This window comes from Pedobacter hiemivivus (assembly GCF_005144565.1).
Taxonomy (GTDB): domain Bacteria; phylum Bacteroidota; class Bacteroidia; order Sphingobacteriales; family Sphingobacteriaceae; genus Pedobacter; species Pedobacter hiemivivus.
Map to the genome: position 1 here is coordinate 461372 of NZ_SWDX01000001.1, position 461373 is coordinate 922744.

General features: G+C 39.2%; 376 protein-coding genes, 8 tRNA genes, 1 pseudogene and 1 riboswitch (2 of these 386 only partly in view). Of the genes and pseudogenes, 251 read left to right on the plus strand and 134 right to left on the minus strand.

Annotated features, from left to right (window positions below; translation table 11 throughout):
• The 3 genes from tyrS to FBD94_RS01670 all read left to right on the plus strand — a co-directional run.
• Positions 1–141 carry the 3' end of a tyrosine--tRNA ligase gene (gene tyrS, locus FBD94_RS01660; RefSeq protein ID WP_131607619.1) on the plus strand. The gene continues 1149 nt to the left of window position 1, outside the view, so only the last 141 of its 1290 coding nucleotides appear in the window; the start codon falls outside the window, past its left edge; the stop codon is at positions 139–141.
• 96 nt (positions 142–237) lie between these two features.
• Complete coding sequence (gene parS, locus FBD94_RS01665) at positions 238–714, plus strand: type II RES/Xre toxin-antitoxin system antitoxin (RefSeq protein WP_225874639.1); 477 nt, start codon at positions 238–240, stop codon at positions 712–714.
• The gene (locus FBD94_RS01670) at positions 714–1175 is read left to right on the plus strand and encodes an RES family NAD+ phosphorylase (protein WP_131607621.1); all 462 of its coding nucleotides are present in this window, start codon (positions 714–716) and stop codon (positions 1173–1175) included. The genes parS and FBD94_RS01670 overlap by 1 nt, the downstream gene beginning before the upstream one ends.
• Here FBD94_RS01670 and FBD94_RS01675 read toward each other — a convergent pair.
• From FBD94_RS01675 to FBD94_RS01685, 3 genes are read right to left on the minus strand one after another with little or no spacing between them, the layout of a single operon-like run.
• Positions 1164–2147 carry a LuxE/PaaK family acyltransferase gene (locus tag FBD94_RS01675; protein WP_131607622.1) on the minus strand — a complete coding sequence of 328 codons (984 nt, stop codon included), beginning with the start codon at positions 2145–2147 and terminating at the stop codon, positions 1164–1166. The two genes, FBD94_RS01670 and FBD94_RS01675, sit on opposite strands and share 12 nt — an antisense overlap.
• A gap of 27 nt (positions 2148–2174) precedes the next feature.
• The gene (locus FBD94_RS01680; RefSeq protein WP_131607623.1) at positions 2175–2525 is read right to left on the minus strand and encodes a hypothetical protein; all 351 of its coding nucleotides are present in this window, start codon (positions 2523–2525) and stop codon (positions 2175–2177) included.
• Between the two features lie 4 nt (positions 2526–2529).
• Complete coding sequence (locus FBD94_RS01685) at positions 2530–4968, minus strand: penicillin acylase family protein (RefSeq protein ID WP_136878847.1); 2439 nt, start codon at positions 4966–4968, stop codon at positions 2530–2532.
• A gap of 155 nt (positions 4969–5123) precedes the next feature.
• On the opposite strand from FBD94_RS01685, the gene FBD94_RS01690 reads away from it, so the two are divergent.
• The 3 genes from FBD94_RS01690 to glgB all read left to right on the plus strand — a co-directional run bounded on the left by FBD94_RS01690 (position 5124) and on the right by glgB (position 12543).
• Entirely contained in the window at positions 5124–7997 is a 2874-nt protein-coding gene (locus tag FBD94_RS01690) for a TonB-dependent receptor (protein ID WP_235884342.1), read from the plus strand.
• Positions 7998–8164: 167 nt separating this feature from the next.
• Positions 8165–10633, plus strand: coding sequence for a glycoside hydrolase family 31 protein (locus FBD94_RS01695; RefSeq protein ID WP_136878848.1), 2469 nt, complete (start codon positions 8165–8167; stop codon positions 10631–10633).
• On the plus strand, positions 10633–12543 hold the full coding sequence (gene glgB / locus FBD94_RS01700) for a 1,4-alpha-glucan branching protein GlgB (RefSeq protein WP_131607626.1): 1911 nt from the start codon (positions 10633–10635) through the stop codon (positions 12541–12543). The genes FBD94_RS01695 and glgB overlap by 1 nt, the downstream gene beginning before the upstream one ends.
• Here glgB and FBD94_RS01705 read toward each other — a convergent pair.
• From FBD94_RS01705 to FBD94_RS01715, 3 genes are all read right to left on the minus strand, one after another.
• A complete protein-coding gene (locus FBD94_RS01705; RefSeq protein ID WP_136878849.1) occupies positions 12518–15241 on the minus strand; it encodes a CHAT domain-containing protein in 2724 nt (907 codons plus the stop codon). The two genes, glgB and FBD94_RS01705, sit on opposite strands and share 26 nt — an antisense overlap.
• The gene (locus FBD94_RS01710) at positions 15229–17316 is read right to left on the minus strand and encodes a PKD domain-containing protein (RefSeq protein WP_136878850.1); all 2088 of its coding nucleotides are present in this window, start codon (positions 17314–17316) and stop codon (positions 15229–15231) included. The genes FBD94_RS01705 and FBD94_RS01710 overlap by 13 nt, the downstream gene beginning before the upstream one ends.
• Positions 17317–17431: 115 nt before the next feature.
• Complete coding sequence (locus FBD94_RS01715; protein WP_131607629.1) at positions 17432–18424, minus strand: hypothetical protein; 993 nt, start codon at positions 18422–18424, stop codon at positions 17432–17434.
• Between the two features lie 177 nt (positions 18425–18601).
• On the opposite strand from FBD94_RS01715, the gene FBD94_RS01720 reads away from it, so the two are divergent.
• From FBD94_RS01720 to FBD94_RS01755, 8 genes are all read left to right on the plus strand, one after another.
• Positions 18602–19171, plus strand: coding sequence for an RNA polymerase sigma factor (locus FBD94_RS01720; protein WP_131607630.1), 570 nt, complete (start codon positions 18602–18604; stop codon positions 19169–19171).
• Positions 19171–19914, plus strand: a complete 744-nt coding sequence (locus FBD94_RS01725; protein ID WP_131607631.1) for a hypothetical protein — start codon at positions 19171–19173, stop codon at positions 19912–19914. Before FBD94_RS01720 ends, FBD94_RS01725 begins: the two co-directional genes overlap by 1 nt.
• 94 nt (positions 19915–20008) lie before the next feature.
• Positions 20009–20542 carry an RNA polymerase sigma factor gene (locus FBD94_RS01730; RefSeq protein WP_131607632.1) on the plus strand — a complete coding sequence of 178 codons (534 nt, stop codon included), beginning with the start codon at positions 20009–20011 and terminating at the stop codon, positions 20540–20542.
• A 28-nt stretch (positions 20543–20570) separates the two neighbouring features.
• Entirely contained in the window at positions 20571–21746 is a 1176-nt protein-coding gene (locus FBD94_RS01735; RefSeq protein ID WP_136878851.1) for an outer membrane beta-barrel protein, read from the plus strand.
• Positions 21721–22281: a YceI family protein gene (locus tag FBD94_RS01740; protein WP_136878852.1), complete on the plus strand. Its 561-nt coding sequence runs from the start codon at positions 21721–21723 to the stop codon at positions 22279–22281. Before FBD94_RS01735 ends, FBD94_RS01740 begins: the two co-directional genes overlap by 26 nt.
• Positions 22282–22289: 8 nt before the next feature.
• Positions 22290–23228: a DUF5777 family beta-barrel protein gene (locus tag FBD94_RS01745; protein WP_136878853.1), complete on the plus strand. Its 939-nt coding sequence runs from the start codon at positions 22290–22292 to the stop codon at positions 23226–23228.
• Between the two features lie 17 nt (positions 23229–23245).
• On the plus strand, positions 23246–23707 hold the full coding sequence (locus FBD94_RS01750; protein WP_131607636.1) for a QcrA and Rieske domain-containing protein: 462 nt from the start codon (positions 23246–23248) through the stop codon (positions 23705–23707).
• A gap of 48 nt (positions 23708–23755) precedes the next feature.
• Positions 23756–24415 (plus strand): Pr6Pr family membrane protein, encoded by a 660-nt coding sequence (locus FBD94_RS01755; protein WP_131607637.1) that lies wholly within the window; start codon positions 23756–23758, stop codon positions 24413–24415.
• 157 nt (positions 24416–24572) lie between these two features.
• Here FBD94_RS01755 and dcp read toward each other — a convergent pair whose 3' ends face one another.
• Both dcp and FBD94_RS01765 read right to left on the minus strand, forming a co-directional pair.
• The gene (gene dcp, locus FBD94_RS01760; RefSeq protein ID WP_131607638.1) at positions 24573–26717 is read right to left on the minus strand and encodes a peptidyl-dipeptidase Dcp; all 2145 of its coding nucleotides are present in this window, start codon (positions 26715–26717) and stop codon (positions 24573–24575) included.
• A gap of 82 nt (positions 26718–26799) precedes the next feature.
• On the minus strand, positions 26800–27600 hold the full coding sequence (locus FBD94_RS01765; protein WP_131607639.1) for a hypothetical protein: 801 nt from the start codon (positions 27598–27600) through the stop codon (positions 26800–26802).
• 319 nt (positions 27601–27919) lie between these two features.
• Between FBD94_RS01765 and FBD94_RS01770 the strand changes: the two genes are divergently transcribed.
• From FBD94_RS01770 to FBD94_RS01795, 6 genes are all read left to right on the plus strand, one after another.
• Complete coding sequence (locus tag FBD94_RS01770; protein WP_169472186.1) at positions 27920–28651, plus strand: DUF4595 domain-containing protein; 732 nt, start codon at positions 27920–27922, stop codon at positions 28649–28651.
• Positions 28652–28826: 175 nt separating this feature from the next.
• Positions 28827–29387 (plus strand): RNA polymerase sigma-70 factor, encoded by a 561-nt coding sequence (locus tag FBD94_RS01775; protein ID WP_136878855.1) that lies wholly within the window; start codon positions 28827–28829, stop codon positions 29385–29387.
• A 100-nt stretch (positions 29388–29487) separates the two neighbouring features.
• Complete coding sequence (locus tag FBD94_RS01780) at positions 29488–30702, plus strand: FecR family protein (protein WP_131607642.1); 1215 nt, start codon at positions 29488–29490, stop codon at positions 30700–30702.
• Positions 30703–30753: 51 nt separating this feature from the next.
• Positions 30754–31887 carry a TlpA disulfide reductase family protein gene (locus FBD94_RS01785; RefSeq protein WP_136878856.1) on the plus strand — a complete coding sequence of 378 codons (1134 nt, stop codon included), beginning with the start codon at positions 30754–30756 and terminating at the stop codon, positions 31885–31887.
• Between the two features lie 162 nt (positions 31888–32049).
• Positions 32050–35637: a SusC/RagA family TonB-linked outer membrane protein gene (locus FBD94_RS01790; RefSeq protein ID WP_136878857.1), complete on the plus strand. Its 3588-nt coding sequence runs from the start codon at positions 32050–32052 to the stop codon at positions 35635–35637.
• Positions 35638–35647: 10 nt separating this feature from the next.
• Positions 35648–37204: a RagB/SusD family nutrient uptake outer membrane protein gene (locus FBD94_RS01795; protein WP_131607645.1), complete on the plus strand. Its 1557-nt coding sequence runs from the start codon at positions 35648–35650 to the stop codon at positions 37202–37204.
• An 81-nt stretch (positions 37205–37285) separates the two neighbouring features.
• Here the strand turns inward: FBD94_RS01795 and gap are convergent, their stop codons facing one another.
• From gap to pfkA, 3 genes are read right to left on the minus strand one after another with little or no spacing between them, the layout of a single operon-like run.
• A complete protein-coding gene (gap, locus tag FBD94_RS01800) occupies positions 37286–38287 on the minus strand; it encodes a type I glyceraldehyde-3-phosphate dehydrogenase (RefSeq protein ID WP_131607646.1) in 1002 nt (333 codons plus the stop codon).
• 4 nt (positions 38288–38291) lie between these two features.
• Positions 38292–39134: a hypothetical protein gene (locus FBD94_RS01805; RefSeq protein WP_131607647.1), complete on the minus strand. Its 843-nt coding sequence runs from the start codon at positions 39132–39134 to the stop codon at positions 38292–38294.
• 1 nt (position 39135) lies between these two features.
• A complete protein-coding gene (pfkA, locus tag FBD94_RS01810) occupies positions 39136–40122 on the minus strand; it encodes a 6-phosphofructokinase (protein WP_131607648.1) in 987 nt (328 codons plus the stop codon).
• Between the two features lie 277 nt (positions 40123–40399).
• Between pfkA and FBD94_RS01815 the strand changes: the two genes are divergently transcribed.
• Entirely contained in the window at positions 40400–41089 is a 690-nt protein-coding gene (locus tag FBD94_RS01815) for an NUDIX hydrolase (protein ID WP_131607649.1), read from the plus strand.
• A 257-nt stretch (positions 41090–41346) separates the two neighbouring features.
• On the opposite strand, the gene FBD94_RS01820 is transcribed toward FBD94_RS01815, so the two are convergent.
• The gene (locus tag FBD94_RS01820) at positions 41347–42204 is read right to left on the minus strand and encodes an N-acetylglucosamine kinase (protein ID WP_131607650.1); all 858 of its coding nucleotides are present in this window, start codon (positions 42202–42204) and stop codon (positions 41347–41349) included.
• 323 nt (positions 42205–42527) lie between these two features.
• Between FBD94_RS01820 and FBD94_RS01825 the strand changes: the two genes are divergently transcribed.
• Genes FBD94_RS01825 through FBD94_RS01835 form a run of 3 tightly spaced genes read left to right on the plus strand, consistent with a single transcriptional unit; the run spans position 42528 to position 45655 of the window.
• The gene (locus FBD94_RS01825; protein ID WP_131607651.1) at positions 42528–43562 is read left to right on the plus strand and encodes a threonine aldolase family protein; all 1035 of its coding nucleotides are present in this window, start codon (positions 42528–42530) and stop codon (positions 43560–43562) included.
• Between the two features lie 13 nt (positions 43563–43575).
• A complete protein-coding gene (gene accC, locus FBD94_RS01830; RefSeq protein ID WP_131607652.1) occupies positions 43576–45060 on the plus strand; it encodes an acetyl-CoA carboxylase biotin carboxylase subunit in 1485 nt (494 codons plus the stop codon).
• Between the two features lie 10 nt (positions 45061–45070).
• On the plus strand, positions 45071–45655 hold the full coding sequence (locus tag FBD94_RS01835) for a riboflavin synthase (protein WP_136878858.1): 585 nt from the start codon (positions 45071–45073) through the stop codon (positions 45653–45655).
• Here FBD94_RS01835 and FBD94_RS01840 read toward each other — a convergent pair whose 3' ends face one another.
• Positions 45656–46600 carry a tetratricopeptide repeat protein gene (locus FBD94_RS01840; protein ID WP_131607654.1) on the minus strand — a complete coding sequence of 315 codons (945 nt, stop codon included), beginning with the start codon at positions 46598–46600 and terminating at the stop codon, positions 45656–45658. It lies immediately after the preceding gene.
• A gap of 111 nt (positions 46601–46711) precedes the next feature.
• Between FBD94_RS01840 and FBD94_RS01845 the strand changes: the two genes are divergently transcribed.
• Positions 46712–47011, plus strand: a complete 300-nt coding sequence (locus tag FBD94_RS01845; RefSeq protein WP_131607655.1) for a hypothetical protein — start codon at positions 46712–46714, stop codon at positions 47009–47011.
• A gap of 16 nt (positions 47012–47027) precedes the next feature.
• On the opposite strand, the gene FBD94_RS01850 is transcribed toward FBD94_RS01845, so the two are convergent.
• Entirely contained in the window at positions 47028–48794 is a 1767-nt protein-coding gene (locus tag FBD94_RS01850; RefSeq protein ID WP_131607656.1) for a sensor histidine kinase, read from the minus strand.
• 143 nt (positions 48795–48937) lie between these two features.
• Between FBD94_RS01850 and FBD94_RS01855 the strand changes: the two genes are divergently transcribed.
• Complete coding sequence (locus FBD94_RS01855) at positions 48938–49525, plus strand: porin family protein (protein ID WP_136878859.1); 588 nt, start codon at positions 48938–48940, stop codon at positions 49523–49525.
• A 112-nt stretch (positions 49526–49637) separates the two neighbouring features.
• Positions 49638–49910 (plus strand): hypothetical protein, encoded by a 273-nt coding sequence (locus FBD94_RS01860; RefSeq protein ID WP_131607658.1) that lies wholly within the window; start codon positions 49638–49640, stop codon positions 49908–49910.
• 9 nt (positions 49911–49919) lie between these two features.
• On the opposite strand, the gene FBD94_RS01865 is transcribed toward FBD94_RS01860, so the two are convergent.
• From FBD94_RS01865 to FBD94_RS01875, 3 genes are all read right to left on the minus strand, one after another.
• The gene (locus tag FBD94_RS01865) at positions 49920–50840 is read right to left on the minus strand and encodes a YihY/virulence factor BrkB family protein (protein ID WP_136878860.1); all 921 of its coding nucleotides are present in this window, start codon (positions 50838–50840) and stop codon (positions 49920–49922) included.
• Between the two features lie 126 nt (positions 50841–50966).
• On the minus strand, positions 50967–52097 hold the full coding sequence (gene hppD, locus FBD94_RS01870; RefSeq protein ID WP_136878861.1) for a 4-hydroxyphenylpyruvate dioxygenase: 1131 nt from the start codon (positions 52095–52097) through the stop codon (positions 50967–50969).
• Between the two features lie 61 nt (positions 52098–52158).
• Complete coding sequence (locus tag FBD94_RS01875; protein ID WP_136878862.1) at positions 52159–53325, minus strand: homogentisate 1,2-dioxygenase; 1167 nt, start codon at positions 53323–53325, stop codon at positions 52159–52161.
• A gap of 68 nt (positions 53326–53393) precedes the next feature.
• On the opposite strand from FBD94_RS01875, the gene FBD94_RS25870 reads away from it, so the two are divergent.
• The 4 genes from FBD94_RS25870 to FBD94_RS01890 all read left to right on the plus strand — a co-directional run bounded on the left by FBD94_RS25870 (position 53394) and on the right by FBD94_RS01890 (position 57025).
• Complete coding sequence (locus FBD94_RS25870; protein ID WP_165503531.1) at positions 53394–53546, plus strand: hypothetical protein; 153 nt, start codon at positions 53394–53396, stop codon at positions 53544–53546.
• Between the two features lie 183 nt (positions 53547–53729).
• Positions 53730–55061, plus strand: coding sequence for an anaerobic C4-dicarboxylate transporter family protein (locus FBD94_RS01880; protein ID WP_205945823.1), 1332 nt, complete (start codon positions 53730–53732; stop codon positions 55059–55061).
• A 77-nt stretch (positions 55062–55138) separates the two neighbouring features.
• The gene (locus tag FBD94_RS01885) at positions 55139–56134 is read left to right on the plus strand and encodes a fumarylacetoacetate hydrolase family protein (protein WP_136878863.1); all 996 of its coding nucleotides are present in this window, start codon (positions 55139–55141) and stop codon (positions 56132–56134) included.
• A gap of 3 nt (positions 56135–56137) precedes the next feature.
• On the plus strand, positions 56138–57025 hold the full coding sequence (locus tag FBD94_RS01890; protein WP_131607664.1) for a flavin reductase family protein: 888 nt from the start codon (positions 56138–56140) through the stop codon (positions 57023–57025).
• Here the strand turns inward: FBD94_RS01890 and FBD94_RS01895 are convergent.
• From FBD94_RS01895 to FBD94_RS01915, 5 genes are all read right to left on the minus strand, one after another.
• Positions 57020–57556 (minus strand): C40 family peptidase, encoded by a 537-nt coding sequence (locus FBD94_RS01895; protein ID WP_131607665.1) that lies wholly within the window; start codon positions 57554–57556, stop codon positions 57020–57022. The genes FBD94_RS01890 and FBD94_RS01895 overlap by 6 nt on opposite strands.
• Before the next feature lie 62 nt (positions 57557–57618).
• Positions 57619–58320, minus strand: coding sequence for an SDR family NAD(P)-dependent oxidoreductase (locus FBD94_RS01900; protein WP_131607666.1), 702 nt, complete (start codon positions 58318–58320; stop codon positions 57619–57621).
• A gap of 129 nt (positions 58321–58449) precedes the next feature.
• Positions 58450–60234: an aromatic amino acid hydroxylase gene (locus FBD94_RS01905; RefSeq protein ID WP_136878864.1), complete on the minus strand. Its 1785-nt coding sequence runs from the start codon at positions 60232–60234 to the stop codon at positions 58450–58452.
• Between the two features lie 90 nt (positions 60235–60324).
• Positions 60325–60816: a GtrA family protein gene (locus FBD94_RS01910; RefSeq protein WP_131607668.1), complete on the minus strand. Its 492-nt coding sequence runs from the start codon at positions 60814–60816 to the stop codon at positions 60325–60327.
• A gap of 4 nt (positions 60817–60820) precedes the next feature.
• Positions 60821–62749 carry an LTA synthase family protein gene (locus FBD94_RS01915; protein WP_136878865.1) on the minus strand — a complete coding sequence of 643 codons (1929 nt, stop codon included), beginning with the start codon at positions 62747–62749 and terminating at the stop codon, positions 60821–60823.
• A gap of 186 nt (positions 62750–62935) precedes the next feature.
• Here FBD94_RS01915 and FBD94_RS01920 point away from each other — a divergent pair, with 186 nt between their 5' ends.
• Positions 62936–63604 (plus strand): FAD-binding oxidoreductase, encoded by a 669-nt coding sequence (locus FBD94_RS01920; protein WP_136878866.1) that lies wholly within the window; start codon positions 62936–62938, stop codon positions 63602–63604.
• 158 nt (positions 63605–63762) lie between these two features.
• On the opposite strand, the gene FBD94_RS01925 is transcribed toward FBD94_RS01920, so the two are convergent.
• On the minus strand, positions 63763–64455 hold the full coding sequence (locus FBD94_RS01925) for a CAP domain-containing protein (RefSeq protein ID WP_136878867.1): 693 nt from the start codon (positions 64453–64455) through the stop codon (positions 63763–63765).
• Positions 64456–64575: 120 nt separating this feature from the next.
• Here FBD94_RS01925 and FBD94_RS01930 point away from each other — a divergent pair, with 120 nt between their 5' ends.
• The 6 genes from FBD94_RS01930 (at position 64576) to FBD94_RS01955 (ending at position 71834) form a co-directional block, all read left to right on the plus strand.
• Positions 64576–65688: a porin gene (locus FBD94_RS01930; RefSeq protein WP_169472187.1), complete on the plus strand. Its 1113-nt coding sequence runs from the start codon at positions 64576–64578 to the stop codon at positions 65686–65688.
• A gap of 11 nt (positions 65689–65699) precedes the next feature.
• Positions 65700–67130, plus strand: a complete 1431-nt coding sequence (locus FBD94_RS01935; protein WP_136878869.1) for an anion permease — start codon at positions 65700–65702, stop codon at positions 67128–67130.
• 9 nt (positions 67131–67139) lie between these two features.
• Positions 67140–67823: a succinate dehydrogenase cytochrome b subunit gene (locus FBD94_RS01940; protein WP_136878870.1), complete on the plus strand. Its 684-nt coding sequence runs from the start codon at positions 67140–67142 to the stop codon at positions 67821–67823.
• Positions 67814–69730, plus strand: a complete 1917-nt coding sequence (locus tag FBD94_RS01945; protein ID WP_136878871.1) for a fumarate reductase/succinate dehydrogenase flavoprotein subunit — start codon at positions 67814–67816, stop codon at positions 69728–69730. The genes FBD94_RS01940 and FBD94_RS01945 overlap by 10 nt, the downstream gene beginning before the upstream one ends.
• Before the next feature lie 11 nt (positions 69731–69741).
• Entirely contained in the window at positions 69742–70485 is a 744-nt protein-coding gene (locus FBD94_RS01950) for a succinate dehydrogenase/fumarate reductase iron-sulfur subunit (RefSeq protein WP_136878872.1), read from the plus strand.
• 215 nt (positions 70486–70700) lie between these two features.
• Entirely contained in the window at positions 70701–71834 is a 1134-nt protein-coding gene (locus tag FBD94_RS01955; RefSeq protein WP_235884343.1) for a galactose oxidase, read from the plus strand.
• A 110-nt stretch (positions 71835–71944) separates the two neighbouring features.
• On the opposite strand, the gene FBD94_RS01960 is transcribed toward FBD94_RS01955, so the two are convergent.
• Complete coding sequence (locus tag FBD94_RS01960; RefSeq protein ID WP_136878874.1) at positions 71945–73432, minus strand: glycine--tRNA ligase; 1488 nt, start codon at positions 73430–73432, stop codon at positions 71945–71947.
• A 92-nt stretch (positions 73433–73524) separates the two neighbouring features.
• Here FBD94_RS01960 and FBD94_RS01965 point away from each other — a divergent pair, with 92 nt between their 5' ends.
• The 4 genes from FBD94_RS01965 to FBD94_RS01980 all read left to right on the plus strand — a co-directional run bounded on the left by FBD94_RS01965 (position 73525) and on the right by FBD94_RS01980 (position 77583).
• Positions 73525–74229, plus strand: a complete 705-nt coding sequence (locus FBD94_RS01965) for an ATP-binding cassette domain-containing protein (protein ID WP_136878875.1) — start codon at positions 73525–73527, stop codon at positions 74227–74229.
• Between the two features lie 239 nt (positions 74230–74468).
• Positions 74469–75095, plus strand: coding sequence for a porin family protein (locus tag FBD94_RS01970; protein ID WP_136878876.1), 627 nt, complete (start codon positions 74469–74471; stop codon positions 75093–75095).
• Between the two features lie 145 nt (positions 75096–75240).
• On the plus strand, positions 75241–75759 hold the full coding sequence (locus FBD94_RS01975) for an outer membrane beta-barrel protein (protein ID WP_136878877.1): 519 nt from the start codon (positions 75241–75243) through the stop codon (positions 75757–75759).
• 192 nt (positions 75760–75951) lie between these two features.
• Positions 75952–77583, plus strand: a complete 1632-nt coding sequence (locus tag FBD94_RS01980) for an ABC-F family ATP-binding cassette domain-containing protein (RefSeq protein ID WP_131607682.1) — start codon at positions 75952–75954, stop codon at positions 77581–77583.
• Positions 77584–77667: 84 nt separating this feature from the next.
• Here the strand turns inward: FBD94_RS01980 and FBD94_RS01985 are convergent, their stop codons facing one another.
• Positions 77668–78825 (minus strand): ATP-binding protein, encoded by a 1158-nt coding sequence (locus tag FBD94_RS01985; protein WP_136878878.1) that lies wholly within the window; start codon positions 78823–78825, stop codon positions 77668–77670.
• 283 nt (positions 78826–79108) lie between these two features.
• Entirely contained in the window at positions 79109–79408 is a 300-nt protein-coding gene (locus tag FBD94_RS01990; RefSeq protein WP_136878879.1) for a hypothetical protein, read from the minus strand.
• A gap of 567 nt (positions 79409–79975) precedes the next feature.
• Here FBD94_RS01990 and FBD94_RS01995 point away from each other — a divergent pair.
• The 7 genes from FBD94_RS01995 (at position 79976) to FBD94_RS02025 (ending at position 86698) form a co-directional block, all read left to right on the plus strand.
• Entirely contained in the window at positions 79976–80614 is a 639-nt protein-coding gene (locus FBD94_RS01995) for a DUF6266 family protein (protein WP_131607685.1), read from the plus strand.
• Positions 80615–81083: 469 nt separating this feature from the next.
• On the plus strand, positions 81084–81602 hold the full coding sequence (locus FBD94_RS02000) for a hypothetical protein (RefSeq protein WP_136878880.1): 519 nt from the start codon (positions 81084–81086) through the stop codon (positions 81600–81602).
• A 39-nt stretch (positions 81603–81641) separates the two neighbouring features.
• Positions 81642–82370, plus strand: coding sequence for a gliding motility-associated ABC transporter permease subunit GldF (gene gldF / locus FBD94_RS02005; RefSeq protein WP_131607687.1), 729 nt, complete (start codon positions 81642–81644; stop codon positions 82368–82370).
• Entirely contained in the window at positions 82364–84037 is a 1674-nt protein-coding gene (gldG, locus tag FBD94_RS02010; protein ID WP_131607688.1) for a gliding motility-associated ABC transporter substrate-binding protein GldG, read from the plus strand. Before gldF ends, gldG begins: the two co-directional genes overlap by 7 nt.
• Before the next feature lie 35 nt (positions 84038–84072).
• Positions 84073–85197 (plus strand): DNA polymerase III subunit beta, encoded by a 1125-nt coding sequence (gene dnaN, locus FBD94_RS02015; RefSeq protein ID WP_131607689.1) that lies wholly within the window; start codon positions 84073–84075, stop codon positions 85195–85197.
• A gap of 12 nt (positions 85198–85209) precedes the next feature.
• The gene (locus FBD94_RS02020; protein ID WP_131607690.1) at positions 85210–85908 is read left to right on the plus strand and encodes a DUF4397 domain-containing protein; all 699 of its coding nucleotides are present in this window, start codon (positions 85210–85212) and stop codon (positions 85906–85908) included.
• A 94-nt stretch (positions 85909–86002) separates the two neighbouring features.
• On the plus strand, positions 86003–86698 hold the full coding sequence (locus FBD94_RS02025) for a DedA family protein (RefSeq protein WP_136878881.1): 696 nt from the start codon (positions 86003–86005) through the stop codon (positions 86696–86698).
• A gap of 15 nt (positions 86699–86713) precedes the next feature.
• On the opposite strand, the gene FBD94_RS02030 is transcribed toward FBD94_RS02025, so the two are convergent.
• Complete coding sequence (locus FBD94_RS02030) at positions 86714–87577, minus strand: zinc dependent phospholipase C family protein (RefSeq protein ID WP_136878882.1); 864 nt, start codon at positions 87575–87577, stop codon at positions 86714–86716.
• 39 nt (positions 87578–87616) lie between these two features.
• Positions 87617–89473 carry a Fe-S protein assembly chaperone HscA gene (gene hscA, locus FBD94_RS02035; RefSeq protein ID WP_136878883.1) on the minus strand — a complete coding sequence of 619 codons (1857 nt, stop codon included), beginning with the start codon at positions 89471–89473 and terminating at the stop codon, positions 87617–87619.
• A gap of 267 nt (positions 89474–89740) precedes the next feature.
• Here hscA and FBD94_RS02040 point away from each other — a divergent pair, with 267 nt between their 5' ends.
• Positions 89741–90694 (plus strand): RpnC/YadD family protein, encoded by a 954-nt coding sequence (locus tag FBD94_RS02040; protein ID WP_235884344.1) that lies wholly within the window; start codon positions 89741–89743, stop codon positions 90692–90694.
• 10 nt (positions 90695–90704) lie between these two features.
• Here FBD94_RS02040 and FBD94_RS02045 read toward each other — a convergent pair whose 3' ends face one another.
• Both FBD94_RS02045 and FBD94_RS02050 read right to left on the minus strand, forming a co-directional pair.
• Entirely contained in the window at positions 90705–91778 is a 1074-nt protein-coding gene (locus FBD94_RS02045; RefSeq protein WP_136878884.1) for a DUF3810 domain-containing protein, read from the minus strand.
• The gene (locus tag FBD94_RS02050; protein ID WP_136878885.1) at positions 91778–93112 is read right to left on the minus strand and encodes a dihydroorotase; all 1335 of its coding nucleotides are present in this window, start codon (positions 93110–93112) and stop codon (positions 91778–91780) included. The genes FBD94_RS02045 and FBD94_RS02050 overlap by 1 nt, the downstream gene beginning before the upstream one ends.
• 168 nt (positions 93113–93280) lie before the next feature.
• Between FBD94_RS02050 and FBD94_RS02055 the strand changes: the two genes are divergently transcribed.
• The 4 genes from FBD94_RS02055 to FBD94_RS02070 are packed head-to-tail and all read left to right on the plus strand — an operon-like array spanning position 93281 to position 95642.
• Positions 93281–94609 carry a DEAD/DEAH box helicase gene (locus FBD94_RS02055; protein WP_131607696.1) on the plus strand — a complete coding sequence of 443 codons (1329 nt, stop codon included), beginning with the start codon at positions 93281–93283 and terminating at the stop codon, positions 94607–94609.
• 6 nt (positions 94610–94615) lie between these two features.
• On the plus strand, positions 94616–94891 hold the full coding sequence (locus FBD94_RS02060) for a hypothetical protein (protein ID WP_136878886.1): 276 nt from the start codon (positions 94616–94618) through the stop codon (positions 94889–94891).
• Positions 94891–95226: a gliding motility protein GldC gene (gldC, locus tag FBD94_RS02065; protein WP_131607698.1), complete on the plus strand. Its 336-nt coding sequence runs from the start codon at positions 94891–94893 to the stop codon at positions 95224–95226. Before FBD94_RS02060 ends, gldC begins: the two co-directional genes overlap by 1 nt.
• Positions 95226–95642, plus strand: coding sequence for a hypothetical protein (locus FBD94_RS02070; protein WP_235884345.1), 417 nt, complete (start codon positions 95226–95228; stop codon positions 95640–95642). The genes gldC and FBD94_RS02070 overlap by 1 nt, the downstream gene beginning before the upstream one ends.
• On the opposite strand, the gene FBD94_RS02075 is transcribed toward FBD94_RS02070, so the two are convergent.
• Both FBD94_RS02075 and FBD94_RS02080 read right to left on the minus strand, forming a co-directional pair.
• The gene (locus FBD94_RS02075; RefSeq protein ID WP_131607699.1) at positions 95626–96141 is read right to left on the minus strand and encodes a DUF421 domain-containing protein; all 516 of its coding nucleotides are present in this window, start codon (positions 96139–96141) and stop codon (positions 95626–95628) included. The two genes, FBD94_RS02070 and FBD94_RS02075, sit on opposite strands and share 17 nt — an antisense overlap.
• A gap of 18 nt (positions 96142–96159) precedes the next feature.
• A complete protein-coding gene (locus FBD94_RS02080; RefSeq protein WP_136878887.1) occupies positions 96160–96651 on the minus strand; it encodes a methylated-DNA--[protein]-cysteine S-methyltransferase in 492 nt (163 codons plus the stop codon).
• A 153-nt stretch (positions 96652–96804) separates the two neighbouring features.
• Here FBD94_RS02080 and FBD94_RS02085 point away from each other — a divergent pair, with 153 nt between their 5' ends.
• From FBD94_RS02085 to FBD94_RS02095, 3 genes are read left to right on the plus strand one after another with little or no spacing between them, the layout of a single operon-like run.
• Positions 96805–98148, plus strand: coding sequence for a polysaccharide lyase 6 family protein (locus FBD94_RS02085; protein ID WP_136878888.1), 1344 nt, complete (start codon positions 96805–96807; stop codon positions 98146–98148).
• A 15-nt stretch (positions 98149–98163) separates the two neighbouring features.
• On the plus strand, positions 98164–98823 hold the full coding sequence (locus tag FBD94_RS02090) for a heme exporter protein CcmB (RefSeq protein WP_131607702.1): 660 nt from the start codon (positions 98164–98166) through the stop codon (positions 98821–98823).
• A gap of 11 nt (positions 98824–98834) precedes the next feature.
• Positions 98835–99170, plus strand: a complete 336-nt coding sequence (locus FBD94_RS02095; RefSeq protein WP_136878889.1) for a gamma-glutamylcyclotransferase family protein — start codon at positions 98835–98837, stop codon at positions 99168–99170.
• Between the two features lie 7 nt (positions 99171–99177).
• On the opposite strand, the gene FBD94_RS02100 is transcribed toward FBD94_RS02095, so the two are convergent.
• Entirely contained in the window at positions 99178–99867 is a 690-nt protein-coding gene (locus FBD94_RS02100; protein WP_136878890.1) for a LytR/AlgR family response regulator transcription factor, read from the minus strand.
• Positions 99864–100928, minus strand: coding sequence for a sensor histidine kinase (locus tag FBD94_RS02105; RefSeq protein WP_235884346.1), 1065 nt, complete (start codon positions 100926–100928; stop codon positions 99864–99866). The genes FBD94_RS02100 and FBD94_RS02105 overlap by 4 nt, the downstream gene beginning before the upstream one ends.
• Before the next feature lie 138 nt (positions 100929–101066).
• On the opposite strand from FBD94_RS02105, the gene FBD94_RS02110 reads away from it, so the two are divergent.
• The 15 genes from FBD94_RS02110 to FBD94_RS02180 all read left to right on the plus strand — a co-directional run bounded on the left by FBD94_RS02110 (position 101067) and on the right by FBD94_RS02180 (position 116201).
• Positions 101067–102410 carry a TolC family protein gene (locus tag FBD94_RS02110; protein WP_235884347.1) on the plus strand — a complete coding sequence of 448 codons (1344 nt, stop codon included), beginning with the start codon at positions 101067–101069 and terminating at the stop codon, positions 102408–102410.
• Between the two features lie 12 nt (positions 102411–102422).
• Positions 102423–105695 carry an efflux RND transporter permease subunit gene (locus FBD94_RS02115; RefSeq protein ID WP_136878891.1) on the plus strand — a complete coding sequence of 1091 codons (3273 nt, stop codon included), beginning with the start codon at positions 102423–102425 and terminating at the stop codon, positions 105693–105695.
• Positions 105696–105724: 29 nt separating this feature from the next.
• Positions 105725–106807, plus strand: a complete 1083-nt coding sequence (locus tag FBD94_RS02120; protein WP_136878892.1) for an efflux RND transporter periplasmic adaptor subunit — start codon at positions 105725–105727, stop codon at positions 106805–106807.
• An 89-nt stretch (positions 106808–106896) separates the two neighbouring features.
• Positions 106897–107556: a cytochrome c biogenesis protein gene (gene ccsA, locus FBD94_RS02125; protein WP_131607718.1), complete on the plus strand. Its 660-nt coding sequence runs from the start codon at positions 106897–106899 to the stop codon at positions 107554–107556.
• Between the two features lie 2 nt (positions 107557–107558).
• Complete coding sequence (locus tag FBD94_RS02130) at positions 107559–107777, plus strand: CcmD family protein (RefSeq protein WP_225874645.1); 219 nt, start codon at positions 107559–107561, stop codon at positions 107775–107777.
• 149 nt (positions 107778–107926) lie between these two features.
• Positions 107927–109348, plus strand: a complete 1422-nt coding sequence (locus tag FBD94_RS02135; protein WP_131607719.1) for a Glu/Leu/Phe/Val family dehydrogenase — start codon at positions 107927–107929, stop codon at positions 109346–109348.
• A gap of 176 nt (positions 109349–109524) precedes the next feature.
• On the plus strand, positions 109525–109977 hold the full coding sequence (locus tag FBD94_RS02140; RefSeq protein ID WP_136878893.1) for a cytochrome c maturation protein CcmE domain-containing protein: 453 nt from the start codon (positions 109525–109527) through the stop codon (positions 109975–109977).
• Between the two features lie 5 nt (positions 109978–109982).
• On the plus strand, positions 109983–112451 hold the full coding sequence (locus FBD94_RS02145) for a heme lyase CcmF/NrfE family subunit (protein ID WP_136878894.1): 2469 nt from the start codon (positions 109983–109985) through the stop codon (positions 112449–112451).
• 72 nt (positions 112452–112523) lie between these two features.
• Positions 112524–113282: a Rossmann-like and DUF2520 domain-containing protein gene (locus FBD94_RS02150; protein WP_136878895.1), complete on the plus strand. Its 759-nt coding sequence runs from the start codon at positions 112524–112526 to the stop codon at positions 113280–113282.
• 42 nt (positions 113283–113324) lie between these two features.
• Positions 113325–113657 (plus strand): 2Fe-2S iron-sulfur cluster-binding protein, encoded by a 333-nt coding sequence (locus FBD94_RS02155; protein ID WP_131607856.1) that lies wholly within the window; start codon positions 113325–113327, stop codon positions 113655–113657.
• Positions 113658–113679: 22 nt separating this feature from the next.
• Complete coding sequence (gene iscX / locus FBD94_RS02160) at positions 113680–113922, plus strand: Fe-S cluster assembly protein IscX (RefSeq protein ID WP_090781548.1); 243 nt, start codon at positions 113680–113682, stop codon at positions 113920–113922.
• A gap of 4 nt (positions 113923–113926) precedes the next feature.
• Positions 113927–114454: a KdsC family phosphatase gene (locus FBD94_RS02165; RefSeq protein WP_136878896.1), complete on the plus strand. Its 528-nt coding sequence runs from the start codon at positions 113927–113929 to the stop codon at positions 114452–114454.
• Between the two features lie 118 nt (positions 114455–114572).
• The gene (locus FBD94_RS02170) at positions 114573–114977 is read left to right on the plus strand and encodes a hypothetical protein (protein ID WP_131607723.1); all 405 of its coding nucleotides are present in this window, start codon (positions 114573–114575) and stop codon (positions 114975–114977) included.
• A gap of 102 nt (positions 114978–115079) precedes the next feature.
• Positions 115080–115649 (plus strand): Maf family nucleotide pyrophosphatase, encoded by a 570-nt coding sequence (locus FBD94_RS02175; protein WP_131607724.1) that lies wholly within the window; start codon positions 115080–115082, stop codon positions 115647–115649.
• Positions 115650–115772: 123 nt separating this feature from the next.
• Entirely contained in the window at positions 115773–116201 is a 429-nt protein-coding gene (locus tag FBD94_RS02180) for a hypothetical protein (RefSeq protein ID WP_205945824.1), read from the plus strand.
• A gap of 39 nt (positions 116202–116240) precedes the next feature.
• On the opposite strand, the gene FBD94_RS02185 is transcribed toward FBD94_RS02180, so the two are convergent.
• The 7 genes from FBD94_RS02185 to FBD94_RS02215 form a co-directional block, all read right to left on the minus strand.
• Entirely contained in the window at positions 116241–117161 is a 921-nt protein-coding gene (locus tag FBD94_RS02185; protein WP_136878897.1) for a Ppx/GppA phosphatase family protein, read from the minus strand.
• Positions 117162–117206: 45 nt separating this feature from the next.
• The gene (dnaJ, locus tag FBD94_RS02190; RefSeq protein WP_131607727.1) at positions 117207–118379 is read right to left on the minus strand and encodes a molecular chaperone DnaJ; all 1173 of its coding nucleotides are present in this window, start codon (positions 118377–118379) and stop codon (positions 117207–117209) included.
• Positions 118380–118385: 6 nt separating this feature from the next.
• Complete coding sequence (locus tag FBD94_RS02195) at positions 118386–119000, minus strand: nucleotide exchange factor GrpE (protein WP_131607728.1); 615 nt, start codon at positions 118998–119000, stop codon at positions 118386–118388.
• Between the two features lie 128 nt (positions 119001–119128).
• A complete protein-coding gene (locus tag FBD94_RS02200) occupies positions 119129–119812 on the minus strand; it encodes a cell division ATP-binding protein FtsE (RefSeq protein WP_136878898.1) in 684 nt (227 codons plus the stop codon).
• Positions 119813–119814: 2 nt separating this feature from the next.
• Positions 119815–120018 (minus strand): hypothetical protein, encoded by a 204-nt coding sequence (locus FBD94_RS02205; protein WP_062547218.1) that lies wholly within the window; start codon positions 120016–120018, stop codon positions 119815–119817.
• Positions 120019–120095: 77 nt separating this feature from the next.
• Positions 120096–122033 carry a T9SS type B sorting domain-containing protein gene (locus tag FBD94_RS02210; protein ID WP_136878899.1) on the minus strand — a complete coding sequence of 646 codons (1938 nt, stop codon included), beginning with the start codon at positions 122031–122033 and terminating at the stop codon, positions 120096–120098.
• Between the two features lie 31 nt (positions 122034–122064).
• The gene (locus FBD94_RS02215) at positions 122065–123087 is read right to left on the minus strand and encodes an acyl-CoA reductase (protein WP_136878900.1); all 1023 of its coding nucleotides are present in this window, start codon (positions 123085–123087) and stop codon (positions 122065–122067) included.
• Between the two features lie 77 nt (positions 123088–123164).
• On the opposite strand from FBD94_RS02215, the gene FBD94_RS02220 reads away from it, so the two are divergent.
• Complete coding sequence (locus FBD94_RS02220) at positions 123165–123515, plus strand: 4Fe-4S dicluster domain-containing protein (RefSeq protein ID WP_136878901.1); 351 nt, start codon at positions 123165–123167, stop codon at positions 123513–123515.
• Between the two features lie 164 nt (positions 123516–123679).
• Here the strand turns inward: FBD94_RS02220 and FBD94_RS02225 are convergent, their stop codons facing one another.
• Positions 123680–124135, minus strand: coding sequence for a universal stress protein (locus FBD94_RS02225; protein ID WP_136878902.1), 456 nt, complete (start codon positions 124133–124135; stop codon positions 123680–123682).
• A 132-nt stretch (positions 124136–124267) separates the two neighbouring features.
• Here FBD94_RS02225 and FBD94_RS02230 point away from each other — a divergent pair, with 132 nt between their 5' ends.
• Entirely contained in the window at positions 124268–125050 is a 783-nt protein-coding gene (locus FBD94_RS02230; protein ID WP_136878903.1) for a C40 family peptidase, read from the plus strand.
• Between the two features lie 106 nt (positions 125051–125156).
• Complete coding sequence (locus FBD94_RS02235; RefSeq protein WP_136878904.1) at positions 125157–131114, plus strand: alpha-2-macroglobulin family protein; 5958 nt, start codon at positions 125157–125159, stop codon at positions 131112–131114.
• Between the two features lie 54 nt (positions 131115–131168).
• On the opposite strand, the gene FBD94_RS02240 is transcribed toward FBD94_RS02235, so the two are convergent.
• From FBD94_RS02240 to FBD94_RS02295, 12 genes are all read right to left on the minus strand, one after another.
• On the minus strand, positions 131169–132809 hold the full coding sequence (locus FBD94_RS02240) for a SusD/RagB family nutrient-binding outer membrane lipoprotein (RefSeq protein ID WP_136878905.1): 1641 nt from the start codon (positions 132807–132809) through the stop codon (positions 131169–131171).
• A gap of 11 nt (positions 132810–132820) precedes the next feature.
• A complete protein-coding gene (locus FBD94_RS02245; RefSeq protein WP_136878906.1) occupies positions 132821–135940 on the minus strand; it encodes a SusC/RagA family TonB-linked outer membrane protein in 3120 nt (1039 codons plus the stop codon).
• 322 nt (positions 135941–136262) lie between these two features.
• Positions 136263–137162, minus strand: coding sequence for a WD40 repeat domain-containing protein (locus FBD94_RS02250; RefSeq protein ID WP_136878907.1), 900 nt, complete (start codon positions 137160–137162; stop codon positions 136263–136265).
• A gap of 5 nt (positions 137163–137167) precedes the next feature.
• Positions 137168–137758 carry a bifunctional phosphoribosyl-AMP cyclohydrolase/phosphoribosyl-ATP diphosphatase HisIE gene (gene hisIE, locus FBD94_RS02255; RefSeq protein ID WP_131607737.1) on the minus strand — a complete coding sequence of 197 codons (591 nt, stop codon included), beginning with the start codon at positions 137756–137758 and terminating at the stop codon, positions 137168–137170.
• Positions 137755–138510 carry an imidazole glycerol phosphate synthase subunit HisF gene (hisF, locus tag FBD94_RS02260; RefSeq protein WP_090781515.1) on the minus strand — a complete coding sequence of 252 codons (756 nt, stop codon included), beginning with the start codon at positions 138508–138510 and terminating at the stop codon, positions 137755–137757. Before hisF ends, hisIE begins: the two co-directional genes overlap by 4 nt.
• A 4-nt stretch (positions 138511–138514) precedes the next feature.
• Positions 138515–139264 (minus strand): 1-(5-phosphoribosyl)-5-[(5-phosphoribosylamino)methylideneamino]imidazole-4-carboxamide isomerase, encoded by a 750-nt coding sequence (gene hisA, locus FBD94_RS02265; protein ID WP_131607738.1) that lies wholly within the window; start codon positions 139262–139264, stop codon positions 138515–138517.
• Between the two features lies 1 nt (position 139265).
• Positions 139266–139859: an imidazole glycerol phosphate synthase subunit HisH gene (hisH, locus tag FBD94_RS02270; RefSeq protein WP_131607739.1), complete on the minus strand. Its 594-nt coding sequence runs from the start codon at positions 139857–139859 to the stop codon at positions 139266–139268.
• The gene (gene hisB / locus FBD94_RS02275) at positions 139859–140992 is read right to left on the minus strand and encodes a bifunctional histidinol-phosphatase/imidazoleglycerol-phosphate dehydratase HisB (protein ID WP_136878908.1); all 1134 of its coding nucleotides are present in this window, start codon (positions 140990–140992) and stop codon (positions 139859–139861) included. Before hisB ends, hisH begins: the two co-directional genes overlap by 1 nt.
• Before the next feature lie 17 nt (positions 140993–141009).
• Positions 141010–142053, minus strand: a complete 1044-nt coding sequence (gene hisC, locus FBD94_RS02280) for a histidinol-phosphate transaminase (protein WP_136878909.1) — start codon at positions 142051–142053, stop codon at positions 141010–141012.
• 1 nt (position 142054) lies between these two features.
• Positions 142055–143344 carry a histidinol dehydrogenase gene (hisD, locus tag FBD94_RS02285; protein ID WP_136878910.1) on the minus strand — a complete coding sequence of 430 codons (1290 nt, stop codon included), beginning with the start codon at positions 143342–143344 and terminating at the stop codon, positions 142055–142057.
• 59 nt (positions 143345–143403) lie between these two features.
• Positions 143404–144255 carry an ATP phosphoribosyltransferase gene (hisG, locus tag FBD94_RS02290; protein ID WP_131607743.1) on the minus strand — a complete coding sequence of 284 codons (852 nt, stop codon included), beginning with the start codon at positions 144253–144255 and terminating at the stop codon, positions 143404–143406.
• A 255-nt stretch (positions 144256–144510) separates the two neighbouring features.
• Positions 144511–144903 carry a helix-turn-helix domain-containing protein gene (locus FBD94_RS02295; protein ID WP_136878911.1) on the minus strand — a complete coding sequence of 131 codons (393 nt, stop codon included), beginning with the start codon at positions 144901–144903 and terminating at the stop codon, positions 144511–144513.
• Between the two features lie 481 nt (positions 144904–145384).
• Here FBD94_RS02295 and FBD94_RS02300 point away from each other — a divergent pair, with 481 nt between their 5' ends.
• The 6 genes from FBD94_RS02300 (at position 145385) to FBD94_RS02325 (ending at position 152565) form a co-directional block, all read left to right on the plus strand.
• Positions 145385–146323, plus strand: a complete 939-nt coding sequence (locus FBD94_RS02300; RefSeq protein WP_136878912.1) for a peptidoglycan DD-metalloendopeptidase family protein — start codon at positions 145385–145387, stop codon at positions 146321–146323.
• Between the two features lie 64 nt (positions 146324–146387).
• Positions 146388–147965, plus strand: coding sequence for a L,D-transpeptidase family protein (locus tag FBD94_RS02305; RefSeq protein ID WP_136878913.1), 1578 nt, complete (start codon positions 146388–146390; stop codon positions 147963–147965).
• Positions 147966–147986: 21 nt separating this feature from the next.
• Positions 147987–150035: a BatA domain-containing protein gene (locus FBD94_RS02310; RefSeq protein WP_136878914.1), complete on the plus strand. Its 2049-nt coding sequence runs from the start codon at positions 147987–147989 to the stop codon at positions 150033–150035.
• Positions 150032–151303 carry a dihydroorotase gene (locus FBD94_RS02315; RefSeq protein WP_136878915.1) on the plus strand — a complete coding sequence of 424 codons (1272 nt, stop codon included), beginning with the start codon at positions 150032–150034 and terminating at the stop codon, positions 151301–151303. The genes FBD94_RS02310 and FBD94_RS02315 overlap by 4 nt, the downstream gene beginning before the upstream one ends.
• On the plus strand, positions 151296–151964 hold the full coding sequence (locus tag FBD94_RS02320; RefSeq protein ID WP_136878916.1) for a hypothetical protein: 669 nt from the start codon (positions 151296–151298) through the stop codon (positions 151962–151964). Before FBD94_RS02315 ends, FBD94_RS02320 begins: the two co-directional genes overlap by 8 nt.
• Before the next feature lie 19 nt (positions 151965–151983).
• Positions 151984–152565, plus strand: a complete 582-nt coding sequence (locus FBD94_RS02325) for a DUF4199 domain-containing protein (RefSeq protein WP_136878917.1) — start codon at positions 151984–151986, stop codon at positions 152563–152565.
• Between the two features lie 71 nt (positions 152566–152636).
• Here FBD94_RS02325 and FBD94_RS02330 read toward each other — a convergent pair whose 3' ends face one another.
• Positions 152637–154325 (minus strand): sensor histidine kinase, encoded by a 1689-nt coding sequence (locus FBD94_RS02330; protein WP_136878918.1) that lies wholly within the window; start codon positions 154323–154325, stop codon positions 152637–152639.
• 257 nt (positions 154326–154582) lie between these two features.
• Here FBD94_RS02330 and FBD94_RS02335 point away from each other — a divergent pair, with 257 nt between their 5' ends.
• From FBD94_RS02335 to FBD94_RS02430, 20 genes are all read left to right on the plus strand, one after another.
• The gene (locus FBD94_RS02335; protein ID WP_136878919.1) at positions 154583–155143 is read left to right on the plus strand and encodes a sigma-70 family RNA polymerase sigma factor; all 561 of its coding nucleotides are present in this window, start codon (positions 154583–154585) and stop codon (positions 155141–155143) included.
• Between the two features lie 84 nt (positions 155144–155227).
• A complete protein-coding gene (locus FBD94_RS02340; protein WP_136878920.1) occupies positions 155228–156406 on the plus strand; it encodes a FecR family protein in 1179 nt (392 codons plus the stop codon).
• Positions 156407–156549: 143 nt separating this feature from the next.
• Positions 156550–160155 (plus strand): SusC/RagA family TonB-linked outer membrane protein, encoded by a 3606-nt coding sequence (locus tag FBD94_RS02345; RefSeq protein ID WP_136878921.1) that lies wholly within the window; start codon positions 156550–156552, stop codon positions 160153–160155.
• Positions 160156–160166: 11 nt separating this feature from the next.
• Positions 160167–161504 (plus strand): RagB/SusD family nutrient uptake outer membrane protein, encoded by a 1338-nt coding sequence (locus FBD94_RS02350; RefSeq protein WP_136878922.1) that lies wholly within the window; start codon positions 160167–160169, stop codon positions 161502–161504.
• A gap of 12 nt (positions 161505–161516) precedes the next feature.
• Positions 161517–162764 (plus strand): TlpA family protein disulfide reductase, encoded by a 1248-nt coding sequence (locus tag FBD94_RS02355; protein ID WP_205945825.1) that lies wholly within the window; start codon positions 161517–161519, stop codon positions 162762–162764.
• 153 nt (positions 162765–162917) lie between these two features.
• Positions 162918–163871 (plus strand): glycosyltransferase family 2 protein, encoded by a 954-nt coding sequence (locus tag FBD94_RS02360; RefSeq protein WP_136878923.1) that lies wholly within the window; start codon positions 162918–162920, stop codon positions 163869–163871.
• A 3-nt stretch (positions 163872–163874) separates the two neighbouring features.
• The gene (locus FBD94_RS02365) at positions 163875–164843 is read left to right on the plus strand and encodes a glycosyltransferase (RefSeq protein ID WP_131611053.1); all 969 of its coding nucleotides are present in this window, start codon (positions 163875–163877) and stop codon (positions 164841–164843) included.
• Positions 164840–165625 (plus strand): hypothetical protein, encoded by a 786-nt coding sequence (locus tag FBD94_RS02370; RefSeq protein ID WP_131611052.1) that lies wholly within the window; start codon positions 164840–164842, stop codon positions 165623–165625. Before FBD94_RS02365 ends, FBD94_RS02370 begins: the two co-directional genes overlap by 4 nt.
• Positions 165626–165634: 9 nt before the next feature.
• Positions 165635–167167: a GH3 auxin-responsive promoter family protein gene (locus tag FBD94_RS02375; RefSeq protein WP_136878924.1), complete on the plus strand. Its 1533-nt coding sequence runs from the start codon at positions 165635–165637 to the stop codon at positions 167165–167167.
• Complete coding sequence (locus tag FBD94_RS02380; protein WP_136878925.1) at positions 167168–168319, plus strand: 1-deoxy-D-xylulose-5-phosphate reductoisomerase; 1152 nt, start codon at positions 167168–167170, stop codon at positions 168317–168319.
• Positions 168320–168355: 36 nt separating this feature from the next.
• Positions 168356–169690, plus strand: coding sequence for an RIP metalloprotease RseP (rseP, locus tag FBD94_RS02385; RefSeq protein WP_131611049.1), 1335 nt, complete (start codon positions 168356–168358; stop codon positions 169688–169690).
• 5 nt (positions 169691–169695) lie between these two features.
• Positions 169696–170235, plus strand: coding sequence for a Fe-S protein assembly co-chaperone HscB (gene hscB, locus FBD94_RS02390; protein WP_136878926.1), 540 nt, complete (start codon positions 169696–169698; stop codon positions 170233–170235).
• An 80-nt stretch (positions 170236–170315) separates the two neighbouring features.
• Positions 170316–170600: a DUF3817 domain-containing protein gene (locus FBD94_RS02395; RefSeq protein ID WP_131611047.1), complete on the plus strand. Its 285-nt coding sequence runs from the start codon at positions 170316–170318 to the stop codon at positions 170598–170600.
• A 60-nt stretch (positions 170601–170660) separates the two neighbouring features.
• Positions 170661–170740 (plus strand) — tRNA-Leu (locus FBD94_RS02400).
• Between the two features lie 177 nt (positions 170741–170917).
• On the plus strand, positions 170918–171235 hold the full coding sequence (locus tag FBD94_RS02405; RefSeq protein WP_136878927.1) for a hypothetical protein: 318 nt from the start codon (positions 170918–170920) through the stop codon (positions 171233–171235).
• Between the two features lie 598 nt (positions 171236–171833).
• On the plus strand, positions 171834–172421 hold the full coding sequence (locus FBD94_RS02410; RefSeq protein ID WP_169472190.1) for an RNA polymerase sigma factor: 588 nt from the start codon (positions 171834–171836) through the stop codon (positions 172419–172421).
• Between the two features lie 72 nt (positions 172422–172493).
• A complete protein-coding gene (locus FBD94_RS02415) occupies positions 172494–173696 on the plus strand; it encodes a FecR family protein (RefSeq protein ID WP_136878929.1) in 1203 nt (400 codons plus the stop codon).
• A gap of 276 nt (positions 173697–173972) precedes the next feature.
• Positions 173973–177530: a SusC/RagA family TonB-linked outer membrane protein gene (locus FBD94_RS02420; protein WP_169472191.1), complete on the plus strand. Its 3558-nt coding sequence runs from the start codon at positions 173973–173975 to the stop codon at positions 177528–177530.
• Between the two features lie 11 nt (positions 177531–177541).
• Positions 177542–179092 (plus strand): RagB/SusD family nutrient uptake outer membrane protein, encoded by a 1551-nt coding sequence (locus FBD94_RS02425; protein ID WP_136878931.1) that lies wholly within the window; start codon positions 177542–177544, stop codon positions 179090–179092.
• Positions 179093–179226: 134 nt separating this feature from the next.
• A complete protein-coding gene (locus FBD94_RS02430; RefSeq protein WP_136878932.1) occupies positions 179227–183099 on the plus strand; it encodes an insulinase family protein in 3873 nt (1290 codons plus the stop codon).
• Positions 183100–184025: 926 nt separating this feature from the next.
• Here FBD94_RS02430 and FBD94_RS02435 read toward each other — a convergent pair.
• From FBD94_RS02435 to FBD94_RS02465, 7 genes are all read right to left on the minus strand, one after another.
• Positions 184026–186959 carry a GH92 family glycosyl hydrolase gene (locus tag FBD94_RS02435; RefSeq protein ID WP_136878933.1) on the minus strand — a complete coding sequence of 978 codons (2934 nt, stop codon included), beginning with the start codon at positions 186957–186959 and terminating at the stop codon, positions 184026–184028.
• Between the two features lie 31 nt (positions 186960–186990).
• Positions 186991–188220, minus strand: coding sequence for a zinc metalloprotease (locus FBD94_RS02440; protein WP_136878934.1), 1230 nt, complete (start codon positions 188218–188220; stop codon positions 186991–186993).
• 16 nt (positions 188221–188236) lie between these two features.
• Positions 188237–189658, minus strand: coding sequence for a RagB/SusD family nutrient uptake outer membrane protein (locus FBD94_RS02445; protein WP_136878935.1), 1422 nt, complete (start codon positions 189656–189658; stop codon positions 188237–188239).
• A 14-nt stretch (positions 189659–189672) separates the two neighbouring features.
• A complete protein-coding gene (locus tag FBD94_RS02450) occupies positions 189673–193179 on the minus strand; it encodes a SusC/RagA family TonB-linked outer membrane protein (protein WP_205945826.1) in 3507 nt (1168 codons plus the stop codon).
• Positions 193180–193425: 246 nt separating this feature from the next.
• Complete coding sequence (locus tag FBD94_RS02455) at positions 193426–194535, minus strand: FecR family protein (protein WP_136878937.1); 1110 nt, start codon at positions 194533–194535, stop codon at positions 193426–193428.
• Positions 194536–194595: 60 nt separating this feature from the next.
• Positions 194596–195189: an RNA polymerase sigma factor gene (locus FBD94_RS02460; RefSeq protein WP_136878938.1), complete on the minus strand. Its 594-nt coding sequence runs from the start codon at positions 195187–195189 to the stop codon at positions 194596–194598.
• Between the two features lie 105 nt (positions 195190–195294).
• Entirely contained in the window at positions 195295–196071 is a 777-nt protein-coding gene (locus tag FBD94_RS02465) for a hypothetical protein (protein WP_136878939.1), read from the minus strand.
• 123 nt (positions 196072–196194) lie between these two features.
• Here FBD94_RS02465 and FBD94_RS02470 point away from each other — a divergent pair, with 123 nt between their 5' ends.
• Entirely contained in the window at positions 196195–196587 is a 393-nt protein-coding gene (locus tag FBD94_RS02470) for an RNA recognition motif domain-containing protein (RefSeq protein ID WP_136878940.1), read from the plus strand.
• 35 nt (positions 196588–196622) lie between these two features.
• On the opposite strand, the gene map is transcribed toward FBD94_RS02470, so the two are convergent.
• Positions 196623–197381, minus strand: a complete 759-nt coding sequence (gene map, locus FBD94_RS02475) for a type I methionyl aminopeptidase (RefSeq protein WP_136878941.1) — start codon at positions 197379–197381, stop codon at positions 196623–196625.
• 113 nt (positions 197382–197494) lie between these two features.
• Here map and FBD94_RS02480 point away from each other — a divergent pair, with 113 nt between their 5' ends.
• The 5 genes from FBD94_RS02480 to FBD94_RS02500 all read left to right on the plus strand — a co-directional run bounded on the left by FBD94_RS02480 (position 197495) and on the right by FBD94_RS02500 (position 203488).
• The gene (locus FBD94_RS02480; protein WP_136878942.1) at positions 197495–198340 is read left to right on the plus strand and encodes a helix-turn-helix domain-containing protein; all 846 of its coding nucleotides are present in this window, start codon (positions 197495–197497) and stop codon (positions 198338–198340) included.
• A 120-nt stretch (positions 198341–198460) separates the two neighbouring features.
• A complete protein-coding gene (locus tag FBD94_RS02485; RefSeq protein ID WP_136878943.1) occupies positions 198461–201631 on the plus strand; it encodes a chemotaxis protein CheB in 3171 nt (1056 codons plus the stop codon).
• A gap of 200 nt (positions 201632–201831) precedes the next feature.
• Positions 201832–202401 carry a DUF1579 domain-containing protein gene (locus FBD94_RS02490; RefSeq protein WP_136878944.1) on the plus strand — a complete coding sequence of 190 codons (570 nt, stop codon included), beginning with the start codon at positions 201832–201834 and terminating at the stop codon, positions 202399–202401.
• A gap of 115 nt (positions 202402–202516) precedes the next feature.
• On the plus strand, positions 202517–203008 hold the full coding sequence (gene msrA / locus FBD94_RS02495; RefSeq protein ID WP_131611038.1) for a peptide-methionine (S)-S-oxide reductase MsrA: 492 nt from the start codon (positions 202517–202519) through the stop codon (positions 203006–203008).
• 63 nt (positions 203009–203071) lie between these two features.
• A complete protein-coding gene (locus tag FBD94_RS02500) occupies positions 203072–203488 on the plus strand; it encodes a (R)-mandelonitrile lyase (protein WP_136878945.1) in 417 nt (138 codons plus the stop codon).
• A 14-nt stretch (positions 203489–203502) separates the two neighbouring features.
• Here the strand turns inward: FBD94_RS02500 and FBD94_RS02505 are convergent, their stop codons facing one another.
• The 4 genes from FBD94_RS02505 to FBD94_RS02520 form a co-directional block, all read right to left on the minus strand.
• Positions 203503–205440 (minus strand): KUP/HAK/KT family potassium transporter, encoded by a 1938-nt coding sequence (locus FBD94_RS02505; protein ID WP_131611036.1) that lies wholly within the window; start codon positions 205438–205440, stop codon positions 203503–203505.
• A gap of 77 nt (positions 205441–205517) precedes the next feature.
• Positions 205518–207494 carry a heparin-sulfate lyase HepC gene (gene hepC, locus FBD94_RS02510; RefSeq protein ID WP_136878946.1) on the minus strand — a complete coding sequence of 659 codons (1977 nt, stop codon included), beginning with the start codon at positions 207492–207494 and terminating at the stop codon, positions 205518–205520.
• 5 nt (positions 207495–207499) lie between these two features.
• A complete protein-coding gene (gene hepC, locus FBD94_RS02515) occupies positions 207500–209479 on the minus strand; it encodes a heparin-sulfate lyase HepC (protein WP_136878947.1) in 1980 nt (659 codons plus the stop codon).
• A 12-nt stretch (positions 209480–209491) separates the two neighbouring features.
• Positions 209492–210700 (minus strand): glycoside hydrolase family 88 protein, encoded by a 1209-nt coding sequence (locus FBD94_RS02520; RefSeq protein WP_136878948.1) that lies wholly within the window; start codon positions 210698–210700, stop codon positions 209492–209494.
• A gap of 190 nt (positions 210701–210890) precedes the next feature.
• On the opposite strand from FBD94_RS02520, the gene FBD94_RS02525 reads away from it, so the two are divergent.
• From FBD94_RS02525 to FBD94_RS02550, 6 genes are all read left to right on the plus strand, one after another.
• Positions 210891–211226 carry a hypothetical protein gene (locus FBD94_RS02525; protein WP_136878949.1) on the plus strand — a complete coding sequence of 112 codons (336 nt, stop codon included), beginning with the start codon at positions 210891–210893 and terminating at the stop codon, positions 211224–211226.
• Between the two features lie 151 nt (positions 211227–211377).
• Positions 211378–211974, plus strand: coding sequence for an RNA polymerase sigma factor (locus tag FBD94_RS02530; protein ID WP_136878950.1), 597 nt, complete (start codon positions 211378–211380; stop codon positions 211972–211974).
• Between the two features lie 57 nt (positions 211975–212031).
• Positions 212032–212958, plus strand: coding sequence for a FecR family protein (locus FBD94_RS02535; RefSeq protein ID WP_136878951.1), 927 nt, complete (start codon positions 212032–212034; stop codon positions 212956–212958).
• A 120-nt stretch (positions 212959–213078) separates the two neighbouring features.
• A complete protein-coding gene (locus tag FBD94_RS02540; RefSeq protein ID WP_225874789.1) occupies positions 213079–216567 on the plus strand; it encodes a SusC/RagA family TonB-linked outer membrane protein in 3489 nt (1162 codons plus the stop codon).
• Positions 216568–216601: 34 nt separating this feature from the next.
• Positions 216602–218134, plus strand: a complete 1533-nt coding sequence (locus FBD94_RS02545) for a SusD/RagB family nutrient-binding outer membrane lipoprotein (protein ID WP_131611029.1) — start codon at positions 216602–216604, stop codon at positions 218132–218134.
• Positions 218135–218159: 25 nt separating this feature from the next.
• Positions 218160–220010 carry an alkaline phosphatase gene (locus tag FBD94_RS02550; RefSeq protein ID WP_225874788.1) on the plus strand — a complete coding sequence of 617 codons (1851 nt, stop codon included), beginning with the start codon at positions 218160–218162 and terminating at the stop codon, positions 220008–220010.
• A 78-nt stretch (positions 220011–220088) separates the two neighbouring features.
• Here FBD94_RS02550 and FBD94_RS02555 read toward each other — a convergent pair whose 3' ends face one another.
• The gene (locus FBD94_RS02555; RefSeq protein ID WP_131611028.1) at positions 220089–221486 is read right to left on the minus strand and encodes a DUF3943 domain-containing protein; all 1398 of its coding nucleotides are present in this window, start codon (positions 221484–221486) and stop codon (positions 220089–220091) included.
• 150 nt (positions 221487–221636) lie between these two features.
• Here FBD94_RS02555 and FBD94_RS02560 point away from each other — a divergent pair, with 150 nt between their 5' ends.
• Complete coding sequence (locus FBD94_RS02560) at positions 221637–222149, plus strand: GNAT family N-acetyltransferase (protein ID WP_205945313.1); 513 nt, start codon at positions 221637–221639, stop codon at positions 222147–222149.
• 17 nt (positions 222150–222166) lie between these two features.
• Here the strand turns inward: FBD94_RS02560 and FBD94_RS02565 are convergent, their stop codons facing one another.
• Both FBD94_RS02565 and FBD94_RS02570 read right to left on the minus strand, forming a co-directional pair.
• A complete protein-coding gene (locus FBD94_RS02565; RefSeq protein WP_131611027.1) occupies positions 222167–222436 on the minus strand; it encodes a hypothetical protein in 270 nt (89 codons plus the stop codon).
• 18 nt (positions 222437–222454) lie between these two features.
• Positions 222455–223117, minus strand: coding sequence for an HAD family hydrolase (locus FBD94_RS02570; RefSeq protein ID WP_131611026.1), 663 nt, complete (start codon positions 223115–223117; stop codon positions 222455–222457).
• A gap of 184 nt (positions 223118–223301) precedes the next feature.
• Positions 223302–223401, plus strand: a riboswitch (SAM riboswitch).
• Positions 223402–223460: 59 nt separating this feature from the next.
• Between FBD94_RS02570 and FBD94_RS02575 the strand changes: the two genes are divergently transcribed.
• The 10 genes from FBD94_RS02575 to FBD94_RS02620 all read left to right on the plus strand — a co-directional run bounded on the left by FBD94_RS02575 (position 223461) and on the right by FBD94_RS02620 (position 240274).
• A complete protein-coding gene (locus FBD94_RS02575; RefSeq protein ID WP_136878952.1) occupies positions 223461–224621 on the plus strand; it encodes a cysteine desulfurase family protein in 1161 nt (386 codons plus the stop codon).
• A 79-nt stretch (positions 224622–224700) separates the two neighbouring features.
• On the plus strand, positions 224701–225291 hold the full coding sequence (locus FBD94_RS02580; protein WP_131611024.1) for an RNA polymerase sigma factor: 591 nt from the start codon (positions 224701–224703) through the stop codon (positions 225289–225291).
• Between the two features lie 86 nt (positions 225292–225377).
• Positions 225378–226574, plus strand: coding sequence for a FecR family protein (locus FBD94_RS02585; protein WP_136878953.1), 1197 nt, complete (start codon positions 225378–225380; stop codon positions 226572–226574).
• A 122-nt stretch (positions 226575–226696) separates the two neighbouring features.
• Entirely contained in the window at positions 226697–230326 is a 3630-nt protein-coding gene (locus tag FBD94_RS02590; RefSeq protein WP_136878954.1) for a SusC/RagA family TonB-linked outer membrane protein, read from the plus strand.
• A gap of 11 nt (positions 230327–230337) precedes the next feature.
• Entirely contained in the window at positions 230338–231696 is a 1359-nt protein-coding gene (locus FBD94_RS02595) for a RagB/SusD family nutrient uptake outer membrane protein (RefSeq protein WP_136878955.1), read from the plus strand.
• A 50-nt stretch (positions 231697–231746) separates the two neighbouring features.
• Entirely contained in the window at positions 231747–232676 is a 930-nt protein-coding gene (locus FBD94_RS02600) for an ABC transporter ATP-binding protein (RefSeq protein ID WP_131611020.1), read from the plus strand.
• Positions 232677–232706: 30 nt separating this feature from the next.
• Entirely contained in the window at positions 232707–234998 is a 2292-nt protein-coding gene (locus FBD94_RS02605; RefSeq protein WP_136878956.1) for a Gldg family protein, read from the plus strand.
• A 17-nt stretch (positions 234999–235015) separates the two neighbouring features.
• A complete protein-coding gene (locus tag FBD94_RS02610) occupies positions 235016–236353 on the plus strand; it encodes a MutS-related protein (RefSeq protein WP_136878957.1) in 1338 nt (445 codons plus the stop codon).
• A 2-nt stretch (positions 236354–236355) separates the two neighbouring features.
• The gene (locus FBD94_RS02615) at positions 236356–237678 is read left to right on the plus strand and encodes a MutS-related protein (RefSeq protein WP_136878958.1); all 1323 of its coding nucleotides are present in this window, start codon (positions 236356–236358) and stop codon (positions 237676–237678) included.
• Positions 237679–237736: 58 nt separating this feature from the next.
• Positions 237737–240274 (plus strand): zinc-dependent metalloprotease, encoded by a 2538-nt coding sequence (locus tag FBD94_RS02620; protein ID WP_136878959.1) that lies wholly within the window; start codon positions 237737–237739, stop codon positions 240272–240274.
• Between the two features lie 194 nt (positions 240275–240468).
• Here FBD94_RS02620 and FBD94_RS02625 read toward each other — a convergent pair whose 3' ends face one another.
• The 5 genes from FBD94_RS02625 to FBD94_RS02645 form a co-directional block, all read right to left on the minus strand.
• A complete protein-coding gene (locus FBD94_RS02625) occupies positions 240469–241275 on the minus strand; it encodes a phytanoyl-CoA dioxygenase family protein (protein WP_136878960.1) in 807 nt (268 codons plus the stop codon).
• 290 nt (positions 241276–241565) lie between these two features.
• Positions 241566–242345 (minus strand): SDR family NAD(P)-dependent oxidoreductase, encoded by a 780-nt coding sequence (locus tag FBD94_RS02630; RefSeq protein WP_136878961.1) that lies wholly within the window; start codon positions 242343–242345, stop codon positions 241566–241568.
• Between the two features lie 70 nt (positions 242346–242415).
• The gene (locus tag FBD94_RS02635) at positions 242416–243396 is read right to left on the minus strand and encodes a transglutaminase family protein (RefSeq protein ID WP_169472192.1); all 981 of its coding nucleotides are present in this window, start codon (positions 243394–243396) and stop codon (positions 242416–242418) included.
• A gap of 4 nt (positions 243397–243400) precedes the next feature.
• Complete coding sequence (locus FBD94_RS02640; protein WP_136878963.1) at positions 243401–244333, minus strand: alpha-E domain-containing protein; 933 nt, start codon at positions 244331–244333, stop codon at positions 243401–243403.
• Positions 244334–244363: 30 nt separating this feature from the next.
• A complete protein-coding gene (locus FBD94_RS02645; RefSeq protein ID WP_136878964.1) occupies positions 244364–245815 on the minus strand; it encodes a circularly permuted type 2 ATP-grasp protein in 1452 nt (483 codons plus the stop codon).
• A gap of 198 nt (positions 245816–246013) precedes the next feature.
• Here FBD94_RS02645 and FBD94_RS02650 point away from each other — a divergent pair, with 198 nt between their 5' ends.
• From FBD94_RS02650 to FBD94_RS02700, 11 genes are all read left to right on the plus strand, one after another.
• A complete protein-coding gene (locus tag FBD94_RS02650; RefSeq protein WP_136878965.1) occupies positions 246014–246856 on the plus strand; it encodes a transglutaminase-like domain-containing protein in 843 nt (280 codons plus the stop codon).
• 96 nt (positions 246857–246952) lie between these two features.
• On the plus strand, positions 246953–247459 hold the full coding sequence (locus tag FBD94_RS02655) for a GbsR/MarR family transcriptional regulator (protein ID WP_136878966.1): 507 nt from the start codon (positions 246953–246955) through the stop codon (positions 247457–247459).
• Between the two features lie 7 nt (positions 247460–247466).
• Positions 247467–248279, plus strand: coding sequence for a DCC1-like thiol-disulfide oxidoreductase family protein (locus tag FBD94_RS02660; RefSeq protein WP_136878967.1), 813 nt, complete (start codon positions 247467–247469; stop codon positions 248277–248279).
• A gap of 10 nt (positions 248280–248289) precedes the next feature.
• Positions 248290–249213, plus strand: coding sequence for a TIGR01777 family oxidoreductase (locus tag FBD94_RS02665; protein ID WP_136878968.1), 924 nt, complete (start codon positions 248290–248292; stop codon positions 249211–249213).
• A 14-nt stretch (positions 249214–249227) separates the two neighbouring features.
• The gene (locus FBD94_RS02670; protein WP_136878969.1) at positions 249228–250139 is read left to right on the plus strand and encodes an SRPBCC family protein; all 912 of its coding nucleotides are present in this window, start codon (positions 249228–249230) and stop codon (positions 250137–250139) included.
• Positions 250129–250569 (plus strand): luciferase domain-containing protein, encoded by a 441-nt coding sequence (locus tag FBD94_RS02675; protein ID WP_235884348.1) that lies wholly within the window; start codon positions 250129–250131, stop codon positions 250567–250569. The genes FBD94_RS02670 and FBD94_RS02675 overlap by 11 nt, the downstream gene beginning before the upstream one ends.
• Positions 250570–250591: 22 nt before the next feature.
• On the plus strand, positions 250592–251023 hold the full coding sequence (locus tag FBD94_RS02680; RefSeq protein ID WP_136878970.1) for a hypothetical protein: 432 nt from the start codon (positions 250592–250594) through the stop codon (positions 251021–251023).
• Between the two features lies 1 nt (position 251024).
• A complete protein-coding gene (locus FBD94_RS02685; RefSeq protein WP_136878971.1) occupies positions 251025–251852 on the plus strand; it encodes a wax synthase family protein in 828 nt (275 codons plus the stop codon).
• A gap of 120 nt (positions 251853–251972) precedes the next feature.
• Positions 251973–252398 carry an SRPBCC family protein gene (locus FBD94_RS02690; protein ID WP_136878972.1) on the plus strand — a complete coding sequence of 142 codons (426 nt, stop codon included), beginning with the start codon at positions 251973–251975 and terminating at the stop codon, positions 252396–252398.
• Between the two features lie 212 nt (positions 252399–252610).
• A complete protein-coding gene (locus FBD94_RS02695) occupies positions 252611–254929 on the plus strand; it encodes a TonB-dependent receptor (RefSeq protein ID WP_235884349.1) in 2319 nt (772 codons plus the stop codon).
• 5 nt (positions 254930–254934) lie between these two features.
• Complete coding sequence (locus FBD94_RS02700) at positions 254935–256089, plus strand: PepSY-associated TM helix domain-containing protein (protein ID WP_136878973.1); 1155 nt, start codon at positions 254935–254937, stop codon at positions 256087–256089.
• A 17-nt stretch (positions 256090–256106) separates the two neighbouring features.
• Here FBD94_RS02700 and nudK read toward each other — a convergent pair whose 3' ends face one another.
• A complete protein-coding gene (gene nudK / locus FBD94_RS02705; RefSeq protein ID WP_136878974.1) occupies positions 256107–256685 on the minus strand; it encodes a GDP-mannose pyrophosphatase NudK in 579 nt (192 codons plus the stop codon).
• A 209-nt stretch (positions 256686–256894) separates the two neighbouring features.
• Here nudK and FBD94_RS02710 point away from each other — a divergent pair, with 209 nt between their 5' ends.
• From FBD94_RS02710 to FBD94_RS02725, 4 genes are all read left to right on the plus strand, one after another.
• Positions 256895–257521: an RNA polymerase sigma-70 factor gene (locus FBD94_RS02710; RefSeq protein ID WP_235884350.1), complete on the plus strand. Its 627-nt coding sequence runs from the start codon at positions 256895–256897 to the stop codon at positions 257519–257521.
• Between the two features lie 54 nt (positions 257522–257575).
• Positions 257576–258604: a FecR family protein gene (locus tag FBD94_RS02715; protein WP_131611000.1), complete on the plus strand. Its 1029-nt coding sequence runs from the start codon at positions 257576–257578 to the stop codon at positions 258602–258604.
• Positions 258605–258691: 87 nt separating this feature from the next.
• Positions 258692–261256 (plus strand): outer membrane beta-barrel family protein, encoded by a 2565-nt coding sequence (locus FBD94_RS02720; protein ID WP_169472194.1) that lies wholly within the window; start codon positions 258692–258694, stop codon positions 261254–261256.
• Between the two features lie 51 nt (positions 261257–261307).
• The gene (locus FBD94_RS02725) at positions 261308–262006 is read left to right on the plus strand and encodes a GDSL-type esterase/lipase family protein (RefSeq protein WP_136878976.1); all 699 of its coding nucleotides are present in this window, start codon (positions 261308–261310) and stop codon (positions 262004–262006) included.
• 4 nt (positions 262007–262010) lie between these two features.
• On the opposite strand, the gene FBD94_RS02730 is transcribed toward FBD94_RS02725, so the two are convergent.
• The 4 genes from FBD94_RS02730 to FBD94_RS02745 all read right to left on the minus strand — a co-directional run bounded on the left by FBD94_RS02730 (position 262011) and on the right by FBD94_RS02745 (position 265242).
• Positions 262011–262433: a GtrA family protein gene (locus FBD94_RS02730; protein WP_131610997.1), complete on the minus strand. Its 423-nt coding sequence runs from the start codon at positions 262431–262433 to the stop codon at positions 262011–262013.
• Positions 262433–263158, minus strand: a complete 726-nt coding sequence (locus FBD94_RS02735; protein WP_136878977.1) for a CDP-alcohol phosphatidyltransferase family protein — start codon at positions 263156–263158, stop codon at positions 262433–262435. The genes FBD94_RS02730 and FBD94_RS02735 overlap by 1 nt, the downstream gene beginning before the upstream one ends.
• 98 nt (positions 263159–263256) lie before the next feature.
• Positions 263257–264447, minus strand: coding sequence for a metallophosphoesterase (locus tag FBD94_RS02740; protein ID WP_136878978.1), 1191 nt, complete (start codon positions 264445–264447; stop codon positions 263257–263259).
• Positions 264448–264543: 96 nt separating this feature from the next.
• Positions 264544–265242 (minus strand): SMUG2 DNA glycosylase family protein, encoded by a 699-nt coding sequence (locus FBD94_RS02745; RefSeq protein WP_235884351.1) that lies wholly within the window; start codon positions 265240–265242, stop codon positions 264544–264546.
• Positions 265243–265520: 278 nt separating this feature from the next.
• On the opposite strand from FBD94_RS02745, the gene FBD94_RS02750 reads away from it, so the two are divergent.
• The 10 genes from FBD94_RS02750 to FBD94_RS02795 all read left to right on the plus strand — a co-directional run bounded on the left by FBD94_RS02750 (position 265521) and on the right by FBD94_RS02795 (position 276640).
• Positions 265521–267626: a HEPN domain-containing protein gene (locus FBD94_RS02750; RefSeq protein WP_136878980.1), complete on the plus strand. Its 2106-nt coding sequence runs from the start codon at positions 265521–265523 to the stop codon at positions 267624–267626.
• Entirely contained in the window at positions 267610–268395 is a 786-nt protein-coding gene (gene cobA / locus FBD94_RS02755) for a uroporphyrinogen-III C-methyltransferase (RefSeq protein WP_136878981.1), read from the plus strand. Before FBD94_RS02750 ends, cobA begins: the two co-directional genes overlap by 17 nt.
• Positions 268396–268400: 5 nt before the next feature.
• Complete coding sequence (locus tag FBD94_RS02760; RefSeq protein WP_136878982.1) at positions 268401–269870, plus strand: TSUP family transporter; 1470 nt, start codon at positions 268401–268403, stop codon at positions 269868–269870.
• A 2-nt stretch (positions 269871–269872) separates the two neighbouring features.
• On the plus strand, positions 269873–270577 hold the full coding sequence (locus FBD94_RS02765) for a phosphoadenylyl-sulfate reductase (protein WP_136878983.1): 705 nt from the start codon (positions 269873–269875) through the stop codon (positions 270575–270577).
• Between the two features lie 12 nt (positions 270578–270589).
• Positions 270590–271495 (plus strand): sulfate adenylyltransferase subunit CysD, encoded by a 906-nt coding sequence (gene cysD, locus FBD94_RS02770; RefSeq protein WP_136878984.1) that lies wholly within the window; start codon positions 270590–270592, stop codon positions 271493–271495.
• The gene (locus FBD94_RS02775; protein ID WP_136878985.1) at positions 271495–272745 is read left to right on the plus strand and encodes a sulfate adenylyltransferase subunit 1; all 1251 of its coding nucleotides are present in this window, start codon (positions 271495–271497) and stop codon (positions 272743–272745) included. Before cysD ends, FBD94_RS02775 begins: the two co-directional genes overlap by 1 nt.
• An 86-nt stretch (positions 272746–272831) precedes the next feature.
• Positions 272832–274238, plus strand: a complete 1407-nt coding sequence (locus FBD94_RS02780; protein ID WP_136878986.1) for a glycogen synthase — start codon at positions 272832–272834, stop codon at positions 274236–274238.
• An 11-nt stretch (positions 274239–274249) separates the two neighbouring features.
• A complete protein-coding gene (locus FBD94_RS02785; RefSeq protein ID WP_136878987.1) occupies positions 274250–275521 on the plus strand; it encodes a glucose-1-phosphate adenylyltransferase in 1272 nt (423 codons plus the stop codon).
• Positions 275522–275595: 74 nt separating this feature from the next.
• Positions 275596–276393, plus strand: a complete 798-nt coding sequence (locus FBD94_RS02790) for an ABC transporter substrate-binding protein (protein ID WP_136878988.1) — start codon at positions 275596–275598, stop codon at positions 276391–276393.
• 165 nt (positions 276394–276558) lie between these two features.
• A tRNA-Leu gene (locus FBD94_RS02795) sits at positions 276559–276640 on the plus strand.
• 115 nt (positions 276641–276755) lie between these two features.
• Here the strand turns inward: FBD94_RS02795 and FBD94_RS02800 are convergent.
• Positions 276756–277586 carry a hypothetical protein gene (locus FBD94_RS02800; RefSeq protein ID WP_136878989.1) on the minus strand — a complete coding sequence of 277 codons (831 nt, stop codon included), beginning with the start codon at positions 277584–277586 and terminating at the stop codon, positions 276756–276758.
• 101 nt (positions 277587–277687) lie between these two features.
• Here FBD94_RS02800 and FBD94_RS25875 point away from each other — a divergent pair, with 101 nt between their 5' ends.
• The 5 genes from FBD94_RS25875 to FBD94_RS02820 all read left to right on the plus strand — a co-directional run bounded on the left by FBD94_RS25875 (position 277688) and on the right by FBD94_RS02820 (position 282462).
• On the plus strand, positions 277688–277846 hold the full coding sequence (locus tag FBD94_RS25875) for a hypothetical protein (RefSeq protein WP_169472195.1): 159 nt from the start codon (positions 277688–277690) through the stop codon (positions 277844–277846).
• Positions 277847–278071: 225 nt separating this feature from the next.
• Positions 278072–279418 (plus strand): trigger factor, encoded by a 1347-nt coding sequence (gene tig / locus FBD94_RS02805; protein ID WP_136878990.1) that lies wholly within the window; start codon positions 278072–278074, stop codon positions 279416–279418.
• 180 nt (positions 279419–279598) lie between these two features.
• The gene (gene clpP, locus FBD94_RS02810; RefSeq protein ID WP_131609521.1) at positions 279599–280291 is read left to right on the plus strand and encodes an ATP-dependent Clp endopeptidase proteolytic subunit ClpP; all 693 of its coding nucleotides are present in this window, start codon (positions 279599–279601) and stop codon (positions 280289–280291) included.
• Between the two features lie 3 nt (positions 280292–280294).
• On the plus strand, positions 280295–281536 hold the full coding sequence (gene clpX / locus FBD94_RS02815; RefSeq protein ID WP_131609523.1) for an ATP-dependent Clp protease ATP-binding subunit ClpX: 1242 nt from the start codon (positions 280295–280297) through the stop codon (positions 281534–281536).
• Positions 281537–281598: 62 nt separating this feature from the next.
• Entirely contained in the window at positions 281599–282462 is an 864-nt protein-coding gene (locus FBD94_RS02820) for an AMP nucleosidase (protein ID WP_169472196.1), read from the plus strand.
• On the opposite strand, the gene FBD94_RS02825 is transcribed toward FBD94_RS02820, so the two are convergent.
• The 7 genes from FBD94_RS02825 to sppA all read right to left on the minus strand — a co-directional run bounded on the left by FBD94_RS02825 (position 282459) and on the right by sppA (position 289588).
• Positions 282459–282959 carry a SixA phosphatase family protein gene (locus FBD94_RS02825; RefSeq protein ID WP_136878991.1) on the minus strand — a complete coding sequence of 167 codons (501 nt, stop codon included), beginning with the start codon at positions 282957–282959 and terminating at the stop codon, positions 282459–282461. The two genes, FBD94_RS02820 and FBD94_RS02825, sit on opposite strands and share 4 nt — an antisense overlap.
• A gap of 13 nt (positions 282960–282972) precedes the next feature.
• On the minus strand, positions 282973–283911 hold the full coding sequence (locus tag FBD94_RS02830) for a glycosyltransferase family 9 protein (protein ID WP_235884352.1): 939 nt from the start codon (positions 283909–283911) through the stop codon (positions 282973–282975).
• Between the two features lie 58 nt (positions 283912–283969).
• The gene (gene rfaE2 / locus FBD94_RS02835; protein WP_131609527.1) at positions 283970–284467 is read right to left on the minus strand and encodes a D-glycero-beta-D-manno-heptose 1-phosphate adenylyltransferase; all 498 of its coding nucleotides are present in this window, start codon (positions 284465–284467) and stop codon (positions 283970–283972) included.
• A 1-nt stretch (position 284468) separates the two neighbouring features.
• A complete protein-coding gene (gene gmhA / locus FBD94_RS02840; RefSeq protein ID WP_136878993.1) occupies positions 284469–285026 on the minus strand; it encodes a D-sedoheptulose 7-phosphate isomerase in 558 nt (185 codons plus the stop codon).
• 5 nt (positions 285027–285031) lie between these two features.
• The gene (rfaE1, locus tag FBD94_RS02845; protein WP_136878994.1) at positions 285032–286012 is read right to left on the minus strand and encodes a D-glycero-beta-D-manno-heptose-7-phosphate kinase; all 981 of its coding nucleotides are present in this window, start codon (positions 286010–286012) and stop codon (positions 285032–285034) included.
• A 37-nt stretch (positions 286013–286049) separates the two neighbouring features.
• Positions 286050–287744, minus strand: a complete 1695-nt coding sequence (locus tag FBD94_RS02850) for a DNA polymerase/3'-5' exonuclease PolX (protein WP_136878995.1) — start codon at positions 287742–287744, stop codon at positions 286050–286052.
• A 71-nt stretch (positions 287745–287815) separates the two neighbouring features.
• On the minus strand, positions 287816–289588 hold the full coding sequence (sppA, locus tag FBD94_RS02855; RefSeq protein ID WP_136878996.1) for a signal peptide peptidase SppA: 1773 nt from the start codon (positions 289586–289588) through the stop codon (positions 287816–287818).
• Between the two features lie 72 nt (positions 289589–289660).
• Here sppA and folK point away from each other — a divergent pair, with 72 nt between their 5' ends.
• Complete coding sequence (folK, locus tag FBD94_RS02860; protein ID WP_136878997.1) at positions 289661–290155, plus strand: 2-amino-4-hydroxy-6-hydroxymethyldihydropteridine diphosphokinase; 495 nt, start codon at positions 289661–289663, stop codon at positions 290153–290155.
• A 17-nt stretch (positions 290156–290172) separates the two neighbouring features.
• Positions 290173–290553, plus strand: a complete 381-nt coding sequence (locus tag FBD94_RS02865; RefSeq protein ID WP_136878998.1) for an Hpt domain-containing protein — start codon at positions 290173–290175, stop codon at positions 290551–290553.
• 12 nt (positions 290554–290565) lie between these two features.
• Here the strand turns inward: FBD94_RS02865 and pssA are convergent, their stop codons facing one another.
• Together pssA and rho are read right to left on the minus strand one after the other, a co-directional pair.
• A complete protein-coding gene (gene pssA, locus FBD94_RS02870; RefSeq protein WP_136878999.1) occupies positions 290566–291252 on the minus strand; it encodes a CDP-diacylglycerol--serine O-phosphatidyltransferase in 687 nt (228 codons plus the stop codon).
• A 2-nt stretch (positions 291253–291254) separates the two neighbouring features.
• Positions 291255–293153: a transcription termination factor Rho gene (gene rho, locus FBD94_RS02875; RefSeq protein WP_136879000.1), complete on the minus strand. Its 1899-nt coding sequence runs from the start codon at positions 293151–293153 to the stop codon at positions 291255–291257.
• Positions 293154–293505: 352 nt separating this feature from the next.
• Here rho and pyrF point away from each other — a divergent pair, with 352 nt between their 5' ends.
• The 4 genes from pyrF to FBD94_RS02895 are packed head-to-tail and all read left to right on the plus strand — an operon-like array spanning position 293506 to position 296779.
• Positions 293506–294336, plus strand: a complete 831-nt coding sequence (gene pyrF / locus FBD94_RS02880; RefSeq protein WP_136879001.1) for an orotidine-5'-phosphate decarboxylase — start codon at positions 293506–293508, stop codon at positions 294334–294336.
• Entirely contained in the window at positions 294333–295235 is a 903-nt protein-coding gene (locus FBD94_RS02885) for a DMT family transporter (protein ID WP_136879002.1), read from the plus strand. Before pyrF ends, FBD94_RS02885 begins: the two co-directional genes overlap by 4 nt.
• Before the next feature lie 40 nt (positions 295236–295275).
• A complete protein-coding gene (locus tag FBD94_RS02890) occupies positions 295276–296556 on the plus strand; it encodes a DUF2851 family protein (RefSeq protein ID WP_136879003.1) in 1281 nt (426 codons plus the stop codon).
• 1 nt (position 296557) lies between these two features.
• On the plus strand, positions 296558–296779 hold the full coding sequence (locus tag FBD94_RS02895; RefSeq protein ID WP_136879004.1) for a PspC domain-containing protein: 222 nt from the start codon (positions 296558–296560) through the stop codon (positions 296777–296779).
• On the opposite strand, the gene FBD94_RS02900 is transcribed toward FBD94_RS02895, so the two are convergent.
• Positions 296780–297424: an ankyrin repeat domain-containing protein gene (locus FBD94_RS02900; RefSeq protein ID WP_136879005.1), complete on the minus strand. Its 645-nt coding sequence runs from the start codon at positions 297422–297424 to the stop codon at positions 296780–296782. It abuts the gene before it with no gap.
• A 158-nt stretch (positions 297425–297582) separates the two neighbouring features.
• On the opposite strand from FBD94_RS02900, the gene FBD94_RS02905 reads away from it, so the two are divergent.
• The 4 genes from FBD94_RS02905 to FBD94_RS02920 all read left to right on the plus strand — a co-directional run bounded on the left by FBD94_RS02905 (position 297583) and on the right by FBD94_RS02920 (position 301730).
• Positions 297583–300156 (plus strand): FtsK/SpoIIIE family DNA translocase, encoded by a 2574-nt coding sequence (locus tag FBD94_RS02905; protein WP_136879006.1) that lies wholly within the window; start codon positions 297583–297585, stop codon positions 300154–300156.
• 17 nt (positions 300157–300173) lie between these two features.
• On the plus strand, positions 300174–300821 hold the full coding sequence (locus FBD94_RS02910; RefSeq protein ID WP_136879007.1) for a LolA family protein: 648 nt from the start codon (positions 300174–300176) through the stop codon (positions 300819–300821).
• A gap of 39 nt (positions 300822–300860) precedes the next feature.
• Positions 300861–301625 carry an MBL fold metallo-hydrolase gene (locus FBD94_RS02915; protein ID WP_136879008.1) on the plus strand — a complete coding sequence of 255 codons (765 nt, stop codon included), beginning with the start codon at positions 300861–300863 and terminating at the stop codon, positions 301623–301625.
• 21 nt (positions 301626–301646) lie between these two features.
• A tRNA-Leu gene (locus FBD94_RS02920) sits at positions 301647–301730 on the plus strand.
• A gap of 357 nt (positions 301731–302087) precedes the next feature.
• On the opposite strand, the gene FBD94_RS02925 is transcribed toward FBD94_RS02920, so the two are convergent.
• From FBD94_RS02925 to FBD94_RS02950, 7 genes and pseudogenes are all read right to left on the minus strand, one after another.
• A complete protein-coding gene (locus tag FBD94_RS02925; protein ID WP_131609562.1) occupies positions 302088–302444 on the minus strand; it encodes a hypothetical protein in 357 nt (118 codons plus the stop codon).
• Positions 302445–302609, minus strand: a complete 165-nt coding sequence (locus FBD94_RS25880) for a hypothetical protein (protein WP_165503608.1) — start codon at positions 302607–302609, stop codon at positions 302445–302447.
• A 448-nt stretch (positions 302610–303057) separates the two neighbouring features.
• A pseudogene (locus FBD94_RS26545) lies at positions 303058–303246 on the minus strand (hypothetical protein); the annotation flags it as partial.
• A gap of 135 nt (positions 303247–303381) precedes the next feature.
• Positions 303382–304104, minus strand: a complete 723-nt coding sequence (locus FBD94_RS02935; RefSeq protein ID WP_169472197.1) for a DUF4369 domain-containing protein — start codon at positions 304102–304104, stop codon at positions 303382–303384.
• Between the two features lie 142 nt (positions 304105–304246).
• Positions 304247–306301 (minus strand): discoidin domain-containing protein, encoded by a 2055-nt coding sequence (locus FBD94_RS02940; RefSeq protein WP_136879009.1) that lies wholly within the window; start codon positions 306299–306301, stop codon positions 304247–304249.
• Positions 306302–307092: 791 nt separating this feature from the next.
• Positions 307093–307356 (minus strand): hypothetical protein, encoded by a 264-nt coding sequence (locus FBD94_RS02945; protein WP_131609568.1) that lies wholly within the window; start codon positions 307354–307356, stop codon positions 307093–307095.
• A gap of 361 nt (positions 307357–307717) precedes the next feature.
• Positions 307718–308536, minus strand: coding sequence for a helix-turn-helix domain-containing protein (locus FBD94_RS02950; RefSeq protein ID WP_131609570.1), 819 nt, complete (start codon positions 308534–308536; stop codon positions 307718–307720).
• A 112-nt stretch (positions 308537–308648) separates the two neighbouring features.
• Between FBD94_RS02950 and FBD94_RS02955 the strand changes: the two genes are divergently transcribed.
• The 7 genes from FBD94_RS02955 to FBD94_RS02990 all read left to right on the plus strand — a co-directional run bounded on the left by FBD94_RS02955 (position 308649) and on the right by FBD94_RS02990 (position 315758).
• Positions 308649–309215: a sugar O-acetyltransferase gene (locus FBD94_RS02955; RefSeq protein WP_131609572.1), complete on the plus strand. Its 567-nt coding sequence runs from the start codon at positions 308649–308651 to the stop codon at positions 309213–309215.
• A gap of 2 nt (positions 309216–309217) precedes the next feature.
• Complete coding sequence (locus tag FBD94_RS02960; RefSeq protein WP_136879010.1) at positions 309218–310369, plus strand: alpha/beta hydrolase; 1152 nt, start codon at positions 309218–309220, stop codon at positions 310367–310369.
• Complete coding sequence (locus FBD94_RS02965; RefSeq protein WP_131609576.1) at positions 310311–310796, plus strand: cupin domain-containing protein; 486 nt, start codon at positions 310311–310313, stop codon at positions 310794–310796. Before FBD94_RS02960 ends, FBD94_RS02965 begins: the two co-directional genes overlap by 59 nt.
• A 21-nt stretch (positions 310797–310817) precedes the next feature.
• Positions 310818–311303: a cyclophilin-like fold protein gene (locus FBD94_RS02970; protein WP_225874725.1), complete on the plus strand. Its 486-nt coding sequence runs from the start codon at positions 310818–310820 to the stop codon at positions 311301–311303.
• A 650-nt stretch (positions 311304–311953) separates the two neighbouring features.
• On the plus strand, positions 311954–312985 hold the full coding sequence (locus tag FBD94_RS02975) for a chemotaxis protein CheB (RefSeq protein WP_131609578.1): 1032 nt from the start codon (positions 311954–311956) through the stop codon (positions 312983–312985).
• A 667-nt stretch (positions 312986–313652) separates the two neighbouring features.
• Positions 313653–314657, plus strand: a complete 1005-nt coding sequence (locus FBD94_RS02985) for a PDDEXK nuclease domain-containing protein (RefSeq protein WP_131609582.1) — start codon at positions 313653–313655, stop codon at positions 314655–314657.
• Between the two features lie 114 nt (positions 314658–314771).
• Entirely contained in the window at positions 314772–315758 is a 987-nt protein-coding gene (locus FBD94_RS02990; RefSeq protein ID WP_131609584.1) for a hypothetical protein, read from the plus strand.
• Positions 315759–316088: 330 nt separating this feature from the next.
• Here FBD94_RS02990 and FBD94_RS02995 read toward each other — a convergent pair whose 3' ends face one another.
• On the minus strand, positions 316089–316715 hold the full coding sequence (locus FBD94_RS02995) for a hypothetical protein (protein ID WP_131609586.1): 627 nt from the start codon (positions 316713–316715) through the stop codon (positions 316089–316091).
• Positions 316716–316937: 222 nt separating this feature from the next.
• Here FBD94_RS02995 and FBD94_RS03000 point away from each other — a divergent pair, with 222 nt between their 5' ends.
• From FBD94_RS03000 to FBD94_RS03010, 3 genes are all read left to right on the plus strand, one after another.
• Positions 316938–317537: a Crp/Fnr family transcriptional regulator gene (locus FBD94_RS03000; protein ID WP_205945267.1), complete on the plus strand. Its 600-nt coding sequence runs from the start codon at positions 316938–316940 to the stop codon at positions 317535–317537.
• A gap of 92 nt (positions 317538–317629) precedes the next feature.
• Positions 317630–318142, plus strand: a complete 513-nt coding sequence (locus tag FBD94_RS03005; RefSeq protein ID WP_131609588.1) for a hypothetical protein — start codon at positions 317630–317632, stop codon at positions 318140–318142.
• A 15-nt stretch (positions 318143–318157) separates the two neighbouring features.
• Entirely contained in the window at positions 318158–318547 is a 390-nt protein-coding gene (locus FBD94_RS03010) for an MmpS family transport accessory protein (RefSeq protein WP_136879011.1), read from the plus strand.
• A gap of 312 nt (positions 318548–318859) precedes the next feature.
• On the opposite strand, the gene FBD94_RS03015 is transcribed toward FBD94_RS03010, so the two are convergent.
• The gene (locus FBD94_RS03015) at positions 318860–319363 is read right to left on the minus strand and encodes a GNAT family N-acetyltransferase (protein WP_131609592.1); all 504 of its coding nucleotides are present in this window, start codon (positions 319361–319363) and stop codon (positions 318860–318862) included.
• Positions 319364–319391: 28 nt separating this feature from the next.
• Positions 319392–320369 (minus strand): GlxA family transcriptional regulator, encoded by a 978-nt coding sequence (locus FBD94_RS03020; protein ID WP_131609594.1) that lies wholly within the window; start codon positions 320367–320369, stop codon positions 319392–319394.
• A gap of 135 nt (positions 320370–320504) precedes the next feature.
• Between FBD94_RS03020 and FBD94_RS03025 the strand changes: the two genes are divergently transcribed.
• Entirely contained in the window at positions 320505–320966 is a 462-nt protein-coding gene (locus FBD94_RS03025; protein WP_136879012.1) for a DoxX family protein, read from the plus strand.
• A complete protein-coding gene (locus tag FBD94_RS03030) occupies positions 320932–321303 on the plus strand; it encodes a VOC family protein (RefSeq protein ID WP_136879013.1) in 372 nt (123 codons plus the stop codon). Before FBD94_RS03025 ends, FBD94_RS03030 begins: the two co-directional genes overlap by 35 nt.
• Here FBD94_RS03030 and FBD94_RS03035 read toward each other — a convergent pair.
• Positions 321300–321554: a hypothetical protein gene (locus FBD94_RS03035; RefSeq protein WP_136879014.1), complete on the minus strand. Its 255-nt coding sequence runs from the start codon at positions 321552–321554 to the stop codon at positions 321300–321302. The two genes, FBD94_RS03030 and FBD94_RS03035, sit on opposite strands and share 4 nt — an antisense overlap.
• Before the next feature lie 179 nt (positions 321555–321733).
• Between FBD94_RS03035 and FBD94_RS03040 the strand changes: the two genes are divergently transcribed.
• The 6 genes from FBD94_RS03040 (at position 321734) to FBD94_RS03065 (ending at position 330996) form a co-directional block, all read left to right on the plus strand.
• Positions 321734–322336, plus strand: a complete 603-nt coding sequence (locus FBD94_RS03040) for an RNA polymerase sigma factor (protein ID WP_262710965.1) — start codon at positions 321734–321736, stop codon at positions 322334–322336.
• Positions 322337–322387: 51 nt separating this feature from the next.
• Positions 322388–323296, plus strand: coding sequence for a FecR family protein (locus tag FBD94_RS03045; RefSeq protein WP_136879015.1), 909 nt, complete (start codon positions 322388–322390; stop codon positions 323294–323296).
• 182 nt (positions 323297–323478) lie between these two features.
• On the plus strand, positions 323479–326613 hold the full coding sequence (locus tag FBD94_RS03050; RefSeq protein WP_235884354.1) for a TonB-dependent receptor domain-containing protein: 3135 nt from the start codon (positions 323479–323481) through the stop codon (positions 326611–326613).
• A gap of 11 nt (positions 326614–326624) precedes the next feature.
• Complete coding sequence (locus FBD94_RS03055) at positions 326625–328055, plus strand: RagB/SusD family nutrient uptake outer membrane protein (RefSeq protein WP_136879017.1); 1431 nt, start codon at positions 326625–326627, stop codon at positions 328053–328055.
• An 11-nt stretch (positions 328056–328066) separates the two neighbouring features.
• Positions 328067–329647 carry a calcineurin-like phosphoesterase C-terminal domain-containing protein gene (locus FBD94_RS03060; protein WP_136879018.1) on the plus strand — a complete coding sequence of 527 codons (1581 nt, stop codon included), beginning with the start codon at positions 328067–328069 and terminating at the stop codon, positions 329645–329647.
• Complete coding sequence (locus tag FBD94_RS03065; RefSeq protein WP_136879019.1) at positions 329647–330996, plus strand: alkaline phosphatase family protein; 1350 nt, start codon at positions 329647–329649, stop codon at positions 330994–330996. The genes FBD94_RS03060 and FBD94_RS03065 overlap by 1 nt, the downstream gene beginning before the upstream one ends.
• A gap of 139 nt (positions 330997–331135) precedes the next feature.
• Here FBD94_RS03065 and FBD94_RS03070 read toward each other — a convergent pair whose 3' ends face one another.
• Entirely contained in the window at positions 331136–331627 is a 492-nt protein-coding gene (locus FBD94_RS03070) for an SRPBCC domain-containing protein (protein ID WP_136879020.1), read from the minus strand.
• Between the two features lie 143 nt (positions 331628–331770).
• Here FBD94_RS03070 and FBD94_RS03075 point away from each other — a divergent pair, with 143 nt between their 5' ends.
• Positions 331771–332748 (plus strand): GlxA family transcriptional regulator, encoded by a 978-nt coding sequence (locus tag FBD94_RS03075; protein WP_136879021.1) that lies wholly within the window; start codon positions 331771–331773, stop codon positions 332746–332748.
• Here FBD94_RS03075 and FBD94_RS03080 read toward each other — a convergent pair.
• The 5 genes from FBD94_RS03080 to FBD94_RS03100 form a co-directional block, all read right to left on the minus strand.
• The gene (locus tag FBD94_RS03080; RefSeq protein ID WP_136879022.1) at positions 332741–333697 is read right to left on the minus strand and encodes a nitrilase family protein; all 957 of its coding nucleotides are present in this window, start codon (positions 333695–333697) and stop codon (positions 332741–332743) included. The genes FBD94_RS03075 and FBD94_RS03080 overlap by 8 nt on opposite strands.
• A gap of 75 nt (positions 333698–333772) precedes the next feature.
• The gene (locus FBD94_RS03085) at positions 333773–334561 is read right to left on the minus strand and encodes a helix-turn-helix transcriptional regulator (RefSeq protein ID WP_136879023.1); all 789 of its coding nucleotides are present in this window, start codon (positions 334559–334561) and stop codon (positions 333773–333775) included.
• A 101-nt stretch (positions 334562–334662) separates the two neighbouring features.
• A complete protein-coding gene (locus tag FBD94_RS03090; protein WP_131609620.1) occupies positions 334663–335259 on the minus strand; it encodes an NAD(P)H-dependent oxidoreductase in 597 nt (198 codons plus the stop codon).
• Positions 335260–335323: 64 nt separating this feature from the next.
• Positions 335324–335890, minus strand: a complete 567-nt coding sequence (locus tag FBD94_RS03095; protein ID WP_136879024.1) for a Crp/Fnr family transcriptional regulator — start codon at positions 335888–335890, stop codon at positions 335324–335326.
• The gene (locus tag FBD94_RS03100) at positions 335887–336600 is read right to left on the minus strand and encodes a DUF92 domain-containing protein (RefSeq protein ID WP_136879025.1); all 714 of its coding nucleotides are present in this window, start codon (positions 336598–336600) and stop codon (positions 335887–335889) included. Before FBD94_RS03100 ends, FBD94_RS03095 begins: the two co-directional genes overlap by 4 nt.
• A gap of 608 nt (positions 336601–337208) precedes the next feature.
• On the opposite strand from FBD94_RS03100, the gene FBD94_RS03105 reads away from it, so the two are divergent.
• The 19 genes from FBD94_RS03105 to FBD94_RS03195 all read left to right on the plus strand — a co-directional run bounded on the left by FBD94_RS03105 (position 337209) and on the right by FBD94_RS03195 (position 373693).
• A complete protein-coding gene (locus FBD94_RS03105) occupies positions 337209–341753 on the plus strand; it encodes a beta strand repeat-containing protein (RefSeq protein ID WP_136879026.1) in 4545 nt (1514 codons plus the stop codon).
• A gap of 25 nt (positions 341754–341778) precedes the next feature.
• Entirely contained in the window at positions 341779–345180 is a 3402-nt protein-coding gene (locus tag FBD94_RS03110) for a tail fiber domain-containing protein (protein WP_136879027.1), read from the plus strand.
• Positions 345181–345224: 44 nt separating this feature from the next.
• Positions 345225–346664: a TlpA family protein disulfide reductase gene (locus FBD94_RS03115; protein ID WP_136879028.1), complete on the plus strand. Its 1440-nt coding sequence runs from the start codon at positions 345225–345227 to the stop codon at positions 346662–346664.
• A 9-nt stretch (positions 346665–346673) separates the two neighbouring features.
• Positions 346674–347453 (plus strand): gliding motility-associated C-terminal domain-containing protein, encoded by a 780-nt coding sequence (locus tag FBD94_RS03120; protein ID WP_131609633.1) that lies wholly within the window; start codon positions 346674–346676, stop codon positions 347451–347453.
• A gap of 19 nt (positions 347454–347472) precedes the next feature.
• The gene (locus FBD94_RS03125; protein WP_136879029.1) at positions 347473–348375 is read left to right on the plus strand and encodes a PorP/SprF family type IX secretion system membrane protein; all 903 of its coding nucleotides are present in this window, start codon (positions 347473–347475) and stop codon (positions 348373–348375) included.
• Between the two features lie 2 nt (positions 348376–348377).
• The gene (locus tag FBD94_RS03130) at positions 348378–360161 is read left to right on the plus strand and encodes a fibrobacter succinogenes major paralogous domain-containing protein (protein ID WP_136879030.1); all 11784 of its coding nucleotides are present in this window, start codon (positions 348378–348380) and stop codon (positions 360159–360161) included.
• A 31-nt stretch (positions 360162–360192) separates the two neighbouring features.
• Entirely contained in the window at positions 360193–361029 is an 837-nt protein-coding gene (locus tag FBD94_RS03135; protein WP_136879031.1) for an alpha/beta hydrolase, read from the plus strand.
• A gap of 96 nt (positions 361030–361125) precedes the next feature.
• Positions 361126–363366, plus strand: a complete 2241-nt coding sequence (locus FBD94_RS03140) for a heavy metal translocating P-type ATPase (protein WP_136879032.1) — start codon at positions 361126–361128, stop codon at positions 363364–363366.
• Between the two features lie 114 nt (positions 363367–363480).
• On the plus strand, positions 363481–363693 hold the full coding sequence (locus FBD94_RS03145; protein WP_131609643.1) for a heavy-metal-associated domain-containing protein: 213 nt from the start codon (positions 363481–363483) through the stop codon (positions 363691–363693).
• Positions 363694–363769: 76 nt separating this feature from the next.
• On the plus strand, positions 363770–364168 hold the full coding sequence (locus FBD94_RS03150) for an HYC_CC_PP family protein (RefSeq protein WP_131609645.1): 399 nt from the start codon (positions 363770–363772) through the stop codon (positions 364166–364168).
• Positions 364169–364299: 131 nt separating this feature from the next.
• Entirely contained in the window at positions 364300–364650 is a 351-nt protein-coding gene (locus FBD94_RS03155) for a heavy-metal-associated domain-containing protein (RefSeq protein ID WP_131609647.1), read from the plus strand.
• Between the two features lie 31 nt (positions 364651–364681).
• On the plus strand, positions 364682–365980 hold the full coding sequence (locus FBD94_RS26420; protein ID WP_131609649.1) for an efflux RND transporter permease subunit: 1299 nt from the start codon (positions 364682–364684) through the stop codon (positions 365978–365980).
• Positions 365977–367914, plus strand: coding sequence for an efflux RND transporter permease subunit (locus FBD94_RS26425; protein ID WP_136879033.1), 1938 nt, complete (start codon positions 365977–365979; stop codon positions 367912–367914). The genes FBD94_RS26420 and FBD94_RS26425 overlap by 4 nt, the downstream gene beginning before the upstream one ends.
• Positions 367901–369154, plus strand: coding sequence for a TolC family protein (locus tag FBD94_RS03170; RefSeq protein ID WP_136879034.1), 1254 nt, complete (start codon positions 367901–367903; stop codon positions 369152–369154). Before FBD94_RS26425 ends, FBD94_RS03170 begins: the two co-directional genes overlap by 14 nt.
• Complete coding sequence (locus FBD94_RS03175; RefSeq protein ID WP_136879035.1) at positions 369132–370343, plus strand: efflux RND transporter periplasmic adaptor subunit; 1212 nt, start codon at positions 369132–369134, stop codon at positions 370341–370343. The genes FBD94_RS03170 and FBD94_RS03175 overlap by 23 nt, the downstream gene beginning before the upstream one ends.
• A 23-nt stretch (positions 370344–370366) precedes the next feature.
• Positions 370367–371584: an efflux RND transporter periplasmic adaptor subunit gene (locus FBD94_RS03180; protein ID WP_136879036.1), complete on the plus strand. Its 1218-nt coding sequence runs from the start codon at positions 370367–370369 to the stop codon at positions 371582–371584.
• Between the two features lie 33 nt (positions 371585–371617).
• Positions 371618–372181: a DUF3347 domain-containing protein gene (locus tag FBD94_RS03185; protein WP_136879037.1), complete on the plus strand. Its 564-nt coding sequence runs from the start codon at positions 371618–371620 to the stop codon at positions 372179–372181.
• A gap of 63 nt (positions 372182–372244) precedes the next feature.
• Entirely contained in the window at positions 372245–372676 is a 432-nt protein-coding gene (locus tag FBD94_RS03190; RefSeq protein WP_136879038.1) for a DUF2147 domain-containing protein, read from the plus strand.
• Complete coding sequence (locus FBD94_RS03195) at positions 372677–373693, plus strand: WD40/YVTN/BNR-like repeat-containing protein (protein WP_131609663.1); 1017 nt, start codon at positions 372677–372679, stop codon at positions 373691–373693.
• Positions 373694–373945: 252 nt separating this feature from the next.
• Here FBD94_RS03195 and FBD94_RS03200 read toward each other — a convergent pair whose 3' ends face one another.
• Together FBD94_RS03200 and FBD94_RS03205 are read right to left on the minus strand one after the other, a co-directional pair.
• Positions 373946–374986 (minus strand): hypothetical protein, encoded by a 1041-nt coding sequence (locus FBD94_RS03200; RefSeq protein ID WP_136879039.1) that lies wholly within the window; start codon positions 374984–374986, stop codon positions 373946–373948.
• A 179-nt stretch (positions 374987–375165) separates the two neighbouring features.
• Positions 375166–376038, minus strand: coding sequence for an alpha/beta fold hydrolase (locus FBD94_RS03205; protein ID WP_136879040.1), 873 nt, complete (start codon positions 376036–376038; stop codon positions 375166–375168).
• Positions 376039–376133: 95 nt separating this feature from the next.
• Here FBD94_RS03205 and FBD94_RS03210 point away from each other — a divergent pair, with 95 nt between their 5' ends.
• Positions 376134–376562 (plus strand): ABC transporter permease, encoded by a 429-nt coding sequence (locus FBD94_RS03210; protein WP_131609669.1) that lies wholly within the window; start codon positions 376134–376136, stop codon positions 376560–376562.
• A gap of 1 nt (position 376563) precedes the next feature.
• Here FBD94_RS03210 and FBD94_RS03215 read toward each other — a convergent pair whose 3' ends face one another.
• Positions 376564–376956 (minus strand): VOC family protein, encoded by a 393-nt coding sequence (locus FBD94_RS03215; RefSeq protein WP_131609670.1) that lies wholly within the window; start codon positions 376954–376956, stop codon positions 376564–376566.
• Positions 376957–377016: 60 nt separating this feature from the next.
• Here FBD94_RS03215 and gloA2 point away from each other — a divergent pair, with 60 nt between their 5' ends.
• The gene (gloA2, locus tag FBD94_RS03220; protein WP_131609671.1) at positions 377017–377400 is read left to right on the plus strand and encodes an SMU1112c/YaeR family gloxylase I-like metalloprotein; all 384 of its coding nucleotides are present in this window, start codon (positions 377017–377019) and stop codon (positions 377398–377400) included.
• Between the two features lie 84 nt (positions 377401–377484).
• Here the strand turns inward: gloA2 and FBD94_RS03225 are convergent.
• Positions 377485–377558 (minus strand) — tRNA-Cys (locus tag FBD94_RS03225).
• 299 nt (positions 377559–377857) lie between these two features.
• Between FBD94_RS03225 and FBD94_RS03230 the strand changes: the two genes are divergently transcribed.
• From FBD94_RS03230 to FBD94_RS03275, 10 genes are all read left to right on the plus strand, one after another.
• Entirely contained in the window at positions 377858–378376 is a 519-nt protein-coding gene (locus FBD94_RS03230; RefSeq protein WP_235884356.1) for a DinB family protein, read from the plus strand.
• Positions 378377–378508: 132 nt separating this feature from the next.
• Positions 378509–381592, plus strand: a complete 3084-nt coding sequence (locus FBD94_RS03235; protein WP_169472198.1) for an AsmA family protein — start codon at positions 378509–378511, stop codon at positions 381590–381592.
• Positions 381593–381620: 28 nt separating this feature from the next.
• Complete coding sequence (locus tag FBD94_RS03240) at positions 381621–382112, plus strand: regulatory protein RecX (RefSeq protein WP_131609797.1); 492 nt, start codon at positions 381621–381623, stop codon at positions 382110–382112.
• 128 nt (positions 382113–382240) lie between these two features.
• Positions 382241–382313, plus strand: a tRNA-Gly gene (locus FBD94_RS03245).
• Positions 382314–382382: 69 nt separating this feature from the next.
• Positions 382383–382467 (plus strand) — tRNA-Leu (locus FBD94_RS03250).
• 41 nt (positions 382468–382508) lie between these two features.
• A tRNA-Gly gene (locus tag FBD94_RS03255) sits at positions 382509–382581 on the plus strand.
• A 64-nt stretch (positions 382582–382645) separates the two neighbouring features.
• Positions 382646–382730, plus strand: a tRNA-Leu gene (locus FBD94_RS03260).
• 224 nt (positions 382731–382954) lie between these two features.
• Complete coding sequence (locus FBD94_RS03265) at positions 382955–383803, plus strand: glycoside hydrolase family 16 protein (protein ID WP_136879042.1); 849 nt, start codon at positions 382955–382957, stop codon at positions 383801–383803.
• 74 nt (positions 383804–383877) lie between these two features.
• Positions 383878–386958 (plus strand): SusC/RagA family TonB-linked outer membrane protein, encoded by a 3081-nt coding sequence (locus FBD94_RS03270; protein ID WP_136879043.1) that lies wholly within the window; start codon positions 383878–383880, stop codon positions 386956–386958.
• Between the two features lie 18 nt (positions 386959–386976).
• Positions 386977–388599, plus strand: a complete 1623-nt coding sequence (locus FBD94_RS03275; RefSeq protein ID WP_131609678.1) for a RagB/SusD family nutrient uptake outer membrane protein — start codon at positions 386977–386979, stop codon at positions 388597–388599.
• Positions 388600–388746: 147 nt separating this feature from the next.
• On the opposite strand, the gene FBD94_RS03280 is transcribed toward FBD94_RS03275, so the two are convergent.
• On the minus strand, positions 388747–389760 hold the full coding sequence (locus tag FBD94_RS03280; RefSeq protein WP_136879044.1) for a LacI family DNA-binding transcriptional regulator: 1014 nt from the start codon (positions 389758–389760) through the stop codon (positions 388747–388749).
• A gap of 213 nt (positions 389761–389973) precedes the next feature.
• Here FBD94_RS03280 and FBD94_RS03285 point away from each other — a divergent pair, with 213 nt between their 5' ends.
• From FBD94_RS03285 to arsC, 17 genes are all read left to right on the plus strand, one after another.
• Positions 389974–391836, plus strand: a complete 1863-nt coding sequence (locus tag FBD94_RS03285; RefSeq protein ID WP_136879045.1) for a glycoside hydrolase family 97 protein — start codon at positions 389974–389976, stop codon at positions 391834–391836.
• Positions 391837–391847: 11 nt separating this feature from the next.
• A complete protein-coding gene (locus FBD94_RS03290) occupies positions 391848–393845 on the plus strand; it encodes a glycoside hydrolase family 2 protein (protein WP_136879046.1) in 1998 nt (665 codons plus the stop codon).
• Positions 393846–393863: 18 nt separating this feature from the next.
• Positions 393864–395876 carry a sialate O-acetylesterase gene (locus tag FBD94_RS03295; protein ID WP_136879047.1) on the plus strand — a complete coding sequence of 671 codons (2013 nt, stop codon included), beginning with the start codon at positions 393864–393866 and terminating at the stop codon, positions 395874–395876.
• A 15-nt stretch (positions 395877–395891) separates the two neighbouring features.
• On the plus strand, positions 395892–398168 hold the full coding sequence (locus FBD94_RS03300) for an FAD-dependent oxidoreductase (RefSeq protein WP_136879048.1): 2277 nt from the start codon (positions 395892–395894) through the stop codon (positions 398166–398168).
• 23 nt (positions 398169–398191) lie between these two features.
• A complete protein-coding gene (locus FBD94_RS03305) occupies positions 398192–399865 on the plus strand; it encodes a sodium:solute symporter family protein (RefSeq protein WP_235884357.1) in 1674 nt (557 codons plus the stop codon).
• Positions 399866–400016: 151 nt separating this feature from the next.
• On the plus strand, positions 400017–403052 hold the full coding sequence (locus tag FBD94_RS03310; protein ID WP_136879049.1) for a chondroitinase-B domain-containing protein: 3036 nt from the start codon (positions 400017–400019) through the stop codon (positions 403050–403052).
• A gap of 23 nt (positions 403053–403075) precedes the next feature.
• Positions 403076–403948 (plus strand): PorP/SprF family type IX secretion system membrane protein, encoded by an 873-nt coding sequence (locus FBD94_RS03315; protein ID WP_169472199.1) that lies wholly within the window; start codon positions 403076–403078, stop codon positions 403946–403948.
• 109 nt (positions 403949–404057) lie between these two features.
• The gene (gene sufB / locus FBD94_RS03320; protein WP_136879051.1) at positions 404058–405503 is read left to right on the plus strand and encodes a Fe-S cluster assembly protein SufB; all 1446 of its coding nucleotides are present in this window, start codon (positions 404058–404060) and stop codon (positions 405501–405503) included.
• Positions 405504–405521: 18 nt separating this feature from the next.
• A complete protein-coding gene (gene sufC, locus FBD94_RS03325; RefSeq protein ID WP_131609696.1) occupies positions 405522–406280 on the plus strand; it encodes a Fe-S cluster assembly ATPase SufC in 759 nt (252 codons plus the stop codon).
• 24 nt (positions 406281–406304) lie between these two features.
• Positions 406305–407603, plus strand: a complete 1299-nt coding sequence (gene sufD, locus FBD94_RS03330) for a Fe-S cluster assembly protein SufD (RefSeq protein WP_136879052.1) — start codon at positions 406305–406307, stop codon at positions 407601–407603.
• A 1-nt stretch (position 407604) separates the two neighbouring features.
• Positions 407605–408819, plus strand: coding sequence for a cysteine desulfurase (locus FBD94_RS03335; RefSeq protein WP_136879053.1), 1215 nt, complete (start codon positions 407605–407607; stop codon positions 408817–408819).
• Complete coding sequence (locus FBD94_RS03340) at positions 408819–409277, plus strand: SufE family protein (RefSeq protein WP_136879054.1); 459 nt, start codon at positions 408819–408821, stop codon at positions 409275–409277. The genes FBD94_RS03335 and FBD94_RS03340 overlap by 1 nt, the downstream gene beginning before the upstream one ends.
• Positions 409270–409584 (plus strand): iron-sulfur cluster assembly protein, encoded by a 315-nt coding sequence (locus FBD94_RS03345; protein ID WP_136879055.1) that lies wholly within the window; start codon positions 409270–409272, stop codon positions 409582–409584. The genes FBD94_RS03340 and FBD94_RS03345 overlap by 8 nt, the downstream gene beginning before the upstream one ends.
• An 18-nt stretch (positions 409585–409602) precedes the next feature.
• Positions 409603–410064, plus strand: a complete 462-nt coding sequence (locus FBD94_RS03350; RefSeq protein ID WP_131609706.1) for an RrF2 family transcriptional regulator — start codon at positions 409603–409605, stop codon at positions 410062–410064.
• A 100-nt stretch (positions 410065–410164) separates the two neighbouring features.
• The gene (locus tag FBD94_RS03355; RefSeq protein ID WP_136879056.1) at positions 410165–412618 is read left to right on the plus strand and encodes a bifunctional UDP-N-acetylmuramoyl-tripeptide:D-alanyl-D-alanine ligase/alanine racemase; all 2454 of its coding nucleotides are present in this window, start codon (positions 410165–410167) and stop codon (positions 412616–412618) included.
• A 43-nt stretch (positions 412619–412661) separates the two neighbouring features.
• Complete coding sequence (locus FBD94_RS03360; RefSeq protein WP_131609710.1) at positions 412662–413255, plus strand: DUF502 domain-containing protein; 594 nt, start codon at positions 412662–412664, stop codon at positions 413253–413255.
• A 166-nt stretch (positions 413256–413421) separates the two neighbouring features.
• A complete protein-coding gene (arsC, locus tag FBD94_RS03365; RefSeq protein WP_131609712.1) occupies positions 413422–413766 on the plus strand; it encodes an arsenate reductase (glutaredoxin) in 345 nt (114 codons plus the stop codon).
• A gap of 175 nt (positions 413767–413941) precedes the next feature.
• Here arsC and FBD94_RS03370 read toward each other — a convergent pair whose 3' ends face one another.
• Both FBD94_RS03370 and FBD94_RS03375 read right to left on the minus strand, forming a co-directional pair.
• Positions 413942–414649 (minus strand): LOG family protein, encoded by a 708-nt coding sequence (locus tag FBD94_RS03370; protein ID WP_131609714.1) that lies wholly within the window; start codon positions 414647–414649, stop codon positions 413942–413944.
• A gap of 13 nt (positions 414650–414662) precedes the next feature.
• Entirely contained in the window at positions 414663–416171 is a 1509-nt protein-coding gene (locus FBD94_RS03375; protein WP_131609716.1) for a sodium:solute symporter, read from the minus strand.
• Between the two features lie 69 nt (positions 416172–416240).
• Here FBD94_RS03375 and recR point away from each other — a divergent pair, with 69 nt between their 5' ends.
• From recR to trpA, 6 genes are all read left to right on the plus strand, one after another.
• Positions 416241–416858 (plus strand): recombination mediator RecR, encoded by a 618-nt coding sequence (recR, locus tag FBD94_RS03380; protein ID WP_136879057.1) that lies wholly within the window; start codon positions 416241–416243, stop codon positions 416856–416858.
• Positions 416859–416863: 5 nt separating this feature from the next.
• The gene (locus tag FBD94_RS03385; RefSeq protein WP_136879058.1) at positions 416864–417679 is read left to right on the plus strand and encodes an SDR family oxidoreductase; all 816 of its coding nucleotides are present in this window, start codon (positions 416864–416866) and stop codon (positions 417677–417679) included.
• A gap of 219 nt (positions 417680–417898) precedes the next feature.
• Positions 417899–418888 (plus strand): anthranilate phosphoribosyltransferase, encoded by a 990-nt coding sequence (gene trpD, locus FBD94_RS03390; protein ID WP_136879059.1) that lies wholly within the window; start codon positions 417899–417901, stop codon positions 418886–418888.
• A 36-nt stretch (positions 418889–418924) separates the two neighbouring features.
• Entirely contained in the window at positions 418925–419563 is a 639-nt protein-coding gene (locus tag FBD94_RS03395) for a phosphoribosylanthranilate isomerase (protein WP_136879060.1), read from the plus strand.
• Complete coding sequence (gene trpB, locus FBD94_RS03400; protein ID WP_136879061.1) at positions 419560–420741, plus strand: tryptophan synthase subunit beta; 1182 nt, start codon at positions 419560–419562, stop codon at positions 420739–420741. Before FBD94_RS03395 ends, trpB begins: the two co-directional genes overlap by 4 nt.
• A gap of 5 nt (positions 420742–420746) precedes the next feature.
• Complete coding sequence (trpA, locus tag FBD94_RS03405) at positions 420747–421514, plus strand: tryptophan synthase subunit alpha (RefSeq protein WP_136879062.1); 768 nt, start codon at positions 420747–420749, stop codon at positions 421512–421514.
• Here the strand turns inward: trpA and nhaA are convergent.
• Both nhaA and FBD94_RS03415 read right to left on the minus strand, forming a co-directional pair.
• Entirely contained in the window at positions 421504–422688 is a 1185-nt protein-coding gene (gene nhaA, locus FBD94_RS03410) for a Na+/H+ antiporter NhaA (protein WP_136879063.1), read from the minus strand. The genes trpA and nhaA overlap by 11 nt on opposite strands.
• 29 nt (positions 422689–422717) lie before the next feature.
• Positions 422718–423338, minus strand: a complete 621-nt coding sequence (locus FBD94_RS03415; protein ID WP_131609732.1) for an L-threonylcarbamoyladenylate synthase — start codon at positions 423336–423338, stop codon at positions 422718–422720.
• A gap of 78 nt (positions 423339–423416) precedes the next feature.
• Here FBD94_RS03415 and FBD94_RS03420 point away from each other — a divergent pair, with 78 nt between their 5' ends.
• Positions 423417–425084 carry an FMN-binding glutamate synthase family protein gene (locus tag FBD94_RS03420; protein WP_131609734.1) on the plus strand — a complete coding sequence of 556 codons (1668 nt, stop codon included), beginning with the start codon at positions 423417–423419 and terminating at the stop codon, positions 425082–425084.
• A gap of 72 nt (positions 425085–425156) precedes the next feature.
• Here FBD94_RS03420 and asnS read toward each other — a convergent pair whose 3' ends face one another.
• From asnS to FBD94_RS03460, 8 genes are all read right to left on the minus strand, one after another.
• On the minus strand, positions 425157–426605 hold the full coding sequence (asnS, locus tag FBD94_RS03425; RefSeq protein WP_136879064.1) for an asparagine--tRNA ligase: 1449 nt from the start codon (positions 426603–426605) through the stop codon (positions 425157–425159).
• Between the two features lie 443 nt (positions 426606–427048).
• Complete coding sequence (locus FBD94_RS03430) at positions 427049–429502, minus strand: TonB-dependent receptor domain-containing protein (protein WP_136879065.1); 2454 nt, start codon at positions 429500–429502, stop codon at positions 427049–427051.
• A 231-nt stretch (positions 429503–429733) separates the two neighbouring features.
• Positions 429734–430927 (minus strand): ADP-forming succinate--CoA ligase subunit beta, encoded by a 1194-nt coding sequence (sucC, locus tag FBD94_RS03435; RefSeq protein WP_131609740.1) that lies wholly within the window; start codon positions 430925–430927, stop codon positions 429734–429736.
• 167 nt (positions 430928–431094) lie between these two features.
• A complete protein-coding gene (locus FBD94_RS03440) occupies positions 431095–433905 on the minus strand; it encodes an MSEP-CTERM sorting domain-containing protein (protein WP_136879066.1) in 2811 nt (936 codons plus the stop codon).
• Positions 433889–434422 (minus strand): exosortase K, encoded by a 534-nt coding sequence (xrtK, locus tag FBD94_RS26550; protein ID WP_136879067.1) that lies wholly within the window; start codon positions 434420–434422, stop codon positions 433889–433891. Before xrtK ends, FBD94_RS03440 begins: the two co-directional genes overlap by 17 nt.
• 5 nt (positions 434423–434427) lie before the next feature.
• Positions 434428–435996 carry a DUF4153 domain-containing protein gene (locus FBD94_RS03450; RefSeq protein WP_136879068.1) on the minus strand — a complete coding sequence of 523 codons (1569 nt, stop codon included), beginning with the start codon at positions 435994–435996 and terminating at the stop codon, positions 434428–434430.
• A 141-nt stretch (positions 435997–436137) separates the two neighbouring features.
• Complete coding sequence (locus FBD94_RS03455) at positions 436138–436434, minus strand: winged helix-turn-helix domain-containing protein (RefSeq protein WP_136879069.1); 297 nt, start codon at positions 436432–436434, stop codon at positions 436138–436140.
• Complete coding sequence (locus tag FBD94_RS03460) at positions 436434–437063, minus strand: hypothetical protein (protein ID WP_136879070.1); 630 nt, start codon at positions 437061–437063, stop codon at positions 436434–436436. The genes FBD94_RS03455 and FBD94_RS03460 overlap by 1 nt, the downstream gene beginning before the upstream one ends.
• 120 nt (positions 437064–437183) lie before the next feature.
• Here FBD94_RS03460 and FBD94_RS03465 point away from each other — a divergent pair, with 120 nt between their 5' ends.
• The 5 genes from FBD94_RS03465 to FBD94_RS03485 all read left to right on the plus strand — a co-directional run bounded on the left by FBD94_RS03465 (position 437184) and on the right by FBD94_RS03485 (position 440871).
• Positions 437184–437834 (plus strand): ABC transporter ATP-binding protein, encoded by a 651-nt coding sequence (locus tag FBD94_RS03465; RefSeq protein ID WP_131609750.1) that lies wholly within the window; start codon positions 437184–437186, stop codon positions 437832–437834.
• Entirely contained in the window at positions 437831–438154 is a 324-nt protein-coding gene (locus tag FBD94_RS03470) for a hypothetical protein (protein WP_131609752.1), read from the plus strand. The genes FBD94_RS03465 and FBD94_RS03470 overlap by 4 nt, the downstream gene beginning before the upstream one ends.
• Complete coding sequence (locus FBD94_RS03475; protein ID WP_136879071.1) at positions 438154–438762, plus strand: HAD hydrolase-like protein; 609 nt, start codon at positions 438154–438156, stop codon at positions 438760–438762. Before FBD94_RS03470 ends, FBD94_RS03475 begins: the two co-directional genes overlap by 1 nt.
• Positions 438763–438804: 42 nt before the next feature.
• Positions 438805–440484, plus strand: coding sequence for a S41 family peptidase (locus FBD94_RS03480; RefSeq protein ID WP_131609755.1), 1680 nt, complete (start codon positions 438805–438807; stop codon positions 440482–440484).
• 120 nt (positions 440485–440604) lie between these two features.
• Positions 440605–440871, plus strand: coding sequence for a hypothetical protein (locus tag FBD94_RS03485; RefSeq protein WP_169472200.1), 267 nt, complete (start codon positions 440605–440607; stop codon positions 440869–440871).
• A 3-nt stretch (positions 440872–440874) separates the two neighbouring features.
• Here the strand turns inward: FBD94_RS03485 and FBD94_RS03490 are convergent, their stop codons facing one another.
• Entirely contained in the window at positions 440875–441837 is a 963-nt protein-coding gene (locus FBD94_RS03490) for a M20/M25/M40 family metallo-hydrolase (protein ID WP_235884358.1), read from the minus strand.
• Between the two features lie 124 nt (positions 441838–441961).
• On the opposite strand from FBD94_RS03490, the gene FBD94_RS03495 reads away from it, so the two are divergent.
• Positions 441962–442945: a potassium channel beta subunit family protein gene (locus FBD94_RS03495; protein ID WP_136879072.1), complete on the plus strand. Its 984-nt coding sequence runs from the start codon at positions 441962–441964 to the stop codon at positions 442943–442945.
• Between the two features lie 10 nt (positions 442946–442955).
• On the plus strand, positions 442956–443573 hold the full coding sequence (locus FBD94_RS03500) for a porin family protein (RefSeq protein WP_136879073.1): 618 nt from the start codon (positions 442956–442958) through the stop codon (positions 443571–443573).
• Between the two features lie 30 nt (positions 443574–443603).
• Here the strand turns inward: FBD94_RS03500 and FBD94_RS03505 are convergent, their stop codons facing one another.
• The 5 genes from FBD94_RS03505 to lpdA form a co-directional block, all read right to left on the minus strand.
• On the minus strand, positions 443604–445052 hold the full coding sequence (locus FBD94_RS03505; RefSeq protein ID WP_136879074.1) for a glyceraldehyde-3-phosphate dehydrogenase: 1449 nt from the start codon (positions 445050–445052) through the stop codon (positions 443604–443606).
• A gap of 96 nt (positions 445053–445148) precedes the next feature.
• On the minus strand, positions 445149–446009 hold the full coding sequence (locus FBD94_RS03510; protein ID WP_062547391.1) for a sigma-70 family RNA polymerase sigma factor: 861 nt from the start codon (positions 446007–446009) through the stop codon (positions 445149–445151).
• A gap of 344 nt (positions 446010–446353) precedes the next feature.
• On the minus strand, positions 446354–446683 hold the full coding sequence (locus FBD94_RS03515; RefSeq protein WP_136879075.1) for a YegP family protein: 330 nt from the start codon (positions 446681–446683) through the stop codon (positions 446354–446356).
• Positions 446684–446765: 82 nt separating this feature from the next.
• The gene (locus tag FBD94_RS03520; protein WP_131609761.1) at positions 446766–447605 is read right to left on the minus strand and encodes an MBL fold metallo-hydrolase; all 840 of its coding nucleotides are present in this window, start codon (positions 447603–447605) and stop codon (positions 446766–446768) included.
• 137 nt (positions 447606–447742) lie between these two features.
• On the minus strand, positions 447743–449131 hold the full coding sequence (lpdA, locus tag FBD94_RS03525) for a dihydrolipoyl dehydrogenase (protein ID WP_131609762.1): 1389 nt from the start codon (positions 449129–449131) through the stop codon (positions 447743–447745).
• Positions 449132–449464: 333 nt separating this feature from the next.
• Here lpdA and FBD94_RS03530 point away from each other — a divergent pair, with 333 nt between their 5' ends.
• Complete coding sequence (locus FBD94_RS03530; protein WP_131609763.1) at positions 449465–452641, plus strand: TonB-dependent receptor; 3177 nt, start codon at positions 449465–449467, stop codon at positions 452639–452641.
• Between the two features lie 294 nt (positions 452642–452935).
• Here the strand turns inward: FBD94_RS03530 and FBD94_RS03535 are convergent, their stop codons facing one another.
• Positions 452936–453472 (minus strand): RNA polymerase sigma factor, encoded by a 537-nt coding sequence (locus FBD94_RS03535; protein WP_235884359.1) that lies wholly within the window; start codon positions 453470–453472, stop codon positions 452936–452938.
• A gap of 346 nt (positions 453473–453818) precedes the next feature.
• Here FBD94_RS03535 and FBD94_RS03540 point away from each other — a divergent pair, with 346 nt between their 5' ends.
• Positions 453819–454127: an RNA recognition motif domain-containing protein gene (locus FBD94_RS03540; RefSeq protein WP_136879077.1), complete on the plus strand. Its 309-nt coding sequence runs from the start codon at positions 453819–453821 to the stop codon at positions 454125–454127.
• A gap of 67 nt (positions 454128–454194) precedes the next feature.
• Here the strand turns inward: FBD94_RS03540 and FBD94_RS03545 are convergent, their stop codons facing one another.
• Positions 454195–455421 (minus strand): ROK family transcriptional regulator, encoded by a 1227-nt coding sequence (locus FBD94_RS03545; protein WP_131609766.1) that lies wholly within the window; start codon positions 455419–455421, stop codon positions 454195–454197.
• Positions 455422–455843: 422 nt separating this feature from the next.
• Between FBD94_RS03545 and FBD94_RS03550 the strand changes: the two genes are divergently transcribed.
• Positions 455844–456650, plus strand: a complete 807-nt coding sequence (locus FBD94_RS03550; RefSeq protein ID WP_136879078.1) for an alpha/beta hydrolase — start codon at positions 455844–455846, stop codon at positions 456648–456650.
• 35 nt (positions 456651–456685) lie between these two features.
• Entirely contained in the window at positions 456686–457879 is a 1194-nt protein-coding gene (locus FBD94_RS03555; RefSeq protein WP_136879079.1) for a copper amine oxidase, read from the plus strand.
• Here the strand turns inward: FBD94_RS03555 and FBD94_RS03560 are convergent, their stop codons facing one another.
• Positions 457880–459100: an ROK family transcriptional regulator gene (locus FBD94_RS03560; protein WP_169472201.1), complete on the minus strand. Its 1221-nt coding sequence runs from the start codon at positions 459098–459100 to the stop codon at positions 457880–457882.
• A gap of 143 nt (positions 459101–459243) precedes the next feature.
• Between FBD94_RS03560 and FBD94_RS03565 the strand changes: the two genes are divergently transcribed.
• A complete protein-coding gene (locus FBD94_RS03565; RefSeq protein ID WP_136879080.1) occupies positions 459244–461127 on the plus strand; it encodes a beta-N-acetylhexosaminidase in 1884 nt (627 codons plus the stop codon).
• Between the two features lie 144 nt (positions 461128–461271).
• Positions 461272–461373, plus strand: the beginning of a protein-coding gene (locus FBD94_RS03570; RefSeq protein ID WP_136879081.1) for a phosphodiester glycosidase family protein. The gene runs 915 nt beyond the window's last position; the window shows 102 of its 1017 coding nt (coding positions 1–102); its start codon is at positions 461272–461274; the stop codon falls past the right edge of the window.

A 461373-nucleotide genomic window follows, 5' to 3' on the forward strand; every position in this document is an offset into this window, starting at 1 on the left:
CAAGGTGGTGGCGTGTCTGTAAATAAAGAAAAATTGAAAGATCCGGCAGATAAACTGAGTACAAATGACCTTTTGAATGATAAATTTATCATCGTTCAAAAAGGTAAAAAGAACTACTATTTGCTGATCGCTAATTCATAATTATGTGAATTAGCTAAGATTAGGGTATTTATATTTGGCTGAGGTGTTGGTTTATCGGACAAAAATACGTATATTTGTGTGTAATGTCTGATATATATGAAAAAGAAAGCACAAACCAACACCGTATCAGAACCAGCCGTAGCTTATGGGGCGCTAAATCAAACCTCATTAATAGGGCTGTTAGGTAGTAATTATTCGGTATCAACAGATTTCGATCTGTTAAATCTTGCTCGTAAGGGAGTTTCTAAAAAGGCATTGGTAAGCCTTGTCAAACAAATTTCCCTTACCATTCAGGAGGTGGCCAATATTATGCATATCTCAGAGCGTACGCTACAGCGTTATACCCCTTCTACACTCATTAAAACCGAACACGCCGAAAAGGCCATAGAACTGGCCCGGTTGTATCAACGCGGTACAGAGGTTTTTGGTACGCTGGATAATTTTAATGACTGGATGAAAACGCCAAATTATACCTTAAACGGAGAAACACCTTTAAATCTTTTGGATACCTCTATAGGCTTTGAGTTGATCTTACAAACACTTGGTCGCATAGAATACGGCGTTTTTAGCTAATGTTGCTATACCGAATTTCGCTTTGTAAAAGAGCCAGGGATATGAGTGGTGAAGGTGCCAGATTGTTTGGTGGACGCTGGAACAGTGTAGGCGTACCTATGTTGTATTTGGCCAGTAGCAGAGCATTGGCAGCCCTTGAAGTATTGGCGCATTTAACAACTATACAAGATCCTGAGAGTTTTTGTATGACTGTTTTTGAAGTTCCTGAGGACAGCATTGAAGAATTAGAAAGGCATCTTTTACCCAAAAATTGGAACAGTTTCCCTTCTCCATCTTTGTTAAAGAAAAAGGGAGATGTCTTTGCAAAAAGCAATAGTGCTTTGTTGCTAAAAGTCCCATCGGCAATTGTTGAAGATGAATATAACTACGTTTTAAATGTAAATCACCCTCTTTTAGCTAAGGTGAAGATTGTAGATAGCAAACCGTTTTTATTTGATAAGCGATTATATTTAGCCAACTAGCAGGTTGCAGCCTCTAATATCGGCATTGTCAAAACGGCCTAAGACTTCAAATGAACCATCTGGAAATAACCTTCCCAAATCTTGTGTTGCAATAAAAGAGCAGGAGTTGATATTGGCCAGATCTATAACATTAATTCCACCTGTTCTGTTATTGGGGGCCAAACTCAAAGGGTCATTGGTATCACGAAGGTAGATTTTCATCCAAGGCGGACAGTTGAAAATGCCAATCCCAGAAGAGTAAGCTTGTGATAGCAATTCAGTCATACCATATTCACTGTGAATGGTGTTTACTCCAAATCCCCCCTGCAAAAGCTGATGGAGTTCTTCACGGACCATTTCTTTTCTTTTGCCTTTCATCCCCCCGGTTTCCATGACGATCAGATTGGGAAAATGCAGTTTATGCTGTTCGATAAAGTCCAATAAAGCATAAGTAACACCTATTAATATGGTTTTTTGATTGGCTTCCTGTAGCTTTTGAAGTCTTTTGTATAGATCATCATGATTATGAAGGAAATAACCGCTGTCGGGATGTTTACTTTGCTTTAACAAGGCGTCAACCATGTATATCAGTGATGAACCGTCTCTTTCGAGGTAAGAAGGCAGTAGGGCAAGTAAACAAGTGTTTTCTATCTTTCCATAAAACTGCTCAAAGGCCGTATTAAAACTTTGTTCGTATACTTTAACATCGGTAACCAAGTGTCGGCTTTGTACCATTCCTGTGGTGCCCGAACTGCTAAATACAATCTCAGTAGTATCAGTAGCGCTGAGCACCTCATGTGTTTTAAAAAAACTGATGGGCAGAAATGGGATCTGTGATGAGCTGGTTATATCCTCTGGATTTATCCTCAGATTTGAAATGTATGCTTTGTAAACCTGGCAATTTTTGGCCTGGTGTTTAAATATAGCAAGGCTGGTTTGTTCAAACTCACGCACATTGCTGATAGAAAAGATTTGCTTTGTCAGATCAGTCACGAGGCAAAAATACGTAACAATTTTTAATTAAGGATTCGTTTTAGTTACAAGTACGGCTTTTCTGAAATGGTATCCACAAAAGCCGCTAATGCCAGCGGTAAAAGCACCAAGCAAAGCCGTAAGGACTAAAATGAGCCACCAAGCTTGTACACCGAACATTTGGGCAACCCTCATGGCCAGTACATTGTCATTCGGCAGACTTTTAAAAAGGGCTACTGCTGTCCACAATAACAAAATAGCGAAAAAAGGTGCCCATAAGGCTATTTTGCTTGTTTTGCCAATTAAGCCACAGGTCACAAAAGAAATGATGACAATGATCCACCATGGCAATACCATCTGGAGTAAAAAGGAAAGAATAAGGATCACTATAAATACCATATTGCTATTTTTTGGATATTTTTAATTGAGAAATTATTTTGGCGGTAGTATCGGTAGCCGATTGCATGAAAAACAAGTCATATAGCTTGCCACTTGCCCATTTATCGATCATATTGTCGTAAAAAGGACTGCCAGGATTGCCCGATTGCCCACCAGGATACACCCCATGACCTTTCGGCATTTTGCCTAATTCTACTACCATCCGCCAGGAAGGACCATTGCCTTCATTTAATGCATTGATGGTCATTTTACCACCCCCTGTTAGGAGCACTTTGGACCCAAATCCAGGTATTTTTGCGAGATGCGGGATGTTGGTGTGTTTTACATTGGCCCATTCCCATGATTTTCCTATCGGACCGTACTTTCTTTCGAGACTATCACAACTATATTTAAAGGCTTCGTTTACTAAATCCGAAAGTGTTTCTTTTTTAGGGGTATTTACATTGTCTACCCATTTGGAGTTAGGCTCATTTAAGATAAGTTGCACCGTTCGGTCTCTCGATGGATAGCGCATCGGGATATTGGCGACATTAAATTCATCGTCCCATACATCAAACTGAAGCCGTTTAGTCCAGAAATCAAATATGCTTGCTGATATTGAATTTGCTTCATAATATTTATTCCATGTGGACACAAACCGGAGTGCTTCTTTTTGAGTTGCATTGAGTTTGCTTTTGTCTACCATTGACAGAATCGAAGGAAGGATATTCTGTGCATGAATGCTATAGCTATCAGTTTGCATATTAATCATACTGTCCGCTGTAGCTTTATTCATTGCCGTTAGCTTGTCATTTATACGCTTGCCGCGTTCGTATGGACTAAACTCCCAGTTAATATAATAAGGATAGGTTTTGTCAGTCGAAGACTGGTTTGCAGAGCTTACAAACCCTCTAGCTGGATTTTTAACTGTAGGATTTTGCGACGTAGGAATCCATCCCTGCCAGTCATACTTAGGATCGGTTCCATCCAGGATAAATTTGCCTTGATCTTTCCATTTAAGTGGGAATTTTCCGTTTGCAGTGATGGCAATATCATTTTCTGCTGATGCAAAAACAAAGTTCTGAGCTGGGGCAGTGTAATAGGTTAGCGCATTGCGGTAATCATTGTAGTTTTTTCCCCTGTTTAAAAGGTAAAAGGTTTTGAGTTCATTAGATCTTTCATGTGCAATCCACCGTAAGGCATTCCCTATGGGGATATTTTTTGCTTTAGAGAAATCCTTTGCTTCCTGTAAGTATACTACCGGGCCGTGGTGGGTGTAAAATACAGTGTCTATGATGTTCTTGTCATTTTTAATGACAATGGTTTCCAATCGGATGCTGGTATTTTTCCATTGATTGTTGTACCAATAACTTTTATGGGTGTTGTCTTTGAATTTTATTTGGTAAAAATCAAGCACATCAGCTGCTACATTAGTTACACCCCAAGCAATGTTTTTGTTAAAACCTATAATAATACCTGGGGCTCCTGGTAGAGATACCCCATAGGCATTTAGACCAGGTGCATGTAACTGGATCTGGTACCAAATAGAAGGAAGTGATAAATCTAGATGTGGATCGTTTGCCAGTATAGGTAGCCCTGAAGCTGTTTTTGAACCAGATAGCGCCCAGTTGTTGCTGCCAATTCCCTCTACTTTTTGTTTTGTTTTTATTGTTCCAGTAACCGCTTCATTAAAAGATGCAGGAACCTGGGGTGTTGGAACTGGATCGAAACTCCATTTTGTGCCAACAGGAATAATTGGATCTTCTTTAAAAGGATAATCTGGGAAAAGGTCTTTTACTACATCAGTGCCAAATTTGTTTCTGATATTGGTCATATAAAACTCGTCGGAGCCCATGGCTAAAACGGCCGACATCTGTTTCAGTAATAATGCACATTTTAGTGGGCTCCAGTCCTCAGGTTTAAAATCCAGAATTTTATATTCAATTGGCAATTGTGCTTTTGATAAGGAATGTATATATGCATTGATGCCCGCGGTATAGGCGAGTATCATTTCTTTGGATTTAGGATCGCTCATCATTCCTTCTAATGATCGTTCTGCACCGAAAACCATGCCCATTCTACGCTGATATTTATCCAGTTCGATAGCTTTTTTGCCAACTACTTCTGATATTCTGCCGGCTGCAAATCGGGTTTGAAAGTCCATTTGCCATAAGCGATGCATTGCCGTCACATATCCCTGAGCATAATATATATCATGATCATTTTTTGCGAAAATATGGGGAATCATGCGGTCGTCAAATGCGATATCTACATTTTGATGTGCACCCTTTAAAATAATCTTTCGATTTGCTTTTACAGTTGTTGATTCGGCATTTTGCCAGAAGCCAGTAAATGGGTTCAAGAATTTTAGAACCGGTGGCACATTGCCAAATTTTGTATTAAAAGTATATGTTAGTAATAAAGGGATGATAATGCAAATGGAAGCTCTTACTCTATTCTTCATAAACCGGATGTTTTGCTATGGCAATTTAACATAAAACTTAATTGAAATCCAACGAATAACCAGATTTTGTCCTCAAAATATTTAATTGAAAAATATTTGGTAATGTCAAAAATTTAATTAAGTTTATGTTAAGATTTAACTAACGAAAATAAAGTATGAGTAAAATGTTTACTAACGCGATTTTTACACTTTTATTCTGCATTACCGGGCTAACGGTGTCTGCACAAAGTGTTTTAATTAGTGGTTCAGTTATCGATAAACTGACCAGAGAACCAATACTAGGTGTTGGTATCACAGTAAAAGGCACTACAAGCGGAACGGCAACAGATGCGAATGGCAGGTATTCATTTAGTACAACTCGAAAAGCTCCATTTAGCCTGGTTATTTCTTTTCTCGGGTATGCTTCAGTTGAAAGGGAGATTACAGGAAATACTTCCGGGATAATGACAGAGCTGGAGCAGGTGGCTATTCTTGGACAGGAGGTTGTTATTTCGGCATCCAGAACACCGGAGCGGATTCTTGAATCTCCGGTATCAGTCGAACGCATGGGGCAAAGCGCAGTTAAAGAGCTTTCTGCCCCTTCTTTTTATGATGCGCTAACGAACATGAAAGGAGTAGAAATCAGTACGCAGAGTTTAACCTTTAAATCTATTAATACCAGGGGTTTTAACTCGAATGGTAATAACCGTTTCAATCAGTTCGTGGATGGAATGGATAACCAGGCTCCGGGATTGAATTTTTCGGTGGGTAATATCATAGGACTTTCAGATCTTGATGTAGATAATGTGGAACTATTGCCTGGGGCATCTTCAGCATTGTATGGTGCAGGTGGTATAAATGGAACTATGTTAATGACATCAAAAAGTCCATTTAACTATCAGGGCCCTAGTTTTTCTTTTAAAACAGGTGTCAATCACTTAAATGACGACAATACGGGTAACCAGCAGTTTAATCAACTGGATGTACGTATGGCTAAAGCATGGAACAATAAGTTCGCCGTAAAAGCGACTTTTTCATTCTTGCAGGCTAAAGACTGGCAGGCTGATAACGACAGTAATTTTGATCGTGCAGCACGTACATTTAAATCTGGCGACCGGGCTTCTGATCCAAACTATGACGGTATAAACGTATACGGTGACGAGGTTAATGCAAATTTACTTTTAGCTGCCAGGAGTCTGGCTGGAGGATTTGCCGCTCAATCTCCGGCAGGATATGCGCAAATCAATGGCTTAATTAATGCGAATGTACCTTTTAATAACATCAAAGCAGCCCTTGCAGGCAGTCCGGCACTTCCATTCTTGGGCGTATTGTACGGTTTAAATAAAGGTACTATAGCCAGTCAAAGTGTTTCAAGAACAGGTTATAACGAAGCTAACCTGGTGGATTATGACACTCAGTCGTTAAAGGCGTCAGGATCTCTTCATTACAAGCTTACACCAACGATAGAAGCTATTGCACATGCAGCCTGGGGTACAGGTACCTCTGTTTATACGGGTTCTGATCGTTATTCTTTACGTAATTTTAGCATTGGTCAGTTCAAATTAGAGCTAAAAGGAGAGGATTTCTTTGTAAGAGGTTACACAACCCAGGAACGTTCGGGAGATTCATATATATCTTCTATACTTGGTTCATTTATTAATGAAGCTTATCGTCCCAGTAGTGGTCCAGCTTCTGATCCGACCTCGGGTTGGTTTGCACAGTATGCATTGGCATATGGAAATGCCCTTGGTGGTGGAGCTAACAATGATGCAGCTCATGCAGCTGCAAGAGGGGTGGCTGATCAAGGACGTTTTATGCCAGGCACACCTCAATTTGAGACAGCTAAAAGTGGTATTATTAACAATACCATTTCATCAGGGTTAGGTGCGAAATTCGATGATAAAACTAATCTTTACCATTATGAGGGATTGTATAACTTTTCAAACGCATTAAACAATGTTGTTGAACTGCAGGTTGGTGGTTCTTATCGAATTTATCAATTGCGTTCAGGTGGAACTATTTTTGACGATCTTAATGATAAGATAGATATCAATGAGTATGGCGCTTTTGCACAAGTGGCAAAAAAACTATTTAATGAGAAGTTTAAATTGTCTCTATCAGGACGGTATGACAAAAGCACCAATTTTGAAGGGCGCTTTACGCCAAGAATTTCAGGTGTACTTACTGTAGCACCGAACAATAACATTCGTGTATCTTACCAAACGGGATATCGTAACCCAACAACACAAAATCAGTACATAGATTTGTCGGTAGCTGGTGGTCGTCAACGACTAATCGGTGGTCTACCTGACATGTTGAACAAGTATAACATGCTGACCACCAATAAACCTTATACCGATGTTAGTTATCGTGCATATGATGCTTCATTGGCCGTAGGAGCTCCAAATCCAGCATTGTTAAAAACTTATGAGTTTGATCCAAGAGGTATTCGTCCAGAAAGTGTCCAATCCTATGAAGTTGGTTATAAAGGCTTGTTAGGTCCTAAATTTTTAATCGATGCCTATGCTTATTACAATAAGTATAAAGATTTTATTACTTCTGTAGAAGTCTACCAGCAACAGGGTAGCACTTACCCTTTTCCTAAATTTGGGGTTCCGGTAAATGCTACCGGAAAGGTAACCTCTTACGGTGCTGCTTTAGGAATTGATTATTTGCTGGGCAAAAATTATAATTTAAGCGGAAACGTTTCTTATAATGAGATCGGTGATCTTCCTGCCGATTACCTCAATGATTTCAATACGCCTAAAGTCCGTTATAATCTAGGACTTGGAAATAAAGAGATCATTAAGACCTTTGGGTTTAATGTAAATTTCCGCTGGCAGGATGAATTTTTCTGGAATTCATCATTTGCTTCGGGTACCGTTCCTGCATTCACTACTATTGATGCACAGGTTAACTTAAAAATTCCTTCAGTAAACTCAATGGTTAAAGTAGGTGGTTCAAATATTTTAAATAAATATTATATCACCTCATATGGTAACCCTGCGGTAGGGGCGCTTTACTATATATCTTACACATTTAATCCGTAAAATATTCTTTTTCTAAGGTTTAAGGCCCTGATGCTCACGTCAGGGCCTTTTTATTGCCCTAATTTTATCTCATAATAATCCTTTGGTTTTAATAGAAATTTTAACACCTTAGTTGTACAAAGTACACGAAGTAAATTCGTTCTTTTTTTTTAATCAAGGGGGTTTTCATGGAAGAGCTAAATAAACAACAGCAAGAAGTAAACGAAAATATAAATATTGGGCAGGAAGTTGATGAAACTGTACAACACTTAAATAATCCAGTTTCAGGACCTAAGCCAATTGTAAAAAAATACCTGAGTGCGGTACAGCAAGTACTAGTAGAAGGGAATAGGTTTTATTTTTCAGATGGTGATGCCCGTGTCGAAATTAGGGTGGTTAGTGATGAGATCATTAGAGTCCGACTGGCACCTCATGGTGTTTTTCTTGACGATTTTTCTTACGCAGTGCCTGTTGTAGACCAAAAGGTGACTACTTTTAAAATGGAAGATCGGGAGGACTGCTATACTGTCGCAACCAATACCATTACCTGTAAGATCAGGAAAAGTGATTTCCATGTATCCTTTACCGAGAATGCAAGCCAAATGGTGATGAGTGAGGATGATTCGCCGATGCATTGGGAGGAGAACGTGGAATTTGGTGGCTATTACGTGTATGCGACAAAAAAATGCCTTCCTGATGAGAATTTCTTTGGGCTTGGTGATAAGTCAGGAAATATGAATTTAAGAGGGCGACATTTCCAAAACTGGAATACGGATGCCTATTCTTTTGGTTGGGATCAGGATCCATTGTATCGTACCATTCCTTTTTATACCGGTGTGCATCATCAAGCTGCATACGGGATATTTTTTGACAACACTTTCCGCTCGTATTTTGATTTTGGTAAAGAAGACCAATCAAAAACCAGTTTTTGGGCAGACGGCGGAGAACTTCAATATTATTACATTCACGGTCCACATTTAATGGACGTGGTAAAAAGATACCAAAGCCTGACTGGTACTCACCCAATGCCACCAAAATGGGCATTAGGCTATCATCAGTGTAGGTGGAGCTATTATCCAGAAAAGAAGGTAAAAGAAATAGCCGATGGTTTCAGGTCTAGAAATATTCCTTGTGACGCCATTTATCTGGATATAGATTATATGGATGGCTACCGTTGCTTTACCTGGAATAAAAGCCATTTCCCAGATCCTAAACGGATGATTAAGGAATTGGCCAATGATGGTTTTAAAACCGTGGTGATGATCGATCCGGGGATTAAAGTAGACGATAATTACTGGGTTTTTAAAGAAGGCAAAGAGAATAACTATTTCTGCCGCCGTAGCGACGATTACTTTATGGAGGGGCATGTATGGCCCGGCCGATGTCAGTTTCCTGATTTTACCAATCCTGCAGTTAGAGAATGGTGGGGTAAATTGTATAAAGGACTGGTTGATATGGGCGTTGCCGGCGTATGGAATGATATGAATGAGCCTGCCGTATTTGGTTCAGGTACTTTTCCAAACGATGTAAGGCACAATTACGAGGGGTATAGAGGTTCGCATCGCAAAGCCCATAATGTGTATGGTATGCAAATGGTGCGCTCTACTTATGATGGGCTCAAAAAATTAATGCGTAACAAACGTCCGTTTACCATAACCCGTGCGGGATACTCAGGTATGCAGCGTTATGGTTGTGTGTGGACAGGCGATAACGTAGCCACATGGGAACATTTAAAAATTGGTAACATCCAATGCCAGCGTATGTCTATTTCCGGAGTGCCTTTTTGCGGAACAGATATTGGCGGTTTTAGTGGAGAGCCTGATGGCGAATTGTTTACCCGCTGGATTCAGCTGGGTACCTTCTCTCCATTTATGCGTGCCCACTCGGCTGGAGATACTGCAGAACGCGAACCATGGAGCTTTGGAGAGCCTTATACCAGCATCAATAGGACTTATATTGAGTTAAGGTACCGGTTAATGCCTTACCTGTATTCAGTATTTTGGGAGCATCATCGTTATGGATTCCCAATCCTTAGACCACTGGTAATGTTGGAGCAGGAAAATGCAAGCACCAGCTTCCGTCAGGATGAATTTACCTTTGGTGATAAAATATTGGTATGCCCGGTATTGGAGCAAGGAGCTACTTCACGCACGGTTTATCTACCTAAAGGGAAGTGGTACAATTTCTGGACACACGAGGTGTTAACAGGCGAAAGTGAACATAATGTACAAGCTCCTTTAGAGAATATGCCATTGTTTGTAAGGGCGGGATCAGTAATTCCAGAATATCCGGTGATGCAATATGTAGGCGAAAAAAATATCGATGAGGTATTATTAAATGTATATTACACCGATTATGAAGTAAACTCTTTCTTGTTTGAAGATCATGGAGATACTTTTGCTTACGAGCAGGATATCTATTCTGAGAAAAAGTTTAGTGTGAATGGAACCCAATACCTGCTTACGATTGAGCAAAGTGTTGATGGTTTATATACACCTAATTACGAGCTGTATGATTATAAAGTTGTTGGCTTGCCATTTAATGTAAATAAGATTACGGTTGATGAGAAGGATGTTGTAGATTATCGCACCGACGAAAACAATTGCCTACGTTTCAAATCAAATAAGAATTTCACCACTATAAAAATATATAACTAATGCAGGAAATGCTTGCCCACAGCTTATTCAGTGACTTTGACATTTCATTATTTATATCCGGCAAGCACTTTCGGCTCTACGAAAAGTTTGGAGCCCACCTTATTAGCGTTGACGATGTAGCAGGGACCTATTTTTCGGTTTGGGCGCCAAATGCTCAGGCCGTTCATGTCATAGCAAATTTTAATGACTGGAATAGGTCTAGCCATCCCTTAAATAAACGTTTGGATGTTTCTGGGATCTGGGAAGGTTTTATTCCTGGTGTTGGGAAAGGTGAAATCTATAAGTTTCTGGTTAAGGGATTTGGAGGAGAAGAAGTTGAAAAGGGCGATCCTTATGCAAAAAGATGGGAACATCCACCTAAAACAGCCTCTATTGTTTGGGATAACGATTACAAATGGAAAGATAAAGCTTGGTTAAGCAAGCGACCTAAATTGAATGCCTTAAATAAACCAATGTCGGTTTATGAGGTACACCTCGGTTCCTGGCAACGGGATCCTGGTGAGCCTGATCGCGTATTGACCTATGTGGAAATCGCCAATAGTTTGGTGCCTTACTTGCTCGATATGGGTTTTACCCATGTGGAGTTGATGCCTATAATGGAATACCCTTATTTTCCATCCTGGGGTTATCAGATCACAGGCTATTTTGCTGCAAGTTCCAGACACGGAACTCCACAGGAGCTTATGTATTTGATTAATGAACTACATAAAAATGATATAGCCGTTATTTTAGACTGGGTGCCTTCACATTTTCCAGGTGATGCGCATGGACTCTATCATTTTGATGGCACGCATTTATACGAACATGCGGACATGCGAAAGGGCTTTCATCCGGATTGGAAGTCTTATATCTTTAACTACGATAGAAACGAAGTCCGTTCCTTTTTAATCAGCAATGCACTGTATTGGTTGGATAAGTTTCATATTGATGGCTTACGGGTAGATGCTGTGGCTTCTATGCTTTATTTTGACTTTTCGCGTAAGGCAGGAGATGCTGCTACTAACGAATTTGGTGGAAGCGAAAATTTAGGAGCCATCCAGTTTCTGAAAGACCTGAATATTGCCGTTTATGGTAATTATGAAGGGGTGCATACCATTGCCGAAGAAAGCAGTACCTATCCCTTGGTTACCCATCCGGTACATAGCGGCGGACTGGGCTTTGGGATGAAGTGGATGATGGGCTGGATGAATGATACACTAAAGTATTTTAAAAATGATCCTATAAACAGAAGATATCATCATTATCAGCTTACTTTTAGTAGTAGCTATGCTTTTAGTGAGAATTTTATGCTTCCCTTTTCACATGATGAAGTCGTGCACGGTAAATCATCTATGATTTACAAAATGCCGGGCGATGAATGGCAGAAGTTTGCAAATCTAAGGGTGCTGTATGCTTATATGTATACGCATCCGGGAACTAAGCTGTTGTTTATGGGCAATGAGTTTGCACAAACTCATGAATGGGATTTTAAAAGCTCGCTAGACTGGCATTTACTGGAACACGCGCCTCATTTGGGCATGCAGAAGGCCGTTAGAGCGATCAATAAACTGTATACCTCCGAACCTGCTTTATACGAACATAGCTTTTCTGCTGAAGGCTTTGAGTGGATCAATGCTGATGATGCCAGACATTCTATCTATATCTACATCAGAAAAGGGAAAAAAGCAAAAGATACATTGATTGTAATCTTAAACCTGACACCTGTTTACAGAGAGAATTATAGGGTAGGACTACCATTTAAAGCTAAATGGACTGAGATATTTAATACCGATGCGAAGGAGTTTTTTGGAAGTGGGAAGTTGAACACTAAATCAATTCAACCAGAAAAAGTAGGTTGCCATAACCGGGAATATTCCATTCTGTTAAATGTTCCTCCATTGGCGGTTACGATTTTGAAACAGGAGAAATAGCCTTCTTTTTTACTTTTATCAGGTAGTAAATGCCAAAAAAGGCAGTTAGGACCAGTGCGCTAAGTTTTCCATAGTTGGCCAGTGAATTACCGGCAGGTTTTAGTGCTACTTTTTTATCGTAGCCCATATAAACCAATGCGTCCCAGTAATAAGGTAAATATTCCTGTGCCGGTCTTTGCTTGTCTTGTAACCAGTCTAACTTTGCATGATGTAATGCGAGGCTTATGGCTTGTCCCTGCAACATATTGTGGTAGCAGCTGGTCGTAATTTCTGATGCAGCCTGGTCATTTACATTCCATAATCCTGCGATTGTTCCACCCGTTCCTATTGCTGCAAATCCTCTGCTTAAGCTGATGATACCTTCCCCAGTGTTCATCATGCCATCAGCTGTACGGCAAGCGCTTAATACCACTAAATCCGGTGCGGTTTTTCTAGCCGATAATTCGAATAAGAATACTGGTTCATCATCAAACGATAAGGTCGGTTCTTTTTGTAGTCCTGATGAATAAGAATGGGTGCTGATGTGCAATACATTGGCCTTGTCAAAGGCATTAAAAAAATCTTTTACCCGGGCATCCTCATCCATCATAAAATTGCCGTCCACAATTTTCGCTATCGATTCGGCTTCTTTTGCCACCGCAGGGATAAATTGTTTGTTTTTATTTTGATGTGTAACAAATAAGCCGGCAAAGCGCCCAGGGTTGAGCTTTTTGGTCGATTGGTTTATCCAGGTTTGAATGGAAAAGGCGTAAGAGAGGGAGAGCTCTTTGATAAGGTATGGCCAGCTGGCTATATCGGGTTGATAATTGTCATTCGTAATCATCCCGTCAAAAGAAAGATAGCCGATCACTTCATCGGGAATGATGATTAGCTTTTCATTTTTGGATAAATTAAAACCACCAAGCAAGGTTTTGTAAATTTGGTTAGAGGTAGTGAAAAATGATTTAGGCTGGTTCATCATGGCGGTAGGGCCATTGTGGTAATAGGTATTTACAAAATCAGATATGTCCTTTTTTACCTGTTGTGCATTAGAAACCCGTTTGACGTGTTTAACTTGTCTGTTGTAAATGTCAGCTACATATAGATGGGAGTTGCCAGCGAAAAACTCAATAAAGTGGGCGCTGCGGGGCAATTGTTTGAGCAAACTATTAGCGGTCTTAATGTCTTTACTTAGGGCCAATGAAGGGTAGCGTTGAGTTATGTTTTTCTCCAGCGCTTCCAGTTTAAATTTAAGCTCGCTATTCCGTTTTTCTATCTCTTTCGGGCTTTCTCCACCTTGCAGCAATTCTTTTTCATTGTAGGCTATTGCCTGTTCAAGCTTTGCTTTTTCCTGAAATAATGGGTCTTTTGTGGAAAGTGTTAATTGTTGTTGATTTCTACGGATATCATCCAGTAAAGTACGTGCTCTGGTCTGTTCAATAATGTCTACGATAATTTCTGCAAAACGATGATCTTTAGTTTTTGCAAGTAATTTAAAAGCAATGCCAATCGCATTTTCTGCCATTTGTTTAGTTTCTGACTGGAAACGTTGCTTTGTCTTTACATCCGCAAGTTCAAAGCGAATCTTATCTGCAGCGAGCAGCGAAAGTTGAATGTTTTCAAGCGCCTCTTTGTCTTTACCTAGCTGGCCATAGGCTAAAGACTTTTGGTAAAATAAGTCAACCAGACGGTTGTCGCCAAACACCCTTTCTACATTGACTTTTGAGGCCGTATCCGCTAGACCGAATGTGTTCAATACCTGGTTGAAATATGTTATAGCTTGATTTGGCTGTTTTTGAGCAAGTTTAATTTTTCCCAACTGGATAAAGATATAGGCCTTTTCGCGTAACCGATTCCCATTGTAGTACTTATCGTTAATCGCAAGGGCTTGTAGGTAGTTGTTTTGTGCAACAGCAAAGTTTAGTTTCTTACTTTGGATATTGCCTGCGGTGATGTAACTGCTTAAAAGCCAGTAAGCAGATTCGAAGTTTGGCTTAAGTTGTTTTTGACGGACAATGTTCCTTGATATGATCTTTTCAGCGAGGCTAAGCTCATCTTTATCATTATAAATGTCGGCCAAAGTATTGTCAAGTAGCACAAGTGCAGCAGATGTAGGCGTCGTTTTTTTTGTGCCTAGGTGGATGCATTCTTCCGCTTTTTTAAAATCACCTAAAGAGCGGTAAGATATGGCCATATTGTTGTAAACCGAGATCGCCAAAGGATCATTGCGCTCTTTTAGGGCATGATCAAGCGTTTTTTGCTGAATAAAAAGTGCCTTTTCGTAATCACCCAAACGGGTATAGTTGTTTGCCCATGGCTTTAAAACATATTCAGCAATCCCCTCTACATTCAGTTTATGTTCAACAACATAATTATAAGCTTGTTCGTAGCAATTGATGGAGTTTAGGATGTTGCCGGTATACATCTGGTTGTAGCCCTGATTACTCAGTAGCATGAGCCAGGCTTCTTTTTCAGATGTCGATTTAGGCTTACGCCATCTCTCCTGTTCCGTATTCATCAAAAAAGAAAGGCTTTGCCTTGGATTGACATAGCTGTAATCAATCCTCGTGTATAGCCAATCAGAAAGGTTATCCTGTTTCTTTAAGGAGTCTAATGTTTTAGTAATAGACTGCGGAACATTTACTGAGGTTTGGGCAGTAGCAGTAGCAAGTCCAAAAAATGAAAGATAAACAAGAAGGATTCTCGCTAAAACTTCCATGTTAAATATGTAATTAACCTGTTGTTAGATCCTTGTAGGGTATATAAATACCTAAAACCAATAGAAGGCCCCACATGTACTTTTCCTACCTGTACATCTGTAAATAGCGTATTCTGGAAATCGTTAAAACTCTTGCTGATTTTGTCGAATGATTTTTTAAGCGTAACAGGCTCAGCAGTGCCAGTAGCTTTTAAAAGTTCAAATAGTCCCTGTTTAGAAGGGGTAGACTGCTCATCAATATTAAAGGAGACCAAGGTGCCAATACCTGCCCCAACGTATTTGTTTAAATTATAACGCATTTGGATTGGGACGATATTGATGGTAATCACTTTTACACGCACCAGGCTATCCGCATATTTAAGTCTGGCCTCTTGCTGCCTACCATCAACCACGATAGGGACAATTCTGTCATTGCCAGGCATTCGATTAACTAGATATTCTTTTTCTGCAAAAGAACTCGCATATAGTTCAACTTGCCAGTAATATCTGTGTGGTGCGTAGGGAGCTAAGCTAACACCAAAGGTGATGTTCTTTTGACCTGAAAACGGTGTGTTGCCATTTTTGAAAGGGAAACCATAACCGGCAATAATCCCGGGCGATAATCCCATTTTATATCTTCCTGTGGCCCTATTGGTATATATGGGTTCATTTTTATCGAAAACAATCGCGGCCCCACTTTTAAAGGGTAGCTTTTTAGGCTTTGCTTTAAAGCCAATTTTATACTCGATAAAACCCATGGTAGAGTCGGCATCTTTTACACCTTTTTGCTGCATACCGGGTAAGTAAATATTTTTAAATACAAAATGCATGCTGTCGGCCACGCTAACTGTATCCAAACAGCTTTGGTTTGCATAAGCGTCTTTACTTAAAATCAGTTTCGGTTTTGAATCCAATATTTCTATAGATCCTTTATCCAGTATTTCGGCAATAGCAACGCCAACATCCACCTTTTTTGCCGGGCCTTTGCCTGTATTTTGAAACCTTACCTTATAAGTGAGTTTTTTGTTTTTTCCAGTAAAACGAAAGTTCATTCTACTGTTTTTTAACATCATTTTGTTGGGGTCATGGGAGGCTACAATCTGAAGCTCAATCGTGAAAAATTCTGTTACCGCCAATGGGTTATCTGGAATAAACATACCGGTCAGTTTTACCACTGCATTGGTATCTTTAATCATCTCCGGAGTAGTTTTTAGATTTAGGAAAATAAACTTCTCTTCACCTGATTTTAAGTTCTCAAATTTCCAGCTTTCATTTTTTCGATAAGCCAGCATCTTTTCTTTAATCAGGGCTGTGCCCTCAGCGTCAAATACTACATTGTCAGCTTCTGGAGTATTTGGGCCATTTATTGCTGCATAAAAGGGCTGATTGTTGCTGAGTTTCAATGCAGCTATTGTCCCGTATTTATCTAGCGAAGCCTTCTTCTCATTATGGTAAGTCCGGGCCTCCGCAAGTTCAAAGTTGTCTTTATTAAACTCTTTATCATTATATAAAAGGGAGAGGGTGCCATTAAGGCTTGCCACTCCATTTTCAGGCTTGTTGCGGTAACCCAATAGCAACATCATATCATCGCCGGGTTTGGGCATACAGTTGGTTTTCATTTCAACAGATCCACCTGATTTAAAAAACTGTTGTTCTGGGGTTAATTTATTTGCTGCAAGTATGGGGCGACTGCTGCCTGGTTTTAAAGGTTTCGGTCTTGTTGGCGGACGTTTACCATCATCATAACTATTGGTAGCAAATAAGCGTACGTCGTGTTTTAAGGTATCCAGGTAAATGTGTTGCGGTTCTTTTTCGAAGGAGAATTGTCCGTCACCAAACTCCCAGAAATAGCTATAGAAGGGTTCTGGTGCACCAGCAATCTGACGAAGTGGACGTAAAACGGAGCTGAACTTGACCACTCCATTTTCTACCGTATGGTTAATGATAGCTGGAACAGTATCCGTTGGCACTATTAAAGCCGGGACCGGTTTATTGACTACTGGATGTTTTGTTTGTGCAAAACCTCCGGTTACGACAAATAATTGTGCTAAAATAGTGGCAGAAAATAATAAGCGTAATTGTAGCGGTCTTTTCATATTAAAAATGAATTTAGCAATATAATTGTAAATCAATGCCTGTTTGCCATTAAAACGGGAAAAAGGCTGCATCATAAATATGATGCAACCTTCAATTGTGTGTTTAATAGGGATTTTAATAATTATCCAGACTGCTGATTACACCTTGTATGGTAGCTTCAGTAGTTTCTGTTAGGGTAAGTGTCAAGTTTTGGTTTGCGCTGATCGTGATGTCCTGAACCGCGTAGTAAAATCTACCATCTTTAACACAGAATGAAAGCATCTTACCTTCTGAACCAATTGGCATACTGTTGTCGTAGCTTTTTACTTTGTTCGGGCCATCAGCAGTGTACAACTGAGCAACAACATTAGCTCCTCTTGCGCAGAAGTATACAAAGGTTTCACCACCATAAGCATGGAAACTGGCCATTGAACCTGGGTTGTTAAGTACCTCTACTCTTACTGTTGTTTTAGGACTAGCGTTATTATAAAATATGTCGCAGTTAACCCATCCAAGACTTCCGAAATCAAACGTAAAGGCGGATTGTGAAGCACCTACTTCTTTCATGCCCACACCATTAGCGTTTCTTGGCGCTGCCCATGCCATTTGGTTAGCTGGTCCGGCCACAAGTGGTTTCTCTCCACCCTGATCTACACCTACCCAAAGTTGAGTAGCACCATCTCTTTTAGCGGGAATAGCGATTTTAATCGGTACAGCAAGGTTTTGATCTACGCTAACACCACCAGATTTTACATCGATAAAGATAAAACCATCTGATGCCAGTGGTGCTCCTGATGAGTGGTTGGTGTTTCCACCAGTAAATATAACTGCACTTCTTTTCAATACCTCATAAGCTTCAATCGTAACGTTGCCTGTTACTGGTACGCCACCTTTAGTTAGTGAGCCAATAGGGAATGTGATTTTTGTGCCATCCAATAAGGATACAGTTTGAGGAAGGGCGGAGGCATTGATCTCTTTAGTTTGTTTTTGAGCGCCAAATTTAGCGGTAAACTCTTTGGCTGTCTTTGCAGTGTTCGTGTCACCGTCGTTCGAGTTTTCTTTTTTACACGCTACGCCTAAGGCGATCAATACGATGAATAATGCTGATGTTAAGTTTAAAGTTTTCATGTTCATAGTTTTAAAAAATTGCTTACTCTATTAAGGCTTTTCAGCGTTCGCCATTGGGTGATTCGTATAGATATCAACGGCAGTCAAAAAATGTTACCCCCCTGTTTTAATTTTTTTTATTGCGCTACCAAAAGAAGTTTTAAATTAGTAGCGATATGCTTGATTATAAATCCACCAATGGCTAAAAACATACATTCAGACCAGCGTTATATTGTGGGACTGGTAAATAATGATACAGCAATCATTAATGAGATTTATAAGCGTTGTGCCGCTAAAGTCAAATCATGGATCGTATTTAATAATGGGAGTGATGATGATGCTGCGGACATATTTCAAGAGTCCTTAATGGATATATATAAGCAGGCAAAATATAAGTCACTAGAACTTACCTGCCCTTTCGAGCCTTATATATTATTGATATGTAAACGGAAATGGTTAAATGAAATCAAAAAAAGATCAATTCTACCGGTAACAAATAGCGAAGAGGATTTATTACATATCGGAGAAGATACTTTTGCTAATGCAGATTATCTGGAAAATCAGGAGGCGCAGTCGAAGTTGTTTTTCAAAGCGTTTGAAAAATTAGGCGAACGCTGTAGAGAGATCATTTCATGGAGCATGAAGGGGGAGGCACAAGAAAAAGTGGCCGAAACGCTTGGTGTTACTTATGGTTACCTGAGAAAAAAGAAATCTGAATGCATGGCATCTCTGATAAAAATGGTTCAATCTGATAAAACGGAAGAATAATGATGAACGAGGAGAAATTATTAACTGTTGCCCGTTACCTTGAAGGTGATATGGAGCTTCAGGAAAAACAGGAGTTTGAAACTTTGCTTCAGGTAGATGAAGAGTTAAAATCGCTGTTGGCCGAATATAAGAATGTTCATCAAACCTTAAAGATGAAGATTGCCCCTTCTGAGGACGATAAAGAAGTTGAAGCAACATTAGCCGCATTCGGTAAACAGTATTTTAAAGATCAGGAACATTCCTCAGCACGAGTGGTTACTTTGCGACCATACCTAAGGTGGATCAGCGTTGCTGCAATTTTAGTTATTGGGTTGTTTGTATGGGCTCCATGGTCTGTCAATCTTTATGAAAAATACAGCATCAGTAAAGAAATGTCTGTGGTAGAGCGCGGTGCGGATACTAAAAATAACCTTGAAAAGGCCGCGGATCTTTATAACGCACATGATTTTAGTGCTGCGAGCGCAGTTTTAGCACAGGAATATACACTTTCACCAGAAAACACATTGGTGGCTTATTATTACGGAATTACCCTTATTGAAACAGGGAAAGAAAATGATGCGAGGAGCATCCTTACAAAACTGTATGAAGGGGAATCTGTATTTAAATATGATGCTGCTTATTACATTGGCTTGAGTTTCTTGAAACAGAAGGATAATCAGCAAGCTTTAGAATGGCTTGCCAAAATCCCTCAAGGAACAGCTAATTATGATAAAGCTCAGGAGCTTAGCAAAAAGCTACATTAGTTTTTTTACTTTTTTTATTATTAATTTCATATTACAGGCAACCTATGCCCGCTAATCTGCGTACCTGTAAGTATAAATGAATTAAAATTTTCAAGTGAACGAATTAATCATTCAGGAATTAATAGCCGGTTGTAAGAAAAAAGACAGGAAATGTCAGAAAGGACTTTACCAGATCTTTTACAGCTATGCTATGCGGATGTGTATTCGTTATGCGAATGATAAAGAAGAGGCCATAGAATTGGTTAATGATGGATTCATGAGGGTATTTATCAATATTAACCGATATGAAGATACAAGACCGTTTAAATCATGGTTAAGTACCATTATGATCAACACTTCGATAGATCATTACAGAAAACAAATAAAACGTATTGAAATGGAAGAGCTAAATGCGAGGTATGATATAGAGGATAGGGAGAGTATTCTTTCTCATATTCATTATGAGGATTTGATTAATCTGGTTCAAAAGCTATCTGTTGCCTATAGAACGGTGTTTAACCTATTTGCAATTGATGGTTATACGCATGAAGAGATTTCGTCAATGCTTTGCATCTCAGTGGGTACATCTAAGTCTAACCTATTTAAAGCCAGAGAGCAACTGAAAAAAATGCTAAAAACTACGTCGTGATTGGATTATTGATAGATATAAAACCATTATGGAATTAAACGATAAAGAGTTTGATGCCACCTTTAGACAAAAGGTATTCGATGCTGAGCCTCAGTTTGAGGAAGCGGCTTGGGATAAGATGGAGCAAAAGTTGAAGAAACGGGATCGGGTTATATTTTATAGAAAATCTGCAGCGTTGTTGTTATTGCTTTTAATTGGTTTTGGTGTGTATACAACTATAGGTGACCAATCGGCGAAATCTACAGGAGCTATGGTGGCAAAAAAACAGCGCATTCAACCAGTAGGCTCAATTCAACAAGTGGATCGTAAGGATGATGTTATTTCGTATCCTACTAAAAAGGTTAAGCCAAGCTTTGTTGTACAAATTCCAACTGCAACTGCGACTCCGATCTCTGCTCCAATTCAGGTTCTGGTTCCTGCTACTGTTCCTGCTCTTAGTTCTACTCCTTTAACTGATACCTTAAACAGCTCGATTTTAATACCTGTATTGGCCCAATCAGAACCTATACAAGTGGATTCAAATGCTGTTGCGGCATCTGATACAGATTTGCTCCCTGCTTCGCTAGCTTCAGTTATTAAAAAGCAAAAAAAGGCAAGGACTAGGACATGGCCAATGAGTTTGACCTTGAGTGCCGGGCCAGAGTTTAATTCATCTGGTTTGGTTATAGGGGGCAGAACAGGTTTTAGCGCGGGTGTTGGCTTTAGTATAGGTGTTGCAAAGCGACTTAAGCTGCAAACCGGGTTAAATTACAGTGCTAAGTATTATGGCGCAGATAACTATGAATATAAATTTAAAAACCAGCAGATGAAATCGATCATTTCGGGGGTAGATGCTTCTTGTGCTGTCCTTGAAATCCCTTTACTGGCTTCGTTGAATGTTTTAGATGATGTGAATAGAAGCATCGACCTTAATGCCGGTATGTCAAGCTATTTTATGCTTAAAGAGAATTATACTTACAGTTACACAGCTGCATCGGGTTACCAAGATCGCTTTCAACAAATCAATGGTAAGAACCAACACTATTTTGGGGTGGTCGATCTTTCTGCAACTTACTATGTAAAACTTAAAAAGGAAAAATTCAGATTAGGGCTTGAGCCTTTTGTAAAAATACCTTTAGTAGGTGTTGGCGAGGGGCGGGTAAATCTAAAATCAAGTGGAGTTTCATTAAAAGTACGTTATGATCTGGGGAAAAAGAACTACTAATATCCTTTTAGGAGCATCATTTACATTGCTACAGCTAAGTGCAATTGCGCAAAGTTACGTAGGAAAAGGTGTAAAGCTTTCTTTGTTTTCTTCTACACCGGTCGAAGATATCAGAGCTGTTAATGTGAAGGGTACGGCTGTATTGGTTGGTAATACCAGAGAGATTGTGGTTCAGACCCCAATTAAAGGGTTTGAGTTTGATCGGAAACTGATGCAAGAGCATTTTAATGAAAATTACATGGAGAGTGACAAGTATCCCATGGCAAAATTTAAAGGAATGATAGACCAGGTCATTGATTTTACCAAAAATGGGGAGTATGATGTTACTGCCAGCGGGAAGCTTACTGTACATGGTGTAGATAAAATGAGAAGCATACAGGGGAAGGTGATTGTAAAGGATGGAGCAATACAGATTCTAACAGAATTTAAGGTGCCTTGTGCCGATCATAAGATAAAAATACCAACCCTAATTATAACTAAGGTTGCTGAGGTAATCAGTATAAAGGTTGATGGTAAACTAAATCTCGCAAAATAATGCTAAATATGAAAAAGACCGGTTTATTGGCAATTGTCCTTTCTTGCTTTTTAATGAATGCCCAAGCTCAGAAAGCAGATTCCTTATTGAAAACGCTGGATAGCAATAATGGCAGTCCTGAAGTGGAAGCTGTGTTTAAGTCCACAAGGGTGGTTTTATCTCAGTCTACCGAAACACAGAAGAAGCATGATTTGGATTTACGTATTCGTCATCACTTTGGAGATATTGGGGGCCGATTTGGAAGTTCACATACGCTGTATGGACTTGATGTGGCCTCTGATTTGTTTATAGGTTTTGATTACGGCATTACCGATGATTTTACTGTTGGAATTGGAAGAAGTAAGCAGGATGAGCTTTTTAATTTTTCTGGAAAATATAAGCTGTTAAAACAAAAAAGCGATGGTGGTATGCCTGTCAACCTAACCTTGTTTGCCCAGATGGGCTGGATAGCAAGGTCTCCTTTTTCCGAAAGTGAATTTTCTAGCTACGCCAATCGGTTCTCTTATTTTATTCAACCCATATTTTCCAGGAAATTCTCTTCAAGATTGTCGTTGGAGGTATTGCCTGCTTTGTTGATGAGGAAAAATACTACAGAAAGCAGGGATCCTGAAAATCTTTTTTCTATAGGCTTTGCAGGGCGGATGAAACTCAGTAAACGGTTATCCTTTGTTGCCGATTATACATTGGTAAATGGATTGTCTAGACCAACAGATCTGAGTCAGGCCTATTTTAACCCTTTGGGTGTTGGCCTCGAAATTGAAACAGGCGGGCATATTTTCTCATTAAACTTTATGAATTCTGAATATATTCTGGAAAACAACTTTATCCCAGGCACAAAGAAGTCCTGGCAGGATGGAGGCGTACGATTTGGCTTTACTATTTCTAGAAACTTTACCCTCTTTAAATCAAAAAATAAAGACCCCGATAAAACATCTAAAATTTACTAAAACTAAAATTTAAAATTATGGAACGTGAAGAATTTATCAAGTCCTTAGGACTTGGCCTGGCATTGCTATGCACTGGATCTTGTATGTCCGGTTGTGGAAAAGGTGGGACAGGTACGCCTGATCCAGAGACAAAACCCCCAGTTGGAGGTGGCGGTGGGAGTACAGCTAGTGTTGATCTGGCTAGCCAAATTATGGCGATTGGTGATCAGGCAACAGTAAATGGTGTACTGTTTTTTAGAGTTGCAGCAGGAAATGTTCCGGCATCCTTTGTCGCCACAGAATCAGTTTGTCCACATCAAGGAGGTAGCCTTGTATGGAAACAAGCGCTAAGTAAGATACAGTGCCAGTTGCATTTTTCAGAATATGGTACCAATGGGGCAATCCTTCAGGGGCCACAAAATTCAACGGGTAATACCAGGACACTAAAAATTTACAGTACAGCTGTAAGTGGGACAACATTGACGGCTACTATAGCTTAATATTTCCATACAAATAGCTATATTCAATTGCTAATTATAAAATGCAGTATGGATAAAAAGTACGCTAAAGCCAATAAAGTGTTTTTGATGATCGGTTTTATTGTAGGCTGGTTTGCGTTAATCGCACAATTGTATCTGACGATAGTAAATAATGATATTCCTGTAATGGAGTCTGTAACCAGGTATTTCAGTTACTTCACCATTCTCACCAATATTATGGTGGTATTGTGTTTTACGTTATTGTTGTTTAATTTCAGTAAGAACGAGGAAAGCTTTTTTTCAAAGCCAAAGGTTTTGGCAGCAGTTACGGTTTATATCAGTGTAGTTGGGATTGTTTACAATTTAATATTGCGGTTTACATGGCAGCCAAAAGGCCTGCAGCTTATTGTAGATGAATTGTTGCATGCAGGTCTGCCAGTTCTTTTTATGGTATACTGGTTGATTTTTGCGCCGAAAAGCACATTGAAATGGACTGATGCTTTTGCCTGGTTGATCTATCCTTTTGTTTATGTAATATTCATAATGGTAAGGGCTGAAGTTTCTGGATTTTACCCTTATCCATTTATTGATGTGGCTGCATTGGGATACAATAAGGTGTTGCTAAATAGCTTTTACCTCTTAATTGTATTTCTGGTATTATCGCTGGGATTGGTTTGGATTGGGAAATTAATTGCAAACCATCAGAAAAAGAATAAGCATTTAAACTAAAAGAGACCGTATCATAAAGCATTCGTCATCCTGAATTTATTTCAGGGACCTCGCACGAACTATTCGAAAAACATGCTCAAGAGGGATCCTGAAATAAATTCAGGATGACGAACGCACAAAAAAAGAGCCTGTCAGGCTCTTTTAATTGTTTCTAAGCCTACTTTTCTGGCAAGCCTCTATATTTCTGCATGGCTTTAATATTCGGATCATGACCACGGAAATCGCGGAACATTTTTCCATAATCTTCTGTATTGCCACGAGAAAGGATCATGTCGCGGAAGCGCTGACCATTGGCAAGGGTTAAGCCACCATTCTCTTCAAACCAAGAGAATGCATCGTGATCCAGCATTTCTGTCCACAGGTAAGCATAATAACCTGCCGCATAGCCATTACCCCAGATGTGTAAAAAATAGCTGGAACGATAGCGTGGTGGAACATACGATAAGCTTAATCCTGTTTTTTGAAGTGCTGCGGTTTCAAATTTATCAGCATCCTGCAAAGGTTCAGTTGCCGAAAGTTTATGCCATTGCATATCTAATGCAGCGGCAGCTAATACCTCTGTTAGGGCATAACCCTGGTTAAATTTAGCGGCTTTATTTATTTTATCAACCAATATTTGTGGCATTGGCTGTCCGGTACTGTAATGAATCGCATAGTTTTTAAAGACTTGCGGATTTACGGCCCAATGCTCATTAAACTGAGATGGGAACTCAACAAAGTCTCTGGCTACGTTGGTACCCGAAAGAGTAGGGTATTCTTGATTGGCAAAAAAACCATGCAAAGCATGTCCAAACTCATGGAACATTGTGGTTACATCATCAAAGCTGATTAACGCAGGTTGTCCGCCAGCGGGTTTAGTAAAATTGCATACGTTAAAAATAACGGGTTTAGTGCCCATTAATTTCGACTGGCCAACCATGTTGTCCATCCATGCACCACCAGATTTGTTGTCGCGTTTAAAGTAATCGCAGTAGAACAAACCAATTGTACTGCTGTCTTTATCAAGCAATTCAAACACCTTAACGTCTTTGTGATAAACCGGCAGGTCAGTACGCTCTTTAAAAGTAATGCCGTACAGTTGAGTGGCAGCGTAGAAAACTCCGTTTTTAAGTACATTATTCAATTCAAAGTAGGGCTTAACCTCAGTTTCATTTAGATCGTATTTAGCCTTCCGTACTTGTTCCGCATAATAATCCCAATCGTAAGGTTCCAGTTTAAAATCACCTTTTTGTGTATCTATTAGCGATTGAATTTCTGCAGCCTCTGCATGGGCCTTTGCTGTTGCTGAGGGGACCAGTTTAGCGAAAAATGCTTCAACGGCAGCTGGGGTTTTAGCCATTTGATCTTGTAATTTCCAGGTAGCATAATTAGGGAATCCCATTAATTTTGCTTTCTCAGCCCGTATTTTGGCAATTTCAACTATCGTTTTTCGGGTATCATTGCTATCGCTTTTCTCTGCACGATTCCATGAAGCCTCAAATAATTTCTGACGGGTAGCGCGGTTAGATAGCGATTGTAAAGGTGGTTGCTGTGTTGTATTTTGAAGGGATAGCAACCATTTTCCGTCCATCTTAGCGGTTTTTGCAGCTTGGGCTGCGGCATTAATTTCACCCGAGGATAAACCTTCCAGATCTGATACGTTATCGGTAACCAAAGCGCCGGCTTTTGCTGCCGCAAGTAATTGGTTAGAAAACTTTGCACTTAGCGAAGCTTCCTGCTCATTCAGCTTTTTAAGGTTAGTTTTTGAATCTTCAGAAAGTTTGGCTCCAGCTAATACAAATTTCTGATAAGTATATTCAACTAATTTGTTGGATTCAGGATCTAGATTAAGCGATGCTCTCGTATTGTATATAGATTCGATGCGTTTAAATAGTTTCGCATTCAGATATATGGCATCCTGATGTGCGGCTTGTTTAGGCGCTATTTCTTCTTTTATTTTTTGGAGATCATCATTGGTATTTGCACCTGTCAGTAGACCAAAGACATTATTTACACGGGTCAACATTTGCCCGCTTTTCTCCATTGCTACCAGTGTATTCTCAAATGTGGGGCTTTCAGTGTTATCTGCAATTGTGTTGATCTCATTTAAATGGATCTTCATGCCTTCCTCAATAGCAGGTTTAAAATCACTATCCTTTATGTGATTAAAGTCAGGCACCTGATAAGGTAAGGTGCTTTCTTTGAGGAAAGGGTTTGATGTAGAAAGATTTGAATTATCCGATGCTGATTTCTTGCTGCTGTTTTCACATGATGCAAAAATAGCCAGCATGGCTACTAGTGGTAACTTTAAAGATGTTTTCATTAGGATATTGGTTTTCTTATGAACTAATGTACAAAAATTTGTGCCGATTAGTTCATAAGAAAACAGCTCCTAATTCAATGTGTTATTGAAATTCTTTAATGTCAACTATTCTGTTGCTATCGCTGAATTTCAAAAAGGTAATGCCTTTTTTATTCTTTGCCCAGCTGTAATTATTCTTAACCCAATCCGTTAGTTCAAGGTCCGTCTGAGGTGCGGGTTTAGCTAGTTTCTCATTAAAAATCTCATCGCTTGAGTAATGGACCTGGTATAAGGACGAAGGGGTAAGGAACACTAAAGTCGACTTATCTGGCGAATTTAAAATAAACTCACCTTGTATTCTTTCCTCAGGATTTTGTCTTTTGATCAAATGAACATTTGCATTCACATTGGTGATGAAAAAATCATTGTTAACCAAATATCCTGCTCTTCCCAGTTTGTTTATACCCGTAGTATACTTTGGATCCTCTTTTCCTGTTGAGGGCCTGTAAAGGCTCACTACATTAAGTTTGCCATTTTTTAAGGCGATGACATAGGATGGAGCAGCCAGACCTGAATTGTCGGCCAACTGAACAAGAAGTGCAGTTTTTTGGGTGTTTATAAATTGGGTAGATGCAAATTTATCAGTTATTGAATTTGGATCAGCCTTATTGATTTGAATTTTGACAAGTGTGTCTTTAAATTTTACATTAAACTCTTCTTTGATTTCACTGGTATTCTCGTCTTTTTTCAAAAGGATGGTAAATATGCTATCCTTTCCATCATAGGATTCATTAAATTTTTCATTGGCAGTCAATACCCTTGGAGTATAGGTTGCGGTAGTTTCCTGTTGTTTGCAACTAAATAAAAGAAGGGACAAGCCGAGCGCGTAGAATATGTTTTTCATAATGTTGGTTAGATTTTTTTCGTGCAAAATTAACCTTTGAAAAGGAATATCCAATAGCTGAGGCGGTTGTATGGGGTGTTTGTTTCTTGTATAACAATTGTTTTACACTTGATGCTTAAATGAATAGGTTTTGTTGCGTTATTCAAGCGGGATAGATTGCTTGAAATTATTTTAGTTTACCATAAAGGAAAATAAAAGAAATGATTGTTAATGTTAATTGATATCTTCGCCAAATAAATTAATAACATATAAAATGATGGGATGGCGTAGTCGTTCATATTCCTTTTACAATTAAACACAAATGAAAAAATCAATTTTAATGCTCTCAGCACTATGTATGCTGATCGTAGCTTCATGTAAGAAAGACAAGACAGATGATAAGGTTGCTGATTGTCTATTAACCGAAAGCACCTACACGGGTGAAGATGGGCACACTAGAAACTCTATTTTTACTTATAATACAGAAGGGAAAGTAATCAAAGTAAAGGGTGGTGAAGGTGGCCCTAATGATGATCTAGAAGTAACTTATACCTACTCAAATTCGAAAATCATTGAGGTTCAAACACAGCATGGGCAGTCATTTACAATAACTTATACCCTTGATGGTCAAGGTAGGATTGTACATCAGACTAATGAGCAAGGATATGTTGATACATATATTTATAATGCTGAAGGGTACCTAGTTGAAATTCAAGGTTATAACGCGGATGCTACTGCTGCATACAACAGTAAATACAGTTATACAAATGGTAATCTAACATCAATAAATAGTGGTAATTCATATACAATTAATTACATTTATGGTGCAGAGCTTGCTAATGATAATTTCGTAAATGAAGAGGAATTTCCATTTGATAGTGTATTAAGGAAGTTTTTTGGTAAGACGTCCAAGAACTTAGTATCAAAGCTTGTTGAAAGCTCTAGCTCTGGGAACCCATTTGAAGAAACATATACTTATGAAAAAGATGCCAATGGAAACATTACCAAGGTTAGTGCATTATCAAATGATGGTGATAGCTACGCATTAGTTTCTAAATACACTTGTAAATAATAACGAGTATAATCTAAACCGTATGAACCGGTTTAGATTTGATGTCCTTAATGAAAAAGATTAAAGCTACAGAAATGTGGCTTTTTTTGTTAGTAGAGCAGCCCACAACAGTTTTTAGTTGTTTTAATTTTAAAATGTATATTCGCTCAGCTATAATTAAACCTTGCTGTGAAAAATGGAAACAGCTTCAATAACAAACGGATCAGCTATTAGTATGGGTAATGAGGTTACATTTGAAGAAATGTACCGAAATTACTTTGCACCTTTATGTTATTTTGCTCAAAAGTATATTGACCGGGAAGATGCAGAGGATGTTGTAAATAATTTATTTCTTAAACTTTGGCGTCAAAAAGAGCGCTTTAAGAATCTTCAGCATGCGCAATCCACTTTATATGTAGCGACTCGAAATTCTTGCCTGGATTTTTTAAAAATTGCCAAACGCGCAGAAGATCGACACATTTTCGTAACGAAGGACGTTGCACAGGATAAGAACTTCATCGAAGAAATGATCCAATCAGAAGTATGGGGTGAGATTTATCGTGAAATCCATAACCTGCCAGTTCAATGTTCAAAAGTCATTAGTTTGAGTTTTGTAGAAGGCTTAAAAAATGATCAGATAGCCAAAGAACTTGACATCTCTATTCAGACAGTTAAAAATCAAAAAAGTATAGGCCTAAAACTTCTGAAGCAAAAGCTCTCCAAAAGTGGATTTTTATTGCTTTGCATGTATATGTAAGCTTTAATGCTAGCCTAAAAAAAATAAAAAATAATTTCGGTACTTTTTCTGATCGATGTCGTACTGTCTGTAAAATAAAGAAGATCACATTATAGGATTTATGAATCAATCTGAAATTCAAAAGGCACAACGCGTCATCTATTTGGTAACGGGGTATAGAAAAGGGTCGATCTCTGAATCGGAAAGTGCGGAATTGGACGCCTGGTTGAATTTAAGCCTGGGAAATCAGGACTTGTTTAATGAGCTAAACAGTGCTGATCAAAAAGAGAAAGCCTTAGATATCATGAATGCGTATGCTGTAAATGAATCTTTTGAAAACCTAAAGACAAGAATCGCAAAAGAAGATCAGTTTGTTGAAAAGAGAAAGCGCTATTCATGGATGGCTGCAGCCGCGGCAATTTTAATCCTGGTTTCTATAGGAGGTTATTTTTATACTTCCATAAATCGCGAACATATCATGATGGATGGTTTAGCGGTAGCTAAAGACGTTGCTCCGGGAAGTAACAAGGCAACATTAACGCTTGCGGATGGCAGAACTGTCGAATTAAGCGGCGATAAGCAGAGTGTGATCATAAAAGCTGATGAGTTAACTTATAACGATGGTACCAAAATTATAAGCGAAGGAAAGAGCAGGAATCAATATGCGGTATTAACTACGCCAAAAGGTGGACAATACCAGATTATACTTTCTGATGGAACGAAGATTTGGTTAAATGCCGCATCAACATTGAAGTACCCTGCTGAGTTTGAAGGTAGTGAGCGAGTTGTACAGCTTAGCGGTGAAGCTTATTTTGAAGTGGCTAAAGTACATGCCTCTTCAGGTAGAAGAATGTCGTTTATCGTAAAAACGGAAACGCAGCAGGTAGAGGTGTTGGGAACGCATTTCAATATCAATAACTACCCTGATGAAAGCTTCGCAAAAACTACTTTACTTGAAGGTTCGGTGCGCGTTTCAGCAGCCTCGGCAATTACGGAGCATCAGCTTTTAAAACCTAACCAGCAAAGTATCATTGCAAAAGACAGTGAATTCATTAAAATCATCAAGGTGGATCCAACCGCTGTCATCGATTGGAAAAATGGTGACTTCATATTTGATACGGATGTTAAAACGATTATGCGTCAGATTTCCCGCTGGTACAACGTTGAAATCGTTTATCAAGGGAACATTACTGAGGAGGAACTGGTTGGAAGGATATCAAGGTCTAAACATTTAACAGAAGTTTTAAAAGTATTGCAGGAAACTAATAAAGTCCACTTTAAGCTTGAGGATACCGTATCTCCCGGGGTAGAAAAACGGGTGATCGTGATGCCTTAGTTGAAAATGGAATAAAAAATTATCAATTATATAAAACCTAAAACCGAAACAATGAACCATTTTTTTAAATCAAGAACTGCGGCGCTCTTAACAGTAGCAGCGCTCAGTTTATCAAATGCTTATGCGCAAAATGCTCCTGTAGCCAAGAGCGTTGAAAGGCCAGCGATTACCTTAAAAGTTGGTGATGCAGCGCCCTCAATAGTGGCCGAGAAGTGGATTAAAGGAAAGCCCATTACCAAATTTGAAAAGGGGAGGGTGTATGTAATGGAGTTTTGGGCCACCTGGTGTGGGCCATGCAGAGCGAGCATGCCGCATCTATCTGAAGTTGCACGTAAATACAAAAAGGATGCAGATGTAATCAGCTTTAATGTAAAGGAATTGATTGCTGGTAAAAATAAGAACGGTGATTATATTGCTAAAGTTGAACGCTTTGTAAGTCGCTTAGGAGATGGAATGGACTATATTGTAGCGGCCGATGTACGTGAAGATGTGATGTGGAATACCTGGTTGGTAGCTTCGGGAAAATTTGGAATTCCTGTTGCATACATTATAGATCAGGCTGGCAAAATTGCCTGGATCGGACATCCTGCTTCAGTGGAAGGTCCATTGGAGATGGTTATCGCTGGTACTTACAATGAGGAAGGAAAAGCGAAACTGGCCCAAAAAGTAAAGGAACACGATGCACAGTCTAAGGCTTTGAAAGCAGACCTTAAAGTGGCCGAAGATGCAAAGGATTATAAAAAGGCGCTGCAAATAGTGGATCAGTTAATACCAATGTCTCCTTTTGGTGTAGGCAGTTTGGCAGGGAAGAAGTATAAGTTTTTAGCGGAAATTGATGCGAAGAAAGCAAATGCTTATGGATTGGAAGCGTTGAAAACTTATGAAAACGATCCATTAACCCTTCAGTCTTTAGCTGCAGATGTTAGTGATTATAAACTGGCGCTAAAGTTAATGGAAAAGGCAGCAGCTAAATCTGACAGTGAAGATCCTTATGCTGTAACCAACCTGGGCAAAGCTTATTACAGAGCCGGAGATACTAAAAAAGCAATTGAAACCCAGCAAAGGGTAATCGACATTTTGAACGATACTTCCCTGGTAGAACAAAAACAACAAGTAAAAGATGCGGCACAGGAAACCATGAAAATTTATAAAACAGGTGGGAAATTACTGGATAACGAAGCTTAAATAATTGAAAGGAGGTCATTTTAAGGCTTGATTTAAAGCCTATTCAAATAATAGGGAACTTGATAATAAAAAGATCGAAGGCGTTGGTCCGCCTCCGATCAATAATCAGGTTTCCTTGAAACATGCTAGAAACATATTTATCAACTTAAACCAGAATTGCAAATGTATAAACTTTACTACAACAATAAGGTAGGAAACCGTACTGTGCTCAATACTTGTGTTTTAAAAAGACAAGAACAGCCAAGTTTACTACAACGAACCGAATTTAAAAAATGGCTTATGCGGATTAATTTTACCTGTATTTTGTTATTTTTTGGCTTTATGCAATCAGCCTTAGCTACAAGAGCTCAAAAGATTAGTCTTTCGCATAAAAATGTATCTATTGAAACTGTTTTTACAGATATCCGCAAACAGAGTGGCTATGATTTCATTTATCCAAAAAACTTAGTTAAAAATTCTAAACTAGTCACTATTCAGGCAAGGAATGAAGAACTCAGAGATGTGCTGATTCAGCTGTTTCAAGATCAGTCCTTCACTTATTCACTGGAGAACAGGACCATCGTGGTTAAAGAGCTGGAGAAGACCATGACAGAAAGGATTAGGGAATATTTTTTACAGCCTATCAATATTAAAGGAAAAATATTGGGACAGGATGGCGAGCCTTTAGTAGGTGCAAGTGTCCATGTTAAAGGTCACAAAATTACCTCCCTAACTGATAGGAAAGGTGAATTCAGCTTAACTGATGTGCCGGAAAATGCAACCCTGGTTATTTCTTATGTGGGGTATGTTTCTAAAGAAATAAAAGCAGGAATGCGGAGTGCAGATTTAGGAGCGATTACGCTATTGATGTCCATGTCTGAACTGTTGGAGGTAGGTGTGGTGATTAATACAGGTTACCAGGTTATATCGCCTGAGCGTGTAACGGGATCATTTGGAGTAGTAACAGGTCGGAGATTGGAAGCGAGATTGGCGATAGATTTGAAGTCAGCCTTAGAGGGACAATTGGCTGGAGTCGTGCTGGATAAGAAGGGTAATATAGAAATCAGAGGGGTATCGACCTTTGGTGCTGAGAAGAATCCACTTGTTGTTGTAGATGGATATCCTATTGAAGGTGGAATTGATAACGTAAATCCGCTCAATATCAGTAGTGTAACGGTACTTAAAGATGGTGTCGCGGCCTCTATTTATGGATCACGTGCAGCAAATGGGGTAATAGTTATTACCACGAAGGGAGGAGCAAATGGAGGACCAAGGCTGACCTATAATGGATTGGTGAATTATGTTTCAAAACCTAATTTAAACGATTTGAACCGTTCATCATCTTCAGATTATATTGATGCTGAGTTAGATTTGTTTAAGCAAGATCCAAATGCCGCTTCAACAGTTGCTAAGGGGAACATGAGCCGGGTAACTTACCTGATGATGCAGGTAAGAGAAAATAAGATTTCTGAGGCTGAGGCGATGGCAGAAATTAACCGGTTATGTAATGTTGATGGGTTGAAGCAGTTTGAAGATCAATACTTTCGTCCTGAAATTAGCAATCAGCATAACTTTAATATTTCCGGCGCAACTGAAAAAAATAGCTATAACGTAGCGCTTAACTTATTAAATACAAGGGAGAATTTTATCCAGAGTAATAGTAACCGTCTTATTCTTGATGTTAAAAATGAGTGGAGGCCTTTTAAATTCTTAACTGCTGGTGCAACTGTGAACATCGTTTACAACAATCGTTTAACACCGTATGACGATTATACCAAGATGATCAATTATAATGCAGCGTCTATTTTGCAGCCTTATACAGATCTTGTAGATGGGAATGGAAATTCTGCAGCAGTATGGGGCTTGAGTCAGTATAAAATGGACACGTACAAGAAAACTCCAGGGATGAAAGACTGGACGAATATTCCTTTAAATGATCTTTCAAAGATGACCAGAAGGAATGTCGATTTTCAAACCCGTCTTGGTGGTTTTGTAAGAGCGCGATTAGTGGAAGGGCTTACTGCTGAGTTTGGTGGTAGCTGGCAGCGTGGCAGTACACAGATGAAAGAGTTCCGTGATGTGGATTCATACGCGGTAAGAATTGCCTATAACGATGCAACTTCACTGAAAAATACAGCGAATCATTATTTGCCGGACGGTAGTCTTGTTGATGAAAGCAGGAATATCAGTGAAAACTGGACGGTAAGATCCCAGCTTAATTATAATCGCGGCTTTGATAACAACAAACATCGTGTTACTGCCCTGGTTGGAAATGAAATACGTAAGCTTACTTTCGATAATAACCGTATAGAAACACGTGTGGGTTATAATTCGACTGCCGGTTCTTTTGTTCCGATGAATTTAAAGGATTATAATTCAACAGTATATACTTCTGATATGTTGATGGGCAGGCAAATTTTGTTAGATCCGGGGAAATATGAATACCGCGATAATCGTTTTGTTTCCTGGTATGGAAATGGATCTTATGAGTACGACAACCGTTTTATTTTGAGTGGTAGTATTCGTTTAGATTTGACCAATTTCTTTGGAACAGATCCTAAGTACAGATACCGTCCATTATGGTCTGTGGGGGGTACTTATAAATTGGCTGAAGAAGAATTTATTAAAAACGATTGGATAAATAGGTTAAACCTTAGAGCCTCTTATGGTGTGAGTGGAAATATTTCTCTAAACCAGGGCCCTTTTCTTATCTTATCAACAGGATCGTTTAACAATTATACTGGTGGGGTTTCTTATGGAGTGGCTTCTCCTCCTAACAATCAATTGCGTTGGGAAAGAACCAACATTGTTAATTTTGGGATTGATTTTGCTGCCTGGAATCACAGGTTTAATGCCAGCTTAGATTATTATACTAAAAATAGTACTGATCTATTGGCTGCTGAGGCAGCAGACCCGACTTCGGGTTTTGCTACGGTTACTAAGAATGCAGGTGAAATGTCGAATAGTGGTGTGGAGTTGGCATTGAACATGGACCTGATCAGAAGTAACAACTTCCGCTGGAACATGGGAACTAACATTTCTTATAATTACAACAAGGTAAAGTCTTATAACGTTGTTCGGAATTATGCCAGCAGTTATGCAACTGCTGGAGGTATTTTAGTAAAGAATTACCCAGCCGATGGCCTTTGGGGATATCGTTTTGCAGGATTGAGCAATTTGGGTGAGACTCAGGTTTACAATGCAGCGAATGCAGTGATTAAACCAGGCGATGCAGTTACCTCCGACGTGGCTTATTTAGGAACATTACGTCCAAAGTATGACCTTTCTCTGATCAATACTTTTACTTATAAAAGTTGGGACTTAACAATGTTGTTTATTTCGAAATTAGGTCATAAGTTTCGTAAGGATAACTTCAGCGGATCTAATTATTTAAACAGACACGTGTCGGAGCGCTGGCAGAAACCAGGGGATGAGAACCATACCATTTATCCGGTATTGCAGGCATGGAACATGGACATGTTCTATTTCCCATATACGGATGTAGTGATTGGTAATGCCAGTTATGTAAAACTCAGAGACCTGACTTTGTCGTACAACTTCGACAAACTTGCGAAGAAGCTTAAAATGAGCAATGCGAAGGTATTTGTTCAGGGCCGCAATTTGTTTAGAATTACGGCTAAAGGAGTAGATATCGACCCTGAGACTGCTGAAGTAAATACTTCGGGTGGTACAGGGGCTGCAACAGAGCAAGGTTTTACCTCTTTGCCTTTACCTCGTGAACTCTTTTTTGGTGTGACTTTCTCGTTTTAAAAATTAAATTATGCAAACAAAATATTTAAATACGGTACTTTTGGCAGTCTTGGTATTGCTGGTATCATCATGCAAAAAGTATCTCGATGTTAAACCGGTAGGGAAGTTGATTCCCGCCAAAGCGGAAGAATTGGAGAATCTTTTAAATAACAGCAGTACATTGGATTATCACTTTATTGATAACAACAGAGGGAGTTATTATGCGCTTTTAGGGGATAATTTTCAACTTAGTGAAAATCAGGCAAAGTACTTGTACGTAAGCACACATCCAAATATTGATCGTTATGCTGCTTATACTTTCTATTTACCTTATGAAAATCCCAGAAATCCTCAGTATACCTGGGATTGGGGTATTTATCGTGCACTTGGATTGTTTAACAATGTAATTGAAGGGGTAAAGGAATTGCCTAATGCTTCGGGATCTGAATTGGGGAAAACGATCACCGCGCAAGCTAAGGCTGGTCGTGCCTGGTCGATAATGGTCGGTACACTTGGTTATGGCCCTATGTATGATCCTAACGGTGCAAATGATACAAAGGTGCTTCCTTATCGTATTTCGGCAAATCCTAATACACCTAATCCTGAATTGTCAACCACCGCAGGAGCGTTTGCGCTGATTGAACAGGATTTAAAGGATGCGTTGGCTGCTCCGAATAATGTGGCTAACCCCAGTCGTGCCAATGTTTCAGCTGTTCATGCGCTGTTGACTCAATTCTATATGTATAAAAGGGATTGGCCAAAGATGTTGGAGCATGCTAAGGAAGCCTGGAATCGCTCGGTAGTAATTAAAGGGGGAGTGGACAACATGATTTATAACTATAATGTATTCTCTTATAAACCCAATCCAAATGCTTCGCCTTCCCCAGGAACGGATGTGGAGGTGGCGTTGGAGTTACAAGGACCGGATTTATTGTTGAATCAGAGTGACAACAGGGAGAACTTGTTTTTTAGACTATCTCCATCAGGAACAGGTCACTATCCTTCACCGGAGTTCTTGGATTTGTTCGACAAAATAACGGATAGAAGATACAAGTTGTTCGCATTGAAGGCTTTAGGTTATGCTACAACTGTAGGGGGTGTGAAGTATGATGATGGTGTAGTAACTAAGTATTATCGCGATTCGAAAATGTTAGGCAGTGAGGGAATTACCTATCCTGAATTGTTGTTGATGAAAGCAGAAGCGAGTGCCCGTTTAAATGATTTGGGTGCTGCACTTACAGATTTGAATCTGCTGCGTAAATATCGTTATTCAGGGGCTAATACAGATTTGGTAAATGGTGCTGCATTGAGTCAGGATAACTTGCTTTTTGAGATTTTAAAAGAGCGTCGTAGAGAAATGCCGATTGGTACTTTTCAACGTGTATTTGATATTAAACGTTATGTTTTTGATGCCGGTAAGCCTTGGAGCAAGACTAGCATTACGCACAGCATTGGTACGAAAACTTATACTGGCCTAGTTAACAACGCTAATTTTTCAATGCGGATTTCTAATAATGTGATTCTTTTAAATCCACAGTGGGGCTTAACGCCTTGGTCGGGAACTTACGATCCTACTTCTAATAAGTAGGAGTTGATTTAAACAAAGAAAGGGATGTCGCATCCACGCACATCCCTTTTCTAACCAAATATAAACCTGTATGAACGGGTTTTACTTTAAGTTTGCGTAGTACTCTACGAATTTAGCTAATGCAGAAGAATAGCCCCATTCGTTATCATACCAAGAAACTACTTTTACGAAGTTGTCATTCAATGAAATACCAGCTTTTGCATCAAAAATTGAAGCGTGGTCATCTCCGATAAAGTCAGAAGAAACTACATCATCTTCTGTGTATGCTAATACGCCTTTCAACTCACCTTCAGAGGCAGCTTTCATGGCTTTTTTAATGTCTTCGTAAGTTGCAGCTTTTTCTAAACGTACAGTTAAATCAACAACAGAAACGTCAGCAACCGGTACGCGGAAAGACATACCAGTTAATTTACCTTTCAATTCTGGTAATACCATACCTACTGCTTTAGCAGCACCAGTAGAAGAAGGGATGATGTTAGAGAAACCACCACGACCACCTCTCCAGTCTTTAGCAGACGGGCTATCAACAGTTTTCTGAGTTGCAGTAACTGCGTGAATTGTACTCATCAAACCTTCAACGATACCAAAGTTATCATTTAATACCTTTGCGATTGGTGCAAGGCAGTTTGTAGTACAAGATGCGTTAGAAACGATAGTTTGATCTGCAGTTAATTTATCATGGTTAACACCCATTACATAAGTAGGGATGTCGCTATCTTTTGCCGGAGCAGAGAATACCACTTTTTTAGCACCTGCTGCAATGTGTTTTTCAGCGTCAGCTCTTGTTAAGAATAAACCAGTTGATTCGATAACAACTTCAACACCTACTTCATCCCATTTCAAATTAGCTGGATCTCTTTCAGCTGTAATACGGATTGTTTTTCCGTTTACTACAAGGTTACCATTTTCTACAGCAATGGTGCCATCAAAACGACCATGTGTAGTGTCGTATTTTAACATATAAGCCATGTAATCCGGCTCAACAAGGTCATTAATCGCAACGATATCTAATCCTCTTTTTAAAGCAGCTCTAAAAACCAGTCTGCCGATACGGCCGAAGCCGTTAATTCCAATTTTGCTCATCTTATTAATTTGAATAGTAGTTTAATAAATTATATATAGGTTCCTTAGTAATAGTTGTAATGGAGAGCCCATGTTTTTTTGCAATTGCACGTAATTGATCCTGAAAGCTTCCAGCAACAATACCTACAAAATGTATTTCTTTTCCAGGGTGAAGTTTAACTGTTGGCAATAAATACGTTTGAAAATAGAGTTCAAAAGCATTGTCTATAATCTCCAGTATATATTTATTGTCTCTGTTTTCAAGGAAAAAATCAAAGAAAGAACTTAAAAATAGCTGGGCCATAGGTTTTTTATACACCCTTTCCAGTATCTGTGGTCTGTCTAGATTGTATTTCAACTCAAACTGCTTCTGCAAATCAGCAGGAAGTTTGTTCTGAAGAAAACGCTTTAAAATTGTTTTTCCAAGATAATTGGCCGAGCCCTCATCTCCAAAAACATAACCCAGTCCAAAATTATTTTTCTCCGGTTTTTTACCGTCAAAATAGGCGCAGTTGGCTCCGCTACCTAAAATACCTACGATACCGCTGTTGTTAAAGCATGCCGATATAGCCGCGCCATAAAGATCATCCTTAACAGTTATTTTACTGTGTTTAAAAAATAGGCCTAATGTATGGGCAAGCTCTTCTTTTCTTTCGTCAGACGAAGCACCAGCAGCAAAAACATAAATCTTTTTTATGCTTTCGGCATGATTGATCAGCGTAGCTTTTTTATTTAAATACTGAAGAATAGTTTTTTGGTCATTAAAACAAGGGTTAATTCCAGGCATACTGCATTCGGCAATAGCCTTGCCATCTTTGGCAATTTTCCAGAACGCTGTTTTTGATCCGCTATATACTATTGCTATCATGTTAGATGGATAAAACTTTAGTCATTTCCAATAAATCACTTTCCAGCTTAAAAGTATGTCTGGTTAGTGCTTCTTCTATACTTGTTGTTTTAACTTCATTGCCTCTCAAACCAACCATTTGCATGGTATTTCCCCTTAGCAATTCGTTAACTGCGGCAAAACCAAGTCTGCTGCCCAGGATTCTATCAAAGCTACTTGGACTACCTCCACGCTGAAGATGGCCTAAGATCGTAACTTTGGTATCATAATGATTAAATCGTTCCTTAACCTTTTTTGCTACATCGTAGGCTCCACCATCTTTATGTCCTTCGGATACAATTACAATACTCGAAGTCTTTTTGGTAGATGCACCGGTTTCCAGTTGAGCGATCAATTCATTTAAACTAGTCTCTCTTTCTGGTAGTAGCACTGCTTCGGCACCACTAGAAATGGCACTTCTTAAGGCGATACAGCCCGAATCACGGCCCATTACTTCAATAAAGAACAAGCGGTCGTGAGAATCTGCAGTATCTCTGATTTTATCTATAGCTTCAATAACAGTATTAATGGCTGTGTCATATCCTAGGGTAAAGTCAGAGCCGTAAAGGTCATTGTCAATAGTTCCTGGAACACCGATCACCCGGATGCCGAATTTTTCTCCGAAACGCTTGGCTCCGGTAAAAGTTCCGTCACCACCAATAACCACAAGTCCATCTATATCATGAGCTTGAAGATTTTTGTAAGCCAATTCCAGTCCTTCCTCAGTTTTAAATTCTAAACAGCGTGCTGTTTTTAGAATGGTACCCCCAAGATGAATGATGTTACTCACGGATCTTGCATCCATGGGAATAATGTTGTTATTGATTAATCCCTGGTATCCTTGCATGACACCAAACATATTGATACCATTGTATATTCCGGTTCTAATCACTGCTCTGATGCAAGCGTTCATTCCGGGAGCATCTCCTCCAGATGTTAATACAGCGATATTTTTAATATTTGGTCTCATAATTTATAGATACGAATATAGCGTGTATTTTTTACACTAAGTAATTTATTTTTAATTTTCCTAAGTTAATACGAAACAAGTGTATTTATTTATCTTTTTTTGTAAAAAAAAGATAATGCGTAATGCTGATATCTTTTGATGGGATTGATTTTGTTTTTTGCAGTATCAAAAGTTATTTGCATTTTGGTGTCAAAATGATTCTACTGGAATATAACGTGTGAAAACCCGGAAAATTTCAAAAAGATCAGGGAATATATAATATCTAACAATTAATGTTTTGAAAGAAATTTTGCCAAAATTTAATTCCACTTTCTCGATTGATTGTGTGCTTTTCGGATTTGATGAAGGAGAATTGAAAATTCTTCTAATTGAAAGGAACGAAGAACCCTTTAAGGACTGGTGGGCCTTACCAGGTAACCTGGTTGAAGAGGATGAGAGTTTAGACCAATCGGCTACCAGAATTTTACATGAGCTTACAGGCTTAAGTGATATCTATATGGAGCAGTATTATACCTTTGGTGATGTAAACAGGCACCCACAAGGTAGAGTAGTCAGTATAGCCTATTACGCCCTTTTAAGATTAGGAGGGGATAAAGTTGTAAAACCAATTAGTAATTATGCTAAGCAGGCTTATTGGAGAAATGTTAAAGACCTGCCTAAGCTGGCTTTTGATCATCAGGAAATCTTTGAAAAAGGAATGGAGAAGATCAAACGGAGGATTAAGCATCAACCTATTGCATTTGAACTATTGCCAGAGAAATTTACCTTAACCCAGCTTCAAAATGTTTATGAAGTGATTTTGAATAAAAAACTGGACAAAAGAAATTTCAGGAAAAAGATGTTGAGTTTCGGCGTGCTAAGAGATCTAAATGAGAAACAGTATGGAGTTTCATTTAGAGCAGCAACCTTGTATAAGTTTGACAAAAGGAAATACGCCAAATTATTTAGTAAAGAGATTTCATTTTAGAGGCTTGTATAGGCCTTCGGTAACGCTTCGAATAGGGTTGCACCTTGGAAGGAGCTTTAGAGGCATCTCATAGGGCTTTTATAGGACTATGAGTCCTACCAGACTCCTAGGAGGGTCCTAGGACACCCCTTGTTCGGTCCTAGCCCTGAGCCAGGCTCCCCGAAGAATTACCAAAGCGCTCAGACAACTTGCCTAAAAACAAAAGGCCCGTATCATCTTCGTGATACGGGCCTTTATTATATTATTTAATATGACTACTATTTGTTTACGATGTTTACATGGTAATCAACAAGGTCATCTATAGGAGAACGGATGATTTTTCCGATGCCCATTTCATACCTATCAGCCACTACACTTAATATATCTCTGAAGCTATAGCCTACAGAACCAACGCAGTTTAATTTATAATCCTTATAGTTCGGGTAATGCGTAACCAGGTTATCAAAAAATGCGGTAAACGCATAGTCTATTGTATTGAAAGTATAGTCTTCGTAACTGTCCTTATAATCGTAAACAAACTTACTGAATCCTGCGCAAAAACGATTAGGAAGAGGTTTGTTATAGATATGATCAAAAATATCCTCATTGGTTAAGGCGTAGTTGTCATAGAAACTTTCTCTAAGACCTTTAGGCATATAACCTTTCATGTAATCGCTCAGGATCTTTTTTCCGATGAAACATCCGCTGCCTTCATCACCTAAAAAGTAACCTAATGAATCTATATTCAACGTAATGTCTTTACCATTGTAAAGGCAAGAGTTTGTACCTGTACCCAGAATTGCCGCGAAACCTGGCTCATCTCCCAGTAAAGCCCTGCACGAAGCCAATAGGTCGTGCCCGATGTTAATCTTTGCATTAGGGAAAACCTGTTGCATAGCATCTGCTACAATTTTTCTGTTTGTTTCTGTTGAACAACCCGCTCCGTAGTAGTTTACCTCGGTTAATTTTTCAGTTTCTAAATGATCTGGAAGAGACTTTCTTAAAGACTCAACAATGTAATCAGTTTTGGAAAAATATGGATTATAGCCTTCTGTATTGAAAAGAATTTTTCTTCCAGCTTCGTTAATTAAACACCAATTCGTTTTGGTTGAACCACCATCTGCAATAACTATCATCTTAGTTCGTTTTTTTCGGGGTAAAAGTAAATAATCCTACTGTTTTTGTACACGTTTTGCTCATAAATTTATTTTTTTGGTTTTGGTTGTTTAATTATTTTTCGCCCTTTAAATACTGATGAAGTGTGTTTTTTTGTTTTTTTTAGGTTAAGATATTGTTAAATAAACACTAAGCTAAATTACACTTGTTATTTTAAAATCCAAATTTAAAATTCCAGCCCAAAAAGTGGGGGTAAAACTACGAGGATATCCTGTAAGTTTTATGCTTATATTGGTGGTAATTTGAAAGCGCTTCAGTAATATTGTATAGAAAATTTATGTCCATGAAAATAGATCTGAGAAGCGATACCGTAACGGTGCCAGATAGTGGTATGCTAGAGGCAATGATGACTGCCAAAGTCGGAGATGACGTATTTGGTGAAGATGAAACCGTACATGCGCTGGAGCATAAACTTGCTGCACTCTTTAATATGGAGGCCGGCTTGTTTTGTCCATCGGGAACAATGACCAATCAGATTGCCATTAAATGTTTCACAAAGCCAATGGATGAGGTGATTTGTGACCAGGGTTCCCATGTATATCGTTATGAAAGGGGGGGCATTGCTTATCATTCTATGGCGTCGGTTAGGTTAGTGAATGGGATAAGAGGTATCCTTACGCCAGAGCTGATTGAACCTGAAATAAATGAAGAAAATATTCATTATCCAAACTCCAGTTTAGTGGTATTGGAAAATACAGTGAATAAGGGCGGTGGTGCCTGTTACAACCTAGCTCAGATAGAACCTATTCATACGCTATGTAATATCAAAGAAATAAAATTGCATTTGGATGGTGCCCGTATATTTAATGCGCTAACCGCAACAGGAGACCATGCATTGGCTTACGGACAGTATTTCGATGGGATATCAGTTTGTTTGTCTAAAGGGCTGGGTGCTCCGGTGGGTTCGGTTTTATTGGGCTCAAAGGAAACCATTAGGGAAGCCATTAAAATTAGGAAAGCCTTTGGTGGCGGTATGCGTCAGGCAGGCTTTTTAGCCGCTGCTGGTATTTATGCTTTAGATCATAACATTCCGAAACTAGCCCAGGATCATAAACATGCTAAGGCATTGGGCGATGCATTGAGTAAGGTGAGTTATGTTTGCTCAGTGCTCCCTGTCGAAACTAATATTGTTGTGTTTGAACTTGCTAATGGTATACGACCTGAAACTGTGGTACACCATTTGGCCGAAAGCGGAGTCCTTTGTAATGCTACCGGACCAAAAACGGTAAGAATGGTGACACATTTAAATATTTCTGAAGAAATGATAGATAGGGCAATCGAAAACATAATACATTTGCACTTATCAGCTCATAAATAACTTTCATCCATTAATGAAGAAAATTCTTATAGCCAACCGCGGCGAAATCGCATTGCGTATCATGCGTTCAGCCAGAGAAATGGGGATAAAAACCGTTGCCGTTTATTCAGAGGCAGATCGCCAATCATTACACGTATTGTATGCCGATGAGGCTGTCTGTATAGGGCCCGCGCCTTCTAATCAATCTTATCTTATAGGAGAGAAGATCATTGAAGCTTGTAAAACTACAGGAGCAGAGGCCATTCATCCTGGTTATGGGTTTTTATCTGAAAACGCAGGTTTTGCAAGATTGGTAAAAGCATCTGGACTGATCCTGATCGGCCCTACACCTGAGGCGATGGAAATAATGGGCAATAAGCTGTCGGCCAAAGCTGCAGCATTGAAGTACAAAATACCCATGGTTCCAGGTACAGAAGAAGCCATTACAGATATTGAAGAAGCAAAGCTAAGAGCTGTGGAAGTCGGATTTCCAATTTTAATTAAAGCAGCAGCTGGTGGGGGTGGTAAAGGAATGCGTGTAGTAGAGCAGGTATCCGATTTTGAAGAGCAAATGCAACTAGCGGTAAGTGAAGCGCAATCGGCTTTTGGTGATGGCTCCGTATTTATCGAACGCTATGTTTCTTCACCACGACATATAGAAATACAGGTGCTTGGAGATACCCACGGAAATATTGTTCACCTTTTTGAAAGGGAATGTTCCATTCAGCGCAGACACCAGAAGGTAATTGAAGAGGCTCCATCCAGCATCTTAACGGATGAAATCCGAAACAAAATGGGCAAATGCGCAGTGGATGTGGCAAGGTCTGTAAATTATGTTGGTGCTGGTACGGTAGAGTTTATTCTGGATGAAAACCTTGATTTTTTCTTTTTAGAGATGAATACCCGTTTGCAGGTAGAACATCCAGTAACGGAGATGATTACCGGTTTGGACCTGGTAAAAGAACAGATTAAAATTGCACGTGGCGAAAAGCTTTCTTATCAACAAGAAGATCTGGAAATTAACGGGCATGCGATGGAGTTAAGAGTTTACGCAGAAGATCCTGAAAATAACTTCCTGCCAGATATTGGTACTTTACAGACTTATAAAACGCCTAAAGGCAATGGTGTAAGGGTTGATGATGGTTTTGAACAAGGGATGGAAATTCCAATCTATTATGATCCGATGATTGCCAAGTTGATCACCTATGGTAAGGATAGGGAAGAAGCGATTGAACGGATGCTGAGAGCGATTGATGAATACCAGATCACTGGTATACAAACCACCCTGAGCTTCGGTAAATTTGTAATGCAACACGATGCTTTTAGATCCGGTAAATTTGATACGCATTTTGTGAGCAAATACTTTAACGCCGATAGTCTGAAAATTGAAAATGATGAGGAAGCCTTGATGGCAGCCTTGTTTGCCGCAATGTCTTTTAAAAAACAGGGGGTAGCTAAGCAGGAACAAACTTTGCAGGAAAGCACAAGCAACTGGAGGAAAAACAGGTTAAATAAATAGTGAAATTGATATGTTTACAGGGATAATAGAAACACTTGGAGAAGTTAAAAACATAACTGCAGAGGGTACAAATCTGCATTTTACGATTCAATCGACAATTAGTAACGAACTTAAAATAGACCAGAGTGTAGCACACAATGGGGTTTGTTTAACAGTTGTTGCTTTAACTGAAGATACACATACGGTGACTGCGATTCAGGAGACGTTGGAAAAGAGTAACATGCTATATCTGAAAGTCGGTAACAAAGTTAATCTGGAACGTTGTATGCAAATGAATGGCAGGTTAGATGGGCATATCGTTCAGGGTCATGTAGACCAGACTGCCGTTTGTGTTAAAAGGGCTGAGTTAGATGGTAGTTGGGAATATCGTTTTAAGTATGATGCTACCAATGGTAATGTTACGGTAGAAAAGGGCTCGGTATGCATCAATGGAATCAGTTTAACCGTTGTAGGCTCTGAAAAGGATGAGTTTTCTGTCTTTATTATTCCTTATACTTTTGAGCATACCAATTTACATGAGGTAAATGTAGGGGATACCGTGAACATTGAGTTTGATATTATTGGTAAGTATGTTGCCCGACTGGTAAACCGCTAGCTATCTTTTTAATTCCTCAATCTTATTTTTGATAAAGGCGATGTGGCGCTTTTGTTTCTGAGGGTCTTTTATATTGTTTAAGTATTGCGAATAATAGCTGATTGCATTCTTTTTATCGTTCAGCTTGTCTTCGTAAAGCAAGGCGATATTGTAGTATAAACTGCCATTGTTTTCGAACAGCAGACCTCTTTTGTAAACTTCAAGCGCTTCCTTATTTTGGTTCAAACTCTCGTACGAATCTCCTAATAGCCCATAATAAGAGGCTGTTTTTTGCGAAATCCCTTCTTTTATGGCCTTCTGTAAATAGCTGGTTGCAGTTTTGTAATCTCTAATAGCACGGTAAGATAATGCCATTTGGAAAAATAGGTTTTCAGCCGAAATGTAGGTAGATCCGAATAGCATTTTTCCTGCTTTTATAGCTTCAGGGTACTTTTTTAAAGCCATGCTTACTGGCATTTTTGCATTCAATAATAGGAGGTTAGTACTGTCTGCCGCTAAAGCCGAATCCAGGATCTCTTCGGCTTTATTAAATTGAATGTTTTTGAAATATAAATCCGCCAGCCCTGTTGCTACTTCAGCATCCTGATTATTTAATTGGTTTGCCTTTAGTAGGTAGGCTTTTCTTAAAGGACTTTGAAGATCAGTATCCAATTTTGCCAATTGTTTATAAGCATTGAAATTGTTGCTGTCTATTTTTAGCACCTTCAGGTAAAACCCTGTAGCTTCTGGTAATTTACCGGCCATTAGATTAGCATAAGCCAGTTGCTTTATTTTATTTATATCAGTACTGTCGCTGTAAATGCTTTGAAGATATTGTGCCGCTTCGGTATATTGTTGTGCCTGATAGTAATTTAGTAGTTTTTCACGGTCTAAATTCTCGGCAGTCTGTGCCTGCGTCAATTGATAAATGATACACAAAAAAAATAAAAGAAAAGGCTTCTTCATAGGTCGGAAAATTAGTAAAAACAACAGTTACTACCAAAAATTAAAACATATTGGCCAGATAATTGGTTCATTAACTAGTAAATAGAACGTTAATCTTTTAAAAATTGAGATATGGATACTTTAAAAAAGTTTGAATTAATGGAGAAGATTGTAAGAGAGTTGGGTGATTTGCAGAACTCACAGCAGGCAATTATCCAAAAAATAGGGAAAATTGAAGTTGACAATATTGAGCTTGGGGATAAAAGATTAGATAAAGATCTTTCCGATATGCATCAACGGGTAGCAGATAACCTGGATACCATTGTGGCGATTTTGACGTATTTTGAGGATAAAACCAATAATTTCGGAGATAAAAATAATGTTGATGCACTAAAAGAGCAGCAAGCCATTAATGGCGCAACCGGACAATAAATTGGTGTATTAGATTTTATAGCTCACTAATTGGCAAGAACAGCTGGAATTTGGTGCCTTTGTCAACTTCACTGGTGACTTCCATTTTTCCACTGTTCCTTTCCATAAAATCTTTGCAGATTACCAAACCCAGACCTGTACCTTTTTCATTCATGGTGCCTCTTGTGGAAACACTCGAACCATTGATCAGCATTTTTAGGGCTTCCTTTGACATGCCCATGCCATTGTCTTCAATAGATAGAATCATTTGATAGTGTTCGTTATAAACAGCCGTAATATTGATCTCGCATTCCTCATTGCAAAACTTAATGGAATTGTTTAAAATATTTCTGACTACAATTTGGATCATGAGCATATCGGCATAAACAATCATGCCCGGAAATACATCATGTATGATGTGAATACGCTTTATCGCTGCCGAGGGAAGGTGATAGTTCACTTCGTTGATGATCATGTTCCTCAATTCGAAATGCGTTTTGTTGATGCCATAGCCTTTTAGCTGGCTTCTCGACCAATGTAAAATGTTTTCTAAAAGATCAGTGGTATAAAGAATATCTCTGCTGAGTTTTGGAGCCAGGGTTTTGAACTCCTCGACAGTAATCATATCTGTATTGACCATTTTTAGGACTTCTGATAAATTTACCAAAGGCCCTCTAAGGTCATGTGCGATAATAGAAAATATCCTATCCTTTAATTGGTTTAACTTTTTAAGTTCTTCGGTTTGTTGTTTGGATTTTAAAGCATCAGCCTTTACAGCAGTTAAATCCTGAAGTTTTATAACTGTAGCTTCATTGTTTAGTTGATTGTCGTTTAGGTACATAACGTCTGCTTCCAGATCAAATGTAGATTGGTGAATTTGAACTTTCATTTCAATCTTCCCTGAATTGTGATTTTTCAGAAAATCGAGCAGTTCGTTTTGCTGTGGAAATAAGAATTCAATCTGTTCCCCAATAATTTTGTTTTTTTTATCTTCTTGAAGATATTTTTTGAAAGCAAGATTACAATCAATTACCCTGTTTTTACCATCTAAAACGAGATAACCATCTTGAATAAGGTCCAGTACCTTTTCTCTGGCAACGGGAAGAATGTCAAATAATTTAAATCGATAAATAGCCATTGAAATCAAAGCAATGGCTACAATAAATGCAAAGGGGGTAAGATCGAGATTGTCGAATGGACGTACACCAAGTAAGTAAGCAAGGTTAACCATCCAGGGGATTAATGCGGCAACAAATATGGTATAGTTTTGTCTTCTGTAGATGGCGTCGGCTTTTCGGAAGGTAGAAAGTATGAGATAGCTTCCTATCCCCATAAGTAGATAGAAATAAATAGTGAAACACCTGTACCATATACCCGGTTCTATAACAAGTGTTGGGAACGGGCCCGAATGGTCGAGGCTAAGGCTTTTGTATTGTAAATGATGGTAATCATTTGTCCACACTAATAATATGGTGATCAGGGATACACTTAGTAAAACGCTGAGGTTTAGCGGTTTCTTGTACCAGGAATCTTTGCCGGCCAGATGTAAACAAAATAAAAACCAATTTATAGGTAACGTTGTTATGCCTAGGTATTCAATGTTGATGAAAAAACGGATCTGACTCAGTGAATCACTGGCGAGTTCAAAGCCATAACCTAATGACCAAATGGCATTAGACAATAGCATGAACCCAAAAAATCGGACAGCTTCCCCTTTTTTTTGAAATAATCGGTACGAAAAAAAAAGAGTAACAATGCCACAGAAAATTAGCGTAATGGCGTACGAATTAAAGGTAAAATTCATTCGAATAGATAAAGATGATTAACCGCGCTGAAAGTGTTTGAAGCATTGTTATAGGTGTAGATATAAAACTACGTAAATTACTTTTCAATTGAAAAAAATTCTTAGTTTTACATAGATAATTTAATCATAAACTTATCCATCCTATGAAAAAAATAATTTTATCCGCATTGCTTGTCTCTTTAAATCTGGCTGCATTTAGTCAGGTTTTGCCTAGTTTTCAATTGGGCCTTAAAGGTGGAGCAAATCTTTCTAAATTAAGTACAGAAAATACTTTCAGCAGCGACAATAGAGCTGGTTATTATGTTGGTCTATGGACACGCATCGGTGCAGCAGGTATTCATCTGCAGCCGGAGTTGTATCTGAGTGGTAAAAACTCAACATTAAAGGATGCATCAGGCCAGGAAAATAAAGTGAAATTTACCAGTATGGATGTACCAATTCTTGTTGGTACTAAGTTTGGTGCTGCAGGAGTTGGCTTACGTTTAAATACAGGCCCTGTAGTATCGTTTGTATTAAGTGATGATCAATCTTTAAAGGATGCTGCAGGAAGTGCATTTAAGGGTGATTTTAAAGGTCAGAACTTTGCATGGCAATTCGGTGCCGGCCTGGATGTGGGGAATTTAGGTGTCGATTTAAGGTACGAAACCGGACTTTCTAAAATTGGAAAAAATGGCTATGACGATACAAAATTGAGTTTGTTTACTTTAGGATTGGCTTACAGGTTGTTCTAAAAACAGAAAGTTTTCCACATTTTGTGTAAAAGGGTAAGTTCTAGTAATTTACCCTTTCTTTTTGGCGTTATAATTGTTCTTGTATCTCTCCCTAACTTAATTATATACTGCTATGAAAATTAAAGAGTTGCTTTTAAATGGAAAGAGCTTTTCGGAGCTTCTGAAACAGTTTTCAATTGATGCTGCAGACGTCACAATTCAGGATGAAGAGTTAATTCTTTCTGAACAGTATTTAAGACACAAGGAAATTGTAAAAGAAAGTATTTGTATTGAAGGAAAGAATAAGGACGGAATAGTTAACTTTTTTGGAACCTTGCATTACAACTTACTTAATAAATTGGCTGTGTTTGAAATGCAGGGATTTGAGCAGGTTGCCATCAGGTAGTCATGTGCTTTAAGTATCCTTTGTCACTTCTTTTATCTCATAATTAAACGTACCCTTAATCGGTCGTATCGGCGTTTCTTTGTCGTCACTTAGTATTTTGACATAGCAGGCGCCGAAATAAAATATAAAAGAAGAATAAAATACAAACAGCATAATCAACACAATAGATCCCGAAGTGCCGTAGATATTGCCTATCCCACTTAATGGAAGTAGTATGCGCAATAGGTATTTACCTATCGTAAATAATATTCCTGTTAGTAGTCCACCCCTGATCGCAGCATCCCAGGTAGGTCTTCCATTGGTTAAGAATTTGAAAAGGACCGAAAACCAGGTGGTAACGATCGCTATAAACAAAAGCTGATTAAGTACGGATAAGAATATCTTTCCAAAAGTTGGAGCCGCTGTATTTACATAGTCGCCAATAAAGCTTTGTACACTGTCTGTAAGTAGGCCGACAAAGAACAAGATACCCGCTAGTAATATAATAATCATGGAGCGGCCACGTAATTTCATTTTAAACATAAAACTCGAATGCTCTTTGATGCCAATAGACCAGATTTGGTCCATGGAGTTTTTAATAACATTAAATAAGGTGGTGGCCACAAAAAGAAAAAAAACAAAACTAAAAAGGGTCGCATACCAATGTTGATCTATGCCCCTTATATTTCTTAGTGTTTGTCTGATTTGTAAGGTACTTCTATCATCTAAAATGTTGGCTAATCTCTCAAAGAGACGCCTTGCCAGTTCTTTTCTATCTATAAAAAAGCCGAATAACCGAATGAGGATTAATAGAATTGGAGGAAGCGCGAAATTTGTAAAGAAGGCTGTAGCACCCGCTAAGCGTAAGGGGTCATTTTTTTGGAACAGCTTAAACGCAGCACCAAATCTGGTAAAAAAAAGCCTTGATCTGTAAAGTATGTTGATTTCCATTCCCCGCGTATTGCCTTAGACTTCGAAAATAGCTATTTTTTTTAAATCGGGGATATCGGAGCCAATAAAAAAACGGACAACCTTATAAAAGGTTGCCCGTCCCGTTTTTAAATGAATAAGAGGTTTTTATAAGTTCCCTCTTAGTTCCTGTTCGCGTTCTAAAGACTCAAATAAGGCTTTAAAATTGCCGGCACCAAATGATTGGGCACCTTTACGCTGAATAATTTCAAAAAATAAGGTTGGACGATCTTCTACCGGTTTTGTGAAAATCTGCAACAAATAACCTTCCTCGTCACAATCTACCAATATTCCCAGCTCCTTAAGTTGAGCAATTTCCTCATCGATTTCGCCAACTCTTTCTGGCATCATATTGTAATAGGCTTCAGGGGGTGCACTTAAAAACTCAACCCCTCGAGCTTTTAATTCCTTTACTGTAGTCAAAATATCTTTTGTAGCTACTGCAATGTGTTGCACCCCTTCGCCTTCGTAAAATTCTAAATACTCTTCAATCTGTGATTTCTTTTTGCCTTCGGCTGGCTCATTGATCGGGAATTTGGAGAATCCATTTCCATTACTCATTACTTTACTCATCAATGCCGAGTATTCGGTATTGATTTGCTTGTCATCAAATGAAAGGATATTCACAAAACCCATTACATCCTCGTACCATTTCACAGTTTCGTTCATCCTGTTCCAGCCTACATTACCCACGCAATGATCTATGTACAATAATCCTGCATCAGAGGGATTGTAATCACTGTTCCAATTTCTATAACCCGGTAAAAAAGTACCTGTATAATTTTTGCGTTCAATAAACATATGTACAGTTTCGCCATAGGTATAAATCCCCGACATACGAACTTCACCATGCTCATCAGTAAGCGTAACAGGTTCCATATAAGGTTTTCCACCACGTTTAGTAGTTTCCTCAAATGCGCTATAAGCATCGTCTACCCAAAGTGCCAAAATCTTAACACCATCACCATGCAATTTTACATGCTCAGCAATCGGGCTTTCTGATTTTAAAGCGGTAGTTAATACCAATCTAATTTTTCCTTGCTTCAATACATAAGAAGCACGGTCGCGCACCCCTGTTTCCGGACCAGCATATGCTAGCGATTGGAAACCAAAGGCCGTTTTGTAATAATGAGCTGCTTGTTTAGCATTACCCACATAAAACTCTATATAATCCGTTCCATTTATTGGAAGAAAATCCTGCGCTTTGGCAATCTTTTCTGCAAATGTTTGTGTTGACATTTTAGTTCTTTATAATAATAAGTTAGTTAGTTCTTTTTTGCCTCAGCTCTTAATCGCGCTGCTATTCAATGTTTTCTTGCCAGCTCCGATGATAGCTTTCATCTTCAATATTTACCGCATCTTCCGTTAACATTAAAGGGCGGAAAGGATCAATCATTACAGCCAGTTCCTCTGTACTTTCTTTCCCAATTGATTTCTCAACAGTACCCGGGTGCGGACCATGAGGTATACCCCCTGGATGTAAGGTGATCTGTCCTTTTACGACACTTTTCCTGCTCATAAAATCACCATCAACATAATACAATACCTCATCACTATCTACATTGCTATGGTTGTAAGGAGCAGGGATAGACAGTGGATGATAATCATATTTACGTGGAACAAATGAACAGATCACAAAGTTGTGTCCCTCAAAAGTTTGATGAACTGGAGGTGGCTGATGTAGTCTACCAGTAATAGGCTCAAAATCATGGATAGAAAAGGCCCATGGATAGTGAAAGCCATCCCAGCCTACAAAATCAAAAGGATGTGTACCATAAGTGTAAGGATACATGATGCCTTGTTTTTTGATGAGTACTTTGAAATCACCGTATTCATCAATTGTTTCCAAATCCTGCGGACGTCTAATGTCTCTTTCGCAAAAAGGAGAATGCTCCTCTAATTGCCCAAAAGCATTTCTATAACGTTTCGGTGTACGTATTGGGCTAAAGCTTTCTACAATGAATAACCTGTTTTTCTCGTCGTCAAATTCCATCTGGTAAATGGTTCCTCTTGGGATCACCAGGTAGTCACCGTATTTAAAAGGTATTTTTCCAAATCCTGTTCTTAGCGTTCCAGTACCTTCATGGATAAAGATCACCTCATCAGCCTGACTGTTTTTATAGAAATAATCAGTCATAGATTTTCTTGGTGCAGCCAACGAAATGTGGAGGTCGCTGTTTACCAGTACTGGCTTACGACTTTTTAAATAGTCATCTTCGGGCTTAATGTTAAAGCCGATCAGACTGGTATGTTTTAAATGCTTTTCTCTCGCTATTTTAGGCTCAACAGAATAAGGTTCGCCCAATGCTTTTACGATGGTTGGTGGGTGACAGTGGTAAACAAGAGAATACAAACTTGAAAAACCCTCTGTCGAAACCAGTTCTTCAGCGTAGAGTTTTCCATCTGGTTTCCGAAAAACCGTATGGCGTTTAGGAGGAATAGATCCTAATGTATGATAAATTGGCATTGCAACATTCAGTTAATTGGTTAGAATAATATGGTAATAACGATAAAACGACGAAAACGTTTTATCAAATGGCATTAAAAGAGGAAATGCTATATGGAATATTGAGCGAAAATGATTTTAGAAAGCATGGCATACCTGAATGCGGCCAGGGCTTGCGTGGCTACTTGATTTTGGTATGTGAAACAGCTTTTTATCATTTTCTATTGCGTCTGCTAAATTAAGTATTTAATCCAGTAATAACCAAAATAATAAGACAGATATTATTTTAAGGAATGTTATTTCGCTACAAATGTTACATGGGTTGCTTCGCTAATATTAATTGCTGGTAGAAGGTTGTGTATTAAAATTAATTATATATTTAGGCTTTCATAATAAGAATAATTAAAATATAAATAATTTATACAATGATTTGGATACAGCTAGCAGTTTTAATTCTGCTGATATTGGTAGGTGCACGAATGAAAGGAGTGGGGCTAGGGGTAATGGGTGCTGTTGGTTTACTGATATTTTCATTAGGTTTTGGCTTAAAACCAACCACGCCACCAATAGATGTAATGTTGATCATCCTGTCTGTAGTTACCGCTGCGGCTGCTTTGCAAGCTGCCGGCGGAATGGATTATATGGTAAGCATAGCTGAAAAAATACTACGTAAAAATCCAAATCACATTACCTGGCTTGGTCCGTTGGTTACTTATACCTTTACCCTTGTAGCAGGCACAGCACATATTATTTACTCATTGCTGCCTATTATTGCAGAGGTAGCTACTAAAAAAAGGGTGAGGCCAGAACGCCCGCTTAGTATTTCTGTAATTGCGGCTCACATGGCCATTACAGCAAGTCCTATTTCTGCGGCTACGGTGGCCCTCACTGCTTTATTGGCTCCAAAAGGATACGAATTAACGCATATCCTTATCGTTGCTATTCCGGCAACCATTATCGGTGTACTTGCTGGGGCGCTTGTGGCGAACAGACAAGGAAAAGACCTGATGAAAGATCCTGAATTTTTGGAGCGATTAAAAGATCCTGAGTTTGTGAAGTTGTTGGACGGTGACCCGGCTGATCAAAAGACAGAGAAAGTTTTCAGTACCGAAGCTAAAAGATCAGTATATGTATTTCTTTTTGCTGTATTTAGCGTAGTCGTATTTGCTGCAATGCCTGCTCTTCGTCCTTCGTTTCTTACAGATGGCAAAATGCAAGCCATGCGTATGGTCGAAATGATCGAATTGTTGATGCTTGCAGCTGCTGCAGCCATTGTTTTTGTCTCAAAGATTCCAGCTACAAAGGTCTCTCAATCTAGTATTTTTAGATCTGGAGGTGAAGCTGTAGTCTGCATATTTGGGGTGGCCTGGATGAGCGATACTTATTTACAAGCGCATATGCCTTTCTTTGAAACACATTTAAGCGCATTTGTGACCGAACATCCATGGACTTTTGCGATCGCCTTATTTGTGATGTCTATTCTTTTGTTTAGTCAGGCCGCTACGGTACGTGCATTAATGCCACTAGGTATTGCATTGGGTATTCCAGCTCCAGCACTCATCGCGATGTTCCCTGCTGTTAACGGTGATTTTGTGATTCCAAGCTATCCAACATTGGTGGCTGCGATGGGATTTGACAGAACCGGTACCACTAGAATAGGTCGGTTTTTAGTCAATCACTCTTTTATGCCTTCCGGTTTAACCACTGTAACGGTAACGATTGCTGTCGGCTTTTTGATCGCTGCCATTGTGCTTTAACTTCGTTGATATTGTCGGGCATTTGTTTAATTTTATATAGCTTTGGGCAACTACTTAAAAATAAATAATACTGACATATGAAGCTGGTATCCTATAAAACAGAAGACAGAGAACACCTTGGTGTTTTTGTAGAGGGACACATTTATAACTTAAATTCATGCGATAAGCTAATTCCTGATGAAATGAACGCCTTTTTGCAAGGTGGTGAGGAATTGATGGATCGCGCTAAGAAAGTATACGCGCAAATCAAAGCCGGGGAAATGGAGCCTAAGGAGGAAGCTTTTTTCGAATTATTAGCACCTGTTCCGCATCCAACATCTTGCAGAGATGGTTATGCATTTCGTCAACACGTAGCGGCTGCACGTAGAAACCGTAAAGTAGATATGATTGCTGAGTTTGATCAGTATCCTATTTTCTATTTTACCAACCACAATGCTATTCAAGGACCTGGTGAAATTCAATGTATGCCTGATCATTTTCAAAAGCTTGATTTCGAGCTGGAAGTAGCCGTAGTAATCGGTAAAAAAGGCCGCAACATTACTGCTGCGGAAGCTGATGGTTACATTGCAGGTTATATGGTGATGAATGACATGAGTGCCAGAACACTTCAAATGGAAGAAATGCTTTTAAATTTAGGCCCTGCCAAAGGAAAAGATTTTTCTACTGTAATTGGACCATGGTTGGTTACTCCAGATGAGTTGGAAGCTTATAAGACTACTGCTAAACCAGGGCATACTGGAGATGTTTACGATTTAAAGATGACTTGTATCGTTAATGGAGTTCAGGTATCTGCAGGTAGTACAGCTGATATGGACTGGACATTTGCCGAAATCATTGAGCGTTGCGCTTATGGTGTTGATATTTTACCTGGCGATGTGATCGGTTCTGGTACAGTAGGTACAGGTTGTTTCCTTGAGTTAAATGGTACTGGACTATTAAACGATCCAGCTTTTAAACCACAATGGTTACAGGATGGTGATGTGGTAGAAATGGAGATCACTGGTCTTGGTCATTTAAGTAATACCATTCGTAAAGTAGATACTGACTTTTCTATTCTGGCTTTAAAAAAATAGAGAATGTTAACGATAAATACGTCAGATTTGACTCCGGCGCAATTGCAAAACTATATGCAGTATGCAATTGCGCCGAGGCCAATTTGTTTTGCCACTACGATAGATCAGGCTGGGAATATCAATCTTAGCCCTTTCAGCTTTTTTAACATGTTTAGTACCAATCCGCCGCTGTGTATTTTTTCGCCGGCAAGGAGGGTGCGCGACAATACCACCAAACATACTTTAGAGAATGTATTGGAGGTTAAGGAATGTGTGATTAACATTGTCAATTATGCGATGGTACAGCAAACAAGTTTGGCCAGTACCGAATATGGAAAAGGGGTAAACGAGTTTGAAAAGGCTGGTTTTACGATGTTGCCTTCGCAGTTGGTTAAACCACCTCGGGTAGCTGAAGCGCCTGTGCAGATGGAATGTGTAGTACGTGAGGTGATTCATTTGGGAGAGAATCCAGGTGCAGGTAACCTAATCCTGGCGGAAGTTAAGGTTATTCACATCAATGAAGATATTTTAGATGAGGATGGCAAAATTGATCAAGCTAAAATAGACCTTGTGGCTCGTTTAGGGGGCGACTGGTACTGTCGGGTTACACCGGAGAGTTTGTTTAAAGTAGCTAAGCCATTAACCACTTTAGGGATAGGTGTAGATGCTTTGCCTAAAGGGGTGCGAAATTCAAAAGTACTGACAGGGAATGACCTCGGTATGCTTGGTAATATAGAGCATTTGCCTGCTGATGAGGATATTGATGCCATTAAAGGCAATGACGAAGTAAAGGAAATATTCGATGCTACCATAGGTGATGCCAATAACCGGGAGCGCGAGCTGCATGAACTGGCTAAGCAATGGTTAAGCAAAGGGAATGTAAATGATGCTTTAAAGGTGGTGCTGTTATAAAATACTAACCACCTTCAGAAAACGCTTTTTGTAAAATCCTTCGTCTAAACTGGAGATGGTTACTCCTTTGGCATTTCCTGAAGAGGAGTGGATGAATTTAACCTCGTCGCCATTTATAGAATAAATAATACCAACATGACCGGGAGTCCGGGATCTGCTGTTTGTTCCAGTGAACAAGATCACGTCTCCGATTTTTGCGTCTTCCAACTTTTTGGCTTCCCCGCTTGTTGCAAATTCTCTTGACGAGCGGGGTACCTTAAATCCGAAATTACTAAATACATAGTTTACAAAACCAGAGCAATCAAAACCTCTGTTAGGGCTACTTGAGGCCGATCGATAACGGATACCGAGCATGGACTTTGCAAAGTCCAGTAATCGATTAGGTGATCCCGTGTTTTTGATCTGATTTACAGGGTTTGGGTCTGCAAGTTTGCTAACCAATTGCTGATATTGAACAGGAACTGTTGTCTGCGATTTGGCCGCAAATACACTAAGAAATAGAAAATAAAATAGAATAGGGAGTCTCTTCATATCAATAGGCATAAAGATATTAAAATTATACTTTAGCCCAAATGTTGTTGATAACTTGTTGGTTATGGTGTTGTTACTGCTACTGGGATGATTTTTCCGTTGAAAAACTTATGTCCAGTACGTGCAAAATCGGCAACATACTTGCCCATCTCGAAGGCCAGAACGGGAGATTGATAGCCCGGAAATGCTTGTTCTAGCATTTCTGTTTGCGCCGAACCAAGGGCCAGACAATTGACCTTAATGCCTGTTTCCAGGAGTTCAAAAGCAAGGCATTCTGTTAAGGCATGCAAAGCAGCTTTACTGGCCGAATAGGCTGAAAGTCCAGGGAATTTTACACTCCCCTGAAAGCCACCCATACTACCGATGTTTACAATGTGACTGTCATTGCCCATTAATGGTAGTAAGTGTTGGATCATGTTGAAATGTCCGAGAACATTGCTTTCAAACATATTCGCCATATCCGCAGTACTGGTTTCCGAAAACGGCTTGTTGATCAATGAACCTGCATTGTTGATTAGGATGTCTATGTTGCCCAGCTTTTGTTTAAGAAAAGGTACCAATGCGGCATAATCATCATTTACAATATCAAATTCTACCGGAAGTAGTGTACAATCTGGAGTAATACCTTTAGCGATTTCAAGTAATTTCCGCAGTTTATCTGCCGATCTGGCGATACAAACTACTTTATTCGCCTTATTAAGGGTAAATTCTAGGGCTGCTTCAAAGCCAATTCCACTGCTGGCACCTGTTAATACAATATTCATTGGTATTCTTTTAATTCTTAAATAAACGCTTCGTCATCCTGAATTTATTTCAGGATCTCGCAAGAGAAAGGCTGCCCTGCAAGTCCAAGATCCTGAAATAAATTCAGGATGACGAAGCGACGTAAGATGTTAATCTTCGTTATTGATCAATTGTGTTACTGGATTTTCGATGACATGTAAGCCATCGTTAATTAACTTAGTATGATCGGCTTCATTTGCTGATTTAAGTTCCAGGTAATTACGGACTTCTTTTTCCAGTTCAGGGTAAAGCTGCTTGTGGTATAAAATCTCCAAAATTTCCATAGCCGAAAGCCAGTCATGTCGGTATTCCGATTTCAGGCGCTCAAACAAAATAGGTAATTGTTCTTGATTCGTTCCGTTTTCCCTGATTTCACGCACGGCTCTATAGATGGCGTGTAGCTGCTGCGTTTTCTCGTCGTAAACTACTTTATGTGTTTGCTTATCGCTAATGTGGGTAATCTCTTCGTAAGCATCTTTATCTGCCGCTCCGTTAAATACAGAAACGATAGATTCACCTACAGCCATATCATACATTCCCCATTCTGGTTGGAAAAGCACATTTCCATTACTTTCCTTAACGGTACAATCTTCAAAAGAGATCAAAATGGTCTTGTTTGCATGTTGCAGGATTTCTTTAACCAATCCAGTTACGTGAATACCACTTTCAAAAGTTAGGTCTGCACGTTTATCGATAGCAATTCCTAGTTCTTTTAGTTGTTCCAGACTTAAATCTTCAAACGCAGTAGTCTGATTTTTCAATCTTCCTACCGGTGAGGAGAAACCATCTTTATGGTAAAACTTGCCATGTCCTTCAAGTTGTTTGTTCGCTATAGCAATGGCCGATGGGCCTGTTGTTTTTATAAAAGTAAGTGCGTCGTTACCATCAATACCCATGTCTGTAAATATTCCGGTTACCTGTAGGCCTGAACTGTATACCGCTGTTGCTGGATTTTTACATTCAATTGCTTTAACAATACTTTCAGTTCCACCTCTTCTAAAGGCCATGGTATCTGCAAATGTCTCTAAAACATCAATTAGATTTTGAAAGTTCTCCGTTACAAATAGTTGTGGTTGCGGCTTAGTAATGTCGTAGCTGTAATTAAGTGTATCTATGTTGTACCACAGTTTTTCTACTTTATCGCTCATGCAACTAGAGCTTTCGCCAATAGAAGAAAGTAAGCCTGCGCCGTAAATTTTAGGATCTTCCAGTGTACCTATTAAACCATATTCTACAGTCCACCAATGCAATCTACTCAGTAAAGCCATTTCGGATGGTTCGCCCATATTTTCAGAAATCTGCTGTAATTGCTTTTCTGCTCTTGCAATATCTTCTGCCGGGGCATCAACAGCCTCCTTTAAAATAGAAAGGCTGCGAATGGACTCGTACAATTCAAAATCTTTTGAAGAGAACATGGCCTTAGCTCCAATAGAACCAAAGTAGCTTAAGTAGCTATTGTAGTCCGGATCAGCAATGATGGGTGCATGACCAGCCGATTCATGGATAATATCTGGTGCTGGCGTGTATTCAATATGATTGATCTGACGGATGTCAGCAGCAATCACCAACACATGATAAGCCTGGTATTCCATAAATGCAGCAGGAGGGATAAAACCATCTACAGTAACGGCTCCCCAGCCTATTTTGCCAAGGTTATCGTTCATGGTTTGCAGATCAGGAATATGCTCAATGCTTAAGCCTGCCCGTTGAAGACCTTTGATATAAGGATAAAATGCTACGTGCTTTAAATAACTATAATTCTGACGCATTACATAACGCCAAACCGCCTGATCTATAGGCGTATATTTTTCATAGTGTTGATCAACAATAAATTGCCTTAAATGCTTCGGTAGCTTAGCTACCTGCGGATTATTAAAGTCATTAAAATCACTCATTTTAACCTTTGTTTTTTAAGAGGCAAATATACTCAATACTTAAGCTATCCACCAAAAAAAACGATGTGCTGACCTTGAAATGAGATTTCGTTAGGGGTGTTTTTTAACTCTGAAAGTGAAATGCTTTTGTAGAAAATAACTACATAGAGAGAGGGTAAGGGTGATGAAGGCTTGCGACACAGATGGATAAAAATGTAATCCCTCTACCATGTATTTCAGCATGGCCAGGTTAAGTCCGAAGTTGATCGCTAAAACGGCAGCATATCTGAACATTTGTATCCTTCCTTTTAAGTTTGATTTGGTAAAAACCAGGTACTTATTTAGGGTAAAGCCAATCGAAAAGCTAATGAAAGTGCTGATAATTAAGGCTGCAGAGTGTGCCGTGATCAGTTTTGGTAGAAAAGGGAAATCAACGTGAATATTTTCCTGGTGCAAAATCCAGTTGTAGGCAATATAATAGCTCACAATTCCGCAGGCTGCTGTAGTACCGCCTGATACAAGATATCTGAAAGTATGTAGAGGTAGCCAGTTAGAGAAAGGCGGGTAAAAAAAGTCTATTATTTTTAACAGGAATTTACGCATGTAATTATTTTACTGTTAGTTTATTTTCAATCATCCTGTTGTTGTATTGCTGAACAAAAGCTTTTAGGTATTTTTCCATCTTCTGGGCTACTAACGGTTCTTTATCCAGTATGTTGTTCTTCGTAAGCCTGTCGGTTTTTAAATTATACAACGAAAGGCTTACTTTTCCATCATTGATCAGGAGATAATCTCCCTGATAAAAACTAAAAGTACCATCGTTATTGTTTACCGCAAAGTTATCTTGATTTTTATTAAAAGCATCAAAGCCTAGTGCAAAGTAAGGTTTATCGTAATTCAGATAATTTAAAACCGTAGGCATAATGTCTATTTGTTGCATTATTTTATCCGTTTTTCCTTTTAAATTTCCGCCCGGATAATATAAGAGGATGGGAATAGAGAAATAGCCAGGTGTAGTTTGGTACTCCGGAAAGTAGGATAGGGTAGCGTGGTCGGCACACAATACAAATAAGGTGTTTTTATACCATGGCATGGTCGACGCCGTTTTAAAGAAGTTGCGTAATGCCATATCTGTATACCCGAATAATTCTTGTACCGGAAGCGGACCTTTAGGGAACTTGCCAACATATTTTTCTGGTATTTTGAAAGGATGGTGGGAGGATACAGAGAAAAAGGCCGAGAAGAATGGTTGTTTTAGTGTGTTCATGGTTTGGGCCATGTATTGCATAAACGGATCGTCCCAAATCCCCCAGGTACCATCAAAGTCCTCAGGTTTGTTGTATTCATTTAGTCCGTAGTAATGCTTAATTCCTGCTAAGTTCGTGTAAGACGAAAAGCCCATTGAGCCATTTGGCGCACCATGGAAAAATGCAGTTTCATATCCTTCATCACCTAAGATCTTGGCAATACTAGTTGTTTTATTCCCTGAGTATACCGAAAGGATAAAGGGTTCCCGGATAGAAGGTATTCCTGAAATTATGGATGGTAATGCATCAATAGATTTTCGTCCGTTGGCATAAGTATGGGTAAAAGTATAGCTCTGGGGGATCAGAGAATCTATAAAAGGGGTATAGCCTTTATATTTTCCATCCATCAAATCTTTGTTTAAACCACCAACATGCTCTTTCCCTAAACTTTCGATGATCAGAAAAACGACATTCAGCTTTTTAAAGGTAGCGGTATCTGCAGGTTGATGGATTGGGTTGTAAATGGAGTTTAAGGTTTGCTCGTCGTAGTAGTTTACCGGCTTCAGCTTTGATGATTTCAGTGTTCTAAATATACAAAAGGGCGTGTTTAGCACTAAGCTCATTTGATCGGGTGTATCTACAAATTCGCCGGCATTACTTAAGGTAATAGGCCTGGTTTCAGAACCTATTCCACCACGTATGCCTACTATACATAGTACTGCAACAACAGCCATAATCACGGTTTGCAGCAGATATTTTGGCCATTTAAAACTGTTTTCTTTTTTAACGCTAATCTTATCGTATAGTCTGATGAAAAACCAGATAAAAGCAGCATAAAGTATAATGAGGTACCAGTAATCGCTTAAAAAATCTACTAGCAGTTTAAACTTATTTTGTTCATCGCTAAACTGGCTAAAAACAGTGGCTGTGGTTCTTTTAAGTGTATATTTATAATAAGCAAAGTCCGCAAAGTTGGCCAAAATACCAATGCTGTTGCTAATAATGAAAAGCCATTTGCAAAAGCGTTGGTAGCCATTATTATACTTGAAGGGAATAGGAAGGAGGTGTAAAAAGATAAATATAGCATTGATATAGATCAGTGCTGATACATCGAACTTTAGTCCGCCCCATAAGATGTACAGATATTTGGATAGCGTAATGTGCTGAAATAGTGTGTGGTTAAAAGCGTAAAATGCGATTCGGCATAAGGTATATAGCTCCATGATGATTAGGAAGCGGTAGGCCAGGGCCAGGTACAGATTTACTGCAATAGGATTCTTTCTTTTCAAACGATCGTAGTTGAGGCCGCCAATTTAAGAATTTTGCTTTATAAATTACTCTATCGCTGTCATTACATAGCTTGCTACAGCGTCACTGCGGATAAGATTAAATTCATACTTGTCAAAATTTCTGGATTGATCATTGCTAAATCTTAGTTGACGCTTCATCACCAATGAAAAATAAATTCTATCCCGATGAAAATGCATGTCGTTAAAATACTAAATGTCGAAGATGCAACGCACAACGTAAAACGTTTTGTGATCGAAAAGCCTCCCGGATTGACTTACATTCCGGGACAGGCTACTGATGTATCGATTAATCATCCTAACCTACGAGATGAACTAAGGCCTTTTACCTTTACTTCGCTCAATGAGTGGGACTATCTGGAGTTTAACATTAAAATTTACAAAGATCATGATGGAATAACGGAAAAGCTTGCCCAATTAAAGACTGGGGATGAATTGGTTATTCATGATGTGTTTGGGACTATTCACTATAAGGGACCAGGTGTGTTTATTGCTGGTGGTGCAGGTATAACGCCTTTTATTGCCATCTTCAGACAGCTGAGACATGATGGTTTATTGGCTGGGAATACTTTGTTGTTTGCCAATTACAATGAAACAGATATCATACTAAAAACGGAACTGAAGTATATGCTTGGCGAAAATGATATCGATATTTTGAAAGCTCCTCTTGATGAATCTGTGAGGGGGAGAATCATAGATCGGGACTTGCTAAAAACATATCTTGGTAAGAAGGGAACTTATTATTACGTATGTGGCCCTGACCCGTTTACGGCGGCAATGGTTGGGTATTTGGAAGAGTTGGGTGTAGAGGAGGGGTGTATCGTCATTGAAGTTTAAAAAATACCGTTCTCTTCTAGAGCTGCATTGCTTCGCTGAAAAAGCGAAGAAAGCTAGGCTCTTTCTGAGAAGGAATTTTTTCTCTTAACTGGGCGGTTAGAAGGGAGAGACTAGCTGGGCGGTTTTGGGGAGGTTAAGCGGGGCGGTTATAAGGGGGGCTACTGGGGCGGTAATCCAACGAAATCCGTTACTGAGCAATATTTGTAACCTTTATGCGGCTCCATACTTACTCCAACATAGTTTAATTTTAAGGAGGTGTTGAGAATCAGTTTTCTATGGCCAAGATCTGGAACGCCTTTGTCTAATAAAAGCATACAAACATTACCAAGGCCAGTCGAAAAGCCGAAGGCTAAATTTTCTCCTAAAGCTCTTTTAGGGTACATGCTGCTGATCCTGTCTTTGACAGAACGGCCATCTTTTGATTTATGAGATGCATAATCATACTTGTTCATGTCTTGAGCATGTTGTTGTGCTACCCAGCTTAAAGACTCGTCAGGATAGAGTACGGGCAAATCTTTTATGCTTTTTAAGTCTTTTTTCAGGCTTTTGTAATAGCGGTCGGTTTTATCTATTCTTAGCTGACGATAATTGCTGTATTGCACCATTTGCTTGTTATGTTCCTCTAAAAATTCCTGAAAGTAGGTATTGAAGAACTTCTCGCCATCTATGCGTGCCAGGTTCATATACATTACAAGGTCTTTCTCCTGAGCGTTAAGGTATTTGGCATTTTTGGCAGTATTCGCCATTCTTAACTCTTCTTCAGACCATAACCTGTCGTTCTGAGTTTTAAGGGGTACAGGTGTGTTTAAAGCCGGAATAAGCCATATTAAAAGGATGAATAAAGGTTTCATAGTTGTGATAACGCAAAAGACAGGCTATTTTGTACGTTCTCGTGTGAATAAGCTGTATATGGTGGGGAGAAAATTGTAAACTTTTGTAAACAAAGCGGGTAAAACTTTGTTTTTATTGTGATGAACAAACTCTACGCTCAGCTCTTGTTGCTCTGCTTCCCTCTTTTTTTAAATGCTCAAGGTATTGATGTACCTGTAACGGCGAAAAGTAAGATCAACTTTTCGGGAATGTTGCAAACTCAGTTCAATTATTCCCTTGATGATGATATCGATATTACTGGTAGACACCATACCGGAACCGAACGGTTTTCCCATAATTCTTTTTCCGTCAAACGAGCCAGGATACAAATTAATGCGGCCATTACGGATCGGATAAATGCGGTTATGCTGGTTAATTTTGGTGATTTTACAGGTAATCCACAAAATAAGGTACTGGAAAATGCCTATATCAAATACAGTATTAATGATTATGTAAATTTTCAATTTGGTCAGTTCAGACCGCAATTTGGTCAGGAAGATAATTACCCAGTGGATTTTGTTCGCTCTATCGACTATTCCAACCAATATTATCTTTTTGGGGCTAACAGTTGGCAAAGCTTCCAGATCGGGGCGAGTTATTTTGGTGAAATCAAGAATAGCACTGTTCCAATAAAATATTCTATCGGTATTTTTAATGGCAATAACCGCAATCAGATAACAGATAATGATGATGGTAAGATTGTTCCCGCCAGGCTTGTTTTTGGATTAGGGAAAGGTACCCTTTTGGGTTTGAGTGGTGGAGCTGGAAGAAATATGGGGCAAAAGATATGGGCTTATGGTGCTGATGTTGATTACAAGAAGCAGTTGAATGAAAAATGGAATGTAGAGTTTGTTTCTGAGTTTAAACAGGGGGTGAACAGTGTAGCTTATTTTGAGCAAACAGATCCGGTTATTCCAATAAGCAGGTATGTCATGCGAGGAGTTTATGTACAGCCGAATGTTGGTTATAGTTTTAAGAATGTGAGGCTTAAAAATCTAGAGTTTGCTGTCCGCTACGAGTATTTGGACGCTGATTTTAAGCAGGCAGGAAATTCAAGACAAAGCTATATACCAATGGTGAGTGCATCATTTGCAGAGGCTTATGCTGTTAGGGTACAATTAGGCTTTATGATGGACAGATATGAACGCAATATTCCAAATACCACGCAATATGATGCCAATCGGATCATTTGCCAAGTTCAGGCCCGGTTTTAATCCATAACATTATGCAGGAAATTAATTACAAAATGATTCTGGTTACGCTTGCTTTTGGCTTGCTGATTTGGTTTTTACCAGTTCCAGATGGGGTGAAACCCGAAGCATGGCATTTACTAGCTATTTTTTTAGCAACCATTTTAGGGATTATCCTTAAGGCCGCCTCAATGGGTACCATGTCGATGATTGCCATTGCATTGGTGGCGCTAACCGGAGTGCTGGCGCCCGGTAATCCGGGGAAGTCAATTTCATTGGCCTTAAGCAGTTTTGGTGATAAGGTGATATGGTTGATTGGGATTTCTTTTTTCATTGCCCGGGGCTTTATAAAAACCGGTTTGGGTAGCAGAATAGCCTATCTCTTTATTAGGGTTTTTGGTCGAAGTTCTTTGGGATTGGGCTACGGGCTTGGTTTAGCCGATCTGGTATTGGCACCGGCCATTCCCAGCAATACAGCTCGGGGTGGTGGTATAATTTACCCGATCATGAAATCAATGGCCCTCAATTTTGGTTCTGTGCCCGAAAAGCCGGAAACGCATCGTAAACTGGGTGCTTACCTAAGTTTAAATTGTTATAATGTTAACCTGATTACCTCTTCCATGTTTTTGACAGGTACAGCGAGTAATCCGATGTGTCAGAAGTTTGCTGCTGATCTAGGGATAGACATCACATGGATGTCATGGATGTGGGCTGCGTTGATACCGGGAATTATTTCGTTGATTGCTGTACCCTATATTTTATATAAGATTTATCCCCCTGAACTTAAAAAGACGGATGGCGCTACAAAAATGGCCTCAGAGAAGTTGAAAGAGATGGGGGCGGTAACACTCAATGAATGGTTAATGCTGGCCGCCTTTTTTGTACTGTTGTTTCTGTGGATAACGGGTGATATCTTTAAAATTGATGCAACAACGACCGCATTTATAGGCTTGGTGTTTTTATTATTGTCGAGGGTACTTACCTGGGAGGATGTTAAAAGTGAAAAAGGAGCCTGGGACACTATTGTTTGGTTTTCGGCATTGGTAATGATGGGGAGCCAACTAAATCAACTGGGGTTAATTCCCTGGTTTAGTGAACTGGTAAAAGGTAAAATTGGAGGTTTAGACTGGACTATGGCCTTCCCGATCATCATTCTCGTTTATTTTTACAGTCATTACATGTTTGCCAGTGCTACTGCCCATGTGGCTTCTATGTATGCCGCTTTACTAGGTGTAGGGATTTCTGTGGGGATCCCGCCAATGTTACTTGCGCTTTCGCTAGGTTTTTGTGGCGGTATTTATGGAACACTTACTCATTATGGGCATGGTCCGGCACCGGTATTTTTTGGAAGTACCTATGTAGAAGTGAAAGAGTGGTGGTCGCGCGGATTTATATTAAGTATAGTTTTCCTGGTGATATGGATGGGCATAGGAGGTGTATGGTGGAAAGTAATTGGAATTTATTAATCGAGCATTATGGATCATAACAACACCACATCAACCTTGATGCGAAAAACACTGATGGCACTGACAGGATTGTTTCTTTGTTTTTTTCTTGTTATTCACTTGTTGGGTAATCTACAACTTTTACTGCCGGCAGATCAAGCCAGGGAAAGCTTTAATAGCTATTCGCAACTGCTTTCGGGGAATATTTTTATCAAGATTATTTCTTATGTGCTGTATGCATCTATCATTATACATAGTCTGGATGCGCTGATCATCACCCTTAAAAATAAGAAAACCTCGGGTAAGTATGTATATGATCAAAGAGGGGCATCTAGTAAATGGTATTCCAGAAGTATGGGAATATTAGGCACCATTATCCTTATTTTTCTGGTGTTTCACTTTAAAGACTTTTGGTATCAATATAAGTTTGGCAGTTTGCCGGTAGATGGAGCCGGACACAAAGATCTTTATACCATCGTAGTCGGTGTTTACGGAGACTTATGGTATGTGCTATTTTACGTAGTCTGTATGTTTGCACTTGGTTTCCATTTGTTGCATGGTTTTTTTAGTGCTGCTAGAAGTTTAGGTGTATACCACCCAAAATATGTGGCATGGATAAGGGTTTTTGGTGCCTGGTATAGCTATGTCATTACTATCGGTTTTGCAGTAATACCGGTTTATATTTACTTAACTCAGCATGTTTTATGGAACTGAATGCTAAAATACCACCGGGACCATTAAAGGATAAATGGACCTATTATAAGGATCATGCAAAATTGGTTAATCCAGCCAACCGCAAAAAGCTGGATGTAATTGTTGTAGGAACAGGACTGGCAGGAAGTTCAATTGCTTCATCTCTGGCAGAAATGGGTTACCATGTGACTTCATTTTGCTTTCAGGATTCTGCACGGCGTGCACATTCGGTAGCCGCTCAGGGTGGTGTAAATGCTGCTAAGAACTACAAAAACGATGGTGATAGCACCTATCGAATGTTTTATGATACGATTAAAGGTGGCGATTTCCGTTCGCGGGAAGCGAATGTGTATCGATTGGCCGAATGTTCTGCTCAGTTGATAGATCAGGCTGTTGCCCAAGGGGTGCCTTTTGGAAGAGAATATGGCGGTTATTTAAATAATCGCTCTTTTGGTGGAGTGCAAGTTAGCCGGACTTTTTATGCACGCGGACAAACGGGACAACAATTGCTATTGGGTGCCTATCAATCTTTAATGCGGCAGGTGGCGGCCAAAACCGTATCGCTTTTTACACGTCACGAAATGCTGGATGTAGTATTGGTTGATGGAAAGGCTAGGGGGGTGATTGTCCGAAATTTGGATACTGGAGAGATAGAACGTCATACTGCGCATGCGGTGATTCTGGCTTCTGGGGGCTTTGGGAAGATTTACTATTTGTCAACCCTGGCCATGGGCTGTAATGCATCGGCTATTTGGCGCGCCCATAAAAAGGGTGCATTTATGGCCTGTCCAAGTTGGACACAGGTGCATCCAACATCTTTGCCACAATCTGGTAGTTACCAGAGCAAGCTTACGCTGATGTCCGAATCACTAAGGAATGATGGACGGATTTGGGTACCTCTAAAATCAAATGAAAACAGAAAGCCGAATGATATTCCGGAAGAAGAACGTGATTACTATTTGGAAAGACGTTACCCTGCTTTTGGGAATCTTGCGCCTCGGGATATTTCTTCCCGTGCAGCTAAAGAACGTATAGATGCCGGATTTGGCGTTGGGCCACAGCAAAACGCTGTGTACCTCGACTTCTCGAAAGCGATTAAGGAGCAAGGCAAGCCAAAGATTAAAGAAAAGTATGGTAACCTGTTTGATATGTACCATAAAATTACAGCAACTGATGCTTATGCAGAACCCATGATGATCTCGCCAGCTGCACATTTTTCAATGGGCGGTCTATGGGTAGATTATGAATTGATGACCACTATTCCAGGCTTGTTTGCACTCGGTGAAGCTAATTTTGCAGATCATGGGGCAAATCGCTTAGGGGCCAACTCATTGCTGCAAGCCTGTGTGGATGGTTATTTCGTAGCCCCCTATACAGTGTCAAATTATCTTTCAGGAGAAATTAAAGAACCTCGATTGGAGATTGATCGACAGGAATTTGTTGATGCCGAGGTGGCTGTTAGGGCACATCTTTCTAAATTGGTTTCTATTAATGGGAGTAAAACGGCTGATCAGTACCATAAAACACTGGGTAAGTTGCTGTATGATTATTGTGGCCTGTCGAGAAGTAAAGCTGGATTATTAAAAGCCATTGGGGAGATCAGAGAACTGCGTAAGGATTTTTATGAAAACCTTAAGGTGAGTGGCGATGAAGATGAGATGAATGGAGAATTGGAAAAAGCTGGTCGCGTGAGTGATTATCTGGAAGTGGCCGAGTTGATGTGTCAGGATGCGCTGACCCGGGAAGAGTCCTGCGGGGCACATTTCAGGGAAGAATATCAAACTCCGGAAGGAGAGGCCCTAAGAAACGATGAACAATTTTGTTTTGTATCAGCATGGCAATATCAGGGCGAGGACAAGGAAGAAATCCTAATTCCTGAACCTTTAACGTTTGAAAATGTGGAGTTGGCAGTAAGAAGTTATAAATAAGAAGTTGGCTTATGAAGATTTATCTGAAAATTTGGAGACAAAATGATGCCGGTACTCCTGGTAAAATGGTTGATTATACGTTAGATAATGTTATCCCTCACATGTCTTTTTTAGAGATGATGGATACCTTAAATGAGCAATTGATTCTTGCTGGGGATCGGCCGGTAGAGTTTGATCATGATTGCCGGGAAGGGATTTGCGGACAGTGCGGAATGATGATTAACGGCCATGCACACGGACCTGTTGCTCATTTAACCACTTGCCAGCTGCATATGCGTGAGTTTAAAGATGGAGATACCATTTATATCGAACCTTTTAGAGGCAAAGGCTTTCCGATAAAACGTGATTTGAGAATAGATCGATCGGCGTTCGACAGGATCATTATGGCTGGAGGTTTTATAGCTGTGAATACTGGTCAGGCTCCAGAGGCGAATGGTATTCCGATTAGTCATGAAGATGCCGAGTCGGCCTTTGATTCTGCAGCATGTATAGGCTGCGGTGCTTGCGTGGCTACTTGCAAAAATTCAAGTGCCGCATTGTTTACTTCCGCCAAGGTGGCGCATCTGGCAAAATTACCACAGGGGGAAATTGAATCCAGGAAACGGGTACTTGCTATGGTTCAGCAGATGGATGAAGAGCAATTTGGGCATTGTACCAATACAGAAGCCTGCGAAGTAGAATGCCCTCAAAGTATTTCGGTGCTAAATATTGCAAGGATGAACTGGGAATATGCGCTTAGCAGTGTTACTAAATAACCGTTATTCGAATAGCCTTACAATTGATTTTCCAGGTGATTGCGCATCGCAATTGTGGTGAATTTAAATTACCTGTAAAAAATATGAACGGATCCCGATTTGAATTGTTTAAGGAAGACGTAGAAACAGTCGGCTTTCATAATTTCAAATCAGTAGGTGTCGGCGTTAATACCTAATAAAAAATTTATAAGTATTTCTTCTTATTCTTTTATATCATGTTAATCACAGCACCTGTTTTTTCTCAAGAAATTAAAGACCCCAGTGTGGAATGGATCGTAGCAGCAAGCCTGCAAAATGTTGAAGGGAACATCTCTTTGGGTTTTGCGGGTGCCATTAATGCTGTTCATAATAATGTACTAATTGTAGCTGGTGGAGCAAATTTTCCAGACAAAATGCCCTGGGATGGGGGTAGGAAATATTATTCCAGTGAAATTCATGTGTTGCAAAAATCTATAAATGGATTTCATTGGAACAAACAAGTGACAGAGGTACTTCCAGAGCCAATTGCTTATTGTGGCAATACCTCAACTCCTGCGGGGGTAGTGTATGCCGGTGGCGAAAATGATAAAGTCTTATCCAATAAGGCTTATAAATTAAACTGGGATAACCATAGAAATAAGGTAACAGTAGTTCAATTACCCAATTTGCCTATTGCTGTCACCAATATGGCTTTGACAAGCATTGGTAATGTGGTTTATGCCGTCGGGGGCGATTTGCAAAAGAAATCATCCAATGCTTTTTTTAGCTTGGATCTGAACCAACAGAACCCCGAATGGAAAGTGTTGCCTAATCTGCCCATTGCATTGGGTAATGCCGTAGTTGTGGTGCAAAAAGACAGACTGGGCACAAATATTTTTGTCATAGGAGGGAGGACAAAAACTGCTTCAGGAATAAGCGATCTACATGCTACAACTTACGTGTATAATGTTAGCAGACAGAATTGGCAAGAACTTGCGCCGATCAGCGATGGAAAAAATGTAACTAATTTTTCTGCGGGAGCAGGGGTAGGTATTGGTGATCGCTGGATATTGATTACGGGGGGAGATAATGGAAAAACCTTCCATAAAATTGAAAACTACCTGGCCCAAATAGCTCAAACGGATGATGTTGAGCTTAAGGCCAGACTCATTAAAGAAAAAAATGAAATAAGCATCCATCATAGAGGTTTTTATAGAGGGATGTTGTTGTATAATACCATGACCAACGAGTGGAGTAAGATTGCAGATTTGCCTTTTCCAGCGCAGGTTACCACAACCGCGACTATGTGGAACGGAAATATTGTACTTTCAAATGGTGGGGTGAAACCGGGAATCCGGACGCCAAATGTAATGTTGGGTGTGATTAAATAAGGTAATAAAAAGTCGCTTTATCATTATGATAAAGCGACTTTTTATTTTGTTCGGTCGTTCTCCTGAATTAGTGCTAATGACGACCCGAAGTATTATGCAGGTCCTTTTTATTAGTCTTTGCGTAACAATGTTTTCCAGCTTGTTTTACTTGCAATGATCTCATCAAGGTGTTTAATCTCAATTCGCTGCTGCTCCATTGTATCACGGTGACGAATAGTAACTGTATCGTCTTCTAATGTCTGGTGATCAATTGTTACACAGAAAGGAGTACCAATGGCATCCTGACGACGGTAACGCTTTCCTATCGCATCTTTCTCTTCGTAAATACAATTGAAATCAAGCTTTAAGTTGTTCATGATCTCTTTTGCTTTTTCAGGAAGACCATCTTTCTTAGTTAAAGGGAAGATGGCTACTTTGTATGGCGCTAAACAAGGGTGTAAACGCAATAACGTTCTGCTGTCTTGTTTATCTTCAGTGCTTAAGTCTTGCTCTTCAAAAGCATTGATCATGGTTAAAAGGAACATACGATCCAAACCAATTGAAGTCTCAATTACATAAGGAACGTAGTTTCCATAAGGCTTGCCTTCTTCGTTTAAATCATTATCAAAGTACTGCATTTTCTTGCCAGAGAACTCTTGATGCTGTGTTAAATCGAAATCTGTACGGCTATGGATACCTTCAACTTCTTTAAAGCCAAATGGGAATTCAAACTCGATATCAGTAGCTGCATTGGCATAATGCGCTAACTTAACATGGTCGTGGAAACGATATTTCTCAGCAGGAGTACCTAATGCAGCATGCCATCTTAATCTAGCTTCTTTCCAGTAAGTAAACCATTTCTCGTCTTCACCTGGGCGAACGAAGAATTGCATTTCCATTTGTTCAAATTCACGCATACGCATGATGAACTGGCGGGCAATCACCTCATTTCTAAATGCTTTACCGATTTGTGCAATTCCAAAAGGAATCTTCATGCGTCCTGATTTTTGTACATTCAGGAAATTTACAAAGATACCTTGAGCAGTTTCCGGACGAAGGTAAACCTCTTCAGAACCCTCTGCCATTGCACCAAACTGCGTACTGAACATCAAATTGAACTGACGAACATCTGTCCAGTTTTTTGTACCACTTACAGGACAGGCGATTTCATGTTGTTCAATTAATGTTTTTAATTCTTGTAGGTTTTCGCTTTTTAAAGCTTCATCCATATCAGCTTGTAACTTAGCTGCTTTATCTGTTTTTCCGTCTTTTTCATAACGGGTGATTTTATCTTCTAAGAGCTGATCGGCACGGTAACGTTTTTTTGAATCCTTATTGTCAATCATAGGATCATTAAAGCCATCCACGTGTCCACTTGCTTTCCACACTTTAGGATGCATAAATATGGCAGAGTCTATCCCTACGATATTTTCATGCATTTGCACCATTGCTTTCCACCAATAAGTTTTGATGTTATTTTTTAATTCGGCACCCAGTTGCCCATAATCATATACGGCACTTAGCCCATCATAAATTTCGCTGCTTTGAAATACAAAACCGTATTCCTTGGCGTGTGATATTACATTTTTAAATTGTTCGTCGTTAGTATTCTTTGCCATAATGATACAAATATATAAGATTTGGGCAATAACTTTTTCCTACTTTTGAAGTTGATCAGAAGTTTGAGGTAAAAATCTAAAAATAAAACAAATTGAGTATTAAGGTAACCGCGCTATCCAAGCATTTCGATAAACAGAAAGCAGTAGATGGAATTAGTTTTGAAGCTAAGCCGGGCAGAATATTAGGTTTTTTAGGGCCAAATGGCGCAGGGAAATCAACCACCATGCGTATGCTCACCGGTTATTTGAAACCTACTTCTGGAACGGCCAGTTTATGTGGTTATGATAGTCAGACTCAAAATCTCGAAATGAGAAAGATCATGGGCTACCTTCCTGAAAATACACCATTATATATGGATATGTATGTGAAGGAGTTTTTGTTGTTTGTGGCTAATACTTATCAATTGAAGGATGCGGTGTTGCGGGTAGAAGAGGTCATTAAAAAGGTAGGTTTAACTGTCGAGCAGGATAAAAAGATAGCAATGCTATCAAAAGGATACAAACAAAGGGTAGGACTGGCGCAGGCCATTATTCATAATCCTGAAGTATTGATCCTGGATGAACCAACCTCAGGACTCGATCCAAACCAGCTTTCTGAGATTCGAGACCTTATAAAAGGATTGGGGAAAGATAAAACTGTTATTCTTTCTACGCATATCATGCAGGAGGTAGAAGCCATTTGTGATGACGTAATTATTATCAATATGGGGAATATCGTGGCGAATGCTCCAATAGTCGAGCTAAAAAAGCAACATGGCGTTTCTTTGGAAGAAATATTCAAGAAGTTGACCAAGTAATGCTGTTTTAATCTTGTTTTATTGTCTTTTTTCTTGTCGTTATACGCTAATTGTTGATTTTTAATGTGTTAGTTGGTCTGATAAAACTTTGTTTTTACATATCGTATGGGTGTTTATTTAAAATAATTGAGATTGTTTTTGTTGATGGTGAAAATAGCTTTACATTTGCCGAAAAATAAACTACTCCTAATTGGTAGTTTGTGAATAATTTAACCAAATAAGTTAACGTAAAAAACAAAATGAAAAAAATTTTATTATCATTAATGATTGCTAGCGCTGGTTTAGCAGTTAAGGCTCAAGAAACAGGTGTTAAATTTGGTGTTAAGGCCGGAGCAACTTTCGCTACAATGTCTATTACTGGAGATACTGAAGGTGAAGCAAAATCAACTACTGGATTTTATGTAGGTGGTACTGCAGACTTTGGTTTAAGTAGCATGTTTAGTATACAGCCAGGCTTAACCTTATCAAATAAAGGTTTTAAAGTTAATGTAGATGGTGGCTCAATCACAACTAATCTAATGTACATTGAAATTCCGGTAAATGCAGTTGTAAATTTCCCAGTAGGTGATGGAAAAGTATTTGTTGGAGCTGGACCTTATTATGGTATGGCTATCAGTGGAAAGCATAAGTTGAAAGGCACTGACGAAGGAACATCAGTATCCATGTCAACAGATGTTGAATTTGGTGAGGATGGTGGTTTTAAACGTGGTGATTTCGGCGTGAACTTTTTAGCTGGTTATCAATTGGGTAATGGTTTCAATATCCATGCAGGTTACGGATTGGGATTAAGTAATGTTTCTCAGAATTCTGTGGGTGGCGAAGCTAAAAATAGAGTATTTTCTGTTGGTTTAGGTTATTCTTTCTAACCAATAGGTTTTTATAATAAAAAGCGTCTGCCGAACCGGTAGGCGCTTTTTTGTTTTTAGTAATTTGAATTTATTTACTTTACTGTAACTATGGCAAAGTTTTTGCATCTAAGGAGTAAATCAAATTAATTAAACAAGTAAAAAAATGAAAAAATTATTACTACTAACAGCAGTTGCAGGTTTATTCGCATTTACTAGTGTTAATGCACAAACTAAAACGCCAAGATTAAGTATCGGTGCTGAGTTCGCTTTTCCAATGGGAGATTATGGAGATGTATTTAATTTAGGTTATGGTGGTTCGTTACAATATCAACATCCTGTTGCAGCTAATCTATTGATAACAGGTAGTGCTGGTTACACCAATTTTCAAACTAAGGAAATTTTAGGTGTTAAAGAAAATGCGGGCTATATTCCAGTTAAAGCCGGGGCCAGATATTATTTTGGTGAATACTTTTTTGGTTCGGCTGAAATTGGTGCTGCTTTTGGAACAAAAGATGGAGCTGGTACTAAATTCGCTTATTCTCCAGGGGTAGGTGTTGATTTTCCAGTATCTGATTCAGGTTCAATTGAATTAGGTGCACGCTACGAAGGTTGGACTAAAGGTGATCATTTAGTTGCCCCATCTTTCATTGGGTTAAGATTAGCATATAACTTCGGTATATAGTCGAAGCGCAATTCTTTTAATAATATTTGGGCTGTTTGAGATGATCAAACAGCCTTTTTTGTATCCTATTGTAGGATGCTATTCTTCATAAATGCTAGTTTGTGTGCCTTCTTACCTAAACGCACCGTTAAATCTCTCGTCGTAATCCGATGTGTTTCTCTTATCTTTGCCAAAATTCAATATTTCTATACTGTGATTAATGTAAATAACATCTCCGTTTCATTTGGCGGAACCACGCTATTTAGCGATGTAACCTTTTCGATAAACGAGAACGATAAGATAGCCCTGATGGGGAAGAATGGTGCAGGCAAGTCGACCATCTTAAAGATCATTGCCAATGCTGCTAAACCTACTTCTGGTAATGTAACCGGTCCAAAGGACGCTGTGATAGCGTATTTGCCACAGCATTTGCTGAGCCAGGATAAGGTTACCGTTTTTGAAGAAACGATGAAAGCTTTTGAAGAGGTAAACCAGATGCAAAAAGAGCTTGATGAGTTGAATGAGCAGCTTACTATTCGTACCGATTACGAAAGTGATGACTATATGAAGCTGATCGAACGCGTGTCGGAATTGAGTGAGAAGTTTTATTCGATCGAAGAGATCAATTATGATGCAGAAGTAGAAAAGGTGTTAAAAGGCTTAGGTTTTGAGCGCAAGGATTTTACCCGCCAAACCTCTGAGTTTTCGGGTGGATGGCGTATGCGTATCGAGTTGGCCAAAATTCTGTTAAAGAAACCAGATCTTATCTTACTGGATGAACCGACTAACCACATGGATATCGAAAGTATACAATGGTTGGAAGATTTCTTGATCAACTCAGCAAAGGCGGTTATAGTGATCTCGCACGATCGTACTTTTGTAGATAACATTACCAATCGTACCATCGAGGTTACTATGGGTAGAATATATGATTATAAAGCTAAGTATAGCCATTATCTTCAGTTGCGTGCCGACCGCCGTGTCCACCAATTGAAAGCTTATGAGGAACAACAACGTTTTATTGCCGATAACCAAGAATTTATAGACCGTTTTAGAGGGGTTTACTCGAAAACCTTGTCGGTGCAGTCGCGTGTAAAGATGCTCGAAAAGCTCGAAGTTATTGAGATCGATGAAGTGGATACTTCAGCATTGCGCCTGAAATTTCCACCATCGCCGCGTTCGGGTCAATATCCGGTTATCGTAGAAGAACTCACTAAAACCTATGGCGATCATGTGGTGTTTCAGAAAGCATCGATGGTGATCAGGCAGGGAGAAAAAGTAGCGTTTGTGGGTAAAAATGGTGAAGGTAAGTCGACCATGATCAAAGCTATCATGGGCGAGATCGATTTTGAAGGTGAATTAAAAGTAGGTCACAATGCAAAGATTGGATACTTTGCCCAAAACCAAGCTGCATTGCTTGATGAAAATATAACGGTATTTGAAACCATTAACCAGATTCCATTAAGCGATGGTTCTATAAAAATTAAAGACCTTTTGGGTGCCTTTATGTTTAGTGGTGATGATACCACGAAAAAAGTTAAGGTGCTTTCTGGAGGAGAGAAGACTCGTTTAGCCATGATCAAGTTGCTATTAGAACCTGTAAATGTGTTAATACTGGATGAGCCAACCAATCATTTGGACATGAAGACTAAAGATATTATCAAGGATGCCCTTAAGGATTTTGATGGTACTTTGATCCTGGTATCCCATGATCGGGATTTCTTGGATGGGCTGGCAGAAAAAGTATTCGAGTTTGGTAATAAGCGCGTCCGCGAGCATTTTGAGGATATTAAAGGATTCTTGGCTTACAAGAAAATGGACAACTTAAAAGAAATCGAACTTTAATTCTTTACAATAGGCTCAATAAGAAGGCTACTTATTTATCTGCATTAGCGATGTGCATTTTTTGTACATTGCTAATGCAGATCCTTATATATTCTTCCAACTTGTAATGGTGTACTTTGTTCTCTGTTGATCTTCTGTACCGCCGTAGATTAGTGTTTTCTTTATCGGAGTGTTTGGGGTTAGTTCTTCAAAATAATCCATTTCTTTAAATAAAGATGATGAAATCGTCTGTGTTGCTTTGACTTCATAAATATCGAATCCGTTATGTGTTTTGATTAGTAGATCCACCTCTCGACCGTTACTGTCTTGCCAAAAGTTATACTCTTGGTGAAGATATAGATGGTTATTCTTCTTAATATATTCGGTAATAATCATGTTTTCGAAGATGTTCCCTTTTAGCCTGTTCTGTTCCATATCTTCTGCTTTTCTGATGCCGAGTAAGTGATTAAGCAGACCTGTGTCGTAAAAATAAATTTTGGGTGTTTTTACCAGGCGTTTATTAAAGTTCTGATGGTAGGGCTGCATTTGAAATATAATATAACTACTTTCTAATATTGATAACCATGCTTTTGCTGTTGGTTGAGAAATATTGCATTCATTTGCAAGTGCATTAATGTTGAGTAGTTGTCCTGCTCTGGCTGCACAAAGACCTATAAATGTTCGGAACAAACTAATGTCTCTAATGTTTAACAGCTCAGTTACATCCTTTTCTATGTAGGTTTGGATATAGTTGGCGTAAAAAACAACTGGGTCTATTTCCCTGGCGTAAATTGCCGGATAAAATCCTTTTACTGCTGTTTCTGCATAGCTCTCATTGAGAAGATTTACACCTTTAAGTTCTGTGAAGTCGAATGGTAGAAGTTTGAATAAAGCTACTCTGCCGGCAAGTGTTTGCGTGATATTATTTAACAGATGGAAATTTTGCGAACCAGATAATATGAATTGTCCCATTTTTCCACTTTCATCAACAATACCTTGGATGTAGGAAAAAAGAGATGGAACGCGCTGCACTTCATCAAAAATAACATTTTCATCGTATAGCTTTAAAAAACCTACAGGATCTTCAGTAGCGAAAGACCTTACATCGGGATTTTCTAGCGATACATATCTATAGCCCGCAAAAATTTGCTTTAACAAAGTGGTTTTTCCTGATTGCCTTGGGCCTGTCAAAGCAATAATCGGAAATTTGCTTTTTTGTTGAGTTATTTTTTCTGCTATTTGCCTGTGTATAAAACCATTCATGAATACAAATGTAATGCTATTTTGAAATTACATAGCTTTTATTTTGAAATTACATAAAGTATATTTTGAAATTACATAAAGTATATTTTGAAATTACATAAGGTCTATTTTGAAATTACATAACTTTTAACCCGTTTTTAACTAGTTGGGCCTGTAGGTTAGTTCTTCACAAGTTTAAGGTTTCTTCACACCTGGTTCACACATCCCTCACACCAAACCCACAAAAAGGTACCTTTTTGTGAAGAAAGTGTGTGGAATGTGTGGACTATGTGAGGACTACTCCTTAAGCGTGACTAGTTTCTGGTTTAGGTTGATGTAGGGGGTATTTATCCTCATAGAGGATACTGGTGGCCATAATCATAGGGTGAAGGTATTCATAGAATGCGATCAAATTAGTTCGTTCTACGTTATTTAAAAATTCTTTTTTGGTGTAAAAGCTTTGTTTGATCATTTGACGAAGGTAATCAAGGCTGTCGTCGAGTGAATAAACAGAAAAAAAAGATTTTAAGACTTCATTGGCAATTTCTTGTTGCTCGGCTTTGGTGCCGGATGGTCTTTTGTGAAGATACTGTTCGTGGTTCATATGCTCATTTTTAAAGTTAAAAAAATGAGTCTCTGGCGATTTAGGAGCTGCTAGTGTAGGTTTTCGTTTTTAAATGAAACGAAGGTGAACTATAGCAAGCTCTATGTAAAACCGCAACACATCGGGCATCTGACCGCCTTGAACCTACGGATTACAATAGAGCCCATAACGCTATAGTGCACCTCAAAAGTACAACAATATTTGTTACGGGCATTAATCTATTGTCTCGGTTCACAGTTGTCAGATTTTTGATGAGTGAGACTCTAATTAATACCTCATTTAAGAAGTAATGATATGTTGTGCTGTTTCTTTATTTCATTGGCCGTTTTTTAATTGTTCTTAATTTCTAGCGCCATATTTACAGCGCTATCACATTGTTTAAAGATAAATATAATATTTTTAATAAACATAATTTCTATTAAATTAACTAATAGTGTAGGATTAATGATTTTGACTTTGCTTAATAGTATATCCTGTTTTATTGTTTTTAGAGTCCGGAGGTAGCGAAACGTGTTTTCGTGCTTATATTGCTTTTAATTAAATAATTAGTAATCTAAATTAAATAAAATGGCAAGAATTAAAAAAGGGATCCTAGGTGGATTCTCAGGAAAAGTAGGCACTGTTGTAGGTGCGAGTTGGAAAACTGTAGACTATATGCGGGGGCTACCAAGGCCAAGTAACAAGCCTTCCACAATGAAGCAACTGGCTCAGCGAAATAAAATGGCATTATTGAGAGGGTTTTTACTTGGGCTACGTGACGTTATTGAACTTCGTTTTCAAAATATTTCGAAGTATACTCCGATGAATGATGCTTTGTCATATAATATGCTGAATACTATTGAAGGGATTCACCCCGAGCAAAGCGTGAATTTTAAACAGCTGATTTTTAGTAAAGGAGATCTATTGGGGACTTGGTCGCCAAAGGTGGTTTCAATAAAAAGTAATTCAGTTGACTTTAGTTGGAAAAATGGAAACTTCACACCGCTGTGTGCTGCTGATGATCAGGTGACTTTGGTTGTTTATAATCCGGTAAAGAAAGTGTTTTGCATATTAGAAAATGCGGGGTTAAGAGAAGATAAGGCCTCAAGGTTACTTCTTCCTGAAGATTTCGCTGGAGATACGCTACATTGTTACATTAGTTTTTATTCTGAAAATAGAAAACTAGCCTCTACTAATGAGTATTTAGGTGAGATAACAGCGGTTTAATGTCTATTCCCTTTGGTTTGAACTGTCTCAAATTTTGCGACAGTTGGATTTTGTTCAACTCCTTCGTTACATCTTTTCTATGTAGGTTTGGATATAGTTGGCATAAAACAAAACTTATGTAAACATTCTTTACATGAGACACTCATCATGTAAAGAATGTGGGATTATCTTCACATGATGAGTGATGTCCTCTTTAATGAATTGTCTCTATTACCTCCTGATCATACCGAAATAGAGACAATAACTATATTGAGACAAGATTGTGCAATCTTCAATTGCCCTTGCTGAATTAAAAGGATTAGCTTATACACTACCTAATCGGTAGATACTTTTAAACGCAGTAATATTTAAAGAGGCTCGAGTGCGAGACATTGTATATCAATACTGAACTATTTGAACTTTTGAAAAAATAAAGCTATTAGAGAACGGCTATATTTTATAATATTGCGGCTCTTAAAAAAAGAACTACGTGAAAAAAATAATATTAATTGCCGTTGCAAGTTTTTTAATGCTCAATCACATCAACGCTCAAACAAATAAATATGAATCTAAAATTGGTTTGGGCGTTGATTTTGGTTTTCCTATTGGAGATTATAAAAATACAGCCGATTATGGCGTAGGCGTTTCCTTGCTTTATCAGAAGCCAGTTTCTGAAAACCTAAGTATTATCGGAAATGTCGGTTACTTAAGGTTTCATGGTCCGAAAATTTTAGAAAATATTAATTACAAGGAAGGATTTGTGCCGATAAAAGCAGGTGCCAGATATTTTATTGCCCCATATATTTATGGTGCTGGCGAGTTAGGTGTTGCCTTTTCTACCGCTTATGGGAGAGGCGCAGGAACTGCATTTACTTATGCACCGAGTTTCGGAACAGAATTTTCGGTATCTAATAGTGGTACTGTAGATATAGGTGTAAGGTATGAAGGCTGGTCGAGAAGTGGTGCAACACTTTCATTTGTTGGATTGCGGGCTGGGTACAACTTTTAGCGGATATTTTTCTAACTTCGGCGTCATTAATCTGAATGCATGTACGCAGTTTTTAAACGGGAATTATTTAGTTTGTTAAATTCACTGATGGCTTACATCACCATCGGCGTTTTTCTATTGGCCTTGGGCCTATTGCTGTGGTTTTTTCCTGATACCTCTATATTAGACTATGGCTATGCTGAACTAACAGGCTTTTTTAGTTTAGCGCCTTTTTTATTCATGTTTTTAATTCCCGCGATTACCATGCGTTCTTTTGCCGAAGAGCGGAGGGAAGGTACTTATATTTTGTTGGCCACAAGGCCGCTTACCGATTGGCAAATTATATTGGCCAAATATCTGGCTTGTTTAGTACTGGTGCTTTTTTCGCTAATCCCAACATTGATCTATTATTATTCCATTTCGGAATTGGGTTTGCCTAAGGGCAATATAGACACCGGAGCTGTAATCGGTTCTTACATCGGTTTATTGTTATTGGGTTCAGCATTTACAGCTGTAGGTGTTTTTGCTTCCTCTGTTACTAAAAATCAGGTTATTGCGTTTGCCATTTCGGTGTTTATTTGCTTTATCGTTTATACGGGCTTTGACGCCATGAGTCAGATATTTGCTTTGCAATATTTAGAATCGTTGCTTATCGGTTTGAGTGTAAATGAACACTATCAGTCTATTAGTCGTGGGGTATTGGATACTCGGGATCTTGTTTATTTTATCAGTTTTGTAGCGCTGTTTTTGGGCCTTACCAGATTTGTGATTGGAGGTAGGAAATGGTAAAGAACAAATATTTTAAAGCTGCTATTTTTGTGTTGGCAATTGTATTGCTAAATATTGTTGCTCAATATCTGTATACGAGGATCGATTTTACAAAGGAGAAGCGTTTTACCTTGAATGATAAGTCTAAAGAGATTTTAAAGGCCGCAAAGCAACCGATCAGCGTTACCGTTTTTTTAGACGGAGATTTGCCCGCTGCATTTAAAAGACTTAGAAACGCTACAAGTGATTTGTTAACGGATTATAAGGCTTATTCGGGGACTGATATTAAAGTGATATTTGCCGATCCTATTGCTGGATTGTCTGCAGCAGAGCAAGATACAGCTATTAATAACTTATATCAGGCAGGTATTGAAGCTACTACTTTGAACATTAAAAATGACAATGGTTTTGCGCAAAAAACTATTTTCCCGATGGCTATGATTGTAGCTGATGGCAAAAGGTATCCTGTTAAGCTGTTGCAAAATCTGGATGTAACCGGTAACTACGAGGAAAATATCAACAACTCCATCCAAAATCTGGAATATGTGTTTACTTCTGGGATTCAAAAGGTGCTGACAGGAGAACATTCACGTATCGGTTTTACAGAGGGAAATGGGGAGTTGTCTGATCTGTATTTAAGCGATGCGATTAAGAGCCTTTCTGAAAGCTATGAAGTTGGGCGGGTTGATCTTAACTTGATTGATAAAAAAGGATTGGATAAACTGAAGCTATTGGTTGTGGCCAAGCCGCAAAAGGAATTTACCGAGGCTGAGAAATACAAAATCAACTATTTTGTAATGAATGGTGGTAGGGTACTTTGGAGCATTGATCAGGTAAGTGCCGATTTGGATAGCTTAAAGGGGAGGCCGGAGCAACTGGCTTTTAACCGTAAGTTAAATCTGGACGATATGTTGTTTCTGTATGGCGCCCGGGTAAATTACAACCTGGTTGCTGATGCCAATTGTGCCGAAATACCTTTAGCAATGGGCGGTCCACAAGGACAGATTCAAATGGCTCCATGGGTGTATTATCCGCTTTTGATGCCGGATACGGCCAATTCTCTGGTGAAAAATATTGACAACATTAAAAGTGAGTTTATAAGTACGGTTGATACCATCGGCGTAAAGGGTGTAAGCAAGAAGGTTATTCTGCATACCTCGGCCTTTAACAAGGTTTTTAATGCACCTAAGATGCTTTCTTTACAGATGGTAGCCGAGCAGCCTAATCCAAGGGAATATGCCAGTGTACCGCAGTCGGTAGGGGTATTGCTTGAAGGTACTTTCTCTTCAGTGTTTTTGAATAGAGCTGTTCCCCACGGGATTGAAGAGGAGTATGGAGTGCCAGCATTGAGCAAGCCGACTAAAATGATTGTGATTGGCGACGGAGATATTTTTAAAAATCAGGTGAGTAGCAAAGATGGTTCTACTTTTCCATTGGGATTTGACAGATATACGCAACGGAATTTTGGAAACAAGGCCTTGCTATTAAATATCGCCGATTACTTAGCTAATGATGATAATTTAATCGCCCTGCGCAATAAGGAGGTTAAAATAAGGTTATTAGATAAGGCAAAGTTACGTGTCGAAAAGTTGCAATGGCAGCTGATCAATGTGCTTGTGCCTTTATTTTTGTTAATATCATTTGCAATTTTTCAACATTATTGCCGCAAACACAAGTATGCGAGGTAATTTTTATATTTTTGAGAACTGACTAGATCATAACTATGAGATTTATTGTATCCACATCAACGCTTTTAAAACATTTGCAAACAGTTAATGGTGCATCGAGCAGCAGCACTGTGTTGCCTATATTGGAAAATTTCCTGTTTGAGATTAAGGACGGAAATTTGACAATATCTGCTACGGACTTGCAAACCAGCATGACGACTTCTTTACCTGTAGAATCAAAAGAGGGTGGGAAAGTTGCTGTGCCGGCAAGAATACTATTAGACACTTTAAAAACATTACCAGATCAACCTATCTCTTTCAATATTGATGATAGTACTTTCTCTATTGAGATTAGTGCAGGTGACGGTAAGTATAAATTAAGTGGTGAAAACGGCGACGATTTTCCGAAAATACCTGTTGTAGAAAACGCTTCTTCTGTAAATTTACCAGCTTCTGTTTTAACTGAAGCAATTACCAAAACTATTTTTGCGGTAAGTAATGATGAGCTTCGTCCGGCTATGACGGGTGTTTATTGTCAGCTTTCTGATCAGCACATCACTTTTGTAGCTACTGATGCGCATAAATTGGTAAGATACAGACGTATGGATAGCAAAGCGGATAAGAGTTCTTCTTTTATTTTGCCTAAAAAAGCATTGACTTTATTAAAAGCGGCTTTACCATCTACAGAAATCAATGTATCAGTTGATTATAATGCAACTAGTGCCTTTTTTAAATTCGAAAACATCAACCTGGTTTGTCGTTTAATTGACGAGCGTTATCCTGATTACGAAGCGGTTATTCCTGCTAATAATCCTAATAAACTGGTTATCGACAGAGCTTTGTTTTTAAATACATTACGTAGGGTGGTTATTTTTGCGAATAAAACTACGCATCAGGTAAGATTAAAAATCAACGGAAGTGAGCTAAACATTTCTTCTGAAGATCTTGATTTTGCAAATGAAGCACATGAGCGTTTAAGCTGCCAATATGAAGGTGAAGACCTGGAGATTGGTTTTAATGCACGGTTTTTGATTGAGATGTTAAATAACTTAAGTGGTGAAGAAGTGACATTGGAGCTTTCTACGCCAAATAGAGCCGGATTGTTGATTCCTCAAACAAACAATGAGAACGAGGATGTGTTGATGTTGGTGATGCCGGTTATGTTAAATAATTATAACTAATTTTTAAGCACAATGAAAAAACTTTTTTTATTATCATCAAAGACCAGGATGGCTTTTATGATTGCTTGTTCGAGCATTATGCTGCTCGCTTCATGTAGCAAGAAAAATGATATTGAACCATTACCTGTTGGAGAGGCGAAAGTAAGGTACATAAACGCATTTTACGGAGCCTTAGCGCAAGATTTTTATGTGAACGGAACCAAGAAAAGCACAACTCCACTTGTTTATGGCAATACATCTGAATATTTTACGATTATTTCAGGGGCAAATGCTTTTAATGTAAATGATGCAGGTACTACAACTGCGAATACAGGGGCTCAGGTAGATATTGCTATCGGTGATAAGTATTCGATTTTTTATTATTTAACTACGGACGGCAAAAAAGCTTTAGCATTTTTAGGCGATGGCAAGAGTACACTTCCTGCGGGTAAAGCAAATGTGAGGTTTGTTAATTTTAACAGTACTTTAAATGGTAACATGACAATTTCTAGCGCTGGTACTAATTTGGTTCCTTCCTTAGCATATTTTGGTGTCTCAGACTTTTTTCCAGTTGATGCAGCTGCAAAGTTTTCTTTTTCTGCGACTGGCTGGCTTACTGCTGTTGATTATGATGGTGCTGTTGTTGCTGGTAAAAGCTATACGATTTGGATTGATGGAAACACTGATCCCGCCAATAAACAGTTAATCGGCCATATCTTTGAGCAGAACTAGTTTATTCGCTATAATTCAATTATGACATTTCTATTCTTAAAAATATCATGGTTATTGCCATGATATTTTTATTTTTGGGCTTAATTTACAAGATTTGGAATTTTTCAGCTTTTTAATAGACTTCCTACTGCACATCGATAAGCACCTGGAAGAGATCATCAGAGATTACAGTACCTGGACTTACGCTATCCTCTTTCTTATTATTTTTGCTGAAACAGGTTTCGTGGTTACCCCATTTTTACCAGGCGATTCGCTGTTATTTGCGATGGGAGCCCTTATTGCAGGTGGAAACACTGGCTTAAGTATTTGGTTAATGATGTTGTTGTTGATTGTGGCGGCAATCGCAGGTAATTCTTTAAATTATAAATTGGGAAGCTTTTTCGGTATTAAGGTATTTAAGCCCGGAAACAAGATTCTCAAACTAGAATACTATAATCAGTCGCATGAGTTTTTTGAGAAACATGGCGGTAAAGCAATCATCTTTAGTAGGTTCTTACCTATTTTTAGAACAATTGCTCCCTTTGTAGCTGGTGTGGCAAAAATGCCTTTTGGCAGATTTACCATCTTTAACATTATTGGTGGGGTAGCTTGGATAGGTAGTTTGTTGCTAGCCGGATACCTCTTGGGACAAATTCCTGTCGTTAAAAGGAACTTTGATCTTGTCATCATTGTGATCGCTGTTGTTACTTTCTTCCCTGCAGTATTTGCAGCTTTAAAGTCTAAATTTCAAAAGAAGAGTGTAGTTGTAGTGGTTGATGAAGTTCTTACAGACGAGGACGAGAAAAGGTAAGCTAAGCTCGCCGTTTTAGAAATTTAATGCTGGCTGTCCGGCATCAATCCAGGCAGAGTACCAGAAAGATCCTATATATAATATGGCAGAGCGCATTTGACGCTCTACCATATTTTCCATTCCATCATGATATGCCTCTGAATAAGCTTCGGAATACTGCTTAGTAACCTGACTCTTCCGCTCCGAAAAGCTATATTTTCTATGTGCTGGGAATCGCGCGCTTAACTTTGCTTCGAAACTAAGAACGGTATCTACCATGGTATGCGTGTTTTTTACAATTTTCCACGCTTCCTTTAAAGGGCTTTCGATGTATTTCGCAGTACCTACTACATAGTTGTAGCGTTTCGCAAATAACTCTGGTAATCTGCTTTCCCAAAAAGCATGGATGCCCAGTTGATTGGTCAATTGTCCGTTGTGGTTTTGTGTAGTATGAAGTGGTACATGGGCATCGGCAATATAATGTCCTATATAGGCCGAATATATCAGTATTTTACGCGAATCTTTGTCCTTAAAAGCATTTACCAGTTGATAGTATGTTTTTTGGATTTGCCAGGGGAGAATGCCATTTTGGTTTAATTTAACGAATCCGTACTTTTTTACGGCATCTTCCCATTTGTAAGGGATGCTATCGATATGTGCTTCGTACAATTCTACATCCAGATAATGTCTTGCCGCCTCTAAAGTATCTGCATACCTTCGTTTATCCGGATCTACAGCATGATCTGTGATATATTTGATATGTTGCTTGTAAAATGGATTGATAGCTGCAGGGAGCGTAAAAACAGCCAATCGATTGATTTGCATATGGGCGTAGAAGCCCCATGAACTGCACAGGATAAGGACAAAAAAAAGGCTTACAGTAAGAAATGTTCGTTTCATTACTGTAAACCTATATCAACAAGCGTATTGCCTGGTTATTTATTCGATACTTTTTCCCTTCATAGCCGAAGAAACAGCTACATCCATTACTCTTTCGGCAAAAGGACGGGTAAATTCATTTAATTCGTCAGCCTTTTTAAGAATCTCGTCTTTCTCTGGTTTGGTTAAGGCGGCTCTTAGGGCTTCAATATATGTTTTTGTTTCGCTGATCTCAGCTTCGGTAAGGTATACGGCGTGTTTTTCAATGAAACGTTCTGCTGTATAAACCAGTTGCTCACCTTCACTACGGGCTTCAATAAGCATTCGTTGCTCAACATCGCTTTTAGCATGGGTAATGCTGTCTACCAACATTTTTTCAACTGTATCATCGGTTAAGCCATAACTTGGCTTGATGTCTATTTCTTGTTTTACACCAGAGCGCAGTTCGATGGCTTGAACGGTAAGTATGCCATCTGCATTTAGGATAAAGTTGATATCGACCTTTGGTAAGCCAGCAGGCATAGCAGGGATTCCTTTTAGATCAAACTCTGCCAGTTTTCTGTTTTCTTGTACCAAATCGCGCTCTCCCTGAAAAACAGAGATCTTCATGTTTACTTGTCCATCGATAGAAGTGGTATACTGACGACCTGCTTTGGTTGGAACTTTTGCATTTCTTGGAATGATAACATCCATTAATCCGCCCATAGTCTCGATACCTAACGAAAGTGGTGTTACATCTAACAATAAGATATCTGAACGGTTTCCGGCAAGGATATCAGCTTGTATAGCTGCACCAAGGGCTACTACTTCATCAGGATTGATTTGATCATGTGGCTGACGGCCAAAGAAATCTTCTACTTGTTTTTTAACGTATGGGGTGCGGGTAGATCCGCCAACCAAGACTACTTCGTCAATTTCTGCTATCGTTAATTTGGCATCGCTCAATGCTTGTTTGCAGGAGTTGATGGTTTCAGCAACCTTAGGTGCAATTAATTGCTCAAATGTTTGTCTATCTATAGTACACCAGATGTCGCCCATTTGTTCATTAAACAGGTTTTGGGTACTTAGTGCTTTCTTTGCAGCTTCGGCTTTTAACCTTAATGTTTGCATTAATGCAGGGTTTTCGGCTAGCTGAGTTGTATCTATTTTGTTTTTTTCTATCCAGTAATGTACAATGGCGCGGTCAAAATCATCACCACCTAAAAAGGTGTTTCCATTGGTAGATAGAACTTCGAATATGCCATTTTGGATAGATAGGATGGATACATCAAATGTTCCACCACCCAAATCGTATACTGCTATGGTTTTTTGCTGGGTAGGATCGAGACCTATGCCATAAGCTAAACTGGCAGCAGTAGGTTCGTTAACGATCCTTAAAACATCTAATCCGGCTAAGCGACCCGCATCACGGGTGGCTTGACGCTGACTGTCGTTAAAATAGGCTGGAACCGTAATTACTGCACGATTTACTGGTGTTTTTAAGGCATGTTCTGCGCGCGCTTTTAATTCTTTTAAAATCTCTGCAGACAATTCGATTGGGGTATAGAATTTATCTGCGGCTTTGATTTTTACCAGCGAATCGTTTTCATCGTCAATGATTTTGTACGAAAACGTATCCTGATGGCCGGCTACATCTTTATAAGAGCGACCCAGTAGTCGTTTTACGGAAAATATGGTGTTTTCTGGATCTGTTGTCAGAAATTCTTTGGCTTCATTACCTACAAGTGTATCGCCCGTTTTGTTAAAATGCACGATTGAAGGCACTAACAGGCCTTTTCCAGTATCATTAATTACTTGTGGGTTTTTATCGGGATTGATGAAGGCTACTAAACTATTGGTTGTACCTAAATCAATTCCAACGATGATTTCTTCTTTTTGTAGTGAACCTGTTGCCAGGTTAATGGATATCTTTGCCATAGTCTGGCAAATTTAGGAATGTTTCGGGTTTATTTTGTTTTAAGGTTGTAATGTTTTGCGGTTGTTTTTAATTTCTAGCTGTTCTGGTAAGGCCTATACCTTTAAATGACTTCGGTATTTTGTTTTGTGTCGTGGTGGTTGTAGGTAGGGGAAACGTCTTTTATTTTGCAAGTGTTGATTTTGACTGCGGATTACGCGGGATTTTATTCGAGTAAAGTTTATAAAGGGTGATCTCGGTATTTTTGCTAAGGATTTAATTAGGAATAGATGCGGGAAGAAATAAGTGTGATTGCGCAACCAATATCAAAACAAAAGCCCAAACGAAAATCCCCAAGGAGGGATGATGAACTCTGGAAGGGGATTTTAGCTGATGTTTTCGAAGATTTTCTGCGATTTTTTTTTCCTGATGCGGATGACTTGTTTGATTTTAAAAAGAGATTCGTTTTTCTCGACAAGGAGTTTAACAGACTATTTCCACCAGAAGAGAATGCCGCTGGGGTAAGATTTGTAGATAAGCTGGTAAAAGTTCATTTAAAAGCCGGAGGTTCTAAATTTATATTGATGCATGTGGAAATACAAGGCAGTAAAGGGCACGAAGAGTTAGGCTCTAGGATGTTTCGATACTTTTACAGAGCCAAGGATAAGCATAATGTCTCCATTACCGCGTTCGCTATTTTAATAGATGATGTAAAAAGTTATCATCCAAAAATATACAAAGAAGAGTATTTGGGTACGAGGTTGAGTTATGAGTTTAATACTTATAAGCTTTTAGACCAAGATGAAGAAACGTTACGCGCAAATCCTAATCCGTTTGCTGTGGTCGCGCTTACAGTTTTAATGGCTTTGAAAAACAAGAAAATTGATGACGAAGGTTTAAAATCCATCAAAATGGATTTGACAAGTGAATTAATTAAAAGAAAGCTAGATAAAGTAAAGCATGAAAGGATTATGGCTTTTCTTGCGTATTATGTGAATTTTGAAAACCCGGAAATGATGATTAAATTTGAAGAAGAAGTTCAAAAACTAACAGGAAGGACTACACCTATGGGAGTCAAAGAGATATTACTAGACAGACGTTTCAAGGAAGGCCGCCAATTGGAGCGAGCTAAAGCTGTAGAGGAAAAGAGGACAATAGCCCGCAACTTCAAGAATAAAGCAATCGATCTTAACATTATCGCTGAAGCCACTGGTCTCTCTTTAGAGGAGATAAAATCACTATAGCCTAATTGTATTAATTATTGACGTCTTTTTTGTGGATATTATACAGCCACAATACAATATCTTGGTAGCTGTCTGTTCCTTTGGGCTGGCTATTGAGCTTTAAAAACCTGTCGAAAGCCACATCCATATAAGCAAACATGTTGCTGTTGTACTTTTGCCAGAAGTCTCTGTCAGCTTTTAAATCGCTAATAGTTGCCGTGTTTATGGTTTTGTATAGACGTTCGTAATCATCTGGCGATTTCAACCTGATTTCGAAGAGTATATTTTTAAATACTTCATATACTGCTGAATATCGGAAGTAAGGATCATTGCTGTTGCTGGCTACGAGGTAACCAATTAGGTTTGCTTCATCCTCTCTTGCTATGCCTAACTGATGAGAAATTTCGTGACAGGTTACAAATGGGAGAGAAGAAAGCGGCAGGCGCATGTTAACATTGGCTTCGCCAGACAACGGACTGTAATATCCCTCAATGCCTATTTTGGTAATTACCCAGCTGTTTAATACTGGCTTTACTGCCGGAGTATGGTAAGTGAATAAGCTGTTTTTCTGCTGCATAACATCATAAGCTAGTTTGGCTTTTGCTTGCAATTGAGGCACGGTGTACGTTTGCTTTTTTACGTGTTGAAGGCTGTTTAGTCGACCAATGAAATACTCACCCAGCGAAATCAATTGTGGGGTAGTGTATTTTTCATCGCTGATCGCTAGTTGTTTCGCAATGGGGAAACGCGAATAATTAAGTCCCCAAAGTAATTTGAAAGCCAGATAAAGGATCAAAAAAAAGCTAAGGACCTGCAATGTAATATTGAGCAGGTCACTCCGCTTTATTCTTTTTTGTACTAGTTTTTTATAGAAAAGATATAAACTCCTGATGACATAAAGGATCAGCAGGAGGTAAAGGAAATCGCCCAGCGCGAAAGGAAGGAAACTACTGATGTAACGTTGTACGACCGATGTGATTGGATAAGTCCCCCGAACATACAAATGCTCTACCCATTGTTCGTTGAATCCAAAAGCATATACCATCGCCGAAAGGATGAACAGTAAGGTAAACGGCTTTAATTTTGGCGGGTAGCTAGTGTTCATTAGCGATTAAAGGACAGACGTTTTCCCGTTTCCTGGGTTGTGAATCGACCTTTTTGGTAAGCCAGGTTTCCTGATACAAAAGTGTGTGTAACTTCAGCCTGGAAAGTTTGACCTTCAAAAGGTGACCAGCCACATTTGTAAAGCACATTTGCTCTGGTTACTTTAAAAGGATCATTAAGATTTACCAGAACCAAATCAGCCCAGTAGCCTTCTCTAATAAATCCTCTTTTATCGATGTTAAAGCAGGTAGCAACGTTGTGAGCGGTTTTTTCGGCTATTTGCGTTAAGGATATTTTATTCTGATGGTACATTTCGAAAAGTGCAGGTAGAGCGTGTTGTACTAATGGTCCACCTGATGGAGCCTGTAGGTAAGGCTGTTCCTTTTCTGCAATAGTATGTGGGGCATGGTCTGTAGCGATAATGTCGATATAGCCATCTAGCACACCTTTTAGAATGCCGGCTTTATCTGTTGCAGTTTTAACAGCAGGGTTCCATTTTATCCAGTTGCCTTTTGTAGCATAGTCTTGATCGTCAAACCACAAGTGGTGTACGCAGGCTTCAGCAGTTATTCTTTTATCCGCAAGCGGTGTTTTATTGTCAAATAAGCTTACTTCTTTTGCGGTAGAAATATGTAAAATATGCAGACGTGTCTGGTATCTTTTTGCTAATTCTACTGCCATTGAAGAAGATTTATAGCATGCTTCGGCACTACGGATGAGCGGGTGCATATCAATTGTAATGTTCTCGCCGTATTTTTCTTTGTACTCGGCAAGGTTACGTTGTATGGTCTGCTCATCTTCGCAATGTGTAGCAACCAACATTGGCGCTTCTTTAAAGATATTTTCTAATACTTTCTCATTGTCAACCAGCATATTTCCGGTAGATGAGCCCATGAATACCTTAATACCGCAAACATTTTTAGGATCTGTTTTCAGTACTTCTTCCAGGTTGTTGTTGGAAGCTCCCATAAAAAAGGAGTAGTTGGCCAGTGACATTTCTGATGCGATGGCGTATTTTTCAGCTAATAATTCTTGGGTTAGCGTATTGGGTACAGTGTTGGGCATCTCCATAAAAGAGGTGATCCCACCGGCCACTGCAGCCATGCTTTCCGTAAATATATCAGCCTTGTGTGTTAAACCCGGTTCTCTGAAGTGTACTTGGTCATCAATCATTCCTGGGAAAAGGTGTAAGCCTTCAGCATTGATCTCCTGATCGGCAGGAGTATCGATGTTTGGAGCGATCTTTTCTATAAGTCCGTTTTTGATGAGTAGGTCGGCAACAATAATTTGCCCTTCATTTACAATTGAAGCTGCTTTTATCAGAATGGTGTTCATGGTTCAAACTTAAATAAAATATTCTTTATCTTTCTCTTTCGTGGTCCTGAAATAAACCGCGCAACGCTCTTGATGACAATAGGTAAAATAAGTACTACTGAAAAATTCAGGATGACGTGGTGGCTAAATACAAGGAGCTAGTAAATAAATTTTGTCTATTTTTGCAAAATGGCCAAGAAATTCGAGGAATTTAACCTCAACAGGCAAATACTAAACGCTGTAGCGGATGCAGGGTTTACTACTGCTACCCCAATACAGGAAAAAGCAATTGCACCAGTGTTATCCGGACAGGATATTTTTGGAATTGCTGAAACAGGAACCGGAAAAACTGCGGCTTATTTGTTACCTATTTTAATGCAGTTGAAGTATGCCCAAGGGGATGCGGCACGTGCATTGATTTTAGCACCAACCAGGGAACTGGCTATGCAAATCGCAGAACACGCAAAGATGTTTTCTACTTATACAGATTTACGTTCTGTTGTGGTATTTGGCGGTATCGGCCCTAAAACTCAAATTGAGCAAATCAAAGCTGGAGTGGATATTATCATCGCTACACCAGGTAGATTCCTTGATATCTATTTAGCTGGACACATCAATACACAATACTTAAAGTTTTTGGTATTGGATGAGGCGGATAAAATGATGGATATGGGCTTTATTGGCTCTATACATAGGATTTTGGAAATTGTTCCACGTCGCAGACAGAACCTATTGTTTTCAGCTACGATGAGTGATTTGGTGCAGAAAATAGCTGGTGATTTCTTGAAGAATCCAACCATTATTGAGGTTGGCGCACAGGCTACACCTGCTGCAACAGTTACGCAGGTGTTGTACGAGGTGCCTAATTTTAAAACAAAGATCAATTTATTGCAACACTTATTGAAAAATGATGAGGAGGTTAAACGACTGATCATTTTCTGTAAGACTAAAACAGTTGCGGATAATATATATAGTTTTATTACCCGTCGTTTTGGTGAAGAGGTAGTAAGGGTTATTCATGCTAACAAGGGGCAAAATACCAGAATCAATTCCATTAATGCTTTTAAAGAAGGTAATGTAAGGGTGTTGGTTGCTACAGATGTGGCTTCGAGAGGTATTGATGTAACTGAAGTTAGTCATGTGATCAACTTTGATGTGCCTATCATTATTGAAGATTATGTACATAGGATTGGCAGAACGGGAAGGGCTTACGCTAAAGGTGATGCCTTAACTTTCTGTAGCCCTGCTGAGAAATATTACATTGAGAAAATACAGAAATTGATTAGACAAGAGATTCCTGTTGTACCTTTGCCTGCCGAAGTTTTTGTGGAGGAAACTCCTTACGAAGAGAAACAGGCTATTGCGCGTGCTATTGATGATCAAAAGCGTAGAGAGGATCCTGAATTTAAAGGGGCTTTCCACGAGAAAAAACATGCTGCAGCTATAGCTAATGCAGCAAGGAATAAGACCAATAAGCAGCCGAACTGGAAGAAAAAGAAGTTTAAAAGTAAGAAGTAAAGAAGATTGAAAGTAAAACTTACCCCGCTTAATATCGTTTCGGCTTTGGCCCTGGTTATTGCTGTGATGGTAATACTAAATAAAAAAGATAGCGGCCCTCAACATGTAGATGTTACCTGGCTGCTTTCGGGGTTTTGCTTTTTGACAGCTATCATTGCTTTTGTATCTGATCAGATCTTTAGGAAGTTTATTCCAAGCCTTAAAAAACTATGGGTAATTGAAGGCGTGTTAATCGTCTTCATCGTCATTTTAATATTTATAATAAAAGTTAGTATAATATAATGAAACAAGCAGAAATCAAAATCACAGTTCAACTGGATGACAATAATGTGCCGGACAATATCCTTTGGGAATCTACAGATGCCGAAACTAAAGAACAAGTGCCTGTAAAATCTATGATGTTGGCACTTTGGGATCATAACTATAAAAACTCAATGCGTATTGATCTGTGGACTAAAGATATGCCTGTTGATGAGATGAAGCGTTTTTTCTATGAGACCCTGCAAACTATGGGTGATAGCTTCTTAAAGGCTACTGGCGAGAACCTAATCGTAGAAGATTTGCGTGATTATTGTGCGCATTTTGCCGATAAAATGGGTATCAATACACAGGGGTAATGATAAAAATTCAGGGGATTGTAGGTGCCATCATTATGGCTATTGGTGGCATGTGTCCATTGGTGCGTGTACCTATTTTAGGAAACTGGAATTATTTTCAGGTAGATCAAACCTTGGCGATTACTTTTTATGTACTGGTTGCGATTGGTTTGATTGGCGCATTTAAAGAAAAAGCGGGTTTAGTGAAATTTGCAGGCTGGGCAGTTATTGCTTTGGTGGTACTTTCTCTTGCTGGAATTCAGTTTAAAACAATGGAATCATTTGGCTTCCTTCATTTTAAAAAGCTGGTTAGCTTTGCCTCTGGTTTAGTGAAGTTTAAATGGGGATGGTTTGTGATATTGGCCGGAGCAACGGTTATGATTACGGTTAGAAGACCGAAATTGGTTAGTTTAAATACGGTTAGTTTAGATCGCTAAGCGATTTGTGTTTTCTTTTTCGTTTGTATTGAGTTTGTTTTAAGCTATCGTCTCCGCTAATGATGCTGATGTTTCCATCGGCTTCCATAATGGCAAGCTTTACATCCTTATATTTTTCAATACCATGCTCCCTGATGGCTTCCTGGAGTTCTTCATTGGTGATGCCAAGTTTGCTGAGTTTTGCAAAGTCTAGGTTGCCATTGTGAATTAGAATTTCAGGCTTTTCTGAGATCAGGTTTCTGAATTTTTCGTTCTTAAACATCAGCTTTTTTAGCAGATAATTTAGCGCAAATAATACTGCAGCAGCAACCAGTCCACCCAAAAGGCTGGTGTTGCTGCCTACCATGGCATTCTGTACCGCATTACTGATGAGTAGGATTAAAACTACATCGGTGGTGTTTAACTGCGAAAGTTCTTTTTTCCCGGTCAAGCGGATCGCTACAAGCATGAAGGCGTATACTGCCAGACTTCTTAATACAATGTCGAGATATTCGTTCATTTGTCTAAAATTTATCCATTAAAATCTTAAAGTCATTTGGCCTTGTTGGCTAATTTCCCGTTCATGATCCAGCAGCCATTGTTTGCGCCATAATTCGCCGGCATAACCAACAAGTTTACCATTGCTACCAATTACACGGTGGCAGGGGATGATGATTGCCAGATCATTTTTTCCATTTGCAGCCGCGATAGCCCGTATGGCTAGTACATTGTTTAATTGGGTAGAGAATTGCAGATAGGAAATCGTTGTTCCGTATTTAATCGTAATGAGTTCCTGCCATACTGTTTGTTGAAAATCTGTTCCACTTTGGCTAATTGGCAGGTTGAAGGATTGACGTTTTCCTTCGAAATATTCTGTTAATTGCAAGCCGGCAAGCTTTGTAACTTTGTTTTCCGTTAAACCTGAGGTCTCTGTCTTCTTAAAGGTGATCTTGTTTACAAAGTCATCATCTGCAAAAATGCTCAGCTCACCTATCGGGCTATCTACGATTGTACAATATTGATTTGCCATTATGATACAATAATATGAATATTTAGCTGACAATATGTAAATTAAGAAAAGCTAACTTGATCAACTTATTGGAACCACCAAATTATGATATTGACCATTACAAACCATTTGAAAAAGCAGCTTTTTGGCGCTTGTAGCCTTCTTCTAATTTTAATGTTAAGCAATCCTGCGGCCAGTTTTGCGAAGACAATTACCGTTGCTTCGTTAGCTGAGTTACAAAAGGCGATTGATAATGCTGTTGCCGGAGATGTAATCTTGCTGAAGAACGGTGTTTATACCACTACGGATAATATTGTAGTGAAAAGTAAAGGAACCTCGGCTAAACCAATTACGATTGCTGCTGAAACGATTGCTGGAGCAGAAATAAATGGAACGGGTGGCTTGAGTATTCAAAACCCAGCAACTTATGTAATTATACGTGGGTTTAAGTTTACAAATGCATCTGGTAAAAATGAAATAGCAGCCGGAAGCAGTTTTTGCCAATGGACAAGGAATATTTTTGAAACGGTGGGTGAGGGTAATTACTTATCCATTATTGGAAATGACCATCAGGTTGACTACAATACTTTTCAGAATAAAAATGCTTTGGGTAAGTTTATTGGCGTTAGGGGAGTAGGTAAACAGATAGCGGAGCGATTGTGGATTCACCACAATTATTTCCACAATTTTTCTAAACAAACTGGAAATGGGGCAGAGGCTGTACAGTTTGGTTTAAGTGGTTTTAGTCTTTCCTCGAGCAACAGTGTTTTTGAATATAACTTGTTTGAGAACTGCGAGGGGGAAAATGAGTTGCTTTCAGTTAAATCGTCTGCAGTAACAATTCGGTATAATACTGTCCGTGATTGCAAAGCTCAAATGACCTTAAGACATGGTAATTTTGATAAAGTGTATGGTAACTATTTCACCAAAACACCTGGATTAAGGATTTTTGGTGACGACCATATTATTTACAGTAATTATTTTGAGGATTGTAATGTGGCAATTAACATTGGTAATGGTGGTGCTGAAGTGGCTGATGGCGCTCCTCTTACTTCTCACGATCGTCCGGATAGGATTTTAATAGCCTTTAATACATTGGTAAACAATAAAAGTAACATACTTTTAACGCCCAGAACTCCAATTGGTTTGGGGGCAACATCGGTAACCATTGCTAATAATTTAATTCAGGGTGGTGAGGATGCTGTTTCTATAAATGGCCCATTTGCTAATCCTAAGTGGGAAGGTAACGTTATTTATAAGGTTAAAGGTCCGGGAAGTATACCTGAAGGTGCTTATAAAATTCTGGATCCTAAATTGGTTCGCGATGCTACCGGAACATTCCATCTTCAAGGAGTTAATCCTGCTTTAAATGCTACAGGTGATAACCCGCTAATTACTGTTGATATGGATGGGCAGGTCCGTAAACAGCCGCTACAGGTTGGCGCTGACCAAGTTTCTAAAGCTCCCGTTGTTGCAAGGATTTTGACACCGGAGTTAGTTGGATATAAAGCGAAATAGTATCTTTGCGGCTGAATGAATTTAGGAAGCCAGGTAAAACACTTAGTTAAAAAGGAATTGCTGCTGGAGTGGCGCTCGAAATATGCCTTAAACGGCGTGCTTTTGTATGTCGTTTCTACAGTTTTTGTATGTTTCTTATCCTTTGTAAGTGTTGATATCATTACCTGGAATGCCTTGTTTTGGATTATTATGCTTTTCGCATCCATAAACGCAGTTTCAAAGAGTTTTTTGCAGGAAAGTAAAGGCAGGCAATTATATATTTATACCATCGCAAGTCCGATTGCATTGATTATCAGTAAAACGCTTTATAATGTATTACTGATGGTCGTGCTTACAGTTATTGCGCTAATCTTTCACATGATGGTATTTGGTCGTACACCTCAGGATCTACCCATGTACTTTTTAGCTACGGTTTTAGGTAGTCTGAGTTTTTCAACCATCTTTACTATGATCTCTGCCATTGCATCTAAAGCTGGTAATGGTGGAATGTTGATGGCTATCCTTGGCTTTCCGATTATAATTCCTGTGCTGGTCGTGCTAATTAAGCTCACAAAAAATGCAATTGATGGGCTGGATCGAAGTGTAAGTTGGGATGAGGTGGGGATACTGCTAGTGATCAATGTATTGGTTATGGCAGTGTCTTTATTGCTGTTCCCGTATCTGTGGAGAGATTAAATCTTAGGCAAATGAACGAATATCTTTTCTCTTACGGTACATTACAAAAAGATAAAGTACAGCTGGAAACCTTCGGTAGGTTATTGATAGGTTCGCAAGATACTTTAAATGGCTATAAGCTTTCGACAATCGTAATCGTAGACGAAGATGTACTTGCTACAAGTGGCCAGGAAATTCATCTCCTGGCGATGCCATCTGATGAAGCCACTGACCATATTGATGGTGTTATTTTCGAAATTACGCATGAAGAATTGTTAGCAGCAGATGGGTATGAGACTGATGCCTATAAAAGAGTTAAATTAGAATTCGCATCGGGACGGGAAGCTTGGATTTATGTTGCATCATAATGGAATTTCATATAAACCGGCTAAGGTTCCTTTTGTAGGTAATGCCAATAGGGATTTTTTCGTTGTTCAAAAGAATGTGATCCCTTTCTATCTGCTCTATTTTTCCAACAGCCACAATATATGATTTATGTACCCGGACAAAATGATCTTGTGGCAACATGCTCTCCAGTTGATTAGTTGTGATGGACGCAAGAAGGGATTTATCCGGGGTAAATATCTTTACGTAATTCCCGTAACTTTGAGCATATAAAATATCATTTACAGGAAGTTCGATAACTACACTGTCTACCTTTACAGAGATACTCTTCCCGACAACTGTCTCTGGTTTTTCAACCGCATCCATAGCCAGAAAACGTTCTATTGATTTGACAAATCTTGGGTAATATATTGGTTTTAGCAAGTAATCTATAACTCCATACTCATAGCTCTCCAGTGCGAATTCAGAATAAGCAGTTGTAAGGATTGTCCGGGGGATATTTTTTAAAGTTTGCAATAATTCCAGCCCTGATATTTCCGGCATATCAATATCCAGAAACATGAGGTCTATTGTATTGCTACGTAGTATATTTAGTGCCTCAATAGCATTGTAACACTGATGTGTAAGTTCCAGGAGTGGGTTTTGACTAATGTAATTCACCAGCACATAATGGGCCGCAGGTTCATCATCTACAATGATGCATTTCTTTGGTATACTCATGAGCTCAGTTCAATTTTTAGGTTTACAACATATTCTTCTCCATTCGCAAAGCTTTCCAGCTGATGTTTATGGGGATAGATAATTTTTAAACTTTCAATGGTATTTTTTAATCCGATTTTGGTAGAGATGACCTTTTTCTTTTTTGTAGGTATAGAATTGCGGATATGCATATGCAACGTCCCTTGGACTACATTGATATCAATGTCAACGAAACATTTTTCAATTGAACATGCGCCGTGTTTAAACGCATTTTCAATGAAGGTGATCAGGAGCATAGGTGCTATTCTATAATTACCGTTGTCAGTATGATGAGTGTAATTAATTTCGGACCGGTAACCGACCCGCTCTTTCTCCAGTTCCACATAGCTCGAGATGAAATCAATTTCATCTTCTACAGAAATGAATTCTTTTGTGCTGTTTTCTACCTGATAGCGCATGAGCTTGGAAACCTGCATAATCAGCTCAGATGATCGTTCGGGATATTGTAAGCTGACCCCATAAAGTGTATTGAAGGTATTGAACAGGAAATGGGGGTTGAGCTGTGCTCTTAAAACATTGAGCTGTGCCTGGTTGTGTAACAGCTCTTTGCTGGTTTTCATTTTCTGCTCCCGGTAATGCTCCAGGATCTGGATGGAGCCGAGGATACAGATCAGCGTTCCCGCTAGCGTTCCCAGCTGAAAGTGATAGGTTTTTTGATAGGAAGATTTATACAGGAAACAATTCTTGTACAGCAACTCGGTAGATACCTCGAATAACAGAATGGAAAATACAAAAAGAAATGTCGTTGTCAACAGGAAATAGAGGTAAGGCTTATGTTCCTTCAGTAGGATGGGCAATATAAAAAAACGATTGAACTGTGCATGACTATACAGAATAAAAAAGTATACAGTGCCTGTGAAAAAGCTTCTCCAGCCTGTGATGAAAATCCAATCGTTAACAGTAAACAGCAGGAAGGAGAAAATCAGTATAGAAATTTCCTGTAACCATTTGCTCTCCAATATATATTTTGCCCCCATCACATTTGTTAAAGAATACAAAGTAAGGATATAATTATGTAACATAATTATATAAATGACGAATTCAATTGGTCATTTATAAGGTTCATTCATCATTTAAAGCGCTTTTATCCTCTGCTTTCCACTTAGTTTTGGTTCAAATTAAAGAATCAGATGTTTAAAAAGTGGCCTATTTTTCTCCTTTTGTTATTTTCATTTCACAGTTATTCGCAAACACTTACTTTAAAAGATGCTATTGAGCGAGGCGTTTTCAATTACGGTACCATTAAAGCTAAAAGCAAATATCTTGCAGCATCAAAAGAAACAATTAAACAGACGAAAACAGATTACCTTCCTAATGTAACGCTTTCTGCCCAGCAGGACTATGGAACTGTAAATGGACAAAATGGTCCGTTGTATGGCTTCGGTGGGTATGGAGTGGCTTCGTCAGGATTACCGCTGCCACAACAAAATTGGAATGCTGCTTTCGGCGCTTTATACCTGGTGAATGTGAACTGGGAAGTATTTTCGTTTGGCAGGATCAGAGAGCGAATTAATCTTTCAAAAGTGGAGTCGGAACGTTCAGCCAAAGATCTGGATCAGGAGACCTTTCAGCAAAAGATAAAAATTGCGGCAGCTTACCTAAACCTATTAGCTAGTCAGCGATTGATTGTCTCGCAGCAGAAAAACCTGGAGCGGGCAACTGTATTTCATAACACTGCAGCCGCAAGGGTGAAGAATGGATTGCTGGCCGGCGTAGATTCTACCCTGGCTTATGCTGAGGTTTCAAGAGCCGTTATCGCATTGAACCAGTTAAAGGACCGTGCAAAAGAAGAAAACAACAAACTCGTTGCATTGATGGGGGTAGGTATTGAAGATTTTGTGCTGGACAGTAGCTTTGTAAGGCGTGTACCAAAGGCCATCTTATCCAATGCGGTTACCCTGAACCCGGTGCTTCAATATTATAAAAGCCGTGTGGATGCAGGGAAACAATCACTTAAACTATATAAAAAAGAATATTACCCAACAGTGAACCTGATCGGGATTTACCAGACACGCGGTTCTGGTTTTAGTCCGGAATACGCAAGCAATCAACACGCTTTTTCGCAGAATTACCTGGATGGCATTAGTCCCGACAGACAAAATTATCTCTTTGGTATTGGTTTAACATGGAATTTAACCTCCATCGCCAGAACAGGAAAGAAGGTAACTGCCCAGCAGTATACCGTGTCGGGCTTGCAGGATGAATATGATGTCATTGATCAGCAACTGAAAACACAATTGGATGCAGCGGAAGCTAAAATCAAATTTGCACTGAACAATTACAACGAAGCTCCTAAACAGGTACGTGCTGCTCGTCAGGCTTATCTTCAGAAAACAACTTTATATAAAAATGGATTAACGAACCTGGTTGACGTTACCCAAGCCCTGTATGCACTGAATCGTGCGGAAATTGATAGCGATATCATTTATACCAATGTATGGCAGTCTTTGCTGATGAAAGCAGCTGCCTCCGGAGATTTCGACCTTTTTATTAATGAATTTTAATGCTGTAGCTTCATGAATTTAATCCGTTTTGCCCTTCGCAAACCCATTTCTATCCTTGTACTGGTCGCCGGGCTTTTCTTTTTCGGAATCGGCGCCATTAGGACTATAAAAGTCGATATTCTGCCTAAAATGAACCTGCCGGTGATTTACCTGGCGCATCCTTTTGGTGGATATACGCCTAACCAAATGGAATCGTACTTCGCAAAAAACTATGTAAACATTCTCCTTTTCGCCAATGGTGTAAAATCCATTGAATCAAAGAATATCCAGGGCTTGACGTTGATGAAGATCAGCTATTATGAGGATACCAATATGGCGCAGGCTGCAGCGGAACTTAGTGCCCTGGCAAACCGGATGCAGGCGGCATTTCCTCCGGGGTCGCAGCCGCCTTTTATCATTCGTTTCGATGCCTCCTCACTTCCGGTCGGACAGTTGGTGCTGAGTAGTAAAACAAAGAGTAACAATGAACTGCAGGATCTGGCAAATGTGTATGTGAGGGCTTCCTTTACTTCTGTGCCAGGTTTACTTTCTCCACCACCTTTTGGGGGAAGTCCTAGAACAATAGAAATCAATGTTGATCCTGTAACGCTACGCACGCATAATTTAACGCCCGATCAGATTGTTGAAGCGATAAGGATCAATAACCAGACGGCACCTTCCGGAAATGTTAGGATTGGCGATAAAAACTACATTACGCCAACCAACAATACCATTAAGCAGGTAAAAGATTTTGAAAAGATCCCTTTGTTTAAAGGAGGCGTGCAAAATCTTTACCTCGGGGATGTGGCGACTGTAAAAGATGGGGCTGATGTGACTGCCGGTTATGCGTTGGTAAATGGAAAACGTTCTGTTTATGTGAGTATTGCCAAGGCTGGTGATGCTTCTACCTGGGAGGTTGTACAACAACTGAAGAAAAAACTCCCCGTTATACAAAGTACCTTGCCCGATGATGTACAGCTTTCGTACGAATTTGATCAGTCGGTGTATGTGATCAATTCTGTAAAAAGCCTGGTTACTGAAGGCGCGATAGGCGCAGTCCTGACCGGATTGATGGTATTGCTGTTCCTCGGTGATAGAAGGGCTGCATTAATTGTAATCCTGACCATTCCGATCTCTGTAATTTCCTCAGTATTGCTGTTAAAGTTGTTTGGTCAGACGATTAACCTGATGACCTTAAGCGGTCTTGCGCTGGCTATTGGAATCCTCGTGGATGAAAGTACAGTAACCATAGAAAATATACACCAGCACCTGGATATGGGGAAACCCAAGGCGCTGGCCATCTGGGATGCCTGTAAAGAAATTGCGTTGCCGAAATTATTAATCCTGTTGTGTATACTCGCTGTTTTTGCTCCGGCATTTGTCATGACGGGTATTCCGGGAGCATTGTTTTTACCTTTAGCGCTGGCCATTGGTTGTGCGATGCTCGTCTCCTTCTTATTGTCTCAGACTTTTGTACCCATTATGGCCAACTGGCTGATGAAGGCACACCCGAAAGTAAAACATCCGGTTGGGATTACCGATGATGAAGCAGAGTTTAATGCTTCAGGGCTGACGCCTGAATCTGAAAAAGATATCATTGTACAAAAGGAAATACTAGTGCGTGAGGATCTGAATAATAATGGAAAGATTGGTGCTTTTGAAAGGTTCAGAATGAAGTTTGTCGCCATGATCGACAGGCTGTTTAATTTCAAAAAGCCTGTTACACTGTTTTATCTCCTTGGAATTTCGGCTATAGCGATCGTTCTGCTAAATGTTATCGGACAGGATGTTTTTCCAAAGGTAAATTCCAGTCAGTTTCAGATGAGATTAAGGGCTGTAGATGGTACAAGGTTGGAGAGAACAGAAGATCAGGCAAAGCTAGTGCTTCACGATCTGGAAAAGATGGTCGGAAAAGAACATGTAGCCATTTCTTCAGTCTATATCGGACAGCATCCGGCACAGTTTTCTGTATCTCCGATCTACCTGTTTACTGCTGGCCCACATGAAGCTGTTTTTCAGATTGCGCTGAAAGATTTCCATACCGATATGGATACTTTTAAGGATGAGCTGAGAAAGCGGATCAAGAAGCTATTGCCTGATACCAAGGTGTCATTCGAGCCAATTGAGTTGACTGATAAAGTGTTAAGCCAGGGTTCACCCACACCTATTGAAATCAGGATTGCCGGAAAGAATAAGAAACTAAACGAGGAATATGCAAATAAGATCATTGCGAAATTAAACAAGGTTGATTATTTCAGGGATGTTCAGATTGCGCAACCTATTCATTATCCCTCGCTAGATATCAATATTGATAGAGTACGTGCTGCCCAGTTGGGTGTCGATATGACTGATATCTCCCGATCGCTGATTGCTTCCACCTCATCGTCAAGGTATACGGAAAAGAATACATGGATAGATGAAAAAGCAGGCTTGTCTTATAATGTGCAGGTGCAGGTTCCACTGGAAAAAATGATGACGGAAAATGATATGGGGGCGATACCCTTATTGAAAAACAATTCCAGACCTGTATTGAGTGATGTGGCGGAAATTATTCCTTCTGTTACTTATGGGGAAAACGACAATATTGGTGCAATGCCATACCTTTCGGTAACTGCCAATATTGACCATACTGATCTGGGAACTGCCGCAAAACAGGTAGGTAAGACTATTGAAGGGCTGGGGACCTTACCAAGGGGATTGTTTATTGAGCCTATCGGATTGAGTACAGTATTAACAGAAACAATGACGAGCCTTGAATCTGGACTACTGGTTGCTGTAGTGGTGATCTTCCTGATGCTGGCTGCCAATTTCCAGTCGTTCAAAATCTCTTTTGTCATCCTTACTACGGTACCTGCGGTTGTGCTGGGCTCGTTAATTCTATTGTTGCTGACAGGTTCAACCCTCAATTTACAATCTTATATGGGGATCATCATGTCAGTTGGGGTATCGATTGCCAATGCGGTACTCTTGATTACCAATGCAGAACAGTTGAGGAAACACAATGGTGATGCCGTATTATCTGCCAGGGAAGCAGTTTCTTTGAGGCTACGTCCGATCATCATGACCAGTATTGCAATGATTGCCGGTATGTTGCCAATGGCAATTGGCCATGGTGAGGGTGGAGAGCAGGTTTCTCCGCTAGGAAGAGCCGTAATTGGAGGATTGTTATTTTCTACATTTACGGTATTGATTATACTGCCGATGATTTTCGCCTGGGTAATGGGCAAATCAACCACGGAATCGGTATCTCTTGACCCGGAGGACGAAGAAAGCAAACACTATATATCCACTTTACCACATTCATAAAAACACTTGTTCATAAACACATTCAATAAATGAAACCTATATATATAACCACAACTATTTTAAGCACAGTTCTTTTTTTATCGAGTTGTGCCGAGAAACCAAAAGAAAGTGCACCTGTTGAAGAAACTCCGAAAATGGAGACTTTTGAAGTGAAAAAAGAAAAACTATCTACGGAGCTGACCATGCCTGCTGAATTGGTAGGATTTCAACAAGTAGACTTGTATGCAAAGGTGGCCAGCTTTGTGAAAGAGTTAAAGGTCGATATCGGTGCGCAGGTTAAGAAAGGGCAGTTACTTGTTGTCCTTGATGCACCGGAAACCAGTTCACAGCTGAGTGCTGCCGAGTCCCGTCTGCATTCCCAGCAATCCGTATATACGGCAAGTAACAGCACTTATAAGAGATTGCTGGAAACCAGTAAAGTAGAGGGGACGGTTTCAACGAATGACCTGGAGCAGGCAGAGGCAAGAAAGAATGCGGATTTTGCACAGTTGCAGGCCGCGAAAGCAAGCTACAGGGAAGTTCAGACCATGCTTGGATATCTTCAGATCCGTGCGCCTTTTGATGGAGTAGTTGCGGCGAGAAATGTTAATCTCGGGGCTTATGTAGGGCCTTCAGGAAAAGGTTCGGAACTTCCGTTGTTTACCATTCAGGAACAGCGGAAATTGCGTTTATCTGTGTCTGTGCCTGAACAATATGCAGGATATTTGAATGTGGGTGATGAAATGCATTTTACGGTGAAGTCTGCATTAGGACAAATCTTTAGTGCCAAAATCGCCCGTAAATCAGGCGCATTAGATACTAAACTCCGTTCAGAAAGGGTGGAGATGGATGTGATCAATACAGGTAACGAATTATTGTCAGGCATGGTTGCTGAAGTCGTATTGCCACTTCATGCAAAAGATAGTACTTATGTGGTGCCTAAGTCGGCGGTGGTGACTTCCAGCGAAGGTGTTTTTGTGATCGCTGTAGAAAATAACAGGACAGTAAGAACAAAAGTGCAGAAAGGAAGAGAGTTTAAGGATAAAATTGAAATATTTGGTCCTTTAACAGCGAAATCTGTATTGGTAAAGTCGGCATCTGAAGAAATTAAGGACGGTACTGAGCCAAAATAATGGAGAAATTAGCTGCCGGATCTGATTTACAAGTTTATGATAAAAATACAGGGCGGCTTTATTACCTTTGTCCGAACTAAACGTATATAATGTATAAGAATTGGTGGAAAATATTAGGCGCATTGTTGGTGACTTACTCAACAATCGCGGGATTTTTATCTAGCGTACCCGAGCTGCCTATTTTGTATGAAAGTATAAGAAACCTTTATTTCCACGTACCAATGTGGTTTGGAATGATCGTATTATTTAGTGTATCTGTTTACCACAGCATTAAATATTTAAGCACTAACAACCAGGATCATGACCTTAAAGCTGTCGAAAGCATTAATGTTGGAGTAATTTACGGTATCCTTGGGATTATAACTGGTGCTATATGGGCCAAGTTTACCTGGGGGCAAGCCTGGAGCTTTGATGTGAAACAAAACTTTGCGGCAATAGCCCTGCTCTTGTACTTCGCTTATCTGGTATTGCGCAACGCAATTGATGAAGAACAAAAACGAGCTAAAATATCTGCTATTTATAACATATTTGCCTTTCCAATGATGGTGGTCTTACTTTTTGTGCTGCCACGTTTATCAGATTCTTTACACCCTGGAAATGGAGGCAATCCAGGTTTCAATTCTTACGATTTAGATAGCCGTATGCGCGCCGTATTTTATCCTGCCTGTCTGGGTTGGATATTGATCGGATATTGGATCTATACCATTTTATACAGAGTTCGCTCATTAGAAAAAAACAACACCCTATAGTCATGAAGAAAATTTCAGTTACCTTTTTAATGTTGATGTTTGCAATGCAATTATTTGCACAAAATGGAGATTCATCAATTACTGAAAGCGTATATGCTTCAGGTAAAATATATGTTGTTGTTGCTTGTGTGCTCTTAATTTTGTTCGGCTTACTTTTTTTTCTATTCACGATCGAAAAAAGATTAAAAAAATTAGAACAAAAATCTTCTTCCAAAAACTAATTTTAAATCGTTTAAACGCTGTTTTTGCCTATAATTTGACGTGGTGTGTCCCATACACTAAGTTATTATTCATTTGTATTAATCGCTTTTTTTAGTGCAATTTTGCATTACTAACTGAGAACTTATTTCAAATTCATAAAAAACAAATAATGGCTAATACAGCAAATGAGACAAATTTCTTTGCAGATGTCTGCAAGAATTTTGACAGTGCCGCGCAATTTACCGCCCATCCGGAAGGTTTATTAACTCAAATTAAAGCTTGTAACAGTGTGTACCGTTTCCAGTTCCCTATTCGCAGAGGTAATGGTTTCGAGGTTATTGATGCCTGGCGTGTAGAACACTCCCAGCATATGAACCCAACAAAGGGTGGTATCCGTTACAGCGATATGGTAAATGAGGATGAGGTAATGGCACTTGCAGCACTAATGACTTACAAGTGTGCGATTGTAAATGTACCATTTGGGGGTGCAAAGGGGGGGATCTGTATAAATCCTAAGAATTATACGATTGGTGAGTTGGAGAATATTACCCGCCGTTATACTACAGAATTAATTAAAAAGAATTTCATTGGTCCTGGTATCGATGTTCCTGCTCCTGATTATGGAACTGGTGAACGTGAGATGAGCTGGATTGCCGATACTTATATGACCATGAATCCAGGTCAGTTGGATGCTTTGGGTTGTGTTACTGGTAAGCCAATCGCATTACACGGTATACGCGGACGTAAGGAAGCTACCGGTCGTGGTGTGGCTTATGCAGTTAGAGAATGCGTAACTGTAGCAGAAGATATGGCGAAAATTGGTCTTAAGGCTGGTTTGGGCGACAAACGCGTAATTGTACAAGGTTTAGGTAATGTGGGCTACCATGCGGCTAAGTTCTTGGCAGAGTTTGGTGCAACTATCGTAGGTCTTTGCGAGTTTGAAGGTGCGATTTACAATGCAAATGGTTTAAATATCGATGAGGTATTTGCTCACCGTAAGTTAACGGGATCTATTTTAGGTTTCCCTGGAGCAACTGAGTTTAAAAACTCTATGGAAGGTTTAGAGCAACCTTGCGATATCCTGGTTCCTGCTGCACTTGAAAACCAGATCACAGTAGAGAACATCAGAAACATCAAAGCAAAAATTATTGCTGAAGGTGCTAACGGTCCATGTACACCAGAAGCTGAAGAAATCTTTACTGAAATGGGTGGTATCATCATCCCTGATATGTATTGTAACGCTGGTGGTGTTACAGTTTCTTATTTTGAGTGGTTGAAAAACCTTTCTCACGTAGCCTTTGGTCGTATGGAAAATCGTTATGCTGAAAACTCTAATGCTAACCTGATCAATACTTTGGAAAGCCTTACTGGTAAAAAAATTCCTGCAGAAAACCGTTTAATGATCGTTAAAGGTGCTTCTGAACTGGAATTGGTTAACTCTGGTTTGGAAGATACCATGATTCATTCGTACCATGAAATCAGAGAAACTTTAATGCACAAACCGGCGATTAAAACATTGAGAACTGCTGCTTTTGTAGGCTCAATCGATAAGATTGCTGTTTCTTATATGAACCTTGGTGTTTGGCCATAAGGTTGATTTATAATTGATTTGATCCGCGACAATTTAACGTGTCGCGGATTTTTTTTGCGCATTTGTCAGAGAACTATCAATAAACAGTCATCAAAGCGTTTTGAATACCCACAGCGGTCTTTGGGTACTTATATTTTTTATCTTTGTGAAGTTTCCTTTAAAAATTTGTTACATCCATGAGAAAAAGTGCAATTATTGGTTTAATAACGATAGCATTATGTGTAGGTTTTTTAGTAAGCCTTAATGCGGATACAAACACCTATTCTACCTTTAGTGAAGCTGCAAAAGATCCAAAAGAATTCCATGTAATGGGCTATTGGGAGAAAGAAAAAGGCATGCATTATGATGCACTGAAGGATGCAAATCACTTTGAATTTTTCATGAAAGACGAAAAAGGTAAAGTGAATAAAGTAGTATACGCAGGAACGAAACCTCAGGATTTTGAACGCTCAGAAAAATTAGTACTGATCGGAAAAATGAATGACGATACTTTTTACGCCTCTAAGATACTGATGAAATGTCCATCTAAATACAATAACGACCTTGTAGAGGTTAAACAAGATGGTACGGTACAAAATCAGGATGGTACTGAAATAAAGCAGGACGGTAAAGTAGAAAAATACAATTAATTTTAATGGATATACAATTTATTGGAGAGAACCTCCTTCCCGGTAAGATCGGCCAATTTTTTATTGTTTTGGCATTTGCCGCTTCTTTACTCTCAACTATAGCTTATTTCTTTGCTACACGAAATAAAGAGATCGGAGATCATTCATGGACACGTTTAGGTCGTATATCATTCTTCATCAACTGGGCCAGTATCATAGGTATCGGCGCAACCTTGTTTTTCCTTATATTAAATCACTATAACGAGTATTATTACGTTTACAATCACTCCTCTAAAGAACTTCCGGTATATTATATAGTATCTGCTTTTTGGGAAGGGCAGGAGGGTAGTTTCTGGCTATGGGCATTCTGGCAAGCTTTGCTGGGCGGTGTACTGATCTGGAAAGCTAAATCCTGGGAAAATGGGGTGATGACGGTCGTAGCCTTCTCACAAGTGTTTTTAACTTCGATGCTATTAGGCGTACAGATTTTCGGCGAGCGTATTGGTAGCTCTCCATTTATTCTGCTTAGAGATGCAATGGACCTAAAAGCAATGGTGCCGATATTCTCCGACCCTGAAAACTATAAAAACTATCTTAAATTTATTACTGATGGAAAAGGATTAAATCCGCTTCTTCAGAATTACTGGATGGTGATACATCCACCAACCTTGTTCCTTGGTTTTGCCAGTATGATTGTCCCTTTTGCTTATGCAATTACAGGATTATGGCAAAAACGATATAAAGAATGGGTTAAACCTGCTATGCCTTGGGCGCTATTTGCCGTGATGATATTGGGAACAGGGATTATCATGGGCTCTTTCTGGGCATATGAAGCCTTAAACTTTGGTGGTTTCTGGGCTTGGGATCCAGTAGAAAATGCTTCTATCATTCCATGGTTAACCTTAATAGCTGGTGTACACGTAATGATTGCATTTAAGAATACAGGTCATGCCTTCTTTACCGCAATTGTATTGATCTTCATTAGTTTTGTATTGGTGCTTTACGCATCTTTCTTAACCAGAAGTGGTGTATTGGGTGAAACATCTGTGCATTCATTTACAGACTTGGGTATGTTCTGGCACCTTATCTTATATAATGTGGTATTCTTGGCCATTCCTACTGGATTGTTGATTTGCAGATGGAAAGAATTGCCAATTACCAATAAAGACGAAGAAACTTATTCAAGAGAATTTTGGATGTTTATTGGCGCATTGGTAATTACAGTAGCTTGTATCCAGGTTATATTTTCTACTTCTGTTCCGGTATTTAACCAGGCTTTCGGAACCAAGTTTGCACCACCAATTGATGCCATAAAATATTATAACCAATGGCAGGCTCCTTTTGCTATTTTGGTTACCATTATATCGGGCTTCGCACAGTTCATGAAGTATAAAAGAACGGATCCGCGTAAGTTTTACAGCAGTCTGATTTCCGCTTTGGTATTTTCTATTGTCATCACAACGGGGTTTGTATTCATCACTGATGTTTACCATAACCTGATGTACATTTTGTTGACCTTTAGCTGCATCTTCGCTATTTTATCGAATGCAAGGATATTGGGACAAGCTTTTGGTGGAAAACGTAAATTGGTGGGTGCTGCAGTAGCTCATATCGGTTTTGCTTTATTACTTTTAGGAGCGCTAGTGGCTGCGGCTACAAACAAACCGATCTCACTTAACGTATCTAACTTTATTCCGGTAAAGGATTTTGAGAAGGTTGAAAAACCAGGTCAGAATATCGTGTTGTATAAGAATGAGCCTAAAAAGATGGGTAAGTATACGGTAACTTATACCAGTGATACTACAGTTGCTCCTAATACTTTTTACAAGCTGAATTTTAAAGTTATTGATGAGAAAACAGGCGAGGTAAAAGAGGATTTCGAGTTGAATCCGCATGTACAGGTGAACGAAAAGATGGGCTTAATTGCTTCTCCTGATACCAAGCATTACCTTACGTATGATATTTATACGCACATCACCAGTGCTCCTGAGAAAAAAGAAGATCATGATCACAATCATGAAGGACATTCTGAGGAGGAGAACTATAAAGCACCAAGAATAGTAAATGTGGCTGAAGGTGATACTTTACATACAAGCAGTGGTATCATCACGGTTAAAGCTTTAAACAACCAGCCTAAGGCAAAGAGTTTAGTGCTAGCCCCGGGCGATCTTGCTGTAGGCTTGCCGCTGGAAATTGACTTGAATGGTAAGATTTACAAGGCTGAACCTATATTCATGATCAAAGGAAATAATACTTTCGATTTTGCACGTAACATTGATGATCTGGGCTTAAGAGTTCGCTTTACCAAAGTATTGCCTGAGCAAAAGAAAGTTGAACTACAGGTGTATGAAAAACCGCAACAGGCAAAAGACTGGGTTGTATTTAAATCAATCGAGTTCCCTTACATTAATCTTTATTGGGTAGGTACTATAGTAATGGTTATTGGTTTTCTTATTTCTATATTTAGAAGACAAAAAGAAGCAAAAACCGTTTAGTAAAACTATGATATACTTAGAATTACTAGGCTAAGGCTTGCTTTATAACCGTTAACGATTAATGATGTCCCTATGAAGATTGTTTGTATTGGTTCTGGTAATGTAGCTAGTCACATGGCTAAGGCCTTTGAAGAAAATGGCGCCGATATTGTTCAGGTATGGAGCCGGGAACTGGTAAATGCGCAAGCATTAGCCAATGAAATCGGTGCCCAGGCTATTTTTGATTTGAAGCTAGTAGATAAGTATGCTGATTTATACCTTATCGCTGTAAAAGACGACGCTATTGCCAAGGTGGCTAAAGAGCTAAAAGAAATAAATGGTATAGTGGTTCATACATCGGGTGCAACTGATATGGAAGTGTTAGCTGGATTTAAGAATTATGGTGTTTTTTATCCATTGCAAACTTTCTCTAAGCAGCAACCGATAGATTTTATTCATGTTCCTTTATGTTTGGAAGCGAATACGGAAGAGAACATGAGCGCTTTACAGCTAATGGCGATGAAACTTACTCCTTTAATCTACGAAGTAGAGACTAAAAAAAGGGAAGTATTGCATGTTGCGGGTGTTTTTGCCAATAACTTTGTAAATCACCTTTACCAATTGAGCCATCAGATTCTTAAAAAGAATGACCTTGATTTTGAACTATTGAGGCCATTGATTATGGAAACTGCAGTGAAAGTTCAGGACGCACTCCCAGAGGATGTGCAGACAGGACCAGCAGTTCGCAATGATAAAAAGACAATATTAAAACACGAAGAACTCCTGAAAAGAACGCCACACTTGCAGGAGATCTATAAAAATTTAAGCAATAGCATTAAAAAATCGAAATGATAACGTAATTGCGGTTTTTGGTGCTTATTTTTGAACCAGATTATGAGTATTTTTAAGTTAAAGATAAATTTTGAAGAACAGGGGAAAGAAGCAGTTGAACTACCTATTGCCGGCGGAGAGTCTGTTCTGGATGTCTGCCATGACCATGGAATAGATTTACAGCATAACTGTGGCGGTGTATGCGGTTGCAGTACTTGCCATGTTTATGTGAATAAAGGAATGGATAATATCCAGGAAATTTCAGATAAAGAAGAAGATTTTATTGATAGAGCAGTTCGTCCTAGAATCACTTCCCGATTAGGCTGCCAGTGTGTAGTGATCGATGGTGATATCGAAGTGACCATCCCAGATCAGTCTGAGTTTTTAGGCCATTAATTATAAAATTAAATAGATAAACATGCAGGATAAGTTTGCACTCCCAATATACTGGAACGACCATGAGGATATTGCTCAGGAATTATATGAGAAATTTGGTGATGATTTTAATGAAGCCAAAATATACCGTATCCGTTTTACAGAGTTATTAGAATGGATATTGTCGTTGCCTAATTTTAAAGGTACAAAAGAAGAAAGTAATGAAGGACATCTGGAGCAAATCCAGTCGGCCTGGGTTTACGAGTGGAGAGATAACCAGAAATAAACAGATGTTTCTTGAGCAACTAAAGCACATTACAACACTCATCTTTGATATTGATGGTGTATTAACGAACGGTGATATCATCGCGTCAGATTCTGGCGAGTTTTTACGCACATTTAATATCAAAGATGGTTATGCGCTTCAGCTTGCAGTGAAAAGAGGTTATCACGTTTGCATTATATCTGGTGGCAAAGGTGAGGCCATGCGGAAACGATTTGAAGGTCTTGGCATAAACAATATCTTTTTAGGTGTTTCTGATAAGGTTGCAGTTTACAATAGTCTCTGCGCCTCCTACAACCTTAATGCTACCGAAGTACTCTATATGGGAGATGATATCCCTGATCTTAAAATTATGCAGCTGGTTGGTATCGCAACCTGTCCGGCTGATGCTGTCCCTGAGATTAAAGCAATCTCACAATATATTTCTCCTTATACAGGCGGTAAAACTGCCGTAAGGGACATCATAGAAAAAGTACTTAGGGTACAAAAAAATTGGTTCGATGAGAACCCATCTGCTGCCGATTCTGGCAAATAATCAGTATTTTGTATTGCAACAATTATGTTACGTAAGTGGGTTAAACCTATTGGGCCTTTGTTGTCTCTAACAACTGAGCTTGCAATAGCTTATAACCCATTAAACAAAATATAAACTGATGAAAAAAGTATTGATTATCTGCGGATTGTTATTCAGTGTAATGACATTTGCAAAAGCACAAGATGGCGATCGTAAGATGCCAACTCCTGAAGAAAGAGCGGAAAAAGGTGCTGCTCAATTAACGAAAAAGTTAACCCTTACCGAAGATCAAACAACAAAAGTGAAAGCTATCCTTTTAGATCAAGCAAAAGCTACGGTTAAAATGCGCGAAGAAAGTAAAGGTGATCGTGCGGGAATGATGGCTAAAATGAAAACTATCATGGAAGAAAATGATGCCAAAATCAATGCTTTATTAAACGATGATCAGAAAAAAGCTTACGTTACCTATAAAGAAGAAAGAATGAATCGGATGAAAGGTGGTGGTAAAGGTCAAGGTGGCGGCGGCGGTGCTGGTGGTCAGTAATCTTTAAAATATTATAAATAATGAAGGCGACTTAAGGTCGCTTTTATTATTTTCGCCCAGTTGTAATGGACCTTACCATTACCAGATAAAAAAATACGCATTATGTTTCAGCAAAAACTTCCTATCATTCTAGCCTCAAAATCACCCCGTCGACAAGAATTGCTTAAGGCAATGGGATTAGACTTTAAAGTGGTATTGAAAGATGTGGATGAAAGCTATCCTGAAAGTTTAAGCCCAGCTGAAATCGCTGTTTACATTGCGGAAAAGAAAGCCGCTGCTTTTACAGATATCAGTGCGGATAGCATTGTGATTACTGCGGATACGATTGTGGCTTACGGTGGCGAGATTTTAGGTAAACCGGCCGATAAAGCTGAAGCAATTGCTGTACTGAACAAACTTTCCGGCTCCGTACATCAGGTATATACGGGGGTGAGTTTAAGCTATGCAGGTAAAATGCATTCCTTTTATGATTTAACAGAGGTAGTCTTCAATACGCTATCTGCCGACCAGATTGAACATTACGTAAGTAACCACAATCCTTATGATAAGGCGGGCTCTTACGGTATTCAGGAATGGATTGGATTGGTTGCTGTTGAAAAGATCATTGGTTCTTATACCAATGTAATGGGACTGCCTACAGAAAAACTATACAAAGCCTTATCTGCGCTTTAACTGATTGATTAATTTTTGATAGGATTCTTTTAATAAAAACAGAACAAAACAAAAGCTGCTCTGTTTTGAAACCTGAAATAGTTATACAGTATACTATGGATTTCAAAAACTAATTAAAATCAGATGAAAAAATTGTTAATTGTTTGCGGATTGTTGTTTAGTATAATAACAATCGCACAGGCGCAAAGCACAGGCCAGAAAAAAATGGTAACCCCCGAAGAAAAGGCTAAAATGAGTACCGAAAGGTTAGCCAAAAAACTTGATTTGAATCCAGATCAGAAAAAGAAAATAGAGGATATCTATTTAGAAGAGTCGATGGCGATGGCTACAGCAGATAAAGAAGGAACGGGGGATAAAGAAGCGAAAAAAGCGGAAATGATGAGAATTCATAATGAAGCAGACACTAAGATTGCTGCGGAGTTAACCGAACCTCAAAAACAGAAATACGAAGCTTGGAAAATGGAGAATAAAAAACACATGAAAATGAAAAAAGGCATGAAAGAAAAAAGGCCAGTTACTCCGCCACCAGTTACTACACCTCCTGTTATGTAAAACAATAAAAGCGACCATCGAGTCGCTTTTATTGTTTGTTTATCCTTCTAGCTTAGCTGAAGCTAGTCCGTATAAAACGCCCATCTTTAAATCGTAAGTAGAAAGGCTTATACTTTTAATCCCGCAATTGGCGATAACATAATTACTGATTAAAGCTGCGATAACGATCATGTCAACTCGTAATGCAATTAGGTTAGGCATAATTTCGCGTTCTGCGTGCGTAGAAGCAATTAATGAAGCTGCAAGCTTCTGGTAATCATTCAGGTCGATAGGAGCTGATTTAACACTGTTTAAATCAATACTGGGGTCAATCATACCAGTAAAGCTTTCGAAGGCGCCCGCAGAGCCTACAAGGTGTTGTGGTTTATACAAGGCGCAGGCTGCTTCTAATTCCTGTAATGTATCTTTTAAATGATCCAGAATAGCCAATTGGTCTGTCTGACTAATTGGATCAGAGTGGAAATAAGCCTGGGTTAAACGGGCGGCGCCAATATTATAGCTTGCTTTCCAAAGTATCCCATCAGCATCCGCTATAATAAACTCCGTACTTCCACCACCGATATCCATAATCAATGAGGTTGCCTGGATGGCTCCAGTAGCTTTAACACCCTTAAAGATATAGGCTGCCTCCTGATCTCCACTGATCACTTCGATGTCAATTCCGGCATCCGTTTTAGCTGCGTTAACAAAGTCGCCCCCATTGTCCGCACTACGTACAGCCGAAGTTGCAGTAGCTTTAACCACATCAACCTGGTGTTTTATGATTTCCTGTTTAAAAAGCTTAAGTGTCGCAATACCTCTTTCGAAAGCTTCGGGGATAATGATGTTTTCATTAATACGTCCTTGACCCAACCTAACCGGTTCGTTTGTTTTAAGAAGCACTTTTACTTCAGTAGCCGATATTTCGGCTATGATAAGGTGAAAGGTATTGGTGCCAAGATCAATAACAGCTGCAATCATATAAAATTTTAGGTTGTAAAAAAGGCCGCTTTAAGCGGCCTTTCATTATTCAAAATATTCTTTCATTTTCTCAAAGAAGCTCTTGTCGTTCTTACCTGGTTGAGGTTTGAAGTTTGGAGAGTCTCTTAGCTTTTCTAAAATGTTCCTTTCTTCGGCACTTAAAATTTTAGGTGTCCAAATATTTACGTGAATGATTTCATCACCCCGGTGATAGGAGTTGATTTCAGGAATACCTTTTCCTTTTAAGCGCAATAACTTTCCACTTTGGGTACCTGGCTCAATTTTGATTTTGGCTTTACCATCAATAGTCGGTACTTCGGCACTGTAGCCTAAAGCTGCATCAACAATAGAAACATGTAAATCGTAAACCACATTGTTTCCTTCGCGTTTTAGACTTTCGTGAGGGATTTCTTCAATCAGGATGATCAAATCTCCAGGAATACCGCCATTAGGGGCTGCATTTCCTTTTCCACTCATGCTCAATTGCATACCATCACTTACTCCAGCAGGGATGTTAATGTTGATGGTTTCTTCACCTCTTACAATACCTTCACCATGACAAGAACCGCATTTTGCAGTAATTTGAGATCCACTACCATTACAAGTAGGGCAGGTAGAAGTAGTTTGCATTTGTCCCAAAATGGTATTGGTTACTCTGCGTACAGCACCGCTACCACCACAGGTATTACAAGTACTTACCGACGAACGGTCTTTAGCACCACTACCATCACAGGTTTTGCAGACAATCTGTTTGTTTACTTTTATCTTTTTCTCGGTGCCATTGGCAATCTCTTCGAGCGTAAGTTTTACTTTGATACGTAGGTTGGTACCTTTTGATACACGTCGGCCGCTGCGTGACTGTTGGCCACCACCAAAGAAGCTTTCAAAAGGACTACCACCGCCAGCACCTGAACCGAATATATCGCCAAACTGGCTGAAGATATCTTCCATGTTCATTCCGCCGCCGCCATATCCGCCGCCACCTGAAGCACCACCAACACCGGCATGACCATAATGGTCATAACGCTGTTTTTTCTCAGGGTTACTTAAAATCTCATAAGCCTCAGCCGCCTCTTTAAATTTATCTTCGGCAGATTTATCATCCGGGTTTTTGTCCGGGTGAAACTTAATGGCTAGTTTACGGTAAGCCTTTTTTATTTCTTCAGCTGATGTGTTTCTGGATACGCCAAGCACATCATAATAATCTCTCTTGCTCATAAAATATTAACTACCTACTACAACTTTTGCAAAGCGAATAACTTTGTCATTTAAGGTATATCCTTTTTCCAGTTCATCCATTACTTTTCCCTTCATCTCTTCATTTGGTGCAGGGATTTTAGTGATGGCTTCATGGTGATCCGTATTAAATGGAGTATTCATACTCTCCATTTCTTTAAGACCTTTTTGGGCCAATGTATTTTTTAACTTGGTATGCACAAGATCTACACCTTCACGGATGGCATTGATGTCAGTAGCATTTTCCATTGCTTTGTTCGCCCTGTCAAAATCATCCAGCAAAGGCAATAAGGAAATAATCACATCTTTACCTGCTGTTTGTAACAGCTCTACACGTTCTTTTTGTGTACGGCGTTTATAGTTGTCAAATTCTGCAAATAAACGTAGATATTTGTCGTTTAAAGCAGCATTCTCTTGTTGCAGTTTTTCTTCAGCAGTCAGTTCAGGAACGATTTCTTCAGCTACTTCTTGTTCTTCAGTAGTCACAGTATTCGCATCTTTAATATCATTTATCAATTGATCTTCAGCATGAGTTTCTGCTGCAGGGTCTTGATTTTGCATAGTTGTATCTTTATTATCGTGTTTTTTCTTCTTGCTAAACATAGTATAGTAGAATTTTTGGAGATAAACTCAAAAGGTTTGCCAATGGGAAATATCCGTCATGCTGTCAGTTTTAATTGTAAAACTTAGAACAGAATGTCCGAATAATAAAATTTTGTCAGAAAATTGTATTAAACAATCTGGGCGTCTTCATGAATAACACCACTCTCACATTTTATAATCCTTGAAGGGAATGTTCTGATGATGTGGTAATCATGTGTAGCCATTAAAACAGCAGTTCCACTCTGACTGATCTGCTTCAAAAGCATTACAATTTCTTCAGAGGTGTCTGGATCTAAATTTCCTGTTGGTTCATCTGCCAAAATAATTTCCGGATTGTTTAACAATGCACGTGCAATAACTACGCGTTGTTGTTCCCCACCCGAAAGTTCATGCGGCATTTTTTTAATTTTAGAACGCAAGCCAACTTTTTCCAGTACATCTTTAATGCGCTCACTAATCAGATTTTGATCTGTCCAACCAGTAGCTTTAAGTACAAACTCAAGGTTCTTCTCAACAGTTCTGTCGGTCAATAATTGGAAATCCTGAAATACAATACCTAATTTTCTACGTAAAAAGGGTACTTCCTTATTACCCAGTTTTTTTAAATCGAAACCGGCTATTTGTCCATCTCCATTACCAATGTGAAGGTCGCCATAAATGATCTTTAGCAAACTACTCTTTCCAGAACCTGTCTGACCAATTAAAAAAACGAATTCACCCTTGTCGATATTTAAGTTTACGTTCGACAAAACCAGATGCTTTTGCTGAAAAACATCTACATTTTTTAAATTTATAACTGTGTTCTCTGTCATGTTTAGATATCTAATTTAGCAATTTGTCCGAAAGGCAAATCATTTACAAAATTCATAATGTATGGTAGTTTATCACCTAAACCAAGTTTTTCTAGTGATTTATCCGGCCTGTCGACTCTAAAATAAGCTAATAAGGTGAATTTATCGTCCCTTAATTGCACATAATCCGGAATCTTGGCAATGCCTTTTACTTTAATAACATACATCGCTCAAAAATAGTATTTCAAAATGAAACCATCATGATTTTTCAGACTACAATTGAAATGAATACAAAATCATGAATTTATCTAATGACCATCAATGATCCGCTGAGTGGTTTTAGTCCTGGTTCTAAATAGATCATATAATAATATACACCCGCTGGAACGTCTTCATTTCTGTGTTTCCCATCCCATGGTTTTGCATAGCCATCACTTTGAAACATCATTTGTCCATAACGGTTCATGATTTTTACGCTCGGATTGGCGTAGGTGTCAATGGCGATAATATTCCAGACGTCATTGATTCCATCCCCATTTGGACTAAAGGAATTTGGGACAATCAGTTTTTCATATACTTCAATAAGAACGTCGCTGGTGCTACTTGTACAGCCAGTACTCGAAAGCACATTTAAGGTGTAAGTGGTGCTAACAGGTGGTTTTGCTGTTGGGTTTAATTTAAATGGATCATCCAGGTAATCTGCTGGAGTCCAAAATACCTGACCTACGTTGTCTCCTGATACTGATCCATTAATAACTGTTTTGTTTCCTTTAAGGATTTTTAGATCAGGGCCAGCTACAGCGACCAGGTCTTTATAAACCTCGACTGTAACTTGAGCGGATGATCCACAAGAACTACCATTAGAAACATACACCGTATAAGTAGTGGTTCTTGTTGGATTTGCTGCTGGATTCGGAATGTTGGTTGCAGATAACCCCGTGGCTGGTACCCAGCTGTAGGTATTGCCGCCCCTGGCATTCAAGTTTGTGGATGAACCCTTACAAATCGGGGAAACCGGATCTATTATAGCTACAGGTCTTGGTATTAAAGTTACAGTAGTCGAAGTGCTGGCTTCGCATCCAGCACCATTGGTCACCGTAACCGTATAGGTGCCTGCCATATTAGCTGTAGCATTGTTAATTACGGGAGATTGTTGATTAGAGCTACTGCCATCAGGGAAGGTCCATTTGTATGAGCTGGCATCGCTTACGGATAAACGAATAGGGGAGCCTAAGCAAACTGTTATCGGATCGTTAGCTACAGGTATGGCGGGTAGGGGGCTTACATTTAGCTCAAATGTGGGAGAGTTTGCTCGACAGTTAGGTGAGTTGATGTTGCCATTTTCGGCTACTAAAAGTCTGTATTTGTAACTGCCAACTTGTGCATTTGCAAAGTGCTTAGTGTACTTGTTTGTTGTTTCTGTGGACATATCCTGCCATATGCCGTTCACATCCATTTCCTGCCAGAGGTATTGAGGATTTATATAAACTCCCGGGGTTGGCTCTGCTGACAAGTCAACGTCTTTGGTTTCACCAATGCAAAGGCTTTTAGTTGGTGTAACGACTCCATCAATGGAAGGGATAATTACTGGTCCGCAGACACTAAAGGTGATGTCGTCTAGAGCGAAATCATTTCCACCGCCGCCTAAGCCATTGTTCATTATTTTTACCACTACTTCGGTAACACTTGCATCTGTCTTAAACGTTGTAGAATATCGTTTCCAGTCGGTACTGCTGCCTTCCGGAATTGGATCTGTGTCAAATTGCTTAATGAGTACTCCGGATGTGGTCTCAATAATGAACTTAAGGTTTGGCCGGATTCCCTGTCTAGCCATAACGTTAATTATCCATGCTCCAAAATCATAGGTTGTACCTGGACAAAGATCTGGTATAGTCGCCTGGTAAAATATTCCAGCTTGATGCTCATCGGCATTGATGAGCATCATATACCCATCTGGGTCGTTAGGGGTATGATTGTTAACTTCTAGCCAGTTTCTTTGTGAAACGTGGCTCATGCCGGCTGTAGTTTTCACTATAGTATACTGTCCGTCATTGGGCACATCCACGTCGTCGTACTCGTAATTTGTTTTATCCGGAATGGCAGGTCCGCGATCACTTGGGCCTCTACCAAAGTCATACTTCCTTACCGGATCCCCTATAGAACCGGCACAAGTTTGCGATTTGGCATTACCTATTGCTAGAATAAGTAGCAATAACAAGAAAACGTTAGTTTTAGAGATCACCTTTTTGATTTAAAACTAAAGATAATGCTATTTAATTAATTGTGTTTAAAAATTCTATCGTATTTACATTATCAGCATAATCCCAAAGTTTAGGCGTCTGACTTTGTCCAAAGCCCAAAACTGCTGTATCCAACTTTAATGCGGCATTACTTACTACACATTGAATATCCTCAGCTTTACTGCTTAACAGTTCTTCCAGCTGTTCAACATTGGTATAAGTTTCATAATATAAAACAGCCAAGGGTGATGAAAGACTTTCGCCTTCAGTTAACAATAAAAAGCCGTTATCATAATGATGTTTTAGGTTCACCAGGTAAATAGACTTGTTATAATCATAGTTGTTGTTGTATTTAAAATGATTGATAATGTCTTTAAATCCTTCGATAGGCTCAAAAAAGTTTTTGATGTCATAGCCTTCAGGAATATACAGTTTAGACACGTTGCGGCATCCTAAGCCAAAATAATCGAATATATCATGTCCCAGAAGCGCTAATTCCGCTGCGCTTTCATTCCCGGTGATTACGGCAACACTATTTCTATTTTTTCTGATGATGTTTGGTCCTTTGCCAAAATAAAACTCAAAATATCTTGATGTATTGTTACTACCAGTCGCAATTACAGCATCAAAATCCTTCAAGCGATCTACATAAACAATCCGATCTGCAAGTAAAGGTTCGATTTTAACCAGTTGAGCAAGTAAGGCCGGTAGCAATTTATCATCAGCTGATGAGAGTTTTATTAAGGCTGTATTTCCTGTAGCAAGCACCGAAATCACGTCCTGAAAGCCCACCATCGGTATATTACCAGCTAGAATTAAACCAACTTTTTTTGGCGTATCACTTACCCGAATGTCCTTAAACCAGGTCTCCAAATCCTGCTGATTTAGCATCTGATGTAATGAATTTAAAGCCCTTTGTACCTCTGCCTCAGTAAACCACGCATTGTGATTAGATGCCGAAAAGATCAGGTTTTTGAAATCTTCGCTGGGTTCAGCAATGAAGTTACTTAGTTTTTTAAATGCAATAATTAATTTTTCGCTATTAAGGATTGGCATAATTCCAATGATTTTAAAGTTTATGTGTTATATTTGCTGTTGCAAAGGTAAACTTAGCAATAGATATAGACGAAGACATGGCTATTAAAATAACAGACGAATGCATTAACTGCGGAGCATGTGAGCCTGAATGCCCAAATAATGCAATTTACGATGCAGGCACAGCCTGGAGATTTTCAGATGGTACCAATTTAAATGGTATTATTGATTTTGGAGGCAAAGAAATGGACGCAGAGAGTGCTCAAGAAGCAATGTCTGACGAAGTTTATTACATCGTTTCCGATAAATGTACAGAATGCAAAGGCTTTCATGATGAGCCTCAGTGCGCAGCGGTATGCCCTGTAGACTGTTGTGTTGATGATGAAGATGTACGTGAAACTGAAGAAGAACTTTTGGCCAAAAAAGCCTGGTTACATCAGGAAAACTAAGCCTACAAGCTAATAAAAAGGGCCAACTCCTACAAAGAGTTGGCCTTTTGCATGTGTTGTCCTATCGTTCTTAGGGCTTTGCTGCGACAATGGCCCCAGCAAGGCACCACCAACACCCCAGCAATGCCCGGGAAAGGCCTCCGGAATTATAGACTGGTTGTCTCTTAGTCCTTTTCTTCGTATTTATTCGGAATGATCAAAACTGGGCAGGCTGATTTTCTGGCTACGTGCTCTGCAACGCTCCCCATTAAAAAATGATATATGCCTGTACGGCCGTAAGTTCCAATCACAATTAGATCAGAACCCCAGTCGTCAGACTGCTTAATAATCCCATGTGCAGCATTATCAATTACACTAAAATACGTGGTTGATACGCCATGACTAAATTTGTTTTCTATTTCTTTTAATAATAGATGGCTATTCTCTTCGCTGTTGTCGTAGGTTTCTAAAAATACAGGAGCCAACGTTAAATCTGGATTAATGTTGGCCGGTATAGGTTCTATGATGTTGACCAGTGCAACCTCTGCACCAAAGTTTTTTGCCAACTCATAACCCGTCTTGGCTGCTTTTTCTGAGCAGGTACTATTATCTACGGCAATTAAAATCTTTTTGAGGTTCATGGTGTTTATCTTAAAAGGTTAATATTAGCTCATCATTTGAATCAATCATTTTAATAAAAAAATAAATGATGTATGTGAAAATAACAAATTAACCCCATAAAAGTTTAAATTTATGCCATTGATTTTATCATTATGGAACAAGAGTTTGGGATTTGCAGAGTAGCTGTAGCACCTTTAAGAGCCGGGACTTCGGATAAAGCCGAGATTGCATCTCAGCTATTGTTTGGCGACCATGTCGAAATACTTGAAAAAACCGATAAGTGGTGGCTGGTACGCAATGGCTACGATGGCTATGAAGGTTGGATGGATTATAAACAACTCGGTAGCCTTAACCATGAACAGTTTATTAAAAATCAAAACTGTGATCACCTGGCACCTGCACAGCTTGCTAATGCCGTTGTTGCAGCCGACGGTAGTAAGTATTTCCTTGCGGCAGGTAGTAATTTACCAGCTTATGCGGGTGGATGTTGCTATCTTGGAGATGAGAAATTCGAAATTTCCTTTTCACCTAAGCTGATCAAACCCAATACTTCTGTTGATGAACTTGTAGATACGGCCCTGTTCTTTCAGAATGCACCTTATTTATGGGGCGGTCGAACCGTATTTGGGGTAGATTGCTCTGGTTTTGTTCAAAATGTGTTTAAACTAAATGGTATTAAGTTATTCCGCGATGCATGGCAACAAGCAGAACAAGGCACCGTGGTAGATTTTTTGCCGGAAGTAAAGACCGGAGATTTGGCGTTTTTTGACAATGCCGAGGGACGCATTACACATGTCGGGATGATGCTAAATTCAGGCGAAATCATCCATGCTTCTGGAAAAGTCAGGATAGATCCAATGGACAATCAGGGGATTTACAATGCCGAATTGGGCAGATATACCCATAATCTAAGAATCGTAAAGCGCTTTATTTAAGCTGTTTTTAACTTAGTTTAACTTTCGTGACATAGTGTTGCTAATTTAATTGTACTAGTTTTATGGAATTAACGATTTGTTGCATCCATATTACAAATACTATATTATGAAGCATCTTTTACGCTCTACCTTCCTGATCATCTGTGCTACAACATCTCTTTTCGCTCAGAAGAAATTAACCAATAGCCGTACCGCTGGGGCTTACACCTACATCTACAAATTAACAGATAAGGAAGCCTTTTCCCTTGCCTCTGTAACCAATCAGGCGCTTAATGATGGCTTTTTACATACCCTCGTCGATTCATTTTATAATGTTAAAAACAGTAATTATCTGAAAAAGCTTCCTTATGGCAATTATGTACAGGTTAACCCCGTAAAAAATGAATTGCTTTATAAGCTGATGCCAGAGAATAATGTGAATCTCCAGTTTATAAACAATAGAAAGGACTTCCAGTTTGTCATTACCGATTTGAAGGGGAATGTGATTAAGGATGCTCAGGTAAAAGTAGGTAAACGTAAAACGATAAAATATAATGATAAAGCGGGATTATATATCAGTAAGGCAGAGAAGCTACCTGTAATTACAGTCCGCCATGATGGGATAAGTAATTATTTTACATACAAGGAAGAAGGGAATTATAAGCCGCGTATTTCGCCACAAAAACAAGCCAAGGATAAGCGATTGTATAATGCGGTTAATGGAATACATGGAACAGTTGAGCTAAAGAAACCGAAATATACCGGTTATATGGTGTTTAATAAGCCCATGTATAAACCTCTGGATACCGTCAAATTTAAGGCGTATCTGGTAACTGCCAAGGGGATAGCATTAAAAGATAAACCTTTAAGAGTCGAGCTTTATAAGGAATGGGAGGGGCCTGGAACAGTGCTTACTACACTAAACCCTTATCGGGAAGGTGGCTATGAGTATAGTTTTGTATTGGCTGATAGTCTGCAGTTAAAGCTGGACAGGAATTATAAGATTGTGTTAAAGGAGGAGACCAAAGAAGGCTGGATAGAAGTTTTTCAAAGTAATTTCCGTTATGAAGATTATGAGTTGAAATCTGTTAACTTTTCTGTGAGATCGGATAAGAATGAATACGGTCCCGGCAACCCTGTTACCGTATTTTTGAAAGCTGTTGATGAAAATGACCTGGCTGTGCCTGACGGTAGAGTGGAGGTTGCTGTGTTGACCAGCTATGCAACTAATTATTATGATGACCGAGTTTTTCTAAAAGATTCCTTATGGAAAACGAATATAGTACTTGATCCGGTTGGAGAAACTAAAATGGTATTGCCAGATAGTATTTTTCCGCGAGCAGATTTTAATTTTTCCATGTCATTCAGCTTCTTAAATAGCAATAATGAGCACAGAACTGCTCGTAAGGATCTAAAATATACCATAAATAGCTCGGATGTAAAATTTGATTTGAGAAATGACAGTTTGCATCTTGACTACCTTGTGCAGGGGAAATCAACTCCGCAAAAGGCAACCGTTTACCTTTGGTATCCTTACACTGATGTGCGAGATTCTATTCAAGTGAATCTTCCTGGAGCGATTAAAATGGACTATCGGGTGACTGAGTATCGATTGAAAACCGCTAATGGATTTAATGATAATATCAATTTGCAGAGTTTAAACGCTGGAATCGGTACAAATGCTAGTCAAGGTAAAGATTCGGTTCGTGTTTTTGTGAATAATCCTCATAAAATACCGTTTTGGTACACTATTTTTTCTGAGGATAAAATTCTTTTAAAGGGATTTACGACTCATTTGGATACCATTATAAGGCATTCCGGTGCAAAAGCCGCTCATATAAAATTAAACTATTTATGGGGTGGCAGGGAGTTGAGTACAGAAACGAGTACTTTCTATAATCCAAATGGATTAAATGTAAAGCTTTTATCGCCTGATTTGGTTTATCCGGGACAAACGGTAAATATGCAAGTTAAGGTTACCGATTTTAACGATAGGCCAGTTGCAGCTACAGATGTTACAGCTTATGCTTATACTTCTAAATTTAAGAATGGGTATCGGGTCGCTTTGCCGAGTTTTGGGAAAGTGTTCCATGCGCGCAAATTAAACTCCCAATTTATAGGGACTGAATTGAGTTTAACAGGCCAAATGCGACTTACCTGGGATAAATGGCGTAAAGAGTTGAACTTGGATACCATTGAATATTATAAATTTAGTCAGACTAAGGATCTATATGCTATAGCAGAAGAAGGTGTTGATTCGCTGATGGCTGTAGTAGCCCCTTTTGTCGTTAAAAATGGAGCTATTGAACCTGTACATATTGTTTTTATTGATGATGTTCCTGTTTATTTTAGTCAGGCTAATCAGCTTAAGCGTTATGCGTTTTCTGTTAAACCAGGTAAGCATAACATTCGTATGCGTACAGCAAGCCATGTGGTTTCACTGAATGATTATGAATTTGTAAAGGGTAAAAAAACAATTTTGAGTGTGGCTGCAGATGAACACAATATTAAGGCTGGAGTTACGGCGGTGACAAAGGAACTTACTGATGGTGAAGCAACTCAAATAAGTCAGTACATGATCCGGATAGTGGATAATTTTGAAGGCGAGAAAAGTACAATTGCAACGGACAGTATTCCATATTTATTGAATTTTTCCAACTCTAATCCGACTCCAACCGATGTATATAGTTCGTTGTTGAGAGGAAGAAATGCTGAAAAAGCTTGCCTGCTGGTAGGTCCTTTCACTCAAAATTACTTACATTTTAGATCGGGAGGACTTTACGAAACGTTTGCTAAAGAACCCGGTTACACTTATACTTTTCTACCAGGGTTACTTAAGCAGAAATCATATGAAACTCCTAATGGCTTAAATAGACTTTTATCCTCGGTTAATGGTGCTGAAGATTATAAACAATATCCTGTTAAAAAGGGCGAAGTGGATAGCATCTGGAGTGATTATCTTGATTTAAGAAGTAGCACAATGACATTGTTTGGAAACAGGTATTACTACGGAAAAAATTATGGTCGGTTGTTGATGAAGGTTGATTCGAGTGTGATGAAGGGGATGCCTTATTTAAAGAGTATCATCATTTGTAAATATGATGAGCCAGATTTTTTAATGGTTTACCCCGGCAATGCAAGAGATCTTATTTCACTCGAAAGTGGAGTGTATCGTGTTACTTATTTGTTTAAAGACAATCGTTATTTCGTTGCCAAGGACGTAAGGGTTGAAGCAAGAGGTATAAACTACTATTTGTGGAAAGGTGTGAAAATGATGCCTGAGGATAAATTGAGCTCGCAAATAGATCTGCAAATTAAATCTGTTGGCATTGGTAAAAAAGGATGGAATACATCAGAAGTGCAACAAAATATCCTTAGACTAATCAATGATAAGTATTTAGATCCAGCCATATTTACTGGGAAAATGCTGGGAAGGGTAATTGATGCTGCAACTAAAGCAGCAATTCCAGGAGTCAGTATTAGGGTAAAAGGTTCAAATTATGCGACAACCGCTACCAGAGCGGATGGGAGCTTTGAGATTAAAGTGCCTGAACGTGGAAAAATCATTGTAGTTGCCCTTGGGTATGAGTCTCAAGAAGTTCCTGTAAAAAGTGGAAATGTTGGCGATATTATACTTGACGAAAATCGAAGCACTTTAAATGAAGTAGTTGTAGTTGGCTATGGTGTACAGAAAAAACAAAATATGACGGGGGCAATTAGTTCTGTTGTTGGAGATGCTAGCGTCTATAATTTTGGTAGTAATGATCGTGTAGTTCTAAGGGATATTAGGACAAAACCTGGTGAAAAGTTTTCGAAGGAGGAATTGATGATCGCAATCAGAGGGATAGGTCAACTGGGCAATTTTGACGAGCAAAAGCCATTAATTATTGTAGATGGTATACCCTATAGCGGCGAGCTAAGTACTGTGAATGCAAGTGAAATTATATCTATAGATATTTTAAAAGATGCTGATGCAACCGCAATTTATGGTGCCAGAGCAGCCGGAGGAGTAATTATTGTCAAAACAAAGGGTGGGAATACGGCTGTCAATGCAGCGGGCGAATTGGTGCAACAGGAACAAACCATGCGTACTAATTTTTCTGATTATGCCATCTGGCAGCCAAAATTGGTTACGGATGAGGAAGGGAAAGCGAGCTTTACCGTTAAATTTCCGGATGACATTACCAATTGGACAACCAGGTTAATCGCCATGAATGGTCGTAAACAAAGTGGTATTGCCGAGACAAATATCAAGTCATTTAAAACATTAAGTGCCAATTTTGTATCTCCTTCATTTGCTTTGGCAGGTGATAGCATTAAGGTAATCGGGAAATTGATGAATTACAGCAATGCGGATGAAACCGTAACTAGAAAGTTCAGTTATAATGGTGCTGAGGTGTTAAACAGCGTAGTAACATTTAAAAATGCAAAGATTGATACCCTGAGTATCGTTGCTAAGGGCGGGGGCTTTAAAGTTCATGCAGATCATGTGAATGTGAATGTGGTTGATAGTTTGAAGTTTGAGTATACCATGAAGCAGGACAATGGCTATTTTGATGGTGAGCTCCGTAAAATTCCATTGCTACAAGCCGGTGTGAAGGAAACTAAAGGCTATTTTAATGCATTTACACGAGATACTACGGTTAACTATAACTTCGATGCGACCTTAGGTAAGGTTACACTTAGGGCCGAAGCTTCTTTATTTCCTACGCTACTAGATGAAATAGATAAACTACGCAGTTATGAATATTTGTGTAATGAGCAGTTGGCATCTAAACTAAAGGCCTTACTGTTAGAAAAAACGGTTAGGAAGTACCTTAGTGAACCATTTAAGGAAGAAAAAAATATCAAAGAAATTCTTAAAAAACTGCAAAACAACAAGCGCCCGGAAGGCACCTGGGGCTGGTGGCAAAACAGTAATGAGGAATTGTGGATTAGCTTACATGTTGTTGAAGCCTTATTAGAAGCTCAAAAACAAGGTTATCCTGTGGTATTGGATAAGGATAAATTATACCACTACCTGACCAGTAAAATGGCTAATGAGAAGTATTTTGATCAGATTTACGGGATACGCTTATTGAGCTTGCTGAATGAAAAGTATTATAGCAATGACTGGATCATGGCAATGGAAAAACAGAGGGCTGAACTGGAAGAAAAGAATGTTCGGGAAAGAAAAGCAAATTCAGATGTTCCAAAATTAGCTGAACAACCATTATACGAAAAACTTCAATTGATGCAATTGAAACAAAAGGCTGGAATGCCTATCGATATGAAATGGCTGTTGGGCTTGAAAAAGGAAACGATGTTTGGGAATTGCTATTGGGGTGAAGAGGGGCGTTATTTCTGGGACAATAGCATTCAGAATACTTTGTTAGCCTACCAGATTTTAAAAACGAATGGTAGTTACAGGGATGAGCTAGATCGGATTACCCGGTATTTTCTGGAGCAGAGAAAAACAGGGCAGTGGCGTAATACTTTTGAGTCATCTTTAATATTAGAAACCATATTGCCAGAGTTGATGAACGCTTCTGGTAAAAAGTTTCAGCCAGCCAGTATTGTTTTGAACCAAACAGAGCAGGTTAATGTTTTTCCATTCCATAAGGTGATTGATCCAGCGGAATTAAAATTGAGCAAAAAAGGAGATGCTCCGGTTTATTTCACGGCTTATCAACAATTCAATAATCCTAAACCAGAAAAAGTAAGTAAAGACTTTGCCGTAAAAACATATTTTGAGCAAAACGGAGAGTCTGTTCAAAAGCTAAAAGCAGGTACTTTAACCACTTTAAAGGTTAATGTGGATGTGCGTGCTGATGCAGATTATGTCATGATTGAAATTCCTATCCCCGCTGGCTGTTCTTACGAGAATAAAGTGCAAAGCTTTTGGGGAGTAGAAACACACAGAGAATACTTTAAACACAAGACCTCAATTTTCTGTACCAAATTGAAAAAAGGTACTTATACTTTTACCGTACAGTTGATGCCAAGGTATTCAGGTAATTATATCCTAAATCCAGCTAAAGCCGAAATGATGTACTTTCCTGTGTTTTATGGAAGGGAGGGGATGAAAAGGGTAGCTATAAAGTAAAATTAAGGGTATGCCGAATTTTGGATTTAATCAGCATACCCTTTAATAGTTCAATTATGGCTTATCCCACCATATTGCTTTGTTAATGTAAGTTGGCAATTCAGCGCCCGGATCCGCTTTTTTTACTTCAACTATATTGTAGTTAATCTCATAACTTGGAATGGCGAACCTTCTTGGCCAGTCAGTAACATTCGGATATGATTCTGTGTACACATGTGATGGACGTTTGAATCCTTTGTAAATCCCAGTTGTTTCATTATAATTTCCGGAAGCATCTGTGCAATAATTCATTCTTCTTACATCACTGTATAATTCTGGAGAATACGACAAAGCAATGTATTTTTGGATCATGATATGGCTTAAAGTCAAGGTGGCTGGGTTTTGTACCACGGAAGAACTGCCCAGATAAGCAATGATTTTAGCTGGATCTACACCCATAATCCTCATGTGTGATTCAATCCCGGCTTTGTAGGCTGTTAATGCCGGTCCAGTCTGGTTTTGTCTGAATTTGACTTCTGCTTCAATGAAACGCGCCTCTGCATTGGTAAATAGCATGCCTTTACCACCTCTTTGGGTATACCAGGTCCCGGTAGACAAGATGCGTTGTCCCGTGGTTGGCATATATGGATTTTTACGCATAGAGATGTATACTGAATCTGCATTGGAAAGAGAACCATTCGCGAGCAATGAATAAGCCAGAGGTCTGTTTTTTGGTAGCTCGGAAGCCATATCCATACCAATAGATCTAACGAGAACTCCTGCTGAATTTTGTAAGCTTGGAATAAGGAGATCAGTCCTTGGATCAAGCATATTAGTTGCACCAGTAGGTGCGCCAGTGTAGTTGTTCGTAATAAAGTCTACGTATAGCTTTGTTACCCGTGCTGTTGTTCCTGTATTGCTATATTGTAATGCTTCCTTATTGATAGCGGGAACAGTCGGGCCTTCATCTATATATTGTAAAATGGAGCTTTGGAGATCGGTCTGTATCCCTTTGCTCAATGCATCTAAAACAGCTTGAGGATTATAGGTTGCTTTTTTTGATAAGTGGTTTAAAAATCTGGCTTTTAAGCTATAGGCCAATCTAATCCAGTTGTCAGTTTTTCCACTGTTTAGGATATCTCCATTTGCATAAGAAAGTACGGGAGCACCGGCAGACTGTGCTTTTGAAAGGTCAGCAATACCTTCATCTAAAAGGACAAGTATTTTATCCTGTACGTAGGATCCGTCATCAAACTTAGGGGTAATGATTAATGGTTTGTCAAATTCATCATAAGGAAGTATGCCATACAAATCTGCCATTGTACCAAAGCCCCAGGCTTTCATTATTTTTGCAATGCCTATGTAGTGGTTTGCACCAACTTTCTCTGCAGCTGCAATAATCGGATCGATATTAGATGCTGTATTTACGTACCAGGATTGCCATGGAAAGCCACCATTTGCAGCATTTACATACCAACGGGTTAAATTCCAATTGTTGGTCACCGCATAGGTAACACCGAGTTGCTGCGATAAAAAAGCAGCCCTTGTTCCGGCACTTTCATAACCATCCGCAAATTGCGCAATGATGGGCGCAAGTCGTTGTGGCGCTGTAGGTACAGTTGCATCGGCAACATCAGGGTTCTTATTCACGTCAAGCCACTTCTTGCAGGAAGATAAGGCGATCAGCAGTGGGAGTATATATAAAATCTTTTTCATCTGTATTATATTTAAAACTTAACATTTAAACCAAGTGCAAATCCTGAAGTTGCCGGAACACCAGCATAATCAATACCTACCGATCCCGAACCTATTACGCCAGCACCAGCAGCACTGGTTTCGGGGTCCATACCCGAATAATTTGTGATGAGTAGCAGGTTGGTTCCTGTTGCGGTAATTGTTGCACCTTTAATAAATTTTACACGATTTAAAAAGTTGTCCGGCAGTGAATAAGAAAGTGAAATTGATCTTAAGCGTAACCAGTTTACATTTTCAATAAAGTCGGGCGCATTATTCAATGCCACATCTCTGAAGTACTTTTCATCGGCAACGACATCTCTTGTTACCTTTTCATAGACTTTGCTTATCGGGTTAAGCGACATGCCCGTAAATGAAATGGTTTGTCCACGATTCTCTGTTCTTTTACTCAAACCATAATCGGTTAACAGATATTCGGTTCCATTATAGATGTCGCCACCCTTACGGAAATCGACTAAGAAGTTAAGGCTCCAATTTTTATAATTAAAGTTGTTGTTCCAACCTCCAATAAAGTCAGGTTCACGATTGCCTACGTATGTGGTTGTACTTGTTGATGTTAATGGTCTTCCGGTTACCCAGTCGAGCAGTAAATTACCTTGTGGATCTGTTTGCCATTTCGAACCGCTCAGCGCCATAAAGGTACCTTCGCTATATACTCCTCCAAAGGTTCCTTTGTTAAATGAAGCTGCTTTTGCGTTGCCAACTTGTACGTCAGTTACATATAGGATCGGTAGTGATCCTGGAAGAGAAGTGACAATACCTTTGTTATGAGAAAAGTTTAATGTGGTTTCCCATTTGAAATCGCTGGTTTTAATTGGGCTGGCATTGATAGAAAGTTCGACCCCTTTATTGGTGATATCACCCGTATTTACATAACTTAAAATATAACCTGTCGCATTACTTACGCGCGGTTGCAAAATTTGATTCGTACTTTTTGTATTGTAGTAAGTGACATCGATTCCAATCCTGTCTTTTAAAAAACGCAGTTCGGTACCAAATTCGGTAGATTTGGTGAACTCCGGAGTTAATAATGGATTGCCTCTCGTCCATGAATTTCTATATCCACCACCAATGGTTTGTTCCGGACCAAAAAGATAGGTTGCAGTTTGATACGCTGGAGCATCTTTACCAACTTTTGCGAAAGATGCACGTATTTTTCCAAATGAAAGTACATCGTTTTTAGGTATCAGCTCTGAGAATACAAAGCTACCACTATAGGAAGGGTAGAAGAAGGAATTGTTACCATCAGTTAAAGTAGAAGTCCAGTCGTTACGTCCGGTTACACTTAAATATATGAAGTTTTTGTAAGCCACCCTGAAATCTCCATAAAGACCTACTAATCTTTTTCGGGTAGTTTGTTTAACCATATATTTATTGGCCTCACTTGCATTGTTAACACTAACCATGTCTGCGAAATCGAAATTTTCGGCTCTTGCTGATGTAGATTTTGTGCGGGTATCTTCGTTGGTGAAACCTGTAAGTAAACTCAGCTCCCAGTCTTTCGCTACTGTTTTATGGAAGTTGAGCATTAAGTTGGAGTTTACATAATTGTAATCTAAATCGCGTTCCGAATACATTCCCTTTGCCCAGGCTTCTTTTACGCTAGATCCCGGTGAGATCAGATTGCTAAAAGATGTTTTGTAATTATCTATGCCTAATCTGTAGGTCACATCAAACCATTCTGCAATTTTAGCCGTGGTATAAACATTTCCAATGAAACGGTTGGTCTTGTCCCTTTGTGGGTTTTTATTGATAACCCAGTACGGGTTTTCAAAATCACCGACATCCCATAAATTCATATTAGGAAAAAGTCTGACCTTTGCACCCGTTGGTGATATCCAGTTTTTCATGTCATTATTACGCGGCCATGCCGCGACACCTTCCATAAATCCATTACCGCCACCACTCCAAAGTCCACCACCGGTCAGCGTTTTTTGAGTGGAGCTTTTTGCATAAGAAGAGTTAATGCCAAAAGTGAATATCCCTTTACGCTGCTCTGCGTTAAAGCGGACCGTAGTCCTTTTGAAATCTGTAGTTGGAACCACTCCTCCTTGATTGAGGTTAGAGGCCGACATGAAGTAGTTTCCGGTAGCATTACCTCCAGATATATTTAAGCTATTGTCATATGCCTGTGCTGTTTTAAAGAAATCCCCTAAGTTGTCGTATATAGTTTCTCCCTCTGTAAACTTATTTCCCCATGACCGAACGGTTTGGTCACTATAGGCACCTGTATAATAAGTTCCTTGTTTGTAGATGCTTTGTTGTTCAGGTAATCTGTTCACCCAATTGGTTACAAACCTGGAGTTAAAGGAAATGGAAGTTACCCCATCTTTTCCTTTTTTTGTCGTAATGATGATGGCGCCGGCTGCCGCACGTAGTCCGTATAGGGCTGCAGCTGCGGGACCTTTCAATACCGACATGGATTCAATATCCTCCGGATTTAGGTCCATTGCACGGTTACTATTGGTTGTAGCAATATTGGTAGTTCCATCGAATGCGCTATTGTCACCTTGTCCGGTTGAGTTGTCCATTGGCATTCCGTCAATGACAAATAGCGGCTGGTTGTCGCGCTCTAAAGATGTTCCACCCCTAATGATGATGGATGCTGATGAACCTGGTGCACCGCCCGAGTTGGTTACATTTACACCAGCAATTTTACCGTTTAACGAATTGATGATGTTTGGGTCTTTGTTTTTCAACAGTTCATCCGACTTAATTTCCTGAACTGAATAGCCTAAGGCTCTTTTTTCACGCTTGATACCCATAGCTGTTACCACCACTTCGCCCAATTGGGCGGTATTTTCCTGGAGCAGAACCGTAAGATTGCTCTGTGTGCTTGGTGCAATATCTTGTGTGATAAATCCAACATAAGTAAAACGTAGTCTATCACCGGTTGCAGAAACAATAGAGAATTTTCCGTTTGCATCGGTTTGGGTGTGTACACTTTTGCCAATAATACTTACAGAAACCCCTACTAGCGGAGTTTTATCGCTAGCAAGTAATACGGTACCCGAAATGTTTTTTTGCTGGGCCTTGACTAATGTTGTTAGAGAAAGCCAACAAAGGACTAGCAGTAGTAGTGTTTTCTTCATTTGGTTTGGTTTTAGGTTATAAAATCAGGTTAGTTAAGCGCTTATATATTAAAGTATAAGGGTAGAACATTCTTTTGCGTTTTTTTAACGCATTGCATAATGAAAAAAGAAAAGAAGGAACGATGCGGAACCCCCGCATGAGATGATTTTTAAAAAATATTATAGATGGTTTTTTCTACAGTAGAAATGATAAATTATAAGAGCGCGTAATTTTTATTTAAGAATGAAATTAGCGTAACGAAACCATTAATGCAAATTATTGCAGGTTTTATTCTGTAATGACGCATAAAGCTGCAATTAAGGAAGGTTTTTTAATCGTTGGTTATGGGGTGAAATCCCAAACCATCACCTGGCGATCATCTCCTGTTGAGATTAAGTACTGACCATCAGTACTCCAGATCATTTTATTAATAGAGTGAAAGTGGCCTGGAGTGTTTTTCTCTAAGCTGAGTATTTTATAGAGTTTAAAAGTCTCGCTGTCCCATAGTTTAATGCTCTTGTCCTGACTACAGGTAGCAAAATAGGGTAGAGTAGGGTGGAAAACGATGGAGTAAACGCTAAACATATGTGCCGGAACACTATTGTTGAGTGTATAGTCAGGCAGGCTCCATATCTTCAGCTGAGCATCTCTGCTGCCCGAAATCAAGTAAGTGCCATTTGGTGCGTACTGTAAAGCGGTTACTGCAAATTTGTGCCCTTCAAGCTCTTTAATAAGCGTGTAATCATCAGAGTTATATATTCTGATGATGCCATCCTTACAACCCAAGGCTACTTCTTTTGCATCATTGCTCAAGGCAATTGTCCGCACGGTATTTTGTAGTACCGGAAAATTGTACAGCAACGTAAAGTCTTTTAAAGACCATACCGCCACGGTGCCATCTTCTCCGGTACTTATAATTTCGTTTTTATGGGCAATGGTTTTTACATCAAACACACCTTTTTGGTGATGGCTTAATGTGGCTATTACTTTTTGCTCCAACAGGTCGAATACCAGGATTAGCCCACTTCTTTGTGCAACAAACAGTAAGTCTTGATAGGTATGTAAAGCGTATACTGAGCTTTGTACCGGCAAGATTACTTTTACAAAGGACATGGTATTCAACGACCATTCCACTACTCCCTTATCATTACCCGCACTAAAGAAAGTATCTTTCTGATTAGAGTTGGCCAAAGCATAAATTGGGTTCTGGTGTCCGCTAAGGGTGTGGAGGTGTGTAATCATTGGTACTATTTCTTGTGTCTGCCTTCTAGATTTAAACCAATATCTGCAAGGGTTTTTCCTTTTTCCCTTAACAATACCAATAGGTGGAAAATCAGGTCAGAGCTTTCATTTACAAAATCAACATCAGTTTCATTTAGTGCAGCAATAACAGTTTCTACACCTTCTTCGCCAACTTTTTGTGCTATTTTGTTTAGCCCTTTTTTGCGTAGTGTATTGACATAAGATTCATCAGAAGGGTTTTCGTACCTGTCTTTAATGATCTGCTCGAGCTCAAAAATGAAGTTCTGGTTATAGTTAGTTTTAAAGCAGCTGCGGGAGCCAGTATGACAAGTAGGTCCAACAGGTGTAGCTTTAATCAATATCGTATCATTATCGCAATCAATATGTGTTTCCTTTACAAAAAGGAAGTTACCACTTTCTTCACCTTTAGTCCACAGTCGGTTTTTAGTGCGAGAAAAGAAGGTCACCTTACCCTCGGCCTGGGTTTTATCCCAAGCTTCCTGGTTCATATAACCTAGCATTAAAACCTCCAGTGTTTGCTCGTCCTGTATAATTACAGGTACCAAACCCTGTGTTTTTTCGAAATCTATTTTCATAACCTTACCGGTATGTTGTGTTTTTTTAATTCTTCTTTTAAAAATGGGATAGGAATTTCACCGAAGTGAAAAACTGAGGCCGCCAGTGCAGCATCTACGCCGGTTTGTAAAAATACCTCTGTAAAATGCTCAACTTTTCCGGCACCGCCAGAGGCGATAACAGGAATGTTGATAGCGCGGGCTACTTTATCCAGCAGGAGACAATCAAAGCCATTCTTTGTCCCATCGTGATCCATTGAAGTTAATAATATCTCTCCAGCGCCCAGACTTTCAGCTTTAAGGATCCAGTCTTCCGTTTCCAGTTCGGTAATTAAGCGGCCACCATTTAGATGAACCATGTTACGACCATCAACCAACTTAGTGTCGACTGCAAGCACCACAAACTGCACTCCAAAGGCTTTTGCTAAGTCCTCAATTAATTGAGGATTTCTAACTGCAGCCGAGTTGATGCTGATTTTATCAGCACCAGAGTTTAAAAGCGCTTCGGCATCGGCAACCGAGGTAATCCCCCCTCCAATGGTAAAAGGGATGTTCAATTGTCTGGCCACAGACTTCACCATTTCAATGGTTGTACCTCTACGTTCGTGGGTCGCTGTAATGTCCAAAAAGACCAGCTCGTCAGCACCTTGTTGTGCATACTGCCAAGCCAGTTCTACCGGGTCGCCAGCGTCTTTTAGGTCGACAAAGTTCACTCCTTTAACCGTTCGCCCGTCTTTTACATCCAGGCACGGAATAATACGTTTACTCAGCATCGGGTTATAAAGAAGTCATTTGCTTTAAATTCCATTGTTTAATTTCATCAATGGAAATTCTATTTTCATAGATGGCTTTACCAACTACTACAGAGCGAATGTCAAGGGTTGCCAATTCTTCAATGTCAGCCATAGAGCTTACACCACCAGATGCGATTAGTTTAATGAATGGAGAATGATCCAACAGTTTTCTGTATAAATCCATTGCTGCGCCACCTAATTTGCCATCTTTATTGATGTCGGTACACAAAAAGCGGAAAAAGCCTAATTGCAGACATTTATCAACGTAGTCCATTAGTTTTATAGGTGAGCTTTCCATCCATCCCGAGTATTTGATCACCTCATCAAGTACGTCAATCGCAATAACAATACGGTTTGCATAATCGTATTTCTTGCCAACTTCAGTACTTAGTTCTTGTAAAAAGTCAGGATTGGTAATGGCCTGAGTACCTACAATTACACGGTGAATGCCAGCGTCCAATAAATCGGTTACTTGCTTAATGGTACGGATACCGCCACCATATTGCACGCGCATATCAGTTTTTTGAATCACCTCAAATAAGGCAGCCTGGTTACTAAAGTCACCTTTAGCGCCATTTAAGTCAATGATATGTATAAATTCTGTACCATTAGACCGGTAGGTCTCTATCATTTCAGCGATGGAAACATCATAAACTGTTTTCTGATTATAGTCGCCTTCTGTTAGTCGGACAACCTTTCCATCTAAAATATCAATTGCAGGAATAATGTACATTTTATTGTTTTAAGTTTGAAAAATTCATTAATAAACGCTCTCCGGCGATACCAGATTTCTCTGGGTGGAACTGAACACCGTAGAAATTATTTTTTTGTATTGCTGCCGAAAATGGCATCCCATAGTCAGCAGTCGCGATGTCAAAAGTAGCGTTATATTCAATAAAGTACGAATGCACGAAATAAAATTGTGTGTCACTTTCAACACCTTCAAATAACAAATTGTTTTGATGGCTGATATTATTCCAGCCCATATGTGGGATTTTAATCCCTTGATGCTTATCGAATAACCTTGTTTGTATAGGTACGATGCCCATTAAGTCGGCATTTCCCTCTTCCGAATGTTCGGTTAAGAGTTGCATGCCAACACAGATACCTAGTACTGGTTTTTTTAGTGCTTTAATGGGGGCAACTAATCCGGTTTGTTCCAGCTTTTTCATGGCGGCGCCGGCATGTCCTACACCGGGAATGATGATGTGTGTGTACAAATCTAAGTCAGCTTCTGTGTTTACCATTCCAAAGGGAATACTCAATCTTTCCAACGCTGATGTCAGCGAAAAGATATTTCCAGCCCCATAATTTACAATTCCAATCATTATAATATCCCTTTAGTGCTTGGTAAGACTAACTTATCCGGGTCGCGTTTAATCGCCACCTTTATTGCTTTTGCAAAAGCTTTAAATATAGCTTCAATTTTATGATGTTCGTTATCACCTTCGGCTTTAATGTTCAGGTTACATTTGGCTGCATCGCTAAACGATTTAAAAAAGTGATAGAACATTTCTGTCGGCATATCACCTACTTTTTCGCGTTTAAATTCAGCATCCCAAACGATCCAGGCACGACCGCCAAAATCGATCGCTGCCTGTGCCAGACAATCGTCCATCGGTAGGCAGAAACCATAACGCTCCAAACCTAGTTTGTTGCCGATCGCCTTGGCAAAAGCCTCGCCTAAAGCGATTCCGGTATCTTCAATAGTATGATGTTCATCAATATGCAAATCACCCACTGTTTTGATTTTTAAATCAATACTGCCGTGACGGGCAATCTGATCCAGCATATGGTCAAAGAAATTTAATCCCGTATGGATATCAGCTTTGCCTGTTCCATCCAGATCAATATTGATGCTGATCTTGGTTTCATTAGTATTGCGCTCGTGTGCTACCACGCGACTTCCGGCTCGTAAAAAAGTATAAATGTCTACCCAGTCCTGTGTTTGCAATGTAATCACATCACCTAGGGTATCCGCTTTGTCTAAAACTTCATTGGCACCCAATAAATCATTGTTGCGGATCCATATGGCTTTAGCGCCTAAGTTCTTAGCCAGAATCACGTCATTGATGCGGTCGCCAATTACAAAAGAGTTTTTAAGGTCGTAACCTTCGGCTAAAAAATGTTGTAGTAAACCTGTGTTTGGTTTACGGGTAGGGGCATTTTCATGGGCAAAAGTCTTGTCAATAATTACCTCACTAAATTCAACACCTTCACTGGCAAGAGTTTTTAAAATGAAGTTATGGACAGGCCAGAAGTTTTCTTCAGGATGTGAATTTGTTCCTAAGCCATCCTGATTGGTCACCATCACCAAATCATAATCCAATTCCTTTGCAATTTTCGCAAGGTATTGAATGGCTTTAGGGTAAAACTCCAGTTTGGCAAAGGAATCTATCTGCTCATCCTCAGGTTCAGTAATCAGGGTTCCGTCTCTATCTATAAATAATACTTTCTTCATGATTTAGGTTGGTTGATTTAGTTGATGTTTTTAAGCGCTTCTAAGAGCGTTTTATTTTCTTCCTGTGTTCCGATCGTGATGCGTAGACATCCTTCGCACAGCGTCACTTTAGAGCGGTCTCTGATGATGATGCCTTCAGTTACTAGGGCATTGTAGGTATTTAACGCGTTCTCCACTTCGATTAGTATAAAATTAGCATCCGAAGGATACACCTTTTTAACCATAGCAAGTGTGGCTAGATCTTTACTCAGGCTTTCTCTTTCGGCAACAGTAATTTTGATCCATTCGTTTACCTGCTCAATGTTCTCCAAAGCTTTTAATGCTAGGTCTTGTGTAGCCTGGTTGATGTTGTAAGGTGGTTTTACTTTGTTCAATACATCAATTACCGGGCGGGCCGCAAAGGCCATTCCTAAGCGAAGTGCAGCTAGTCCCCATGCTTTCGAAAAAGTTTGTAACACAACCAGATTAGGATATTCTGTTAGTTCCTTAATAAAAGTCCGTTGTTTGGCGTAATTGATGTAGGCCTCGTCAATCACCACGAGACCTTTAAAATTGGCCAATACGGTTTCAATATCAGTGCGTACAATTGAATTTCCAGTAGGGTTATTTGGCGAGCAGATGAAGATCAGTTTAGTGTTTTCATCAACGGCTTCAGCAATGCCATCCAGATCTAATTGAAAATTTGGAAGCAGGTTTACCTTACGTATTTCTACGTTGTTGATACTTGCCGAAACTTCGTACATGCCATAGGTAGGCGGCAGGATAACCACATTGTCTTGTTTGGGTTCACAAAAGGCTCTGAACAAAAGATCGATCGCTTCATCGCTTCCATTTCCCAGGAAAGTGTTTTCAATCGGTACGCCCTTTATTTTACTGATGGCATCTTTCAAATCCAGCTGTAGTGGATCTGGGTAACGGTTGTAATTTTCCGAAAGCGGTGAACCGTAACTGTTCTCGTTAGCATCCAGAAATATGCTGGCTTGCCCTTTATATTCGTCCCTCGCGGTAGAGTAGGGGCGAAGGTTTTTTATATTTTCTCTTTGTAATTTATTGATATCCATTTTAAAGCGATTTTAAACGAATGCTTACGGCATTCTTGTGTGCAATTAGTCCTTCTGCTTCAGCAAGAACTTCCACAGTGTTTCCTATGTTCCTTAATCCCCTTGGCGTAATGTGCTGGAAGGTGATTTTCTTCACAAAGGAATCTAATGATACGCCTGAATAAGCTTTTGCGAAGCCACTCGTAGGCAAGGTATGATTCGTTCCAGAGGCATAATCACCAGCGCTTTCAGGGGTTAAGTTTCCGAGGAAAACGGAGCCTGCATTGCTGATGAGTGGAATAAGTTGTTCAAACTTATCTGTAGAAAGGATTAAGTGTTCAGGGGCGTAGATATTGCTAAATGCCAGACCTTCTTCAAGGTTGTCAACCAGCACTGCATACGAATTTTCGATGGCCTGAGCAGCTATATCTTGCCTTGGTAGTTCCTTTAATTGCAATTCAATCTGTGCTAATGTATTAGTTATGATTTTACTTGACGTAGCTACTAGAATGGTCTGACTATCAACCCCATGCTCAGCTTGGGCAAGTAGGTCGGAAGCGATGTATGACGAATTGGCAGTCTCATCCGCGAGTACTAAAACCTCCGAGGGGCCCGCTGGCATATCGATAGCTGTGCCAGCCGCAGATTGTACCAATTGCTTAGCTTGAGTTACATAGCGGTTGCCCGGTCCAAAGATCTTGTAAACCTTCGGTACGCTTTCCGTTCCGTAGGCCATAGCTGCAACTGCTTGCGCTCCGCCTACAAGGTATATCTTTTCGATGCCCAGCAATACGGCTACATAAGCCAGATAACAATTGGTCTTACCATCTTTTTGAGGCGGAGAACAAACTACTATTTCTTTACAGCCAGCAAGGATTGCAGGTATCCCAAGCATTAAAAAAGTGCTTGGTAAAACTGCTGTCCCTCCAGGGATATAAAGTCCCACACGTTCTATTGCTCTGGTTTCGCGCCAGCAGGTAACACCCGGCATGGTCTCTATTTTATCCTCCCTATACGACTGCGAAGCGTGAAAGGCTTTGATGTTTCTGTAAGCCGTGTCTATTGCTGCTTTAGCCTCAGTTGGTATGGTAGCGGCAATGCTGTTGATCTCTTCTTTTTCTATAAAAAGCTGCTGAAGCTGCACCTTGTCGAAAGCCAGTGCATAATCAAACAAGGCTTGATCTCCTTCTGTTTTAACCCGGTCAACAATGCTTTCAACCCTTTCAAGAATGGTAACATCATCTTCCAGCTGTCGCAAACAGATGGATTCAACTTCTTGTTTAGTTAAATCTTTATAACTATAGATTTTCAATGTTTTATGTTTTTGGTTTAACTATTAGTTAATGCTTGTTTTAGCCCTTAGGCTATCATTTAAGCAATGATTTTCTCAATAGGCATCACTACAATTCCTTGGGCACCGGCAGCTTTCAGGCTATTGATCTTTTCCCAGAAATCGTGTTCGGCAATTACCGAATGCACAGCAACCCATTCATCATCAAACAAGGGAACAACGGTCGGACTTTTTACACCTGGTAATAAATCCACGACTTTTTTAAGGTTAGTTTTTGCTACGTTAAGCACCACATATTTGGTCTCTTTTGCACGCAGTACCGACCGGATTCTTTGTAGCAATTCTTGAACTTCAGGTAGTAAATCTGATCCTGCTTTTCCAATCAGAATCGCTTCAGATTTCATCACTTCCGAGAAAGGTTTTAGTCCGTTGCTTTTTAAAGTTCCGCCTGTAGAAACGATGTCGCAAATGGCATCACTCAATCCAAGTCCTGGACCAATTTCAACTGATCCGGAAATCGTCCGAACTTCTGCATTTACATGATTTTCTTTTAGGTATTTTTCAAGGATAACCGGGTAAGATGTTGCGATGGCTTTACCACTTAATTGCGCAATCTCGGTAATCTGACTTTCGTTAGGAATGGCAATTTTTAAAGTACATTTACCAAAACCTAGTTTTTGTAGGTAGGTAACTTCGGCACCAGCTTCAACAATTACGTTTTCGCCAACAATGCCCAAGTCTGCAATTCCATCTTGTACATATTCAGGAATGTCATCATCTCTTAGGAAAAGGATTTCTAAAGGGAAGTTGGTAACAGTTGATATTAGTGAACTTTTGTAGTTCTCGAAAGATAAACCACAATTTTTAAGGATCTCTACTGATTTTTCGTTTAATCTACCCGATTTCTGGATAGCTATTTTAAGTGTTTTCACTGTATGCTTTTAGAATTATTGATTGAACAAGAAAATATTTTCGGAAACAAGTTTTGAAGTACAAAACATTACATATACATCGCCAATTGGCGATGGTGCAAATGTAAATGATGGTTCAAAAGGTGTTTCATATAATATCTTAAGTTCCTTATCAACAATGACTAGCATTATGAGGAGCTGCAAATATATGGATTGAAATGGCAATACCAAATTAATTATACAATTTTAGTAGGTAAAAAGTGAAATAGGGGCGGGCTATAATAAAAACTGTATCGCGGTTAGCTCTTTGCCTAATCTCTGCACGCCCTTTAATATCCGTTTGGTTTGATTTTCTGATGGCTTTTTAATTCCATTAATATATTGAGACAATAGGCGTTGGCTCATTCCGATGCGTTCACTTAATGCTTTAGCGTTAATTACCTTATAAAATTCAAAGAAACTTGCCAGATCAGGCTTTAGTATAATATCATCCATTTCAAAGGAGAAGTCCTCCTCAGTAAATGTTAAATTAAGTGCATCGAGAATATTAGCCTTTAATTCTTCTATATCTTCTGCTTGTGTTCCGATGAAGGAGTTGTTTAAGTTGATACTAGCACTAAATCCAGTTTCCTCTTTAATAACTGTCATTGTTACTTTTGGCTTCTTCATCTTTTATCTGTTTTAATATCTGATTGTTTAAGTATGCCGCTAAGCAATCCTTTTTTTATTTCGGTGTTTCTCTTGCTTTCTTTCATTGGTGTTTTGCTTGCTTGCAGCGAACTTCCCCAGATTAAATTATAAAAACACTATTTCTAAAGGTCTCTATCGATTTTTAGTTTTACGGAGTTTATTCCTGAATGGCCTAAGAATTCATGCTGAGTTTACTTAATAGCAACTTATTTCCCGCTTAATTAACGGACATTAACCGGACACTACTCGACTCCAGCCAAGTAGTGTCCGAGTAATGTCCGAGTAATGTCCGGGTAACGTCCGGGTATATAGCGCTCGCAGATCGGTTGCTTAGAGTTAACTGTAAGGAAAATTTTAGGACGCTAATCTGTCCGCTTTCTGAATAGTTATCTTTATTCAATATATTTTTTACGTAACTTGTTGGAATTTTTGTACTTTGCATTGAATTTATCCCTTTCAAATGATCAGTAAAATAAAATTAGCAGCTCTAGTTTTTTCTTTCTCTCTAGGTGTATTAAAAGTAAGTGCACAGGATAGTCCCATTAAGATTTCATCTAAAGTAAATACGGATAGAAGTGTCGATATATCCTTTGAAAAACAAGATCCTGGTACCTATACCGTTCTTGTTAATTTTGGGGATCTAACCAATGCTGATGGCTCAAACGAGCAGGATGTTACCATCAAGGGGTATTCCGGAAATTTACTTACCCTGAAACCTCGAAACGCAGAGCAAGGTATTGGATATTCTTATACTTCGACTTACATCAGAGGCAAGTTCGAGCCAAAATATGATGCGAATTTTATTTACGTCTTGCCTTATAAATCGGGGACTAAGATTAGGATTGCTGAGGCGGAGTTTGTAGGTGCTAAATATTTTGGAAATACGACGCCTGCAGATTGGAAGGTTTATAATTTTTACAGTAAGGTTCAGGATACCGTGACAGCGGTAAGAAAAGGGGTTGTCGTAGATATCAAGGATCTGCATGAAAGTGAAAATTCTGGTAATTTGGTTTACAGTAGTAAAAGTAACAGTATGATTATAGAGCATGCTGATGGTACACTTGCTACCTACAAAGGATTTAAAAAAGGTAGTTTTGTGGTCGAAGTTGGTCAGACTGTTTTTCCAGGCACCGTGCTTGGGCTGAATGCTAAAACTAATCCAAAGAGTGATTTCCATATTTCACTTATGCTGAGCTATCTGAAATCAAAAGAAATTGATCGGACAAGAACCCTTCAAAACTCCAAAAGTCTATATGGCTTCATCACGCCACGCTTTTCTACCCAGGAAGATCCAAATGTTATTCTGGAAGCTAGAAAGACATATATTGCTGCTCTGCCAGTTGAAGTACTAAAAAAGGAACTGACTAAAAAGGAACTGAAAAAGCAGGGTATTAAGTAGCTTAATTTGATTAATGGCATTGTAATTGCAAATAAACATTATTTTTGCAGTCAATATCACCATTTTGAAGAAAACCCTATTTTTACTAATCCCAATTTGTTTATTACTAAATGCCTGTAACTGGTTTAAGGATACACCGGAAGTCGGTTTGGTTCTGGCTAAGCATTTTGACAATAAGCTCTATAAAAAATTTGATACTGCTGAATATAACGTCGTTTTTAAAAGACATTTTGATTCTTTGCAGGGCAATTTTTCTAATCCGAATACGCTTAAAACGTATTACATCCGTAATAATAGTGAGCCACGCTTGGTTACTAAGTATTTTGTGAGTGGCGCATTAGACTCCCTTCAAAATTATATCAGCAGAAGCGAAGAACACGGTTTTAATCCAGAAGTATTTGGATATAAGAAATTAAAAGCACTACTAGAAATGTTGGCCGATAATAAGTTTAACTCCATTGCAGAGGTTTACCCTGTCGTTGCAGATTTAGAATTGAACGCGGCAGAGAGTCTGATTAAGTACAATAATTTTGTTTACTATGGCAGTGTAAACCCACGTAAATTACTTTCGCGCTATTATGTGCCAGTAAAAAGACCTGATAGTGCAAGTATGACGGCTGTGCTGGGTACTGATGACCTGCAAAAATTACTTATTTCCATTCAGCCGAGTTCGGAGAAGTATCGCGAATTGCAGCAAGCAATGTTAAAGCTGGAGAAAAAAGGGAATAAAGATAATCAGACTTTAAAAACCATACAAGTGAATATGGAAAGATTGAGGTGGAAATTGCCCGATCTTGGGGAAGAGTATGTTGAAGTGAATATTCCTGATTTTTCTTTGACCTGGTTTAGCAAGGAAGATACGTTAAGCCACATGAAAGTATGTGTGGGCGAAGCACGTGAAAAGGACTACGCTGAAAAAATAAAGTTATATACTAAATCTGGCAATCTGGATGATAAGCCAAAAAATCATGAAACGCCAATATTGTACAGTAAGCTAAACTCTATTCAGGTAAACCCAATATGGAATATTCCGGTAAGTATTGCCCGGAATGAAATTTACTGGCAAGCGGTTAAAGACCCGTATTATCTTTCTAATAACAACATTAAGGTTTATTACAAAGGAAAGCAGGTTAATGATCCGGATACTATACAATGGAGCAGGTACCCAAGAGAAAAGTTGCCATATCAGTTTAAACAAGGATCAGGTGAGGGGAATGCCTTAGGTAAATTCAAATTTATATTCGACAATGGGTCGAGCATTTACCTACATGACACCAATAATAAAAGTGGATTTTCTCGGGGCAATAGAGCTATTAGTCATGGTTGTGTGCGGGTAGAAAAACCTTTAGAGTTTGCCGAAATGATGGTTAAAGATAAATATCAGTACGATCAGCTGCGGATGGAAGTAAACTTGCCGCCAATTGATACCACAAAAATGGAGGTGTTCCATAAAAAAATGGCAAAGAAAGCTGATACATTAAATATATTCAAGTTAAAACCTAAATGGTTTGGAACCAAAAAGCCGATACCATTGATCATCAATTACATTACTGCATGGCCACAGAAAGGAGTCATACAATTTAGGGAAGATGTTTACAGATTAGACGAAACTTTATATGCAGCTATGAAGAAATTCATGTAAAAGTATTAACTTTGTTTTTTAATGAATTTCCTATACCCAGGTTTTCTTTTAGCACTACTGGCAATAGCCATCCCTATTGTAATTCATTTATTCAATTTCCGGAAATTTAAAAAGATCTATTTCAGTAACGTACAGTTTCTTACGGCTGTTCAGGAGCAAAATTCATCTAAAGAAAAGCTGAAGAATTTACTGGTTCTATTATGTAGAGTATTGGCCATTATTTTCCTGGTATTGGCTTTCGCCAGACCTTTTATTCCTTCATCAAATCAAAATAATAAAAATGCGGCGGGTAATCTGATCAGCATTTATATTGATAATTCTTACAGTATGGAAAGCCTGAATAAGGAAGGAAATCTACTGGAAGAAGCCAAGCGGAAAGCGAAAGAAATTGCAAGGGCGTACGCGATGACAGATCAATTTAAATTGGTAACCAATGATTTTGAGGGGAAGCACCAGCGGGCAGTCAATAAAGAGGAATTTATGAGTTTGCTGGATGGCATAAAAATTTCGGCAACCAGCAGATCTTTACCACAGGTGATCAATCGTTTGGAGACTGATCAAGCTGCAAATAAAAACGAGCAGGCTTATTTGCTTTCCGATTTTCAGAAAAACTTTGTGGGTACACAGGCCCTTAAAACGAATAAGGATATCAGCTATTCATTTATAAAGTTAAATGCAAATAGTCTGCCCAACATATCAGCAGATAGCATTTGGAGCATCTCGCCAGTTCATTTGCCCAACCAAACAGAACAATTTGTGGTGCAACTTCAAAATTATGGTGATGAGGATGCCGTAGATGTACCTTTAAAGTTAAGTATCAATAAGCAGCAAAAGGCGATTGGTAATGTGAATATCCCAGCCGGGAAATCTTTAAAAGACACACTATCTTTTAGCGGCCTTAAGGGCGGATGGCAAAAAGGCACATTAAGTATCAAGGATTTTCCGTTGACCTTTGATGATGAATTGAATTTTACTTTCAAGGTAGCGGAGGATTTGAAGGTGTTGAGCATTAGTGGTAACCCCGCAGATAAATATATCCGTTCGCTTTTTTCGGCCGATGCTTATTTTAAGCTTACAGAAATGCCAGAGTCTAATATCAGATATTCGGCTTTCCCTGAGTATAGCCTGATTGTATTGGATGGATTGAAAGAGCCTTCATCAGGATTGGCCCAGCAGCTAAAGCTGTATGTAGAAAATGGTGGTTCAGTTATTGTATTTCCTGATTTGGACGCCAATGCTGCAATATATACTCCATTTTTAACTGGCTTGTCACTACCCGCTGTACAGCAGTTAAATGTTGGTCCGGCAATAGCCAGTACCATCGATCTTAAGAATTCTGTATTTAAAGATGTATTTGAGCAGGTTCCAGAAAATATTGATTTACCGGTTTTGAACAGGTATTTTAGTTACGCAGAGCAAAATACCAGCAACAAGGAGAACATCCTTAAACTGCCTCTTAATAAATTTCTTTTTGCAAGGTATAATCTGGGGGCTGGCAAAGTGTACTTGTCGGCAAGTTCTCTAGATGCGAAGGATGGTAACATGGCCAGACACCCCGTTTTTGTTCCACTAATGTTTAAAATAGCCTTTGCCAGTAGTAGGGAGCAGCCATTTTACTACGTAACTGGAAAAAGCAATGTGCTGGAAAGCGCAAAGATCAATTTAACTGGCAACCAATCTTTAAAACTGGTTTCGTCTGGCTTTGAGGTGATCCCTGAGGTTAGACAAACACCGGGGAAAACGCTTTTATATGTGGCCGACCAGGTGAAGAAATCGGGCTTTTATGAGTTGAAGAAGGCAGATTCTGTATTATCTGTTGTGGCATTTAATGATGATAGGACAGAGTCCGATATGCATTATGCTGACGAAAATGAAATTAAAGCCTTGTTTAACAAGCAAAATATAATGTTTTATAATTCTAAGAAAGACGCATTATCTATGAATATAGAGATGAAAAATAACAGCAGCGAGTTATGGAAACTTTGCCTAATTTTGGCTGTTGTTTTCTTAGCCATTGAAATCCTATTGATCAGATTTTTTAATCCTACAAAAAATATACAAACAACATGAATCTTCTCATCACAGGCGTAACCATTGCCGATCCCAACAGTCAATTTAACCAGCAGAAATGTGATGTACGTGTAGAGCATGGCAAAATTACTGCTATAGAAAGCAAATTGGGTACCTTGAAAGCGACGAAAGGTGAAACCATTTTTGATGGTTCGGGCTCGGTACTTTCACCGGGTTTCTTTGATTTGAACTGTGCTATCGGTGACCCCGGAATTGAAACCAAAGAAGACATCTATACCGCAACAGCAGCTGCGGCTGCTGGAGGTTTTACTGGATTGGCTGTTTTGCCACATACCAAACCGGTGGTTCAATCTAAGGGTGAAATTGCTTATATCATTAATAAGGCGAAAGGTAATTTAGTAGATGTATTGCCTGTGGGGGCGGTGAGTCAGGATTTGGAAGGCAAAGAACTTGCCGAGATGTACGACATGAAATTGGCCGGTGCAGTTGCATTTTCTGATGGTACAAAAGCAATCAGCGATGATGGCTTTATGAGTCGTGCGCTACAATATGCAAAAGGGCTAAATGGTTTGCTGATGGTATATCCTGAAAACAAATCCATAGCTGGTAAATCACAAATCAACGAAAGTAAGAACAGTGTGCTGTTGGGTATGAAAGGTCTGCCTGCTTTGGCAGAAGAAATGCACATCAGCAGAGATATATTTTTAGCAACTTATCACGATGCGACAGTACACATCAGCAATATTTCTACTGCGGGTTCTGTTGCACTAATTAAAAAGGCTAAAAAAGACGGCGTTAAAATCACTTGCGATGTGGCAGCACATCAGCTGGTGTTTACAGAAGAGCTGTTAAACGATTTTGATAGCAATTATAAGGTGAAACCTCCTTTGCGTGGTAAAACTGATATTAAAGCTTTAATAAGTGGTTTAAAAGACGGAACAATTGATGCGGTAAGTTCACAACATCGTCCACATGAAATTGAGTTTAAAGATGTAGAGTTTGAAATCGCCGCCTATGGCATTATTGCTTTGCAGACTGTATTGCCGTTATTGCTTAAAGCAGGACTGGATGCAGGGCAGATTGCAGAGAAACTTTCAGTAAACCCGCGCATATTGCTAGGTTTAACTGTTCCGGTGATTGAAAAAGATGCAGAAGCTAATTTTACCCTTTATAATGCCACTGAGGAGTGGTTGTATAAGTCAGAGAACAACTTTTCTAAGTCGGCAAATTCGCCACTACTAAATAAAAAATTAACCGGTAAAGTAAAGCTGGTATACAATAACAAACAATTACAATCTTATGGATAATTATGTAAAAGCAGCGCTGATCGCATCACTGGAAAAGTTTTCGGCAGCCTCAGGAAAAGATTCGGTTAAACTTAAAGAGGATTTAATTGAAGTGTTTAGCAAGGATCTTGGGTTTTTGGAGAAGGTAGGGGAGTTTGATGCAGCTTTTGATGAGCATCCTGCTTTTGATGAATTGAGAGAAGTTTTCTTTGATTTGTTGATGATTAATTTCTTTGCCAATGATGTGAAGAAACTGGAAGAAGATTATTTGGATTCGGAAGAATGGGCAGATATTGAAGAAGATACAATTGATAGGGGTACAGAATTGTTAAACCTATTGTTGTACATTAATGAGTGTCACGACGAAAAGATCAAGCCTGAACTGGATGATTTCCTTAAAGAGTTTTTACTGGTAGAAGAGGACGAGTTTCAGGACGAGTTTCATATTTATGAAGACCTGATTACCAATCAACAATTGGTAGAGAGCAGTGTAGAAGATATTTGCAGTCATGCCGGTATGATTGAGTTGGGCGAGGAAATGGAAGAACTTTTTGTTCCATTTATGGTTTTCTTCCATCAGCCAAAAGCCAACGAAGAGGTAATTAAAGAATTGGAGACGTATAGTGCCAATAAGGAATTTGATATCGCAGTTTATTCACTGATTGCTGCATTTAACGACTAATTATTTTAGAAATGAAATTATGGTAGAGAATACGAAGACTTTAGAAAATTTAAAGCCTGAGGCAGTAAAGAATGGAATAGGACTAGGCTTGATCGCTTTAGTATTAGGTATACTTTCCGCTTATCTTTTGGTGGGAGCTAAATCTATGATGGCAATTTTCCTTATTCCAATAGGAGTAGGCTTAATAATTCCTCTTATTGTAGCGGTGCTTTTTTGCTTAGACCTTAGAAAAAAAATCGGGGGATTTTGGACTTTAAGGCAGGCGACATCAGGTATTTTCATTATGTTTTTAGTTACATATGCCATATCCAATGTAGGGAATGTGATTTTCAATAAATTTATTGAAAAGGATATGACTGAAAGGATTCAGAATACTGTAGTTGGAGCAACATCTTCATTGATGAAGAACCAAGGTGTTGATGAAGAACAGGTTGATAAAAAAGTAGCAGAAATGAATGCCGATTTCGAACGAAAAAATCAAGGAACCATTATGCAAACCATACAAGGACATGTTATCGGAATGATTATAGTATTTGTAATTGCATTGCTTTTTGGTGCAGTTCTTAAGAAAGAACTACCCTTGTATATTAATGATAACTAAGTAGGAAAGCTTTAGTAATAAGAGTCTATTAGCCCTCTTTCTTTAAACAGAAAGAGGGCTTTTTATTGCTTTTAAGCTTTTGGATAAGGAATAAAGAAGCTGAAAGTGGTGCCTACACCAAGTTCACTTTTAACACTGATTTTTCCTTTCTGCATTTCTACCAGCTGTTTACATATGTATAAGCCTAAGCCGGTACCTACTTGTCCTTTTGCAGAGTTGGTTTGATAATACTGAGAGAAAAGATTGGCTTGCTGGTCGGGGCTAATACCCATTCCTGTATCTATGATATCTACTTGTAGTCGAGTATCCTCGGTTAACAATTCCGCATTGATGGTCACCTTTCCTTCGTTTGTATACTTTATCGCATTGCTTAAAAGGTTAACCATGATTTGTTTTAACCTAAAAGCATCGCCCAGCACCTGGGCTTCCATATCACCTTTAAAATTATAACTGAGTTCCAGTTTCTTTTTGGTAGCGCTATAGCTCATGCTTTCGACTACCTGATTAATAGTTGAATAAGGGTTGAAAGGATCGCTTTCTATTTTTAACTCACTGGTTTCCATTTTAGCGGCATCCAGGGTGTCGTTTAAAGTACGCAGCAACATTTCTGAAGAGCCCTTTATAGATTCAAGCATATCTGTCTGACGTTGTGTAAGTGTAGTTTTTGCGAAGATATAAAGGAAGCCCTTTATGGTTGTTAATGGATTTCTGATCTCATGCGTCATGTGTGTGAGCAGGTCCATTTTTTGTCGAGCAATATTTACAGATCTTTCGTTTTCCTTTAGCAGCTGTCGTTCCGATTTATTCAGTTGAAAGATAAAAATGATCAGTAACGCAGCAAACAGCAGTACGAGGGATAAGGCAGCGAGGTAAAATTTATTGAGTAATGATGTCGTTTCCTGATAGTTTTTAAAAGCCATATCTTTCAACTCATCCGCCATTTTGTAGTTAATGTCTTTTAAATCATTTACAATACGTTCCAGTTCATTGGTGATATTCGTATTGAGGGAGATGAGTTCCCTTTGCATACTTAGCATTTTAACATTATGTTGCTGCAGCTCCTGAAGCTTTTTTGCATTGTTAGTCCTGTCGCGGGCAATAATTTTTTGTGTGGCTAGCTCCGCGGTGTTTGTGTTGTGATTAATTTCTACCACACCACCAGCGGCACCTTGTTTATTAGAAATCGCATCTTTTAACCTTCCAAAAAGTCCTTTTTTCTCTACAGATCCAGCTTTTCTTATTGTATCTGTTTTGCTGTTGAATTTCTTTTTGTGCGTTTTTAAGTTCGTGCTGATTTCAGTTAAGTTAGTCTGACCATTAAACTGAGCATAAACTGTTAGCAGGGAGTCGAAATTGTGTTTAAGTCCAAAAAGTCTGTTCGAAAGTTCCAGTTTTTTATTGTACCATACCTTTACCTGGTTGCCTTGTGCAGCCGTTAGTTGAGTCGTATCTGTTTGGGTATTTAATAAGGTGTCTATTTTGTTGAAAGCCAGCGTTAGCTTAACTTTATAGTCATTGCTTTTGGGCCCGTTAATGTCCAATAGCGATTCTTGAAAGTCATCTTCTGCCTGATGGAGTAATAAAAGAGCCTGCTCTGGTTTAAGTCGATGCTCAATATTACTGGCCAATTTAGAGATATCCTCTAGTTTTTTAGTAATAGCATTACGCACAAAAAGGGCTGCTATAGCAAGAATAATGACAAATACAAGAAATGTTAACAACGTTTTTCGGGCGAGCGTCCTGGTGTAAGTTACTTTCATTCAGGTGCAAAAATAAGGATAAAAATAAGTATTCTCTTCGGAGCCTGGCATCTTTTGCTGAAAAAGCAAAAGCGCCTGAGGTCTCCTCTGAGAAACTGATTTTTATTTTAGCAGGGAGTATAAGCAGGAGTATATTTTAGCAGCGAGTATAAGTAGGGAGCACAGGTAGGGAGCAGAGAACGGAGCGGAGTGCTGAGTTAAAAAAATAAATCTTGATGATTACTAGGCTAATTGACTAATTTTAGGCCGGAAGATTTATGATTGCCTATACAGAGCTAAAAGATAGTGAATTGGCTGCCATGTTAAGAGATGGAGATGATGGCGTGTATAAGGAGATTTATAACAGGTATTGGGACAAACTATATTACATTGCACATAGGATACTAAAATCTCAAGAGGCTACGGAAGAGGTAGTTCAGGATGTTTTTGTGCTGCTTTGGAAAAAGCGTTTGACACTTGTTATTCAGTCTTTGCCGGTTTATCTGGCTGCAATGGTTAGGTATGAGGTTTATCGTTATGTGGCCAGAGATAAGAAAGATAGGCTGAATGAAGAGGCTTATCAGACAACGTTGACGGATTATGCGTCTTTTGATACTGATTTGGAAAATAAGCTGTTACTTGAGATTGTCGAAACGCTTTCTAATCAGCTTCCCGAGAAATGCCGCCTGGTATTTCAATATGTAAAACTGCAGGATAGAGCACTGTCGGATGTTGCCGAAGAGTTAAATATTTCACAGAAAACAGCTGAAGCGCATTTAACGAAGGCACTAAAAGTCATCAGGAGCAATGTAGGCAATTCTATGCATTTGCTTTTTTAAAGCATTTTAAAAATATTTTCATTTTGGACTAAGGGTAAATTGTCTGGTGTATACTCTATACATTCAAACGCCCAATTTTAGGTTATGAACAATGAGGAAGTAAAAGGTTTAGCAAAAAAGTTTTTAGTAGGAAAAGCAACTGCTGAAGACAAGAGCAAGTTGCATAGTTGGTCTGCATTAAATGCTGATGATGAACCTGAAGTTGTATTTACGTCAAAGCCCGAAAATGCTGAGGATGTGAAGTCGAGGTTGTTTGACCGGATACAGTCTAAAATTAATACTGGAGATCAACCAATATATGAGCGTTTTATAGGCACTAGGTTATGGTATCGCACGGTAGCTGCTGCTGCAATTCTTTTGATTATTGGGACTCCAGCGTATTTATATAATGCAGGTAGTCTTTTTAAGGATGATCTTGCTGATGCTAAGCACATCGCTATAGGTAAAAATACTGCAATCTTAACTTTGGCCAATGGTAAACAGATTAATTTGTCGGATGCTGTAAATGGTAAGTTGGCAGATGAATCGGGGATTAGTATTAACAAAACTTCGGACGGGCAATTGGTTTACGAAGTGAAAGGTGCAGCAGGGCGGGGGGATGAAAATCGTTTAAATAAGATCAGCACACCAAAAGGTGGACAATATCAAGTGGTATTGCCAGACGGAAGTAAGGTATGGTTAAATGCTGCTTCAAGTATCAAATTTCCGTCTGATTTTGTTGGCCTTAATCAACGTAAGGTTCAGTTAATTGGCGAAGCATATTTTGAAGTAGCAAAAGATAAGTCACATCCATTTATAGTCCAAACAGATAAACAAGAAGTTGAAGTACTGGGTACACACTTTAATGTTAATGCTTATAGTGACGAAGAGTTAACTAAAACGACCCTATTGGAAGGTAGTGTACGTGTTAGTCTTGACGGTAATAGCAATGCGGTTCATGTAACTGATGCTTTTGTCATCTTAAAACCTGGTCAGCAAGCTGTTTTAGCCGCTGGACCTATAAAGATTAATCAGGCAGATACAGAAGAGGCTGTGGCTTGGAAGAATGGGTATTTTAAATTTAATAGTGAATCCCTTTCCTCTATTATGCGCAAGTTGTCGCGATGGTATGATGTGGAAGTGGTGTATAAAGGAGAAATCAGTAAAGACCGTTTTGGGGGCACCATTAGTCGGTATAAAAACGTAGCTGATGTACTCGAAATGCTGGAATCAACAAAATTGGTGAAATTTAAAGTTGAAGGGAGGCGGATTATAGTGATATAAAATTTACCTGAATCGGCGAGCGCCAAAAAAGAAGAACAAAAAAACCAGAGGCGGTGAGAGGCCCCTGGCTTTGTGTTCGGGAAACAGTTATCAGAATTGCGACTAAACAATAATTATCAACACAACCCAAACTAAACAAATTTATGAATTTTTATGATCTAACCCGGCATAGGTTTAAAACCTATCGTGCTGGTCAATTAATACGTATTATGAGGTTAACCATCATCATAATTACTGCCTTATTTATACAAGTGAGCGCTAAAAGTGTTGCGCAGAAAGTTACGATATCGGCAAAGAACGCTCCATTGTTACAGTTGTTTAATGAATTGCGATTGCAGACTGGCTATGATTTTCTTTATTCAGATGAAATGCTGAAAATGGCAAAGCCAGTAACGATAAACGCAAAACAGCAACAATTGGAAACGGTTTTGAAACAGATATTTAATAGCCAGCGACTGGTTTATGTCTTAAAAAACAAGGCGGTAATTGTTGCAATGAAGGAAGAATCCTTATTGGATATTGTGAATTCTTATTTTGCAAGAATTGACGTTCGCGGAAAAGTAAGTGATGAAAAGGGTAAGCCCTTACCAGGTGCGACAGTAAAAGTTAAAAATTCGGATAGGATAGTGATTACTGATGCTAACGGTAGTTTTGTATTCACCGGAATTGATGAAAAAGTAGTGCTGGTAATTTCTTATTTAGGGTATAAAACGAAAGAAGTACCTGTAAAAGGGATAATGAGTATTAATCTTGAGTCTGCTGATTCAGATTTAGAAGAAGTAGGGGTGATCAGTACCGGGTATCAAAAAATCAAAAAAGATCAGCTAACAGGCGCGGCATCAACCATAAATGAAAAACAATACCAGCAACGGGAGGCTATAACGGGAAATTTTCTGGAAAGTTTGGAAGGAAAAGTTCCAGGATTGGTATATAATGGTCAAACCGGAGAACTCACCATTAGGGGAGTATCCACTTTTGATGCAGTAAAACAGCCTTTAATTGTATTGGATGGTTTTCCAACAGAAATTGATTTAAGAACTATTAATCCAAATGACATTGTATCTGTAAGTGTATTGCGTGATGCAGCATCAGCTGCTATTTATGGGGTAAGGGCATCCAATGGGGTCATTATTGTAGAAACCCGTAGAGGGAAAGTTGGGAAGCCAGTTTTTAATCTGCGTAGTTCTCTTGCTATACAAAGTAAACCTGATTTTAGCTACTTAAATTATGCTCCTGCAAGTGAGTTTGTACAATTGCAAAAGGAAAATTTTTATACAGCTAAGCCTTCATATACCTTATTTCAATTGGGGTATTCTAAAATGAACCCTGCTCAGGAGATTTTGTTTGCTGGTCCGCGTACCGGGGTTACTAATCCGGTACTGAGTCAGGCCCAGGTGGACGAAAAATTGCTTGCATTAGGTGCTCACGACAATTTAAATGACTATGAGCGGTTGTTTTATCAGCAAAGACAAGCCAGGAATGTAAACTTCGATGTAAGTGGGGGAGGTGGTGTAAGTACATATATGCTGGGTATTAATTACGTTGCTGAAACTCCTGTGAACCGCAGGTCTGAGAACAAACAGTTCATCCTCAACGTGGCCAATACCTACAAATTTTCTCAACGTTTTAATCTAGACTTTAAAGGTACTTATACCAATGGGGTATTTAAAAGTGGGAATACCCCTGAGTACTCAGATTTTTATCCTTATGAACACCTGGTGGATGGAAATGGAAATGCATTACCCGTATCCATGGAACCATATCGAACATCTACGGGGAAAGTAGTTACTCCAGTGAGAAATGCGGAATTAATGGCTGCAGGTCTTCCAGACCAGTTTTATTATCCTTATAGGGAGCTTAATAGCAATACCAATGCCTTAAAACAATCCTCTGTTCGTTTTCAGGGAAGGCTGAATGCTAAAATCACCAATTGGTTAAATGCAGATGTTGGTGGTAACTATGAGCACCAAAACGGTCTGTCGGATCAGCTCCAACTGGAGGATAGTTATGCCGCTGTTAAGATGGTAAGTACTATGGCACTTAAGGATCTGCTGACTGGTAAGGCAATTTTTTCTAATATGCCACAGGGAAATATTTTAAAGCGACAAAATCAAAAATTAACGAACTATACACTTAGGGCGCAGCTTAATTTGAGCCATAAATTTGGTGAAGACCATGATTTGTCCGGTATATTCGGAGCAGAACAAAAGAGAACGTTAAATCAGGGGTATACCACTACTTTCTTTGGTTATGATGGTCAGTCTATGATTAGTAAACCTATTAATATGGGTGAATTAAATAATGCATTTTTACCCGCATTTGATAATATCGGCTATGCTAGTTTTAAGAATACAGATTATTTTGGCGAAACAGAATCAGAGCGCAGGTTCTTGTCTTTTTATGGACAGGGGACTTATATTTATAAGGCTAAATATGTGGCCACTGGTAGCTTCAGGATTGACAAGTCTAACCTGTTTGGTGTAGATCCAAAGTATAGAAATAAGCCATTATGGTCTGCGGGAGTAAACTGGAGAGTAGGGGAAGAAGATTTTGTTAAAAAGCTGGACTGGATTAACCAATTGCAATTTAGGGCAGCGACAGGTTTTAACGGAAATGTACCTACCAGCAATAACGGTTCTTTCCTGATCCTAAAAACAGGGCTGAATACACTGTTAAATGTACCTCTGATATCTAATACTGTACTAAGTCCTGAGAATCAGTCGCTAAGGTGGGAAACTACAAAAAATTACAATCTCGGCTTAGATTATACTTTATTCAATCATCGGATTTCTGGTTCGGTTGACTGGTATCTCAAAAAGGCTACAGATGTATTTGGTGAGTTTGATGCCGATCCTACTTCTGGTTTTAACCATTACATGGCCAATACCGCTTCTATAGAGAATAGAGGTTTTGAGTTCATGGTAAATACCCAAAATGTCAAATCAGGTCGATTTGGATGGAATACTCAATTAACTGCTTCTTTTAATCAGAATAAAGTACTGGATGTAAAAGCAACAGAGTTTTCGAATTCAGAGTATATCGTTAGTCGTGATAATTCGGTAAAAGGTATGCCACTCGGTGCTTTGTATAGTTACAACTATGGTGGATTAAATGCCGCGGGTCAGCCCTACGTACTGGACAAAAGTGGTAATCAAAAAATACTGGCCTTTTATGGTAACAGTAAGGTTGATGTAACCCAGGAAGATTTGATCTACAATGGAACCACTACACCTAAATATGTATTGGGATTAAATAACCAGTTTAGTATAGGTTCCTTTGATATTTCTGCTTTATTCATGTATTATGGCGGGCATGTGATGCGCGTAGAACAACCTAACCCAAATAATATTGGTGGTTACACTAACAACCCACTCACCGGGTCATCAAATTTTTGGAAGAAGACAGGTGATGAAGCCAATACAAGGGTCCCTGGATATGTTAGGGCCAGTAGTGTCGCACCGGGTTACTATCAGACGTATGCTTTATATGGTTATCAGTATGCCTCGGAGTTTGTACGTAAAGCTGATTACATCCGACTAAGAGATGTGGTAGTTACCTACCATGCTAATGCGCCATTTATCCAAAAGCTGGGGTTGAAAAATACACAGCTGCGTTTACAGGTACAGAATGCTTTCCGCTATACTTTTAGTGGGAATGACATTGATCCTGATGCGATAAACCGTCTTACTGGCGTACGAACATTGGAAAACCAACCTTTATATAGCCTTACATTTTTAACCAACTTTTAACATCAGCCAATATGAAACTTAAATATATAGTTCTGATATTGTTTTTTACAAGCGCACTTTGTGGCTGTAATAAATTTCTTGACATTAAGCCCAAAGGGCTGATTTTACCAGAAAAGGTAAGTGACTATGAAGGGTTATTGAACTCACGTACTTTAACCCAGACTTTTCAAGTTAGTTTACTGCATTTTACAGATGATAATCTGAATTCATTTGATGCCCTAAACCAGTCTGCCGTTGCAAATGCTTATTATTGGCGTCCAATCATTACTATTAATCAAAAGGCCGATCCGGAGGTCTGGGGGCCACTTTACAACGTGATTTATAGTACCAATGTCATCATAAATGATGTGATGAAGGCTACTGATGGTACAATGGAAAAGAAGGAACAGGTAATGGGAGAAGCGTTGGTTATAAGAGCTAATTGTTACCTGGATTTACTTACCGTATTTGCAAAGGCTTATAATCCTGTAACAGCAGCAACTGATCCTGGTCTTCCCCTGGTTACCAGTATCAATGTAACTGATAAAGCGCCTATGCGGTCTTCAGTAAAGGCAACGCTGGATCTTATGATCAGTGATGTTTTGAAAGCCGCCGCATCGGTACCTACAAGTAATTTAAACCGTTACAGGGTAACCAAATATGTGGCTTACGGATTGCTAAGCAGAATTTATTTATATATGGCTGATTATGTCAATGCAAAGAAATATGCGGAGATGGCTTTGGTGGCACCACACAGTACTTTGAATTACAATTCGTTTGCAAGTGATATGGATTTTCCAGATTATGAACTGAGTCCGGAAGTGTTATGGCAACGTACTTCAATAGATTATAGCGCACCGTCTTCTATGCTCTATTCTGTGGATCTGAAAACTTATTTTAACAATGATGATATCCGTTATACTTTTTTAACAACGACCAGCAATGCTGGACTTGGAAGAGGGTCTTTGCCTGGTAACTATAATTTTGGAATATCCTTTCCGGAAATGGAGTTGACAAAGGCTGAGGTACTGGCAAGACAGGGCGATTTTACTAATTCGATGATCATTGTGAACGTTTTAAGAAAAAACCGGATTAAAACTGGAGCTTATGTAGATCAGACTGCAAGTACAGGAGAAGAAGCTTTAATAAAAGTGCTGGCTGAACGTAGACGGGAGTTGGCTTACTCTGGCCTCAGATGGTTTGATATGAAACGTTTAGATCAGGAGGGGCGTATGCCTGTTGTTAACCGACTTAATTTGGATACGCAGGCCATTGATGCTACGCTTGCACCACACAGTGCGCAATATACTTTTGAGATTCCTGTTAGGGTTCAAATGTTCAACCCTGGTATGGAACTTAATCATAAATAAAACGATATAATAATGAAATTAAAATTAATAAGTAGCATTTTTATACTGCTGGGGTACAATAGCTTTGCCCAAAACGCCAAAACCGATCTTTCAGATTCCCTGGTAAAAGATAAGCAGGTAATCTTGGCAAAATATGTTCCTATGGCAAATGGTGAATATTTGTACAAAGGTTACCAGATTCCTATAGATTCATTTATCAATAGGGTTAATGATTTTAGAGCTGATTTTAATGCCCAAATAGCTAAAGATAAGCTTTCTGATTTAAGCATACTTAAAGAAAAGGATGTCATGTTTTACAGTTATAATGTGTTGGCTCATTACCAGATTTATTACGGTATGGATTCTGTAGGCATGGAAAATTTTGGTAAGGTGGTACAGGAGAAAAGAGGAGAACCAAACTTTTATAAATTAATAGATTCTGCACAAAAGAAGGCTTTCCCAAAAAGACTTAGCAATGATGAAAGGAAACGTCTTGATGATATTATAAGGAAAAGCACAGATTTAAATGATGCTGCGTTGTTTAAGACTTCAGCAGCATACAGGACATGGTTAAATGATTATCTTAAAGGTGTGCAACGTAAAAAATATCTGGCCGATACCGCTCTTGGTTACGGAGGGGACAATGTAGCGATGCTTAAAGTTATAGCTGCAGAGATCAGTGATCCTTTTATTAAAGAATACCTGCTTTATACATTTACAGGCACGGTTATTAAATCGGTGAAAAATGCTGGTGCCAAAGAATCCGCTTATAAAGATTTTATGGCCGGCACTACCAATGAGACATATAAAAAAGGTATAATGGAAATCTATATCAATTATAAAAACATGTCGTCCAATGCCGTTTCACCTGATTTTAATTATACGGATATAAATGGTAAGCTGGTTTCTTTAAAATCCTTACGGGGTAAATATGTTTACATTGATGTATGGGCTACCTGGTGCGGACCTTGCAAAGCGGAGATCCCGTTCTTGACTAAAATCGAAAATGACTACCATGATAAAAATATCCATTTTGTAAGTCTTTCTGTTGATCGTATGGCCGATAAAGCTAAATGGATCAGTTATGTGAATGATAATAAATTGCAAGGCATTCAGTTGATGGCCGATAAGGATTTTAGTTCTGATTTTGTGAAGAAGTATAACATCAATTCTATTCCGAGGTTTATTCTAATTGATCCGACAGGTAAAATCGTTTCTGGTGATGCGAAGAGACCTTCAGATCCAGCGCTGAGGAAACAGTTTGACTCGTTATTAAAGTAGTCATAAACATATTTTAGTTTTTATTATAAAACCGATGCCGGCTTTCGATTGAAGGCCGGCATCTTTATATCAGATAAAATTTTCTCCGGATTTAATGGAAGGACATTTTATTTCTCTAAGTTTGCATTTGGTTTTTAGCGTTTATAAGCACACATGGATATTTCTGTAGTCATCCCTTTATATAATGAAGACGAGTCTCTTCCCGAATTAACAGCTTGGATAGCCAAGGTAATGCGGGAAAATAACTTTTCTTACGAGATTCTTTTTGTTGATGATGGAAGTACAGATTCCTCATGGGCAGTTATTGAAGAATTGAAAACGGAGTACGATGGGGTGAAAGCCATCAAATTCAGGAGGAATTATGGTAAATCAGCAGCGCTAAATGTAGCCTTTGCTGCGGCCGAAGGAAATGTGATCATTACCATGGATGCCGATTTGCAGGATAGTCCAGACGAAATACCAGAACTTTATCGTAGAATAAACGAAGAGAAGCTGGATATCATTTCGGGTTGGAAGAAGAAGCGCTACGATCCGATTACTAAAACGATTCCTACTAAATTATTTAATGCGGCAACACGTCGCATGTCGGGCATAAAATTAAACGATTTCAATTGCGGTTTAAAAGCTTATCGTAAGAATGTGGTGAAAACCATTGAAGTTTACGGAGAGATGCACCGTTATATTCCTGTAATTGCTAAATGGGCAGGATTTAAAAAGATAGGAGAGCAGGTTGTAGAACACAGGGCACGTAAGTATGGCGTAACCAAATTCGGACTTAGCCGATTTATCAACGGATTTTTGGATCTGTTGTCTATCTTCTTTGTAGGGAAGTTTGGTAAAAGACCAATGCACTTTTTCGGTTCATTGGGCGTATTGAGCTTTCTTTTGGGAACATTTATGGCGATCTGGCTGATTGGCGTTAAACTATATCACATTTGGATGAGTACCCCTTACAAAAGGGATGTCACAGATCAGCCTTTATTTTATATAGCGCTTGTGGCGATTATCGTAGGTTCACAGTTGTTTTTAACAGGCTTTGTGGCCGAGCTGGTGACTAGAAATGCGACCGAACGTAACCATTACCTGATTGAAAAAGAGATCATATAATCCATGTTTTTTTCAATAATTATTCCGCTTTATAACCGTCCGCAGGAAATTGACGAATTGCTGAATACCTTAACCAAACAGACTTATTTACAGTTTGAGGTTTTGGTGATAGAGGATGGATCCGTAAATGATGCAAAGGCCATTGTAGAGAAATACGCCAATAAACTGGATGTAAAGTATTTTTTTAAACCCAACGAGGGGCAAGGTTTTGCAAGGAACTATGGTTTCGAACGTGCCAAAGGCGATTATTTTGTGGTCTTTGATTCCGACTGTCTGATTCCTGAAGATTACCTGGAGACAGTTAAAGATTATCTTTTTGAGCATAAGCTGGATGCTTATGGAGGTCCGGATGCCGCACATAAAAGTTTTACACCCATACAAAAGGCCATCAGTTATGCCATGACTTCTCCATTTACTACTGGCGGAATTAGAGGTAATAAAAAACACATGGGGCAGTTTCATCCCCGAAGTTTTAATATGGGCGTATCGCGCGAGGTTTGGGAAAAAGTCGGCGGCTTTATTTTAACCAGATTGGGGGAAGATATTGAATATAGCATTCGGATCCATTCCAATGGATTTAAAATTGGATTGATCCCGGGAGCGGTAGTCTACCATAAAAGACGTACAAGTTTTGCACAGTTTTATAAACAATTGCACTTTTTCGGACGGGCAAGGATAAATATTTATAAACATTTTCCGGCAGAGTTGAAGTTGGTGCACTTTTTTCCGGCGGTATTTACCTGCGGCGTAATATTTACAGTGCTGATGAATATATTTTATTGGCCTTTAGCGTATTTGTGTAACTTTATATTGTTGTTATACCTGATGTTGATATTTTTTCACTCATGGCAGGTTAATAAATCGTTAAAGGTTGCATTTTTGAGTATTATTGCTGCGTTTATTCAACTGACAGCCTATGGCTTAGGGTTTATGCAGGATTTTTTTAAAAGAATAGTATTAAAACAACAATGATAGAGTTTTTAAAGGAAAGTACGTTTGCTACAAATGAGGTAATAGGCAAGGCTTGGGCGGTAACCAAGAAGAATTACTTTTCCATCGCCACCCTTTGCTTTTTAATGTTCATTACGTCCAACGCTTCGGGCTTAATGGCATTCTTTTTAAAGGATGTAAATATGGGATTGAGCGTATTGATGGCGTTTTTCTTCATTATGTTTTACTTTACCATCAACCTTTCGCTCTTTAAATACATCTTTCACCTGCTGGACGATGATTTGAATGTGAGTATTGTAAGTACAATCCCCACCCGTAAGCAAATCATTAGATTTCTGGTGGCCATGTTATATTTTATGCTTTGTATCATTGGCGTTTATTCGTTAGTGATATTAATTGCATTCCCGTTTATTTACCTCGGAATTAATATGGACATCATTACCAATATTGCCATTTCGGTAGGTATAATCGCTATATTTATTACCTGGATACGAATTTCTTTCTTTCCCTTTTTTATCATTGATAAGAATCTGCCACCTTTTTCGTCTATCAAATTTAGTCTGGCCATCACCAAAGGGAACTTTACCAAAATCTTATTACTGTTATTGGTTCTAGGAGGTTTTCATTTGCTGTACTTGTTCGTTAGTTATTTGCAATGGCCTGTTATTGCTTTCTTTATTAATGTTTTAAGCTCATTTATCGTTGTTCCCTTATCAAGTGTGGCATTAACAATTGCCTACAGAAAAATGATGAGCGAATACAAAGGTGAAGGTGAGCCAGACATTATTCATAATATAGTTTAATCAGTATTTATGGGATTAAAAGCGGCATTAAGTAAGCCATTTGCTGCCTTTGTAGTAAAGGGTATCGACAAATGGAAAAAAAATGCAGTAAAGGCTCAGCAGGATACGCTTAAGCAGCTGGTGGCTGCGGCAAAGGGCACTTCTTTTGGTAAAGACCATCATTTCGCATCGATAAAAACCTACGCGGACTTTAAAAAGCATGTCCCTATACGGGATTATGAAGAGCTAAGACCTTATATTGATAGGGTAGTGGCCGGAGAAAAGAATGTGATGTGGAAGGGCAAGCCTCAATATTTCGCAAAAACATCTGGCACAACATCAGGCGTAAAATACATTCCCATTTCTGCTGCATCTATGCCCGAGCACATTAAGGCTGCACGTAATGCCTTATTGACCTATGTTCATGAGACAGGGAATGTGCGCTTTATTGATGGTAAGATGATTTTCTTGCAGGGCAGTCCGGTAATGAGCAAAAAGAACGGTATCCATGTAGGTCGTTTATCAGGTATTGTGGCCAATTTGGTTCCTGCTTATTTGCAGAAGAATCGCTTGCCTTCTTATCAAACAAATTGCATTGAGGATTGGGAAGAAAAGGTTGATGCGATTGTGGATGAAACAATCAACCAGGATATGACCCTGATTTCGGGGATACCACCTTGGGTACAGATGTATTTTGATAGACTGACAGAAAAGTCGGGTGGTAAAAAGATCAAAGACATCTTCCCTAATTTTGAATTGTTTGTTTACGGTGGCGTGAATTATGAACCTTATCGCTCAAAAATTGAAGCCAGTATTGGCCGAAAGATAGATTCGATAGAGACGTACCCTGCATCAGAAGGATTTATTGCTTATCAGGATAGTCAGCAAGATAAAGGCTTATTGCTACTGGCAAATGCCGGAATGTTTTATGAGTTTATTCCAACAGATGAGTTTTACAATGACCATCCTACCCGCTTAAGTTTGGGCGAAGTAGAGCTGGATACAAATTATGCATTGGTTTTAAATACGAATGCCGGACTTTGGGGATATGTGATTGGGGATACCGTTAAGTTTGTATCTAAAGATCCATATAAGATTATGGTGACAGGCCGAATTAAACATTTTATATCGGCCTTTGGCGAGCATGTGATTGGTGAAGAGGTTGAACATGCATTGTTGTCGGTTGCCAATGAAGAGGGGGTTGGAATTACCGAATTTACGGTTGCTCCTCAAGTGAGTACCCCTGCAGGCGAATTGCCTTATCATGAGTGGTTTGTAGAGTTTTCTAATCCGCCAGCAGATATGGTGTCCTTTAGTAAAAAGGTAGATGAGGCTTTGCAAAAAAAGAATATTTACTATTTTGACCTTATTGAGGGGAAAATATTGCAACCTTTGATCATTCGTTCTTTACAAAAAGATGCGTTTGTAAGCTATATGAGGACACAAGGTAAGTTGGGGGGACAAAATAAAGTTCCACGCCTTGCCAACGACAGGAAGATAGCGGATGATTTAAGTAGTTTTATAACTCGTCAGAGTGATGACGAAGAAGAGAGGGGAGTTTAATTGAAAAATATATCCATTTTAGGTGCTACGGGATCTGTAGGTACCCAAGCTTTAACGGTTATTGAGGGGAACCCTGAATTGTATAGGGTTTCTGCGTTAACTGGGAACGGGAATGCAGCATTGTTAATTGAGCAAGCTTTAAAGTTTAAACCAGAACTGGTTGTAATTACAGATGAAAGTAAATATCAAGCGGTAAAAATGGCTTTGGCTGGAACAAATATTAAGGTTCTGGCAGGAGAAGAAGCTTTGTGCGAAGCTGCAGTTTTGGATGGCGTAGATATAGTGCTTACCGCAATTGTTGGATCGGTAGGGTTAAAGCCCACCATTGCCGCAATCAAGGCGGGTAAAGATATTGCTTTGGCAAATAAAGAAACACTTGTTGTTGCGGGTGACCTGATCACACAACTGGCAAGGGAAAATGGAGTAAGAATTATTCCTGTGGACTCTGAGCATTCGGCGATTTTTCAGTGTTTGGTTGGGGAGTCGACAAATTCAATTGAAAAGATTTATCTTACAGCTTCCGGGGGACCTTTTAGAGGTAAGGATCGTTCTTTTCTTAAAGGAGTTACAAAGGCAGAAGCTTTGAAGCATCCTAATTGGGTGATGGGGGCAAAGATTACTATAGATTCAGCTTCGTTAATGAATAAGGGCTTGGAAGTGATTGAGGCCAAATGGTTATTTGATCTGGATGTAGATCAGATCGACGTGATCGTGCATCCTCAATCTATTGTACATTCACTTGTGCAATTTAATGATGGATCGATGAAAGCGCAAATGGGCTTGCCGGATATGAATTTGCCGATTCATTATGCCTTGGCCTACCCAGATAGAATAAGTAGTGATTTTAAACGTTTCAATTTTATTGACTATCCGGAGCTTAATTTTTATAAAGCCGATTCGGAGACGTTTAGAAATCTTGACTTGGCTTATGTCGCCTTGCGTAAAGGAGGAAATATGCCTTGTATTATCAATGCAGCTAATGAGGTGGTGGTAGAAGCCTTTTTACAAGACAAGATTGGGTTTTTACAAATGAGTGATGTGATTGAAGCTTGTATGGAAGGGATAGGCTTTATTGAGCAGCCCAGCCTGAGTAATTATTTAGAAACAGATCTGCATACACGTATATTTGCAAGTCAACTGGTAACAAAATAGAATTTTTAAGATCAAATAGAATATTAAAAGAAAAATATGAGTGGATTGATTATGGCTGCCCAGCTATTGTTGGGATTATCGTTCTTGGTAATTTTACATGAGTTAGGACATTTCTTGGCGGCACGTGCCTTTGGAATTAAAATTGAAAAGTTTTATCTGTTTTTTGATGCCTGGGGCTTTAAGCTGTTTAGTTTTAAAATGGGCGATTGTGAGTACGGCATAGGTTGGTTACCCCTAGGTGGCTATGTTAAAATTGCCGGTATGATAGATGAGTCTATGGATACTGAACAAATGGCACAACCGCCACAGCCTTGGGAATTCAGATCCAAACCAGCCTGGCAGCGTTTAATCGTTATGCTTGGTGGTGTAGTTGTGAACATCGTAGTTGGTATTTTTATTTTCTGGATCATGACCTTTATGTATGGAGAAAGCTATATTGCGAATAGTTCAGCGCTTAATGGTGTTAATCCAGGGGTTGTTGGTAAGGAGCTTGGCTTGCAAAAAGGAGATAGGATTATTGCCGTGAACGGGAATAAGGTAATCCGTTTTGATGAATTGACCAGTTCTGAAGTATTGATGGGCAATAGTAATTTAACTATTGTACGAGGTAATAAAACCATCGATATTAAAGTTCCTGATAATATCTTAAATAAGATAGCTGATTCTGGAGTAGAAGGATTTATTAGCAGAATGCCGCTTTTAACTACAACACTTGATAGCATCGTGCCTGGGAAATCTGCGGCTAAAGCGGGTCTTCAAAAAGGTGATCGTATTGTTGCCGTAAATTCGATTCCAGTTAAATATGACGCTGATGTAAGAGAATTGATCCCTAAGTTTAAAGGCAAGACTTTAACTTTTGAGGTAACTAGGGGGACTGAGCACTTAACTTACGCTGTTCCTGTAGATACATTGGGTACAATCGGTATTAACTTTAATATTAAAGAGCTTAGAGAAGAGACCATCAAGTATAGTCTGTTGGCAGCACTGCCAATTGGTATAAAACAAGCCTGGACAACTTTTAGCGATAATGCTAAAGGGATATGGAAGGTCTTAAAAGGCGATATTAAAGCGAATAAGGCCTTTTCTGGTCCTGTTGAGATCGCACGTAAGGTTTATGGTGGGGAGTGGATCTGGACGAAGTTCTGGCTTTCTACAGGCTTTATCTCAATCGCATTGGCATTTATGAATTTGTTACCGATTCCTGCATTAGATGGTGGACATGTTGTGTTCCTTGTGATTGAAATGATTAAAGGAAAACCACTAGGTGATAAATTTATGGAACGTTCCCAGTTAGTTGGCTTTGTGATGTTGTTGTCCTTAATGGTATTTGTATTGGGGAACGATATTTTTAAAGCTTTCTTTAAGCATTAAAGCGCATGACTGATTATTTTGGTTTTTACGGTCTGCCGGTTAGTTTTAACCCTGATGCTGCAGCTGTAAAACAACAATTTTATGCCCTGAGTAAAAAGTATCATCCTGATTTTTACATCAACGAGTCTGAAGAAAAGCAGGCGGAGGTGTTAGAAATGAGTACGCTGAATAATAAGGCTTACCAGGTTTTAAGTGATCCGCAAAAGCGTTTGCACTACATTTTAGAATTAAAGGGGCAATTAACGGAAGGTGAAAATTATGTGCTTCCACAAGGCTTTTTAATGGAAATGATGGATGTGAATGAGGCTTTGATGGATTTGCAGTTTGATCCTGATGCAGTTCGTTTGGCGGCACTTAAAGATGAGGTAGCCTTGATTGAAAAGGGTATAGCTGATGAAATTTTAAAATTAACGACTTCTTTTGATAGCCAGGATGCAGCTGAACAAGCAGCTTCTCTGATATCGATTAAGGATCTATATTACCGCAATAAGTATTTATTGCGCATACGTGAAAGTATAAATAAGGCAACTGCTAGTCTGGTTTAGTTGTTAAGACAGTGTAAAAAAGCATTTAAAGGCTTTTTTACACTGTTTATTTGAGGTAATTTCGGCCTTAAATCAATTGCATGAATACATTATCAATTTTTAGAAAAGTAGCTGTCGCTGAAGGTATTTCTTACGTTCTGCTGATATTTATTGCGATGCCGCTAAAGTATTGGGCAGAGATGCCTTTGGCCGTTAAATACACGGGATGGGCCCATGGCTTGCTGTTCGTGCTTTATATTATGTTTTTAATTATGGCATGGGTGGAATATAAATGGAGTTTTAAGAAATCAGCCTTAATTGGGGTTGCTTCCTTGCTACCTTTTGCCCCTTTTTGGGTGGATAAAAAGCTAAAAGAAGAAAATTGAAATAAAAGTTTGCAAATATAAAATCAATTCATACATTTGCAACCCGCTGAATAAGCAAATGCCCAGCTGGCGGAATTGGTAGACGCGCTGGTCTCAAACACCTGTGGGAAACCGTGCCGGTTCGACTCCGGCGCTGGGTACAACCCCTCTCTAAAGCACTTAGAGAGGGGTTTTTGGTTTTTACCTAATTTTAAATATGCCTCTATTGGGGGGAAACGAAGATTTTGGTTCGATCTCCGACGGGGAAGACCAAGCCGGAGTTAGTTCTAATCTTAGTTCTAACTTCGGCTTTTTTTACGAGGTAACAAACTGTTAATATGATAGATAAGTTGTGCCGCAAGATTAACTTTACCGGTTCGACCTTTAATTTCCAAAATAGTCCATTATTCTGGAAAGATCGGGTCGATGATATAACGTATTGCCTCGATATTGCAGAGAAAGTTGATATCAGTAAAAAAGCCTATCTTGGTGATGAATCATTGGTTCTGTTATTTGCAATATATTCCAGGCTTAGGCTTGAACCTTTTAAATGCCGTGAAGAGCAAAAGACAGCATTGCACTGTTTCGATAAACTTCTTGATATTCTCTCAATAAGAAATAAAGCACTTGAAGCCATGGGAAATGTATTGAATTAAGCTCCTATAGATAGCAGTTAAAAAAATACAGCAATCTTCACTTCATCAAAATTTTTGAAAATCGCCTATTTCAATCAATCCGTCCACAAAATGGTTTCGAACTAAACACCACTGACGCATAGCCATTTAAGATATCGTTAAGGGCCTTTTTCTTTTTAGAGAATTGTCAAATCATCGAATTAATGATATTTAGGCTATTTTTGGTTCGAGCCCTTTCCGGTTACCCTGATGATGCAATGGTTCGATTTTGATAACTCCTATAAAAATACTGTTTACAAATTCTATATTTAAAATGGTGAGGGCAGGGCAGTTGACATATTTAGGGGTAAAGTGGACTTGTTGGGGCCAGTTTTGGGCAATTTAAAGATCAAATGGGATTATTGTAATGATCATTGAATTGAGCTAAAAACCGGCAAAGACTAAATCTAAATTTGAGTCGGGAGAGGCTAAAAGATGGCATTCAAGATGATGATGCCAATCAAGGGCCAAGTGTGTCTTTATTTGGTCAGTTGATCGAATGTATACATTAAATCGATTACCAATAAATGTTCGCGAATCAATAATGATATATTTTTCCGTAAATTCGTTAATCGAACATATGAGTAATTATAGCATACATAGTGAGAAGGAGCTTATTGAATTACTCCAACAGGATAATACTTCTGCGTTGAGTAGCCTTTACTATAGCCATGTTAAACAGCTGAAATATTTCATTCAAAAGGCAGCCAAATCTCCTACCATAGCAGAAGATGTTGTACATGATACTTTTATCAAGGTTTGGGAGAACAGGATGCAGATTGATTCAGAACAGCCTTTTAAGCCTTATCTATATACCATTGCTAGAAGACACTTGCTTAACTTGATGAAACGAGCAAATCAAGAATCCTATATAGTAGAAGAAATTAGAAAACATTCAATTTCAGAAGATAATTCTACCGAACAGCTACTGGAATATAATGAAAGTAATTCTTTGTATAGCGAAGCTATAAATAGTCTTCCCACACAATGCAGAGAAATATTTGTAAGGTGTAAAATCCAAGGACAAAGCTACAAGCAGACCGCAACGGAATTAGGTATTGCAGAAAGTACCGTAAACAATCAAATGACCAAAGCCCTCAAATCAATCCGAGAATTTATCACCCTCCGAAATGCTATGATGGTCATTCTAGCATGTATTGTAAAATAATATTAAATTTATTTTCAGTTCACATAGTTGTTTTGTTCCTACCAATTGTAATAGGTATAAAAAGAAATAAAAGTGAACTTAGAAATCATCAACTTATTTAAAAAACATTACAACAATCAATGCAGTTCACAGGAGCTTGATAGGGTAATGGAACTTTTTGCGACTGGAAACTATCAAAAAGAATGGGATCATATCTTAATTGAGGAGTCCCAAAAAGTTATAAGAGAAAATTTGCAGGCCAATATGGCCGACAAAGAGGTTTCTAAGTTGCATGACAGGATTATCCAAAGCATCGGAATACATCAAACAAAAACTGTTAAACTTTATAAAAGTAAATCGTCTTGGGGCAGGATTGCTGTTGCCGCTTCAATTTTATTGTTAGCAAGTTTCGGTTATTACTTCTACAACGTTAAGCATTCTGGCGACAATCAAAATCAGATAGCTTTTCAAAATGATATAGCTCCAGGTAAGAACGGTGCAACCTTAACTTTAGCCAATGGTAAAAAGATTTTGATCAATGATGCACATGCAGGTAACATTGCAATACAGTCTGGCGTTAAAATTTCAAAGACCGCTGATGGCCAAATCATATATGAAATTACAGATAACGACCTTAGAGAAATCTCATATAATACCCTAACTACTACACGAGGGGAACAGACACAGCTGCGTTTGCCCGATGGAACCCTCGTGTTTTTAAATGCGGAATCTTCCTTGAAATATCCAACAAGTTTTGGAAAGTCAAATAAGAGGCAAGTTTCCTTAACAGGAGAAGGATATTTCGAAGTAGCCAAAGATAAATCACACCCTTTTATAGTGAAGACAAAAGATCAGTCTGTGGAGGTGCTGGGGACTCATTTCAATATAGATAGTTATACCCAAGGGTTGGGTTTCAAAACTACCCTGTTAGAAGGTGCTGTTAAAATTATACCCCGAATTGGCAAACCTAAAATCTTAAAACCAAATCAGCAGGCAATAACATCTTCGATTGGAATAGAAATTAAAGAGATTGATGCAGAATATGAAGTGGCCTGGAAGGATGGGTTTTTTATGTTCAATAACGAATCATTGGAAAATATAATGGATAAATTGTCGAGATGGTACAATGTGAAGGTGGTTTATGAAGATCAATCCCTTAAAACTAGATCATTTATTGGCACCATTAACAAGTTCGAAAATATTTCCAAAGTACTTAATATGCTTGAAAAAACCAACGTGGCAACATTTTCCATCAATAAAGAGGTCTTAACAATTAGTAGAAAGAATCAGAATTAAAACAAATCAACAATAAACTAACCCAAACAAACCAACTCATGAAAGAAAAAAAAGAAAGCCAGTAATGATCAGTGATAAAAAAAGGACCACGATTTAACATCGAAGCCCTTTAGCTATCCGCAAAAAATTGATTAACAATTATTTTCGTAAACCATGGTTGTGTGCAAGAGTCCGTCGAAAGATCAGCACATACCATTAACAGCCTATCAAATGTATAAAAATTATACTAATTTTTTTTGTACGCCTAACCGCTATGTACAAAAATTGCTATTAATTATGAAGCTTACCACATTCATATTATTGCTTTCGCTTATGCAAGTAAGCGCCTCTACCTTTGCACAGCGCTTTACGCTTAAGGGGAAAAACATTTCCTATGCAAAACTTTTCTTCGAAATCCGTAAACAAACTGGATTTAATGTGTTGGTAGAAAGTTCTGAATTTAAGACCAATAAACGAATCGATGTAAATTTTATTAACAGTGATTTAGATAACGTGATGAAGCAACTGGTTTCTGGAAAGGAACTAACCTACATTATCGAAGATAAATCTGTCGTGATTAGAAGGACAACAGATTTTCAAGCGAGTAAATTTACCGATTTTTTTAGGCAAGGTACTCTTAAAGGGCAAGTAACCGATTCTCTTGGACAGGCAGTTTCAGGAGCTAATGTAAATTTAGTTGGGAAAACTTCCTATGTAACCATTACAAACGATTTTGGTAATTTTGAATTCGCAAATATGCCTGCTGGAGATTATAAGTTAACGGTTACTTATGTTGGTTACCGTACTGAAACGAGGGACATCTCCGTGCAAAACTCCAATATTAACATGAATATTAGGATGTCTGGCACTTCTACTATACTAACTACCGTTAATGTGGTGAACACGGGTTATCAACAAATTGCCGCTGAGCGTGTTACCGGTGCATTTGATAATATTAATAACGAACAATTAGGAAGGCCATCTGTTAATATCGCTTCACGATTAATCGGTACTACGGCAGGTATGCAGGTATCTTTAGATGTAAACGGCAGGCCAAATATTAAGGTACGTGGCCAATCCACATTATTTGCTGGTTCCTTTAATGGTGGTACGAGTAACCAGCCTTTGGTTGTTGTAGATGGATTTCCAGTCAGGGGTGCTTTAGATCAATATTCTACATTGAATCCTAATGATGTAGAGAGTATAAGTATATTAAAAGATGCTGCAGCCTCCTCGGTCTGGGGAGCAAAAGCGGCCAATGGTGTAATCGTAATCACCACTAAAAAAGGAGTAAACAACAGCCCGCTTAAAATTGAATTTTCCGCGTTCACAAGTCTTGCCCGTAAAGTTAGTGTGGATTATTTGACCGGTTTTGCCTCCTCTTCAGCAACTGTAGCTTATGAACAGTTGGCGTTTCAAAAATGGGGTGCAAGAATTATGACTAATTCATATTCTGGTAATTATTTCAGGCAAAGTGAGGCAACAGTTAACCTTAATGAAAACTTTTTAGGATTCTTATCCAATGCGCAGTTAACTAATAATTTAAATCAATTAAGCAGTCAAGATAACCGAAGTCAGATTTCGGATTACTTGTTGGCTAATCCTACTACCCATCAGTATAACGTAGCCTTATCTGGTGGAGGTAAAAATATTAACAACCTAGTTTCCATACTTGCCGAACAGGTTCAATCTAATTTTAAGGGTTCCAGCAATTATAGGTATGCTGTAAATTATCGTGCATCCGCCAACATCTTCAAATGGCTTGATTTTAACCTTTCTTCAACTTTTCAATTACAAAAAGCGACCAATAATGGAGCGAGCGCTTTTGACATTCAAGGGATATCACCCTATGAACTTCTAAAAAACCCTGATGGATCATTAACAGATATTCACCAATATTATCAGCCTATACTTGATCGTTTTGTGCCAGTTTCTAGATTTCCTTATTCCTTCTCTTATAATCCAATCCAGGATATCAATGGACGCAATGTTGTGCAAAGTGATATCATTGGGAGGTTACAAGCTGGTTTAACTATTAAAATATTAAAAGGGCTTAGTTATTCGCCACAAATTCAATATGAAAATTTTTCTATACAACTTAAAAATTACCAAAGCGATCAAACTTTCAGGGTTAGACAAAGGATTAACGAATCGGCATTCTGGAACTTGCAACCTACCGGTAACGTTACGCTAAGCTATCCTCTAGGTGGAACTTTCGATCAGAACAGAAGTACAACAGAAGCTTACAATTTTAGAAACCAAATTAACTTTTCGCGTACAATTGGTAATGATCATGAAATTAATGCAGTTGCTGGTACGGAGGTTAGCAGGTCAGTTGGTGAATCGTTTACCAATCCTACCACTTTCGGTTATAATGAGAAGACCTTAACCGTAGGTACTTTTCCATTTGGCCCCGGCATTGCGAGGCCCGCTGTTAGTACAAACATTCAAGGATTTAACAGCTTTCAATATACCAACAGTTTTGGCTACTCCGTCCAAAAATATTATTCTGTTTTCGCTAATGCCGCTTATACCTATAAAGGGAAATATACTTTGTCTGGCAGTTATCGTACCGATGCATCCAATTTAATTGCTGCCGATCCTAAATACCGTTCCTCTCCGTTTTATTCAATGGGTTTAAGGTACAATATTACCGGGGAGAATTATATGAAAAATATTTATTGGTTGGATAGGCTAACTTTACGTGCTACTTATGGGCGTACAGGTAACGTAGATAATTCTACCAGCCCTTTCACTTTACTTAGTCTAGCGGGTACTCCCAACCAATATACCAATGCCACTACCGCTACTGTCGCCAATCAGGGAAATCCAACACTAACCTGGGAAAAAACTGCAACATTAAATCTTGGTTTTGATTATGCGGTTTTGAACAATAAATTATATGGAAAAGTTGATGTGTATGAGAAAAGAGGTACAGATTTGATTGCTCAAATCCCCGTTTCGTCTGTAGTGGGTGCAACTAACCAGCGATTTAACAATGCAGCTATGACCAATCGCGGTATAGAAATTACCTTGGGAACTTCGCTTCCAATTAAAGGAACGGATATCTCATGGAATGGAAATTTCAATGCAGCATATAACAGTAATAAGATTACGCGACTATTTAATACCAACTATCAAGCATTTAGTTTAGTAAATGGTGGGTCTGCATCTTATGTAGAAGGTTATAGTGCGAGTACCGTTTGGGCTTATCAATATCTTGGGTTGGTACTACCTGGTTCCGTTCCAGGAGGGCCTAACTCTCCAGCAGTACAGGGACCTTCAGGTCCTATCGCCTTAAATTCGTTCCCAAATGGAGATGCACGGGGTTTTTTAAAGCAATTGGGACCACAAGATGCACCCTATAATTTCGGGATGACCAACTCATTCAAAGTATATGATTTTAACTTGTCGTTTATCATAACAGCAAGGGCAGGAGGAATATTTAGATCGCAATTTTTCAATTATCCAAGAGCTGGTACAACAACACCGCCAAATAGCCAACTGTCAAAAGTTTTAAATGGCGACCCGAACCAGATTTTAACTTTGCCTAGTAATCCTAATGATGCCACTTTTGGTAGCTGGATAACTTTTTATCCTTACCTGTCTTATAACTATGTAACTTCCTCTTTGATCCGATTACAGGAATTTAATTTAAGTTATAATATTCCTACTAAATTATTAAACAAGATCAATGTACGTGGTGCACAATTATTATTTCAGGGCAATAACGTGTACACTTGGCTGGCTAATGATACGGGCATCGATCCGGATTATCCAACAGGCTCTATAAATGGTTTTGGTACCGTTAGACCTCGTGCGCAGTATACGTTTGGCATCAAATTTCAACTTTAATTCCTAGAATCATGAAATCAACACATCAATTATATTTAACCATCATACTGTTGATGGCAACCACCCTCTTGGCTTCCTGCGAAAAGTTTTTGAACGAAAGACCCTCTAAGGGAACTTCTGTGCTTATTCAAAATGCTTCAGATTTGAATGCTTTGCTTGAGAACTATAACTCATTTAGCCAAGAAAATAACAATATTACTATACACGGAACCGATGATAACGGCTTTTCTGTAGCGCTTTACAATGCAAGACCAACTACATTTACCATCCCACAGATTGAATTTACCTTGTGGGACAAAACCGATCTTGCCAACCGGGATGTTTCTGACTTTAGCGGCACCAATTTTTGGACTAGTGAATATAATAAAGTATTTAATGCCAATTTGGTCTTGCTTCATGTAGATAAAGTAACAGGAACTGCGGAAGAAAAAGCGAATCTAAAGGCCGATGCGCATTTGATCAGAGCATATAGTTATTGGCAATTAGCCACTGCCTATTGTTTGCCCTATACCGAAGCCAATAAAAATGAACCTGGATTACCAATCAAAACTACTCCAGATTATGAGGTGCCTGCTCGAAGTTCGCTAGCCGAAACGTATCAATTAATTGAGGCTGATCTTGCTGAAGCCTTAAAAATAACGGTTCCTTTGGTGCAAAATGGGAAAGCTCGCCCATGGAGGGCAAATACTGCGGCGGCCAATGCTTTTGCCGCAAGGTATTACCTGAATAGGAATGATTATTCGAAGGCATTAACGTATGCCAATGCCTCACTTTCCTTATATAGTACACTGATTAATTATAATACAGAAATGAGCTTTGGCACAGCCTCTACTGTCTCAATTGATCCAGGAACAGCAAATGCGAGAACGGTTACTTTAACATTTCCATATATGCACGATAGAGAGGCTTCGTTTGATCCTACTGATGCCTTCGCTTGGAAAGAGTTATTGTACTACAGACTAATTCACAATACCACACAATGGTATATCCCCAGCCAAAGCTTGTTAAGCCTATACGATCAGAATAACGATCTTCGTTATAAATATCATTATACACAAGGTTTTTCTTATAGAAGAGGGATGACAAGCCCATCAGTCGATTATCCGGGTTATGTTTTTTTTGCAGATACTAAAATCTTAGAAGGACCAACTGTAGCCGAAATGGTCTTGACCAAGGCAGAATGCCAAGCACGAATAGGTGATTTTAGCGGAGCAATGACTACGGTAAATTTGCTTTACAGTAAGAGAACGGTTACTGGAACGGCGCCTTTAGCCGCCGCCAGCCAAGATCAGGCCATTAATGTTATTTTACAGGAACGTCGTCGGGAAATGCCTTTTGCACAGCGTTGGGCAGATATTCGCAGGTTTAATACAAACAACTATGCAAATGATGATGTGCCCGTAATTACCAAAACTTTTTATCCTTATACGCCTTCGGCAGTACAGAGCACACAACCCACACAGCAATATACACTCCCTGCTAATTCAAGACGTTTTGCTTCTCCGTTACCGCAAACTGATATTAATAATAGCGCTGGTGCAATTAAACAAAATACCTATTAAATTTTAAAAGCAGCAGTAAGGAAAATATCGCTTACTGTTGCTTTTACTACCAATTGTAAATCCTAGGAAACCATGCAGGTTTACTATGTAATTAATTACAAATTTCCTGTTTGCTCAGGTAAAAAAACATACAAATGAATTATAATTTAAGAACAATATGGTGTCTTTTGATGCTATTTCCTTTAGCCTTAATGGCACAGCAAAAGGAATTTGAGATTACCGGAAAAATAGGAAATTTTAACAGTCCCTTCGTTATTTCAGTAAGCTATAAAGAAGATGGTAAGACTAAATATGCCGAAAGTGATCTTCAAAATGGGATCTTTAAAATAAAGGGTGGCATTAATGGAGTCACCTCCGCTGATTTACTGCTTAAAAACCCTAGCGATGGCAAAAGTATGGCTACGATTATTAAATTTTGGCTAGAGCCAGGCGTTATACAGGTAAATAGTAGTAATGGGCTATATGGAGCAGTGATATCTGGTACTCTAAATAATGACCTGAACCGCCAACTTGAAAAAGAAAAATCAATTTTCAATACAATTAAGGACAACAATGAACGCGAGTTAGCCATAAAGCAGGCAAGCATTAATTTTATTAAATCGCATCCTAATGCAATGGTAAGTTTAGTAGAACTTGATTTTAAATTGTCTCGTGGTGTCCCAGATATTTCAATCGTGGAACCGCTTTTTAATAGCTTGTCTGCCGAGCTTAAAAATTCATCCCAAGGGAAAGCCTACCAGCAAAAATTGTTGAACTGGAAAAAGGTAGATGTAGGTAGCCTAGCGCCAGATTTTATACAGCCAGATCAAAATGGAAAACCAATTAAATTATCTGATTTTAAGGGCAAATATGTCTTAATAGATTTTTGGGCATCATGGTGCCACCCTTGCCGTGATGAGCATCCAAACTTAATTACACAGTATAATACCTATAAAGATCAGAATTTCACAATCCTTAGTCTCTCTATAGATGGTGGAGGTAGTGTTGGAGAAAAGGCAAAAGCAATTTGGCTGCAAGCTATTAAGGAGGATAAGGTGGGTAATTGGACACATGTTTGCGATTTTTCAGGTGATAAAAATAAGGTTAGAGCACAATATGGTGTAGGTAGTATTCCCGAAAACTTTCTGATTGACCCTAATGGTATAATTATCGCAAAAAGCCTTAGAGGAGAAGCGCTTAATGCTAAATTGAAAGCGATATTTGCGAAAGATGCTATCCAGACCGAAACAATTAAAATTGGAGAGAATAGCCCAGCTGCTGAGCTGCTACCACTTGATATTGCCGTAAGAACAGGGAAATTAGCTAATGGTTTCACCTATTACATCAGGAAAAACAACAGCCCTAAAAAGCAAGTGATATTTTACCTGGCGAATAAGATAGGCTCTATATTGGAAGAAAACAACCAACGTGGTCTTGCTCATTTTATGGAACACATGAACTTTAATGGCACCACTCATTTTCCTAAAAATGAATTGGTAAGTTATCTACAAAAGGCAGGAATACGATTTGGAGCTGATATTAATGCGTATACTGGATTTAACGAAACTGTGTATCAATTACCACTACCATCAGACAAACCCGACGTCATTAAAAACGGGATACAGATTATGAGAGATTGGGCGCAAGAAGCACTGTTAGATACCGACGAGATTAATAAAGAGCGTGGTGTAATAATAGAAGAAAAAAGAGTTGGGAAAGGTGCAAGTAGCAGGATACAGCAAAAAACACTACCAATGTTAATGAACAATTCCCGTTATGTAGACCGATTACCCATAGGTATCGATTCCGTGCTCATCAACTTTAAACCAGAAACCTTGAGGCAGTTTTATAAAGATTGGTACCGACCAAACTTACAAGCCTTAATTGTGGTTGGCGACGTAGATGTGAACGAGATGGAGCAAACGATTAAAGCTAAATTTTCAGACCTTAAAAATCCAGCGCAAGCACGAGAGCGAAAAGAATACGTAGTTCCGCTAACGGGTAAAAACCAATTTTTAGCAATTACAGACCCAGAAATTGCTAAAACCCAGCTGTCTATTCGCATTAAACACAAAGCTCCTGAACTTAAAACCAATGCCCATTATAGAAGATATATTGTCGAAAATCTATTTAATGCGATGTTAAGGGACAGAATTCAACAATTAAGTGATGCTAAAAATAATCCACCATTCATTAGTGCCTATTCTGGCGTAAGTGATCTCATTACTGGATTAGACAACTATGCGGTAAGTTTTGAACCCAAGCAAGGGCAACTTGAAAAGAGTTTTAAAACCGTGTGGACAGAAACAGAGCGCCTTAAACGCTATGGCTTCGCGCAATCGGAATTAGACGAGGCCAAGAAAAATTTTGCCGAAAGAATGGAACGTTCTCTTGAAAACAGTGTAACTAAAGGATCAACTGAATATGCAAATGCCTATCTACAGTATTTTTTAAATGGCGCAGCAGAACCTGGTTTAACTGCAGAACTCATCTTAATAAAGCAATATATGCCAAGCATCGGCTTGAGCGATTTAGCCTCTTTTACAAAAGAATATTTAGGTGCCACGAATGTAGATATTATGATCATAGCGCCTGAAGCTGAAAAGGCCAATTTACCTAGCGAAATACAGGTAATACAATGGATGGATGCCGTGAGCAAAGAAAATATCGAAAATTATAAAGATCAGCCCACTAATAAAACATTAATCACCAAAGCGCCTGCACCCGGTAAAGTGCTTAAAGAAAAGAAAATAGAGGCGATTAATGCTACAGAATGGATCTTAAGCAATGGAGCTAAAGTAATCTTAAAGCCGAGTGATTTCAAAGAAAACGATCTTAATATAGTTGGTTTTGCACCGGGCGGCACGTCGATATATACGGATACCGACCACCCTTCGGCTGCCTATGCATCCAACATCTTTTCGATGTCGGGCTTAGGAAATTATTCGTATAGCGATTTAAGTAAATTTTTAGGGACAAAAAATTTAGGTGTTTACTCGGGTATTGGCGAATATGAAGCTAGTATAGGTGGTTTTTCAGGGCTTAAAGATTTTGAGCTAATGCTACAAGTAATTTATGCTAAAATGGCCGAGCCTGTGTATAGCAAAGAAGCTTTTAAAGGCTTTATGGAAATGTATAAAGTTAATCCATCCAGAAAAGAAAAATCTCCCGAAAGCGTATTTTCTGATACCATCAACAACGTACTTTTTAACAATAATTTTCGATATAGAGCTCCAGATTCTGCTTTTATGGCATCGATAGAATTGGATAAGGCCTACAAAATTTATAAGGAGCAATTTGGCAATGCTGCTAATTTCACTTTTGTATTTACGGGTAGTTTTACCACCGCTCAGATTAAACCACTTATCGAAAAATACATAGCTTCTTTACCCTCATCGCCAACTAAAGTTAAATATGTGGCCAAAAATTTGGGAAACTATCCACCGTCTGGAAAAATCACCAAGTTGGTGCATAAAGGAACTGAACAGAAATCGAGCGTAAACCTAAGCTTTAATGGTAGGTATATCTATTCTGCTGAAAATAATAAGGAATTGGATGCCCTAAAAGAAATTTTACAGATTCGAATAATCAACCGTTTGCGCGAAGAAGAAAGTGGCACCTATTCTCCGTCAGTTGGGGTTAAATATGATAAAATTCCAGAAGAACGCTATCGAATTCGGTTTGCATTCGATTGTGCGCCTGAAAATGTGGATAGACTTATTGCGGCAGCGCTCGATGAAGTTGAAAAACTTAAAACCAACGGCCCAGATGATGATTTGCTACAAAAATTTAAAGCGGAAGACTTAGGAGGGCATCAAAAGGCATTGATCGATAATTCGTTCTGGGCAAATTATATCAGAACTCAACTGTATACTGGCGAAGATTTTAATGAAGTAAATACGTATGAGCAAATCTTAAAAAAGATGACAAGAGAGCGCATCAAAAAGGCGGCTCAATACTACTTAAGTGGTGAAAATTTAATTAGGTTCATATTAATGCCAGAAAATTATAAGAACCAGCCCCATTAATATGATGTAAATGAATATAGATTGATGAAAAATTTAAGTTAATAATAGTTAATTAGCGGAGATAAAGCTGGATGGCTGTCTCCGTTTTTTTATTCCAAATCATTTTCATTTAATCATTCCTAAAAAGATTTTATCGTTATACACTCACCCATAAAACAGTCATCCTGAATTAATGAAGTATATTACTTGTATCATTAGAAATTTATATCTTACACTCTTTCCTTCAATAGAAGTGAAAAAAATGGTAGTATTAAGGCTTTTGTTAATTGGGTTATCTTAGGGATAACAGGTTCGCTGGTTGGTGCTTTAGTAATTATGGCAACTCAAGCATTTTTAATTTACCTATAAGTCTTATTGCGTTGACGAGTATAAGCGCGTTAATTTATATCGAAAAAAAAGAAATACCTATCATTGTTATCTCTGCATTTAAAGATATCACCATCAAATTATTTTCATTATAATGTTTCAATTCCATACGGAGAACAATTCTGCATGCACAAATCAGCTACCTAAACTATTGTATTGATATTGAATTAATTATACACAAATCTTGTACAAACTGGTTCGACTTCAGTACGTCTGGGGGTACCTTGACTAAAGCCTTAGAGAAATCTAAGGCTTTTTTTATAAATTTATATTTGTCAACTAATGTAGATTATGAAACAAGATTTTTCTTGTTTATCAATATAAACAAGAACCGAATTTATTATTATCGCTGAAAAGAGGTTGCTTTACTGCTCTTCGGAAGGACTTTGGTAAGGCTTGCATAGCGCAACGAGTATAAAAGGAATGTAAAAGGAGTATCATAGGACTATGGTCCTACAATACTCCTAGCATACCCCTATGATACTCCTTTTTTGGTCCTAAGCCAAAAATAGGTTTTCCGAAGGATTACCAAGGTCTCACCCTGAAGGTGACTCAATTTTCTATTCTCTTACCATGAACATGCCCTTTGGGAACTCCCAGGAGTTTACACCGCCCCCTTTCATACCAAACTTTAGGCTGGAAGATTGCGTTCCCTGATAGTATCGTACTTCCACTTTATGATATCCTTGGTCTAGTGCAATGTCACCACTAGCAAGCATGATAGAGTGTGAGCCGTCGTTCAGCACAACAGGGTGATCATCTATCAGCACAACAGCGCCATCATCAGAAAGTACAAGAAAGGTATACACCTCCTTTGTCTCAATCTTTATAAATGACTTGAAGATGTAACCATAAAAGAACTGGCGATGTTTTAATTCTTTGATGTCATGAGTTGCTGTAGTACCAATTTCAACTGGTTTCATTTTCAGCATGTCTTCCGTAGATTTCATTTCACCTTCGTAGTACTCATAGGTAATGCCTTTTGTTTGAGGTAGCTCGATCTGGGCAGGGAGGAAATCTACTTTGCTTACCGCTGCAGTCATCAGATCACTTTCTTTCATTCCGTCTACATAAGCAACAGCTTTAACAGTTGCGCTTTTTGTGAGTGTAAAAGGTTTAACATATTCCAAAGAATGCTTGCCAGGTTTGCTACCATCCAAAGTGTAATACATTTTAGCCTGAGGGTTGCGCACATTTAACTTTACGGTGTAGCTGTCAATGAAGTTTCGGAAATTACCTGTAATGTAAGGTGTTGGTGCAGATTGTTCAGTGGTCATGGAAGTAGGCAATACTTTACGAGAAATTCCCCTGTTCTTGTTAGGTGTTTTGCTTAACGTAAATTCAATCGTTCCTCCATTCATAATCTCCGCATATTTAATAAAGTTGCGATCGATTTGTTTTCCATTCAGGTATATCTGATCGATATACACATTCTTTCTGTCTCCTTTTACTTTGATCGTAAACTTTTTCCCATCGGGAAGATTTATGCTTGCTTCGGTAAACGCTGGCGCTGTGAGAATAAACTCATCACTACCTGGACACATAGGGTACATACCCAAAGAAGCGAAAACATACCATGCTGACATTTGTCCGCAATCATCATTACCGCTTAGCCCTTGGGTACTATTCTGGTAAAACCGATCGATTACTTCTCTTGAGAAAACACTTGTTTTCCAAGGCTCAGAAGAATAGGCATATAAAAATATTGTTCCGTGACTAGGTTCATTTCCATGTGCATATTGACCCAAAGCACCGGTAACATCTGGAAGGCGACGGCCAAGAATTGCTGTGTCAGCATTAAACAGTTTGTCCAGTGAGCTGGTCAGTGAATCTCTTCCACCTAACAAATTGGTTAGTCCTACAATGTCATGCGGCGCATAATGACGGTATTGCCATGGTGTTGCTTCTGTAAAGTTATCATCCATGTAATTTCCTCTAAAGCCTTTCTTAAATACCCCGTCGTTTTGACGGCCACGGAAGAAACCTGTTTGTCCATCAAACAGCTTCCTGTAATTTTTTGAGCGCTCAAGGTAAAACTGATAGTCGGCTGTATGTCCTAATTTTTGTGCGATTTGTGCCATACACCAATCGTTGTAGGCATACTCAACGCTTTTAGAAACACTTTTTTTACCTACTTCGTTGCTTGGGATAAATCCATATTGCTGGTAAAGTGGTAATTGATCCTGCCCAGCATTCATGGTTTTTTTACAAGCCTGGTAGGCTTCTTCATAATTGAACCCTTTCAATCCTTTTACAATAGCTTCGCCCAGCACAGAGATGCCGTGATTACCGATCATACAGTCTGTATCGTCACCCCATAGTTCCCATTTCGGCAAACGGCCGAACTGTTTGGATTTCTCAATCAGGCTAAGCATCATTTCCGCATTTTTTTGAGGTTCCAAGATGGTCAGCAATGGATGTACTGCTCTATAGGTATCCCATAGCGAAAAAGTAGTGTAGTGCGGCTTGGTCCCCTGGTGGATTTTCTTATCCATACCATAGTATCGGTGATCCACATCCGAAAATATATTCGGACTCATCATGGTGTGATATAACGAAGTATAGAAAATGGCCAACTCGTCTGGGCTAGTGCTTTTATCCAGTGTTACTTTTCCAAGCTCTTTTTCCCAGATTTGGGTTGCTTTAGCTGCATACTTGTCAAAGCCAAAACCTTTGGTATCGCTGTTGATATTTTTGTATGCGCCTTCATATCCGGTGGCAGAAATACCAACAATGATTTCAAGGGGGGCTGTTCCTTCGTCAAATTTAAGCAATGCCTTTAGGCCAGCCCCAGAAAGGCTAGTGACATCAGTAAGCTTGTCATCAACCCAGCCTTTGAAGCCTTTGATCGGTGTTGAAAACCGTGCAACGAAATAAATAGGTTGATTGGCGGCGAAACCACTGGTTAAACGCATTCCAATAATCTCTGTTTTGGAAACTTGCTTTAGTTCCAGTTTGTGGATTTTCTCCTTTTTTAAGGTATGCTCCAGGTCAATCAACAATGATCTTTCTTTTCCGGCAGGATAGGAGTAGCGGTGGATACCGCTATAACATGTAGCCGTTAATTCGGCCTTTACGCCATTTTCCAATTGAATGGTATAATAGCCTGGGCTGGCTTTTTCTGTGTTCTTTAACATACCCATACTTTTCTGTCCTTTCAGAAAAGACTCGTCCATAGCTCCGCTCAATGGAAGGAATAATATATCCCCCAGATCCGCAGCGCCAGTACCACTCATGTGCGTATGCGAAAATCCAAATAAAGATTTGTCGGTAAATTGATAGCCGGAACATGAAGACCAGCCATCAACTTGTGTATCGGGACTTAACTGCACCATGCCAAAGGGAACTGTGGCACCAGGGAAGGTGTGACCCACACCTTCTGAGCCAATAAATGCGTTTACATGCTTGGTCAGCTTTTGCGCTATGCCCTGATATGTGAGCAATACCAGGCCACAACAAATAGCAATAGCTTTGTTTTTAAGATTAATGATCATGAAGATTAGATTTTATTTATGTGTTCGTGTTTTAATGTTTGGTAAAAGCCCAATTACTCTTGTAGGCCCATCGGTGTGGACAATATTCGGTAACCATTCGCATGCGGCTTACCTGATCCATTGAAATTGTATTTTGATAGGTGGCATCATCCATAATATTTACTGATAAAAACGGCATTCCTTCTAGAGTTTTCTTTAACCTGGAATTTCCAAGGTTTGTATTAGAGTAGAAATTGGTGTAAACGAAGGTATCATCGCAATAGTCTTCTTTTTTTGATTTAGTTTCAATCAGACCGAAGAATTTTCCTATCTGAGCGCTATAATATACATCCTCAACGCCGAAGGCTCGGGCTTGATAGACCAGACCTATATCTGTCATCGCATAAGCTGCAGCATTAATTGTTGGTTCGTCAGCTTTGGTAAAGGTAAACCCTTTGATCTTGTTCAGATCTGCCGGTTGCAAAATATACTTAGGAGGTTTTGCGTTATTGCTCCAGGTGTCAATGATCCATATATTCAGGTATTTTTTATAATCCCAGCAAATGTCAGGGTTGGTCAGTAGATTTGCTTCTTTCAACAACGAAAGCTCTTCTGGTGACAATGAATAGCGGTTAATGCCTTTTTCAGCCATTTGCTTTCCTTGTGGATTATACTCTGCCATACGAAAGCGAATTTTTGTATCAGCGCCATTTGGGCTAAACACCACCTGTCTTGCAAAGGTTCGGTTAATCTGCTCTATTGCATAGTTAATGACATCCGAACCAACGCCCTGTTTCATATCAACAGTATTTTTATTTTGTATCACATGAAATACAACAGGATATTCGATCACCTGATATTGACTATCGGCAAAAGGTGCCCTGATTTTTATAGTCAGTAAGGCTGATTTAATACCATCAGCTATCGCGTAGAATTTCAGTTCTGGTTTTGACAGATCTGAAGTGGTATAGCCTACCCCCTCTATTGATGTTCCATCTTCCATAAAGTATTTTACGGAGCCAGGACGTACCCGATCAGCTTTTATCAACGCGTCTACGTCTGTATCAACACCACTCGGATCTTTGTAAGAATAGGTGCTGTAAACCTGCGGATTAAAGGATAAGATGGATTTTCCATCTGCAATAAGTTGTGTATGGTCTGCTAAGAGTTCTACCTTGGTTACTTTATAGTCAGCCATTTCGAATCGCTCAGTCTTATCTCTTTTGCAGGAAATGAAAATAGCAGAAGATAGAAGAAGAGATATCAATAATTTTATTTTCATGATTATTTAGTTTTAGTTATAGCCATCCAGGATTTTGAGAAATTTCTTTATTATTTTCAATTTCAGCGTAGGGGATCATAAAAGTGTATCTCCAATCATCTTTTTCCAACTTAAATGTTCTTCCTCCTACGGTTCTTTCGTAGCTTTCGCCCATACGTTTCATATCCAGCCAGCGCATATCACCTTCAAAAACAAATTCCCTTTTCCTTTCTTTATAAACCTCTTGTAGTAATTCATTCTTTGTAGCAGGGACATCAATAACTCCTGTGTAACGGGCTTTTTTGAAAGTAGTCAGCGCATCTATTGCACCATTCAGATCATCCGACATGGCCAATGCTTCGGCTTTGATCAGGAAGGCTTCAGCCAACCGGAAAAGAGGAGATACATAGATACTTTGTTCATTAACACCCAGATAATTATACTTATTAACTGTTATAGAAAGTGAAGGGAGAGGAGTCGTTTCACTGTAAAACATCGTTTTGCGTATATCGTTATTTCCATAGAGCTGAGTATAATAACTAACAGATGGTTGTTTATCAGCGTGGTAGATGTTGTATAAGCCGTATATATTATACCTTAATCTAAATCCAGATTCAGGATCATTCGTTAACGCAACCTTGGCGCAATCAAATACATCCTTCAATTTAGCCGGATTTGATTCCAGAATTCTGTTGGCAGTAGCTTTTCCTGCAAATAATGCTGCATTCTTCCAGTCATCTTGCTCAGCTGCGCCAGATGCTGCCTTATAGTGATATACTCTTGCATATAGCCGGTAAAGAATGTCTTCAGAATAAAGAATGTTATAGCCCGGGCTGGGTGGCGTACGTTTCAAACAAGCTGCTGCTTCATCAAGGTCTTTAATGATCTGATGATAAACCTCAATCTGTTTACCTCTTTTTAAACTTACCTGAAAAAAATCCTTGTAAGTTTCTATAGATAGCGGAACGCCCAGGTCATTATTTTTATAAGGCGAAAAATATTGGACCAATTTTAAGAAGTTGTAGGCCCGGTGCATAAACACTTCACCTCTTACAATATCCCGTAATTGTTCGCTCCCTTCCGCTGTCGATGATTCATTTAACAGCAGATTCATAAAACCGATCCCCGTATAAAGTGTATTCCACCTTGATGCTGTTCCTTCATCTTTCCAGTCAAGTCTTCCGATCACATCATCGGTCAATTCCTTATCCCCCCAATGAGACAGATCCCATTCATCAGTATAATTCACAATAGTTGCTTCTACTCCCTCAAAAGGAGTCCAGGGAAGGCTATTGGCACCACCTCTTTCTTTTACATTGTATAAATATCCGGCCAGTGATTTTTTGATACTTTCCATATCATTCATAGAAATCACATTCTTAGGTGTTACGTCCAGAAATTTATTACAGGACACTAGTATTACCAGTAATACGAGTAACCAAATTTTATTGTATTTCATCTCTATATAATTTATTATAATCCCAATGAAAGATTCAACATATACACACGTGGGGTAGGGTAATTAAAAGCACCGCCCTTCGTTGCATCCAATCCTGTATAACGGGTAAAGACATAGGGGTTATTTACCTGTAAGCCTATACGACAAGACTTTATCCCTGTTTTATTAAGGAACTCACCCTTTATGTTATAGGTGAGCACAATGTCACGGAATGACAAATAATCACCTCTTTCATATTTATCATCTGTTACAAGCGTGAGATAGGTGGTACTTGAGCCCTGATAACGGGGAACATTTGTAATATCTCCCACACTTCTCCAACGATCCATGGCACTTTTTAGGCGATTGGTTTTTGAAACAAACACTTCGCTCAGCTTGTTATAGCCGGAAGGTGCATTTTTACGTTCGTTAAATGCTTCCAGTAAAAATCCTGTAGCATAGGAAAATCCAGCTCTCAGTTCAAGACTTTTCCAGGTCACAGTAGAAGAAAATCCGCCATTGTATTGCGGCATCAACGAGCCTAAATAATGCATTGACTTCCTAAATACTTTTTCACGCATATCACTTGTCAGCGTTTTGTCTTCTGCATCAAATTTATCCGATATCTGGCTGATATCCTTACCCTGGGCAGTAGCCAATAGCTGTCGGGAAGCATCCGATAGGTAAATCATAGCACCTCCTGTTAGCGGACTCACTCCGGCAAAATCGTACCCAAAAGTAGCACCAGTTGCGTAGCCTTCAATATTGTCTGAGCCGCCTTTCCAGTCAAGGTCATTCAAACTCTTCCGGTACGCCTTTGTAATCATGTTCTTATTCTGGCCGATGTTAAATGAATTGATCCACCTTACATTCTTTCCAAATTTTAAACGGAAGTTGATATTTGCATCCCAGCCTGTGTTGTTAAGGCTCAACCCGTTTATCTGAATAGATGATCTTCCATAAGAGATAGGCGTGGTTAAACCACCCATAAGATCCCGAATGTTATTGTTGTAATAATTTATCGAGCCTCCGATCACATTTTCAAATAAACCAAAATCGAGGCCTATATTTCTATCTTCCTTTTTTTCCCATTTGATGTTGGGATTGGGAAAACTAACAGACTGTGCAGTATATTCATCATTATATCGGAGTGCGCCGAGAAACACCAGTGGAACCGGATAAGCACTTCGGTCAATATTACCGGTATAGCCATAAGACAATCGCAGGGCCAGATCGGAGATCACTTTGACCTTTTTCAGGAAATTTTCCCGCATGATATTCCAGCGTGTACTGGCAGACCAGAGGGGGGTAAAGCGACTAGCAGATCCAATGGTAGAAGCACCGTCAAATCTTGAGTTGATGTTGAAGACGTATTTATCTTTAAGCGTATAGGTAAATGCAGCAAAGAACGATAGCGATCTATCCTCAGCAACTGCGGTTCCACTCAATCCACCTAATTTGCTTTTCATGTCAACGTATTTCACATCTGCTACATAACTAGGCATGGAAACAAAGCGGTACAGCTCATCATACTCCACAAACTTGTGAAAACTGTTATTGGAATTGCTACTTGAAAGCTCCGTTCCGGTAACCAGTGAAAAAGAATGATCAGCAAGGTCGTCGTTATTATAACTCAACAGGCCTCTCATAGCAACGGCACTTGTACGGCCAGAGCCTTCTTTTAGGTAGCCATTGTTGTAGCCATCTGGCAATTCCAATCCCGTAACACCACCAGAGAAATTACCTGAAAAGGAGGAATAAGTACCTGCAGCTGCAAAGCCTTCTGTGTTGTTTGTGCTGTAAGTAATTGAGCCCAACACATCCGCTTTAAGTCCTTTTAATACTTGATACCGCAAACCTAGTCGCGCAGTTAGATCAGAAGCGATGGATTGATTACCTGTTTCGCTTAGTTCGCGTAAGATGTTGAATTTATCATATACAGCTCCAAAATGAACCACACTGCGGTTATCACCCAGGTAAGAAGCGTCTCTGTAATAATTTCCATTTTCATCAAATGGTTTTTCGTAAGGGTTTGCGAAGACCGCATATTTAAAAGGATCCACAGCTGAATTTGGAGAATTGTTTTTTCGGTACGTTCCGTTAAGACCAAAAGTGATGTCAAACTTTTCTGAGGGGCTATGTACAATCTCTATCTTGGCACCTAACTGATTATATTTGTTATGCTCTAAAACACCTTGTTGGTTGTTGTAATTAAATGAGCTGAAATAACTGGTATTTCCTGCACCGCCCCGCATAGATACCGCATGAGATTGTGATCTGCTTGTTCTAAAAATAACATCAAACCAGTTGGTATTGATTGCTCTTAACTGATCCATTTGGGCTTCATAAGCTTCCTTGCTCAGGTAGCCATTTTGGTATTGGGCATAAATTTTTGAAACTGTACCGCCTTCCCATGCCTTATTCAGATCATCCATCAAATCTTCCTCAAATTTTATCTTCTCAGCACTATTCATAAAATTGAGGTTAACAGATGGAGCTTCTCCAATACCATAACTACCATTGTAACTAATGTTAGTTTTTCCTACACTTCCTTTTTTAGTTTTGATTACGATTACACCGTTTGCGGCTCTTGCTCCGTATATCGCGGCAGCGGCAGCATCTTTTAGAATCGTAATGGATTCAATATCTGTAGGGGATAGGTTGGCGATGCCATGATCCAGGATAGATTCCTGAATATTTCCGGTATTAATTACATTGATAGAGGCCACACCGCCCTGTAATGGCAATCCATCTACTACCCATAGTGGCTCTTTATTCCCGGAAATGGAATTGTCACCTCTGATGCGGATATTGGAACGTACGCCTGGTGCACCGCTTGTCGAATACGAATACAGACCTGGTACTTTTCCTTCCAGAATCTGATCGATGGTTCTAAAAGAATTATTTTCTAATTCTTTGGCCGTAAGTACGGTAACTGATCCGGTTACACGGTCTTTCCTGATTTCCTGATAACCAGTTACGACCACGCCATCCAGTTCTCCGGTCGACAGTTCCAGTTGTACGTGGAGTACTTTGCGTGTACCGGGCTTTACTTTATAAACTTTATAGCCTACATAAGTAAAGATGAGTTCAACATTTCCATCTGGGATTTCAATGCTGTACTTGCCATCTTCATCCGTAATTTTAGCAGTTTTTGCTCCGGCATATCTAATGTTTACTCCAGGCATTGGTTTACCGGCTGCATCAGTAACTTTTCCTGTAATGGTCATAGTCAGCTGTTGAATGGCTAGTTCCTCTGCACTCAGCTTTCTTCTTTTAATCAAAATGCTGTTATCGCTGATTTCATATTCAAAGGGCTGGTCCTTAAAACAGGCGTTCAATACCTCTTGCAACGAAGCATTTACAGCGGTAACATTTACCCGTTCTGCTTGTTTGATCAATTGGGTACTGTAAACGAAGTCATAGCCTGTTTGCAGGCCTATTTCTCTGAACACCTCCTGTAGTTGGATATTTCTTTTAATGAGGTTGATTTTTTGGGCATTACCCGCTATGCTTACTTGTAAAAGAAAGCCTGTGAGCATTATAATGGTTAGGTTGATCCGCATTATATATTTTCGCTTGTCTATTTTTTGGATTCGGGATAAGACCGAATGGACCAAATAAAAATTCATATATTTGAATTTAGGCCCGCTGTATTTGATGCAAGGGGCATGGTTAAGATTTGGTTGATTGGTATTTAAGCATGTTAATCAATGATAATTTAAACCTGCAACCAGGGGTGGGCTCAATCACTCCTGGTTAATGTTTAATTACCGAAATAAGTAAAGTTATTGCATAACGGTAATCCTCCTTCCTTCAATTTTAAAATGTACATCTCCAGTTGATTCTAATAATTTAAGTGCTTTTGAAAGCGGTCTGTGAATAGATATTTTCCCTCCAAATGTGGTGGTTGTGATCGCTCCTTTATAGGTTACGTCAATGTCGTACCAGCGTTCCAGTTTGCGCATAATACTTTGAATGTTTTCATCTTCGAAATTGAAAATCCCTTCTTTCCAGGCAATTTCTGATTCCGTGTTGACAGTATTCACCAGGAGTTGTCCTGACCTTAAAACCGATTGTTCTCCGGGTTTAATTACTTTGTTGACTGAGGCGTTATTCGTGGTTCTTACCCACACACTTCCTTCAAGCAGGGTCGTTTTTACGACCAATTCATTGTCGTAACTATTGATGTTAAAATGTGTGCCCAGTACTTCTACTTCTTGTTGTTTGCTCAATACTAAAAAGGGAAGGGCTTTGTTTTTGGCGACTTCAAAGTAGGCCTCACCAATTAACTCTACCTTTCGCTGCTTTAAGTTCGCAAAGCTGGCGGGGTATTTCAGTTTTGATTCGGAATTCAACCAGATTTTTGTGCCATCAGGCAAATTAATCTGATACTGTCCACCTCTTGGTGTCGAAATGGTATTGAAAAGAGTAGCATTAGCTGTTTTTTGCTCAGCTTCCTTTACCTGGTATATCAATTGCCCATCTGCCGTTTTTGTGATCTCGATTCCCGCCTGCATAGCCAGTTTTCCATTTGTTGCGTCGGTTAAGGCAATTTTTCGCCCATCAGCCAGGGTTAATACTGCTTTGTAACTACCTGGGTCAATATCCTGATTAACTACTGCGTTGTTTTTTTGAAGAAACAGGAAGAATGTGCCAGCAGTAACGATCAACAATATACTTGCTGCTGCAGCCAGTGGGAACCATAGTTTTCTGGTCTTTGGCTGTTTCAGATCTGCACTCACTATACTGTTTAGTTCACGGTCCATGACCGCGTCAAACTGTGCATCAAGTTTTCCTGATCGGGTTAAATCAATAAAAACTTCCAGTTCATCATCAGTAAGTTGTTTGTCTAAATAACGTTGTATCAGCGTTTGATAAAAATCTTTTTCTTCCATATTGAGGGCTTACAAATAGATAGACTCTAAATGCGCCCACCAGGGTACCTGAATTTTAAACTATTTTAATAAAAGTGCGAGAAATATCGCCAGCGGTATACCTAAGTCCTTTTTAACCGATTCACCAAGGGTTTTCATGGCATTGACCATGTGTTTTTTTACTGCATTTCTCGATATCCCTAATTCAATGGCTACCTCTTCGTAACTCCGTCCATGCTCACGACATTGTATGAAAATTTGTCGGGTTCTTTGAGGAAGTCCTGTCAAAATTCTTCTGAAATAGGCTTCGTATTCTTTATTTTGAAATTGTTCTTCTACACTGTTTTTATCTTCCTTAAATTCTTTAATAATTACCGACATGGCGGTGTCAGACTGCAGTGTTTTTTTTAAGGTAGTAAGGGTGTGGTTTTTGGCTATAGTAAGCAGGTAAGCTTTTAAGGATTGAACTTCGCCTAATTTGCTGCGGCTATCCCAAAGCTTAATAAAGGCTTCCTGGGTTAAGTCGGCTGCCATTTCCTCAATATGAACGAACTTTTTTACATAACCATATACAAGTAGTTTGTATCTCTGATATAGTGTTGCAAATGCATACTCATCTCCGGCAACAAATTTAGCAGCCAGTTGTTGATCGGAAATTGAAGTATAAAGATCCATGGTTAATAATCTGCTCTAAATGATGAGCGGATAATCAATGTTAATGAAAATTAGTTGAACTACCAAGCTGGCTCTACCCTTAGGCTGGAAAAACAGTTAGATGGCTCAAAGGAAATTACGCCAGCCTGTTTTCACAAAGTCAAATCGTTTTAAATCTTTATTGAATTTAAGGAAAACCTCGTTGCCATAAAAACAATCGCTATTTTCTTTTTTATTCACGTAATAACAAGATACGCTGATTATGCTCGGATCGGAAAGGTCGTAGGTGAACATCCCCATTTCTTCTTCCGAGATCACTGATTTACATTTTTCACTGTTATTTTTAAGCAGTAAGTTTCCGGGTTTTGCTCCGATTAGATTATCGACGCTTATAGCCTGGATCTGCTGACCCTTCACTTCAAATGCGTTAATATCATTTCCATCACCTACCATGTCGTTCGTGATTACGATGTAGTGATTTTCTGCCAGTTTGTATAACGATGCAGTCCAATTGCCATCTACTACGTTTATTTCAATATAATTGGGCGTTAATTTATTAATTGCGGTGTAGGTTTGTATGGTATCAGTAAACTGGTTGTTAGCTGCCAGACTGCGCAGCATTTCCTCCCGTTCTTCTTTTTTCCATTCCCAAGTTGCCAGGGCGCTATCGGGTAACAGGGGTAGGATGCCCAGAATCTCCCTGTTTTTCTGGTAATCTATTTTAATGACTTCTGAATATTTGGCTCTTGCTTTAGTGCGCTGCAATGTATCGCTGGCAACAGCAGCAGAATCAATTGTGTTGTGTACGGAATCAGATTTTTCACCTTGTTGAGCGGTTTCTGCGGAATTACAGGATGCAAGTAGAATTAAAAAGCTTAACAGGACGAAGTAGTGTGTTTTCATAGCAAGAGCGATGTTTAAATTAGGCCGTTAATTTAGATATAAAATACGGTATCTTTGCAAGCCTTAGAGAGATCTAAGACTTCTTTGCCTTCTGGCAAGAAGACGAATTTTTCAAATACAATCATGATTAAATTATTTGTAGTGGGCTACCCACTAGATATACAAGAAGCCGACCTGATGGATATATTTAGCATCCATGGGGCGATACACAGTATAGAATTACTGAGAGATAAAGTGACCCAAAGACATAAAGGTTTTGGTTTTGTCGAAATGGAGGATCAGGCAGACGCTGACAGAGCTATTGCCGCTGTAAATGGCATGGTGTTAAAAGGTAGGAAGATTCGTGTTAAACTAGCCGATGAGGATAGAGCAGAGCGACCGAGGACATTTAAGACAAACCATTTCCATTCTCAAGAATTACAAGGCAATGCAAGTAGTGATGCAAGCAACACTGAGTCGTTTAAAAATAAACGTCCTAGAAAATTAATGTCAAATACATTCAGAGCAGAGAATTAAGCCTGTTGTCAGCAGCGAATTTAATTGAACAGTTTTTATATCCCATTCGCTGCTGTCAAAATTATCGGTTTGTCTGAGGTTATCAATATTGTATGTTCATGTTGGGCTACAAATCCGCCTTTATCACCTACAAAAGCCCAACCATCTGATCCCTTTTCAATAAATGTAGAATGGGTGGAGATAAATGTTTCAATAGCAACAACAGAATCCTTTCTAAATCGCCTTTTATCATAACGGTCGCAATAATTCATGATCGCATCAGGTTCTTCATGTAAGCTTCGGCCAACGCCATGACCAGCTAAATCTCGAATAACAGTATATCCTGCTTTTCTGGCCGTGGTTTCTATCAGTTTTCCAATATCAGCAATTTTTACTCCACCGCTAATTTGAGAAATTGCTTCAAGTAATATTTCTTTTGAAGTATCTACCAGATGTTGTAGACCCTGAATATCTTCTCCAACAACAAATGAGCAGCCATTATCAGACCAAAAGCCACCTAACTCTGCAGATACATCAATGTTGATAATGTCTCCATTTTTCAATATGACTTTACCTGATGGTATGCCATGAGCAAATTCATTGTTGACACTAATACAGCTATAGCCAGGGAAACCATAGGTTTCAAATGGAGCAGACTTTGCACCAAAGGCTTCTAATATTTGTCTTCCGTACTCGTCTATATCTTTTGTGGACATGCCTATCTGGGTATATGCGCGCATTTTTTGTAAGGTAAGCCCCACAGCGTCGCTCACGCGCTGCATACCAAGCAATTCTTCTTCCGTTTTTATAATCATAAATTAATATCAATCAGTTTTTTGCAAAGTTAGGGGCATTTAAATTGAGCTCATAGTAAATATTAGACATCTTATTATTCGCTAGCCATTTACATTTCCCGTAAATTTGCAACATGCCAATAAATTATCTGGAGAAGATACAATTAGGGGAATTTAATGAGGAGGGTTACAGAATTAGTCCATCTAAAGACTTAGCATCTATTATCGAGGGATTTTATGTTTTCTGCAGAGACTCAAAGCATGATACCCATCTTATTTTTAATGATGGCTTTCCCGTGCTTGTCTTTTTGCAAAGTTGCGAAGATACGATAACGGTAACGGGAGAAAACGATACATTCGAAATTAAAGGGGCCTGGGCAAGTGCTGGCTCAATCAAAAATGTTTATATAAAATACAACAACAATACAGATCAGGTTTTTATAATTAGGTTCCATCCAGGTACTTTCTATCAGTTGTTTGGTTTAGAAGCTCAATACTTTAGATATAATCCAGTTGTTCCATTTGAATCTATTGCTAAGCACATTAACTTCAGTATTAACGAATTTTTTGAATCCAATTCTATTCAAGAAAAAGTGGCATTTGTCGAAACATATGTTCAAAATTATTTTAGGAAGATAGATACTCCTGAAATTTTACATAAAACATTAGATTATATCCATAAAATAAAAGGACAAAGCACTGTTCGAAATGTGACAAATGATGCTGGCGTAAATTATAAATGGCTGGAAAGAAGTTTTGTGCAGCATATTGGACTTTTGCCTAAAGAGTATATTCAACTCCAACGCTTTATTCATGCGTACCTTGAATTGGTTGGAAGTGAGGATGTCGATTTGATGCGAATCGCAGTATCAAATGGATACTACGATTCGAATCACTTTCTAAAAGATTTTAAAACCTATACCGGAAAAACCCCGCTAGGGTATTTGATTTTCAATCAGAGACGGGTTGCTAGCAAATAAGCTGTGCAGGGATCGAGATTTCTATATATACTTCGAAATTTCTCATTTTCAATAATATAGTCGTATTTTTGATTTCCATATTTTCTATACCAGAAGCTATTTTAATAACTTTCATTTCAAATGACAAGAGAGCCAGACCATATTATTGCCATTGGTGCCTCTGCAGGAGGTATGGAAGAGATTAATTCTTTTTTTGATCATACTCCTCTAGATGGTGTTTCTTATATAATTATTCAGCACTTATCTGCGGATTTTAAAAGCAGAATGGTTGAATTACTAAGCCGGCATAGTAAGCTTGTGGTAGAAGAGGCTGAAAACGGCACTAAAGTTAAAAGAAATCAAGTTTATCTTATTCCGAGCAATAAGTTTATGACCATACAAGACAATACGTTGTTTTTGACGGATAAACAAAAGACCAAAAGCCCTCATCTGACGATCAATACTTTTTTTAATTCCCTTGCTGCAAATTCCGGTGAAAAATCTATCGCAATAATTTTGTCCGGTTTAGGCTCTGATGGTACGGAAGGCATAAAGGCTATTAAAAAAGAGGGTGGTATGGTGATGGTACGCAATCCTGAGACTTCAGAATTTAGCAGTATGCCGTCCCATGCTTTAGCTACAGGAATAGTAGATTTCATTTTGGAACCCGAATTAATGCCTGGCGCAATTGAAGATTATGTAAAATACGGAATGGAGCTATTAGCTGATCGTTCAGATGATAAAAAAAATCTGGCAGCAATTGTTGACTTGATCAAAGACAATTCACCTCTTGATTTTTCAGATTATAAACAAGCAACTATCCTAAGAAGAACTAAAAGAAGGGCACTTTATCATAATTGCACTTCGCTTGCAAATTACCTGAATTTTCTAAAAACAACACCCGAAGAAGTAACCGCGCTTTCTAGAGAGTTTCTAATCAGTGTGACTTCATTTTTTAGGGATAAAGAAGCATTTGACTTCATACAAAGTAATGTATTACCTGAAATACTTAAAAGACTCAGCCCTGGCGAAGAATTGAAGATGTGGGTGGCTGGCTGTGCTACCGGCGAAGAAGTGTATTCCCTTGGCATATTGATTGCAGAGCAGTTAACAGGAAAATACAAAGATACCGTTGTCAAGATTTTTGGAACCGATATTGATAATTCCGCATTAATTCATGCAGCCAAGGGGATTTACAGTCCGGCCATTGAAGGAAATATGTCTCCCCAACGGCTTCATAAATACTTTTTAAAAGAAGGCAAAAACTATAGAATTAAGCCAGAGATCAGAAAGATGGCGATTTTTGCCCAACATGATTTGGTAAAGAACCCGCCATATTGCAATATGCATTTGATCAGTTGTAGGAACCTGTTAATCTACATGAGCCCAGTTTTGCAGAAAAAAACATTCACTATGCTGCTTTTTGGACTTAAAACGGAAGGATACTTGTTTTTGGGTTCCAGTGAAAATCCAATGCCAATTATTAAAAAATTGGAAGTTGTCAATAAAAAATGGAAAATATATAAGAGCCTTGAAACTAAACGGACGATAAGCCTGGATGCATTTTCATTGCCAGAAATGGATTTAAAACGTAGTTCTTCTTCATTCTCACAAGAACACACGATCAAAGAGGTTTCCAATACGTTGACTGAAACCATGAATGCAAGCTTGGCGGAAGTACTGGACTACATGGCTGTTTGTATTGATGAGCATAACCGGGTCTTAAAGTCTTATGGAGATACCACAAAATATCTTCTCCAAAAACATTTTACTTCAAACCTCGTGGAGCTTTTGCCAAAGCCACTGCTAATAGCCTTTAATACCATAAGTAAAACGGTTTTAAAAACAAATGAAAGTACTACTGTTCATGGAATAATAATTAAACGTGGACAAACTACCGTTAAAGTATCGCTTTCAGTGGCACCCTTACCTGTTAAAAAAGGAGAACAAAGGTTCCTAATGGTTGCAATTAGCGAGGATAAGTTGGTTAACCCTGCGGGGGAAGAAGGTCTTGTATTTGATGAAAAAACGTATCTGAATCAATACACTTTGAACTTGGAAGAGGAATTGAAGGAGCTAAAAGATAAGCTTCATTCGGCCTATGAAAAGCTTGATTCTTCTGCTGAAAATCTCCAATCCTTTAACGAAGAATTGATTTCTGCCAATGAAGAAATGCAAAGTACCAATGAAGAGATGCAATCGGTAAATGAAGAACTGCATACGATTAATTCGGACTACCAGCTGAAGAACAAAGAACTGTTGGATGTTAATGACGACTTGAATAATTACTTTAGAAGTAACATCAATGGGCAGTTATTTATCGATAGTGATCTACTGTTAATGAAATTTTCGCCAGGTACGGTAAAGCAAATCAATCTTCAGGAATCTGATATTGGCAGGCCGATCAGCCATATTTCTACCAATATAAAATTTGAAACTATTTTAGAAGATATTAAACAGGTAATTGCCAAAGGAGATATCATCACCAAAGAAATTGAAACCAATAACGGCAAATGGTATCAGATCATGACGATGCCTTATATCCAGGAGGTTAATCATAAAAAGAAGGGCGCAATCGTCACTTTTAATGATATTACCGAATTAAAAAAGACACAACTTGAGCTAGATAAGAAGAATGAAAGCTTATTACGTATCAATGCTGATCTTGATAATTTCGCAAATACTGCTTCTCATGATCTGTTGGCCCCATTAGGTAACATTGAAGTGAGTATTAATGTCATGAACCGAAAAGTAACGGATCCGGATTTAAATAAGTTTTTAATGATCATCAATTCCTCGGTTAAAAAATTCCGGGAGTTAATCAACGATATTGCCACAGTAGCGAAATTAGAAAGCGACATGATGGAAATGGTTAATATCGAGGAGATTATCAAAAATATAGAGTGGAGCTTAGACAATAAGATCAAATTATCAGGTGCGGTGATTACCCGAGATCTTGAAGTTAAAGAGGTCTTCTTTTCAAAAAAGAACTTAAGGAGTATCTTATTTAATTTGATATCAAATGGAATAAAATTCCAAGGTAACCTGCCTCCTGTAATTCATATCCATACCTCAATGGAGGATAATCATATCGTCTTAACCGTACAAGATAATGGCAGAGGTATGCGTAAAGAAGGGCTTGATCATATTTTTGATATGTATGGTAGACTTCATCAGGATGTAGAAGGTCGCGGCATTGGGTTGTACCTTGCTAAAAAAATCGTAAATGCAGCGGGTGGAGATATCAATGTTCAAAGTGAACCAAATAAAGGCAGTAAGTTCACCATCCAATTAAAAATGAATATCAATTGATAAATAAGCCTTAATAATTGATGTCGAGTTAACACTGCCTTAATGAAGGGCCTTTACCTTTGTAGTATAAATATTTGGTTAGTATTTATAAAGTTTAGGTTTAGTTGATATTGAAGAGCTCAGATGGATGTCGGAGCTCTTTGGCATTATAGACTTTTTTTTTCGTAAATTTAGGTAAGGGAAAACTAATTCTATTTGATATGAAAAAGTTAACATTATCTGTTATGGCTTTGCTATTGCTAGCCGTAACCACTGGTATTAAAGCTCAGGACGATGCCATGATGAAAGCCTGGCAAGCCTATATGACTCCAGGCGATGTACACAAAATGATTGCAAAAAGTGATGGTGCCTGGAATAGTGAGGTAACCACATGGATGAAACCAGGTGCTCCACCAGAAAAAAGTAAAAGCGTTTGTGAGAATAAGATGATTTTGGGTGGACGATACCAGCAGTCTACTCATAAAGGTACGATGATGGGGATGCCATTTGAAGGAATGAGCCTTCTAGGCTACGACAATGCTAAAAAAACATTTACCTCTACTTGGATAGACAATATGGGTACAGGTATAATGGTGATGGACGGAACTTGGGATGATGCAACAAAAACCATTAATTTTAAAGGGAAATGCGTTGATCCCACTACTGGCAAGGATATGGATGTTCGGGAGGTATTTAGACTAGTGGATGATAACAATCAATTCTTGGAGATGTATTGTACTACCGAAGGTAAGGAAATGAAAACCATGGAAATTAAATTCAGTAGACGGTAATGAAAAACGGATACAGCCAATAACAATATTGTTATTGGCTTTTTTATGTAAAAGAAAAATGGCTTGCCGTTTACACAATAGCGCTGTACCTTTGGGTTATTAAAAGAGAATTGATATGAATACTGAAAAAGCCATTCTGGCAGCCGGTTGCTTTTGGGGAGTAGAAGAATTGATCAGACATTATCCAGGTGTCATTTCAACGGTAGTTGGATACACTGGTGGGGATGTACCTAATGCGACTTATAAGAATCATGGAACACATGCTGAAGGTATAGAGGTCATCTTTGATCCTGCACAATTATCATATCGTAAACTCCTCGAATATTTCTTCCAGATTCATGATCCATCGACACGAAACAGGCAGGGAAATGATATCGGGACTTCTTATCGTTCGGCCATCTTCTTTTTGGATGAGCAGCAACAAGAAACAGCAAAAGCTTTAATCGCAGAAATGGACGCTTCGGGCGTATGGCCAGGAAAAATTGTAACGGAAGTTGTTCCTGCAACTGATTTTTGGAATGCCGAAGTGGAGCATCAGGATTATTTGCAAAAGAACCCGAACGGATATACCTGTCACTTTGAAAGACCTGATTGGAAATTAAGCTAATACTTAATTCTATATTGCGCTATAGCGTAATTATTGTTTACTTTATATCAAAGGAGAACAATTATGGAAATTAAACGCAGCGGTTCACAACCTTCAGGTAAAGGTCCCGCAGAATATTTTACCGGATCAGTAAGAATTGACCCCTTGATTAATCCACCAGGACCATCCCGCGTAGCGATGGCACTAGTCACCTTTGAGCCCGGAGCACGTACGGCATGGCATACGCATCCCTTTGGGCAGACCTTGATCATTACCGCAGGCTCGGGTTGGGTGCAACATGAAGGCGATGTAAGACATGATGTTCACCAAGGCGATGTGATATACTTCTTCCCGGGAGAAAAGCATTGGCACGGCGCTACAGATATTACAGCGATGAGCCACATTGCCATCCAGGAAAAGTTAAACGGATCACCAGTAGATTGGATGGAGCAAGTGACAGATGATCAGTATAACAAAGTTATATTTGACCCCGAACATTAAAAGTAAAGTAGGTTTTACTTGATCCTTTTCATATGAATAGGATCTGGAACATCCACAATCAATGGAACCTGCTCTACACTCACGAAACTTGAATCCAGTCCGAAACCTTTTCTTTCTGAAATACTCATTAGCTTAAGGATTCTATGGTAAGCAATTGTTAAACGTTCTATAAAGTGAAGGCTGCTCGAGTTAGATAGAATTTTCTCAATTACTACAAAACGAAAATCGCCAGGTATTTTTAAGGCCTTTAGTGATTCATACTTACTGGTGATGTCAATTTCGCCACTTTTTACCAATTCCTCTACTACTTTTCTAAATAGGACATTTATCCGTTGCTCAACTCTGAAACCTAATCTAAAGTCTATTCTGATCAGTTTCTCTGGTATCATATGGTCCACTTCATACTCCATTGTATAAGGCTCATCCGTTACATCCACATGGAGCAACCAATATACATCAGCTCTTTTTGGGTGCTTTTGGATAATCGAGTAAATCACCGAAGATTCAATCTCCGTATTGAAGTTTGCACTGGTTAAGTAAACCAGATTGGAAGCGTATTTAGCTATCGTATGATCCGAGCTAATGTTTTTAATTACAGGGTAGAACTCTTCGATATCGACAAACTTCATGTATCTGTTCCTGATTCTGCGACCATTGTACCAAGTCCACATCACAGAGAACAACACCGTACCCAGAATTACTGTAAACCAGCCACCATGAAGTATTTTCGCCGCATTTCCAGCAAGGAAGGTCAATTCAATAAATCCATATATCGTTAGAAATATCGCGATCAGGTATTTCGGGACTTTTTTCCTTAAAAGGAATACAGATACCAAGATTGTAGTCATGAGCATGGCCACTGTAATCGACAAACCATAGGCCGCTTCCATGTTTACCGATTTTTGGAAGATCAATACCACAACAATACATCCGCTCATTAATATCCAGTTCATAGAAGGCACATAAAGCTGACCTTTCTGCTCACTTGGGTAATTAATTCTAACCTTTGGCCATAGATTTAACCTAACGGCCTCAGCAATCAACGTAAATGAGCCAGAAATAAGTGCTTGACTCGCAATTGCAGCAGCAATGGTTGCTATCGCTATTCCATAGATCAGGAACCAACCCGGCATCAATTGATAGAATGGATTTACATCCCCCAGGTGGGTTCCCTGTAGTTTCCACAACCATACACCTTGCCCCATATAATTTAGAACCAGACAGGTCTTAACATAAATCCAGCTGATTCTGATGTTCGAGCGTCCACAATGACCTAAGTCAGAATATAAAGCTTCAGCTCCCGTAGTGCATAAAAATACCGCTCCGATAATTAAAAATGCCTGTGGATTAGTGGTTAGTATATGATAAGCATAATAAGGATTAATAGCCTTTAAAATCTCAGGAAGTTCCATAATGTGTGCAAAACCTAAAACCGCGATCATGGTAAACCACAGCCACATAATAGGCCCGAAGGCTTTGCCTACCAAGGAAGTTCCGAATTGCTGTAAAACAAAAAGAAAGATAATGATAGCCAGTACAATAGGTACTGTAGGTAAATCCTTATAGATTAATCCGAGACCTTCAATAGCGGATGAAACCGTAACCGCAGGGGTCATTATACCATCAGCCAACAATGCTGCCCCACCAATCATGGCAGGTATGATTAACCATTTTGCTTTCCGCTTGACTAAAGAGAATAAGGAGAAAATCCCGCCCTCACCTTTATTGTCAGCCTGTAAAGTTATGACAACATATTTAATGGTGGTTTGTAAAGTAAGCGTCCAGAAGATGCAGGATAGCCCCCCTAGAATAAGGTCTTGTGTAATTAGTCGCTCACCAATGATGGCTTTGAAAACGTATAGAGGAGAAGTACCGATATCCCCGTAAATGATACCTAAACTAATTAATAAACCGGCAGCACTTAATTTTTGGATGTTTTTATGATGACCCATTACACATTAATAATAATGCGGTAAATGTATAAAAAAAAAGCAACCCTGAAGGTTGTCTTTTTTTATTATAATTTTTATTAATTCAGCGTTGTTTTTATCTCCTGTTGCTTTCCATTAATGGTAAGGCTAATGTTGAGCTTACCTTTTTCAAAATCATTACCCGCGTTTTCTTTAATGCTGATATTTGGCGTTTTCTCGCCATCAAAAGGGTAAACTATACTCACAAAATTCTGTGTCTTATCATCCTTTTTAAGCTTTTCAAATGCAAAAGCAGGTCTAGATAGTTCCTTGGCGTAAACATAAGATACTTTACCTTCCTCTTCAGTAAGTGTTACCTTATCACTATTTAGCGATTGGATCAATAAGTTGTTTCCATCACTATAAGAAGTGTAAACCCGGTTTTTTGACTTGTCAAAAACAGCTTTACTATCCTCTTTCAGTTGCCAGTGTACACCCAGGTTTCCTGTAGCCTTACCGATCGCACGATCAATAACTAAAAAGTATTTGTGGTTGATGAAAAGTACACTACGCTGATGATTAAGCTCAGTATAACTAGGGTTGGTATAAGTAAGGATATCCAAGTTTTTACCAGTTTCCCATTTGTCTTGTTGTGCCTTGGTAATCATCATATTTTGGTTATCAAGCGTAAGTGTGCTATGTATACGAGTTTGCCGATACCAGTTTCTTAGTTTCATAATAGCTGCGTCTCCACTGTATACAAATACGCCGGCATCTGGTGTAAAGTTTCTACCTTTTACAAAAAGTTCGAAAGTTCCATTATCTGGTTGAGCATGGAATTCTCCCGGAGGACTTGCTTTTAGCACCATAACAGTCGCATTTTTATCCCATCCACTTCTAAACGTATAAAACCCCGAAGTGCTCAATGCTTTAGATAAAAAGTTAGGGGCTTCACCTTCCTTATCATCCGTAGCAAAATACTTTATAACCTTATTTGCCGGGAAAACTTTACTCCAACTTGCAAACTGATTCATCCTGAATTTTTTATCCGTAAGCCAGGAATCACCAAACATAGGGGTGTTGTAGTCTGGCAACGTAATGCTAATTACGGCCATAATCATATTCTCTACGGTTTGTACATAGGATTGCGGAAATTCTTTTTCCAAATTTACACGCTGTGCAGCGCTGTAAGCTTTTAAGAATATATCAATGGCCGCTACGTGGTAAATCGGAGAGAGTTCAAACTGCATTCCGTCTGCAAACACCTGTTTTTTAATTTCGGTGTTTAGCACGGTGATACCAGTTTGTCTCCATCTTTGTGAATTTTTAAATTCTGGAAATGACACACCGGCAAACAAAGTACGTTGTGCTTCAAATAAACGATGATTTCCTACTTCTGCAAAATTTTCAGATAAATAATCCGCCTGCTGATGGTAGCTTTTTAAAAACTCCATCAAAAAGGCAGGGCTGAAATTAGGGGAGTTTACAAACAAACCAAAAGTAGGAGGTAGGCTTTGGACTCTGTCCGAAACTTCTAGTGCACGCCATACAAATCTATCGTTTTCCTTAGATAGGCCTAATGGATTTTTTCTAACCCAATCGCTATATTGGCATATCCATTCTTTAGCATATCTTTCATCGGTTGTAGCGTGATAAACTAGTGCCATTGCCTGCCACCATTTTACACGGTGCAGCTGCCAGCGTACCTCATTATCTTTTACCGGCCACATTTGCCAATTGATGTCTTGGCCATAATCAAAAAATCCATATCCCTTGTGGGGTTGAAATTGGTGGACTAAAGCCTTGTCTGCCATTTCTTGTGTAGCCTTGTCTATAGGTTGGTTTAAATCTGCCGGCTTCTCTGCATTACTGAAATCTGGTGCTTTAACTTTGCTTTTTTTTCTGTAATAGGCCAGCAATTCTTTAGCGGCATCCTCATATTTGCCGGCTGTAAAAAGTTGATTTGTTTTTTCAAGGCCTGGATAGGAAAGGTTGATGGGCTCAAAGCTCTGTTTTGTGATCTGAATATCTTGGGCCTTGCTAAATACTGCGCAAATAAGCAGACTGCAAAGACTTATGGTTTTTTTGAGTTGCATATTGATTATGGGTTTAAATCCTGTTTAATGGAATTGATTTTTCCATTGATGTTAATGGTTATATTGATTTTGCCTGAGGCAGGGTCGTGACCCGCGTTTTCCGTAACTTTTATCTGAGGTGCCGAACTGCCTTGATAAGGATACAATACAGAAACAAGACTTTGAACCTTATTGTCGCTCTTACGTTTTTCAAATACAAAGGCAGGTCTGGCTGTTTCTTTTTGGTATTGATAAGATACGAAGCTTTCTTCTTCCTTTAAACTAATTTTGTCCTTGTTTAGTAATTGGATTAAAAGATTATTGCCATCAGGATAGTTAGTTATTATGCTGTTTTTGTTATGGTCTAAAATAGGCTTGCTATCTTCTTTTAACACATAATGAATGCCTACATTCCCCGTTGCTGTTCCTATTGCTCTATCGATAATGAGGAAGTAGGTTTGATCAACGAATAAAAATGTACGTTGATGGCTCAGTCCAGTATAACTAGGGTTAGTATAGCTTAAAATGCTTAAGTTCTTTTCCGTGTCCCATTTGTTTAATTGGGCTTTATTAGTCAGGTTGGCATTGTCCAGCGTAAGTGTCTGATGTGCTTTAGTAGATCGGTACCAGTCCCTTTTTGTGTTTGCCTGGCCGCCAACATTGGCATACACAAAGCTACCTGCATCCGGGGTAAAATTGCGGCCTTTTACCCATAGTTCAAAAGTGCCATTATCTGGGTGGGAGTGGAACTCTGCGGGTGGACCAGCTTTGATCTGCATTACAGTTGATTTTGCATCCCAACCGTTTCTAAATGCATAAAAACTAGCATTAGGTAAGCTGCTGCACAGTTCACTGGGTTGCTTGCCTGAAGCGCCATCAGTAGCGTAATATTCAATCGCCTTGTTCTCAGGAAAAACCTGAGCCCATACTTTGTAGCTTTTAAGCATGACTTCTTTGTTGGTTAAAAACGCATTGCCATATAGTGGGAAAGTATAGTCAGGGAAAGAATATTCGCCAACGGCAGTTACCATTTTTTCTACCAGGTTGCGGTAGCTTTCTGGAAATTCATTTTCAGCGCGGTTCAGTTTGGCAATCTGCAAGGCATCTAAAAATATTTTTATCGTGCCAATATGGTAGGATGGAGAAAGCTCAAACTGTAGGCCATCAGGTAATACTTGTTTCGAAATTTCATCATTTAAGACCGCAATGCCGCTTTTGCGCCAGTCCGCGGCTGCTTTCATTTCAGGGAAAGCACTGCCTGCGTACATCAGGTGCAGGGCCTCATACAAGCGGTGGTTGCCAATATCAGTATAATTAGCGACTACGTAATTGGCCTGCTCGTTATATGAATTTAAAAACTCCATTAAAAACTGTGGACTAAAGTTTGGCGAGTTTAAGAACAGGTTAAAATAGCCACTCCAATGGTTTAACCTAAAGGAAACCACAAAGGCTTTCCATGCATATTCCTTATCATCAGGATAAGCGCCCTGTTTATTTTTTTTGATCCAGTCGCGTACTTCAAACGCCCATTCTTTGGCATATTGCTCATCCCCTGTACCACGATATACAATCCCCAGTGGCTCCCAAAATGCAGTACGGTGTAAAAACGTAGTGAGCAATTGGTCTTTTACTGGGCGATATTGCCAGTTGATGTCTTGGCCATAATCATAAGCCGGATAACCCTTATGGGGCTTAAATTTATGAAGTAAAATATCATTGGCCAGATCCACCGTGTTCTGATTTACTTTTTTACCGGCAAACCTTTGTGCATCACCAACATTAAAATCAAGATGTTTCACACCTGTCCGGTTGCGGTAGTATTTTAAAAGTTCATTGGCCGCATCGTTGTATTTACCCGCTAAGAAAAGTTTATTGGTTTTTTCAAGACCAGGATAGCTCAGATTAATATTGTCAAAGCTCCCTTTAGAAATACTAGTCTCTTGCGCGTAAATTACTTGACAACACAGTACTAAAACAGCTAGTAGAACAATTCTCTTTAGTTTCATTAGAATGGTTTTCTAAATTTTTGAAAGATCTATTTTTTTAATGTTGGCATATCTTTTTAATGCTTCCAGATAATAGTAATCGGCATAATCTAATGGCGTATCAATTTCAGAGTTGTAAAGAAAGGCACCTACACTGTGTTTTAAGATAAATAATCCATTCTCACCCGGTTTGGCCAAATAAGCAGGAGAAGATAGTGTTTTGAGTATGTCTTCAGCATAGTCTACATATTTTTTACCATCCTTTACCTGAGTGCTTAACTCCAGCAAAGCTGATGCGATAACCGCTGCGGCCGAAGCATCTCTTGGTGCGCGTTCATCCACATCCAATGCATTGTGCACATCAAAATCCCAAACTGGAATTTTATCCTTAGGCATACGTGGATGGTTCATGATAAAAGCAGCAATCAATTCAGCCTGATCCAGGAATTTTTGGTCTTTAGTGTTTTCATAACACATGGCATAGCCATAAAGTCCCCATGCTTGTCCGCGTGCCCAAGCCGATTCGTCGGTAACTCCCTGGTGTGTCGCCTTGCGCAGTATATTTCCTGTTTCAGGATCATAATCTACCACATGGTATGTGCTATGGTCTTTTCTAAAGTGGTTTTTTATGGTTGTAATGGCATGGGTACTCGCTGCTGCTGTATATGCAGGTTTGTTAAATTCCTTTGCGCTCCAGTACAAATATTCAAGGTTAATCATGTTATCGATGATTACCGGGAAATGCCATTGCGGAAAATCCCATGAGCGGATAGCACCAACTTTGGGACTAAATCTGTCAAAAAGGTGCTTTGCGCCGTCAGATAATGCAGGTAGATAAGTTTTGTCACCAGTAATGCGGTAAGCATTGCCGTATGAGCAATACAACATAAAGCCTAAATCATGAGTATGGGTTAGGTAGCGGACAGAATCTAAAGCCAGGGTAAAGCTTTTTGCCTTTTCGGCTAGTTTTTTATTTCCTGTCAGCTCATATCCATACCATAATGAACCTGGGAAAAAACCGGTAGTCCAATCTTTATAAGGAGCAAGCCTAACCGTACCATCTGGATTCACCGAACGGGGATTTTGGCCTGGTTTATAAGTTTTTGACGCTTTGTTTAATTGATAGCTAATTACATTGGCACTAGTCTTTATCCACTTCAAAGAGGTGTCTTGCCCGGATTGGGCAAAGCTGTTTAAAGCAAGGGTTGAAGCCGCTAAAAGCATGCTGAAAGTTTTTCTCATCGTTCAATCTTTTCTGATAATAGGTTTTATTGCTTGTAAGAGTGAAGGTAGGAGAGAATGTGAAAACGGACTTTCGAATATCTCCAGAAATAGTTTGAAATTGATGAATTTTAGCTGTTAAATTCGTTTTCATCAAATAATATCAGATATTACTGAGCAAATAATAAATTAAATACATAAAATCGTAATTATGAAAAAAGGAGCCTTGTTATTCGGGTTGATGTTGGCAGCAACTACAATTTTTGCTCAGGACAAACCTAAAGGTATGAAAGTACGGAGAGATTCAGTTTTTACTGTGATGAAGCTTAGTGATGAAAATAAACAAAAAATGCACGATGCGATATCTGAAAGCAGTAAAGCACAAAAGGCAATTAAAGATGATGCAACATTAACTGACGAACAAAAAAAGGAAAAAGTTACTGCAGTCAGGAAAGAGATGTCTGCCAAAGAAAAAGCGATCATGACGCCTGAGCAAGCTCAAATCTGGAAAGATTTTAACATATCTATAAGAAAACCTAAGCAATAATAATCTGGTTGTCCTTGATTAAATAAATATCGTAAAAGCCGGTTCTTATCTGCAAAAATATTTCTGCAGATAAGGACCGGCTTTTATACGCTAATCTCATCCTTTTTTTGATCTTAACCTTAGCTTAACAACCGAGCTATACCTTTGAGGCATGTATAATGCCATTGATACTGATGATAATTTACTTCTTGGTTTGCAAAAAGGAGATCAGTCGGCCTTTAAGGTTTTATATGAGCGGTATTGGAAAGAAGTGTACAATATGGTATACCGAAGGATACGTGATGAAGAGGCCACTAAAGATATTGTCCAGAATATCTTTGTAAACCTATGGACTTCAAGAAAGGCCGTTACCATAGAAAGTACCCTTGCTCCGTATTTAAATACCGCCGCAAAAAACAGAACCATTAGTTTTTACAAAAAGAACCTGGCCGACTTTTCCAGGAATAGTATTTTTCAGGATGATCAACTACAACATTCCATTGAGCACAACCTGGAAGCTAACGAGCTGAAAGCATTCTTTAATAAAGAAATTGAAAATATGCCTGATACCATGCGAAAGGCATTTGTGCTGAGCAGAGAGGAAAATAAGTCTATTCGTGAAATTGCTTCCGAGCTTTCGCTATCAGAGCAGACTATAAAAAACAACATTTCTCAGGCATTAGAAAGGCTCAAAAAGAAAACAAAAAGGTTTTATTCCGATCCTACAAACCTCGCCGCACTATTTACAATTGCCTTAACAAAACTTTAACCTATACATAACCCGCGCTTAAAGTACTTTTTGACTTTGGCGATGATGAGTTAGTATATGGGTAAGACAAATAGCCGCTTCAAAAAAGACATAGACCAACAGGCCATAACCTGGTTCCATCAGACAGACGACAAGATTCCCTTTGATGCTTTCGGAGATGTAGATAAAGAAAACAGGATCAAAGATGAAATCTTCGATCTGGTACGTCAGAAAATAAATCCCCATAAAAGTTTTAAGCTGTTTTTTATAAGAGCTGCGGCGGCCATATTACTTATCGCTTCAATAGGTGTTGCCTTATACCGAGCTAACGATACAGTCGGATTAAACAAAAACCAGGTCTGGATGACCTATACCAGCAAAGCTGGCGAGACAAAAACCATAACACTTACAGACCGGTCGGTTATAACTTTACGCCCCGGAACAAAGTTATACGTCCCTGCAACATTTACCACCTCTAATAAACGCATAGTGAAACTGGAAGGTGGTGAAGCTTACTTTTCAATTGCAAGAAATCCTGAACGCCCATTTGTTGTTCAATCCGGACAAATTTCAACACAGGTATTAGGTACGGCATTTAACATTAAAAATAAAGCGGATTTAACTGAGGTCGAAGTGGCCGTTTCGCACGGGAAAGTGCAGGTAAATAACAAAGATCATCGTCTGGCTTATCTCAGCAAAGGGGAGCTTATCAGGTTTAATACCAAATCAGGCACCTTTAAACTGGATAGCATCAATACCAATTATGTAGCTGCATGGAACAAGTCGACTATGGACCTTGACAACGTATCCTTTAAAGAACTGGGCTATATTTTTAACAGCTGTTACGGCATTGAACTGCTAGCACCCGATGCGGGGATAGCAGAATTGAGATACACCTTCAGCATTAGCAAAACGGACAATGCCCAGCGCATCTTAAAAATCATAGCAAAAATTCACGGACTTCATACAAGAACTGAAAATGGAAAAGTAATACTGTATCGATGAAAAAGAAGCTACTGTTATTGGAATTAACAGCAGCCTCTAAATAGGATGCCTAGGGCATCACTATTAAAAAATCAATTACTCAATGTTTTAATCAAAAATAGAAAAACAAATTATATACTGATGAAAAAAATTATACATACCGTATTAAAAACATCAACTGTAATGGGCTTCTGTGTGTTATTTCTCTTTTTAACCACAAGTCAGCTTTATGCAAAAAAATTATTCAGTCTGGGTATTTTAAAACAAAGGATCTCTATTTCCTTCGATAAAGAAAATCTGGAAACCGCAATTCAGAAAATTAAAAATAAAACAGGATTAAATTTTGCCTACGATCCAGCTTCGCTTAACCTTAAAAAAGCTGAAGTTAGCAATGCAGCCTTTAGAGATGAGCCATTGGAGTATGTTCTGCACAAATTGCTAACACCATATGCCATTTCGTATCAGGAATATGAGAATTCAATTGTGCTGGCGAAAAGTAAAAACATTACTGGTGTAGTAACCGACGCCAACACAAAAGGAACAATTCCAGGGGTAAGCATTAGGGTTAAAGGCAGTACATTGGGTACCGTAACGGATAACAAAGGGCATTACCAGTTGACGGTTCCTGATGAAAATGCAGTATTGGTATTTGCTTTCGTAGGATATGCATCTAAAGAGATCACTGTTGGCGCTCGTCAAGTGGTTAATATTGCCTTGTCTGAAAACGACAATAAACTGAATGAAGTGATGGTAACTGCTTTGGGAATTACCCGTGAGGCCAAATCCATAGGTTTCTCTGCCCAAAAAGTAGATGGAAATCTGTTGCAGGAATCACATGAAACCAACCTCCTGAATACGCTTAGTGGTAGAGTAGCCGGCGTACAGATCACCAATTCATCAGGTGGGGTAGGCGCTTCGGCCAACATCCAGATCCGTGGACAAAACTTCGTAAGTGGTTACAATTATAACAACTCGCCACTTTTTGTGGTGGATGGAGTACCGGTAAGTAACAACAACGAACAATCTACCCGTGCTTATACAGGTAGACAAGATTATAACAATCCAAACTTAACGAATGGCGAGGGCGAAGTGGATTACGGTAATGCTGCCGGAGAGATTGATCCTAATGATATTGAATCCATTACCGTATTAAAAGGTCCAAATGCTGCGGCATTATACGGATCTAGAGCAGCCAACGGGGTGGTGCTCATCACTACAAAATCTGGTAAAGGCACTAAAGGTGTTGGCATCTCTTTTAACTCGCAGGCGAGCTATGAATCTCCGTTGAAATTACCTGATTATCAATATAAATATGGTCAGGGTCGCGATGGTCAGTATGCGTATGTAGACGGAATGGGCGGTGGGACCAATGATAACATTATGGAAAACTGGGGCCCTGCTATGAATGGACAACTGATTCCGCAGTTTGATTCACCAATAGATCCGATCACAGGAAAACGTATCCCTACTCCCTTTGTGGCATATCCTAATCAATTGAAAGACTTCTTTGTTACCGGACAAACTTATACGAATAACTTGTCTATTGCCTCGAGTAATGATAAATTGAATTTCCGTTTGTCGTATACCAATGCCGAACAAACCGGTATTGTAGAAAATACAGGTTTAAGTCGTAATACTTTGGGTTTAAATTCGGGTTATAACATTACCCCGAAACTGAAGGTCGATGTAAACATGAATTACATCAATACAGCCAGTGACAATAGGACCAGTTATGGTGCTAAGAATGATGATGCCATCATGAAGATTTTCTTGTACATGCCCAGAAACGTGAATGTAGAAAGTTTGAAAAATTATTGGTTGCCGGGATCTTCAAATACGATACAAAATACACCGATCTATAGTCCAAATGGTTCAAGATTGAACAACCCTTACTTTGTAGCCCATGAAAACCTGAACGGCAATAACCGCGACAGGGTATATGGCAACGTAAAGCTGAGTTACGATTTTATGCCGAATTTAAAATTGATGGTAAGGACAGGTCGCGATTTTTATAACGACAAACGTACCATGAGACATGCTACCTCTACGGCTCAATTTGTAAATGGATATTACCAGGAGGATGACGTGTATTTCCTGGAGACCAACCATGATTTTTTACTATCCTACGATACTAAATTTAGTAGCGATTTTACCTTTAATGCGAACGCGGGTGGTAACTTGCTAACCCAGAAATCTAAGCGACTGGGGGCTATTGCGGGTAGATTGGCCATTCCTAACGTATACAACTTGTCTAACAATGCCATTCCAATTGTAGCTGGTAATACTTATCAGGAAAAAAAGATCAACTCTATTTATGCGACTACGCAGTTGGGTTATAAAAACATGGTGTTTTTGGATTTAACAGGTAGAAATGACTGGTCTAGTGCTTTACCAAAAAAGAACAATTCTTATTTCTATCCATCCGCATCATTGAGTGTGGTGGCATCAGAGTTATTTAACCTGACTAGTCCGGTTGTAAGTTTTCTAAAATTAAGAGGAAGTGTATCTTCTGTACGTAGGGATTTAGAGCCTTACCAAACGGCATCAAACTTCCAGATCGCTCAGGGATGGAATGGCGAAACGGTGGCGGTTCACAACAACAATTACCCGAATGCGGATATCCGCCCGGAAAAGGTAGACTCTTATGAGTTTGGTTTCGATTCCCGCTTTTTAAATAACCGTATTGGTTTGGATGTGACTTACTACAAAAGTACCACAACTGATTTGATCATTCCTGTTACCTTAAACCCTTCGGCGGGTTACGATACGAAGCTGATGAATGTGGGTAAAATGAATAATCAGGGACTAGAGGTGATGCTGAATGCCAGCCCGGTTAAGTTAAAGGATTTTAGCTGGGATATGTCGGTTAACTTTGCCATGAATCGCAATAAAGTGATCTCTTTGGCTGAAAACATCGGGATCTCCCGCATCCGCCAGTTAGAGCGTTGGGCATCGCTTGAATTGCGTACCCTAAATACCAAAGGTGACGGCTCTTTTGGCTCTTTATATGGTGATTACCTGATTTACAATAATGCAGGTTTAACGCACAAAAATGGTTTACCACAAGAAGAAAATGGCGACTGGGCTTTCATCGGTAATGTAAACCCTGATTACACCGCCGGAATTACCAATAATTTTAGGTACAAAAAACTGTCGCTAAGTGTATTGTTTAGCATGCAAAAAGGTGGCGTAGTGCACTCACGTACTTATATAGAGGGTATTAACGCAGGTAGCTTAAAAGAATCTCTGGTAAATCGCGATGCGAATGGTGCCGGAAACATGATTGGAGGTGGTACGGATATAGACACTGGCAATCCAAATAAAACCGAAGTAACGGTAAGAAACTATTGGCGTGCTTACTATAACAATGATGCCATTGCCACTTTTGATGCTTCTTATGTAAAACTAAGAGAGGTAAAGCTAAGCTATGCATTGCCAACTTCATTGTTGCGTAAAATAGCAGTAAAAACTGGTTCTATCTCTGCTGTGGGGCGTAACCTCTTGCTTTGGTCTGATGTGCCAAATATTGATCCTGAAGTTTCGGCCTATGACGGTCAATTTCAAGGTGTAGAGGCAATGTCCCTTCCTTCGTTAAGAAGCATTGGTTTTGCGCTTAATCTTAATTTCTAATCCTTTTAAATCAAATTCTATAAACATATAGCAAATGAAGAAATTCTCGATAATAACAGGTGCTATGCTCGTATTGCTGAGCTCTTGTGGTAAGTTTGAAGAAATAAATGTGAATCCTAACAATCCGGCTACGGTTCCAGCGGAAATGCTGTTGCCTCCAATTATTGCCAGTGCAGCAAACGCGATGAGCAGTAGCGGTACACGTGCCGGGCAATATGTACAACACTTGGCCTGGCTGGGTGGCACTAGTGAAGAGGATGGCCGATACAACCTGACCGGTGCTTCTTTCCGGGAAGAATGGAATGGTCCGATGCGTTTAATTAAAGATGTGAATCAGCTGAAGGAGATTGGTGCTAAAAGCAACTTGCCTCAATACGTTGCGGTGGCTTCCATTCTTAAAGTGTATATCCTTTCCTTAATGACTGATGCCTACGGTGATATTCCTTACAATGAGGCTGGTATGGGTAATGTGAGCGGAATGGAATTTGCACACTATCAAGCGCAGCAGGAAGTGTATGGACTGATGCTAAGGGATTTGGAATCTGCGAATCAACAATTGAAAAATCTGCCTGCAGGAACTACCGTAAAACGGGATATCCTGTTTAATGGGAGTACCAACCGCTGGAGGAAATTTGCCAATTCAATAAAGTTGCGTATCCTGATGAGACAATCCGCTAAAATAGATGTTAAGGCTGCTGTAGCCGCTATATTTAACAATCCAACAGAATATCCTGTTTTTGAAGGTAATAGCGACCAGGCTACATTGATTTATAACAACGGTACAGATTTGTACTATTGGTTTATCCAGAATCCTCCGGTTGATGGTAGTGGCGTAGATTTTGGTAGCAATACCAGGGTAAGTGACGTGATGGTGAACCTATTGAAAAGCAAGAATGACCCCAGACTGACTATTTTTGCTGCACCAACCAAAAATTCTTATCTCGCTAACGTAGCTAATCCAGCCACGCCTTTGGCTTATAGAGGTCAGCGCGCTGGATTGAGTAATGCTGAGCAAAAGGCTGATTACACCAATACTGGACTGAACAAAGATGATTACTCTGTAATTGGTAAAAGAATCCGTAAAGAAAACCGTGCTTTTCTAATGACCTACACGGAACTGATGCTACTGAAAGCCGAAGCCATACAACGTAATATGGGGGTGAATGGAACAGTGGCAGAAGTTTACCTGGCAGCAGTGAAGGCTTCCCTGGAAAAATGGCCGGCATTAGGTTCAGCAACGCAATCAGAGATGCCATTTATCTCTGAAGAACAGAAAAAGGCTTATCTGGATCAGCCATCGGCAGCACTTTCTACTACAGCTCCATTACAACAAATTGCCGAGCAATTATGGATAGACACTTATCTGAATGGTTTTGAAGGATGGGCTGGATGGAGAAGATTGGGATACCCTCAATTGGTTCCTGGCCCTTCTGTCTTATCACCAATACCTGTACGTTACGTATATTCGGATAATGAGCAGAATAACCCTAACTTGATTCTTTGGGTTCAACAAAATATGGGCGGTAAAATGCCGACGCACAACACTAAAGTTTGGTTTCAGCCTTAATAGCTGATCAATAAGAACAATGAAGATGATGAACAAAAGAACGAATACGATACGGACAGCAATTTTTTGCCTGATGGTACTGGGAATGGGGACAGTTACCTATGCACAACAATATGAGGTGGGCAAAAATGCCCATTCTCATAATGATTACTTGCAAAGTCAGCCTTTTTATGCCGCACATGGCAATCATTTTGCCTCGATGGAAATCGATGTTTTTCTGGAAGGGAATGAATTGTATGTGGCGCATCACAAAAAAGATATCGACCCTAAGCATACGATAGAAAGCTTGTATATAGAACCGCTTTTGAGACAGATTAAGCTGAATGGCAACAATAAAGCGTATAAAGATGGGGGAAAATTACAGTTTATGATCGACTTAAAAACTGCTGGCCTACCTACTTTAAGATGTCTGGAGGCTAAATTAAAGCCTATTCGCGAGTATTTTGATGTGAAAAATAATCCAGATGCAATAAAGCTGGTGATTAGCGGGGCTGCACCTGCTGCAGATCAATTTAAAGATTTTGATGAGATCTTTTTCTTTGATGGGAAACGCAATACTCCGTACACGAAGGAGCAGTTGACACGGGTGGCCTTTTTTAGTGCAAGCCTTCAAGAGTTTAGCAAATGGAACGGTTTAGGTAGGATGGTAGCACCGGATTCTTTGAAAACAAAGAATTTTGTGGACTCGGTACATCGTGTTGGTAAACCGGTGCGTTTTTGGGGTAACCCAGATACAAAAACTTGCTGGCAGGCTTTTATTAAAATGGGTGTGGATTATTTGAATACAGATTCGCCAGCAGAAATGGCGAAGTTTCTGAATAATTATCCAAGTAATAATTATACTGCAACTTCAAAGCACAGCATTTACCAGCCTACTTATAAGAGTGACAACGGAAAGGTTAAGCCTAAAAACGTGATTTTGCTGATTAGCGATGGATCTGGATTCTCCTCTTTTTGGGCTGCAGCAACTGCTAATGGTGGGTATTTGAATGCAACAAATATCAAGCATGTAGGTTTTTCAAATACCTCTGCTGCGAATGATTACACTACAGACTCTGCAGCTGGCGGTAGCGCCATGTCGATAGGCGAAAAAACCAATAATCGCTATATCGGGATGGACGTTAATGGTAAGGAGGTGCCGAATTTGCCGGAGCGACTGGCTAAAATAGGTGTCCGTTCGGGCATTGTAAGTAATGACCGTGTGACCGGGGCTACACCTTCAACTTTTTTTGCGCATAGAACCGAGCGTGATCAGAGTGATAGCATCGCTGCTGATCTGAGCCGAAGCCCTGCCGCACTGGTTATTGCCGGCTACCATGATGCTTTTGGCGCGAACAATGATGCCATTTTAAACCGTGTTAAAGCAGGTGGCTTTGAAGTGTATAAAGGTGTTGGTAACCTCCCTAAAGAGGCTAAAAATAAGAAAATACTTTGTTTTGATACCGATCGCCCTGAAGAGAATTACAGGATGATTGAACATGCTTTTGATGAGAGCTTAAAACTGTTATCTAGCGACAATAAGAAAGGATTTTTTCTGATGGTTGAAGGTGCAAAGATTGACCAGGGTGGGCATAGCAATAAACTAAAGATCACCATTGATGAGTACCTGAGTTTTGACCGAGTGATCGGTAAAGCCCTACAATTTGCTGATAAAAATGGCGAAACGCTGGTTATTATCACTTCAGATCACGAAACTGGTGGCTTAATTGTATTGGATGGTAATTATAAAACGGGAACAGTGGTGAGTACCTATACTACTACTGACCATACTGGCTTGCCAGTTCCATTATTGAGCTATGGTCCTGGAGCCGATAGGTTTACCGGATTTCTGCAAAATTTCGAGATTCCTAATAAGGTTTTAGAATTGTTAAAATAAGAATTCAGGTATTACCTGTTTGCTAAAGGTGTCCAAGTATGGGCACCTTTTTTGTTTCTAACAATCATTAGGCTATCGCTATTGAATACTAATGTTATATTTCACAGCGACTTTTAAATACGGATAGGTTCTGGTTACCCGTTCGTTGCTTTTATAATTTTCCCTTAAGACAAAATATCCGGGTTCAGTGCAAAAAGAAAGATTATGGAGAAACCGATATCTCAACTCGCCAGAAAGACTTTGTAAGAAAAAGCTGGATGTATTTCCATTCCAGGTATAAAAGAACCCGTTGTTATAGGTCATGCCATAAAAGAAAATATTATTGATATTGATTTCAGCATTGGCATTAAAGCCAAACCCGGAGCAATAATCGTAGTTTCTACGGTTGAATATATACTTCTCGGGAATGGCTGCCAGCAATATTGGGCCAACACCTACGGAAGTATTCATCCTGTTTTTACGTTTTACACCAAATTCTGAGTATAAACTGAATTTAATACTTTGTCCGCTGTAAGAAAAAGCTTGATTAAAAATGTAGTCGTAATTAGCAGTCAGGACTATGATATGTCTGGAGTAGTTGCTTCTACCAACCGGCCATCCTTTGATGGAACCAAAAAGGTTGATTGAGTTTACAAAAGTGCTATCGTCTTTTCCAACCTCCGCATTAACGGTGATGGTGCTAAAGGGGATTTTATAATTCTCGAAGGGACTACCATATAATAATTTGATACGGCCATATCCTCTAAAGCGGGTATTTCGATCGTTCATGTTAAAATTCCTTAGACCTGCATCGATCTCTAAATCTATTTTTGAAGAATCCATATCCATTGGGTCTGGTATTTTCCCCCATTTTCCGTCCAGGAGTCGGTTAAATCCATTGCCTGGATTAATCAATAGGGCCATGGTTTCATTAACCTGCCTTCTGAAACCTCTACTGCGGTTATTAATTAATTTTCCCGCCAGGCGGTGAACCATTTCGCCAATAATAGCGCCACCGAAAGAGGTATTTAGGAAGTCGTTTGTTGATGGTGCCTGATTTTCTCCGAAAGTCTCCCAAATGTAACTGCCCGCAACTGTAGCTGGAATGGATTGCCAAAAGCTGTAGCCGTTAGAGCGGAAAGTATTAAAAAATATGCTGCCATGAGCGGGGTGGCTCAATTGATTGGTGGCAAATCCATCAATGTCGCATGCCCAGCTGCTGGGCCTTAAGTTATTCCCCATGCTTTTGAAGCTGATTTTAGCAAAGTCAGCATTATCTATATGTCTGTCGTAGATCCATGGTAGTACTTCTGTAGCTGAGAGTAGCAACGCGGCACGGGCAAACCTTTTTTGAACAGGGTTTTCTGTGATTGGCCCTCTGGCTAGAGAATCTCTATGATAATGTTGATTATAAAATGAAATTTGAGCAAAAATAGGGGCAGAAATACATAGAAAAATGAGGAGCAGTATCGTTTTGAAATGAAGGTTCCCTATCATGGTCAAGCAACAAGTATTGCAAAAATTGTAACACCCGAATGCGCAGTTTGTTTGTTCAATATTGGAACATCTGTGACCCTAAAATATTTTATTTCTGTAGCTGTTATAGTTTATCAAAGCTGCATAGATTTGTAAGAAACAAATAAGGAGATGATGGAAGTTATAAAAAGTACCGATCAAGATATAGACGCGATATTTGAATTGTATGATGCCGCTACGGCGTACCAAAAAGTAGTTGGATCAATCAATTGGTTGGGATTTGAAAGGGCTATGGTAGCACAGACAATCAAAGATGACCTTCAGTGGCAGATTGTTGTAGATGGGGAGATGGCCTGTGTATTTACTTTAACTTTAAGTGATCCTCTGATTTGGGAAGAAAAAGATAAAGACCCTGCAGTATATATACACCGCATTGCTACCAATCCTAAATTTAGAGGAATGCATTTTGTAAAGCATATCGTAGGATGGGTTAAAAATTATGCAGTGGAAAAGCAAAAATCCTATATCAGAATGGATACAGGAGCAGGGAATGAGAAGCTGAATAATTATTATGTGAGCTGTGGTTTCACTTACCTCGGCGTAACAAAATTAACCAATACTGTTGGTTTGCCTTTGCACTATGCGAAAGGAACATTCAGTTTATTTGAGATTAAGTTGAACTAGCGACGCTTTTTCAGAAGCTAGTCTTCGTCTTCTTCCAGATAGATTTCGTGCACTAAAAATTTTACGTGTTTTAAAGGTTCTAAAAGCTCGGTAATGTCTTCTGAATCGATATGGTAAATCGTTTCACCAGCGTCAGGGATTTCGGAGTTGGGGACTAGCTCGAAAAATTTAACGGGTAAGTCGGTCACCAGCTCAACCAATTTGATATAATCTACACCATTGTCTTTCCAATCCTTAAGGATTTGTGCGTTAAATTGGACGTAAGGATTTTTGTTTTCATCTTCCATGGTAAGTAGTAGCTGGTATTATGAATTGAAAAGTTCAATGATCTTATTGTAAGATAAGTCGGTGTAATCGTCGATGTATAAATTACAAGGAGGTAGTTCTTCTTTGGTATGAGAGCTAAGTACGCCAACCACACGCATTCCGGCATTTAAGGCCGCTGTGATACCCGAAAAGGAATCTTCAAATACCAGACATTGATCAGGAGTTACACTTAGATTTTCGGCCGACTTCAGGTATACCTCTGGATCTGGCTTGTGTTTTTTCACATCTTCGCTGGCCATGATCGAACCCAGTTTTTCGCGGATGTCAATTTTGCTCAGAATCAATTCCAGGTTGGCATAAGGAGCTGAAGTGGCTACACCTAGTTTTACACCATTTTGCTTTAAATCCGACATAAATTCCACAATCCCCGTGATTGGCTCAACATAAGGCTCGTAAATTTTGCGGAACAATCCCTCTTTTTCCTGTTCCATTTCCAATAGCTCGGCTCCGGCAACGGGACGTTTAAAAAAGTGACTTAAGATATAACTATTGCTTTTACCAAACATGTGTTCGGCAAATTCTTCATCAGTAGGGGCTAAATCTCTTGCGGCAAAAAACTCACGAAAGGCAAGGGAGTGGTAAGGATTTGTGTGGCAAATTACGCCATCCATATCAAATATAACTGCAATCTCATTGTTCATTAGGCAAATTTAACGAAGTTTCTTCGTATTGCAGCATATAAATAAAGCCAGACCATCCAGTCTGGCCTTATTTTGAACAAAACTTAGAGATGTACCATATATCTAAAGTTTTGGCTAAGATAAAATATATTCTACTAAATAAGTAGTATTTATGAAAAAAGTATACTATTTTTGTAGTCTATTACACTTATCCAGAAAGACTGAGGGAAAAGGCCCTTTGAAGTCTTGGCAACCTGTACATTACAAGGTGCTAACTCCTTCCATTTTTAATGGAAAGATAAGATCGTTTCAGCTCAATGCTATCCGGATAAGTGTTATTTATTTAAATAAAACAAGAACGGATATGAGAATCTATTTAGACAATGCAGCCACCACACCATTAAGTAAAGCAGTTTTCCAGGCCATCGAGCCTTATTTTTTTGAAAATTATGGTAATCCTTCCTCCACACATTACCTGGGGCGGCAAACACGTGCTGCCATTGCCCAGTCCCGCACGCTAATTGCTGATATTTTGAACACCAGTCCCGAGCATATTGTATTCACTTCTGGTGGAACAGAGGCCGACAATACTGCAATTTTATCAGGTATCAGGAGTAATGGGATTAAACTGGCCATCACCACACATTTTGAACATCATGCGGTATTAAAGACCTTAAAAGTATTGGAACGTAATGGGGAGATTAGGTTGGTTTATCTAAAACACGATGAAAAAGGAAACCTGTCCATTTCTCACCTTGACCAGTTGTTGGCGGCAAATGAAAGGGCTTTTGTTTCCGTAATGCATGGAAACAATGAAATTGGTAACCTCAATGCTATCGATGAAATCGCGAATGTTTGTAGCCATTATGATGCAATTTTTCATTCCGATACAGTACAAACAATGGGACAATATACCTATGATACACAAAAACTTAAAGCAGATTTTCTGGTCGGTTCAGCGCATAAGTTTCATGGCCCCAAAGGAATAGGTTTTTTGTATAAGCGGTCTAAGGACCCATTGTTATCATTTATAAATGGTGGTGCTCAGGAGCAAGGTCAGCGTAGCGGAACTGAAAATGTAGCGGGTATAGTTGGGTTGGCAAAGGCACTGGAATTGGCGCATAGCAACAGATCTTTCAATGAAAATTACATTAGCAATTTGAAGGAAAGGATGATTTATAAACTCAATAATAAAATTCCTGGGATAAAATTTAATGGAAATTGTAGGGATAAGGCCATAAGTTTATCTACTATTTTAAGTGTATCGGTTCCAGAAAACGAGGTGTCACCCTTGGTATACCTGGACCAACATCGCATTTGTGCTTCTGGAGGCAGTGCCTGCAACAGCAGGTCGGGTAAAGCTTCTCATGTGTTAAGTGCTTTGGGGTCGGAGGCAGATAGTACAACGATCAGGTTCTCATTTAGCCGTTACAATACAACAGAAGAAATAGATTATGCTGCAGATAAGCTGGCTGATCTTTTTACTAAAGAGATTGTTAATGAAATCGCTACTGTCTGGCCATAAAAAAAGGAATTAATATTATCTTTGTATACATTGCAGTTCATGAAGGAAGTATTTGCACAAAAATTGTTAAGCTAAGGAGATGGCAATTGGGTCGACTGAAAGAGACATCATTATTGCATTAAAAGCCGGTGATGAATTTGCTTTCCGCCAAATTTTTGAACTTAATTTCAAAAGACTGGCCAGTTTTTGTTTCCGATTGCTAAAAAATAAAGAGCAGGCAGAAGAGGTAGTGAATGATACCTTACTCAGTGTATGGGTAAATCGTGACAGACTAAATGAAGATTTACCCATTGCACCCTACCTATATACCATTTCCAGAAGACTTGCACTTAACGTATTGCAGAAAATTGCAGTTTCCCAGAAAGCAATTGACCAGTTATGGTTGAACATGGAAAAGGTAAGCAATGATACTGAAGAAGCAGTTTTGCTAGTAGATCTGCAGCGTTTTACAGAGGCCGCCCTGATCCATTTACCGCCCCAGCAGCAACTGATCTTTAGAATGAGTAGATATGAGGGATTAAATTATGATGAAATTGCAGCAAAGCTTAATCTTTCCCGTAATACAGTTAAAAACCATCTTGTAGCAGCATTAAAGACGCTTAAGACACATTTCAACCAATCAGATGTAGCTTATTTTTTGCTCCTGACAGCAGGCTTGTTCAAACGTTAAAAATATTTATTTTCATATCGACTAGTCCTAATTTCGTTTTGCCCTGTAATGCCTAATATAACCCCAATGTAAAGGGAGTGTGAAAAATGGCGGACAAGCAACGTATAATAAATTTACTTCAGCAATTTGCAGATGGAAACATCAGCCAATCGGAGTATGCAGAATTGATTGGTTTTTTTAACCTTAGAGGTCGCGATGAGGATCTTTTTGCTGCAATGGATGGTATCTGGGACAATACCCGTCCAGAGGAAAATTATACAGCCGAAGAAATAGGTTCTTTTTATCAAAACCTCGTCAGCACACCACAATTTAAAGCAGCAAGAAAATCGACAGTAAAAACAATACTATGGCCACGGTTTGCCGTTGCCGCCAGTTTAATAATTGCTTTGTCGGCAGGTATATATTATTTTAATGCGAGTTATTTTGCCAATACACCTTCACGTATAGCCAATACTTCAAAAGACATCCTCCCCGGAAAAAATAGAGCTGTGCTAACACTCGCAAATGGGGAAACACTCCAGCTTAGCGACAATAAAGCCGGTGTAGTCATTGATGCAAGAAAATTAACCTATAACGATGGTACCGATGTAGCTTCTTCAAAACAAGCCCAGGTTGGTAACGGAATTGCCCCAGATAATGAGGTGAAATTAAGTACGCCAAGGGGCGGGACTTATCAGGTGGAATTACCGGATGGGACCAGGGTATGGCTAAATGCCGCTTCATCTCTAAAATTTCCTGTTCAGTTTGGTAAAAAAGAACGTAGGGTATTATTGAATGGAGAAGCGTATTTTGAGGTGGCTAAAAATAAGCAGCATCTTTTTGTAGTAGAAACAAGCAAGCAGGAAGTTAAGGTTCTCGGTACGCATTTTAACATTACAGGTTATGCAGATGATGCAGCTACTAAAACGACACTTTTGGAAGGTGCTGTTCGCGTTACTGACCTTATGGGCAACAGCAGTATTAAGGATGTCGTATTAAATCCCGGACAACAGTCTGTTGTTGCAGGTAAACAATTGAAGGTTTTTGAAGTGGATACTGAAGAAGCCGTAGCCTGGAAAAACGGCACCTTTATTTTTACTGGTCAGACGCTGAAAGAGATCATGAAGCAGGTAGAGCGCTGGTATGATGTAGAAGTGGTGTTTGAAAATAATGAACTTAAAACGCAGGCTTTCAGAGGTACAGTGTCCAGGTTTAAAAATATATCCCAATTGTTAGAAGTATTAGAATCAACAGGATCAGTTCACTTTAAAGTTGAAGGAAGGAGGGTAATCGCTATGCTATAATTTGACTATACTATAGTGAATGCCATAAAAAACCGGGAATGCGGCAAACATCCCCGGCAATAAGTGGTATTCAGATGAGACATATTCACATATAACAACTAAACCACTAAACAACAAATGTAATGAAATTTAAGGATCCAAACAGATCTGGGCATTTTGCCTATATAAATAATTCAGTACTCCGTATTATGAAGCTAATCCTACTTATCATGACCACCTTCTTGCTACAGGTTAGTGCTTCTACCTTCGCACAAAGGATAACTTTTAATAAAAAAGAGGCTTCATTGAAGCAATTGTTCCTGGAAGTGAAGAAGCAGACCGGTTACAATATATTTTGGGAAGAGGGGAAGGTTAACGACAGACAACTAATAGATGCTTCATTCAAGAACACACCATTGGAAGTCGTACTGGATAAAGTATTAACACCACAAAAATTAACTTATAAACTGGTCAATAAAACCATTGTTGTTAAGAAAAAAGAGCCACTATTTTTTGACAAAGTTACCAGCTTTTTTGCGACTGTAAATGTGACAGGTAAAGTTATAGATGCAGAAACCGGTAATGGCATCCCTAAAGTTACCGTTAAGCTTAAAAACTCTAACCGCATGGTTGTCGCCAATGAGCAGGGAACTTTTATGTTTTATGGCCTTAATGATGACGATATATTAATCATATCTGCTGTCGGCTATCTTGCGCAGGAGATGAAAGCTAAAGACGGTATGGTCGTTAAGCTGCTTGCAGCTACTAAAGTTCTGGAAGATGTAATTGTATCTACAGGTTATCAGCAGCTAAAGCAAAAAACTACAACAGGTTCATATTCAGTAATAACGGCTAAAGAAATTGAAGAAACACCAAGTGTAAACTTAATGGAGCGCCTGGAAGGAAAAGTACCAGGTGTAAAGTTTGATCTTAGAAACAATTCAATTCAGATCAGAGGAGTAAGCTCTTATAATGGACGTCCACCGCTGCTTGTTATAGATGGCTTTGTCGCACTAAATCAAAATTTAACCAATATTACATCTGGCACCTTAGATGGAAATCCAAAAAATTCAACCCAGCCAGAAACTTCCGGTAATGCGATCATCAGTACATTTAATCCTTCAGATATAGAGAGCATTACTTTCCTTAAAGATGCTGCAGCAACAGCTATCTGGGGTGCTAATGCCGCAAATGGTGTTATTGTTGTAACAACCAAAAGAGGTAAAAAGGGAACTTCATCTATTAATTTTAGCACGACATTCAGTACCTCGGCACCTGCTAATTTTAAGAACATGACCTCGATGACAAATCAGCAGTATATTGATTTTGAACAGGAACTATTTGATAAAAAATTTATTCTAAATCCTGCATCAGACTGGCGACAGGCACCTGTTTCTGAGGCTCAGCAATTGATGTTTGATGCGAAAAGCGGGAAGATTACAGCTGCTCAAAAAGACGCAGCCTTAAACGTGCTGGCAAATCGTTCAAATACAGATCAGTTAAAAGAGTATTTGCTTCAAAGAGCAGTCTCACAACAACACAATTTATCTTTTTCGGGAGGGGCTGAAAACAGTTCTTATTATGTCTCTGGGAATTATACCAAAGATCAACCCGTATTTAGGAAAAACAGTGGAGAAAGTTATTCTGTACTCACCAATTTAACTAACGATTTCTTAAATAAGCGACTTTCATTGAGTACAGGATTAAACTATACTTATGCTAAATCGACTGTAAATAGTGCTGCAATACAGGCCTTAAGTGTTGGTCGGTATGGAATGGCGCCTTACCAGATGTTGGTTGATGACGAGGGCAATAGAATAGGTAGTTATGTAACTGTTAAAAAAAATACGGCAGATAGTTTGATCCGGATCAATAAGCATCTGCCCTGGACATATAATCCTATTGACGAGTTAAATTACAACAACACAATTACTGAAAGAAACTCCATAAGGGTAAATGCCGCGATCAAGGGTAAAATCACAAATTGGTTAAATTTATCAGTATCAGGACAGCTTCAGAAATCATTAAATGACCAGGTTTTAATTCAAAACTTAGACAGTTATTTAGGTCGTGAATTGTATAATCTTGGAACGGTGCCTGTAAATGGGAAATTGGTTTCTGGCTTTCCTAAAGGTGGCATTTACAAAAGTACCCGAAGTAACAGCAATGCTTATGGCTTGAGGGCTCAACTAGATATTGATAAAAACTGGAATGATGTTCATAGGTTTAATATGGTTGTGGGTACAGAGATCAGTCAGAATAAAGGCACTGGTTCAGGACAAACATTATATGGTTATAATGAAGATGTTTCTTCTGCTGTAAATGTTAACACGACAAGTACCGGTAATTATGCTACTATTTATGGTCAGGGGCAAGGACGTTTTCCATTTACAAATTCTAGTATCTTTCGAAATACCACCCGTAACCTTTCTCATTACAGCAGTGCAGGATATTCCTATTTGAATAAATATTTTGCAACTGCCAGTGTACGTTTTGATGACATTAACTTATTAGGGGTAGACAGGAGAGATAGAGCTACTCCATTATGGTCTGGAGGTTTACGCTGGGATATAAAGAAAGAAAGCTTTATGGATAAGATTGAATGGATCAATTCATTAAGTATCCGTGCTACACTAGGAACAGCTGGAAATCCACCTTTAACCTCAGCTAATTTTTCAACTATCGCAGGTATCGGACAACTTGATGGGTATACCCAATTGCCTTTTGTTTATATAAACTCGCCTGCAAATCAGGATATTGGCTGGGAAACAACGAAGACGACAAATTTCGGAATAGATGCTGGTTTGTTCAACAACCGTTTAAGTGTTGGCGTTGACATTTATCGTAAGCGCAGTTATGACATTATTATGTCCTTGCCGCTCAATTCTACTTATGGTTATTCCTCATTGTCTTATAATGCAGGAGATTTAGAAGGACATGGTGTAGAATTAAATATATCAGGGGATGCCGTGAGGACAAAAGATTGGAACTGGTCTTCAAATTTCAATCTTTCTTACAATACCAATAAGGTTACAGATTCACGTTTTCCGAATAGATTGGCTAACGGCGGAGTTTCAGCTATTATTACAGGCTTACCAGTGGATAATTTCTTTGTTTATCGTTGGGCTGGATTGGACGATAAAGGTCAGTCGCAAATCTATAACGCAAGCGGAAAAAAGATCTCATCCAAAGATCAAACCTACACTGTGGCTCCTGAAGATCTTGTTAATAAAGGGAGAACAACGGCACCATATTTTGGCGGTTTAGGTACTACGGTTAGCTATAAAAACTTAAGTCTTTCCGTAAGGGCTACTTATTATCTGGGACATATCTTTTTATTGCAAACGATCAATCAACAGTTCTATCCGGTGGACAACGAATTTAGTCCGGCGCAATTTTCAGGACTGCTGGCCAACAATACCAGGTTAACGAACCGGTGGAGGAAAGCGGGTGATGAGGCGACCACTGACATTCCCGGAATAACAGGTTCAAGTATAACCAGCATCAGCAGGTTTATGAATTCTGATCTGAATGTAAGGGATGCAGGTAATATCAGGCTACAACAGATTACGCTTAGCTACCGGGTACCTGGAAGTTTATTAAAAAGAACACATTTTATTAAGAGCATAGATTGCGGTTTAACGGTTAGTAACCTTGGTCTTTTATGGGTGGCGAATAAAGAAGGAATAGATCCGGAATATCAAATGACCAACGCCTATAATAATCTGCCTCCCACAAAAAATTATGTGTTTAACCTAAGACTATCACTTTAATTCGTCCCACAATGAAGAAAATATTATATACACTGATCTGCGGTACTGTATTGTGCTGTGCTGCCTGCCGCAAATATGTAGAAATTCCACCTGAGAATTTGAAAGTGTTATCAGCTACTTCAGACTACCAGGCTTTACTTAACTATGGTATTACTTTTGAAGTTTCTTATTCTAGTCCTGTGCTTTCAAGCGACGATATGGGAACAGATGAGGTAGTCTGGCAAAATCCTTTAAATGTGTTGAGCGCAAATGCCTATACCTGGGCAGATAGAATGTATGAAGCGGCTGCAGAAGATAATGAATGGAGCAAGTTCTATAACACAATTTTCAACTGTAATGTTGTAATCAATGGTGTAATGGATAGCCAAGGGGGTACTGATCAGCAAAAAAGAAGGGCATTGGCGGAAGCTTTGGTACATAGAGCATATAGTTATTTTACGCTGGTTAATATGTATGCAAAACAGTATGACCCCGCAACTGCGGCTACTGATCCAGGTTTGCCTTTGGTGCTTACGCCGAGGTTTACAACCGACTTAACCAGGGTAAGTGTGCAAAAGATCTATAATCAGATTAAAGCTGATCTGAATGCAGCTTTGCCGGATTTAGCTGATAGAGCAGATTTTATCACAAATCCTTCAAAAACCGCTGTATATGCCTTGCTGGCACGTACGTATTTAAATACAAGGGAGTTTTCTGAGGCACAACGCAATAGTGAACTGGCATTGTCACTTCAAAATACATTAATTGACCTTAAAGCGTATACTGCGCCAAATGTGACATTCCCAAACAGGTTAACGAATCCTGAGGAAATATTTTTTAAGCGTACCGCATCATACTTACCAAATGTGCCTATAAATGCAAATACAATCAGCATTTATGATCTTAATGACCTGCGGTATCAGTTGTATACTGCCGATCGTACTAAATCAAATGCTCCTTTCAATAACCGTGTTTTTTATAAACATAGGTTAAGTGTAGATGGCGCATATGTTGGCCCTAGTGTACCTGAAATGATGTTGATTAAAGCAGAGTGCGAGGCACGTGCTGATAAACCGGATGCGGCGATTAACACGTTGAATGAATTACGTAAAAAGCGTTTTGATGATGCCCATTATATAGGCTTGACTGCCAGTACAGGTAACGAAGCTTTGCACCGTGTAATTGATGAAAGAACGAGAGAGTTTATAGGACGAGGTTTCCGCTGGTTTGATCAGAGACGTTTAAGACAGGACCCTGGATTTATAACCACGGTGACCAGAGTTTTTAAAGATGTTACTTATACACTTACACCTGAAAGCAATAGATATACCTACCGTATTGCAGAAAAATACATTCAATTAAACCCCGAAATCGTACAGAATCCGAGATAAATACATCGGCCCAAACGATCCTTTTACTGGTATTAAAACAAACAAAAAATATGAACGAACCCATCGTAAGTGTTAGAGGTCTGTCCCATCGTTATAGTGTACAATGGGCAGTACGCGATATTAATTTCGAACTTACAAAAAATGGAATTTATGGACTGCTCGGCGCTAATGGCGCCGGCAAGTCCACAATCATGAATGTGATGTGTGGTGTGATCAAGCAATCACACGGGGACATTGTGATCAAGGGAATTAACCTTGGTGAGCATCCTGAAAAAGCGAAACGTAATATTGGCTTTTTGCCACAGCAGCCACCTTTACAGAACGATCTTACGGTCGAAGAATTTTTAATCCATAGTGCCAATATCAGGCTTATGGAATCAAAAAAGGTAAAAGCAGCAGTGTCCGAAGTAATGAGCAAATGCGGTATCAGCCATTTCAACAAACGCTTAATCCGGAACCTATCCGGCGGATACCAGCAAAGGGTAGGGATAGCACAGGCAATCATCCATAAACCCGACTTTGTGGTGCTTGATGAGCCTACTAACGGATTAGACCCTAACCAGATTCTGGAAGTACGGGGGCTGATCAAAGAGATTGCTGAAGAAAGAACAGTAGTCCTCTCGACCCACATCCTACAGGAAGTACAAGCGCTTTGCGACCACATTTGGATGATCAATGAAGGAAGTATGATTTTTTCCGGATCACTGGCAGAATTTGACAATTACATTGTACCAAATACACTGGTGGTATCACTGGTGGCAAGTCCTACAGTAGAAGAGTTGCTTGCCATACCTGGAATAGAAGGTGTGGAGGAACTTGGGGGAATCAGGTATCGTTTACGTTTTACAGATGCGCAGGATGTAATCGAGCGACTTGTAGAAACAAGTGTAGCCAGAAACTGGCGCCTGATAGAAGTAGCATTGGAGAAAAATTCACTGGAAACTGTTTTCGCGGAATTAAGTAAGAAAAAATTAAAATAACGCAAACAGATTTCGTTCATAATAAAAAAAATGAAAACAATATATAAAATAGCAAGAACAGAACTACAGGTCCTGTTTTACTCTCCAGTTGCCTGGCTAATCCTGGTGATATTTAGTTTCCAGGTATGCATGGGATTTACAGGGACCTACGATTTTCTGGTTAGGCTACAATCTATTAATACGCCGTTAAGCAGTGTCACCATTAATACATTTGGAGGCTGGGCAGGTGTATTTACCAAAGTACAATCTTATTTGTACCTCTATATGCCGCTGTTAACCATGGGAATCATGAGCAGGGAGCTCAGCAGCGGATCCATTAAACTGTTTTACTCTTCACCAGTTACAAACACACAAATCATTTTAGGTAAATACCTTTCGTTAATGATCTTTGGTTTGGTGCTGATTGGTGTTCTAGGGATACTGGCCATCTTCTCTATTTTTACTGTAGATAATGTGGATATCCCCTATTTATTAACCGGCTTATTGGGTTTATACCTGCTTACTTGTGCCTATGCGGCAATTGGTCTTTTTATGTCATCCTTAACTTCTTATAACGTAGTTGCAGCCTTAGGTACCCTTTGTATTTTTGCTTTGCTTGGTTATGTAAAAGATGTAGGGCAGAGTATTGAATTTGTACGTGATGTAACTTATTGGCTGGCCATAACCGGGCGCAGCAGCACCTTTATTTCTGGTATGATTACCAGCGAAGATGTACTGTATTTTATCATCGTAATTGTGCTATTCTTAGGCTTTACCATCATCAAATTGCATGCAAGTAGGCAAAAAACATCCTGGATGTTGACCCTGGCCAAATACGCAGGGGTATTTTTTATGGCCATGTTTATTGGTTATTTAAGTGCAACGCCATCGCTTAAAGTATATTATGATGCGACACGCACCAAAGAGAATACCTTAACAAAAAGCAGTCAGGAAGTAATGGCCAAATTAACCGGTGGTTTTAGCATCCATACCTATAGCAATATGCTTGATCCTACCGGCTATACCGCTCTTCCCATCTCCTATAAAAATGATGTAGAAAATTTCGAACAATACATCAGGTTTAAACCGGATATCAAGATGGATTATAAGTATTATCATCATCATTCAGAAAATCCACAGCTGGATAGGATGTATCCGAAATTGAATGATGCCCAGCGATTGGATACCCTGATTAAATTTAACCAATGGAACTTTGAGATTAGCCCATACTCGGCTATTAGTGGTAAAGTAAATCTTGAACCAGAAAATTTCCGTTTTGTAAGGGTATTAGAACGTGAAAACGGACAAAAAACATTTCTCCGTTTATATGATGACATGCGTCGTCAACCATCAGAGGCTGAGATTACTGCTGCAATAAAAAGACTGGTAATGGACTTGCCAAAGGTAGGTTTTTTGACCGGGCATGGTGAACGTGAAAGTAATGGAAAGACTGACCGTGGCTATAATATGGTAGCACAGGAGAAAACCTTTCGCTATTCGATGATTAACCAAGGGTTTGATTTCGCAGAGATTAAATTAGATAAACCTGTGTCTGATAATATTCGTATCCTGGTCATTGCCGAGCCTAAACTAGTTTTAACAGCAGAAGAGCAGAAAAACTTAAACCAATATATTGCGCATGGAGGTAACCTGTTAATCGCTGGAGAACCGGGCAGACAAACACAGATGAATGCCATTACAGAACAGTTGGGCGTACAGTTTCTCCCAGGCAGATTGGTAAGTCCGAATCCTAAATTAGCTTCAGATCTCCTGGTCTCAAAAATTACAAAAGAAGCTGCTGATTTTTCTTTTTATCTGGAAAATTCGAAGAAAAGAGAAGAAGTAATCACCATGCCTTCTACTTCGGCACTTGCTTATACCAGCGACAAAGGATTTAATGTGATTCCTTTATTACGTACGGATTCTACAGGAAGTTGGAACGAAGTGGAAACCACGGATTTTATTGATCAGAAAGAAAAGTTAAATCCTGCAGCTGGGGAGGTAGAACAATCTTATCCAACAGTGCTGGCATTATCCAGAAAAGTTAATGGTAAAGACCAGCGGATTTTAATTACCGGTGATGCTGATTGGTTAAGTAACGGCGAGCTCGGAATGAAGCGTAATGAAGTACAGGCGGCAAACTTCTTATTGGTAGCAGGTTCATTCTTTTGGCTGTCGAACGGTGAAGTGCCGATAGATATGCGCCGTGATACGCCTTCGGATCGTTCCCTGAGTATTGGCACGAAAGGATGGGCATTCTTTGGTGTTTTCTTTAAATGGGGATTCCCGGCGTTGCTTATTGCTGCGGGACTGGTCATTTTGATCCGCAGAAGAGGAAGATAGTTAACCTAAACATAATTATGAGTTTTTCCGTTGATAAACAGACGCTGGACGATCTGAATGTATTCAATAAAAAAGGACGCGATTCTGTTTTCGGGCTCTTTAACCGCACCCGCACCCGTGGGGGTGCGGAAATCCTGGAGCAAATGTTCCGGTATCCATTGTCGGATGCCGGAGCTATAAATCAGCGTAGTGAGGTCATCCAGTTCTTTCAGTCCGCTCAGATTGCTTTTCCGTTTAAAGAAGAGTGGTTTGACCTGATAGAACAGTATCTCAGTAATGCAGACGAGCGTAGTAAACTGCAGAATGATGAAAATAAGCTGGGCCGAACGTTTAGCAGCCTTATGGGGACTGATACCGAATACAGGCAAATTGCAAAAGCCGTTACCGCTGTTATAGCGTTGCTCAATGCCTTTCGTCAGTTTTTAGACCAGGTAAACCAGGGTAAAGCCGATACCCCATATGATGAAGAAAGCCAAACGATTGAGGGCGTTCTTGCAGACGAGGAAATACAACAGATCCTTAAAGGGGCTGCGGTAGAAAAGCAGAATTATGAGAAAATTGCTGCGTACGACAAGGTATTGCGTTTTAAAAAGAAAGACCAGCTGCAAAGACTTTTGTATTACGCCTATCATCTGGATGTGTATATCGCCATTGCAAAGGTGGCTACTGTTAAGCAGTTTGTATTTCCACAAGCATTACCGGAACACCAGCAAACTTTGAAGTTGGAAGGCGTATACCATCCGTTGCTCGAACATGCAATTGGCAACAACCTGGAAGTAGATCCGGATGGCAATGTCATTTTCCTAACAGGAGCGAACATGGCAGGTAAATCTACTTTTATGAAATCGTTGGGTATCGCTGTATTTCTCGCGCATGCTGGTTTTCCAGTACCTGCAAAAAGTATGGTATTCCCTGTGATGGATGGTTTGTTCAGTACCATTAACCTGCCGGATAACCTGAGTATGGGATACAGTCATTTTTATGCAGAAGTATTGCGAGTAAAGAAAGTGGCGGAACAGCTGGCCCTGTCAAAAAAGATCTTTGTCATATTCGATGAACTTTTTAGAGGGACCAATGTGAAAGATGCTTTCGAGGCAACAGTTGCCCTTACGGCCGCTTTTGCGCGAAAAAGAAACTGCATGTTCGTAATTTCTACACACATTATCGAGGCCGGAGCGGTATTAAAAGATCGTTGTAACAACATCCAGTTTATTTACCTGCCAACAATTATGGATGGCGCCAAGCCTGTTTATACTTATACCCTGAAGCAGGGCATTACTGAAGATCGCCATGGGATGATCATCATCAATAACGAAGGTATTATTGACATTTTGAAAAATAAAAAGACCAGATAGCCATGCCATTTGTAACAGATAAACAAACACTGGACGATTTAAACCTGTTGGGTAAATACAAGAATAATTCTGTAATTAACTTGTTTAATCTTACCCGCACTGCAGGTGCGGAACATTTACTGGAATCTATGTTCCAACAGCCTTTAACCAGTGTAGCCAACATTAACCGACGCAGTCAGATCTTTCAATATTTTCAAAGTAAGAAATTGGATTTCCCTTTTGAAACCGAAGCCCTGTCTGCAACAGAGAATTACTTAAGTGGAGCTTCAGCATCCAATATTTTGATGGCCGCCGGACAAAATGCCCGCCGTAAGCTTTTATACTATATGGGCTTAAGGGTAGAACATGATCTGATTGCCAATGGACTTCTGACCGCTATAAAAATGCTTGCCAGTATTGGAGGGTTCATTTCCGGACTGTTGCAGCAGGATTCTCAAAGTCCGTTTGCAGCTGAACTTCAGAAAGCCAACCTTATTTTTAACGGTAATAAATTAAAATGGCTTGAAAGTGTAAATATAGCCGGACCACTGTCTTTTTTTCAGACTGTAAGGTGCGATTACCTGCTACGTACCACCCTTAGAGATGAAATTGAAGTGATTCTTGAGCTAGTCCACGCTATGGATGTTTTTATTGCAGTAACCGATGTCTCTCGCGCAAAAGGCTTCAGTTATGCGCTGGCATTGCCGGCCGAAAAAGATGTACTGCATATTGAAGCGGGATTTCACCCTTGTCTGGAAAAAGCGGTACCTAATACTGCTGATCTGGATGCAGATAATAATGTGATCTTCTTAACAGGAGCAAACATGGCTGGTAAATCCACCTTTATGAAGTCGTTCGGAATCAGTGTTTATCTGGCTCACATGGGGTTTCCGGTTCCGGCTAAATCTATGACGTTTTCTGTGAAAGATGGTATTTATACTTCCATAAATGTTCCTGACGACCTTAATATGGGCTATAGTCATTTCTATGCAGAAGTGCTGAGGGTAAAAAAGATAGCTGAAGAAGTAAGTGCACCTAAAAGCCTGGTTGTCATATTTGATGAGCTGTTTAAAGGAACTAATGTAAAAGATGCCTACGACGCCACACTTGCTGTATCTGAAGTATTTGCAGAACACCGCAATTGTTTTTTCATTATCTCTACACACATTGTGGAGGTAGGGGAGGTATTAGGACAACGCAGTGATAACATCCGTTTTATTTATATGCCTACAGAAATGAATGGAAAGATTCCGGTATACACCTATCGTGCAAAACAGGGCATCAGCAGCGACAGACATGGGATGATGATCATTGAAAATGAAAAGATCCTTGAAATTATAGGCTAATACAACCATAAAAACAATTCAATCTTATATATCAATTAGAAAAACAATAACAAACAAAATGTTTAAACTGAAATCAACATTGTTTTATTGTGCATTAAGTACGGCAACACTGGTATCGGGTTGCGCACTATTGCACAAGAAAAAGGCCCCGGCGGCTAAAATTGCGGTTATAGATCCTGCTAAGAAAACCGCAGATAGCCTTAAAAAGGTCAATACTTTAAAACCTTATTCAGAGGTGATCACAAAAAATACAAAAAGCCAAAACGGCTTTATCACCGTTCACCAAAAGGAAAATAAGTATTACTTCGAAATTCCTAACGCGATCCTAAACAGGGAGATCCTTTTTGTAAACAGGGTTTCCAAAGCTTCTGCTGATATGCGTAACGGTTCCAATGGTTATGCCGGGGACCAGATTGGCGAAACGGTATACCGTTTTGAAAAAGGGCGTGACAAAAAGATCTTTTTAAGAAGGATCTCTTTTTCTGAATACAACAAAGACAGTACTACAACTATGTTCGCAAGTGTACAGAAAAATAATGTACAGGCTATTGCAGCGGTATTTCCAATGTTGGCGCTATCCAAAGATTCTTCTGCAACAGTTGTGGATGTAACAGATTTTTTAAATAGTGACAACGACATCCTTTATTTTGAACGTAAAGCGTTTAAAGATAGGGCCGGAATGGCGGGGCAACAAAATGACCGAAGTTATATTGATTTTGTACATAGCTATCCTAAAAACTTAGAGATAAGGGCCGTTAAAACATATAGCGCGGGGTTAAATCCAGCCAGCTCAAGTTATACCATTGAACTGAATTCATCTATGGTCTTGCTGGATGAGAAACCAATGAGACCGCGTTTACAAGATCAACGTGTGGGATATTTTACCACTTCGTTTAGAGACTTTGATGCAGATCCACAAGGAGTAAAGACTACTACCTACGCCAATCGTTGGAAACTGGAACCTAAGCCAGAAGATGTAGAGAAATATAAAAAAGGAGAGCTGGTGGAACCTGCAAAACAAATTGTATTCTATATAGATCCGGTTACACCTAAAAAATGGGTTCCGTATTTGATTCAAGGTGTTAATGACTGGCAAAAAGCATTTGAAGCTGCTGGCTTTAAAAACGCAATAATTGCAAAGGAGGCTCCTACAAAAGAACAGGACAGTACCTGGAGTATTGATGACGCAAGACATTCTGCTATTATTTACAGACCATCAGCAATTGCTAATGCAATGGGGCCAAGTACCGTTGACCCACGTAGTGGTGAGATCATCGAGAGTCATATTTTCTGGTATCACAACGTAATGTCTGTATTGCAAAGATGGTATATGATGCAGGCTGGTGCTACAGATCCAAGAGCAAGAAAGGCTACTTTTGATGAAGATTTGATGGGTAATTTAATTCGTTTTGTATCTTCTCATGAAGTGGGCCATACTTTAGGTCTGAGACATAATTTTGGTTCAAGCTCAACTGTCCCCGTAGAAAAACTAAGAGATAAAGCTTGGGTGGAAGCCCATGGACATACGCCATCTATTATGGATTATGCGAGGTTTAATTATGTAGCACAGCCTGAAGATAAAATTACTGAGAAAGGTTTGTTCCCAAGAATTGGTGATTACGATAAATGGGCCATTAAATGGGCTTATACCTGGCATCCTGAATTTGAAACTCCAGAGCAGGAGCAGAAAATGCTGGTTAAAATGGCTACGGATTCTATTAGTAAGAATAAGCGTTTGTGGTTTGGTACTGAGTCGGAACCATTTGACCCAAGATCGCAAAATGAAGATTTAGGCGATGATGCTGTTAAAGCAAGTACTTATGGAATTAAGAATCTAAAACGGATCATGCCACAAGTTGGTAAATGGGTAACCGTTCCCGATGCAGATCAAAGTAAATTACATGGTGGTTATGCAGGCGTTTGGGATCAATACCAACTTTATCTTGGGCATGTGATTAAAAATATAGGTGGTATCTATCATACCGTTAAAGTAAATGGAGAGTCGGGTCCAATATATGAGCCAGTGCCTTATTCCATACAAAAAAGAGCCGTTAAATTTGTAAACGATGAATTGTTTGATACACCTGTATGGCTCAATAATCCGGATTTCGCGCAGAAACTGGATATTAATTTTGATGCGGAATTGAACAATTTGCAAAAAGGCGCCATTAATGCGGTAATCATGCGAAATAGGATCATGAAATTGTGGGGCAATGAACACAACGGTTCCGGAGTTAAAACGTATACCTTGACAGATCTTTTTAGTGATTTAGATGCAAGGATATTAAAAGAAGCCCGTAATGGGACTAACGTTGACTATTACCGCAGAAATTTGCAGAAATTATATGTATACAGGTTACTGGAACAAACTTTTGTAGAGAACGAGATGAATACTAGTTCCGGATTGGGCACCTATAAATTTACAGTTTCCGATTTAAAAGGCTTATTTAAAGATCAGCTGAGAAAACAACAACTAATGTTTAGAAATGCCGCTAAAAAGACGGGATTAGATAAACTAACCAGAATTCATTTTCAGGAACTGGATTGGATGATTGACTCCAAATTTATAGCAGAAAAAACAGGGATTGCTAAGTAATCGTATCTCAATAAAATTTAAAGAGGGTGCATTCAGACACCCTCTTTGATACAAAAATAGATCTAACCAAACATCTAAAATCTTTTGGTATTCAATTTAACGAATAACCGTACTTGCTGCGAGGTTTTTTGTAAGAAAACCAATTTTCCTGAGCGGATCAGGTAGCTTATAATCAATGCGATCAACATATATAATTATTTAACCAGGCCTGCAAAACGCTGATAGAAAGCGGTAGGACTATTTTCATTTTTTGGCTCATATTTACCGACAATAATTGGGATGTAGATGACCCTTCTGCGGCTTTCTTCTCCGATTACCGAGGATTGTGCAACGCGATGCCATAAACGCCCATCATGTATAGTCAAGTCGCCGGCATCAGGTATAATCGCTGTTTCCTTTGCATCGGCTTTGTTGTCTAAGAAATACTTCTTACGGAAAAGCATTTGATATAAGCTCTGTTTATGGGTGCCGGGTAAAACTCTTAGCCCACCATTTTCCGGCTTTAATGTATTCAGGTGAATACCTACGTTCAGCATAGGGCTTAATTTCTGCCCATGAAAGATGTCTCTTAGTCCGTCTGTATGCCAGCCCATTTGGCTAAACTTGCTTTCATGTCCGTTTACATAATGGTTTAATACCATTCCATCTTTTTCTTCAGTACCTAACCTGGCACCTGGGCCGATCAGTTCCAATAGTGTTTCAAAGCGTGGATCCTGTGTAAGTTCTGCAAATAGCGCGTGGTGCTGATTTAAAAAAGCAAAGCGTTGTACAATTGCAGATCCATCAAGATCTTTCCCATATTTAATAGGGATGCCATTTACCTTTATTTTTTCATTTGCTATCCATTGTTGTTGCACCTGTTTGGATGCAGCTACAATGTCATTTACGGTTTCTGGTTTGATGAAACCTTTAAAATGGATGAAACCATTTTGATTGAAAAAGTCTTTTTGCTCGGTGGTAATTTTGTTGCCTAAGGTGAATTTTATATAAGAGGTACCCATGATCAGGAAGTATTAAAATTAAAAAATGATTAAATTTCTCATCTGCGGAGGTAGGCAGATGTTAAAGAGGTTAATCAGTAAATGAGAATCTGATTAGCAACAACAGCAACAACCTATGCCTTTTAGGAGACACATTCGCATGGTACATGCAGTAGGGTTATAGTTGCTTTTAGTCATTTAAATAAAGTATACTTGTTTAGTAGACTTTACAAAAGTAGCAAAAAAAAACTATTATCAAATTTATTTGCAAATAATTTGAATGTTTTTTTAACAAGCAGATAATGATAGTGTTATCGTTTGTATAATCCGGCTGTAATCCGTTCAATAAGTGCTTTATTCAGATGCTGTGCGCCGAATGCGGATAGTTTGTTTAGAAAGCCGGGGATGATCTCTGCTTTTTTGTTAAACATTCCTTTTATCCCGGCACTGGCTACGCTTTCGGGCGACATATTAAATTTCTCTGCCAGATCTGCCATGGCATCTAATCCTGCACGATGAGCAAAACCGGTATCAGTGGGGCCTGGGCAGAGGCAGCTTACGGAAACGGTAGTGTTTTTCAGTTCGTAGCGCAAAGCTCGGCTGTAAGAAAGAATAAATGATTTACTTGCTGCATATAATGCGAGGGTCGGTACAGCCTGGTAGGCTGCAGTGCTGGATAGATTTAATATATAACTCTGTTTTTGTTGTTTTAATAATGGAAGTAAATGGTGCGTTAGACTAAGTACAGCATTAATATTTAAGGCCAGCATATTCATTTGTGCGCTAAGTTCCAGTTTTTCAAAATCGCCCCAAAGTCCATAGCCGGCATTATTAATTAATATGGATAATTTATCTGTATGCTGCTGAGCCCATTCGGCGACTTGTAGCGGTCCAGTATCTGCAGAGAGGTCTGTCGGCAGATAGAACACTTGATTGTTGTAGTCATTTTGAATTTGCATGGTGAGTTGCTGCAATTCTGCTTCCGATCTTGCAACCAGCAGTAAATGGTAACCTGCTTTAGCAAGCGTTATGGCCATGGATTTTCCAATGCCTTTGCTGGCTCCCGTTATTAATGCAAATTCATTTTTCATAAAACACGCTGTTAGTACGGCATAAAGTAAGTTATATTTTATGACATGAACTCTGCCTGCTAAATACTTTTTATTGTTGTTGCTGTTGTTGGATCTGCTGCATAAGTTCCAGATTACGACGATAACTATTTCCTTTTGCAGCTGGCGCAGAAATTGCTACTGACTCGGTTTCTTCTGTGAAAGGTTCATGTGTATCTGATGTTCCATTATCATAACCAACGATTACCTGAACCGTAAGCTTATGATTGGATGGCCCTTTATATACACCTTTTACCGGAGAGCAATCAGTAAAACTTCTGCCCAGTGCCAGTCTTACATAAGTCTCATTGGCAATACAATTATTTGTTGGATCTAAGCCCAGCCAGCCATAGTCCGGTATGTAGGCTTCTACCCAGGCATGAGTGGCACCCTCACCTCGAATACCGTTTTTATTCGGACAGATGTATCCGCTTACATATTTTGCGGGGATTTTGGCCATTCGCAACATCTGGCAAAGGATATGTGCAAAGTCCTGGCATACGCCTGATTTGATGTGCCAGATTTCATCGATCTGCGTCTGTGCTGTTGTTACACCTTGTATGTATTTGAAATGCTCATATACGTATTGACAATAGTCCATCGCCACGTGGTGGGGTGTTAAACCTGCCTGAAGGTATTGCTCAGTAACTTTTTTAAGCTCATTGAGCTCATTAAAAGCTTCCCATTTAAGGTAATCGATGTAAGGGACCTGATAACGTAATTTTTCTAGCTCCATCCATTGCATCTCGCTGAACATCGTTTCTGTGGGGAGTTCTTTAGGTGTGGTTCCTACAGTAAGTTCCGAACAAATTTCAAGTTCCCTGTGTCGTTCGCTATAAGCAAAGAAGCCGATTTTGTTACCATAATAGTCGGTAAATACATCTACTTTTGGGTTGCCAGAGATGATTAGGGTATGCTTAATTACCTTTTGAAACTGATCTTCAATAGGGTAGAGGATGATGTGGTTTACGCTTTCTCTTACCGGAGATTCGTAAGTGTATCTGGTAACGTGTTTGATTTTAAATTCCGGCATGGCATTAGTATATGTTGAAACAAGTTTGGTTAAAGGCATTTCCTATGCCATAGAGTTCAGATTTTATTTCCGCCAGGTAAAGATGAAGGTCTCCTTTTTTCAGCCCTTTTATGGAACTGTATTTTACTTTACTTTGGAGTCGACCAATGAGGAAGGCAAGGTTTCCTGCGGTAATGTGCCCATCTCTTTTTAACCTTTCAAAATATTTGAACAGTTGGTTGATGGAGTAGATTACAGACCTGGGGAATTCGTTATTCAGTACTACCTGGTCTAGTACATTTTCTGCCTCAAAACCTTGCCTGTAGGTTTTAAGGTATAATTCGTATCCGCCTATAGAAAACAAAAGGTGTTTCCAATAACTGGTGTTGGTTAACAAATCCGGGTTATGGTCGACCGATCCAAATTTAATGTCTAATATGTTTACCGACTGGATGCTACGCTCCAGATATTTTCCAATACGCATAAAACTACTACCTTCATTTCTGGCCATAGTAATTTCCGTAGTGCCATAAAATAGCATACCTTGTTTAATCAGGATATCCAGTACGGATATAGGATCATCTTTTTTGAGCATTGCATTTAGCCGGGGGTCTTTCACCGTATGATAATATTCATTCAAGCATTGCCATACATCTTTGGTAATATGATCTTGAACACTTCTTGCATTTTCCCTTACCAGTGTGATGATGTTAACGATAGAGTTAGGATTCTCTTTGTTGGTAACCATATACTGGAGAACTGCACGACTATTGAACTCCATGCCGTCCAGTCCATCATCATTAGGATCGCAAAATAAGCGCATGACCGGGCTCCAGGAAAACTCTGAAATTGCATCCTGTGAGGATGCGTAATTTATTTTAAGCATGCGTAGCATGCCATCTGTTCTTTCGATGTAACGGCTTAGCCAGTATAAGCTCTCTGCAACCCTGCTTAACATATTGATTTTATGATTTTAGCTTAATATTTTTTATTTAGAAAGTACCCAGGTGTCTTTACTACCGCCTCCCTGAGAGCTGTTTACAACCAGTGAGCCTTCTTTTAGCGCTACACGGGTCAAGCCACCGGGGATAATGTCTATTCCATTGGGTCCACATAATGCAAAGGGACGAAAATCGACTCTCCGGGGCTGTAATTTGCCTTGCATATAGCATGGGGCAGATGATAGGCTGATGGTTGGCTGAGCAATAAATTGCCTTGGATCTTTCAGTATTTCCAGTTTGTAGGCTTCAATTTCTTCTTCGGTTGAAGCATGGCCCATCAACATTCCATAACCGCCACTGCCATTGGTCTGTTTAACAACCATGCGGGAAATGTTGTCGAATACATAGGCCCGCTCTTGTGCATTGCCTAACTGATAGGTCGGCACATTCTTAAGTAAAGGTTCTTCATTGAGGTAATATTTGATCATATCGGGTACATATACGTATACAGCTTTGTCATCAGCTACGCCATTGCCTACCGCATTTACGATGGTGACATTCCCTTTTCTGTAAGCATTCATTAGTCCGGCAACACCAAGTAAGCTGGTTGGATTAAAGGCCAACGGATCAAGATAGTCATCATCTACTCTCCGGTAAATTACATCAACCTGTTGCAGTCCGGCAGTAGTTTTCATGTATACCTTATGGTCTTCTACAATTAAATCCGGTCCTTCAACCAATTCTATTCCCATTAAACGCGCCAGGGTTGTATGCTCAAAATAGGCGGAATTGAAACTGCCTGGGCTCAGTAATACAATCGTAGGATCAGCAACATCATGTGGCGCAAGCGAAAGTAAGTTGTTGTAGAGTACATTGGGGTATTCAATTACGCTTCTGACCTTACATTGAGGCAGAAGATCCGGAAATAGACGTTTAGTGATCTCCCTGTTTTCCAGCATGTAGCTTACTCCTGATGGCGTACGTACATTGTCTTCCAGGATATAGTAAGTGCCATCGTTGTCTCTGATCAAGTCAATTCCGGCAATGTGTATATAGATGTCGTGAGGCACTTTAACGTTGACCATCTCTCGTAAAAAATGCGGACACGAGTAAATTACATCTATGGGAACAATCCCGTCTTTGATGATGAACTGGTCGCTGTATACATCTTTCAGGAAGAGGTTTAGGGCTGTAACTCTTTGCTTAATTCCTTTTTCTATAAAACACCATTCATCAGAAGTAATAATTCTGGGAATGATATCAAAAGGGAAAATCTTTTCGATGCCTTCTCCACTATTATATACAGTGAAGGTTATTCCCTGGCTCATGAAAAGTACTTTAGATAGCTCTTCTTTCTTATTGAGTTCTTCGGTAGACTCCAGATCGAGGTAGTCCATCACGGTTTTATACGCTTCTCTTACCGTTTCTGAGTCTTTAAACATTTCATCCCAAGTGTTTTCGGGTAGATCGTACGATTTTGTGTAGCTTTTTGTTTCCATTTCCGAAAATTTTACGTTAAAATCTTTTGAAATATAGTTATATCTTTATTAAAATTGATTTTTATATATAATTAAATGTAATTTTTATTGATTTGTTAATTTTTATCGGTTAATTTTTGCTTTTTTTATCTATTTTTTGATTGTTTGTTTGAAAAATGATTAGATTTTGTTGAATTATTATATTAATCTGGAGTTTTTATGAAATTAGAGGTGTCTTCTAGAATAGTTTACGAGGTGATTTCGCCTTCAACCCTGATCTTAAATGTTCAACCTCTTAAATCTGTAGGTCAGTTTCTTGTTGAAGAGTGTATGGATTTGAATTCGCAATTGAAAATGACGGAGTTATTTGCAGTCACCGGAGAAAAAAGATTTAAGATCATAGAAATTCCTGATACCGGAAGCTTGGTGATCAATTATCGTGCGGTAGTTGAAACAGAAGTCCGCGCAGTTGCGGCAGATTATTTGGATGATATACCCATTAGTGTTATGCCGGTTAGTGCTTTGTCCTATCTAAATCCCAGCAGGTATTGTCAGTCGGACAAACTATATAAGTTTGCATTTCACAAATTTGGACATATTGATCATGCATTTTATAAAGTAATGGCTATCCGTGACTGGATTTATGCTAATGTAGAATATAGCGGGGGGTATACCAATGCTCAAACATCGGCATTTGATACCATTACAGAACAAATAGGCGTATGTCGTGATTTTGCACATTTGGGAGTTGCCTTGTGCAGGGCATTAACGATTCCGGCAAGATATTACACTGGTTATGCCTACCAGTTGCAGCCTGCAGATTTTCATGCCTGTTTCGAAGCTTACATTGGTGGTTATTGGATTATTGTGGATGCAACTAAGTTGGTTCCATTAAATGGATTGGTTAAGATTGCAACTGGTGTTGATGCTACTGATACCGCATTTGCCAGTGTATTCGGGAATTTGCAATTTGTAAGTTTAGACGTTGCCGCAAATTTAATTGATGCGGAGTTTCGTTACATTGATCAGTATACGGCAGAACAAGGCTATGCATATATTTAAAGCGCTCTTCGATTGCTTTTTCAGACGATGACATAATGATTGATATTAAACTTTCAGTAATTATTGAAAGTTTAATATGTTTGTGTATATTTGTTTATGGAATTAACAGCAGCAAAACAAAAATTCATAGAGGCATGGGGCAAGCTGGGATCAGAATGGGGGATTAACCGTACTATGGCCCAGGTTCATGCGCTATTATTGGTGTCTCCAGAAGCGCTGACCACAGAAGAAATCATGAAAGATCTGAGCATTTCCAGAGGAAATGCAAATATGACTTTAAGGGATTTGATTGGTTGGGGCTTGGTAGAGAAACAGCATAAAGCTGGAGAGCGGAAAGAATATTTTTATGCAGATAAGGATACCTGGAACATCGCACGACAAGTGGCTAAAGAACGGAGAAAGCGGGAGCTGGATCCGGTTTTGAAAATTCTGGATGAGCTGTCTAATGTGAAGGGGGATGTGAAAGATCCTGAATTTAAAACCTTCAATAAAACAGTGACGGATATCAATAAGCTAGCTAAAAATGTGGATAAAACATTAGATACCATGCTCAAAGCAGAGGAAAGTTGGTTTTGGGGATCCATTTTTAAAATGTTTAAATAGTTGTGTGATGAAAACGCTGAAAAACCACTTGATTCTGTTTGATGAAGAATGTCCGATGTGCCGTATGTATACCAGTGCTTTTGTGAGCACAGGGCTTTTAGACGAGGACGGTAGGGCTGCTTATCAGGAATTACCAACTCAGGCTTGTCCAATGGTAGACCGACAACGGGCGGCAAATGAAATCGCCTTAGTCAATCAGGAAACAGGCGAGGTGACCTATGGTATTGAAAGCCTTTTTAAAATCTTTGCGCTGATCATGCCTTTCTTTGCTCCGCTTTTCAGGTTTAAACCTTTTGTTTGGTTAATGAGTAAGGTGTATGCTTTTATTGCTTACAATAGGCGCGTAATTGTGCCACCCGCTAAAGGGGAAAGTTATCAGTTTCAGCCGACATTTAAACTGCATTATCGGATAGTCTATTTGATTTTTACCTGGCTGGTAACGGCGTATGTACTTTCTGCTTACACTGGTTTAATGCATGGCTTGCTGCCCACAGGTCATCCTTATCGTGAGTATTTTGTTTGTGGTGGACAGATTTTATTCCAAGGGTTGGTCATCACATTTGTGAATAGGGATCAAATTTGGGGATACCTGGGTAATATGATGACGATTTCTTTTGCAGGGGCGTTGTTGTTATTGCCGGCAATGTTGCTATCTGCATGGTTCAGCCTTAGCCCATATTTTTATCTCGCCTGGTTTATGGCAGTTGCCGGTTTGATGTTACTGGAGCACATCAGAAGAAGCAAGCTTTTAAAAGTCGGCTGGACGCTGACGATCACCTGGGTTTTGTATCGCATTGCAGTACTTTTTATCATAATTTAAACGCTTAATCATGAAATATAATAAGATCATTTTGGCCGGGGGAAATGGCTACCTTGGAGGCATTCTGGCGCAATATTACCGAAGTCTTGCGGCAGAAATTATTATTTTGAGTCGTAAACCAGCGCCTGCTGATGGAAATATTGAAACGATAGTTTGGAATGGAGTGGCTGAAGGGGAATGGGAAAGTACTTTGGAAGGTGCAGATCTTTTGGTGAACCTTTGCGGTAAAAATGTGAACTGTAGGTACACAGAGAAGAATAGACAGGAGATCATAACTTCGAGAATCAATCCAACTATGCTTTTGGGTAGGGTGGTCGCTAAAATGCAACGTCCTCCACAACTTTGGATAAATATTACTTCTGCAACGATATATCGTCATGCAGAAGATCATGCGCAGGATGAAGAAATGGGTGAAATTGGCTATGGTTTCTCTATAGATGTTTGTCGCCAATGGGAGCAAACTTTCTTTGAAACAAATACCCCACATACAAGGAAAATTGCTTTGCGCATGGGGATTGTATTGGGTAAGCGCGATGGTGCTTTTCCGCGCTTACTTAATCTTGTAAAATTTGGTCTTGGCGGAAGGCAAGGGGATGGGCAGCAATATGTATCATGGGTTCATGAACAAGATGCAGCAAAATGTACTGAATGGTTGATGGAGCATAAGGAACTCAATGGGGCCATCAATTGTACCAGTCCGGAAGCAGTTAAAAATACTGAACTGATGAAGTTGATGCGTAGGGCTTATGGTGTTCCATTTGGTCTTCCTTCTCCAGCTTGGCTGTTAGAACTAGGAGCTATGTTTATTGGGACAGAAACGGAGTTAATTTTAAAAAGTAGATGGGTTGCACCTAAACGGCTTGTCGACGCTGGTTACCCCTTTATTTTTCCAAAAGCAGAACATGCAATAAAAGATATTATAAGTATTTATTAAAATTGAACCATACGATGAATTTGAACTTTTACAAAAGCAATTTATTTAAGGGCTTTGCTGCCTCAAATATTGTCGCTATGCTGATTGTAGGCATTAGCAAATACACTAATTTTCAGGAAAGTGGTGTATTAATATTTTCCGTATTTGTGATCGTACCTTTATTGATGGGGATCATAAGTTCGTGGTTCTGGGTAAAAGGCAATGTAAAGAGCAAAGCGCTTGCTGGTTACTCTGTTTTGAACGGTACCATAGCCATTTTGCTAAGCTTTGTATTTTTAAAAGAGGGAGTTATTTGTTTGCTAATTGTATCTCCGCTTATTTTCTGCTTTATTATAACCGGCGTGTTTACCGGAAAACGCATGTTCCAGCAAAATAATCAAACCTTAAATGTAAGTGTATTCTCGTTGCTCTTTGTGGTGTTTATATCTGACTCCCTATCCAATCATGATTACGAGAATTTGGTGGCTGACGAGATGGTTGTAAATGCTACGCCGGAGGAAATTTGGAAAAATGTAGTTGCATTTGATAAAATAGAAAAGAAAGATGATTATTGGTTGTTTCAAATAGGGATGCCTAGTCCGATGCAAACTACGGTTGACGGCTATTACAAAGGCGCAGGACGCAAATGTATATTCAGTAATGGTTATACTTTCGATGAAAAAATTGTCACCTATAAGCCCAATGAGGACCTGACTTTTGATATTGTGAAACAACCACTAGATCCTGAAATTATGGGGCATATAGATATTCTTCGTGGACAGTTTTTATTGAAAGACAATGGGAATGGTACAACAACACTGGTGGGTAATAGCTGGTATCGGCTACATGTTTTTCCAGTATGGTATTATGATATCTGGGCAAAAAGTATTACCCGGAATGTGCATTTGAGGGTGATGGAACATATTAAAATGCTAAGTGAAAAATAAGGATTTGTTCTCTTTCGTAGTCAGGTATTTGGGCTTTTTAAAATCAGTCCCTCTGCTACCACATGTATTTGACAGCTTGTTAAAACTTTGGGTATTTGTCTCCAAATCTTACCTGTTAGACTGGTTTGATGAAATTGAAGAAGAAGTGTTGACTTGGGAGGGAACAAGTACAAGCATACACAAGTATGGGGGATTGCAGTTTAATTGCAAGGGTAAGGAGATTGGTCATTTACACGGTAACGGGTTGCTCGATGTTTTATTTACCCGAGAGATCAAGCAACGCTTGTTAAACAAAGGAAGGATACAACCACATCATGTTTTTGAAAAATCAGGATGGATCAGCTTTTACATCAAGAATTATCATGATAAAGCTTATGCCAAAGAATTATTACAGGCCGCTTATCAGAGGGTTACTCAAGCCACTAATTAAAATTTAAACCTTAAAACCTAAGATGGATATCGATCAAAGCCTTATTTTTAACCTTGTCTTTTTAGCTGGTATCGCCCAGATCGCTTTAGTATTTGGTAGTTTGGTTATTCCGGCTATGCTGAACTGGAAAACCGAATTGGCTAAAGTTTCATTGCTGATTAAGCAGATGTTCTGGACTTATGCGGCCTACATCCTGGTGATTAATTTATGCTTTGGTGTACTTTCTGTTTTTGCGATTCATGAATTGCTTAATGGCTCGCTGCTGGCTCTATTGATTTGTGGCTTTATAGCCGTTTATTGGATCTCAAGGGTGTTAATACAGTTTTTGTATTTTGATAGAAAGAGCTTTCCCAAAGGAAAAATATATACGGCTGGCGAGTTTGCACTCGTGGTACTTTTTGTCTTTCTCAGTATCATATATAGCTGGGCTTTTTATGTCAATTCGGTAAGCTGATATGGAAATATTAAAAATGCTTGTGGTGATTTCTATAACTTTTATCGTGATGAAGATCATCGTTACAATTGAAAGTTATCGTACAAAAAACTTCGCGCTAAGTACTAAACAGTGTTTGATGTTTTGTTTCGGTTGGGCTGGTATGCGACCACAATTGTTTGAACATTATGGACAAAGGCAATTAGAGGGTGGAGGGGAAATGATTGCTTTCGGACTGAAAAGAATCATGGTCGGGGTCTTACTCTTGTGCCTTGCGCATCAGCTGATATTTTTAAATGCCAATCCAACGGTCATTTATTGGCTTACTTCCTTGATTTTATTGGTTGCTTTTAGTCTGATACTACATTTTGGCTTATTGAGTATAAGTGCAGGAATCTTGCGTTTTAAAGGTGTAAATGCTGGTTATCTTTTTAAATCACCTTTAAAATCTCGTAGCCTCACTGAGTTTTGGAGTAAGCGTTGGAACCTGGCTTTTAGTGAAATGGCTGCTATTGTCATATTTAAACCGTTAAAAAGTAAAATTGGTCAGACGGGAGCGGTATTGGCAGGTTTTGCCTTTTCTGGTATTTTGCATGAACTGGCTTTGAGTCTCCCGGTAAATACTGGTTATGGTTTGCCGCTTTTATATTTCTTGATTCAGGGGGTATTGGTGGTTTTAGAAAAGGTACTTTTAAATCACCAGATCTATATACTGCAGCATCGTGTGATTGGAAAAATATGGACGCTATTTTGGGTAATAGTACCTGCACCACTGCTTTTTCATAAAGCTTTTCTTCTGCAAGTGGTATGGCCTCTGGCTGGAATTGTTCATATCTCCGGGCTTCAATAGGATCCGGTCATTGTTGTCGTAATCGACCCCGGATAATGTCGTTTATGGCCATCTTTATTTAGAAAAAGGGCAGGTACATTTACATTATAAAAATGAACCCTATAAATAATACTTAGACAGATGGAAACAGCAAAAAAAACGACAATTACAGTAAGCGCTACAGTGAACGCGCCGGCAGCAAAAGTTTGGGAGATTTGGACAAACCCTGAGCATATTAAACAATGGACTTTTGCTTCGGATGACTGGCATGCGCCTTATGCAGATAATGATGTATGTGTTGACGGGACATTTAAAACAACTATGGCAGCAAAAGATGAAAGTTTTAGCTTTGATTTTGCAGGCGTTTATACGAAAGTTGAAAATCATAAGCTCATTGAATATGTTTTGGGCGATGGAAGGGAAGTGAAGATCACATTTACTGAGGAGGGAAATACGACTAAAGTGGTGGAGACTTTTGACCCTGAAAGTGAAAATTCTATAGAAATGCAACAGAGTGGATGGCAGTCTATTTTGGACAACTTTAAAAAATATGTAGAGAAAAAATAACCGTTCTTTTCGGAGTCTGGCATCTGTTACTGAAGGGTAACAGCTCCTAGGTCTCCTCTAAGAAGGTAATTTTGTTGGTTCAACTAAAGAGTTAAATTTTTAGATCTGCTCTTTCTTTGTTTTTATTTGTATTAATTCTAAACAACTGTATATTTGCCGGAAATATATAGTTTATGCAGTTTAGAGATCTACGATTTTTTATTATAATATTAATGATGTTTTTACCATGGAGTCTTTTTGCTCAAAATGGTAATGGAATTATAAGTGGAATAGTGACCGACTCTCTGAAGCATAGAATTGCTTTTTCTAACGTTCAAATTAGAAAATTGAATGTTAAAACAACATCTGATAAAAATGGAAAGTTTTTATTAAAAGGGATTCCAGCCGGTAATCACTTAGTGTCTATTTCTATTACAGGATATGATAAGTTACAAAGAGAGGTGTCTGTATCAGGTGGTGACACTACTTATATGGAGGTGATACTTAAGGATCAAAGCTCAGCTTTATCAGAAGTAGTTGTTTCTGCGGGTAGAAGGGCTGAATCTTTAGCTCAAACGCCATCTTCGGTGACTATCCTTACAGCAAAAGACATCAATACTCAATCTATTATCAGTCCTAATCTTGCCAATATCTTGTCATACAGTGTTCCTGGATTGGGTACATCAACCAACCAGACTGGTAATTCGGGACAAACCTTAAGGGGAAGAAGTGTGCTTGTGCTTATTGACGGGGTTCCTCAATCTACTCCACTTAGAGCTGGGGGAAGAGATATTCGGAGTATAGACCCCTCTGTGATTGAACGTGTGGAAGTTATAAAAGGTGCTACGGCGATATATGGAAATGGAGCTGAGGGTGGATTGATTAATTATATCACCAAGAAAGCGAACACAGGAAAGCAATTTGGTGGGTATTCGCAAATTGGAATGACTGGTAATACGAAAGGTGATAGTACCATAGGCTATCGTGTACTACAGCAATTTTATGGTAGGGCTAAAAAGTTCGATTACATTGTAAGTGGAATGTACGAAAAAACAGGCGTATACAGAGATGCTGAAGGATTGGTGATTTCGCCAGAATATGGACTTGGAGAAACTAAGAGTTATAACGGATTTATTAAGCTTGGTTATGACATTACGGCTAAGCAAAGATTAGAGTTGATGTACAATTATTTTAGCTCCCGTCAGGATTCCAGATATATCACTAAAATAGGTGTGTATGGTCAATCCCCTGCAATTGGTATTTATGGTGATAGAGTAGGAGTAGATGAGGGAACGCGTTATAATCACAATTCAAATCTTCAATACAGTAGTAAGGAGATTTTAGGAAATACTGACCTGACCGCGAATGTTTACTTTCAGGATTTTTATACGATTTATTCAAATTCAGCTTCATTTGAGGGAGGCGGGCAATCGGCCATTACATCTACTAAAAAAGGAGCTCGGGTAAATTTAAATACCCCATTCAGGCTAACACCTCAGGTGCCAATGCAGGTAAATTACGGATTGGATTTAATGAATGATAAAACTGCCCAAAACCTGGTAGACGGTAGGGTATGGGCGCCAAAAATGAATCTGGTTAATTTTGCACCCTATTTGCAGGCGACAGCTAATTTATTTACTGATTTAACTATTAAGGCTGGATTAAGGAGAGAAAACATCAATATTGATGTGAATGATTTTAAAACATTGGCTACGACGGGGCCAAATGGTAAGAAGAGTATTGATGTAGAGGGGGGTAGATTAAATTATAATGCTTTTGTGTTTAATGCTGGTGCAAGGTATTCTAAATTCAAATTGTTTAATCCGTTTATCAGCTATGCACAGTCTTTTTCTGTATTTGAACTTGGAAGAGTATTGAGGTCAGCACAAAGTAACCTGTTATCTCAATTGGAAACCAAGCCAATTATTGTAAATAATTACGAGGCAGGTTTTAGTAGTACATTGGGTAATTTAAATTTTAGCGCAGCCTATTATTACAGTACTTCAAAATTGGGTGCCAATCTTTTAGAGGTGAATGGAACTTATATTTCGCAAAGGATTCCTCAGCGTGTTGAAGGATTTGAAATTCAGGTTGATTATCAGCTTTTCCCATCTTTAGCTATAGGTGGTAATTACGCCGAGGTTGGTGGTAAAGGGGATGTAGATAACGACGGGAGATTTGATGGTCCAGTAGATGTTTACTTAAATACCACAGGTATATCGCCATCGAAGGCCACTGTTTATGTGAAATATACAGGAGTTAAGAATTTGTTTCTCGATTTGAACTGGATGCGTATAGGTGATAGAGATCGTTTCCCTGTTAATCCTAAAACAGGTAAATATTTAATTGGTGAAGGACCTGTAAAAGCCTATGATTTGTTTAATTTCGCTGCTGCTTACCAAATTATGAAACCACTAAAGGTAAACCTCGGTATTGAAAACGTGCTTAACAAAACTTATTATCCTAGCATTTCCCAGTTTTATGGAAGTGACATCAACTATGTTAGAGGAAATGGCCGCAGGTTTAATCTGTCGCTCGGTTATGCCTTTTAATTGATATGACCAAAAAATTTAAGAAAAGTATAAGACTAATACATTTATGGCTGGGCTTAGGCACCGGTCTTATTGTTTTTATTATCGGTATTACTGGCTGTCTATATGTTTTTGAAGAGGAAATAAGAGGCTTTACCCAAAAGGATCGGCTGTATGTTCCAGTTGAAAGTAAGCCATTTGTTGGTCTTGAAAAGATCATCAGGACTTTTGATCAGGTAGCACCTGGGGAAAAAATAACGGTCATAAGAATTAAGGAAAAACAACCGAATGCGACTGTGCAGCTTGCTGTGAAAAATGACAAGGTTTATTACTTTAATCCATATAACGGAAGCCTTGTTTATAAAGGAGAGGCAGATTGGTTGGATACTGTTGAAGAGCTCCACACTTCATTACTTCTGGGCGAAACCGGTAAGTTTATTCAGCGTTGGTCGGTCGTAGTTTTTGTAATCATGTTAATTACTGGTCTGGTGCTATGGTTTCCTCGTCAGATGAGGTTGTTAAAGCAAGCGCTTACCATTAAATGGAAAGGATCTTTTAAAAGGGTTAATTATGATTTACATAATGTGTTGGGTTTTTACGCTTCGGTTATTTTACTCATTATCGCATTAACAGGTTTGTTTTTTGCCTTTAAAGAGGTTAAAACGGCTGCGGCTTTTTTAACTGGAACAAAACTTAAGGACGGGGAAAAACAAATGTTGGTCAAGTCTGATGTTATTGATTCGCTCCCTGTTAGCTATGGTAAGCTGTACCATGATTTCTCTATTAAATATCCGGGTGCAGAGGCAACCAGTATATCCATTCGGAAAAACGGTGAACTTCGTTTAAGGATGATATATCCGTATAAATGGGCCCGTAATCAGAATACATTTTATTTTGACAGTGCAACAGGGGCACTATCGAAGGCTAAATTATTTAAAAATTTTAATCGGGCAGACTTAGTGGAAGCCACTAATTATGATTTGCATACAGGTCGATTATTTGGACTTTTTGGTAAGATTGTAGCTTGTATTGCTAGTCTGATTGCAGCTAGTCTTCCTGTAACAGGGCTGATTATTTGGCTTAAAAAGAAAAAGAAACGTTCTTTTCAGAGTCTGGCATCTGTTACTGAAGGTAACAGCGCCAAGGTCTCCTCTAAGAAGGTAATTTTTTTGTCAAGCTAGAGTAGGAGTGGTAGCTTCTACAGAATCAGGTTGTTGATTGCAGCATACTGTAAAAGCATGATGGTTTTGCCGTCTTTAATTTCTCCGGTATTGATCATGTCGAGTGCTTGTTGAAATGGGAGTTCTAAAACTTCTATATGCTCGTTTTCTTCTTCGAGGCCACCACCTTCGTGGACTTTCATTTCGTTGGAATATTCTGCAACAAAAAAGTAAATGAGCTCTGTAACTGAGCCGGGCGACATATAGGCTTCAAAAACCTTTTGAACGGTTTCTATACGGAAGCCAGTCTCTTCTTCTGTTTCCTTTTTGATGCAGTCCTCTGCGTTGTCTTTATCTAATAAACCTGCACAACATTCGATTAGGTAGCCCGTTTCATTTCCATTAACATAGGTAGGCATCCTGAATTGACGCGTAAGCACTACTGTTTGATGTTGTTTATTGTATAGCAGAATTGTTGCTCCGTTCCCTCTGTCGTAAGCCTCTCGTTCCTGGGAAGATTTTGTGCCATCCTTCCTAGTGATGTCGAAAGCTATTTTCTTGAGTGTGTACCAATTGTCTGATAGGATTTCAGTACTTGTTATATTTACAGATTCCATGTAATTGTTCGTAATTATTTAGGGCCAAATTAAAGCAATTTCTGATTAAGAGGATCGCTTTATTAGAACATAAAATAGTCAGATTTAGTATAGAAGAAGTAGACGGTTTGTAACTAATTTTAATTTTCTTTAGAATAAGTATATCTTCAAACTTTGGTGTCCTTGTTATTGATACCTGCCTTTTTATCCGAAAAGGTTAAAAGAAAAAAATGCTTAAGCCGAAAAGATCAGTAAACATATTATTCCAGGAAATTCAGGCCGGCAGCCAGGATGCTTTTAATGCGCTTTTTTTGAATTATTATGATAAGCTTGTCGCGTTTTCACAGCAATATGTAAAGCAAATTGAAAGTGCAGAAGAAATTACCTCTGAGCTATTTGTTAAAATATGGTTAAAGCGCGATACATTACTTAAAGTATTGAATCCGGAAGTATATCTGTACATATCAATAAAAAATGCTTCATTAAATCAGTTAAGGGCTGCCAGAAAACATCAGGTAGTATCTACTGATGATGAAGAGCAAGAGCAGGTTTCAATTCTTACAGTTCATCACGGTACAGAGTTAGAAAAAAAGGAATTGGTAAAGTTGCTTGATCTGGCGGTTGAGGCCTTACCGGAACAAAGAAGAATAATCTTCCGCCTCATAAAAGAAGATGAACTTAAATCTAAAGAAGTCGCCCAAATATTGAACATCTCAGTTAGAACTGTTGAAAACCAAATGTATAAGGCGGTGAAAAGTCTGGCTGATGCAATTAGTTCGTACCTTGGCTATCATCCTCAAAAGCGAATCTCCAAAAAACAGGCACTATCAAGCCTGTCTATTTTATATTTTTTCTGATACGATAAGTAGTTCATCAAATTTGGGTGTCCTTAGGGTATAAGACCATTGAACATGACGAAGCAGTATTTCCTGATGTTATTAGCCAGAAAGCTAAGGGATGAAATTTCCAAGGAAGAAGAGGAACAGTTACAACAGATTATTGATAAGGAAGATACTTATAGGCAAATTGCCGAAGAGCTAACGCTTTATTTTCATCGCAAGCAAGGCGTCGAAAGTATGGTTGATGATAAACTGAAAAAGACCTGGGGGATCATCGCAGAGACGGAGCATAAAGGACATCTTCCAGAAGGTTATGACGATCATAAATTCGAAAAACGTCGGTTTTATAGGAGTCCACTACTTAAAGTTGCCGCTAGTATTGTTTTGGTGGTAGGGTTGGGACTATTGGCTTATCATTACTCCCATACAGTGCAAACTCCGAAGTTTACTACGTTAACTGCGGTTGATGGAAAGTTATTTAAAACACTTGATGATGGTACCCAGATATGGCTTAAGAAGGGCTCTTTCATTAGATATAATGATGATTTTGGAAGGACCAAGAGGGAATTGTTTTTGTCTGGGGAAGCTTTTTTTGATGTTGCAAAAAATAAGCAAATTCCATTATTCGTACATGCCGGTCGTATCAATATTGAAGTAAAGGGCACGGCTTTTAATGTGCTGGCTGATAAAGAACAGCCGAACATTGAAGTATCGCTTATACGTGGGTTGGTAGCGGTAAGCAATAATACAGATGAGACACAAAAAGTAATACTTAAACCTAGAGAAAAATTACTTATTTCTTTTAATGGTTCAATAAACAAAGATTTGTTCAGTATCCTCCCTATGGATGTTAATTTACAATTGCAAGAAGTAAGATGGACGCAAGATTCACTGATTTTTAAGAAAGAAAAACTGAAAAACCTTGTCCTTCGGCTTGAAAAGAAGTATGATGTGAAAATCGAGATTAACAATGAACAGTTAAAGGATAAAAGGTTTAGCGGACTTTTTGCTGATGAACATTTAAAAGAAGCGCTAGAAGCACTTAAGTTATCATACCCTTTTAGTTATACGATTACGAATAAAACCGTGGTTATTAAATAGATGAAAATGAGGAACATACTTTTTATAACCCTGACGCTACTCGGGTGTTTTTCTGCTGATGCTCAAAATCGTAAAACTTCCATAGTTATGGAGAAACAACCACTTGTCCAGCTTTTTGATCATATTCAGAAAAGCTGTGGTTATAGCATGGTTTACAGCGATGAAATTGTATCTGACACGATATTAGTGTCGGTGAATGTAAAGCGGACAGCTGTGTCGGACTTGTTGGACGGGATCCTGCCTAAAAAACTGCTTTTTTATAAGATGATGTCGGATCGTATGATTGTTATCGGAAGTGCAAGATTTGTAAAAAAATCTGCGGATATTGATTTAATGAGGAGTTCGGTGTCAGGGAAGGTTGTAGATCAGACGAATAACGGTTTGCCTTTTGCATCATTAGGGCTTATGAATGCTGGGGTTTATGTAAGTGGTGGTGTCAGCAATGAAAACGGTCAATTTCATATTTCTTACGGCTTTAAAAATGACACGAAATACTCCTTTAAAATATCCTCAGTAGGTTATCAGCCATTATTGCTAGATTTTACCTATCCGGATACAGCTGTTTTGGCAAAGATAGTGTTAAAAGAAGATCGCAATACCCTGAATACAGTAAGTATAACCGGGAACAGACCACTTATAGAGAGAAAGACCGATAGGTACATTATAAATGTAGAAGGAAGTGTACTAGCTGATGGAAATACAGGTTTGGAAGTTTTACGGAAATCGCCGGGGATATGGGTAAATAGTGATGGCGCTATTAAAATTAAAGGAAATCAGTCGGTAATGGTGATGATTAATGATGTGGTTCAGCGTATGTCTGAAGATGAGCTCGCGGAGTATTTGCGTACGCTAAGGTCGGAAGACATTAAAAGAATAGAGGTAATTTCTAACCCACCTTCAGAATTCGAAGCTGTAGGTTCGGGAGGAATTATCCACATTGTATTAAAAAAGGCTAGAATGGATGGGCTTGCTGGTCAGGTAAGCAGTTCTTATAAATATGGAAACCGCCCATTTTATGCGGGTGGTGTTTCGGCGGATTATAAGTTGAAGAATTTGTATGCCCAGGGTAGCTTGTCTTTTGCAAAAGATAAAAGTGATTACCTTGGAGGAACAACAACGATCATTTATCCGGATCAAAGTACATATGCTGGAAGAACTGACCGCTATAACAATAACAGCAGGGACCAGTATCGTTTCGGATTGGCTTATGATTTATCTAAAAATCAGCTTATTGGATTGCAAGTGGTTGGGGCGGGCAGTGAAATGTTACAGACTTTCAAAACCAATATATTATTGAATAAACCTACTGAGGTGGTAAGTGGAGATGCTTTGTCTGACTGGGTCCGTAAGCCTAAAACTACCGGGGCTACGTTGAATTACCTGTTGCTGCTGGACAGTACGGGTAGCAAGCTGAAGCTGATAGGTGATTATGTACGGAGCAGCAAAATGGAAGAGAATGATTTTACGTCACAATATACTGATCCTTCAAGAAATTCGAGATACCGGAACAATACACCTAATGTTACCAATATTTATTCGATACAGGCAGATTATACAAAAGTTTTTGATCACAAGCTGGAGCTAAAGACCGGGGTTAAATACGTTGCCGCCAAAAGGGATAATACTATATTAAAGGAAAATTTTGTTGCTGATGAATGGTTAAAAGATCCTGGGGCAAGCAACCAGTTTATTTATGATGAAAACCTTTTGATGGCTTATGGTACGTTGGAAAAGAGCATCCAGAAAACAAGTATTAAATTAGGTTTGAGAGCGGAAGAAACCTATATGAAAGGAAATTCAATCACTACTGGTAAGACTTTCTCCAGAAAGTACCTGGGTTGGTTTCCTACTGTGTTTCTGGTGCAGAAATTGAATGAAAAGAAGGGCAGTTCTATTTACATCAATTATTCCAGACGGTTAAAAAGACCACAGTTTAGTTATCTAAATCCTTATCGGTTGCAACTTAATGACTATGAAGTGATGACTGGAAACCCTGATCTGTTACCAGAATATACACATAAAGTGGAACTTGGTTATAATTTCTGGAATGGTTTCTCTGCAGATATTTATTACAGCCGTACCGAAAATACAATTGCGTCGCTGGTAAATCCGATAGGAGATAATGTGATAGAGTATCAGCCAAGAAACTTTAACAATAGCTCAGATTATGGAATAGGCATTGATGCGCCGGTTAATCTTTTTAAATGGTGGAAGACATATAATTCATTTGTACTTTTTCACCTGGCAACGGAGATTAACAATTTCAAAGTTGATCGGTACAGTGTTTATGCCAAGTCTATGCATACTTTTACTTTGAGAAATCTTTTTGATCTGGATATGTATGCCAACTATAATTCTCCTTATGTGACAGCCAATTCCAGAATGGGCTATATATTTTATGTTGATTTGGGGTTGACTAAGAAAATGTTCAGTAATAAGATAAGGTTGCGTTTATCGGCGACTGATATTTTTGATACTTTTAAGGAGCAGGAGTTTACAAATTATAAGGACACCAAGATCAGTTCTTATCAGAAAAGACCTACAAGGACTTTTGGTTTGTCTTTGAGTTATAGCTTTACTGCGGGAAAGAAATTCAGCAATAAAAAAATAGAGCAGAGCAATGAAGAGGAACGAAACAGGATTGGCAATTAGTAAGATTTTTTATTATCTTTCCATGAACCAAATTGTCTAACAAACCATTAAATGAATCAGTTTAAATCTTCTTTCGGTAATTTGCTTAAGGCTAGTTTAATTGTCTTTCTTCTTGCTTTGCCTGCCCTGCTTTCGGCTCAAGCGTATAACACTAAAACTTTCGAAAAGAACATCAAGGCTTTTGATAAAAGGGACTCTATAGAAAAGGTGCAGCCAGGTTCTAACCTGTTTGTTGGGAGTTCTTCGATCACCAATTGGAAAGACGTTGCCGATTATTTCCCAGAGTCTTATGTCATTAATCGTGGGTTTGGAGGTTCTAAATTTGAAGATCTATTGTATTATGGAGATCGGGTAATTATGCCTTATAAGCCGGCGAAGATTTTTATTTACGAAGGTGACAATGATATTGCTAAGGGGATAGATACAGAAACGTTAATTAAGCAAGCTGCAATGTTGAGACAAAGAATTGCGGCGGTATTTCCTAAAGTTCCTGTGGTTTTTATCTCTGTAAAGCCAAGTGTAGCCAGATGGGAGCTTAAAGATAAATATGTAGCGTTTAATCAAGCGCTTAAAAAATATGCAAAGAAAGAGAAGTTAACTGCTTTTGCAGATGTTTGGACACCCATGCTTGATGCCAATGGAGAAGTATTTAAAGATGTCTTTTTACCAGATAACCTACATATGAAGCCTAATGGCTATCAGATTTGGCAAAAGGTTTTGCAACCCTTCTTACTGAAAAATAAAAAATAGGGTTTTAATCTAATTGTTCGAATTCTTGAATTGGGGGTTTTCTGAATACCCAATATTTTTGCAATACGTAGTTGAAACCCAGAGAGACAATAATGTCGACCATAATTCTGGTTAACTTATAATCGAGGTTTAACCAGTTGGTAAAAAGGTAGGTGCCTGATGATTTTAGGGTAATGCTACCCGCTACTACAAAAATAAATTTAGTGAGCTGGTTGCCAACGGGCGATTGGCTTGCCCCGAATGTCCAATATCTGTTTATAGAAAAATTAGCCACTGCACCAATAATTCCGCCAATGGCGATCGAAATGGTGTAGTGGATGTGCAGCAGTTCAGTACACAATATCATCACTGAGTAATCCAGCAGTCCACCTGTACATGCTGAAACCTGCGCTTTAGCAAATTCAAAAATGGATTTTATTTTACTCATTAAGCGGCTTTCTTTTTAGCATTTCGCTCTATAGCATCCCGGATATCGCCAAGCTTTAACAGTTTGCGGGTATCTAAAATATTGATAAAAAAAAGTGTTATGCATATTATACCTGCGAAGTATCCTATTAAGCCACCAAACACAACTTCTACAACAAAGATTAGGGCCAATATGATACGGATCTCCGTAGGACCAACCAGTCCTGAATCTATAGTGTATACGTCTGTGATTTTGTATCTTAGTTGCGATATGATCATGGCCCATCCATAAAGCACAACAAATACAAAAGCAATGAGCTCATACTTATTTTTTGCGTACACCATATAGCCTAAGCCTATCATCACAGTGCTTACCCAGTCCATAATAATATCGAGCGAAAAGCCATACCATTTACGAGGAATATTGCGGTAATAGGCAATACGGCCATCTAATGAGTCGCCAAACCAATTAAGTGCCAAGCCGAAAATGCCTATTAAAAGGTAACTACGGTCTAAATAATTAGCAAGTACAAATCCGACAAGTACCAATACTGATCCAATGGTACCAAGAAAAGTAAGTATGTTTGAAGATATGTAACTGGGAATTCTGGTCACCAGAAAAGAAAGCGTTTGTTGCTCCAGGTTATTTAAAATGTTCGTTCTTTTTCTATCCTGAAATACTCTTTTTAAATCATCAGTATCTGCAGACGCGATCAAAGTTTCTTCTCTCAATTTATTTTGTTCCATTAAGGCCTTGTAGTATAATTATATTCTACCATGCAAAAGTATAGAATTTAAACAATCGAAAATTGATTTTGTTAGAAAACAACCTTTCTATGATAAAATTATTCGCTAGATCTTTTAAGTTCAATCACTGTGATCTCAGGCCAAATACCTATTCGCCCCGAAAAACCCAGAAAACCGAAGCCCCTGTTGATGTTTAGATATCTACCATTTTTGCTGGCTATACCGGCCCAATGCGCATATCTATATTTAACAGGACTCCACTTTATGCCCAATGCTTCGATACCGAACTGCATTCCATGTGTATGGCCGGAAAGAGTTAGGTGTATTTTTGTGGGAAGCTTTTTCACCTCTTCATCCCAATGCGTAGGGTCGTGTGACAACAGTATTTTGAAGTCATTTGATTGTACATTGATCATTGCTTTATTAAGATCACCCCGTTGTCCAAAGCCAATACCCCAGTTCTCTACGCCTGCCAGGATAATTTGCTCAGCATCCTTATGTAAGGTGACGTGTTCATCCAATAGTAATTTAAATCCCAATTCTTGGTGGTATTTTTTTAGCTGCTCTAAGTTGGCACTTTTTTCACTTTCATTTTCCCACTTAATGTAGTCTCCATAGTCGTGGTTACCAAGTATGGAAAACTGGCCGAATGGTGCCTTTATTTGTGAAAAATAACTGATCCAAGGTTTAATTTCTTCGGCTTTGTTGTTGACAAGATCTCCGGTAAAAACGAATAAGTCTGACTGTTGTGCCTTAATTAAATCGATACCTCTTTGTACAGCTTTGGGGTTTTGGAAGCTCCCAGCATGTACATCAGAGATTTGCGTGATGGTAAAGCCATCAAAGCTTTGAGGAAGATCATCGAAGAATAAAGTGTGTTTAATGACTCGGTACGCGTATTTTCCTTTGATGATGCCATAAATAAAGATCAGGATAGTAAGGATAAAAAGAAATGCCGAAAACTCTACCCAGTATCCGTTTCGGGGTTTGCCCGCAAATAAACGATAAACATCTGCGGGTAATAACATCAGGATAAAAACAAGTTCGGCTACAAAGAGGACGAGGAAGGCATGGGTCGCTATTTTAAAAAAGATATCCATTCCATTGTCGCGCATTCTTTGCATGGCATAAGCAAGGGAGGCAGTTATAAGTATGATAAAAGTCCAGAAAGCCGGCGTGATGTTTGGGTGGGTACTAAGGGTATGAATGCCTGATAGTACATAACTGTTTATCAAAAAGAATAGTATGGCGATTACGGCAAAGGGCAAAAGGTTTGTTTTTCGTTTCATTGAACTTAAATTACACTTTGGATGGGAGAGTGTTTGGAGTGTTACATGAAATGACATTTTTATGTTAAAATTGGCTGATGCTTAGGCCGGATGATCCTAATGCTTAACAGAGTCAAAAGCTGAAATGTATTTATCAATATAGAATTGCTTTTCGGAGCTTTTATATTGCATGATGAATCTTGGATGTTCGAGGGCAATGATCTTTTTAAAAAAATGATGCTCCTCGTTCAGTTTATTAAGAAACTTTGCGTTTTTACCTGTACCAAAACAAAAGCAAGTGTCTGTGTAGACTCCGAGCTTAATGAGCTTGTGGATGCTTTCAATCATAAAGTCTTTAATAGAATGGATTAGTTCCTTGCTGTCGTAATAATTGTAGTTCTTTTCTTTGCCATTGTTATCAACTGAAGTAAAACCAAGCGGGGAGGGTGAGTTAATATAAAAGTCTTTGTAAAAAGCCTCAACACCGCCATAGGCTTTAATCATTTCGTAGATAAAAACAGAAGAGAGTTCATGTGTTATTCTCCCTTCGTATTTGATATGACACTCGCTCTTTAGCCTTTTGGGGTCTGTAAATGGTATACCTGTTAATCCAGCTCCAAGTCTACTTGGATTAATGCCCAGAATGAGATGTCTTGGGTTATTGTCGTTGTAGTACTTTTGATAGAAACTTTCAACGATTTCCATTGTCTGTTCAAATTCTGTAAAAGGATTCATAATCCGGATACCTGGAGGCAAGGGGGTACCTGTATATTTTAGATTTTTATTGAAAAGGATAGCTTTATCTGCAAATGTCATCAGGTTAAAAATACAAAATTTTATGATAGTACTTGTTTGTTTATCTGTGGATTGTAAATTAAGTAGCTGAAATTAAACATTTTAAATGTTATTTTTTGAAATATATACTACAAGTCCTGTATACTTTATATATTTGCTTTATGAACAAAACTAACAACAGCACTATTTATCTGAACATGCAAGCATGTATTAGGTAGGATTATAGGCTGTTGAGACATGATATTGAAGCTTCTCCGGTCTTACAGACAGAGGAGCTTTTTTTAAATAAGACCAAAAGTATGCAAAGTTTTAGGACAGAGTTAGAGAACCCAATTGTCGAAAAAGACATTATTGATCTTGAAAAAAAGATCAGGGAATTTCGCGAAGGTAAAATCCATGATGAAAAATTTAGGAGTCTACGTTTAGCACGTGGGGTTTACGGACAAAGACAGCCCGGTGTACAAATGGTGCGTATTAAATTGCCATTTGGAAAGGTGACGTTTAAACAATTGCTTCGTATATCTGACGTATCTGATGAATATGCAAGCAGAAACTTGCACCTCACCACTCGCCAGGATATTCAGATTCACTATGTGAGCCTGGACAGGACGCCGCAACTGTGGGAAGAATTGCAACGTGATGATGTAACGATCCGTGAAGCTTGTGGAAATACGGTTCGTAACGTAACCTCATCTCCAGATGCTGGGATTAACCCGAACGAACCTTTCGATGTTTCACCTTATGCACATGCTTTCTTTACCTACTTTTTGCGGAATCCGATTTGCCAGGAAATGGGTAGGAAGATTAAGTTCTCTTTTTCTTCCGATGAAAGGGACACTGCATTTAGTTATATCCATGATCTTGGTTTTATTCCTAAAATCAATGAGCAGGGAGAACGTGGTTTTAAAGTACTATTAGGTGGTGGCTTAGGAGCTCAACCTTTCTTAGCGGAGTTGGTTCACGAGTTTTTACATGAAGATCAGATCATTCCATATGCAGAATCTGTTTTAAGAGTGTTTGATCGTTATGGTGAAAGAGCGAATAGAAATAAGGCCCGCTTAAAATATTTGGTTCAGAAACTTGGGTTAGAAGAAGTATTAAGACTGATTGAAGAAGAACGTATTGCTAATAAAGTAAAGTCCTTTAAAATAGATCGAGACGCTGTCCCACAACCACAAATACCCGAATTAATTGATTATCCAGCTTTAGACGAGGTGGTTAATGCGATAGATTATAAACACTGGCGTGCAACAAACGTTGTTGCGCAAAAACAAGAGGGTTTTTACGCCATATATATCAAAGTAACTAAAGGAGATATCCCGACTGAGCTTGCTCGTAAATTGGTTGATGCGATAAGTCCTTACGCTGCTGATGAGATTCGTGTTACTCAAAATCAAGGGTTGATGCTAAAGTTTGTGAGAGCAGCTGCATTGCCTTCTTTGTACGTTGCATTGAACGAATTGGGTTTTGCGAAACCAGGATTTGATGGCGTAGGTGATGTGACCACTTGCCCAGGTACGGATACCTGTAACTTGGGTATCTCTAACAGTATGTCGCTTTCTGTTGCTTTGGAAGATGTTATTTATGAAGAATATCCAGAGCTGATTTATGATAAAGACATCAAAATAAAAATCAGCGGATGTATGAATTCCTGCGGACAGCATGGCTTGGCCCATATTGGTTTTCATGGTAGTTCGGTAAAAGCGAACGGCAAAGTTGTACCAGCTGTACAAGTGATGCTTGGGGGGGGGACTATTGGAGATGGAGCAGGAAGGGTAGCTGAACGTGTAATTAAAGCACCATCTAAACGTGCTACTGATGTGTTGAGAACAATCTTGAATGATTTTAGTGCCAATGCTGAAAAGGAGGAAACATTCCATCAGTATTACGACAGAAAGGGTAAAGATTATTTTTATCAGATGTTAAAGCCTTTGGCTGATTTAACCAATTTAAAAGACGAAGAATTTGTAGATTGGGGCCATGAAGGAATATTTATACCAGCCATAGGGGTGGGTGAGTGCGCCGGTGTGGTGATAGACTTAGTAGCTACCTTATTACTTGAAGCAGAAGAAAAATTAGATTGGGCAAAAGCCTCTTTTGAAGCCGAAGCTTGGTCTGATGCGATATACCATAGCTATGCGGTATTTGTAAGTACCGCAAAAGCATTGCTATTAGATAAAGGTGTGAACAGCAGTACACAAATTGGTATCATCCGCGAGTTTGATAACAACTACGTAGCTACAGGTGAAGTAGAACTGGAAGGTACATTTAACGACCTGGTACTTCAAATCAATAAAAATGAACCTACTAAAGAATTTGCAACGGTTTACTTAAATGCGGTTGATAAATTCTATAATCAAATGAAAGCTAAAAGAGAGGAGCAATTCAATGATCACTCAAATTAACAATAAAGAACCAAAAATAACACTTGTTGGTGCTGGTCCGGGTGATCCCGAACTAATTACCATGAAAGGTGCCAATGCCCTTAAAACAGCAGATGTTGTTTTATATGATGCATTGGTGAACGAAGGGGTTTTAGATTTTGCTAATCCTAATGCCATTAAAGTATATGTAGGTAAAAGATCAGGAGAGCGTTCTTATGGTCAGGATGCCATCAACAAATTAATGGTGGATTATGCACTTAACTATGGTCATGTAGTTCGTTTAAAAGGTGGAGATCCTTTTGTATTTGGCCGAGGATATGAAGAATTGGATTTTGCAGCAGGATATAGCATCCCGGTTTCGGTGATCCCTGGTTTATCGAGTTCTATTTCGGTACCGGGCTTGCAACAAATTCCGGTAACACATCGTGGTTTAAGCGAAAGCTTTTGGGTAGTTACTGGAACTACTGCTTCGGGCCAGATCTCTAACGATTTGTATGAAGCTGCGCGTTCAAAAGCAACGGTAGTGGTATTAATGGGGTTGGGCAAGCTGAAGGAGATTGTTAAGTTATTTCAAAACGAAGGCAAACATCAACTGCCAGTTGCAGCGATTCAAAGTGGTTCAACCGAAAATGAGAAGTTGGCCATTGGCGTAGTGGATACAATTGTAGAGCTGGTGGAAGAGAAAGGTATTAAAGCTCCGGCTTTACTTATTTTTGGTGAGGTGGTTTCCTTGCATCCTTCATTTCAACCCATCAAGGATTTTTATCAGGCACTTAAAGAAGAATTGTAGTTTTTATGGAAGGCAACCAGTTATTTCCTGTCTTCATTAAATTGAACTCCATACATACGCTATTGGTGGGTGCGGGACCTGTGGGTCTCGAGAAATTAACAGCAATACTTGGTAATAGTCCTGAAGCAAATGTAACTGTTATTGCTTTGGAGGTTTTACCAGAGGTAAAGCAGCTTGCAGAAAAGCATGAAAGGCTGAGCATTTTAACACGTGAATTTGATCCTTCTGACCTTGATGGTGTTGACCTGGTTGTTGCGGCTACAAATAACGACGAACTCAACCAACAGATCAGGGAAGAAGCTGACCGTAGGAATTTGCTGGTCAACTTTGCCGATAAGCCAGATCTATGCAATTTTTACTTAGGTTCTATTGTAAAAAAGGGCGATCTTAAAATAGCAATATCTACAAATGGAAAATCTCCTACCATTGCAAAAAGGTTAAAGGAGGTACTAAATGACAGTTTACCAGAAGAAATAAATGATACGCTGCAAAATATGCAGGCGCTTAGAAATACGCTGAACGGAGATTTTGCTGCAAAAGTTAAAAAGCTAAATGCAGTAACTTCGTCATTGGTTGATGGTAAAGGAGAGCGGACTAGCAGAGCTAATTTGAAATGGTTAATCTGGTCGGCTATTGTATTTTCATTTGCTATAGTAGTAGCTGTTTTTTGGCACAAAGAACCCGAGTTTCAGACATATATTGCCAACCTTAATCCAATGTTTTATTGGTTTTTAATTGGTGGATTTATTTTTGCCATGATTGATGGCGCAATAGGTATGTCGTATGGCGTAACCAGCACTTCATTTTCTTTAGCCATGGGTGTTCCCCCGGCTTCGGCAAGTATGGGTGTACATTTATCAGAGATTTTAAGCAATGGTATTGCCGGATGGATGCATTATCGTTTTGGTAACGTAAACTGGAAATTGTTTAAGCTATTGTTGATCCCTGGTATTATTGGCGCAGTAACAGGTGCTTATTTATTGTCTTCATTAGAGCATTATAGTAATTATACCAAACCAGTTGTTTCTTTATACACCTTAATACTAGGCTGCGTAATATTATCTAAGGCTTATCAGGTCAACCGTAAAAAAGCAGTCCAAAATGGGAAAATAAAAAAAATCTCGTTATTGGGTTTATTTGGAGGTTTTATAGATGCTGTTGGCGGCGGAGGCTGGGGTTCAATTGTATTGTCTAGCTTAATTGCTGGGGGAAGAAATGCCAGGTTCTCTTTAGGGACCGTAAAGATTACTCGCTTTTTTATTGCATTGATGAGTTCTTTAACCTTTATCACCATGTTAAATGGTGCACATTGGGAAGCTGTTGCAGGTTTGGTTATTGGAAGTGCGCTGGCATCGCCAATAGCAGCAAAAGTTTCCAATAAGATATCTGCTAAAACTATTATGGTTTCAGTTGGAGTTCTTGTGATTTTAGTGAGTCTGCGCAGTATCATCAATTTTATCCTAAAATTAGTTTAGTCATGAAGGAAAAATTAGCAGAAATAGCCGAAAAAATTAAGGGTCTTGATCCGGTAGCTGCCTTGCAATTTTTTGCAGATCAATATCCGGGAAAGATTGTTTTTTCTACAAGTTTTGGGTGGGAAGATCAGGTAATTACACACATGATTTTTGCCAATGATATCCCAATTGAAGTTTTTACACTAGAAACCGGTAGGTTATTTCCGGAAACATACTATGTGTGGAACCGTACTTTAGAAATTTATAATAAACCCATAAAAGCTTATTTCCCCGATACCGAAGCTGTACAGGCAATGGTGAATAAAAAAGGGCCAAGCAGCTTTTATGAGTCTGTAGAGAATAGAAAAGAATGCTGCGGGATTCGCAAGCTGGAGCCTTTAAAGAGAGCTTTAAAAGGAAATGATCTATGGGTTACTGGAATCAGGTCAGAACAATCTGTAAACAGACACGATATGTCTAACCTGGAATGGGATGAACAAAACCAGTTGATCAAATTTCACCCGATATTTTTCTGGTCTCTGGAAGAAGTGAAGGCGTATATAAAAGAGAATAATATTGTTTACAATACCTTACACGATAAGGGATTCCCAAGTATAGGTTGTGCACCTTGTACAAGGGCGGTTAGTGAGGGTGAGGATTTTAGGGCCGGCCGTTGGTGGTGGGAAGATCAATCAAAAAAAGAATGTGGTTTGCATGCCACAACGTAATTGCAACAGGATATGAGTAAGTATAATTTAGATTATTTAGACGAATTAGAGGCCGAGGCGATTCACATATTACGTGAGGTTGCAGGGCAATTTGAAAAACCGGCCTTACTGTTTTCAGGAGGTAAGGATTCTATTACATTGGTGCGTTTAGCTGAAAAGGCTTTCAGACCAGGTAAGTTTCCTTTTCCGCTGGTACACATAGATACTGGGCATAACTTCGAAGAAATCATTACTTACCGTGATGAAATGGTGCAACGATTGGGCGAAAAACTCATTGTAGGTAGTGTTCAGGAATCCATTGATCAAGGAAAGGTTGTGGAACAGACCGGTAAAAATGCCAGCAGAAATGCGCTACAAACCGTTACTCTTTTAGACACCATCGCGCTGCATGGTTTTGATGCCTGTATTGGTGGTGCCAGAAGAGATGAAGAAAAAGCACGCGCCAAGGAACGTATTTTTTCGGTAAGAGACGAGTTTGGTCAGTGGGACCCTAAGCGTCAGCGCCCCGAGTTATGGAACATTTACAATGGTCGAATTCATAAAGGCGAGAATGTACGGGTATTTCCAATCAGTAACTGGACCGAGCTTGATGTTTGGAACTATATCAAAAGAGAAAACATAAGTTTGCCTTCTATCTATTTTGCGCATTACAGAGATGTAATCACACGTAATGGACAGTTAATGGCAGCTTCTCCATTTTTAAATATGGATGAAGAGGATGTTGTTGAACATAAAAAAGTGAGGTTCCGTACAGTTGGGGACATGAGTTGTACTGCAGCTGTTGAATCTGATGCTGATCAGATTGATATAATCATTGAAGAAATCAGCGCATCAAAAATTAGTGAACGAGGTGCCCGCATGGACGATAAAGTTTCGGAAGCTGCTATGGAAGACCGCAAAAAGGGAGGATACTTTTAATGAATATACTTAAATTTTTTACAGCCGGTAGTGTTGATGATGGTAAGAGCACGCTTATTGGAAGGTTGTTATACGATACGGATTCCATCCTTGCTGATCAGTTAGAGGCTTTACAGCAATCTAACCGTAAAAATGATGACGGAACAATTGACCTTGCCATTTTAACTGATGGTTTAAGGGCAGAGCGTGAGCAGGGAATTACTATTGACGTGGCTTATAAATATTTTCAGACGGATAAACGTAAATTTATCATTGCTGATACCCCAGGCCATATACAATATACCCGTAATATGGTTACCGGAGCATCTACAGCCAAATTGGCAATCATTTTAATTGATGCCAGAAATGGTGTGGTTGAGCAAACTATCCGCCATTCGTATTTGGTGTCCTTATTGGGTATTGAGCATGTGGTAGTGTGTTTAAATAAAATGGATATGGTGGGATATAGCGAAACCGTATTTACAGCAATTACTGATAAGTATAAAACGTTGGCAGCTCAATTGAATTTAAAGGATGTGAATTTTATTCCTGTAAGTGCTTTGAAGGGGGATAACGTGGTAAATGAGTCAGAAAATATGAGCTGGTATCATGGACGTAGTTTATTACATTTTCTGGAGACTGTTGATGTAGAGACTGGGGCTGAGTCTGATCTTGCACGTATGCCTGTACAGTGGGTGGTAAGGCCGCAGACCGACGAGTTACACGATTACAGAGGCTATGCCGGCCGTATTTTAAGTGGCGAATTTAATGTAAATGATAAGGTTACCGTTTTACCATCTGGAAGTAGCTCTATTATTGAACGGATAGAAATATTTGATCAGCAGCCTGCTACTGCCTTTGCGGGCCAGTCGGTAACGCTTCATTTAAAAGATAATATTGACATCAGTAGAGGTGATGTATTGGTTAATGCCGACCATTTGCCACAAAGCTCTAAGCTTATAGAAGCTGATGTATGCTGGATGGACGCAAGGCCACTTGATGATAGCATTACTTATCTATTGCAACACAATAGCAAGGTGACGAAATGTAAAATTCGAGAAATAGTTTATAAAGTGGATATCAATACGCTGGAGAAACAAGAAGCGCATGATTTTAAGTTGAATGATATTGGTCGGATAGTTTTGAAAACGGCAGATGAGCTAGCGTTTGATTTGTACACAGATAATAAAGCCAATGGTGCAGCTATTTTGATCGATAGTAGAACCAATTTAACAGCAGCGGCATTGATGTTCAGGGCTGTAGCAGATTAAAATCTAATTAAATAATTTATTTACGTTAAATATTTGCATTCCTTATTGTAATCGCTATTTTAAGGTGATTTTTAAAGCCTCAAAATATGGAGATTATACACCTTAGTGCAGAATGTTATCCTATAGCTAAAGTTGGTGGTTTAGGTGACGTTGTGGGTGCCTTGCCAAAGTATCAAAACAAGCTTGGGCATGTAGCTAAGGTAGTAATGCCTGCGTATCATAACAAGTTTATACAGGAGAATGAATTTGAGGTAGTTTATGATGGCTGGGGTAAACTTGGCTTTCATAATTTTACCGTAAAGATATTTAGGGAGATGACCAATAAGTTGGGCTTTGACCTATATCTGGTCCATATTTCAGGCCTATTGGATAGGGAAATGGTGTATGGTTATGATGACGATACAGAGCGTTTTCTGGCTTATCAGATAGCCGTACTTGATTGGATGGCTCAATGGGAACATCGTCCTGATGTGATCCATTGCCACGACCATCATACCGGCTTAGTACCTTTTATGGTCGCCAATTGTCATCAGTTTAAAAGTTTATGTCATATTCCTACAGTGCTAACCATTCACAATGCCCAATACCAGGGGCAATTTGGTTGGGATAAGTTGCACTATATTCCGGCGTTTGAACTTTGGAAATCTGGTCAGTTAGATTGGAAGGGGGCTATTAATCCCTTGGCTTCGGCGATTAAATGTGCATGGCGGGTAACTACGGTTTCACCAAGTTATTTGGATGAGATCAGCTTTAAAGCTAATGGACTTGAAGATTTGCTTGCCCAGGAACGCAGTAAGTCTTTCGGTATACTTAATGGAATTGATAATGAAGTCTGGAATCCGCAGGCGGATCCCATGCTGGAAAAAAAATATAACCTTCGGACAGTAGATGCCGGGAAGCGGGCAAATAAAGAAGCACTTTGTAAGGTCTTTAATCTGGATCCGGAAAAACCATTGTTTACTTTCATCGGTCGGTTGGTGGGTGAAAAGGGAGCTGATTTGCTTCCAGATATATTTTACAATGCTTTAATCACTTATAATGGAGAAATAAATGTACTGGTACTTGGATCTGGTGATCCACAGGTAGAAGGTAGATTGTCGCAATTGAAAGAAGCATTTCCAGGAAATTACAATGTTTACATAGGGTACAATGAGCAGCTGTCGCACCAGATTTATGCGGGGGCAGATTTTCTGTTGATGCCAAGTCGGGTAGAGCCTTGTGGCTTAAACCAAATGTATGCTTTAAGATATGGAACTATCCCTATTGTGAGAAGAATTGGTGGACTAAAAGATACAGTGATTGATATTGGGGATGGTGGTTTTGGTATTTGTCATGATCAGAGTAGTGTTTGGGATGTAGGACATGCTATAGGTCGGGCTTATGAGTTATATGTCAATGCGAAAGAAGTAAAAGAAATACGTAAGTTTATAATGCAGCTGGATCATTCATGGGATAAGGCAGCGCAACAATATATACATCTATACCAAATATAAAATGAAAAATTATGACTGACAATGTATTGGGGGTAATCCTTGGCGGTGGTCAAGGTTCAAGGCTGGCGCCATTAACGCAAACTCGCTCTAAACCAGCGGTACCCATAGGAGGGAAATATCGTTTGGTAGATATCCCAATCTCTAATTGCCTAAATTCAGGCATACAGCGGATGTTTGTTTTAACGCAATTCAATTCTGCATCATTAAATAAACACATTAAAAACACCTATCATTTTAGTCATTTTAGTGGAGCGTTTGTTGATATTCTTGCTGCTGAGCAAACACCTGATAATCCAACTTGGTTTCAGGGAACAGCAGATGCGGTTAGACAAACTATGCACCATTTGCTGAACCATGAGTTTGAGTATGCGTTGATTTTATCTGGCGATCAGTTATACCAGATGGATTTCAATAAAATGGTACAGGAACATGCCAGTAAAGGGGCGGAAGTAAGTATTGCTACGATTCCGGTAACCGCAAAAGATGCTACAGATTTTGGAATATTAAAGGTCAATGAAGATAGTTTTATTACTTCTTTTATAGAAAAACCAGCTGCAGAATTGCTGGTCGATTGGTCCTCTGATACAGGTGCAGAAATGCAAGCAGAGGGGCGCGATTATCTTGCCTCGATGGGTATTTACATCTTCAATAGGGATTTACTGGTTAAAATTCTGTTAGAGAATCCTGATGAGAAGGATTTTGGTAAAGAGATTATCCCAAGGGCAATGGCACATAATAAAGTATTGAGTTTTCAATATGAGGGCTATTGGACGGATATAGGGAATATATCTTCATTTTTTGAAGCCAATTTAGGCCTTACAGATGATATCCCTAAATTCAATCTATTTGACAGTCATCAAAGCATATTTACACGTGCAAGGATGTTGCCGCCTTCAAAAATATTAGGCACTACTTTAAACAAAGCAATAATTGCTGAAGGCTGTATTTTACAGGCTGCGGAAATTAAACACGCTGTGATTGGTATTCGCTCAAGAATAGGTATAGGTACGATTATAGAGAGTGTTTATGTGATGGGTAGTGATCGGTATCAGACCTTACAGGAAATTCAAGAGGAAACCGCTAAAGAGAAACCGCTGATAGGAATTGGTGATCGGTGTAAAATTGTGAATGCACTGATTGATAAGAATTCTAGAATCGGTAATGATGTGCAGATTATTGGCGGTGATCATTTGCCTGATGGCGACCATCCTTTGTATACGGTTAAGGACGGTATAGTTGTGGTTAAAAAAGGAGCGGTAATTCCAAATGGTACAGTGATCTAAACCAAACAAATGCATCTTTTACAATGGTTCGCGCAGCATCTGTTCGAACCATTTTTGTTAACTATCTTTGCATCATGCAGCGCAGTTTTACAGATCAGTTGGGTAACACCATTCAATTTAATTATCCCCCAAAAAGGATCATTTCCTTAGTTCCTTCTCAGACAGAGTTATTATTTGATTTGGGTTTGGATAAGGAGGTGATTGGTTTGACTAAATTCTGCATTCATCCAGTTGGGAAATTTGCAGAACGAGTAAAAGTGGGGGGGACTAAGAAGTTAAATATTGAACTGATACGTAGTTTAAAACCTGATCTGATCATTGGAAACAAAGAAGAAAATACGCAAGCTCAGATAGAGGAGTTGATGGTAGAGTTTCCTGTATGGATGAGTGATATTTACAATTTGGAGGATGCTAAAAATACAATAGCTCAAATAGGAGGATTGGTTGATCGACAGCCAGAGGCAGCTTATCTAAATCACCTGATCAATGCTGGATTTAATGATTTGCAGACTTTAGCATTGCAACAGGGAATTGACAAAAAGGTAGCTTACTTGATATGGAAAGATCCTTATATGCTGGCTGGCAGGAATACTTTTATTGATGATATTTTGACTTTAAACGGATTGCAGAATGTGATTAAGCAAAGTCGATACCCTGAATTAGAGTTGGAGGCTCTCGTGGATTTAAAACCAGACTTGATTTTTCTTTCTTCGGAGCCTTATCCTTTTAAAGAAAAACATCTGGAAGAAATAAGGACTTTAATTCCAGACGCCAAAGTAATGCTTGTGGACGGTGAAATGTTTTCCTGGTATGGAAGTAGGTTGGTTAAAGCTGTTCAATATCTTTTTCAATTGCAAAAAGAATTATTGTAAAAATGGGTTTGTACTGCATGTGTGCTAATAGCTGGGAAATAAAATGAAAAATATTTTTCCTGTAAACCAGTCGGTTAACTAAAGCTGTTGAATATAATTCAGAAATCTTTTTGACTTATAAAAATAATATCTACATTTGCAATCCCGAAAGGGAACATCCTAACTGCGGAAGTGGCGTAATTGGTAGCCGCACCAGACTTAGGATCTGGCGCTTCACGGCGTGGGGGTTCGAGTCCCTTCTTCCGCACAATGATTAAAGACAGCCCGAAAGGCTGTCTTTTTTTGTTAAGGGATTTTTGAGTGACTGCCGGGCCGGGGAGAATTTGGGATCGGCGGAATTCATGCTGTGAATTTGGTGCGACCTATTGATCAGTTGTCTTTTTTTTCTTCTTATCTAACTTCTTCCGTTTCTTTTTTTCGTTGAATACCATTTGATCCCAAGTTTCCTGGATTTCGATTTCTCCCGGACAAAATGCTGCTTTTAATATCGCGGATGGGCTTAGCTCTTTATTGTTGATTACCGCTTTCCCTGCGAATGTTTTTTCAGAATAATATAAGCCCAAGGCAATTACACACAGCGCACCGGGAGTACCTTTAAAATTCAATTGTCGTACAGGAATTGTAAAGGGCTGGCCATTGAGTTCAATTTCAAAGGACTGTATTTCCTGACCTTCATACCTGTCATTATTCAGGTCAAATAGTGTTACGCTAAAAGCAACGGTGCAGTACCTGGCTTTTGTCGGAAATTTTAAATCTTTGGGAATCTGCATCTCTGGCAGATCTATGGTTACCTGTTGTTCAGTAAGGCTGACCATGGGTTGTGCAAACAAATAGTTTTTTACGGGCGATTCCCCGTTAAATTCAAAACCATTGAGACGACTAAAGTAATCCTGACTGAAGTCGAAGACATTATCTTTACCGGTAGAAGCTTTCTGGAGGATCTGATTGCATTCGCCCGTAAACCGTGAGATCATTCCTCCGTCGTAGAAGCTTATAAGATCATGTGCACCAGCTCTTAGGTATGATGCCAATGTACTTGCCCGTCCAAAAACAAAAGCGGCATCAAATGTTGCCTGCGTCATGTCTATTTGCGCCTTTTTAGACTTGCCTTGTACAACTTGTTTTTTTCCTTGTTTTTTAAATATGACATCCCCGGCAGCTCCGCGGATGAATTTACCATCAAATATGGCCATAATTATAATGAGTTAAGAGAGTGATTATAAAAGGTTCTGGAACAGATCGATATAACTGTATAGTAAATCTATATATTATTTATGTCAAATCCAAGTATTTAATGAAAAATATGGACTTGATATGGATTCACTATGGACTTACTATGGAGTTAATATGTAACATAACCCTTAAATTGTCCTTAAATCTCCATTGCGGAGCGCAGGGGAATGTAGATGAAATAGACGTGTATTGGTGTGAAGGAGATGTGAATAAACCTTAATCTTGTGAAGAGGTATCTTATATGCCTTTGGAGCACTGAAGATCAGGCAATGTGCAAGCACAATATTTTCAATTATAAGCTTTGAAATCAACAAAAAACCATATATTTGCGCCCTCGAAAGGGAGATTTGAGCGGTAGATTGGAAGTTGATCTTCCGCAGTAAACTTCCTCCGCAACACGGGGGATTTTTTGTATATAGATATTAATAATTATTGATTCAGAAAGATGAACATTACACAGGAAAAAATTAACGACTTAAACGCGGTTGTAAAAATTAAGATTGCGCCTGAAGATTATACTGAAAAGGTTGATAAAGCTATAAAAGAACAAGCTAAAAAAGCGACGCTTCCAGGTTTCCGTAAAGGAATGGTTCCTGCAGGTCACATTAAAAAGATGTACGGCAGAAGTATTCTTGTAGAAGAAATCAATAATTTGTTAAGTGAGACATTAAACAAACACCTTACAGACAATAAAGTAGAAATCCTTGGTCAGCCTTTACCTGTAATGGATGATTCTAAAGAATTTAAATGGGATAACACGGATGAGTTTGAATTTGATTATGAATTAGGACTTGCTCCGGCAATTGATGTAACGATCACTTCTAAAGATAAGTTTACTCAATATATCGTTAAAGCTGATGCTGAAACGCTTGCTGCACGTATCAAAAATATCCGCAGAAGCTATGGCAAAATGACAAACCCTGAAGTTTCGGCAGAAGATGACGTTCTTTATGCAGAATTAGTGCAACTTTCGGCAGATGGTTCAGTTTTTGAAGGTGGAATTACACAAACAGGATCTATTCGTTTAGATCAGGTTGTAGATAAAAAGATTTTAAAATCTTTAATCGGTTTAAAAAAGGATGATGTTGTAGAACTTGATCTTCAGAAAGCTTTTGATAAAAATGAGGTAATCATTGCCAAAATTTTAAACATCAGCGAAGAAGATGCTAAAGATTTACAATCTAAATTCCAGGTAACGGTTAAAAATGTAAACCGTTTAGAGGAAGCTGATTTGAACCAGGAGTTCTTTGATAAAATATTTGGTGAAGGTGTAGTGACTGACGAGGCTGGTTTTACCGCTAAAATCACTGAGGAAATTGAAAGTATGTTTAAACAGGATGCGGATCGCAAACTGCAAAACGACATCTACACTAAACTGATTGAAAGCGTAAATATTGAATTACCTGATGCATTTTTACGTAAGTGGTTAAAAGCTACTAACGAAAAATTAACTGAGGAGGAATTGGCTGAAGGTTATGATGATTTTGCTAAAAACCTGAAATGGACTTTAATCGAGAATAAATTGATTAAAGACAATAGCATCGAAATTAAATATGAAGATGTTTTCCAGACAGCTAAACAACGTTTAGACGCGCAGTTCAGAATGTATAGCCCAAGTCCAATGCCAGAAGATCAATTGGCACAGTATACGGCTACTTTCTTGAAAGAGAAAGACAATGCAAACCGTATTTTTGATGAGGTGAAAGCGCTTAAAGTTTTCGAATACATTCAATCAGTAGCTACCTTAGACCAAAAGGATATAGCTTATAATAAATTTATAGAGTTAAAATAAGCGCCGTTTTTGTACGGTAAAGTTTTAATTTTTAATAGAATAACGAATAAGGCGGCTTTATTTAAGGCCGCCTTATTTATATAAAAGGAAACTCAAATTTTACAATACCACAATAAATTACCAATTTAGTTTTATTAGTATTGATGAATAAAGAATTACAGGAGATAACAATTACAAATCATGAAGATAGATAAAGACGAATTTAGAAAATACGCAGTTAAACATCACCGCATTAATGGTTTAAATGTTGATCGTTTTATTGGTGCTACCAACAATTCACCAAAGAGCATGACTCCTTATATTATTGAGGAACGTCAGCTGAATGTTGCCCAAATGGACGTGTTTTCGCGTTTGATGATGGATCGTATCATCTTTTTAGGTGATGCCATTTATGATGGGAATGCAAATATTATTCAGGCACAATTGTTGTTTTTACAATCTACGGATAACAACAGAGATATCCAGATTTATATCAACTCACCTGGTGGTTCGGTATATGCAGGTTTAGGTATTTATGATACCATGCAGTATATCACACCTGATGTGGCTACAATCTGTACAGGTATGGCGGCATCTATGGGTGCAGTATTACTGGTTGCAGGTGCTAAAGGCAAACGTGCTGCATTGCCTCACTCACGCGTGATGATTCACCAACCTTCGGGTGGCGCGCAAGGTGTAGCTTCGGATATGGAGATCAACCTGAGAGAGATGCTGAAATTGAAAAAAGAGTTATACGATATTATTGCAAGCCACTCTGGACAATCGTATGAGTGGGTAGAAAAAGCTTCCGACCGTGATTACTGGATGAAAGCTGATGAAGCAAAAGGCTTCGGAATGATTGATGAAGTGCTAGGTGCTAGCAACAAAGACTAAAAGATGGCAAAACAAAGTAAAGAATCCCGTTGTTCTTTTTGTGGCTCAGGTAAGCAGGATACTTTAATGCTTATTGAAGGACTGGATGCATTTATCTGCGATAAATGTGTGACCCAGGCCAATCAGCTACTGGTACAAGAACTAGGGAGTAAAAAATCGAAACCTTTAGATACTTCGGTTACATTATTGAAACCACAGGAAATTAAGGCGCATATTGATCAATATGTTATTGGTCAGGATGATGCTAAAAAAGTACTTGCGGTAGCAGTGTATAATCACTATAAAAGGTTAGGTCAGAAGGTAGATAAAGCGGATGAAGTAGAAATTGAAAAGTCTAACATCATGCTTGTAGGGGAAACAGGTACCGGTAAAACCTTACTTGCTAAAACTATAGCTAAAATATTGCATGTGCCTTTTTGCATTTGCGATGCAACAGTACTTACTGAGGCTGGCTATGTTGGTGAAGATGTGGAGAGTATTCTTACCCGCTTATTGCAAGCTGCTGATTACGATGTGGCTTCTGCAGAGCGTGGAATTGTATACATTGATGAGGTAGATAAGGTTGCACGTAAAAGTGATAATCCTTCTATTACCCGTGATGTTTCAGGAGAAGGCGTGCAACAGGCCTTGTTGAAGATTTTAGAAGGTACTGTAGTGAATGTTCCACCTCAAGGTGGTCGTAAGCACCCAGATCAGAAAATGATCCCAGTAAACACCAATAATATCTTATTTATTTGCGGTGGTGCATTTGATGGTATTGAACGTAAAATTGCCAACAGATTGCGTACGCAGGCAGTAGGTTATAAGGTTAAAAAAGATGATGCCGAGCTTGATCTTAAAAACCTTTACAAATACATTACACCTCAGGATTTGAAATCATTTGGTTTAATCCCTGAGTTAATTGGTCGTGTACCTGTTTTAACTCACCTTAATCCCTTAGATAAACAAGCTTTGCGCAACATTCTTACTGAACCTAAGAACTCTTTGTTTCGTCAGTATGTTAAGTTGTTTGATCTGGAAAATGTGAAACTTTCATTTGATAATGATGTTTTAGATTTTATAGTTGATAAGGCTATGGAATATAAATTGGGCGCAAGGGGACTACGTTCTATTTGCGAAGCCATTATGTTGGATGCCATGTTTGATATCCCTTCGGATACGAGTGTCAAGGAATTGAACATTACACTCGATTATGCGGTGGAAAAATTTGAAAAGGCCGACTTTAAAAAGTTAAAAGCTGCTTAGAAATTTAAATCCCCGGTTTACCGGGGATTTTTTTTTATATTGTTATTTAGAAAGGAGAATATATGAACGAAGAAAAAGATGTAAAGAAAGAAGAGCTACCTTCGGAAAAGAAGAAAAGAGTAAAAGAGGTAGAGTCTCCAGTAAGGAAAGGTTTGAAATCCAAAGAAGAAATTGTAAGGAATTGGTTGCCCAGATATACTGGAAGACCCTTGGAGGAATTTGGCCAATACATATTGCTAACAAACTTTAGTAAATATGTGCAAATGTTTTCTGAATGGCATGATAATGCGTCAATAATGGGCATAGATAAGCCAATGCAGAGTGTAACAGCTAATGGGATCACTATTATAAATTTTGGAATGGGTAGTCCACTAGCCGCAACGATGATGGATCTACTTACCGCCATCCATCCTAAAGCGGTATTGTTTTTAGGTAAATGTGGTGGATTAAAGAAAAAGAACCAGCTAGGTGATCTGATTTTGCCAATAGCGGCTATAAGAGGCGAGGGGACGTCCAATGATTACTTACCAGCAGAAGTTCCGGCTTTACCTGCTTTTGCACTACAGAAGGCTATTTCGACCACTATACGTGATCACTCAAGAGATTACTGGACGGGAACTTGTTATACCACTAACCGTAGGGTTTGGGAACACGATAAAAGCTTTAAGAAATACCTTAAAAGTTTAAGGGCAATGGCTGTGGATATGGAAACAGCAACTATTTTTACGACTGGCTTTGCGAATAAAATTCCAACAGGTGCATTGCTATTGGTTTCAGACCAACCGATGATTCCTGAAGGTGTAAAAACAACGGAAAGCGATAGTAATGTGACTTCGATTTATGTAGAAACACACCTTAAAATAGGTATCGATTCGTTAAAACAGTTAATTAATAATGGACTTACGGTTAAACACCTACATTTCTAATCGTCGTTCGGACTTTTAGGGTAATCAAACTGGAGAAGCTTACCGGTATGGTGGCTTACCAGTGCCCAATCGTCAACCTCAAATTCTATCAATACTGTACCACAGGTTGGGATGTTATAGATATCCGCATCACTTAGGTAATTGACCAAATCCGTGAACCCAGGATTGTGTCCAAAAACAGCGATATAGTCATGCTTATTTTTAAAGTTATTGATCACTTTCAATAAAGTTTTGACATTCGCTTCGTAAATTGAAGGATCCTCTTTTATTTGTTCTGTAGATTTTTTCCAGGCTTGAGCAAAATGTTTGGCCGTGGTAATGGCTCTTAATGCAGGACTACTGACTAGCTGTTGTGGGACAAGGTTTTTTTGAAGCAGCCTTGCAGCCATTTCTGGCGCATTTCTGTGACCTCTAGGATTTAAAGGCCTGTCAAAGTCTGCAAGATGGGCATTTCCCCATTCCGATTTACCATGTCTAACTAATAGGAGTTGTTTCATACAAGGACAAAGATTATGAGTTTATGAAATTAACAACTATATCAGTGTTAATGTTTTTCATACATTTAAAATGACCTAAAGGACATTTTTCTAAACCAAATTTGGAACATGGTCGGCAGGAAAGATCTTCACCAACAATTAACGATTCAGATATTTTGTAAGGATGAACGCCAAGAAGATCAGGAGTTGTTCCACCCCAAATAGAGGCTAGTGGTCTGTCAAATGCTTCAGAAATATGCGTAAGGCCAGTGTCAAAGCCGATTACTTTATACGCTTTGGAAACCAAAAATACAGATTGATCCAAATTGGTAATTCCACAGGTATCATACACTTTATCGCCTATGGCTTGCTTAATTATAGTCGCATTCTCTTTTACATCATTTCCTCCCAATAAAACGATAGGAAGGTTTATTCCCTTACATATTTCTATAATTTTATCATTAGGGAGCCGTTTGGTGAAATGAGTTGCTCCAATCACAAAAGCAACAAACCTTTGCTGATGCGTTTCGGGTAAAAAATCTGATAAATCATAAGCTTTAGATACATAATAATCTATAGGCTTGTTGTCATTTTTTACACCAAGAAACTTTACAGTTTCCAGATACCGATCAACCAGATGTTCTTTTGATATGAATCTATTCCATTTGAATTTTAAAGCTAGCCATTTGCTTATCCTATCCTTTTTGTAAGTAGAAGAGGGTAGACCTGTTGCTAATTTGATGATAGTTGTACGTAAGTTGTTGTGTAAGTCTATGATCAAGTCAAAGTTTTCGGCTTTGATATCTTTAATGGTATCCGATAGCTTTGGTTTAAGCGTATGAAGCTTAGTTAAGTAAGGATTGTTTTGATAAATATATTTAAAACCTGGTTTGGTAATAAAATGGATTTCGCAGTTTGGTAATTGCTCTTTTAAGCATCTAACTACAGGAGTAGTGTAAATGATGTCGCCCATAGAGCTAAATCTTATGACTAGAATCTTTTTAGGTGTTTCCAAATTGCTTAATCTCTCATTAAGTGTTTTTTATCTTTTCAATAATGCCGGTTGATGAATACCCAGGCAGGAAAGTAAGTACTTTAACTTCGCCTCCGATAGCAAGCGTTTCTTTTGCCCCAACAATGTTGTCTAAGTTATAATCTCCGCCTTTAACTAATACATCAGGTTTAAGCGCTGTAATCAGTTCAAGTGGCGTATCCTCATTAAATAGGACTACTGCATCAACAAAGAACATAGAAGCGATAAGCTGTGTGCGACTAAATTCATTGTTGATCGGTCTGTTTTCCCCTTTTAGTTTGCATACAGATTGGTCTGTATTCAAGCCAATGATTAAGATGTCTCCTAAATTGGCAGCATCACTAAGATAGGCAATGTGACCAGGATGAATTATATCAAAACAGCCATTGGTAAATACTACTTTCTTTCCCTGAGCTTTCCAACTTTGAGTTTTGGCGACAAGATCATCTTTAGAAAAAATCTTTTGCGTTAATACCTGTTTTGTATCCTTGTTCATATTACTCGTATAAATTATCTACTGCGTTACACAGGATATGTCCGATAAGAATGTGCATTTCTTGTATTCTGGCAGTATTGTTTTCAGGAATTACAATGTTTAAATCGCAAAGATCATTCATCAAACCACCATCTCTACCCGATAAGCCAAGGGTTTTACAGCCCATTTCTTTTGCGGCCTTTAATGCGTTTAATATGTTTGCACTATTGCCACTAGTGGATATCGCAATAAATAAATCCTCCGGACGTGCTAAAGCTTCTATCTGGCGTTTAAATACCATATCATAGCCATAATCATTACTGATTGCAGTTAATGCAGAGGTATCAACTGTAAGTGCAATTGCTGGCAATGCTTTACGTTCTTTTACAAATCTCCCTGTCAATTCAGCAGCAATATGTTGTGCATCTGCGGCACTTCCTCCGTTTCCCGCGATTAAAACTTTTGCACCTGATAACAAGGTTTCGGTAAGCATTGTACAACCTTCTTCAATTTGAGGAACAAGGTTTGAAATGACTTTATCGATGGTTAGCCTATGATGATTTAATTCGTCTAATACCATGAATGTTAATTGGTTTTTAAAGATGCAATGATTTCTTCTATGTTAGTAGTTGCACTACCAATATGTTTTATAACAATGGATGCCGCGTGATTAGCAACCGTTGCAGCTTCTTGAATGTCAAATCCTAATGCGAGACAATAAGCTAGTGTTGCAATTACAGTGTCTCCGGCACCAGTTACATCATAAACTTCTGTCGCTGCAACAGGCAAGATTTTGCAATCGTCTTTAGTGATGATTGCAATTCCGGCTTCTGAAAGCGTTACAATCAGATAAGTAGCTTTTGTAGCATCTAAAATAACGTGAGCTGCTTTAACTAAATCCTCGTTTGTGTTGATTCTTTCTGCTTTGGCAGCTTCGGCTAATTCTTTGCGGTTAGGCTTTATAAGATAGGCCCCCTCATACTTGCTATAATCAAGTCCTTTTGGATCTACTAAAGTTTTTTTACCTATGCTATTGCAGTAGCTGATAATTTTTAAAGACAGGCTATGCGTAAGCAAGCCCTTGTTATAATCAGATAAAATAACAATGTCTGCTTTTTGAATGAAAGGAACTAAATATGTAAAAAAGGATGCCTCCAATTCAGAAGGGATACTGTGTACATCTTCTCTGTCAATTCTAACGATGTGATGATTGCCAACAATAACACGGGTTTTTACCGTAGTTACTCTACTTTCGTCTTTTATAATTAATTGACTATCAATTCCCTTTGTAATTAAAAGATCTTTTACATCTTCCGCAAAAGTATCATTGCCAACAACTCCTCCCAGATAAACTTTAGCCCCCAGATCAATCAGATTGCTGGCAACATTGGCTGCACCACCAATAATTTTTGATTCTTTATTTGTATGTACAATTGGAACCGGAGCTTCTGGTGATAATCTGCTAGCCGAACCAAATAGGTAATGGTCTAGCATGAGATCGCCTATAACTAATATATCCGGTGTGGTATTGTTATGGTGGGCATTATATAGTTTTTCTGTTAGCATGCGTAATTATTAAAGTCAAAGGTAAGCATAATGACTTTTATAATGATGAAATATTGTTTATTCGGCTTTCAAAATGGGCTGTTATTTCAGTTAGAGAATAGCTGTTTAAACACTGTTTTGCAGTTAAGCCACCTTTCCTGCCGATAAGTACACCATAATGCATGTCATGAAATCCTTCTTTTCTATGCGCATCTGGATTGATGGAAAGCAGTACGCCTTTTTCAAGCGCATAGCGATGCCAACGCCAGTCGAGGTCTAGTCTTAGCGGATTAGCATTGATCTCTATAACGACATTGTTTGCTGCACAGGCATCAATTACTTTAGCATAATTGATCGGGTAACCTTTTCTGCTCAATAACAATCTGCCAGTTGGGTGTCCCAAGATGGTGGTATAAGGGTTTTCAATCGCTGTAATTAGCCTTGAAGTCGCTTTTTCTTCATTCATCTTTAAAATACTGTGGACGGAAGCAACTACAAAGTCGAAAGTTTTAAGGATGTCGTTACTATAATCCAGTGAGCCATCAAATAAGATGTCACTCTCTATACCTTTAAAAATGCGGAAAGGAGCCAGTTTAGCGTTTAAGGCATCAATTTCCTGATGCTGCGCATAAATCCGCTGCTCGTTTAGCCCATTGGCATAAAAGGCAGATTTAGAGTGATCACACATGCCAAGGTATTCCAATTTAAGAGTTTCCTTACAATACACAGCCATTTCTTCAAGCGTATGTACACCATCGCTCCAGGTAGAGTGGTTGTGTAAGGTTCCTTTCAAGTCCGCATCCGTAATTAACAGCGGTAACTTGTTTTCTTTGGCGAGTAAAATTTCGTCAAGGCCTTCTCTTAGCTCGGGTGCTACATAAGCCAATCCAGCTTTTGTATAGATAGCTTGTTCGTCCTCAAAGGGGCCTTCACCAGCAAGTGCTAATACTGCATTTACATGCTGTTCATTGCCTGTAAGTTTAAACCAATTGAGGTAGAAATCAGCTTTTTGAACCACAGTAAGTTTGATTTTTAATCCCAATTCGCTGTGGCTTAGATAAGTTCCATCGGCTTGCAGCTCAAATGTCATCGCCTTAAATGCAGTTATCTTTTCCTGTATTTCCTCGGGGCTGTTGGCCCCAATAACCAGTTCAAGTTCTTCAATGATTTCTACACAACGACGATAATCACCCGCTATGCCAAGTAAAGGATCGCCAGTAACGGTGTTTAACCAAACCGCAAGGTCTGCATATAGTTTATTAACCAAAGCTTCAACATGAGCATACAGGAATTTACCATGTGCAGCCATTTTAAACTCAATGATCTTTTTTATTTCTTCCTGGGTTTTCAATCCAAAACCTTTGGCTTCGATTAACCTGTTTTCGTTACAGGCATAATAAAGTTCACCAATATTTTCAATGCCAAGATCTTTCCAGATCACCACAATCTTTTTTGGCCCAATGCCTTTAATTCCCAACATTTCCACAATGCCTTCCGGTGTTTCGGCAAGGATTGCCTGTAGTTCGGCCATTGATCCTGTTTCTAACAATTCCCATACCTTGGCAGATATACTTTTACCGAGCCCATCAATCTGGGCTATTTCCTCCAGGGTTTTGCCCTGAATGGCATAAGGTAATTTGTCAACCTTAAAAGCAGCATTGGCTACGGATTTAATTTTAAAAGGATTCTCATTGTGGAGTTCCATCAATTGAGAAAGCAGGCGTAAGGTACGGGCAATGGTCTTGTTTTCCATGGGATGCTAAATTAATAAAAAGCCATCGCTTTTTTGAAACGATGGCCTATGTTTTATTATAGAAGCTTATTCTACTGAACTTTAAAGTCGAATGGCATTCTGGCTTGTATTCCAGATCTGGATATTACTGATTTTATTTGCTCATAGATGGAGTAATTGGCACCAAGTTCTTGCTTAGCATAATAGGTTTTAACCTTGTCGGTAGTATTATCCATTAGTGATTTGAAAGGATCCAGCATTTCAGGATATTCAATAACGCTGTAATCTTTTATTTTAGCCTTTTTAGCTGCAGAAACGACTGCATCATTAAAGCTGCCAATTCTGTCGGCCAAACCAATCCTAACGGCATCAGTACCTACCCAAACTCTTCCACCCGCAATACTGTCTATGTATGCTTTTGATTTTTTACGGCCATTGGCTACACGGATGGTAAAGGCATCATACACACGGTTTACATCGTTTTGTATAATTAGACGTTCACCGGCAGTCATTGGGCGGTCCGTGCTCATGATGTCTGCATATTTACCAGTTTTAACACCATCAAAGGTTATCCCTAGTTTTTCGTTATAAAATTTCTGAAGATTTGGGATCACACCAAATACACCAATAGAGCCTGTAATTGTATTGGGTTGTACAAAAATTGAATCGGCGGCGCAGCCAATATAATAACCACCAGAGGCGGCAACATCACCAAAAGAAGCGATTACCGGTTTCACCTTTTTTGTCAATACAATTTCTCTCCAAATCACATCAGATGCTAAGGCACTGCCACCTGGAGAGTTTACTCTTAACACAATAGCTTTAATGCTACTGTCTAAACGGGCCTTTCTGATCACTCTTGAAATGCGTTCAGAACCGATTTTTGTATCGGAGCCCTCGCCACCCATAATATCGCCGTTGGCATAAATTACAGCCACTTTATTTTTTGCAGATTTGTCCGGCTCATCCGTTACATTCCTGGCATACTCATTAATGGTAACCGTTTTAAGATCCTTTTTTTTATCGGTTCCACTAAGTGATTTTAGCTCGTCAATAATTTCATCTTTATATTTCAGACCGTCAATCATTTTAAACGCAATTGCATCAGCAGGCTGTTGGATCTTATAATCGTCTGCAATTTGATGCAATGTAGCAGCGCTGATGTTTCTACTTTGGGAAATACCCTCCAGAAAAGTTTCGTACAAACCATTTAGATAAGCGGTTACCTGTTCCCGGTTTTTATCACTCATTTTATCTGTAAAGAAAGGCTCAACAGCGCTTTTATAATTTCCAACTCTAACAATTTGGGCTTCAATCCCTAATTTATCAAGCGCGCCTTTAAAGAACATGGTTTCAGATTTCAAGCCTTTAAATTCCAATGCGCCTTCTGGATTTAAGTAAATTTTATCGGCTACCGAGGCAAGGTAATAGGCGCCCTGGGTATACACTTCGCTATAAGCGATGACTTTCTTTTTACTCTTTTTAAAATCAATCAATGCATTTCTGATTTCAAGCATGGTTGCAAAACCAGAATGTGGTGCACTTACATTAATGTAGACACATTTGATGTTGTCGTCTGTTTTTGCCTCTTTCAGGGCATGAATCACATCATTAAAGCCAATACTCTTGTCTTCTTCAGAACCTACAACAGGCAATTTAGAAAGCGGATCTTCGGAGGTACGCTCTGTGATGGCCTGATCCAAGTTGAGGAATAGCACTGAATTGCTGGCTACATTGACTTTATCTTCCTTCAAAGAAGACTTTACAACACCAACAATTAGTACGATAAAGAAGATTAAAAACAGTGCCATTGAAATAACAACTCCAACGACTGTTGCGAAAACATACTTGAAAAATTCTCTCATGTGATAGGTAAATAGTTAATTTGTAAAGATAAATAAAGGTTGATATGTTTGCCTTTTTAATTGGGTCTTTGTATGGAATTGGATAGTGAAATTGTTTATTTGTTACTGGGAAGTAATTTGGGAGATCGGAATACGCTCATAAATGATGCATTGGGGGGAATTGAACGGTATATTGGCCCCATTTCTCAAAAATCATCGATCTACGAAACTGCAGCCTGGGGCAATGAAGATCAGCCGGTTTTCTTAAATATTGCTGTAGCGGTTAAAACCATGCTCAGTCCACTGGAGGTACTTGAAAAAGCCCTGGAAATCGAGGCAGAACTTGGTAGAGTAAGGCTTCAAAAATGGGGTTCAAGACTGATCGATATTGATGTTATTTTTTACGGAGACAGGATTGTCGATATGGGGGAGAAGCTACAAATTCCTCATCCTCAAATGCAGCATAGAAAATTTGTATTGGAACCATTGGCCGAAATCGCTCCTAAATACATTCATCCTGTACTTAAGTTAAGTGTATCGGAAATATTAGAAAGATTAAGTGATAATTTGTCGGTATCAAAAATATAATTTCGTTAGTTTTGTCTATGATGATCGACTTACAAAAAAATAATGAACCACTGGATCTTTCCTATTTGAGAGATATGTCTGGTGATAGTGCGGAATTTATCATAGAAATGATAGATATGTTTAAAGTCCAAACACCATTGTACATGGCTGATTTAGGAAAGGCAATTGAAGATCAGGATTGGCCAAGGGTATCTAATTGTGCGCATAAAATAAAGCCAACATTTTCTTATGTAGGTCGTGAGGATGCCAAAGATCACATGCAAATGATGGAAAACAATGCTAGAGACCTTAAACACATAGCGGAATTACCAGCAGCGTTTCAGGAGATCAGCTCTTTTGTAGAGTTGTTGTATGCTCAACTTGATGAGGCTAAAGTAGATCTTCAAAAACAACTTTAGCCAGTTTAATAATTATTTATCCGTTGTCCCTTTAAAATGAATAAGGGATAGACCGATATACAAAACAAGTATAAGTGGCACCGCTGCAAACTTTAAAAAAGGAATAAGCAATACTGATAAAATAAGAAATATGTATTTTATTTTATTCTGTTCCCAGCTTGTTGAATTGAATTTTAGGGAGAAAATCTTTATTTCACTAACCAATAACCAGCTTAACAATACGATAAGCCCAACTAGTAATGGCGCTGAGCCAATTAATGCAGGATAATCTTTTTGTATAAATGGCAGCGATACAATAAATAAGGTATTCATGGGGGTGTTTAAGCCAATGAAGTCCTCTGTTTGCCTGGTGTCAATATTAAATTTAGCTAACCTTAGTGCAGAAAATACAGTGATGATAAATCCGAAGTAAGGTAAGTATTCGGAAGTATAGTCACTTTGTTTCAACAGTTGAAACATCACTATACCCGGTAAAAAACCAAAGCTTACCACATCAGCCAAGGAATCCAGCTCCTTACCAATAGCCGATTTTACGTTCAGTAAACGGGCTACAAAGCCATCAAAAAAATCGAATATACCTGAAAGTAGTACGAAGTATGCAGCAATTTCAAGAGATCCGTTAAAGGCATAAACAATACCTATGCAACCCGAAAATAGGTTAGCACAGGTAATGGCATTTGGAATATGTTTTTTTAGCACAATTAGCTATTCATTGAAATTAAGAACTCTTCATTAGATTTTGTACCCTTTATCTGAGCCTGAACAAACTCCATCGCTTCCTGAGCATTCATGTCTGCCAGGTGGTTACGTAAGATCCATACGCGTTGTAACGTGTCTCTGTCGTGCAATAGATCGTCTCTACGAGTACTTGATGCTGTAATGTCGATAGCAGGGAAGATACGTTTGTTAGATAATTTACGATCCAACTGAAGCTCCATGTTACCAGTACCTTTAAATTCTTCGAAGATTACCTCATCCATTTTAGAACCTGTATCCGTTAATGCAGTTGCAAGTATGGTTAATGAACCACCTCTTTCAATGTTACGTGCAGCACCGAAGAAACGCTTAGGTTTGTGTAATGCATTGGCATCAACACCACCCGATAAGATTTTTCCAGAAGCAGGAGCAGTTGTATTGTACGCTCTTGCCAACCTGGTAATAGAATCTAAAAGGATAACCACATCATGTCCACATTCAACCAAGCGTTTTGCTTTTTCAAGCACAATGTTGGCAATTTTAACATGACGTTCCGCTGGCTCATCAAAAGTAGAGGCAATTACCTCAGCTCTTACACTTCTAGCCATATCAGTAACCTCTTCCGGACGCTCATCGATCAATAAAATGATCAGGTAAACCTCTGGGTGATTTTTAGCAATTGCATTGGCAACCTCTTTTAGTAAATTGGTTTTACCAGTTTTAGGCTGTGCTACAATTAGACCACGCTGACCTTTACCAATTGGGGTAAATAAGTCGATGATACGAGTCGAATAGTTATTTGTTTCGGTAAACAGGTTTAATCTTTCTGTTGGAAACAATGGCGTCAAATAATCAAACGGTACACGATCCCTTACATCAGCAGGTAAACGTCCGTTGATCGTTTCCACCCTAACCAATGGGAAGTATTTTTCACCTTCTTTTGGTGGACGGATACTACCTTTTACAGTATCACCTGTTTTTAAACCAAATAATTTTATCTGAGATTGTGATACATAGATATCATCTGGTGAAGAAAGGTAGTTGTAATCTGCAGATCTTAAAAAGCCATATCCATCAGGCATAATTTCTAATACACCTTCATTGGTGATGGTATTGTCGAAATCAAGGTTGGAGTAACTGTTTTCGTTTTGTTTCTGCTGACCACCAGTATTACCTTGATTTTTAGGCCTGTTTTCTTGTGGTCTTTGTTTTTTATTATGGTCTGCATTTAAATTTGCAGGTGCATTGGTTTTAATCTCAGTTGGAGCCGTTGCTGCTGTGTTCACTTCTGCCGATGGAGCAGTTGCTGTTTCTACTGGAGATTCAGCAGGAGCTTGAAAAGGTCTGTCTTGTTTATAACCTTCACGGGCAGCAGGTTGTGGATCAAATAACGAAGCCCTGTTAAAAGGTCTTTGTGTTTTTTCTTCCGTCTCCTTCGGTGATAAACGAACCCTTTTTCTTGCAGGCTTGTCACCTTGAGCATCTTTTTCATTTTGCTCAGCGGTCTCTATAGGGGTAACGTTTTCAACGTTCTCAATATTTTCAACAGTCTCCACATTAACTGCGGGACTAGCTTTTGCTACATGTTCTTTTACCTGGCGTTCCTTTTTTACAGGTGCTGCAGCTGGCGTGTTTTCAACAGGCGCAGGAGAGGCATCTTGTGGAGCGGTTTCTTTAGCCGGACTATTCTTTGGGGCAGTATCTTTTACCGCCTTAGTTTTTGCTGGCTTTGCAGGTGCTGCTTTAGGAGCAGACTCGGCCTCTGCTTGTTGTTCTGTTATCTGGGCAATAATTTCAACAAGTTCAGCCTTACGCAATTCATCAGCATTTAGAATGCCTTGAGTTTTTGCTATCTCACGCAATTCTGCGGTGAGTTTTTCATTTAATTCTGTTTTATTAAACATTATATGGATGTGGAGAAATTTTTTAAGTAGTAATTTTCATAAGTATTTAAGTTCATCATTAATGAAACGATCAGGTGTTATTTCTTATTATTTTTTTGATTGGTAACACATGAAGGGATCAGTTGAACAACGCAGAAAATGCAAGTATAAAAGGTGTTATTGAACAAAATTTTAAGGGATTTTCTGGGATGATCAGATAAACTTTAGGGAATTATGTTGCAATTGTATGTATTTGAAATCTAATCTCCAAGAAAAAGTTGAAAATCTTTGTAATATTTTCAATTAAAAGTTTTGAAAAGGAGTCTAAAACCTCCCGAAAATTGACATCTTTGTATCCAAAATTTACCCCCAGATGAATAAGAAGCAACTATTTGAACAAATTAAAACCAAGAAATCTTTTTTATGTGTAGGCCTTGATCCAGTAATGGAGAATATCCCAAAACACTTGTTAAAATACGATAATCCGGTATTAGCGTTCAATAAACAAATTATTGATGCAACCAAAGATTTGTGCGTTGCCTATAAACCCAATACTGCTTTTTATGAATCTATGGGATTGAAAGGTTGGGAGACTTTAATCAGAACATGGGAATATATTGATAAAGATATTTTTACCATTGCCGATGCAAAAAGAGGTGATATAGGAAATACTTCGGCCATGTATGCCGATGCTTTCTTTAACCTGGAAAAATCAGGGATGAGCTTTGACTCCATTACAGTTGCCCCATATATGGGTAAAGATTCGGTAGGCCCATTTTTAAATTATACTGATAAATGGGTTATCCTTTTGGCTTTAACTTCCAATGCCGGACATAGTGATTTTCAATTGCACCATACGCCCGAAGGCAAGCTGTATGAAGAAGTGATTCGGATTTCTTCGCAATGGGCAAATAGCGAGCAACTGATGTATGTTGTTGGCGCGACCAGAGGAGCAGAGTTTGAAAACATCAGAAGATTGGCACCGGATAACTTTTTACTGGTACCAGGTGTTGGCGCACAAGGTGGAAGTCTGGCTGATGTTTGTCAGTACGGATTAAATAGTGAATGCGGATTACTTGTAAACTCTGCACGTGGCATCATCTACGCAAGTAATGGCGAAGATTTTGCGGAAAGAGCGAGAGAAGAAGCTTTAAAATTACAACAAGAAATGGCGCAGATTCTGGAGTCTGCAGGTTTAGTATGACCAAAAAAATAGATTTAAAGCTAATTCTCGCTTTAGCTGGAGTGGCTTTAATATGGGGTACTACTTATTTGGGTATCCGTATTGCTGTTCATACCATCCCCCCTTGGTTTGTTGCGGCGATCAGACAAACCATTGCTTCTGTTATCCTTTTGTTGATTCTGCTTCGTAAAAAAGAATTGACATGGAAGGGCTGGCCACATGCAAGGCGACAAATGTTGTTATCCTTATTAATGATTGTAATCGCAAATGGTATGACGACCGTTGCTGAGCAAACCATTCCTAGTGGACTTACATCCCTCTTAAATGCATTAACAACATTATTCGTATTTATTACCTGTGTAGCGATAGGTTTGCAAAAACCTTCCTTGAAAGGATTTTTAGGCGTGATCATCGGCTTTCTGGGCGTAGCTTTTATATTCCGGAGTGGTTTAGGTGCATTGCTTGATCCTAACTATAAAACGGGGATCATGTTTTTGTGTTTCGCTATAACGGGTTGGACTATCGGTACCGTTTATATTAAAAAGAACAATCAACCATCAGATAATATTTTACTGGATCTTTTTTACCAATTTGTTTTTTCAGCAGTAGCTCAGTTTGTATTGGCGTTTATGTTTTCCGACAGTAGGGATGTTTCTCTATGGAGCATAAACAGTATGTTAGCCGTTACGTATTTAGCCATATTTGGCTCGGTTATGGCGTTTTTCTGCTACCATTATGCCTTAAAAAAAGTTAGTGCTACAGAAGTTTCCATGTTAACCTATTTCAACACCGTGATTGCCTTATTTCTTGGCTGGTTAATTTTGAATGAAATTATTACCATTGATATTTTAATTGCTACCGTATTGATTATCATCGGGGTTTTTATCACAAATTATAAAAGTAAAAAAGAATCATTGTAATTTGTGGATGAACTGACGCATTTGCGTTAAATTCTCGGAGATGGATTTTTCTGAACATTTTTTACACTTTATATGGCAGTTCAGACTGCTTAATTCGGCTAAGCTTTATTGTGAAGACGGGGAGGAACTACAGGTATTACATCCTGGCAGCTTAAATAAACACGCCGGCCCTGATTTTAGCGGGGCTAAACTAGTTATTGATGGCATTAAATGGGTTGGTGATGTAGAGATTCACCTCAAATCATCCGATTGGCTTGCGCATGGTCATCAAAACGATCAAGCTTACAATTCAGTCGTTCTTCATGTGGTTTACCAGCACGACAGTCCAATTTATCGGACAAATGGTAGTCTGGTGCCTGTGCTGGTGCTCAAGAATCTGTTTTCCGACCATTTACTCAGTAATTACACTGAACTCATCGCTCATGTAAACCCTTTTCCATGTCAAAAGCATATTGCTGATGTTGATCGGCTCATTGTAGATACATTTCTATCCAGAATAATGATAGAACGATTTGAACAAAAATCGGAAGAGGTATTTCAGAAACTCAGTAATAACCGCGGAGACTGGGAGCAGACATTTTACTATTTTCTGGCCAGAAACTTTGGTTTTAAAGTCAACGCAGTTCCATTTGAATTAATGGCTGATGCTTTACCATGGCCTATTTTTTCTAAACATAAAGACAATGCTTTGCAAATAACCGCACTGATATTTGGGCAGGCAGGATTGCTGGAACAACCATTTCTGGATGTCTATCCAACACACCTACAAAATGAATATCTTTTTTTGAAGAAAAAATATGGCTTAATCCCCGTTGATCCAGTTTTGTGGAAGTTTTTACGAATGCGGCCGCAGAATTTTCCTACGGTTAGACTGGCGCAGTTTGCAGCATTAATCCTAAAGACTAATCATTTATTTTCAAAAATATTAGAAGCAGGATCTGTGAAAGAAGTCCGTTTACTTTTTAACCATCTGCCCGTAAATGAATATTGGAAAACGCATTATCATTTTAATAAAAGTACCCGACAGGTCGTTGTTCAGCCAGGGACCCAGTCCATTGATAACATTATTATCAATACGATTTGCTTGTTTTTGTTCTCCTACGGGAAGTATACAGATCAACCAGAGTTGATGGATAGGGCCTTAGACTTTCTGGAAAATATCCCGGCAGAAAGGAATGCTATTGTAAATCAGTATGTAAGCGCTGGACTTAAGGTCGATCGTGCTTTTACCTCACAGGCTATACTTCAATTAAATAAATGCTATTGCAGTCAGAAAAAATGCCTAAATTGTGCTATAGGAATTAAAATCTTAAAGAAATAACATGTTCCAGCGGATCATTACTTTTTTTGAAAAACAGAGTTTTGGGGTATGTACCTATCTCGCCGAGCGACTAAATATGTCCATCAGTAAGATCAGGTTGTTTTTTATTTACTCTTCTTTTTTGGCCGTAGGCTTTCCGATTGTGTTTTATATACTTGCTGCCTTGGTGCTAGATGTGCGGCATTATATGAAGAAAATCAGGATGCGCATCTGGGATGTTTAGTTAAACTTTCAGGATTTCAGCGATTTCATTAAAGCCTTTTTCCAGCGCCAGATCAGCTGGTAATTTACCACCTTCCATTCTTATATCTACTTCTGCTTCGTGTTCAAGTAGCAATATGATCAATTCTACATTACCTAATTGTGCGGCAGCATGAAGTGGTGTAAAACCTGCTTGTTGTGTTACATTTACATTTGCGCCAGCATTGATCAGCATCTTCGTAATGCTGATATTTCCAGAAGCTACGGCAGAGTGAATAGGGAAAACATTGTAACCATTATTGGCCGGTATGTTTACATCAGCACCTCTGGATATCAATAATTTAGTGATTTCTTCATTGCCAAAATAAGTAGCGAGTCCCAGCGCCGTGAAACCATCTTTAGAAAAAGCATTTACCGTGGCAGGGTTGCGTTCTGTGATGAATGCTGTTTCTTCCAGTTTGCCCAAAGCACAGGCTTCGAACAGGTTAATTTGGTTTGCGAAATTGGCGATTAAGGCAGCAATTTCAGGTTTTTTGTAATAGCAGGCTAATAAAATAGGAGATATACCATGACTGGTCTCTTTAGTGGCAAGGGCAGGGGTTGCGGTCAAAAGATCAAAAATGCCCTGTCTACTTCCCGTTTCGATTAATGTCTCTAAATCCGTCATTTCTAATGTTAAATTTCGGCTAAAAATGCTTAATTAATTTAATATAGCCAAATTGGGGCTAGATGTAAATAAAAAGTTTTTTCAGCAATGTTTATAATAACTTAGCACATACAACTATATGTTTTATATTTGTTAATTATTAAAATCAGCAATTAAAGATGTCGGTAAGGGGAAACCAGTTTAAGTCCAATTCATTTAAAAATGAGCCTGCGGAGAAGCAAAGCTCAAGACCATCCGCTACCAAACCGTTTAAAGAAAGAATAGAGATTTTGCCTCGTTTTAATTTTCAGGATGGTAGGTTGTTTAAAATTATCGGACTGGTATTCTTAATCTTGTCTCTCTATTTTCTTATAGCCTTTACGTCTTATTTATTTACCTGGCAGGAAGATTATAGCTATGTAATAGACGCAAATGGAGGCTGGAGCAATCTTTTTAAAACATACGAAGAGCTACAGCAGGTCAATATACCACCAGTTGTACAAAACTGGCTAGGTAAAATAGGCGCGTTATTGTCGCACCAGTTTATTTACGAATGGTTTGGACTAGCGTCTTTTCTGTTTGTGTTTGTGTTTTTTGTGATCGGTTACCGCTTGTTGTTTAAGGTTAAAATCTTTTCTATCGAAAAAACACTAGGATATAGCCTTTTCTTTTTGCTATTTCTGTCCTTAACATTCGGTTTTGGACATGCTTTTGTTTCCAACACGCCTCATTTTATTGAAGGTGAGTTTGGTTATTGGACCAATAAATTATTGGCCGCACAAATTGGTGTTGCCGGAGTAGGAGGGCTTATTGCTTTTTTAGGCTTAAGCGTGTTGATCATTGCCTATAACATTGATTTTAAAATTCCAGAGCGTAAGAAGAAGGAAGAAGCTATTATACCTGATGTGCCTGAGGATTTTGAACTGGAAAGTGAAATACGTTCGGAGCCTGTTGAGTTTAATGTGAATGACAGGTATGCCGGGCAGCCTAAACGTGAACAGAATATAGTGCTTACACCGTCTAGATTTGAAGATAAGGAGGAAGAAGAAGAGATCGTTCCACCAGTATTTACTCCAGCAGTAAATGTGATGGCGGCGCCGATAGTATTGAGTCCAACAATAGATACTGCGCCTATATTGGAAACTAACCCGATATTGGAAACTACTAAAGCCGAGCCTGAGCTAACCATAGAGAAAACAGAAGAGGAGAAAAAATCTGATGAACTGATAGAGCAATTCGGTAATTATGATCCAACATTAGATTTATCCAGTTATAAATATCCGCACCTTGATTTGTTGGAAAATCATGGTTCTAACAAAATCTCTGTAAATTCTGAAGAGCTGGAAGCCAATAAGAATAAGATTGTGGAGACCCTTAATCACTACAATATAGAGATTGATAAGATTAAGGCGACCATCGGCCCAACAGTTACGCTTTACGAGATCATACCGGCTCCAGGTGTGCGGATCTCTAAAATCAAAAACCTGGAAGATGATATCGCGCTAAGTTTGGCCGCTTTGGGTATCCGTATCATTGCACCTATGCCGGGCAAGGGTACCATTGGTATTGAGGTGCCTAATATGCATCCCGAAATGGTTTCTATGCGTAGCATTCTGGCAACAGAAAAGTTCCAGCAAACAACGATGGACCTTCCTATTGCTTTGGGTAAAACCATTTCAAATGAGGTGTATATCGGTGATTTATCAAAAATGCCCCATTTATTGGTGGCAGGGGCAACCGGACAAGGTAAATCTGTTGGTATCAACTCTATTTTAGTATCCTTGCTGTATAAAAAACACCCTTCGCAATTGAAGTTTGTATTGGTGGATCCTAAAAAGGTAGAGTTAACCTTATTTAATAAAATAGAGCGTCACTTCCTGGCCAAGCTTCCTGGTGAGGCCGATGCCATTATTACAGATACTAAAAAAGTAATCAATACCTTAAATTCACTGTGTATAGAAATGGATCAACGTTATGATCTGTTAAAAGATGCACAGGTAAGGAATTTAAAGGAATACAATGAAAAGTTTATCAAGCGTAAACTGAACCCGAACAATTCACATAGGTTCTTACCTTACATTGTTTTGATTGTGGATGAGTTTGCCGATTTGATGATGACGGCAGGTAAAGAGGTAGAAACCCCAATCGCTCGTTTAGCACAGTTGGCTCGTGCGGTAGGTATCCACTTGGTTTTAGCTACGCAACGTCCTTCGGTAAATATCATTACCGGTACAATTAAGGCCAACTTCCCGGCTCGATTGGCCTTTAGGGTATTGTCTAAAATCGATTCAAGGACAATTCTGGATAGCGGTGGTGCCGATCAGCTAATTGGTCGTGGAGATATGCTTTTATCTACCGGTAATGATCTGATCAGGTTACAGTGTGCCTTTGTAGATACACCAGAAGTAGATCGTATCTCTGAGTTTATTGGAAATCAAAGAGGGTATCCAGAAGCTTATCAGTTGCCTGAGTATATTGACGAAGCTGCCGAAAATGCTAAGATGGACTTTGATGCCTCTGATAGAGATTCGATGTTCGAAGAAGCTGCGCGGTTAATTGTAATGCACCAGCAAGGTTCTACCTCATTAATCCAACGAAAATTAAAGTTGGGTTACAATAGGGCAGGGCGGATCATTGATCAGTTGGAAGCTGCCGGAGTGGTTGGCCCGTTTGAAGGCAGTAAAGCCAGAGAGGTGTTGATCCCTGATGATTATGCATTGGAACAATTTTTGGACAACCTGGACAAGAATTAATATTTAAGAGAAACAGGATGAAGAAAATTGTGTTGTTGCTGATGGTAACACTGGGTTATATACATGTTGTAAATGCACAAACAGATGCGAAGGCTAAAGCTATATTGAATGACGTGAGTAAAAAATATCGTTCTCATGATGTGGTTAAAGCTGATTTTAGCCTGATTATAGACAATCAGCAAGCGAATGCTAAAGATACTCAGCAAGGTACTTTATATGTAAAAGCAAATGCCAATAAGTACAAGGTGAGCATGACTACGCAGGATATGATTAGTGATGGGAAAACACTTTGGACGTATCTAAAAGAAGAAAAAGAGGTTCAGGTAACGAATGCGAATAGTGATGATTCCCTTAACCCGGCAAAAATATTCACCATTTATGAAAAGGGCTTTAAGTATTTATATACTGGTGATAAAAAGGTAGGTACAAAAGTCTACCAGATGATCGACCTGACGCCAACTGACGTTAACAAGTCTTACTTTAAAATACGCTTAACCATTGATAAGGCTGCTAAGCAAATTGCCAGCGCACTTATTTTGGAGAAGAATGGAAACAAGTATACATATACTGTGAAGTCTTTCGTAGCTAATGCAAAAGTACCTGAATCAACTTTTACCTTTGATGCGAAGAAATATCCAGGTGTAGAGGTTGTAGACTTAAGGTAATTTATTTAAGTTTGATTACATGCTTGCAACAAATATATTTTGAAGGTTACATTTTTAGGTACGGGCACATCGCAGGGGATCCCTGTTATTACCTGCAATTGTGCAGTTTGCCGCTCCACAGATCATAGGGATAAACGATTAAGGGTTTCTATATTGTTAGAAACCGGGGATAAGACCATTGTGATCGATAGTGGACCGGATTTCAGGTATCAGATGCTTCGTGCGGGTGTAAAAGACCTTGATGCGATATTGTTTACACATGAGCATAAAGATCACGTAGCGGGATTAGATGACATTCGCCCTTTCAATTATCTGCTAAAAAAGAACATTGACATTTATGCAACTGAACGGGTACAGCACGCTTTAAAAAAGGAGTTCTCTTATATTTTTGCTGAGGCTCATTATCCCGGCTTGCCACAAATAGACTTACATACCATAACGGATGAAGCGTTTAATGTCGGTAATTCTACTATCGTACCACTTCCAATCATGCATTATAAATTACCCATTCTGGGGTTCAGGATAGGCGATTTCACTTATATTACCGATGCAAAAACGATTGCCGATGAAACTTTAGAAAAAATCAAAGGTAGTCGCGTACTTGTTGTTAATGCTTTGCAACACGAACAACATATTTCACATTTTACTTTAAATGAGGCGATTGAGTTTTCAGGAAAGGTAGGGGCGGAGACAACTTATTTTACACATATCAGTCACAATTTAGGCCTTCATGCCGTTGTGGAAAAAGATTTACCTGCAAATATAAAATTAGCCTATGATGGGTTGACGATATTATCTGAATAAATCTATATTTGCAGAACAAATACTCAGGTGGCGAAATTGGTAGACGCACCAGCTTGAGGGGCTGGCGCTGGCAACGGCGTGGGAGTTCGAATCTCCTCTTGAGTACAGGTAATTATCCAATATTGGATAAATTGTCAAGATAGTGCAAATGAAACATACAAAAAGGGCCGCAAAATATATTTTAAGGCCTTTTTGTATGTTTCTCAATGACTAAATTTAATTGATTGCCTTTAGCTGACCCGTAAATTCAACTTTAGAACTAATAATTTAGACTTCACTCCTTTAGCAGGAAAAATGCCCTTCAAATACCAAGAACCAGGATTTCGTTGTCTATTGGTCTCCATAATAATTAGTTCTAATCTTGTCCTAAATAGTGATCCAATATTGGAATGTTAGATTTTCGATACTAGGAGTTAAGGTTCATTCGTGAATATAGTCAGCATTGTTTGAATATTATTTCTGTTAGGAAATCCGGTAAATAACCCCTGCAAAATCATCTGAAACCAACATTGATCTATTTTTAAGCAACAACACATCTACAGGGCGACTCCAAAACTCCTGCGTAGCCTCATCCAGCCAGCCACTGGCGAACGTCTCACACCAACTGTGGGTCTTTGAGTTTGCCGCTGTGAAAATACGGTAGCCAAGATACATACTAGCTTTATGTGTTTTATTCAACTCACAAAACGGAACATCATCTCCCATCTGATCCCTATCATTATCGCTAAACCATACCTCCTTTGTGATAGCATGCCAGGTAAAACCGACTGTAATGGAGGACACTGCTTGCAAAGGTTTCATATCCAGTTCCGTCATCATTTATTCTGAAAATTGCAGCATGTCTGTCGTCTGGCATACTGATGTTAAACGTGGCACCAATAGGTATAGTTTACCATCTGTGCCAAATTTAATGTAATTCCAATGAGGAGGCCATTCGGTAGGGAACTTATCAAAGATCAACTCACCTTTAATAGGATTTTTCAATTTTTATCGATGTCAGAAAACGGATCGCAGGATAAAAGTTGGGAAGAATTGCTTTTGGCGAAATACCCAGTCTAATCTTCATCCTCCAGTTGAAAAATTTCTCAACTGGTTTTTCAAATATCCTCGACAATTTTAAAGCAAGGACCGTGGAAGGAACATATTTTCCGGCCTCAAATGAATTAATTGTCTGCCTGGATACTGAATTAGAACTGCTAGAGCCTGTCAAATGTGTTCGGTATTTATTAGCTTTTTAATATATATCAAAAGCATGAGATAGTCAGAGCCTTGTTCAAAGACAATCTCGCTAAGGCCGAAAAAATCCAGCGTGGACGCAATAAAAATAAGTCAACGGCGTATTAATATACAGGAGCGTTAATTTAGGTGACAGGGAATTGTCGGTATGACTGTTCCCCGTTTTTATTTTCTGCTTTTTTAGAGACTACGGTCTTTAAACGGAACTTTTGAGGAAAGGTTTGGGATGCTGTTTTGTCGAGCATTGATTTGTGCTTATAAACAAAAAAAGGTAAATCAGTTCTTCCCTGTTTTTTACTTTCAGTAATGCAAATAATCCCAGTAGAATAGTGAGAATTCCTAATTTGACAGCAATTACTGCCCCAGCCAATCCATTCCCAGTTCTCCCTGGACCTGAACGCTGATATTACCAGTGTTATTAAAAAGGTATCAACTTAACGGGTATTAATAATACATTTATCTGAAGTTTCCTGCAGGTCATGACTAAGAAGATATTTTAATTAAACCTGATTTAGAAATATTACCATTTCAAATAAAGCATTCCGTAAAACGATTCCTGCACCTCCTTGTTAAGCATGGAATACTGTGACGAGCACTCTGCTTTGGTTAAAATGCCTTCGTGCGGGCCCAAGTAAAATAATATAAATGCACTGACCGGCAGGTTTTTATAGGTAAAAATAAACTCTTTAGTTTTATCCAGGATTAGTGATTTAACCTCTACCGGAGACTGACCATTTCCTGATATGATTAGACCTGCTGGCTGTTTGTAATAGGTAATGAGCAGCGGCAAAATCGATTTGAAAAAGCTGAGATGTAACTTTTGGTTAGGTGATCCCTCGCTCACAACATCTGAAAGGAGCCTTTGAAGCTTGATTTTTTCTTTTTTGATCAACATGTCCTCGGCCTTTCCGGAAATGTTGAGATCGTTGTTATCAATCCATAATGTGAACATCATTTTTCTGGCTTCCAAGCCAATAGAATATATTTTGGGTTCAAAAACACCGGTATGAAATTCAAACACGTCATCTGTAACAACACAGGAATCTTTGATGCTTGTGCCTTTTCCGGCACCAAAATCATACAGGTAAATTTTGTCAATACCGGCTTTGCTCAGGCCAGTTATCCGGCCTTTGATCATACTTTGTGAATAACTATTAGTTCCTGCCAAAATTAAGTAGAGCAAGAGGAATAACTGCAGGATAAATTTTTTCAAATCTTTACAGAAAAATAATATATTTTCCATTTTAAGGCCGGTCCCTGTGCTTATACGCTTTAACATATATTTATTGGATTTGTTTTGGTTGTTAAAATTGTCATTGTTAATATCATCTGGTTATCAGAGTAAGCCGATTAAATTGAAATAACATCATATGATTCTAATTCAATCACCACCAGATTTGCTTCCCGTTTTGGTATGTGAAAATACGTTCCTCACTGCCACCACTAAGGCATTTAAGCCAGAACAGCGCTCCGGCAGGAACTTCATGGTAAATTAGGTCATAGTCTTTGGCTGTTTGTGAACCAAGAGAAATCCAGGATTTATCCCAGTAAAAAAGTTCGTACTCGTTACCGGGCATGATACAGTTTGTGTCATTGCGGGGACAAAATCTAATTTCATTTACCACGCTTTCATTCCCTTCTCCCAGGTCAAGACCGATCCATCCGTCTTTATTTTCGGCATTTTCGTAATATGAATCCATGTTATTGTCAAATGCTTTCTCTATCTCATGTCCAACCGTTCCCTTCCTACCTATCAGCTCACCTTCTAGCAGAACTGTATCAGCGTTTTTTTTCTCGTAAAATTGTACTTCTGCAATGTTGTCCGCCTCCCAGCCGCCGCCGGCCACCGCCTGGTATCTCAGGTAACGAAATGGGCGGGTATTTTTTAAGCGGACAGTATTCATATAAAAAGGGTAGCCCTCAATCTGATAAAGAAGTACGGCATCTTTAAAATCAGGGAAATTTGAGGCTTGGAACGTGCCTCCTTTTAATATTTCTGTATGATACGCGGTATAGGAATGTAAAGGCGCCTTACGCCATAACTTAACGTCTTGTTTGGTTAAACTTTTTTTAAGGTGATGGATACGATTCACGCTGTCAATATAAAAAGGATTACTGATGACTTTATGTTTCCCATTTAAATAAGTGGTAGGAACATAAACGACATTTCTTCCTATCTTCTTAAAATGGAAAACATTGTTTTCATTTGCGGAAACAGCGACCGGAAACCAGCCGTTACGGTTAAAGATACAAAGATGCACCGCTTTATGCCTTGTGGATCCAGGTTTTAGTTTTAAGGTGATACTGGCATGTTTCAGGTATTCTTCTGTGACGTCTTTGATGTTTTTTGAATGAAATTCTGGCGCTATGAATTGAGCTGGTACCGCCCGATGTAAGGCCTGCATTTCCGCAGACTCCGAGTAGGTGAACCTGTATACTTTCGGGATGGTCTTGACATGCTGAATGTACATGCCCTCTGGGAATTCCGCTTCTGTAAATTTATGTCTTGAATCCATGAATTCCGTGGAGAAGTCCACTATGCCCCAGGTGTTTTCCTCAGAGTTTTTGTTGGTGATCAATTGGTTAGGTTTGCGGTGGTCAATGAGTTTGACCATAAAATGGCGGCTATTTGTATTCCCCCAATTGGGAATATAATCTAGAGCTACAGGTATTCCGGCTGCGCGCATCGCTGTTGCAGAAATAAAAGATGTCGTTTCACAACCTCCGATTCTGCCCTTTAAAATATCACTGATGCTTTGTGTAAATGGATAATATTTATTGAAGTATGTGGTAAAACCAGTTTCAGTGTTCAACTGCCAGGACATATGATCAAATACTGATTTTAAATCATGGGTATTGGGTGCTCCGTAGGCGATATTCGTATATTCCTCATAGAATTTTGGCCGCCAGTATTGCAGTTGTTCATCCCTTATGCGGTATGGTAAAATGTACTCGCAAAAATCATTAAACGATACATAATTTGCCCAGGGAGCCTTTTTCCATGCCTTAAATGCGTATTCAATATTGCCGGTCAGGTAGGAAGCAGAAATGATCTCCAGATCTTTAACTTTCTCAACCTTACCGGGATGTGGCCATCCCAGGCGTTTAACCATGGAGTCTCCGATAGTCATCTTGTCCTGGTTTGACAGTTGGAAATTCGTATAAGATGAGCTGTCAATTAATGAAAAAACATTGGCGTATTTTTTAATCTCAGCTCCTGTGTATCCATAATGGTCCCGCATGTTCGTTAATAAAAATAATGCCGCCTTTCTTTTTAAGCTGTCTTCAGGATTTGAATAAAACCTGAATACTTTTTCTATTTCTGGTCTGTTGGCACCAGCTTCGTTTAATGAATCATCGGACAAACCATTGTCCTTTTCATTTCTGCAGGAATACATGGCACATAAAAAAAATAAAGTTATGATATGTTTAAGCTTCACGATCAGTCTTTTTTCAATAAATATAATTGTGCTCCGTAAAATCCATTTTTGGCTGGGGGTCCGTACCATCCCTCGAATGAATGACCCTTATCGGAAGTGTATCTTAAAATACTTGGTCGGCCTAAAAATCCTTTCTTTGTTTCAAAAGAAGAATTTTGCCTATGGCCGTTTTATAAAAGTGATTATAATTGACGTATTTATCGATGGACAATTAGCTCTAATTGATAGATAATATCATCAAAATCCGTAAAGAGAATATCGTATCAGAGCCTTTATATCAAGCATCCTTTTTAAAAGGAAATGATCTCTAATGGTTTGCCGTCAAATTGGGGAGGAACGAAAAAGTGGCCATTTTTTCCATGTTTAATCCAAGTAAATTAAGGACTGGACAAAGAATTGAAAGCCGCTCAAGTTAATATTTCCTGGTTAAAATGTTATTAAGAGTAATATGCAGAATATGCATATTACTCTTAATTATCTCCGCTAACTAAGTATGCCAAAATTCTGCTGAAATTAGTTTGAAGTTTAACCATGGAAAACAATATTGGAATTATTTAGCATAATAAAGGGCTGTCACAGATTGGCAGAGGCAATTAGATACTTTCAAAATTCCCTTAGGATACATGCAAATTTTTTAGTTCTAGACTCGGAGATCTCTGGGCTGACAAAAACTAATGCGGTACATCATATGGCAATAGTTTATATAAAACGTTTGCTCTTCAAGTCTTCAATTATTGGCTCCATAATCATGCAGAGATAATTAATTTGCATATTTCCAATATCCTAAATCCCTATTTAGAATAATATTCAATTGTTCTTTCTACTATTCTATTTCCCTCTTTTTGAACTGTTGCTTTTTTTGCAACAGTTCCTTCTTGCTTCAATTCTTCTTCCTTGTATATGTTATTTAGATGCCTGGAAATCGTTGATTTGTTTTTGTAAAATAGATCTGAAATCTGATTTAAAGTTAGCCATACAGTCTCATCTTGGAGCTTTACATTTATTGCTGTTTGGCCATTTGACGATTGATAAATAATAATTTGATTTTCGGTCATAAATAATAAACTTATTGCTAACGTATGTATAAATTATGAAAGGTAGGTAATCCTCTTATCCAATATTGGATCACGCATATATAAATTCCACGGTAACCGTTTATATAAAACCTTTGCTTTTCAAGTCCTGAATTATTGGGTCTAGGATCATGCAGAAGCGTTCTAGATGTTCAAAGTAATCTTCCTTTACGGTACAGTTCAAAGTATTCATGCTAATGGTATAAACCGTACTTAGAACATTTCAAAGTACGGTTTTTTTGTGTCAAATCGGCCTTAAAAGCTATCTCAGCCTTGTTCAAAGTATTCCTGCTAAAGGCTTTTATGATTACGGGGGACTAGCAGATTTAGTTAGAACAAAAATTTATCCAATTCGCTCCCGATATTCCTTTGGCGTTACGCCAAGCAATTTTTTCACATAGCGGGTAAAGAACGAACGGCTTGAAAAATCCATTTCATCGGCTATTTCGGAAATATTAAGGTTCTTATTTTGCAATAGTATGATAATGCGCTCTTTTGCGTTACGCTGTATCCATTCAGATGCGGTTATTGCGGTATTGACCTTGCAAATGTAATTAAGGTATTTAGGTGTAATATTCAGCTTATCACTGTAAAACCCTACTTCCCGCTGTGTCATGCAATGTTCCTGCACCAATTGTATAAACTGTTCGTATAGGGTTCCGCTTTGCAGACTTCGTTTTCTTCTGTCGAGCTCGTCCTCAAAAATGTGCCACATTTCCAAAAGAAAAATTTGCATCTGGAGTTTTAGCGCTTCCTCATAAAATCTGTGGCCAGTTTCCTGCGACATTTCGTACAGCAACTTAAAATTTTTTAGGATTTTCTCTTTGTCTTTCTTATCCGGATGCAAGATTGGATATTCTTTGGAATGTATAATGCTGTCGATGCTCGCCGTGGCACTCGGCAAACTTGCGGTAAGCAGATCGCTGTCGACAAACAAAATCGTGGCCTTGAAAGTCTTTGAAAAAAACAGGTCCGAAACATTGATGCCCGCCAGCCAAAAGATAAACTCGCCTCTTTTACTCTGATATTGCCGGCCATTAAAGACAAATTTCAAGCTTCCACTTTGACAATAGATATGTGTATGGAAGCGGATATTAAAATCTTCCGGAAATTGACTTGCTGATACCGTTTTGCAGAGCATAACTTTTTGATTTACTGCCATATTAGGTAAAAATAGAACAAATAGTCAATAATAGGTAATATTTGACATTACTTGCGAAATAAATGTAACAAAGCACCTTTGAAATACATTTACCTTTGTTCCTATAAAAATTATGGGAAGGAACACAGAAGATATTTTCGAGAGGTTACGCAATGGGGAAACTGTTTTACCGAACGACCCTGAAGCATATAGAATGCGTGAGGAATCGTTTGCCACCAAGAAACTTTTGAACCAAATGAACAACACAGCAGACCCTGATGAAATAAGAAATTTATTGGGCCAGATAACAGGTTCGGAAATTGATGAAAGTGTTGCGGTTTTTACACCTCTGCACATCAACTACGGAAAGCATACAAAAATCGGCAAAAATGTATTCATCAATTTTGATTGTGTGTTTTTGGATCTGGGCGGAATTACCATCGGGGACAATGTGTTCATCGCTCCGAAAGTGAGTCTACTATCCGAAGGACATCCAACATCTATCAAAGACCGACATTCATTAATCCCAAAAGCTATCCACATCAAAAAAAATGCCTGGATTGGCGCGAATGCAACAATCCTTCCGGGCGTAACAATAGGAGAAAATTCTATTGTGGCGGCGGGAGCGGTCGTTTCCAAAGATGTTGCCGACAATACAATCGTAGGTGGAATTCCTGCAAAATTCATCAAAAACATTTAAACATGAAAAAATCAATTCTTATTGCGCTGACTGCAGTCCTTTGTTATAGTACCGCGGGTGCACAATCAACATCAAATCCGGTAGAGATAAAAGAAATATCAGCAAAAGACTATACCACTTTCAAGGTGAGTGACAAGGTTACCTTGTACGCTGTAAAATTCAAAAACCAGTATAACCTGCAAGTGGCCGGACACCTTTTCGTGCCCAAGAACCTGGACAGGAAAACAAAAAATGCAGCCATAGTTGTTGGCCACCCGATGGGCGCGGTAAAGGAACAGAGCGCCGATGTTTATGCTTCTAATATGGCAGACAGGGGCTTCATCACCCTAGCTATTGACCTTTCTTTTTGGGGCGAAAGTCAGGGTGAACCCCGCAATGTAGTGCTTCCAGATATGTATGCCGAAGATTTCAGTGCTGCTGTAGATTTCCTTGGCACGCGGGAGTTTGTAGACAGGGAGCGCATCGGCGTGCTCGGTGTATGTGGAAGTGGAAGTTTTGTCATCAGTGCGGCCAAGATAGATCCAAGGATGAAAGCCATCGCAACAGTCAGCATGTACGATATGGGTTCGGCCAGCCGCAATGCGCTGAACCATTCGCAGACCCTTGAACAGAGGAAAAAAAACCAGGCTGAAGCCGCCGAGCAACGGTATGCTGAATTTTTGGGAGGTGAAACAAAGTATACAGGTGGAACTACCCACCAGCTGGATGAGAACACCCATCCCATACAGCGTGAATTTTATGAATTCTATCGCACACCAAGGGGAGAGTATACGCCAAAAGGCGGATCGCCGAAAACCAGCACGCACCCAACGTTGAGCAGCAATACCAAGTTCAATAACTTTTATCCGTTCAACGATATAGAAACCATTTCTCCCCGCCCTATGCTGTTCATCACCGGGGACAGGGCTCACTCCAGGGAATTTAGCGAGGACGCCTATAAACGTGCAAGCGAGCCAAAAGAACTAGTCATCGTTCCAAATGCCGGCCATGTTGACCTATACGACAAAACCGACCTGATCCCATTCGATAGGCTGGAAGCTTTTTTTACCAAACATCTTAAAGAAACAAATAGTGAAAACATAAAATCAAAAACCGATGAAAACATTATCAATAACCGCAGTAGCTGCCCTATTGCTGCTCAGTATCAGCTGTAGCGCCCAGAATAGCAGCAAGGCAGATCAGAACAAACTGAACTTTATTTTCCCGAAAGGTGAGCTCGGCCCCGCTAAAAATTTCACCGGCAAGGCCTGGAACATCAGCCTTGTTGAAAATGATTCCGTCTACAACACCATTGTCGGCAACGTCTTTTTTGAGCCTGGGGCGAGAAGCAACTGGCACATACATCCCTCAGGCCAGATACTGATCATTACCGATGGTACAGGCTACCATCAGATTAAGGGACAACCGAGACAGACTCTCAAAAAGGGCGATATCGTAAAATGCCCGCCTAATGTAGAACACTGGCATGGAGCAAGTCCCGAGGCCGGCATGCTACAGCAATACATTTTGCCAAAGACAGAAAAGGGCATTGTAACCTGGCTGCAGAAGGTAACCGACGAAGAATATCTCGGTAGTAAATAAATAACTTCTAAAATGAATAACATGAAGCCTCTACTAATAACCTTTATCATGATTTTTTCCTTGTCTTTAAGTATGTCAAGCTGTGGCAAAAATAATGAGCTGGGAACAACACCAGAGAATGCGAATAATACGAACGGGAACACGACTAATCCAGCGGGAAGTAAAATGAAGATTACAATAGGCGCTGTTGTGTTTACAGCTACACTAAGCAACAATGCCACAGGAAATGCCTTTAAAGCGAGATTGCCACTTACTCTAAATATGACCGAGCTGAACAGCAATGAAAAATATTTCGATTTTCAGACCGCATTGCCGTCTAATGCAGCCAACCCCGGAACAATCCAAACGGGAGACCTCTTGCTGTACGGTTCCAATACGTTAGTGCTTTTCTATAAAACATTTTCAACGTCATATCGTTACACGAGTATCGCACGGATCGATAATCCTTCCGGTCTTACCGCTGCGCTGGGAAACGAAAACGTAACGGTAGAGTTTGAACTGGAGTAGAGATGAAGCTTGAAAAGAGATTCTAGCCTTAATAATTAATTTTCACATTTGCCAAATTTTTTGTTCTATTATAATCTGGTCAAGGTACCTTAATCGAAAATCACCTTGATTTTTGGTGTATGATTAAATGAATTTTTTTCTCTCCAAATCATCAATTATAGGCTCTATAAGCAATAAGAAGCGATTTAAATGTTCAAAGTATTCCTGCTGATCGGTACTGTTCTAAGTATGCATGCTTAGGGTATAAACCGTACTTTGAACATTTCAAAGTACGGTTTTTTATATCAAATCGGCCTTGTATGCTATCTCAGCCTTGTTCAAAGTATTCCTGCTCAGGGCTTTTACAATTACGGGGGATTAGCAGATTATGTTTGAACTCTTTTGACCCGAAGATATATTGTGGAGAATATTGCATTTAGCATTGTTCATTAATTGCTTGAGAGCCACTAATTTCCTTTCATATAACATTCGTGGCCCAGTCAAAAGTCACCATAGTTGTTTGAGTGAAGCAGCTTTTAAGTATTCCAATATGCAAACTGGTTGGTATTACTGCCGATATCATGGGTGATGAAACAATTTACCATCTTTTCTTCTTATTAGATAAGCGTTCACAACTTGTGGAATGATTCCTTTATTAAATCCCAACTAATATGAAAATCACTGGAAAGAAAATCGCAGTAAAGGATCTGGACAGATTGATAGTGATTGGCACTTCGGCGGGAGGGCTTGAGGCACTAAAGGAATTTGTTGAACATCTCCCAATTGATTTTCCGGCACCGATTTTAGTAGTGATGCACATCTCGGCAGATGCTACGGGAAACATATTGATAGACACATTAAATACAGTTGGCAAGCTGACATGCCTTCACGCAACTGATGGGATGCAGGCCAAATCTGCGCATATTTATTTTGCACCGCCTGATCATCATATGCTGATTGATTCTAGTGGAAAGTTAATGGTAACAAAAGGGGCTCAAGAAAACCGCTACCGACCCGGGATCGATCCGCTTTTTCGGTCGGCGGCGGTCGCTTATGGCAATAGGGCAATTGGAATTGTACTAACTGGCTATTTGGATGATGGAACTGCTGGACTAATGGCAATTGATAGGTGTGGTGGGATTTGTATTGTACAGGATCCCTCTGATGCGGAATATCCAGATATGCCAAACAACGCACTTGGTCAAGTGAGGGCAGATTTCAAAATCCCCATTTCCCAGATGGGGGTGACCCTAACAAGGATCCTTTTAGATAAGCTCCCAAAAGAAGTGAAGATTCCAAAGGATATTGTTCGAGAGTCTGAGATTGCTGAAAGGGTATTGAGTGACCTTCCTTCAGTAAACGCATTAGGTGATCAGGTACCGTTCAACTGCCCTGGGTGCGGCGGAGTGCTCTGGCAAATTAGTGAAGGACCCTTACTTCGGTTTCGGTGCCATACTGGACATTCCTATACGGCAAAGGCGTTAATTTCCGAACAGACCAAAAAGATTGAGGAAACGATGTGGACGGCGCTTCGCATGTTTGAGGAACGTCGGAATCTTCTGACTACGTTCTCAAAAAGCCAGAGTGGTGCTTCGGCGAAATCTTCGATGGAAAGAGCAGAAGCCTCACAGGTGCATATCGATAGGATCAGAAAAATATTGAAGTCGGATAACAATGGTAAATTGGGAAATATGCCAGATTAGGATTTTAAGACATCAAATCTAAAGCCGCGTTATTTATGTCAATCGTAATTAATGAATTAGCTTATCTCTTGGTAAAAAGTAAGTATGTTACCATATAGGGCAATTGTATTAGTCCCTATGACCCCATTGCTGATTGGTAACTTCTGGGTGCTCCTTGTGCAAAACCTGTTGTGAACTGAATTCTCTGTAAAGTTCATCGATGCCTTCTACCTCGATGCGGCAACTTGCCGTTCCAACGAGAAAGGTTTCAGAGCCCCTCCAAATAGGCTTTAGGAAAAGTATAATGCTTCTAAATTTCCAATACTGCATCCGATTCCAGCCTTAATAATTAACTTTCATATTTGCCAAATTTTTTGTTCTATTATAATCTGGTCAAGGTGTCTAAATCAAAACTGCCTTGATTTTTGATGCTTGATTAAATGAATTTTTTTCTTTCCAAATCCTCGATAATGGGCTCAATAAGCAATAAGAAGCGATTTAAATGTTCAAAGTATTCCTGCTGATCGGTACACATTTTAACACTAGTTAGTATGGTGTTAAAACTTCTTAGGAAAATTATTAAAGGGGTTGCAGGTTAATATCTGCAACCTTTTTAGTTTGGATCAGGTCTGGTCTATTATATCACAGATGTTTGTTCCTCATCGATTGTTTTCTTTAAATTTGAAGTATGACCAATTATATTGAAGAAATCAGAGGTATATTAGCTTCAGCTAGACAAAATGCTTACACTGCTGTGAACACAGCAATGGTGGAGGCATATTGGCTGATTGGAAAACGTATTGTTGAGCAGGAACAGCATGGTGAAGAAAGAGCTGTTTATGGAGAAGGTATTTTGAAAGAACTTTCTAAAGCATTGACAACTGAATTTGGGAAAGGTTTTTCTTATTCTAATTTGCGTAACTTTCGCCAATTTTATCTCACCTACCGCGATAGTGAGATTTGCTACACACTGTGTAGCAAATTGACATGGAGCCATAACCGGTTAATTATGAGGGTTGAAAATGAGGCTGCACGGGGATTTTATTTAAGCGAAGCGGCTGAAGAGAACTGGAGTGTTCGAACCCTGGAGCGGAACATTAACACCTTCTATTATCATAGGCTTCTATCTTCGAATGATAAAACTATAAATCAAAAAGATAGTAAGGTATTACAGAAACAGAGACCTGAAGACTTTATTAAAGATCCATATATTTTTGAATTTCTAAATATTCAGCAACCTGCGACTGCAAATGAGTCTGAAATTGAAACAGCATTAATTGAAAATTTGCAGCAGTTTTTATTGGAGCTTGGAAAAGGCTTCTCCTTTGTTGGCAGACAGTTTAGGATAAGTACGGAGATAGATCATTTTTTTATTGATCTGGTCTTTTATAATTATTTACTTAAATGTTTCGTTTTGATTGATCTAAAAGCTGGGAAACTTACTCATCAGCATGTTGGTCAAATGGACATGTACAGACGAATGTTTGACGATCTAAAGAAACCAGAAGGTGATAATCCAACAATAGGTATTATCCTTTGCACGGAAAAAAGTGAAACTGTAGTGAAATATTCTGTGATTAATGATAATCCCAGACTCTTCGCTACTAAATACATGCCTTTTTTACCTACAGAAGAGGAGCTTATAGCAGAAATTGAACGTGAGAAAGTAAAACTCAATCTATTTAATAGTTAATCTAGCATTAGCTTTGTTTTTCGATTGGAGCATCAGAAAATTCTTTATATAACGTGAAAGGGCGTTAATCAATAGTTTAAATTAGAGGAATTGTTTAATAGGTAAGCTGCAATTATGACACGACAAACATTTAAAACAAATTACTTAAAAACAATTGATTGGCTTAACGGCGATATTGTAGATTGGGTTTCTGCAGGGCAGCTATATTCTTCTGATGGGCAACAAAGACAAATTGCAAAGTATCATTATGCTTTTGGTTTCGACGCTTCAATTACTTCTCAGAATGGGCAATATGCTTTTATTTATAAACGTCTAGGAACAAAAGGCATTTTATTGAAAGATGGCGAAATAATACGGGAGATTAATCGCACCCATTATAATGCAGAGACCTATGAATTTCCGGCGGCATTTGTAACTGTTGACAATGAGACTTACTTAGTTCATTGCCCAATTGATTATTGTCGACTTGACTTTGAAAATGTAGAAACAGGTGAAGTTGTTTCAAATATTCCAGGAAGAAATCCATCAGATATTTTTCACTCAAGACTTTCAATTAGTCCGGATAACAAGTATTTAATGGTATGCGGTTGGGCATGGCATCCCGTTGATACAGTTGAATTATTTGAGATAGAAGAATGTTTAAAAAATCCACAGCTATTGGACAAAAGTTTTTTATATCCAAACTTTGGGACTGAAATAAATTCAGCTAGCTTTATAGACAACGATAGCATACTTATTGCTTCAACAGATGAAGAGCCTTTCGATGATGAAGTGCCGCCACTTTTACCACAAAAGCATCTTGCAATTTGGAACTTTATTAAAAATGAAATTACATCACCAATAAAAGTCAAAGGGGAATTTGGAAATTTATTCGCAATAAATGAAAGACAAGCCTGGGATATGTTTAAGTTTCCGAAAATCATAAACATTCAAACAGGTGAAATAGAAAGTAAATTAGAAGAAATTGATTCTGGACTTCAAACATCTTCAATTATTTATGGAGATATTGAAAAATCACCTCAGATTTGCTTTAACAGAGAGACGTCTCAAATTGCAGTTCGAGTAAATAGTACGACTATTGAAGTGCTTAGTCCAACGTAATATCGTCGATTACACAGCCCGAAGAATAAAGATTTTTTACAAATTGTTGCAGAATAAACGTCAAGGAATAGTTTATTATCATTTACTTTCGTATTGTAAATAGTTTTGGGATTTATGAACATCCCGGATTTTCTTCATGTCCTCAATGAAGCAGTTCGTTAAATAAGAATTTAGGAGTACATCCAACCTATCCAATATTGGATAAGTTTTCCGAAAATAATCGTATTGGAAATTTAAAAAGGCCTTCAGGGATCTCTGAAGGCCTTTTTAATGCAGGCAATTAAGCAGCGTTATGTTACTAATCGAAATATACACTTAACCTTCGCAAAATTACCAGAAATTATATCCAAAATGTAATCCCGGCTGCCCGAAGAAGAATTTTGACCATCTATCGTCAACCTGTTTAAACGAATCAGGCATTGTTGATTGATAGGGACGATGAGTCATTGCTATTGAAGGTTGAAAAAAAAGCCTATCCTTGAAAAGTTTAATATGATAACCAATGGAATAAGTGTTAAAGATTTGAAAGCCATTGTCAATCTTATTACCGTTATCATTTACAAAGCTTTGCCAAGCAGGCATCACGTCAACTTGAGCAAAAAGATGCTTCCATAAAAACCTTTGATAATTAAGTGAAACTCCGTGTTCACGAATATAACCTGGAAACCCTTCTCCTTCTGCTTCAAATGATTTTCCATAAGGAATGCCAATTGGCCAGGCATATTTCCAAGTTTTAAATTCAATTGAAATTACATCCTTTCCTGTAATGCGATAACCTAAGTTCAGATAAACCATACCAGGCGGATTATTGTCAGCTACTACATTAGCTATCATAAATAAGGTACTGCCTATAAAATACTTTCTATAAGTACTGTCTTGTTTGGAATATTGAGCTTTAACTTGTATAGTGCTTGCCATCATTAAAATCAAGGCGAACCATAAAATTTTCTTTTGCATATCAATACATTAGTTGTTAAACGATAATGCAAAGGTAGATTGGCGAGATGCCATAACTCGTTCACTTAAGTTAAGAAATGAACCTTACCCTGTATTTTTCTCTATAATCCTTGCTTTTAACCTGCTTAATGATTGTGGTTTTATGAAATAAATTTTTGACGGCAATTAATATGTCATCAAGAAATATTAAATTGACACCTGTATCGCCTAAATATTAAAAAAATGCAATTGACTAATGATAAAATGGATCAAATCCTGTTAAATTTTTTAGCGAGATATGTAATCCTGTCTGAAGAGGAGCAAAATGTTATTATAGATTTAGCCATTTTTAAAAGTTTTAAGAAAGGAACAATTTTATTGAAAGAGGGTCAACTCTCAAAGGATGCCTATTTTGTGCTTCAAGGATGCATCAGGTGCTATTATATGGTTGATACGGAAGAAAAGACTACTGCTTTTTATACCGAGTCTGAAACTCTTAACCCTCCAGGCGTATTAAACCATACCCCATCTGAATATTATGTTGATTGTCTTGAGGACTCTATTTTGATTGTAGCTAGTTCAGAAACAGATGAAGAACTTTTTGCAAAATACCCTATCTTAGAAAAACTGTGTCGTCTTGTTTCCGAAGATTTACACTCAAAAAGTCAAATAGCATTTGATAATTTTAAGATTTCTACACCAGAACAACGCTATTTGAATTTGCTAGAAATAAGGCCGGATTTGGCTCAAAGAATCCCTCAATACTATTTAGCGAGTTATTTGGGTATCACTCCGCAATCTTTAAGTAGAATGAGAAAGAGGCTGGTTAGAAAAGCCTCTTAAATTTACGACACCAAATCGTTTCTTAACTTAAGGTAACGAGTTTAGGCTTTTATCATTTTTATGTTTGCATAGAACTATTAAAAATGATAAAAATGAAAATTGCTAACATCCTTATCCTGGTATTTTTTACGACCACAACATTGTTCGCCCAAGAGAATGGGGCCTTTAAAAAAGGAAATAAATTACTCAATATCGGTATTGGCGTAAACTCCTCTTATGACGGAGGCATACCTGTCGGTCTTTCTTATGAACAGGGGATCACAGGTAGCATCAGCATTGGTGCAAATGCAGATTATCTCTCAAATGAATACCTGTCCCTCAAATTTACAGCCATTTACTTTGGCGTAAGAGCCTCTTATCATGTTAATCAATTATTAAAAATTAACAGTGACAAGATAGATTTATATGGAGGGCCAACCCTTGGCTACAGAAGTTTTTCCTGGGAAGACAATGGTAAAGACCTGGGCGATAGTTACGGAAGCGGACTGTTTCTGGGCGCATACGTTGGGGGCAAATACTTCTTCCGCAATAACCTTGGCGCATTCACTGAGCTTGGCGCTATAGGCAGTACCAATGCCAGAATTGGAATAGCACTTAAATTTTAATTAAAAACATACCTTATGAAAAAGTCAATTTTTACACTACTAATGGTAGTCACAGTTTTTGTTTCCTGCAAGAAGAATTCAGATAAAAAGCCTGATAACAACTCGCGCACAGTTCGTTATGAGATCACAGGAGCTTTTTCGGGACCAACACTGATGGTGTCATATACGACTGCTACAGGTGGTACGGCAAATGATCCGGTCGCATCGCTTCCATGGACAAAAGAAATTACTTACGCTACAAATGTAGCTGCAGCCATTGTTGCAATATCAGGAAATGGAGGAGTAGCTGGTCAAAAAGTAACAATTGTGGTCAAGAGAGGAGGCAGTCAGGTAGGAGCACCAATTGATGCCGTGGCTGATGCCTCAGGAAGTTTCTCTAAATCTGCTCCGGCTATAGTTTTTTAAAGTCATCTTATCCAATGTTGGATTAGCCATGAATAAGAATCATTGTTTGTTGAATGCCAAAAGCATTTGAATTGTTTCAAAATTGATTAGTTACTTAAATGCAAATTTTCTTGTTCTATATTCTAATGTTAACCGTGGTGAGCTCGTTAGCATTTATGATGCAAACTTCCAATTTTATATAAACCCTTTACTTTTCAAGTCTTGAATAATTGGATCCAGAATCATGCAGAAGCGTTCCAGATGTTCAAAGTAATCTTCCTTTACGGTACAAGCCTTCTTTGCATTAGCAGAGGAGGCTTTCTTTTTTATGTTTTAATCCGCTGAAGCTACTATTTGCTCGTTATAGATCATCTTATGGATATGGTAACTTACTCCTTCGTGAAACATTATTTTATGTAACTCAGGTAATAATTTGAAGCCAACCGACTCGTAACACCTAATTGCTATATGATTCTTTTCCCAGGTAAAAAGCTCAATGGTATCCGTATTGTAAAGTCGCTTGCACTCTCCCAATAGTAATTTAATAAAGTATCTTCCCAATCCCTGACTTCGAAGTGATGGTTCGCCAACAAGAATCCGGGCCAGCCTCGGATACCCACTTTCTTGGGGAATGATCTCTCCAAAAGCAAAAGGCGATCCATCAATCGTATAGCCAATATAGAGATGACGATCCGGATACATGGTTTGGTAATCAACTATTTTTTGTTCCCTGAGTGGAAACGTAAAGTCTGTGCCTGAGAATTGAAGTAAAAGCTCTGCATCAGTTACCCAAGATTCTAGTAATCTAAAGTCCGAACTATCGTATGGTTTAATCATGTTATGCCAAATCGGTATTTAAGGGCGCTTACACCTCGTGCGCTACCCTTGCAAACTTATTCCTATACTCAATTGGCGTAAGTCCTGTAATCTTCTTAAATGTATCTCTAAATGCTTTTGTATCCGTATAGCCTACATCAAACATTATTTCCGTTATATTTTTTCTAGAAGCTTCAAAAAACTTTTTTGCAGCTTCAATTCTCACTCTTTGTAAATACTCCAAGGATGTATTGTTAGTCGCCGCTTTAAATCTTCTTTCAAATGTTCTACGACCTTTATTAATTAAACTTGCTAACGTTTCTATGGTTATTCTATCTTCATAGTGTTTCTCAATATGATCCTGTACTTTTTGAATTTCGGGATCACCATGGTTTCTTTGACCTTTGAACATCGCGAATTGGGATTGGCTATCTCTCCCAATGTCCAAAGCAAAATATTTTGAAATCATTACAGCTGTTTCTCTATCGGCGTATTTTTCAATCAGGTATAATATTAAATTCCATAAACTGCTTGCCCCGCCACTGCTGTAAATATTATCGTGTTCTGTTATTATAGCTCCATCTTCTACTTCCACCTCTGGATATCTTTCTCTAAAATCATCAATATGAGCCCAATGGGTGGAACATTTTTTGCCATTGAGTAAACCTGTCTCGGCTAAAAGAAAAGCACCAATACATAAGCTGGCAAGACTTGAACCATTTTGATATAGCTTTTTAAAATAGGGTATTGCTTCTGCATTGGCCAGTATTCCTTTGGTGGTATCGCCAAAGGTAGGGGGGATAATCAATAAGTCTGTTTCAGTAACATCCTTGAGTAACCTATTGGTTTTAACGGTGTATTCTCCATTGTTTGCCGGTACATACTCGTTTAAACCCACGTATTCTACTTCAAAAATGGGTTTTTTACCAAATGTGGTTAAAAACTCATTGGCAGTATTAAAGCTTCTAAAGGGAGGTGTAACTGCTTCAATTACCCCATACTCAGGTACAAAGATTGAAATTCGCATATCAATTATAAGATTAAGGTACTAAGCTACGAAAATACTTTTGTCATGATTCACCCCTAAAGTTGTCATTTTTACAACAGACTTGATTTTATATCCTGGTGTAACTTTGAATAGTAAACTTAATAAACAAAAACAATGGCAGAAGTAACAAGAATTACGGTAGAAGCAGCAACACATGTTCCCGTAGCAAAAAACAGGAAGAAGAATAAAGTAATCTTTTGGGTAGCAACAGGTATCATAGTACTTTGGGAGGGTATAATGCCGCTTGGAACCATGTTATTTGCTCCAGATTATCTGAATGCTGGTACAAAACCTTTGGGCTATCCAGATTATTTTGCCTATACACTTGTCATCTGTAAAGTACTTGGCGTTTTTGCCATTTCTTACCCTACAATACCAGCTAAGCTAAAGGAGTGGGCCTATGCAGGGCTTACTTTTAATTTAATCTTTGCCTTCATCAGTCATGCCTGTGTCGATAAGAACATTAGTTATATGCTATTGCCACTGGTGGTATTGGGTATCCTTGTTCTTTCTTATCGATATAACAATAAAATTCAGCGTAATGGGGGTGTTCATAACATTTTCGGGGAATTGTAAAAAAGCGCTCAGCTTTTACCAAACCTGTTTTGGGGGACTATTGCAATTTGAGACTTTTGAAAAAGAAGTGCCCGGTTATACTGAAATGCCAGTTGTTAGTGGATCGCTAGTCTCTGATAGGGTAATTATTTATGGTTCGGACCTGGTACACAACGAAGGACGAAAACTAGGGAATTATATATCTATTTTTTTGCACTGTGAAAATACCAATGATAGAAAAGAGCTTATTGAAAAACTGGAATTTGATCATCATAATTCTTTACTAAAGAATTATGATGATCAAAAACTAATTGAAGTCACTGATGCTTTTGATGTGAGGTGGATACTTGGCATTTAGTGCTTCAAGGCGTCGGGAGCCTTTTCTTCAACTGTTGTTTCTATAAGAGTTGATTTATCGATCTTTATTTCTTTTGAAAGTTTTTTTGCTAGTTGCTTTGACCCCTTTTCGATTTCTTTCGTTAGTTTTTTGGAATCCTGCCCCAGTTTACCTGTAATGGAAGTAAGCTCGTTGATCAGGTCTGATTTTATGGTATTTTTAATTGATTTTTTGGCTGATTTAACCAGCTTTTTTAATTTTTGTTTTTTCATAATTTTGAAATTGTCGCTAAGTTAAGTCATGAAATAGTTAATTTAATATTATGTTTATGTTAAGTCGGTAGATTGTAATTAACATGAACAACAAAAGGATAAAAAAGAAAGCAAATGCTTAATGTCCAGTTCATAATCCGTCCATACTTTTGTGTCAGATTATGAAAGAATTATCTGATATGGATTTAATTGCGCTTCTCCACGTAGATGATCATCAGGCTTTTGCAGAACTGACGCGGAGGTACTGGCAGGATCTTTTTAGGCATGTTTGTGTGAAAATCAAAAACACAGAAGAAGCAAAGGATATCATTCAGGAGATCTTTTTGGGTGTCTGGAAAAATCGTGCTCAAATCCGTTGTGATGATCAGGGCCGCTTGTCTTCTTACTTGTACAAGTCAGCTAAGTATGCGTCGATAAATTATTTCACCAGGCCGGGGGTCGCCATCAGGGCTGTGGAGGTATTCGAAGAGATGTTGGCCTATCCGGCTGCCGCAAAGTCAGATGAAGGACTGTTGATCAAGGAATTGCACAGCGTAGTAGATGCTGAATTAAATGAACTCCCAGATCGCCTGCAACTACCTTACCGATTGAGCAGGGAACAACATTTATCAATAAGAGAAATCGCGCTCCGCTTGTCGGTTTCCGAACAGACTGTCAAGAACAACATAACGGATGTCCTCAACCGGATCAGGTTCCGACTGGGGAAATACAACTCCGATCCTAACATTATTTTCATCATCGCATCGCTCTCGGTACTGAGTAGTTATGAATTGATGTTTTGATAACATTCTCTTAAAGTACTACTAGTGCTCTTTTGTGATGTGTAGTGTAGGATGTTAGAAAATAAAAGAGAGAAAGAACTCAAAGAAATCCTTAAAAGGTATATTAGTCATCAGGCTTCTCCTACTGAAGTGGAAGCCGTCGATCATTGGTACGATCTGCTCGACGTATCGGATGCGAAAACTCAGTCCTTAAGCCAACGCAAACAGCCAAAAATAAAATCATTGTACATCTGGACATCGGCTGCATGCATTTGCTTAATGACAGCTTTTGCCGCCTGGTTTTATGTCGGGCCTGGTGGAACTCCCCCTTTAGATATGCTCATCAGTACGGCTGCTACAGAACGTAAAGAAGTGACACTGACAGATGGAACTGTCGTGATGCTAAATACCGGGACGGAACTGCTGGTTTCTGGAAACTTCGGGAAAGAGGAGCGAGGGGTGATTCTGAAAGGAGAAGCCTACTTCAAAGTGGCTAAAAATCCTCATAAACCTTTCATCATTCAATCCGGACAGCTTAGAACCAGGGTGCTTGGAACTGCTTTTAATATTAGTGCCTATCCTGACAGGGAAAGGATTAAGGTCTCAGTGCTGACGGGTCTTGTAAAGGTATCGCAGGTGAAAGGTAAATCAGAGACGATTCTGGCTGAGCAGATGAGTGCCAATCAGACGATCAGCTTTTTCAGAAAGACAGGGAAAATTGAAATGAATAGTGAAGATGCATTATTGATCACTTCCTGGAAAGACAATAAGCTATATATCGACAATGCGTCGATAACCGACATTGCAGAGCAACTTAAAGGTTTCTATCACCTGGAAGTAAAAGACCTGAGTCAGGCAAGTCGCAAAGATAGGTACACCATTCGTTTCAATAGAGAATCTATGAAGGCAGTACTGGAAATATTGACACAACTTACCAAAAGGGAGTTTGAGTATGGCAACAAGCAAATCACCATTAAATAAAACGCTATGTAAAAGATAGGATATGAAAAAACCGGATATGCGTCAACATCCCGGTTTCAGACGGAGCCCTGTAGCAGCGCTCCGGTATTTCAATGAATTCGTAAAACATTAAAAACAAATCAAATATGCAAAAATTTTACCCGGGTTGCAAATACCCGCTATGGTCATTATTTAATCTAAAAATGAAGTTAACGATAGCCCTTCTCTTTTTTTCTAACTTGCTCATCTATGCTGGTCCCATCTCGGGACAATCGATGCATGAGGTAAAGATCAGCCTGTTTGCCAAGGAAATGCCGATTCAGGAAGTAATTAGCTTGATTGAAAAACAAAGTCATTTTGTTATTGGCTACAAAAACATGGAAGCCATGCAGCATAGAAAAATTACCATCGATGTAAAAGGAAAATCCATCGCAGCGATCTTGAATGAGTTGATGGCACCGGCAAGTATTGAAATTAAACAGATCAGTGACAAATACATTATCATGAATCCTAAGAGAAATCTGACACCTACTGTTATATCTGGGTTGATCAAGGATAAAAGAACTGGTAAGACCATTCCTGGCGTCAGCATTAAGGTAAAGGGTACTATGATTGGTACCCAAACTGATATTGATGGTGTTTACAGTCTTTCTGTTAAAGAAGACAGACAACGTTTTACGCTGGTGGTTTCCTACATCGGCTACAAGTCGCAGGAATTTAACTTCGAGCGTTCTGTAGCCAATATGAATCAGAATGTACAAATGGAAGAAGATCGCCTGGGGCTGGATGAGGTGGTCGTAACTGGTCAGGGTATTGATGTGAGCAAACGCCGTCTTTCGACCAATGTGGTCAGTATTAGTGGTGCAGATATTGAAAAAACGCCAGGCAGTCGCATCGATCAGCTGCTGCAGTCGAAATTGCCAAATGCTCAGATCAGGCTCACTGGCGGACAAGCTGGTTCTACCTCCATCATACGTGCACGTGGTGTGGTCTCCGCATTTATGAATTCTACGCCTGTAGTATATGTGGATGGGGTACGTATGGATAACTTGAATACACCATCAACATTGGGAGGTGGTGCTGCTTCTGGTGCGGGAGTGAGTGCATTGGCAGATATCCCGATGGACAACATCGAGAAGATCGAATATATTAACGGTGGCGCGGCTACTACTTTATATGGTTCGGATGCAGCCAACGGGGTGATCCAGATCATTACCAAAAAAGGTGGTTCAGAACGCACCGCAATCACTGTAAATGTTGAAGTAGGACCAGAAGCTTCTACGAATGATTTTCTGCATTTTAAAAGAACGAAGGATATGCTTTTTGAAAGCGGCATGTTTCAAAAATACAATGTTGGTATCAACGGTAGTAAAGGTGGTTTGGGATATAGTTTTACTGGTGGTTACCTAAACAGCTCTGGCGTGCAGATCATGGACCAGAATGCGAATAGGCGAATTGACATGCGCTCCGGATTTAGAGCCAATATTGGCGATAAGGTAACTTACGAAAGCAGTTTTACGTTCGTCAACAATAGTTTCAAAAGAAGCAGAAATGGTAATCAAGGTGGATATACAGGGCTTTGGTTCCTGGAAAGCGGCGCTTCAAAAATTAGTGGTCCGCTTAAAAAACCGATGATCGATGACTTAAGTGAGGCAGATTTCCAAACATTGAATGCTTATGTGAGGGAAGCCGAACGTTTGCAGGATAATGAGATAGTGGTGAACCGTTTTCAGACTTCTCAAACATTCAATTACCGTCCTGTGGAAAGCTTAATGATCAAGGCAGTAGGGGGTATCGACTATCGGACTACCAGAAATAAGGTGATTACAACCAATCAATACATCACACACACCACAGGCAATCTGAGCACAGCTGGTGGAAGCATCAGTAATGCCGATAGAAAATACTGGGGTCTGACGCTGGAGCTGAACGGGCAACACAAAGCGGAACTGGGTGATTTCTCTTTCGTTACAACTTTCGGCGGACAACTTTTCCGAAATGAGGACCGTCAGGTAGCTTATAATGGTACTAATGTAAGAGATGGTATGCGCGACATCAGTAAGGTTGGCGCAACTACTTCCAATGAGGTGCTAACTGAAGTTGTCAATTACGGACTTTACGTTCAAGAGAATTTGGGTTTCAAAAACAAGTTTTTTATTGATCTTGGTTTAAGGGGCGATGGAAATACCGCTTTCGGTAAGGAAGTAGGTGTGCAATATTATCCTAAAGTTGGTTTCGCTTACATCCCTACTGCCGAGCCTGGCTTTGAGGATGCGCTTCCTTTCATTTCATCAGCGAAGCTGAGAGGTAGTTATGGTTTGGCTGGAAATTTCCCTCCGCCCTTCAGAAATGAAAGACTTATAGATTTCGCAAGTTACCTGGGCGCATTAGGCGCTTCTTTGGGTACACCTAAAGTGGATTTGAAACCGGAGAAAACGGCTACCCTGGAGCTTGGTCTGGACCTCGGTTTATTGCAGGATCGACTGGTATTGAGCGCGGGAATTTACCATAGTATCACCAAAGATGCCTTGTTCACTGTCCCTGCCACACCTTCTACAGGTGAGATTGCCACCATCAGAAACGTAGGTGAAATACTAAACAGAGGTGTAGAGTTAAGCATGAACGCTACTCCTATAAAGACCAAAGACCTCTCTCTTTCCGTAAATGTATCGGTAAATACTGCTTATAACAAGGTCTTGAGTTCCATGGGTAGTCCACCTTTTAATTTGAACGGTTTCAGCGAGCGTACCATTCAGACGGTAGTGCAGGAAGGCTTCCCTGTAGGATTCATCCGTGCTGGTACTGGTACCTTCGGTGCAGACGGTGTGATGGATTCAACCACCCCGCTGCAATTTTTGGGCAGTACCATTCCTGATCTATACGGTAGCATGGGCCTTAACCTCCAATTTAAAGATTTCAATTTCTTTGCCAATGCCGATTATCAATCGGGGGCATACGCAAGCAACTGGGATAAGCAGTTCCGATTTAATTATGGTGCTGGCAACGAAGGAATACCTCAGGGAGAGATCGATAAAAATGGAAGGGCCAACTGGCTCAACTTTACCAATATGTTCGTAGAGAAAACAGATTTCATTAAAGTGCGGACCATCGGTGCCAGCTATCTTTTCCGTGGTCCTAAATTGGGCAAAACCATCAAAAACCTAACGCTTGGTTTCAGCGTAACCAACCCGCTAAATTTCGCTTCTTCTACTTTCGATCCGGAGAATACCACCAGTGGGAGTGCACAGGGACAAGGTAGAGCAACTACAGGCGGGGTCTCTTATGCAACTTACTCTGCTCCACGTCAATTTTTAGGTTCTGTTAAAGTTAATTTCTAATGTTCATTAAGATGAAAAAATATATGTTTTATCCCGCATTGGCCCTGGTGCTGATGCTGGGCAGTTGTGAGTTGGTCGAAGTTGAAAACCCAAATGTTAAGGAAGATAGCTTCATTGGTTCAGGTAATTCAGCAGTTGAATGGACGGATGGTATGCGCCGCCAAATGAGTTTGATGGTGGCCTCAAACACGGAATTTACTGAACTGGTGTCCGATAATTATTTCAATAACTACACGGCAAGCAGTAAGGTATTCGATATCCCTCAAATCAATTTCTTTGACCAGGATGTTGCCAATATCCAGGCAGGGATTCACCGTACCATGGAGATGTGCGATTACGGACTTACCAAAGTATTGCCTGCCGATGCTGGATCTAAACCACTGCAGCGCGCTGAACTGCTGATGTATAAGGCTTACACACACCTGCTGGCTGCGGAGCTTTTTGTAGGAATGCCTGCGACAGTCTTAGGTGAAGTGCTTTCCCCGGAAGTACACCGTAATACTGCGATTACTTTATTAAATGATGCGCAGCCCTTGTTTACAGATGCCAATGATCGCCTGGTGTGTGCACTGCTCCGCGCCCGGGCTTATTATGGTTTGGGAAATGCAGCTCAGGCCCGCACTGAAGCAAACACTGCCATCCAGAATCCGCTTTTGCTCAGACAAGTATTGTATGGTACAACGAATGGACCAGGTAATGGTTTCCAGGCCAATATCTTCACGACAAGCGGTGCAAATCCTTTTGCACCACTTCCCAGACTCGATTTCCTGGATCCTAAGTATTTCAATACCAACCAAACTGCAGCGCTGGACCAAAAACCCATCGCGATCGCCAAAGCTGAAGAAGCTTACCTGATCATCGCTGAGGCAATGGTGTCTTCAAATGATTTGAGCGGCGCCAGGACTACCTTAAAAAATATGCTGACAGAATGCGTTTCCAAAAGGGCAACGACCAGTCTGAGCGATAAAGCGGAGACCCGCAACGGGGGCAATAAGGTGTATCCGGTAACTGCTATGAAAGTGAAATTTGATGCTGCATCTGCTGAGAAAGATGGATACATCCTCAACAGACAAACCGGCAATATCACTGCTTATCAGGTTTCTGGTACTAAAGTCACCGCTGCGGAGATTGATGCAGCAAATACACAGGATGAAATGCTGTACCTGGTATACTTGCTTAGACAAGAGGTCTTTATGGCAGAAGGTCGCCGGATGACAGATCTCGGTATCCGCTTCCCCGTATCTGAGCGCGAGCGACTAGGCAATAGCAACGTGAAACCTGAACACACGCAAGCAATCATGCCGTCCTTTATCCCTAAAAACCGTGAAATGGACGATTTCGAAATCAATACTGCGACAGGTGTGGTGACCATAAAGCACGACATGAACAAAGTACTGGTACAGCACAAAACGGCCGCTGGTATCATGCCATTTATCAATTAAATACGTTCTTTATGAAAAGTTTAATATTAATTGCATTAGCCACCGTTTTCAGCACGGGGCTATATGCTCAGGATAAAGTGAAAGGCTTCGTTTACCACGATGCCAATAACAATGGAAAGAAAGATGCGAAGGAAGCTGGCATCGCCAAGGTTGCGGTAAGCAATGGCGTACAGGTAACCCTTACGGATGAAAAAGGCCGCTACGAATTGCCTATTGGGAATGACAACGGTATTTTTGTTATCAAACCGAGCGGCTACCGCATTCCCCTCAATTCGGATAACCTGCCTAAGTTTTATTACCTGCACAAACCGATGGGGTCTCCGTCTACACTGGAGTTTAAGGGAGTGTCGTCGACGGGCCCGCTTCCTAAATCGGTAGATTTTGGCTTGCTGCCAGAAAAAGAGGCAGATGATTATACAGCTTTGATTTTTGGTGACCCTCAGGCTTATACGGCAAGGGAGATGGAGTTCTTCGAAAAAGGGATTATTGCGGAGGTTGCAGGTATTAAGGACGTGGCCTTTGGTTTAAGTTTGGGAGATTTGGTAGGTAACGATCTTAACTTGCACCAGCCTTACATCAAAGCAATCAAAAAAGTGGGATTGCCTTGGTACAACCTGATCGGGAATCATGATATGAATTTTGATGTAAAAGTTGATTCTTTATCGGATGAAACTTATGAAGCAAATTTCGGTCCGGCCAATTATGCCTTCAATTATGGTAAGGTGCATTACATCATACTTGACGATGTTCTGTATCCGAATCCTCGTATCGGAAAGGGTTATTTGGGTGGTTTCCGTAAGGACCAACTGGATTTTGTGGAGAATGATTTGAAGTTCGTAGGTAAAGATCAGCTGATAGTACTTGCTTTTCACATTCCCCTGGAGCACCAGAACGGAAATGTATTTCGTCCGGAGGATCGTCAGCGCTTATTTGATCTGTTAAAGGATTATCCTAATACACTTTCGTTATCGGCGCACATGCATACACAGTCGCAGATTTTTTACGGAAAAAAAGAGGGCTGGAGTCAGGAAAAGCCACATCATGAGTACAATGCGGGTACAACTTCCGGCGATTGGTACTCTGGTCAGCTTAATGAGCAAGGAGTTCCTGCTGCAACTATGCGAGATGGTACACCTAAAGGGTATGCATTCATTCATTTCAAAGGCAATCAGTATGTGATCGATTATAAAGTGGCAGGCAAAGATAAATCTTACCAGATCGAAGTTTTTCATCCAAAAGTAGTAGGTCAGGGCAAAAGTACCAGAGCAGGTATCTACGCTAATTTCTTTATGGGCTATCGTACCGATTTGGTAGAATGCCGTATAGGTAATGGTAAATGGGAGAAGATGAGTCCTGCAAATGCTGCAGATCCCGCCTACCTGGCTGAATTGCACCCCTGGGATACTTCAGAGGAGTTACTAGCGGGAAGAAGACCAACCAATGCAACGGATAGTCCACATTTGTGGAGAACGTCAATTGCGACTGATCTGCCGATTGGTACGCATGTTATAGAAGTGCGTGCTACGGATCGTTATGGTCGTACACATACGCAGAAAAGTATTTACAGAATTGAAAAAGCTAAAGAATTGTAATGAAAACTAATTTTATAAAAAGATTGCTGCTGCTCAATATGATCGTATTGACTATGCCTGCATTTTCTCAAACTTCCAAACATGTGATCCTGATCAGTATCGATGGCTTCAGACCAGATTTTTACCTGGATAAAAGCTGGCCTGCACCAAACTTGCAGTCTATGATGAGAAATGGAGCCCATTCGAAAGGAGTGAGAGGTATTTTTCCAAGTGTAACTTATCCTTCACATACTACACTGATCACTGGTGCTTTTCCTGCACATCATGGCATCACTTACAATACCATGCCAAATGATAAACTTGTGTATGAATGGACGACTGATAGCCGCAAGATCAAATCGGAAACGCTATGGCAGGCGGTCAGAAAAGCAGGTATGAAATCTGCATCTATTTCCTGGCCGATTTCCGTTGGTGCTGAAATTGATTATAACTTGCCGGAGATCTGGTCAGCCACAAATATGTCAGACAGAAAATCAGCAATCGCTGAGTTTGCAACTCCGAAGGGGTTCTTTTCAGAGATAGAGGAGTATGCAATCGGCAAGGCAGAGGTCAATGACCTGAATCTGCAGTATCTGACCATGGACGAGAACAACAGCCGTATGGCGGCTTACATCATCCGCAAATACAAGCCTGAGTTTTTGAGTATTCACATTGTTGGTGTTGACGGTGCACAGCATAAAGAGGGGCGTTCGGGTGAAGGGGTATTTAAAGCCCTGGCTTCTGCGGATCATGCGGTAGCAAATATCTTGGATGCATTGATCAAGGCCGGTATTAAGGACAGCACCACAGTGATCGTTACTGGAGACCACGGTTTCGTGGATATCAATAAGGTACTTGCTCCGAATGTCTGGCTGAAAGAATTGGGCATTGACAGTAAGGTTGACACACAGGAACCAGTAGCTAAGTTTCAGGCTGCAGGAGGTGCCGCATTTTTCCACCTGAAAGATAAGAATGATGTGAAACTTCTGGCCAAAGTGCGTAAAAAACTGACTGAACTCCCTGATAGCTATAAATCCCTTTTCCGTATCGTGGAGCGTGCCGAACTGAATAAATTCGGGGCTGATCCGCATGCGAGTTTCGCATTGGCTCCGGTTAAAGGGGTGTATATTCAGGACAAGGATTCGGGACCTGTACTCGGACCTACTAAGGGTGGTGCACATGGTTATTTTCCCGATATTCCCGAAATTCAAACTGGTTTTGTCGCTATTGGCCCTGGTATTGAGAAAGGATTGCTGATTGAAGGAATTGGCCTGGAAGATGTAGCGCCGACTGCTGCAGCACTTTTGGGCATCAAATTTAATGCACCTGATGGCAAGGCGATAAAGGCACTAACTACGCCCGCTAGATAATCCTCAGGTTTCATTATCAGAAGCGAATGCGATAGACGTTCAGTGGCTGACGAATATGGGCGCAAGGTATTGCCGTTATAAAGTAGGGATTGGGAGCGGAAAACGTCTTTCCGTTCCCATATCTTATTTCTTTTTCTAACTACTTTTTCTCAGCTTCAAACTTCTTTTCGTGTTCGGTTCTTGGAGTGCTCGCACTGTTTGGCTCACCTTTACCTTTAGTAATTAGGTTGAATAAACTTTGCTGTACATATTGAGTCCAGGCATTTACACAGATGTCGAAACATTCATATTCAGGAACTAAACCCTGGTGAGTGACGCGGATTTGGGTTTTGTTATCCTTTTTCTCAATTTCAAAAATAACCTTTGTGCCTATCCATTCACTTTTGTCTTCCGTGAATTTAAAATAGTTGTCCAACACAAGCCAGACCACTTTTTTTTCAGGAATAACTTCAATTAATCTCATTTTGCAACGGTGGACATCCTGATAATGATAGTCAAATTCATCATTGAGTTTTTCTGTCTGGCCTTCAATTTCGTCTGACCACCATCCGCGAACGTTATTGATGGCATCGAATGCTGCTTTCGGGCTTTGGTCTACTAATATTGTAGTCGTAAAATCTGGTGTATTCATGTTGATTGTTTTTATGTGATTCTAAAGTTTTTCTATATCAAAGCTATGGAGTTATTTGCCAAGTAATCAGGTGTGAAATGGACTTTTAGTCGGGTTGATTTGGACAGAAATATCAAGTATCTTTATGTGAAAAAATTACCACCATGCAAGTCACAATAGTTGTTCCAAAAGGAGAGGTTAACCTGAGCAGTATAACCGGTTCGTTCGAAATCTTGACTCGTGCCAATATCATATGGCAAAAGATGGGACACAAACCCATGATGGAAGTTTCTATAGCTGGTTTTGTGCCCGAAATGAAATTGGATGCCGGCTTCTTTTCGGTTTATCCTGTAAATATCAATGATCTGGATAGAACCGACCTGATCATCATACCCTCCGTTTCTTATGATAATGAGTTAATTAAGGAGAACGAAGCACTGATCAACTGGATAGGGGAACAACATAGCCGCGGAACTGAAATAGCTTCGATGTGCTCTGGTGTGTTTCTGCTGGCTGCTACCGGTTTGCTAGATGGAAGAAATTGTTCCACACATTGGAACATGTCAGGCGATTTTAAGCGATTGTTCCCAAACATCAATCTTCAAATCGATAAACTGATTACTGCCGAAAAGGGGATATATACCAATGGTGGTGGATATTCATTTTTAAACCTGATGCTTTTCCTGGTAGAAAAATACTTTGACCGGGAGATCGCCATTATCTGCTCAAAGATTTTTCAGATTGATATTGAAAGAACATCACAATCGCCCTTCCACATTTTTAAAACACAGAAGAACCATGGTGATGAATTGATTTGCAAAGCCCAAACCTATATCGAGGAAAATTTAAGTGGAAAAATCTCTTTCGAAGACCTGGCTTCAAAGCTTGCGATCAGCAGAAGGAGTTTTGACAGGCGTTTTATTAAGGCTGTAGGTAATACCCCTGTCGAATACTTGCAGCGGGTAAAAGTGGAAGTTGCAAAAAGTACTTTAGAAAAAGGCAAAAAAAGCATTTATGAGGTCATGAATGATGTTGGTTATTCAGATGATAAAGCATTTAGGGAAGTCTTTAAAAAAATAACGGGTTTGTCCCCGCTGGATTACAAAGCGAGGTACATTAAGGAACCCGTTATTGTTATTTAAAATCTTCTTTCATCCAGCTTACCTTTTGCTCACTACTATGTTCTTGTCCGATGATGTGGGAATAGAGTGCTGGTCTTCTTGCTTTAATATATCTATAGCCACCTGCCAGGGAAAGTTTATCTGCAGAAAGCTCAGAGATGACGATCTCGTTATCCAAAGAACGGCATTCGGATAGGATTTCACCGAAGGGATCCAAAATCATGGAACAACCATTTTTGAGCTGATCATCATCCATTCCTATTGGATTGGAGAAAATGGCGTAAATGGCATTGTCATAAGCCCTTGCTGGCAACCACCGCATTAACCATTCCCTACCTTTAGGTCCATCAAATTCCCTGCGTAGTGGTTCTGGGGTATTATGCCTGTTTATCCAAAGTTCGGGATCTACAAAACCTGCCCCTGGTCTGGTAGAAGGGGTACACATGGTTACATGTGGCATAAAAATAGCCTGTGCGCCTAACAATGTTGTTGCCCTGACATTTTCGATAATATTGTTGTCATAGCAGATGAGTATACCACATTTCCATCCATATAAATCAAAAACAGTATACTGTTCTCCAGGGAGAAGGTGTGGATTAATAAAGGGATGAAGTTTCCTATGTTTTGCCATAAGACCGTTCATATCTACACAAACATAAGCCTTGTAGAGATTGTCAGCTAGGTCCTTTTCAAAAAGACCAGCAAGTATGGCAATATTATGGGCTTTGGCAATTTCTTGAAGCTTAGATATGCTTGGTCCTTCAGGAATGTATTCGGCAATATCGAGCAGTTGTTCTTTAGATAGCTTTCTAGCGAAGGTATATCCTGTAATGGAACATTCATGGAAAGCGATCGCATTTGCACCCATCTTGGCCGCTTTAGCGGAAAGTTCGTTGATAACATCCAGGTTATATGCTTTGTCGCCACTTTTATTTTCGAACTGGGCGGTTGCTACAATTAAATTTTTCATATGGTATGGAATATTTTAATATGTCAAATCTACCAAGCATAAAAAAGACTTCCTTGTATAAAACCGACAATTTATCTATACGGGAAGTAGGTTGATAGAAAGCTTACCCTTTATCGATAAATATTGGGAAGGAGCGAGGCCTGTTTTCTGTTTAAAACGAGTATTAAGGTGTGCCTGATCATAGTATCCGCATTCATAGCCAAGTTGCCCCAAACTTTTCTCCCCGCCGTATTTTTGGATACGCTTGAGAAAGTTTTGCAGCTTTACAGTTTCGGCAAAAGATTTGGGAGAGATGCCAACATATGCACTGAACTTGCGTTCTAGTTGCCGTTCGGATATGCCAAATATATGGGTAAGCTGTTCAATAGATACATTACCAGCGCTGTGGCTAATGTATTCGCTTAGCTTATTTATGAATTCTTCGGATGGTTTAACTGCAGTTTTCTGCTGAATAAGAAAATGCTCCAGACTGCTTATAGCATCTATAAGGCTTTTACTGGCGATATGTTCTTCTAATGTTCGTCCTTTTGAACCTATCAAATCTTCAAGTGCAATGGTTTTATCCTTCATCTCGCTCGCCGGGATATTAAAAAGTCGGGGTAGTGCAGCCGGATGAAGAACAACAATGAGCATTTTTACACTGCTTACCTGTAGATTTAGGTAGTTAGAAATTTGCCCGTATACAAAGCTGGAAGGTTGTGCCTGATCTCCTAATGAATTACTGATGTAAATAGGGTCGCCTAAGCGGAAAACTATTCCTGGATTACCATCGGAAAAGAAACGGTAAAAGAGGTGTTCACTACTTTCAATAATCAAGTAGTGTTTTACAATATTAGACAATATAGGATTGCAGGGTATTTGCACCTCTTTCGTGTTTTATGTACAAACCTAGCCATTATTAAATCAAAAAGAAGCGGGGGTTGGTCAAGACGGTGTTAATTCTGCAACAATCCTGTTTAAGTGGCTTATATTTGTTTTTGCCCTAATTTACTAACCTTGTTTAGCCAGGATGCTCTTTTTGCAGGATCTGATGTTTTGATGATGCCAATAGCGGTAACCTTCACTGGTTTTATTCCGCAAAATTCCAGTGTGCTTTTTTTCAGTTGATTGATGCTCGGATTGCCATAAATCCAGCGGTAATACCAGGCGGGCTGGTCAATGGTGGTAATGATTCTTGCTGTTTTTCCAGTTAGGAGTTTGTCCCACCACAAAGAATTGTCCTTGTATTTGTAAGCTAATCCAGGAAGAAATAGCCGATCAATAAAACCTTTCATAATGGCAGGAAAACCGCCCCACCAAACGGGATGTACCCACACCAGGTGATCGGCCTGGTTGATTTTTTCTAGACTGTACAGTAGATCAGGTTCCAGTTCAATACGACTGGTATAGCCATATTGTAGGTTGGGGTTAAAGTTCAGATCTGCAATATTTAGTTCTGTTACCAATGCTCCTGATTGTATCGCCGCTTCTTTGTAGGCTTTGGCTAAAGCATAATTGAAGCTGTCCTTGTTAGGATGCCCATTGATAATTAATATGTTTTTCTTGTTCACTAGGTTTTGCATCTTGTCCTGATTTGCTATCGGGACAAAGGTATAGTCTACTTATTCGGAGCAACAGGACATTTGTCTATAAATTTATCTCTTTTCTTAAGCGACTTAAGTGACGTGGGGTGATTCCCAGGTAAGAGGCAAGATACTGAAGGGGAATTTGCAGCACATAGTTCGCCTGGTTTTCCAATAAATCGATATATCTTTTTTTTGCCTTTTCTTTTTGGAATAGGAAGAGTCTTTTTTCCAGCTCCAGATATTGTTGTTCAGCGATAATCTTAAAAAATCGAACCCAGTTTGGGCTAGTTTCGAGTAATTTATCTACATCATGTTTTTGAATAACAAGTAACTCTGAATCCGCCACAGCTTGTATGTTTTCTACGGTCGGTAGTCCAGTAATGAATGCGGAATAGGCGGCCATTAATGTGTTGGGAAAGGAGATACAGTAGGTGATTTCTTCTCCGGATTCGGGCGTAAAAAAAGATCTGAGTATGCCTGTATTAATAAAAGCCACTTCTGTGCTGAGTTTTCCTTCGTTGATAAAAAAGCTTCCTTTTTTCAGATGCCTTTTGATCAGAAGGCTTTCAAACTGATCAATCTCAGTAGGGCTTAATACATGAAATGAGGTTAGGAATGCTTTAATCATCGGTTATTATATATGACCATCGCCACCAATGCGGCAAAAAGTGTATTTAGAAAATTTACCGTGTTGTTTCCTATCTGATGTTTCCGTTCAAGAGTCGCACCCAATATAGAATCTGTCAGGTTTCCAAGTGTACCGGCAAATACCACTATTAATGCTATTTTGTCTAAACCAGCATATATTAAGGCTATAATACATGCACCAACAGTACCGATCAACAAACCTTCAAGGCTAACTACACCATCTAAACCATTTGCTTCCTTTTTAAGCGTTATGATATTATAGAAGCGGCGTCCATATACCATCCCCAGTTCCGAAGATAAAGTATCGGCAAGGGTCGAAGCCAGGCTGGCAGCCATCATGATGAGGTATGTTTCAATATGCGAGGGATCAATGATCGCTAGAATTGCAGTTAATCCGGCCACACCACCGTTGGCAAATACCTGTCCTGCGGTTCTACCCATGTTAGCTAAATTGTCGACATGAAGTTTTGCTTTTATCGCCTTCTTATGAGCCGTTGCCCAAACACTAAGTAAGAAAAAGGTCAGCAACATGAGTATGCCTTTTACTTGCGCAACTTGTAATACAGCGAGCCCTATTCCAGTTGCAGAAAGGGCAGCGGGTATGGTTAGCTTTTTTGCTTTTACACTTATAACCATTACTATCGCAAGTGACAAGAGCAGGTAGGGGAGGTAGCTTGTATTAATAGTCATCGAATGACAATATTGTATAGTTTTATGGTTAAGAAGTTCTGCAAATATAGTCAGATACCTGTTGATTTGGAATGGGTAAAAACGACGGATAGATTTAATCTCGAGAATATCATAACTCTTTCGTGCTCTTCGCTTTCACAATAGATTCTTAAAGTAGTATTTCATTTAATTTTGATCAATTATTTTTGGTTTAAATTACTGTATGTTAATTGATTATGGTAGTTGGTTGCATTTGTTCACAATTATTTTACTTTCTATTCAAGAATATTCCATTATCGAATGGTAGCTTTGTAGCAAGTTTTATGATTTTTTGCGCAAAATGGCTTGCCTATGGGCCTAATAAAGCAAATGATCTACCCCCTTATTGTTTAAAATAATGTTTTCAAAAATGAAAGATCATCTACAACGCTACGCATATAGGCCAAATTCACCATCTGCAACAATATACAGGGTATTTCCAGGTTGAAATACGTCCGAACTGTTTCATTTTTAGTTTTTTATCTAGCTTTTTAGTTGGACGATTATTCGTTTGATTTTAAGGTAGATTCAAGATTTTTCAGTTTTTCATTTATAAGCATAAAATTACCCCACCACATTAGAATAATTTCATGAATAAAACAGTTAAGCATTTTGCCATAATTATTGGATTGCTATTTGCATTTGGCGCAAAAGCTCAAGTAGGAATAGGTACAAGTACTCCAGATGCGAGTGCTCAACTAGAAATACTTTCTACATCTAAAGGTTTGCTTATCCCAAGAATGTCATTAGTACAACGTAATGATATCAACAATCCTGCTAATGGTTTATTGATCTATCAAACAAATGACTCTCCTGGGTTTTATTTTTATAGCAACGGACAATGGCAAAAGCTAGCCAATAAAAGTGACATTACTTCAGGAGGCGGTGGCACAGGTGGAAATACGATATTAAGCGGTAATGGTGCACCTTCGGCCGGACTTGGAAATAACGGAGATTTTTATTTGGATCTAACACATACCTCTTTATTCGGGCCAAAGGTATCAGGCAACTGGCCTTCATCTGGAACCGTATTAGTCGGACCAAAAGGAGATCCAGCCACAGCTGGGGATTTAAGTCTCAGTTTTGATGCAGCATATAATTTAGGTATTAAAGGTGGAAACTCGGTAAGTCTTAGTGATCTAAACCAGTCTTTGAGTCTTGCTGGAACAATATTATCTATTTCAGGACCAAGAAACAGTCATGTCGACCTTTCCGGTTTACTTGGCGGCGGCGGTGGTACCGGTGGTCTTACCAGCGTTCAACGTGATGCTACTTTAAAAGGTAATGGTACAACATCAAGCCCATTAGGACTTTCAACTACAGGAGTAATTCCTGGAAGATATACAGCTGCAGATATTACGGTAGATGCTACGGGAAGAATTATAGATGTAACAAATGGGACACCTGGTGGCGGTGGAACAGGTAATGGAACTGTGACCTCGTTAAGTGTTAAGTCTTTAAATGGATTTACGGGCACAGTTGTCAATCCAACAACCACGCCGGAAATTACATTAGGTACTCCACTTTTGGGTATTTTAAAAGGAGAGGCCGGGGCACTAAAAGTGGCTACAACAACAGGTACAGGTGATATTGTGCTATCTGATGGTCCTACTCTAAATAATCCTATCCTGACAGGTACAGCTCAGGGAAATATTTCCGGTACTGCAACTAATGTTACCGGGATTGTTGCCGTTGCAAATGGTGGTACCGGAGCTAATAATGCTGCGGATGCTAAAATAAATTTAGGTCTGGGGAGTGTTGATAACACAAGAGATGCTGATAAGCCAGTAAGTACAGCTACTCAAACGGCGTTAGATGCTAAAGAGGATAAAGCCAATAAAAGTACCGATCTGGTTTTAGATGCAGCTTCAAATGTAAAATATCCAACTGTAAATGCAGTTAAAACTTATATTGATTCAAAGGCAGGCATTGTAGATGCTACAACTGCGATTAAAGGAAGAATCATGCTATCTGGGGATCTCGCTGGTACAGCTGATGCTCCAACTGTGAAAACGGTAGGCGGGGCAATTGCAAGTGCTATTAAAACAGGGGTAGACTTGGCCAATGCGGCGACTGCTCAAAACCTAACGGGCACGATTGTGAAGAGAGACGGGCTTGGCAATATAGAAGTGGGTACAGTAACCGGTAATTTGAACGGAAATGCGACTACCGCAACCACAGCGGGTTCTGTTAGTGGAACCGTGATGGTGCCTAATGGTGGAACAGGAATCACTTCCTATACGCCTGGAAATTTCATTAATGCCTTAGATGCAACTACGCTACAGGAAAGAACGCCTTTACAAGTAAAAGAAGCTTTAGGCCTGGATCTGGTTAATAATACTTCTGATGCTGCAAAGCCAGTAAGTACAGCAACTCAGGCTGCTTTAGATTTAAAAGAAGATAAGGCTAATAAAATTATAGATGGTACGTTTTCTGCAAATTCGGATACCAACTATCCCTCGGAAAAAGCGACAAAAACTTATGTAGATAAAAAAGTAAATGATGCTGTTATAGGAGCGGGTGGTGTACCTGATGCCACAACAACTATCATTGGTAAAATACAGCTCGCCGGAGATCTATCGGGTGTTGCTTCAGCACCAACTGTACCTGGATTGGCTTTAAAAGAGCCGTTAATCACAAATCTGCAAGCTGTAAGAGGTGGTACAGGGATGATCAGTTATATACCTGGAAGCTTTATTAGTGCAGCAACAAGTACTACTTTGCAGCAAAGGACACCAACCCAGGTAAAGGCAGATTTAAGCTTGGATAATGTAAGTAATGTTAGTGATTTGTTAAAACCAATTAGTACTGCAACGCAGACCGAGTTAAACAAGAAGATAGATCTTACTGAAAAAGCAGCAGTGAATGGAGTTGCGACATTAGATGGCTCGGGGAAGATTCCCGTAGCACAAATTCCAGCGCTATCCTTTGCTTCTGTTAATGTTTTTAGTACCGAAGCTGCTATGTTGGCCTTAAGTGGCGCGCAGGTTGGTAGTACGGTCATCAGGACTGACATTAGTAAAAGTTTTGTTTTGGGTGCTACCCCGGCTTCTGTACTGGCTAACTGGAAAGAAATATTAACACCAACGGGTACGGGAGTACAAACGGTGAACGGAGTGGTTGGGCCTGATGTGGTTTTGACCAAGACAAATTTAGGTTTGCCGAATGTTGACAATACCAGTGATATGGGTAAACCTGTTAGCACGGCTACACAGACGGCTTTAAATCTGAAAGAGGATAAATTAAATAAAAGTTTAGATATCAGTACTGATGGTAGTTCAGATACCAAATACCCTTCTGTAAAAGCGGTTAAGACTTATGTGGATGCTTTATCAGCGGCAGGTTCGCCTGATGCAAGCACTACAGGAAAAGGTATTGTACAATTGGCAGGGGATCTGGGCGGAACAGCTGCTGCACCTAAGGTATTGTTGGTTGGTGGTTCTACTGCAACTAATATTAATGCAGGTGTGGTTCTTGCAAATGCAGCTACGTCCGCAAATACGCCAAATACGATTGTAAAAAGAGATGCTTCAGGTAATTTTGTAGCTGGAACTATTACCGGTAACCTGATCGGAAATGCATCAACTGCAACTTCCCTAAGCGGGACAGTTGGTGTAGCAAATGGTGGTACAGGATTGAACTCTTTAACTCCCGGAAGTTATTTATATGCTGCTACAGCAACTTCAATTGGACAAAAAACACCTACTCAGTTAAAAACTGATCTGGCTCTTAATAATGTTGACAATACAAGTGATGCAGCGAAGCCAATCAGTACGCTCACGCAAACTGCACTGGATCTAAAACAAAATATTTCAAATATTAGCAATAACATTACTACTGATGCAACTTCTACAACAAAGTACCCTTCGGTAAAGGCTATGAAAGACTACGCTGATGGTATGGTGTCGGGAGGTGGCTCGCCTGCAACTACAACTGTAAAAGGTATTGTAATGCTTGCCGGAGATTTAAGTAATACTGCTGATGTGCCTAGGGTAGCGACTGTAGGAGGTTCTATTGCCGCTGATATAAACACTGCTACAGTGGCAGCTAATCTTGCAACAAGCTCCCCAACAGCGAACACGATTGTTAAAAGAGATGCGTCAGGTAATTTCTCAGCAATCGCTATTACTGCCGGAACTTTTAACGGTGCCTTAACCGGCAACGTAACAGGTACTGCCACCGGTCTTGCAGGTGTTTCTGCAAATGGAATTTTAGTCCGGACTTCAGCTACTGCGACTACATCAAGGAGTATTGCTGGTACAGCAAATGAGATTACAGTAACGAATGGAGACGGTGTTACAGCTAACCCTACTTTATCATTGGCTAGTACAGGTGTTACTGCAGGAAGTTATACCTCAGCTAACGTAACGGTTGATGCGAAGGGAAGAATTACGGCAGTTGCTAATGGATCAGGCGGAAGTGGTAGTGCTGTGGCAACTGATTTAGGATATACGTCTTCAGCTACTAATGGTGTGATAACTTCTAAAGCAGGAGCACTGACTGGAATTGCTGCTACTATTCCTGCAGCTACATCAAGTGTGGCTGGAGTAATGGTTGCGACGGATAAAGCGAAGCTGGATAAATATCCGACAGTTGCTGCAGCTGACGCAACAAAAGTATTAACTGCGGATGCTGATGGAACTGCTAAATGGGTTACTCCGGCAGCTGGTGGTGGTAGTGCAGGTGCATTCAAGACTTACAATCCATCTTCAAATTCTCGTGTGGTAGTAACGGCTACTGGCGATGGAGTAACGGTTGTAATGAGTGATGGGCTGGTTGCGGGGACAAAGAAATTTACACTTACTGTACCCGTGGGAGTAACTATTATAAAAGCGAAATTCAATATAGATAACCCGCTTTTGGGTAAAGCGCCAACAGATAATGCTCCTCAAGTATATTACGATATCAAAGATGAAAATATTCCAGATGGGGAGGTGTCAGACCTTACGCAATATCCGTTACCTAGTTTTTTCCTGGTAAAAAGAGACACAGGATTGCCCTCACCTTATTTTAACATGGGTATACCAAGTAGTGCGTATGCTGCTACTGTTGAATCTTTTGCTAATAAAACAATTAGTCTTAAGCCGGCAACCCAAAGTGCCAATAAGATTTACATACTGGTTATAACCTTCTAGTATATTAACCGTGAAGAAGTAAAAAATGAAAATAAACAAGCATATTCTTGTAACTGGTCTCTTAGCATTGATCTCCTTTGCAGGCATAGCTCAGTCGAAACTGAATGGGAGATTTTACATTAGCGGGGCATCAGAAGTTGCTTCAACTCCTAATTCAAATTATTCGATTGAAGGAACTTTTACCGATCTGCTCTACATATATAGTGCTGCCGATATTTTACCGGGAGATATTATTGCTGATTTTGCAGGGTTAACTTATAAAATTGATAAAGTAACAAGTATCAGTGGTAATTTTATTACTGTGGATGCTACTTACCTTGAGGGAGCTCCAAATGAATATGCTACTTATCCTACTTCTTATGCTACAGGTACGCTTTTCCGACCAACACCAAATGGTTATAGCCAGTTAACTAATGATCCCGAGTATGTTAATGAGGCTTTAAAAATAGGCGTATTAAACTCTGCTATTCTAAGTATAGACAAAGACATCAGAGGCTTTAAATCAGGAACGGAGGCTGAAATGCCTAAGACTCCAAAGGCTGGGGACCTTTTCTACAATGTAACAGAGAAAAAACTATACGCCTACACAGCCGATGGTTGGGTACCTGTTGGTGGAGGAGTAATAGCCAGTGGAACAACAGCTGAATTCCCTAATCCTGCAAAAGCCGGAGAAATGTTCCTGAATAAGGACGACAACAAAACTTATATCTATAACGGTGCTTTATGGCTTGAGCTTTCTACGAATGGATCTACCCCAAGTGCCAATATTAATCCTGATCCTACTAAGGTAAGTGTTAAGGAAGGCGACCTTTTCTATAATATATCAGACCACAAATTGTACGTTTATAATGGTACGGTTTGGATGGCGATTAATAACCTGCTACGTAACGGCCAGATCTTCGTTGGTAATGCTTCCAATACACCTGTGTCTGTTGCCTTAACAGGAGATGCAACCATCACCAATATCGGTAAGCTGACCATTCAGCCGCTTGCGATTACTGATGAGAAACTAGATAAGACAAAAATTCCTTTAAGTGGCTTTGGAATTCCCCTTGATAATGTATCAATGGGTGATGAAGTTACAAATTTTAAGATCATTAACCTTGCAAACCCTTCTGCCAATTCAGATGCGGCGACAAAGGGGTACGTAGATGCTTTAGTATCTACTCCTGCTTCTATGGTTTTAGCCAATAATAATTTCCTGGTTGGTAACAATTCCAATAAAGCAATAGGGGTGTTAAAGAGTCTTATTCCTATTAGTGGTTTTGATAAAGCTGGAGCTAATGTGTCAATGGGAGGGGGGACACCCGTAACCAATTTCAAGATCACAAACATGGCTGACCCTACTGCAGCACAGGACGCCGCGACTAAGGCGTATGTTGATGGCAGACAAGTTAATGCTGCGAATATTCTATTACCAACAGGAAATTTCCTGGTAGGTGACATCGCAGGGAAAGCTGTGGCTACGCTAAAAAATACGGTATCATTAACTGGTTTCGCTGCGCCTACTGCGGATATTGCTGCAGGTGGTTTTAAGATTACTGGTCTTGCAAATCCGGTGGATGCTCAAGATGCGGCTACCAAAGGTTATATCGATACCAAAACATTTGATCCCGCTAGTATTAACCTGGCTAAAGACCTTTTTATGATTGGTGATGTAAATGGGAAAGCTACTGGGATTGAAAAAAATACCATTCCATTGAGTGGTTTCAAAGATCCGGCTACTGATATTTCAATGGCAGGCTTTTTATTAACAAACATAGGTACACCATTGGCGGAAACAGATGCTACGAATAAAAAGTACGTTGATGGTCTTTTTAGTACGCCTTCATCCATACTTGCTCTGCCTGCTGGAAATCTATTTGTGGGTAACAACAGTACAGGGAAAGCAACGGCTACACCGAAAATTCAGGTGCCATTGAGCGGATTTGGTAAAGCGACTGAGAATGTGAATATGGGGGATGCTGTAAATCAATTCAATATCAGTTTTTTAAAGGATCCGGTTTTTGAGCAGGATGCAGCCACGAAAAACTATGTAGACAGCAAGCTATCTACACCCGGAGTAATAACCTTATCAACAGATCATATTTTTGTCGGCGATGCCTCTAATAAAGCAAATGGTGTGCTTAAAAACACTGTGCCTGTAAGTGATTTCGGTGTTGCAATAGCAGACGTGGCAATGGGCGATGGAACAACTAATTTTAAAATTACAAGTCTTGCAGAGCCTACTACCGATCAGGATGCTGCAACGAAAAAATATGTAGATTCAAAAACTTCAGAGACACCAACAGGCCCAACAGCACCAACTGGAGCAAAGGCAGGTGATACTTATTATAATACTTTAGAAGGTCGTTTGTATGTTTATAATGGTACTACTTGGGTACCTGTCGATAATAAACTTTCTGACGGTCACTTGTTTGTTGGAAGTCCAGCAGGTATAGCAGTGTCAACACCTAAAAATGTGGTTCCTTTAAGTGGCTTTGGTTCTGCCCAGGGAGATGTAGCAATGGGTAATTTTAAATTAATTAACCTTGCCGAGCCAACCCTAGATCAGGATGCTGCTACTAAAAAATATGTAGATGCAAAAACAGTGAAGATGCCTACAGGACCAACAGCACCAGCTAATCCAGTTGTAGGTGATACTTATTACAATACTGCTGAAAATCGCTTCTATGTATTCAATGGTACAGGATGGGTAGCCGTAGACAATAAGCTCGCAACAGGAGAGCTTTATGTAGGTAATGCTGCTGGTATTGCAGAATCTACCACTAAAGATAAAGTGCTCATCAGTGGATTTGGTGCAGCAAAAGCAGACCTTGTTTTGGGTGATGGAATAGCTGCAAATTTTAAAGTTACGAATATGGCAGATCCTATCGCAGATCAGGATGCCGCAACTAAGAAATACGTAGATGCTGGAATCACTAACGCAACAGCTGCAGGTAGAGATAACTTGGGTAACCATCTAGCTACGGAAAGTATTAAACTTTCGGCATTCTCGATCAGCAATGACGGTGGAACCGGCAAAGGCTTGACTTTCGATACTCAAGGAAATGCAATATTGGCTCAAGATTTAACCATAAACGGAAATTTATACACCCCATCGGATAGAAATTTGAAATCAAACATCGAAACCTTAACTACAGTTCTGCAAAAGATTAATCAGATCAGAGGTGTGAGTTTTGAATACAAAGATCAAACTAAATACGCAACAGGTGTAAAAATAGGAGTGATAGCTCAAGAGCTTCAAAAGGTGTACCCAGAGATGGTGACGAAAGGTAAAGATGGCTTTTTAAAAGTAGACTATACCCAACTTACAGGTATGCTGATTCAGGCAGTAAAAGAACAACAAGAGGAGATTGATGGATTGAAGATCCGTATGGATAAACAACAAGAACAGATCAATAACATTCTTAAAAAAATGCAATAACTATTGATAAAAAGAGGCAAACACTATTTTGAAGCTATATAGAGATGATAGGTAAACGATTAAAGCATACACTTGTCCCCACAGTTTTTGTAGGGTTATTATGTTTAAATGCAAGTGGGCAGACTAAAGACATTAGCTTGAAAATACATTTGTCGGGTGTAGCGAAAAGCAAGATTTCTTTGCTTTCCCTTGCTGGTGCATCTATAAAAACAATTGTAGAAAATCCAGCTATAAATAATGGCGGAACCGCAGTGTTGAATATCCCTAAAGATCAATTACCGGGAGAGTTTGTTTTGCGTTTTGACTATCAGGAAAAAGAGAGTAGTAATCCTTACCCTGCTGAAAAACGCATTTTTGTAAACAATCAAAATCTGGAACTTTGGGCCCGTCCTAAAGCATTGAATCATCCCGATAGTACTTATTTCCAAAAAGGAGAAATAGAAAATACGGTGATCACAGCTTTTGCTGCGGACAATGGGAAAAGAAGAGAACAGCTAGGATTGTTACAGAATTTTCTGATGAATTATGACCGTCCGGAATCGAAGTTTTTTGCATTGGGAACGGAAGAATATGAAGGAAGACGTTTGACTTACAATAAATGGATTGAAGCACAAACCTTGCAACACAAGAATACTTTTGTGAGCAATAGTTTTGTATTTCAACACATCGCGCCAATCCTTTGGAAAGGAACAGAAAAAGACAGAGTGAACAGTGTGATCGAACATTATTTAGATGGCATGGACTTTAAAAATCCAATGATCATCAAAACAACCGAGATCAAAGAGTGGATGAATAAATATGTAAATATTTATGGCGCCATGTCAACCACTATTGAACTCCGAGATTCTCTGTTTACCCTTGCCGGAAAACGCGCCATAGAGAAAGCCCGTTTGGGTCATCCTTTAGTTTACGGATGGATGGTAGATTATTTCTACAATGGATTTGAAAGTTTTAACATGACTGCAGGCATAAAAATGTTGGAGCCTTACCTGAACGATCCACTTTGCTTAACGAGCCGTAGAAAAGCAATCGAGCAGAGATTGAAAGGTCTGGAAACCTTAGTTGTAGGTTCCGTAACGCCTGATTTTGACTGGAAACTGGCTTCAGGTAATACGGTTAAGTTTCATCAATTTAAAACTGAAGCCAAATATAAACTGGTATTGTTTTGGTCGGCCGATTGTCAGCACTGTAAAGAGTTGGTAGAAAAATTACATCCCTGGTACCAGGATGCTTCAAAAAGAGAAATGATGGATGTCTTCGCCATCAGTTTAGATGAAACAGAAACGGAGATTCCAGCATGGGAAAAAGCCAAAGTAGGCTTGCCTGCATTTAAACATAAGCGAGCAGAACAAGGAATAAGAAGTCCTGAAGCTGCGGCATACTTTGTCTTGTCAACACCAACAATGGTATTGGTAGATGCGAAGAGCAATAAAATTGTGGCTTTACCTGAGACTGTTGCTCAGTTGGAAGCAGAAATGAAATAATCAGTATTGATGAAAAATATATTATTAGGAAAAATGAAAAGACTTATCGCATCTATTGCCATTGGATTTTTGCTGTTTATCTGTCCTGATGTAAAGGCTCAGCTGAAGGTAGGATCAGAAGGAATCTTTGTCCAACCAGGAACTGTATTCTATACCGAGGGCTTAACACTGGTTCCAGCTACGGAATGGGGAATGAACAACCTGATGATTACTAAACAAATGCAAACGGTGATCTGGCCAAAGTTCAATAGCATCCAACGAATATACAGGTTTAGCAGACCAGCAACTTTTGATGGGGAGCTTGCCCTGAATTATGAGGATGTTGAACTCAATGGAAACGAAGGCAAAAGCTTGGTGTTGGCTTATTCAAAAGCACCAAGTAACAACTATAAAGATTTTACGCTGGTTAAGGAAAGTGTGGCTAATCCGACCGAGCGATACGTTGGTCAGCTGTTTGGGGATAAGATTACTTTTTCTGATTTAACGGCAGTAACCATGGAATCAGGCAAAGAAGCTTATTCAGATTTGATTGCTAACAACATGATTACGCCAAATGGTGATGGTGTAAATGATACCTGGATTGTTAAAAACATCCATCTATATCCTAACAACGAGTTGAAGATTTACGACCGCGAAGGAAGGCTGGTTTTCAATATGATAGGTTATGACAACACTTGGGGAGGTACGTTTAATGGAAGTGCGCTACCCGAAGATAGTTATTACTATGTCCTGTATTTCGATTCAGGAAAAGCAAAAAGATCAGGATTTATCTCTGTAGTAAGGGAATAATAAAATGAAAGAATTGAGCATGAAAAATAGAGTTAATAAGGCGTTATTTGCTGCATTGGGAGTTTTAGCTGGATTGGTAATCGCATTCCCTGCATCGGCACAAATCAGACCCTTAGGTACCCAGTATTATGAAAATCAATACATCAGTAATCCTGCATTTGCAGGGATGGAAAAGGGATTAAATGTGAACCTTAGTTACCGCAATCAATGGCGGAGCATCGAAGGTTCGCCAGTTACGATGGCTGTGAGTGGAGATTATCAGCGCGATAAAGTAGGGATGGGCCTAATCATATATAATGACAAAGCCGGACTGATTGGGCGTACCCGCGTCATGGCGAGTTATGCTTATCACTTGCCATTAAATGGGGATAATAAGAATTTGCATTTTGGTCTTTCCCTTGGCGCAATGAAAGAAAGCCTGGACAATAACAAGATTATTGCTGAACCTGATGATATTTTGGCGCAACGTTTTAACGAGCGCAAGCCTTATATTGATGGAGATTTTGGTATTGCATATACCAATGAGCGGTTCACAATACAAGGAGCATTGCCTAACCTATCTAAATTTTTGCAGAAGGACCCGCTGGTTACTATAGATGGACATACTTATTTTGCTGCCATGTCTTACAAAATCGGATCTGCTTTGGATATCGTGTCAATAGAACCTAAAATCAGTTTCAGAGGAGCTAAAGACATTGAAAGCATTTGGGATGTGGGTACAAACCTGAAGCTTGAAAACAACATTCTTAATTTCATGGGAATGTTCCGTAGCGACAAAAGTTCTGTTTTTGGTGTAGGCGTAAATTACGATAAGTACTTTATACAATGCTTTTATACCAGTCAATTGGCTGGAGATCGTATGCGTACTGGTGGAGATTTTGAGGTCAACTTAAAAATTAATCTGTTTAAGGAGCCGAAGTAAAATTGAAAAAATTTCATGGTATCCTATTACTATTTTTACTGTTTACAAGTAATTTAGTCCATGCACAGCATCCATTCAGCGTTATAAATGATATCCCTCATCTTGCATTGAGGGATCCTGCGACAATTACGGCCCCAGAAATGGGGATGATTGTTTACAGTACAGTTGAGGAGCAGCCATTAATTTATACGGGTACAGACTGGGAAACCTTATGTACCACCAAGATTTGGAACGTAACAGCTGAAGATCACTTTACGGTTAAAGGCGGTATTTCTTATTTGCCGGTTTTAGCAGCTGATCCAGCTAACAATAATAAAGCAGGTACCATTTATTATTCGTCGGCTAATCATTCGACCATGATTAATAATGGGACCAGCTGGATTAAAATACGGGATTTAGGGGGCAGTACTTTTACAGAGAGTAAAAGCTTTGCTGCCGGTGTTGATGTGAAAACATTCAAGCTACCTGTCTTGCAAAACAATCCCTCAACCCCTGGTTTAAAAAAGGGCGCATTTTATATCAATGCCTTATCTCGAAGCATCCGTTATTACGATGGAGTAGTCTGGCGAGATTTAAAGTGCATTGACCTGCCAACCATCACCACGCTACCTGTCACCGATATTACCAGTATGACTGCTTTAAGTGGCGGTGATATTACTGATGATGGTGGCAGCCCGGTAACAGCCCGTGGGATAAGGTGGAGTGTTATTGGTGATCCCATTGACGATCCTTCTGCTACCATGACCAATGATGGTTCTGGGGTAGGTGTGTTTCCAAGTTCTTTAGTAGGACTGCTCAGCAATACCACTTATTATGTGAGAGCGTATGCAGTGAACAGTCAGGGGACCGTATATGGTAACCTGGTGCAATTTACTACCGCCCCGCCAGTGCTACCGGTACTCAGCTTTGCGACGGTAAGCATTACAAACATCACTGAAAAATCAGCCCAAGGGACTTTGAATATCCTCAACAATGGCGGTGCCCTGGTCACTGACCGTGGATTTGCATGGAGCACAGACCGGATCAATTGGACGTATGGTTCATCTACCGCGGTAGACAGATCAGATGTAGGCATATTTATCAGTAACCTGGTTGACTTATTGCCTGGGACAACTTATTATGCGAAGGGTTATGCCACCAACAGTGTGGGTACCATCTATACCAGTGAAACTAGCTTTGTAACCAGTTCTGCACCATTTATTGTAACAATAAAACCAACAAGGATTACAGGGATTGATGCCTTTAGTGGGGGACACATTAGTAACAATGGAGGTTCTACGGTAACCCTTCGTGGAATTTGCTGGAGTACTGAAGAATTACCAACTATAGCCTTGACTACTAAAACAGAGGAACCAGTAGTCGGAGATGGAGTAGGTAGTTTTAGCAGCATGCTTTCAGGATTGGCTCCTGGAGTAAAATATTATGTACGTGCTTATGCAGTAAATGATGCTGGATTAGCCTATGGTAAGCAGGAAACATTTAGTACACCAAATTATGCTACGGTAGCTACTTTGTCTGCCTCTTCATTCTTTAACAATACGGCTACTGGGGGTGGACAGGTGCTTGCCGATGGTGGAGCAGAGGTGACTTCCCGCGGCGTATGCTGGAGCTTAGTTGAAAACCCTACCATTGATCGTTCACATACCCTCAATGGCACTGGTCTTGGTATTTTTATTAGTAAGCTAACCGATTTATTGCCAAATAAGACCTATCACATGAGGGCCTATGCCACTAATGTTGTAGGTACGGTTTATGGAGCGGATAAAACGTTTGTCATTATACCTGAAATCCCTGGTGTGGAAACGCTGGCGCCAATAGCCATTACAAACATCTCGGCAACAGCCGGAGGAAATATAACCAGCAATGGGGGGGCAGATATTACTTTTAGGGGCGTAAAATGGAGTGTAAAAGGTGATCCTGTTGATGATGCTGCTGCGGTCACAACTACTGATGGTGTGGATATTGGTACTTACCAGAGTTTACTCACCTCCTTAATGGGAAATACGACCTATTATGTTCGTGCTTATGCTACAAATAGAAATGGTACTGCCTATGGTGAGCTGCTGGAGTTTACAACTTTAGGGCCTCAAATACCTGTATTGGCTGGGGCAGCACTTACCCTCAGCAATATGAACTTCACGGAAATAACAGGAAGTATTAATATACTTAACAACGGCGGCGCAAGCGTAGTTTCGAGAGGCGTGATGTACAGTACGGATAGAATTAACTACCAAACTCATGAATCTCTTACCCAAAATCCGACAGATTTAGGCGTTTTTGTGAGCAACATTACGGGCTTATTACCAGGAACAGTGTATTACGCTAGAGGCTTTGCTAAGAATAGTGCGGGTACTGCATATACCAAAGAGGTTAGTTTTACCACTCCTTTATACCTAAGTTTAACAACGACTCCAGTTAGCATGGTGACCAACAATTCTGCAGAAAGTGGAGGCCGAATTATAGGAACAATTACTTCTGGGGTAACATTTACGGGGATTTGCTGGGGTACATCACCTAACCCAACTATAGGGGATGACTATATCAGTGGGGCTGTCTCAGATACCTTCGTCAGCAAAATTGCCGGATTGATGGGCAGTACCAAATACTATGTGCGCGCTTATGCGGGTAACAATTCAACAATTGTTTATGGTAATGAGGAAAGCTTTGTTACTGCGACTTCGGGCTTAGCTACGGTTACCACTGTGGAAATAGTGAATGCTACCGCTACAACTGGATTGATTAAGGGAAATGTTTCCAATAATGGAGGGAGCTTATTAACAACAAGAGGAATATGCTGGAATACTACAGGCGATCCAACTACTGCGGATCAATACGCGGCAGATGGCAATGACTTGGGCGACTTCCTTGTCGGTATTAATGGTTTGGCTCCATTAACTAAATATTATGTTCGTGCCTATGCCGTAAATGGTGTGGGAACCGCTTATGGCGATGAATTGGCTTTTACTACGGCGGCGATTCCAACTCCAGCCACAGTAACTACTTTACCTGCATCTGGAATTACTGGTTTTTCTGCAAATAGTGGTGGCGATATTACCAGCGATGGTGGATCGACGGTAACCCAGAGTGGAATATGCTGGAGTACTTCGGCACTGCCAACTACCGCAGATCAACATGCAAATGGTAGTGTTGCCGTTGGTAATTTTACACATGCACTTACCGGATTAAAAGGGAATACCCTCTATTACATCAGAGCTTATGCGATAAATGAAGTAGGAATAGCTTATGGTCAGATAGAACAGTTTACGACTGCTCCAGCGGTTTTGGCGACTTTGACTACTAAAGCTGCCCAAAGTGGAGCGCAAGGAGTTACTGGTGACAGTGGTGGTACGATCATCAATAATGGCGGCGCATTGATTACAGAACAGGGCTTGGTTTGGAGTACAACTGCTGGTTTCAATCCTGATACGGTTTCTACAAATCGGATTAGCGCATCAGGAGCTGATAGTTTTAACACAACAATCACTGGTTTAAAACCAGGAACAACTTACTACATAAGAGCCTTTGCAACCAATAGTGTGGGTACTGCTTATGCGGCCAATGAAGTGCAATTTAAAACCTTCGCCTTGCCGTTAGTGACTACCAGCTCAATTGAACCTGCGACGATAACAAGTATGGCTGCAATGGCAGGTGGAAATATTTCTGATAATGGTGGAACAGCAGTTTCTGTCAGTGGCGTATGCTGGAGTACCAGCAGAAACCCAGTTTTAACTGATGGTCATGCTTCAGGTATTGTTGGTATGGGTAGTTTTACCAACAAAATCGACGAATTACTGGCCAGCACGACTTACTATGTGCGTGCTTATGCTATCAATAGTGTAGGTACAACTTATGGAGCGGAGCTTAGTTTCACTACGCTTCCTGCGGTTCTTGCCAGCATAACGACCACAGCAGCAATAAGCACTTCAGCAACAGCTGCCAGCAGTGGTGGCCGTATCGAAAACAATGGCGGTGCTATTGTGACTACTCGTGGGCTATACTGGAGTACACAACCTAATTTTAATCCGGATACAGTAACTGTTCATAAAACGGTAGAGCATGGTGCTTTTATGGGCAGCTTTACTGCTCAGCTTAGCGGATTAAAGGAGTATACAGTTTATTATGTACGTGCTTATGCGACCAACAGTGTAGGAACGGCTCATGGTAACCTGGTTAGCTTTGTAACTCCTCAGCTGGCTACACTAACAACCTTATATACCACAGCTATTGGAAGTACTTCGGCCATTAGCGGGGGAGATATTTCTGATGAAGGGGGCTCGGCTGTATATGCACGTGGTGTAGTGTGGAGTGGTCATGCTGATTTCAATCCGGATACCGTTGTGGTTAATAGGACCAGCAATGGCAGCAGAGACGGGGTCTTTACCAGTTCGCTTAAAAAATTGAAACCTAATACCACTTATTATGTGAGGGCTTACGCCACAAATATTGCTGGAACCAGTTATGGGAATTTATTGAGTTTTATCACTAACCCTCCGGTATTGGCTAGCTTAACAACTAAGGATGCGATTGGAATTACCGGATCAACAGCACAAACTGGAGGTATCATAACAGATAATGGCGGTGTAGAAGTTACTACCCGTGGATTGGTTTGGAGCACTTCTCCAGGATTCAGACCAGATACCGTAATTAACAATAAAACTACGCATGCTGGTGTTGGTATTGGAAGCTTTAACAGTACGATTACTAATTTGTTGCCAGGAGTGACTTACTATATAAGAGCGTATACCATCAATAGCGTAGGTATTGCTTATGGAAATGAATTGAGCTTTACTACACTTACTGTTCCAACATTGACCACAAATGATGTTTCAGCTTCTTCGCTGGGTATAACGGCTACCGGTGGTGGTACCATTATTAGTGACGGTGCTGCAGCGATAACCGATCAGGGGGTAGTATGGAGCACAAGTACAAATCCTTTACTAGGTTCGGCAATGCAAACCAGCAATGATCCTGTTACTGGAAATACTTTTAGAAGTATCCTGAAAAGCCTGGAACCTGTTACCGTTTATTATGTGAAGGCTTATGCGATAAACAGCCTGGGAACGGGATATGGGAATGAGCTGACTTTTACAACGCCTCCGGTGTTGCCCACACTTACCACATCATATATTACTGCTAATTCTAACTCAAGCGCCGTCACAGGTGGTGAGATCAGCAAAGATGGTGGAGCAGCCATCACCGCACGTGGGGTGATTTGGAGTACGGACCGCAATTTTAATCCAGCTACCGTAACTGTTTCTAAAACACAGAACGGATCGGGAATGGGTACATTTACGAGTGAAGTCACCAATTTGGCCTTGAGTACAGCTTACTATGTTCGAGCTTATGCGGTAAACAGTGTAGGTACAGCATATGGAAATCAGGTTACAGTAACCTTGTTCGCTACGGCTCCACGGATCAAAACTACTGAAGTTACCGATCTGGGTGGATTTAGTGCCAATGCTGGTGGAGAGATTACCAGTGATGGCGGTTCGGACATTACTCTTAAGGGATTGTGTTGGAGCACCCTTTCCAATCCAACCATAAATGATAGCAAAAGCTCAAATGGCTCTGGGATGGATGCTTTTACGGCTACTATGACCAATTTGACACCGAACACCTTGTATTATGTACGTGCTTATGCGGTTAATAAGATCGGTGTGGCGTACGGTATCGAGCGTACCTTCATTACCAATGCTTTCCCTACATTAACGATCACAACACCGGTAACGAATATCCGTGCTACCATAGCGACTAGTGGTGGGGAGATTACAAATGATGGTAGATCACCAATCCTGGCAAGAGGGGTAACCTGGAATACGACAGGCAACCCAACCATTGCTTTGGCTGCCAAAACGGTAGACAACACGACTACAGGAATAGGTAGTTTTGTAGCGCAGTTAACAGGTTTAACAGAAAACACAACTTATTACGTACGTGCTTATGCAACCAATGCGGTAGGCACAACTTATGGTAGCCAGGTATTGTTTACCACAGTAGAGGTAACACTTCCATTGCTTTCTACCCATACGCCATCTTTAATCGGCAGCAGGTTTGCGACCAGCGGTGGTGAGGTTACTTATGATGGAGGTGTGCCAGTTACCCAACGCGGTATATGTTGGAGTACGCGTCCGGAACCTACTATTGACTCATTAACTAAAATTAATCACGCTACAGCTGGGGAAGGGGCTTTTGGTATTCCTTTCACTGGTCTGGCACCAGGTACAAAATATTACGTACGTGCTTATGCAACTAACATCAAAGGCACTGCTTATGGACAGGAAGAGGTTTTCAGCACACCAGCAGAGCTTCCAGTGCTTAGCCAAGTTAGAATTTCCGAAATCACCAAAGTTTCTGTAAAGGCTACCGCTGCGGTTAGTTTTGATGGTGGATCTGCCGTAACAACCAGAGGCCTGGTTTGGAATATGACAGGAAATCCAACACTTGAAAATGGGACACTAGTGCCTATTGGAGTAGGAAAAGGGTCCTTTTATGATACCATAACGGGACTGAATGAAGAGTTTACTTATTACGTTCGTGCTTATGCGACTAACGAAGTAGGAACAGGATATAGTCCTATAGAAACCAGCTTTAGCACTAAAATTTGTCCGCCCACATTTACCGTCACACATATAGAAGGTTATAATGGGGCACCGGTAACTAAAGTGGTGACCTATAGTACAGTAAGAACTATTCTTTCGGGAGAACCCAGGTGCTGGATTACTCAAAATCTAGGTGCAGATCATGAGGCTACTGCTGTAACTGATGCTACCGAGGCATCAGCGGGTTGGTACTGGCAGTTTAATAAATTGCAAGCTTATAAAATGGATGGAACGTCACGTCAACCAAATACTGCATTTGCCCGGACGATTAGTGAGAATAGCGACTGGGTACCTGATAATGATCCTTGTTTGCAAATGCTTGGTGGGGGCTGGAGATTGCCTACGGGTACAGAATTAACAAATGTGAGCGGTGCTCCACAAAACTGGACAAACTATAACGCGGCGTATAATTCTGTATTAAAATTACATAATGCCGGACTCTTTAGCTATACCGGTGATTTTATTCGTCGTGGAACGGAAGGTTATTATTGGTCAAGCACACAAACAGACGCGACTCAAGCATCGGCGATGTATTTCACTGCTGGAGCTAGCGCAGTAATTCCGTTTGAGAAATCTTATGGTTGGTCTGTACGTTGTATAGGTGATCAGCTTGTAAAAATGGCCCCTTTTGTAAGTGATGTTGTGGTTCCTGCTGCTACAATGACACTTAACAGTGCTGAAGCTCAAACTACAGTTACACATGATGGTGGTACCACAGTTACTGCGAAAGGATTGGTATGGAATACAACAGGTAACCCAACAATAGCTGATCATTTGATCCCCTTTGGATCTGGTACAGGCGCAATTGCAGGTACTTTAACAGGATTAGAAGAAGGCCCTACTTATTATGTTCGTGCTTTTGCGACAAATGAGATAGGAACAACCTATAGTAGTGTAGAGAATAGTTTTAAAATCTGTCCGCCTACATTTACTGTAAGTCACACACTGGGCTTTAATGGAGCTCCGGTTACTAAAACGGTAACCTATAAATCTGTAAGCACCAATATTTCGGGAGCAGCAAGATGCTGGATTACGCAAAATCTAGGTGCAGATCAGCAAGGTATTTCAGCTAATGATGCTTCAGAAACTTCCGCGGGCTGGTTCTGGCAGTTTAATAGATTGCAAGGTTATAAAGCAGAAGGAGCTACTACCATCCCTGCTACCGGATGGAATACGAGTATTAATGAAAATAAAGATTGGGAAGCTGACAACGATCCTTGTGTGAGGTTGTTAGGTGGGGGATGGAGATTGCCTACTACTACAGAATGGACCAATGCAAGAGACATTCCGCAGAATTGGACAAATATGAATATGGCGTATAATTCCGTGTTAAAAATACATGCAGCCGGCATATTGGATGCCAGGACTGGTGCACTTATTCGTCGCGGAACAGAAGCTTATTTCTGGTCGGGCACACAGGGTAGTGTTAACCTTGGAGGGAATTTATACTTTACCGCTGGGGTTGGCTCAATGGCTGCTTTCGATAAAACTTATGGTTCTTCGATACGCTGTTTAAGAGATCAGGTTGTTAAAAGTCCCCCATCTGTAAGTACTGTAACTGTTCCTGCTGCTACACTGAAAAGTGATCGTGCTGAGGTTCTGGCTACAGTTACACGTAATGGTGGTAGTCCTGTTACAGCGAAAGGTTTGGTATGGAATACTACAGGTAATCCAACATTGGCTGATCAGGTGATCCAATCTGGATCTGGTATAGGCGCAATTACGGGTACACTAATGGGACTGAGTGAAGACCTTACTTATTATGTTCGTGCTTATGCGACTAACGAAATAGGAACAGGATATAGTCCTATAGAAACCAGCTTTACGACTAAACTTTGTCCGCCAACATTTATCATATCGCATATTGCTGGTGTTAACGGTTCACCAGTTACAAAAATGGTTAGCTATAAAACTGCAATTTCCAGTCTTTCGGGAGCGCCAAAATGCTGGATCACTCAGAATCTCGGTGCAGATCATCAGGCAACTTTTGCTAATGACGATACCGAAGCCTCGGCAGGATGGTTCTGGCAGTTTAATAAATTGCAAGGCTATAAAGCCGAAGGAACTGTCATTACAGGTACAGGATGGGTAGGGGCTATTAATGAAAACAGCGATTGGGCTCCTGCCAATGATCCATGTGCGCAAATGCTTGGTGGGGGATGGAGACTACCTACTGCCACAGAGTGGACCAATACCTTAGGTGCTCCGCAGAATTGGGCAAATGTGATGAATGCCTATAATTCAGCATTAAAAATACATGGTGCCGGTTTCTTAAGCTATCAAGGCCCGCTTACTCGTCGTGGGACGGATATTATGCTTTGGTCAAGCAAACAAGCAAACCTTACTCAAGGAACGATGTCTTTCTTCACGAATACGAGTAGTGGGGTAGGTGCTTATGAGAAAGCCTATGGCGCTTCTGTACGTTGTATCAGTGATCAGCTTAAAATAGCACCTGTTATAAGTGATGTTATCGTTCCTGCCGCTACATTAAAGGGAGGCAATGCTGAGGCTCAAGCCACGATTACCTATGATGGTAGTGTGGACATTACAGCGAAAGGATTGGTATGGAATACTACCGGTAATCCAACACTGGCTGATAACGTGGTTCCATTAGGATCTGGTATAGGTGCAATTGTAGGAGCTTTGACAGGACGTAATGAAGAGCATACCTATTATGTAAAGGCTTTTGCTACAAATAGTGTAGGCACGGGATATAGTGCTAATGAAGCCAGTTTTAAAGTTTGTCCGGAGACTTTTACTGTTAATCACCTACAAAGTATTAGTGGTGCTCCAGTTACAAAAACGGTAACTTATAATTCCATAAATAGCAGTGTTTCGGGTGCCGCAAGATGCTGGATTACCCAAAATCTTGGTGCGGACCGTCAAGCAACGTCAGCTAATGATGCGACCGAAGCCTCTGCAGGATGGTACTGGCAGTTTAATAGATTGCAAGGTTATAAAATGGATGTTACCCGTACACCAGGTGCAACATGGATCGGGGCTATTAATGAAAATAGTGATTGGGTTCCTGCCAACGACCCTTGTGTTCAGATGTTAAGCGGAGGATGGAGATTACCTACTGGTACAGAATTGACTAATGCGAGGGCTGCTCCACAAAACTGGACCAACATTAATGCTGGATATAATTCAGTACTGAAATTACATGCTGCTGGTTTCTTTAGCTATACCAGTGCCTTTGCTCGTCGTGGAACGGAAGGTTATTATTGGTCAAGCTCACAGACAAGTACTGGTATGGCAACGATGTTGTATTTCACTGGTTCGGCTAGCGCGGTAATTCCTCTTGAGAAGGCCTACGGCTGGTCTGTACGTTGTTTAAGAGATCAGATTATTATAACAGCACCTGCGGTAGGCGATGTTGTGGTTCCTGCTGTTACTATAAAAGATGGCAATGCCGAAGGTCAAGCTGCAGTTCTAAATGCTGGAGGCGCTCCGGTCACAGTAAAAGGATTGGTATGGAATACTACAGGCAACCCAACGTTGTCCGATAATGTGATTCCATCTGGATCTGGTATTGGGGCAATTATAGGCACTATGACGGGGCTAAATGAAGAACTTACTTATTACGTAAGGGCTTTTGCTACAAATAGCGCAGGTACAGGCTACAGTGCAGCGGCAACCAACTTTAGCACTAAGGTTTGTCCGCCAACATTTACGGTATCACATATTTCGGGTGTTAATGGGGCAGCGGCGACTAAAACGGTAACCTATAAAACTGCAATTACCAGTGTTTCGGGCGCACCAAAATGCTGGATTACTCAAAACCTTGGTGCAGATCGTCAGGCAACTTCTGCCACTGATGCAACCGAAGCCTCAGCAGGTTGGTACTATCAGTTCAATAAACTTCAAGGCTATAAAGTGGATGATGCACTAACGCGAACCCCAACAGCATGGAATGGAAGTGTTAATGAGAATAGCGACTGGGCTCCTGCCAACGATCCTTGTATTCAGTTGTTGGGTGGAGGATGGAGGTTACCCACGGCTACAGAATTGACGAACACGCTCGGCGCTCCACAAAACTGGGCAGGTATTAATGATGCCTATAATTCCGGGCTAAAATTACATGCTGCAGGTTTAGTTAGTTACGATGGTACTTTTCATTATCGTGGACAGTATGGTTTTTTCTGGTCAAATAAACAAACAAGTAATACGCTCGCTTCGGTTTTGTGTTTCAGTACGTTTACGTCAATGTACTCCTATGAGAAAGGTTATGCCTGGGCTGTACGTTGTTTAAGTGATGAGATTAAAACAACTCCATACGTTAGTGATGTTGTTGTTCCTTTTGTTACTATAAAAGATGGTAATGCTGAGGCTAAGGCTACAGTTACACACGATGGGGGTGTTGCGGTTACTGCGAAAGGATTGGTATGGAATACCACTGGTAACCCAACATTGGCAGACAACGTTATTCCATCTGGGGTGGGTATAGGTGCAATTGCAGTTACTTTAACTGGACTAAGTGAAGAATTTATTTATTATGTAAAAGCCTTCGCTACAAATAGCGAAGGGACCAGTTACAGTGCTGTCGCTAACTTTAGTACTAAAGTCTGTCCACCAACATTTACAGTAGTACACGTTGCAGGAGTTAATGGTGCACCGGTTTCTAAAACGGTAACCTATAAAACTGTAGTTAGCAGTATTTCTGGAGCGCCAAAATGCTGGATTACTCAAAATCTTGGGGCCGATCAGCAGGGTGTTTCGGCCACAGATGCTACTGAGGCCTCAGCAGGTTGGTATTGGCAGTTTAATAAATTGCAGGGGTATAAAGCGGATGCAGCAGGTACACGTTCACCAGCTACAGTATGGATAGGGAGTATTAATGAGAATAGTGACTGGGCGCCTGTCAATGACCCTTGTACTCAGATGCTAGGGGGAGGATGGAGATTGCCTACTGGTACAGAATTGACAAAGGTATGGACTACGCCAAAAAGTTGGACAGGTAGCGCGGATGGATATAATTCAGTACTGAAAATACATGGTGCCGGTTATTTAAGCAATACAGGTGCCCTTTTTCGTCGTGGATCGGAAGGTTATTTATATTCCAGCACACAGGTAAATAATACTTCAGCGACGATGTTGTATTTCACAGGTACTGCTAGTGAAGTAATTCCCTTTAGTAAAGTTTATGCCTGGTCTGCACGTTGTATAAATGATAAGACTGCTAATTAATATTGATTTTTTAAGATAAAGGTGACAAACAATGAAAACTAAAATACTGATTTTCTTATGCTCCATCTTCACTTTGGGTGCTATTGCGCAAGTTAAAAACAAACCAAAAGAATTTGTTTTAGGGTATGTCGATAGTCTTCATTCTGAAATCTTAAAAGAAGACCGGATCATTAATATTTACCTACCTGAAGGTTATGACAAAGACACAAAGTATCCGGTCATCTATTTGCTGGACGGCTCGGCAGATGAAGATTTTATCCATGTGGTTGGGATTGTGCAGTACAATACCTTTTCCTGGATAAACAGGATACCAAAATCTATAGTCATTGGCATAGCTAATAAAAATCGTAAACGTGATTTTACTTCTCCTGCTACGCAAGCCAGTGATCGTAAATTTATACCAAACAATGGAGGTTCTGCTAATTTTATCGCTTTTCTGGAAAAGGAGCTACAGCCTTATGTAGAGAAAAAGTACAAAACGGATGGTTTTAAAACAATTATCGGACAGTCCTTGGGCGGCTTATTGGCAACCGAGATTTTATTTAAAAAGCCAAGACTTTTTAACAATTATATCATCATGAGTCCTAGTCTTTGGTGGAATGATGGCGCTTTGTTAAAGGCGAAGCCGGAAGTACTGGAAAAGAATTATAATAACCCTACTAATATTTATATTGGTGTAGGAAAAGAAGGCTCATTTGACGGCAAGCGTATCATGGAAGATGATGCCAAATTGTTATATGAGAAAATCAAACTAGGTCAGTCTAGAAATGTAAAAGTACATTTCGATTATTTACCGGAAGAGGATCATGCTACGGTTACCCACCAGGCTATCTTTAACGCTTTTCGCATTTTATATCCCAAGAAATAGTTCTTTACAAAATTCTATAAACTTATCTCTGAATCCTGTAAATTAATCAGACCGTTGTCAACTTACCTTTGTATTGTTAATTAAACAAAGCAAGTTATGAACAACAATATAGAAACAATTTCGATGCCGGTGCTGGGTATGACCTGTGCAGCCTGTGCCGTGAGCGTTGAATCTATAATAGGCGCCCAATCAGGAGTTGATAAAGCAGAGGTCAACTATGCTACTCAATCTGTAAAGGTAATTTACCATCCAGATGCAGTACAACCTGAAGCTTTACAGAAAGCAGTTCAATCTATTGGCTATGACTTGATCGTTGAACAGGAAGGCGCTAAAGAATTGCAGGAAGAAGCACAGAGAAATAATTATGAGGCTTTAAAAAAGCGGATGATCTATTCGTCAATATTAGCCATCCCAGTAGTCATTATTGGAATGTTCTTTATGGATATGCCTAATGGTAATTACTACATGATGGCTTTAACTACTCCGATATTGTTCTTTTTTGGCAAGAGCTTTTTCATCAATGCATGGAAACAAGCCAAATTTGGAAAAGCCAATATGGATACGTTGGTAGCTTTAAGTACAGGTATCGCTTATCTTTTTAGTGTTTTCAATACCTTTAATCCTGAGTTTTGGCACAGTAGAGGATTACATCCACATGTATATTTTGAAGCTGCGGCCGTAGTCATTGTTTTCATCATGCTGGGTAAATTGTTGGAAGAAAAAGCTAAATCTAATACTTCTTCAGCGATCAAAAAACTGGTAGGCTTACAGCCAAAAACAGTAATGCTGATTACTGAGCATGGTGAAAAAGAAATTCCTGTTGCTGATGTAAGGCTCAATGATCAATTGTTGGTACGCTCCGGTGAGAAGATTCCGGTAGATGGTGAGGTGTATGAAGGAAGCTCATTTGTAGATGAAAGTATGATTACTGGTGAGCCTGTAGCTGTAGCTAAACAAGCGGGCGATAAGGTTTTTGCCGGAACGATTAACCAAAAAGGAAGCTTTAAATTTAAAGCAGAAAAGGTAGGTGGGGAGACCATGCTTGCCCAGATCATTAAGCTGGTGCAGGATGCGCAGGGCTCTAAAGCTCCAGTGCAGAAATTGGTAGATAAAATTGCCGGCATATTTGTACCCATAGTTATTTTAATTGCCATTATCAGTTTAGGAGTATGGCTGCTGTTTGGTGGAGAACATGCATTTACTCAAGGGATGCTTGCCATGGTTACTGTACTGGTGATTGCCTGCCCTTGTGCGTTGGGTTTGGCAACGCCTACAGCAATCATGGTAGGTATTGGCAAAGGTGCAGAAAATGGTATTTTAATTAAAGATGCAGAAGCACTGGAATTGGGTTATAAAGTAAATGCAGTGATTTTAGATAAAACAGGAACAATTACAGAAGGGAAACCGGAAGTGACTCACGTGGAGTGGGCTACTGAACTGCCGAAAGATAAACTGCAATTGCAGGAAATATTAGTTGCTTTGGAACAAGCTTCAGAGCATCCATTGGCAGAAGCCATCGTGCGTAACTTGAAAAAAGGAGGCGTAAAAGGTGCTACGGTGACTGGTTTTGAAAGTCTGACCGGTAAAGGAGTAATGGCCGAGTTTGAAGGCGAAAAGTATTGGGCAGGAAGTCATAAGATCCTTACGGAGTTAAATGTACAGGTCTCTGAAGCTTTACAAAATAGGGTGGTAGAACTTCAGCAATTGGCGCAAACGGTGATTTACTTTACCAATGCAACGCAAGTATTGGCAATTGTATCTATAGCAGATCAGATTAAAGCGGGTTCAGCCAAAGCAGTTGCCGCATTAAGAAATGCGGGTATTGAGGTATATATGCTTACCGGAGATAATCAGCAGACTGCGGCTTCGGTAGCTAAACAGGCTGGGATCGATCATTTTCAGGCAGAGGTATTGCCTTCTGATAAATCAGACTTTGTGAAGCAATTGCAGGCACAAGGAAAAGTGGTAGCGATGATTGGCGATGGGATTAATGACAGTCAGGCCCTGGCACAAGCTGATGTTTCGATTGCCATGGGCAAAGGGTCGGATATTGCCATTGATGTAGCAAAAATTACACTGGTATCTTCTGATTTACAACAAGTGCCAAAAGCATTGCGTTTATCAAAGCTTACGGTTAAAACCATTCGTCAGAACTTGTTCTGGGCATTTATTTATAACCTGATAGGGATTCCAATTGCTGCAGGGTTATTGTATCCGTTTAACGGGTTCTTGTTGAATCCAATGATTGCAGGAGCTGCAATGGCATTAAGTTCTGTATCAGTAGTGAGTAACAGTTTGCGTTTGAAATTCGCAAAGCTAGGCTCCACGTCATCCTGAATTTATTTCAGGACCCCTCACCTGCAAAGCCGCCTTTCTCTTGCGAGGTCCTGAGATAAACTCAGGATGACGATCGAACTAAAGAAAAAATAACATTAACAAATAAATAATATCATGGAAACACTAAAATTCAAAACAAATATCAAATGTTCAGGTTGCATCGCAACGGTAACTCCTTTTCTAAACGATTTACCACAAATCTCTAAATGGGAAGTAGATACTAACAATCCAGAAAAGATACTTACGGTAGAAGCTAATGATCAACTAGATGCAGAAACAGTGGTAAATACGCTTCAAAAAGCTGGCTATATCGCTACAGAATTGTAATAATCTCAACACGCTATAAAAAAAGAACGGAATTATATAAAAATATCTCCGTTCTTTTTTCAATCTTTGAATCATAATGAAAAGGACATTACTTACCATACTTGCCATTTTTTACCTAGGGATTTCCAGTGGGGCAACTATGCACTTTCATTATTGCATGGGAGAGTTGGTAAGTTGGAGTCTGGAAAAGGAATCTAAAGACGCATGTGATTTCTGCGGAATGCCAAAATCCGTTTCTAAAAAGAAATCATGCTGCAAGGATGTTCAACAAGAGGTTAAATCTGAGAAGTCTCATAAAGCCAGTCAAACGGCTTATAAATTTGAGCAACTTTCTCAAGCCATCATACAGCCTGAATTATACGTTAATTATCAGGCACCTATACCGGTAAGAATTACCAGGGAAGCATTGAGCAATGCACCCCCTGATGGACAGCATGTGCCTGTCTACCTAAAAAACTGTACTTACAGAATATAATACCCTCTTTCTTTTAATTTGTTGCATCTCTGTGCAACATGAAGCTGCCGTTACGCTGATTTCGTCAGTATCCTAAGGCGTATAGCTTCCAATCCAATTTATTTAACAATTTTCTTTAAAAACGAATTAAGATGAAATCATTAAGAATTCTTTCGGTAGTCGCATTGACTTTCCTTGGTAGTGCTGTATTTGCACAATCTAAAACAGAAAAAATCAAAGTATTAGGTAATTGCGGAATGTGCAAGAAGACGATCGAAACTTCACTTAAAGTTCCTGGAGTAACTTCAGCAAATTGGGATAAAGTAACTAAGGTATTGACCGTGAGTTACGATTCTACTAAAATCACCAATGATCAGGTACAGCAAAAAGTTGCCGCATCAGGTTACGATACTGAAAAGGTAAAAGCTACAGAAGCTGCTTATGGTAAATTACCTGACTGCTGCCAGTACGACCGTTCAGGTAAAGCAAGTAAAGCGCACTAATAAAATAATAAAAGAAAGAGGGTTATTATAAATGGTACATAAAATTATAGAATGGTCGATGCGCAATAGGTTTATTGTGCTGATACTTTCTGCCGGTTTATTTGTATGGGGCGTATTTTCCGTACAAAAGAATCCGATAGATGCAATTCCTGATCTTTCAGAAAACCAGGTGATTGTATTTACAGAATGGATGGGTAGATCACCACAATTAATAGAGGATCAGGTTACCTATCCATTGGTCACTAACCTGCAGGGGATTCCTAAAATCAAGTATGTAAGGGGCTCATCCATGTTCGGTATGAGTTTCATTTACGTAATCTTTGAAGATGATGTAGATGTATACTGGGCGCGTGAGCGGGTAATGGAACGGATTAGTACCATATCCAAAACCTTACCCGAAGGAGTAGCTCCACAACTAGGGCCTGATGGAACGGGTGTCGGCCACGTACTTTGGTATACGCTCGATGCACCAAATATGGATCTGGGCGAACAACGTGCGATACAAGATTGGTATGTGAAGTTTGCCTTGCAAAATGTGCCAGGTGTAAGTGAGATTGCTTCTTTTGGTGGTTTCCAGAAACAATACCAGATCAACATAGATCCCAATAAGTTGCTGTATTATAAGCTCAGCGTGCCACAGGTAATTGCTGCGGTTAGGAGCAACAACAACGAATCGGGCGGACGAAAGTTCGAAATGAGTGATATGGGTTATATCATTAAGACTTCTGGTTACCTTAAATCATTAGAAGAGATTTCCAATATTCCTGTTAAAAATCAGAATGGTACGCCGATAAAGATATCAGACCTGGCGACGGTGCAAATGACCGGAGAAACCCGCTTGGGGATATTTGATCAGGATGGTGAAGGCGAACGTGCCGGTGGTATTGTAGTGATGCGTTACGGCGAGAATGCTGCCGAGGTGATAGATCGGGTAAAAGCCAAAATGGTGGAGGTATCGAAAGGACTGCCTAAAGGGGTGAAGTTTGATATTGTGTACGACAGGGGCGAGTTGATTAAAGAATCGATAGACTCCATAAAAAACACGCTGATTGAAGAGATGATCGTGGTATCGCTCATCGTATTTGTGTTCCTGTTCCATTGGCGCAGTGCACTGAGCATCATTATACAAATACCGATTACCATTGCTGCCAGCTTTATTCTACTCAATGCATTTGGTATCTCATCTAACATTATGTCGCTAACCGGTATTGCACTGGCTATCGGGGTAATTGTAGATAACGGTATCATCATGAGTGAAAATGCTTATAAACACCTGTCAGAGCGATACGAATTGTGGGAAAAGGATCAAAATAAAACGACAACATCATGATCAAGTGGTTTAAAAATATATTTAAAAAATCTCCGGATTGGATTAGTGAAGAAGATCGTCTTGCGGTGATCACGAAATCCAGTAAGCAGGTTTCAAGAGGGGTGTTCTTTGCAACAGTCATCATCATTACCTCTTTTTTACCGGTATTTATGTTAACCGGACAAGAAGGTAAATTGTTCCACCCGCTAGCCTACACCAAGACATTTATCATGATTGTAGATGCTTTGTTGGTGATTACGTTGGCTCCGGTACTGATCTCTTTCTTTATGAAAGGGAAGTTTAAACCGGATAATGCGAACCCGGTAAATAGGATATTGGAAAAAGTTTATGAGCCGGTGATTAGAACGGTACTGAAATGGAGAAAAACAACGATTGCAATTAATATCATTGCTTTGTTGATTACCATTCCTTTACTTAAAAATTTGGGTACAGAGTTTATACCACCATTGGATGAGCAAAGTATTTTGTTTATGCCGGTAACGCTTCCTGATGTATCTAATGCAGAAGCAAAGCGGATTTTACAGGTGCAGGACAAGATTATTAAGTCGGTACCTGAAGTTGATAAGGTTTTGGGAAAAGCGGGTAGGGCCAATACTGCGACCGATAACTCGCCGATCAGTATGATCGAGACAATTATTACCCTAAAGCCGAAAAGCGAATGGCGTAAAGGCATCACCAAAAAGGACATTGTAAATGAACTGGATGCCAAGTTACAAATCCCGGGTGTAGTAAATGGTTGGACACAACCGATCATCAACCGGATCAATATGCTGGCTACCGGAATCCGTACCGATGTAGGGATCAAGGTATTTGGCCAGAATCTGGATACCATTGCTGCGGTATCCGAAAAAGTTAAAGCAGCATTAGAAGGTACACCAGGAGTGAGCGACTTGTTTGTTGAGCCCATTACCGGTGGTAAATACCTTTCTATTGATGTTAAAAGAGGTGAATTGGCTCGTTATGGCTTAAATGTAGATGATGTAAATCAGGTGGTTGAAAGTGCCTTAGGCGGTGCAACCATTGGGAATACCATTGAAGGGAGACAACGTTTTTCTATCAGTGTACGTTTGGCTCAGGAGTATCGCAATAGCGTAGAGCGCATTCAGCGTATCCCTATTCAATCGGCCACTTTTGGCGAAGTGCCTTTATCGGCAGTAGCTGACGTGAAATTTGAAGATGGTCCGCCAATGATCAGTTCTGACAATGCTATTTTGCGTGGTGCAGTGATGTTTAATGTGCGCGACAGGGATTTAGGTAGCACCGTGAAGGATGCGATGGAGAAGTTGAATAAAGAAAAGGGCGTACTTCCTGAAGGTTACTTCCTGGAATGGAGCGGTCAGTACGAAAATCTGATCCGTGGTAAACAAACCTTGATGTGGATTGCACCAGTAGTTTTAGTGATCATTTTCTTCTCTTTATATTTCGCTTTCCACTCTGTTAGAGAAGCTTTTCTAAGTCTGATTACAGTTCCTTTTGCTCTAATTGGTGGTGCTTATATGATTTATTTCTGGGGTGTAAACCTCTCCGTTGGTGTAGCCGTAGGCTTTATTGCCCTGTTTGGGATTGCCGTAGAGACGGGTATTGTGATGGTGATTTATCTAAATGATGCCATGCTGCAGTTGATTAAGCTGAAAGGAAATTCGAGTGAGACCATCACAAAAGAGGATTTGAGAGAATATGTAGTTCATGGTGCAGCGAAAAGATTAAGACCAAAATTGATGACCGTTTGTGTGTCGCTATTTGGATTGGTGCCCATATTATGGGCCTCGGGAGTAGGGGTGGATGTAATGCAGCCGATTATACTACCAATGATTGGTGGTGTGCTGACTTCGTCTACACACATTCTGTTGGTTACCCCATTGATCTTTTTAATGTCCAAAGAATACGAATTGAGAAAATATGGAAAATTGGAGGTGCACGATGTACAACATTAAGAGAATATTAGGTGTACTGCTGTTGTTGCCATTTGCAGCCTCGGCACAGCAAAAAAGTCCGGTGCTTACACTGGATACCGTTTTGCAAAGAATAGATAAAAATAACATTTTGCTGCAATCGTATGGTTTAAAAGCGGAGAGTTATAAGCATACTGCTAAAGCGGCAACGGCTTGGATGGCCCCAATGATAGGGCTGGGTACTTTTATGACTCCGTATCCTGGTCAGATGGTTATGGATGAAGGTGATAAAGGATCTATAATGGTGCAACTGGAACAAGATATCCCTAATCCGGTGAAGCTAAACGCGAATAAGCGATTTATCGAATCGAAAGGTAAGGTTGAAAACGAAACGCGTGGTGTGACTTTAAACGAATATAAAGCACAGGCGAAGCGCTTGTATTTTGGCTGGTTGGTTGCACAGCAAAAGATCGGCATACTGGAGAAAAACCAGAAGATCATGGAGACCATGAAAAAGATTGAAGAGATCAGGTATCCTTACAACCAGTCGAAATTGGGTAGTGTTTACAAAACGGCTGCCAAGCTGGAAGAGAACCGCAACATGATCACCATGCAGGAGGGGGATATCGCCAGAGCGCGTGCCTGGTTAAGCAGTTTGATGAATATGAAGGGAAATTCAGCCTTTGCTATTGATACGACTTATAGACCCACTTTTGTGCCAGCTCCTTCTATTGATACAGCAAGTTTGGCCATGGCTAGAAACGACATCAAGAAAATGGATTATAGTATCCAATCTATGCAGCTGAATATTGAGGCCATGAAAAAACAAAGCAGACCGGATTTTAAATTGAGGTTTGATCACATGTCGCCCTTAACTAAAATGATGCCTAAAGCTTATAGCATTATGGGTATGGTAAGTATTCCAATCGCGCCATGGTCTTCGAAAATGTATAAATCGGAAGTGAAAGGCATGCAGTACGAAGTGGAGGCTATGGGCAAAGAGAAAGCGGCTATGTTGCAGGAAACGCAGGGTATGTTGTACGGTATGCAGTTCGAAATTCAGTCGATGCAAAAACGGATTGATGCGATGGAAGATAAGATTATCCCTAGTCTGCAAAAAACACTGGATGTTAACTTTTTAAGCTACCGTGAGAATAAGATGGAGCTGCCTGAAGTTATTGACTCTTGGGAAGCGTTGACCATGATGCAGAGTAACGTATTGGACGAGAAATTGAAACTTTATTTAATGATTGCCGATTATGAGAAAGAACTATATCGTTAAGGCTGCGGTGCTGATGATCGGTGTACTGGTGATGAGTGCTTGTACTGGGAGTAAAAAAGATAAGAACGCTGCACACGAAGATCCGGGAGCGGTGAAAATTGACAGTAACCTTTCTCATTTGCTAAAACCTTCAAATGAGCAGGTGGTATCTACATTACCAGTAATTAAGGCCGATTATGGCACCAAAATATTTACGGAAGAAGCGCAAGGTATCATCAATTATGATACCCGCAACCAAAATAGCATAGCTAGTCGTGTAAGTGGAAGGATAGAGCGTTTGCTTATTAAATACAATTATCAGCCAGTTGCTAAAGGGCAGTTGATTATGGAGGTTTACTCTCCGGATTTGGCTGCTGCGCAACAGGAATTGTTGTTTTTGAAGAGATCAGAAACTGATCTTACTTTATTGGACAGAGCAAAACAGCGTTTAATGCTGTTGGGAATGAGTGCATCGGGTGTTAATCAAGTGTTAAAAACAGGGAAGGTAAATTATCGGATTCCGGTATATAGCAATGCGGACGGGTACATCCTAGAAAAATCTGCCGCTGCTACACCTGGTGCTGCTCCTTCGGCTGCTGCACCTGCCGCTGGTGGAGATGGTATGACTGGGATGGGGGCGTCATCTGGCGCTACAGCCGCGCCTGCAGCTGCAGCGCCGGTAAATACACCCGTCATGTTGCGAGAGGGACAGTATGTGAGTGCTGGTCAGTCTATTTTTACCATTTATAATGCCGATAAGCTGGTTGCTGAATTTTCATTTAAGCCATCTTTGGCGTCATTGGTTAAGCAAGGTGATAAGTTTTCGTTTTACAAAACGGCTGATAAAAGTACTATCCAGACTGCCACGATTGGCATGATTCAGCCTATTTTTAAGGATGGGGAAAACTTTACCATCGCCAGAATATATCTTAATAAACCCAATTTTAGAGTAGGTGAGCTACTTACCGCTAGAATCCCGGTGTTGCTTGCTGCATCATGGTGGTTGCCCGAATCTGCTGTATTATCTTTAGGGAATAAGACGGTAGTTTTTAAAAAGGAAGGTAATGTGGTGCTTCCGAAGTCGGTAAAGGCTGGAATAACCATAGCCGGAATGGTGCAAATTAAAGAGGATATCAGCAATTGGGAGATCAGCCAAAATGCAGCTTACCTGGTAGATAGTGAAAGCTTCATCAAAGCGCAATTAAAATGATTGTAAACGGTTAGATTAAAGAAATGGAACGGAAATTATTTATAAAAAGAATGGCTTTAATGGCCATACTTCCATCAGTATTTATTGCTGCCTGCAGTAATGAAAAAAAGCCTGAAGCTGGAGCTGTTAAAGCTAAACAGCAGACTTTTACCTGCCCGATGCACCCACAAATTATTAAACATGAGATGGGTACTTGTCCCATTTGTGGGATGGATTTGGTACCTTTTGAAAAGAACAGCGACGATAAAGCCCTTAAAGTTGATGAGAAACGTCAGGCTTTGGCGAATATAACCACCATTATGATTGGGGAAAATATCTTGTCGGGGGGTAAGGAGCTTAATGGAAGGTTGACCGTTAATCCGGAACAAAGCAGCTATATCTCTAGCCGTATTGCAGGTAGGATTGAGCAATTGTATGTTCGTGAGACTGGCGTAAAGGTGAACAAGGGACAACCTTTGTATAAGTTATATTCTGAGCAATTGGCGACTTTGCAACAGGAGTATCTGATGGCAGTAGCTCAGGAAAAACAGTTTCAAGGGGATAAAATAGAACGCCAGATTGTAGCTTCTGCGAAGCAAAAGTTATTGCTGTACGGACAATCTGAAAGTCAGGTGCAACAATTGGTAAAGACGCAGAAGAAAGATCCTTATGTTGTGTTTTATGCAGCTGAAAGTGGTGTGGTAGCGGAGTTGTCGGTAACGCAAGGACAATATGTAACCGAGGGTAATCCGATATTAAGGTTAGAAGGCTACGGCCAGTTATGGGTTGAAGCTGATGTTTATTCAAGCGAAGCCGCCAAAATTAAGCAGGGTCAAAAGGCAAAGGTTGTTGTGGCAGGTTGGGAAGATCAACCACAAGAAATGACCATTAGTTTTATCACACCTTCTTTGCAGTCGGGTACTCAGCTTACACAAATTAGGGGAAGCATTCCTAATCCTGGAAATCAATGGCAACCCGGTCTGCAAGCTAACGTTTTTCTTCCTTCAGGAAATAAAAGCAAGGTGCTGGCACTACCGGTAGATGCCGTGATTAGAGACGGAAAAGGAATGCATGTATGGATTAAAACTGGAAAAGACAGCTTTGAACCACGATTGGTGAAAACTGGAACAGAAAACGATAATCAGGTAGAAATTTCGGAAGGCTTGACAAATGGAGATCAGGTAGTGGTAACCGGAGCATACCTTTTGTATAGCGAATACATCCTTAAAAAAGGGAAAAACCCTGTTGAAGGGCTTAAATAGAAATCTTAAATATTAATCATAAAAAACGGAAAGATGAGAACAGTAACCAATTTCGTAATTACTATAGCTGCTGTAACGCTATTTGCTGCATGTGGAAATACACAAAAACCTGCTGAATCAGATCCTCATGCTGGACACAATCATGCGCCGGGCGAAGGTCATGGTGCAGCAGTTGAAAAAACGGTGGCTAGAGTGAGCTTAAAAGACGATAAATTGAATGCGGTATATCAACATTATACTCATTTGACTGTTGCGCTTGTAAATGGTGATATGGCTGAGGCAAAAGTTGCAGCGAATGCTATTGAATTGGGCTCAAAAGAATTGAGTAATGGTAGTGGATTGACTGCATTGGCGGCTAAAATAGGTGCTGCTGCAGATATTGAGGTGCAAAGAACGGTATTTTCGGATCTAAGCAATGATTTTATAGCCAAGGTAAAAAACTCTGGTTTAACTTCAGGTGAGCTCTATGTGGAGTATTGCCCAATGGCTTTAAATGACAAAGGTGCGTCTTGGTTAAGTAATCAAAAAGATATTAAAAATCCTTATTTCGGAGATAGTATGTTAACCTGTGGTGAGGTAAAAGAAACGATCAAATAATTTTTTTGATTAATATGCTTCATAGGTATATTTAGTATCTTTAATTAAATACTAATTATACCTATGAAGCATTTAACATTTATATTGCTCTTTACAGCAATTTCCTTAGTGGGCTTTGCCCAGACCAAAGATGCCGTTGTCGGAACATGGACTAACTCATTAGGTGAGGCACATATCGATATTACCAAAAAAGGTGATAAATACTTCGGTAAGATTGTCTGGCTAAAAGATCCTAAAACTGAAAAAGGGGAGACTAAAACAGATGTGAAAAATCCGGAAGAGAATTTAAGATCTAAACCTATTATAGGTTTGGAGATTTTAAAGAACTTCAGCTTCGATGATGGAAAATGGACCGGTGGGGCCATTTATGATCCCAAATCTGGTAAGACCTATAAGTGTAACATGGCCCTGAAGGGTAATAATGAGTTACATATGAGAGGTTATATTGGCTTCTCTTTGATTGGTAGAACGGAAGTTTGGAAAAGATTTAAATAAATGAAATATCTAATTTACTGGCTTGCTTTTTTACCATTTATCAGTTTTGCACAAACTTATAAATTGATACCCTTAACAACGGGCACGAATACGAGCATAAGAGGAATGTCTGTCGTTTCGGGAGAGGTGGCATGGGTAAGTGGAAGCAATGGGCATATCGGTAAAACTATTGATGGGGGTAAAACCTGGCAATGGACACAACCTATGGGCTATGAAAAATTAGATTTCAGAGATATTGAGGCTTTTGATGAACAGAAAGCAATCGTTGTAAATGCGGGTTCGCCAGCCTATGTTTTGTTGACCATCGATGGTGGTAAAACATGGACGGAACGTTATAAAAACCTGGATTCGGCCATATTTTTAGATGGAATGGATTTCTGGGATGCAAAAAATGGGATCATCTTTGGTGATCCCATTTTGCATAAAATGCAATTGTTGCGGACAAAGGATGGTGGACAGAGCTGGAATGATATTTCGGCTAATCTGACATTGGATATGACTGTAGGTGAAGCTGGGTTTGCTGCGAGTGGAACAACAATTAAGACTTTGCCAGCTGGTAGAACCTGGGTTGCTACTGGTGGTGCGGTGGCTAATATTTATTTTTCTGATAACTATGCTTATACCTGGAAACGGTTTCCTTGTCCGATTGTCCAGGGGGAATCTAGCACCGGAACTTTCTCTATGGCATTTTATAACAAAAACAAAGGTGTAGTTGTTGGTGGGAATTATCTGAAAGATAAGGATAACTCCAATAATGTTTTACTGACCAGCGATGCTGGGAGGACCTGGAAAAAGCCGATTACACCTGTTAGTGGTTACCGCTCCGGTGTAGCTTATCTAAATGCTAAAGTTTTACTGGCAACAGGCAGTTCTGGGACTGATATTTCGCAGGATGGCGGGTTGAAATGGTACAATATTTCTGATCTGGGCTTTAATGTGGTGCAAAAATCTAAAAAAGGCAATTTGGTATTGCTAGCCGGCAATAAAGGCTTTATCTATAAAGTCGTTTCTCAGTAGTTTAAATCAACTTTTATTGTGATTATGGCAACCCAGATTTTATCTGGGCTAGGATAGCGTTTGCTCAATCGGCCGCTAATACCCGGGTATTAACCAGTAGTTAAACGGACACTACTCGGCCCAACCCGCGTAGTGTCCGGGTAACGTCCGGGTAATGTCCGAGTAATGTCCGGGTAAATAGGGGTAGCAGCAAGGTGGCTGTTCGGTGTTGGACTGTTACTATTTGTTACTTTAATTAATCATTTTTCTGATTTATTTCTTATTTAGTGGTTTTTTGTTATCGATTAACGATACCTGTTGCAGTGTATTTTGCCGTTTTTTGACTTCTATTTCTTTACGTATATTTCTTACAAATGATATGGACACATTGGCAATGTTTGCCGTCTGCTTATTGGTTAAACCTAATTGTGAAATTAGATTTTCGACAACTTCGTGGCTCTTTTTTTCTAGCCCCTCATGTACCCCTTCTTCATGACTAATCATTTTTATAGCTTCTATAATACCCATAGTGACTTTTCCTCCTGTTAATTTTCTAAGTTCTTGTTGAAATTTATTATTTAATTGTTGGTTTCGAATGGGGATAAAATTATCCATGAAATACAGAAACTTTCTGATCCCATCCACATCTAATTTTTTACTGCTTACTATTGCACGCATTATTTTTGTGCGTATAATATCAAGATCTTCTTCTTTCACTTTTGCTACACTTGCTAGAGCTTCTTGCTGAGCGGTTAGTACGACCAATGCAAATGGACTTTCCATATTAAGTAGTTCATCTTCGCTATGATCAAAGATTTGATAGGTTTTGTATTTAAAAGTTAGCTCTGTTCCTAGCAGATTGGTTTTATGTTCATTGAGTTGTAGCTGACCTTTTAGGCCAGTAAATATTGCCAAAGACACAATTGGCATTTCGTATCTATCGGATAAACGATAGTTATATTGATACACCCGTTTTGGGAAGTTTTTATTGACGATTTTTTGAATTTCTAAATGTAGGAGAGACCATTCTGAGCTTCCATTAAGTAAGAATACTTTTATTAAAACATCTGCTTCGCGACTGCCACCTTTTCGGCTTAACTGGGGATGGATTTCATGTAGCTCTTTGTTTAGGCTTTCAAAGCCCTTCGCCATATCAAATCTTTCATCTGCATCTTCATAAAAAAATCGAAGCACATCTGCAAAGTGATCCTCGATAACACCCTTTAATAAGATGTCATTCTTTTTTCTGTGTTTTAAATCTGCCTTCTTTTTCCCTTTAAGAGCAGGTATTGCCTCATTGGTTTCTTCTTGCATACTATAAATTAGCAAGGCAAAGATCTATAGGTTTATTTAATATAAAAAATAAAATTACAACAATTAAGTATGTTTAGTGTGTTTTATTGTTAATTATATGTTTAATATATTAATTGTATTCGAAGTAGAGTGTTCGATTTAATAATAAACATATGTAAGAGATACAAAAAATGATGAAATTAAAGTTGGATCTCTAAAGCTGACTTTACTGCCTCAACTACATCTTCGATAACAACAGCTGATTTCAATATCTTTTCGTGGCCAACATCTTCATAATTGTGCGCTTTGACAGATGGATGGTTATCTAAGAACGCTTTCAGATATAGGTAAGGAGAGATCTGATCGTTTGAATCGTACATTAAACGATGATTTAACTGCAGTCCAGCGTCATGCCAATTACCAAGTGAAAAGTAAGATGCTGGAACATTGAACATTTTTGTTAAACTCTCAAAAAATGCTGTTTTACTGGTATGACCAATATTTACAGCATCCATGCTGGCGTCAAAATTCTCTTTTAATTTTATAAGTGGTGTAAGACTAATTAGCAGGGTTGGCGATATTTGCATTTCTCGCAATGCAATGACATTAGCCATAGCGCCCAGTGAGTGCCCAACCAGTACATCTGGTTTACCATATTGTTGAACAACTGCTTTGACCGCTTGCACATATAATGGTAAACTTGATAGGTCTCCTTCGGAACTACCATTACCTGGAGCATCAAAAGCAATGATCTCAAGGTTATCTATTTTATTTAAGGCTGTAATAAATTCACTAAAATCGGCGGCTTTCGATCCCCATCCATGGGTAAGCAACAATTTACGGGTTCCCTTTCCCCATCTAAAAGTATGGAATGTTAGTTCTTCCTGTCCAAAGTATTCATCATTGACTTTCAGGCTAATTTTTTCGGCACTTTGAAGCAATTGTTCCTGTCCAAGTCGTAACGGCATTTTAGGTGAATAGAAGAGGTACTGCCAAAGTAAGTCGTCTGGTTTACCTAATGCATCCGTAGAAATAGATTGAAGTTGAGTGATGATTTGTTTAAGCTTTTTCATTAGGAAGAAAATTAGTATGCCGTTTCAAAGTTACCGATTACTGTGTATGCTGTTTGTCAACTTATTTCAAAAAGTAATTTAGCCATAGGATATGGATGTTGGCAGTAAAGAATGTCGTATTTACGTTGGGACTATTGGTGGCCCGATTAATTTATGGTATTGTTCCTGTGGGTAATTTGTTGGTTTTGTACTGCTTTGCATCTATTTTTTTGCTGGCTATTTTGGGTTTTGGCTTGCTGATCTCTACTTTTTGCGATACCCAGCAGCAAGCCATGTTTGTGATGTTTTTCTTTATGATGATTTTTATTTTGATGGGTGGTTTGTTTACGGCTATCGATAGTATGCCTGATTGGGCAAAGTTCATCACAAAGTTTAATCCTGTCAGCTACCTAATCGAAGTAATGCGCATGGTTATCCTTAAAGGAAGTGGCTTTAAAGATATACTGCCCCAGATGGGGATCATGGCGATATTCGCATTAGTGTTCAATACCTGGGCAGTATTGAATTATAAAAAAAGGAGTTGACCTAGGTCATGGAAAACAATCCGAAATGATTGCCTTCTGTATCTACGCATATGGAGATAAACCCAAATTCACCAATAGAGAATTTGGACTTGTCGACCTGTCCGCCTGCATCAGCTATACGGCTTTCTTCAACACTACAATCTTCACATGGAAAATAGACCATGGTGTTGACACATGCGCCATCCCCATCCTTTGTCCCGGCCATTTCAATTAAAGCACCCGACACGCCTTGGTTTTCAGGGGCAGAGAAAAATGACATTTTCATTCCCCCAGATTCCGCACTAGGATCCGCCATATCTCTAAATTGTGTTCCCAAAACAGTACTGTAGAATTTCTTAGCTCTTTCCATGTCTCTAACATAGATTTCAAACCAGCAGATTACATTTTGATTCATGTTTTTAATATTTAGATTATAGTATTATAAATTTACGTGGAATAATCTGAATTTTGTGAAATGATAAATAAGGTTCACCACATCGCTATTATTTGTAGCGACTATGAAGTTTCGAAAGCTTTTTATACTGAAATCTTAGGCTTTACTGTGATTAGGGAAGTCTACCGAGCGGAAAGGCAATCCTATAAACTGGATTTGGCGGTGAATGGGGTTTATGCAATAGAGCTTTTTTCTTTTCCTGAACCGGTAAAGCGGCCATCGCGACCGGAAGCGGCAGGTTTAAGACATCTGGCTTTTGAAGTGGACGACCTGGAGGAGGTAATTGCCAGGATGAAAAATAAAGGAGTAGAAGCGGAGCCTATTCGCATTGATGAGTTTACTGATAAGCGCTTTACTTTTATTGCTGATCCGGATCAACTTCCGATAGAGTTTTATGAAAAATAAAAAAGCCAGGTCATCCAACCTGGCTCTTTAAACAAAACTTAGATCTAACCAAACATCTAAATGCAGTCAATATAGAAATTGTACTGGACGTCAAGGGCGGATTCGAACCGCCGTCAAAGGTTTTGCAGACCCTTACCTAACCACTCGGCCACATGACTATATGTTCATCGTTTATGCGATTACTGATGCAAATATATATAAAGTCTATAAATTTACTAGACTTTATTTTAGTGAATTGAATAATATGTTTTAAGTCGCTGTAAATCAGTTTGATTATTTTTATTTTTGGCTTGGTTTAAGTCGATTAGGCTGAGGTTAAGACCTTTTATGTCGTGATTCCCCCTTTTAATTGTCGTGTTGTACCTGTAAAGGTCTTATAGACAATACTTAATTTTATGAATACAAATTGGTTAAACATTCGACTTGGATTAATGTTAACCATTAAAATTATAAAATTATGGAAACTAAAGCAGCGAGTCTTATGGAGACTAAAACAGCAAGTACAAGAACTGAAGGATTGCTTACCTTATTTGATATGCAAACCACCTTTTTTAGTCGGGCAATTGATGGGGTTACTGAAGCCGACATGCATAACCGTTTAAATACCAAAGCAAATCACATGGCCTGGCTTACTGGGGCCCTCATACAGCAGCGATATTGGATGACTACAGAAACACATCCTGGGCTTAAACAAAAGGGAGAAGAGCTGTTTAAAGATCATAAAGGGATTATGGATGAGGCTACTTATCCTACTAATTCGGAATATATTAATGACTGGGAAAAGTTTACGCCAATTGCACGAGAAGCGCTGGTAAACATTTCGGATGCAAAGCTAGATAGCGAGTTCGATATGGAAGGGATGAAGATGACTTATTATGAGATGATTTCTTTTACGATATATAGGGAGGCTAGTATTATTGGCCAGCTTGCTTTATGGCGCAGGTTGTTGGGTTATCCGGCGTTGAAGTATGATTAATGAAATTGCAGAGGCCATATGCTACTTAAGTTGAGTATTGTAAATGTGTTATAGTTAATTTAAGTAGCAGTGGTTTAGTTAAATAAAAAATTATCTTTGCATTTGCTGCAAGGATTTAAATTTTTTATAAAATTGAAGAGAGTTTTAAAAATTACAGGAATAGCTTTCGCTACGCTATTCCTACTGTTGTTCGTTGGTCCATATTTGTTCCCGGAGACCATTTCTAAAGAAATACAAAAAGCTATTAATAAAAATATAAAGGGTGAGGTGAAGTTTGAAAGTACTAACCTTTCTTTTTTTAAGCATTTTCCGTCTTTAACGCTTAGCCTAAATGAGTTTATGCTTAAAGGATCTGCTCCTTTTGAGCAGGATACCTTGCTATACAGTAAAGAGCTATCGTTTGGCGTTAACCTGAGTACTATATTTTCGTCGCAGATCAAGATAGATAAAGTATTTTTAAATGAGTCTGTCATTAATATTAAGGTGGATGAAAAGGGAAATGCGAATTACAATGTTTATGAAAGTAGCGATACAACAACGACTGCAAAGCAGGATACTGCCGGCACAGCTATAAAAATTGAAAGCATATTTATCAGTAAAAGTAAGCTGATTTATCAGGATCAATCCGTACCGATGCTCATCAGTGCCAGTGGATTGAACTATTCTGGAAAGGGCGATTTGAGCAAAGCTATTTTTGATCTGACTAGTAATGCCCAAATTGAGGCATTGGATGTTTATTATAACAATGAACCTTATTTGTTGAATAAAAAGATAAATGCCAGGTTGGTAACCAAGATCAATACTAATTCCTTGGACTTGATGTTCAATGAAAATGATTTGAAGATCAATTCTCTGCCTATTCATTTTGTGGGCAAGTTCTCTTTCATAGAGGGAGGGTATGATATTAATTTTAGGACAAAGGCTAAAGAAACCGATCTGCATAATATTTTTTCGGCTATGCCACCAGCTATTGCTGAGCGTATGGAGCGGACAAATATGAAGGGCTATGCCGAGATAAAGGCTTCTTTAATCGGAAAGTACCTGGCAGGTCAGAAGATTATGCCTACACTATCATTCAATTTAAAGATACGTGAGGGGGAGATTTCTAATCCAAAGGCGCCGGAACCGATTAGCAAGTTGTATTTAAATCTTCAAACCAAGGTCCCATCTTTAAATCCAGATAGTTTATATATCAATATGGATAGTCTTTATTTTAATATAGGTAAGGATTATGTTGGTGCTACATTGAATTTGAGAGGATTAGTTACGCCGGAAGTATATATACAAAGTCGCGCAAACATAGATTTAGAGAAGTGGGCGAAGATTTTTGAGATGGATCAGCTAAGGGGGCGGTTTGCAATGGATTTTCATGCGGAAGGAACTTATACTAAAAAAGTAGTGCGTACAGGACTTAGGAAAGTAGATACGGTAATTGCGACTATCCCTAAATTTAAATTGGTGAGTTCGTTAAAAGACGGCTATTTCAAACATGCTGCGGTGACGTCACCCATAGATAAGATCAGCTTTAACATCAATGGTACAAATCCAGATGGGGATTATAAACACACTGAACTTGAATTGACAAATCTGAATATCCAGGCTTTATCTAACTATATCAGAGGCTTTGCTAAACTAAAGACTTCTGGTAAAACGCCAATCGATGTAGCGTTAAATGGTTTGCTGAATTTTGCTGAGATCAAAGAGTTTTATCCATTGAAAGATTTGGAACTGAGTGGAAAGCTAAACCTAAACGTGAAGAGCAAGGGTGGGTATGACAAGGCAAAAAAACAATTTCCTGTTACTGAAGCTGCTATTTTGTTAAATAATGGACGAATTAAAACAGCACATTTTGATCAGGCGCTAGAGCAGATTTCTGTGGATGGAGTGTTGACAAACAGAGATGGTAGTTTAAGGAGTACGATTTTGAACATTAAACCAGTGTCTTTCCAAATGGGTGGACAGCCCTTTGAGTTGAAGGCTGCTGTACAGAATCTGGAAAATGTTAAGTATAAAATTACCTCAAAGGGTAGCATTGATATTGGTAAAATGTATCGTTTGTTTGCTGTAAAAGGGTATGATATAAAAGGATCTATATTTACTGATGTGTCTTTTAGCGGCTTGCAAAGTGATGCTATGGCTGGTCGATATAGTAAGTTAAACAATAGGGGAAAAGTGATTGTTAAGGAAATGACCTTTAATTCTGACCTTTTTCCGAAGTCTTTCCTGGTCAACAAAGGTGTGTTTTCATTTAAGCAGGACAAGATGAAGTTTGAACACTTTAAAGGAAGCTATGGTAAGTCTGATTTCAGTATGGAAGGTTTTCTGGGTAATGTGGTTAACTACGTACTTGCAGATAAATCGAAGCTGACGGGTAACTTTAATCTGAAAAGTGGAAAGCTATTTGTCGACGAGTTGATGGCTTTTAATGAAGGAGGCGGTACGGGCGCTAAAGGAAGTAAAGCTGCCGCTGCAGGTGTGGTTATCATTCCTGATAATTTAAATGTATCGGTAAGTGCCAATGTGGGTTCCGTATATTATAACGGATTGGATATAAAAAATGCGAAAGGTAATCTGGTACTAAACAATGGTACATTGAACTTAAATCAGGCTGCATTTAATTTAGTTGGTGCTGCGGTAACTATGGATGCTAAGTATAGAAGTTTAACGCCTTTATCTGCCACTTTTGATTATCGTGTACTTGCAAAGGAATTTGATATTGCAAAGGCTTATAAGGAAATTAAATTGTTTAGAGATTTAGCGACTTCGGCTTCGAAGGTTAAAGGGGTTGTTGGACTGGATTATCAGTTGTCTGGTAAGTTAGATGGAAATATGATGCCAGTTTATCCAACTTTAAAGGGACAAGGCGTACTTTCTGTTAAGAAGGTAAGTTTGATGGGCTTTAAATTTATGAATGCCGTGAGTAAGGCTACTAAAAGAGATAGCTTAAGTAATCAGGATGTATCTGAGGTGCAGATCAAAAGTACTATTGCGAATAACATCATTAATATCGAAAGATTTAAAATGCGTGTTGCGGGTTTTAGACCTCGTTTTGAAGGTCAGGTGAGTTTTGATGGACGTTTAAATATGAGCGGTAGACTAGGATTGCCGCCATTTGGGTTGTTTGGTATTCCATTGAGCATCACCGGAACACAGGATAAGCCTAAGATTGCATTGAAACGTAATAAAGAAGGTAAACTGGAAGAGACTGCAGAGTAGTAAAGGTTTTAAGGGGCTGAAAAGCATGATGGACGACGGGCAAGAAAAAAAACAGATTAAACTGGATAAGAAGACCGCCCTGGCAAAGGCTGAGCATTATTGTGCTTATCAGGAGCGTGCACAGCAGGAGATTCGCGATAAGTTATATGAGTGGGGTTTATGGTCGGATGACGTTGAAGAGTTGATCTCGGAGCTTATACAGACTAATTTTTTGAACGAAGAGCGCTTCACTGAAGCGTATGTTTCTGGCAAGTTCAAGATAAAGCGTTGGGGGAAGATTAAAATAAAGCAGGGCTTAAAACTAAAAAGGATACCAGATAAAATGATTTCTCGGGCGCTGAACACAATTGATTACGATGATTATTTGAATACAATTTTAGTTACTGCGCAGAAAAAAGCTCCTTTGATTAAAGAAAATGATGCTTTTAAACGGAAGTATAAACTGATTAGCTACCTCATGAGCAAAGGATTTGAAAAAGATTTGATAATTGATGTATTGAAGGCCAGTGAGTTAGTTTAGAAGGTGTTTTTTTTATTAAAAATAACTTGGAGGTAAAATAAAAGTCTTTATATTTGCAATCCCAAACGGAAACAAGATAAGTAATTATCTAGCTCTAAAAGGGAAGACGTCGGATGATGTCAATCAATGCGAAAGTAGCTCAGTTGGTAGAGCACGACCTTGCCAAGGTCGGGGTCGCGAGTTCGAATCTCGTCTTTCGCTCTAAATATTTTCAATACCAGGAAGATATTTATAAAATTAATCCTATCGATGTAAGTTGATAACGATTATGCTCAGATGGTGGAACTGGTAGACACGCAGGACTTAAAATCCTGTGACCTTAAAAGTCGTGCGGGTTCGATTCCCGCTCTGAGTACAAAAGACTGCATTTAATAGATGTAGCAAAACAATACCAATGCGAAAGTAGCTCAGTTGGTAGAGCACGACCTTGCCAAGGTCGGGGTCGCGAGTTCGAATCTCGTCTTTCGCTCTAAAGCCTTCTTCAAAGAGGGCTTTTATTTTAAAAGATATTTCCCCACGGATATTGGGAAAATGCTCAGATGGTGGAACTGGTAGACACGCAGGACTTAAAATCCTGTGACCTTAAAAGTCGTGCGGGTTCGATTCCCGCTCTGAGTACTCAACGGGAAGTTCGTTCTAAAAGACGGACTTCCCGTTTTTATTTCTATTCCCTCCAAAACATTTTCTTCCAATAAGTTTACTCTTTTATTCTAAAATCAAAAATACTGCGTTTCTTGGGAATGTTCCCATTAATTGGGAACATTCCCAAGATTTATTTAATGAGCCAGCTGAGGTTGTGACGAATTAAAATGGGCAAATTTAGATAACCAAATTATAAACTGATGAAAGAATATTTACTATTACCTTTAAGGGAAATGCGTCCCTTTTATACAATAGTATGTCTGCTTGTTTTTCAAATTCAAGTTAATGCACAGGCGCCAGTTGGTTATAAGCTTAGCTGGTCAGACGAATTCAATGCGACATCCCTTGATACTACAATGTGGAAATATCGTGTCGGCGTTAGCGGCACAAGCTATCAGAGATCGGAAAATGTAACATTGGAAGATGGAAAGGTAATGATCAATTTGAAAAAAGAAACGTATAAAAATCAATCTTATACCGGCGGCGGCATCATCACAAAAAGACCAAAAAAATACGGCTATTATGAAACCAGGGTTAAATTGGATGGTGGATATGGTTGGCATGAAGCCTTCTGGACATCCTGGATGAGTGGCTTTGACGACAAAAATCCGGCTTATAAAAATATGGATAGGCTGGAGATTGATTGCTTCGAGCATTATGCGGAATATGCGAATAATTATTTTACTTATGGAGCAATACAATGGTGGCCCATTAAAAAAAATGCCAACAGGGATTATGTTACCGTAAATTATGATCTAACCGCTGGTTATCAGGTTTTTGGTTTTGAGTATACCCCGGATTACCTCAATTATTATTTTAATGGGAAATTACTCAAAACTGTAGATGTCCGAAAACTTGCGAAACACGACTTATACCTATGGTTAAGCTGTATAGCGAAAAAACCGGATGCTACAGCGTCAGGTGCAGTATTTTTTGATTATTTAAGGTGTTATGAAATGTCCGACGCAGCTTATAAATTAAGAAAGAAAAAGTTCATTGATCAACTTGACTCGCTAAAATTACCGGTCAAAACCTTGGAAGGGATGTAAGATAAGTACCAAACATAGACTGCAATTAGGCCATTTTTTAACTGGGAGTGGTATTAAACCAAATACAAATCAATATGAGAAAACTACTATTAACAATTTTTATTTCATTTATCAGCATCAGTATATATGCGCAACTGAAAACAATTTCAGGGAAAGTGCTTGATGACCAGAGTATGCCTTTACCAGGAGTGATAGTGAAGGCGAACGGTAATACTAATGTAACGGCTATGACCAACAAGGATGGGAATTATAGTTTGCAGATACCTGAAGTTGTAAAAACATTAACGTTTTCTTACCTCTCTTATACCAGCCAGACCATTAGTGTAACCGGCAAAAGTGTTATTAATGTAACTTTAAAGGAAAGTGTCACTCAGCTGGAGGAAGTTATTGCTGTTGGTTATGGAACCCAAACTAAAGCCAATTTAACAGGTGCAGTAAGTTCTGTTTCTGTAAAGGAAGTAGAGGGGAGGGCGCTGACATCTGCAGATCAGATTTTGCAGGGAAAGATTTCCGGTGTAACCATTGTTCAAAATTCAGGAAGGCCAGGCGATGACAATTCCGAAATCAGAATCAGAGGTGTTTCTTCAATTGATAACAACAACGACCCATTGGTGATCATTAATGGCGTTCAGGGAAATATCAATGATGTTAACCCTAATGATATTGAGTCGGTTTCTGTGTTAAAAGATGCGGCTTCTGCAGCCATTTACGGTTCAAGGGCTTCCGCTGGTGTAATCATTATTGAAACCAAAAAAGGGGTTATAGGCAAAGGGTTACAGGTGGAATATAATGTGACTGGTTCTATGGTAAATGCAACGCGACTGCCCAATACGGTAGATTCTTATACCTATGCTTCTTTATTGAATGAAGCAAGGGCAAATGTTGCATTAGCCCCGATTTATAACGCAAGCCAGCTGGAGCTTTTTAAAAATCAGACTGATCCCAATTTTCCAAATACCAACTGGTACGATGTATATTATAAAAAGGCCTATATGCAAAACCATTACCTAAGCTTAAGGGGAGGGGAAAAAAATTATAAATTCTCTAATTCCGTTGGATACAAAGATCAGGATGGAATATTGACCGGTACATCATCAAAAAGGCTATCCTACAACAGTAATCTAAATGGCAGCTTTGTTAAAAATAAAGTACGGATCAATTTGGGCCTGGTAGGTTATTCTGAAAAAGGAAAGGAATTGATTTCACCAACAAGTACGGCTTTGGCGGAAATTTCAGGCTCTCTACCAACAGCATTCATTCAATCTATAGACACACTTACTGGTGATCCCAATTTATATAGTTATCCGGGAAGATTTTTAGGTGCGATGAATTTAGGCGGGGGAATAGAAAACAAACTGAACAGCCTTAATTCAAGGGCAAGTGTAGAGATCGAGCCTGTTAAAGGGCTGATCGGAAAGATTTTGTTGGGTAATAATAAATTAAAAACAGACTATGTCAATTTTACACCAAGGTTTTATACTTCTGGTACCTATGAAGAAACGGCTATTAACCTGAGGGAATCGAGTCTTGAAAAAAGGAATTCTCAAAGCGACCTGAATACATTTTTAGCTACTTTAGAATATGCGCTAAAAAAGAATAAACACGATTTTAAGTTCCTGGCAGCGCATGAACGGCTAGAGATGATTTATAGTTATGATGCCGGAAGTGTTAAAAACCTTTCTTCAAACCAGCCAATATTCAATTATGGTGATCCAACCTCTCCATTTTTAAGCAGTGCAGCAAATGAAACGGCTACAGCTTCTTTTTTCGGTCGTGTCAATTACTCCTATGCCGGGAAATATTTGTTAGAACTGAATATGAGAAGGGATGGTTCTTCCCGTTTTGCTGATGGTAGGAAATGGGGCAATTTCCCATCAATTTCCGGGGGATGGAGAATAAGCGAAGAACAATTTTTTAAAGGGCTTAAGAAAGATGTTTACTTGAAACTAAGGGGCTCATGGGGTAGGTTAGGCAATCAAAACATCTTTACACAGTATGCGTTTGCTGATCAAATGAGCGGTTCAGAATATTATGCATTCGGAAATGCCATTGTACCGGGTAGAGGAACCATAATTCTTGCGAATAAAGATACTAGATGGGAAACTACTGAGCAATTTGACGCGGGACTCGATATGATATTGTGGAACAGATGGAACATTACTTTTGATTATTTCAATAAGAAAACATATGACATTCTTGCCCGGGTAACTATTCCTCCTTCATTAGGTGTTTCGGTACTCCCTTACCAAAATATCGGGAACATGGTAAATAAAGGGGTAGAGATGAGTATTGGTTATAATGCCCCGGTAAAGGCGGATAAAATTAACTACGGCTTTACCGTAAATGCCAGTTACATTACCAATAAACTAACGTCGCTTGGTGGTCTGTCTTATGTAGACCATAGCACTACCAACAGGAGTGTTGTTGGAGAACCGTTCTCTTCATTTTATGGGTATAAGGTGGATGGAATTTATCAGGTCTCTGATTTTACCTGGCAAAACAGCAGCGATCCTGCTGTGCCGCATGAAAACCGAACATATGTCTTAAAACCAGGGATGCCTAACGTGTCTGGCGTAATGACTAGTCCGGCTCCTGGAGACATAAAAATAAGTGATGTTAAAAACGATGGTGTAATTAATGCGGACGACAAAACGCTTATAGGTAATCCCATTCCTAAATTTCAATATTCATTTACTGCAAACGTATCTTATAAAAACTTTGGTTTAAATGTGATTGGACAGGGTACAGGGCGTACGGATGCCTATATGAATGGTAACCTGATCGCTCCATACTTTAACACTACTGGGCCGTTGCTGACAAGTATGGTTACTGACCGCTGGACATTTGATAATCCTTCTGATAAGTATCAAAGGATATATGTAGACAAGGGGCGTGATGCACTAATCACAAGCTACAACATTTACAATGCTTCTTATTTCAGACTAAAAAGTGTGCAATTATCATACACCTTAAAAAGCTCGTTTACCAAGAAATTTGATGTGAGCAGGTGCAGGATATTTTTCAATGCAGAAAACTTGTTCCTGATTTCGGACTTCCCGGAAGGCTTTGATCCGGAAAGACGTTCTACAAATGTTACTGCAGCTTTTCATCCTCAGGTCGCCACTTATTCTTTAGGTGTTAACCTTAATTTTTAAACCATAATTGTAAAAGATATGAGAACCATAAAATATATACTTTTAAGTTGCATGGCTTGTTTGTTTTTAAGCTGTACCAAGGAGTTTCTGGACCGCAAGCCTATTGATTTTCTCGCACCTGATAATTTTAAGACAGAAAATGACATCAAGGAAGCGGTGAACGGAATTTACAGAGCATACGTCTCCGATAAAAATGAACCGATCTATACAGACTTTATTGTTGATAATGGCTATTTTCCTGACTATAGGGACATGTGGAACAGGACGTACAACAATGAAACCAGCTACATTGTAAATAAATGGTCGAGAGATTATAAGGTGATTTTAAGAGCTAACACGGTTTTGGCTTACATAGACAATGTGAAGTTACCCGAAGCTACTTATAAACAATATAAGGGAGAAGCAACGTTTTTACGTGCGCTGGCCTATTCCGATCTGTCCTTCTTTTTCGGAGGTGTACCGATGCGCCTGAAACCGGAGGGGCTTGAAGATGCTAATAAACCCTTAAGCTCAAACGCAGATATTGTTGAGCTAGTGCTTAAAGATCTGGAAGATGCAGCTGCACTGCTGCCTGTTTCTTATGCTGCTTCTGAAAAAGGAAGAGCTACAAAGGGAGCCGCACTAGCGATCAAAGCGCGTGTATTGCTTTACAATAAAAGATATGAAGAAGCGGCGGCTTACTGCGTTAAGGTTAAAGCTTTGAATTATTATAAGATCATGCCGGATTATAAAACGATGTTCCTGCCTGAAGGGGAAGCGGGTAACCTGGAAACTATTTTTGATATGCAGTTCCAGACTAATGCGTTGCCGCAAGGTTTATCTAACTCCTGGTACGATAGGTTCTATCTCTTCTCCGGTTATCAGGTTTCTCATGATCTGTACGAACAATACTACTCTACCAATGGACTATCGATTACAAATTCTGCTAACACGCTTTACAACCCGGCAGTAAGAACATCGGACCTGGTTGCTCCATCTACTTACGTCCTTAATGGTGGGTACGACAATAGGTTTCAGAATCGCGATCCAAGAATGCATTTTTCAATAGTGGTTCCTTACACAATTGATTCCTATAATGCGACCACAAAAGCTCCAGGCGTATTTTATCCTACAGATAAAAAAGCGGCGAATCTTACCAGTTTCAGGGTAAGGAAATATGTGGAATATACTAATTACAATGTTTCAGGTATTTCGGGAGTGAACCCAATTATCATCAGATATGCTGACGTACTACTGATGGAAGCTGAAGCTTTAGTTGAAAAAGGTGGCTATGATCAGACCTATGTCTATTCTTTAATTAACCAAGTTAGACAGCGTACCAGTGTGATGATGCCAAAAGTTGAGACCGCAGAAGGAACAGCGCTTTCTCCTGAAGCTTTAAGAAATGTCATCAGGCATGAAAGAAGAGTAGAGTTTGCATTTGAAGGTTTAAGGATCTTTGACATTATGCGTTGGGGAATAGGAACCGATACTTACAAAGATCTAAAGGGGTTTAACCCGGCAAAATTAACCCGGTTTGCATCTACTGGCATCGTTTATGAGATCACAACAGCATTGGCGCGTACGCCCTTTGATGCTTCAAAAGGATATCTATGGCCAATACCAAAAACGGAATTAGATGCGAACAAAGGAATAAATTAATCAGTTACAAAAAGAGCTTCAAAAGATTAATCTTTTGAAGCTCTTTTTCTGCTCGTCGTCATCCTGAATTTATTTCAGGACCCCTCTTGAGCAGGTTTTGAATGGCAGGTGCGAGGTCCTGAAATAAATTCAGGATGACGAATACCCTTAGCTTGAATTTCTGATGATCAACTCTGTCTTCAGTACCTTCGTTACCGCCTTCCATTCACTTACATCTCTGTTGATCTGTTCTATTAATAACTGAGCTGCAGTACTGCCAATCTCCGATATAGGTTGGGCGACAGTCGTTAATGAGGGGGCAATTAAATCGGAAGCATAATCATTACTAAAGCCAATGATCGCAATGTCTTCCGGAATTCTCAACCCTTTTTTCTTTATGATCTGAATGGCCTCTATTGCCGTTGGATCGTTTACTGCAAAAATTGCATCAGGAGGATTTTCTAAACTTAAAAGATGATTGATGTAAATCTTAACTTTTGATACTTCTAGATTATAAGAGATGATCAGTTCTTCATCAATCACCATGTTGTTTTTCCTTAAGGCCGATTTATAGCCCTCCAGTCTATTTGCGCTTATCTTTAATGAGACTGGACCGGCCAGATGGGCGATTCTTTTCCTTCCACTCTTAATCAGGTAATCTACTGCGTTAAAGGCCCCTTCAAAATCATCAACAATTACTTTCGGGACTTTCATCTCATCGCATACACGATTAAAAAAGACAATGGGAATGCCTTTTCTTTCAAATACTTTTAAATGATCATAATTCCTTGTTTCTCTGGTGATGGAAATGAGTATGCCATCAACCTGATTGGCAAGCATCACTTTTGTGTTCGCAACTTCGGTTTCATAAGTTTCATTGGATTGACTGAAAACAGTATTGTAACCGGCCTGTGTGGCAACCTCCTGCGCGGCGATAACGATCTGAGGGAAATAAGAGCTTGAAAATTCAGGAACGATAATACCTATCGTATTGGTTTTTTTGCTGATGAGACCGATGGCCAGCATATTTTTCTGATAATCCAGTTTTTCCGCAAGTTCTAACACTGCCTCCCTGGTTTTGACACTAACATTTGCATGCCCTGTTAAAACTCTTGAAACCGTTGACTTTGATAGGTTTAGTTCCTTTGCAATGTCGATAATGGTAACCTGGTGCTTTTTCATAACTAGCTATCGTTTTGATAGGGTAAATTGGTTTATTTTTAAATATAATATATAATTGTTGTAACGGGAAATTGGATTGGGAATGTTCCCTAATATTGGGAACGCTCCCAAATGTTTTACTCTTTTGAAACTTCGTGCCTTGTTCAGCCGAATACTATATTTGAGATAACCAATTATAAATTATACCCGTAAACCGGATTTAAAACTTCAGTATTGAAAAGAGCAGCCCTATTTCTTAAATTTTTTCTGATCATTCTTACCACAAATACATTTGCCTTAACAAGGGGGATAAACCTGCCTATGCGCAGTCCCTCAGGTAATATCTCTGCCGAGCTCTTTCCTAAAGATGGTCGCTTGTTTTATAGCATAAAAGCGGATGGCAAGCCGGTAATCGATCAATCAGAAATGGGAATCGTAATTGACGGGGTAGCTTACGGAACCAAGATCACAAGTTTAAACGGATTAAAAAAAGGTACCATTTATTCTAAAAGTGGCGATAAACGCAAAGGGTATAATTTTTATAGCTTTTCTGTATTTGAAGCGTCACGCAGTTATACAATTGAATTCCGTCTTTCAAATGAAGGTGCTGCCTTCAGATATATTTTTACAGGAACAGCTGATCAGCGGGTGATGAAAGAGCTGACTTGTTTTAGACTTCCTGAATCTCGTGTATGGTTTTTTGAAAGAAAGAACAGCTGGAAATTGAAGAGTTATGCGGGACTTTGGATCCAAACTCCTATAGATAGTTTGCCTATAATCTCAAATCAAGGTCCTGTGCAAGGTAAGCCTTTGTTGTTTGAGCTACCTGGGAAAAAGTACGCAATGCTTACAGAAGCTGCTTTATATAATTACAGCGGAATGCGCTTTAAAGCTTTAGGAAATAGGACTTTGCAAGCTGATTTTACAGAAACTGGAGGATTCAGCGTTTCAGGGGATATCACCACACCATGGCGGGTTTTACTATACGCAAGCAATTTGAATGATCTGGTTAACAATACGATGATCAATGATCTGAATCCGGAGCCTGATCCTCATTTATATGCGGATACAAAATACATCAAACCTGGCAGGTCTGTATGGAGCTGGATAACCAGAACCGCTAACTATATGGAGCCGGAGGAAGAAATGAAATTTATAACCGCTGCCGCCGAATTGAATTTTGAATATACTTTATTAGATGAAGGTTGGGAAACTAAATGGGCCGATAAATGGACGCAGCTGAGAGATATCTGCACATTTGCGGGGACAAAGAACGTTGGCGTATGGGTATGGAAAAATTCTAAAGGACTTAGAGATGCTACTACAAGAGACCGGTTTTTAGATAGCGTTAAAAACACAGGCGCTGTTGGGATCAAGACGGATTTTATGGACAGCGAAGCTAAAGAGTTGGTTGATTTTGAAATTGGATTTTTAAAAGCTTGTGCCAAGAGAAAGTTAATGGTCAACTTTCATGGATGCCATCCCCCGACAGGGGAGAGTAAGACTTATCCCAATGAAATGACCAGGGAAGGGATCAGGGGGATGGAACTGAATATCATGAATGAGCCAATTCCGGCATGGCATAATGCAGCGCTTCCTTTTACAAGGCTTGTTCTTGGCCATGGTGATTATACGCCCGGCCTGTTTTACAATAAAGCCAATACCACAAATACACACCAGCTTGCCTTATTTTATCTGTTAAATTCACCTTTTCAATGTCTGGCGGAGAATCCCATAAAGTTACTGGCCGACGATAAATTTAAACCTATTATACCCCTGCTAAAAACATTGCCGGTAACATGGGATGAAACCATTGTATTACCTGGTAGTTCAATAGCTGAGGTTGCCGCATTTGCAAAGAGAAAGGGCGATAAATGGTATATCGTGGCAATTAACGGGACAACAGAGAAAAAAGAGATTAACTTAAAGCCATATTTCTTAACCAAATCTAAAAAGTATAAGGAAACTACAATTACAGATGCCAGGGTTGGTGACGGGTTTTTGAAAACGGAATCAACCATTAGTCGTATTGATTTCAAAAAGATAGTTATTGGTCCTAACGCTGGGGTGGTTATTGAAATTAGGCCTTTTAAGTAAAAATATATAGTATGATATCTAAACTGCGTATTCTTTTTGTTTTACTTTTCGCATTCTCTTCAGTGGGTTACGCACAGCTAAATGCCCAATCGCTTTCGGGTGGATGGTCTTTTGCGCTAGACCCTTTAAAGATTGGCCTAAGTGAGGGTTGGACAGATCCAGCTTTTCCGGACAGTAAGTTAGATAAGGTTATCGTTCCACATTCTTTTTCTGTTGATAAAAGGTATTTCTTTTATACCGGCACAGCATGGTATTTTAATAAGTTTGACACCAAGCCAGTCCAATCTGGTAATAAGGCCTTTATAAAGTTTGATGCTGTATTTTACAAATGTGAGATATGGTTAAATGGCAAGAAAGTAGGTTCGCATGAAGGCGGTTATACTCCTTTTGAGCTGGATGTTACTTCTGTGCTAAAAGAAAAGAATGTATTGTCTGTGATGGTCGACAATTCCTGGGACAGGACAACTATTCCCGGAGCAAGGGCTGTCGATTCAAATTATAACGCGAGTGCTGCCCAGGTTTATCCCTGGATGAATTACGGTGGGATCACTAAGCCTGTTGAACTGAAGATCCGGCCTGAGGTTTACCTGAGTCATGTTAAAATTCATACCGATCCGGATTTGAAAAAAGGTACCGCTAATATTGGCGTTACTGGGTTTATTAAAAACACATCTGCTTTTGCGACTACAGTAACATTGACTATTCATGTTCAGGATGAATCTGGTAAATTTTTATCATTATTTAAGCCGTTTAAAATTAGCATTCCCGCAAATGCTTCAAAAGAAGTAGTTGTTAATGGCAATATGAATGCGGGGCAGGTAAAGCTTTGGAACCAGGATCATCCATACTTGTATACCTTGAAGGCGTTTACTGGTAAGGATACGTTAAGCCATAATTTTGGGATCAGGAAGATTGAAATAAAAAACGCGAAGTTTCTTCTGAACGGAGAGCCTATAAGGATGGCAGGTGGAAACAGGCCTGCGGATTATCCCGGTTATGGTTCTATAGATCCCGACAGCATACTAAAGAAAGATCTTGTACTGATGAAATCGGCAGGAATGGAACTTTCCAGAATTGGTCATCATGCGGTATCTAACGACTTGCTTGATTGGGCGGATAAACATGGAATGCTCATCATCACTGAAGCGGGGAACTGGCAACTGGCGTCTTCGCAAATGGCTGATACGATGATGCGAAGGAAATTTCAGTCGCAAATGAGAGAGATGGTGGAGCGGGATTGGAACCACCCATCGGTAATTGCTTATTCTTTAGGAAATGAGTTTTACTCACACAAACCAGAGGGACAAGCATGGGTAAGGGACATGAGTAAATTTATAAAGGAGCTTGATGCTACCAGGTTGATTACATTCGCTACCAATATTGTTTTCAGGGATTATATAAAGAAGCCGGAAGACGAGGCGTCACAATATGTTGATTTTATAAGTGCCAATGTTTATGCGAACCATGATAAATGGGTGTCGCGGATTCATGAGCTATATCCGTCAAAACCAGTTTACATTAGTGAATTCGGGATGATGAGCACACCAAATAAGACGGAAAAAGACCGCATTGATCATCTGAAGAAGGCTATAGCAGCATTTAGAAATAAAGATTATGTGGTTGGGGCATCCATTTGGGCCTTCAATGACTATCTGAGCCGTTTCCCTTTGTCAAACGCCGATGGCTACAGGTCTTGGGGAGTTGTTACACCAGAACGTGAGCCACGAGACAGTTACAGGTTCTTGCAAGGAGAATTTTCACCTGCATTGATAACTGTGTTAAGCGCTAAAGCTGGAAAACTAACCATAAATATAAAAGCCCGGGCAGATTTCCCTTCTTACGTCTTAAAAGGCTACCAGGTAAAAGTAGGTGATAAAAGTGTACAGCTTAAAACCTTAAAACCTGGTGAATCACAGGAACTGAGTCTGGACATTTCATCCCTTGATAAAGTTAGACAGATAGAATTGATAAAACCAGGTGGTTTTGTAGTCCTAAGGCAAGCATTTTAAATAAAGAACAACATAGATATGATTTTGAAGTATACCAAGGTCTTCGCATTGCTAATCGCATTTGTTTGTATAGCATCCTTCTCAAAAGGGGGCGGAATTGTGAGGTTATCGAACTTATTTAGTGAGAACATGGTTCTGCAAAGGAATAAACCAATTAAGTTTTTTGGTACAGCCAATAAAAAAACATCTTTTGAGCTAGAGTTTGCCGGAAAAAAGCAAAAGGTCAATACCAATGATGACGGTAAATGGGAAATTTCATTCGCGGCTATGGAGGCGGGCGGCCCATATAAACTAAAAGTAGTGTCTGATAGTTTATTTACTTGGAAGAATATTCTGATAGGTGACGTTTGGATTTGTTCAGGCCAATCTAATATGGAATGGGTATTACGACGTACGCTCAATGCGCCGTATGAATTGCGCAAAGCCAATCATGAGGGAATTCGATTCTTCACTGTCCCTAAGCATGCAAGTTCTTTTCCTTTAGAAGAAACAAAAAATGCAAGCTGGAAAACCTGTAGCACAGAGAATGCCTGGGAGTTTTCGGCAGTAGCCTATTTCTTCGCAAGATCATTGAATGAACGTTATCAGGTGCCTATAGGTATCATTCATACATCCTGGGGCGGTACACCTGCTGAATCCTGGATCAGTAATGCCGCGCTAGTTACGCATCCTGATTTTAAAGTTAAAGCAGACAGCCTGTTGCTGAGCTATAAAAATGGAGCTACCATAGACGTAATCCAAAAACAGATGTACATGAACAGCAGTTTCCCATATGCGAAAAAACTGTTGGAAAAGGACAAAGGTTATATCGAGAAATGGAATAAGAATGAATACAGTGATGCAAATTGGAAAACATTCGTTGTGCCAGGAACGCTTGATGAACAGGGGCCTGCTAACTATAAAGGAAGTATATGGCTACGTAAGCACATTACAGTTCCTCCATCAATGAACGGTCAGGATCTTACGCTGATCATGGAAAAACTGAATGAACGTGACATTACCTATTTTAACGGAACAGAAGTAGGCAGAGTTGCTGGGGCTGGCGGAAAAAGGGTATACCGTATTCCAAAAGAAATGATACTTAAAGGTGAAAATATCATCACCATCAGGTTAGAAACATTTGATAGACCTGCGGGATTTGAAGCTAAAGACGCAGCTGTTATTAGGTTAGAGCAAATGGTTGAGTCAGCCTCACCAACGACTATACCACTGGCAGGTGAATGGAAATATGCCCTGGGTTTACCTGCGACAGACTATCCAGAACAGCCAAAGGGCTTGATCAATGTAGCTTCGTTGCCTTCGGCATTATACAATGGTATGATCGCTCCACTTGAAAAATTGCCGGTAAAAGGCTTCTTGTGGTATCAGGGAGAGAATAATGCAGGTAAGGCTTTTCAATATAAAACACTTTTTCCACTCCTGATCAATGATTGGAGAAAGCAATTTGATCAAGGAGATCTACCTTTTATTTTTACCCAGCTGTCGGGTTATGGCCCAATTACAAGCGAGCCAGTCGATCATTTCTGGGCGGAACTAAGGGAGGCGCAGACGGAAGCCCTTTCATTGAACAATACAGGCATGGCCGTTACCATTGATGTTGGTGATCCATACGATATCCATCCGCTTAATAAGCAGGTGGTTGGTAAACGATTGGCAATTCAGACCATGAAAACAGTGTATGGCGAAAATAAACTCAATACTTCTCCATTGTACCAATCGATGAAATTAAGCGGTGACAGCATCCGCATCAAATTCAGTAATTCAAAAAAGGGATTGATTACTAAAAATGGTACGGTTCCCAAAGGCTTCGCAATTGCGGGTGCCGATAAAAAATTTGTATGGGCAAACGCAAAGATTGATGGAGATGAAATTGTTGTCTGGCTCTGGAAAATAAAACCGGTCGCTGTCAGATATGCCTGGACAGGTAGTCCGGTAGAAAGTAACGGTGCTAATGTCTTTAATCAGGAGGGCTTGCCATTGTCGCCATTTAGAACAGACACTTGGAAGGGTATTACAGAAGGTAAGAAATAATACAAAATATAGTTTATGATAATTAGTCAAGGAGGCGAAAAGCGGGTTTTACAATCGGCCGGATTGCAGGTGGATCTTGCGGTAATTGGTGGAGGTGTTTCTGGAACATGTGCTGCGATTACTGCTGCGAGAGAAGGATTAAAAGTTGTTTTGGTCCAGGACCGACCAGTGCTTGGCGGAAACGCAAGTAGTGAAGTGCGCTTATGGATGTTGGGTGCAACATCTCACATGGGGAATAACAATCGTTGGGCAAGAGAGGGAGGGGTGGTAGATGAGCTCATGGTTGAGAATGTGTACAGAAATCCAGAAGGCAACCCTTTGATATTTGATATGGTTTTGTTAGATAAAGTCGTTGCTGAGCCTAATATTACCCTGCTTTTAAATACTGCTGTCTATGATGTTGAAAAATCATCAGCGGATGAAATAAGCAGTTTAAAGGCATTTTGCAGTCAGAATTCTACAGAATATATCATCACAGCGCCACTGTTTTGCGATGCCTCCGGCGATGGTATCGTCGCTTTTTTGGCGGGGGCAGCATTTAGGATGGGTGCCGAAAGCAAGGAGGAATTTGGAGAACTGTTTGCACCGACAAAGGAATATGGTGAGCTACTCGGGCATAGTCTATATTTTTATAGCAAAGACACTGGTAAGCCAGTGAAATTTGTAGCACCATCGTACGCGCTGGATGACATTACAAAAGTGCCCAGGTTTAGAAATTTTAACGCTAAAGAATACGGTTGTAAACTTTGGTGGCTTGAATATGGCGGCAGATTGGATACTGTGCACGATACGGAGAAAATTAAGTGGGAACTGTGGAAGGTGGCCTATGGGGCATGGAATTATATAAAAAACTCAGGCAATTTTCCTGAAGCCGAGAATTTAACATTGGAATGGATCGGTACCATCCCGGGGAAAAGAGAAAGCCGCCGTTTTGAAGGTGAATATATGATTAAACAACAAGACGTTGTTCAACAGCACTTGCACGATGATGCTGTAGCTTTTGGTGGCTGGAGCATTGATCTGCATCCTGCCGATGGGGTGTTTAGTGAAAAACCTGGTTGTAACCAATGGCATGGCAAAGGTATTTATCAGATTCCTTACCGTTCTTTGTATAGCCGTAATATTAAAAATCTTTTTCTTGCAGGCAGGATCATTAGTGCAACACATGTCGCATTTGGTTCTACCAGGGTTATGGCCACTGCCGCACATGCTGCGCAGGCGGTAGCTATGGCGGCAAAAATTTGTAAGGATAGGAAGATTCTACCTGCTGATGTTTACCATCAGGGTTTTATTACTGAATTACAGACCGCCTTGCTTCGTACCGGGCATCACATTCCTAATGTAGTGTTGGACGATCCTGAGGACCTTGTTGGTACTGCTGTAGTTACGGCCTCATCAGAGCTGCTGTTGGATGAACTCCCGGAAGCCGGACTGCTAAAGCCACTGGAATTTTCTATCGCGCAAATGATACCACTAAAGAAGGGGAAATGTGGAACATTCAGCTTTCATGCGGAAAGTGAGGAGGCAACAGAACTGGAAGTACAGTTTAGGGTAAGTGAGAAAAGTACCAATCATACCCCTGAAATAATATTGGATAAAATCATTCTGCCTGTGAACGCAGGACGCAACGAATTACGCCTGCAGTTTGATGTAGAGATGAAAGATGAAGCATATGCGTTTGTCACTTTCATGAAAAACCCGAAAATCAAATTGCATTTTTCTAATAAAAGAGTGACCGGAATTTTGTCGGTATTCAATTCGATCAACAAGGCTGTATCTAATTTTGGAAAACAAACACCACCTGCGGATATAGGTGTGGATGAGTTTGAATTCTGGTGTCCTAAGCGCAGACCTGAGGGGCAGAATGTTGCTTTTAAATATGAGCCTGGTATTGATGCTTTTCAAGCTTCAAATATTACAAATGGGATTGATAGGCCTGCCGCGGCTACGAATGCTTGGGTAGCAGATTGGAACGATGAAAATCCAACAATAACCATTGACTGGAAGGAAACCAAAACGATAAAAAGAATAGAGATTTTGTTCGATACAGATTATGATCATCCAATGGAGTCTGTATTAATGGGACATCCGGAGCATGTAATGCCATTTTGTGTAAGAGATTATGTGATTAAGGATGGAGAGGGGAAAGTTATTTTCAGCAAAACTGATAATTATCAAACAAGGAATATAATTGAACTGGACCAGCCGGTAAATACTAAAAGCCTTGCGATATCTCTGGTACATCCATCGGCAGATGTCCCAGCGGCCTTATTCTCAGTACGCTGTTATTAAAATAATTAACTCTACAAAACTAAATGGGACAATTAGACTTCGTTGTAATGGCAGTTTTTGCCTTACTTATATTTTGCATAGGGCTAACCTTTACTAGGGTCGGCAGTAAAAGTGGACAAGCATTTTTTGAGGCCGGAGGGGAAACTCCCTGGTGGATAAACGGATTGTCTTTGTTTATCAGTTACTTTTCTGCCGGGACCTTTGTGGTTTGGGGATCTATAGCCTATAAACATGGTTTGGTTGCCAATGCCATACAGTTAACGATGGCTATTAGTGGGTTAATTGTAACCTTGTTTATTGCCGCAAAGTGGAAAAAAACAGGGGTGGCAACCGCTGCTGAATACATTGGTAAGCGTTTTGGAGCTGGCGAAAAGCAGTTCTATACCTATATGACATTGCTGCTAAGTCTTTTTACAACTGCGGCAGTATTATATCCGGTGGGAAAAATGGTACATGTGGCCACACCTTATTCTCTGGAAACCTGTATCATTGTGATCGGCTTAATCATTGTCGTTTATACAGCTGCAGGTGGTTTGTGGGCTGTTTTAGTTACAGATGTAGTGCAGTTCGTGATTTTAACAGCTGCGGTACTTATCGTAATTCCAATCGCCTTTGCTCAAATTGGTGGTCCCGCAAATCTGATTGTTAAAGCTCCGCCACATTTCTTTGAGCCCTTTAACGAGGACTATACTTTCGGCTTTATGTTGGCTTTTGTGGTTTATCAAACCTTTTATATCGGCGGAAACTGGTCCTATGTACAACGTTATACCAGTGTCTCCAGTCAAAAAGAATCTAAAAAAGTAGCCGGTATTTTTACAATACTCTACTTTATCAGCCCTTTTATCTGGATGATTCCACCTATGATTTATCGGGTGATCAATCCTAATCTTCAGGGTTTGGAAACAGAAGATGCTTATATGATGCTCATACAGCGGGTAATGCCGGCGGGATTAATCGGACTTGTACTCGCAGGTATGGTTTCAGCAACTTCAAGTAAGGCCAATACCACAATTAACATGGCCGCTACAGTTTTTGCGCAGGATATTTATAAAAACTTATTGCGGCCGAATGCTTCAGAAGTGGAAGTGATCTGGATGGCCAGGTTTTTTACCTTACTTTTTGGTGCATTAACTATAGTAGTGGCGATTTGGATCCCAAGCGCTGGAGGAATTGTTGAGGTTGTTTTAAGCACAGCATCTATCGCAGGTGGGGCATTATTCGCCCCAATCATCTGGACACTTTTTTCGCGGCGGCAAAGGGGATTGTCAGTAGTTACAGCAACAGTTTTATCCTTGCTGATCAACCTGTTTTTCAAGGTGATCGCCCCGGGAATATGGGGATTAAAGCTTGATCGTACTATGGAAACATGTATGGGAATGGGGATTCCTATAGCTATTCTTTTATGCTTCGAAATATATTATGCCGCCAAAGGCATGGTTTCTGCAAAAGCGGTAGAGATGGAAAAGGAAAAACTTGTTACAGCGGTAAAGCCAATAGATCCGATTGTGCATGCGGACGCGGCAAAGCAAAATAAGTTCGGAATAAAAGTGATAGCACTTTCTATGGGAGTGGTTGGTGTGGGCATTGGTATCCTCGGTTATGTTGCGAAGGATTTTTCGGCAACAGTGATGACCGTCGGGGGACTAATTATTATATCGGCTATATTCCTTTGGCGGATCGCTGTTAAAAAAGTATAAAAATAATTGTAAATCCAGTTTGAAGAGTCATTTTATTGATTACATTTGGTTCACCAATAATTGGTAAACCAATTATTGGTGAACCAAATGTAGCCACTGACCAAATAAAAAGTATGAGGTTTAACCACCCCGTATTTTAAAACCAAACTGTATGAATAGACTAGCATTATGCCTTTGCATAATACTGGGGCTAGTTGTAGTTGATAAAACTAAAGCCCAGGTAGCATTGCAAACTTCGTTTGAAACCATAGATGGGTATGTTTCAGGAAACCTAAATGATCAGAACAATTGGAAAGTAAAGGCTGGAAATGCGGTCGTCTCTGCAACTAATGCTGTTAAAGCCGGTTCTCAGTCTGTGAATATGAATGCAAGTAACGCTGCTTTGTTGGTGGATTTTATTCCTTACTCGGGCGTTGTGGCGGGTTTAACAGGACATATTTATACAGATGTTTGGTTAAATCCGGTTTCATTTGCAACAAAAGGAATCGCTATCAATGCCTATGATCTGTTTGGGAACAGTGCTAAACGGATATTTGTAATTGAGTTTGGTACTGACAATAAAATAAAAGCCTATAACGGCTCCGCCGCAGTTAATATTGGGGTATGGACCAGCAAAGACTGGGTTAGGATCAGCGTTAAAGTTGATTTAGCTACAGAAAAATATAAGGTGGCCATCAACGGGGTGCTTGTTGATGCTGAATTTAACATCAGGGAAAGTTATACGCCTACGGCGAGTGGAGCCCGCATAGCAGGTGTTAAACAATTTCACTCCCTTCGTTTTAATCATACTTCGGATACTCAGGTTGCCAGTTCTGAATTTTTTATAGATCAGATGTACATTGGGACAAATCCAATACATGACATCTCCTTTGGCGCATCTGCCACCTCAAGAACCATTACACTTAGTCAGCCCGATTATGGAACGATTACCTTGAGTCCTGCAGCTACATCTTATGAGCTGGGCCAGCAGGTTACAGCTACGCTCACACTACCACAAGGATATAAGAATAGTGGTTGGACAGGGGGTCTTAGCGGTACAGAGCTGGTGAAAAGTTTTGCAGTAACCGGAAATATGACCATTGGTGCAATTACTGGGGTTGATCTCGGGAATCCACCACCACAATATGTGATCAGTATAAATCAACCTGTAAATGGGCAAATCACCTTGTCGCCTGCAGCAACGGACAACAAGTATTATAAAGAGACAAAGCTAACCGCTACCATCGTTTATGATGCCTGTTCTCAGTTCAACGGATGGACAGGTGGACTTACAGGAAATGAATTATCGAAATCAATCACAGTGAGCGGAAACTTAACGATTGGCGCTAATATCAGCGAAATTACGACCCCCGCAATTAAAAGACTTGTAACCACTGTTGCCGAATTTAAAACTGCTTTGAGTGCTATGAATCCGGGGGATGTCATTGAAGTGGAAGATGGGAGTTACAACCTTAGTGCTTTAACGATAACACGTTCTGGTTGTCCGGCTAAACCTATCATGATTATAGCAAAAAATCCGGGTAAGGCTATTTTTAATGGCAATACGGCATTAACTCTTGAGAGTTTAAAGTATGTGACCATTAAAGGCTTTTCTTTTCAAAGTGCTTCAATAGGTACAGGGATTAAAATACAGAACTGCAGTAGGGTACGGATCACCGGAAATACTTTTGAAATTAAAGAAACCAGCTCATGTAACTGGATCTATATAGGTGATACTTTTGCCAGTCCGCTGCCGTTGCGCTCTGGTCACAATCTGATTGATCATAACAGCTTTGATGGTAAAACGCAATCCGGTAAGTATATCGTGCTGGATGGAAATTATAATCAACAGTCACAGCATGATACCATTAGTTATAATGTGTTTAAAAATAATGGCCCAAGGGCTGCCAATGAGAAAGAAAGCATTAGAGTGGGCGTAAGCCCATTGTCTAAAAGCAGTGGATTTACAGTGATAGAATACAATCTTTTTCAGGATTGTGATGGAGATCCTGAAATCGTATCGATAAAATCATGCGATAATACGGTAAGGTTCAATACTTTTCAGCGCTGCCTTGGGACGCTATGTCTGCGCCAGGGGACTGGTACTATTGCCGAAGGAAATTATTTCTTTGGTGAGGGTAAGACTGCAGTGTATACCGATCCTGAATCTGGGGCCAGCAATACCATTGGCTGTGGTGGGGTTAGGGCTTATGGGAAAGGCCATAAAATTCTTAATAACTATTTTCAGGGACTTACGGGCTCAAAGTGGGATGCAGCAATTACCTTAACGAATGGGGATGTGACAAATAGTTCCAGTAGTCTTTCAGATCATTACTTGCCAGAGGATATCACTGTAGCCTTTAACACATTTGTTAACAACAAATCGAATATTGAGATTGGGTTTGATAACAATGGTAAGTATCCTAAATATCCGATAAACTGCTCCATTTCAAATAACATTGTTGTCGATAATACAGCTCCTATTGTAAAATCATTTAGTACTGCTGCGCTTGCAGGGCTAAGTTTTACCAACAATATTATGTATCCAACAGGTTTGTCCTCGATTGGAATCAGTGCTACCCCAGATCAGATCAGGAACATCGATCCTAAGTTGGTACAGCCCAAATGCAAAGACTTAAATGGGGCTTGCGCAGATCATTTGGCCTACAAGGTTTTAAGACTCGATCAGTGGAGTCCGGCTATAGACGCTGCAAAGGGAGATTTTAATGAGGTTTCCGTTGATTTTGAAAGACAACCGAGGACAGGGGCCAAAGATATTGGCGCAGATGAATACAAAGGCAATAGCCCGATTTTTATCAGTGCGCTCGATCCGAAATTTGTAGGGCCTTCGGCTGTATCATTTGCCTATGAAGTTGTATACGACGAAAAACCAAAACCTGAGGAGCCAAAGCCTGAGCAGCCTGTTGAAAAACTTTACCCTATGGACGCCGCCAATCTGCTCACTCCAGATGGAGATGGGGTAAACGACAGATGGATCATACAAAATATTAAAATGTATCCGAATAATGAGGTCAGCGTATTTGATAAGGCCGGGAGATTGGTTTATGCTAAAAAGGGCTACGATAATGAATGGGATGGAATGTGGAATGGAAATCTCTTGAATGAAGGCACCTACTATTATATGTTAAGTACAGGTACGTCGGAAACGAAGATTAAAGGCTTCATTACTATCATCAGAAATAAATAGATTTTAAATTCATGCTAATTAATATGAAAAAAAAGAGCTCATTCATCGTTCTGTTCTCATTTGTATTTATGCTTCATGCAAATGCTCAACTCAAGCCGCTGGCTGCAACTTTTTATCAGAACCAATATTTAATTAATCCCGCTATGGCTGGTTTAGAAGGAGGGCTAGCCCTTGATTTAAGTTATCGTAAACAACTCAATTCTGTGCCAGGTGCGTTGACAGAGCAGGCTTTAACAGGGACGTACGGCTTTGATAAAGCAGCGATTGGGCTTAATGTATATAATGAAAAGGCTGGCCTGTTAAGACGGACAAGGGTCTTGGGGAGTTACGCCTATCACTTAAAGCTGAATGAGAAGTATAAGTTGCATTTCGGACTTTCTGTTGGGGTATTGAACGAAAAAGCTGATGAGAGTTTAATAAAAGGTGATGCTACTGATGTAAATGTAGGTCGTTTTAACGAGCGTGGTGCTGTTGTAGATGGCGATTTTGGTGTCGCTTATACCGGTCATGGCATAACCGCTCAGGGAGCAATTCTTAACCTTAATAACTTTATGAATAAGGATAAAGGGAATCAGGTCAATTACGCTACTTTTTTTACAGCCCTCAGTTATAAGTTCAATATGGGTAAAGAATATGGGGATATTGGTCTGGAGCCTAAGGTTGGTTATCGTGGAATTAAAGAAGCCGATGGTGTTGTGGATACGGGGATGAATGTCACTTTTGCTCAGGATAGGTTTAATGTCTTTGGCCTGTACCACAGTTCTGAAAATGCCACATTCGGTTTCGGGATAAAATATAAGACCTTAAGTCTATCTGGTATCTACTCTTCTGTGCCTAATGCTTTTAGCGGGTATACGAATGGTGATTTTGAATTGGGGCTTGGCATAAGGTTGTAGCTTTAAAGCAATCACAAATCTTACATTTCTCTGTTTATACTATTTTGTATAAACAAGCAAAAGGGGGTATCTTTGGGGTATAGTCTAACGTTTCAAAAAATATTTGAATATGAAAGAGAACCAAGATCCCCTGGAGCAAGCCGTATCAAATGATTATAAATACGGATTTGTAACAGACATAGATACCGACACGATTGCCAAAGGCCTTAATGAGGATGTCATCCGGCTAATTTCCCATAAAAAGAATGAACCGGAATGGATGCTCGAGTGGCGACTAAAAGCCTATGCCTATTGGCTAACAATGGTAGAGCCTGAATGGGCAAATATTAAATATCCAACTATTGATTATCAGGATATCATTTATTACGCAGCTCCAAAGCCGAAAAAGCAATTAAACAGTTTGGATGAAGTAGATCCAGAGTTGTTGAGCACTTTTGAAAAGCTGGGTATTTCTTTAAGCGAGCAAAAGCGTTTAAGTGGTGTTGCTGTAGATGTGGTGATGGATAGTGTTTCTATCGCTACTTCTTTTAAGGAGCAACTGGCGGAGATAGGTGTTATCTTTTGTTCTATTAGCGAGGCGATACAGTTGCATCCGGAATTGGTGAAAAAGTATCTGGGTTCGATCGTACCAATGACTGATAATTATTTTGCAGCTTTAAACTCAGCAGTATTCACCGATGGGTCTTTTTGCTATATTCCTAAGGGGGTACGCTGTCCAATGGAACTATCCACCTACTTCCGTATCAATACAGAAAATGCAGGTCAGTTTGAGCGTACGCTAATCGTAGCCGAAGATGAAAGCTATGTGAGTTACCTTGAAGGCTGTACTGCGCCAATGCGCGATGAAAATCAGTTGCACGCAGCGGTGGTGGAATTGATTGCTATGGAGAAGGCTGAAATTAAATACTCAACGGTTCAGAACTGGTACCCGGGCGACAAAGAGGGGAAAGGTGGTATTTATAATTTCGTTACTAAAAGGGGGATATGTAAGGGCGACCATTCAAAAATCTCCTGGACCCAGGTCGAAACTGGATCGGCCATCACCTGGAAATACCCTAGCGTAATTTTAAAAGGCGATTATTCTATTGGGGAGTTTTATTCTGTAGCTTTTACTAACAACCACCAACAGGCTGATACGGGTACTAAAATGATGCATCTTGGAAAAAATACCAGGAGTAGGATTGTAGCTAAAGGTATTTCTGCAGGTCATAGTCAGAATAGTTATCGTGGCTTGGTAAGGGCCAGTAAGCAGGCAATCAATGCGCGTAATTATTCGCAATGTGACTCTTTATTACTTGGCGATAAATGTGGTGCGCATACTTTCCCTTATATAGAAGTAAAAAACAAAACTGCAATTGTGGAGCATGAGGCTACAACCTCAAAAATTGGTGAAGATCAGCTTTTTTATTGCAGACAAAGAGGTATTGATCCAGAAGCCGCAGTTGCACTGATTGTAAATGGATTTGCTAAAGAAGTAATGAACCAGCTACCTATGGAGTTTGCCATAGAAGCACAAAAACTGCTGACCATTAGTATGGAAGGTAGTGTAGGGTAAACCGATAATTATAAGCATATGTTGTCAATTAAAAATATACACGCAAACGTAGAAGGTAAAGAGATATTAAAAGGGATTAACCTGGAAATTAAAGCCGGAGAAGTACATGCCATTATGGGGCCAAATGGTTCTGGTAAAAGTACACTGGCTTCGGTTTTAGCAGGTAGAGAACAATATGAAGTGACGGCGGGTGAAGTAAGCTTTCTAGATAAAAATCTATTGGAGCTTTCGCCTGAAGATAGGGCTCGTGAAGGGCTATTTCTAGCTTTTCAATACCCTGTTGAAATACCGGGAGTAAGCACCACTAATTTTATTAAAGCTGCCGTAAATGAGAAAAGGAAGTATCATGGATTGGAGCCTCTTGACTCAGTTTCTTTTTTAAAGATTATGAAAGAGAAAATGAAGTTGGTAGAAATTGACCAGTCGTTATTGAGTCGTTCTATCAATGAAGGCTTTTCGGGTGGTGAAAAGAAACGTAACGAGATTTTTCAGATGGCCATGCTGGAGCCCAAACTGGCCATACTTGATGAAACGGATTCTGGTTTGGATATCGATGCCCTACGTATTGTAGCCAATGGTATCAATAAACTGCATAGTCCGGAAAGGGCGGTGTTGGTGATCACCCACTATCAGCGTTTATTGGATTATATCCAGCCTGATTATGTTCATGTGTTGTACAATGGACGAATTGTGAAATCGGGAACTAAAGAACTAGCGCTGGAATTAGAAGAAAAGGGCTACGATTTTATTACTGAAGGAGTTGATTTAAATGCTTAACGGCAGGTTTTAAAGCAATAGACAATGATTGATTTAACTTATTTAAACGACCGGTTCGAACACTTACAGCAAGTAAGTGCTGATGATGGTATTGCTGGAGTTCGAAAAAATAGCTTTGATAGCTTTAGTAAGACCGGTCTGCCTACCTATCGTACGGAGGATTGGAAATACACCAGTATCGGCAACCTGTTTGATCAAAGCTTTGAGCAGGCTGGGCATACCGTTTCGCTTGCCGATTTGGAAGCTTTGCGTATGCCGGGACATCATAAAGCCAACGAGTTGGTATTTGTGAATGGTCGCTTTGATGCTGCCCTTTCTAATTTTCTTTCTACTGATGACGAGTTGATTGTTTTATCATTAAAGGATGCCGCAAAAGGTGAATACAAGGATTTAGTGGCTCGCTATTTAAATAAAAGTAGTGAATACATGAAGGATGGGGTTCATGCATTGAATGGCGCTTTTATTGAGGAAGGTGTCTTTGTGTATGTCCATAAAGGGAAAACACCTCAGCATCCGTTATATATATATCATATTTTGGATGGCAGAGCTCATCCTGTGATGGCACAGCCCCGTGGGTTAATCTATATTGATAAAAACAGCAGGTTGCAATTAACCGAGACTTATGTAACCTTAGGGGTGTCTGATAGTTTTTGCAATGGGGTTTTAGAGGTGGTAGTTGACCAAAATGCTTATGTAGAGTATTATAAAATACAAAATGATGCAAGCAATGCCAGTCAGGTAAGCACCACCCACATTACGCAGATTGGGCGTAGTTACGTTCATACGGTAACTGTAACCTTAAATGGGGGGGTGGTGCGTAATAACATGAATCTTGTACTTGATGCTGATGGTAATGAAACTCATTTATATGGTCTTTACTTGTTAAAAGGTAAAACACACGCAGATAACCATACCATGATTGACAATAGACAACCAAATTGTTTTAGTAATCAATTGTATAAAGGCATTGCTGATGATTTCTCGACTGCTGTATTTAATGGTAAGATTATGGTGCAGCCTAATGCGCAGAAAACCAATTCTTTTCAATCCAATAAAAACATTCTGTTATCAGATAATGCAACGATAAATACCAAACCACAGCTTGAAATTTTTGCTGATGACGTGAAATGTTCACACGGTTGTACCGTAGGGCAGCTTGATGAAGAAGCATTGTTTTATTTAAGAGCAAGAGGAATCCCTAAAGAGAAAGCCGAAGTATTGCTTTTACAGGCTTATGCAGCAGATGTTTTGACTCATATTAAACCGATGGCCATACGTGCTTATGTAGAAAAACTGATTTACGAACACTTATCTATTGTGTAACATGAGGGTATCAGAAATAAGGGAACAGTTCCCAATTTTAGGTAGAACGGTAAAAGGTAAACCACTGGTTTATTTTGATAATGCAGCGACTTCGCAAAAGCCACAAAGTGTGATTGATGCATTGAGTCATTATTATTCGCATTATAATGCCAATATACATCGGGGCATACACACCTTGGCAGAGGAAGCCACATTAGCTTACGAAGCTACACGTTTTGCTGTAATGGATTTTATTGGGGCCGCTTTTGTAGAAGAGATTATTTTTACCCGGGGGACTACCGAATCGATTAATCTGGTGGCTAATACCTGGGGTAGACAAAATATTGATGCTGGCGATGAAATTATTATTTCAGGGATGGAGCATCATTCTAATATTGTGCCCTGGCAAATCCTCTGTGAAGAAAAAGGTGCTGTTTTAAAAGTAATCCCTGTAAAAGATAACGGCGAATTGGCCATGGGCGTTTATGAGGAGTTACTGAGTAGCAAGACCAAACTGGTATCCATTGTGCAGGTATCTAACTCGTTAGGTACGGTAAATCCTGTTAAGGAAATGATCGCGGCAGCACATAAAGTTGGTGCTAAAGTATTGGTTGATGGGGCACAGTCAGCCGTTCACCTTGATATTGATGTGCAGGATATGGATTGCGATTTCTTTGCCTTTTCGGGGCATAAAGTATATGGACCTACAGGTGTAGGTGCTTTATATGGTAAAAAGGAATTGCTTGAAAATATGCCTGTTTTTCAGGGAGGCGGAGAGATGATTAAAGAGGTGACCTTCGAAAGAACTACCTATAATGATTTGCCATATAAATATGAAGCCGGTACACCTAATATTGCGGATACCATTGCTTTAAAAACAGCGTTAGACTTTATTAAAAGTATAGGGAAAGATCAGATCAGAGCACACGAAGCCGAGTTACTTGCTTATGCGACAGCTCAATTGGAAGCGATTCCAGGCCTTAAAATTATCGGCAATGCGCAGGATAAAGTTAGTCTGGTATCTTTTGTAATTGAGGGGGTACACCCACAGGATATCGGTGTATTGCTGGATAATATGGGGATTGCTGTTAGAACAGGTCACCATTGTACGCAGCCTTTAATGAAGCGGTTTGGTATTCCAGGTACAGTAAGGGCCTCTTTTGCATTGTACAATCAGAAAGAGGAAATAGATGTTCTGGTTGCTGGTTTACATAAGGCTTTAAAAATGTTATTGTAATGAATGTGAAGCCAATTGCTGAAATAGAAAAGGAAATTGTTGAAGATTTTTCCTTGTTTGACAGCTGGGAAGATAAGTATGAATACATTATCGACCTAGGTAAAAAACTGGATGTGCTGGAAGATCAGGCTAAGATAGAAGAGAATAAGATTAAAGGGTGTCAGTCTACCGTTTGGCTTACCGCCTCGTATGAAGATGGTGCGGTGGTTTTTAAGGCCGATAGTGATGCTGTTATCGTTAAAGGTTTAATTAGTATGTTGATCAAAGTGTTATCGGGACATAGTCCGGAAGATATATTGACGGCCAAAATGGACTTCATAGCTGAAATTGGCATGATGACACATCTGGCTCAGACCCGTTCCAATGGTTTACTGGCTATGATTAAACAGATGAAAAACTACGCACTCGCTTATAAAATGATGCAGGAGGGCGAAAAAAATAAAATAGATCATGGATAAGGAAGAATTAAAACAGAAAGTTATTGATTGTTTGCAGACCATATATGATCCAGAAATACCGGTCAGCATATATGAGCTTGGGTTGATCTACGAAACGGAGATTATGCCCCCGCTAAATAATGTGCAGATTGTGATGACACTTACTGCACCTGGTTGTCCTGCTGCACAGATCATCCCCCAAGAGGTAGAACAGAAGGTCAAAGAGATTGAAGGGGTTAATGAAGTCACGGTTATTGTAACCTGGGAGCCGCCATGGAATAGGGATATGATGTCTGAAACTGCCCGGTTTGAATTGGGAATGATGTAATTAAAGATTTTAAAGAAAATGAAAATTACTGCACAAGAGGAATATGGGCTAAGGATTTTACTTCGTATTGCAAGACATGATCAAAATGAGGGGATTAGTATCCCAGCTATAAGTGAAAGCGAGGGGATTTCTACAGCTTATGTAGCCAAGCTTACACGTATTTTACGTATTGCTGGTTATATCAATAGTACCCCAGGTTATAAGGGTGGTTATGTATTGGCGCGACCGGCTGTAGAGGTTAATATCAATCAGGTGATGAAAGTTCTGGGCGGGGCACTGTTTAGCAAGGAATTTTGTCAGGATTATCCTGGTGCTTTAAAGCTGTGCACTAATTCTGTTGATTGCTCCATACGCTCTTTATGGCAAATGATACAGCTTACGGTTGATCAGTTGTTGGATCGGGTTACTTTACAGGATTTGATTAGCCCGGAGCAAGAATCAAGTGCTTTGCTGGAGTCTATTTTGCATCAACATGCTTAGTAAATTAAGCGTAGAATTTGAATAGTATATATTTTTAAAAATATAATTTAAAATAGTTCTGGTTTATAAAAAATAGGAAGCATAAGCTTAATTTTGCCGAATGAGCATTTCCCCTTATACAATTAATCACATTGCAGATTTATTAAACATTGCGTCTTTTAAAAAAGCACAAGACGCAGTAATTAGGAAATTGGTGATTGACAGCAGGACGGTGATAGATCCAGATGGTTCCTTGTTTTTTGCCTTAAGTGGCAAAAGGGATGGTCATGAATACCTTGCGGACGCTTATGCTAATGGTATTCGTAGCTTTGTGATTAGCGATGCTAGATATGCCGAGCGGTATCCCGACGCAAACATCTTGCTGGTTAAGGATGTGTTGTTTTCCTTACAAACGCTGGCAAAATATAACCGTAAGCTATACGATTTAGAGGTGTTGGGGATAACAGGTAGTAATGGTAAAACTATTGTTAAGGAATGGCTGTACCAGTTGTTGGCTGCCGATTTCAATATTATAAGAAGCCCAAAAAGTTTTAATTCTCAAATTGGTGTGCCGCTTTCAGTTTGGGAGATAGGTGCCGATCATACCTTAGGTATTTTCGAAGCGGGCATCTCAAAAAATAATGAAATGGATGTGCTGGCTGATATTATTCAGCCCACAATAGGCATTCTGACAAACGTTGGTGAAGCACATGCCGAAGGTTTCTCTTCGCAAACCGAAAAGTTGCATGAAAAACTTAAACTATTTAAAAATACGGCCTTATTTATTTATGCTCCCGAATATACTGAGGGGGTACATAAAAATGATTTACCCGGACAGCAGCATTTTTCCTGGAGCTTTAAAGAGAAAGCTGACCTTCAAATATTATTTATTGAGCCTATCGATGGACGAAATTACGTTAGGGCAAAGTTTAAAGGGCATGAAATAGAATGTCTGATTCCATTTAGTGATAAGGCTTCTGTTGAAAATGGGATCATTTGCTGGGCAACTTTATTGGCGCTTGGCTACACACCAGAGGAAGCTGATGAACGTCTGGAAAAACTAACCAGGGTAAGTATGCGGTTAGAATTGAAAAATGGTATTAATAATTGCTCCATAATTGATGATTCCTATAGTGCTGACATCTCCTCGCTTGCTATTGCACTAGATTTTCTGAACATTCAGAATCAACATCCTAAAAGAACCTTAATCTTATCTGATATTTCTGAAACAGGTAAAAGTAATGAAGTTCTTTACACCGAAATTGCCTCCCTTTTAAAACAAAAGGAGGTAGATCGGTTAATTGGTGTCGGCCCACATATTATGGCATCGGCCGCGTTATTTGATCTTGAAACTACTTTTTTCGAAAACACGCAAGGCTTTATCGAAAGCTTCCCTGCTATGCATTTTAGCAATGAGACTATTTTGGTAAAAGGAGCAAGGAAATTTGAGTTTGAGCGTATCAGTAAATTGATTGCCCAAAAAGTGCATGACACGGTTTTGGAGGTCGATTTGAATGCATTGGCTGGTAATCTACAGTTTTATCGGAGTAAGCTAGCGCCTGGTGTTAAAGTGATGGCTATGGTTAAGGCTTTTTCTTATGGTAGTGGCAGCTTTGAAATTGCAAATTTATTGCAATATCATAAAGTAGATTATCTGGCTGTTGCGTATGCTGATGAAGGAATTGCGTTAAGAAAAGCAGGCATAAAAATGCCAATCCTAGTTATGAGTCCTGAGCCATCGGCCTTTGATGCGATTGTTCGTTTTAAGCTCGAACCAGAATTGTATAATTTAGAGATTTTAAAAAGCTTTATCAGTTTCGTGCCAGAGTTTGATTATCCTGTTCATTTAAAAATTGATACCGGAATGCATCGTCTTGGTTTTGAAGAACCAGATTTACCAGCGCTTTTAAAAGCATTAAGCGAAACAAAAAAGGTAAAAGTAGCATCTGTATTTTCGCATTTGGTTGGAAGTGAAGAAGGGATGCATGATGAGTTCACGAAATACCAGATCACACTGTTTAATACTGTCGCAAATGCAATTGGCAATGCACTCGACTATAAATTTATCAAACACATTTCCAATACTTCAGGGGTTTCCCGCCATCCCGATGCACAGTTGGATATGGTAAGAATTGGAATTGGTTTGTATGGTTTTGATGCTGGATTAAAAAACAATAAAGGTTTGCAAACTGTGGCTGTTTTAAAAACAACCATTACTCAAGTTAAACAAATTAAACCCAATGAAACCGTTGGTTATGGTCGCAAGGGGTGGTTGTCTGATGGTGGTACTATTGCTACTGTGAAAATTGGGTATGCCGATGGGTACAGTCGTGCGTTTGGCAATGGAGTAGGTAATATGTTGATTAAAGGAAAGCTGGTTCCAACAGTTGGCGTAATCTGTATGGATATGTGTATGTTGGATGTGACTGGGCTAGATGTGAAAACAGGGGATGAGGTTATTGTATTTAATGATCAACTAACCATTTCCAGATTGGCCGAGCAGATTGGTACAATTCCTTATGAGATACTGACTAATGTTTCTCAGCGAGTTAAGCGAGTATATTTTTACGAATAGAGTTGTTGCACGTGGTTATAAAGTTTTTATCTAAGTTTGCATTATGAATAGAGTTGGCAGGGCGTTATTGAATTATCTGATCAAAGGATTGTTAATCGTACTCCCTATTGCGTTAAGTATTTTTATTGTAATCTGGGCTGTAACAACAGTAGACAGCTGGTTAAATGTAAATAATATTCTGGGTGTTGATCCTAAAACAGGAGCAAGTCGGAATATCCCCGGTTTAGGACTTGCGCTTGTCATCTCGTTAATATTATTGGCCGGTATTTTTGTAACGTATTTCGTTACCGAACCCATGTACAACTGGTTTCAGCGTTTACTGGATAAAGTGCCTCTTTTAAAGTTTATTTATTCCTCCATAAAAGACCTTACCGAGGCTTTTGTGGGTGATGAAAAGAAGTTCAATAATCCTGTTTTGGTAGAAGTGGAAGGGGATTTAAAACGTATTGGTTTTCTTACGCAGGGCGATTTGAAATCTATTAATCTACCTGGAGAGTCGATCGTATACTTCCCGTTCTCTTACTCGTTTGCCGGACAGGTATACATTGTGAAGCATGAGAAAATAAAACCATTAAATATGAGTGCTGCCGACGCCATGAAATTGGTAGTGTCTGGTGGTGTTAGCCATTTTGGGTAAAAAAATTGATTATTGTTCACCTCCTCAAACTTTTTGCTGAAGGGCAAAAATTTTGCATGTCGTCTCACAACAATCAATTTTTTTCTGGAATGACTAACACCCGGCAAGAGTGATAGGTAAGCTGACAAATAAAATAGGTGTTTAATCAGATTTTAATTTTATCAAAATGATAAAGATTTATCATAATAACAGATGCAGTAAAAGCAGGTGTGCTTTGGCTGTTTTAGAAGAAAGCGGTGAAGAGTTTGAAATTGTAAACTACCTGGAAACTGCGCCAAGTGCAGAGGAATTACGTTCTATTATTAGTAAGCTTGGCATTAGGGCTCATGAGCTGGTTCGTAAAATAGAACCGATTTATAAAGAGAAGTATAAAGGAAAGGAGCTTTCTGATGAAGAATGGATTGCTGCGATGGTCATAAATCCGATCTTAATCGAACGCCCAATATTAGTCTCTGGTGATAGGGCTGTGATTGCAAGACCTACAGAAAAAATCAACGATATTTTAGGTTAAGTAAGCCTCTACACCATACAAATCGAATCTTTTAGCGGGTTTGTATGTTTGTTAGACGATTTCAAATAAAAAGATCAAATGTTGTGAGTCGACATGCGTAGCTTTGCCCTTCTTCAGGGCCTAAGGTACGAGGAGACGAACAATATTTGACCTTTTTATAGTAAAATACTAAACGCTAAAAATTCGGTTTCAATACATATTTTTCATAGAACCTGAAGATATGTTCAGCCGCTTCTTCAGCGGTATCAACCAATCTAAAAAGGTTTAAATCTTCAGCATGGATATTGTGTTCTTGTTGTAACATCGTACCACTAATCCATTCTATTAAACCGCCCCAGTATTCCTTTCCAATCAGTACAATAGGGAATCGTGCAACCTTGCCGGTTTGTATTAGCGTAATGGCTTCAAACAACTCATCCATGGTGCCCATTCCGCCAGGTAATACAATAAAGCCTTGAGAATACTTCATAAACATTACTTTCCTGATAAAAAAGTAGTCAAATTCCAGGAGTTTATTGTGGTCGATATATTTGTTGTGAAACTGTTCAAAAGGTAAATCTATGTTTAATCCTACCGATTTACCACCATTCATGTGGGCACCTTTATTTCCCGCTTCCATGATACCTGGACCACCGCCAGTAATCACACCATATCCGCGTTCAGTTAATAACCTGCCACATTCAACAGCTATTTCATAGTATTTATTTGTTTCTGCAGTTCTTGCTGATCCAAAGATGGATACGCATGGGCCTATTTTGGCTAATTTCTCAAAGCCATCAACAAATTCGGCCATTATTTTAAAGATCTGCCAGGAGTCCGTAACTTTTATTTCCTGCCAGTTTTTATTTTCGAAAGCGCTTCTAATTTTCTCTTCACTAGTCATACACAGATGTAATTTAAAATTTAGTTTGCTGATCAGTTTTTTTGCTGATCAATAATAATCCTATAAAAGTGATTAATCCGTTTACCAGGATCAATTCAACACTGAATTGATATCCACCCAATAATTGAGCCGAGTAATCATTTAGCAAGTAACAAATTGCCGGTGAGATTATACATATAAAAGGAACTAATTTGTCGTGTAATCCACGTTTTTTTACAAAAAGTCCAAAACTATAGAGACCTAACAGTGGGCCATAGGTATAAGATGCTACTCTAAAAATTCCGTTTACCACAGATTGGTCATTCAGGGCGTTAAATACAATGATGACAATAAACATCAACAATGAAAAGGAAACGTGAACAATATGACGTTTGCGTACAGCTCCTGCAGAGTTGCCATTATCGCCTTTATCCATCTGTAGAAAATCCACACAGAAAGACGTGGTTAATGCAGTTAAAGCAGAGTCTGTAGTTGCAAAAGTAGCTGCGGTTAAGCCCAGCATAAATACAATTCCGGGGATGAGTGCTAAATGGTTGAAAGCAATCTCAGGGAATAAAAAGTCAGTCCTTGGTTTACCTGTAATATGATCTAAAGGGATTTCTATACCATTTTTCGCGGCATAAATGTAAAGTAAAGCACCAACGCTTAAGAAGAAGATGTTTAAAACAACAAATACCCCAGTGAAGGTGAACATGTTCTTTTGAGCTTCACCTATGGTTTTCATACTTAGGTTTTTTTGCATCAAATCCTGATCAAGGCCTGTCATTGCAATGGTCACAAATATTCCACCAAGCAATTGTTTACTGAAATGGAACTTGCTGGTTAGGAAGTCTTCATAAAAGAAGATCTTAGAATAGCCACTGTTTTTGATGGTTTCAAAGGCTTCTGGAATATTCATATCCAGTTTGCTGCATATAAAATAAATGGTCAGGAAAACCGACAGCACCAGGAAAAACGTTTGCAACGTGTCGGTAATGATAATGGTTTTTAAACCACCTTTAAAGGTGTATGACCAGATCAGCGCCAAGGATATCAATACGGTAAGCCAGAAAGGAACGCCATAACTGTCGAATATAAACCGTTGCAATACGATTACAACCAGGTATAAACGGAAAGCAGATCCAATGGTGCGACTGATCAAAAAGATAGAAGCAGCTGTTTTATAGCTGTAATGCCCCAATCTTTGCTCAATATAACTGTAAATAGAGGTCAGCCTCATCCGGTAATAAAGCGGGAGTAGAACCGTGGCTATGATGATGAAGCCGATCGCATTGCCGAGGATAAATTGAAAATATTGAAATTGATTACCTGCTGGCGAGCCAACTTCTCCGGGAACGGAGATGAAAGTTACACCGGATAATGCCGTGCCAATCATTCCAAAAGCTACTAAATACCATTTAGAGTTTCTGTTGGCAATAAAAAAAGTGGAGTTATCAGACGATTTTTTTGAAGTTGCAAATGCAATGATAATTAAAATCAGAAAGTACCCAATTAAAAAAGACAAAAGTATAGCTGGAGTCATATTATGTTTTTAGCAACTAAATGTAAGAAACCATCATGAGTTTACACAGATAAAATATAAATTTGTACCATGAATTTTTCTTCTAAGCTGCTTGAAGACGCTGTTAATGAATTTTCTAAGTTGCCGGGTGTGGGACAAAAAACGGCACTGAGGCTGGTATTGCATCTTTTGAATAAGGAACAGGAAGAAGTTGATCATTTTGGAAATTCAGTAATAAGGCTTAGAAAAGAAATAAAGCACTGCGGTGTGTGTCATAATATTTCCGACCATAACATTTGCGACATCTGTACGGCCAATAAAAGGGATAAAGATGTCATTTGTGTGGTCGAGGATACACGAGATGTAATGGCTGTGGAGAATACCGGTCAGTACTTTGGTGTATATCATGTGCTGGGTGGACTGATATCGCCTATGGACGGTGTAGGGCCTTCTGATCTTTTTATCGACTCTTTGGTGCAACGTGTGGCTACAACTCCCGTAAAGGAGGTTATTCTGGCCCTAAGCGCAACAATGGAAGGCGATACAACCCTCTTTTACTTATATAAAAGACTTAAGGATTTTCAAATTCCAATAACAACTATCGCCAGGGGAATTGCTTTTGGTGGTGAGTTGGAGTATGCTGATGAGATTACGCTAGGGCGGTCTATTGTTACCCGTGTGCCTTATCACAACTCATTAATTAAATAACCCGTATGGATTTTAAGAATAAAGTAATTATAGTTACCGGTGCGTCATCGGGTATAGGTAAAGCTTGTGCAGAAGAGTTTGCAAAACGAGGAGCTAATCTGGTACTGGCAGCCAGACAATACGTAACACTCTGTGAAATTACTTCCGATCTGGAGAAAAGGTATGACATAAAAGCTGTAGCTGTGCAAACAGATGTGAGTAAGGAAGAGGATTGTAAGTTGTTGATAAAACAAGCTTTAATCACATTTGATAGGATTGATATTTTGATCAATAACGCGGGCTTATCGATGCGTGCGCTGTTTAATGAACTGGATCTTTCAGTATTGAAAAATCTGATGGATGTGAATTTTTGGGGTACAGTATATTGTACTAAATACGCCTTGCCGGAAATTCTGAAAGCAAAAGGAAGTATCGTAGGTGTATCTTCAATAGCAGGTTATCGTGGTTTACCTGGTCGTACTGGATATTCTGCTTCAAAATTCGCTATGAATGGATTTATGGAATCTTTGCGGACAGAGTTGTTAAAGACTGGTGTGCACGTAATGGTCGCCTGTCCAGGTTTTACGGCTTCTAACATTCGGGTAACGGCTTTGGCTAAAGACGGAGCATCGCATGGAGAGACCAGCATGGAGGAAGGAAAGATGATGAGTGCCGATACTGTAGCGCATACTATTGTTGATGGTATTGCTGCACGTAAACGTACATTGATTATGACTGGACAAGGAAAATTGACGGTTTGGATCAATAAATTATTGCCTGCATTGGCTGATAAGCTGGTTTTCAACCATTTTACCAAAGAGAAAAACGCACTCATCAAATAATTTTTTTTAAGAAACATTTGTTCCTTTGCAAAAGGAATTCCATATTTGCCTTAATGATACTAACAAACGGACTTAATAACTGGTGGTGGCACAACGCAAATGCGTAGTGTAACCCTGTATTGAACGTTTTTATTTTATATAATAATATTTGAGGGTTGCTTTAAGGCAACCTTTTTTGTTTTACAACCTTTTTTACAAAATCGTTTTTGAAGTCATACCATGAAGAAAATACTTAATCACCTGTTTGAAAACAAGACTTTTAGCAGAGCAGAAGCGCAAAGAATTTTAACGGCTATTGCAATGGGAGAGTTTAATACTTCGCAGATTGCTGCATTCATTACGGCCTATGGTATGCGTAATATAACCGTTGAAGAATTGCAGGGGTTTAGAGATGCAATGCTTGATTTATGTATAAAATTGGACTTTTCTGATTTTGAACTGGTCGATCTTTGTGGTACTGGTGGTGATGGTAAAGATACTTTTAACATTTCTACACTAGCCTCGTTTATTACGGCTGGAGCTGGTTATAAAGTTGCTAAGCACGGTAATTACGGCGTTTCATCGGGTTGCGGGTCGTCCAATGTGATGGAATACCTCGGATATTCATTTACCAATGATCAGAATGTATTAAAAAGAAGTCTGGATCAGGCTGGTATCTGCTTCATTCACGCGCCTTTGTTTAATCCCGCAATGAAAACTGTTGCACCTATCCGTAAGGAATTGGGCGTAAAAACGTTTTTCAATATGCTAGGACCAATGGTTAATCCCGCTCAACCTAAAAACCAAATTGTAGGCGTTTTTAGTCTGGAGTTGGCACGATTATATGCTTATTTATATCAGGACACAGATAAAAATTATACCATATTACATGCTGTTGATGGTTTTGATGAGGTTTCTTTAACCTGTGATATTAAAACTTTCAGTAAAAAAGGCGAAGCCTTGCTAAAAGTAACTGATTTGGGATTTGATCAAATCTCGGAAGATCGGATTAAAGGCGGGGATACTGTTGAGTCATCTGCCAAGATATTTATGAATGTGTTAAATGGTAAGGGGACTGATGAACAGAACAGTGTAGTGCTGTGTAATGCTGCTTTGGCCATACAGACCATTGATGATACCAAGACTTTTGCAGATTGCTTTTATGAAGCCGAGGGTTCTTTGATGGGAAAAAAAGCATTGAATAGCTTTAAAAAACTAACAGGAAGATAAACCAATTCAAGTATAACGAAGGCATAAATTAAACAAATGGACGTTAAACTAAAAATATGCGGAATGAGACTGCCTGATAATATACAGGCTGTTACCACCTTGCAACCCGATTATTTAGGCTTTATCTTTTATAGAGGGTCTAAACGCTTTGTGGATGGTTTAACACCTTCCTTTGTTAAAAATTTACCCGCTGGTATCAGGCGGACAGGTGTTTTCGTAAATGAAGAGTTGGATAGGGTGGCTCAGCTGGCAGTTTTGTATGGGTTAAATGCTGTTCAGTTGCATGGGCAGGAACCTGTAAAATATTGTATCGCCCTAAAGGGACTGCTTGCGGATACGGGTATAGCGCTGATAAAAGCATTTGGTGTGGATGAGCAATTCGATTTCGATACTTTAAACGCCTATGCAAATGTGGCCGATTACTTTTTGTTTGATACACAAACTCCGGATCATGGTGGTTCTGGTAAAGTGTTTAACTGGTCGCTCCTTGAAAACTATAAATTAAGTAAACCTTATTTTTTAAGTGGAGGCATAGGACCGGATAGTATAGAGCAATTGAAACAAATAAATGATTCCCGTTTGTATGCCATCGATATCAACAGCAGGTTTGAGCTGGCACCGGGATTAAAGGATATAGATAAATTGAATGATTTTAAGCATAAACTAGCAATATGAGTTATTTTGTAAATGATAAAGGTTATTATGGAGATTTTGGTGGAGCGTATATCCCCGAAATGCTTTATCCCAATGTAGAAGAGTTGAGACAGAATTACCTTAAAATAATTGGTGATGAATCCTTTCAGCAGGAATTTCATCAGCTGCTTAAAGATTACGTTGGCCGGCCTTCTCCTTTGTATTTGGCTAAACGGTTGTCTGAAAAATACAATGCCAATATTTTTCTGAAAAGAGAGGATTTGAATCATACAGGTGCGCACAAGATTAACAATACCATTGGACAGATCCTATTGGCTGAACGTCTTGGAAAAAAACGCATCATTGCTGAAACTGGAGCAGGACAACATGGTGTCGCTACAGCCACAGTATGTGCTTTAAGAGGATTAGAGTGCGTGGTTTACATGGGCGAGATTGATATTGCACGCCAGGCTCCCAATGTAGCCAGAATGAAAATGTTGGGCGCAAAAGTGGTGCCTGCAACTTCAGGAAGCAAAACTTTAAAAGATGCAACCAATGAGGCGATGCGTGACTGGATCAACAATCCGGTAGATACGCATTATATCATCGGATCGGTGGTTGGTCCACATCCTTATCCTGATATGGTGGCCATTTTTCAGTCTATTATCTCTGAAGAAACAAAGAAACAATTGATAGAACAAACCGGAAATGATCAGCCTGATTATGTATTGGCTTGCGTAGGCGGCGGTAGCAATGCAATGGGCATGTTTTTTCATTTTATTGAAGATGAAAAAGTAAAGCTGATTGCTATTGAAGCTGGAGGTAAAGGGGTGGATACAGGTTTCTCTGCTGCTACTACGTTTTTAGGTAAAGAAGGGGTGTTGCATGGAAGCAGAAGCATTTTGATGCAAACTGAGGATGGACAAGTAGTAGAACCTCATTCTGTATCTGCAGGATTGGACTATCCTGGCATTGGCCCTCAGCATGCTCATTTGTTTAAAACAGGTCGCGCAGAATATGTTTCAATCACTGATGATGAATCCTTGCAGGCAGGTTTGCTGCTCACACAAATGGAAGGGATCATTCCTGCAATTGAGAGTGCACATGCATTGGCTTACCTGGAGAAAATGATCTTTACAGGAAAAGAAAATGTAGTGGTTTGTCTTTCGGGCAGAGGAGATAAGGATATGGATACTTACATGAAGTACTTTAATTTATAATAGTAATGAGCAGAATAAAAGAACTTTTTCAGAACAAGAAAAACATACTATCAATATACTATACAGCTGGTTATCCAGGTTTAAATGATACGATAAATATAGCGGAAGCTTTGGAGCAAGCAGGAGCCGATCTATTAGAGATTGGGTTCCCTTATTCTGATCCTGTAGCCGATGGGCCAACCATTCAGGCCAGCAGTAAGCAATCATTAGATCAGGGGATGACTTTAAAGTTGTTGTTTGAGCAACTTAAAGAGCTACGTAAAAGAGTAAGCATTCCCGTGTTGCTGATGGGCTATGTAAATCCTGTCTTACAATTTGGTGTCGAGAATTTTTGTAAAGCCTGTGTGGAAGTAGGGGTTGATGGTTGCATTGTGCCCGATCTACCCATGGTAGAGTATGAAGAATTGTATCAAACTGTATTTGAAGAAAATGGTTTGAGTAATATATTTCTGGTTACCCCACAAACTTCGCCAGAACGGATCCGCAAAATTGATGGCTTGACCAATGGTTTTGTTTACCTGATTTCTACTTCAGCCACCACAGGTCAGCAGCTGCAGGTATCAGGTAATACAGAGGATTATTTCTCCAGAATTGTAGACATGAAACTCAATAATCCAACGATGATCGGTTTTGGAATCAATAGTAAAGAAACCTTTGATAAGGCTTGTCAGTATGCCAATGGTGGAATTATAGGTAGCGCCTTTGTTAAGGCGCTTGATCCAAATGATTTAAATGGCAGCATCAAAACTTTTATGCAGAAGTTTAAGCAATAACCTCTGGACCCTTTTTACGGATTGATTTTAAAAAGATAAAACCAACAAGGCCTGATATTACAGAAGCACAAAGTACTGCAAACTTAGCTTCTGTAATATGAAGCTCATCACTAAACGATAGCAGTGAAATAAAGATAGACATGGTAAAGCCAATTCCGGCAAGCATGCCTAATCCTATAATGTGTTTCCAGCCCGATCTGGTAGGTAGGCTCCCTAGTTTAAGTTTTACGCCTATCCAGGAGAATAACGTTACTCCGATAGTTTTACCAACAAATAGCCCAATGATAATACCCAAGCCCAGTGGAGATGCGAGACCATCGATCATCTCTTTCTGAAAGGTGATATTGGTATTGGCCAACGCAAAAATAGGCATGATAAAGTAGTTTACCGGACCGTTTAGTAAATGCTCCAGCTTTTCTAATGGAGACTCTACATTGGTTTTATTGGTTGGAATTGTTAAGGCTAGCAATACACCGGCTATAGTAGCATGTATACCTGAGTGATGAATGAAATACCATAAGAATATACCAGGTATAAGATAAAAGTAGAGTGGTTTTATGTTAAAGAAGTTGAATGCTATTAATAATGCCATTACTCCGCCAGCCATTAACAGATAGTCAAAATGAACCTCATTGGTGTAAAATACGGCAATTACTAAAATAGCGCCCAGGTCATCTACAATGGCCAAAGCGGCTAAAAATACCTTTAATGAAGTAGGTACACTTTTACCAAGCATGGATATGATGGCTAGTGCAAAAGCTATATCGGTAGCCATTGGAATACCCCAGCCAGAGGCCGTAGACTCTCCTTTGTTGAATATAAAATAAATGAATGCAGGAACCAACATTCCGCCCAAAGCAGCTATTACAGGTAGCGAGGCTTTTTTTATGGAAGAGAGTTCCCCTTCTATCATTTCGCGTTTAATCTCTAAGCCGACCAGTAGAAAGAATACAGCCATTAAGGCATCATTTATCCAGGCAGATACACTGAAAGAATACGCTTGTGTGCCAAAGGTTATGCCTAAGTCTGTAGCCAATAAAGCCGAAAATGCGGGGGCGTAAGATGAGTTGGCAATGAATAGGGAAACGGCTACGCAAACAAGTAGAAATACACCACCAATTTGACCAGAGCGAAAGAAGTCTTTAAAAGCTTGTACGTTTAATAGTTTAGCCATGCAGGTAAATCTAATTATTTTGAATAAAACTATAGGAAGCTACTTAGGTCTCCTTTTCCTTCACGGATAATCTCAAAGTCGCCAGAGGTGCAATCTACCACGGTAGATGCCTCATTGTCACCATATCCACCATCAATTACCAGATCTACCAGTTCCTCATATTTTTCATGGATCAACTCAGGGTCGGTTGAATATTCAATAACCTCATCATCATCGCGTATAGAGGTTGAAAGTATGGGGTTCCCCAATTGTCTTACTATTTCTTGTGCAATTGCATTGTCGGGTACCCTTATACCTACAGTTTTTTTATTGGAGCTAAGTAGTTTGGGTACATTGTTGTTTGCATTTAAAATAAAGGTAAAAGGACCGGGTAATGCCTTTTTGAGTACTCTGAAAGTTGCTGTATCAATTGGTTTGATGAAATCAGAAATATGTCTAAGGTCAGAGCAGATAAAAGAAAAATTTGCCTTTTCAGGTTTAATGCCTCTTATCCTACATATCTTTTCAATGGCCTTATGGTTGGTGATGTCGCAACCTAAACCATACACAGTATCAGTAGGGTAAATGATTAAACCGCCCTTTTTTAACACTTCAACAATTTGTTCTATTGCTTTAGGATTTGGGTTCTCAGGATAGATTTTGATAAGCATATGTAAAATTACACAAATCTTAGGCCGAAATTGGATTATTATTGGTCAATTTGCAGGTCATTTACTAAATTGATAAGTATGAGAAAAGCATTTATCGCAATTGCTGCATTTTTAGTAGCACTAACTATTATGTTGGGACTTACTTATCCACCCTTATGGTGGATAGCCATTTTTACCGGTCCGGTTGTTTTATTAGGTATCTATGATCTTTATCAGCCTAAACATAGTATTGTAAGGAATTATCCTGTGATAGGTAGGTTAAGGTATTTGGCAGAGGATCTCAGGCCTAAAGTTTATCAGTATTTTGTAGAGAGTGATACCAACGGAAAACCTTTCAGTCGTTTAAGTCGGTCTTTGATTTATCAAAGGGCTAAAATGGACAATGATACCATACCTTTTGGAACGCAGTTGGATGTGTATGAGAATGGCTACGAGTGGTTAAGCCATAGTATTTCTGCCATTAGCCATCACGAATTGAGTTCTGATCCACGTGTATTGGTTGGTGGACCTGCTTGTTTAAAGCCTTATTCTGCCAGTATATATAATATTTCAGCTATGAGCTTCGGTTCATTAAGTCAGAACGCTATTTTGGCCTTAAATGGAGGCGCTAAGTTGGGTGGTTTTGCGCACAATACAGGTGAAGGTGGGATCAGTGATTATCATGCCAATCCAGGTGGTGATTTGATCTGGCAGATTGGAACAGGCTATTTCGGTTGCCGTAACCACGATGGTACTTTTAATCCTGAAGCATTTGGTGAACGTGCGAAATCTGATCAGGTTAAAATGATTGAAATTAAGCTTTCGCAAGGTGCTAAACCTGGTCATGGTGGAATATTGCCAGCGCGTAAAGTTACGCCCGAAATTGCAAGGATCAGGTTGGTAAAAGAAGGATTTGATGTGATTTCTCCCCCAGGACACGCTGCTTTTAAAACGCCAATTGAATTGTTGGGTTTCGTAAAACAGCTTCGTGAGTTATCAGGAGGTAAACCTATCGGTATAAAGTTGTGTATTGGTCGTAGAAGTGAGTTTTTTGCCATTTGCAAAGCGATGGTGGAGACCGGCATCTATGTAGATTTTATTACTGTGGATGGGGGTGAGGGTGGTACCGGAGCTTCTCCACAAGAGTTCTCGAATGCTGTGGGTATGCCTTTGCGAGAAGCAGTAGCTTTTGTGTATGATGTACTTGTGGGCTTTAATTTAAAACAACACATTAAAATTATATCCTCTGGTAAAGTGGCGTCAGGATTTGACCTGGTTAAAAATATTGCACTTGGTGCAGATATGTGTAATTCTGCTAGAGGGATGATGTTTGCCTTAGGTTGTATACAAGCATTGGAATGCAATAGTAATACTTGTCCAACAGGTGTTGCTACGCAAGATCCAAGTTTGATGAAAGGCTTAGTTGTAGAAGATAAGAAGGTTCGGGTATTTAACTTCCATAGGCTTACTGTGGCAAGTGCAGTTGAGTTGTTGGGTGCGGCAGGTTTACACCATACTCATCAGCTTACGCGTGCTTATATTAACCGTAGAGTAGCTCCAAATCTAATGCAATCTTATATCGAAAGTTTCCCTTATATACCAGAAGGTAGTTTGTTGCAGACGCCTTATCCGTTAAGGTTTGAATTGGGGATGGCATTGAGTACTTCTTCGAGTTTTGTGCCTACAGACTATAAGGTGTCTCTTGTGGACTATGCACATGCAAACTCTTATTCAGATCAGCTGGATGAAGGGAAGAGTAAGCCTTAAAAGAATTGCTTTGTAAACAAAATGCCCTGAGCTAAATATTAGTTCAGGGCATTTTTTTATGGTTTATTGATGTTAAAACTCTGCGTTTTTTGGGAAACGAGGGAAGGCAATTACATCTCTGATGTTCGTCATACCACTTACAAATAGAACCAGTCTTTCAAAGCCTAATCCAAAACCAGAGTGTGGGGCTGAACCAAAACGTCTGGTATCTAAAAACCACCATAATTCTTCGGTAGGAATATTTAGCTCTTCCATTCGTTGAGTCAATTTGTCCAGGCGTTCTTCTCTTTGCGAACCACCAATCATTTCACCAATTCCAGGGAAAAGAATATCCATCGCGGCCACTGTTTTTCTGCCTTGAGCGTCCGGTTCATTCTGACGCATGTAGAATGATTTTATGTCTGCAGGATAATCGGTTAAAATTACTGGTTTTTTGAAATGTTTTTCTACCAGGTAGCGCTCGTGCTCTGACTGTAGATCTGCTCCCCATTCATCAATAAGATATTTGAATTGTTTCTTTTGATTAGGTTTTGAAGACTTTAAAATCGCGATTGCTTCTGTGTAGGTTAAGCGTTCAAACTCGTTGTCTAAACAGAAATTTAACTTCTCAATCAGCGATAATTCACTGCGCTCATTTTGAGGTTTTGTTTTCTCTTCTTCCAGTAAACGGTTGTTTAAGAAATCAATTTCTTCTTTGCAATTTTTTAGCGCGTAACTAATGATATATTTCATCATGTCTTCTGCCAGTTGCATGTTGTCTTCAAGGTCAGCAAAAGCAACCTCTGGTTCAACCATCCAAAACTCAGCAAGGTGACGGGTAGTATTTGAGTTTTCGGCTCTAAAGGTAGGTCCGAAAGTGTAAATCTGTCCAAATGCCATTGCAGCTAACTCACCTTCAAGCTGTCCAGATACGGTTAGGTTAGCAGAACGTGCAAAGAAATCTTCTGAATAGTCTACCTGACCATCTTCGGTGCGAGGAGGCTTATCAAGATCTAATGTTGTTACCTTAAACATTTCACCAGCTCCTTCAGCATCTGATGCTGTAATGATCGGGGTGTGCATGTATACAAAACCTCTTTCATTATAAAACTGATGTATGGCAAAGGCTAAAGCATGGCGTACTTTAAATACCGCGTTAAATGTATTGGTGCGGAAACGTAAATGTGCAATTTCCCTTAAAAACTCTAAGCTGTGTTTTTTTGGTTGTAATGGGAATTTTTCCGGGTCGCTATCGCCTAGTATTTCAATCGAATCAGCTTTGATATCTACTCTTTGTCCTTTTCCTGCAGATTCAACGATTGTACCTTTTACTGCGATCGCAGCACCGGTTGTAATGCGTTTAAGCAATGCCTCAGGAGTATTATTAAAATCAACAACGATCTGGATGTTTCCCATGCAGGAGCCATCATTTATAGCAATGAACTGGTTGTTACGGAAAGTACGTACCCAACCCATAACGGTTACTTCTCTGTTAAACTCTTCTGTCTCGAGCAGACTTTTTACTTTTTCTCTGTGTATCATGATTTTATTATGGAGAACGTCAAAAATAAGGAAAATCATGAATAAATAACAGCTTAATATTTTAGTGTATTGTTTTAAGTGTATTTGGCTTTATTTTATTTATTTCTGTAGTTTTTGCCGTTTTGTCGTTATGTTTTGTGTGGTTTTGTGTCTTTTGTTTTTGTTTTGATGGTATTTTTGATGCGTTTTTGTCTATTTGTATTGTTTTGTGTTATTTGTTTATGATTTTATTTGTGTTTTGTTGGTGTATTTTGTGTTTATGTGTGTTTTTGTCTTGATTTTTATCAGTTTTTATGGTTTTTATTGCTATTTATTGAAAATAATATTGAATTTTATTTATTTTATTGCTTGTTTTTAGAATATATCGCTATATTTGTAATGCTCGTTTAATTTATATTTGGTTAGAGAGGCCTACATCTGGATGGATGTAGGCCTCTTATTTTTTAGCCGCCAGATTTAACTCTTTTTTCTTCTGCTTCTGAACTGCTTGAGCGCTTAGTTGCAGCTTTAATGTCTTTACTTCCGAATCGATAAGTGCAGGATAAACGAAATATCCGGCTTTCCCACCTTTCTTTGATTACATAATGTTGAGAAGGTATGGCGCTGGTGATTTTAGTTCCTTGTGTTTTAAATACATCATTTACAGCTAGCTTGATGTCCATTTTCTTATCCATCAGCGATTTTTTAACTCCAAAATCTACATTGTATTGAGGATCTAATAATAGGGTTCCAGCGACTTGTTTAGATTCGTAGTTGCCAGAAAGTTCTACATTGGTAGTTGAGTTTAAAGTAATAGTTTGAGTCGTATTCAGGTGAAAGGCAATTTTCCCACTTTCATATGGGCTACCCAAAAGATCTGGAGTTCTGTATTTATTGTAATACACATTCAGATTATTACTACTATTCCACCAATTGGTAATTTTTATTGGATAAGTGATATTCATGTTATATGAATCTTGAGTAGCGAGGTTTTCGTTGGATATAAAAATTGTTTTTTTGATTGTATCAGTTAATAAAACATTAGAAATTACGTCTGTAGTGCGGCTGTAGCCAAATGTGATGTTTAAATTCTTTTTGTATGTGTAAGACACTTCGAAGGAATTGGTGTACTGAGGTTTTAAGAAAGGGTTTCCAAATCGGTAGGAGTATAAGTCAAGATAATCCACAAATGGATTAAGAGATTCATAGTCTGGTCTATCTATTCTTCTACTGTATGAAAAACCCATATCATGATCTTTAGAAAGTGTTTGGTTTATAAAAACACTAGGAAATAGGTTGATATAATGTCTGCTTACAATCTTATTGTCTGTGATAGAGTTCCCTTTTGAATTGGTTTGTTCAGCTCTAAGTCCTAATTGTACCGATGTCATTTTAAATTTCCTGGTCAGATTACTATATACAGCATTAATATTTTCATCATATAGAAATTGATTACTCCGCTTGTTGTCGTTTATCCACTCGTTGTTCTCAAAGTTCTCGAATATGAAATTGTTGTCTGTTTTTACAAAGCTGGATTTTATACCCACTTCTAGTTTCATTTTTTTATTGATGGGGTAGGTGTAATCCGCTTTTATTGCTTTAATATTTGTTTTGGTAGGTGTAGCGTTTCTAAATAAATATGCAGGTTTTAGTGTTTGTCCCTGTGCGTCTAGGTATCGATTGTTGAAATTGTTGTTTTCCATGCCTGTATAATTTGAATAATCGGCATCGACGCTAATTTCTTGCCCCAGAGTATCAATTGTTCCTTTGTAATTCAGGTTGTAAGAGATACCAGTGTATTTGTAGTGATTTGGATTTTTTGCCACTACTGAGGAGTCTGTTTTTGAGGGCTGGTCGCCAATTAAGGTTAATACATCAGATGCGTTTTTACCATCGCTTTTATAGCCATTAAATGAAAAGCCTATTGTGTTTTTGTCATTTATAAAGTAGTCAATGCCACCTTTATAGTTGATATTGTTTCTGATTCTTAAATTGTAATTGGTTTGATCAAAATATGTTTTGTTAGTCGCTGTATTGTTAGTTCGCATAATATCAGTACCACTATACCTCTTATTGCGTCCATAATAAAAGTTTCCGAAAATATTAAACTTTTTCTCCCGATGATTTAAGGTTAATCCACCATTAGCCTTGTAATATTTCCCATATCCTAAGCCGGCATCTACAGCCCCATTGGTGCCGTAGTTTTGGTTCTTTTTTAACTTGATGTTTATAATCCCTGAATTACCTGCAGCATCATATTTTGCTGAAGGGTTAGGAATCAATTCAATAGATTGGATAGCACTTCCTTCTGTGGTGCGCAATAGATTGGCTAATTGCTCTGAGGATAGATAAGTAGGCTTGCCGTCAAGCATAATGTTTACCCCTTGCTTGCCTTTCAGACTAACCTTTCCGTCTTTATCCACAGTTACACCAGGTAGTTTCTCCAGGATGTCAAGTGCGGAGTTACCCGTGGTTAGGGTGCTGTTTTCCACATTAATTACAGTTTTATCGATCATGCGCTCTATTAACGGTTTTTGTCTCAGAATTTCAACACCTTTTAGTTGTTTGCTGTCCTGATTTAGTTGTGTAGCATCAAGTTTATGTGATTGATTTGTGGCTGTAATGGTATAAGGACCTTTATAAGCTTTTTTGTAGCCAACTACATAGATAGCGATCAGATAAGCACCCTGTTTGATGGTTGTTAGTAGATAGTTGCCGCTGTCATTGCTTAGTGTTCCTTTTACTAATGTCGAATCCTTGGCATTTAATAGGCTAACAGAAGCATATGGAAATGCGGCTTGTTTTTCATCCAGTACTTTGCCTGCTATTTCACCTGTAAGATTGATTCCTTGTGCATTTGCATTGCTTAAAGAAAAAAGAATAGTGAATAGGATGGTGAAGGGTATAGTCGTTTTCATAACTAGCGGATTTGTGTTGTCGGATTATCTAAATCAGATATTATTAAGACATCATTAATCCGAATACGTTGCAGTAGTTAGAAGGAAATAGACAAACGTTAAGAAATGAACGACCAGCTAGCCCATTGTCTCGACGAAATGGAGGGAATTGTGTTGATTTTTTGAGACAAAAAAAAGCTACCCCTTGTGGAGGTAGCTTTTTTAATATGATTACGGTAAAAAACCGTTGTATTAGTTTGCTAATACTTTAGTTACTAAGTCAGAAGCATCTTGCAATGCGATAGCTGAGTAAACTTTCAATCCTGACTCATCGATCAGTTTTTTGGCTTCTACAGCATTTGTACCTTGTAGACGGCAGATGATAGGAACCGGAACATCACCGATTTCATTATAAGCATCAATAACACCTTGTGCAACACGGTCACAACGAACAATACCACCAAAGATGTTAATTAAGATGGCTTTTACATTTGGATCCTTAAGGATAATGTTAAAACCAGCTTTAACAGTTTGTGCATTTGCAGTTCCACCTACATCAAGGAAGTTAGCAGGCTCACCACCAGCAATTTTAATGATGTCCATAGTCGCCATAGCTAAACCAGCACCATTAACCATACAACCAACGTTACCGTCAAGTTTTACATAGTTAAGGTTTGATTCACTTGCTTCTACGTCAGTAGGATCTTCTTCCAATTTATCACGCATTGCTGCGTAGTTCGGATGACGGAACAAAGCGTTTTCATCTAAATCTACTTTAGCATCAACGGCGATGATTTTATCATCAGATGTTTTTAATACAGGGTTGATTTCAAACATAGCAGAATCAGTGCTGTCGTATGCTTTATAAAGAGCGGTAACAAATTTTACCATTTCTTTATGAGCGCCACCGCTTAAACCTAAGTTGAAAGCGATTTTACGTGCCTGAAATCCTTGCAAACCAACTTTAGGGTCGATTTCTTCTTTGAAGATCAAGTGTGGAGTGTGTTCAGCAACCTCTTCAATGTCCATTCCACCTTCGGTAGAGTACATGATGATGTTTCTTCCGGTTGAACGGTTTAACAACACACTAACATAAAATTCTTTGGTTTCTGAAGCTCCTGGATAGTAAACATCCTGCGCAACTAAAATTTTGTTAACCTTCTTTCCTTCAGGACCGGTTTGAGGAGTTACCAATTGCATACCTAAAATAGCGGTAGCTCTTTCTCTCACCTCATCCAGGTTTTTGGCTAATTTTACGCCTCCACCTTTACCGCGTCCACCAGCGTGGATTTGAGCTTTAATCACAACCCAGTCAGAATTGTAATCGGTTTTCATTTTTTTAGCAGCTTCTACAGCCTGCTCTACCGTGTCGGCTACTACACCTTCTTGTACGGCTACTCCAAAACTTTTAAGTATTTCTTTACCTTGATATTCGTGGATATTCATTATGCTGAAAAAATTTGTTCAAATCTACAACTTCAAAAGCCTTTAAACAAATAGCGATTGCGTTTTTTTAGAAATGAAAGGTTTAATTCTACATAAACTTCCCTTGCAGAACCCCACTCACGATTTGAGTAGGGTTTAGACAGAATCTAACAACTGTTTTGCAAGGGCTAGGGAGCATAAAAAATAGTTTTTTTGAATCTGTAGATGGAAATAGCCAATAATAAGGCCATCAAAAGATACAGGTTTGGTTCAGCCATACTTTGAGTTTCTTCATCAGGATCCAGATTTTTATTCCCGGATAGAATCTGCTTTTGCTTTTTTAATAAAGCCATCTTTTGTGCTTTATTTTCTACAACGATAAATGAAGTCGACGGAGATAATATTCCGCTTATTATGCTTTGTTTAACCAGTTTAAAATGAGAATGGTTAGATGGACTCGGATTTAAGGTGTTTCTAATCCAAATGCCTTGAAGGTTTAAGCCGGAAATCCATGATTTTTTTTTGGTTTGTGGCTCATCAGTATTGGTTTTAGTGCCAATGACTATAGAAGGCTGATTATCATTTGGTAAATAAGCAATGGGATTTTTAGCATTTGGCCAGGCATATACTGGAATTGAATTTGAGACTGTTGTGGCCGAAGATAGTCTTGACTTTGGATTTGTACTTAAAGTATGTATCCATAGTTTATGGTTATCATCTAGCTCGTAGAAGTTTGAATTTTCGGGATATGTTATTTTAAAATCTGAAAAGTCATTTTGCACAATTGCGTTTTCTAAGCTATTGGTAAGTACAATCATGATTGGAAATGTACAATCGTTATTTTTGTAGTTATTCGCCAGAATTTTTTTAATAGTGCCTTCAAGATAAAATCCACCGGCAAATGGCTGCCTGCTTAGCTTGGTTTTCCAACCTTCGCTCATTAGACTTTCAGTAGAATAGGAATTTGTCAGCTGAAGTCTGATATCCTCTTTTTTAATGTGATTGTTGATTATAAAATTCTCAATTCTAGTGCAGTAACTTCTAATGTTTTTTGCTTTGTCTTTAGAGACGTCAATAATTAAATGGTATATGGGCTTGCGCTTAACCAATTGTAATTTGATTTTTTCATTTGCAGGTATATAAAAAGTATTGTTAATTGTTTCCGCCTTAGTGGGATTATTAGGGCGGGTATTGCCCATGGAAACAGTTTCTCCATCAAAATTTAAAGTAACGGGCTCTTTATGAATAAAAGTTATCCCACTTTTTCTTACTTCTTTGGCTGCGAATGGAAATATTTTAAATGCAATTTTATTTCCTGTCAGATAGTATAAAATTCCGGGGTCGCGGTTCTCATTTCTAATCTGCGAAAAAATCCAAAGCGCTGATTTTTTTTCGGCCAGTATTCCGTGTTCTCTTCTATTCTCGATATCAAGGTAGTAATTGCTAATCCAGCATCCTTCAGGTAAAGTAAATTCTGTTTCATAGCTAGCTAAGTTTGTTGAATCAGGATTTGTTAATTCTAAATCTATCGAACTTATCCATGCTTGTTGTTTTTCATCAAATATGCTCGTGCTTTTTACTTTCGATAGCTTAATTGTGCTAATGAAGCTATTTTGAACAGCAGTTGTTTGTTTGATCGTTTCCCCAAAAAATACCTGCTCTAAAGTGTTAATTTTTACGTCAGATAAAATCATGTTGTTTAAGACGAGCCAATTATAGTATGGGGTGATAAAAGGCGTGTTGTCATTAGAAAAGGATGTGTCGCGACCTTTATTTTGCTTGATAATCGTCAGTACATTAGATAGTGATTCTCGATCAACAGAATAGCTTTTCGAGTAATCAGGACTATAAACATATTCCAATGCATTGTTTAAAATTATTTTATCTCTCAAATTAAAGCACGTAATAGTAAGTGGTATGGTACTTAAAAAGGCAATGATTCCGATAGTAATTTTTGTTAGAGAATAGTTTTGTTTTAGATATTGGAGCTCTTTGTAAAGCTCATTAGTTTGAAGAATGAACAAAAATAAAGGGGCTAGCATCAAAAAGCCTATTCCTATAGCGATAACAGCGATAATGGCAAGCGGTAAATAAGGTAGGAATATTAAGAAGAAGTAAATGGTATAAGGAAAACAGATTAACAATCCAAAAAAGCGAATTAAACGATAGATGTTATTTTTAAATGGTGGCAAACAAACTAGTATTCCATTTATGCTAGCAATAATGTAAAACCAAGGATGTTTAAAGTTTCCAAAAATGGATTCGCCTAATCCATATTTCATTGAAATTAGACCGTTGTTAAAGCAAAGTCCAAGTAAAGGCAACCCTAAAGCAATGATTATTTTCCAATAAATAGCGTGTTTTAATAGCCAATCTGATTGTAAGTTGGTTAAGTTGTAAATCGCTCTACAAATGAAGAATAAAAATAATGTCGATGCTACTATAGATAAGATGATTAAGATATGGGTTCCAAAAGAATTTTCTGGATTTTGCCATAGCGGTAGAATAATTTGAATAAACAAGTAACTAGCTATTGGAACCGATATTCCGTATATAAAGTTGTGCCATATATTGATTGTTTTAGGTTTGGGGCTTGAAAGAACAACCAATACAAAAAGAGCATGCGCCAAAGTTGGCATTAAAAAAGTTCCAGGATAAAAGATGGCTTCTGAAGATATCATCCAATTTGGAATATTGTTTGGGATAACTATGTTGCTGTATTCTGCATAACAATAGAGCAAAGAAATATAGAAAACCAGAGCTAACAGGGCATAAAGTATAGAAATGTTCTTTTTCTTAATCACGCAAAAAATGATGTAGCCTAATTGAAGACAGGTTAAAGTGATTAGGGCTAAAGAAAATTTACACCATAAAGTCTTACTTTCAGCAGTTAAAAGACCTTCAATGATTTTATAATTGCTAAAAAAAATTATAAGCAATACCGTTACAGGGAGGATGTTTATTAACAATAACCACCTTGAATTAAGCAAGTTTTTCATTTATAGGAGAATATTTGGTGAGCAGATAATTCAGTGTTTTATAGAATAGAATGAGAAAAAATAGGTATACAAATGTTCCTTCTGCCTGATGCAACCAGGTGCCAACTTGTAGCTGAGGTTTTATCAACTTATTTAGGAGAATGGCGATGATGATTCTTGAGGTATTTACAAATAGTGTAAGGATCCAACTTAACAAAAGGCTTAAGGGGATTAAAAGGTACTTGCTCCTTCTACTGTGAAAATGATTTATACTAATAAAATAACCTATAATGAAGCTGAGAATTAAGAAATTAAATCCAGAGCAGGACTTCTCTATTAAGATGTTAAGATCTTGATGGAAGTATCCTAAACCATTTAAAAATGATCCTTGCGAATTTGTTAGGACTGAAATAATTTTGTCGGTAGGCAACAAGATGAAAAATAAATCATTTGCATCCATTTGAGTATATGCAATTTTGAATATTCCAAAGAGCAGAATTCCCAAGGCATAAAAAAAACTGTTTTTTGATATGTCCATATCTTTTATTCCTTATTCAGTCCAAAGTACTTCGCTGTGTTCCAATCTGGCATATTCCAGGATAACCAGCTTACTTTTTGATACCGCTCGGCGAAGTAACCGATTCGGCGATCAAGCCGTCTTTGAAATTTGTCATTTTGTGTAAGCAATACAGTCTTTGGATTTTTTAGATCCGGGATCGAAGTCGCGTATAGTTTAGACCTGTTTTTATCTAAAATTGGTAGTGTTTTATCTGATAATGAAAACAGGTAGTCAAGATCGATACCAGAAGAGTTTGTATGATTGATATTGTATTTTGCAATGAGTACATCCCAGTTTATAGTACTAAAAAGGAGTAACAAGGCAAACCATAAGTGTCCATTGATCTTAAATAGATAAAAAAGTGTTTTTTGTTTGGCAATTTTAATGTAGACTGTGGTTAGTCCAATAACACAAAGTATAGCAAATACCAATACACCAATTCTTTTATGCGTTAAACCTTGATATTCGATATAATAACCATCACGGATAAATACGGAGATGATGAGGATGAAATTCTGGATCATCCAGGCGAAAGCCAGGGCTTTTAAGGTTTTGCTTTTGCTGTAAAAATTTAGGTTTCCTCTAAAAAAATAGAGAATTACCGCCATTGCCATGATAATGCTGAAAATTAATGCATTAGTTCCCTGATGTAAATCCGCAGAAAAGTTACCTGAAGGTTTATAACCTAGCCATAATGTGGTAATATCAATTAGGTTTACGGATAGCAATAAAAGATTTAAAGCTACAAATGAAATGATGCCCGTGATGTATTCAGTTTTAAGCGCTAGTTTTTTAGTCAACAAATTAGGGCTGAATATCTGAATCATTTCACGCCATATTGTATGACGATTGGGGTCTTTTCTGATCCTATCTAATTTTTCCGTGCATTTTGATTCGGCTTTTTCCAAATTATGATTGAAAAAAGTAAAGACTAAACCACCAGTTACTATCGCTCCAAGACAGAAGTGTAGAAAGCGAACTAGCGTGATGTCTTTGAAAAAGAAACTAAAGATGTTACCTAGAAAGTTGGATATATTTAAGACGAAGGTATCCACGTAATGTGCAAAAACTTCATTTGCCACCATGTAAATAACGGTGAAAAACGTGACTATTATTATTGGAATGAAAACATATTTGGCAAATTTTAAAATCGGTTTCAGATTAAATTTACCAATACTAACTGTCGCTAAACTTTGAATAAAGTTAAATGGTAGTGTAATAAATTGCAAAGCGGTCGCAATAACGGCGGTAAATACAGTTCTGATTTGGGGGTAGTGGCTAAAACCGACGAACAAAATTAAGCTGATGTAATAACTGACAATTGTCAAATCAGAATTGTTAATAACCACTAAAATTGCCGCTAACAGATGTGCGGTTGCATAGATCTTAAACTTGTAGCTTTTGGTAATATCCTTATTGAAATAGGTGATGGTAAGGATGTAGAGGCTATAAATTAAAAGATTCAATGCTAATCTTTCTGTCCAAAACAGATAGTTGAACAATAATCCCCCAAAAAAGGTTGATAGGACTAAGAAGTTAGATTTATTTTTCATCAGAATATAATTTGATTTTTAATGGTTATGAAGCTATCATGAGTAATATTTGTTGCTGTTTGCGAGAGTTTACTCATGATGGTTTCATTTTATTTAGTTGTTGAAAGTGCTTTGTATTTCAAAGTGTAAGTGTAAAAAAAATTAGATGCCCTTAATCATTTTCTCTAAAGCATCTAAATGCGCTTTAAATGCATGTCTGCCAAGCTCTGTAATGATATATGTTGTGTTTGTTTTTTTGCCTATAAATGATTTTTGAACTTTTAAGTATCCCGCCTGCTCCAAGGTGTTCAAATGGGAGGCAAGGTTGCCATCAGTTAGCTCCAGTAATTGTTTTAGTTCATTAAAACTAATGCTGTCATTAACTATCAGTATCGACATTACGCCCAGTCTGATCCGGCTGTCGAATATCTTGTTAAGAGCTTCTATAGGGTTTTTCATTAATTCCCCCTTTCATATTTAAAGTACATCAACATACCGTAGAAGATATGAAGAATACCAAAACCAATAGCCCAGAAATAAAGGCCATAGCCGATATAAAACATAGCGATCAATCCAAGGATAATTTCACAGAAGCCTAAAAAACGAATATCCGTATAAGTGTATTTACTGGCGTTAATTAAGGCTAATCCGTAAAAAACTAAGCAAGAAGGTGCAATTAATCCGTAGGTACCGGGGTGAACAAGAAGTAAGGCGATAATAAACAGTCCTCCCGAAACCAATGGGATAGCTAAGTTTAGCAATAGATTTTTGGTGGTTCTGTCCCAAAACGGGAGCTTCTTTTTTCTGCTTTGTCTAAATGTGAGTAATAAGCCCCCAATCAGGGCAACAAGTAAAACACCAAAGCCAATTTTAAGGAGGTTAAATTCCAGATCCAGTTCCGTATAACTATATTCATTAGCAGCGTTTATAAAATTCGCTATCTCCAGATGGGCAAGATAAGCACCAACTAAGGCCGTAAAACCAGCAAAAACACCTGATAATCCGCTTAAAGAAATAAATCTGGATGAACGATCCATCAACTTTTTGATGTCGTTCAATGCACTGAGTTGTTCTTCTTGGTTGTTCATTCTGAAAGTACTTTGTTTTTCAAAGTTAGTTTATATTGATTATATTCCAAATAATATTTAAGATTATTTGTTCTGGCATATTTGTTTAACCTTGCGTGATGTTTTTGTAAGTTTGCATCTATGCTAAAAGCCACAGGTATAAAAAAAGCTTATGGAAATCTGCCTATATTAAAAGGTGTGGATTTTGAAGTGTCAAAAGGTGAGATTGTAAGTATTATAGGGGCCTCAGGAGCAGGTAAAAGCACACTTTTACATATTCTTGGAACCTTAGATAAACCTGATCATGGAGAAGTGGAGTTGAAAGGAACAACGGTGAGCAAGCTTTCGGGCGAGTTGCTTAGCGTTTTTCGGAATCGTAATATAGGTTTCGTCTTCCAGTTTCACCACTTGTTACCAGAGTTTACGGCGCTTGAAAATATCTGTATTCCGGCTTTTATAGCCAAAACAGCAAAGAAACAAGCCGAGCACCGCGCTATGGAATTGCTTGAGCTGTTGGGATTAAAAGATAGGGCAGATCATAAGCCAAATCAAATGTCTGGGGGCGAGCAGCAACGTATTGCAGTCGCAAGAGCATTAATCAATAACCCTGCTATCATCCTTGCCGATGAGCCTTCCGGCAATTTAGATTCTGCAAATGCTAACGCTTTGCACGAATTCTTTATCACCCTTCGTGATAATTTTCAACAAACATTTGTTATTGTAACCCACAATGAAGACCTGGCAAAAATAAGCGACAGGGTTGTGACCATGAAAGATGGCTTAATTATATGAGGATATTAATCACAGGCGGGAAGTCGGCCCAAGCTTTAAAACAAGCTAAACAGTTTACTTCAGACACTATCATACTTGCCGATTATGGCGATATGCCAAGTTTTCCATCGGCAACTTATAAATTCCTTTCCCTTGGCGAACGGAATGACGACATCATTGCACATAACTTGTTAAATCATTGTTTAAATGAAGGCGCAGATGCCATATTGGCCTTGAATGATTTTGAAATAGAAGAATTACTAAAGTCAAGCGTGTTGTTTAAGGAATTTAATATCGATATCCTGAAGCTAACTGATACAAACAAATCGACAGCATTATAATGATTTTTGAAAAATACCTACAAGAAAAGGATTCCTTTTTCTTTGAATTAGACAATGTAATCTTCCCTGAGAAAGATTACTTCTTGCAAGTGTACTACCTCTTTGCTCAGTTTATGGAGTATGGAGAACAGCTTAATGCAGCAGATGTGCTTAAGTATATGCAGGAAACTTATGAGAAAGCTAGTGCTGATGATATTTTTGCCAAAACGGCGGAGAAGTTCAATATACCCGAAAAATACAAGATTAATTTTGATATGCTGTTGCATAGCGCACGCCTGCCGCTTAAATTATTGATCTACAATGAAGTTCTGAATTTCTTGCAATCTATCGTTTTAGAACGCAAACAAATATTTCTATTGGTAAGTGGAAATCCGACTACTCAACTCAATAAAATTAAACAAACTGAGTGGAATGGGCTTGAAAAATATCTTACTGTTTTTTTTACAGAAGAATTTGAACCTGAGCAGGATGCACTGAAATTGATCATAGAAAAGCAGGAGTTAAAAAAAGAAAGGGTACTGTTAATCGGAAATTCCAAATTTGCAAAAAGTAGCGCTTTGAAGTATAAAATGGATTATTTGGATGTAAATGAACTATTTAAGGTTTAATTACGTTTGTAATAAGTCGTATATTTAACTAAAATATTTCAAATGAAATCCATCATATGGTCGAGGAAACCAAATTTCCTCATAATGCTGCTTGTTATTGTGTCTTTCGCAGCATGTAGAAAATCTAAAGTAGAGCCAGAACAGGCTCCCGCTGTTGTACCTCTAGTTCTTGGTCCAAATACTAAACAAACGCCTACAACAGATAGAACGTTCCTTACAAACGATTCATTGTTTCTGTATGCCCAGCAAATCTACTTCTGGAATGATGCATTGCCTTCTTATGATGCCTTTGATCCAAGAAGGTATAAAACATCGCCAGACATTAATGGGTATAATCAAGAGCTTTTTGACATTACCAGGTTTAAAATAAATCCATCAACAGGAAAACCTTACGAGTATAGTTCCACTAATCCGTCAAGTACTAAGTATTCCTATATAAATGATATTTTATCAAATAATCCACAGCCAATTAGCAGTACTCCAGGGGCCGAGGCTGCGGTAGATTTGGCTGGAAATGGAAATGATATTGGTATTCGTGCGGTTTTTTATTTAACAAGCAATGTTGCTCCCAGGCCTTACTTATTATTTGTTACGGCAGTATACCCTGGCTCTCCGGCAGATAAAGCAGGCGTAAAACGCGGCTGGGTAATTAAAACGGTGAATGGCGCTTCAATAGGCGCTAGTTACGACAGTGAGGCTAGTAACGTTCTGGCATCGATGGATGCGTCATCAGTGACGCTTACTGGTAATAATTACGCGGATAATGCGCCTTTTAATTTAGCATTAACTAAAGCATCCTATAAAAGTAGCCCTGTATATGCTTCAAAGGTGATCATTAAATCTGGAAGAAAAATAGGCTACTTGTCTTATGCAAGATTTTCTGCATTGACTAATTTTGATACGCCAAGTGATCTGAGCTTAGACCCTGTTTTTGCTGATTTTGCCACACAAGGTGTTACAGACTTAATTATTGACCTAAGATACAACGGTGGGGGATACATAGAATCGGCGACTTATCTTGCCAATTTAATTTCACCTCCAAGTTTATCAGGAAAGAAAATGTATACCGAAATCTATAATTCTACCATGCAAAGTGGTAAGGCGACAATTCTGGCCAAACAACCATTGCTAGATGCTGCAGGAAAGATACGGTATAGGAATGGTGTAATGTTAACCTATGCAGATCTCGATTATTCGTCAACAGCAGCGGTTAATAACACCTATTTTAATAAAAAAGGAAGTGTGAATGGCGTAAATAATGTCGTGTTTATTGTTTCTGGAAGTACAGCATCAGCAAGTGAATTACTAATCAATTCGTTGAAGCCCTATCTTAATGTAAAGTTAGTAGGTACTACTACTTACGGAAAGCCGGTAGGCTTTTTTCCAATTGTTCTTCAGAATAGGTATGAAGTGTTTATGTCTCTTTTTGAGACCCGAAACTCGAATAATGAAGGCGGCTATTATAGCGGGATGGTTCCTGATGTGACAAGTACTAATGATACGCCTACTTATCCATTTGGCGATGAACGGGATAGTTACACGGCTTTGGCGCTTAATGTACTTGTGCCAGGAGCGGCAACAGTAGCTTCTAATAAAACGAGCTCAGTGGACGCTAGAGGTGTGACTGTGCAAAGTGTACCATTTAATAGTGCGAATTTTATACCATTAGATCCAAATAGCGAATTTGTAGGAATGATTGAAACACGAAAAGGTTTAAAATAATTTCTTCTGAAATATTATTGACACAATTGCGTAAATCGCTTTGAAGTGTGATGTTTTTTTGTTTTATTGTATTTTAATAGATTAAAAGCACGTTTAGTTAAGATTTTAGCCAATATTATTATGTTAGGGGAATTAATAGAGAAAGAAGCGATAGACATCAGCCAAATCATTCATGCTGATCAGAATCATACCGAAGAATTAAGAGATAAATTAAATGCTGCCCAACGATTGGGAAATGAGTTTAAATCTAAGGCAGACATTACATTCAATACCAAAGAAGGACCGAGGACTGTTTCAACAACAGTATGGTCGGTTACAGCAGACTATCTTCAATTGAAAAGCGGAATACATATTCCATTAAACAGTTTGTTGGATATAGAATTTTAAGTCTTATTGTTTTTTCATTTGCAGCTTTTCGCGAAATAGCTGTTGTATATCACGTTCTTTATCGATGTTGTTAATGATCTCTAGAATAGAGTTGCTGGCATCGATAAAGAACGTTTTATTAATATTCTGATATTCATCACTTGCCTTGTGATAATCTTTATGGTCTTCTACACCAAAATAAATAAAAGGAATATTCTTGTCATTAAAAGCCGAATGATCACTCTGGTTGGTCCAGTCGTTATGTCCAAGTTTTGGGTCATCATGTCCAAATAATACCTTCAATTTAGGGTTGGTAGTATAGAAGTAATTTTTCAATGAGGGATATTTAAAAGTGCCACAAGCATAAAGCTCTCCTTTATCATTGTGACTGATCATGTCCATATTGATGTTCATGATAATTTTATCCAGTTTTCCAGGTGGGTTGGCAACAAATGCTTTAGCACCTTGCAAGCCCATTTCCTCAGCATCAAAAGCAGCGAAAATTAAAGTATGATTGGGTTTGTGATCTTTATAATAAGCAGCAAACTTTAGCAACGCAGCAACACCTGAGGCGTTGTCGTCAGCTCCGTTGTAGATTTGGTTGTTGATGACTCCTATATGGTCATAATGCGCAGAAATGACAATCACCTGGTCACTTTTACCTTCAATATAACCAATCATGTTTTTTCCATTAATAAGGCCTTTATTGCCATTTTTAAAAGAAAAAGGCTGTTCATAACCAGCTAGCTGAGGGAAGGGTGTTAGGCCTATTGACTTAAGTCTATCAGCGAGATAAACTCTTGCCATTTCAGCTCCCTTGGTATTCGTTTTACGCCCCTCATAACTGTCAGAAGATAGGATTTCCACATCTTTTAGCAATTGTTGGTCCATAGCAGTTGTGCCAGTGTTTTTTACTGTACCACAACTCAATAACAACCCTAAGGATATCAGTAGGTAAGTATTCATAGGAGTAAACTTCAGCATCATATAAAGGTAAATATAGTTACTGAGAAACAGGTCATCCTTTTTTTGTGAAAACTTAAACTCAACATTGCTGTTTTACATTAGTTCGTTTATAGGGGACGCATTATTGACCATAAAACAATTTAAAATGGAATATAGGCATTTAGGGAAATCTGGATTGCAGGTAAGTGCATTGTCTTTAGGTAGTTGGCTTACTTTTGGGCATCAGATTAGTGATAAAACTGCAGACGACCTCATGGGGATCGCTTATGATGCTGGGGTTAACTTCTTCGATAATGCAGAGGGATATGCTGCCGGAAAGTCGGAAATCGTAATGGGGAAGATATTAAAAGCACACAAATGGGAGCGTGAGTCTTTCGTACTTTCCAGTAAAGTCTTTTTTGGAACCGTAGATAAAGGACCAAATAGGGTAGGACTGTCCCGTAAACACGTCATTGAAGCTTGTAATGGAGCCTTGTCAAGATTACAGGTTGATTACCTGGATCTCTATTTTTGCCACCGTCCGGACAGAAACACACCTATAGAGGAAACTGTGTGGGCGATGAATACGCTTTTGCAGCAAGGTAAGATCCTTTATTGGGGAACATCGGAGTGGGATGCCGCTGAGATTATGGAAGCCATACGGGTAGCCAAACAGTACAACCTGATTGGGCCTACCATGGAACAACCACAGTATAATTTGATGGAGCGTAATAAACTCGAAAACGAATACTTGTTGTTATTTAAAGAATACGGATTGGGAGCTACCGTTTGGTCACCATTGGCTTCTGGATTGCTCTCCGGTAAGTATACAGCTAAGAAAACGAAGGATACCCGGTTGGAACTGAAAGGGATGGAGTGGTTAAAAGATGCGGTTTTGAATGAAGAAAAGTTAAAGAAGGCAGAACAATTGCAAACTTTAGCTGATGCGCTAGATGTGTCCTTAGCTAAACTTTCCCTGGCATGGTGCCTTAAAAATCCGCATGTAAGTACTGTTATTTTGGGCGCTTCAAAAACAGAACAGTTGGACGAAAACTTAACCGCTTTAGAAGTGTTACCCTTGCTTACCGATGAGGTCATGGATCGTATAGAAGCTATCGTGCAGACCAAACCTAAAATTATACAGTTTTAACCTCAAAAATATGAACAACAGATTATTTATACTGGTACTTGGCTTAACGCTAAGCAGTTTGGCCTTCCAGCTAAAAGCACAATTACGTGATGAAATGGGGTTTGGTGTTAGGGCTGGCGTCAATTTAATGAATATGCATCAGATAACATTTGGAAGTCAGGGTTATAAGACAAATGCTGAACTCGGCTTCCAGGTTGGGGTATACGGAGATTTGCCAATAGCAAAAAGCCTTACCTTTCTTCCAGAACTGTACTATATTCAGAAAAACGCCAAATTTCAGCAAAATGCAGCTGATAAAGTTAATATGAAGTTTTCCTATCTGGAGCTTCCTGTGTTAATTGGCTACAAACCTATATCCGACTTAACGTTTTTTATTGGTCCCGAACTTTCATTGCTATTAGCGCAGAAAACGACTTTTACGGTGGATGCAGAACAAGTTAGTGAGGATACCAGTCTTAAAAATTACCGTAAATTTATTGCTGGAGCAGCAGTGGGAATCGGTTATAACATTACCCCTGATGTCAATGTAACTGTAAGGTATTCGACAGATTTTCAAGAAGCACTTACAGATGGGGCGACTAACCTCAAGAATAAAGGCTTTGCCTTATCTATGGGGTATACTTTTTAAGCGGGTGATCCTGATCACCCGCCTATATGCTTAATAATAAGTCAGCCTTACTACTCCTGCCATTTTCTTAGCCAGGCGGATCACCTGTCTAGTGTAGCCATATTCATTGTCATACCATGCATAAAGCACGATAGACTTATTATCTTTTGCAATAATCGTAGCGGGGCCATCAATAATAGAAGCATGACTGTTTCCAATTAAATCAGTGCTCACCAACTCATTCGAGATCGAATATTCAATCTGCTCAGTTAAGTCACCAAATAGAGATGCCTGTTTCAATATCTCCGAAACCTCCTCTTTTGAGGTTACCTTGTTTAAAGATAGGTTCAATATGGCAAGCGATACATTAGGTGTAGGAACGCGTACTGCATTTCCTGTTAATTTGCCACCTAAATGCGGGATCACTTTAGCTACAGCTTTATCTGCACCAGTTTCAGTGATCACCAGGTTTAGCGCTGCCGATCGGCCTCTACGATATTTTTTATGGTAGTTGTCCAGTAAATTCTGGTCATTCGTATAAGAATGTACCGTTTCAATATGTCCTTTTTCAATACCAAAAGCATCGTCCACTATTTTAAGCACAGGAACAATGGCATTTGTAGTACAAGAAGCATTTGATAGAATGGTTTCTTTTTTGAAATCAATGTCACGGTCATTAATACCTGCAACCACGTTAGGGATATCGCCTTTAGCAGGTGCGGTCAATAAAACTTTACTGATGCCCTTAGCTTTTAAATGCTTACCTAAGCCCTCACGGTCGCGATAAATTCCAGTATTGTCTATTAGAAGCGCGTCCTTAATGTCATAAGCAGTGTAATCTACCGATTCCGGTGATTCTGCCTGTATGAAATAAATAGTCTGGCCATTGATGATTAAAGCTTTGTTCGCAAAATCTTCAACGATGGTACCAGTAAAAGGGCCATGGATGGAATCCGTACGTAGTAATTCGCCTCTTTTTATCAATTCCTCATCGCTATAACTACGGGTTACAATAGCTCTTAAGCGTAATTGCTCCCCTTTACCAGCTTGCAAGATCAGCTCGCGAGCGGCAATTCTGCCAATACGACCAAAGCCAAATAAAACCACATCTTTAGGTTTTAAACTGATTTTATCTTTACCGATGTGCTTGCTTAATTTGTGGACTACAAAGTCATTAATAGAAGGGTAGTTGTTATTGTCTTCCAGCCATTCCGAAGCCAGTCGGCCAACATCCACTCTCGAAGGGGCTAAGTTGCATTTGGCAATAGTCGTGGCTAGTTCTAAAGTTTCGTAAATGCTGATGTCTTTTCCACTTACTTCTTTCGCATACTGGTGGTGTGCAAGAATCTCGCTGCTGCCTACATCAAATAAAGGTTTTCGGAATAATACCAGTTCAACAGATCTGTCGAACCAAAGCTGGCCCACGATATTGATTAATTCAATAGCTTTCTTTTCTTTTTCAATCCAGTTTTGGAACTCGGATTGGTACTTCTTTAACATACTAGGAAATTTTGGTTAGAATGCTGCAAAAGTAAAAAAGATTGAGTGAGTACCCAATCTTTTTTACTTATATATTTCTTAAATCTTTTTTACCTATTATCCCAGGTATGATTTTAATATTTTGCTTCTTGAAGTATGACGCAGACGTTGTAATGCTTTATCTTTAATCTGACGAACACGTTCGCGGGTTAGGTTAAATTTCTCACCAATCTCTTCTAATGATAATGGGTGGTTTGTACTTAATCCAAAGAATAAAACGATGATTTCACGCTCACGTTCAGTTAAAGTAGACAATGAACGTTTAATTTCTTCTGAAAGTGACTCATTAATTAAGCTACTATCTGTATTTGGCTCATGATTCTCTAGTACATCTAACAAAGTGTTTTCTTCACCTTGTACAAAAGGAGCATCCATAGATACATGGCGACCAGAGTTACTTAAAGTATCAGAGATTTTATCAACTGTAGTCTCTAGGATGTCTGCTAATTCTTCAGGAGAAGGCTCACGCTCAAATTCTTGTTCTAATTTTGAGAATGCCTTACTGATTTTACTTAAAGAGCCTACCTGATTTAATGGTAGACGTACAATACGACTTTGTTCAGCGATAGCTTGCAAAATAGACTGACGAATCCACCAAACAGCATATGATATAAATTTGAAACCCTTAGTCTCATCAAAACGCTTAGCGGCTTTAATTAAACCCAGGTTACCTTCATTAATTAAATCTCCTAATGTTAAACCCTGATTTTGATATTGCTTAGCAACTGAAACCACAAAACGTAAGTTAGTCTTTGTTAAGCGTTCTAATGCAGCTTGATCTCCCTCTCGTATCTTCCTTGCTAATATTACTTCTTCTTCTGCGGTGATTAAATCCACTTTACCAATCTCGTGAAGGTATTTGTCTAATGATTGACTTTCGCGATTGGTAATTGATTGCGTGATTTTGAGTTGTCTCATTTATATGTTTTGGTACTCGTTATGTGTTTTGAACGTGCAAAAGTAAGAATTTTTAGGCGTTTTTAAAAGATAAATTCCTGAAAATGTTACACTTTACACTAGTAATTTCTATAATATTTATGCAGCAAAAATTATTCCAAAATACTTTTGTCAGTGTTTTATTTTTGTCACCTTAAATATGGGAAAATTGGTGATATACAATACTGTACATGGATTGATAATTATATGCGGCCGAATAATTTATGTAACGTTATTGATGGAGTCTATAAAATGAGGAAATACTTGATGAAAAAAAGAGATTGTACAATTTTGGTACAGTCTCTTAAATTCTATCGATTGGGCTATTAGGTTAAATCTGAAACTTCAGCCTCCGGTGCATTTTTCTTGACAGATTCAATACCATTTTCGCGGCTTGATTCACTTTCATACATCTCACTGGTTCCAATAACTTGTCCATTACTAGCCTTTAGGTTGAAATAAGGTTTGTCGTTGGTTGAAGTTTTTCTTTCGAATTTACTGTCATCCTTTGAGTTTCTTTTAACTGACTCTATGCCATTCTGACAAGCGCCTTTACTGGTATAGCCTTCGCTGGTTAAAATAACCTGACCATTACCAGCTTTTAGATCGAACTGGAAATCCCCATTTTTTCTTGTCTTGATTTCAAATTTACCCATAATTTTTTCTTTCTTAGTTTTTATTTAGGTTGACTTTATAACCTAATTTATGAAAAACAAATATTAAAGAGAAAAGATTTAGTTAAATGCTATTTAAATCAAAAGTGCGGTCAAGCCTGATGCCTTTTTCTGTATGCTGTAAAGTACAACATTCATTAACTGGATCATGCTCCAGGTATAAAATGTATTGTTTGTCAGTCGCTTCCTGTAAGAAAGCCTTTTTCTCCTTCAGTGTTTGTAAAGGAAACATGTCATAGGCCATTACATAGGGTAGGGGTATATGTCCAACCGAAGGTAAAAGGTCGGCCATGTAAACAATAGTCTTATCTTTATACTGTATTTGCGGCAGCATCATGGCATCGGTATGTCCATAAGCAAACCGGATATTTATCCCTTCGTGAAATTCTACGCCGTCTTTATCGGCAACAAACCTAAGCTGTCCACTTTCCTGTATCGGTAAAATATTCTCTCTTAAAAACGAAGCTTTCTCTCTGTCATTCGGATTTAGAGCCCAATCCCAATGTTGAGCATTGCTCCAATAAAAAGCATTTTTAAAAGCAGGACGAAGTCTGTTGTCAATTCTAACTATTGAACCACCGCAATGGTCAAAATGTAAGTGTGTTAAAAATACATCCGTAATGTCATCCCTGCTAAAACCTTTTGCAGCTAATGATTTATCTAGTGTATCATCACCATGCAAATAATAATGCCCTAAAAACTTCTCATCCTGTTTGTCACCAATTCCATTGTCAATCAATATCAATCGGTCACCGTCCTCAATTAACAAGCAACGCATGGCCCAGGTGCATAAATTATTAGCATCTGCTGGATTACTACGTTGCCATATAGATTTTGGTACTACGCCAAACATAGCGCCACCATCCAATTTAAACAAGCCAGTATTTATTGTATGTAAATTCATGTTTTAGGATTAAAGATTAAGGAACAAAGAGTAAGGATTAAAAGAATAAAGATAAAAAGAAAAGGAGCAAAGATTTGAACATTTAGTCCTTAATCTTTGCTCCTTTATCCTTATTCAATATAAGCTTCTTTGCTTAACTACAAGTGAATCACTTCACCATAAGCATCAGCAGTTGCTTCCATAATGGCTTCGCTCATTGTTGGATGCGGGTGTACTGATTTTAACATCTCATGACCAGTAGTTTCTAATTTACGGGCGACAACAATTTCTGCAATCATTTCCGTAACGTTAGCACCAATCATGTGAGCGCCTAGTAATTCGCCATATTTAGCGTCATAGATCACTTTTACAAAACCATCTTTTACACCAGCAGCACTAGCTTTACCTGAAGCAGAGAATGGGAATTTACCAATCTTCACTTCATAACCAGCGGCTTTAGCAGCTTTCTCAGTATAACCTACAGAAGCAATCTCTGGACTGCAGTAAGTACATCCAGGGATGTTGTTATAATCTAAAGGCTCAGGTTTATGACCAGCAATTTTCTCTACACAGATGATACCTTCAGCAGAAGCAACGTGCGCAAGCGCTTGTCCTGCAACGATATCACCAATTGCATAATAACCTTTTACCGAAGTGTTGTAAAATTCGTCAACTACAACTTTACCTTTTTCTGTTTTAATACCTGTTTCTTCTAAACCAATGTTTTCAATATTTGCAACAACACCAGCGGCAGAAAGTACGATATCACACTCTAAAGTTTGCATACCTGAAGCTGTTTTAACCTGAACTTTACAGCCAGCACCACTTGTGTCCACAGATTCAACACTTGACGAAGTCATGATGTCAATACCTGCTTTTTTGAAGCTGCGCAACAATTGTTTAGAGATATCTTCATCCTCAACAGGAACTACATTGTCCATAAACTCAACAATGGTAACTTTAGTTCCAAGCGTAGCGTAGAAATAAGCAAACTCAACACCAATAGCACCAGAACCAACAACAACCATTGATTTTGGTTGCTCAGGCAATACCATTGCTTGTCTGTAGCCGATCACTTTTTTACCGTCTTGTTTAAGGTTAGGTAATTCTCTTGATCTTCCTCCAGTAGCTAATATAATACTGGTTGCTGTATATTCTTTCTGAGAACCGTCAGCAGCTTTAACCTCTACTTTATTTCCAGGTTTAGCTTTTCCGGTGCCCATGATCACATCAATTTTGTTCTTCTTCATTAAGAATTGAACACCTTTGCTCATGCCATCAGCAACACCACGACTGCGTTTAATAACAGCAGCAAAGTCTGCTTCAGCTTCAGCGGTTTTAATACCGTAATCAGCAGCATGGTTAATATATTCAAATACTTGAGCACTTTTTAATAATGCTTTAGTAGGTATACAGCCCCAGTTAAGGCATATTCCACCCAAAGATTCGCGTTCAACTACTGCAGTTTTTAAACCCAACTGAGAAGCTCTGATCGCAGCCACATATCCACCAGGACCGCTGCCTATTACTATTACATCGTAGTTCATATCTTTAATAAAGGAATTTAACTTAGTAAAGCGCCAAAATTAAAAAAAAATGTTCATTAAATCTGCGTTCCTAGATTTCGATTGTGCGATTTCTTTGTTAAGTATAGTTTATGTACTTATTTCAGATTTTGTGTTTATGTAGAATTGTTACAAATAATTGACAAACCGTTAGTTATATATTTAAGCTATATGTTAAATGTTGAAAAGTATTGGTGTTATTAATAATTATTTAACATTGAAAATGAAATGCGTGCATAATAAATATTTAATTTTGCAACATATTTTTAGTTATATCATTTAAAAGAAACATTATTAACTAACGCAAAGAAAAGAATGAAGAAATCTTTACTATTTAAAATTGTAGCAATTGTTTTTGCTTTCGTTGGAATTATTTCCACAGCAAATGCACAGGTTACCACGTCCGGTTTAAATGGAACCATTACTGATGCAAAGGGGGCGATGCCTGGAGCCACAGTAATCGCTATCCATAATCCAACTGGAACAAAGTATGTAGCTACATCTAATACAGATGGTCGTTATAACTTTGTGAACATTAACACAGGTGGCCCTTACACCGTAACTGCTAGTTATGTTGGTTACAAAGCAGAGAAAATTGAAGGTATTTATCTTAAGTTAGGTGAGACTTTCACGCTTAGACTTAAGTTGACAGAAGGCGGTCAGGATTTACAGGAAGTACAGGTTATTGGTAAAAACAGCACTGTATTGAATAGTAAAAGAACTGGTGCAACGACAACAGTGACTGAAAAGCAATTAGAGACTATGCCTACAATAAGCAGAAGTCTTTCTGATTTCACACGTTTAACGCCGCAAGCCAACGGAAACTCTTTTGCCGGATCTAATAATCGTTATAATAACATTACGATTGATGGTGCTGTAAATAATGACGTTTTTGGTTTATCTTCAAATGGTACTCCAGGTGGTCCGGCAGGTACTCAGCCAATTTCACTGGATGCGATTCAGGAAATTCAGGTATTAGTTGCTCCTTATGATGTTACTCAAGGTAACTTTACAGGTGGTGGTGTGAATGCTATTACTCGTTCAGGAACAAATGAAATTGAAGGATCTGCTTATTTTTTCGGCAGAAATCAGAATACTATTGGTAAAAGTGTTGATGGTTTAAATACCAAAGCAACTCAATTCTATAACAGAACTTATGGTGTGCGTGTTGGATTGCCAATTGTTAAAAACAAATTGTTTTTCTTCGTAAGTGGAGAAATGACCCGTGTTCAACAACCTACTACTTTTAATGCAGGTGATGTAGGATCGGTTATCAACCCCACTGATGCGCAAAAAATCGCGGATTTCATGAAGAAAGAGTATAGCTATGATGTAGGAGGTTTTGGTGAGGTTCAAACTCAAACACAAAGCAATAAAATATTGGCGCGTTTAGATTGGAATATCAGTGATAAACACCAATTGACACTACGTCATAACTATATCGACGCTTTTGATGATAACTTAACAAGAAGTGGTTCAGGATTCCGTTTTGGTAATAATGGTTACAAATTCAGTAACAATCAAAACGTATCTGTATTAGAATTAAGAAGTCGTTTCAATCAAAACCTATCGAATAACTTAATTGTTGGTTATTCAAGAATCAGAGATAGCAGAGATCCATTAGGTGTATTGTTCCCTCAAATTCAAATCAATAACTTTAATAACGTTTCCACACAGTCTGTAACTTTTGGTACTGAGAGAAGTTCTGCAGCGAATCAGTTAGATCAGGATGTATTCGAATTTACAGATAACCTTAAGTTATTCGCAGGTAAACATACTTTTACTTTAGGTACGCATAACGAATTTTTTAAATTCAGAAATCTATTTATTAATAATGTAAATGGATCATGGCAGTATAATAATATTGATGATTTCTTGGGTAAAAAACCTAACAGAGTTCAGGCTGCTTATTCAATTGTTCCTGGTGATGATCGTCCTGCAGCTGAGTTCTCTGCAGCTCAATTGGGATTCTATTTCCAGGATGAAATTGAAGTTGATGAGACGTTCAAGTTAACGGCTGGTTTAAGAGTAGATGTACCATTATTTTTTGATAAGCCATTGGCCAATCCTTTGGTAGCTTCAACATTCCAGGGAATGGCAACAGATAAATTGCCTAGCGGACAGTTGCTTGTTTCACCAAGAGTGGGCTTTAACTGGGATTTACTTGGCAACAGAAGTGTACAAGTTAGAGGTGGTATCGGTTTATTTACCGGTCGTGTTCCATTTGTATGGATGGCTAACCAGTTTACTAATAGTGGTCTACTATATGGTAGTGTTGACCGGACTAATTCAATCCCTAGTCCACTTGCTTTTGTTCCAGACCCTAATAAACAAAATACAGCAGGTGCTGCTGGTACGAATTATGAGGTAAATCTTTTGGCTAATAATTTCAGAATTCCTCAAACACTTCGTTATAGTTTAGGAGCAGATATTAAATTGCCTGGTGGTGTATTGGCTACTGTTGATGGAATCTACTCTAAGACCGTAAATAATGTGGTTTATAAGAACATCAATATTCTAGGAACTACAGGTGCTATCGCTTCAGATCTTTCAGGTGGTCAGGATAAAAGACCCGCTTATGCTTCTGGAAAAGTAAATTCAACTTTTACAAATGTTCTTTTACTTGAGAACTCAAGCAAAGGATCATCATATAGCTTAACAGGTCAGTTGTCTAAATCATTTGATTTTGGTTTAAGTGCAATGGTTGCCTATACTTATGGTAAATCGGAAGATGTTAACAGTGGTTTAAATAGTACGGCTTTCTCTAACTGGCAGTTCAACCAAATCGTTGCTGATGCAAATAACCCAGAACTTTCGTACTCTAATTTCGATCTTAGACATCGTATAATCGGTAACTTGTCTTATGGTGTTAGCTACGGGAAAAACAAAACTTTCGGTACTTCAATTTCGATGTTCTATGTAGGTAAATCTGGTGCACCATATACTTACCTTTATTTTGGTGATGTTAACAATGATAGTGCAAACCAGAATGATTTGCTTTATATTCCAAGAAATGCAAGTGAAATTAAACTGGTACCTTACTATACCAGAAGTTCTACTGGTGTAATCAGCATTACTCCAAATACGCCAACTCCGGCTGAACAATGGACAGCACTTGATAATTACATTTCAAATGATCCTTATTTAAGTTCACGTAGAGGTCAGTATGCAGAGCGTAACGGTTCGAAAATGCCTTGGGAGCATCAATTTGATGTACGTATCATGCAAGATCTTGGTGGTATGATTCATGGTACTAAAAACAGGTTACAATTATCAATTGATATTATCAATTTTGGTAACCTGCTTAATAAGGACTGGGGTAGAACTTATTTTGTTACTAATAGTGCTTCTACACTTGTTAACTATAGTACAACGAATAGTGCTAATAGAGGCTTCAATTTTAAAGCCCCTGCTGATAACAGAGCATATAGCGTATCTCCATTTGCTTCAAGATGGCAAGGACAAATTGGTATTAGGTATTTATTCAACTAATCATCAATTTTTATAAAGCAAAAGCCCTGTTTCTGATAAAAGGAAACAGGGCTTTTGCTTTATATACGTTTTCTTCAGTATAGATTAATCTCGATATATGGGATGCTAAGTAATACCTTTTGGACTCCTTCGGTAAGGCTTCGGGTATGCGTTTACCTTAAAAGGCCTCTTAAAGGGCTGCCAAAGGCCTTTCATTGGATTGTTAGTCCTACGAGGTGCCTACGATATGCCTATGGTACTCCTTATTCGGTCCTAGCCCTAAACAAGGCTTCTCGAAGGATCTCTTAATGTCTTTTACGATACCATTAGCCTTCTTTTTAATACCTTAAGCCCATTGTTGATTTGTTTAGAAACATTGTTTTCATTGGTGTTTAATTTTTCCGCGATCTCCTTATAGGAAAGTTGATTTTTTCTGCTCAGCTCAAAGATCTCCCTCATTTTTGGCGGCAGAGCAGCGATTTCCTGATTGATATGTGCGCTACAGTCTTTTTCCCTGACCAAGGCATCTGTTCCGCTGCTTTTATTGGTAACTATAAAACTTTTTGCAGCGCGCATGTATTTTGTTTTTACTTCTTGATGGAGATAAAGATCCAATATGCGGTTCTTCATTAGGGTGTATAGGTATCCGGTTAGGTTTGTTGCAGTTAATTGGATCTCTCGTTTCATCCAGATCTTAGTGAAAATTTCTTGTAATATATCCTTCGCAAGGTCTGCGTCATTTAGCTTTTTTCTAGCGTGCACAAAAAGTAATTGAAAATATCTATTGTATATCTCTGTGTAAGCATTATGATCTGAAGCTTGCAATAGCTGGACTAGCTTTGCGTCTGACAAAATTTTATAATTAAAATCTAGCATACCTTGAGCTCCTTTCTAAAGATTAAGTCAAGATTGAATAAGATCTTGCTCAGTTTGTTGGCTGTTTTTTTAATTCGGTTCATGGTTTTACGTGGTTAGACGCTTTTGGTAAAGGATTAAATAACTGTTTTCGTTAATTCAAATATAATTAAAAACACTAAAAGTGTTATTTATTTCTATTTAATTAATATTTTGAAGTTTAATCTTAGATCTTGGCTTTGTAACCAATATTTTGACGGAGATTAGAAAAAGGTTGTTGACGATTTTCAAATTGTGCAGTATCGATATAATCTTTACTTTTATGGCGTAAATCTCAGTTGTTATGGTAAAAATTTTTGTTGGGGGGCTTAGACCCGATGTTTCTGAATTGGATCTTGTGATGTATATAAGTCTTTATGCTCAGGTAAATACCATAAAAGTTGTGCGTGATAAGGTAACCAAGAGGTGTAAAGGTTATGCGTTTTTGGAGATGGCCAGTCAGGCAGAAGCTGAAAAAGCTGTTTCAGTATTAAATGGAGAAACGTTTAGCGGGCAAGTGCTTAATATTAAGATCTCTGAAGAACCGGCTCCGGCACCCAAAGCTTATGTGAAAGCAAATAAACCTTATGCGAATAAGCGACCAAGAAGTTAATCTCGGGCTAGGATAGGATTGGTATTTATGGGGTAATTAAAGATAAACTACCCCATTAAATAAGTTATTAAGATAAGGACAATAAGCGGTTGCGGACTAATAAGCATGCGCCGATCAATCCTGCGCGTTCGCCTAGTTTAGACATTTTTAAGATCGTGTCTTGATTAACCAGACTTAGCGAATATTTATTAATTGCACTTTTTATAGGAAGTCGAATGTATTCTTCAGTAGCTGCAAGGCTTCCGCCAAGAATTACCAGCTCTGGGTTAAATAGGTTGATGAGCAAAGCTATACCTCGTCCCAGGTTTTCTCCTATTTTGGCAATCAGTTCTATCGCCAATACATCATCATGATTGGCAGCACTAATGATATCTTCCATTTTTATATCATCCGGATTAACATTGTTTCGTGTTAAAATCGACGAAGAGCCTTCTCGTAATCGCTCTTTAAACATTCGTGTTAGCGCCCATCCCGAAGCTTCTGTTTCCAGACAGCCTTTCTTTCCGCAGTGGCAGATGATTTCGTTGTTGAATAAAGGGATGTGGCCAAATTCGCCTGAATAACCAGATTTACCATAGTAAAGTTGTCCATTTACCAGGATGCCTAATCCAATACCATGATCAAGATTTAAGAATAATACATTTTTTTCTCCGTTAACTACTCCGGCAGAGAATTCACCATAGGCCATGGATTTTGAATCATTCTCCAGAAAAACGCGAATACCTATTTTTGATTCCAGAATTTTGGTTAGTGGCTCTTCATTAAAATAAAAGAAACTATAGCTATAGCCGGTGGTGTAGTTAATTCTTCCAGATAAGTTGATGCCTATACCTAATATCTTTTCTCTTGGGGTGCTTAGATCTTTAATGAAATCATTAATAAGGCTGCACAATGCTTCTAGCGACTCCTTGTTATTGTCAAGGTTATAAGGAAGGTTTTCGGCTACCTTGATCAGATTTTTCTGTAGGTCCGATAGACCGATATTAATGTGGTTCTGTTTAATGTCTACCCCGATAAAAAAGGCAGAGTCGGGAACTAGTCCGTATAAATTAGGTTTACGGCCGCCTGTAGAATCTATTTTTCCATAATCTTTGATCAGGCCATCCTGTATTAAATCACCTAATAGAGCGGTAATTTTTGGGGCACTTAGATTCAGTTCTTTGCAGAGGTCTGCAATAGTTGCATTACCTACATTAGCAAAGTAGCTGAGTACTGTTTTTTTTAGGCTAACATTTTTGTATGCAACACCAGTTATATTCTCGCTGTTTAATTCTTCGAAAAAAGTTTTCCCCATCTTATTTTTTACAATTTTTTCCTCTGTTTGTTCGTGTACGAATAGTATGATTGCTGCAAATTAATGCTAATTTATTTATAATCAACACAAACTTCGGGTGTTTTGTATAAAAGGTGGAGGCCGGTTAATTTGAAGAGAAGGCCTGTTTTTGGCTACTAATGATATTAACTATGTAAGTTGACTATTTGTATTGTGGAATTAATTAAAGTAGATTTACTTTGTAATAATTTATAATAAAAAAATTAAAGTTATTAAAATATATTTATATTCACCTGCCCTTAGGCATTTCGTGGTTGAGTGTTTGGGTGCTTGCTATTTGTAAGTTTTGAATTATTAATAAATAGCTACGTATTGTTAAATTAAATAGTTTGTTTGAAGATAGTGTGTTATACATCTTTATAATAAAAATTAAAATGGGAGGTATGAGTCAATTGAAAGGGGCGTTGTTATTGGTTTTGGTATTTTTCTTCCTGTCGGTAAAGGGGCAGGATTTGATGGTGTTGAAGTCTAAGAACTTAAAAACGGATGATAGTGTGTTAGTTTATAAGCCAGCCGTTTATGATGTGAAGGTTAAATATCCAGTTGTTTACCTTTTGCATGGACATTCATCTAATTTTAGGGCCTGGCCTAGATTGGCTAACCTGCAGGGGATGGCTGATACTTATAATTTTATTTTGGTTTGTCCAGATGGTCTAAAGAAAAGTTGGTATATCAATTCGCCTAAGGCTGATAGTTTGCAGTATGAAGATTTTTTTATGAAGGAGTTGATGCCGAAAATTAACAGTACTTATAAGACAGATAAGGGGAAGGTTTTTATTACTGGAGCTAGCATGGGTGGATTCGGCGCAATGTATCTCTTCTTAAAACATCCTGATGTTTTTTTAAGCGCAGGAAGTACTTCTGGAGTACTTAATTTAAGGTATTCTGGTTTTAAGAAGACAACAATTGCTTATTTGTTGGGTTCATATTCCGATGAGAATAAAGCTTTTGATGAATTTTCGCCTGTAAATAGGTTGGAAAGTATAAAGGACTTGAAGAAGACGCTGATTTTTGATTGTGGTACTGAGGATTACCTGTACATCGCTAGTAACCAATTCAGGAAGAAATGTGATGAATTAAAAATTAAAGCTACTTATATTACACAGCCAGGTGGGCACACGGGTACGTATTGGTCTAAAAGTATTAAAGCTCATTTTAGCTTTTTTGCTGAATTGGCCAATAAGGGTTAATGATATTGTTTAACACAAACACACAAATTAAATATATGGAATACAAAAACTTAAAAATTGCATTAGGCTTGGCGCTGGTTTGCAGTACAATGCAGTTAACCGCGCAGACTGTTAATCGCGAGGATTCGGAGAATTTATTGAAAGCAAAACAAGGGAATGTTGTTTTGATGAAGGAGTTTTTTACGGTTAAGCCAACAGATATTAAATACAACAAGGTGGTTTTACCTGGCCCTCAGTTTATTATTTCTGACGATCCTGAATACATTAGGATACCCGAGGCTATTGCTTTGAAAGAAGCTGTGGCGCCAGGTGCGGTGAGGTTGTATGTTTATAATGTCAATGGGGTAAAGGAGCCGGTAAAGATTGATCGTAAAATTACTGCGGTTATAAAAAATACAGGTAAGCAGAAAATGCATATCCGTATGGTAAAGTATTCTTCGCAAAAGCCTAGTGCAAACTACTTTCAGATTGGTAAGCAGGGTTTAGCGGATTATTTTGCTTCAAAAGGTAGTGAGCAGATTCGTGTAGTTGCACCGGGTGAGGCGATTGCTATAGATGAGCAATTGGAACGTAATGTGGTAAAGTATGATGAGCTGACGCATGGTTTTTATGATTTTGTGATTGATCAGCCAGGAGAGATTAGTGTGATTCAGACTGATCTTAAAACACCTGGTCCGGTCGCGCTTAAAAGAATTAAAACAGTAATTCCTACAGGGCATAAAAACGCAGGTCGTGGTTTGTTTGGCGTAAGTAATTACAAAGTTACGGCTACGGATGTGTTGGATACTAAAAATGGAGTGGCCGAAATTATTGTAGCTGATGGGATTAAAGACCCATGGGTGCTTGGTGTTGAAGGTACAAGCGGTAAAGAATCTACTTTGGCTGGAAATTATGGCGTGATGTATAATATAGAGTTGAAATGGAAAAGTACGGATGGTAAGGGTTTGGCGCTGGTTACCTGGAATTCACGCTCTGCGGATAATCAATGGTGTAACGGTATGGCGGCGACAATGGTAGTAAGTAAAGGAAAGTTTAATGAGGGGATTATTCAATTGCCAAGTGATCGATTGGTGACTAAGGCTGCGCCTGAGGCAATATTGGTGCAGGTATTTCCTCCGGCGAAAAATGGCGAAGAGCAAACCATTAAGTTGACTTATTCTCCGCCCGGTGCTTCATGTCTTCCAACTCCATTGGTATTTATTCCAGTGGATATGAATACTTTGAAATAATTAAATAGAATATTCTAGGAGTCTTTTTCTAACAAGGAGGCAGGCGCCCATAACGCCTGCTTCTTCACCTAGTTTGGATAGCTTCAATTGGGTGTCGCTATTTACCAGGCTTAAAGAGTATTTGTTCACCGCACTTTTTATCGGCAGGTGTAAATGTTCACCGGTTAGGGCTAGTGCACCTCCAAGAATAACAAGCTCAGGATTGTAAATGTTGATCAATAGTGCGATGCCTCGGCCCAATTTTTCACCTATTTTCGCTAACAGCTCAATAGAAAGTACATCATCGTTATTTGCTGCATTGATGATGTCTTGCATTTGTATATTGTCATTTATACCTTTGTTTAATGAGCTGGATGAGCCTGTGGCTAGCTTCTCTTTAAACATTGCGATTAATGCTCTTCCGGAAGCTTCAGTTTCCATACATCCTTTTTTTCCGCATTGGCAGATGATTTCGTTGTTGAATAATGGAATGTGACCAATTTCTCCAGCAAATCCAGATTTACCATAATACAATTCGTTATTGATCATTACGCCCATTCCAAGACCGTAATCTAAATTTAGAAACAATACGTTTTTCTCTTCTTTAACTACGCCGCAGTTAAATTCGCCATAAGCCATAGCTCTGGAATCATTTTCTAGAAAAGTTTTTAAGTTCAGTTCTGCTTCCAGTAATTTACTTAAAGGGTCTTCATTGAAATGGAAGAAGCTGTAGCTATAGCCGGTAGCGTAGTTGATTCGTCCGGAAAGGTTTAGTCCAAGTCCTAGTATTTTATCTTTCGCAATTGCAGCTTCCTTGATGAAATTTCTAATCAAATCACAAAGAGCAGCTAGTGATTCTGCTGTATTATTTAAGTTGTAGGGAACATCTTTGGAGATTTTGATAAGCTTTTTTTGTAAGTCAATCAATCCGATGTTGATGTGGTTGTGTTTTACATCTACCCCAAGAAAAAATCCTGAGTCGGGTACTAATCCGTAGATATTTGGTTTTCTCCCACCTGTTGATCCCACCTTTCCAAAGTCTTTTACCAGTCCGTCGGCAATAAGTTCAATAATTAAGGTGGTCACTTTTGGAACACTTAGATTGGTTTCTTTACAGAGTTCCGCAATGGTTGCGTTGCCGGCATCCGCAAAATAAGAGATGATCTTTTTTCTGATGTGTATGTTCTTATAGGCGACTCCGGTTAGGGTATCGCTGTTTTCGTCGAAAAAATCGATTTTCATATTTTGGTAGTTGTTTTGGTAAAAGATTTATAATACAATCTTATTAAAAAATATTAATAAATCTCTTCAATTTGCATCAAAAACTTATAGATTTACACAAAGTTAAATAAAAACACTCAGCTTATCCGTATATCGTAATCCAGATGATTAAAATTGTACTAAAACTAATTGGCAAAGTAGTGATGGTTCTTTGCCTGTTTGTCCTTTCTCTTGCTTGTTCTGCACAAAACAATGTATTTAACCTTATTCCGCAACCTGCTCATTTAGAAAAAGGGAATGGTGTTTTTATTTTGAATGCAAATACGGTTATTGTTCCGAATGAAAACGATAAAGGCGTGGGGGAGTTGTTGGCTTTGAGGTTGAGATCGCTAACGGGTTCTGATTTAAAAGTGGTAAAATTTGCTACTAATAATGTAATTCGCTTTATATCGGATGCAAATATAAGAGGTGGGAAAGAGGCTTATCGGTTAGAGATTACTCCTAAAACTGTGGTTATTAAAGCGAGTCAGCCAGAAGGTTGGTTTTATGGGATGCAAACTTTAGTGCAGCTTTTACCGATGAAATTGAAACAAGCGGATGCTAAGTTGGGTATAAAAATCCCTGCAGTTAAAATTGAAGATGCTCCGCGCTTTCAATGGCGGGGCTTGATGGTAGATGTGAGTCGTCATTTCTTTTCTAAAGAAGTGATTAAGCGATATATCGAGCAGATGTCTAAGTATAAAATGAATGTGTTGCATTTGCATTTGACTGACAATCAGGGTTGGAGGGTTGAAATTAAAAGCTTGCCAAAGTTGACTGAAGTGGGGGCTTGGAGGGTGCCGCGTACGGGGTATTGGCGAAATCAGAAAGCGCCAGAGCCTGCGGAGCAAGCTACAGATGGCGGATTTTATACACAGGATGACATTAGGGAATTGGTGGCTTATGGGCAAAAGCATTTTGTAGAATTGGTTCCAGAGATTGATGTGCCTGGGCATAGTTTAGCATTAATAGCTTCCTATCCGGAGCTTTCTTGTACTAAGAACAGTCAGCAAGTGTTGGCTGGGGATCCCTGGAATGCTTCGCGTACAAATGTGGTTTGCGCGGGTAATGACTCTGTTTTTGTGTTTTTAGAAAAGGTGATTGCTGAGTTGGCGGATTTGTTTCCGTCTAAATATATACATATTGGTGGTGATGAGGTTTCAAGAGCATATTGGGATAAGTGTCCGGTATGCCAGCAAAGGATTAGGGATGAGCATTTAAAAAGTGCAGAAGAGTTGCAATCCTATTTTCTGAAACGTGTTTCTAAAATTGTGCTTTCGAAAGGTAAAAAGCCTATGGGCTGGTATGAAAATCTGCCTGGCGGTCTCCCAGAGGAGATGGCGGTAATGAGTTGGAAGGATGATAAAGGTGGGATATTGTCTGCTAATAAAGGTCAGCAGGTAGTGATGACGCCGGCAGCTTATACTTATCTTGATTTTTATCAAGGGGATCAGTATCTGGAGAATGCTATTTTTACTGTAAATAGATTGAGTACTACCTTTTTATTTGATCCCTTGCCTAAAGGTATTGAGGAGAAAAATGTAATGGGGGGACAGGGCAGTTTGTGGACAGAACAGGTGCCTAATGAGCGAAAATTGCAGTTTATGACCTGGCCTAGGGCTTTTGCGTTGAGTGAAACGTTGTGGTCTGGAGCTGGTAAAAGCAGTTGGACTAATTTCATCAGTCGTGTAGAGTCGCATTTGCCGATGTTGGATAGGGATGCTGTTAATTACTCAAGGTATTTTTACGATGCAGTTGTTTCTGGTGTTAGAGGGGTTGATAAGGCGCTTTTGGTAAGTCTGACTACTGAAGTTGAGGGGCTTAAAATCTATTATTCTTTTGATGATACAGATCCGGATCCTTATTACCCGGTTTATACGGGGCAACCCTTGCGTATTCCTAAAGGAGCGCAAAATATACGTGCCGTTACTTATAGAGATGGTATTCAGGTGGGGAGGTTGATGAAGATTCCGGTTGCTGAACTGGAAAGACGAACTCCTGCTAAATAAAACAAGTTATTGGTGTTGTTTGGTGTCTTTTTATTTAAATGAATGGCTTCTTTACGGTGTGTTTAAAAATAAATTAATAAAACAATTGAATTGTTTTTAATTTATTTAATAAAGTTATTATATTTACTGAATAACCAAACCGTTATGAACATAAAACTTAACCTTGCTATTATTCTTGTGTCGGCGGGAGCTTTATTGTCTTCCTGCAGTAAATCTAAAGAGGGGAAATTTCATCCTGACAAACCT

What these genes read in the sequence shown, in the direction of transcription:
- hisIE (WP_131607737.1), bottom strand. Translation starts at nt 137,758, where the DNA reads ATGAAAATAGATTTCGAAAAAACACAGGGTTTGGTACCTGTAATTATA.
- FBD94_RS01710 (WP_136878850.1), bottom strand. Translation starts at nt 17,316, where the DNA reads ATGAAAAGACCGCTACAATTACGCTTATTATTTTCTGCCACTATTTTA.
- gmhA (WP_136878993.1), bottom strand. Translation starts at nt 285,026, where the DNA reads ATGGTATTAGACGAATTAAATCATCATAGGCTAACCATCGATAAAGTC.
- FBD94_RS03180 (WP_136879036.1), top strand. Translation starts at nt 370,367, where the DNA reads ATGGAACGGAAATTATTTATAAAAAGAATGGCTTTAATGGCCATACTT.
- FBD94_RS02320 (WP_136878916.1), top strand. Translation starts at nt 151,296, where the DNA reads ATGGATAATTATGTAAAAGCAGCGCTGATCGCATCACTGGAAAAGTTT.
- FBD94_RS02095 (WP_136878889.1), top strand. Translation starts at nt 98,835, where the DNA reads ATGAACGAATATCTTTTCTCTTACGGTACATTACAAAAAGATAAAGTA.
- FBD94_RS03065 (WP_136879019.1), top strand. Translation starts at nt 329,647, where the DNA reads ATGAAAACTAATTTTATAAAAAGATTGCTGCTGCTCAATATGATCGTA.
- FBD94_RS02655 (WP_136878966.1), top strand. Translation starts at nt 246,953, where the DNA reads ATGGAATTAACAGCAGCAAAACAAAAATTCATAGAGGCATGGGGCAAG.
- FBD94_RS03455 (WP_136879069.1), bottom strand. Translation starts at nt 436,434, where the DNA reads ATGAAAAACCCTATAGAAGCTCTTAACAAGATATTCGACAGCCGGATC.
- FBD94_RS02170 (WP_131607723.1), top strand. Translation starts at nt 114,573, where the DNA reads ATGAAAAAAGTATTGATTATCTGCGGATTGTTATTCAGTGTAATGACA.
- FBD94_RS02080 (WP_136878887.1), bottom strand. Translation starts at nt 96,651, where the DNA reads ATGGCAAATCAATATTGTACAATCGTAGATAGCCCGATAGGTGAGCTG.
- FBD94_RS01905 (WP_136878864.1), bottom strand. Translation starts at nt 60,234, where the DNA reads ATGAGTGATTTTAATGACTTTAATAATCCGCAGGTAGCTAAGCTACCG.
- FBD94_RS02500 (WP_136878945.1), top strand. Translation starts at nt 203,072, where the DNA reads ATGGAAATTAAACGCAGCGGTTCACAACCTTCAGGTAAAGGTCCCGCA.
- FBD94_RS03270 (WP_136879043.1), top strand. Translation starts at nt 383,878, where the DNA reads ATGAGAAAACTACTATTAACAATTTTTATTTCATTTATCAGCATCAGT.
- hisF (WP_090781515.1), bottom strand. Translation starts at nt 138,510, where the DNA reads ATGCTGAGTAAACGTATTATTCCGTGCCTGGATGTAAAAGACGGGCGA.
- FBD94_RS03290 (WP_136879046.1), top strand. Translation starts at nt 391,848, where the DNA reads ATGATATCTAAACTGCGTATTCTTTTTGTTTTACTTTTCGCATTCTCT.
- FBD94_RS02205 (WP_062547218.1), bottom strand. Translation starts at nt 120,018, where the DNA reads ATGTATGTTATTAAAGTAAAAGGCATTGCCAAGATTCCGGATTATGTG.
- FBD94_RS01795 (WP_131607645.1), top strand. Translation starts at nt 35,648, where the DNA reads ATGCAAACAAAATATTTAAATACGGTACTTTTGGCAGTCTTGGTATTG.
- FBD94_RS02910 (WP_136879007.1), top strand. Translation starts at nt 300,174, where the DNA reads ATGAAGAAAATTGTGTTGTTGCTGATGGTAACACTGGGTTATATACAT.
- FBD94_RS02185 (WP_136878897.1), bottom strand. Translation starts at nt 117,161, where the DNA reads ATGATTGCAGCTGTTATTGATCTTGGCACCAATACCTTTCACCTTATC.
- FBD94_RS03080 (WP_136879022.1), bottom strand. Translation starts at nt 333,697, where the DNA reads ATGAAAAATTTAATTGTAGCAACCGCCCAGTTCGAAAATAAAAGTGGC.
- sppA (WP_136878996.1), bottom strand. Translation starts at nt 289,588, where the DNA reads ATGAGAGAATTTTTCAAGTATGTTTTCGCAACAGTCGTTGGAGTTGTT.
- FBD94_RS01715 (WP_131607629.1), bottom strand. Translation starts at nt 18,424, where the DNA reads ATGAAAACTTTAAACTTAACATCAGCATTATTCATCGTATTGATCGCC.
- FBD94_RS03030 (WP_136879013.1), top strand. Translation starts at nt 320,932, where the DNA reads ATGGGGGTGTTCATAACATTTTCGGGGAATTGTAAAAAAGCGCTCAGC.
- FBD94_RS03485 (WP_169472200.1), top strand. Translation starts at nt 440,605, where the DNA reads ATGTTAGGGGAATTAATAGAGAAAGAAGCGATAGACATCAGCCAAATC.
- FBD94_RS01670 (WP_131607621.1), top strand. Translation starts at nt 714, where the DNA reads ATGTTGCTATACCGAATTTCGCTTTGTAAAAGAGCCAGGGATATGAGT.
- FBD94_RS03395 (WP_136879060.1), top strand. Translation starts at nt 418,925, where the DNA reads ATGGACGTTAAACTAAAAATATGCGGAATGAGACTGCCTGATAATATA.
- FBD94_RS03460 (WP_136879070.1), bottom strand. Translation starts at nt 437,063, where the DNA reads ATGAACAACCAAGAAGAACAACTCAGTGCATTGAACGACATCAAAAAG.
- FBD94_RS02150 (WP_136878895.1), top strand. Translation starts at nt 112,524, where the DNA reads ATGAAGATTGTTTGTATTGGTTCTGGTAATGTAGCTAGTCACATGGCT.
- FBD94_RS02245 (WP_136878906.1), bottom strand. Translation starts at nt 135,940, where the DNA reads ATGAAGAAAACACTACTACTGCTAGTCCTTTGTTGGCTTTCTCTAACA.
- FBD94_RS03510 (WP_062547391.1), bottom strand. Translation starts at nt 446,009, where the DNA reads ATGAGACAACTCAAAATCACGCAATCAATTACCAATCGCGAAAGTCAA.
- FBD94_RS02720 (WP_169472194.1), top strand. Translation starts at nt 258,692, where the DNA reads ATGGAGAAACAACCACTTGTCCAGCTTTTTGATCATATTCAGAAAAGC.
- FBD94_RS03475 (WP_136879071.1), top strand. Translation starts at nt 438,154, where the DNA reads ATGATTTTTGAAAAATACCTACAAGAAAAGGATTCCTTTTTCTTTGAA.
- FBD94_RS02235 (WP_136878904.1), top strand. Translation starts at nt 125,157, where the DNA reads ATGAAGCATCTTTTACGCTCTACCTTCCTGATCATCTGTGCTACAACA.
- FBD94_RS03035 (WP_136879014.1), bottom strand. Translation starts at nt 321,554, where the DNA reads ATGAAAAAACAAAAATTAAAAAAGCTGGTTAAATCAGCCAAAAAATCA.
- iscX (WP_090781548.1), top strand. Translation starts at nt 113,680, where the DNA reads ATGCAGGATAAGTTTGCACTCCCAATATACTGGAACGACCATGAGGAT.
- FBD94_RS02020 (WP_131607690.1), top strand. Translation starts at nt 85,210, where the DNA reads ATGAAAAAACTTTTTTTATTATCATCAAAGACCAGGATGGCTTTTATG.
- FBD94_RS03040 (WP_262710965.1), top strand. Translation starts at nt 321,734, where the DNA reads ATGGATTTAATTGCGCTTCTCCACGTAGATGATCATCAGGCTTTTGCA.
- ccsA (WP_131607718.1), top strand. Translation starts at nt 106,897, where the DNA reads ATGTATAAGAATTGGTGGAAAATATTAGGCGCATTGTTGGTGACTTAC.
- FBD94_RS02785 (WP_136878987.1), top strand. Translation starts at nt 274,250, where the DNA reads ATGACTGACAATGTATTGGGGGTAATCCTTGGCGGTGGTCAAGGTTCA.
- FBD94_RS02360 (WP_136878923.1), top strand. Translation starts at nt 162,918, where the DNA reads ATGGATATTTCTGTAGTCATCCCTTTATATAATGAAGACGAGTCTCTT.
- FBD94_RS02535 (WP_136878951.1), top strand. Translation starts at nt 212,032, where the DNA reads ATGGGTAAGACAAATAGCCGCTTCAAAAAAGACATAGACCAACAGGCC.
- FBD94_RS02420 (WP_169472191.1), top strand. Translation starts at nt 173,973, where the DNA reads ATGAAGCTTACCACATTCATATTATTGCTTTCGCTTATGCAAGTAAGC.
- FBD94_RS02240 (WP_136878905.1), bottom strand. Translation starts at nt 132,809, where the DNA reads ATGAAAAAGATTTTATATATACTCCCACTGCTGATCGCCTTATCTTCC.
- FBD94_RS02895 (WP_136879004.1), top strand. Translation starts at nt 296,558, where the DNA reads ATGTTCCAGCGGATCATTACTTTTTTTGAAAAACAGAGTTTTGGGGTA.
- trpB (WP_136879061.1), top strand. Translation starts at nt 419,560, where the DNA reads ATGAGTTATTTTGTAAATGATAAAGGTTATTATGGAGATTTTGGTGGA.
- FBD94_RS02410 (WP_169472190.1), top strand. Translation starts at nt 171,834, where the DNA reads ATGAGTAATTATAGCATACATAGTGAGAAGGAGCTTATTGAATTACTC.
- FBD94_RS02135 (WP_131607719.1), top strand. Translation starts at nt 107,927, where the DNA reads ATGGCTAATACAGCAAATGAGACAAATTTCTTTGCAGATGTCTGCAAG.
- FBD94_RS03340 (WP_136879054.1), top strand. Translation starts at nt 408,819, where the DNA reads ATGAATGTGAAGCCAATTGCTGAAATAGAAAAGGAAATTGTTGAAGAT.
- FBD94_RS03495 (WP_136879072.1), top strand. Translation starts at nt 441,962, where the DNA reads ATGGAATATAGGCATTTAGGGAAATCTGGATTGCAGGTAAGTGCATTG.
- FBD94_RS02085 (WP_136878888.1), top strand. Translation starts at nt 96,805, where the DNA reads ATGTTAAGCAATCCTGCGGCCAGTTTTGCGAAGACAATTACCGTTGCT.
- hscA (WP_136878883.1), bottom strand. Translation starts at nt 89,473, where the DNA reads ATGGCAAAGATATCCATTAACCTGGCAACAGGTTCACTACAAAAAGAA.
- FBD94_RS02695 (WP_235884349.1), top strand. Translation starts at nt 252,611, where the DNA reads ATGATGTTTTTACCATGGAGTCTTTTTGCTCAAAATGGTAATGGAATT.
- FBD94_RS01970 (WP_136878876.1), top strand. Translation starts at nt 74,469, where the DNA reads ATGAAAAAAATTTTATTATCATTAATGATTGCTAGCGCTGGTTTAGCA.
- FBD94_RS02950 (WP_131609570.1), bottom strand. Translation starts at nt 308,536, where the DNA reads ATGGCAGTAAATCAAAAAGTTATGCTCTGCAAAACGGTATCAGCAAGT.
- FBD94_RS02710 (WP_235884350.1), top strand. Translation starts at nt 256,895, where the DNA reads ATGCTTAAGCCGAAAAGATCAGTAAACATATTATTCCAGGAAATTCAG.
- FBD94_RS03315 (WP_169472199.1), top strand. Translation starts at nt 403,076, where the DNA reads ATGAAAAAAAAGAGCTCATTCATCGTTCTGTTCTCATTTGTATTTATG.
- gap (WP_131607646.1), bottom strand. Translation starts at nt 38,287, where the DNA reads ATGAGCAAAATTGGAATTAACGGCTTCGGCCGTATCGGCAGACTGGTT.
- FBD94_RS01825 (WP_131607651.1), top strand. Translation starts at nt 42,528, where the DNA reads ATGAAAATAGATCTGAGAAGCGATACCGTAACGGTGCCAGATAGTGGT.
- FBD94_RS01770 (WP_169472186.1), top strand. Translation starts at nt 27,920, where the DNA reads ATGCTCTCAGCACTATGTATGCTGATCGTAGCTTCATGTAAGAAAGAC.
- FBD94_RS02960 (WP_136879010.1), top strand. Translation starts at nt 309,218, where the DNA reads ATGAAAAAATCAATTCTTATTGCGCTGACTGCAGTCCTTTGTTATAGT.
- FBD94_RS01895 (WP_131607665.1), bottom strand. Translation starts at nt 57,556, where the DNA reads ATGAAGAGACTCCCTATTCTATTTTATTTTCTATTTCTTAGTGTATTT.
- FBD94_RS01890 (WP_131607664.1), top strand. Translation starts at nt 56,138, where the DNA reads ATGTTAACGATAAATACGTCAGATTTGACTCCGGCGCAATTGCAAAAC.
- cysD (WP_136878984.1), top strand. Translation starts at nt 270,590, where the DNA reads ATGAGTAAGTATAATTTAGATTATTTAGACGAATTAGAGGCCGAGGCG.
- FBD94_RS02180 (WP_205945824.1), top strand. Translation starts at nt 115,773, where the DNA reads ATGAAAAAATTGTTAATTGTTTGCGGATTGTTGTTTAGTATAATAACA.
- hisH (WP_131607739.1), bottom strand. Translation starts at nt 139,859, where the DNA reads ATGATTGGAATTGTAAATTATGGGGCTGGAAATATCTTTTCGCTGACA.
- FBD94_RS03200 (WP_136879039.1), bottom strand. Translation starts at nt 374,986, where the DNA reads ATGCAAGAAGAAACCAATGAGGCAATACCTGCTCTTAAAGGGAAAAAG.
- FBD94_RS02650 (WP_136878965.1), top strand. Translation starts at nt 246,014, where the DNA reads ATGAAATTAGAGGTGTCTTCTAGAATAGTTTACGAGGTGATTTCGCCT.
- FBD94_RS02315 (WP_136878915.1), top strand. Translation starts at nt 150,032, where the DNA reads ATGAATCTTCTCATCACAGGCGTAACCATTGCCGATCCCAACAGTCAA.
- FBD94_RS01875 (WP_136878862.1), bottom strand. Translation starts at nt 53,325, where the DNA reads ATGCCAATTTATCATACATTAGGATCTATTCCTCCTAAACGCCATACG.
- FBD94_RS02700 (WP_136878973.1), top strand. Translation starts at nt 254,935, where the DNA reads ATGACCAAAAAATTTAAGAAAAGTATAAGACTAATACATTTATGGCTG.
- rseP (WP_131611049.1), top strand. Translation starts at nt 168,356, where the DNA reads ATGAGTGGATTGATTATGGCTGCCCAGCTATTGTTGGGATTATCGTTC.
- dnaN (WP_131607689.1), top strand. Translation starts at nt 84,073, where the DNA reads ATGAGATTTATTGTATCCACATCAACGCTTTTAAAACATTTGCAAACA.
- FBD94_RS02780 (WP_136878986.1), top strand. Translation starts at nt 272,832, where the DNA reads ATGGAGATTATACACCTTAGTGCAGAATGTTATCCTATAGCTAAAGTT.
- FBD94_RS02645 (WP_136878964.1), bottom strand. Translation starts at nt 245,815, where the DNA reads ATGGAAACAAAAAGCTACACAAAATCGTACGATCTACCCGAAAACACT.
- FBD94_RS03295 (WP_136879047.1), top strand. Translation starts at nt 393,864, where the DNA reads ATGATTTTGAAGTATACCAAGGTCTTCGCATTGCTAATCGCATTTGTT.
- FBD94_RS02470 (WP_136878940.1), top strand. Translation starts at nt 196,195, where the DNA reads ATGATTAAATTATTTGTAGTGGGCTACCCACTAGATATACAAGAAGCC.
- FBD94_RS02955 (WP_131609572.1), top strand. Translation starts at nt 308,649, where the DNA reads ATGGGAAGGAACACAGAAGATATTTTCGAGAGGTTACGCAATGGGGAA.
- FBD94_RS03565 (WP_136879080.1), top strand. Translation starts at nt 459,244, where the DNA reads ATGATTAAAATTGTACTAAAACTAATTGGCAAAGTAGTGATGGTTCTT.
- FBD94_RS03415 (WP_131609732.1), bottom strand. Translation starts at nt 423,338, where the DNA reads ATGCTTATCAAAATCTATCCTGAGAACCCAAATCCTAAAGCAATAGAA.
- FBD94_RS03440 (WP_136879066.1), bottom strand. Translation starts at nt 433,905, where the DNA reads ATGAAAAACTTGCTTAATTCAAGGTGGTTATTGTTAATAAACATCCTC.
- FBD94_RS02945 (WP_131609568.1), bottom strand. Translation starts at nt 307,356, where the DNA reads ATGACCGAAAATCAAATTATTATTTATCAATCGTCAAATGGCCAAACA.
- FBD94_RS02450 (WP_205945826.1), bottom strand. Translation starts at nt 193,179, where the DNA reads ATGCTCACAGGCTTTCTTTTACAAGTAAGCATAGCGGGTAATGCCCAA.
- FBD94_RS01880 (WP_205945823.1), top strand. Translation starts at nt 53,730, where the DNA reads ATGATTTGGATACAGCTAGCAGTTTTAATTCTGCTGATATTGGTAGGT.
- gldF (WP_131607687.1), top strand. Translation starts at nt 81,642, where the DNA reads ATGTACGCAGTTTTTAAACGGGAATTATTTAGTTTGTTAAATTCACTG.
- FBD94_RS02975 (WP_131609578.1), top strand. Translation starts at nt 311,954, where the DNA reads ATGAAAATCACTGGAAAGAAAATCGCAGTAAAGGATCTGGACAGATTG.
- FBD94_RS01790 (WP_136878857.1), top strand. Translation starts at nt 32,050, where the DNA reads ATGTATAAACTTTACTACAACAATAAGGTAGGAAACCGTACTGTGCTC.
- arsC (WP_131609712.1), top strand. Translation starts at nt 413,422, where the DNA reads ATGATAAAGATTTATCATAATAACAGATGCAGTAAAAGCAGGTGTGCT.
- FBD94_RS02485 (WP_136878943.1), top strand. Translation starts at nt 198,461, where the DNA reads ATGACAAGAGAGCCAGACCATATTATTGCCATTGGTGCCTCTGCAGGA.
- FBD94_RS01820 (WP_131607650.1), bottom strand. Translation starts at nt 42,204, where the DNA reads ATGATAGTTATTGCAGATGGTGGTTCAACCAAAACGAATTGGTGTTTA.
- FBD94_RS02350 (WP_136878922.1), top strand. Translation starts at nt 160,167, where the DNA reads ATGAAACTTAAATATATAGTTCTGATATTGTTTTTTACAAGCGCACTT.
- FBD94_RS01720 (WP_131607630.1), top strand. Translation starts at nt 18,602, where the DNA reads ATGGCTAAAAACATACATTCAGACCAGCGTTATATTGTGGGACTGGTA.
- FBD94_RS01805 (WP_131607647.1), bottom strand. Translation starts at nt 39,134, where the DNA reads ATGATAGCAATAGTATATAGCGGATCAAAAACAGCGTTCTGGAAAATT.
- dnaJ (WP_131607727.1), bottom strand. Translation starts at nt 118,379, where the DNA reads ATGAGCAAGAGAGATTATTATGATGTGCTTGGCGTATCCAGAAACACA.
- FBD94_RS03490 (WP_235884358.1), bottom strand. Translation starts at nt 441,837, where the DNA reads ATGATGCTGAAGTTTACTCCTATGAATACTTACCTACTGATATCCTTA.
- FBD94_RS01935 (WP_136878869.1), top strand. Translation starts at nt 65,700, where the DNA reads ATGCAGGAAATTAATTACAAAATGATTCTGGTTACGCTTGCTTTTGGC.
- FBD94_RS02800 (WP_136878989.1), bottom strand. Translation starts at nt 277,586, where the DNA reads ATGGCCATATTTGATGGTAAATTCATCCGCGGAGCTGCCGGGGATGTC.
- FBD94_RS02690 (WP_136878972.1), top strand. Translation starts at nt 251,973, where the DNA reads ATGGAAACAGCAAAAAAAACGACAATTACAGTAAGCGCTACAGTGAAC.
- FBD94_RS02300 (WP_136878912.1), top strand. Translation starts at nt 145,385, where the DNA reads ATGATCAGTAAAATAAAATTAGCAGCTCTAGTTTTTTCTTTCTCTCTA.
- trpA (WP_136879062.1), top strand. Translation starts at nt 420,747, where the DNA reads ATGAGCAGAATAAAAGAACTTTTTCAGAACAAGAAAAACATACTATCA.
- FBD94_RS02665 (WP_136878968.1), top strand. Translation starts at nt 248,290, where the DNA reads ATGAAATATAATAAGATCATTTTGGCCGGGGGAAATGGCTACCTTGGA.
- glgB (WP_131607626.1), top strand. Translation starts at nt 10,633, where the DNA reads ATGCAGGAAATGCTTGCCCACAGCTTATTCAGTGACTTTGACATTTCA.
- FBD94_RS03430 (WP_136879065.1), bottom strand. Translation starts at nt 429,502, where the DNA reads ATGAAAACGACTATACCCTTCACCATCCTATTCACTATTCTTTTTTCT.
- FBD94_RS02030 (WP_136878882.1), bottom strand. Translation starts at nt 87,577, where the DNA reads ATGAAACGAACATTTCTTACTGTAAGCCTTTTTTTTGTCCTTATCCTG.
- FBD94_RS01750 (WP_131607636.1), top strand. Translation starts at nt 23,246, where the DNA reads ATGGAACGTGAAGAATTTATCAAGTCCTTAGGACTTGGCCTGGCATTG.
- FBD94_RS02195 (WP_131607728.1), bottom strand. Translation starts at nt 119,000, where the DNA reads ATGTTTAGCAAGAAGAAAAAACACGATAATAAAGATACAACTATGCAA.
- FBD94_RS02445 (WP_136878935.1), bottom strand. Translation starts at nt 189,658, where the DNA reads ATGAAATACAATAAAATTTGGTTACTCGTATTACTGGTAATACTAGTG.
- FBD94_RS03520 (WP_131609761.1), bottom strand. Translation starts at nt 447,605, where the DNA reads ATGAATTTACATACAATAAATACTGGCTTGTTTAAATTGGATGGTGGC.
- FBD94_RS02775 (WP_136878985.1), top strand. Translation starts at nt 271,495, where the DNA reads ATGAATATACTTAAATTTTTTACAGCCGGTAGTGTTGATGATGGTAAG.
- FBD94_RS02155 (WP_131607856.1), top strand. Translation starts at nt 113,325, where the DNA reads ATGAGTATTTTTAAGTTAAAGATAAATTTTGAAGAACAGGGGAAAGAA.
- clpP (WP_131609521.1), top strand. Translation starts at nt 279,599, where the DNA reads ATGAAGATAGATAAAGACGAATTTAGAAAATACGCAGTTAAACATCAC.
- FBD94_RS03215 (WP_131609670.1), bottom strand. Translation starts at nt 376,956, where the DNA reads ATGAATCAAAATGTAATCTGCTGGTTTGAAATCTATGTTAGAGACATG.
- FBD94_RS01775 (WP_136878855.1), top strand. Translation starts at nt 28,827, where the DNA reads ATGGAAACAGCTTCAATAACAAACGGATCAGCTATTAGTATGGGTAAT.
- FBD94_RS02115 (WP_136878891.1), top strand. Translation starts at nt 102,423, where the DNA reads ATGAATTTAATCCGTTTTGCCCTTCGCAAACCCATTTCTATCCTTGTA.
- FBD94_RS02830 (WP_235884352.1), bottom strand. Translation starts at nt 283,911, where the DNA reads ATGGGCGACATCATTTACACTACTCCTGTAGTTAGATGCTTAAAAGAG.
- FBD94_RS02130 (WP_225874645.1), top strand. Translation starts at nt 107,559, where the DNA reads ATGAAGAAAATTTCAGTTACCTTTTTAATGTTGATGTTTGCAATGCAA.
- FBD94_RS03145 (WP_131609643.1), top strand. Translation starts at nt 363,481, where the DNA reads ATGGAAACACTAAAATTCAAAACAAATATCAAATGTTCAGGTTGCATC.
- FBD94_RS02215 (WP_136878900.1), bottom strand. Translation starts at nt 123,087, where the DNA reads ATGCCAATCCTTAATAGCGAAAAATTAATTATTGCATTTAAAAAACTA.
- FBD94_RS02370 (WP_131611052.1), top strand. Translation starts at nt 164,840, where the DNA reads ATGATAGAGTTTTTAAAGGAAAGTACGTTTGCTACAAATGAGGTAATA.
- FBD94_RS01755 (WP_131607637.1), top strand. Translation starts at nt 23,756, where the DNA reads ATGGATAAAAAGTACGCTAAAGCCAATAAAGTGTTTTTGATGATCGGT.
- FBD94_RS03530 (WP_131609763.1), top strand. Translation starts at nt 449,465, where the DNA reads ATGAAGAAATCTTTACTATTTAAAATTGTAGCAATTGTTTTTGCTTTC.
- FBD94_RS25875 (WP_169472195.1), top strand. Translation starts at nt 277,688, where the DNA reads ATGAAAAATATGGACTTGATATGGATTCACTATGGACTTACTATGGAG.
- FBD94_RS02145 (WP_136878894.1), top strand. Translation starts at nt 109,983, where the DNA reads ATGGATATACAATTTATTGGAGAGAACCTCCTTCCCGGTAAGATCGGC.
- FBD94_RS03075 (WP_136879021.1), top strand. Translation starts at nt 331,771, where the DNA reads ATGCAAGTCACAATAGTTGTTCCAAAAGGAGAGGTTAACCTGAGCAGT.
- FBD94_RS03335 (WP_136879053.1), top strand. Translation starts at nt 407,605, where the DNA reads ATGAGGGTATCAGAAATAAGGGAACAGTTCCCAATTTTAGGTAGAACG.
- sufB (WP_136879051.1), top strand. Translation starts at nt 404,058, where the DNA reads ATGAAAGAGAACCAAGATCCCCTGGAGCAAGCCGTATCAAATGATTAT.
- FBD94_RS02465 (WP_136878939.1), bottom strand. Translation starts at nt 196,071, where the DNA reads ATGAAAACACACTACTTCGTCCTGTTAAGCTTTTTAATTCTACTTGCA.
- FBD94_RS03515 (WP_136879075.1), bottom strand. Translation starts at nt 446,683, where the DNA reads ATGGGTAAATTTGAAATCAAGACAAGAAAAAATGGGGATTTCCAGTTC.
- FBD94_RS02105 (WP_235884346.1), bottom strand. Translation starts at nt 100,928, where the DNA reads ATGTTACATAATTATATCCTTACTTTGTATTCTTTAACAAATGTGATG.
- FBD94_RS02055 (WP_131607696.1), top strand. Translation starts at nt 93,281, where the DNA reads ATGGCCAAGAAATTCGAGGAATTTAACCTCAACAGGCAAATACTAAAC.
- FBD94_RS02885 (WP_136879002.1), top strand. Translation starts at nt 294,333, where the DNA reads ATGACCAAAAAAATAGATTTAAAGCTAATTCTCGCTTTAGCTGGAGTG.
- FBD94_RS02340 (WP_136878920.1), top strand. Translation starts at nt 155,228, where the DNA reads ATGAACAATGAGGAAGTAAAAGGTTTAGCAAAAAAGTTTTTAGTAGGA.
- FBD94_RS02630 (WP_136878961.1), bottom strand. Translation starts at nt 242,345, where the DNA reads ATGAAAAATGAATTTGCATTAATAACGGGAGCCAGCAAAGGCATTGGA.
- FBD94_RS03020 (WP_131609594.1), bottom strand. Translation starts at nt 320,369, where the DNA reads ATGCGAATTTCAATCTTTGTACCTGAGTATGGGGTAATTGAAGCAGTT.
- FBD94_RS02615 (WP_136878958.1), top strand. Translation starts at nt 236,356, where the DNA reads ATGCCATTTGTAACAGATAAACAAACACTGGACGATTTAAACCTGTTG.
- hisB (WP_136878908.1), bottom strand. Translation starts at nt 140,992, where the DNA reads ATGAAGAAAGTATTATTTATAGATAGAGACGGAACCCTGATTACTGAA.
- FBD94_RS03450 (WP_136879068.1), bottom strand. Translation starts at nt 435,996, where the DNA reads ATGAAAAATAAATCTAACTTCTTAGTCCTATCAACCTTTTTTGGGGGA.
- FBD94_RS02585 (WP_136878953.1), top strand. Translation starts at nt 225,378, where the DNA reads ATGGCGGACAAGCAACGTATAATAAATTTACTTCAGCAATTTGCAGAT.
- lpdA (WP_131609762.1), bottom strand. Translation starts at nt 449,131, where the DNA reads ATGAACTACGATGTAATAGTAATAGGCAGCGGTCCTGGTGGATATGTG.
- FBD94_RS03100 (WP_136879025.1), bottom strand. Translation starts at nt 336,600, where the DNA reads ATGACTATTAATACAAGCTACCTCCCCTACCTGCTCTTGTCACTTGCG.
- hepC (WP_136878946.1), bottom strand. Translation starts at nt 207,494, where the DNA reads ATGCAACTCAAAAAAACCATAAGTCTTTGCAGTCTGCTTATTTGCGCA.
- FBD94_RS02070 (WP_235884345.1), top strand. Translation starts at nt 95,226, where the DNA reads ATGATAAAAATTCAGGGGATTGTAGGTGCCATCATTATGGCTATTGGT.
- sufC (WP_131609696.1), top strand. Translation starts at nt 405,522, where the DNA reads ATGTTGTCAATTAAAAATATACACGCAAACGTAGAAGGTAAAGAGATA.
- FBD94_RS03240 (WP_131609797.1), top strand. Translation starts at nt 381,621, where the DNA reads ATGGACGACGGGCAAGAAAAAAAACAGATTAAACTGGATAAGAAGACC.
- FBD94_RS02990 (WP_131609584.1), top strand. Translation starts at nt 314,772, where the DNA reads ATGACACGACAAACATTTAAAACAAATTACTTAAAAACAATTGATTGG.
- FBD94_RS01975 (WP_136878877.1), top strand. Translation starts at nt 75,241, where the DNA reads ATGAAAAAATTATTACTACTAACAGCAGTTGCAGGTTTATTCGCATTT.
- FBD94_RS01680 (WP_131607623.1), bottom strand. Translation starts at nt 2,525, where the DNA reads ATGGTATTTATAGTGATCCTTATTCTTTCCTTTTTACTCCAGATGGTA.
- FBD94_RS02455 (WP_136878937.1), bottom strand. Translation starts at nt 194,535, where the DNA reads ATGGAAGAAAAAGATTTTTATCAAACGCTGATACAACGTTATTTAGAC.
- FBD94_RS01920 (WP_136878866.1), top strand. Translation starts at nt 62,936, where the DNA reads ATGAAAATGCATGTCGTTAAAATACTAAATGTCGAAGATGCAACGCAC.
- trpD (WP_136879059.1), top strand. Translation starts at nt 417,899, where the DNA reads ATGAAGAAAATACTTAATCACCTGTTTGAAAACAAGACTTTTAGCAGA.
- FBD94_RS03420 (WP_131609734.1), top strand. Translation starts at nt 423,417, where the DNA reads ATGAGAAAAGCATTTATCGCAATTGCTGCATTTTTAGTAGCACTAACT.
- FBD94_RS01940 (WP_136878870.1), top strand. Translation starts at nt 67,140, where the DNA reads ATGGATCATAACAACACCACATCAACCTTGATGCGAAAAACACTGATG.
- FBD94_RS01910 (WP_131607668.1), bottom strand. Translation starts at nt 60,816, where the DNA reads ATGCGTAAATTCCTGTTAAAAATAATAGACTTTTTTTACCCGCCTTTC.
- FBD94_RS03010 (WP_136879011.1), top strand. Translation starts at nt 318,158, where the DNA reads ATGAAAAAGTCAATTTTTACACTACTAATGGTAGTCACAGTTTTTGTT.
- FBD94_RS02395 (WP_131611047.1), top strand. Translation starts at nt 170,316, where the DNA reads ATGAATACATTATCAATTTTTAGAAAAGTAGCTGTCGCTGAAGGTATT.
- FBD94_RS02295 (WP_136878911.1), bottom strand. Translation starts at nt 144,903, where the DNA reads ATGAAGAAGCCAAAAGTAACAATGACAGTTATTAAAGAGGAAACTGGA.
- FBD94_RS02175 (WP_131607724.1), top strand. Translation starts at nt 115,080, where the DNA reads ATGTTTCAGCAAAAACTTCCTATCATTCTAGCCTCAAAATCACCCCGT.
- accC (WP_131607652.1), top strand. Translation starts at nt 43,576, where the DNA reads ATGAAGAAAATTCTTATAGCCAACCGCGGCGAAATCGCATTGCGTATC.
- FBD94_RS03095 (WP_136879024.1), bottom strand. Translation starts at nt 335,890, where the DNA reads ATGATTAAAGCATTCCTAACCTCATTTCATGTATTAAGCCCTACTGAG.
- FBD94_RS01990 (WP_136878879.1), bottom strand. Translation starts at nt 79,408, where the DNA reads ATGAACCACGAACAGTATCTTCACAAAAGACCATCCGGCACCAAAGCC.
- FBD94_RS02625 (WP_136878960.1), bottom strand. Translation starts at nt 241,275, where the DNA reads ATGGGTACCTCTTATATAAAATTCACCTTAGGCAACAAAATTACCACC.
- FBD94_RS02040 (WP_235884344.1), top strand. Translation starts at nt 89,741, where the DNA reads ATGCGGGAAGAAATAAGTGTGATTGCGCAACCAATATCAAAACAAAAG.
- FBD94_RS01950 (WP_136878872.1), top strand. Translation starts at nt 69,742, where the DNA reads ATGAAGATTTATCTGAAAATTTGGAGACAAAATGATGCCGGTACTCCT.
- FBD94_RS01765 (WP_131607639.1), bottom strand. Translation starts at nt 27,600, where the DNA reads ATGAAAAACATATTCTACGCGCTCGGCTTGTCCCTTCTTTTATTTAGT.
- FBD94_RS02570 (WP_131611026.1), bottom strand. Translation starts at nt 223,117, where the DNA reads ATGAACAATGAGATTGCAGTTATATTTGATATGGATGGCGTAATTTGC.
- FBD94_RS02220 (WP_136878901.1), top strand. Translation starts at nt 123,165, where the DNA reads ATGGCTATTAAAATAACAGACGAATGCATTAACTGCGGAGCATGTGAG.
- FBD94_RS03150 (WP_131609645.1), top strand. Translation starts at nt 363,770, where the DNA reads ATGAAAAGGACATTACTTACCATACTTGCCATTTTTTACCTAGGGATT.
- FBD94_RS02405 (WP_136878927.1), top strand. Translation starts at nt 170,918, where the DNA reads ATGATAGATAAGTTGTGCCGCAAGATTAACTTTACCGGTTCGACCTTT.
- FBD94_RS03110 (WP_136879027.1), top strand. Translation starts at nt 341,779, where the DNA reads ATGAAAATAAACAAGCATATTCTTGTAACTGGTCTCTTAGCATTGATC.
- FBD94_RS02480 (WP_136878942.1), top strand. Translation starts at nt 197,495, where the DNA reads ATGCCAATAAATTATCTGGAGAAGATACAATTAGGGGAATTTAATGAG.
- FBD94_RS03025 (WP_136879012.1), top strand. Translation starts at nt 320,505, where the DNA reads ATGGCAGAAGTAACAAGAATTACGGTAGAAGCAGCAACACATGTTCCC.
- rho (WP_136879000.1), bottom strand. Translation starts at nt 293,153, where the DNA reads ATGTTTAATAAAACAGAATTAAATGAAAAACTCACCGCAGAATTGCGT.
- FBD94_RS02425 (WP_136878931.1), top strand. Translation starts at nt 177,542, where the DNA reads ATGAAATCAACACATCAATTATATTTAACCATCATACTGTTGATGGCA.
- nudK (WP_136878974.1), bottom strand. Translation starts at nt 256,685, where the DNA reads ATGGAATCTGTAAATATAACAAGTACTGAAATCCTATCAGACAATTGG.
- FBD94_RS26420 (WP_131609649.1), top strand. Translation starts at nt 364,682, where the DNA reads ATGGTACATAAAATTATAGAATGGTCGATGCGCAATAGGTTTATTGTG.
- FBD94_RS01785 (WP_136878856.1), top strand. Translation starts at nt 30,754, where the DNA reads ATGAACCATTTTTTTAAATCAAGAACTGCGGCGCTCTTAACAGTAGCA.
- FBD94_RS03005 (WP_131609588.1), top strand. Translation starts at nt 317,630, where the DNA reads ATGAAAATTGCTAACATCCTTATCCTGGTATTTTTTACGACCACAACA.
- FBD94_RS02970 (WP_225874725.1), top strand. Translation starts at nt 310,818, where the DNA reads ATGAAGCCTCTACTAATAACCTTTATCATGATTTTTTCCTTGTCTTTA.
- FBD94_RS03505 (WP_136879074.1), bottom strand. Translation starts at nt 445,052, where the DNA reads ATGTTAAAGAAGTACCAATCCGAGTTCCAAAACTGGATTGAAAAAGAA.
- pyrF (WP_136879001.1), top strand. Translation starts at nt 293,506, where the DNA reads ATGAATAAGAAGCAACTATTTGAACAAATTAAAACCAAGAAATCTTTT.
- FBD94_RS02600 (WP_131611020.1), top strand. Translation starts at nt 231,747, where the DNA reads ATGAACGAACCCATCGTAAGTGTTAGAGGTCTGTCCCATCGTTATAGT.
- FBD94_RS02075 (WP_131607699.1), bottom strand. Translation starts at nt 96,141, where the DNA reads ATGAACGAATATCTCGACATTGTATTAAGAAGTCTGGCAGTATACGCC.
- FBD94_RS01845 (WP_131607655.1), top strand. Translation starts at nt 46,712, where the DNA reads ATGGATACTTTAAAAAAGTTTGAATTAATGGAGAAGATTGTAAGAGAG.
- xrtK (WP_136879067.1), bottom strand. Translation starts at nt 434,422, where the DNA reads ATGGACATATCAAAAAACAGTTTTTTTTATGCCTTGGGAATTCTGCTC.
- FBD94_RS02575 (WP_136878952.1), top strand. Translation starts at nt 223,461, where the DNA reads ATGAGAATCTATTTAGACAATGCAGCCACCACACCATTAAGTAAAGCA.
- rfaE1 (WP_136878994.1), bottom strand. Translation starts at nt 286,012, where the DNA reads ATGCTAACAGAAAAACTATATAATGCCCACCATAACAATACCACACCG.
- FBD94_RS02750 (WP_136878980.1), top strand. Translation starts at nt 265,521, where the DNA reads ATGCAAAGTTTTAGGACAGAGTTAGAGAACCCAATTGTCGAAAAAGAC.
- FBD94_RS02325 (WP_136878917.1), top strand. Translation starts at nt 151,984, where the DNA reads ATGGTAGAGAATACGAAGACTTTAGAAAATTTAAAGCCTGAGGCAGTA.
- asnS (WP_136879064.1), bottom strand. Translation starts at nt 426,605, where the DNA reads ATGATACACAGAGAAAAAGTAAAAAGTCTGCTCGAGACAGAAGAGTTT.
- clpX (WP_131609523.1), top strand. Translation starts at nt 280,295, where the DNA reads ATGGCAAAACAAAGTAAAGAATCCCGTTGTTCTTTTTGTGGCTCAGGT.
- FBD94_RS02545 (WP_131611029.1), top strand. Translation starts at nt 216,602, where the DNA reads ATGAAGAAATTCTCGATAATAACAGGTGCTATGCTCGTATTGCTGAGC.
- FBD94_RS03555 (WP_136879079.1), top strand. Translation starts at nt 456,686, where the DNA reads ATGGAATACAAAAACTTAAAAATTGCATTAGGCTTGGCGCTGGTTTGC.
- cobA (WP_136878981.1), top strand. Translation starts at nt 267,610, where the DNA reads ATGATCACTCAAATTAACAATAAAGAACCAAAAATAACACTTGTTGGT.
- FBD94_RS02730 (WP_131610997.1), bottom strand. Translation starts at nt 262,433, where the DNA reads ATGAGTAAAATAAAATCCATTTTTGAATTTGCTAAAGCGCAGGTTTCA.
- FBD94_RS02345 (WP_136878921.1), top strand. Translation starts at nt 156,550, where the DNA reads ATGAATTTTTATGATCTAACCCGGCATAGGTTTAAAACCTATCGTGCT.
- FBD94_RS01860 (WP_131607658.1), top strand. Translation starts at nt 49,638, where the DNA reads ATGAAAATTAAAGAGTTGCTTTTAAATGGAAAGAGCTTTTCGGAGCTT.
- hepC (WP_136878947.1), bottom strand. Translation starts at nt 209,479, where the DNA reads ATGAAACTAAAGAGAATTGTTCTACTAGCTGTTTTAGTACTGTGTTGT.
- FBD94_RS02090 (WP_131607702.1), top strand. Translation starts at nt 98,164, where the DNA reads ATGAATTTAGGAAGCCAGGTAAAACACTTAGTTAAAAAGGAATTGCTG.
- pfkA (WP_131607648.1), bottom strand. Translation starts at nt 40,122, where the DNA reads ATGAGACCAAATATTAAAAATATCGCTGTATTAACATCTGGAGGAGAT.
- FBD94_RS03230 (WP_235884356.1), top strand. Translation starts at nt 377,858, where the DNA reads ATGGAAACTAAAGCAGCGAGTCTTATGGAGACTAAAACAGCAAGTACA.
- FBD94_RS02460 (WP_136878938.1), bottom strand. Translation starts at nt 195,189, where the DNA reads ATGGATCTTTATACTTCAATTTCCGATCAACAACTGGCTGCTAAATTT.
- FBD94_RS01925 (WP_136878867.1), bottom strand. Translation starts at nt 64,455, where the DNA reads ATGAAACCTTTATTCATCCTTTTAATATGGCTTATTCCGGCTTTAAAC.
- FBD94_RS02850 (WP_136878995.1), bottom strand. Translation starts at nt 287,744, where the DNA reads ATGGAAAACAAGACCATTGCCCGTACCTTACGCCTGCTTTCTCAATTG.
- FBD94_RS02760 (WP_136878982.1), top strand. Translation starts at nt 268,401, where the DNA reads ATGGAAGGCAACCAGTTATTTCCTGTCTTCATTAAATTGAACTCCATA.
- FBD94_RS02985 (WP_131609582.1), top strand. Translation starts at nt 313,653, where the DNA reads ATGACCAATTATATTGAAGAAATCAGAGGTATATTAGCTTCAGCTAGA.
- FBD94_RS02580 (WP_131611024.1), top strand. Translation starts at nt 224,701, where the DNA reads ATGGCAATTGGGTCGACTGAAAGAGACATCATTATTGCATTAAAAGCC.
- FBD94_RS03480 (WP_131609755.1), top strand. Translation starts at nt 438,805, where the DNA reads ATGAAATCCATCATATGGTCGAGGAAACCAAATTTCCTCATAATGCTG.
- FBD94_RS01690 (WP_235884342.1), top strand. Translation starts at nt 5,124, where the DNA reads ATGAGTAAAATGTTTACTAACGCGATTTTTACACTTTTATTCTGCATT.
- FBD94_RS02595 (WP_136878955.1), top strand. Translation starts at nt 230,338, where the DNA reads ATGAAGAAAATATTATATACACTGATCTGCGGTACTGTATTGTGCTGT.
- FBD94_RS03360 (WP_131609710.1), top strand. Translation starts at nt 412,662, where the DNA reads ATGAATAGAGTTGGCAGGGCGTTATTGAATTATCTGATCAAAGGATTG.
- FBD94_RS01835 (WP_136878858.1), top strand. Translation starts at nt 45,071, where the DNA reads ATGTTTACAGGGATAATAGAAACACTTGGAGAAGTTAAAAACATAACT.
- FBD94_RS02900 (WP_136879005.1), bottom strand. Translation starts at nt 297,424, where the DNA reads ATGACGGATTTAGAGACATTAATCGAAACGGGAAGTAGACAGGGCATT.
- FBD94_RS03310 (WP_136879049.1), top strand. Translation starts at nt 400,017, where the DNA reads ATGAATAGACTAGCATTATGCCTTTGCATAATACTGGGGCTAGTTGTA.
- FBD94_RS03120 (WP_131609633.1), top strand. Translation starts at nt 346,674, where the DNA reads ATGAAAAATATATTATTAGGAAAAATGAAAAGACTTATCGCATCTATT.
- FBD94_RS03375 (WP_131609716.1), bottom strand. Translation starts at nt 416,171, where the DNA reads ATGACTCCAGCTATACTTTTGTCTTTTTTAATTGGGTACTTTCTGATT.
- FBD94_RS01705 (WP_136878849.1), bottom strand. Translation starts at nt 15,241, where the DNA reads ATGGAAGTTTTAGCGAGAATCCTTCTTGTTTATCTTTCATTTTTTGGA.
- nhaA (WP_136879063.1), bottom strand. Translation starts at nt 422,688, where the DNA reads ATGGCTAAACTATTAAACGTACAAGCTTTTAAAGACTTCTTTCGCTCT.
- FBD94_RS02540 (WP_225874789.1), top strand. Translation starts at nt 213,079, where the DNA reads ATGAAAAAAATTATACATACCGTATTAAAAACATCAACTGTAATGGGC.
- FBD94_RS03170 (WP_136879034.1), top strand. Translation starts at nt 367,901, where the DNA reads ATGTACAACATTAAGAGAATATTAGGTGTACTGCTGTTGTTGCCATTT.
- FBD94_RS02525 (WP_136878949.1), top strand. Translation starts at nt 210,891, where the DNA reads ATGAAAAAAGGAGCCTTGTTATTCGGGTTGATGTTGGCAGCAACTACA.
- FBD94_RS02555 (WP_131611028.1), bottom strand. Translation starts at nt 221,486, where the DNA reads ATGATAGGGAACCTTCATTTCAAAACGATACTGCTCCTCATTTTTCTA.
- FBD94_RS03210 (WP_131609669.1), top strand. Translation starts at nt 376,134, where the DNA reads ATGTTGGCAGTAAAGAATGTCGTATTTACGTTGGGACTATTGGTGGCC.
- FBD94_RS02825 (WP_136878991.1), bottom strand. Translation starts at nt 282,959, where the DNA reads ATGAAACAACTCCTATTAGTTAGACATGGTAAATCGGAATGGGGAAAT.
- FBD94_RS02620 (WP_136878959.1), top strand. Translation starts at nt 237,737, where the DNA reads ATGTTTAAACTGAAATCAACATTGTTTTATTGTGCATTAAGTACGGCA.
- FBD94_RS03470 (WP_131609752.1), top strand. Translation starts at nt 437,831, where the DNA reads ATGAGGATATTAATCACAGGCGGGAAGTCGGCCCAAGCTTTAAAACAA.
- FBD94_RS03550 (WP_136879078.1), top strand. Translation starts at nt 455,844, where the DNA reads ATGAGTCAATTGAAAGGGGCGTTGTTATTGGTTTTGGTATTTTTCTTC.
- FBD94_RS03070 (WP_136879020.1), bottom strand. Translation starts at nt 331,627, where the DNA reads ATGAATACACCAGATTTTACGACTACAATATTAGTAGACCAAAGCCCG.
- FBD94_RS02670 (WP_136878969.1), top strand. Translation starts at nt 249,228, where the DNA reads ATGAATTTGAACTTTTACAAAAGCAATTTATTTAAGGGCTTTGCTGCC.
- dcp (WP_131607638.1), bottom strand. Translation starts at nt 26,717, where the DNA reads ATGAAAACATCTTTAAAGTTACCACTAGTAGCCATGCTGGCTATTTTT.
- FBD94_RS01740 (WP_136878852.1), top strand. Translation starts at nt 21,721, where the DNA reads ATGATCTGGGGAAAAAGAACTACTAATATCCTTTTAGGAGCATCATTT.
- FBD94_RS02715 (WP_131611000.1), top strand. Translation starts at nt 257,576, where the DNA reads ATGACGAAGCAGTATTTCCTGATGTTATTAGCCAGAAAGCTAAGGGAT.
- FBD94_RS03000 (WP_205945267.1), top strand. Translation starts at nt 316,938, where the DNA reads ATGCAATTGACTAATGATAAAATGGATCAAATCCTGTTAAATTTTTTA.
- FBD94_RS01960 (WP_136878874.1), bottom strand. Translation starts at nt 73,432, where the DNA reads ATGGCAAAGAATACTAACGACGAACAATTTAAAAATGTAATATCACAC.
- FBD94_RS02725 (WP_136878976.1), top strand. Translation starts at nt 261,308, where the DNA reads ATGAATCAGTTTAAATCTTCTTTCGGTAATTTGCTTAAGGCTAGTTTA.
- FBD94_RS02660 (WP_136878967.1), top strand. Translation starts at nt 247,467, where the DNA reads ATGAAAACGCTGAAAAACCACTTGATTCTGTTTGATGAAGAATGTCCG.
- FBD94_RS02045 (WP_136878884.1), bottom strand. Translation starts at nt 91,778, where the DNA reads ATGAACACTAGCTACCCGCCAAAATTAAAGCCGTTTACCTTACTGTTC.
- FBD94_RS02680 (WP_136878970.1), top strand. Translation starts at nt 250,592, where the DNA reads ATGGATATCGATCAAAGCCTTATTTTTAACCTTGTCTTTTTAGCTGGT.
- tig (WP_136878990.1), top strand. Translation starts at nt 278,072, where the DNA reads ATGAACATTACACAGGAAAAAATTAACGACTTAAACGCGGTTGTAAAA.
- FBD94_RS03175 (WP_136879035.1), top strand. Translation starts at nt 369,132, where the DNA reads ATGAGAAAGAACTATATCGTTAAGGCTGCGGTGCTGATGATCGGTGTA.
- FBD94_RS01850 (WP_131607656.1), bottom strand. Translation starts at nt 48,794, where the DNA reads ATGAATTTTACCTTTAATTCGTACGCCATTACGCTAATTTTCTGTGGC.
- FBD94_RS02565 (WP_131611027.1), bottom strand. Translation starts at nt 222,436, where the DNA reads ATGGAAGATGAAAACAAAAATCCTTACGTCCAATTTAACGCACAAATC.
- gloA2 (WP_131609671.1), top strand. Translation starts at nt 377,017, where the DNA reads ATGATAAATAAGGTTCACCACATCGCTATTATTTGTAGCGACTATGAA.
- hisC (WP_136878909.1), bottom strand. Translation starts at nt 142,053, where the DNA reads ATGGATATCAATAAATTACAAAGAGAAAATATAAAAAACCTTCGCCCC.
- FBD94_RS03305 (WP_235884357.1), top strand. Translation starts at nt 398,192, where the DNA reads ATGGGACAATTAGACTTCGTTGTAATGGCAGTTTTTGCCTTACTTATA.
- FBD94_RS03015 (WP_131609592.1), bottom strand. Translation starts at nt 319,363, where the DNA reads ATGATTAAACCATACGATAGTTCGGACTTTAGATTACTAGAATCTTGG.
- FBD94_RS02330 (WP_136878918.1), bottom strand. Translation starts at nt 154,325, where the DNA reads ATGAAAGTAACTTACACCAGGACGCTCGCCCGAAAAACGTTGTTAACA.
- hisA (WP_131607738.1), bottom strand. Translation starts at nt 139,264, where the DNA reads ATGTACATTATTCCTGCAATTGATATTTTAGATGGAAAGGTTGTCCGA.
- FBD94_RS01985 (WP_136878878.1), bottom strand. Translation starts at nt 78,825, where the DNA reads ATGAATGGTTTTATACACAGGCAAATAGCAGAAAAAATAACTCAACAA.
- FBD94_RS03185 (WP_136879037.1), top strand. Translation starts at nt 371,618, where the DNA reads ATGAGAACAGTAACCAATTTCGTAATTACTATAGCTGCTGTAACGCTA.
- FBD94_RS02365 (WP_131611053.1), top strand. Translation starts at nt 163,875, where the DNA reads ATGTTTTTTTCAATAATTATTCCGCTTTATAACCGTCCGCAGGAAATT.
- FBD94_RS02995 (WP_131609586.1), bottom strand. Translation starts at nt 316,715, where the DNA reads ATGCAAAAGAAAATTTTATGGTTCGCCTTGATTTTAATGATGGCAAGC.
- FBD94_RS02430 (WP_136878932.1), top strand. Translation starts at nt 179,227, where the DNA reads ATGAATTATAATTTAAGAACAATATGGTGTCTTTTGATGCTATTTCCT.
- FBD94_RS03105 (WP_136879026.1), top strand. Translation starts at nt 337,209, where the DNA reads ATGAATAAAACAGTTAAGCATTTTGCCATAATTATTGGATTGCTATTT.
- FBD94_RS02605 (WP_136878956.1), top strand. Translation starts at nt 232,707, where the DNA reads ATGAAAACAATATATAAAATAGCAAGAACAGAACTACAGGTCCTGTTT.
- FBD94_RS02865 (WP_136878998.1), top strand. Translation starts at nt 290,173, where the DNA reads ATGATGATCGACTTACAAAAAAATAATGAACCACTGGATCTTTCCTAT.
- FBD94_RS03125 (WP_136879029.1), top strand. Translation starts at nt 347,473, where the DNA reads ATGAAAAATAGAGTTAATAAGGCGTTATTTGCTGCATTGGGAGTTTTA.
- FBD94_RS02685 (WP_136878971.1), top strand. Translation starts at nt 251,025, where the DNA reads ATGGAAATATTAAAAATGCTTGTGGTGATTTCTATAACTTTTATCGTG.
- FBD94_RS01725 (WP_131607631.1), top strand. Translation starts at nt 19,171, where the DNA reads ATGATGAACGAGGAGAAATTATTAACTGTTGCCCGTTACCTTGAAGGT.
- FBD94_RS02230 (WP_136878903.1), top strand. Translation starts at nt 124,268, where the DNA reads ATGGAACAAGAGTTTGGGATTTGCAGAGTAGCTGTAGCACCTTTAAGA.
- FBD94_RS02935 (WP_169472197.1), bottom strand. Translation starts at nt 304,104, where the DNA reads ATGGAAAATATATTATTTTTCTGTAAAGATTTGAAAAAATTTATCCTG.
- hppD (WP_136878861.1), bottom strand. Translation starts at nt 52,097, where the DNA reads ATGTCAACACAAACATTTGCAGAAAAGATTGCCAAAGCGCAGGATTTT.
- recR (WP_136879057.1), top strand. Translation starts at nt 416,241, where the DNA reads ATGAATTTTTCTTCTAAGCTGCTTGAAGACGCTGTTAATGAATTTTCT.
- FBD94_RS02610 (WP_136878957.1), top strand. Translation starts at nt 235,016, where the DNA reads ATGAGTTTTTCCGTTGATAAACAGACGCTGGACGATCTGAATGTATTC.
- FBD94_RS01695 (WP_136878848.1), top strand. Translation starts at nt 8,165, where the DNA reads ATGGAAGAGCTAAATAAACAACAGCAAGAAGTAAACGAAAATATAAAT.
- FBD94_RS03540 (WP_136879077.1), top strand. Translation starts at nt 453,819, where the DNA reads ATGGTAAAAATTTTTGTTGGGGGGCTTAGACCCGATGTTTCTGAATTG.
- FBD94_RS02225 (WP_136878902.1), bottom strand. Translation starts at nt 124,135, where the DNA reads ATGAACCTCAAAAAGATTTTAATTGCCGTAGATAATAGTACCTGCTCA.
- FBD94_RS02550 (WP_225874788.1), top strand. Translation starts at nt 218,160, where the DNA reads ATGATGAACAAAAGAACGAATACGATACGGACAGCAATTTTTTGCCTG.
- FBD94_RS01745 (WP_136878853.1), top strand. Translation starts at nt 22,290, where the DNA reads ATGAAAAAGACCGGTTTATTGGCAATTGTCCTTTCTTGCTTTTTAATG.
- msrA (WP_131611038.1), top strand. Translation starts at nt 202,517, where the DNA reads ATGAATACTGAAAAAGCCATTCTGGCAGCCGGTTGCTTTTGGGGAGTA.
- FBD94_RS02440 (WP_136878934.1), bottom strand. Translation starts at nt 188,220, where the DNA reads ATGAAAATAAAATTATTGATATCTCTTCTTCTATCTTCTGCTATTTTC.
- FBD94_RS01840 (WP_131607654.1), bottom strand. Translation starts at nt 46,600, where the DNA reads ATGAAGAAGCCTTTTCTTTTATTTTTTTTGTGTATCATTTATCAATTG.
- FBD94_RS02635 (WP_169472192.1), bottom strand. Translation starts at nt 243,396, where the DNA reads ATGCCGGAATTTAAAATCAAACACGTTACCAGATACACTTACGAATCT.
- FBD94_RS03135 (WP_136879031.1), top strand. Translation starts at nt 360,193, where the DNA reads ATGAAAACTAAAATACTGATTTTCTTATGCTCCATCTTCACTTTGGGT.
- FBD94_RS01995 (WP_131607685.1), top strand. Translation starts at nt 79,976, where the DNA reads ATGGCAAGAATTAAAAAAGGGATCCTAGGTGGATTCTCAGGAAAAGTA.
- sucC (WP_131609740.1), bottom strand. Translation starts at nt 430,927, where the DNA reads ATGAATATCCACGAATATCAAGGTAAAGAAATACTTAAAAGTTTTGGA.
- gldG (WP_131607688.1), top strand. Translation starts at nt 82,364, where the DNA reads ATGGTAAAGAACAAATATTTTAAAGCTGCTATTTTTGTGTTGGCAATT.
- FBD94_RS02520 (WP_136878948.1), bottom strand. Translation starts at nt 210,700, where the DNA reads ATGAGAAAAACTTTCAGCATGCTTTTAGCGGCTTCAACCCTTGCTTTA.
- FBD94_RS03500 (WP_136879073.1), top strand. Translation starts at nt 442,956, where the DNA reads ATGAACAACAGATTATTTATACTGGTACTTGGCTTAACGCTAAGCAGT.
- FBD94_RS02530 (WP_136878950.1), top strand. Translation starts at nt 211,378, where the DNA reads ATGTATAATGCCATTGATACTGATGATAATTTACTTCTTGGTTTGCAA.
- FBD94_RS02250 (WP_136878907.1), bottom strand. Translation starts at nt 137,162, where the DNA reads ATGATTACACACCTCCACACCCTTAGCGGACACCAGAACCCAATTTAT.
- FBD94_RS01900 (WP_131607666.1), bottom strand. Translation starts at nt 58,320, where the DNA reads ATGAATATTGTATTAACAGGTGCCAGCAGTGGAATTGGCTTTGAAGCA.
- FBD94_RS02745 (WP_235884351.1), bottom strand. Translation starts at nt 265,242, where the DNA reads ATGACATTTGCAGATAAAGCTATCCTTTTCAATAAAAATCTAAAATAT.
- FBD94_RS03355 (WP_136879056.1), top strand. Translation starts at nt 410,165, where the DNA reads ATGAGCATTTCCCCTTATACAATTAATCACATTGCAGATTTATTAAAC.
- FBD94_RS02310 (WP_136878914.1), top strand. Translation starts at nt 147,987, where the DNA reads ATGAATTTCCTATACCCAGGTTTTCTTTTAGCACTACTGGCAATAGCC.
- FBD94_RS01885 (WP_136878863.1), top strand. Translation starts at nt 55,139, where the DNA reads ATGAAGCTGGTATCCTATAAAACAGAAGACAGAGAACACCTTGGTGTT.
- FBD94_RS03195 (WP_131609663.1), top strand. Translation starts at nt 372,677, where the DNA reads ATGAAATATCTAATTTACTGGCTTGCTTTTTTACCATTTATCAGTTTT.
- FBD94_RS02965 (WP_131609576.1), top strand. Translation starts at nt 310,311, where the DNA reads ATGAAAACATTATCAATAACCGCAGTAGCTGCCCTATTGCTGCTCAGT.
- FBD94_RS02435 (WP_136878933.1), bottom strand. Translation starts at nt 186,959, where the DNA reads ATGATCATTAATCTTAAAAACAAAGCTATTGCTATTTGTTGTGGCCTG.
- FBD94_RS03060 (WP_136879018.1), top strand. Translation starts at nt 328,067, where the DNA reads ATGAAAAGTTTAATATTAATTGCATTAGCCACCGTTTTCAGCACGGGG.
- FBD94_RS01735 (WP_136878851.1), top strand. Translation starts at nt 20,571, where the DNA reads ATGGAATTAAACGATAAAGAGTTTGATGCCACCTTTAGACAAAAGGTA.
- FBD94_RS02140 (WP_136878893.1), top strand. Translation starts at nt 109,525, where the DNA reads ATGAGAAAAAGTGCAATTATTGGTTTAATAACGATAGCATTATGTGTA.
- FBD94_RS03545 (WP_131609766.1), bottom strand. Translation starts at nt 455,421, where the DNA reads ATGGGGAAAACTTTTTTCGAAGAATTAAACAGCGAGAATATAACTGGT.
- FBD94_RS26425 (WP_136879033.1), top strand. Translation starts at nt 365,977, where the DNA reads ATGATCAAGTGGTTTAAAAATATATTTAAAAAATCTCCGGATTGGATT.
- FBD94_RS02375 (WP_136878924.1), top strand. Translation starts at nt 165,635, where the DNA reads ATGGGATTAAAAGCGGCATTAAGTAAGCCATTTGCTGCCTTTGTAGTA.
- FBD94_RS01945 (WP_136878871.1), top strand. Translation starts at nt 67,814, where the DNA reads ATGGAACTGAATGCTAAAATACCACCGGGACCATTAAAGGATAAATGG.
- map (WP_136878941.1), bottom strand. Translation starts at nt 197,381, where the DNA reads ATGATTATAAAAACGGAAGAAGAATTGCTTGGTATGCAGCGCGTGAGC.
- FBD94_RS01780 (WP_131607642.1), top strand. Translation starts at nt 29,488, where the DNA reads ATGAATCAATCTGAAATTCAAAAGGCACAACGCGTCATCTATTTGGTA.
- FBD94_RS03350 (WP_131609706.1), top strand. Translation starts at nt 409,603, where the DNA reads ATGAAAATTACTGCACAAGAGGAATATGGGCTAAGGATTTTACTTCGT.
- FBD94_RS25870 (WP_165503531.1), top strand. Translation starts at nt 53,394, where the DNA reads ATGGCATTAAAAGAGGAAATGCTATATGGAATATTGAGCGAAAATGAT.
- sufD (WP_136879052.1), top strand. Translation starts at nt 406,305, where the DNA reads ATGATTGATTTAACTTATTTAAACGACCGGTTCGAACACTTACAGCAA.
- FBD94_RS03055 (WP_136879017.1), top strand. Translation starts at nt 326,625, where the DNA reads ATGAAAAAATATATGTTTTATCCCGCATTGGCCCTGGTGCTGATGCTG.
- FBD94_RS02490 (WP_136878944.1), top strand. Translation starts at nt 201,832, where the DNA reads ATGAAAAAGTTAACATTATCTGTTATGGCTTTGCTATTGCTAGCCGTA.
- FBD94_RS01955 (WP_235884343.1), top strand. Translation starts at nt 70,701, where the DNA reads ATGTTAATCACAGCACCTGTTTTTTCTCAAGAAATTAAAGACCCCAGT.
- FBD94_RS02505 (WP_131611036.1), bottom strand. Translation starts at nt 205,440, where the DNA reads ATGGGTCATCATAAAAACATCCAAAAATTAAGTGCTGCCGGTTTATTA.
- FBD94_RS03050 (WP_235884354.1), top strand. Translation starts at nt 323,479, where the DNA reads ATGAAGTTAACGATAGCCCTTCTCTTTTTTTCTAACTTGCTCATCTAT.
- gldC (WP_131607698.1), top strand. Translation starts at nt 94,891, where the DNA reads ATGAAACAAGCAGAAATCAAAATCACAGTTCAACTGGATGACAATAAT.
- FBD94_RS02335 (WP_136878919.1), top strand. Translation starts at nt 154,583, where the DNA reads ATGATTGCCTATACAGAGCTAAAAGATAGTGAATTGGCTGCCATGTTA.
- FBD94_RS02355 (WP_205945825.1), top strand. Translation starts at nt 161,517, where the DNA reads ATGAAATTAAAATTAATAAGTAGCATTTTTATACTGCTGGGGTACAAT.
- FBD94_RS02200 (WP_136878898.1), bottom strand. Translation starts at nt 119,812, where the DNA reads ATGACAGAGAACACAGTTATAAATTTAAAAAATGTAGATGTTTTTCAG.
- FBD94_RS03190 (WP_136879038.1), top strand. Translation starts at nt 372,245, where the DNA reads ATGAAGCATTTAACATTTATATTGCTCTTTACAGCAATTTCCTTAGTG.
- FBD94_RS02120 (WP_136878892.1), top strand. Translation starts at nt 105,725, where the DNA reads ATGAAACCTATATATATAACCACAACTATTTTAAGCACAGTTCTTTTT.
- FBD94_RS02165 (WP_136878896.1), top strand. Translation starts at nt 113,927, where the DNA reads ATGTTTCTTGAGCAACTAAAGCACATTACAACACTCATCTTTGATATT.
- FBD94_RS02890 (WP_136879003.1), top strand. Translation starts at nt 295,276, where the DNA reads ATGGATTTTTCTGAACATTTTTTACACTTTATATGGCAGTTCAGACTG.
- parS (WP_225874639.1), top strand. Translation starts at nt 238, where the DNA reads ATGAAAAAGAAAGCACAAACCAACACCGTATCAGAACCAGCCGTAGCT.
- FBD94_RS02050 (WP_136878885.1), bottom strand. Translation starts at nt 93,112, where the DNA reads ATGAACACCATTCTGATAAAAGCAGCTTCAATTGTAAATGAAGGGCAA.
- FBD94_RS01930 (WP_169472187.1), top strand. Translation starts at nt 64,576, where the DNA reads ATGAACAAACTCTACGCTCAGCTCTTGTTGCTCTGCTTCCCTCTTTTT.
- FBD94_RS03465 (WP_131609750.1), top strand. Translation starts at nt 437,184, where the DNA reads ATGCTAAAAGCCACAGGTATAAAAAAAGCTTATGGAAATCTGCCTATA.
- FBD94_RS02640 (WP_136878963.1), bottom strand. Translation starts at nt 244,333, where the DNA reads ATGTTAAGCAGGGTTGCAGAGAGCTTATACTGGCTAAGCCGTTACATC.
- FBD94_RS01865 (WP_136878860.1), bottom strand. Translation starts at nt 50,840, where the DNA reads ATGGAAATCAACATACTTTACAGATCAAGGCTTTTTTTTACCAGATTT.
- hscB (WP_136878926.1), top strand. Translation starts at nt 169,696, where the DNA reads ATGACTGATTATTTTGGTTTTTACGGTCTGCCGGTTAGTTTTAACCCT.
- FBD94_RS03560 (WP_169472201.1), bottom strand. Translation starts at nt 459,100, where the DNA reads ATGAAAATCGATTTTTTCGACGAAAACAGCGATACCCTAACCGGAGTC.
- FBD94_RS03115 (WP_136879028.1), top strand. Translation starts at nt 345,225, where the DNA reads ATGATAGGTAAACGATTAAAGCATACACTTGTCCCCACAGTTTTTGTA.
- rfaE2 (WP_131609527.1), bottom strand. Translation starts at nt 284,467, where the DNA reads ATGAACAAGGATACAAAACAGGTATTAACGCAAAAGATTTTTTCTAAA.
- FBD94_RS01855 (WP_136878859.1), top strand. Translation starts at nt 48,938, where the DNA reads ATGAAAAAAATAATTTTATCCGCATTGCTTGTCTCTTTAAATCTGGCT.
- FBD94_RS03090 (WP_131609620.1), bottom strand. Translation starts at nt 335,259, where the DNA reads ATGCAAAACCTAGTGAACAAGAAAAACATATTAATTATCAATGGGCAT.
- FBD94_RS03280 (WP_136879044.1), bottom strand. Translation starts at nt 389,760, where the DNA reads ATGAAAAAGCACCAGGTTACCATTATCGACATTGCAAAGGAACTAAAC.
- FBD94_RS02735 (WP_136878977.1), bottom strand. Translation starts at nt 263,158, where the DNA reads ATGGAACAAAATAAATTGAGAGAAGAAACTTTGATCGCGTCTGCAGAT.
- FBD94_RS02590 (WP_136878954.1), top strand. Translation starts at nt 226,697, where the DNA reads ATGAAATTTAAGGATCCAAACAGATCTGGGCATTTTGCCTATATAAAT.
- FBD94_RS02100 (WP_136878890.1), bottom strand. Translation starts at nt 99,867, where the DNA reads ATGAGTATACCAAAGAAATGCATCATTGTAGATGATGAACCTGCGGCC.
- FBD94_RS03140 (WP_136879032.1), top strand. Translation starts at nt 361,126, where the DNA reads ATGAACAACAATATAGAAACAATTTCGATGCCGGTGCTGGGTATGACC.
- FBD94_RS03300 (WP_136879048.1), top strand. Translation starts at nt 395,892, where the DNA reads ATGATAATTAGTCAAGGAGGCGAAAAGCGGGTTTTACAATCGGCCGGA.
- folK (WP_136878997.1), top strand. Translation starts at nt 289,661, where the DNA reads ATGGAATTGGATAGTGAAATTGTTTATTTGTTACTGGGAAGTAATTTG.
- FBD94_RS03205 (WP_136879040.1), bottom strand. Translation starts at nt 376,038, where the DNA reads ATGAAAAAGCTTAAACAAATCATCACTCAACTTCAATCTATTTCTACG.
- FBD94_RS03370 (WP_131609714.1), bottom strand. Translation starts at nt 414,649, where the DNA reads ATGACTAGTGAAGAGAAAATTAGAAGCGCTTTCGAAAATAAAAACTGG.
- FBD94_RS02790 (WP_136878988.1), top strand. Translation starts at nt 275,596, where the DNA reads ATGCAGCGCAGTTTTACAGATCAGTTGGGTAACACCATTCAATTTAAT.
- FBD94_RS02765 (WP_136878983.1), top strand. Translation starts at nt 269,873, where the DNA reads ATGAAGGAAAAATTAGCAGAAATAGCCGAAAAAATTAAGGGTCTTGAT.
- FBD94_RS03385 (WP_136879058.1), top strand. Translation starts at nt 416,864, where the DNA reads ATGGATTTTAAGAATAAAGTAATTATAGTTACCGGTGCGTCATCGGGT.
- FBD94_RS03265 (WP_136879042.1), top strand. Translation starts at nt 382,955, where the DNA reads ATGAAAGAATATTTACTATTACCTTTAAGGGAAATGCGTCCCTTTTAT.
- FBD94_RS03155 (WP_131609647.1), top strand. Translation starts at nt 364,300, where the DNA reads ATGAAATCATTAAGAATTCTTTCGGTAGTCGCATTGACTTTCCTTGGT.
- FBD94_RS02820 (WP_169472196.1), top strand. Translation starts at nt 281,599, where the DNA reads ATGAACGAAGAAAAAGATGTAAAGAAAGAAGAGCTACCTTCGGAAAAG.
- FBD94_RS02905 (WP_136879006.1), top strand. Translation starts at nt 297,583, where the DNA reads ATGTCGGTAAGGGGAAACCAGTTTAAGTCCAATTCATTTAAAAATGAG.
- FBD94_RS03345 (WP_136879055.1), top strand. Translation starts at nt 409,270, where the DNA reads ATGGATAAGGAAGAATTAAAACAGAAAGTTATTGATTGTTTGCAGACC.
- FBD94_RS02925 (WP_131609562.1), bottom strand. Translation starts at nt 302,444, where the DNA reads ATGATGACGGAACTGGATATGAAACCTTTGCAAGCAGTGTCCTCCATT.
- FBD94_RS02560 (WP_205945313.1), top strand. Translation starts at nt 221,637, where the DNA reads ATGATGGAAGTTATAAAAAGTACCGATCAAGATATAGACGCGATATTT.
- FBD94_RS03045 (WP_136879015.1), top strand. Translation starts at nt 322,388, where the DNA reads ATGTTAGAAAATAAAAGAGAGAAAGAACTCAAAGAAATCCTTAAAAGG.
- FBD94_RS03275 (WP_131609678.1), top strand. Translation starts at nt 386,977, where the DNA reads ATGAGAACCATAAAATATATACTTTTAAGTTGCATGGCTTGTTTGTTT.
- FBD94_RS02740 (WP_136878978.1), bottom strand. Translation starts at nt 264,447, where the DNA reads ATGAAACGAAAAACAAACCTTTTGCCCTTTGCCGTAATCGCCATACTA.
- FBD94_RS01685 (WP_136878847.1), bottom strand. Translation starts at nt 4,968, where the DNA reads ATGAAGAATAGAGTAAGAGCTTCCATTTGCATTATCATCCCTTTATTA.